The organism is Chitinophaga sancti (genome assembly GCF_034087045.1).
Lineage (GTDB): Bacteria > Bacteroidota > Bacteroidia > Chitinophagales > Chitinophagaceae > Chitinophaga > Chitinophaga sancti_B.
In genome coordinates this window covers 691,367-1,152,739 of sequence record NZ_CP139247.1, presented here as the reverse complement: position 1 = coordinate 1,152,739, position 461,373 = coordinate 691,367, and the positions used below count along the sequence as shown (strand labels likewise).

381 protein-coding genes, 3 tRNA genes, 3 pseudogenes and 1 riboswitch (2 of these 388 only partly in view) are annotated in these 461,373 nt (G+C 43.8%); of the genes and pseudogenes, 228 read left to right on the top strand and 159 right to left on the bottom strand.

The features are described from left to right. The 3 genes from ccoS to SIO70_RS04755 all read right to left on the bottom strand — a co-directional run. Positions 1–116, bottom strand: the 5' portion of a protein-coding gene (ccoS, locus tag SIO70_RS04765; RefSeq protein ID WP_320579828.1) for a cbb3-type cytochrome oxidase assembly protein CcoS. 109 nt of this gene lie to the left of the window's left edge; only the first 116 of its 225 coding nucleotides appear in the window; it begins with the start codon at positions 114–116; the stop codon falls past the left edge of the window. A 202-nt stretch (positions 117–318) separates the two neighbouring features. After that, complete coding sequence (locus SIO70_RS04760; protein ID WP_320579827.1) at positions 319–2,718, bottom strand: heavy metal translocating P-type ATPase; 2,400 nt, start codon at positions 2,716–2,718, stop codon at positions 319–321. A 112-nt stretch (positions 2,719–2,830) separates the two neighbouring features. Continuing rightward, on the bottom strand, positions 2,831–3,511 hold the full coding sequence (locus SIO70_RS04755; RefSeq protein ID WP_235643547.1) for a Crp/Fnr family transcriptional regulator: 681 nt from the start codon (positions 3,509–3,511) through the stop codon (positions 2,831–2,833). 102 nt (positions 3,512–3,613) lie between these two features. On the opposite strand from SIO70_RS04755, the gene SIO70_RS04750 reads away from it, so the two are divergent. The 7 genes from SIO70_RS04750 (at position 3,614) to SIO70_RS04720 (ending at position 9,399) form a co-directional block, all read left to right on the top strand. Then, entirely contained in the window at positions 3,614–4,204 is a 591-nt protein-coding gene (locus SIO70_RS04750; protein WP_320579826.1) for a pseudouridine synthase, read from the top strand. A gap of 63 nt (positions 4,205–4,267) precedes the next feature. After that, a complete protein-coding gene (locus tag SIO70_RS04745) occupies positions 4,268–5,143 on the top strand; it encodes a YicC/YloC family endoribonuclease (RefSeq protein WP_083721947.1) in 876 nt (291 codons plus the stop codon). A 24-nt stretch (positions 5,144–5,167) separates the two neighbouring features. Next, the gene (locus tag SIO70_RS04740) at positions 5,168–5,674 is read left to right on the top strand and encodes a gliding motility lipoprotein GldH (RefSeq protein WP_320579825.1); all 507 of its coding nucleotides are present in this window, start codon (positions 5,168–5,170) and stop codon (positions 5,672–5,674) included. Further along, complete coding sequence (locus SIO70_RS04735) at positions 5,655–6,671, top strand: sensor histidine kinase (protein WP_320579824.1); 1,017 nt, start codon at positions 5,655–5,657, stop codon at positions 6,669–6,671. The genes SIO70_RS04740 and SIO70_RS04735 overlap by 20 nt, the downstream gene beginning before the upstream one ends. Before the next feature lie 40 nt (positions 6,672–6,711). Further along, entirely contained in the window at positions 6,712–7,419 is a 708-nt protein-coding gene (locus SIO70_RS04730; protein WP_083721950.1) for a response regulator transcription factor, read from the top strand. A 251-nt stretch (positions 7,420–7,670) separates the two neighbouring features. Continuing rightward, positions 7,671–8,462, top strand: coding sequence for a sensor histidine kinase (locus tag SIO70_RS04725; protein WP_320579823.1), 792 nt, complete (start codon positions 7,671–7,673; stop codon positions 8,460–8,462). A 175-nt stretch (positions 8,463–8,637) separates the two neighbouring features. Then, positions 8,638–9,399 carry a LytTR family DNA-binding domain-containing protein gene (locus SIO70_RS04720; protein WP_320579822.1) on the top strand — a complete coding sequence of 254 codons (762 nt, stop codon included), beginning with the start codon at positions 8,638–8,640 and terminating at the stop codon, positions 9,397–9,399. Here SIO70_RS04720 and SIO70_RS04715 read toward each other — a convergent pair. The 3 genes from SIO70_RS04715 to SIO70_RS04705 all read right to left on the bottom strand — a co-directional run bounded on the left by SIO70_RS04715 (position 9,394) and on the right by SIO70_RS04705 (position 12,982). Continuing rightward, the gene (locus SIO70_RS04715) at positions 9,394–10,158 is read right to left on the bottom strand and encodes an SH3 domain-containing protein (RefSeq protein WP_320579821.1); all 765 of its coding nucleotides are present in this window, start codon (positions 10,156–10,158) and stop codon (positions 9,394–9,396) included. The two genes, SIO70_RS04720 and SIO70_RS04715, sit on opposite strands and share 6 nt — an antisense overlap. A gap of 20 nt (positions 10,159–10,178) precedes the next feature. Then, the gene (locus SIO70_RS04710; protein WP_320579820.1) at positions 10,179–12,167 is read right to left on the bottom strand and encodes a BatD family protein; all 1,989 of its coding nucleotides are present in this window, start codon (positions 12,165–12,167) and stop codon (positions 10,179–10,181) included. 110 nt (positions 12,168–12,277) lie between these two features. Continuing rightward, positions 12,278–12,982, bottom strand: coding sequence for an SDR family oxidoreductase (locus tag SIO70_RS04705; RefSeq protein ID WP_320579819.1), 705 nt, complete (start codon positions 12,980–12,982; stop codon positions 12,278–12,280). A 59-nt stretch (positions 12,983–13,041) separates the two neighbouring features. Between SIO70_RS04705 and SIO70_RS04700 the strand changes: the two genes are divergently transcribed. Beyond that, positions 13,042–13,740, top strand: coding sequence for a YjjG family noncanonical pyrimidine nucleotidase (locus SIO70_RS04700; protein ID WP_320579818.1), 699 nt, complete (start codon positions 13,042–13,044; stop codon positions 13,738–13,740). 35 nt (positions 13,741–13,775) lie between these two features. On the opposite strand, the gene SIO70_RS04695 is transcribed toward SIO70_RS04700, so the two are convergent. The 4 genes from SIO70_RS04695 to SIO70_RS04680 all read right to left on the bottom strand — a co-directional run bounded on the left by SIO70_RS04695 (position 13,776) and on the right by SIO70_RS04680 (position 16,370). After that, the gene (locus SIO70_RS04695; RefSeq protein ID WP_320579817.1) at positions 13,776–14,000 is read right to left on the bottom strand and encodes a hypothetical protein; all 225 of its coding nucleotides are present in this window, start codon (positions 13,998–14,000) and stop codon (positions 13,776–13,778) included. A 44-nt stretch (positions 14,001–14,044) separates the two neighbouring features. Beyond that, positions 14,045–14,698 carry a phosphatidylserine decarboxylase family protein gene (locus SIO70_RS04690; RefSeq protein WP_083721958.1) on the bottom strand — a complete coding sequence of 218 codons (654 nt, stop codon included), beginning with the start codon at positions 14,696–14,698 and terminating at the stop codon, positions 14,045–14,047. A gap of 45 nt (positions 14,699–14,743) precedes the next feature. Then, a complete protein-coding gene (locus SIO70_RS04685; RefSeq protein ID WP_320579816.1) occupies positions 14,744–15,634 on the bottom strand; it encodes a phosphatidate cytidylyltransferase in 891 nt (296 codons plus the stop codon). A 103-nt stretch (positions 15,635–15,737) separates the two neighbouring features. Next, positions 15,738–16,370, bottom strand: coding sequence for a CPBP family intramembrane glutamic endopeptidase (locus tag SIO70_RS04680; protein WP_320579815.1), 633 nt, complete (start codon positions 16,368–16,370; stop codon positions 15,738–15,740). 357 nt (positions 16,371–16,727) lie between these two features. Here SIO70_RS04680 and dusB point away from each other — a divergent pair, with 357 nt between their 5' ends. After that, positions 16,728–17,798 carry a tRNA dihydrouridine synthase DusB gene (gene dusB, locus SIO70_RS04675; RefSeq protein ID WP_320579814.1) on the top strand — a complete coding sequence of 357 codons (1,071 nt, stop codon included), beginning with the start codon at positions 16,728–16,730 and terminating at the stop codon, positions 17,796–17,798. Between the two features lie 32 nt (positions 17,799–17,830). Further along, a complete protein-coding gene (locus SIO70_RS04670; RefSeq protein WP_116852986.1) occupies positions 17,831–18,400 on the top strand; it encodes a helix-turn-helix domain-containing protein in 570 nt (189 codons plus the stop codon). Positions 18,401–18,477: 77 nt separating this feature from the next. Here the strand turns inward: SIO70_RS04670 and SIO70_RS04665 are convergent, their stop codons facing one another. Further along, positions 18,478–21,774: a DEAD/DEAH box helicase gene (locus tag SIO70_RS04665; protein ID WP_320579813.1), complete on the bottom strand. Its 3,297-nt coding sequence runs from the start codon at positions 21,772–21,774 to the stop codon at positions 18,478–18,480. 103 nt (positions 21,775–21,877) lie between these two features. Beyond that, the gene (locus tag SIO70_RS04660) at positions 21,878–22,390 is read right to left on the bottom strand and encodes a thermonuclease family protein (RefSeq protein WP_320579812.1); all 513 of its coding nucleotides are present in this window, start codon (positions 22,388–22,390) and stop codon (positions 21,878–21,880) included. A gap of 128 nt (positions 22,391–22,518) precedes the next feature. Here SIO70_RS04660 and proC point away from each other — a divergent pair, with 128 nt between their 5' ends. Then, on the top strand, positions 22,519–23,319 hold the full coding sequence (gene proC, locus SIO70_RS04655) for a pyrroline-5-carboxylate reductase (RefSeq protein ID WP_320579811.1): 801 nt from the start codon (positions 22,519–22,521) through the stop codon (positions 23,317–23,319). A gap of 23 nt (positions 23,320–23,342) precedes the next feature. Here the strand turns inward: proC and SIO70_RS04650 are convergent, their stop codons facing one another. The 6 genes from SIO70_RS04650 to rimP form a co-directional block, all read right to left on the bottom strand. Next, the gene (locus tag SIO70_RS04650; protein ID WP_320579810.1) at positions 23,343–23,843 is read right to left on the bottom strand and encodes a SixA phosphatase family protein; all 501 of its coding nucleotides are present in this window, start codon (positions 23,841–23,843) and stop codon (positions 23,343–23,345) included. Positions 23,844–24,007: 164 nt separating this feature from the next. Next, the gene (locus SIO70_RS04645) at positions 24,008–25,855 is read right to left on the bottom strand and encodes an amidophosphoribosyltransferase (protein WP_320579809.1); all 1,848 of its coding nucleotides are present in this window, start codon (positions 25,853–25,855) and stop codon (positions 24,008–24,010) included. An 81-nt stretch (positions 25,856–25,936) separates the two neighbouring features. Continuing rightward, positions 25,937–27,319, bottom strand: a complete 1,383-nt coding sequence (locus tag SIO70_RS04640; RefSeq protein WP_320579808.1) for a peptidylprolyl isomerase — start codon at positions 27,317–27,319, stop codon at positions 25,937–25,939. 110 nt (positions 27,320–27,429) lie between these two features. Beyond that, a complete protein-coding gene (gene infB / locus SIO70_RS04635; protein ID WP_320579807.1) occupies positions 27,430–31,089 on the bottom strand; it encodes a translation initiation factor IF-2 in 3,660 nt (1,219 codons plus the stop codon). 124 nt (positions 31,090–31,213) lie between these two features. Next, complete coding sequence (nusA, locus tag SIO70_RS04630) at positions 31,214–32,461, bottom strand: transcription termination factor NusA (protein WP_083721968.1); 1,248 nt, start codon at positions 32,459–32,461, stop codon at positions 31,214–31,216. Between the two features lie 21 nt (positions 32,462–32,482). Beyond that, positions 32,483–32,947, bottom strand: a complete 465-nt coding sequence (gene rimP, locus SIO70_RS04625; RefSeq protein WP_320579806.1) for a ribosome maturation factor — start codon at positions 32,945–32,947, stop codon at positions 32,483–32,485. A 181-nt stretch (positions 32,948–33,128) separates the two neighbouring features. Between rimP and SIO70_RS33375 the strand changes: the two genes are divergently transcribed. The 3 genes from SIO70_RS33375 (at position 33,129) to SIO70_RS04615 (ending at position 34,205) form a co-directional block, all read left to right on the top strand. Further along, entirely contained in the window at positions 33,129–33,434 is a 306-nt protein-coding gene (locus SIO70_RS33375) for a DUF2752 domain-containing protein (protein WP_414017907.1), read from the top strand. After that, entirely contained in the window at positions 33,431–33,784 is a 354-nt protein-coding gene (locus SIO70_RS04620; RefSeq protein ID WP_320579805.1) for a TM2 domain-containing protein, read from the top strand. Before SIO70_RS33375 ends, SIO70_RS04620 begins: the two co-directional genes overlap by 4 nt. 166 nt (positions 33,785–33,950) lie before the next feature. After that, entirely contained in the window at positions 33,951–34,205 is a 255-nt protein-coding gene (locus SIO70_RS04615; RefSeq protein WP_320579804.1) for a DUF4834 family protein, read from the top strand. Positions 34,206–34,208: 3 nt separating this feature from the next. Here the strand turns inward: SIO70_RS04615 and SIO70_RS04610 are convergent, their stop codons facing one another. Next, positions 34,209–34,823 carry an HAD family phosphatase gene (locus SIO70_RS04610; RefSeq protein WP_320579803.1) on the bottom strand — a complete coding sequence of 205 codons (615 nt, stop codon included), beginning with the start codon at positions 34,821–34,823 and terminating at the stop codon, positions 34,209–34,211. Positions 34,824–34,910: 87 nt separating this feature from the next. Here SIO70_RS04610 and SIO70_RS04605 point away from each other — a divergent pair, with 87 nt between their 5' ends. The 6 genes from SIO70_RS04605 (at position 34,911) to SIO70_RS04580 (ending at position 40,317) form a co-directional block, all read left to right on the top strand. Next, complete coding sequence (locus SIO70_RS04605) at positions 34,911–36,014, top strand: helix-turn-helix domain-containing protein (protein ID WP_320579802.1); 1,104 nt, start codon at positions 34,911–34,913, stop codon at positions 36,012–36,014. Next, positions 36,011–38,731 carry a M1 family metallopeptidase gene (locus SIO70_RS04600; RefSeq protein ID WP_320579801.1) on the top strand — a complete coding sequence of 907 codons (2,721 nt, stop codon included), beginning with the start codon at positions 36,011–36,013 and terminating at the stop codon, positions 38,729–38,731. Before SIO70_RS04605 ends, SIO70_RS04600 begins: the two co-directional genes overlap by 4 nt. Before the next feature lie 107 nt (positions 38,732–38,838). Continuing rightward, positions 38,839–38,912 (top strand) — tRNA-Ile (locus SIO70_RS04595). A 160-nt stretch (positions 38,913–39,072) separates the two neighbouring features. Further along, the gene (locus tag SIO70_RS04590; protein WP_083721974.1) at positions 39,073–39,327 is read left to right on the top strand and encodes a type II toxin-antitoxin system Phd/YefM family antitoxin; all 255 of its coding nucleotides are present in this window, start codon (positions 39,073–39,075) and stop codon (positions 39,325–39,327) included. After that, positions 39,327–39,581: a Txe/YoeB family addiction module toxin gene (locus tag SIO70_RS04585; RefSeq protein ID WP_320579800.1), complete on the top strand. Its 255-nt coding sequence runs from the start codon at positions 39,327–39,329 to the stop codon at positions 39,579–39,581. Before SIO70_RS04590 ends, SIO70_RS04585 begins: the two co-directional genes overlap by 1 nt. A 301-nt stretch (positions 39,582–39,882) precedes the next feature. Continuing rightward, positions 39,883–40,317, top strand: a complete 435-nt coding sequence (locus tag SIO70_RS04580) for a phosphohydrolase (RefSeq protein ID WP_320579799.1) — start codon at positions 39,883–39,885, stop codon at positions 40,315–40,317. Between the two features lie 97 nt (positions 40,318–40,414). Here SIO70_RS04580 and SIO70_RS04575 read toward each other — a convergent pair whose 3' ends face one another. Then, a complete protein-coding gene (locus SIO70_RS04575) occupies positions 40,415–41,623 on the bottom strand; it encodes a MutS-related protein (RefSeq protein ID WP_320579798.1) in 1,209 nt (402 codons plus the stop codon). Positions 41,624–41,946: 323 nt separating this feature from the next. On the opposite strand from SIO70_RS04575, the gene tmk reads away from it, so the two are divergent. Both tmk and map read left to right on the top strand, forming a co-directional pair. Next, complete coding sequence (gene tmk / locus SIO70_RS04570) at positions 41,947–42,639, top strand: dTMP kinase (RefSeq protein ID WP_320579797.1); 693 nt, start codon at positions 41,947–41,949, stop codon at positions 42,637–42,639. A 141-nt stretch (positions 42,640–42,780) separates the two neighbouring features. Next, positions 42,781–43,539, top strand: coding sequence for a type I methionyl aminopeptidase (gene map / locus SIO70_RS04565; RefSeq protein WP_320579796.1), 759 nt, complete (start codon positions 42,781–42,783; stop codon positions 43,537–43,539). A gap of 134 nt (positions 43,540–43,673) precedes the next feature. Here map and SIO70_RS04560 read toward each other — a convergent pair whose 3' ends face one another. From SIO70_RS04560 to SIO70_RS04545, 4 genes are all read right to left on the bottom strand, one after another. Then, positions 43,674–44,783, bottom strand: a complete 1,110-nt coding sequence (locus tag SIO70_RS04560) for an esterase-like activity of phytase family protein (RefSeq protein WP_320579795.1) — start codon at positions 44,781–44,783, stop codon at positions 43,674–43,676. A 94-nt stretch (positions 44,784–44,877) separates the two neighbouring features. Further along, the gene (locus SIO70_RS04555) at positions 44,878–45,690 is read right to left on the bottom strand and encodes a ferritin-like domain-containing protein (protein ID WP_320579794.1); all 813 of its coding nucleotides are present in this window, start codon (positions 45,688–45,690) and stop codon (positions 44,878–44,880) included. 17 nt (positions 45,691–45,707) lie between these two features. Further along, complete coding sequence (locus SIO70_RS04550; RefSeq protein WP_320579793.1) at positions 45,708–46,412, bottom strand: ferritin-like domain-containing protein; 705 nt, start codon at positions 46,410–46,412, stop codon at positions 45,708–45,710. A gap of 269 nt (positions 46,413–46,681) precedes the next feature. Beyond that, entirely contained in the window at positions 46,682–46,834 is a 153-nt protein-coding gene (locus SIO70_RS04545; RefSeq protein WP_143708779.1) for a lmo0937 family membrane protein, read from the bottom strand. A gap of 317 nt (positions 46,835–47,151) precedes the next feature. On the opposite strand from SIO70_RS04545, the gene SIO70_RS04540 reads away from it, so the two are divergent. Beyond that, on the top strand, positions 47,152–47,613 hold the full coding sequence (locus SIO70_RS04540; protein WP_320579791.1) for a PA2169 family four-helix-bundle protein: 462 nt from the start codon (positions 47,152–47,154) through the stop codon (positions 47,611–47,613). 212 nt (positions 47,614–47,825) lie between these two features. Here SIO70_RS04540 and thiH read toward each other — a convergent pair whose 3' ends face one another. From thiH to thiS, 6 genes are all read right to left on the bottom strand, one after another. After that, the gene (thiH, locus tag SIO70_RS04535) at positions 47,826–48,935 is read right to left on the bottom strand and encodes a 2-iminoacetate synthase ThiH (RefSeq protein ID WP_320579789.1); all 1,110 of its coding nucleotides are present in this window, start codon (positions 48,933–48,935) and stop codon (positions 47,826–47,828) included. 2 nt (positions 48,936–48,937) lie between these two features. Further along, positions 48,938–49,705 (bottom strand): thiazole synthase, encoded by a 768-nt coding sequence (locus SIO70_RS04530; protein WP_320579788.1) that lies wholly within the window; start codon positions 49,703–49,705, stop codon positions 48,938–48,940. Beyond that, complete coding sequence (locus SIO70_RS04525) at positions 49,683–50,342, bottom strand: thiamine phosphate synthase (RefSeq protein ID WP_320579786.1); 660 nt, start codon at positions 50,340–50,342, stop codon at positions 49,683–49,685. The genes SIO70_RS04530 and SIO70_RS04525 overlap by 23 nt, the downstream gene beginning before the upstream one ends. Beyond that, complete coding sequence (locus SIO70_RS04520) at positions 50,312–50,929, bottom strand: thiamine phosphate synthase (protein WP_320579785.1); 618 nt, start codon at positions 50,927–50,929, stop codon at positions 50,312–50,314. Before SIO70_RS04520 ends, SIO70_RS04525 begins: the two co-directional genes overlap by 31 nt. A 58-nt stretch (positions 50,930–50,987) precedes the next feature. Beyond that, on the bottom strand, positions 50,988–52,589 hold the full coding sequence (gene thiC, locus SIO70_RS04515; RefSeq protein ID WP_414017906.1) for a phosphomethylpyrimidine synthase ThiC: 1,602 nt from the start codon (positions 52,587–52,589) through the stop codon (positions 50,988–50,990). Between the two features lie 82 nt (positions 52,590–52,671). Beyond that, a complete protein-coding gene (gene thiS / locus SIO70_RS04510; RefSeq protein ID WP_320579782.1) occupies positions 52,672–52,875 on the bottom strand; it encodes a sulfur carrier protein ThiS in 204 nt (67 codons plus the stop codon). An 86-nt stretch (positions 52,876–52,961) separates the two neighbouring features. Continuing rightward, positions 52,962–53,069, bottom strand: a riboswitch (TPP riboswitch). A gap of 36 nt (positions 53,070–53,105) precedes the next feature. Here thiS and SIO70_RS04505 point away from each other — a divergent pair. Beyond that, positions 53,106–53,621: a lipocalin family protein gene (locus SIO70_RS04505; RefSeq protein WP_320579781.1), complete on the top strand. Its 516-nt coding sequence runs from the start codon at positions 53,106–53,108 to the stop codon at positions 53,619–53,621. A 26-nt stretch (positions 53,622–53,647) separates the two neighbouring features. Here SIO70_RS04505 and SIO70_RS04500 read toward each other — a convergent pair whose 3' ends face one another. From SIO70_RS04500 to dnaN, 3 genes are all read right to left on the bottom strand, one after another. Next, positions 53,648–53,908: a hypothetical protein gene (locus SIO70_RS04500; RefSeq protein WP_083721991.1), complete on the bottom strand. Its 261-nt coding sequence runs from the start codon at positions 53,906–53,908 to the stop codon at positions 53,648–53,650. 4 nt (positions 53,909–53,912) lie between these two features. After that, positions 53,913–54,719 (bottom strand): sterol desaturase family protein, encoded by an 807-nt coding sequence (locus SIO70_RS04495; protein WP_320579780.1) that lies wholly within the window; start codon positions 54,717–54,719, stop codon positions 53,913–53,915. Positions 54,720–54,970: 251 nt separating this feature from the next. After that, on the bottom strand, positions 54,971–56,089 hold the full coding sequence (dnaN, locus tag SIO70_RS04490) for a DNA polymerase III subunit beta (protein WP_320579779.1): 1,119 nt from the start codon (positions 56,087–56,089) through the stop codon (positions 54,971–54,973). 390 nt (positions 56,090–56,479) lie between these two features. Between dnaN and SIO70_RS04485 the strand changes: the two genes are divergently transcribed. Continuing rightward, on the top strand, positions 56,480–57,739 hold the full coding sequence (locus SIO70_RS04485) for a pyridoxal phosphate-dependent aminotransferase (RefSeq protein ID WP_320579778.1): 1,260 nt from the start codon (positions 56,480–56,482) through the stop codon (positions 57,737–57,739). 151 nt (positions 57,740–57,890) lie between these two features. On the opposite strand, the gene SIO70_RS04480 is transcribed toward SIO70_RS04485, so the two are convergent. After that, positions 57,891–58,394: a hypothetical protein gene (locus SIO70_RS04480; RefSeq protein WP_320579777.1), complete on the bottom strand. Its 504-nt coding sequence runs from the start codon at positions 58,392–58,394 to the stop codon at positions 57,891–57,893. A 300-nt stretch (positions 58,395–58,694) separates the two neighbouring features. On the opposite strand from SIO70_RS04480, the gene SIO70_RS04475 reads away from it, so the two are divergent. The 5 genes from SIO70_RS04475 to SIO70_RS04455 are packed head-to-tail and all read left to right on the top strand — an operon-like array spanning position 58,695 to position 65,660. Then, a complete protein-coding gene (locus SIO70_RS04475; RefSeq protein ID WP_320579776.1) occupies positions 58,695–59,300 on the top strand; it encodes a TetR/AcrR family transcriptional regulator in 606 nt (201 codons plus the stop codon). Positions 59,301–59,328: 28 nt separating this feature from the next. Continuing rightward, complete coding sequence (locus tag SIO70_RS04470) at positions 59,329–59,940, top strand: TetR/AcrR family transcriptional regulator (RefSeq protein ID WP_320579775.1); 612 nt, start codon at positions 59,329–59,331, stop codon at positions 59,938–59,940. A gap of 43 nt (positions 59,941–59,983) precedes the next feature. Then, positions 59,984–61,339 carry a TolC family protein gene (locus SIO70_RS04465; protein ID WP_320579774.1) on the top strand — a complete coding sequence of 452 codons (1,356 nt, stop codon included), beginning with the start codon at positions 59,984–59,986 and terminating at the stop codon, positions 61,337–61,339. 37 nt (positions 61,340–61,376) lie between these two features. Then, complete coding sequence (locus SIO70_RS04460; RefSeq protein ID WP_320579773.1) at positions 61,377–62,450, top strand: efflux RND transporter periplasmic adaptor subunit; 1,074 nt, start codon at positions 61,377–61,379, stop codon at positions 62,448–62,450. Between the two features lie 30 nt (positions 62,451–62,480). After that, positions 62,481–65,660: an efflux RND transporter permease subunit gene (locus SIO70_RS04455; RefSeq protein ID WP_320579772.1), complete on the top strand. Its 3,180-nt coding sequence runs from the start codon at positions 62,481–62,483 to the stop codon at positions 65,658–65,660. Positions 65,661–65,830: 170 nt separating this feature from the next. On the opposite strand, the gene SIO70_RS04450 is transcribed toward SIO70_RS04455, so the two are convergent. The 6 genes from SIO70_RS04450 to SIO70_RS04425 all read right to left on the bottom strand — a co-directional run bounded on the left by SIO70_RS04450 (position 65,831) and on the right by SIO70_RS04425 (position 73,020). After that, positions 65,831–67,414: a transferase gene (locus tag SIO70_RS04450; protein ID WP_320579771.1), complete on the bottom strand. Its 1,584-nt coding sequence runs from the start codon at positions 67,412–67,414 to the stop codon at positions 65,831–65,833. A gap of 265 nt (positions 67,415–67,679) precedes the next feature. Beyond that, the gene (locus SIO70_RS04445; protein WP_320579770.1) at positions 67,680–69,095 is read right to left on the bottom strand and encodes a nicotinate phosphoribosyltransferase; all 1,416 of its coding nucleotides are present in this window, start codon (positions 69,093–69,095) and stop codon (positions 67,680–67,682) included. 11 nt (positions 69,096–69,106) lie between these two features. Next, the gene (locus tag SIO70_RS04440) at positions 69,107–70,018 is read right to left on the bottom strand and encodes an NUDIX domain-containing protein (protein WP_083722003.1); all 912 of its coding nucleotides are present in this window, start codon (positions 70,016–70,018) and stop codon (positions 69,107–69,109) included. Between the two features lie 172 nt (positions 70,019–70,190). After that, positions 70,191–70,877, bottom strand: coding sequence for an NUDIX hydrolase (locus SIO70_RS04435; RefSeq protein WP_083722004.1), 687 nt, complete (start codon positions 70,875–70,877; stop codon positions 70,191–70,193). A gap of 14 nt (positions 70,878–70,891) precedes the next feature. Then, the gene (locus SIO70_RS04430) at positions 70,892–71,293 is read right to left on the bottom strand and encodes a hypothetical protein (protein ID WP_320579768.1); all 402 of its coding nucleotides are present in this window, start codon (positions 71,291–71,293) and stop codon (positions 70,892–70,894) included. A 113-nt stretch (positions 71,294–71,406) separates the two neighbouring features. After that, complete coding sequence (locus tag SIO70_RS04425; protein WP_320579767.1) at positions 71,407–73,020, bottom strand: M20/M25/M40 family metallo-hydrolase; 1,614 nt, start codon at positions 73,018–73,020, stop codon at positions 71,407–71,409. Positions 73,021–73,312: 292 nt separating this feature from the next. On the opposite strand from SIO70_RS04425, the gene gcvT reads away from it, so the two are divergent. The 4 genes from gcvT (at position 73,313) to SIO70_RS04405 (ending at position 79,609) form a co-directional block, all read left to right on the top strand. Continuing rightward, the gene (gene gcvT / locus SIO70_RS04420) at positions 73,313–74,401 is read left to right on the top strand and encodes a glycine cleavage system aminomethyltransferase GcvT (protein ID WP_320579766.1); all 1,089 of its coding nucleotides are present in this window, start codon (positions 73,313–73,315) and stop codon (positions 74,399–74,401) included. Positions 74,402–74,426: 25 nt separating this feature from the next. Then, on the top strand, positions 74,427–74,900 hold the full coding sequence (locus tag SIO70_RS04415) for an SRPBCC family protein (RefSeq protein WP_320579765.1): 474 nt from the start codon (positions 74,427–74,429) through the stop codon (positions 74,898–74,900). A gap of 2 nt (positions 74,901–74,902) precedes the next feature. Then, a complete protein-coding gene (locus SIO70_RS04410) occupies positions 74,903–75,634 on the top strand; it encodes a 2-phosphosulfolactate phosphatase (protein ID WP_320579764.1) in 732 nt (243 codons plus the stop codon). 231 nt (positions 75,635–75,865) lie between these two features. Next, positions 75,866–79,609 (top strand): SNF2-related protein, encoded by a 3,744-nt coding sequence (locus SIO70_RS04405; protein WP_320579762.1) that lies wholly within the window; start codon positions 75,866–75,868, stop codon positions 79,607–79,609. Here SIO70_RS04405 and SIO70_RS04400 read toward each other — a convergent pair. Together SIO70_RS04400 and SIO70_RS04395 are read right to left on the bottom strand one after the other, a co-directional pair. Beyond that, entirely contained in the window at positions 79,606–80,151 is a 546-nt protein-coding gene (locus SIO70_RS04400) for a metalloprotease family protein (RefSeq protein ID WP_320579761.1), read from the bottom strand. The two genes, SIO70_RS04405 and SIO70_RS04400, sit on opposite strands and share 4 nt — an antisense overlap. Positions 80,152–80,154: 3 nt before the next feature. Then, the gene (locus SIO70_RS04395; RefSeq protein WP_320579760.1) at positions 80,155–80,895 is read right to left on the bottom strand and encodes a tetratricopeptide repeat protein; all 741 of its coding nucleotides are present in this window, start codon (positions 80,893–80,895) and stop codon (positions 80,155–80,157) included. Between the two features lie 163 nt (positions 80,896–81,058). Here SIO70_RS04395 and SIO70_RS04390 point away from each other — a divergent pair, with 163 nt between their 5' ends. Then, positions 81,059–81,760, top strand: a complete 702-nt coding sequence (locus tag SIO70_RS04390) for an outer membrane beta-barrel protein (RefSeq protein WP_320579759.1) — start codon at positions 81,059–81,061, stop codon at positions 81,758–81,760. Between the two features lie 57 nt (positions 81,761–81,817). On the opposite strand, the gene SIO70_RS04385 is transcribed toward SIO70_RS04390, so the two are convergent. Both SIO70_RS04385 and SIO70_RS04380 read right to left on the bottom strand, forming a co-directional pair. After that, on the bottom strand, positions 81,818–82,594 hold the full coding sequence (locus SIO70_RS04385; RefSeq protein ID WP_320579758.1) for an enoyl-CoA hydratase-related protein: 777 nt from the start codon (positions 82,592–82,594) through the stop codon (positions 81,818–81,820). A gap of 107 nt (positions 82,595–82,701) precedes the next feature. Then, a complete protein-coding gene (locus SIO70_RS04380) occupies positions 82,702–84,708 on the bottom strand; it encodes a S9 family peptidase (protein WP_320579757.1) in 2,007 nt (668 codons plus the stop codon). Positions 84,709–84,770: 62 nt separating this feature from the next. Between SIO70_RS04380 and hflX the strand changes: the two genes are divergently transcribed. The 8 genes from hflX to SIO70_RS04345 all read left to right on the top strand — a co-directional run bounded on the left by hflX (position 84,771) and on the right by SIO70_RS04345 (position 91,052). After that, positions 84,771–85,985 (top strand): GTPase HflX, encoded by a 1,215-nt coding sequence (gene hflX, locus SIO70_RS04375; protein WP_235643979.1) that lies wholly within the window; start codon positions 84,771–84,773, stop codon positions 85,983–85,985. Between the two features lie 5 nt (positions 85,986–85,990). After that, a complete protein-coding gene (locus tag SIO70_RS04370) occupies positions 85,991–86,329 on the top strand; it encodes a Rieske (2Fe-2S) protein (protein ID WP_320579756.1) in 339 nt (112 codons plus the stop codon). A gap of 163 nt (positions 86,330–86,492) precedes the next feature. Next, complete coding sequence (locus SIO70_RS04365) at positions 86,493–88,070, top strand: ArnT family glycosyltransferase (protein ID WP_320579755.1); 1,578 nt, start codon at positions 86,493–86,495, stop codon at positions 88,068–88,070. Between the two features lie 66 nt (positions 88,071–88,136). Further along, positions 88,137–88,210: transfer RNA gene (locus SIO70_RS04360), tRNA-Asn, on the top strand. A 118-nt stretch (positions 88,211–88,328) separates the two neighbouring features. Next, positions 88,329–88,640 carry a DUF6922 domain-containing protein gene (locus SIO70_RS33370; RefSeq protein ID WP_414017905.1) on the top strand — a complete coding sequence of 104 codons (312 nt, stop codon included), beginning with the start codon at positions 88,329–88,331 and terminating at the stop codon, positions 88,638–88,640. Positions 88,641–88,648: 8 nt separating this feature from the next. Next, the gene (locus SIO70_RS04355) at positions 88,649–89,239 is read left to right on the top strand and encodes a nucleotidyl transferase AbiEii/AbiGii toxin family protein (protein WP_320579754.1); all 591 of its coding nucleotides are present in this window, start codon (positions 88,649–88,651) and stop codon (positions 89,237–89,239) included. A 148-nt stretch (positions 89,240–89,387) separates the two neighbouring features. Further along, positions 89,388–90,023 carry a hypothetical protein gene (locus SIO70_RS04350; RefSeq protein WP_320579752.1) on the top strand — a complete coding sequence of 212 codons (636 nt, stop codon included), beginning with the start codon at positions 89,388–89,390 and terminating at the stop codon, positions 90,021–90,023. 321 nt (positions 90,024–90,344) lie between these two features. Next, on the top strand, positions 90,345–91,052 hold the full coding sequence (locus SIO70_RS04345; protein WP_320579751.1) for a dihydrofolate reductase family protein: 708 nt from the start codon (positions 90,345–90,347) through the stop codon (positions 91,050–91,052). An 83-nt stretch (positions 91,053–91,135) separates the two neighbouring features. Here SIO70_RS04345 and SIO70_RS04340 read toward each other — a convergent pair whose 3' ends face one another. Next, entirely contained in the window at positions 91,136–92,044 is a 909-nt protein-coding gene (locus tag SIO70_RS04340) for an AraC family transcriptional regulator (RefSeq protein ID WP_320579750.1), read from the bottom strand. Positions 92,045–92,144: 100 nt separating this feature from the next. On the opposite strand from SIO70_RS04340, the gene SIO70_RS04335 reads away from it, so the two are divergent. Next, positions 92,145–93,116, top strand: coding sequence for an SDR family NAD(P)-dependent oxidoreductase (locus tag SIO70_RS04335; protein ID WP_320579749.1), 972 nt, complete (start codon positions 92,145–92,147; stop codon positions 93,114–93,116). Between the two features lie 32 nt (positions 93,117–93,148). On the opposite strand, the gene SIO70_RS04330 is transcribed toward SIO70_RS04335, so the two are convergent. After that, complete coding sequence (locus SIO70_RS04330; RefSeq protein ID WP_320579748.1) at positions 93,149–93,838, bottom strand: hypothetical protein; 690 nt, start codon at positions 93,836–93,838, stop codon at positions 93,149–93,151. A gap of 84 nt (positions 93,839–93,922) precedes the next feature. Between SIO70_RS04330 and SIO70_RS04325 the strand changes: the two genes are divergently transcribed. Next, positions 93,923–94,717, top strand: a complete 795-nt coding sequence (locus tag SIO70_RS04325) for a hypothetical protein (protein WP_320579747.1) — start codon at positions 93,923–93,925, stop codon at positions 94,715–94,717. Here SIO70_RS04325 and SIO70_RS04320 read toward each other — a convergent pair. Then, positions 94,671–95,399 carry a hypothetical protein gene (locus tag SIO70_RS04320; protein ID WP_320579745.1) on the bottom strand — a complete coding sequence of 243 codons (729 nt, stop codon included), beginning with the start codon at positions 95,397–95,399 and terminating at the stop codon, positions 94,671–94,673. The genes SIO70_RS04325 and SIO70_RS04320 overlap by 47 nt on opposite strands. 67 nt (positions 95,400–95,466) lie before the next feature. Here SIO70_RS04320 and SIO70_RS04315 point away from each other — a divergent pair, with 67 nt between their 5' ends. The 3 genes from SIO70_RS04315 to SIO70_RS04305 all read left to right on the top strand — a co-directional run bounded on the left by SIO70_RS04315 (position 95,467) and on the right by SIO70_RS04305 (position 98,560). Continuing rightward, on the top strand, positions 95,467–96,129 hold the full coding sequence (locus SIO70_RS04315; protein ID WP_320579744.1) for a CPBP family intramembrane glutamic endopeptidase: 663 nt from the start codon (positions 95,467–95,469) through the stop codon (positions 96,127–96,129). Positions 96,130–96,431: 302 nt separating this feature from the next. Continuing rightward, complete coding sequence (locus SIO70_RS04310; RefSeq protein WP_320579743.1) at positions 96,432–97,256, top strand: alpha/beta hydrolase; 825 nt, start codon at positions 96,432–96,434, stop codon at positions 97,254–97,256. A 644-nt stretch (positions 97,257–97,900) separates the two neighbouring features. Continuing rightward, positions 97,901–98,560: a hypothetical protein gene (locus SIO70_RS04305; protein WP_320579742.1), complete on the top strand. Its 660-nt coding sequence runs from the start codon at positions 97,901–97,903 to the stop codon at positions 98,558–98,560. Between the two features lies 1 nt (position 98,561). Here SIO70_RS04305 and SIO70_RS04300 read toward each other — a convergent pair whose 3' ends face one another. From SIO70_RS04300 to SIO70_RS04280, 5 genes are all read right to left on the bottom strand, one after another. Then, positions 98,562–99,311, bottom strand: coding sequence for a hypothetical protein (locus SIO70_RS04300; protein WP_320579741.1), 750 nt, complete (start codon positions 99,309–99,311; stop codon positions 98,562–98,564). A 42-nt stretch (positions 99,312–99,353) separates the two neighbouring features. Beyond that, the gene (locus SIO70_RS04295; RefSeq protein ID WP_320579739.1) at positions 99,354–100,988 is read right to left on the bottom strand and encodes a carboxylesterase/lipase family protein; all 1,635 of its coding nucleotides are present in this window, start codon (positions 100,986–100,988) and stop codon (positions 99,354–99,356) included. 495 nt (positions 100,989–101,483) lie between these two features. Continuing rightward, complete coding sequence (locus tag SIO70_RS04290; RefSeq protein ID WP_320579737.1) at positions 101,484–101,969, bottom strand: ribonuclease H-like YkuK family protein; 486 nt, start codon at positions 101,967–101,969, stop codon at positions 101,484–101,486. Between the two features lie 50 nt (positions 101,970–102,019). Beyond that, positions 102,020–102,092, bottom strand: a tRNA-Ile gene (locus tag SIO70_RS04285). A 61-nt stretch (positions 102,093–102,153) separates the two neighbouring features. After that, entirely contained in the window at positions 102,154–102,357 is a 204-nt protein-coding gene (locus tag SIO70_RS04280; RefSeq protein ID WP_320579735.1) for a hypothetical protein, read from the bottom strand. Positions 102,358–102,682: 325 nt separating this feature from the next. Between SIO70_RS04280 and SIO70_RS33365 the strand changes: the two genes are divergently transcribed. From SIO70_RS33365 to SIO70_RS04270, 3 genes are read left to right on the top strand one after another with little or no spacing between them, the layout of a single operon-like run. Next, positions 102,683–102,805 carry a DNA polymerase beta superfamily protein gene (locus tag SIO70_RS33365; protein ID WP_414017904.1) on the top strand — a complete coding sequence of 41 codons (123 nt, stop codon included), beginning with the start codon at positions 102,683–102,685 and terminating at the stop codon, positions 102,803–102,805. Positions 102,806–102,807: 2 nt separating this feature from the next. Then, the gene (locus SIO70_RS04275; protein ID WP_320579733.1) at positions 102,808–103,863 is read left to right on the top strand and encodes a DNA polymerase beta superfamily protein; all 1,056 of its coding nucleotides are present in this window, start codon (positions 102,808–102,810) and stop codon (positions 103,861–103,863) included. Further along, positions 103,863–104,576: a phytanoyl-CoA dioxygenase family protein gene (locus SIO70_RS04270; RefSeq protein WP_320579732.1), complete on the top strand. Its 714-nt coding sequence runs from the start codon at positions 103,863–103,865 to the stop codon at positions 104,574–104,576. The genes SIO70_RS04275 and SIO70_RS04270 overlap by 1 nt, the downstream gene beginning before the upstream one ends. Before the next feature lie 130 nt (positions 104,577–104,706). Here SIO70_RS04270 and SIO70_RS04265 read toward each other — a convergent pair whose 3' ends face one another. Beyond that, positions 104,707–105,258, bottom strand: a complete 552-nt coding sequence (locus tag SIO70_RS04265; protein WP_320579730.1) for a hypothetical protein — start codon at positions 105,256–105,258, stop codon at positions 104,707–104,709. A gap of 293 nt (positions 105,259–105,551) precedes the next feature. Here SIO70_RS04265 and SIO70_RS04260 point away from each other — a divergent pair, with 293 nt between their 5' ends. The 5 genes from SIO70_RS04260 to SIO70_RS04240 all read left to right on the top strand — a co-directional run bounded on the left by SIO70_RS04260 (position 105,552) and on the right by SIO70_RS04240 (position 115,668). Then, positions 105,552–106,592 (top strand): WYL domain-containing protein, encoded by a 1,041-nt coding sequence (locus SIO70_RS04260; RefSeq protein ID WP_320579727.1) that lies wholly within the window; start codon positions 105,552–105,554, stop codon positions 106,590–106,592. 59 nt (positions 106,593–106,651) lie between these two features. Continuing rightward, positions 106,652–108,256 carry a DUF6377 domain-containing protein gene (locus SIO70_RS04255; protein ID WP_320579726.1) on the top strand — a complete coding sequence of 535 codons (1,605 nt, stop codon included), beginning with the start codon at positions 106,652–106,654 and terminating at the stop codon, positions 108,254–108,256. Positions 108,257–108,637: 381 nt separating this feature from the next. After that, positions 108,638–111,592: a SusC/RagA family TonB-linked outer membrane protein gene (locus SIO70_RS04250; RefSeq protein WP_320579724.1), complete on the top strand. Its 2,955-nt coding sequence runs from the start codon at positions 108,638–108,640 to the stop codon at positions 111,590–111,592. A 23-nt stretch (positions 111,593–111,615) separates the two neighbouring features. Beyond that, positions 111,616–113,160, top strand: a complete 1,545-nt coding sequence (locus SIO70_RS04245; protein WP_320579722.1) for a RagB/SusD family nutrient uptake outer membrane protein — start codon at positions 111,616–111,618, stop codon at positions 113,158–113,160. Between the two features lie 57 nt (positions 113,161–113,217). Continuing rightward, positions 113,218–115,668 (top strand): TIM-barrel domain-containing protein, encoded by a 2,451-nt coding sequence (locus tag SIO70_RS04240; protein ID WP_320579720.1) that lies wholly within the window; start codon positions 113,218–113,220, stop codon positions 115,666–115,668. Between the two features lie 1,186 nt (positions 115,669–116,854). Here SIO70_RS04240 and SIO70_RS04235 read toward each other — a convergent pair. From SIO70_RS04235 to SIO70_RS04225, 3 genes are all read right to left on the bottom strand, one after another. Next, a complete protein-coding gene (locus SIO70_RS04235; RefSeq protein ID WP_320579717.1) occupies positions 116,855–117,946 on the bottom strand; it encodes a family 10 glycosylhydrolase in 1,092 nt (363 codons plus the stop codon). A 24-nt stretch (positions 117,947–117,970) separates the two neighbouring features. Beyond that, a complete protein-coding gene (locus SIO70_RS04230; RefSeq protein WP_320579715.1) occupies positions 117,971–119,074 on the bottom strand; it encodes a carbohydrate-binding family 9-like protein in 1,104 nt (367 codons plus the stop codon). An 89-nt stretch (positions 119,075–119,163) separates the two neighbouring features. Beyond that, positions 119,164–120,048 carry a carbohydrate kinase gene (locus SIO70_RS04225; RefSeq protein WP_320579713.1) on the bottom strand — a complete coding sequence of 295 codons (885 nt, stop codon included), beginning with the start codon at positions 120,046–120,048 and terminating at the stop codon, positions 119,164–119,166. 373 nt (positions 120,049–120,421) lie between these two features. Between SIO70_RS04225 and SIO70_RS04220 the strand changes: the two genes are divergently transcribed. From SIO70_RS04220 to SIO70_RS04195, 6 genes are all read left to right on the top strand, one after another. Then, positions 120,422–121,048 carry a TetR/AcrR family transcriptional regulator gene (locus SIO70_RS04220; protein WP_320579712.1) on the top strand — a complete coding sequence of 209 codons (627 nt, stop codon included), beginning with the start codon at positions 120,422–120,424 and terminating at the stop codon, positions 121,046–121,048. Then, positions 121,038–122,438: a TolC family protein gene (locus SIO70_RS04215; protein ID WP_320579710.1), complete on the top strand. Its 1,401-nt coding sequence runs from the start codon at positions 121,038–121,040 to the stop codon at positions 122,436–122,438. The genes SIO70_RS04220 and SIO70_RS04215 overlap by 11 nt, the downstream gene beginning before the upstream one ends. Positions 122,439–122,479: 41 nt before the next feature. After that, positions 122,480–123,577 (top strand): HlyD family secretion protein, encoded by a 1,098-nt coding sequence (locus SIO70_RS04210; protein WP_320579708.1) that lies wholly within the window; start codon positions 122,480–122,482, stop codon positions 123,575–123,577. A gap of 137 nt (positions 123,578–123,714) precedes the next feature. Beyond that, positions 123,715–125,292, top strand: a complete 1,578-nt coding sequence (locus SIO70_RS04205) for a DHA2 family efflux MFS transporter permease subunit (RefSeq protein WP_320579706.1) — start codon at positions 123,715–123,717, stop codon at positions 125,290–125,292. A 348-nt stretch (positions 125,293–125,640) separates the two neighbouring features. Continuing rightward, complete coding sequence (locus SIO70_RS04200) at positions 125,641–125,883, top strand: hypothetical protein (protein WP_320579704.1); 243 nt, start codon at positions 125,641–125,643, stop codon at positions 125,881–125,883. A gap of 57 nt (positions 125,884–125,940) precedes the next feature. Beyond that, on the top strand, positions 125,941–126,189 hold the full coding sequence (locus SIO70_RS04195; RefSeq protein ID WP_320579703.1) for a hypothetical protein: 249 nt from the start codon (positions 125,941–125,943) through the stop codon (positions 126,187–126,189). Between the two features lie 7 nt (positions 126,190–126,196). Here SIO70_RS04195 and SIO70_RS04190 read toward each other — a convergent pair whose 3' ends face one another. The 5 genes from SIO70_RS04190 to SIO70_RS04170 form a co-directional block, all read right to left on the bottom strand. Continuing rightward, on the bottom strand, positions 126,197–128,044 hold the full coding sequence (locus SIO70_RS04190) for a monovalent cation:proton antiporter-2 (CPA2) family protein (protein ID WP_320579701.1): 1,848 nt from the start codon (positions 128,042–128,044) through the stop codon (positions 126,197–126,199). 29 nt (positions 128,045–128,073) lie between these two features. Further along, positions 128,074–128,607 carry an NAD(P)H-dependent oxidoreductase gene (locus SIO70_RS04185; protein ID WP_320579699.1) on the bottom strand — a complete coding sequence of 178 codons (534 nt, stop codon included), beginning with the start codon at positions 128,605–128,607 and terminating at the stop codon, positions 128,074–128,076. Between the two features lie 73 nt (positions 128,608–128,680). Then, a complete protein-coding gene (locus SIO70_RS04180) occupies positions 128,681–130,537 on the bottom strand; it encodes a chloride channel protein (protein ID WP_320579697.1) in 1,857 nt (618 codons plus the stop codon). 9 nt (positions 130,538–130,546) lie between these two features. Continuing rightward, positions 130,547–131,455, bottom strand: a complete 909-nt coding sequence (locus SIO70_RS04175) for a transglutaminase-like domain-containing protein (RefSeq protein ID WP_320579695.1) — start codon at positions 131,453–131,455, stop codon at positions 130,547–130,549. Between the two features lie 55 nt (positions 131,456–131,510). Beyond that, on the bottom strand, positions 131,511–134,075 hold the full coding sequence (locus SIO70_RS04170; RefSeq protein ID WP_320579694.1) for a hypothetical protein: 2,565 nt from the start codon (positions 134,073–134,075) through the stop codon (positions 131,511–131,513). A 724-nt stretch (positions 134,076–134,799) separates the two neighbouring features. On the opposite strand from SIO70_RS04170, the gene SIO70_RS04165 reads away from it, so the two are divergent. The 5 genes from SIO70_RS04165 to SIO70_RS04145 all read left to right on the top strand — a co-directional run bounded on the left by SIO70_RS04165 (position 134,800) and on the right by SIO70_RS04145 (position 152,411). Further along, positions 134,800–146,511 carry a gliding motility-associated C-terminal domain-containing protein gene (locus SIO70_RS04165; protein ID WP_320579692.1) on the top strand — a complete coding sequence of 3,904 codons (11,712 nt, stop codon included), beginning with the start codon at positions 134,800–134,802 and terminating at the stop codon, positions 146,509–146,511. A 69-nt stretch (positions 146,512–146,580) separates the two neighbouring features. Next, positions 146,581–147,591 carry a PorP/SprF family type IX secretion system membrane protein gene (locus SIO70_RS04160; RefSeq protein WP_320579690.1) on the top strand — a complete coding sequence of 337 codons (1,011 nt, stop codon included), beginning with the start codon at positions 146,581–146,583 and terminating at the stop codon, positions 147,589–147,591. Between the two features lie 16 nt (positions 147,592–147,607). Beyond that, positions 147,608–149,617 (top strand): OmpA family protein, encoded by a 2,010-nt coding sequence (locus SIO70_RS04155; protein WP_320579688.1) that lies wholly within the window; start codon positions 147,608–147,610, stop codon positions 149,615–149,617. Between the two features lie 405 nt (positions 149,618–150,022). Continuing rightward, on the top strand, positions 150,023–151,432 hold the full coding sequence (locus tag SIO70_RS04150) for an MATE family efflux transporter (protein ID WP_320579686.1): 1,410 nt from the start codon (positions 150,023–150,025) through the stop codon (positions 151,430–151,432). Positions 151,433–151,487: 55 nt separating this feature from the next. After that, entirely contained in the window at positions 151,488–152,411 is a 924-nt protein-coding gene (locus SIO70_RS04145) for a PfkB family carbohydrate kinase (RefSeq protein WP_320579684.1), read from the top strand. 194 nt (positions 152,412–152,605) lie between these two features. Here SIO70_RS04145 and SIO70_RS04140 read toward each other — a convergent pair whose 3' ends face one another. Continuing rightward, entirely contained in the window at positions 152,606–153,403 is a 798-nt protein-coding gene (locus SIO70_RS04140) for a S1/P1 nuclease (RefSeq protein WP_320579682.1), read from the bottom strand. A gap of 218 nt (positions 153,404–153,621) precedes the next feature. Between SIO70_RS04140 and uvrB the strand changes: the two genes are divergently transcribed. The 4 genes from uvrB to SIO70_RS04120 all read left to right on the top strand — a co-directional run bounded on the left by uvrB (position 153,622) and on the right by SIO70_RS04120 (position 159,671). Then, on the top strand, positions 153,622–155,676 hold the full coding sequence (gene uvrB, locus SIO70_RS04135) for an excinuclease ABC subunit UvrB (protein WP_320579680.1): 2,055 nt from the start codon (positions 153,622–153,624) through the stop codon (positions 155,674–155,676). 576 nt (positions 155,677–156,252) lie between these two features. After that, positions 156,253–157,635 carry an ammonium transporter gene (locus SIO70_RS04130; protein WP_320579679.1) on the top strand — a complete coding sequence of 461 codons (1,383 nt, stop codon included), beginning with the start codon at positions 156,253–156,255 and terminating at the stop codon, positions 157,633–157,635. A 255-nt stretch (positions 157,636–157,890) separates the two neighbouring features. After that, positions 157,891–158,970 carry a porin gene (locus SIO70_RS04125; RefSeq protein ID WP_320579678.1) on the top strand — a complete coding sequence of 360 codons (1,080 nt, stop codon included), beginning with the start codon at positions 157,891–157,893 and terminating at the stop codon, positions 158,968–158,970. A gap of 35 nt (positions 158,971–159,005) precedes the next feature. After that, on the top strand, positions 159,006–159,671 hold the full coding sequence (locus SIO70_RS04120; protein ID WP_320579677.1) for a DUF2461 domain-containing protein: 666 nt from the start codon (positions 159,006–159,008) through the stop codon (positions 159,669–159,671). A 319-nt stretch (positions 159,672–159,990) separates the two neighbouring features. Here SIO70_RS04120 and SIO70_RS04115 read toward each other — a convergent pair whose 3' ends face one another. Further along, positions 159,991–160,242, bottom strand: coding sequence for a hypothetical protein (locus tag SIO70_RS04115; protein ID WP_143708839.1), 252 nt, complete (start codon positions 160,240–160,242; stop codon positions 159,991–159,993). 288 nt (positions 160,243–160,530) lie between these two features. Then, positions 160,531–161,520, bottom strand: coding sequence for an aspartate-semialdehyde dehydrogenase (locus SIO70_RS04110; RefSeq protein ID WP_320579676.1), 990 nt, complete (start codon positions 161,518–161,520; stop codon positions 160,531–160,533). A gap of 310 nt (positions 161,521–161,830) precedes the next feature. Between SIO70_RS04110 and SIO70_RS04105 the strand changes: the two genes are divergently transcribed. From SIO70_RS04105 to SIO70_RS04095, 3 genes are all read left to right on the top strand, one after another. After that, a complete protein-coding gene (locus SIO70_RS04105) occupies positions 161,831–163,120 on the top strand; it encodes a lamin tail domain-containing protein (RefSeq protein ID WP_320579675.1) in 1,290 nt (429 codons plus the stop codon). A gap of 154 nt (positions 163,121–163,274) precedes the next feature. Then, entirely contained in the window at positions 163,275–163,925 is a 651-nt protein-coding gene (locus tag SIO70_RS04100; RefSeq protein WP_320579673.1) for a DUF5606 domain-containing protein, read from the top strand. A 302-nt stretch (positions 163,926–164,227) separates the two neighbouring features. Next, positions 164,228–165,949, top strand: a complete 1,722-nt coding sequence (locus SIO70_RS04095) for a M3 family oligoendopeptidase (protein ID WP_320579672.1) — start codon at positions 164,228–164,230, stop codon at positions 165,947–165,949. A gap of 69 nt (positions 165,950–166,018) precedes the next feature. Here SIO70_RS04095 and SIO70_RS04090 read toward each other — a convergent pair whose 3' ends face one another. Then, the gene (locus tag SIO70_RS04090) at positions 166,019–166,447 is read right to left on the bottom strand and encodes a Fur family transcriptional regulator (protein WP_320579671.1); all 429 of its coding nucleotides are present in this window, start codon (positions 166,445–166,447) and stop codon (positions 166,019–166,021) included. Between the two features lie 2 nt (positions 166,448–166,449). Then, positions 166,450–167,076, bottom strand: a complete 627-nt coding sequence (locus tag SIO70_RS04085) for an SCO family protein (RefSeq protein WP_320579670.1) — start codon at positions 167,074–167,076, stop codon at positions 166,450–166,452. A gap of 130 nt (positions 167,077–167,206) precedes the next feature. On the opposite strand from SIO70_RS04085, the gene SIO70_RS04080 reads away from it, so the two are divergent. Next, positions 167,207–169,312: a TonB-dependent receptor gene (locus SIO70_RS04080; protein WP_320579669.1), complete on the top strand. Its 2,106-nt coding sequence runs from the start codon at positions 167,207–167,209 to the stop codon at positions 169,310–169,312. Here the strand turns inward: SIO70_RS04080 and SIO70_RS04075 are convergent. Both SIO70_RS04075 and SIO70_RS04070 read right to left on the bottom strand, forming a co-directional pair. Next, the gene (locus SIO70_RS04075; RefSeq protein WP_320579668.1) at positions 169,290–169,955 is read right to left on the bottom strand and encodes a hypothetical protein; all 666 of its coding nucleotides are present in this window, start codon (positions 169,953–169,955) and stop codon (positions 169,290–169,292) included. The genes SIO70_RS04080 and SIO70_RS04075 overlap by 23 nt on opposite strands. 40 nt (positions 169,956–169,995) lie before the next feature. Further along, positions 169,996–170,562 carry a phosphoribosylglycinamide formyltransferase gene (locus tag SIO70_RS04070; RefSeq protein WP_320579667.1) on the bottom strand — a complete coding sequence of 189 codons (567 nt, stop codon included), beginning with the start codon at positions 170,560–170,562 and terminating at the stop codon, positions 169,996–169,998. 429 nt (positions 170,563–170,991) lie between these two features. Between SIO70_RS04070 and SIO70_RS04065 the strand changes: the two genes are divergently transcribed. The 15 genes from SIO70_RS04065 to SIO70_RS03995 all read left to right on the top strand — a co-directional run bounded on the left by SIO70_RS04065 (position 170,992) and on the right by SIO70_RS03995 (position 187,362). Next, a complete protein-coding gene (locus tag SIO70_RS04065) occupies positions 170,992–172,266 on the top strand; it encodes a c-type cytochrome (RefSeq protein WP_320579666.1) in 1,275 nt (424 codons plus the stop codon). A gap of 129 nt (positions 172,267–172,395) precedes the next feature. Continuing rightward, positions 172,396–175,503 carry a TAT-variant-translocated molybdopterin oxidoreductase gene (locus tag SIO70_RS04060; RefSeq protein ID WP_320579665.1) on the top strand — a complete coding sequence of 1,036 codons (3,108 nt, stop codon included), beginning with the start codon at positions 172,396–172,398 and terminating at the stop codon, positions 175,501–175,503. 129 nt (positions 175,504–175,632) lie between these two features. Continuing rightward, positions 175,633–177,120 (top strand): NrfD/PsrC family molybdoenzyme membrane anchor subunit, encoded by a 1,488-nt coding sequence (nrfD, locus tag SIO70_RS04055; protein WP_320579664.1) that lies wholly within the window; start codon positions 175,633–175,635, stop codon positions 177,118–177,120. 58 nt (positions 177,121–177,178) lie between these two features. Continuing rightward, positions 177,179–177,781: a DUF3341 domain-containing protein gene (locus tag SIO70_RS04050; RefSeq protein WP_083722943.1), complete on the top strand. Its 603-nt coding sequence runs from the start codon at positions 177,179–177,181 to the stop codon at positions 177,779–177,781. A 78-nt stretch (positions 177,782–177,859) separates the two neighbouring features. Continuing rightward, a complete protein-coding gene (locus tag SIO70_RS04045) occupies positions 177,860–178,516 on the top strand; it encodes a cytochrome c (protein WP_320579663.1) in 657 nt (218 codons plus the stop codon). Between the two features lie 41 nt (positions 178,517–178,557). Then, positions 178,558–179,766 (top strand): quinol:cytochrome C oxidoreductase, encoded by a 1,209-nt coding sequence (locus SIO70_RS04040; RefSeq protein WP_320579662.1) that lies wholly within the window; start codon positions 178,558–178,560, stop codon positions 179,764–179,766. A 72-nt stretch (positions 179,767–179,838) separates the two neighbouring features. Further along, positions 179,839–180,873: a cytochrome c oxidase subunit II gene (locus tag SIO70_RS04035; RefSeq protein WP_320579661.1), complete on the top strand. Its 1,035-nt coding sequence runs from the start codon at positions 179,839–179,841 to the stop codon at positions 180,871–180,873. A 115-nt stretch (positions 180,874–180,988) separates the two neighbouring features. Then, positions 180,989–182,824 carry a cbb3-type cytochrome c oxidase subunit I gene (locus tag SIO70_RS04030; protein WP_320579660.1) on the top strand — a complete coding sequence of 612 codons (1,836 nt, stop codon included), beginning with the start codon at positions 180,989–180,991 and terminating at the stop codon, positions 182,822–182,824. 117 nt (positions 182,825–182,941) lie between these two features. Then, a complete protein-coding gene (gene cyoE, locus SIO70_RS04025; RefSeq protein WP_320579659.1) occupies positions 182,942–183,850 on the top strand; it encodes a heme o synthase in 909 nt (302 codons plus the stop codon). Positions 183,851–183,883: 33 nt separating this feature from the next. Then, a complete protein-coding gene (locus tag SIO70_RS04020; protein ID WP_320579658.1) occupies positions 183,884–184,441 on the top strand; it encodes a heme-copper oxidase subunit III in 558 nt (185 codons plus the stop codon). A 31-nt stretch (positions 184,442–184,472) separates the two neighbouring features. Continuing rightward, positions 184,473–185,147: a cytochrome c oxidase subunit 3 gene (locus SIO70_RS04015; RefSeq protein ID WP_083722950.1), complete on the top strand. Its 675-nt coding sequence runs from the start codon at positions 184,473–184,475 to the stop codon at positions 185,145–185,147. A gap of 45 nt (positions 185,148–185,192) precedes the next feature. Continuing rightward, on the top strand, positions 185,193–185,609 hold the full coding sequence (locus tag SIO70_RS04010) for a cytochrome C oxidase subunit IV family protein (protein ID WP_320579657.1): 417 nt from the start codon (positions 185,193–185,195) through the stop codon (positions 185,607–185,609). A gap of 129 nt (positions 185,610–185,738) precedes the next feature. After that, positions 185,739–186,419, top strand: coding sequence for an SCO family protein (locus SIO70_RS04005; protein ID WP_083722952.1), 681 nt, complete (start codon positions 185,739–185,741; stop codon positions 186,417–186,419). A gap of 95 nt (positions 186,420–186,514) precedes the next feature. After that, a complete protein-coding gene (locus SIO70_RS04000) occupies positions 186,515–187,084 on the top strand; it encodes a DUF420 domain-containing protein (RefSeq protein ID WP_320579655.1) in 570 nt (189 codons plus the stop codon). A 65-nt stretch (positions 187,085–187,149) separates the two neighbouring features. Continuing rightward, positions 187,150–187,362, top strand: coding sequence for a hypothetical protein (locus SIO70_RS03995; protein WP_320579654.1), 213 nt, complete (start codon positions 187,150–187,152; stop codon positions 187,360–187,362). 65 nt (positions 187,363–187,427) lie between these two features. On the opposite strand, the gene SIO70_RS03990 is transcribed toward SIO70_RS03995, so the two are convergent. Further along, entirely contained in the window at positions 187,428–187,688 is a 261-nt protein-coding gene (locus SIO70_RS03990) for a DUF2024 family protein (protein ID WP_320579653.1), read from the bottom strand. Between the two features lie 243 nt (positions 187,689–187,931). Here SIO70_RS03990 and SIO70_RS03985 point away from each other — a divergent pair, with 243 nt between their 5' ends. Then, the gene (locus SIO70_RS03985) at positions 187,932–189,041 is read left to right on the top strand and encodes a chloride channel protein (protein WP_320579652.1); all 1,110 of its coding nucleotides are present in this window, start codon (positions 187,932–187,934) and stop codon (positions 189,039–189,041) included. Here SIO70_RS03985 and meaB read toward each other — a convergent pair. Next, positions 189,001–189,897 carry a methylmalonyl Co-A mutase-associated GTPase MeaB gene (gene meaB / locus SIO70_RS03980; RefSeq protein ID WP_320579650.1) on the bottom strand — a complete coding sequence of 299 codons (897 nt, stop codon included), beginning with the start codon at positions 189,895–189,897 and terminating at the stop codon, positions 189,001–189,003. The two genes, SIO70_RS03985 and meaB, sit on opposite strands and share 41 nt — an antisense overlap. Positions 189,898–189,947: 50 nt before the next feature. Here meaB and SIO70_RS03975 point away from each other — a divergent pair, with 50 nt between their 5' ends. Then, positions 189,948–190,820 (top strand): glycosyltransferase family 2 protein, encoded by an 873-nt coding sequence (locus SIO70_RS03975; RefSeq protein WP_320579649.1) that lies wholly within the window; start codon positions 189,948–189,950, stop codon positions 190,818–190,820. Here SIO70_RS03975 and SIO70_RS03970 read toward each other — a convergent pair. Then, complete coding sequence (locus SIO70_RS03970) at positions 190,817–191,860, bottom strand: glycosyltransferase family 1 protein (protein WP_320579647.1); 1,044 nt, start codon at positions 191,858–191,860, stop codon at positions 190,817–190,819. The two genes, SIO70_RS03975 and SIO70_RS03970, sit on opposite strands and share 4 nt — an antisense overlap. A 17-nt stretch (positions 191,861–191,877) precedes the next feature. Next, the gene (locus SIO70_RS03965; RefSeq protein WP_320579645.1) at positions 191,878–192,927 is read right to left on the bottom strand and encodes a glycosyltransferase family 1 protein; all 1,050 of its coding nucleotides are present in this window, start codon (positions 192,925–192,927) and stop codon (positions 191,878–191,880) included. A 59-nt stretch (positions 192,928–192,986) separates the two neighbouring features. Between SIO70_RS03965 and SIO70_RS03960 the strand changes: the two genes are divergently transcribed. The 3 genes from SIO70_RS03960 (at position 192,987) to SIO70_RS03950 (ending at position 194,899) form a co-directional block, all read left to right on the top strand. Beyond that, positions 192,987–193,622 (top strand): LON peptidase substrate-binding domain-containing protein, encoded by a 636-nt coding sequence (locus tag SIO70_RS03960; RefSeq protein WP_320579643.1) that lies wholly within the window; start codon positions 192,987–192,989, stop codon positions 193,620–193,622. A gap of 33 nt (positions 193,623–193,655) precedes the next feature. Then, complete coding sequence (lptC, locus tag SIO70_RS03955; protein WP_320579641.1) at positions 193,656–194,210, top strand: LPS export ABC transporter periplasmic protein LptC; 555 nt, start codon at positions 193,656–193,658, stop codon at positions 194,208–194,210. A 350-nt stretch (positions 194,211–194,560) separates the two neighbouring features. Next, the gene (locus tag SIO70_RS03950; RefSeq protein ID WP_320579639.1) at positions 194,561–194,899 is read left to right on the top strand and encodes a tRNA-binding protein; all 339 of its coding nucleotides are present in this window, start codon (positions 194,561–194,563) and stop codon (positions 194,897–194,899) included. Between the two features lie 473 nt (positions 194,900–195,372). Here the strand turns inward: SIO70_RS03950 and SIO70_RS03945 are convergent, their stop codons facing one another. Then, positions 195,373–197,478: a S9 family peptidase gene (locus SIO70_RS03945; protein ID WP_320579638.1), complete on the bottom strand. Its 2,106-nt coding sequence runs from the start codon at positions 197,476–197,478 to the stop codon at positions 195,373–195,375. 76 nt (positions 197,479–197,554) lie between these two features. Next, on the bottom strand, positions 197,555–199,069 hold the full coding sequence (lysS, locus tag SIO70_RS03940; protein WP_320579636.1) for a lysine--tRNA ligase: 1,515 nt from the start codon (positions 199,067–199,069) through the stop codon (positions 197,555–197,557). Positions 199,070–199,183: 114 nt separating this feature from the next. Between lysS and SIO70_RS03935 the strand changes: the two genes are divergently transcribed. Then, the gene (locus SIO70_RS03935) at positions 199,184–200,017 is read left to right on the top strand and encodes a universal stress protein (protein WP_320579634.1); all 834 of its coding nucleotides are present in this window, start codon (positions 199,184–199,186) and stop codon (positions 200,015–200,017) included. A gap of 147 nt (positions 200,018–200,164) precedes the next feature. Further along, positions 200,165–200,911, top strand: coding sequence for a DUF4197 domain-containing protein (locus tag SIO70_RS03930; protein ID WP_320579633.1), 747 nt, complete (start codon positions 200,165–200,167; stop codon positions 200,909–200,911). An 83-nt stretch (positions 200,912–200,994) separates the two neighbouring features. Here SIO70_RS03930 and SIO70_RS03925 read toward each other — a convergent pair whose 3' ends face one another. Then, complete coding sequence (locus tag SIO70_RS03925) at positions 200,995–201,873, bottom strand: flavin reductase family protein (protein WP_320579632.1); 879 nt, start codon at positions 201,871–201,873, stop codon at positions 200,995–200,997. Next, on the bottom strand, positions 201,874–202,881 hold the full coding sequence (locus SIO70_RS03920) for a fumarylacetoacetate hydrolase family protein (protein ID WP_320579630.1): 1,008 nt from the start codon (positions 202,879–202,881) through the stop codon (positions 201,874–201,876). Between the two features lie 522 nt (positions 202,882–203,403). Between SIO70_RS03920 and SIO70_RS03915 the strand changes: the two genes are divergently transcribed. Continuing rightward, positions 203,404–204,066, top strand: a complete 663-nt coding sequence (locus SIO70_RS03915) for a sterol desaturase family protein (protein ID WP_320579629.1) — start codon at positions 203,404–203,406, stop codon at positions 204,064–204,066. A 1-nt stretch (position 204,067) separates the two neighbouring features. On the opposite strand, the gene SIO70_RS03910 is transcribed toward SIO70_RS03915, so the two are convergent. The 6 genes from SIO70_RS03910 to SIO70_RS03885 all read right to left on the bottom strand — a co-directional run bounded on the left by SIO70_RS03910 (position 204,068) and on the right by SIO70_RS03885 (position 209,071). Next, complete coding sequence (locus SIO70_RS03910; RefSeq protein WP_320579627.1) at positions 204,068–204,394, bottom strand: hypothetical protein; 327 nt, start codon at positions 204,392–204,394, stop codon at positions 204,068–204,070. Between the two features lie 139 nt (positions 204,395–204,533). Then, positions 204,534–205,496 (bottom strand): DUF6263 family protein, encoded by a 963-nt coding sequence (locus SIO70_RS03905; RefSeq protein WP_320579625.1) that lies wholly within the window; start codon positions 205,494–205,496, stop codon positions 204,534–204,536. Positions 205,497–205,509: 13 nt separating this feature from the next. After that, on the bottom strand, positions 205,510–206,340 hold the full coding sequence (locus SIO70_RS03900; protein ID WP_320579623.1) for a TIGR02757 family protein: 831 nt from the start codon (positions 206,338–206,340) through the stop codon (positions 205,510–205,512). A 75-nt stretch (positions 206,341–206,415) separates the two neighbouring features. Then, complete coding sequence (locus tag SIO70_RS03895; RefSeq protein WP_320579621.1) at positions 206,416–207,555, bottom strand: cystathionine gamma-synthase; 1,140 nt, start codon at positions 207,553–207,555, stop codon at positions 206,416–206,418. 276 nt (positions 207,556–207,831) lie between these two features. Further along, complete coding sequence (locus SIO70_RS03890; RefSeq protein WP_320579620.1) at positions 207,832–208,422, bottom strand: DUF2911 domain-containing protein; 591 nt, start codon at positions 208,420–208,422, stop codon at positions 207,832–207,834. A 52-nt stretch (positions 208,423–208,474) separates the two neighbouring features. Next, complete coding sequence (locus SIO70_RS03885; protein ID WP_320579617.1) at positions 208,475–209,071, bottom strand: ACP phosphodiesterase; 597 nt, start codon at positions 209,069–209,071, stop codon at positions 208,475–208,477. A 253-nt stretch (positions 209,072–209,324) separates the two neighbouring features. On the opposite strand from SIO70_RS03885, the gene SIO70_RS03880 reads away from it, so the two are divergent. The 3 genes from SIO70_RS03880 (at position 209,325) to SIO70_RS03870 (ending at position 212,313) form a co-directional block, all read left to right on the top strand. Beyond that, on the top strand, positions 209,325–209,846 hold the full coding sequence (locus SIO70_RS03880; protein ID WP_320579615.1) for a hypothetical protein: 522 nt from the start codon (positions 209,325–209,327) through the stop codon (positions 209,844–209,846). Positions 209,847–210,054: 208 nt separating this feature from the next. After that, positions 210,055–211,029: a deoxyhypusine synthase family protein gene (locus tag SIO70_RS03875; RefSeq protein WP_083722976.1), complete on the top strand. Its 975-nt coding sequence runs from the start codon at positions 210,055–210,057 to the stop codon at positions 211,027–211,029. A gap of 102 nt (positions 211,030–211,131) precedes the next feature. Continuing rightward, entirely contained in the window at positions 211,132–212,313 is a 1,182-nt protein-coding gene (locus SIO70_RS03870) for an aldose epimerase family protein (protein WP_320579612.1), read from the top strand. A gap of 35 nt (positions 212,314–212,348) precedes the next feature. Here SIO70_RS03870 and hemW read toward each other — a convergent pair whose 3' ends face one another. Beyond that, on the bottom strand, positions 212,349–213,473 hold the full coding sequence (gene hemW / locus SIO70_RS03865) for a radical SAM family heme chaperone HemW (protein ID WP_320579610.1): 1,125 nt from the start codon (positions 213,471–213,473) through the stop codon (positions 212,349–212,351). Between the two features lie 29 nt (positions 213,474–213,502). Further along, positions 213,503–214,711 carry an MFS transporter gene (locus SIO70_RS03860; protein WP_320579608.1) on the bottom strand — a complete coding sequence of 403 codons (1,209 nt, stop codon included), beginning with the start codon at positions 214,709–214,711 and terminating at the stop codon, positions 213,503–213,505. Between the two features lie 142 nt (positions 214,712–214,853). Here SIO70_RS03860 and SIO70_RS03855 point away from each other — a divergent pair, with 142 nt between their 5' ends. From SIO70_RS03855 to gldN, 8 genes are all read left to right on the top strand, one after another. Continuing rightward, entirely contained in the window at positions 214,854–215,687 is an 834-nt protein-coding gene (locus SIO70_RS03855) for an AraC family transcriptional regulator (RefSeq protein WP_320579605.1), read from the top strand. Between the two features lie 106 nt (positions 215,688–215,793). After that, a complete protein-coding gene (locus tag SIO70_RS03850) occupies positions 215,794–216,780 on the top strand; it encodes a DUF4271 domain-containing protein (RefSeq protein WP_320579604.1) in 987 nt (328 codons plus the stop codon). Between the two features lie 153 nt (positions 216,781–216,933). Continuing rightward, positions 216,934–217,605: a uroporphyrinogen-III synthase gene (locus SIO70_RS03845; RefSeq protein WP_320579602.1), complete on the top strand. Its 672-nt coding sequence runs from the start codon at positions 216,934–216,936 to the stop codon at positions 217,603–217,605. Between the two features lie 170 nt (positions 217,606–217,775). Beyond that, positions 217,776–219,809 carry a thioredoxin domain-containing protein gene (locus tag SIO70_RS03840; RefSeq protein WP_320579600.1) on the top strand — a complete coding sequence of 678 codons (2,034 nt, stop codon included), beginning with the start codon at positions 217,776–217,778 and terminating at the stop codon, positions 219,807–219,809. Positions 219,810–220,302: 493 nt separating this feature from the next. Then, the gene (locus SIO70_RS03835; RefSeq protein ID WP_320579598.1) at positions 220,303–221,583 is read left to right on the top strand and encodes an SUMF1/EgtB/PvdO family nonheme iron enzyme; all 1,281 of its coding nucleotides are present in this window, start codon (positions 220,303–220,305) and stop codon (positions 221,581–221,583) included. 253 nt (positions 221,584–221,836) lie between these two features. Next, on the top strand, positions 221,837–222,595 hold the full coding sequence (gene gldL, locus SIO70_RS03830) for a gliding motility protein GldL (RefSeq protein ID WP_083722984.1): 759 nt from the start codon (positions 221,837–221,839) through the stop codon (positions 222,593–222,595). Between the two features lie 57 nt (positions 222,596–222,652). Then, on the top strand, positions 222,653–224,188 hold the full coding sequence (gldM, locus tag SIO70_RS03825) for a gliding motility protein GldM (protein ID WP_320579594.1): 1,536 nt from the start codon (positions 222,653–222,655) through the stop codon (positions 224,186–224,188). A gap of 10 nt (positions 224,189–224,198) precedes the next feature. Further along, complete coding sequence (gldN, locus tag SIO70_RS03820) at positions 224,199–225,236, top strand: gliding motility protein GldN (protein ID WP_320579592.1); 1,038 nt, start codon at positions 224,199–224,201, stop codon at positions 225,234–225,236. A gap of 108 nt (positions 225,237–225,344) precedes the next feature. Here the strand turns inward: gldN and uvrC are convergent, their stop codons facing one another. The 3 genes from uvrC to gpmI form a co-directional block, all read right to left on the bottom strand. Beyond that, complete coding sequence (uvrC, locus tag SIO70_RS03815; protein WP_320579590.1) at positions 225,345–227,147, bottom strand: excinuclease ABC subunit UvrC; 1,803 nt, start codon at positions 227,145–227,147, stop codon at positions 225,345–225,347. A 16-nt stretch (positions 227,148–227,163) separates the two neighbouring features. Further along, complete coding sequence (locus SIO70_RS03810; protein WP_320579588.1) at positions 227,164–227,730, bottom strand: hypothetical protein; 567 nt, start codon at positions 227,728–227,730, stop codon at positions 227,164–227,166. 241 nt (positions 227,731–227,971) lie between these two features. Then, entirely contained in the window at positions 227,972–229,495 is a 1,524-nt protein-coding gene (gene gpmI, locus SIO70_RS03805; protein WP_320579586.1) for a 2,3-bisphosphoglycerate-independent phosphoglycerate mutase, read from the bottom strand. A gap of 291 nt (positions 229,496–229,786) precedes the next feature. Between gpmI and SIO70_RS03800 the strand changes: the two genes are divergently transcribed. From SIO70_RS03800 to SIO70_RS03785, 4 genes are all read left to right on the top strand, one after another. Further along, on the top strand, positions 229,787–230,206 hold the full coding sequence (locus tag SIO70_RS03800; protein ID WP_320579584.1) for a DUF4783 domain-containing protein: 420 nt from the start codon (positions 229,787–229,789) through the stop codon (positions 230,204–230,206). Positions 230,207–230,312: 106 nt separating this feature from the next. Next, positions 230,313–231,158 carry a carboxylating nicotinate-nucleotide diphosphorylase gene (nadC, locus tag SIO70_RS03795; RefSeq protein ID WP_320579582.1) on the top strand — a complete coding sequence of 282 codons (846 nt, stop codon included), beginning with the start codon at positions 230,313–230,315 and terminating at the stop codon, positions 231,156–231,158. A 19-nt stretch (positions 231,159–231,177) separates the two neighbouring features. Next, positions 231,178–232,056, top strand: coding sequence for a diacylglycerol kinase family protein (locus tag SIO70_RS03790; protein WP_320579580.1), 879 nt, complete (start codon positions 231,178–231,180; stop codon positions 232,054–232,056). Between the two features lie 15 nt (positions 232,057–232,071). After that, positions 232,072–232,407, top strand: coding sequence for a translation initiation factor (locus SIO70_RS03785; RefSeq protein WP_320579578.1), 336 nt, complete (start codon positions 232,072–232,074; stop codon positions 232,405–232,407). A gap of 551 nt (positions 232,408–232,958) precedes the next feature. Here SIO70_RS03785 and SIO70_RS03780 read toward each other — a convergent pair. Then, positions 232,959–233,702: a biotin--[acetyl-CoA-carboxylase] ligase gene (locus SIO70_RS03780; protein WP_320579576.1), complete on the bottom strand. Its 744-nt coding sequence runs from the start codon at positions 233,700–233,702 to the stop codon at positions 232,959–232,961. Positions 233,703–233,949: 247 nt separating this feature from the next. On the opposite strand from SIO70_RS03780, the gene rsfS reads away from it, so the two are divergent. The 5 genes from rsfS (at position 233,950) to SIO70_RS03755 (ending at position 238,407) form a co-directional block, all read left to right on the top strand. After that, positions 233,950–234,357 (top strand): ribosome silencing factor, encoded by a 408-nt coding sequence (gene rsfS / locus SIO70_RS03775; RefSeq protein ID WP_320579574.1) that lies wholly within the window; start codon positions 233,950–233,952, stop codon positions 234,355–234,357. A 44-nt stretch (positions 234,358–234,401) separates the two neighbouring features. Next, on the top strand, positions 234,402–236,426 hold the full coding sequence (gene ftsH, locus SIO70_RS03770) for an ATP-dependent zinc metalloprotease FtsH (protein ID WP_320579572.1): 2,025 nt from the start codon (positions 234,402–234,404) through the stop codon (positions 236,424–236,426). Positions 236,427–236,432: 6 nt separating this feature from the next. After that, a complete protein-coding gene (locus SIO70_RS03765; RefSeq protein WP_320579570.1) occupies positions 236,433–237,068 on the top strand; it encodes a LutC/YkgG family protein in 636 nt (211 codons plus the stop codon). A 73-nt stretch (positions 237,069–237,141) separates the two neighbouring features. Beyond that, a complete protein-coding gene (locus tag SIO70_RS03760; RefSeq protein ID WP_320579568.1) occupies positions 237,142–237,576 on the top strand; it encodes a hypothetical protein in 435 nt (144 codons plus the stop codon). A gap of 42 nt (positions 237,577–237,618) precedes the next feature. Further along, a complete protein-coding gene (locus SIO70_RS03755; protein WP_320579566.1) occupies positions 237,619–238,407 on the top strand; it encodes a UDP-2,3-diacylglucosamine diphosphatase in 789 nt (262 codons plus the stop codon). On the opposite strand, the gene recO is transcribed toward SIO70_RS03755, so the two are convergent. Then, complete coding sequence (gene recO, locus SIO70_RS03750; protein WP_320579564.1) at positions 238,382–239,113, bottom strand: DNA repair protein RecO; 732 nt, start codon at positions 239,111–239,113, stop codon at positions 238,382–238,384. The genes SIO70_RS03755 and recO overlap by 26 nt on opposite strands. A gap of 17 nt (positions 239,114–239,130) precedes the next feature. After that, on the bottom strand, positions 239,131–241,269 hold the full coding sequence (locus SIO70_RS03745; protein WP_320579562.1) for a two-component regulator propeller domain-containing protein: 2,139 nt from the start codon (positions 241,267–241,269) through the stop codon (positions 239,131–239,133). Positions 241,270–241,386: 117 nt separating this feature from the next. Between SIO70_RS03745 and SIO70_RS03740 the strand changes: the two genes are divergently transcribed. The 7 genes and pseudogenes from SIO70_RS03740 to SIO70_RS03715 all read left to right on the top strand — a co-directional run bounded on the left by SIO70_RS03740 (position 241,387) and on the right by SIO70_RS03715 (position 254,806). Then, positions 241,387–243,810, top strand: coding sequence for an efflux RND transporter permease subunit (locus tag SIO70_RS03740; RefSeq protein WP_320579560.1), 2,424 nt, complete (start codon positions 241,387–241,389; stop codon positions 243,808–243,810). Between the two features lie 182 nt (positions 243,811–243,992). After that, positions 243,993–244,094 (top strand): annotated as a pseudogene (locus SIO70_RS33360) (IS1595 family transposase); the annotation flags it as partial. Between the two features lie 267 nt (positions 244,095–244,361). Beyond that, the gene (locus SIO70_RS03735) at positions 244,362–244,685 is read left to right on the top strand and encodes a hypothetical protein (RefSeq protein ID WP_320579559.1); all 324 of its coding nucleotides are present in this window, start codon (positions 244,362–244,364) and stop codon (positions 244,683–244,685) included. A 917-nt stretch (positions 244,686–245,602) separates the two neighbouring features. After that, positions 245,603–248,680 (top strand): SusC/RagA family TonB-linked outer membrane protein, encoded by a 3,078-nt coding sequence (locus SIO70_RS03730; protein ID WP_320579557.1) that lies wholly within the window; start codon positions 245,603–245,605, stop codon positions 248,678–248,680. A 47-nt stretch (positions 248,681–248,727) separates the two neighbouring features. Then, positions 248,728–250,116, top strand: coding sequence for a SusD/RagB family nutrient-binding outer membrane lipoprotein (locus SIO70_RS03725; RefSeq protein WP_320579555.1), 1,389 nt, complete (start codon positions 248,728–248,730; stop codon positions 250,114–250,116). 272 nt (positions 250,117–250,388) lie between these two features. Further along, complete coding sequence (locus SIO70_RS03720) at positions 250,389–253,394, top strand: SusC/RagA family TonB-linked outer membrane protein (protein WP_320579553.1); 3,006 nt, start codon at positions 250,389–250,391, stop codon at positions 253,392–253,394. A gap of 11 nt (positions 253,395–253,405) precedes the next feature. Beyond that, positions 253,406–254,806 (top strand): RagB/SusD family nutrient uptake outer membrane protein, encoded by a 1,401-nt coding sequence (locus tag SIO70_RS03715; RefSeq protein WP_320579551.1) that lies wholly within the window; start codon positions 253,406–253,408, stop codon positions 254,804–254,806. A 95-nt stretch (positions 254,807–254,901) separates the two neighbouring features. On the opposite strand, the gene SIO70_RS03710 is transcribed toward SIO70_RS03715, so the two are convergent. Both SIO70_RS03710 and gatB read right to left on the bottom strand, forming a co-directional pair. Then, positions 254,902–256,050, bottom strand: coding sequence for a TlpA disulfide reductase family protein (locus SIO70_RS03710; RefSeq protein WP_320579549.1), 1,149 nt, complete (start codon positions 256,048–256,050; stop codon positions 254,902–254,904). Positions 256,051–256,062: 12 nt separating this feature from the next. Next, positions 256,063–257,517 (bottom strand): Asp-tRNA(Asn)/Glu-tRNA(Gln) amidotransferase subunit GatB, encoded by a 1,455-nt coding sequence (gatB, locus tag SIO70_RS03705; protein ID WP_320579547.1) that lies wholly within the window; start codon positions 257,515–257,517, stop codon positions 256,063–256,065. Between the two features lie 326 nt (positions 257,518–257,843). On the opposite strand from gatB, the gene SIO70_RS03700 reads away from it, so the two are divergent. Then, on the top strand, positions 257,844–259,196 hold the full coding sequence (locus SIO70_RS03700; RefSeq protein WP_320579545.1) for an aldehyde dehydrogenase: 1,353 nt from the start codon (positions 257,844–257,846) through the stop codon (positions 259,194–259,196). 92 nt (positions 259,197–259,288) lie between these two features. On the opposite strand, the gene SIO70_RS03695 is transcribed toward SIO70_RS03700, so the two are convergent. Beyond that, the gene (locus SIO70_RS03695; RefSeq protein ID WP_320579542.1) at positions 259,289–260,335 is read right to left on the bottom strand and encodes a PDZ domain-containing protein; all 1,047 of its coding nucleotides are present in this window, start codon (positions 260,333–260,335) and stop codon (positions 259,289–259,291) included. 115 nt (positions 260,336–260,450) lie between these two features. Continuing rightward, positions 260,451–263,066, bottom strand: a complete 2,616-nt coding sequence (gene alaS, locus SIO70_RS03690) for an alanine--tRNA ligase (protein ID WP_320579540.1) — start codon at positions 263,064–263,066, stop codon at positions 260,451–260,453. A 290-nt stretch (positions 263,067–263,356) separates the two neighbouring features. Here alaS and SIO70_RS03685 point away from each other — a divergent pair, with 290 nt between their 5' ends. The 3 genes from SIO70_RS03685 (at position 263,357) to SIO70_RS03675 (ending at position 265,603) form a co-directional block, all read left to right on the top strand. Further along, positions 263,357–264,328, top strand: a complete 972-nt coding sequence (locus SIO70_RS03685; RefSeq protein WP_320579538.1) for a M23 family metallopeptidase — start codon at positions 263,357–263,359, stop codon at positions 264,326–264,328. 120 nt (positions 264,329–264,448) lie between these two features. Then, positions 264,449–265,081, top strand: coding sequence for a MerR family transcriptional regulator (locus tag SIO70_RS03680; RefSeq protein ID WP_320579536.1), 633 nt, complete (start codon positions 264,449–264,451; stop codon positions 265,079–265,081). 9 nt (positions 265,082–265,090) lie between these two features. Further along, entirely contained in the window at positions 265,091–265,603 is a 513-nt protein-coding gene (locus tag SIO70_RS03675) for a hypothetical protein (protein WP_320579535.1), read from the top strand. 68 nt (positions 265,604–265,671) lie between these two features. Here SIO70_RS03675 and SIO70_RS03670 read toward each other — a convergent pair whose 3' ends face one another. Together SIO70_RS03670 and SIO70_RS03665 are read right to left on the bottom strand one after the other, a co-directional pair. Next, positions 265,672–266,763, bottom strand: a complete 1,092-nt coding sequence (locus tag SIO70_RS03670) for a mechanosensitive ion channel family protein (RefSeq protein ID WP_320579532.1) — start codon at positions 266,761–266,763, stop codon at positions 265,672–265,674. 19 nt (positions 266,764–266,782) lie between these two features. After that, the gene (locus SIO70_RS03665) at positions 266,783–267,925 is read right to left on the bottom strand and encodes an amidohydrolase family protein (RefSeq protein WP_320579530.1); all 1,143 of its coding nucleotides are present in this window, start codon (positions 267,923–267,925) and stop codon (positions 266,783–266,785) included. A gap of 74 nt (positions 267,926–267,999) precedes the next feature. Here SIO70_RS03665 and prfA point away from each other — a divergent pair, with 74 nt between their 5' ends. Both prfA and SIO70_RS03655 read left to right on the top strand, forming a co-directional pair. Next, positions 268,000–269,064, top strand: coding sequence for a peptide chain release factor 1 (prfA, locus tag SIO70_RS03660; protein ID WP_320579528.1), 1,065 nt, complete (start codon positions 268,000–268,002; stop codon positions 269,062–269,064). Between the two features lie 204 nt (positions 269,065–269,268). Beyond that, complete coding sequence (locus tag SIO70_RS03655; protein ID WP_320579525.1) at positions 269,269–269,946, top strand: OmpA family protein; 678 nt, start codon at positions 269,269–269,271, stop codon at positions 269,944–269,946. A gap of 228 nt (positions 269,947–270,174) precedes the next feature. Here the strand turns inward: SIO70_RS03655 and SIO70_RS03650 are convergent, their stop codons facing one another. The 6 genes from SIO70_RS03650 to SIO70_RS03625 form a co-directional block, all read right to left on the bottom strand. Next, positions 270,175–271,404, bottom strand: coding sequence for an IS110 family transposase (locus SIO70_RS03650; RefSeq protein WP_320577102.1), 1,230 nt, complete (start codon positions 271,402–271,404; stop codon positions 270,175–270,177). Positions 271,405–271,583: 179 nt separating this feature from the next. Then, positions 271,584–271,967 carry a VanZ family protein gene (locus SIO70_RS03645; protein WP_320579523.1) on the bottom strand — a complete coding sequence of 128 codons (384 nt, stop codon included), beginning with the start codon at positions 271,965–271,967 and terminating at the stop codon, positions 271,584–271,586. A gap of 123 nt (positions 271,968–272,090) precedes the next feature. Further along, complete coding sequence (gene gcvH / locus SIO70_RS03640; protein WP_320579521.1) at positions 272,091–272,471, bottom strand: glycine cleavage system protein GcvH; 381 nt, start codon at positions 272,469–272,471, stop codon at positions 272,091–272,093. A 37-nt stretch (positions 272,472–272,508) separates the two neighbouring features. Beyond that, a complete protein-coding gene (locus tag SIO70_RS03635; protein ID WP_320579519.1) occupies positions 272,509–273,168 on the bottom strand; it encodes a peptidylprolyl isomerase in 660 nt (219 codons plus the stop codon). Between the two features lie 16 nt (positions 273,169–273,184). Continuing rightward, on the bottom strand, positions 273,185–273,715 hold the full coding sequence (locus SIO70_RS03630; protein ID WP_320579517.1) for a GNAT family N-acetyltransferase: 531 nt from the start codon (positions 273,713–273,715) through the stop codon (positions 273,185–273,187). 37 nt (positions 273,716–273,752) lie between these two features. Continuing rightward, on the bottom strand, positions 273,753–274,094 hold the full coding sequence (locus SIO70_RS03625) for a hypothetical protein (protein ID WP_320579515.1): 342 nt from the start codon (positions 274,092–274,094) through the stop codon (positions 273,753–273,755). A gap of 284 nt (positions 274,095–274,378) precedes the next feature. Here SIO70_RS03625 and SIO70_RS03620 point away from each other — a divergent pair, with 284 nt between their 5' ends. From SIO70_RS03620 to rsgA, 5 genes are all read left to right on the top strand, one after another. After that, positions 274,379–275,380 (top strand): MoxR family ATPase, encoded by a 1,002-nt coding sequence (locus SIO70_RS03620; RefSeq protein WP_320579513.1) that lies wholly within the window; start codon positions 274,379–274,381, stop codon positions 275,378–275,380. A gap of 24 nt (positions 275,381–275,404) precedes the next feature. Then, entirely contained in the window at positions 275,405–276,292 is an 888-nt protein-coding gene (locus SIO70_RS03615; RefSeq protein ID WP_320579511.1) for a DUF58 domain-containing protein, read from the top strand. A gap of 24 nt (positions 276,293–276,316) precedes the next feature. Then, entirely contained in the window at positions 276,317–277,303 is a 987-nt protein-coding gene (locus tag SIO70_RS03610; RefSeq protein ID WP_320579509.1) for a hypothetical protein, read from the top strand. 175 nt (positions 277,304–277,478) lie between these two features. Beyond that, positions 277,479–278,489 carry a VWA domain-containing protein gene (locus SIO70_RS03605; protein ID WP_320579508.1) on the top strand — a complete coding sequence of 337 codons (1,011 nt, stop codon included), beginning with the start codon at positions 277,479–277,481 and terminating at the stop codon, positions 278,487–278,489. 114 nt (positions 278,490–278,603) lie between these two features. Further along, positions 278,604–279,545, top strand: coding sequence for a ribosome small subunit-dependent GTPase A (gene rsgA, locus SIO70_RS03600; RefSeq protein WP_320579506.1), 942 nt, complete (start codon positions 278,604–278,606; stop codon positions 279,543–279,545). Between the two features lie 746 nt (positions 279,546–280,291). Here the strand turns inward: rsgA and SIO70_RS03595 are convergent. Beyond that, positions 280,292–280,825 (bottom strand): gamma carbonic anhydrase family protein, encoded by a 534-nt coding sequence (locus SIO70_RS03595; protein WP_320579504.1) that lies wholly within the window; start codon positions 280,823–280,825, stop codon positions 280,292–280,294. A gap of 111 nt (positions 280,826–280,936) precedes the next feature. On the opposite strand from SIO70_RS03595, the gene SIO70_RS03590 reads away from it, so the two are divergent. The 5 genes from SIO70_RS03590 to SIO70_RS03570 all read left to right on the top strand — a co-directional run bounded on the left by SIO70_RS03590 (position 280,937) and on the right by SIO70_RS03570 (position 285,102). Further along, positions 280,937–282,121, top strand: a complete 1,185-nt coding sequence (locus SIO70_RS03590) for an aspartate aminotransferase family protein (protein ID WP_320579502.1) — start codon at positions 280,937–280,939, stop codon at positions 282,119–282,121. A 197-nt stretch (positions 282,122–282,318) separates the two neighbouring features. Continuing rightward, positions 282,319–282,963, top strand: coding sequence for a hypothetical protein (locus tag SIO70_RS03585; RefSeq protein WP_320579501.1), 645 nt, complete (start codon positions 282,319–282,321; stop codon positions 282,961–282,963). 52 nt (positions 282,964–283,015) lie between these two features. Beyond that, positions 283,016–283,321: a winged helix-turn-helix domain-containing protein gene (locus SIO70_RS03580; RefSeq protein ID WP_235643568.1), complete on the top strand. Its 306-nt coding sequence runs from the start codon at positions 283,016–283,018 to the stop codon at positions 283,319–283,321. Between the two features lie 53 nt (positions 283,322–283,374). Beyond that, entirely contained in the window at positions 283,375–284,733 is a 1,359-nt protein-coding gene (creD, locus tag SIO70_RS03575; protein WP_320579498.1) for a cell envelope integrity protein CreD, read from the top strand. A 15-nt stretch (positions 284,734–284,748) separates the two neighbouring features. Beyond that, positions 284,749–285,102 (top strand): diacylglycerol kinase family protein, encoded by a 354-nt coding sequence (locus tag SIO70_RS03570; RefSeq protein ID WP_083722176.1) that lies wholly within the window; start codon positions 284,749–284,751, stop codon positions 285,100–285,102. A gap of 85 nt (positions 285,103–285,187) precedes the next feature. Here SIO70_RS03570 and SIO70_RS03565 read toward each other — a convergent pair whose 3' ends face one another. Continuing rightward, positions 285,188–288,613, bottom strand: a complete 3,426-nt coding sequence (locus SIO70_RS03565; protein ID WP_320579496.1) for a hypothetical protein — start codon at positions 288,611–288,613, stop codon at positions 285,188–285,190. Between the two features lie 56 nt (positions 288,614–288,669). Here SIO70_RS03565 and SIO70_RS03560 point away from each other — a divergent pair, with 56 nt between their 5' ends. Beyond that, positions 288,670–289,305, top strand: coding sequence for an MBL fold metallo-hydrolase (locus SIO70_RS03560; RefSeq protein ID WP_320579495.1), 636 nt, complete (start codon positions 288,670–288,672; stop codon positions 289,303–289,305). A 106-nt stretch (positions 289,306–289,411) separates the two neighbouring features. Here SIO70_RS03560 and SIO70_RS03555 read toward each other — a convergent pair whose 3' ends face one another. Together SIO70_RS03555 and arfB are read right to left on the bottom strand one after the other, a co-directional pair. Further along, positions 289,412–290,932 (bottom strand): lipopolysaccharide biosynthesis protein, encoded by a 1,521-nt coding sequence (locus SIO70_RS03555; RefSeq protein WP_320579494.1) that lies wholly within the window; start codon positions 290,930–290,932, stop codon positions 289,412–289,414. Between the two features lie 25 nt (positions 290,933–290,957). After that, positions 290,958–291,356 (bottom strand): annotated as a pseudogene (gene arfB / locus SIO70_RS03550) (alternative ribosome rescue aminoacyl-tRNA hydrolase ArfB); the annotation flags it as partial. 161 nt (positions 291,357–291,517) lie between these two features. Between arfB and SIO70_RS03545 the strand changes: the two are divergent. The 5 genes from SIO70_RS03545 (at position 291,518) to SIO70_RS03525 (ending at position 296,181) form a co-directional block, all read left to right on the top strand. After that, the gene (locus tag SIO70_RS03545; protein ID WP_320579491.1) at positions 291,518–292,789 is read left to right on the top strand and encodes a hypothetical protein; all 1,272 of its coding nucleotides are present in this window, start codon (positions 291,518–291,520) and stop codon (positions 292,787–292,789) included. A 15-nt stretch (positions 292,790–292,804) separates the two neighbouring features. Further along, positions 292,805–293,257: a D-aminoacyl-tRNA deacylase gene (dtd, locus tag SIO70_RS03540; protein WP_320579488.1), complete on the top strand. Its 453-nt coding sequence runs from the start codon at positions 292,805–292,807 to the stop codon at positions 293,255–293,257. 153 nt (positions 293,258–293,410) lie between these two features. Then, positions 293,411–293,737, top strand: a complete 327-nt coding sequence (locus tag SIO70_RS03535) for a nucleotide pyrophosphohydrolase (RefSeq protein ID WP_320579486.1) — start codon at positions 293,411–293,413, stop codon at positions 293,735–293,737. 25 nt (positions 293,738–293,762) lie between these two features. Then, positions 293,763–294,713 carry a YihY/virulence factor BrkB family protein gene (locus tag SIO70_RS03530; RefSeq protein WP_320579485.1) on the top strand — a complete coding sequence of 317 codons (951 nt, stop codon included), beginning with the start codon at positions 293,763–293,765 and terminating at the stop codon, positions 294,711–294,713. Positions 294,714–294,750: 37 nt separating this feature from the next. Further along, the gene (locus tag SIO70_RS03525; RefSeq protein WP_320579483.1) at positions 294,751–296,181 is read left to right on the top strand and encodes a glycine--tRNA ligase; all 1,431 of its coding nucleotides are present in this window, start codon (positions 294,751–294,753) and stop codon (positions 296,179–296,181) included. A gap of 113 nt (positions 296,182–296,294) precedes the next feature. On the opposite strand, the gene SIO70_RS03520 is transcribed toward SIO70_RS03525, so the two are convergent. Beyond that, positions 296,295–297,020: a ferredoxin--NADP reductase gene (locus tag SIO70_RS03520; protein WP_320579480.1), complete on the bottom strand. Its 726-nt coding sequence runs from the start codon at positions 297,018–297,020 to the stop codon at positions 296,295–296,297. Between the two features lie 103 nt (positions 297,021–297,123). Here SIO70_RS03520 and mfd point away from each other — a divergent pair, with 103 nt between their 5' ends. Next, positions 297,124–300,498: a transcription-repair coupling factor gene (gene mfd / locus SIO70_RS03515; RefSeq protein WP_320579478.1), complete on the top strand. Its 3,375-nt coding sequence runs from the start codon at positions 297,124–297,126 to the stop codon at positions 300,496–300,498. 85 nt (positions 300,499–300,583) lie between these two features. Here mfd and SIO70_RS03510 read toward each other — a convergent pair whose 3' ends face one another. Beyond that, a complete protein-coding gene (locus SIO70_RS03510) occupies positions 300,584–302,521 on the bottom strand; it encodes a lectin-like domain-containing protein (RefSeq protein WP_320579476.1) in 1,938 nt (645 codons plus the stop codon). A 93-nt stretch (positions 302,522–302,614) separates the two neighbouring features. Between SIO70_RS03510 and SIO70_RS03505 the strand changes: the two genes are divergently transcribed. Next, positions 302,615–303,316: an SIMPL domain-containing protein gene (locus tag SIO70_RS03505; protein WP_320579474.1), complete on the top strand. Its 702-nt coding sequence runs from the start codon at positions 302,615–302,617 to the stop codon at positions 303,314–303,316. A 45-nt stretch (positions 303,317–303,361) separates the two neighbouring features. On the opposite strand, the gene SIO70_RS03500 is transcribed toward SIO70_RS03505, so the two are convergent. The 5 genes from SIO70_RS03500 to SIO70_RS03480 all read right to left on the bottom strand — a co-directional run bounded on the left by SIO70_RS03500 (position 303,362) and on the right by SIO70_RS03480 (position 312,623). Continuing rightward, positions 303,362–304,756 (bottom strand): SusD/RagB family nutrient-binding outer membrane lipoprotein, encoded by a 1,395-nt coding sequence (locus tag SIO70_RS03500; RefSeq protein WP_320579472.1) that lies wholly within the window; start codon positions 304,754–304,756, stop codon positions 303,362–303,364. A gap of 10 nt (positions 304,757–304,766) precedes the next feature. Beyond that, on the bottom strand, positions 304,767–307,811 hold the full coding sequence (locus SIO70_RS03495; protein WP_320579470.1) for a SusC/RagA family TonB-linked outer membrane protein: 3,045 nt from the start codon (positions 307,809–307,811) through the stop codon (positions 304,767–304,769). 244 nt (positions 307,812–308,055) lie between these two features. After that, positions 308,056–308,445 carry a hypothetical protein gene (locus SIO70_RS03490; RefSeq protein ID WP_320579468.1) on the bottom strand — a complete coding sequence of 130 codons (390 nt, stop codon included), beginning with the start codon at positions 308,443–308,445 and terminating at the stop codon, positions 308,056–308,058. Between the two features lie 368 nt (positions 308,446–308,813). After that, the gene (gyrB, locus tag SIO70_RS03485) at positions 308,814–310,793 is read right to left on the bottom strand and encodes a DNA topoisomerase (ATP-hydrolyzing) subunit B (RefSeq protein WP_320579466.1); all 1,980 of its coding nucleotides are present in this window, start codon (positions 310,791–310,793) and stop codon (positions 308,814–308,816) included. A 150-nt stretch (positions 310,794–310,943) separates the two neighbouring features. Further along, positions 310,944–312,623 carry a hypothetical protein gene (locus SIO70_RS03480; RefSeq protein WP_320579464.1) on the bottom strand — a complete coding sequence of 560 codons (1,680 nt, stop codon included), beginning with the start codon at positions 312,621–312,623 and terminating at the stop codon, positions 310,944–310,946. Between the two features lie 406 nt (positions 312,624–313,029). Here SIO70_RS03480 and SIO70_RS03475 point away from each other — a divergent pair, with 406 nt between their 5' ends. Next, entirely contained in the window at positions 313,030–313,941 is a 912-nt protein-coding gene (locus tag SIO70_RS03475) for a helix-turn-helix domain-containing protein (protein WP_143708792.1), read from the top strand. Positions 313,942–314,466: 525 nt separating this feature from the next. Here the strand turns inward: SIO70_RS03475 and SIO70_RS03470 are convergent. Then, positions 314,467–314,931 carry a PepSY-like domain-containing protein gene (locus SIO70_RS03470; RefSeq protein ID WP_320579462.1) on the bottom strand — a complete coding sequence of 155 codons (465 nt, stop codon included), beginning with the start codon at positions 314,929–314,931 and terminating at the stop codon, positions 314,467–314,469. A gap of 260 nt (positions 314,932–315,191) precedes the next feature. Here SIO70_RS03470 and ileS point away from each other — a divergent pair, with 260 nt between their 5' ends. Both ileS and SIO70_RS03460 read left to right on the top strand, forming a co-directional pair. Continuing rightward, positions 315,192–318,542: an isoleucine--tRNA ligase gene (ileS, locus tag SIO70_RS03465; protein ID WP_320579461.1), complete on the top strand. Its 3,351-nt coding sequence runs from the start codon at positions 315,192–315,194 to the stop codon at positions 318,540–318,542. 5 nt (positions 318,543–318,547) lie between these two features. Continuing rightward, positions 318,548–319,603, top strand: coding sequence for a TraR/DksA C4-type zinc finger protein (locus tag SIO70_RS03460; protein ID WP_320579460.1), 1,056 nt, complete (start codon positions 318,548–318,550; stop codon positions 319,601–319,603). A 96-nt stretch (positions 319,604–319,699) separates the two neighbouring features. Here SIO70_RS03460 and SIO70_RS03455 read toward each other — a convergent pair whose 3' ends face one another. Beyond that, positions 319,700–321,529 carry an ABC transporter ATP-binding protein gene (locus SIO70_RS03455; RefSeq protein ID WP_320579459.1) on the bottom strand — a complete coding sequence of 610 codons (1,830 nt, stop codon included), beginning with the start codon at positions 321,527–321,529 and terminating at the stop codon, positions 319,700–319,702. Positions 321,530–321,673: 144 nt separating this feature from the next. Here SIO70_RS03455 and rbfA point away from each other — a divergent pair, with 144 nt between their 5' ends. Continuing rightward, positions 321,674–322,048 carry a 30S ribosome-binding factor RbfA gene (rbfA, locus tag SIO70_RS03450; RefSeq protein ID WP_083722296.1) on the top strand — a complete coding sequence of 125 codons (375 nt, stop codon included), beginning with the start codon at positions 321,674–321,676 and terminating at the stop codon, positions 322,046–322,048. A gap of 17 nt (positions 322,049–322,065) precedes the next feature. Continuing rightward, positions 322,066–323,292, top strand: coding sequence for an FtsX-like permease family protein (locus tag SIO70_RS03445; protein ID WP_320579458.1), 1,227 nt, complete (start codon positions 322,066–322,068; stop codon positions 323,290–323,292). A gap of 142 nt (positions 323,293–323,434) precedes the next feature. Here the strand turns inward: SIO70_RS03445 and SIO70_RS03440 are convergent, their stop codons facing one another. Then, positions 323,435–324,271: a transketolase gene (locus SIO70_RS03440; protein WP_083722199.1), complete on the bottom strand. Its 837-nt coding sequence runs from the start codon at positions 324,269–324,271 to the stop codon at positions 323,435–323,437. A gap of 461 nt (positions 324,272–324,732) precedes the next feature. On the opposite strand from SIO70_RS03440, the gene SIO70_RS03435 reads away from it, so the two are divergent. Both SIO70_RS03435 and frr read left to right on the top strand, forming a co-directional pair. Next, positions 324,733–325,620 carry an MraY family glycosyltransferase gene (locus SIO70_RS03435; RefSeq protein WP_320579455.1) on the top strand — a complete coding sequence of 296 codons (888 nt, stop codon included), beginning with the start codon at positions 324,733–324,735 and terminating at the stop codon, positions 325,618–325,620. 158 nt (positions 325,621–325,778) lie between these two features. Then, positions 325,779–326,342, top strand: a complete 564-nt coding sequence (frr, locus tag SIO70_RS03430; protein ID WP_083722201.1) for a ribosome recycling factor — start codon at positions 325,779–325,781, stop codon at positions 326,340–326,342. 119 nt (positions 326,343–326,461) lie between these two features. Here the strand turns inward: frr and SIO70_RS03425 are convergent, their stop codons facing one another. After that, positions 326,462–327,325 carry a DMT family transporter gene (locus tag SIO70_RS03425; protein WP_320579452.1) on the bottom strand — a complete coding sequence of 288 codons (864 nt, stop codon included), beginning with the start codon at positions 327,323–327,325 and terminating at the stop codon, positions 326,462–326,464. A gap of 91 nt (positions 327,326–327,416) precedes the next feature. On the opposite strand from SIO70_RS03425, the gene SIO70_RS03420 reads away from it, so the two are divergent. From SIO70_RS03420 to SIO70_RS03380, 9 genes are all read left to right on the top strand, one after another. Beyond that, complete coding sequence (locus SIO70_RS03420; RefSeq protein WP_320579449.1) at positions 327,417–328,163, top strand: PPK2 family polyphosphate kinase; 747 nt, start codon at positions 327,417–327,419, stop codon at positions 328,161–328,163. A gap of 154 nt (positions 328,164–328,317) precedes the next feature. Continuing rightward, positions 328,318–328,758, top strand: a complete 441-nt coding sequence (gene mscL, locus SIO70_RS03415; RefSeq protein WP_320579447.1) for a large conductance mechanosensitive channel protein MscL — start codon at positions 328,318–328,320, stop codon at positions 328,756–328,758. 164 nt (positions 328,759–328,922) lie between these two features. Then, positions 328,923–329,864: a DUF3078 domain-containing protein gene (locus SIO70_RS03410; RefSeq protein ID WP_320579445.1), complete on the top strand. Its 942-nt coding sequence runs from the start codon at positions 328,923–328,925 to the stop codon at positions 329,862–329,864. Positions 329,865–329,934: 70 nt separating this feature from the next. Next, positions 329,935–330,723, top strand: coding sequence for a segregation and condensation protein A (locus SIO70_RS03405; protein WP_320579443.1), 789 nt, complete (start codon positions 329,935–329,937; stop codon positions 330,721–330,723). Beyond that, the gene (locus SIO70_RS03400; RefSeq protein WP_083722207.1) at positions 330,720–331,619 is read left to right on the top strand and encodes a helix-turn-helix domain-containing protein; all 900 of its coding nucleotides are present in this window, start codon (positions 330,720–330,722) and stop codon (positions 331,617–331,619) included. Before SIO70_RS03405 ends, SIO70_RS03400 begins: the two co-directional genes overlap by 4 nt. Before the next feature lie 164 nt (positions 331,620–331,783). Then, a complete protein-coding gene (locus tag SIO70_RS03395; RefSeq protein WP_320579441.1) occupies positions 331,784–332,311 on the top strand; it encodes a YceI family protein in 528 nt (175 codons plus the stop codon). Positions 332,312–332,605: 294 nt separating this feature from the next. Then, on the top strand, positions 332,606–333,016 hold the full coding sequence (locus SIO70_RS03390; RefSeq protein WP_083722209.1) for an OsmC family protein: 411 nt from the start codon (positions 332,606–332,608) through the stop codon (positions 333,014–333,016). Between the two features lie 163 nt (positions 333,017–333,179). Continuing rightward, positions 333,180–333,656, top strand: coding sequence for a Dps family protein (locus tag SIO70_RS03385; RefSeq protein ID WP_320579438.1), 477 nt, complete (start codon positions 333,180–333,182; stop codon positions 333,654–333,656). 268 nt (positions 333,657–333,924) lie between these two features. Beyond that, positions 333,925–334,299 (top strand): hypothetical protein, encoded by a 375-nt coding sequence (locus tag SIO70_RS03380; protein WP_320579436.1) that lies wholly within the window; start codon positions 333,925–333,927, stop codon positions 334,297–334,299. A gap of 319 nt (positions 334,300–334,618) precedes the next feature. Here SIO70_RS03380 and SIO70_RS03375 read toward each other — a convergent pair whose 3' ends face one another. Both SIO70_RS03375 and dxs read right to left on the bottom strand, forming a co-directional pair. Next, positions 334,619–335,653 (bottom strand): iron-sulfur cluster-binding domain-containing protein, encoded by a 1,035-nt coding sequence (locus tag SIO70_RS03375; protein WP_320579434.1) that lies wholly within the window; start codon positions 335,651–335,653, stop codon positions 334,619–334,621. A gap of 124 nt (positions 335,654–335,777) precedes the next feature. After that, positions 335,778–337,736: a 1-deoxy-D-xylulose-5-phosphate synthase gene (gene dxs / locus SIO70_RS03370; RefSeq protein WP_320579432.1), complete on the bottom strand. Its 1,959-nt coding sequence runs from the start codon at positions 337,734–337,736 to the stop codon at positions 335,778–335,780. Positions 337,737–338,137: 401 nt separating this feature from the next. On the opposite strand from dxs, the gene SIO70_RS03365 reads away from it, so the two are divergent. Next, positions 338,138–339,175, top strand: coding sequence for a sensor histidine kinase (locus tag SIO70_RS03365; protein WP_320579430.1), 1,038 nt, complete (start codon positions 338,138–338,140; stop codon positions 339,173–339,175). A gap of 64 nt (positions 339,176–339,239) precedes the next feature. After that, positions 339,240–339,968, top strand: coding sequence for a LytR/AlgR family response regulator transcription factor (locus SIO70_RS03360; protein ID WP_320579428.1), 729 nt, complete (start codon positions 339,240–339,242; stop codon positions 339,966–339,968). A 141-nt stretch (positions 339,969–340,109) separates the two neighbouring features. Here SIO70_RS03360 and SIO70_RS03355 read toward each other — a convergent pair whose 3' ends face one another. Next, positions 340,110–340,865 carry a geranylgeranylglyceryl/heptaprenylglyceryl phosphate synthase gene (locus SIO70_RS03355; RefSeq protein ID WP_083722217.1) on the bottom strand — a complete coding sequence of 252 codons (756 nt, stop codon included), beginning with the start codon at positions 340,863–340,865 and terminating at the stop codon, positions 340,110–340,112. 1,118 nt (positions 340,866–341,983) lie between these two features. Here SIO70_RS03355 and SIO70_RS03350 point away from each other — a divergent pair. Both SIO70_RS03350 and SIO70_RS03345 read left to right on the top strand, forming a co-directional pair. Beyond that, positions 341,984–342,553, top strand: a complete 570-nt coding sequence (locus SIO70_RS03350; protein WP_320579425.1) for a hypothetical protein — start codon at positions 341,984–341,986, stop codon at positions 342,551–342,553. Positions 342,554–342,575: 22 nt separating this feature from the next. Further along, complete coding sequence (locus tag SIO70_RS03345) at positions 342,576–343,055, top strand: YcxB family protein (protein ID WP_320579423.1); 480 nt, start codon at positions 342,576–342,578, stop codon at positions 343,053–343,055. 183 nt (positions 343,056–343,238) lie between these two features. Here the strand turns inward: SIO70_RS03345 and SIO70_RS03340 are convergent, their stop codons facing one another. The 4 genes from SIO70_RS03340 to prs all read right to left on the bottom strand — a co-directional run bounded on the left by SIO70_RS03340 (position 343,239) and on the right by prs (position 350,621). Next, positions 343,239–343,961, bottom strand: a complete 723-nt coding sequence (locus SIO70_RS03340; protein ID WP_320579421.1) for a DUF2490 domain-containing protein — start codon at positions 343,959–343,961, stop codon at positions 343,239–343,241. Between the two features lie 107 nt (positions 343,962–344,068). Next, positions 344,069–345,529 (bottom strand): SusD/RagB family nutrient-binding outer membrane lipoprotein, encoded by a 1,461-nt coding sequence (locus tag SIO70_RS03335; protein WP_320579419.1) that lies wholly within the window; start codon positions 345,527–345,529, stop codon positions 344,069–344,071. Positions 345,530–345,542: 13 nt separating this feature from the next. After that, on the bottom strand, positions 345,543–349,298 hold the full coding sequence (locus tag SIO70_RS03330; protein WP_320579417.1) for a SusC/RagA family TonB-linked outer membrane protein: 3,756 nt from the start codon (positions 349,296–349,298) through the stop codon (positions 345,543–345,545). 396 nt (positions 349,299–349,694) lie between these two features. Next, the gene (gene prs / locus SIO70_RS03325) at positions 349,695–350,621 is read right to left on the bottom strand and encodes a ribose-phosphate diphosphokinase (protein WP_320579415.1); all 927 of its coding nucleotides are present in this window, start codon (positions 350,619–350,621) and stop codon (positions 349,695–349,697) included. A gap of 136 nt (positions 350,622–350,757) precedes the next feature. Between prs and SIO70_RS03320 the strand changes: the two genes are divergently transcribed. After that, positions 350,758–351,528 (top strand): carboxypeptidase-like regulatory domain-containing protein, encoded by a 771-nt coding sequence (locus SIO70_RS03320; RefSeq protein WP_320579413.1) that lies wholly within the window; start codon positions 350,758–350,760, stop codon positions 351,526–351,528. 129 nt (positions 351,529–351,657) lie between these two features. Here SIO70_RS03320 and SIO70_RS03315 read toward each other — a convergent pair whose 3' ends face one another. Genes SIO70_RS03315 through SIO70_RS03305 form a run of 3 tightly spaced genes read right to left on the bottom strand, consistent with a single transcriptional unit; the run spans position 351,658 to position 357,154 of the window. Then, positions 351,658–352,971: a TolC family protein gene (locus SIO70_RS03315; protein WP_320579411.1), complete on the bottom strand. Its 1,314-nt coding sequence runs from the start codon at positions 352,969–352,971 to the stop codon at positions 351,658–351,660. Between the two features lies 1 nt (position 352,972). After that, on the bottom strand, positions 352,973–356,056 hold the full coding sequence (locus SIO70_RS03310) for an efflux RND transporter permease subunit (protein WP_320579409.1): 3,084 nt from the start codon (positions 356,054–356,056) through the stop codon (positions 352,973–352,975). A 12-nt stretch (positions 356,057–356,068) separates the two neighbouring features. Next, complete coding sequence (locus SIO70_RS03305) at positions 356,069–357,154, bottom strand: efflux RND transporter periplasmic adaptor subunit (RefSeq protein ID WP_320579407.1); 1,086 nt, start codon at positions 357,152–357,154, stop codon at positions 356,069–356,071. Positions 357,155–357,516: 362 nt separating this feature from the next. Here SIO70_RS03305 and SIO70_RS03300 point away from each other — a divergent pair, with 362 nt between their 5' ends. Genes SIO70_RS03300 through rnc form a run of 3 tightly spaced genes read left to right on the top strand, consistent with a single transcriptional unit; the run spans position 357,517 to position 359,758 of the window. Next, on the top strand, positions 357,517–357,753 hold the full coding sequence (locus SIO70_RS03300) for an acyl carrier protein (RefSeq protein WP_012788038.1): 237 nt from the start codon (positions 357,517–357,519) through the stop codon (positions 357,751–357,753). A gap of 24 nt (positions 357,754–357,777) precedes the next feature. Next, positions 357,778–359,031 (top strand): beta-ketoacyl-ACP synthase II, encoded by a 1,254-nt coding sequence (gene fabF / locus SIO70_RS03295; protein ID WP_320579396.1) that lies wholly within the window; start codon positions 357,778–357,780, stop codon positions 359,029–359,031. A gap of 4 nt (positions 359,032–359,035) precedes the next feature. Continuing rightward, the gene (gene rnc, locus SIO70_RS03290) at positions 359,036–359,758 is read left to right on the top strand and encodes a ribonuclease III (protein ID WP_083722229.1); all 723 of its coding nucleotides are present in this window, start codon (positions 359,036–359,038) and stop codon (positions 359,756–359,758) included. A gap of 12 nt (positions 359,759–359,770) precedes the next feature. Here the strand turns inward: rnc and SIO70_RS03285 are convergent, their stop codons facing one another. After that, positions 359,771–360,388, bottom strand: coding sequence for a GyrI-like domain-containing protein (locus SIO70_RS03285; protein ID WP_320579393.1), 618 nt, complete (start codon positions 360,386–360,388; stop codon positions 359,771–359,773). A 113-nt stretch (positions 360,389–360,501) separates the two neighbouring features. Then, positions 360,502–361,500 (bottom strand): YafY family protein, encoded by a 999-nt coding sequence (locus SIO70_RS03280; RefSeq protein WP_320579391.1) that lies wholly within the window; start codon positions 361,498–361,500, stop codon positions 360,502–360,504. A gap of 592 nt (positions 361,501–362,092) precedes the next feature. On the opposite strand from SIO70_RS03280, the gene SIO70_RS03275 reads away from it, so the two are divergent. The 6 genes from SIO70_RS03275 to SIO70_RS03250 all read left to right on the top strand — a co-directional run bounded on the left by SIO70_RS03275 (position 362,093) and on the right by SIO70_RS03250 (position 371,210). Next, on the top strand, positions 362,093–362,641 hold the full coding sequence (locus SIO70_RS03275) for a sigma-70 family RNA polymerase sigma factor (protein ID WP_320579389.1): 549 nt from the start codon (positions 362,093–362,095) through the stop codon (positions 362,639–362,641). 78 nt (positions 362,642–362,719) lie between these two features. Continuing rightward, the gene (locus SIO70_RS03270; protein WP_320579387.1) at positions 362,720–363,784 is read left to right on the top strand and encodes a FecR family protein; all 1,065 of its coding nucleotides are present in this window, start codon (positions 362,720–362,722) and stop codon (positions 363,782–363,784) included. Positions 363,785–364,081: 297 nt separating this feature from the next. Next, a complete protein-coding gene (locus SIO70_RS03265) occupies positions 364,082–367,480 on the top strand; it encodes a TonB-dependent receptor (protein WP_320579385.1) in 3,399 nt (1,132 codons plus the stop codon). Between the two features lie 20 nt (positions 367,481–367,500). Continuing rightward, positions 367,501–369,393, top strand: a complete 1,893-nt coding sequence (locus SIO70_RS03260; protein ID WP_320579383.1) for a RagB/SusD family nutrient uptake outer membrane protein — start codon at positions 367,501–367,503, stop codon at positions 369,391–369,393. Positions 369,394–369,403: 10 nt separating this feature from the next. After that, positions 369,404–370,120, top strand: a complete 717-nt coding sequence (locus SIO70_RS03255) for a DUF3823 domain-containing protein (protein WP_320579382.1) — start codon at positions 369,404–369,406, stop codon at positions 370,118–370,120. 67 nt (positions 370,121–370,187) lie between these two features. Next, complete coding sequence (locus SIO70_RS03250; protein WP_320579380.1) at positions 370,188–371,210, top strand: glycoside hydrolase family 43 protein; 1,023 nt, start codon at positions 370,188–370,190, stop codon at positions 371,208–371,210. 527 nt (positions 371,211–371,737) lie between these two features. Here SIO70_RS03250 and SIO70_RS03245 read toward each other — a convergent pair. Next, positions 371,738–372,439 carry a response regulator transcription factor gene (locus SIO70_RS03245; protein WP_083722241.1) on the bottom strand — a complete coding sequence of 234 codons (702 nt, stop codon included), beginning with the start codon at positions 372,437–372,439 and terminating at the stop codon, positions 371,738–371,740. Positions 372,440–372,452: 13 nt separating this feature from the next. After that, a complete protein-coding gene (locus SIO70_RS03240; RefSeq protein ID WP_320579377.1) occupies positions 372,453–373,952 on the bottom strand; it encodes a HAMP domain-containing sensor histidine kinase in 1,500 nt (499 codons plus the stop codon). A gap of 575 nt (positions 373,953–374,527) precedes the next feature. On the opposite strand from SIO70_RS03240, the gene SIO70_RS03235 reads away from it, so the two are divergent. The 5 genes from SIO70_RS03235 to SIO70_RS03215 all read left to right on the top strand — a co-directional run bounded on the left by SIO70_RS03235 (position 374,528) and on the right by SIO70_RS03215 (position 380,414). Then, positions 374,528–374,695 (top strand): hypothetical protein, encoded by a 168-nt coding sequence (locus SIO70_RS03235; protein ID WP_320579375.1) that lies wholly within the window; start codon positions 374,528–374,530, stop codon positions 374,693–374,695. 82 nt (positions 374,696–374,777) lie between these two features. Continuing rightward, a complete protein-coding gene (locus tag SIO70_RS03230; protein WP_320579373.1) occupies positions 374,778–375,029 on the top strand; it encodes a hypothetical protein in 252 nt (83 codons plus the stop codon). Between the two features lie 198 nt (positions 375,030–375,227). Beyond that, the gene (locus SIO70_RS03225; protein ID WP_320579371.1) at positions 375,228–376,658 is read left to right on the top strand and encodes an NAD(P)/FAD-dependent oxidoreductase; all 1,431 of its coding nucleotides are present in this window, start codon (positions 375,228–375,230) and stop codon (positions 376,656–376,658) included. A gap of 143 nt (positions 376,659–376,801) precedes the next feature. Continuing rightward, a complete protein-coding gene (locus tag SIO70_RS03220) occupies positions 376,802–379,399 on the top strand; it encodes a fibronectin type III domain-containing protein (protein WP_320579369.1) in 2,598 nt (865 codons plus the stop codon). Between the two features lie 160 nt (positions 379,400–379,559). Continuing rightward, positions 379,560–380,414 (top strand): polysaccharide lyase, encoded by an 855-nt coding sequence (locus SIO70_RS03215; protein WP_320579367.1) that lies wholly within the window; start codon positions 379,560–379,562, stop codon positions 380,412–380,414. A gap of 78 nt (positions 380,415–380,492) precedes the next feature. Here SIO70_RS03215 and SIO70_RS03210 read toward each other — a convergent pair whose 3' ends face one another. The 4 genes from SIO70_RS03210 to SIO70_RS03195 all read right to left on the bottom strand — a co-directional run bounded on the left by SIO70_RS03210 (position 380,493) and on the right by SIO70_RS03195 (position 388,568). Further along, positions 380,493–381,239 (bottom strand): tetratricopeptide repeat protein, encoded by a 747-nt coding sequence (locus tag SIO70_RS03210; RefSeq protein WP_320579365.1) that lies wholly within the window; start codon positions 381,237–381,239, stop codon positions 380,493–380,495. 23 nt (positions 381,240–381,262) lie between these two features. After that, on the bottom strand, positions 381,263–384,067 hold the full coding sequence (locus tag SIO70_RS03205) for a PAS domain S-box protein (protein ID WP_320579363.1): 2,805 nt from the start codon (positions 384,065–384,067) through the stop codon (positions 381,263–381,265). Positions 384,068–384,098: 31 nt separating this feature from the next. After that, entirely contained in the window at positions 384,099–388,085 is a 3,987-nt protein-coding gene (locus SIO70_RS03200; protein ID WP_320579361.1) for a DEAD/DEAH box helicase, read from the bottom strand. Positions 388,086–388,208: 123 nt separating this feature from the next. Continuing rightward, on the bottom strand, positions 388,209–388,568 hold the full coding sequence (locus SIO70_RS03195) for a two-component system response regulator (protein WP_320579359.1): 360 nt from the start codon (positions 388,566–388,568) through the stop codon (positions 388,209–388,211). Between SIO70_RS03195 and SIO70_RS03190 the strand changes: the two genes are divergently transcribed. From SIO70_RS03190 to SIO70_RS03180, 3 genes are read left to right on the top strand one after another with little or no spacing between them, the layout of a single operon-like run. After that, positions 388,546–389,022, top strand: coding sequence for a response regulator (locus SIO70_RS03190; RefSeq protein WP_320579357.1), 477 nt, complete (start codon positions 388,546–388,548; stop codon positions 389,020–389,022). The two genes, SIO70_RS03195 and SIO70_RS03190, sit on opposite strands and share 23 nt — an antisense overlap. A gap of 60 nt (positions 389,023–389,082) precedes the next feature. Further along, the gene (locus tag SIO70_RS03185) at positions 389,083–389,739 is read left to right on the top strand and encodes a response regulator (RefSeq protein ID WP_320579355.1); all 657 of its coding nucleotides are present in this window, start codon (positions 389,083–389,085) and stop codon (positions 389,737–389,739) included. Beyond that, entirely contained in the window at positions 389,736–390,332 is a 597-nt protein-coding gene (locus tag SIO70_RS03180; RefSeq protein WP_320579353.1) for a sensor histidine kinase, read from the top strand. The genes SIO70_RS03185 and SIO70_RS03180 overlap by 4 nt, the downstream gene beginning before the upstream one ends. A gap of 69 nt (positions 390,333–390,401) precedes the next feature. On the opposite strand, the gene SIO70_RS03175 is transcribed toward SIO70_RS03180, so the two are convergent. The 3 genes from SIO70_RS03175 to SIO70_RS03165 all read right to left on the bottom strand — a co-directional run bounded on the left by SIO70_RS03175 (position 390,402) and on the right by SIO70_RS03165 (position 396,461). Beyond that, positions 390,402–392,747: a glycoside hydrolase family 3 N-terminal domain-containing protein gene (locus SIO70_RS03175; RefSeq protein ID WP_320579351.1), complete on the bottom strand. Its 2,346-nt coding sequence runs from the start codon at positions 392,745–392,747 to the stop codon at positions 390,402–390,404. Positions 392,748–392,875: 128 nt separating this feature from the next. Then, positions 392,876–394,351, bottom strand: a complete 1,476-nt coding sequence (locus tag SIO70_RS03170; protein ID WP_320579349.1) for a serine hydrolase — start codon at positions 394,349–394,351, stop codon at positions 392,876–392,878. Positions 394,352–394,544: 193 nt separating this feature from the next. Continuing rightward, on the bottom strand, positions 394,545–396,461 hold the full coding sequence (locus tag SIO70_RS03165) for an SPFH domain-containing protein (protein ID WP_320579346.1): 1,917 nt from the start codon (positions 396,459–396,461) through the stop codon (positions 394,545–394,547). Between the two features lie 465 nt (positions 396,462–396,926). Here SIO70_RS03165 and SIO70_RS03160 point away from each other — a divergent pair, with 465 nt between their 5' ends. Continuing rightward, on the top strand, positions 396,927–397,451 hold the full coding sequence (locus SIO70_RS03160; RefSeq protein WP_320579344.1) for a hypothetical protein: 525 nt from the start codon (positions 396,927–396,929) through the stop codon (positions 397,449–397,451). Positions 397,452–397,522: 71 nt separating this feature from the next. Here SIO70_RS03160 and SIO70_RS03155 read toward each other — a convergent pair whose 3' ends face one another. The 3 genes from SIO70_RS03155 to SIO70_RS33350 form a co-directional block, all read right to left on the bottom strand. Then, positions 397,523–399,301: a hypothetical protein gene (locus tag SIO70_RS03155; RefSeq protein WP_320579342.1), complete on the bottom strand. Its 1,779-nt coding sequence runs from the start codon at positions 399,299–399,301 to the stop codon at positions 397,523–397,525. Between the two features lie 98 nt (positions 399,302–399,399). Then, positions 399,400–399,576 (bottom strand): hypothetical protein, encoded by a 177-nt coding sequence (locus SIO70_RS33355; protein ID WP_414017903.1) that lies wholly within the window; start codon positions 399,574–399,576, stop codon positions 399,400–399,402. A 49-nt stretch (positions 399,577–399,625) separates the two neighbouring features. Continuing rightward, complete coding sequence (locus SIO70_RS33350; RefSeq protein WP_414017902.1) at positions 399,626–399,910, bottom strand: hypothetical protein; 285 nt, start codon at positions 399,908–399,910, stop codon at positions 399,626–399,628. Positions 399,911–400,021: 111 nt separating this feature from the next. Between SIO70_RS33350 and SIO70_RS33345 the strand changes: the two genes are divergently transcribed. Next, positions 400,022–400,111: a hypothetical protein gene (locus SIO70_RS33345; RefSeq protein ID WP_414017901.1), complete on the top strand. Its 90-nt coding sequence runs from the start codon at positions 400,022–400,024 to the stop codon at positions 400,109–400,111. Positions 400,112–400,329: 218 nt separating this feature from the next. Here SIO70_RS33345 and SIO70_RS03145 read toward each other — a convergent pair whose 3' ends face one another. From SIO70_RS03145 to SIO70_RS03110, 8 genes and pseudogenes are all read right to left on the bottom strand, one after another. Continuing rightward, positions 400,330–401,091, bottom strand: a complete 762-nt coding sequence (locus tag SIO70_RS03145) for a GLPGLI family protein (protein ID WP_320579339.1) — start codon at positions 401,089–401,091, stop codon at positions 400,330–400,332. Further along, positions 401,088–403,880, bottom strand: a complete 2,793-nt coding sequence (locus SIO70_RS03140) for an outer membrane beta-barrel family protein (RefSeq protein ID WP_320579337.1) — start codon at positions 403,878–403,880, stop codon at positions 401,088–401,090. The genes SIO70_RS03145 and SIO70_RS03140 overlap by 4 nt, the downstream gene beginning before the upstream one ends. A 117-nt stretch (positions 403,881–403,997) precedes the next feature. Next, the gene (locus SIO70_RS03135; RefSeq protein ID WP_320579335.1) at positions 403,998–405,533 is read right to left on the bottom strand and encodes a M20/M25/M40 family metallo-hydrolase; all 1,536 of its coding nucleotides are present in this window, start codon (positions 405,531–405,533) and stop codon (positions 403,998–404,000) included. Between the two features lie 39 nt (positions 405,534–405,572). Further along, positions 405,573–406,022: a DUF4268 domain-containing protein gene (locus SIO70_RS03130; protein ID WP_320579332.1), complete on the bottom strand. Its 450-nt coding sequence runs from the start codon at positions 406,020–406,022 to the stop codon at positions 405,573–405,575. Positions 406,023–406,201: 179 nt separating this feature from the next. Continuing rightward, entirely contained in the window at positions 406,202–407,449 is a 1,248-nt protein-coding gene (locus SIO70_RS03125; protein WP_320579330.1) for a retropepsin-like aspartic protease, read from the bottom strand. A 24-nt stretch (positions 407,450–407,473) separates the two neighbouring features. Continuing rightward, a complete protein-coding gene (locus tag SIO70_RS03120; protein WP_320579328.1) occupies positions 407,474–407,980 on the bottom strand; it encodes a YceI family protein in 507 nt (168 codons plus the stop codon). Between the two features lie 98 nt (positions 407,981–408,078). Beyond that, on the bottom strand, positions 408,079–408,642 hold the full coding sequence (locus tag SIO70_RS03115) for a Crp/Fnr family transcriptional regulator (RefSeq protein ID WP_320579327.1): 564 nt from the start codon (positions 408,640–408,642) through the stop codon (positions 408,079–408,081). A gap of 1 nt (position 408,643) precedes the next feature. Beyond that, positions 408,644–408,862, bottom strand: a pseudogene (locus SIO70_RS03110) (helix-turn-helix domain-containing protein); the annotation flags it as partial. 252 nt (positions 408,863–409,114) lie between these two features. Here SIO70_RS03110 and SIO70_RS03105 point away from each other — a divergent pair. The 3 genes from SIO70_RS03105 (at position 409,115) to SIO70_RS03095 (ending at position 411,112) form a co-directional block, all read left to right on the top strand. Further along, complete coding sequence (locus SIO70_RS03105) at positions 409,115–409,501, top strand: DoxX family protein (RefSeq protein ID WP_320579326.1); 387 nt, start codon at positions 409,115–409,117, stop codon at positions 409,499–409,501. Then, positions 409,452–410,021, top strand: coding sequence for a Crp/Fnr family transcriptional regulator (locus SIO70_RS03100; RefSeq protein WP_320579325.1), 570 nt, complete (start codon positions 409,452–409,454; stop codon positions 410,019–410,021). The genes SIO70_RS03105 and SIO70_RS03100 overlap by 50 nt, the downstream gene beginning before the upstream one ends. Positions 410,022–410,182: 161 nt before the next feature. Further along, positions 410,183–411,112 carry an MBL fold metallo-hydrolase gene (locus SIO70_RS03095; RefSeq protein ID WP_320579323.1) on the top strand — a complete coding sequence of 310 codons (930 nt, stop codon included), beginning with the start codon at positions 410,183–410,185 and terminating at the stop codon, positions 411,110–411,112. 115 nt (positions 411,113–411,227) lie between these two features. On the opposite strand, the gene SIO70_RS03090 is transcribed toward SIO70_RS03095, so the two are convergent. Next, positions 411,228–412,796, bottom strand: coding sequence for a sulfatase (locus tag SIO70_RS03090; protein WP_320579321.1), 1,569 nt, complete (start codon positions 412,794–412,796; stop codon positions 411,228–411,230). Positions 412,797–412,931: 135 nt separating this feature from the next. Between SIO70_RS03090 and SIO70_RS03085 the strand changes: the two genes are divergently transcribed. The 11 genes from SIO70_RS03085 (at position 412,932) to SIO70_RS03035 (ending at position 425,914) form a co-directional block, all read left to right on the top strand. Further along, on the top strand, positions 412,932–413,510 hold the full coding sequence (locus SIO70_RS03085; protein ID WP_320579319.1) for a Crp/Fnr family transcriptional regulator: 579 nt from the start codon (positions 412,932–412,934) through the stop codon (positions 413,508–413,510). Positions 413,511–413,587: 77 nt separating this feature from the next. Further along, positions 413,588–414,451 carry an SDR family oxidoreductase gene (locus tag SIO70_RS03080; protein WP_320579317.1) on the top strand — a complete coding sequence of 288 codons (864 nt, stop codon included), beginning with the start codon at positions 413,588–413,590 and terminating at the stop codon, positions 414,449–414,451. A gap of 209 nt (positions 414,452–414,660) precedes the next feature. Next, complete coding sequence (locus tag SIO70_RS03075) at positions 414,661–416,082, top strand: hypothetical protein (protein ID WP_320579315.1); 1,422 nt, start codon at positions 414,661–414,663, stop codon at positions 416,080–416,082. Between the two features lie 2 nt (positions 416,083–416,084). Then, positions 416,085–416,423, top strand: coding sequence for a hypothetical protein (locus SIO70_RS03070; RefSeq protein WP_320579313.1), 339 nt, complete (start codon positions 416,085–416,087; stop codon positions 416,421–416,423). Between the two features lie 9 nt (positions 416,424–416,432). Continuing rightward, positions 416,433–418,058: a hypothetical protein gene (locus SIO70_RS03065; protein ID WP_320579311.1), complete on the top strand. Its 1,626-nt coding sequence runs from the start codon at positions 416,433–416,435 to the stop codon at positions 418,056–418,058. A 7-nt stretch (positions 418,059–418,065) separates the two neighbouring features. Further along, positions 418,066–421,878, top strand: a complete 3,813-nt coding sequence (locus SIO70_RS03060; protein ID WP_320579310.1) for a hypothetical protein — start codon at positions 418,066–418,068, stop codon at positions 421,876–421,878. A 3-nt stretch (positions 421,879–421,881) separates the two neighbouring features. Next, positions 421,882–423,207 carry a hypothetical protein gene (locus tag SIO70_RS03055; protein WP_320579309.1) on the top strand — a complete coding sequence of 442 codons (1,326 nt, stop codon included), beginning with the start codon at positions 421,882–421,884 and terminating at the stop codon, positions 423,205–423,207. A 3-nt stretch (positions 423,208–423,210) separates the two neighbouring features. After that, positions 423,211–423,777, top strand: coding sequence for a TerD family protein (locus SIO70_RS03050; RefSeq protein ID WP_320579308.1), 567 nt, complete (start codon positions 423,211–423,213; stop codon positions 423,775–423,777). 12 nt (positions 423,778–423,789) lie between these two features. Then, positions 423,790–424,443 (top strand): TerD family protein, encoded by a 654-nt coding sequence (locus tag SIO70_RS03045; RefSeq protein ID WP_320579307.1) that lies wholly within the window; start codon positions 423,790–423,792, stop codon positions 424,441–424,443. 11 nt (positions 424,444–424,454) lie between these two features. Further along, positions 424,455–425,120 (top strand): OmpA family protein, encoded by a 666-nt coding sequence (locus SIO70_RS03040; protein WP_320579306.1) that lies wholly within the window; start codon positions 424,455–424,457, stop codon positions 425,118–425,120. A 14-nt stretch (positions 425,121–425,134) separates the two neighbouring features. Then, positions 425,135–425,914, top strand: coding sequence for a DUF475 domain-containing protein (locus SIO70_RS03035; RefSeq protein WP_320579305.1), 780 nt, complete (start codon positions 425,135–425,137; stop codon positions 425,912–425,914). A 140-nt stretch (positions 425,915–426,054) separates the two neighbouring features. On the opposite strand, the gene SIO70_RS03030 is transcribed toward SIO70_RS03035, so the two are convergent. Continuing rightward, on the bottom strand, positions 426,055–426,774 hold the full coding sequence (locus SIO70_RS03030) for a transglutaminase family protein (protein WP_320579304.1): 720 nt from the start codon (positions 426,772–426,774) through the stop codon (positions 426,055–426,057). 376 nt (positions 426,775–427,150) lie between these two features. On the opposite strand from SIO70_RS03030, the gene SIO70_RS03025 reads away from it, so the two are divergent. Together SIO70_RS03025 and SIO70_RS03020 are read left to right on the top strand one after the other, a co-directional pair. Further along, on the top strand, positions 427,151–428,680 hold the full coding sequence (locus tag SIO70_RS03025) for an ATP-binding protein (protein WP_320579303.1): 1,530 nt from the start codon (positions 427,151–427,153) through the stop codon (positions 428,678–428,680). 138 nt (positions 428,681–428,818) lie between these two features. Continuing rightward, positions 428,819–429,112: an antibiotic biosynthesis monooxygenase gene (locus SIO70_RS03020; RefSeq protein WP_320579302.1), complete on the top strand. Its 294-nt coding sequence runs from the start codon at positions 428,819–428,821 to the stop codon at positions 429,110–429,112. A gap of 290 nt (positions 429,113–429,402) precedes the next feature. Here SIO70_RS03020 and SIO70_RS03015 read toward each other — a convergent pair whose 3' ends face one another. Then, the gene (locus SIO70_RS03015) at positions 429,403–429,606 is read right to left on the bottom strand and encodes a hypothetical protein (protein WP_320579301.1); all 204 of its coding nucleotides are present in this window, start codon (positions 429,604–429,606) and stop codon (positions 429,403–429,405) included. 99 nt (positions 429,607–429,705) lie between these two features. After that, complete coding sequence (locus SIO70_RS03010) at positions 429,706–430,866, bottom strand: acyl-CoA desaturase (RefSeq protein WP_320579300.1); 1,161 nt, start codon at positions 430,864–430,866, stop codon at positions 429,706–429,708. Positions 430,867–431,465: 599 nt separating this feature from the next. Here SIO70_RS03010 and SIO70_RS33340 point away from each other — a divergent pair. The 7 genes from SIO70_RS33340 (at position 431,466) to SIO70_RS02980 (ending at position 433,873) form a co-directional block, all read left to right on the top strand. Next, entirely contained in the window at positions 431,466–431,561 is a 96-nt protein-coding gene (locus tag SIO70_RS33340; RefSeq protein ID WP_414017900.1) for a DEAD/DEAH box helicase, read from the top strand. 17 nt (positions 431,562–431,578) lie between these two features. Next, positions 431,579–432,097: a helicase-related protein gene (locus SIO70_RS03005; RefSeq protein ID WP_320579299.1), complete on the top strand. Its 519-nt coding sequence runs from the start codon at positions 431,579–431,581 to the stop codon at positions 432,095–432,097. Positions 432,098–432,132: 35 nt separating this feature from the next. Beyond that, a complete protein-coding gene (locus SIO70_RS03000; protein ID WP_320579298.1) occupies positions 432,133–432,576 on the top strand; it encodes a cold shock domain-containing protein in 444 nt (147 codons plus the stop codon). A gap of 279 nt (positions 432,577–432,855) precedes the next feature. Continuing rightward, positions 432,856–432,984 carry a hypothetical protein gene (locus SIO70_RS02995; protein ID WP_179091394.1) on the top strand — a complete coding sequence of 43 codons (129 nt, stop codon included), beginning with the start codon at positions 432,856–432,858 and terminating at the stop codon, positions 432,982–432,984. Between the two features lie 150 nt (positions 432,985–433,134). Next, entirely contained in the window at positions 433,135–433,371 is a 237-nt protein-coding gene (locus SIO70_RS02990) for an RNA recognition motif domain-containing protein (RefSeq protein WP_146965722.1), read from the top strand. 27 nt (positions 433,372–433,398) lie between these two features. Continuing rightward, positions 433,399–433,671, top strand: a complete 273-nt coding sequence (locus SIO70_RS02985) for an RNA recognition motif domain-containing protein (protein ID WP_083730502.1) — start codon at positions 433,399–433,401, stop codon at positions 433,669–433,671. A gap of 4 nt (positions 433,672–433,675) precedes the next feature. Continuing rightward, on the top strand, positions 433,676–433,873 hold the full coding sequence (locus SIO70_RS02980; RefSeq protein ID WP_320582085.1) for a cold-shock protein: 198 nt from the start codon (positions 433,676–433,678) through the stop codon (positions 433,871–433,873). Between the two features lie 1,296 nt (positions 433,874–435,169). On the opposite strand, the gene SIO70_RS02975 is transcribed toward SIO70_RS02980, so the two are convergent. Beyond that, positions 435,170–435,292 carry a hypothetical protein gene (locus SIO70_RS02975; RefSeq protein WP_320579297.1) on the bottom strand — a complete coding sequence of 41 codons (123 nt, stop codon included), beginning with the start codon at positions 435,290–435,292 and terminating at the stop codon, positions 435,170–435,172. 368 nt (positions 435,293–435,660) lie between these two features. On the opposite strand from SIO70_RS02975, the gene SIO70_RS02970 reads away from it, so the two are divergent. The 8 genes from SIO70_RS02970 (at position 435,661) to SIO70_RS02935 (ending at position 450,956) form a co-directional block, all read left to right on the top strand. Then, positions 435,661–437,193 (top strand): ATP-binding protein, encoded by a 1,533-nt coding sequence (locus SIO70_RS02970; protein ID WP_320579296.1) that lies wholly within the window; start codon positions 435,661–435,663, stop codon positions 437,191–437,193. A 139-nt stretch (positions 437,194–437,332) separates the two neighbouring features. Beyond that, positions 437,333–437,737: an SWIM zinc finger family protein gene (locus SIO70_RS02965; protein ID WP_320579295.1), complete on the top strand. Its 405-nt coding sequence runs from the start codon at positions 437,333–437,335 to the stop codon at positions 437,735–437,737. Between the two features lie 336 nt (positions 437,738–438,073). After that, positions 438,074–439,087 (top strand): hypothetical protein, encoded by a 1,014-nt coding sequence (locus SIO70_RS02960; protein ID WP_320579294.1) that lies wholly within the window; start codon positions 438,074–438,076, stop codon positions 439,085–439,087. A 709-nt stretch (positions 439,088–439,796) separates the two neighbouring features. Further along, on the top strand, positions 439,797–442,070 hold the full coding sequence (locus SIO70_RS02955) for a hypothetical protein (RefSeq protein WP_320579293.1): 2,274 nt from the start codon (positions 439,797–439,799) through the stop codon (positions 442,068–442,070). Between the two features lie 800 nt (positions 442,071–442,870). Beyond that, complete coding sequence (locus SIO70_RS02950; RefSeq protein WP_320579292.1) at positions 442,871–444,319, top strand: ATP-binding protein; 1,449 nt, start codon at positions 442,871–442,873, stop codon at positions 444,317–444,319. Positions 444,320–444,959: 640 nt separating this feature from the next. Beyond that, on the top strand, positions 444,960–445,913 hold the full coding sequence (locus tag SIO70_RS02945; protein WP_320579291.1) for a hypothetical protein: 954 nt from the start codon (positions 444,960–444,962) through the stop codon (positions 445,911–445,913). Between the two features lie 760 nt (positions 445,914–446,673). After that, positions 446,674–450,324 (top strand): DEAD/DEAH box helicase, encoded by a 3,651-nt coding sequence (locus SIO70_RS02940; RefSeq protein ID WP_320579290.1) that lies wholly within the window; start codon positions 446,674–446,676, stop codon positions 450,322–450,324. 137 nt (positions 450,325–450,461) lie between these two features. Next, entirely contained in the window at positions 450,462–450,956 is a 495-nt protein-coding gene (locus tag SIO70_RS02935; protein WP_320579289.1) for a hypothetical protein, read from the top strand. Positions 450,957–451,040: 84 nt separating this feature from the next. Here the strand turns inward: SIO70_RS02935 and SIO70_RS02930 are convergent, their stop codons facing one another. After that, positions 451,041–451,769 carry a hypothetical protein gene (locus tag SIO70_RS02930; protein WP_320579288.1) on the bottom strand — a complete coding sequence of 243 codons (729 nt, stop codon included), beginning with the start codon at positions 451,767–451,769 and terminating at the stop codon, positions 451,041–451,043. Beyond that, positions 451,750–452,382, bottom strand: coding sequence for a hypothetical protein (locus tag SIO70_RS02925; RefSeq protein ID WP_320579287.1), 633 nt, complete (start codon positions 452,380–452,382; stop codon positions 451,750–451,752). Before SIO70_RS02925 ends, SIO70_RS02930 begins: the two co-directional genes overlap by 20 nt. 139 nt (positions 452,383–452,521) lie before the next feature. On the opposite strand from SIO70_RS02925, the gene SIO70_RS02920 reads away from it, so the two are divergent. The 5 genes from SIO70_RS02920 to SIO70_RS02900 all read left to right on the top strand — a co-directional run bounded on the left by SIO70_RS02920 (position 452,522) and on the right by SIO70_RS02900 (position 456,471). Then, positions 452,522–453,487, top strand: coding sequence for a CBASS oligonucleotide cyclase (locus SIO70_RS02920; protein ID WP_320579286.1), 966 nt, complete (start codon positions 452,522–452,524; stop codon positions 453,485–453,487). A gap of 8 nt (positions 453,488–453,495) precedes the next feature. Further along, positions 453,496–454,005 carry a hypothetical protein gene (locus tag SIO70_RS02915; RefSeq protein ID WP_320579285.1) on the top strand — a complete coding sequence of 170 codons (510 nt, stop codon included), beginning with the start codon at positions 453,496–453,498 and terminating at the stop codon, positions 454,003–454,005. 1 nt (position 454,006) lies between these two features. Continuing rightward, the gene (locus tag SIO70_RS02910) at positions 454,007–454,945 is read left to right on the top strand and encodes an ATP-binding protein (RefSeq protein ID WP_320579284.1); all 939 of its coding nucleotides are present in this window, start codon (positions 454,007–454,009) and stop codon (positions 454,943–454,945) included. Positions 454,946–454,948: 3 nt separating this feature from the next. Beyond that, positions 454,949–455,785 (top strand): DUF6602 domain-containing protein, encoded by an 837-nt coding sequence (locus SIO70_RS02905; RefSeq protein ID WP_320579283.1) that lies wholly within the window; start codon positions 454,949–454,951, stop codon positions 455,783–455,785. Between the two features lie 113 nt (positions 455,786–455,898). Next, on the top strand, positions 455,899–456,471 hold the full coding sequence (locus SIO70_RS02900) for a hypothetical protein (RefSeq protein WP_320579282.1): 573 nt from the start codon (positions 455,899–455,901) through the stop codon (positions 456,469–456,471). A gap of 11 nt (positions 456,472–456,482) precedes the next feature. On the opposite strand, the gene SIO70_RS02895 is transcribed toward SIO70_RS02900, so the two are convergent. The 3 genes from SIO70_RS02895 to SIO70_RS02885 form a co-directional block, all read right to left on the bottom strand. Further along, positions 456,483–457,709: a hypothetical protein gene (locus tag SIO70_RS02895; RefSeq protein ID WP_320579281.1), complete on the bottom strand. Its 1,227-nt coding sequence runs from the start codon at positions 457,707–457,709 to the stop codon at positions 456,483–456,485. Further along, positions 457,697–458,125 (bottom strand): hypothetical protein, encoded by a 429-nt coding sequence (locus SIO70_RS02890; protein WP_320579280.1) that lies wholly within the window; start codon positions 458,123–458,125, stop codon positions 457,697–457,699. The genes SIO70_RS02895 and SIO70_RS02890 overlap by 13 nt, the downstream gene beginning before the upstream one ends. A 311-nt stretch (positions 458,126–458,436) precedes the next feature. Next, the gene (locus tag SIO70_RS02885) at positions 458,437–458,646 is read right to left on the bottom strand and encodes a helix-turn-helix transcriptional regulator (RefSeq protein WP_320579279.1); all 210 of its coding nucleotides are present in this window, start codon (positions 458,644–458,646) and stop codon (positions 458,437–458,439) included. A 998-nt stretch (positions 458,647–459,644) separates the two neighbouring features. Between SIO70_RS02885 and tnpA the strand changes: the two genes are divergently transcribed. The 3 genes in view from tnpA to tnpC are tightly spaced (at most 45 nt apart) and all read left to right on the top strand, a layout consistent with a single transcriptional unit that may run on beyond the window. Continuing rightward, entirely contained in the window at positions 459,645–459,968 is a 324-nt protein-coding gene (gene tnpA / locus SIO70_RS02880; protein ID WP_320579278.1) for an IS66 family insertion sequence element accessory protein TnpA, read from the top strand. Between the two features lies 1 nt (position 459,969). After that, the gene (gene tnpB / locus SIO70_RS02875) at positions 459,970–460,329 is read left to right on the top strand and encodes an IS66 family insertion sequence element accessory protein TnpB (protein ID WP_320579277.1); all 360 of its coding nucleotides are present in this window, start codon (positions 459,970–459,972) and stop codon (positions 460,327–460,329) included. A gap of 45 nt (positions 460,330–460,374) precedes the next feature. Next, a protein-coding gene (tnpC, locus tag SIO70_RS02870) for an IS66 family transposase (protein ID WP_320579276.1) crosses the window boundary here: on the top strand, positions 460,375–461,373 show its 5' portion. It continues 771 nt past the right edge of the window; 999 of the gene's 1,770 nt are visible here — the first part of the coding sequence; it begins with the start codon at positions 460,375–460,377; the stop codon falls past the right edge of the window.

Sequence of the window (461,373 nt, the reverse complement as noted above, 5' to 3'; positions counted from 1 at the left end):
TGGGCCGGCGAGAAATGATCTTCAAACTGTCCGCTTCTTACCGACCATATAAAGGCCGCCAGGAAACATATCGCTACCAGTAGACTGGCTCCTAGTAATAAAATGATCACGCTCATGGTGAGTTGTTTTAATTTCCATGAACAAAGCTAGCCTACTACGGTTGCGGGGACGATGATGCCGCTCAAGGAATTCGCTGATATAAATCAGTGCACTCATTGAGCAGTATCCTGCTTTAATAAATTGAGTAGAAGAACCCTGAAAACCCGCCTTTGCTCCCTAAGGCAAAGGCAGGTTTCCGGAAAAAGTAATGGCCTGTTTTTAGCGTCTGTCGGCCCATTCGCTCAGGCCATATGAGAGTAATATCATGCTGATAGAATTCGCCGGCATCAGAATCGCCGCTGTAAGTGGTGATAAGATACCCTGCACTGCAAATGACAACCCGATCACGTTATAGATCAGGGAGATTACAAAGCTGATGACAATGATCCGTTTGTTCGCTATACAGATCCTGATAAACTTCGGTAATCTCGTCAGTTGTCCTGCTTCCAGGATCCCATCACTCGCGGGTGTAAAGTTGTTGCTGTCTTCGGTTAATGAAATACCTACATCACTCTGTTTCAGTGCGCCTGCATCGTTGAGACCATCGCCGATCATCAGCACACGTCTGCCCTTCGTTTGCAGGTCCAGTATGTAGTTTAGTTTGTCTTGTGGTTGTTGGGTAAAGCGGAGCGTTGCGTCTTCTCCCATCAATGATTTCAGATAGTCCGCTTCCCGGTCATTATCGCCAGAGAGCAGGGAGAGGCTGTACCCCTTTGTTCTCAGGCTTTGCAGCAGCGTACTAATGCCTTCACGGTATTGGTTACCGATCAGGAAATATCCCAGCGGCTGCTCGTTGATAGCTACGTATACAATGCTACCATCGTTGTGCGTAGTAGCAGTGCGGGTGCCTGTAAAGGAGGCGTTGCCCAGCAGTATGGCATCTTCCTGGATGTATCCACTCACGCCCAAACCAGTGGTGGTTTTGAACCCACTTACAGGCACCCTTGGAATGTTGTGATAAAAAGCGCTGATCAGTTTACTGAGCGGGTGAGTAGATTGAGCCGCCACAGAGGCGATGCTCATGATCTGGGCCCTTGAAAGTGTAGGCCCATGCCAGGTGACAGGGATATCCTTGTTGCCGGTCAGCGTACCTGTTTTATCAAATACAATGTCGGTAATACCAGCCAGTCTTTCTATGGCACCCGCATTGCGCAGGTACAATTTATGTCTGCTCAGAATACGGAGAATGTGACCATTGGTGAAAGAAGCAGCTAAAAGTAACGTACACGGACAGGCTACAATCAGGATAGACGTTGCTGCCGGCCAGATCCTCGTATGGTCAAACTTCCACCAGTAAAGGGCTGACATCGCTGCAATTGCCAGCAACAACCAGGTGAAGTTACGTGCTACCAGGTGAATGAATGATTCCTGACGGGTCGCTTTCTGCTTCAGTTCATCCCTGTTCCAGAGACTGGTCAGGTAACTTTGCGCCACTTCCTTGATCGTCAGTATCTCGATGTTTCCTTCTAACTGTTTACCTCCTGCATACACGATCTCTCCTATTGATTTGCTCACAGGCACCGACTCTCCTGTTACAAAGCTATAATCTACGAGGGCAGTACCGCGTACCAGAATACCATCTGCAGGTATCAGCTCATTGTCGTGAATGAGTAAGGTGTCATTTACTTTGATGTCAGGAAGTGCTGTAGGCACTTCCTTTCCATCTTTTATAATTGTAATGGCTAACGGGAAATAAGAGGTATAATCCCTGTCAAATGATAATCCCTGGTAAGTCTTGTCCTGCAGAATTCTACCGATCAGCATGAAAAAAACGATACCGGTCATTGAGTCGAAATAACCGGAGCCAGTGCCTGACATCACATCGACCAGGCTGCGTACAAAGGTGACAACGATGGCGAGTACGATGGGGGCGTCAATGTTAAGAAAACCTGTCTTGAGGCCACTCCAGGCCGATTTGAAAAATACCTGAGCACTATAAAAGAATACGGGCAGTGATAGTGTCACATTCAGTATTCTAAAGATCTCATTCATTTTCGCATCGGAATAACCATAGTTACCAAAGTACTCAGGAAAACTGAGCAGCATGATATTACCAAAGGCGAAACCGGCTACGCCGAGCCGGTATATCAGGTCCCGCTGTACGCGCGGTTTCTTTTTCTGCATATCCTGCAGGCTGATATAGGGTTCGTAGCCGATGCTGGTCAGTATTTCGGCAATGCGGCGAAGGGTGGTCTGCGACTGCCAGTATACGATACGCGCTTCCTTGCGGGTAAAGTTTACCGTTACGCTTTCAACCCCGCTATCCAGCCTGTGCAGGTTCTCCAGCAACCAGAGGCAGGAGCTGCAGTGAATATGTGGAATGTAAAAAGTGATGTGCGTATGATCATCATCCCTGTATTGGATCAGTTGCTGCTGGATTTTATTGTCGTCAAGAAAGGCAAATTTGTCCTTCCTGACAGGTATCCTTTGAGCAAGTCCGGGTTTATTATTTAAATTATAGTATTCACAAAGGTCATTCTCATTGAGCAGTTCGTACACTAGTTTACATCCCTGACAACAAAAGGTCTTATCCCCAATAATGATAGTAGTGTCAGCACAGGCCTCTCCGCAATGTTCACACTCCACTTCTATCCCAGGAACGGCGGTAAATGTAGCCATGATAAAGGATTTGGTGCAAAAATACCGGCAATGCGAAGGGGGAAAAATGACAAGAGTCAAGAACGGGGCTGACAACAATCAGGAAATAAAGGAAATGACAGGACGGTGATAATTAGTCCTGCAGGTTGGCGGTTTTGGTGATTTCTTCCTGGTTGAGCAGGCGGATTTTCTTACCCTGTAGCTCAATCAGACCGTCTTTTTTGAATTCGGAAAGCAGGCGGATGGCCGATTCGGTGGCAGTGCCTACCAGGTTGGCGATCTCTTCACGGCTCAGGCGCACATTCAGAGTAGTGCCATCCTGCTCTACGCCGTAAGTTTCCTTGATGAAGAGGAGGGTTTCGGCCAGTCTTTCCCGCACCGGCTTCTGGGCCAGGTGGGTGATCTTGGTCTCGGCTTTACGGAGCTCGCTGGCAATGATGCGCATCATCTCGAAAGAGAGGTTAGCGTCTTTTTGCAGGATGCTCATGAAAAGGTCTTTGGGAATAAAGCAAACGGAAGAATCGTCCAGCGCAATAGCAGAAGCTGTATACCTTTCCGCAGATAGAAGTGCCTTGTAGCCGATGATGTCACCTGGCTTAGCCAACCTGACAATCTGTTCGCGGCCATCATCTCCTGAATGAGAGAGCTTAATTTTGCCGGTATTTACGCAGTAAATGCCGAAGGGATAGGTGCCTTCCTGGAATACTACTTCTCCTTTTTTGTAGGTGGAGCATACTTTGGCGGCGTCTATCTCTTCCAGATTGCACTTTTCAGCTTTGAATAAAATTGATCCAAAGCGATCCTGACAGTTCATACACGAGGCATTATGGAAAGGCGTACACATAGTGTTCAATCTCCAAAATTACTAATTTAGTGGATTAAAACCTGCAAAAAATCACATCCGGGAGCATTCCTTATGGCATTTAATTATTATATAATATATAAACCTTTCCAGGTACTTACCCGTTTCGGCAAAGAAGAAGGGAAAGCCAGCCTGGGAGATTTTTTTAAAGTTCCCCCGGATGTTTACCCGGTAGGACGTTTAGATTACGATAGTGAAGGCCTCCTGGTGCTGACCAATGACAAGGGCCTCAATCACCGCCTTCTGGATCCGAAATTTGCACACGAAAGGGAATACTGGGTACAGGTAGATGGAGCAGTCACCGACACTGCTGTGCAAAAGCTGAGTCAGGGAGTACCTATCAATATAGATGGTAAAATGTACAAAACCCTTCCCTGCAAGGCCTCCCTTTTTCCGGAAGATCCGGAGGTCCCGGATCGTAACCCTCCTATTCGTTTCCGTAAGAGCATTCCCGCCCCGTGGATAAAATTGTCCCTGAAGGAAGGAAAAAACAGGCAGGTCAGGAAAATGACCGCTGCCGTTGGGTTTCCAACGTTGAGACTTATACGTTACCGGATAGGTAAGGCTACCATAGCAGGTTTGCAGCCGGGCGACATCAGGGAATACAGCAGGCAGGAGCTCTATGACCTGCTCTTTAAAGCCTGATCTTTAACGTTTCTTTGCGCTTTGGCCTAATTTAGGTAGGTTTGTTGCTTACAAATCTCTATTATGCTGAAATCAATGACCGGCTTCGGAAGGGCTGAAATCACCCGGGGAGAGACAACAATAGTGGTAGAAATTAAATCACTAAATGGAAAACAGTTTGAAGTCAACCTGAAAATTTCCCCGTTGTTAAAGCCCTACGAGTTTGATATACGCAACCAGCTGCAACAAACGTTAGTACGTGGTACACTGGATGCCAGTGTCAATATCAGACAAAACGGTGCAAACCGTCCGGTGGTCATTAATACAGACTTGGCAAAGTTCTATCATCAGTCTATCACCACACTGGCCGATGAACTGAATTTGCCTAAAGAAGATATGCTCAATGTGCTGATGAAGCTTCCCGAAGTGGTGAGTCCTGCTAATGAGCAGATTTCTGAAGAAGAGTGGCAGGAAGTTGAAACAGCACTGAAACAGGCTATTTCCGACCTGGACGCCCATCGCCTTGACGAAGGTTCTGTGCTGGCTGCGGACCTGCTCACACGCATAGAGAACATTGAAAACTACACCATCAAGGTAAGAGAACTGGATCCTCAGCGTAAAGACAGGGTAAGAACCAGACTCGAATCTCTGCTGGCAGAATATGTAGGTAAAGAAAACATAGATGAGAATCGCCTGGAACAGGAACTTATATTTTATTTAGAAAAACTGGACATCTCTGAAGAACTGGTAAGACTTGAAAACCACTGCCGCTACTTCAAAGAAATCCTGAAAGAAGCAGAACCTTCCAAAGGTAAAAAACTGGGATTCGTATTACAGGAAGTAGGTCGTGAAATCAATACGACCGGTTCTAAAGCCAATGATGCCAACATCCAGCAATGGGTAGTGCTCATGAAAGATGAGCTGGAAAAAGCGAAAGAGCAGGTGCTGAATGTGCTGTAATAAAAAACCGTATCGCAATAGTATATGAATAAATTCTTCCGGATGATGGCTGTAGGAATGTTGCTGGTAGCAGCTTCCTGCGAGCCCATGAAGATGGACACCTATGAAAAGAACCTGGAGATCCCGGGGCATGAATGGGCCTACAGCTATAAGCCAGCATTTGAGGTCACACTGCAACCGGCAGATACAGCCTATTTGTATAACATCTATGTGAATATCCGCCACAAGGATGCATACCCCTATAGCAATATTTACCTGCTGATCAATACCCAGTTTCCGGGCGAACAACCAATACCACAGAGGGTAGAACTGCCCCTTGCTGATATGACCGGTAAATGGCTGGGTAGTGGACTGGACGATATTTATGAACACCAGATCCCCATTCAGCAACATGCAATACTGAACAAACCAGGTGTTTATAAGTTTACCTTTGAACAAAATATGCGGCAAAATCCGCTTCCGGATATCATGAATGTTGGCTTACGGGTGGAGAAAGCCGGTTTACGGACCAATGAAAAAGCTACTCAATAAATTACAGGACGGAAAAGCCATTTCCGTCATCTATCTGTTTGTACTTGCATACACGATCCTGGCACTCGTATGGTGGGGTGTGCTCCTGTTTATGCAAAGTGAACAGATATCCCGCTTCGAAATCCAGAACCTGGTGCTGAGAACTGACAGTGTTGCACATCCGGTAGAATATCAACAGGAACTGGCACGGATACAAACAACAGAATACCGCCGTACTGTCATGTTCATCGGGGAGGGAATTATTTTTCTGGCCATCATTTTAATGGGTGGTTTCTTTGTATACCGCTCCATCTACAAACAATTGAAGCTCTCACAACAGCAGCAGAACTTCATGATGGCCGTAACACACGAACTGAAATCCCCTATCGCTGCCGCCAAACTCAATCTGGAAACCCTTCGTAAACATAGACTGGATGAAGAAAAGCGGTTCAAACTACTAGACAATACCATTCGCGAAACCAATCGTCTTGATCAGCTGTGTAATAATATACTGCTGGCATCCCAAATGGAATCAGACCGTTATAAGCTGTTCCGCGAAGACCTCAATTTTTCTGAATTGCTGATCAATGGCGTAAAGGAAATCAAAGGTAGAATAGCCACGCACTCCATACAGGCACATATTTTGCCTGATGTATGGCTGAATGGTGACAAGTTCATGCTGCAGATAGCACTGAACAACCTCGTAGAGAATGCTGCTAAATATGCACCCAAAAATACGGTCATAGACGTACGGTTAGAGGAAAATGCCGGCCAGCTTAGGCTGGTAGTGAAAGATGAAGGACCAGGCATCCCTGTAGATGAACGGGAAAGGATCTTCCTTAAGTTTTACCGTATTGGCAACGAAAATACCCGCAAGGCCAAAGGCTCCGGGTTGGGCCTCTTCCTTACCAGAAGGATCGTACAGCAACATGGAGGCACTATCATCGTAAAAGATAATGTACCTGCCGGAGCATGTTTTGAAATCACATGGCCGGTATATTCCGTACAAACGGCGTAAATTACATTATCAGTAATTTAAGCTTATCGAAATTTAAACTATGAAGGAAGCTACAAAAGCATCCATACTACTGGTAGAAGATGAAGAGAATCTTCAGGAAGCCCTCAAGCTGAATTTGGAGCTGGAAGGCTATGAAGTTACGGCTGTAGATAATGGAACCGCTGCTTTAAAGGCGGTGAAAAACGAGTATTTCGACCTGATCATACTGGATATAATGTTGCCGGAAATGGATGGCATTGCCGTGTGCGAAAACATCCGTATCCAAAACAATGAAGTGCCCATCCTCTTCCTCAGTGCCAAGAACAGTAGTGCAGACCGCGTACTGGGTCTGAAAAAAGGTGGCGACGACTACATGACCAAGCCTTTCAACCTGGAAGAGCTGCTGCTGCGTGTAGAAAAACTGATCCTAAAAAATAAGAAGATCCAGGATAAGGACTCAGTCTCGAATGTCTACCATTTCGGTGATAATCAAATTGATTTTGCCGCGCAGGAGTGCATCGGCAAAGATGGTAAACACTATGAGCTGAGCAAAAAAGAAACCATGCTCCTTAAGCTACTGATCGAAAATAAAGGCGAAGTTGTTACCAGAGAAAAGATCCTTCAGGTGGTATGGGGTTACAACGTATATCCTACCACCCGTACGATTGATAACTTTATCCTCAACTTCCGCAAGTACTTCGAAGAAGACAGCCGGAACTCAAGATATTTCCATTCAGTAAGAGGCGTAGGCTACAAGTTTACAGAATAGTCCTCCCTGCTGGCTAACCTGTTAATTGCGAAGTGCGGTTCACGTATTTCGCAATTTTTTATTATAACCCCTGATTCCCCTACCACTTACCGGCCAAATCACACCGTTTTTAGCATAAATACTGCCTTGTAAGAAGTGTTGCTTTCGCCTTCGGGGTATTTGACGGATATTGTTATTCCTAGTCAGACAAAGTTGCATTTAGTTCCGAACTAAGATTTAATTGTATCCTTAGAATAGTAAACCGATAAGGCGTGAGTTTTTGCTTTGATTTGTTCAATGCAGCGGGCTGGCAATATTGGCTGTTTTTTTTATTGAGCCTGGCCCTGGTATTGATTCTGTTCCGAAGCCGGGAAAATAAGCTGAAAAAGGATGTAGCAAAAGAGATAAGCAGGCAGCAGGCAATCATCCATCTTGAAATGCATGCATTTCAGGCACAGATGAACCCTCACTTTATTTTTAATAGCCTGAATGCTATACACCACTACATCCTGACTACCAGTACGGATCTTGCATCCCTGTACCTAACACGTTTTGCCCGCTTAATGCGGCTCATCATCCGAAACTGTAACAAAGAATGGGTGAACCTTGAAGAAGATGTGGAGGCGCTGGAACTTTATCTGCAGCTGGAACAACTCCGGTTCGGCCCACAGTTCGACTACCAGCTGGAAGTACTTCCTTCCGTGTCTCAGCAGCTTACTTTTGTCCCTCCCCTGCTTATACAGCCGTATGTACAGGATGTCATCTGGCGCCGCCTGTTGTTAAGGCCGGGCAAAGGTGGTATGCTCAATATCACCTTTGCCCGCGATGGAGATACTATTGCTGTGTGTATAGAAGACAATGGCGTACACCATGAAGCTCCCGACCTGGACCAACAGTCCTATCTAACAAAAGGAATCACCATTGCCGAAGAACGATTGCAGGTGATCAATGAAAAATATCACATTCAGGCCAAAATAGCGGAAGAAGAAGATCTCACCGGCCATCGTATCAAAATCTCTATGCTCCATGTCAATAGCCGTATGATGCCAGCTTATGAGGGTTAATGCTTAGCTCTCAAATTAAAAATTGATCCAATGTCAGCAGATTTTGTATTTTCAATGCAGAATTCATTATCAGTGACAATATTTTCGTAAACAGATACTTCATAGTATAATCTCTATAATACCTAGCCCTCAACCAATAGAGAAATACGATAGGACAAGAATTATTTATCAGATCATGCGAACCATCATCGTTGATGACGAAAGGCTGAGTCGGAGTGTACTAAAGCTATTATTAGAAAAACATTGCCCCTCTGTTACTGTCGTCGCCGTATGTGCGGATGGCCTTTCTGCGCTTGAAGCCATAAATAAATATCAACCTGAATTGCTTTTCCTGGATGTGGAAATGCCTGGCCTCAATGGTTTTGAGGTGATAAATGCCTGCGGCCATATGAATACTGCGATCATTGTCACCACTTCTCACGAAGAATATGCTCTACAGGCGATCCGTCATAATGTAGTCGACTTTTTGATGAAACCCATCCTCAGGGATGATCTGCAGGACGCTGTGGACAAAGCGCTGATCCGGCAGGCGCATCTTACAGAAAAGGAAAAGTCCGTTACCCGGTCAGGCAATACCATGGAATTGCTGCATCAGCAACTCTATCCTGGCGAAAGACTGGGATTGCCCAGCCCCGAAGGGGTGCGAATGATCCTGGTAAAAGACATTCTCTACTGTATGGCCGATGGGATCAATACCCGCATACACCTCCTGTCCGCACCCGCACCAGCTATAGTTTTCCGTTCCCTCAAAGACATAGAAAATATGCTGAGAAACAAAGGATTCTTCAGGGTACACCACAGCTATGTAGTCAATCTGAACTATATGGAACGTTACCTGAAAGGGGACGGCGGAGAAATTATCATGAATGATGGAAGCTGTATTCCTGTCTCCCGGCACAGGAAACAGGATTTCATGGAGCGAATCGAACGGTTATAGTTTTTTGATATCCCCACAAGCCATCCAGCCGGTTTTTCCATCTGGCAGCTCTATCTTACAAAACTCACTGGTACCGTCTGTGATTTGCACTTTTACACCTTCATGTAGTTCGAACAGATCTTTGCTGCCCTGATCGGGAGCCGATTTCACCTTTACGACACTCCCCATGATAATGCCATTGTCATGCGCAGTGGCACTCGCATAGGTGGTAATACCCATGAACAGGTAGAAAGCGAAAAGAAGGCCGAATACCCCTGTCACACTCTTCACAACAGTGGGCCGCAGTGTAGGACGCAGTAATAGTAAGATGATGCCTATAACCGTGAGCCAGCAAAAGATAATGGCGCCGGTAGCCCAGCCATTAGGGCGATGCATATATTTGATAGCTGTCCACCACTGCTGGAAAAACAGCTGCGGCAATTCATTGACATATCCTTCCACCCGCTGATTAGCGATGGAGAGGTTGTGCTGAGCCGCTTTGCTGAATGGATCTGCGAGCAGGGCTTTCTCATAGCTGTACACAGCCAGACCGGTACGGTTAGCTTTGTACCAGGCATTGCCAGTGTTGATGAGGAGCTCCGGCTGATCATAACCTTCATCTGCCAGTCGCTGATAGATGCCGGCAGCTTCAGTATATTGTTTCTGTCTGAATAAGGCGTTAGCTTTCTCAAATTCCTGCTGTTGAGGAGCTGGGGCCGCCAGCAGGCGGGTACTGCTCATCAATGTGCATAAAAGTATAGCGGTTACGATCTGTTTCACGTTGTTGACTATGATTTTATTTAAACGGCGCTCTTCGCCCTTGTCAGTTCATCTTCCAGTTTACTGATTACCTGTACGGCCTGTTGATAGGTACCCTGCATCCTGGTATTGTTGTGGTTGGGCGTATACAGGGCCATTTCACAATTATCCAGCAGGTCAAACAGGTCAGCGGTATATTGCTCACTTACCTGTTGCTGTGCCAGTTTATCCTGGATCAGTTGTTTACTCAGGTCAGCAAATGGTACATGCAGTTTGTTACTCAGATAGCCCCATACAGCGCGGGAAGTCTCTTCGTAAAATGCTTTGTCCTTACCTTCTTTCAGATAGCGGGCGGCCAGTTCCAGTCGCTTGAGCGCTACCTTATTAGCATTGCGGTGTTTCAGGAAAGCTGCATTGTTCTGCTGGTAATCCAGGCGGCGGCGGTACAGCCATGCTCCGATCAGTGCCAGCAGCGGCAATACCAGCAGCAGGTAGAACCAGATAGAAGTAATGAAGTAAGTATTGTGTTTTACCCAATCCAGAACGCTGTTACTATTGTTAGTGATGGCGTTTTTATTGAGGCTGAAATCTTCTTTGTCTCTCTTCGTTTGCTTGCCGGCTGTCACGTGAATGGTGAATGGCTTGGAGCTAACAGTTTTATAGGTTTTGGAAGCAGCATCGAAGTAAGAGAATTCCACAGGTGGAATGGTCTGCTCCCCTGCCTCTACCGGCATCAGCACATATTCAAAAGTACGGCTACCAGAAAGAGGGTTGCTGTTCTTTTCAATATTGTCTGACACTTTTGGATCGTATTTATCAAAGCTGGCAGGGATGTCAACTTTGGGAGGATTCAGCAGGTTCACATTACCCTGGCCGGAGATGGTTACTTTCAGGGTAAGTGCATCGTCGGTAGACAGGCTGTTCTTATCCACGGTAGCGGTCATGTTAAATCTGCCCACGGCGCCATTATAGCTTGCCGGGCGACTATCGACAGGCAGTGGCTTTACAGTTACTTTTACCGGTGCTGTCTGGATCTTGTAAGGAACATCCTGGTATTCTACTTCCGGCCGGTTAAATACATCATCGAAGAAAGGATCATTGAACGCGTCTTTAAAAGCCGGGTCATTGAACATATCAGCGAGTGGATCTTTGCGTTTACCATTCTTCACCAGTTTCACCAGTCTCACATGGTTGTCTACCTCTACAGGATCGAGTTCCAGCGTTCCTGACTGCATCGGGAACAGCATGGTTTTACGGATCACGAATACCCTGTAGGGAATGCCGTTCACCATTTCTTCACTGGCCTGTGGCGGGTTTGGCAATTCTATATCTTTAGCGGAAAATCCTTTGAAGGCAGGTACTTTGGTCACACTGGCGTTAGTCGGAAGGCGGGTGTACAGCTTGTAGGTCGCAGTCAGCTGTTCGCCCTCGTAGAGAGATGTTTTGTCAACATCCACTTTAACGAAAATGTTCTTTTTTAGCTTGGCATTGATGTCTTCACCATTCTTAATTACACCTTCCATTTCTTCTGCCTGGTGACTGGGAGCACTACGCTGGCCCATACCGGCAAATGGATTGACAGGTACCTGCTGGCGCTGTGGTTGTTGCTGTTGGGCAGCGGAACCGCTGAGGCCTTTTGCCACTTCGATGGTGACAGGATTGGACTTCACAATATCGCCGTTCACACGGGCGGCGGCAGCAGGAATGGTAAAGTTACCCACCCGTTTAGCCCTGATCAGATAAATCAATGCAATATAATCAGAACGTCGGCCATTGACGATCGAAGTACCCTGCATCTGGTTAGGGCCCTGCAATATTTCAAAGTCGTTGAAGTTCGGTGGTGTAAACTGGGTTACATTGGTCCCGTTTTCCAGCATAAACTGGATCTGGAATGGTTCTTCCAGTGCCACTTTATTGCTTGATACAGTGGTGGTAAATTTAAATTCCTGCGCTCGCAGACTAGATGCTATACCCAGTAAAAACAGCAGGGATAGCAGCGACCTCCTTATACTAACAGTAATGACCTTCATAATGTATAACAAATTTAACCAAACGGCGCCCCTTAACGCGGCTGTCGCGGTTAAAAGTTAGTTAAAAAAAATATAGATATGAGGGCGTAAAACGCTTGTTTGTAAAGGTTTTAGCCAATATCTCCCAAAATTGGACGCATGATTACTTCTTCCACAACAGCCTGAGCAGAGAGTGTGTAGGCTGCCCATAGCAGGTTCGCTACATCAGCAGGCTCCATCATTCTGTCCGCAGGGCCATCCCATCCCTCCCACGATGCGGTGAGAGTTGGTCCGGGGCTGAGGGCGGTTACCTTCACATTGTGGGATTTGAGCTCTTCACGCAGATTTTTGGAGAAGCCCAGCAGGGCGAATTTAGTGATGCTATAAGCCCCTCCATTCGGATAGGCACTGTAGCTGGCGGTAGAGCAAAGGTTAAATATGTGTCCTTTACGTTGTGTGATCATTGAGGGTAATAATTGCCGGGTGATGGTATGTGCGCTAAATACATTTACGGCCATCAGATACTCCAGTAGTCCGTCTTCCTGCTCGTGCAGGGCGCCGGGAATGTACAGTCCTGCGTTGTTCACAAGAATGTCTACAGTCTGGAATATCTTTTTTATTTTGTTGGCAAAAGCCAGTACATCTTCCTTTTTGCTCATATCGGCGGAGAATGTCAATACCTCTGCCTGTGGCGCCTTTGCTTGAATGTCTGCAGCGGCAGCAGCCAGTTTGGCCGCATCCCTGGAACAAATAGCTACATTAAATCCTTCCATGGCCAGTTTTTCGGCGATGGCTTTCCCTATACCTTTACTGGCACCTGTGACTACTGCGTTCATAAATCCTGTTTAGAAGCTGGAAAATAGTAAAAAATGTGGATTTCGTATCTTTGTAGTACATGAAATACAAGCATATATTTTTTGATCTGGACCACACATTATGGGATTTTGAAACCAATGCTTACCAGGTCTTAGAAGAATTATACCACACACATACGCTGGCCAGCAGAGGAGTTCCTTCATTTGAGGTGTTCCACCGCACCTACATGACACATAACGATAAATTGTGGGATCGTTTCCGCAAAGGATTCATTAGCCGCAACGATCTTCGATTTAAGCGATTCAGCAGGACCCTGCTGGATTTCAAGATTGGGGATGATAAGTTGTCGCATGCCATGGGAACCCGGTTCCTGGAAATCCTGCCTTACAAAACCGCCTTATTTCCAAATGCAAAGGAAGTACTGGAATACCTGGCAGCAAAGAACTACCCGATGCATATGATCACGAATGGCTTTGAAGAAACCCAGCTGATTAAGATGAAAAGCTCTGGGATAGATCAATTCTTCACACATGTGATCACATCAGAATTAGCAGGTAGTCTCAAGCCTTATCGCGAAATATTTGATTATGCGTTGAAATTGGCGGGCGCTACTGCTGAAAGTAGTATCATGATAGGCGATGCATTGGAAATTGATATTTTAGGGGCGCACAATGCGGGGATAGATCAGGTGTACTTCAATGCGGTGGTGCCGGTGAATGGAACAGTAAAACCAACATATGTGATCAAAGGATTGCAGGAGTTAAAAGATATTTTATAAAAAAGCCGGCTCATAAGAGCCGGCTTTTTTTATAATTATTTCTTGTTGGCAGGTTTTGCTGCTGGCGTAGCCTGTGCGTTAGCTGGAGCGGGTTTGGCCATCTTTGTCCGCAGGCTGGCCGTATTACCAGGTTGCTTGCAGCAGGCACTTTTTCCGGTAGCGTCCTTTTTACAGCAGGCTTTTGCCTTTTGTTTGTCCTGTGCCATAGCGGCGCCTGTCAGGAAAAGCAAGGTCATAGCACTGAATAACATCTTCTTCATTAGCTGGATGATTTAGTTACCTTTTAAAGTTAACCCTTTTCTGCTTATAAAGTAGCGATCACAGTCTGGCCGGAACGAACTACCTGTTCCAGTTGCACATCTACCTTAGTACCGATAGGCAGGTAAAGATCCACACGGGAACCGAACTTGATAAAGCCCAATTCTTCATTCTGGGTCACCTGCATACCAGGTTTCAGATAGTTTACAATTCGACGGGCAAGTGCACCGGCAATCTGTCTTACCAGAATGTCTGCCTTACCATTGCCGATTACTACGGTATGACGCTCATTTTCAGTAGAAGACTTAGGGTGCCATGCTACCAGGTATTTACCTGAATGGTATTGAGACAGCTTTACTTCTCCGCTGATTGGATTTCTGTTTACGTGTACGTTCGCAGGGCTCATAAAGATGGATACCTGCAGGCGCTTGTCTTTGAAGTACTCAGGCTCGTAAGTCTCTTCGATTACGACTACTTTACCATCGCAGGGTGCCATAACCAGGCTTTCTCCCAGTTTCATTTCTCTGGCTGGAATGCGGAAGAAAGAAACGATAAACAGGAATAAAACCACAGAAAAGGCAGCGACGATATTGCCAACAAGTGGCATACCGGGTAGGAAATAAATGACTGCACCACTGATCAGTGCAAGTACTACAAAGGCGATCAGAATACTGGCCAATCCTTCTCGATGAATCTTCATGCTGTAATTATTAGGTGATATTGTTTGGTTAAAGCGAATACAAAGTTAAACCATTGCGAAGAAATGGATGTAAATCCATGCAAAAGGTGCCGCCAGAATAAGAGAATCGAAGCGGTCCATAAACCCTCCATGCCCTGGCATAATATTGCCGGAATCTTTCACCCCCGCCATCCGCTTGAGTTTAGATTCTATGAGGTCGCCAGCAGTACCAATTACTGCTGCCAGACCTGCCAGCGCCATCCAGTGTTGCAGAGACAGCCACTGACTCCCCCAGTTGTAGCCATATTCACCGGCAGCGGCTACAGCCAGGATCATCCCTCCTACTGTACCTTCGATGGTCTTTTTAGGAGAAATGGAGGGGAAAAATGGTGTCTTTCCTATCAGGGACCCCACAATGTATGCCATCGTATCGTTGATCCAGATAAAAATAATAAGTAACAAAGGAATGAGCCAGCCGGGGCCTGTACCTACGCCATCTGGTCCGGCTTTGAAGCGGATGGTGTCATAGTTCAGACACAGGTGAACGAGCAAACCAAAGGAAACCGTGATATATAACAGGCCCAGTGCGGAATAGCCTATATTTTTCAAAGAAAACTCTTTGCTAAGCAGGATTTCGCCGATAGGCAACACCATCAGGAAGATAATAGCCATACACCAGCCAAGGAAACCTAAAGAGAGGTTGCCACCCGCAAAGTGATCCCCACTAAATGCCATCATCAGTGCACAGCTGGCTACCAGCACCCCGTTCTGGTGCCATCCGGAAACAGCGGCATAGTCAGGATCGATATGCTTGATAAGTTTGAAGTACTCCTTTAAGGCAAAAAAATTAACCAGGAAGAATAACAGGAAAAAGGTAAATGGACTGTATAGGATCCCGGCCAGCATAATCGCTACAAATACTAACGCCGAAGCTGTACGGGTGAAGAATGTTTTCATCTATTAAAGAGAATAGTTTGTACAAAAATGGGTAAAATAAACAGTCCATGCAAATGGTATCTGTAAAATTACCAATTAAATGTGTCTTATACTCAACAGGTTGCTATTGAATTGCTGGCTTTGACCGGCGCTGTAACACCCACACCCAAAGGCCGGTAACGACCAGACTTGCAATGGCCGCCAGCCAGTTGGACTGCCCGCTTGCCATCGGATCGGTTTTCATCAGGTGCATCTGGAACAGATACATGAGCACTACCTGCAACCCGTTGTTGATGGAATGAGCCAGAATGGACAACCACAGGTTCCCGGTCAGGTAATAGATCACGCCCAGCAGGAACCCCAGTATCACTCTTGGTACAAAAGATAACCATTGCATGTGTACAGCACTGAATAGCAGCGCCGTAATAAGGATCGCTAACCATGCGCTATTTTTTACCGGCATCATTTTGATCATGAGTCGCTGTACAACGCCTCTGAAGAACGCTTCTTCGGCGATCGCAGGCATCACTGCAAAAAATAACACGTTCCCTAATAGAGTAGAAAATGTATCCATTTTGAGTAGATCGCGGGTCATCTTCTCAGCTACCTCTTCCTGCATACGCATGGTCTCAGAAACTGGCCATGTTTGATTCCACTGGGCGGAAAGGTCCACCATTGGCAAACTTACAAGCATTATCAAAATTGCTAATATAGCTGGTGCCAGCTTCGGTCCACGGTTCAGGGAAAGATATTCCATGGGTTTGGGCATAGCTAATCTGGCAAAAATTAAAGCTGGCAAAAGATAAACGACTAAAGTGTAAAGTATTTGCGTTAATTTCCTATAGCCGAGAACTTTAGGAACCGACGAATCCAGACTTTGGAGCGTGAAAATGGTATACCCGCTGATATGAGGAAAAACGATAATTAAAAATAGAAAGTAAAGCAGGTAGAAACCGATGAAAAAGCCAATGAATATTACAAATTGAAAGGACGGTGGATACTGCTTCATATAACCTGTCTTAGATTAATTTTGCGTAAATTTACAGTGTGAAATTGAGTTGGCAATTGCAATCCGGGAAATTCCGGCACCTTGGTCAACCCTTAACAGAAAAAGATGGTAAAGATAGGTAACATACTATTGGGCGATTTTCCGCTATTACTTGCTCCCATGGAGGATGTAAGTGATCCGCCCTTTCGTGCGGTGTGTAAGGATAAGGGTGCTGACCTGATGTATTCAGAATTTATCTCTTCGGAGGGCCTTATCCGTGACGCAATCAAAAGCCGGCAAAAGCTGGACATTTTCCCTGAAGAGCGTCCGGTAGGTATCCAGATATTCGGAGGCGATGAAGAGCCTATGGCCATGGCCGCTCAGATCGTGGAAGCTACCAACCCCGACCTGCTGGACATCAACTATGGATGCCCCGTAAAAAAAGTAGTATGCAAAGGAGCCGGTTCCGGTATCCTGAAAGATATTCCCAAGATGGTAAGACTGACCGCCGCAGTAGTAAAAGCTACTAAACTGCCGGTAACAGTAAAGACCCGCCTGGGATGGGATGACGATACCAAAAACATTGAAGAAGTAGCCGAAAGATTACAGGATGTAGGCATCCAGGCCCTCACCATACACGGGCGCACCCGCACCCAGATGTATAAAGGACATGCCGACTGGACCCTCATCGGTAAAGTCAAAAATAACCCACGTATCCACATTCCTATATTCGGCAACGGCGATATCACTACGCCCGAACAAGTCATTGCTGCCCGTCAGAAGTATGGCGTAGATGGCGTTATGATAGGTCGCGCTGCAATAGGATATCCGTGGATCTTTGATGAGATCAAGCACTTTATGGCTACCGGCAGGCATTTGCCCCCACCATCCATTCAGGAAAGGGTAGACGTTTGTAAAAAACACCTGCGCCAGTCAGTAAGCTGGAAGGGTGATGTGGTAGGTATACTCGAAATGCGTCGTCACTATACGAATTATCTCAAAGGGTTACCCCACATAAAAGAATTCAGGCAACAATTAGTAACTTGCAGTACACTGGCAGCAGTAGAAGAAGTTTTAGATTCAATAGCAGAACATTACAAAGGTCACATTATAGAAAGGGCCTCTACCCTTCCTGATAATTCTAACCTGCCAGTAAACTTAAACAATGAAGTAGCAGATTGTAACGTTTACGGATAAACCCCAGGTTCAACTATTAAATTTTCTTTCACATGGCCACGATTAAAAATCTGAAAAATGAAGTCTGGAAAGACTTGCAGATCAAAAACAAATCTGCCCTGCGTAAAAAGTATGCAGTATCTAACATGGGAAGAGTGATTAGCTATTATGAAGATATAACAGACGGTAAGCTGCTCTCAGGCTCTACCGTCGAAGGTTATACCGTGCTAAATGTAAAACCCGCTGATAGTTACCAGTCACTGTACCTCCACAGAGAAGTAGCGAAATTATTCAACAAGAAACCCGGTCGTTCTCACAAGTATGTAATTCACATCGATTACGACAAGAAGAACAACAAAGCCACAAACCTTCAATGGGCTACCAAAGAAGAAATGGAAGCCCACCAGCAATTCAGCCCCGCCAAACTCGCTTACAAGGAAAAACAACGTAACCGTGTCAAAGGTCTGAAACTGAACATTACTAAAGTTAAGAGCATCAAGCGCTTACTGGCTAAACCTGGTCGCAAGACCATGAAACAGATCGCTGAACAATTCGATATCAGCGAAATGCAGTTATACCGTATCAAAAGCGGTGAAAACTGGAGCCATGTTACTCTGGATTAAAGCCTGACTCGTCAGGAATGATCATATGATGTTGTCTGACATATAGCCATCTGCCATACGGCGGGTGGCTTTATTTTTTATTGTGCCCTGATCTTATCCAGCACCTTGCCATAGTGCATACTACTCCGCAATGCCGGCTCATATCCCATCAGTATTACCTGCTGCCGTGCCCGTGATAGGGTAACCAACAACTTCCTGTCTACCTCTATCGTATGCTCCTCCCATCTGAAAGTGCCAAGGCTTTGCAACATATTCAACTGAGTAGGATGATATACCGCCAGTGATATGATGATGATATCATTCTCTGCGCCCTGAAAGCGTTCAGCGGTATCTATGTTGATGGCCTGTAGTGCTTCGTTAGTGCCTATCAGCTCTCTGATCAGACTGATCTGGGTGCGCCATGGCGTCACTACACCCACAGTTTCTTTATTGAATGCCGCTCCCCTGCTCTCCTGTAGGTAAGTGAGCAGTGATACCACCTGTTGTGCTTCTGTCAGGTGCATTTTGGAAGTCGGCTCCATGGGACTGGGTAGGAAGATGGTTCTGCCTTGTGACAATATGTGATGCCAGTCGCCATCAGCTACATCCTGCTTTACAAAAGGTGCTGCCTGCAAAGGTTGGCCTGGCGATAACTGGTAAGCATAGTAATGGTTGATCAGGTCTGCGATATCATTGTGCATGCGGAAATGGGTATTCAGCATGCCCCAGCCATGATGCCAGCCGTTTTGTTTACAAGCCTGGATCAGCCTTTCGAAAAGTGTACAACGCAGATCTGTAATACCTGTACTATGTAAAAGGCTTTCTTCCGTCATACAGAAATTATCTGCCTGCGCAACCACTGGTGGCAGCTGGTTCTGATCACCGATCAGTATAAACTTCCGGAAAGGCAGCACCAACCCTAAAAGCTGTGGCTCCGTCAACTGAGATGCCTCGTCTACAATGAGGGTATCCGTTTTAACCCCCAGCAATTGCAGGTTAGGTAACCGGGTAGCCATCGTTGCCACCGTAGCTACAAAGATCTGCTGATTGGCAATGTACTCCCTGGCCTGTGCAATATCCCCTTCCAGGCAATAGGTTCTCAACTGATTTTCGGCTGCTGAACGGCGGCCCCCCAACCGCAGGTATTGTACACCTTTGCTTTCCAGCTTTTTACAAATTTCGTCTACTGCCTTGTTGGTAAATGCCACGATCATCATCTGGGTGCTGGCAGCTGCCAGAGAAGTCACTATTGAAGTAAGCAGGGACGATGTCTTCCCAGTGCCGGGAGGTCCCTGTACCAGGTAATAGTCTTTGGCATCCAGCGCAGCCTGCAGGATCTCCTGCTGGTTGCTGTTGAACATGGTGGGGGCAGGTAGCGGGAAAGGCACCTTGACAGGTTCCCGCATGCCCAGTAACAACTCCATTCTGGCAGCAAAGCGGGGTTCCAGTACATGAAACAGCGCCGTCGCTGAGATCCAGAAGTTGGATTCATAAATATCGTGTTCAATCACCCATTGTTGCTGGTGAGCAAAGAAGTCGTGGGTAATCTGTCGGTTGTTCAGTGAAAAGGTCAGCCTGTCTTTCTGAAGTTCATCTACCCTGCCTTTCAGGATCTGGTGTTGCAATGGTGCCAGCCCGGTGGTATCTCTTGGGTAAATGATGGCAGTATCCCCTGGGCGGAAGTTATGATTCACCGGCTCCTGAATAGTGAATACCACACTACTCTGGGCTTCATCAAAATTCTGGAAACAGAGGCCGGGAATGATCGTGAACCGGGCTAGTTTTTCCGATTCAGGTTGTAACCAGAGGGCGGCAAAGCCTTCAGCATCTTCTTCCCTGTGCATGGAGGCATACATGCCACACTTGGCCAGCAGGAACTCCCTGAGCAAGAAAGATAGGAACTGCTGGTAGTAGCTTCTCAGCAGTGGACTGGCCTTGCCATAGGTTTCTTCGAAGTTGGCGAAATGCACGACGCTGAAAGAAGGCAATCCTTCGCCGGCGAGTGTCGTGATTTTTTCAAGTATTTCATATTCTCCTGAGGAGAGTCTTAATAGCTGGGAAACGATTTCATTGCGCAGTGCGAGCAACTCATTTTCCGCAGTGCGATTATTCGTTACGTTGCGCAATGGACTATTGGATGCAGAAGAATAAAGGATCGCAGAGCTGCCACAGCGCTCATCGCCAAAAGTAGATTGCAGCAGCAGGTTATACCCGGTTACCTGCATTTCATGGTTCTTCCAGGCTCCAAAATCCGGTGCTCTGCCACTTTTGAGCTCAAAGATCTCCTTACGGGTAGGATCTGTATCATCTTCTGCCAGGATATCCAGACGCCCCTGTAGGCCATATAAGGCAGAGAAGAAGGTCGGTTCTATTCTCACCGGCCGGTCTTTCAGTTCCCTGGATGCCTCCAATAAATTGGGCCAGTGTGTGTCCCTGATGTCGGCATACATGCTGTTCAGCTCTTGTCGGCTATAGCCAGCAGCCTGCAATACATTTTCGGCCACTGCTTCTACAAAGGATTCCCGAAGCTTCATATCCGGATGGCGTAATACATTGTCCAGCAGGGAATTGACGATATTCCCCTTGAAAGCAGGCAACCCGGTCGTTTGTGGCACCAGTTTCCTGACTAAGTATAAAAACGGATTGGGACCACTGCGGCCAAAGCATTCTGCCAGATCACTGATGTCGATCAGGAGATCAGGTTCCAGGATAAAGCGGGTGGCTTTCACTGCTTCGTACTGGCCGGTAACCACATCACGATCTGCATGCAGAATATGGAGGGTATCATATACCCGTACCTGTTTGTGGAGGGCAGCAGTATGTGGCTGATAAACAGAAGTAATGTTGATCAGGAAATCCCCCGCCTCATCATCTTTGCCCTGGAATACAAACGACTCCACCCCATCAGGTGTTTTTTGCAAAGGGCCTACGCCGGTAACAAGGCATTTGAGCAGCGGTACCAGTGGATTATCATCCACAGGACCCTGTGTCAGGGTCTCTCCTGCTACGGAGGCACACCGTTCCAGCAGTGCTTCGGGGGGAGGAACCTCGTAATATTGTTCAATGACATCGGCCAGGGTACGGATACAGAGCAGGGCATCCTGCTGATCGGCACGGAGGCCGCCCGTCATAGCTTTGGTTGTAAGAATTCGAAGAATAGTCAGTTGGCGCCGTTGATTGGATGCTACTCCGTGCTTGTCGAAGTAGAACTGCATACGGGCAAACAGGTTGCTGAAGCTACGGGCTTCATTTTTGGTGAGATGCCGGAATAACTGCTCGAGTACACCCCGCAAAAATCGCAGGGTGGCTAGCGGCTGGTGCCCATCTCCGGCTTCCAGCAGGCGCATATACAACATATGGCCGGTGAGGGCTTTATCGCTGGTATTCACTGACATAAGTTAAAGACAGATTTCCTCCTATTGAAAATATCCCTAAAATAACGCTTATGCCGCATGCATAGCCGTTATTTTAGGGATATCAACATAAGGGGGTAGTTAATTAAGCAGCCTTTTTCTTCCTGTTTTTGTTTTTGGCTGAGCGGAACTCCCAGGGAGCGATAGGTTTTGCCTGCTTCCAGAGTCCCAGTTTATTACGTTTGGCGGTGGCCTGTGCCGCTGCCAATGGTGCACTTTTAGAATATTCTGTATAATGCCAGGCATGCCCTCCGGCTATCATCCAACCATTAATGTATTCTCCTTTGCTACTATAGACATCGCCTATCCAGCGCTGGTACCTGTCTTTTCGCAACAGTTCGACCGTTACGATCTTGTTGAAACACAAATCCGACAATGCCTGTTTGCTTTTCTGGTAGTAGTCCTGTCCCTTCTCCGGTGCATCGATCGCTGAAAGCCTGATGCGGAATGTCTCTTTTTTTACCAGTACCTCAAATGTATCTCCATCTATGATCCGCACTACCTTTCCTTTTATTTTCTTCGGTGGGCTGGCCACTATTGTCTGAGTAAACAGACAAAGGAGCATACACATGATCACTCTAAAATAAAATTTAGGCATTGCATAGGATTTTGGGATGCGAAGTAACAAATTTTCCCCGGAAGAGCCTAACCATTGTGGCTGATTCATTTGCACATCTGCATATCTTGTTATACCTTCCCCTTGATTTAAAGCATATAGTGAACAACATGTCTAGCAAAAAAATAGCTATCATCGGTGGTGGCAATCTTGGTGCTGCCATTGCACAGGGTTTACTGAAAAGCGGGTTTTCACAACCTGCCGACCTGACGATTACCAGAAGAAATGTAACGGCTCTGAAAGACTTTCAGACAGCCGGTGTCAATACAACTGCAGATAACGATGCCGCAATCCGTGATGCGGAGATCGTTGTCATCGCCCTCAAGCCGTACAACTGGAAAGAAGTACTGAGCAAAGTGCAAACCGCCTTTGATCCATCCAGGCAGGTGCTGATCAGTGTTATGACTGGGGTGTCTATGGATGACCTGGAAAAGGTAGGTGGTACCGGTATCGCGGTCGTACGTGCCATGCCGAATACAGCCATTGCTATTCAGGAGTCAATGACCTGCGTGTGCTACAAGAATGTGGCGCCAGAGCTGCAGGATTATGTAAAGGATATGTTCGATCAGCTGGGGGTAACTGTAGCTATCGACGAAAAGCTGATGGATGCTGCTACCGTACTGGGTGCCTGTGGTATTGCCTATGCATTGCGTTTTATCAGGGCCAGCATCCAGGGTGGTATCGAAATCGGCTTTGACGTACGTACGGCAAACCTGATCGCGGCACAAACCGTGAAGGGAGCGGCAGAATTGCTGATCCGTGAGAAACGCCATCCGGAAGAAGAGATCGACAAGGTAACTACCCCTAAAGGATGCACGATTGCTGGTCTGAATGAGATGGAACACCAGGGATTCAGTTCTTCACTGATCAAAGGGATCACAGTGTCCTACAATAAAATTCAGAAAGACTAAAATAGGGAGAAACAGGACGGGGCTTAGACTACTTCTGCTTTGGGATAGTCAAAGAATAGAAAGTTCTTGGTAGCGCTGTCAAACTCTTTCCATGAATTGATATTAGCTTTTACTGCGAAAACGCCGGAGGTAGGGATATTGTCTATCCTGATTTCCTGCGTAATGTAATTGGCGAAGTCGGTGATACCTGGATTGTGAGCGAAGATGGCGACAGTATCGATATCATCATCAATCTTAGTGATCATTTTCAGGAATGTAGAGGCGTAGCAAAGATAGAGTTCGTCTTCCAGCAGGATGGCATCTTTGTCATAGTGCCATTCTTTAGCCATGAGACGGGCAGTTGCTTTGGTACGTTTGGCGGGGCTGGCAATAAGGAGTTCGGGAACGATTCCCCTGGAGTGCAGGCGAGTGGCCATTTCTGGTGCGTTTTGTTTGCCCCGTTTGTTGAGTGGCCGGTCAAAATCATCTACATCCGGATCATTCCAGCTAGATTTTGCGTGGCGGATCAGCAGTAACGTTTTCATCCTTTTATTGATAATTGACTTTTAGTTACTTACTAATTTACTGAAATAACTGGATCACTTCATGGTGTGGCCTGCTGCACAAAGCCTGATTTAAGATAAAATTAATAAAGGGTAGCAGGTGCTGCCCAAAAATAAAGCCCGTTGCGTAGCAACGGGCTTTATTTTTAGTATCCTCTTTCGTTCTTCCCTTCCATGAAGTTCATAAACGCCTTATTCACTACCCTATTCCCTCCCGGTGTCGGATAGTTCCCTGTAAAGTACCAATCCCCTAAGTTATTAGGACAAGCCTCATGCAGGCTCTCAATAGATTGATAAATCACATTTACCTCTGCGCTTATGCCTTTCGGAGTGATGATCTCTGCAATCTTTGCAGAAATCTGCTCAGTAGTAAATGGTTTATAAATATTCCTCACCACGTTCTGCGCATGCAATGTATTTGTACGCTGTAACTCATTGCACAAACCATACGCTTCCTGCAGTATATGCTCCTTACCATGGTCTTTCAGCAGGGCAATTGCTGCCTGGAAAGCCACAAAATCACCCATCTTACTCATGTCAATACCATAGCAGTCAGGATAACGGATCTGCGGAGCAGAAGAAACGATAATAATACGTTTTGGGCCCAGTCTGTCCAGCATTTTGATAATGCTTTCACGTAGGGTGGTACCTCTTACGATAGAGTCATCGATCACTACCAGCGTATCCACACCCGGACGAACAGTACCATAAGTGATGTCATACACGTGCTGCACCATCTCATTACGGCTGGTATCGGCAGTAATGAACGTACGCATCTTCACGTCTTTGATAGCAATCTTGTCGATGCGGATACGGCGGTTCACCATTTCGGTCAGCTTTTCCTCGTCGAAGTCTTTGCCCCATGATACGATCCTTTCTACCTTGATTTTATTCAGGTAGTCTTCCAAACCCTTGATCATACCATAAAAGGCAATCTCGGCGGTATTTGGAATAAAGGAGAAGATGGTATTCTTCAGGTCATTATTAATATCTGCAAGAACCCGCTCAGCCAGGTTGTAACCCAGGCGGGAACGCTCTTTGTAGATCTTTTCGTCGTTACCACGGGAGAAGTAGATCCTCTCGAAGCTACAAGCTTTACGTTCTTTCTGATCCAGAATCTGCTCAATGCTGTATTCGCCGTTTTCTTTTACGATCAGGGCGTTTCCAGGCATCAGTTCCAGTACTTCATTTTCACCTACGTTGAATGCGGTACGGATGGCAGCACGCTCAGAAGCGGCTACGATCACTTCGTCATTCACATAATAATAAGAAGGACGAATACCGTGCGCATCGCGGATCACGAAAGAATCACCGCTACCCAGCAGGCCACACACGTGATAACCGCCGTCGAACATAGAGAAGGCATCTTTCAGGATCTTCTTTACATCCAGTCCGTTCTGACGTACTTCATCCTCTTTGCACAGGAAGTGGTGTACAACTTCCAGCATCGCCGCGAGGTCACTGTTACGGTGAGTTTCTCCCGGGTCTACATTTACGAACTTAAACAGTTCATCAGCATTTACGAGGTTGAAGTTGCCTGCGATAGAGAGGTTGCGTGCGGGAATGGTGTTATATCTTACGAACGGGTGGCAGAGTTCTACGTTGTTTTTACCCTGAGTGGCGTAGCGGAGGTGACCCATCATGTTTTCGCCGAGGAAACGCATGTGGCCTTTCATGAGGCCGGGGTACTTGGTGATTTCCGGTTGGTACTTTTCGATTTCGTCGATTTCGTCTCTTACCTTGCCGAAGATGTCTCCTATGGCTTGGGGAGCGCTGCTTCGGAGCCTGTGCATGAAGGGAACCCCGGGTTCGGTGTTCAACTTCACAGTGGCTATACCTGCACCATCCTGTCCACGGTTATGCTGCTTTTCCATCAGCAGGTACAATTTGTTGAGGCCGTAGAAAACCGTTCCATATTGTTGCTGATAATAAGAAAAAGGCTTCCTAAGTCTTATAAATGCTAATCCGCATTCATGTTTTATGGCTTCGCTCATCCCATTAGAATTGAAGGCGCGAAGTTACGTTGAAAAAACCTAAACAAAAAGGCGGATCGATTTGATCCGCCTTTTCAGTAATTACTTCTGTGCTACTGCTCCCATCCATCTGGCTATATGCCCACATTTCTTATACTCATTATCTACATGGATGTAATATGTAGGGATTGTTTCTCTCAGCCATTTATCTCTTGCTTCTGCCTGTTTGATGGCCAAAGTACGCTGTTGAATACGTGCGTAGTCGTCATTCAGGTTTTCGCGGTGAGGGTTGGTACGTGTTTTCAGGTATACGATACGAAGCTGAGTAGCTTTGCTTTCTTCGTCTACATACTGCACTGGTTCTGATATACCGCCTGGTTTCAGTGTATCGAGCATCATAACGATGGCTCTTTCTGATGGCTGATCCAGCTGGTCCATAGTGATCAGGGTACCACCGCTTACATTGTTCTGCAACATGCCACCGGTAAATTTGGCCATTGGCTCATCGCTGAATTTGTTGACAGCATCACCAAAGTTCATTTTACCATTTAGGATGAGTTGACGAATGCTATCCAGTTTCACCTTTGCAGCAGCGATATCAGCCTTACCAACAAGTGGTTTAAGCAGGATATGCTGAACGGTGATGTTGTCACCCTGGCGTTTCAGACATTGGATCAGGTGGTAACCGAACTGGCTTTTTACAGGAGAAGAGATCTCATTTTCTTTGAGCCTGAAAGAGGCAGCGAGGAATTCAGGATCCCATTGTTTGTCAGTACGGTTCAGGATGTAGATACCATTATTTTCTTTGGTACCTGGATCTTCGGAGATCATGATGGCCTGGCGGCCGAAGTCGGCTTTCTTTGCCAATACATCTTTTTTGATTTCATTCAGGCGGTCGATGGTGTATTGTTCCATCTCTTTGGTTGCCTTTGGAATGATGATCAGTTGACCGATTTCCAGTTCAGACTCATAAAACTTGAGGCTGTCCTTAGGAATACCGTCAAAATATCTTTTCACCTCAGAAGGGGTAACTTTCACAGAGTTGGTGATCTTGTCCTGCATTGCCTTGGCCAGCAGCCCTTCTTTGATAGGCTGGCGGAAGCGCTCACGCAGCTGGTATACAGAGTACCCGGTTACTTCTTTCATTTTCTCACGGCTACCGTACAGTTGCTCGAAGTAGCGGATGCGGTTGTCAATCTGACCATCCACATCTGATTCGCTTACAGGCAAGCTGTCCCTTTCTGCCTGAATCACCATTACTTTTTGGGCAATGATCTGTTCCATGATCGTACAAGCCGCATCAGGAGGCAGATTACCGTCCTGTATCTGGCGTTGCATATTCACCAGTTCCCCTTCTACATCGGAGCTCAGGATGATCTTATCTCCCACAATAGCAGCAATTTTGTCCGCCACCATTCGCTGCTGCGCAGAAGCAACCTGACCGAGCAGCATCACAACTGCAGAAAAAGCCAAAAATTTATTCATAGTATAAAATAGCACAGTGAGTCTCAAAAATAACCAAAAAATAAGCCGCGTAAGAGCGGCTTATTTTTTTAACAAAATTTTATTGCTGTAAAAGCCTTGTGCAGGCTGCATTAGAGCGTACGTTTAACTTCTACTTCTTCGAAACCTTCTACGATATCGCCCACTTTCAGGTCGCTGTAATTTTTGATACTCAGACCGCACTCCATATTGGATGCAACTTCCTTCACATCGTCCTTATAGCGTTTCAGTGATTGAAGTTCGCCGGTGTAGATCACGATACCTTCACGTACCAGGTTGACACGGGTGTTACGTGTGATCTTACCATCCAGTACAAAGCAACCTGCAACGGTAACCTTGTCGAAGCGATAGGTTTCGCGGATTTCCACGTTTGCCACCACTTTCTTCTCGATTTTCGGTTCCAGCATACCTTCCATCGCGCTCTTCAGTTCATCGATAGCGTCATAAATGATGGAGTAAGTACGGATTTCGATGTTTTCTTTCTCTGCCAGTTTGCTAGCCTGAGAAGAAGGTCGAACCTGGAAGCCGAGGATGATCGCATCGGATGCAGTAGCCAGCAATACGTCGGATTCGGTGATCTGACCTACAGCCTTGTGTACTACGCTCACCACGATTTCTTCGGTAGACAGTTTCTGCAGGGAGTCGCTCAGCGCTTCTACAGAACCATCGAAGTCACCCTTGATGATTACGTTCAGCTGTTTGAAGTTGCCCAGTGCCAGACGGCGGCCAATTTCATCCAGTGTGATATGTTTCTTAGTACGGATACCCTGTTCGCGGATGATCTGTGCACGACGGTTTGCAGTTTCCTTCGCTTCAGATTCATTTTCATACATTCTGAATTTCTCACCGGCCTGTGGTGCACCGTTCAGACCCAGCACCTGTACAGGAGCAGATGGTCCGGCGGAGTCAACACGCAGACCGCGTTCGTTGAACATCGCTTTGATCTTACCGAAGTTAGAACCGGAAGCGATGGTATCGCCCTGGCGGAGGGTACCATTTTGTACCAGCAGGGTCGCTACATAACCACGACCTTTATCGAGAGAGGCTTCGATCACGCTACCGGAACCTTCCCTGTTCGGGTTAGCTTTCAGTTCCAGCAGTTCTGCTTCGAGCAGGATCTTTTCCAATAATACGTCGATGTTCAGACCGCTTTTCGCTGAGATTTCCTGGCTTTGGTATTTACCACCCCAATCTTCAACCAGGAGGTTCATACCTGCCAGTTGTTCTTTGATTTTTTCCGGGTTGGCGCCTTCCTTATCGATCTTGTTGATCGCAAAGATCATTGGCAGACCGGCAGCCTGTGAGTGGGAGATTGCTTCACGTGTTTGAGGCATGATAGCATCGTCCGCAGCGATTACGATGATTGCAATATCCGCCACCTTGGCACCACGGGCACGCATCGCTGTAAACGCTTCGTGACCAGGCGTATCGAGGAAGGTAACGCGCTTGCCAGTTGCAGTAGTCACCTGATAAGCACCAATGTGCTGGGTGATACCGCCGGCCTCACCGGATACTACGTTTGCATTACGGATATAGTCAAGTAATGAAGTTTTACCGTGGTCAACGTGACCCATAATAGTAACGATTGGTGCTCTTGGTACCAGATCTTCTTCATTATCCTGGATTTCTTCTTCTTCTATGTCGTCAGATTCATCTACACCGATGAATTCCACTTCGTAGCCAAATTCGCCTGCTACCAGTTCGATTACTTCCGCATCCAGACGTTGGTTGATGGATACCATGATACCCAGTCCCATACATTTTGAGATCACCTCGGCAAAGCTTACATCCATCAGGTTGGCCAGTTCGCTTACAGAAACGAACTCAGTAACCTGCAGTTTGTGGTCACCGCCGGCCTGATTTGCCATTTGCTCAGCGAGCTCATGACGTTTCTCACGGCGTTGTTTGGCTTTGATGTTTTTGCCTCGGCCACCACCACCGCCCATTTTGGCCATGGTTTCCTTGATCTTATTCTGGATTTCGTTTTTGTCGATCTCCTTATCTTCTGGCTTTCCGCTACGGTTGTTATAGCTGCTACCACCTGGGCGGTTGCCATATTGGCCGCCACCAGTACGGTTGTAACCACCACCTTGTCCACCCGGACGGTTGCCACCCTGATGCCCCTGACCACCTGGACCGCGATTGCCACCCTGATGACCTGGACCACCCGGACCACGGTTACCACCCTGATGACCCGGACCACCACCTGGGCGGTTGTCACGGTTAGGTGCGGTATGAGGTCTGCTAGGACCAGCCGGACGGTTAGCGTTGTTATTATTATTATTGTTATTGTTGTTATGGCCGCCACCGTGACTATGATCACGGTTACCACCACCACCGCGGTTGTCTCTGTTGAAGTTACGGTTACCACCATCGCGGTTACCGCCCTGGTGACCCTGGCCACCACGGTTACCACCCTGGTTGTTGCCATGAGTACCTTCGCCACCCTTGTTGGCTTCATCGCCTGGCTGGATAGGCTCAGGTTTCTTTTCGACAATTATACGCTTACGTTTACGGTTGTTTTCGGCATTGTTATTATTGCCACCGCGGTTGAAGTTATTATTGCCCTTATTGTCACGATCTCTCCTTTCCTGATGAACCGGGAGGTCGATTTTACCGATGACTTTAGGACCAGTTAATTTTTCTGCCTGAATGTTTTCAATTACGGCAGAACCGGTGTTGTCATCTTGCTCAGATGTGATATCTGCTGCTGCAACTACGTCCATATGCTGTGCGGCCGGCTTAATTTGTTCTTTAGCAGCCGGTTCTTTTGTTTTTTCCTGAGCAGCTGCCGGTTTTTCGGTAGCTGGCGCCTGTTTCTCTTCTACAGCTTTTGGAGCAGTTTTTTCAGCAGCAGGCGCTGTAATTTTTTCTTTTTCTATTGGTTGTTGTTGCACCGGAGTAGGTTTTACTTCTGGCTGGACAGGTTTTTCTGTCGCAACAGGAGTTTGAACCGGAGGAGTAGTTTGCTGTTGTACAGGAGGTGCCTGCACAGGCTCTTGCGCCTTAGCTACCGGTTCCGGTTGTTTTGCAACCGGAGGTTTCTCTTCCTGTTCTGGCTTTTTAGCTGCGGCAGGCTGAGGTTTTTTATTATTATGTCTGTTCAGAGCCTCGAGGTCAATAGTTCCCATGATTTTAGGACCATTGATTCTTGGAGTATCTGGTTTCTTTTCAGGTTGCGGTTCCGGCTGTGGCTTTGGTTCCGGTGCTTTTTCAGCGACAGGTGCTACAGGTGGTTGCTGCTGTTTAACTTCCTCCTTTGCTACAACCGGCGGAACTTCTGCAACCGGTGCCTTTACAGGCTCTGGTTTAGGCTCAGGCTTTGGCTCCGGTTTTGGTTCGGGCTTCAGCTCGGCATTAGGCTGTTCCACCTTAGGCTCAGGCTTAGGTTCTGGTTTAGCTTCTGGTTTTGGTACCTCTGCTACCGGGGCTGTGGGCTGCTCTTCCTTGGCAGCTGCTTCTTTCTTCTTAGCGGCTGCTTCTGCTTCTTCTTTTTCCTTCTTCTTCATTGCATCTAACACGCTTCCTTTGGGCAGGGCTATCTGATCGCTTTTACGCTTATTAGCCTTGTCCTGTTGGAATTCAGATTGCAAAGCTGTGTACATCTGAGAGGTCAGGCGTGCATTGGGTGAACCGAATCCATCCATGTCATAGCCTTTATTAGAAAGGAAGTCGATCAACGTTTCCTTTCCAATATTAAACTCTTTCGCTGCTGCCAGCAATCGCGGCGTGTTGTTTGTTACTTCAGGCATATTGTAATCTCGGGCCTCCCCTTTTTTCCCGTTTTATAAACGGGACTCCTTTTTAACAATTAACAATAACTTAAAAAAAATCCTGTCAAGTAAGCCCACATCCCGGGGAAGTGGAGGTGCGGTCTTACTCTTTGTCAAATTCTTCCTGCAGGATCCTTCTCACGTCCTTTACAGTTTCTTCTTCCAGATCAGAACGACGTACCAGTTCTTCAACAGTCAGGTCTAATACGCTACGGGCGGTATCACAACCAATACGTTTGAGTTCGTCCAGTACCCATTCTTCGATCTCATCTGAGAATTCGGAAAGGTCAATATCGTACTCAGCCTGCTCTTGTTCCTCATCACGGAATACATCTATTTCATATCCGGTCAATTCACAGGCCAATTTGATATTTACCCCTTTCTTACCGATAGCCAGGGATACCTGATCTGCCTTTAAAAAAACGGATGCGTATTTATTTTCATTATCTATCTCCATGCGGCTGATACGCGCAGGTGTTAACGCACGCTGGATCAACAGTTGAATATTCGCAGTGTAGTTAATGATATCAATATTTTCGTTTCGCAGTTCACGTACTATGCCATGGATACGGCTTCCTTTCATACCCACACAGGCGCCTACAGGGTCAATACGGTCGTCATAAGATTCAACTGCCACTTTAGCTCTTTCTCCGGGCTCACGAACGATTTTCTTAATTACAATCAGGCCGTCAAAGATCTCCGGAACTTCAATTTCCAGCAATTTAGCGAGGAAGGTAGGATGGGTGCGGGAGAGAATGATGAGCGGAGCGTTGTTCTTCATCTCCACTTTTTTTACTACTGCCCTTACATTTTCACCTTTCTTGAAATAATCGGTAGGAATCTGTTCAGATTTAGGTAAAATTAACTCATTCCTTTCATCATCAAGCAATAAAACTTCTTTTTTCCAAACCTGGTACACTTCACCTGTTACAATTTCACCTACCCTATCCGCATATTTCTTTACTAAAATGTTCTTTTTCAGGTCACCAATACGTGCTGACAATGTCTGCTTAGCAGCCAGGATGGCTCTGCGGCCAAAATCCATGATCTCAACTTCCTCATACAAATCCTCACCTACCTGGTAATCCGGTTCTACTAAAATGGCTTCAGAATAAGCGATCTGTGCATTATCATCTTCTACCTCACCATCATTAACAATGGTACGGCGGCGCAATATTTCCAGGTCACCTTTCTCAGTATTTACAATCACGTCAAAATTCTCATCAGAGCCATACTTTTTACGGAGAAGCGTTTTAAACACATCTTCTAACACCTTCATTAACGTAGGACGGTCAATGTTTTCCGCTTCTTTAAACTCCGTGAATGACTCAATCAGATTAATACTAGCCATGTTTTGCTTATATTATATATTTTAAAACACGATGCACACTTTGGTGTGCTTGATTTCGTTAAGGTTTATGTCAGTAGTTTTTTTCTCTTTTTTCTTACCGATCGTCTCCTCTATCGTCAACGCTTCCTCAGTAGCAGCCAGCAGGGTGCCTTCCTTTTCGGAACCATCCAGCAGGGTTATAGCTACTTTTCTACCTATATTCTTTACGAATTGACGGTGCAGTTTCAGTGGTTCGTCCAGTCCGGGGGATGAGACTTCCAGAGAGAAATCGTTGTCAGGAAACAACGCCGCGGCTTCCAGCCTTGCGTATAAATTACGGTTGAATGAGACCAGCTTATCCACAGGTACACCATTATCACCATCCACAAATAGCTTTACATTATTAGTGGGCTTAATCCTGATATCGACCACGAAATATTCCGGATATTCAGCAAGCATTTCTTCCAAATGCTCCCGGATGCTTGTTATCACTTGTTCGTTTGCCATACAAAAAACGCGAAGGGGACTTTCAGTCCCCTTCGTTAGAATCATTTTCCTATGCAAAATTAGGATTTTATTTTGATCAAAGCGCATTTTCTTTAACTTGTACGAAATAATTTCCATTCGGGAATCCGCTTTCTGCACAGATTACATCAAAATCTAATAACTTCGTTTGACCATTTGTTATATGTTAATTATTCACCACGTACAACGAATTAACAAAGAATTGATCATATGGCCGATAGCGTTAATCTTACTGTATTGGATGAATCCGGCAGCAGATGGCAACTTTAGCCTCTGCCCGTTTAAGTGGCTCGGATTTACCTGGTGCCCGGGGTGCGGGTTGGGACATGGCATTCATTATTTATTACATGGGGACTGGAAGAATGCGATCCACCATCACGTGTTAAGCCCTTTTGCTGTAGCCGTATTGTTGCATAGAACTTTTCAGCTTGGAAGATCACAGTTGAGACTTAAAAACCATCATACATGACCGATTTTTCCTTTGCCATGTTGCCTGGCGTTGACCAGGAAGAGATCCTGTGGTTGCAGGAACTCACCAAAGATTATAGTGAGGACAGTAAACGGAAGTTTATTGCCCTGTATCAATCCCGCCGCAAAGATCCTCAGACAGTCCTCATTTGCTGCCTGCTGGGCTTGGTATGCGTATCGGGTATACACCGCTTCATTCTTAATCAGGTTGGCATGGGTATTTTGTACTTATTCACAGGTGGTCTGTGCCTGATTGGGACAATTGTAGATGCTGTTAATCACCGCAAACTGGCCTGGGAATTTAATAAGGTGGCTGCCATGGAAGCCGCTAGCCTATTAAAAATGTACTAAGATTTTACAGCGCCGGTGGTGCTGGCGCTGTTTTTTAGATTTTTTAGGAGTGGAAGGGCGATTTTCCCCTATTAATGGAAATTTTGACCATTTCCACCTGTTAAAGGAATCTTAAAATACCCCCCTCTTTCAGCCCCTGAAACGGATTATGGGCTACCTTTGTGCCATGTTCAAGATTATATTTCTATTATTTATCTGCTATATACTTTACAAGTTCGTATTCAATCTTGTATTACCAATGTACCAGACTGCCAGGCAGGTACGCCGCCAGATGGGAGACATCCAGGACCGTATGCGCCAGCAATATGAACAGGAACAACAGTATCATCAGCAGCAACAGCCGAATAATTTTAGCGGCCAGCAGCAGGCTAAGCCTAAAATAGACAAGGGTGATTACCTCGATTTTGAGGAAGTCAAGTAATTGCTATTTGAAAATGTCTGTAATGGTTCTGGGTGCAAGCAAGTGGATGGTCTGCACTCCTACCGCTGTTGCCCCTTCTATATTGGGAAGGGTGTCATCTATAAATAAGGTCTCTTCAGGTTTCAACCCGTTCTCATCTAACACCAGCTGGTATGATTCCTTATCTGGTTTGCGGTAGCCAATCAGGTGAGAATAGTATGCCTTGTCAAAAAAGGTCGCCAATGATGGGATTCCCCTACTCTCTTCCAGGATTTTATTGAATGCTGCCATGTGAATGGCATTGGTATTACTTAACAAATACAGGTTATAATGTTGTCTCAATTGCTGCAATATTTGTAGTCTGCGCAACGGAAAGTCCAGCAGCATAGCATTCCAGGCATCAATAATCTGCTGTTCGGTTGTGCCAGCCGGGGTATATTTCAGCATTTCCGTCAAAAACTCTTCATTACTTACCTTACCAGTTTCCAGGTCGTCGAACAATTTATTGCCTTTGAACTGGCTGAACAGGCTGTGAAAATCTGTTACCCCCAGGTCTGTAAAGGCCTTATTTGTCGCCTGATAATCAATATTTAGAATTACGCCACCAAGGTCGAATATGATGTTTTTAATGCCTTTCATACTTAGAATGCTATTGCTGTTCAGTTGCAAATTATAATGTCTACGGCGGAAAAAATTATTTATTTTCAGGTTGTTTAACCTGATTCCATGCACCTTGTGTTTAATACATTGATGTTGCTGGGGACCCTGCAAGGGTTCATTATGTGCGGATTACTCTTCTATTCTTCTAAAAATAAGTACGCCAACCAGTGGCTGGGGGGACTGATCCTGTGTATTACCCTGGCTTGTCTGAATATGTACCTGGGCAATTTATCCTCGTTACCTATCCCGATTGGGTTTATGTTAAATTTTGTACCCCTGATCATCATAATGCCCATCGGACCATTTTTGTATTTCTATGTCAGATCGGTGACCGACCCGGATTTCCGGGTTACGCGGCGGTATCGCCGGTATTTCTGGCCGGTGGTAGTGGATGTGGTTCCCCAGGTAACGGCAGTGATCTTTGTAGTAGGGATGGTTTCCGGGCTAATTGTGAATAATAATCGCCCATGGGCGCTCTTTATTGATACTTATAATGTGTATTCGGATATTCCCCGCTGGTTGTCGATCACTATTTACCTGTTTCGTTCCTATCGTTATCTGGAAGGGTTCAACCTGCATAAGGACCGGTTGCAGTGGATGAAACAGTTTACAGGGGCGTTTATGGGTTTTCAGGCAGTCTGGCTGCTGTATCTAATACCCTATATTATTCCACAATTGACTGATTATGTGTTGAATGCGGTAGATTGGTACCCCGTGTATATTCCGATGGTGGTGTTGGTGTACTTTTTGGGCATAAAAGGATTGCTGATGCCGGAGCGGGAAGTGAAGGCTACCCCTGCCCCGTTGGAATCTCAACTCATCAACACCGCTGTTCCTCTCCTGAAAAAGGCAATGGAAGAGGATCAATTGTTTTTAAATTCTTCCCTGAATCTTGCATTATTGTCGAAGCATACTGGCCTCCCATCCAAAACTATTTCCGCGGTTTTAAACCAGCATTTGAATAAAAGCTACAATGAGTTTGTCAATAATTACCGCATATTAATGTTCAAAGAAAAGGTATCGGATCCGTCGTTTGAGCATCTTACTATAATGGGGCTCGCCCTGGAATGTGGATTTAATTCCCTTCCTACTTTCCAGCGGGCATTTAAAAATAATATGGGGATGAGCCCTAAAGAATACATCAAAATGAATGATCAAATCCGGATTTGAGTAGACTGGTGGCGGATATTCCTGTTGTTTTACAGGAAAAAGAGGCCATGAAGTATTTGTTTCACCGGTTATTGAAAGGGTTATTTCTCCTGTTCTTTTTGTTATTCCCCACCTCCCTTTTTCCCCAGATCATTCACCTCAGGGAGGTCGCTGTTCACCCTGGCCAGGGGCTGGAGATAGTCAAAAGAATGATTGCTGCTATTCCTAAGAACTATGATACCAGCCTGGTGACAATGAGGGCCTTTTATAAAGAAGATATCCGGTTGGCGGGTGATACGCTCAACTATAATGAATCCGAACTGGAAATAAAGGGGGATCAGTGGAAAGTGACGAAGGCGGGCCGTAAAAAGATGTTTTCCAACCCTGACTTTCAGTTTTATAACTGGATCAGTAATATTTCCAATGCCCCAGCCGGCGCTTTGCATGAAGACCTTATTAAATATGCGAATACCAGGTACAGTATATTAAATCCCAGTTATTTCCGGTACTATAATTATTATGTTGACTCTTTGCTGGGGGAGCAGGTGGTAATAGTGGTGGTACCTAAGAACAACAGCAAAAATGGATTTGTGAGTGGGCGGTTATTTATTGATACGGCCAGTCTGGCACTGGTGAGGTGTGAATTAGTGGCAAGTCCGGCAGGGATCAGGCATGTAAATAAGCATGGCAGAGGGGGGATCCGGTATACCATAATGTCAAAATTTATCCGAGCATCCATGGATTTTGAGCAGATTCAGATGATTGTGACTTATCAGCAGGAAAATGGGAAATATTATTTGCAGGATGTAAGGCGGCATTGGGAGACGGTGATTAATAGTAATAAGAGACATTTAAAAGATGTAGCCTGGCGGGCGGATTTTTTTCTGTCGGTAAAAAGTGTGTCTTTATTGAAGGATTCTTTACAGGCTGTAAAATCTTTGTCTTTACAGCAGGATGCTTTTCAGTCAGTAAATTCCTTTTCTCTACTACAGGATACCTTCCAATCAGTCAAATCCTTGTCTTTACAGCAGGATGCTTTTCAGTCAGTAAATTCCTTTTCTCTACTACAGGATACCTTCCAATCAGTCAAATCCTTGTCCTTACAGCAGGATACATCCCGGTCAGTAAAGTCCTTTTCTCTACCACAGGATACCTTCCAATCAATCAGGTCCTTTTCTCTAAAGCAAGATACCAGCCTTTCCGCCCCTCACCAGCATTTTACCCAAGCTGATACACTCAGGGGAATGTTGTCCCCACTCCGCTCCTGCTATGACGTCACTTTCTACCATCTGGATGCGGATATAGACCTGGATCGCCAACGCATCAGCGGGAACAATAAGATCCGCTTTAAAGTCATATCTCCCTTCGATCAAATGCAGATCGACCTATATGCTAATATGAAAATCAACGAAATCATTTTCAAAAACCAGTCATTGACCTTCACCCGCGAAGCAAATGCTGTCTTTGTAAAATTTCCAGGCGTGCAACCTGTCGGCTCCATAGAAGAAATCACCATCTATTATGAAGGCATCCCTCAGGTCCCGGACAAAAGCATCAGTATGAACGGCGGCGTCTTATGGGACAAAGATGACCTGGGAAATCCCTGGGCACAAGTTGTTTGTCAGGGTTCAGGGGCTAGCCTATGGTGGCCTTGCAAGGATCATTTATCAGATGAACCGGATAGTATGCAGATCTGGATCACCGTCCCTTCCGGTTTTTCCGAAGTCTCCAATGGACAATTACAACGCCAAATCCCTATTTCTGATCACAAAACCAGGTTCGAATGGGCGGTTAGTTACCCTATTAATAATTACAATGTAACCTTCAGTATTGGAAAATACATCCATTACAGGGATCAGGGAGTGAATTATTATGTCATGCCCTACCACCTGGAGCAGGCAAAAGTATACTTCAAAGAAGTTCCCGCCATGTTATCTTGTTATGAGCAGCATTTCGGTGCCTACCCTTTTCCCAAAGACAGCTTTACTTTAGTAGAAAGCCTTTACCCCATGGAACACCAAAGCGGCGTCTGTGTGGGTCGGATCCCCAACGATCCACATCCTGAATTCGCCTTTGTGGTCTGGCATGAATCGGCCCATGAGTGGTGGGGAAACAACATCAGTTGTAAAGACATGGCAGACATGTGGATCCATGAAGCCTTCGCCACCTATGCAGAAAGCCTCTATATCGGTTGCCGCGATGGCGAAGCCGCTGCCCGCGAGTTTCTAAACGACCAGCGGGAGCAGGTAAAAAACAACCGACCAGTCACCGGGGTATACAATGTGAATAATATCTTCTATGACATTAGCGACATGTACACAAAAGGAAGCCTAATGCTGTTTACCTTACAAAACGTGATCAATGACACTTCGCTCTGGAATCGCTTATTATTAGCTATACAGCAACATTTTCGCTATCAGACCTTATCTGCTGATGAGCTGGAACAGTTTATCTGTGACTTCACAGGAAACGATTATCACTATTTATTCAATCAATACCTTCATTACACCCGGGTTCCCCGTTTAGAATATTCCCTTTCCGAAAAAGGCACCACTCTCATGGTCCGTTACCGCTGGGTAGCTGATGTTCCCAATTTCCGGATGCCGGTAAAAATAAAAAATCATGAATTGATCTACCCTACCACTGAATGGAAAACGCTGACCCTTCAAAATCAGGCAGCAGCGGACTTCGATATAGATGATGAGAATTTCTATATCGAGACAGAGGAGGTAGAATAAAAATTTTTACCTGGGGTTTGGGAAAATTGAATAAATTTTAAGTAATTTCGCCGTCCCGCAAAGGGACCCGAGAAAGTTTACGTATATATTTCGTTCTGAAAAGAACAGCTCCTATAGCTCAGTTGGTTAGAGCACCTGACTCATAATCAGGGGGTCACAGGATCATGCCCTGTTGGGAGCACAAAATGAAGCCTTCGGCAATGCGCCGGAGGCTTTTTGTTTTTACTTGTTCATCTCAAAGTTATTCCGTAATTTTGTACGGATTTAAGTACGTATTTGCGAACTTTTTTTTTCATTCTGAGCATTTTTTATGCTCAGACATATTTTAAAATAACGTGTTTATGCAAGTTGTAAACTATAGCGAGTTTAGGCAACAACTAAAAGCGCATTTGGATAATGTAACAGAAAACCATGATACGCTTATTGTGCCCAGAGGCGGAGATAAAAGTGTTGTAATTATTTCTTTGGAAGAATATAATTCTATTTTGGAAACATTACACCTTATGAAGTCAGAGAAAAACAGAACTCGTTTAATGGAGGCGATTGAAAGAACAAATAATGGTATTAATGAAGAACATGAATTAATCGACGATTAATGAAATTAAGTTGGGACCAAAACGGGTGGGAGGATTATTTGTATTGGCAAAAGACAGATAAGAAAATCCTCAAGAAAATTAATGAGCTGATAAAAGATACGATGCGTCAGCCATTTGAAGGTTTGGGAAAACCAGAAGCACTAAAGGAAAATTTAACGGGTTGCAGGTCGAGAAGAATAGATCAAGAGCATCGGTTAGTGTATAAAGTATTGGATGATGCTATTCTTATCTTACAATGTAGATATCATTATTAAAGTGACAAATTAAATAGGAGGTCTAATAAATAGGCTTCCTATTTTTTTACCACAGCACCTGACTCATAAATAAGGGGGCACAGGATCATGCCCTGTTGGGAGCACAAGATTAAGCCTTACTAGTTAATATAGTCGATAAGTTCAAAGTCTGGTCTAAACAGGTTAGGGGTATTGACCTTGATACGGAATCCTCTATCGATTATTATGGCGTATACAGGGTTTTAATCAAATACAGTGCTGATCGTAAATTATTTATTAATCAAATTGCGCTAACTTGAATCGATTGAAAAACCGTTTTACAATGACATTGGAAAGAGCTATTGAAATCGCCGTTGCAGCCCATCACGGTCAGAAAGATAAGTACGGAGCTCCTTATATCGGACATGTATTAAGAGTCATGAACATGGGTATTACAGTAGAAGAAAAAATCGTTGGTGCACTCCATGATGTAGTCGAAGATACTGACTGGACTTTTGAAAAGCTGGCTGCTGATGGGCTGCCGCCAAAACTACTGGAAGCTTTAAAAGGTGTTACTAAATTATCAGAAGATGAAGACTATGATCATTTTGTAGATCGTACTTTACAAAATCCATTATCCTGCGCTGTAAAAATGAACGACCTCACGGATAATATGGATATAAAGCGCATCCCGGAAGTAACTGAAAAAGATGTAGCCAGATTAAACAAATATCTAAAAGCTTACCGCAAAATTGCTGCAAAGAGAATTGGTAATTAAGCATTCAAAAATGGCCATCCAAATTAGTGGCCGTTGAGCAAAAAATGAGCCTCCCAAAAATTGCCGTGGGCCAGGACCCTTATGTTGAACCAACCCGCTATTCCAGCAACTGACTCAACCCTTCTTTCTCAAAAATAAGTCTGCCGAACTTCAGGTCAGACCACCCCCTATCCAGGCGATAATTATTCACTGGTACCCCCTCCTGTATGCCTGCCCGTAATTGATACGGTTCGTATAATTCCGGAGGTAATAAGCCCTGCAACTGGTACAAATGTGTCGAAATAATGAAATGACACTGCCTGAACTGACTCAACCCTTTAATAGTAGTAAACGTCACCTCCATCGCATCATCTATATTCGTACCCCTGAATATCTCATCAAAGATGGCAAAACATCGCTGCCCCGCCTTTGCCTGTATAGCCGTATTTTTAAGGTGCACGATCTCCTGCATAAAATGACTAAACCCATTTTTCAGATCATCCGTCACATTGATCGCCACTAACACCTGGTCATAAAATGGTATCCTACAATTTTCCGCCGGCACTGCCAACCCGATATGTGCCAAAGAAACACACAGCCCTATCGCCTTCAAAGTCGTCGATTTCCCCGACATATTCGGCCCTGTCAATACAATCATGTTACTCATCGTTTGCAGGTTGTTCTTGACCGGATTTGTTACCATAGGGTGCCAGAACTGCTCTATCACAAAATTATCTGCAGAAAAGGACGGAATCGTAAATCCGTACTTAATCGTACCCAAGGCCAGCGACCACCAGGCCTCATATTCAAACAGCGCATCCCAGAACCTGGCTGTCAGGTTCCTCTCCCTGCATGCCACCAGTTTGCGGGCAAAAGAAAATGTCTGCTGAAAGGTTAGTTCTTTGGGGAGTTTATCGATCTCCAATGCTTCATAGAGTTCCCTGGCCGGCCCTGCAAAATCTTCCAGCAATGGCATGCCATGCAATGGTAGCAGGTATTTCCCATAAATATTACGAAGCAACCGGATCGTTTGTAAACACCTGCCCTGCAACTGGTACTTGTCCTTCCCAAAATATTGACCGATAGCACCCTCCGGCTGTTCGACATAGGTGGTGAACTGATATACCTCCTGCAAGTCTGCCTTATGATAGGTAAAACCCTGTAACCGTTCCCAGTAAAACAAAAATGCCTGTAATAACTGCTGCCGCTCCAAAGTCGCAGAAAACGACAATCGGGGTACAGAAAAGATCTGATACAGCCGTTCACTGGATGAAGGATGTATGGTGTAGTCAAATAAGCGGATAATTTCTTTTTCAATGTAGGGCATACAGTCACTGGATTATAGACATTAAAAATAATGTTTAACTCCCTTAAGGTTATGTTAAAGCCTATTCAGAAAATAACACCTTCATCTGTATCCCTCATCCATAGCACTCTCCCGGAGATAACCCGCCTATAACCCGCATATAAGCCGCCAATAAGCCGTAGATAACCCGCATCTATATAGATGCGGGTTATCTACGGCTTATCTGCGAGTTACCACCGGGTCACCTATATGTTCATGGGCAAGATATGCTACCGGATTTCCAACTCAACCCGGATTCACAAACCTGAACGGGATGTAATATCTTTACCCCCTAAACCAGATCAATGCAGAAGAGCAGATTTATAGCCATCGAAGGATTAGATGGGGCAGGAAAATCGACCCAGATTGACTTACTGACCAATTATTACCACCAGCAGGGAATAGAAACCCGCTTCGTACACTTTCCAAGAAGTCAGAACGGAGGCGTATTTGGCGACCTGGTAGCTAAATTCCTGCGCGGTGAGTTTGGCGATGTGAAAAATGTACACCCACAATTGGTGGCCCTTATTTTTGCAGAAGACAGAAAAGACTTTGCCAGCACTATCAACGAATGGCTGGCTAATGGCTATACTGTGCTGGTGGACAGATATGTATTGTCCAATATCGCCTTTCAGTGTGCTAAACTAAGTACAGATGTGGGAAAACAGGAATTGCGGGATTGGATCAACATGTTTGAATATGCGTACAACCGTATTCCCCAGCCAGACCTCTCCATTTACCTGGATGTGCCTTTCTCCCACACCGAGCAGGCACTGACCAAAAGAATGAAAAATGAAGACCGCAGCTACCTGAATGGTAAGGAAGACATTCATGAAAAGGACTTCTCCCTCCAGCTCGCGGTGAAAAAAGAATACGAAATCCTGGCAGATACAGACCCTGCCATTACCAAAATAGTATGCTATAATGGGGCAAACGAGATGCGGACCATTGCAGACATCCATGCCAGCATTATAGCCTGCCTTGAAAAACTGATTTAATACATTCCTGAAAGTGGAAATCAGCAGGTTTTTTCTGAAAAAATCCATTTGCCAACAGGCATGCGCCTCATTTTCAGAAAAAAAATTTCCTTAAGGGGAAGACCTTTCACCAAATCCATTTTCAGAAAAAAAGGAGGAATTATGTCCATTACATCCACAGCCGAACTAACCGGCATGCAGGCCATCAGTGAAGTAGTTGGCAAAGTGTTACAGCAGATGCGTCAATATGCTACACCCGGCATGTCTACGAAAGAACTGGATGAGTATGGGGGTGCCTTATTACAACAAATGGGCGCCAGATCAGCACCAAAAATCACTTACGGATTCCCTGGCTTTACCTGCATTAGCGTGAACAATGAAGTAGCCCATGGTATCCCTTCTGTAAAAAGAATTTTACAACCCGGCGACCTGGTCAATGTGGATGTGTCCGCAGAACTGGCTGGATACTATGCTGACAATGGCGGCTCCTTCATTTTAGGCGAGGATATTCACCACCATGCCCATCTTGTCAATGCCTCTATCGAAATCCTGCACAAAGCTATCAGCAATATCAGCGATGGTGTACGCCTCTCCCACATTGGTCGTATTGTGGAAGATGCTGCCAGAGAAAAAGGATACAGGGTGATCAGGAACCTGGTGGGTCATGGAATAGGCAGAAGTCTGCACGAAGCGCCAAGAGAGATCCCTAACTTCTACGACCGGTTCAACAGAACCCGTTTCCGCAGCAATTCTGTGGTTGCGATCGAGACCTTTATCTCTACCGGGGCTAACTTTGCTGAAACATTGGGGGATGGCTGGACACTGGTGACCAAAGATGGTAGTTTTGTGGCCCAGCATGAGCATACTGTGCTCGTAACGAGTGGGGAACCTATTATTTTGACTGCGTCAAATGGAATATAGGGTCTTCACGGATAGCCTAAAAATTGGCATAGATTATACATTCAAAATGTAGAATGATTCTCTAATATAGTTGACAATCATTTGATTTCCAACTATGCAACCAGATGATACCACTCATTGATAAAATACTATTGTTATTTGATTTCGAAAATGTAGAATTGTGTTTCTTCCTTGTCGGAGAAATTATTGTCTGCCACACAAATAAGGCTCCTGTGGCCATTTGGCAGTAGTGGGCCAAAGGTCATTCCTTCCACATTATCCACATAGGTATTCAGACTTTCAAAATTGAACAAAGGTTTTTTCACTACAGGCGTAAAGTGCGTATCTATCTGCAAAGATTGAATAGCCGATACATCTGTGGCATGGGAAAGGTCTGCCTTGTAGAGGCGGATGGTACAATTCTTTACCCCGGTAGAGAAAGAGCGCTCCATGATGAGCAGTTGGTTTTCTGAAAGCACCAGTATATCAGGAATACCATTGATGGCAAAACCATCGGCAGGTACAGGTGCTGCTGCGATAGGTGCCAGTTTGTAGGCAAACTGAGCAATGGGTTGCCTGGTTTGCAGATTGTATTTGATAATGCGGATCCAGGCAGTGGTGTCTTTCAGTCCTGCACGGGGACCATCTTCATAACGGGGTTCTTCTACACTGACGAACATGTATTTTCCATCCGGGGTGAAAGCCAGTCCTTCGAAAGTACCGTTTTTGCGGGGACCATTGTTGGTAGCTTTCATCTGCATTTGTGCTGGGATGGGGAAGGTATCGGAAAAATGCCCGTCGCGGGAGAGTTCGTATATAGCCGGATCTTTTAGTATGGTGTCTTTGGCATTCACGATGCGCTCTCCTTCACTGCTCCAGATGAGGTGATCAGTGTGTGGGTTGTAGCGCATGGCTTCCGGATCTGGTGCGAAGTTTTTTGTAGCAGGAAAAGGACGTCCATCGCGCATAGGGAGAGTATTTACGGCGGTGAAGGTCACCTTGTCATCATTTACCGGTACCTGTGCGGTATAGTAACGGGCTGCTTCGTGTTCAGAGCGGTCATCGCAGATGAGGTAATATTCGTTGCGGGCGCTGTCGTAGTCGATACCTGAGAGACCTCCTATTGTCGTACCGTTGAAGGTTGTATTGTAAGGGATAACGTGCTTGTGGAGCAGGTGGAGTTGAGATACATCCAAAGTATTCACAGATTGACGGGAGGTGCTGCAAGCTGCAAAGAGCAGGCTAAACAAAAGATATTTTCTCATAGCTGCAAAGGTAAAGCCCTTTAAGAAAAAAAGCCTTTGCCAAAGGCAAAAGCTTTTTCAAAAAAAATTTTTGGCCTTCGGCCAGCGAAAAGGATTACGATACGATAAAGAGATTCGCAATCGCTAATACCTCATCTTTTGTGAGCGGTTCATCAAATGATTCTGTCGCAGCATCCTGTGTTACCAATGTAGTAATGCCCGTAATCGTTACGTTTGCCTGTATCTCATTTTCTTCACCATTATATACAGGTTGTGTAGCGGCAATGTCGGTATACTTACCGGTGATCCATGGTTTTATTTTAGTATTCCCGGTAGATGCCCGGCGCATAGAACGGATATGCGCAGCATGCCTTGCTTCGATAGAGTGAATCTGCAATGCTGCAGTGAGCACCGTCGGATTTTCCATCAGTGTAGCCGCCTGTCCTTTGTAGGCTCTTACACCGGTATCTTCAAATGCCTGTGCTACGCCCAGCAGTGTCGCGTAGTTAGTAAATACATCGCTGAAAGTACCACCCGCAGTAAAGTCGAAGGTTGGTTTATCAACAGGTGTACCACTTGAACTGGTAATGGCGCTTTTCAGAAAAGCAACATGCGCATTTTCATGTGTACCAATAGTCGTAAATGCATTAAGAGATGCGGCGGTTGGGAATAAGGAAGTATGCGTGATTGCCTCTGCATAGAAAGATGCTTCCAGGTATTCCAGTGTGAGTGCAAAATTCAGCACTGCCAGTACATCTGAGGGTGTACGGCCATACGCTTTTTTCAACATGCTGCCAAGTGCAAAAGGTACAGCTGTCAAAGCCATCACACGGCCAAACTGCTTCATCACATTTCTGCGGGAATCCAGCCTGTCATAAATTTCAGGATCTTTTTTCTCTATTTCAGAAAAGATATTTTGCAGGTCCATGATTGTAGAATTTAAAGTTATTTGGGAAGGGTGTTGGTATTGATCTGGGTTTTGATATATACACCGGCGGCGGCGAATACGTCAGTAGGTGTTTTAGCCCCATCCAGACCATTACTATCTGCATTGGAAGAGAAGGAGCCATTACTTACCAGATCGCGGATATAAGCCGCATGACGCGCTTCTACAGATACAATTTTTCCAGCCAGTGCCAGGTAAGCAGGCGTAGTAATGTATTTACCGGCGCCGTTGTATGCTGCAACCCCCAGGTCTTCGAATGTTTGTGCTGCTGCAAGTACCTTATCTCTGCTGGTAAAATCGATGGTGCTGAAATCGACCTGTAAATCCTGGATAGCTCCTGTACTGAGGGCTTTACGGAAGAATTCACGATGTGCAATTTCATGATTGCGAATATCGGTCAGCAGTGTCATTTCTTCGTCGGTGATGCCGGAATACGGTGTAAGAATTACCTGTGTATAAAATGCTGCTTCCAGTTGTTCGAGTGCGAAAGCATAATTTAATACGGCGACATCCCCACTACCGAGGCTAACACCTGTACCATCATTAGTATCATCATCACTACAACTACTTAATACCGAGCCTGCAGAAAGTATAGCAGCACTCATACCTGCATATTTGAGAAATGTACGGCGATGTACATTAGGCATGGCAAAGCCATCCTCGTTACCATTACTGGTTACGGAGTGGGTTTTCCGTGTGAACATAAGAAAGGAGTTTTTAGAATTAGAGAAATGAAACAAACATTACATGACTAGCTACAACTTTAAATGGTCGATTCGGGTAATTTTTCACAAGTGTAACAATCAGATATACGGGCATGATTTAAATCTGGTTTTATTTTTCTGAAAAACCTTTACTGAGGCTGTTTTTAGACGAATTGAATATAGATAACATGTTACAGCCGACCTCAAGAAGAATTACCTTCTTAAAGTCGGCTGTGTCAATGAAATTTCTTATTCTGAGGTAGTCTGTTTTAAACAGCTCTACCGCGTATTATATTTACGAGGATAGCAATAATTGCTAATACCAGCAAAGTGTGAATTAAACTACCTGCGGAGTAAACAAACACGCCCAAAACCCATCCGATGATCAGAATAATCGCGATTAAATAAAGTAAGCCGTTCATATCAAAAAGATTTGGTTATCTTAAGGAATAGAAATTTTATGCCAGTTAAGCAGCTCTGCTTTGAGAAGTGCTTCTGACAGCGGTGTAAACCGTTTTAGCACCCCGGAATCCTTATACATACTGCATTTGCGACCAAAAGGCTTTGTAGAACATATTCCCCGGAGGGAGGTAAAATGTACGCTACTGATAAGTGCTTTCCGTCGGCAGTAAGTATATTCATTGCGGGCCAGCCAATAAACCACGGTATCTGAAAAGGCTGGTAACATTTTTGAAACTAAAGAACACAACCATCTTCATTCATTTTTAAAACTATCATCATGCAATTGAACGAGAAATTGATAGAAGCCCTGAATGATCTGACCCGGATCAATAATGACAGAGTAGAGGGATATCGTAAAGCCATTGATCAGACAGATGATGCCGACCTGAAAGCACTGTTCCAGAGAATGAAAGAAGAAAGCATTACATATATAGATCAACTGAATAATATATTGAAGGATGGTGGCGCGGAACCTACGCACAATACTACTATTTATGGTAAGCTGTACAGAACCTGGATGGATGTGAAAGCTACTTTTTCAGGGCATGACAGGCATTCTATCCTGTCTGCATGTGAGTATGGGGAAGATGCTACGCAGCGGACTTATGAGGATGTGTTGGGCTCCAGCATCTCCATGCCATACAGCATTCGGGATTTGGTGGCAAATCAGCGCAGAGCGCTGAAGAGTGCTCATGATACTGTGAGAACGTATCGGGATCTGGAAAAAGTTGTTCACTGAACATGTTGTTTATTATAAGCCTGGCTGTTCTTTTTGTTCAAAATGAAGCGTAATGCTGTTGTTCATTATGGGCAACTTACATTTGAATTCAAAGATTAAGCGGCTACTTATATTTATAAGTAACAAATTTCAGTAATGGATTTAGGTAAAAATAACAGTCCCGCCAGCTGGTGGGACTGTTGTATTTTTTCGGTGGGCTTAGAATTGCGATTCTAAAAAGCTTTATCCCAATCTTTCCAGACTGCCTCATAGCCATTTGCCTGTAGCATAGCAGCAATTTCAAAAGGGCTTCGTTCATCCGAAATCTCAAACTGCTCCAATGAATCCGCATCTATCGTATACCCTCCCGGGTTTGTACGCGACCCCGCACTCATTGTAGTTATACCCAACTGAATTACATGATCTCTGAATCGCGGAGACTCGCGGGTAGAAAGACTCAACTCTACCTCTGGTGATAATAAGCGATAAGCGCAGATCAATTGTACCAGTTCCCTGTCATTCATGACCGTCTTTGGCATCAAGCCGCCGGCACAAGGACGTAGACGCGGAAATGAAAGACTGTACCGGGTTTGCCAATAAGTCTTTTCTAAATATTGCAAATGCAAAGCAGTGAAGAAACTATCCGTACGCCAGTCTTCCAAACCAATTAATACTCCCAATCCTATCTTGTGAATACCCGCTTTGCCCAGGCGATCAGGAGTATCAAGCCGATAGTTGAAATTAGATTTCCGTCCTTTGGGATGATGCAATTTATAATCTGCTTCATGGTAAGTTTCCTGGTAGACCAATACACTATGCAAGCCCAGTGGAATCAGCGCTTCATAATCTGACTGATCCATGGGTTGTACTTCCATAGAAATATTGGCAAAGTGAGGCCTGATCAGTTCTAGCATTTCCCTGAAATAGGGAAGCCCAACTGTTTGCTGCGCTTCGCCTGTTACCAGTAATACATGGTCGTATCCCATGTCTTTTATTGCCTTTACTTCTGCCAGCACCTCTCCCCTGTTCAGCGTTTTGCGGGCAATCTTATTGTCAAGACTAAAACCGCAATATGTACAAATGTTCTGACATTCATTGCTCAGATAAAGTGGAATATACAATTGCATCGTATTGCCAAACCGCTGCCTGGTGAGCTGCTGACTTAAAGCCGCCATATCCGCGAGATAAGGCGTAGCCGCTGGTGATATCAATGCTTTGAAATCTTCAAGCGTACGTCGGCTGCTATGCAAAGCCTGTTCCACATCTACAGCTGTTTTTGCATAGATACCTGCTTTGACCTGCTCCCAATCATATTGGGAAAAGAGTGATTTAAAATCTGCCATACTTATACTTCATCTAAGAATCCAATAAGAGGGCTGGAAGCTACTGCCTGTTTATATATGGGGGCCAATCCAGCTTCATATGCCTGTCTGCCTGCCACTACTGCCGTTGCAAATGCCTGCGCCATTGCTACCGGATCTTTTGCCACTGCAATGGCAGTATTGACCAGTACGGCATCAGCACCCATTTCCATCGCCTTCGCAGCATCGGACGGACTGCCAATACCGGCATCAACTACGACAGGGATATTGCTCTGCTCAATGATGATTTCAAGGAAATCCGCCGTGCGTAAGCCTTTGTTACTACCAATGGGAGCACCTAAAGGCATGACTGCCGCTACCCCTACCTGTTCTAACCGCTTACATAATACAGGATCTGCATGTACATATGGCAAAACCACAAAACCCAGTTTTACCAGTTCTTCTGCAGCTTTCAATGTCTCAATAGGATCCGGCATCAGGTATCGGGGATCAGGATGGATTTCTAATTTGACCCAGTTTGTTTCCAGTGCTTCGCGGGCAAGTTGTGCAGCATATACTGCTTCATGGGCCGTACGCACACCAGAGGTGTTAGGCATTAACTTAAAAGCCTGCAAATGACGAAGCATATTATCACCTATATCATGGATATCGACTCTCTTAAGTGCCACTGTCACCAGTTGTGTAGCAGCTGCCAACAGTGCCTGTTCCATTATCTGTAGAGAAGCAAACTTTCCCGTGCCTGAAAACAACCGGGAGGTAAATGTATGATCAGCTATTTTCAATGCCTGCATGTGTGATGGTTTGATAAAGTGTAGATAATAACTGCCGCTTATCGGGCGCGTGTGTAATAAGGCCACTCACGGCAATGCCCTGAATACCTGTACTGAACAGGTCAGGAACATCTTCCCGCTCAATACCGCCAATGGCGATAACTGGTATGCGAACCGACAATTGAGACAGGATATTGCGAATACCTTCCAGTCCTAAAACCGGACTCAGGTTTTGCTTCGTTTTCGTAAAACGATAAGGTCCCACGCCTACATAATCGGCGCCATCTGCTACATGCCGCATGATGTCTTGAAGGGTATTGGCTGTGCCACCCACAATTTTATGTGGGCCAACTATCCGACGTGCGGCGGCGACCGTCATATCCTCTTTACCCACGTGTGTGCCGTGTGCACCCACTAATGCTGCAATGTCAGGATGATCATTAATAATAAGTGTAGCATTATGTGCATCACATACTTCTTTCGCCAGTGCGGCTGTTGCTGTAATGGTAGGAACATCCGCATGCTTCATGCGCAATTGTATCCATTTACAGCCTGCTTCGCAAGCCATGCGTATATTGTCAAGATGTGAGTAGGTGTCAGTCTGCTGTGAAATGTACTGAATAGAAATCATGATGAGCTGAATGAATTGCCTGACCATGCATCACGGATACTGATAAAGTTCCGTACTGCACGTTCCGGATGTTGCCAGATGGCGCCATGCAGGGCAATGCCATCAAATAGCATATGGCGGGCTTTGTCAGCAGTATGCTGATTAATGCCTCCCAACGCAAGTACATTGCCTGCATAGCCATCTTTGTCCAACCGGAAGTTGGTGTCAAACGCGGCTTTATATCCGGTTTTGGAAATACTATCAAACACCGGGCTTATGAGCACCTGATTCCAGATATTACTCACTACCTGTAAGGTCATCACACTATGAATACTTGTGCTGAGCATGCAACCTAACTGCTGGAAGCGAAGCAGTTCTTCCTGGGAGACAGATCCCCTGATGGCCTCCCCAAAATGTATCCCTAACAGGCCATAGCGCTCACATAAAGCAGGATGATCGGCTATGATGAGGTGAGGGTAACAGGATGGATTTGCTTCGAGCAACAACATCTCGTAATCCGCCTCCTGCCAGCCTGGTTTACGTACCAGTATACTATCGGCGCCTGCCTGCAACAATTGTAACCAGAGTGTAGGTTCGTGATTGATCTTGCCAGTATGTGTGATGATCTGTATCAAAGTATTGGAGTTTGATTAAATGGTTCCAAAACTGTACCGCAATTGTATAACAGTCAGATTATGAATATATAGTGCTGCCTTGTTCGCGAAATTCCGTTGACTTTTCTGCCATGCCTGCTTCCCTTATTTCCTGTGTTATTTTCATAGAGCAGAAGTGTGGTCCGCACATAGAACAGAAGTGAGCTACCTTGGCCCCTTCTGCAGGCAGGGTTTCGTCATGATAAGAACGGGCCGTGTCAGGATCAAGTGCAAGATTAAACTGATCTTCCCAGCGGAATTCGAAGCGGGCTTTGCTGAGTGCATTGTCCCTGTGTTGAGCACCCGGATGACCTTTGGCCAGGTCGGCAGCATGTGCAGCTATTTTGTAGGTAATTACACCTTGTCGTACATCTTCTTTGTTGGGTAGGCCCAGGTGTTCCTTAGGTGTGACGTAACAGAGCATAGCCGTACCAAACCAACCGATCATGGCAGCGCCGATGGCAGAAGTGATATGATCATAGCCGGGAGCGATATCAGTCGTCAATGGGCCTAGTGTATAGAAAGGTGCTTCGTGGCAATGTTCCAGTTGCTTATCCATGTTCTCTTTGATCAGGTGCATGGGTACATGGCCGGGGCCTTCGATCATGACCTGAACATCGTGTTTCCAGGCGATTTTAGTGAGTTCGCCCAGGGTTTCCAGTTCAGCGAACTGCGCGGCATCGTTGGCATCTGCAATACTACCGGGACGTAAGCCATCGCCTAATGAGAAAGAGACGTCATAGATTTTCATGATTTCACAGATCTCTTCAAAGTGGGTGTAGAGGAAGTTTTCCTGGTGGTGTGCCAGACACCATTTGGCCATGATAGACCCCCCGCGCGAAACGATGCCCGTCATACGATTGGCGGTGAGTGGAATGTAGCGTAGCAGTACACCGGCATGGATGGTGAAATAGTCTACACCCTGTTCTGCCTGTTCGATGATGGTATCACGATATATCTCCCAGGTAAGGTCTTCAGCTTTACCATTTACTTTTTCCAATGCCTGGTAAATGGGTACAGTGCCGATAGGTACAGGTGAGTTGCGCAGGATCCATTCACGTGTTTCATGAATGTTTTTGCCGGTGCTGAGATCCATAATGGTATCGGCGCCCCAGCGGCAGGCCCACACTGCTTTTTCCACTTCTTCTTCGATGCTGGAAGTGACGGCGGAGTTACCGATATTGGCATTGATCTTTACCAAAAAATTACGGCCAATAATCATTGGTTCGCACTCGGTATGATTGATATTGGCAGGGATGATAGCTCTGCCTGCGGCTACTTCCTGTCTGATAAATTCAGGTGTGATGTGTTGTTGGGCGGCACCCTGGTTTTCGCGGATAGCGATGTATTCCATTTCGGGTGTGATGATCCCTTTGCGTGCATAGTGCAGCTGTGTGGCGTTTTTTTGCGGTGCCCATGCTGCGCGCAGTTTTGGCAGCCCTTTGCGTACATCAATCTCAATAGCCGGATCGGTGTAAGGGCCACTGGTATCGTATACAATGAGTGGTTCGTTAGGTGTGGTTTCTCCTTTACTACCATACAGTCGGGTAGGTGTTAGCGTTATCTCTCTCATAGCAACGCCGTTAATGTAGATTTTCCTGGATGCGGGTAGTGGATTGCGTGAAATGTTTTCGATTTTCATACAACAAATAAGATGGGTGAAGAAATAAGAAGTCCTGCTGCGAGGGGATGCCCTGCAGTGCACAAAAAATTAAATGAAAAAATTAACCTCCCTGTGTAGCGCGGATGATAGTAATACTATCTGCGGTTTGCAAGATGTGTTGCGGCCATGCGGGTTTAGGTATTACCTCCCTGTTGATAGCCACGGCCAGTCCTTTGTCGGATGGTAGTTGAATAAACTGTAAGAGGGCAGCGATGGTTGTTCCCTGCTGCACCGCATAAAGTTTATTGTTTACAGTCACTTCCATGAATGCATGAATTAAGGTGAAACAATAAACTTTAAGGATGGTAGAAGATGTGAGGATTCAGGTTACTTATATCTACAGCAAAAGAAGCTGTATCAAGTACTTTTCCCTACGGCAGTATGAGCTGCGTCAGGTACTGAGGGTCTCATCTCAGCTTTCCGGGTATGGTGGCCTGGAAAACACCCCTAAAGTGAAGCATAAAGGTAGGGGAAAAAGTCCATATCTTTGAGCGTATGAAAAATAGCATGCTGCTGGTGAGTTTTATCACCATCTTTTCATTTGCCTGTCATCACTCGCGTAAGCCTGGGAAAGAGGAGGCTGTTATGGATACCCCGGTATATGCGCCTGCAATGGATACAGTGCCTTCTATTGTAGAAGACTCAACTGTTACCGTAGTAGCAGATACCATAGTAATCGACACGGCAAAACTGATTGGGAAGTGGTTGCAGCCTGTAACGGGGAAGGACAATGAGTGGCAGGGTATGGAATTGAAGAAAAACAGGAAAGCGATTGCGATCAATATGTACTCGCTGGTGTATGAAAAATGGGCGTTACAACATGATACATTATTACTGTGGAATCATGCAGAAGGGGTGAAATCATCGGATAGTACAAGAACCATAGATACTGTAATAATCAGAGACCTTACGGATACTTCACTGGTCTTGTTTCCTGTGAAGGCCGCAGAGGGATACCTGGAAAAATACAGGAAAGAAACAGGAGGGAAAAAAGTGAAGTCACGTAAGTAAGTTCACTCCTCTCCCTCCGGAGTGAATCAGCTATACATTTGCCATAAGGTAACTGCGAGGGCAACAACGGCCATGAATATACCGGCGGTAGCGACCTGCATATCATCAATATTCTTACGGGCTTTTATATCTGAGAGTCCACCCATGATGATGGCTGCAATAGCAAAGACAAGACCTGTTTCTGGGTTTCTTGCCACGAATGCATACACAGCGGAAGATACGCCTGCGAACAGGGAAATGTAGCAGGCAACTTTAGTGGACGTGGACGAAGTGGTGTGCTGTTGCATATATTTATTGATTTAAAGGTTTGTCGAATGGTGCTTTTAGTAGTGCCCCTATCTGCTGATACCTTTCGTCCTGGTATTCATCCAGTCCATACTTCAGAGAAGTGGTATCATTTACCTTCTTAAACGTGCCAAAGAGGCGGTCCCAAATTGAAAAAATATTAGCGTAATTAGTGTCCGTTTCCGGTTGTAAATGGCTGTGGTGTACCTTATGCATGTCTGGCGATACGATGATCCAGCTCAGGGCATTATCCAGCCATTTAGGGAGGTGGATATTAGCATGGTTGAACTGGGACATGAATGCAGAGATGGTTTGGTACAGGAATACCATCCAGATGGGGATACCCATGGTGATGACAGCGACAAAGAGAGCGATGACGCGGAAGATGCTTTCTATGGGGTGGTGCCGGAGGGCGGTGGTGGCATCTACAGCGGTGTCGATGTGGTGGATCTTATGGAAGTGCCACATCCAGGCTATTTTGTGCTGGATCAGGTGAACGAGGTAGGCTCCGATCAGGTCCATCATAAGGATGGCGAGAATGGCATGGAGCCAGTTAGGTAACGGTACAAGGTAAAGAAGGCCAAAATGGTTGTTGGTGGTAAATGTACATGCTTTTACGATGAGGAAGGCGAGGGCAAAGTTTACGACGGCGGTGGTAAGGGTGAAGAAGAGGTTTGTGCCGGCGTGGCGGTAGCGGTTTGATTTGAAATAAAGTCTGGGAAAGGCGCCTTCAAAAACCCAAAGAAGGACCAGGCCACCAACGAGTATTGCGGTGCGGTAGTAAGAAGGAATGTTATTGAAGAACGATTCCATACACGGGAATTTATTTATGGGACAATGGATGTATTAAATTACGGAAAATTTGGGGAATAAAAAGGCTGAAAGTGGCTGTGGGCCAATAAATTAGGCAGACTTATGTGGGTGATTGGGTTATGTATTAAAAGAAAATATTCATCAAGCAAAAAAGTCACTCCTGCCGAAGGCGGGAGTGACTTTTTTGTGGGTGTCTTTTTGGGTGCGGCGTGCATGCCGCACCCAAAAAGACGAAGAAATGTAATGAAGAATTAGTTATTCAGCATCAGCGGCATTACCAGCATCAGCAGATCCTCATTCTCTTCTTTTTCAGAAGGTTTCAGGATACCTGCTTTGGTGGGTGTAGACAGCTCGATTGTAATTTCATCACCTTCTGCAGCATTCAGCATTTCAATGAGGAATTTCGCATTGAATGCAATCTGCATATCATCGCCGGTGTAGGAGCAGTTCATACGCTCATTACCTTCGAAAGAGAAATCCACATCCTGTGCAGAGAGTTGCAGTTCGCTACCAGTAATGCTCAGGGCAACCTGGTTGGTGCTCTTGTTTGCAAAAACACTTACACGTTTCAGGGCGTTCTGGAAATCGCTCTTTACCAGGGTAAGGCGATAAGGATTATCCTTTGGAATTACCACCTTGTAATCAGGGAAACGGGCATCGATCAGACGACAGATCATCTGAGCACCATCGTGTGTTACAAAGAAGTGATTCTGGCTATAAGCAATCTTGATTTCGCTATCATTGTCAGGCAGGGCTGATTTCAGCAGGTTCAAAGGCTTCTTAGGCACGATGAAAGTCTCTGCTTTAGGGCATTCCACACCAGTTCTTACATATTTCACCAGGCGGTGCGCATCGGTTGCTACAAAAGTCAGGCTGGTTGGTGTCAGTTCGAAGAACACGCCTGTCATAGCCGGGCGCAGGTCATCGTTACTTACGGCAAACAGGGTCTTGTTGATGGCTGTTACCAGTGCGGTAGAGGTCAATGTAAAGGAAGTGGTATCATCTGCTGCCGGTTCTTTCGGGAAATTTTCCGGGTTTTCACCCATCACCTTGTACTTACCGTTGTCCGATGTGATTTCAACCGCGTAGGAATTCAGGTCGATGTTGAAAGTAAGTGGCTGATCAGGCAGATTTTTCAGGGAGTCCATCAGGATTTTGGCCGGAATACAGATGCGGCCGGCTTCCTTGGCTTCTACCTCCAGCTTCACTTTCATAACAGTCTCCAGGTCTGTAGCCACTACTGTTAGTTCGTTCCTGTCAATGATGAATAGGAAATCTTCCAATATAGGCAATACCGTGTTGGAGTTGATAACCCCGCTGATCTGCTGTAATTGTTTTAACAAAGTAGAGGAAGAAACGATAAACTTCATGTTGATATGTTGTTATTATACTTACTAAGGAATTCCCGCTGTAAAGGCGGTGAGGTTATACAACCTGAGCAAACAAAGATAGAAAGAATTGTCAATCTACGAACAGCGTTAGAATCAGGCATTCTATAGCTTTTTTCCACATGAAACCTGCATGGGTATGTGGAAAAGACCTATGTCAATGTGTACTCTCCTATAAACCAGGCTACATTATAACAAAATGTTATGTTAGATAAAATGCCATAAAATGGCAGATTTATTGAATTAAATTAAAAATAACCGTTCAAATTTGGAATGTTGTAAAAAAATCAACCATTTGTTTTAAATGAGTTGCATATCCGTTAGCTTTGCGGGCGCAAAAAATCTATTAAACACTAAAAAATCTTTTGGGTTATGAAACTGTCTCATTTAGCCGAAACGTTGATCGGGTCTGAAATTATTAAGCTGGCCGGTGAGATAAAGGAGAAGCAGGCCAAGGGTGAGAAAATCTACAATTTTACGATTGGGGATTTTGACCCCAAAGTATTCCCCATTCCGGCTGAGTTTGAGCAAGAGATTATTACTGCCTACAAGGAAGGATTAACCAACTACCCACCGGCAGATGGTATCCTGGAACTGAGAAAGGCAGTAAGCGAGTTCATTGCCGAACATGAGCAGCTGACCTACGATCCTACCAAAGAGATCGTGATTTCATGTGGAGGTCGTCCTATCATTTATGCCACTTTCAGAACAATCCTGGACCGGGGTGAGAAGGTAGTTTATGCTACTCCATCCTGGAACAACAACCATTATACCCACTTCCTGGAGGCTGAACACGTAGTACTGGAAACTAAACCAGAAAACGACTTCATGCCGACTGCAGCTGAACTGAAACCGTTGCTGAAAGGTGCTACCCTGCTGGCGCTCTGCTCTCCGCAGAACCCAACCGGTACCGCTTTTGGCAAGCAACAGCTGGAAGAGATCTGCGACCTGGTAATTGCTGAAAACAAGAGCCGCGGCGCTGACGAGAAACCATTGTATATACTGTTCGATCAGATGTACTGGGTGCTCACTTTCGGTCAGACTCACCACCACACCCCTGTTGGTCTGCGTCCTGAACTGAGAGATTACACTATCTTCATCGATGGTATGAGTAAGGCTTTTGCCGCTACCGGTGTTAGAGTCGGTTGGGCGCTGGGCCCTGCACATGTAATAGGCAAGATGAAAGCCATCCTGTCTCACGTAGGTGCATGGAGCCCTATGGCAGAACAACATGCTGCTGCCCGCTACCTGCGTCGTAAAGGAGAGGTAAATACTTACCTGAAAAGCTTCAAAGCTGAAGTTGAAGAAAGACTCGAAAAGATCTATGAAGGTTTCGATGCACTGAAAAAAGCAGGTCACTCTGTAGAAGCAATTGCTCCTCAGGCTGCTATTTACCTGACCCTGAAAATCGATCTGAAAGGCAAGAAAACTGCTGATGGTACCGTACTGGAAGACCAGGCAGCGGTAACTTCTTACCTGCTGAACGAAGCGAAACTGGGGTTGGTTCCTTTCTATGCATTCGGTGCAAGCAAGCAATCTCCATGGTATCGCCTGAGCGTAGGTACCTGCGTAAAAGAAGAAATCCCAGCTATGCTGGCTACCCTGAAAGCGGCGCTCGAAAAACTGAGCTAAGCTGTCAGAAGATATTTTGAATGGCAAGCATTACAATCCAGAAGGCCGTCCTGCACCCAGTGGGACGGCTTTTCTTTTTATAAAAAAATAGCTTCCACCACTGGCGGAAGCTATTTTTTTGAGGGGGGATAAAAGGCCTTCCTTCGAATGATTAGTGACGGTCAGGACCCTGACGATCGTCTCTGTTGTTACGATTGTTACCTTTCTTACCGTTGTTCTTATGATCCTTCTGCCACTGTGAGTGCTGAGGATGACCCTTGCTTTCGAAATATTTTTCTTCCTTGCTGTCACGAATAGGACTCTGATCATGTTTACCCTTGTATCCACCATATTCCTGACGGTATTTGGCAGCATTCTGGTAAGGTCTTTTATCACCATTGATCACCACCTTGTGCGCGTTGTACAGGTCAACGTTACGGTACTTGGCAGGCAATTGTTTCGCTCTTACCCAGCTATTACCATTTGGATATACATATACCTTGTTTGGTACGTCATAATAGCAATCAATATCTGGCAGATAATAATAATCTACGTGGTCATACCCGGTAGGACCCCATGCTGGCTGTGCGCCAATATTGACAGAAACATTTACCTGGGCTTTACTCGCTACAGTGAATCCGATCACTGCTACAAAAAGGAAAATAAACTTTTTCATATAGATTGTATTTGCTGATGTAAAGGCAAAAGGAATGCCTATAGCGCATAAATTTCATTTTTTGAGATGTATAGTCGAAATGTGTCGGCTAAACCTGAAATTCTACTGATAAACACTCCCATACGATAAATTGCATATTATAATACTTATAACTTATTGAAATACATTTATGTTGACCCCATTCTAACTTTTTGACTTTTTAGTTCGAAAAGTTAATCAATTGTTAAATGACGTCTTTTCTTCTCTATTTGATTAAACTTTTCTACTTTTGACTTCGAAACTAAAAAAGTCAAAAAGTTAATGATCGCAGAAACCAAGGACGAAATGCGGGATAAGATCGTGGATGCAGCGTTAAAGAGATTCTCTAATTACACTGCTTCCAAGACTACCATGAATGAGATTGCGGACGATCTGCATTGTTCAAAGGCTTCCTTATATTATTATTTTTCCGACAAAAAGAGTCTGCACTTTGCCGTGCTCGAAAGGATCGGGGAGTTCTTTATGGCAGAGCAGGAAGCAGAAGCAGATAAAGATCTGCCTGCGGCCAGCATACTTACGAACCTCCTCGAAATAAAACGACAGTTTGTACTCAGGTACTGCCGCCTGGAAATGTTCAAGATCCTGAATGATAATAGTGCAGAGACCATCCGTGCTATGACCATCATGAAGGAAAGAGAACTGGCCATGATGACCCGGGTAATGGAAAAAGGTGTGGCAGCAGGCGACTTTAAGATCAAAAACATCAGCGAAACGGCCACCTTATATAGTCAGGCTATAGAAGGATTGCGCTTTTCGGCATTGGATTGCTTCAATCCAAAATTGGAAATAGAACCAGAAGAAGTAGAAAAGGTAATAGATAAACAGCGGTTACTCACCGAGATTTTTGTTAAAGGCATAAAGCAATGAGGTTACCATGGGCGTAAAAGAAAGGATAATGGAGACAGCGCTGAGGATGTTCCGTTTGTATGGCATCAAGAGCGTAACGATGTTTGACATTTCAAAAGAAACCGGCGTTTCTAAAAAGACGGTATACGAGCATTTTGAAGACAAGGAAGACCTGGTGCTGGAAGGCATGAAATTCGTACTTGACAGTCATATCGAGCATTTCCAGGACTTTCGCCAAAACTCCGCCAATGCCATTGAAGAGCTGATCAAAGAGCTGGAATACATGGAGATGATGGGCAAAACAATCAACCCCGTCATGCTGTACGAAATACAGAAATACCATCCGGCTATCTGGAAGCGAATCGAAGAATTTAAGAAGGATTGTGTACTGCATGGTATCAATGAGAATTTACAGCGTGGCATTGAAGAAGGGGTGTACAGAAGTGATCTGAATATGAACATCATCAGCCGTATGAGGCAGCTACAGCTTGAAACCGTATTCGATCCTGAACAATACCCTGTCATGCAGTTCGACATGCATGAAGTAATGGAACAACTAACGAAACATTTTATTCTGGGTGTAGCTACTCTTGAAGGAAGAAAACTGGCAGCACAATATTTACCTATACACGAAGAATCTACAACCGGCATCACTCATTAAAACCGAATCCGCCAACTAAAAAGTAATTCAAAGAAACATACGGATGAAAAAGATCATGTTTACACTTGTCCTCCTGGCGGGGATCAGGGCTTCCTATGCGCAATCCGCATTGACTTTACAGGACTGCCTGAAATATGCCCTCGCCAACAATCAGGCCCTGGCCCGCACCAGGCTTGAAGAAGATATGGGGAGGTTCAAGACCAGTGAAGTAAGAGGTCAGGCACTGCCGCAAGTCAATGCCAACGGAAGTTATACTAACAATATCAAGAAACAGGTATTACCTATTCCCGGTGAATTTGTCGGTGAACCAGGCAAAACCGTACTGCTTACCGCAGGTGTGACGCACAACCTTGTAGCATCAGGCTCTTTAACACAGGAAGTATATAACCAGTCTGTATTTACCGGTCTCAAAGCCGCAAAAGCAGGTGAAGAATACTACCGTATGCAAACCGCGCAGAGTGAAGAGACTGTGATCTACAACGTAACCAGCCTTTACTATGCAGCACTGGTAAGCCGTGAAAAAACTACTGTACTGGATGCAAATATTGACAAACTACAACAACTGGTAAACACTACTGCCACACAGGTTGAAAATGGCCTCGCCCGCAAAATAGACCTGGACAGAATGCGTGTAAACCTTACTAACTATAAAACACAGCGCATCAATGCGCAAAACCAATTCCTGATCCAGGCCAATCAGCTGAAAATGCAGATGGGTATGTCCATGAGCACACCGCTGGAACTGCCGGCTACCTCTTTCAAAGAGATCGAAAGCAAAACAGCGAATGCAGCCGATTTCGGAGGCGTGGCACTGGACAACAGGATTGAATATAAACTGCTGAGCAAGCAGGAAGAACTGCAAACCTATCAGAAGAAAGCTTACATCGCGCAGTTCTACCCTACCCTGCAGCTGGGTGGTAACTACTCTTACAATGGTATCAGCGATAAGTTCGATTTTCTTAAATCCAAATCAGGGGGCTCTACTTCCAGCTGGTACGATATGGCTTCTGTAAGCCTGACACTGAAGGTGCCTATCTTCGACGGTTTTGCACGTCGCTCAAGAGTAAGCCAGGCAAATGTGACACTGAAAGAACTGAGCAAGCAGAAAGAAGAAACTGCACTGGCACTGAACACACAGTTTGAAAATGCCAAACTGCAGGCCCAGAACAACCTGAGCACCATCCATGCACAAAAGGAAAACGTAGAACTGGCCAGTGAGGTGTATACCTCCACCCAGAACAACTACAACCTGGGACTGGCCAGCCTGACTGACCTGCTGGACTCAGAAACTTCGCTCACAGAAGCACAGAATAATTACAACGAAGCATTGTTGCAATATAAACTGGCTGAACTGGACATTATCAAATCCAACGGGAATCTTAAATCCCTGTTGAACTAACAAAATCACCTTCTTTAAAACTGTATACTGGACCTTTATGAAAAAAATTATTATCTGGAGCTTAGTGACCATCGCCGCTGTGGTATTGATCATGTGGAAACTAGGTGCCAATAAAAAAGCCAACGAAGCCAAAACTGAGTTTGTAAAAAAGAGTAACGCCGGTGAGATACCAGTACTGACTGAAAAGGTGAGTAAAGAAGATTTTTCACAGGGTTTCCTCGCAAACGGAAACTTTGAACCAGTACGTGAACTGGATTACCTGGCGGAGACTTCCGGCCGTATTACCAAACTGCTGGTAGACGAAGGTAGCGTGGTAAAACAAGGTCAGGTGATGGCCTATGTAGATGGTGAGATCCTGGGTACTGATCTGCAATCAGCCAAAGTAAATCTTGAACAACTGCGTGTAGATAAAGAAAGATATGAGGCTGCCTTTAAAACAGGTGGTGTGACAAAGAAACAAGTGGACGATGCCACCCTTCAGTATGAACTGGCACAAACCCGCTACACCGCTGCTACCCGCCGTGTGAGCGATACTTATATTAAAGCGCCGATATCAGGCATCATCAATAAGAAATATGTAGAACAGGGTGCTTACCTCTCTCCTGGCAACAAACTGTTCGACATCGTGGATGTAAGCCGTCTGAAACTCGCTGTATCCGTACCGGAAATACAGGTAGTAACCCTGAAAGAAGGCGACAAAGTAAATGTAACGACCAACGTATTCCCTGAAGTAAGCTATGAAGGTAAAATCACTTTCATCGCTGCCAAAGGTGATAATACCCTGAACTACCCTGTAGAAATGGAAGTAACTAACATCAGCGGCAAGCAACTGCGTGCCGGTATGTTTGGTACCGCTCATTTCGATATTAAAAATGCTGCGCCTATGATCCTGGTTCCACGCACCTCTTTTGTAGGTGGTGTAAACAGCAACCAGGTGTATGTATTTGATAACAATACAGCTAAACTGCGTAAAGTAGTAGCAGGCCGCATTTTCGGTGACAGGGTAGAAATAAGGGAAGGACTGAATGAAGGTGAAACGGTGATCACTGCCGGTCAGATCAACCTGACAGATGGTGCTAAGGTAACTGTGCAACAACAGGCGAAAGGATAATCAGGACATTCCGGGTAAAAAAAGAAAATAATGAAGATTACAGAAATATCCATCAAGCGGCCTACTATCGTAGTCGTGGTATTCACCATCCTTACTTTGCTGGGGGTGATGAGTTATCAGTCACTCAACTACGAGTTGTTGCCTAAGTTTAGTCAACCGGTGGTAACTATTGCTACCGTATATCCCGGTGCTTCGCCTAAAGAGGTGGAAAGCACAATCACCAAGAAGATTGAGGATGCGGTGGCTTCTATGGAGAAGATCAAAAAGATCATTTCCAAATCCAACGAAAGCTTATCTACTGTAAGTGTACAGTTGAATAATGATGCGAATGTAGATATTGCCCTGCAGGATGCACAGCGTAAAGTAAACGCTGTACTGTCTGATCTGCCTTCTGATGCAAAGACGCCATCACTGACTAAGTTTTCCCTGGATGACTTACCTATCATGACATTGTCTGCTACTGCTGATATGGATAGCAAGCAGTTTTATGACCTGGTAGATAAAAAGATTCAGCCATTGCTGTCCCGTTTGGGTGGTGTGGCCCAGGTTTCAGTGATTGGTGGTCAGGAAAGAGAGATACAGATCAATGTAGACCCTCATAAGCTGGAAGCTTATAAAATGTCCATCAATACAGTACGTTCTGTAGTAACGAATGCGAACCTCGACTTCCCTACCGGTAAGGTAAAGACACTCGATCAGCAGATCCTGATCCGCCTGGCTGGTAAATATAAAGATGTGGATCAGTTGCGCAACCTGGTACTCAGCACAAGCGATGATGGTACACAGATCAGACTGAAAGATATTGCTGATGTGCAGGATGCACAGAAAGACGTAGACCGCATAGCACGTGTAGATGGTACAAGCGCGATTGCATTGATGGTGCAGAAACAATCTGATGCGAATGCTGTAACAGTGAGTGAGGAAATGAAGAAAGCGATTGCAGAGATTGAGCATGATTATGCATCTTTTCACCTGAAGATATTTATTGCGAATGACTCTTCCGACTTTACGCTGGAATCTGCTGACTCCGTGATTCATGACCTGATAATCGCGATCCTGCTGGTGGCTGCGGTGATGCTGTTGTTCCTGCACAGTATTCGGAGTGCGATCTTCGTAATGATTTCTATTCCTGCATCATTGGTAGCGACCTTCATTGGAATGAAGCTGATGGGGTTCTCTCTGAACCTGATGTCACTGCTGGGTTTATCGCTGGTGGTAGGCATCCTGGTGGATGATGCGATCGTGGTGCTGGAGAATATATACCGTCACATGGAGATGGGTAAAAACAGGGTAAGAGCGGCCTTTGACGGGGTGAAAGAAATCGGTTTTACCGTTACTTCCATTACCCTGGTAATCGTGGTAGTATTCCTGCCGATTTCTCTGACGAATGAAATGGTATCGCAGATTGTGCGTCAGTTCTGTGTGGTGGTGATGATCTCTACCATGTTGAGTTTATTGTCTTCCTTCATGATCGTGCCGCTGTTATCTTCCCGCTTTGGTAAGCTGGAACACATCACAGGTAAGAACTGGTTTGAGAAATTCATTCTGTGGTTTGAGCGTCAGCTGACATCCTTTACAGAGTGGATGACAGGTATATTGAAATGGGCGCTGAACCATAAGCGCTGGACGATTCTGGCAGCGATTGTATTGCTGGTAGCTTCTTTCAGCCTGGTAGTGAATGGTTATATCGGTGGTGAATTTATCCCGAAAGGTGACCGCGGACAGTTTATCGTAGTGTTAGAGATGCCAAAAGATGCATCTGTAGAACAGAGTAATCAGGCTACCCGCAAGGCGGAAGCTTTACTCTCCAAACAGAAAGAAGTAACCCGTTTGATTACGACAGTAGGTCAGACGAGTGAGGATGGGTTTGGTACTTCGCAGTCTACCGCCTATAAATCAGAGATCACTGTGATGATGGTAGATGCTAAAGAGCGCGCGGTAAGTGCAGATATCTATGCGGCGCAAATGAAAGTTGAGTTACGTAAGATACTGCCGGGTGTAAAAGTAAAAACCATGGATGTGAGCATCCTGGGTACTGCGGAATCCGCACCGATTGAACTGGTGGTAATGGGTTCCGAACTGGATAGTGCCATGGTGTTTGCAAAAGAGGCGATGGCAGTGTTGAAGAAAATAGATGGTACCAGTGATGCAAAGCTCTCTGTAGAAGAAGGTAACCCGGAAATCAACGTAGCGGTGGATCGTGATAAGATGTCTGCGTTGGGATTGACACTGGAAAATGTGGGTGGTACTATGCAAACCGCTTTTAGTGGTACTGCTGATGATAGTAAGATTAAGTTCAGACAAGGGGATTATGAGTATGATATCAATATCCGCTTTGATGATTTTGATAGGAAGAATCTGACGGATGTATCAAATATTCAGTTTGTAAATAACAAAGGACAACTCGTCAAATTATCTCAGTTCGCTACCGTTTCTGAAGGTTCTGGTCCAAGCCAGTTGGAGAGAAGAGATAAGAATACATCAGTATCTGTAAAATCCCAGGTGATTGGTGTGCCATCAGGTACGGTGCAGGCAGAATTTGCCAAAAAGATTGAGCCACTGCGCAAGCCGGTGGGTGTAAGCTACCTGTGGGCGGGTGATGCAGAGAATCAGGGTGATTCATTTGGTACGATGGGTGCGGCATTGCTGATCTCTATTGTGATGGTATACCTGATCATGGTGGCGCTGTATGACAACTATATTTATCCATTCGTGGTGTTGTTCTCTATTCCGCTGGCGATTATTGGAGCCCTGCTGGCCCTGGCGCTGACGAATAATACGCTGAACATCTTTACCATCCTGGGTATGATTATGTTGATTGGCCTGGTGGCGAAGAACGCGATTATCCTTGTGGACTTTACGAACCAGATGAAAGAGCAGGGTCAGTCTACGAATGAGGCGCTGATTCATGCGAACAATGCGCGTCTGCGTCCGATCCTGATGACGACGATTGCGATGGTGATTGGTATGTTGCCGATTGCGTTGGCAACGGGTGGGGTATCTGCAACGAAGAATGGTTTGGCGTGGGTGATCATTGGAGGCCTGATCAGTTCTATGTTCCTGACATTGATTGTAGTACCGGTTGTGTACAAGATTGTGGATGGTTTTATGGACAGGTTTGGATGGAATAAGCCTTCTGCAAAGCGACTGATCAGACAAAGACTGGTGGCGCCTTATGCAGCAGAGATTGAGGAGGCATCATTGAATTAGAAAAAAGATATTTAAGATACGTTACAAACACAGTGTAACAGTTGTAGGTTTAAGAAGTGGCCGGAGTAGTCGTACTCCGGCCTTTTTGTTTTTAGTCCCAAAAATGCTTTTACCTTCGGCGAAAGCGATTTTTTTGCGGAGGCTTGTTGATAGCCTGCGGCCGGCTTAAATTATTTTCTTGCTAAGAGCAGCATATGTGATACAGGAAAAGGTATCTCCTGTAAAAGATCTTCTTCCTGCCTGAAAAGTTTTGTTTTCCCTTCCAACCTGTTTTCTACAATCCATTCATTCCTATATGGCTTAGACAATCTGTCTACTCTGAAGCCGGCAGTTTCCAGCTCTTTTTGCCAGTCCGCAAAACTCCAGAAACAGAAGGTTTCGTGCATTTCACTCAACCAGTTATCAGTATAATCTTTTGTAAAGAGGAACTCACAGGCATCCTGCATACGCAGGCGGCAATAGGTTTGCCCACCGATGGTGACCCATTCATAAGCCAGTTTATAATCTTCCTGGTGGCGGAAATCCTGGGCAAAGCGAATGAACTTAGCCCGGGTAGAGAGTTTCTCCAATGCAGCAGCCAGTTCCTGATTGTCGGTGATACCTTGTGCAGGAAGTTTGTTTTCACCATCTGTATGATCCAGCCAGAGTAACACAATTTCGTCTTTGTTCTCAGGCCCTACCACATCCCTGTTGATCCATACACCACCGGGAGCCAGCTCCTGGTAACGGTTGGCGATGAAATCACGCAGGTCCTGCTCACTGCCATAAGAGGCAATTTCGTGGGTAAGCGAAGAGGTATGAATGGTATTCATACTACTTGCATCGAAGACAAGACTAGTCACTGCATTCTTCTGGGAGAAGAAGACGGATGGATTCGCGAAATCGCCATTGTGTTTACGCTGGTAGCATATTTCAAAGAGATGACGGGACACTTCGATACCATAGAAATCACATTCATGGAGGCGATCATCTTCGCAGCCCATTTTGATCCATGATCCGGCTGCACAGCCAATATCACCGATGTTGCCGGGTTGTATATAGGGAGCTGTCTCCTGGTATTTCAGGGCAGCAATGTCGTCCATTTGTTTTACATAGGCGTTGTAATCGCGGGTAGCGGTGAGGTCACCATCCGCTCCGATGATAGGATCTTTGAGAATGTGCTGCACCTTCTCCCCTATCTTGTACTGCTTCCAGATCTTGAAAGAGGCAGGATGGATGAGATCCAATACCGTTCTATCCTTTTGCCAGTCCGGAGATTGGGCTATGAGGCGAACAATGTCCCACGGCAACGGATGTTCCAGGTTGCCGGTGGTGATATCCAGTTCCGCAGGCAATACTTTGTACCCAAGAGAAGTGTACATATCCTTTACCGGCGTACTGCAAATGACCACGGTATTTTCCGGCGTGAGCTGGTGTAATCCTTCGCTGCTATGACGGATACTCTTGAGGGTATAGCCTGCAAAGTCATTGATCTCGCCCACATCGTCTATTCCATATACAAACACTGGGATATCCAGGTAACTGGAAAACTCCTGGATGATCATGGAGCGGAGATAGAAAGGAACCGGGTTACGCTTTGTACCCAGGTGATTGGCGGAAGTAACGGCAAATATAACCGCTGTGATAGCGGAAGCTGGCATAGCCTGGCCCTGAACATCCTGCTCTCCTTCCAGTTGGTTCTGCAATAATCTGTGCAGGTACTTGAACTGAAAGTCTGACAATAGGTGATGTCTACCCGGAATTAGTAAAAACATGGTGGGAAATTACAAAACAGTGAGTATTTACACAAGACACCCTCCCTCTTACACAGGCAAGAGAGAGGGTGTTAAGAAGGTCAACAGCCGGCTTTTTTTGCAGTAACGCCTCCATGCTGGAGTATAACTATTTGTAAAGCCGGCTTAGGTGCGATGTTGTACCAGCTCTGTATAGAAGCGTTTCTTTTTGCTAGGGACGAGGCCTGCGGCGGGCATTTCAGGAATTGCCGCAGGCCGTATGAAGAGACAAACAATAGATGAAAGGTCAGATCTGTGCTCTGGTCTTGATATCGTTAAATGTATATGAAGTTTTTATTTCTCCATTTTCAAACACGGTAACCAATTCATCTTTAAGGCCGGCAGACTCACTTTCGGGGATGGTGACAAAGGCGCCATCTTTTTTTACTAATACCTGTTTGCCGGATTTGGATTTCTTGAAAGATACACGGGTGTTACCGTTAGCATCCAGTTCCAAAGGGTTTTTCTGTACATTGATGCCCTTCCCATTTACCACTGCGTAAGCGCATTTTAAAGCGTATTCCTGTGTATCTCTGTTCACTCTTTGTAACAGTGCTCCACCCATACCCAATACCAGGTTTTCGGCGCTGATACCAGCATTCTTCAATGCTTCGTAGATGGTGGGGATAGAAGAATAGCTAATGCCATCACCCTGGATGACACGTACCTGCGGAGGCAATACTTTGTAACCTTTTTCATTGATCGTATAGCCGAATTTTTCGGTGAGTACTTCGAATACTTTCAACAGGGTTGCAACAGCATCGCCGCTATCAGGGCGGATCACCAATGTACCTTCTCTTTGCAGGATCTGTTCTTTCAATTCAGTGCCCCAGTATTCTTCACAGGCTCTGATAATGTTGTAAGAATCAGATACGCAGGCAATAGTGCCGATTGGGAAACTATCCAGAACATGTTTGAAGATCTCCTTTTCTCCCGGTTCACCTAACAAGGTCATGATAGAGTGTTCTGTAGCAGGAATAGAGAGGCCGGGAGCGGTAGGTGCTTTGTAATATCTTTTGGCAAATGTAGAACCGATGATGGTATCGCTACCTGCAAAGTTGATCAGGTGTGCACTACCACCCCATCCTGCGCTTTCTACAGAGCTGGCGCCACGGAAGCCGAAGTCATTCAGCACGAAGTCGATACCTGCGAAAGATGCGGGGCTGGCGGTTTCATCGTAATATTTCTTTACGACTTTTTTGATTTCACGACTCATGGTAGCAACGGTACTTGGGTACCACACCTGCATAAGCAGTGTTTCGAGGAAGTTGGTGAGCCAGAAGCAATTTGGATCGGTGTTTTCGATAGTCATCAGTACATTGTGTGTAGCGGTGACGGTACCTTCCGGAACGGCTTTGATTCTTATTGGCAGGCGACCGCCATGTTGCTCGATGATATATTCAAATTTGGTGCGATCGAATATATCGTTGCGACCAAATACTTCATTCAATTCAATTTCTGCTTCGTCAATTTTTTCTTTGGTGATCACTACGCCTTGCAGGTATTCCATGAGCAGGTATTGGAGACCGTAGAATACAGTTTCGTTGAACTTGCCGCCCCGGCTTTCAAGGTAGGAGTAGATATATTCAGTACCGGGTATGTACAGTTTGTGGTGAGAGTATTTATAGGCGTCGGCTAAGAGTATGAGGTTTTCCTTTGTCATGATTCTTTGATTTAGGCGTTAGCAGAATATTTATCAGCAAGTTTTTCCAGTAATGGGATGTGTACAGGTTGGATGTCACCGTTAGCGATCATTTCACTGAGCTTGTTAACCGGTACCCAGCGCAGGGCGGCGATATCGTCTGCAGCAATGGGTTCTCCGAATATCAGGTCAGTACTGAATAAGGTCGTAATGATCTTGTCTACTTCGGAGCGGTAGCGCCAGTCGTCCATCTGCATGGAGAGTTCGTATTGCATAGGGCTGGTTTCCAGTTGACCACATTCTTCCTGCAATTCGCGGCGGGCGGCGGCATCAAAGTTTTGATCTTCAGGATCTGTGAAACCACCGGGCAGGCGCCAGGCATGTTCGGCAGGTTTGCGACCCAGTAACAATTCTGTGCGATTGTGTCTGAATACGGCGATATCTACGGTTGGATATACTTTCGGAAACTGATTGTATGTATTGTAGATAATGCCGGCTCTGAATTCTTCAGTATCAAACACTTTGTCAGACACTGCTTCGCGCAGGGCGGTAGCATTGTAGTCCTTTACAGGAGGCAGGTCATTGGTTGGATATCGGCCACCGTAGTAAGGGATGAAACTATCCCGGCTGCCGTACAGCACGAATGATTCGTGGGGGAAGTTAGTCGAAAGCAATTCATCCAGTTTGGATGACCATACTTTATCATCGGCCTGATCGCTCAGCGGGAGGATGATAATATCGGAGAAGAGTTGTTTGATCATTCTTTCCCTGGTATAATAATCCAGCGGATGCTTGCGGCTACCTTTCACCGGGCTTACGCCGAGTACGATGATAAGGCGGTTATGCTTTTGCTTTACCTGCCGGATCAGTTCCAGGTGACCTTCGTGAAGGCTGGGTGTCTGAAAGCGGGCGATGATTACTCCTGTCGGTTTTAGCGTTGTCATATACCAGTGTTTTGTGTAACTTCTACACAAATATAAAAGGGTTCTTTTATATACGCAAAATATTTTTGGTGAAATGTACACAAATATAGTTTACGTATTGATTATCAATGATAAAAAAATCCCCCTCCTTTTTTACAGGTAGGGGGATATAAAGAATGTCATTTATGATCCATTAGATTTCGAACATAATTCCTTCCTGCTTCAATTGAAAATACCGTTCTTCATTGAAACTGTACAACTTGGCGGGTCTGCCTGCGGAGGGATGTTTTAGTTTTTCATTATGTTCCATTAATATCCCAAAGTGATTCATTTTCTTCTGGAAGTTACGTCTGTCTATGGGGCGGTCCAGAACAGTTTCATATAGTTTTTCCAGGTCAGAAATAGGAAACTTCTTATCCAGCAATTCGAAGCCGATAGGTTCGTACCGGATTTTGTTACGCAATCTTTTGACAGCGGTAGATACGATTTCGCCGTGGTCAAACGCCAATGCGGGTAAATGTTTTATATCGAACCAGCGGGCATCTTCAGCATCTGAGCTGGCCGCCAGCTTGAAGTTAGTAGGATTGACGAGTCCGAAGAAGGCGATGGAAATAATCCTGCCACGGGGATCGCGTTCTGGTCTGCCGAAGGTATACAGCTGTTCCAGGTAGTTGATATGCACACCGGCTTCGGTGAGCAGTTCGCGTGTTACGGCGTCTTCCAGTGTTTCGCCATTCAGCACGAAGCCACCGGGTAGTGCCCAGTCGTGAATAAAAGGGTCTATTGTCCGCTTGATCAGCAATACGGAAATGCTTCCTTTGGCAGTGTAACCAAATACAACTGCATCAACACAAAGGCGTATGTCTTGTCTAGGTCCCAAATGATGTAAGAGGGTTATTTAATATAATTGGTCACCTGCGTGCTATCTTTTTTCAGGTTGATGAACAGCGGGCTTTTCTGCGGGTCAAATGCGATGATCGTATTTGACTGCCAGGCATCTTCAGGCGCCGGTAGTTCGAGCATAACTTCCAATCCGTTTGCACGGCGGAAGAGGAGGCTGTCTTTGGTGACGAGGTGTTTTTTGAACCCATGTCTTTCCAGTATGCGGGCCATTTCTTCCTGACGCAGTAAGACGATATTGGTAAGGGAGTCACTACTCACTGGTTGGGCATTGCGTAGCACATAGCTTTTCTCGGTCACGACGTCGTAAGCTGAGGCATCCCGGTTATCGTTACGCGACTGATTACACGAAAAGAAGATGGTGGCTACCGTAAATATCAACAAAACAGGCTTCATATCACGATATTGAAGCTGCAAGATACCGGATTTAGAAAAAATAGCACAAAAAACGCTTTTGCCGTATGGCAAAAGCGTTTTTTGTGCGTGCGTATGCGTCTTCTGTGGTCTGTTTAGAATTGGATATCGAATTTCTTTTCCTGTGCACCTCTTTTTACCCATACAGTTGTCTTGTCGCCTTTTTTGAAGCTGGCGAGGGCCTGCATGTAATCTTCGAGGTTGGCGACAGTATGGTTACCCAGCTTAATAATGATGTCATTCACAGCTAAACCCGCTTTGTATGCGGTTTTTCCCTCTGTGACCGCATCTACATGTACGCCATTCTTTTGCCAGGTATAATCGGGCATAATACCCAGTGTAACAGAGAAGCGGGCACTGGTACCCATCTGCTTATCCTTCGTTTTGGTAAATGCCAGTTTGGTCATGCCATTCGTTTTTTCCACGATATCATATACCATCTTCAGCACCACTACTTCACCATTATAATTTATCCTGTCCGCATCGTCAGAAGGTTTGTGATAATCAGCATGGGAGCCGGTGAAGAAAAACAGCACCGGTATATTTTTCAGATAAAAAGAAGTATGATCGGAAGGTCCTGTCCCTGAAGAATCGAAAGTCAGTTTTAGGCCTGCCGGCGCCACTCCTTTCAGGACCTCCGGCCATACGGGAGAAGTGCCTACCCCTCCTACCTGCAGACCTTTGGATGTATCCAGGCGGCCTATCATATCCATATTGATCATATAATCCACCGATTCCAGCTGCACAGGGGGATGATCTGCGAGATATTTGGAACCAAAGAGTCCTAGTTCTTCCCCGGAGAAGGCGGTGAACAGGAAGTTGTATTTATTGAAATGCGCACCTTTCAGTAAGCGGGCCAGTTCAATCAGCGCTGCTGTACCACTGGCATTGTCATCGGCGCCATTGTGAATAGATTTATCATTGGGGGTCAGGGAGTTATGGTCCTCTCCTTTGCCAAGGTGGTCAAAGTGAGCACCTATAATGATAGTAGCAGGTGCTTTATTGTCCAAAAAACCAATTACATTGGTGCCGGTGCGTTTACTGGCGCCAAAGACCACATTCATACTCACCTGAACTTCTTCAGCATGCTCCATGGTTTTGCTGATACCGTCTGTCACCCACATCACCGGAATGGTGAGCGGAGTGGTTTCTTTAGACAACCATTTAAGTACATCGGCAGCAGCTTCAGGGCCATTGTAGAAAACAACCCCGGTTGCTCCGGCTTTTGCTGCTTCTGCAGCTGCCTGGTGGTAGATTTCCAGGGGATCAGTATGTGGGTCTGATTCAATGTCTTTTACATTGAGCAACCAGATATTATCCGGTTCATTTACCGCTGGCATTACATCGCCTTTTGCACTCTTTTGGGCGCTGAAAGGCAATGGAATGTACTGTTCAACAGGGGTGAGCGCGTTGTTATTGATTGTCAGGGAGCTGGAAGGACCGATGGTTTTGCCTTCATTGACAGGGAAGGTCTGGAGGTAGCCATTGTCTCCTTTGGGAGTCAGGCCGGCTTGTTTCATTTGTGCTGAAATGTAGCTAGCTGCCAATTGTTCACCGGGACTGCCCGTGAGGCGTCCTTCCAATTTGTCGCTGGCCAGGTAGCTAATGTGGGTCTGTAGGTTTCCCAGAGTTTTACGGTCGGCTTTCTTTTGGGCGGTCAGTTGCGCAGAAGGCAGCACTAGCGCCAGCAGCCAAATGGAGTGCTTCACAGTTGTATGCATATTTTAAAGAGATCAAGAGACGATAGTCATTCCAAGCAAGAGATAACCCGGTATCTAAGTTGTTGGTTAGCAAATCATACACCGCGGGATAATAACATTCATATCCTATACGTTGTTTAGATTCCCGGTTCAAATTTATGTCGCTGCAGCATAACTATTGTGACGGAAAAGGCAATTATTGGTCCAATTTCGCCGAATTTGGAAAATCAACCTATTTTTGCGGGGCTTAAACAAAAACTAAACTATAAGCATACCCAAAACAATTACCGATCATTAGATTATGAAGAACACACCATTTACAAACAAACACATAGCGCTGGGCGCTAAGATGGCAGCCTTCGCAGGTTACAACATGCCTATCTCTTACACTGGTATCAATGATGAGCATTTGGCAGTACGCACGAATGCCGGGGTATTTGACGTCAGCCATATGGGTGAGTTCATGTTAAAAGGGGAGCATGCGCTGGATCTGATTCAACGGGTAACCAGTAATGATGCCTCCAAACTGACGGCTGGAAAAGCACAATATAGCTGTCTGCCTAATGAAGAAGGTGGTATTGTGGATGACCTCCTGGTGTACTGCATCGAGGAAAATAAGGTATATATGCTGGTGGTAAATGCCAGCAACATCGAAAAAGACTGGAACTGGATCAGCAAATTCAATACAAAAGGTGTGGACATGCAGAACATTTCTGACCGCACCTGTCTGCTGGCTATTCAGGGTCCTAACGCTACGAGCATGCTGCAATCCCTGACCAGTACAGACCTTGTAAACCTGAAATACTACACTTTCGCGAAAGGTGAATTTGCTGGTGTGTCCAATGTGATCATCAGTGCTACAGGTTATACCGGTGCTGGTGGTATTGAGATCTATTTTGAAGATAAAGACGATAATGCAGACAAGATCTGGGATGCCATCTTCGCGGTGGGTGGTCCTAAAGGTCTGAAACCTATTGGTCTGGGAGCAAGAGATACCCTGCGACTGGAAATGGGCTTCTGTCTGTATGGCAATGATATTGACGACAGTACTTCTCCGCTTGAAGCAGGGCTGGGATGGATCACGAAATTTACAAAAGAATTTACGGCTCGTAGTATCTTTGAAGCGCAAAAGGCTGCCGGTTTGAAACAGAAACTGGTAGGTTTTGAAATGGTTGACAAGGGCATTCCCCGTCATGACTATGAGATCAAGGATGCCAATGGTCAGGTCATAGGCCGCGTTACTTCTGGTACACAATCGCCTTCTATGCAGAAAGCGGTAGGTCTGGGCTATGTTCAAACACCTTTTGCCGCGCTGGATTCCGAGATCTTTGTAGCTGTAAGGGATAAGCTATTGAAAGCCAAGGTGGTGAAAGTACCGTTCTTAAGCTAATACACCTTTTTAAAACCATATCGCTATGCCTACCATTCATCTAACTACTGTAATTCGTGCTCCAATGGACAGGGTTTTTGACCTGAGCCGGAGTATCACCCTGCATAAGCGCAGTATGTCGCACCTGCAGGAAGACGCGATAAAAGGCCGTGTAAACGGTTTGATTGAAGCTGACGAAACAGTGACCTGGCAAGCTAAACATTTGGGTAAAATCAGACAGCTGACCACCCGCATTACAGAGATGCGTCCTAAAGAGTATTTCTGTGACGAGATGGTAGACGGAGACTTTACCTACATGAAGCATGAACATCATTTTAAGCAAATCGAGAATGCTACGATTGCTATTGATGTATTTGAATATGGCACCCCTTACGGGCGTCTGGGCAGATGGTTTGAGAAGTTGTATCTGAACAAGTACATGACGCAGTTGCTGAAGATGCGTAATGATGTCATCAAGGACTACGCGGAGAGCGAAAAATGGAGAGTAATACTAGATTGATAATGAGCAAAGAAGAAACACAGTTACCATCTTTAGAAGTATGTTTATCGCCTGCTTTACTGCACCTGCATGAGATAAAAGGTAGTATTGTAGTGATTATCGATGTTTTGAGAGCCACATCCACCATTTGTACAGCACTGTACAATGGCGCTGACAGGGTAATACCGGTAGCCACTGTGCCGGATTGTATCCATATCGGCGCCGAACTGGGCGCTATCACTGCCGGTGAAAGAGACGGCCGGGTAGCTGAAGGTCTGGAGCATGGTAATTCACCTTTTGAATACACCCGCGAGTTTATCGGGGGCAAAACACTGGTGCTCACTACTACCAATGGCACCAAGCTGTTGCATATGGCTAAGGATGCGGAACAGATCATTACGGGTTCTTTCCCTAACCTCTCTGCGGTGTGCGATTACCTGATTGCGCAAAAGCGTCCCGTGATACTGGGTTGCGCTGCCTGGAAGGATAAGGTGAACCTGGAAGATACACTCTTTGCCGGTGCTGTGATCAGTCGTATTAAGGAGCACTTCATTATTAATGATGATGCTGCCCTGGCTGCTGAAATGCTGTATACCTCCAACAAGGATAATATCCAGGAAATGATGACCCAGGCATCGCATTACAAGCGTCTGGCGAAGTTTGGTCTGCAAAAAGACATTCAGTATTGCCTGACTCCCGACGGGGCAAATGTGCTTCCGCTTTATAAAAATGGAGAGTTGGTAATTGTAAAATAAATCTTAAAGTCCCCGGCGATTTTCCTTGCCGGGGACTATTCATTTTATTGAAACCCTCTTCTGTTCAGGGGTTTGTCTGCAGGGACCTTGTCTGACCCTTCACTGCGTCCCTCCCGCTCATCTTTTTTACGATTTTTCTGTGTACTTTTGTGAATTGCCTTCTAGCCATCTGCTAAATATTTTAGTTTTTAACCCGCAAGTGGTCAGAATAAAATAAGGCAAACTGATACTATGTCGCTACCCCAGTTGCTCAAATATGTGTACAATAACGGAACCGATGAGGTGATCCGCAGGGGGAAACGCATATTTGCTAATGGTGGTGTGGAATTGATTGAGGCAGACCCTATCCTGAAATCGGCCACCTTTCGGGTGAAGAGCGATACCCATGCTAACTACTACCGCGTTTCCATCAATAAATATCACGAGACCAGCAACATGTCTGTGCGCTGTCAATGTCCCTACAACCTGGGAGACATTTGCCGTCATGAGGCTGCTGCCATGTTCCAGTTGCAGGAAATGCTGGACAAGAACCAGTTTGAAAGTTTTGGAACTTCATATAGCCAGCAGCATACGCTGGTAAAAATTAAGTCGATTGATATAAAGGCCCTGAAGCTCCTCACCTCCAATGACCTGTTCATGGAAGCGGAAAAACTGGCCAAACAGAGCAAAGCCATCAAAGTTCAGTCAGCAAAAGATGAGAAAGTAGAGGCGATTGTGAAAGACAACGGTACCGAATACCCTGTTATTCTGCAGCGGAACGAGGAGCGTTTTTTTGATACCAGTTGTACCTGCGATGAGTCGGAACATGCGATCTGTAAGCATAAAACCGCCCTGTTCCTGAACCTGCTGAACACACAGGGGCCTTACTACTTTGATAGTCTGCGTAACTGGGATAAGGAGAAAAACAAACTGCTTGCACTATATGGTTACTCTCTCAGTGATGACCTGGATGGTAAATTCACCTTCTCTTATATGGAAGGAAAACCGTTCCTGCGGGTATTGGATCCGAGTATCAAAAGAGTAGATGGACTGAATGCCGGCCGTCAGCCAGCACCGCCCCCTCCTACTGAAACGGCGGCTGTGATCACTCACAGACTGGGTATTGTATTCAATGCCAACGAGTCGTTGTACCCTTTCTTCAGGATTGACCTGGTGAGCGGAGAAGTGAACGATGAGGGAGATGCGTTTGTATCGCTGGTGAATAGGCTGGACCTGACCAAGTACGTTGATTTTTACCAATATAAAGAACCTGATCGCGACCTCATCACCCCTATCCGTAAGGTGCAGGGTACGGAAGTGAGCAAGTTCCTGAGCAAGAATTCCCCTTTTGCGGGCATATGGGAAAACATCACCCACGACAATAACGAGTCGGCCCTGCCTACGGAAACCAAAGAGCTGATGCTGGAATACCTGCATCCCAAGCTTGCCAAATTGTTTCCGCAGATAGCAGCCCATGGCTTATTGTTCCTGTTGCCCAACCGTCAGCCATTTAAAACCAGGAACCTTCAGATCGTACAGCTGGCGGGGGAAAGGGTGCAACCCATCTTCAAGACACATGCAGGCAAGGATGCCATCGAGATCACCTGCCATGTATCTATACAGGGGGAATTGATGAGTGTATCGGACAATGAATGGGACAGCCCGATCCTGTTTCTGAAAAATGGCGTATTGTACCTGTTCGAAAATCCACAGGATGCACTGCACGTAGAACTGTTCCGCGAACAGGGCCGCCTGCGCATTCCGGCTGGTGAATGGGGTACTTATCTGAAAGATTACCTGTTGCCACTGAGCAAACAGTATAATATACAATTTGATCATACCCTGCTGGCAGAAGTAGATGATGTGGTGCCTGAGGCCAGGGTATTCCTGCGTGAAGTGGGGGAAACGTTCATTATCCAGCCGGGCTTCGCCTATCATGGGCAGGAAGTGGAGTGGAATGATGATTCGAAAATCACCGTGCAGGAAGGGAACAAGGTGCTGATCATTCACCGGAATAAAGAGGCGGAGCAGCAGTTCGTAGAAAAGCTGTCTGCCCTGCATACCAGCTTCTCCTCACCTACCAATAACAACTATTTCTTCCTGAGAGCAAAAGAAGCGCTGAAGAACAACTGGTTCTTCCTCTTCTTCGATGCCCTGAAGGAAATGAATGTACGTGTGTTTGGGTTTGAGAACCTGAAGAACTTTAAATTCAGTGCCTACAAACCGGTTACCAACTTACAGATCAGCTCTGGCATCGACTGGTTCGATGCCCAGATCGAAGTATTGTATGGTGATCAGAAAGTAAGCATCCGTGATATCAAGCACGCGCTGAACAACAAACAGAACTATGTACAACTGGCAGATGGCTCTCTGGGGCTGCTGCCGGAAGAATGGCTGAAGAAATATTCCCTGCTCTTCAAGATCGGGGAAGAAAAAGATAAGGGTGCGCTGAAACTGAGCAAGTACAACTTCAGCGTGATTGATGAACTCTATGAGTTTATTGATGACGAAGCGATCCTGATGGAGTTGGAATCCAAGCGTAGAAAGCTGTTGCAGTTCGACGAGATCCGCAACATCGACCTGCCTCACAACCTCCATGCGACCCTCCGTCCATACCAGGAGAGCGGGTTCCAGTGGCTGAACTACCTCGACGAAGTGAAGTGGGGCGGTATTCTGGCAGATGACATGGGTCTTGGTAAGACCATTCAGGCGCTGACCTTTATACAGCACTACAAGAACAAAAACGACGATAAGTGCATGGCGCTGGTAGTATGTCCTACTACGCTGATCTATAACTGGGAAAATGAAATCAGGAAGTTTACCCCTTCCATGAAATATCATATACATCATGGCCCTGCCCGGCTGAAGGATGCAGAAACGTTACAAAAATTCGATATCCTGATCACCACCTATGGTACCCTGCGCAGTGACATTACATTGCTGATGAAACTGGCGCTGGACTATGTAGTACTGGATGAATCGCAGGCTATCAAGAACCCGCAAAGTAAGGTGACCAAGGCTGCACAACTGCTCAATACCCGCAACAAGCTGGCGCTGAGTGGTACCCCGATGCAGAACAACACATTTGATATATATGCCCAGATGAACTTCCTGAACCCGGGAATGCTGGGTAGTGTAGACTTCTTCCGCAATGAATTTGCCACACCGATTGACAAGTTCCAGGACGAAGAGCGCAAGGATCACCTGCGTAAACTGATCTATCCTTTCATATTGCGCCGTACTAAGGAGCAGGTAGCAAAGGATCTGCCTGAGAAGATTGAGACCGTGATCTTCTGTGAAATGGATGCGGAGCAAAGGCATATTTATGATGCATACCGCAACTCTTATCGTAGCAAGATCCTGGGGGTAATAGAAGATCAGGGTATGGAGCGTTCACAGCTTACCATTCTGCAAGGTCTGATGAAACTGCGCCAGATCTGTGACTCCCCTGCTATCCTCAATGAGACAGAGCAGTATCCAAATCACTCCGTGAAGCTACATGAGCTGACCCGCGAAATGTCAGAGAACATCAGTAACCACAAGGTGCTGATCTTCTCCCAGTTCCTCGGAATGCTGGGCCTGATCAGGGAAAAGCTGCAGCACATGAAAGTACAGTTTGAGTATTTTGATGGTAGCACCAGTACCAGCGAGCGTGAAAGGGCGATCCAGAATTTCCAGAACAATGAAGAATGCCGTGTATTCCTCATCTCCCTCAAAGCGGGTGGTGTGGGTCTGAACCTCACAGCGGCAGACTATGTATATATAGTAGACCCATGGTGGAACCCGGCTGTAGAGCAACAGGCAATAGACCGTACGCACCGTATTGGGCAAACGAAAAACATCTTTGCCTACCGCATGATCTGTAAGGATACCGTAGAGGAAAAAATCCTTCAGCTGCAGGAGCGTAAGAAATCACTGGTAAAGGAAATCATTGCTGACGATAGCGGCTTTATCAAGAAGCTGACGAAGGAAGATGTATTGTACCTCTTCAGTTAGTAATAATTAGCCAGGAATTTCATAATCAGCACAGGTAAGCCAAACGCGATTCCCATTCCATACAGTAAATTCAGCATGAACATAGATCCTGCTGCACCCAGGTAGATAAGCGCTACGATGGGAACGGTGAGGATTTTGAGCCATAAGGGGATATTTTCTCCATGCCAGATGGTGTCCCACAGCACTTTGGCATCTGTGGTGCTGGGAAAGGCATGCATAGCGATAGAGAACCCAAAGTACAGCATGACAAAATCCAGGAAGTTCCCTTCACCAAGAATAAATACGGGTACAGCTGCAGGAAAGGCGATAGCCAGTCCCAGTAGGGTATTGATAATAAATGGTCCGATGCAGATGAACAGCTGGTGAATAGGATTACGTACCGGTTCATGTTTTACATAGCCGGCGGGGTTAGCCATCTGGAAATATTTTACTTCAAATATTGCAACGCCGAAGATCCGGCAGAATAACTGGTGCGCGAATTCATGAACTACTACACCTGGGAAGGTGATGAGCATGATATAAATACCGGGTACAAAGATCATATGTTATTTTGCTGTTTTCAGCAGGATCGCTTTTTCTGCGAGCGCAGCTGGAAGTTGATGATTATAGGATAGCATGCGATCACATATGGATAGCGCTTCTGTGTATTTTTGTTCCTGTCTCAGACATTTAGAGAGGAGCAGAGATGCGGTCCAGTTGGTAGGATTAGCATGAACGAGTTTTCTTAATAAACTATCTGCTTCTGGCAGACGGTTTATGTCGAGGTATTCCCCGGCAATGACCATGTCCGGGTTTTGAGCCTGGGTTTTATCCCACAGGTCTTTGAAAGTGGCTACTTCTTCTGTCAGGTCCTCTTTATACCTGAGAGATGGATTTTTTTCTAATTCATTTCTTATCGAATCAGCCGCTCCCAATTTATTATTGTAAAAATAAGCAGTGAGCAGATGCACTTTGGAAGCATCGTTCTGTGGGTAGTTCTTAAGTATGGATTGAAATTCATTTTCGGCAGACACAAAATCCCGGTTATCAGCATAAGTGATTCCTTTCTCGTAAGAGATAGCGGCCTTAAAGTGATCCTGGAACCTGTATAGAGAAAAGGCGAAGAGGATGCCTAACCCGATGGCTCCCAGCAAGATATTTTTCTTTAACGGGTAGCGGCTAAATCGTTTTCGGCATGTTTTACATAACCTGACGGTATAGCCGGGTTCATAATCCGGGCTATTACATTGAAAGCAGGCATCAGGGCATTCCTGTTCCTCCTGTTCGTTGGGGGCATTCTCGATCATAGGTATTAAAACAGATTAAACGGCAAAAGTTATAGATTAAAATTCATTTTACAAAAAGGGAGGTCTGAGCCGGAAGGGGATTTTGGGAATATTTTAACCCTTTGTTTTATTCCTATTCCATTAAATTTGCCTAATATTCTTTTTCAAGACTTTATACTTAAACATGAAGAAAATATTCTTTACGCTTGGTTTACTGGGCGTTTCTTTCGGAATTTTTGCCCAGGATAACACGCCTAGCACTATCGTTTCGACAAAAGCAAAGACGGGCAATAAGCATTCCAAGGATTTCCTGGTGATCGAATTGGGGTATGTTGGCCTGACTGGTACAGGTGCTGGTAACCTCGATACCAAGTTTAACCGGACGATTAATGTTGCCCTGATGTACGACATTCAGCTGCCAGGAAGTAATATGAGCATTGCGCCGGGTTTAGGAATAGGGTCTGACAACTATATTTTTAACGGCATGACGCTGGACATCACGAATACGAGTGTTCCGTCCAAAACCTCTACAGATGCGTATAAGAAATCAAAATTGAGTACTACTTACCTGGAGATCCCTTTGGAACTGCGTTTCCGTCAGGTACCAGACAATGCTAACAAAGGTTTCAAGGGTGCGATTGGTCTGAAAGCGGGTTACCTGCTGAATGCCCATACCCGTACAGTTGGTAGCAGCAGTGGGTTTAAAGTTATTGAAAAAGAAGGCAGTACATACTGGTTTAATACCTTCCGTTTGGTAGGTACAGCAAGAGTAGGTTATGGCAACTTTGCTATATTTGGTACTTATGCGCTGAATGGAATGTTTAAAGATAACAGCTCATATTCAGTAAACGCTTATTCCTTTGGTATCAGCTTGAGCGGCCTCTAGTCGTATAATGATAACATATTTTGTAGCGGTCTGACCTTAGGTCAGACCGCTACTTATTTAATTACCTGTGAAGACAGGTTTTCTTTTCTCGATGAATGCCCTGATTCCCTCTTTATTGTCGGTAGTTTTACCGGCGATTTCCTGGCAGTATGCTTCGTAATCCAATACGGTATCCAGGTCTTCAGTCATTCCTTTGGTCAGCATTTTCTTTAATAGTGCAATGGCTTTGGTAGGTGCATTGGCATAAAACAATGCTTCTGCCTCAACAGCCTGATCCAGTTCCTCTCCTTTTACTACTTTATTGACCAGTCCCAGTTCCAAGGCTTCGGTGGCTAAGAGTTTTGTGGCTTTGGTGGCCAGCTCGAACGCTCTGTGGTAGCCAACAGTACGGGGCAGGAAATAAGATGATCCGGAATCCAGCACCAGGGCGATATTGATAAAGATTTCAATCATAGAGGCCGATTCACTGGCAATGATCAGGTCGCAGGCCAGTGCCAGCGAGCATCCTGCGCCGGCGGCTACGCCATTCAATTTGCAGATAACGGGCTTGGGCATATTGCGGATGGCCCGGATGATAGGGTTGTACCGCTTATGCAGAGATTCACTCAGCTTACGATCGCCGGCTTCCATGGCGGCCTTCAGGTCCTGTCCGCTGCAAAATGCTTTGCCGGCACCGGTAAGGACCACGGCTCTTACCTGCGGATCTTTTTCTACCTGCTTCAGGGCGTCCTGCAGCTCATAGCTTTGTTCATCATTAAATGCGTTGTAAACATCGGGGCGATTGAGCGTGATGGTTGCAATATTGTCTTGCACGTGGAGATTGATGGTGTTCATTGGGGGTAAGTTTGGGCTTTAAAAAGATCAATAGAATCACATAAACTTTATCAGGTATCCGAATTAAAAGAGCGTGTATCTTATGTTTGATACACGCTCTTTGGTATTTATAAAGTTTCAGTGAGCCATTTGAAGAATTCACGTTGCCATACCATGGCATTTTGTGCTTTTAGCACCCAGTGGTTTTCTTCGGGGAAATAGAGCAGTTTGCTCTTAATCCCTTTCAGCTGTGCGAGCTGGAAGGCCTGTAAACCCTGTTCGATCGGTACGCGGAAGTCAACCCCACCCTGGATAATAAGGATAGGTGTATTCCACTTATTCGCGTATTCACTTGGGTTGAATTGCTTGTAAGCATTGGTATTTGCAGGATCGAAGTAAGCGCCGATATCCCAGTTGGCGAAGAACAGTTCTTCGGTAGTGCCATACCAGCTTTTCAGATCAAAGAGACCATCATGGGCGATAAAGGTTTTGAAGCGGTTTTCGTGAACACCCGCCAGCATGTATACAGAGTAACCACCATAGCTGGCGCCTACGGCGCCCAGTCGGTTCTTGTCTACATATGCTTCTTTGCTTACATCGTCGATGGCGCTCAGGTAGTCGCGGATGGGCTGACCACCCCAGTCTTTACTGATGCTTGCATTCCATTCCACACCATGACCTGGCATACCACGGCGGTTAGGTGCCACGATGATATAGCCTTGAGATGCCATGAGCTGAAAGTTCCAGCGGAAAGAATAGAATTGTGATACAGCCGACTGGGGGCCACCCTGGCAATACAGCAGGGTTGGATATTTCTTGTTTGGATCGAAGTTAGGCGGATAGATCACCCAGCTCAGCATATCCTTGCCATCGGTAGTTTTGGTCCAGCGTTTTTCTATTTTACACATGGCAGTGTTGTCATAGATGGCTTTGTTCACGGTGGTGAGCGGAGAGATGGTACCTTTTGGCAGGGCTACGGTAAAGAGTTCTGCGGCATGGTTCATATCTGTGCGGGCTACTACCAGGGTATTGCCAGCCTGACCTACGATGTCGGAGATGTCGAAGTCGCCAGTGGTAACCTGGCGGATCGCTTTTGAAGCCAGGGTGAGTTCGTGCAGCTGTTCAGTGCCTTTGATCACTGCGAGGAAGAAGAGTTGTTTGCCATCTTTGCTCCAGTGGAAAGAAGCGACGGTGTTGTCCCAGTCTTTGGTCAGATTGGTTTTGGTGCCGGTGCTGCGATCCAGGATAGTGATGTCGTTTTTGTCGGATTCGTAACCATCGTGGGCCATAGAGAGCCATGCGAGGGATTTGCCGTCAGGGCTGAAAGCCGGGCTCACATCGTACCCTTTATTAGCTTCAGAGAGGTTTTTAGTGGTTTTGTCAGCGAGGTTGTATTCGTAAATGTCGGTGTTGGTGCTGAGGGCATATTCCTTGCCTACCTTCTTTTTAGTGACATAAATGATGCTTTTGCTGTCAGGGCTCCAGATCATATCTTCTGCACCACCGAATGGCATGGTCGGACAATCGTAGGGTTCGTTCGGCATGATATCGACAGGGGTACCGATTTTGCCATCATCGTAAGTGGCGTAGAAAACGTGCTGGAAGTTGCCGTCTTCCCAGGTATCCCAGTGGCGGTAGTTCAGGTTATCGTAGATCTGCACATTGGATTTTGGCAGGTCAGGATAGTGGTCAGCACCGCTTACTTTCTGGAGTTTTACTTCTTTAGAAAAGAGGATGTATTTGCCATCGGGAGAGATGCGGATGTTGGACAGTGCGTCCTCTCCCTGTGTTTTTTGGGTAGCGCCACTGCCATCGGCGTTCATTTCCCACCATTGTCCTTTGAGGGAGTAGCCGATTTTGTTGCCAGGCAGGGTACTTACGTCTCCTTCGCCTCCGGGGGAGGCGGTGAGCTGTTTGGCAGCGCCACCGGTCACAGGGATGGACCAGAGGTTCTTTTCACTTTTGTTTTCAGCGATATTATAGTTAGACACGCTAAAAATTACAGACTTTCCATCTGTTGTAACCGATTCCCCGCTCACTCTGCCCAGTTGCCAGAGCCGTTCAGGTGTCATTTTCTCCTGGGCCATTGCCATAGTTGTGATGAATAGTGATGTTAACAAAAGAGGTTTATGCATGTTCAGATTTTGTTTGGACGCTAAAAGTAGGAAAAATGTTAGTCTGATGCCTTTTCTTACCTTTGCTAAAATTATTACAGACATTGATTGAGAAAAAACAAATTGTTGAGCAGGAAGAGCGGGTGGTAATCGTGGGGTTGATACATAAGGAGCAGCAAAACGAGCGTCAGGTACAGGAGTACCTGGATGAGCTGGTGTTCCTGGCAGAGACGGCCGGCGCTACGACTGTAAAAAGGTTTACCCAAAAACTGCAACATCCTGACAGAGCAACTTTCGTAGGGAAGGGAAAGCTGGAAGAAATAAGAGACTTTGTACAGGGGAGAAATATCAACCTGGTCATCTTTGATGATGAACTGACTGGTTCCCAGATATCTAATATACAGGATGTATTGAAAATTAAGGTGATTGACCGAAGTGACCTGATCCTGGATATCTTCGCCCGCAGGGCTCGTACCGCACAGGCCAAGGTGCAGGTAGAACTGGCTCAGTACCAGTACATACTGCCAAGACTGAGAGGTATGTGGAGTCACCTGGAAAGACAGGGAGGTGGTATTGGTAGCCGTGGTCCGGGTGAAACGGAAATTGAAACGGACCGTCGTATAGTAAAGGATAAGATCTCTCTGTTGAGGAAAAGGTTATTGGAGATTGATAAACAATCACTTACACAACGTAAGGACCGTGGAGAATTTATTCGGGTGGCACTGGTGGGATATACCAACGTAGGTAAGAGCACCATAATGAACACGCTGGCTAAGAGTGAGGTATTTGCAGAAAATAAGCTGTTTGCTACGCTGGATACGACTACCCGTAAGGTAGTGTTTGAACAGACGCCTTTCCTGCTGAGTGATACGGTAGGTTTTATCCGTAAACTGCCCCACCACCTGGTAGAGAGTTTTAAGTCTACCTTGGATGAGGTAAGGGAAAGCGATATCTTGTTGCATGTAGTAGACATTTCCCACCCACAGTATGAGGATCAGGTAGAGGTGGTGAACCGCACCCTGCAGGAGCTGAAAGCGTTTGACAAGCCGACCATCATGATCTTTAATAAGATGGATCTGTACGAGAAGAATACTTTCGACAAGTGGCTGGCGGATGATGTGAAGCAGGATATACTTGCACAGTTGAAAAGCGATTGGGAAACCAGGACACAGGGGAATTGTGTGTTCATTTCTGCGTTGGAACGTCAGAACATCGATGAGTTGCGAAAGACGATCATGGATAAGGTGGCACAGCTGTATAGGGAGCGTTATCCTTATAAAACAGAATTCTTTTATTAATCTTTATGGCGAAGACGTATACATGGCATCGTTTTGCCGATCCGGGGATTGGCGAGAAGGACCTGACCATACTGGAGGTAGAGGGGAAAAAGATTTCTTTTACCAGGTATGAAGGGGCTTTGTATGCGTTTGCGTATAAGTGTCCGCATGCCAGTGGGGTGATGGCGGATGGCTGGGTCGATGAGGATGGGAATGTGGTATGTCCGCTGCACAGGTATCGGTTTAGTGTGAAGAATGGGCGGAATACCAGTGGGGAAGGGTATTTTTTGAAGACATATCCGATTGAAAAGCGGGAGGATGGGTGGTATTTGGGGATGGAGAAGTCGGGGTTGTTTGGATGGTAGAAGGGGTGGTTTTTGGGATAGAGGTGGAAGGTTGGATTTATTTGGGCTGTAGAGAGTTCTATTTGTTTGGTGGCAGCGGTTGAAAGCCCGATTGTGTTTGGTAGCCGTGTTAAATTTCTATTAAAGACCTTGCTATTTAGCTTCAGCGATGTAATATTTGCGCATGTCTGATAACTTCTCTGAGAAGAAGATAAGCTGGTGGATCATTGGCCTGCTTATCTTCATGCATATGACAGGATTGTCTGTTACAATTATGGAGCCCGATGGTGCATTGTATGCTGGTATAGCGAAGTATATGGTGCAGCATCATGATTATCTGAATTTATTTGCGGATGGTCAGGAGTGGCTGGACAAACCTCACTTTCCTTTCTGGATGATGGCTTTTAGCTACCAGATTTTCGGGATTAACACATTTGCTTACAAGTTGCCAGCCTTCCTCTTTTTGATGATGGGGGTGTACTTTACGTATCGTTTTGCCTTTGATCTTTATGGGGAGAAGGTGGCGCGGTGGTCGGTATGTATATTACTGACGGCGGAGCACCTGGTAATATCCAGTACGGATGTACGGGCGGAGCCATATCTGACTGGTTTGATCATAGGTGCTGTTTACTTTTTATATAAGCGCCGGTTGTTGCTGGGGGCATTGTTTACAGCATGTGCGGTGATGACCAAGGGCCCGTTTGCGTTAGTGCCGGTGGGGTGTGCGATAGCTGGACAGTATATATTTACGAAGCAGTGGAAAGAGTTGTTTCATTACCGGTGGTTGATAGTGGGGGTGTTGGTATTGGTGTTTATTACGCCGGAGTTGGATGCGTTGTATACACAGTTTGATGCACATCCGGAGAAGGTGGTGTTTGGGCGAACAGGGGTGTCTGGTATTCGGTTCTTCTTTTGGGATAGTCAGTTTGGACGGTTTATGAATACGGGGCCTATTAAAGGTTCGGGTGATCCTTCGTTCTTTTTTCATACGGTGTTGTGGGCGTTTTTGCCGTGGTCGGTAATGTTGTATGCGGCGGTGATACAGTTTATCAGGAAGCGGAAGGTAGCAGTGGAGTTTTATTGTATCAGCGGGGCGTTGTCAACGTTTGTATTGTTTAGTTTGTCGAAGTTTCAGTTGCCGCATTATCTGAATATCATTTTTCCGTTTTTCGCGATACTCACGGCGCAGTATATACTTTCGCTAAATAAGCCGAAATTTTTCGTGATTACGCAAAAGGTGATTATTAGTATAATGGCGGTAGCGATAGTGGGATTATGGGCTTTATATCGGCCTCAGATTAATTGGGTTTTTGTAGGGTTGATAGCGGCAGTGGTAGTGGTGTTTTTTATAGTGAAGGTGGAGAAGGTATTTTTCAGGACGTGTTTGATGTCGGTGATATTGAATTTGTTTTTGAATGGGATGTTTTATCCGGATGTGTTGGGGTATCAGAGTGGGAGTTCGGCGGCCTTTTATGCGAATGAGCATTTGCGTGGAGGGGCGGTGTTGTTGTATAAGGCGAATTCTTATGCGTTTAATTTTTATCTGGATGCGCCGGTGTTAAGGTCGGATACGTTGTTGCAGCCGCCGGTGTTGGTGTATACGACGAGGGACCAGGTAGATTCGTTAAAGGTGCAGGGGCATGTGTGTGAAGTAGTGAAGTCATTTTCGCATTTTCCGGTGACGAAGCTGGATGGGGAGTTTGTGAATTTTTCAACGCGGAAAGGGGCTGTGGGAGAGCGTTTGTTGGTTTTGGTAAAATAATTTTAAAAAATATTTTGGAGGAATAAAAAAATTCCTATCTTTGCAATCCCGAAACGGGGAAAACACTCCTCCTTAGCTCAGTTGGTTAGAGCATCTGACTGTTAATCAGAGGGTCTCAGGTTCAAGTCCTGAAGGGGGAGCGAAGAAGAATAGGCTTGCAGTGATGCAGGCCTTTTTTGTTTTTGGTATGTGCCTGATGTTGTATGATCGTACATATACAATCATACAATATTGCCTCACTTTTAGTATATTTGAATAGTGCAAACGAATCCTGACATAGCGAAACCAGTATTATCCCGAAGAGCTTTCTGGGATGTGGATCTGAAGCGATTAGACTTTGATCGTTATCCAGAATTTACTGTTGTCAGAGCAATGGAACGGGGAACCTCAAATGATATACGGGAAGTTATTCGCTATTATGGCAGGGATAAAGTACAAGCAATTCTTACTAATTCTCAAAGCCTTTTGCCACGGGCACAAGTTATTTCACGCAGACTTTTCCACCTTCACAATAGTGATTATAAATGCTCTACCGGAATACAACGAGCGAAGAACTATTCAATGTTTTAAGTCGGTTAATGAGCTTACCTGAACTATCTGATTTTAGATTGGTTGGGGGAACAGCTCTTAGTTTGTTAAGAGGACACAGAGAGTCTGTGGACATAGATCTGTTTTGTGATGGCCCTTATGGAGAGATTCCGTTTGATCATATATTAGAGATACTAAAATTTAACTTTCAATATGTAGAGGAGACTAGTCCGTTTATTGGGTTGGTTAATAACCGTGGATTTAATCTGTTTATTGGAAGTGATGAAGAAACCGCTATTAAGACAGATATTCTGTATTGGGATGCACCATTTTTGTTTGCTCCTATAGAAGAAGAGGGAATTAGATTGGCTGCTATGGAAGATATTGCAGCAATGAAGCTGGATACGATTTCAAGAGGTGGTCGTAAGAAGGATTTCTGGGATCTGTCGGAGATTCTTGAAACGTATAGATTTCCCGATTTATTAGACGTTTATAAGAAAAAGTATCCATGGTTTGAGATTGAAGATGTGCTTAAGGGGCTTTCTGATTTTACAGTTGCAGATCAGATGCCTGATCCTATCTGTTATAAGGAAAAGGATTGGGAGGGAATTAAGGACGAGGTTCGACGACTTACAGTTTGATAAATAATTTAAAGTCATCCAGCAATTGGTTAGATGATTCTCCTTTTAGCAAAGAAAAGCAGGCCTTTTTGTTTTATACAATTTGCGAACGAGTATTAATATCTCTACTTTAGTCTGAAATATTCTTGAATTGTAATCCCTACAATCAATGGATTTCCAAAAATACCAAATCTGGATAAAACAGTTTCTTAGGGAAGGGAAAGTCATCAGCCCAGGTGTAACTGAATATTCAGAAGAAATTATAAAGCAAAATAGCCAAATCCTGATTCAAATAATCAGACAACATGCCGAAAACAAAGAGTATCAAAGCCTGGCTAACCTGGCTGAATTATTGAGAGGTGAATGTTTTTTCTGTAATGATTACATAGAAGAATGGGGGATTATTCTTGAGATGATGTTACTGCAAGCTATTGTTGTATTTGACAATGAAGAGGTATTTAGGGATCACGATATTCTTTGGTTACCCCATACGCTATATGATCTTATATTTCACCAAATTAGTTTTGACGAATACCCTCCCTCCTGCTTCGAATTGTATTTCAAATTGTCTAAAAGAGTTTTGTATCCTGGTTTTATGCGACTTTATGAGTCTGACAAAAATGGGTCATATAGCCAATGCTTGTATTTTATAGAAGGGGCAAGTCGTTCATTTGCGATGCAACCCGAAAAGTTTCTTGAGTTGTGGGCGTTAATAGAGTCGCAAATAAAAAAGGATAATGGATATTACTGGTTAGACGAATATTGGCCCACAACTTATAAAGAGTTAATTAACTCAGCGAAGTAAGCAGATCAATTGGCTGATTTTTTGAAAATGCTAATAAAGGCAATACTAGTTGACTCCTCCATTCAGGGGTCCTTTCAATTTCCCATCATAACATTCATACTTACAATCTTTCTGCTTCTATTTACCAACAAATTCGCTGGAATCACTGTAAGTGATAATAGGATGCAGCTTCCCTTCCCGCAATATTAATCAATATATAAGGGGGCGAGTATTCAAGAATTATGATAAAATATTGTCGCAAGCCGCCAGTATAATTGTCGCACTCCTACCCCATTCATTTTTTTAAAGAGCATTAGCTTTAGGGTAATAAAAATACAAGCTATGCGAAAAATAATTGTAACTACATTTCTGACGATGGATGGTGTACTGCAAGCGCCAGGTGGACCGGAAGAAGATACTACAAATGGATTCAAATGGGGAGGATGGCAGTTTGGGTATTCTGATGAGCTGACGAAAAATGCGCTAACCAAAATTATGTCAGAGCCATTTGATTTGTTGCTGGGGCGGCGAACTTACGAAATATTTGCAGCCTACTGGCCTTATAATAGCGATAATCCGATTGGTGAGAGGTTCAATCAAATCAATAAGTATGTGGTGGCAACTACGCCTATTGATACTTCGTGGGCCCATTCGACATTGATTAGTAAGGATGTGGTGAATGAATTGAAGAAATTGAAAGAACAGGATGGTCCGAATTTGCTGGTGCATGGTAGTGGTGGATTAGCACAAACATTGTTTGCAAATCAATTGGTGGATGTGTTGTATACATGGATATACCCAATCACTTTGGGGAAAGGGAAGAAGTTATTTGCAGACGGCACGGCTGCGCAGCAATGGAAAATGACGGAGTCAGGGATTTCGACTACCGGGGTTATTGTCGCCAGATATGAGCCGGATGGTGAGGTGCGGGTGGGATCATTTGTGTCGAATGAGGTGAGTGAGCAGGAAATGGAAAGGAGGAAGAAATGGAAGAAGGAGGAGGTTAGAGATCATATTGATCCTGTTTATTATCAGAAACTGGTACAATGATGTACCCACTGTTTATCATGCTGCCTTATTGAGAAAAGGCCGTGAGATAAAACGGAACCGGTTATTTAATGGCTGATCCCTTATTAATGGCGGATTCCTTTATAAGCCCTCGGAGGTACACCCATTATTTTCTTAAATGCAGCACTAAAGGCACTCTCTGACTCATACCCAACCGCCAACGCAATTTCGGATATTGCCTGGCCTGTGTTTTTCAGCGATTCTGCAGCGATGAACATTCGCCAATTCGTTAAATATTCCAATGGCGCCTGACCAATGATCTGCTTAAATTTCAAGGCAAATCCTGAGCGGGACATACACGCTATCTCACACAGCTTTTCCACTGTCCATTTCTCCTGAGGGCTGCTATGTATCGCCTGCATGACCGCCCCTAAGTTGGGATGAATAGCGGCCGCAAACCATCCCTGATTTTTAGCGTCAGGAGAAGACATATATATCCGCAATGTCTGCACCAGCATGATCGGTGCGAGGTGTTCAAGGATGGTTTTTCTGCCAAACCGTTCTGACCGGAACTCGGTCGTGAATCGCTCAATTCCCCATCTCAGTACCGCTGCCTGATCATATTTTTCAGGGACATACACGACTGGCGGCAATTGACCGAAAAGCAATTTAGCAGATTGATTATTAAAATGAAATCGTGCCCCTGTCAGGAATAAACTACCTCCCCCATTGCATGTGGCAATACCCTCTTTTGCATGTTTATATATCGTGTCTGAGTGGATTTTAGGGATTGATAGATCCGACCCCATCGCGAATGGTTTTCCACTGGTAAGTAAAAAGCAATCACCCGCATTTAAGTGATATACATTTTCGTCACCATCCACCTGTAAGTAACAACTGCCCTTTAATACTGCATTAAATTTAATCCCTTCATGCCCGGGGAACTGAATGGCCCACGCTGTACCCGCATCTAATCCTGCCGATACAAAGGTTTGTGGTCTAAGGAGGGTCAATACATCTGATAATACATCCATAAGTTAAAAACTTAGACGATTGAATAAATAATTTGGACTGAAGTGTATGGATCGTCTAGTTCAGTCGTGGTAATTTAGAGTTCAATAATAACGATTTACTATGAGTCAACAACATCCGATTATATCTCCTTATGATAAAAGTTCCACAGCAAGTGATGTACTGACAGGTTTGGATTTACATGGAAAAACGGTTGTCATTACCGGTGGCCATTCTGGTTTGGGTCTAGCTACAAGCCGAGCCTTGTCTGAGGCGGGCGCCCATATCATTGTTGGAGCGAGAGATGTTCATGCTGCAAAAGCTGCCTTTAATGACCAATCAGGATCCAAGAGATTGTCGGGCTTCAATGGACTGTCAGATATTGAGGTAGGCAACCTGGATTTAGCCGATCTGAATAGTGTGCGGGCGTTTGCAAATACTGTTCTGTTCAACGAAAAGCATATTGATATCGTCATCAACAGTGCAGGTATCATGGCTTGTCCTGAACATCGTATAGGAAATGGTTGGGAATCGCAATTCGCTGTCAACCACCTGGGGCATTTTGCGCTGGTTAATCATCTATGGCCTGCGTTAATTGGTGGTGCGAGAGTGGTTGCCGTTTCGTCTGCCGGTCATCAAATTTCTGCCATCCGCTGGCATGATCTGCACTTTAATGAAGGGTATGACAAATGGCAGGCTTATGGACAATCCAAAACTGCCAATGCATTATTTGCAGTTCACTTAGATGAATTGGGAAAAGACGTTGGTATCAGCGCATTTTCGCTTCATCCCGGGAAAATTTTTACGCCGCTTCAGCGATTTTTAACCAATGATGAAATGGTTAACAGTGGCTGGATTGATCAGGAAGGCAATCCGTTAGATCCGACTTTTAAAACGCCGGAACAAGGCGCAGCTACACAGGTATGGGCTGCCACTTCGCCTTTGCTGGAAGGGCTTGGTGGGGTGTATTGTGAGGACTGCAATATTGCGGACATTTTAGTGGGGACGACTTTGACTGGTGTGAAGCTGTATGCCATTGACCACGGACAGGCAAAGCGCCTTTGGGAGCTTTCTGCACAGTTGACGGGGATATAAGTTTAAGAATTGGGAGGGAAATTCCCTCTCAATTAAAACTTTGCGTCTCTTGTGAGCGCGGAATTTTCTAAGTCAAAATGTTTCCTGAAGAGGTCTTTTACTTTTATAACGATTGCTTGCTGATCGACTGAGGAAGGCGTGCGCCTTATTTGATTATAGTTCTCCATTGCGATCTTTTCTGCCAGTTCTCTCACTGTTTTTATTGCAAGTTTTTTGCCCGGCATTTTTGCAAGTGCAATGATGGCCATGGAAAGAATAATGCCTGCAAATCCGGCTAGTATAGAACAGAACATGGTAACGACGGATACAAGAAATGCGAATCGACCTATGAATAATGGCCACCCTTTTCCTGGTTCAAGTAGCTGTACTTTAAAGCCTAAATGGAATTCAAATTTTTCGATCAGCTGATATCTTTGTTTGAGAGGGAATAATTCTTCCAGCGTGGTATTGGGACTCAATTTATTTTGATCATATAGTTGCCCCTCCATGATTGCCTTTCGGATTCTGTAGAATGCCTGTTGGGTGGTACAGTCATTGGTTTCTTTCTCTTCTAACTTGTTGACAATAAGGTCACAGAGATTACCGAATGTGAATACCCTGAGTAATTCTTCCTCATAAAAATGGATCCTGAAATAAGCTTCAATTTCCGGAATGAAGAAGGTAATATCGTCCGGATCAATGTTTACCAGCTCAAAAGTTTCAGGTTCTTTTGTCTTAAACATATCATAGGTATTAGGACCCTAAAAGTAAACTTTTTGTATCAGTGATGTATCATGATTGTCGTCCTGTTTTTGTATACTTGTTTTATGTTCAACCCGTCAAGAAGAAATAGGAATATCGGTACTAAAAAGCAGGGCCATGGTCAGGCTAATAAGCTGACTATTCCCCGTAGTCCAGATCTGAAGGGCTTTTATGAACGTCTGGGGAATTATACGAAACATGAGGTGGCCATCAATGGGAATGAGCTCCTGTTTGTAGTAGAAGAAACAAGATCTGATTCACAACATGCCTGTTCTATTGAAGATATTGCAACAGTAATTGAGCACATTACTCCTGAAGATTGTAAAGGTCTGAAATTCATCATACTCCGTCAGCCCAAAAGAAAGGAAAATATACTATCTCCTGTATGGGGACGGCTGATATATTCATATGAGTTTGAAAAGAATTACGGGCCTGCTATTATTCTGGAAGCTGCCGATTATACAAAGCCACTGAAATGGGCCAGATCCCTCGCGTTAAATGATCAAAAAGAAATAAACCGGCTCAAAGAAGATGGACATCTTTTTGTAGACGATGGCAGGTCGCTGACGGCAGCGTTGACACCGGAGCATGTGCGGAACACACAATTATACAGGAGTTTGCCTCATGAAATAGGGCATTATGTACATTACCTGACAGTGGTGGAGCGCCCTGGAAATGAGGATGAAGGCTATGATGCTTGGGATCAACGATGGGTTCTATATAGAAGCATACCTGCCAGCGAACGGGAGGAATTCGCACACAGGTACGCTACTCAATTAAAAAACAAATTGACTGAAATGCAGATCATCCCGCTTACAGCAATGACCAGGGAGTCGCATTCGGACACAGAAAATCCCTGAGATTAGCTCTCTTATTCCATACCAACACCAGGTAACCCACTCCATATACAACGATTTGTCCTTTCAGATCATTATCATATCCAGTAAATGGTACCAGAATTAAATAGATAAACATGAACCATATAGGCGTTCTGTTCATAAAAGCCATCGCGAATGCTGTAATAGCCAGAATAGGCAGGATCGAAGCTGGAAATTCAGGCGCAGAAATCTTCGTCAATGCCACGGAAACAAAAAAGGTCATGACAGCTGCCATTATCCAGATTTTAAAGCTCCACATACGTGGTACGCCTTTAATTATGCGGGTATAGATCGGCTCAGTGCCCTGAGTATGGACTTCTACAGCGTCCACAATAAGGGATACTTTATCAAACTGGAGCTGGAAAGGAACCTCAGTCGACTTGCCTGGAAGTACCTGTCCTGAAACCTGGATAAAGGAGTCTACTTTATTTCGGCTTTTATCATATAAGCTGAAATGGATGTCTGCGCTAGCTAGCGTTGTCCCCCAATTTTTCCATTTTACAATGTATGCCTTTTGTACGCTTACGGTGGTATACCAGTTCTTTTGAATAATGATCCGCCCCCTATCTGTAATTCTACCGGAATAGCCGGCGTCGTGGCGGTGTTTGGTGCGGTGTTGATATTGCTTTATATTGATCTTAAAGCCAGGTACATTCAGAAGCATAGGTTGTTGATAATAAATAATTCACAAAGCAACATAATAATTTTAGGTTTAAAAATTAAACGTATACATGGCTGGTATTATAGTCGAGCTGATCATTTCATGGTTATTACTCTGGTTTTTTGAAAAGAAGCATCTCACAGCTTTGGGTATCGGTATTCAACCCAAAAGAATGCGGGATCTGGGGTATGGTTTGCTGGGAGCGGCTATTTGCTGTACGGTGTATCATTTGCTCACTACCATTCATTGGAGGCTTCATAAAATGATTTCAATAAATGTTATATGGTGGGTATTGAAATCAGTATTATTCGAAGAGCTGGCATTCAGAGGTGCTTTGCTTTATATTGCTATCAGGAAATTAGGCATCACCAGGGCATGTATATTATCTGCATTATGCTTTGGCATCTATCACATCTTTTCTTATGAAGTATATGGTAATCCGGGTATGGCTTTATTGGTGTTGGTGATTACCGGTATAATCGGTTTAACGCTGGCGTATGCTTTTGCAAATACACAGACCATGTATTTACCCATAGGATTACACCTAGGATGGAACCTGATCAATATTCTTATTTTTTCAGCAGGACCATTGGGAAAGCAGTTATTCATCAAAGCCAGTAGCGCAGGATTAACAGGAATTTCATCACTGCTGGTGTTCTTATTACAACTCTTTGCATTGCCACTTTTTACTGCATGGTATTTGAAAAAATTCTACAAAAAGGTTAAGCTATAATTTGTTCCCTGAACCCCGTTTTGAATATACTTGTGAAAGTACTGTAATATTATTGTTCTAAAGATTTGTTATTCCGCTTTGCATTGTTTGTTTAAAGCGCAAACAGGAGCCGAAAATATTTAGCCTTGCCTATTATCATTTATGATCATATTATTCTTTGTAGCAACGGGTGTTCTAAGGCTTCTTACAATAAGCCATGAATCGGACAAGAAAACCGATAATATGGCATGTTACTTGGGCATTTCCCAATCTAATTTCGAAGTAACTTTAGTTATCACAAAAAAGCTAAACAAAACTGCAATATGAGTAAGATTATAGTTAAAGACGGTACAGAGATTTATTACAAAGATTGGGGTACCGGACAGCCAATTGTATTTCATCATGGTTGGCCTTTATCTTCTGATGACTGGGATTTACAAATGATGTTCTTCGTTGAACAAGGTTACAGAGTCATTGCACATGACCGCAGAGGGCATGGCCGTTCTACACAGACAGCTACCGGCAATGAAATGGATACTTATGTAGAAGATGTGGCAGAACTGACCAAGGCACTGGATCTGAAAAATGCAATTCACATTGGTCACTCTACCGGTGGTGGTGAAGTGATCCGCTATGTAGCTAAACATGGTGGAAACGGTCGTGTGGCAAAGGCGGTACTGATCAGTGCTGTAACGCCTATTATGGTGAAGACAGAGAGCAATCCTGATGGTGTTCCATTGTCTGTATTCGATGAAATTCGTGTAGGTACTGGTACTAACAGAGCACAGTATTTTCATGATTTCCCGACTCCGTTCTTTGGTTACAACCGTGAAGGTGCAAATGTAAAGCAGGGTGTGAAAGATAATTGGTGGCGTCAGGGTATGATGGGTGGTATCAAGGCTCATTATGACTGTATCAAGGCTTTTTCAGAAACTGATTTTACAGAAGATCTGAAAAGTGTAGAGGTGCCTGTGCTGGTAATGCATGGGGAAGATGATCAGATTGTACCTTATCAGATCACTGCTTTAAAGGCGGTTAAGTTGCTGAAGAATGGTAAGCTGATTACTTATCCGGGTTTCCCGCATGGTATGCCAACGACTGAAGCGGAGACTATTAATAAGGATCTGTTAGAATTTATCAAGGGATAGTAGAAGAATCAAGTCCAATAGAAAAAGGCAATCAGAGATGGTTGCCTTTTTCTATTTTGAGTATAGAAGGAGTATTGTAGCGAGCTTTTAGCAGTATAGAATGAGTATAGAATGAGTATAGAACAAGTATAGAACAAGTATAGAATGAGTATAGAAATAGTATAGGATTACCTCTTTTTGAAACGTTTTATTAGCCCCAGTAGTAGGTTGATGGGATAAAGAAATTGAATAGCGATAATGGTTACCGCGATGATTCGTCCTATCTGCAGATAGGTGTTAACCTCTTCAAAGTTGGAGTATTGATAATAATGCCTAATGCTGGATATTTGATATCGACCATAAAGAATAATTGCAGCATTGGAAATTATAATTCCCATCAGATGCCACCAAATAAGTTTATTGCTGTATAATAACCAATAGCTGAAGTGATAGATCATCCAGAAAAGCCAAAAGAATAGCGATAGTCCCCAGTAAATAGAAGAAACATTCATGACATAATAGGTATCATGTACATGAAAATCTACTGAGTTTTTGAAATGAAAGAAGGATAAGACGAACAAAACGACAGCTATCAGCAAAAACAGGTGATAAGGACGGGCAAGTAATTTTTTTATCAAAGGGTTAATTTTTATGTAATATACAGCATGGAATATATTTTAGAAAAGCCAATCTGGACTGAGGCAGATTTTGATAATATGAACTGGCATGACGTGACCATATATGAGATGGCCATGACGGGAGATCTGGAACTTGATATAGATTACATTTTTAAATCTAATGAACCAGCAGTAAAAGGATTCTGGTTTACTTTCTGGATAGCTCCCTGTACGTTTGTATTTAAACAAATCAGGGAATTAAGATTCGATATGGATGTGGTAAGAAGTGATGGATTTCAGATTGATTATATTGAAAGGTCCGGGCACAATTGGACGATCGTTACGCGTAATGGAGATATATCTTTTATCAGTGATGGATTCGAAATGTTCGTGCGGCAACAACCTACTTTGCAATACCGGACATTTATCGGTATTGAAAGGGGCGGATATACACTGGAAAGGGTTACCGACCAGCCCAATCACTATTTGCAAACTGAGAGGTATATTGAAAAAAGAAAAAAGGATGCAGAGTTATTTGGATATGCCCAAAAACGCAAACAAAAGAAACTGGATATGGAGGCACTTGAAGAAAGGCGTTTGAATGGTGAGATCGATACTACGGAATTCCTGCGTTTAAAGAAAGAATTGTGGATGGCGATAGATGGTTATGGATATTGGTTGAAAGGAACGATGTTTGAAGATGCTTAATTTAGTTAACCAGTTTACAGATATCATTGATCACTATTTCATCGATAGATGCTTCTGCTTCTTCGGGCGTCATGCCATTCATCCCAGTATCTCCTATTCTTGCCCCGAATACCGTCACCGCCCATTCGGCAATTTCAGGTTGAGTATCTGTATGCTCCAGTGTTGCTTTACAGTTTTCCAGCTCCTGGATCACCTTTTCCTTACCATACCGCTCCACACATAGCCTGATATACATTTCATGGATTCTCGAGCTCCAGGATTCCACATTATCCAATTGTGGCTTTAATATATTGATAGCAGAATCGATGTCCTTGAGTTGCTCATTGGCATAAGCGCCCAGCATGGCGGTATTGACTGAAATCTGGCAATAATCGTTCATGTCTGAGGTTTCATAGAGCCGTTCTTCCAGTTCTGCCGGATAGTCGGCTGCTATTTCCCTAAACGCATCCGTGGCGTCTTTTCCCTGTTTTTTTAATGCCTGGGCCCTCCTTGTGAGTATAATCAGCTTCGGAGGCGCAAAGATTTCGAAATCATGCTGCATATAGGCGAAAATGCCTGTTTGGATGACGGTTGTATCCAAAGAATAGCTGATCGTCTCTACCGTATCGCCATGTACAATGACGGAATCACTCTGATGGTATAGGTTTTCCAGCAGTTCATAATCGAAAGCAAACACTTCTTCCGGAGGGCTGGAAGTGTGTCCGCAGGCTATGAGGATTCCCAAAAAAGGCAGTAGGTAGAGGAATTTCATGGCGCGAAGATAAAATCCCGGTTACATGTAACCGGGATTTTTTTATTTCATATAGAGCTTATCGAGGTAAAGATATCTTTCTCTGTCTGTTTCTTCTTTCTGTTCACTCTTCACGTTGATATCCATGTAGTTGATGCGCTTACTGTCTTTGGTGATGGGTTCCCATTGTGGTAAGCCATTGCCATTGGGATTGCCGGTTTTGATGAAATTGGCGAAGTAATCCAGCATGGTAGCAGATACTTTGTAGTCATCAGCCGTCCAGGAATATACTTTATTGCTGTAAAGATTGCCCAGGGCATATTCGATTTCAGAAGCATGCGATGCACCTACGGAAGGGTATTTAGGTGGCGTTGGTTTGGAGTTGTCTCCTTTTTTTACGCCTCCAGCCAGGCCAGGGGTGGCGTTACCCATCTTAGGTGTCATAGCCGGGCGGATGCGTGAAAATACATACCGGTATACGGGCTGACCGCTGGTTTTGACGTGCAGATCTGCCCATTTCCAGGTGCTGTATACGATAAAGCGATCGCTGGCCAATGCGGTAGCAGAGCGGATGGTTTCTTCCTCGCTATTGGCAGGATATAGCTCCAGGATGCCGGAAGCTTTATCTCCGAATGTTTGGCTGACTACCTTTTTATAGTTCTCTGGCGAAGGCGCTTCTGCCCTCATAATCGCCTGGAAAGGTACTTCTGCGGAGTTCCATCCTACCAGCAGGGGAACCTGTGCCTGCTCGCCTGCTTCAAAGATTTCAGGTAGTGAGCGGGGAATGAAGTAGCCATCGATGGTAGCGGAGGAGTAAGGTGTGGCCACGGAGAATACAGAATCCAGCAGTTTCTCTGCGGGAATAGCTCTGAGTTCATCCAGATTGTTGGCATTCATCTTTTCTGCGAATGAGGTACCATGTGCTTCTGCTTCTGCCAGTGGTACAGGATACAATGTTGGGTTGATGGCAGCGCCGCTCTCCCCTATTGCGCCTGCTATAAGCCCTTTGGAGAGCGGAGAGGCCATGTGTACGGATACGGAGATGGAACCTGCTGATTCGCCTGCAATGGTCACTTTATTTGGATCGCCACCAAAGGCAGCGACATTGTCACGTACCCATTCCAGGGCGGCATGCTGATCGAGGTAGCCGTAGTTGCCGGAAGAGTGGTGAGGGGATTCCTGTGTCAGGTCAGGATGTGAGAAGAAGCCAAAGATACCGAGGCGGTAATTGACGGTAATGGCTACAATTCCTTTTTTCGCCATGCTGGCGCCATCGTAACGTGGTTCTGATCCATCGCCGGCAGCTAGGCCACCACCGTAGAAATAGACTAATACAGGTAGTTTTTCCTTACCTGTTTTGGTCGGTGTCCATACATTGAGGTAGAGGCAGTCTTCGCTCATGCCTGACGAGCGGAAAGACATATCGCCAAAGATGTTTTTCTGCATCGCATTGTGACCAAAGTGGTCTGCTTTGCGGATGCCTTTCCAGTTTTTAGCGGGTTGTGGCTCTTTCCATCTGAGAGGGCCGACAGGTGGCTGGGCATAAGGGATGCCTTTGAAGATTAAAATAGATGATCCCGGTTCCCGTACTCCCTGAACGATACCATTGTGAATGGTGATCTGATCTTTTATCTGACTAAATGAATTCAGAGAGGCCAATTGTACCAGTACGCCTAGTGTCAAAAGAACTCTTTTCATATTGCTCGGGTTATAATGTAGATTTAATGTACGCAATTAATGAACGCGATTGTATGAAAATTTCTTGCCGGCGTATATGCTTTTTGTGAGATAAAAAAAATCCTGCTCCAATAGCTTGTATTGGCAGCAGTATAAATTTTTTGGCAAAGGCCCTGAATACTGGCCCAATATCTTACAGGATATTGGTACCAGCATTCAGGCCATACACCATATAAGTAAATCTTATTTTAAAGGTGAAGTGAAATTACTTGCCCGATAAATTACTATCCAGACCACTTGGGGATAGGTAGAGTCCTATACCCAGAAGGCATTGGTACTCCACCGTTATCAACAAGACTTGCACCCCAGTGCATGCTTGTTGGCGCCAGCTTGGATCCATCAGTTGATCTGGGGTCAGATCCGGTCCTGGCAGTAATTTTATCAACTGTTTCGTTCCCAGCGAAACTCAGGTCTACATAAATAAAGTTAGTTAGGTAGATCATTATATTGATTTGATTAATGAACAATTTTATTCGCACAACTTGTACTTGCAAAAGCATAAGGTTTAGCCCGGAAGGTGAATCCCATTCCTGTGATATAACCCATCGCTTCTTTCAGCGCATCGTTACTTTTAAAAGCTGGATTCGTATTGATGTCAGCGTGTACTTCCATATCTACATTGTATTTAGTAAAGAGGTGACACAGTGAATAAGCAACTTCTATACTCTTGCCTACTTCTGCGAGCATCCTTTCCTTTATACTCATCCTGCGGGTAGAAGTATCATGCAGTATATACATGAATCCTCCTTTACCTTTCCTCAGGAAAACGATCACGGTGGCGAATTCCACGACCTTTCCCTTCTTCTGACTATCTGTACCTATGCACACTTTCAGTGCATTGCCGGCGCCATTTTCGGCAGACAGTACTTTCTCAATTTCATCTTCGATGGGGCTTGTAATTTTCATACCATTGAGCCTTCTCCAGCTTCTTACAGTTTCCATGGCTAAGTCATGTTAGTTTTTGCGTTTTTTCTTTTTTACATTCTTGTTAGTTGGCCTGACTGGACTTGAACCAGTAACCGTTTGCGTATAAGGCAACCGCGCTAACCATTGCGCTACAGGCCAATAAAAAAACCCGGCCGTTTGGTAACGACCGGGTTTTTTTAACTGAGCACATAATTGTTAATTATGTCCAGATATAACTAGGTCGTTGATATATTTCCGGCTCGCGCTCGCTATCATTTTTTTTATGATCATCACCAACAGGCGTATCAAATCCAATACTTCCACTTTTTCCAACTGTTGATATTTGTGCACACGCTTCCCATAAGCCTGATCTTTGTAGATCGGCTAGCATAAAGAATTGTATGGATATCAACTGCATTTGCATGCGCATTAATTTTTGTCGGTCTATAAATGAAAAAAGCCCCGCAATTTCTTGCAGGGCTCTTGTTATATTGAATTAGTTGATTGTACTATTTCATGACATAACACTCCCCGCGGACGGTGCCGATCTCCAGACCGACTGTGTCTATATTTTTTAATACGAGGTACTGCATATGTGAATGTGTTTAAATAATTTTGTCGATGCAAAGATGAAATAAATTTTTCATTCTACACAAATATTTCAAAAGTTTTTTTTAGCTTGAATTGCTTTCCTGTAGCTAATTAACAGAAAATTTAAATGTTGTTGACCTTAAAATAGCAGAATAAAAATGAGAATAATCATCGCAGAACAACTGTCAATGATTGAAAAAAGTCAGGGCGTAAAAATCATATATGCCTGTGAGTCAGGTAGTAGAGCATGGGGATTTGCTATTCAGAAAATACATTCGTAACTATGATCTTTGAGCAATTAATGAATGAGCCTCAACATCTGTTGTTGAAGGCAATCAGCGGCAGTCGCTCCCAACAATTGCATTCTGCCACTTCAGATACTGACCTGAAAGGAATTTATGTATTACCTCAGCAGGAGCTGTATGGATTTACTTATACGCCACAGGTATCTAATGCAACGAACGACGAAGTATATTTTGAAATAGGAAGATTCCTGGAACTGTTACAAAAGAATAATCCCAATATCCTGGAATTACTGGGTACACCGGAAAGCTGTGTGCTGTTCAGACATCGGCTGATGAAACTGATTAAACCGGCGGATTTTCTTTCGAAATTATGTAAGGATACTTTTGCTGGTTACGCTGCGTCGCAGATAAAAAAAGCGAAAGGACTGAATAAAATGATCAACCGTCCTGCAGAAAAAATAAGAAAGGGTGTACCAGAATTCTGTTATGTTATTGACGAAAATGGGAGTATTCCACTCGCTACCTGGTTAGAAAAATATCACTTTAAACAGGAAGATTGCGGATTGACAAGTGTACCACATTTCAGAGATGTATACTTAGTATATCACCAGCAAGACGGTTCATTAAAAGGGATTATATCCGGCGAAGATGCCAATGACGTTCGTCTGAGCAGCATTCCGAAGCACCTCTCCCCTGTTGCCGTGATGCAGTTCAATAAAGATGGTTACTCCGTTTACTGCCGTGAATACAAGGAATACCTGGAATGGGTAGAGAACAGAAACGATGTGCGTTTCCAGAATACCCTTTCGCATGGTAAGAACTACGATGCGAAAAATATGATGCATACTTTTCGCCTGCTGAATATGGCGGAGGAAATTGCTGTACATAAAAAGGTCATTGTAGAAAGACCGGACAGGGAGTTCCTCCTGAAAATAAAAAGTGGCGGTTTTGAGTACAACGATCTCCTGAATATGGTGGATGAAAAGCTGGACCGGATAGAACAACTTTACCAGCAGTCTGACCTGCCGGAAATGCCGGATGAAGCAAAGACCAATGAACTATTGATCACCATCAGAACACAATTTTATCAATAATGGATCATCAAACAGCTATTGCAAAGAAAGGGTTTACCGTTATTAATGACGTATTTGACACTGCTGCTGTAGCTGCATTGATTGCATGTATAGAGGGTGCAGATAGTGTAAAAGATACTTTTCGACGTACGAAAGATCTCTTTGCCATCAGGCAATTTTTCAAAGAAATACCCTCTACCCTGCCGCTGGTGTTCATTCCGGCATTGCAGCGGGTAATTGATACGTTCTTTGGGAAAGGCTACCATATAGTAAAGTCAATTTACTTCGACAAACCGGGAGGTTCGAACTGGTTTGTTTCATATCACCAGGACCTGACTATTTCTGTAAAAGAAAAGGTTGCCGTAGAAGGTTATGGCCCATGGACGGTGAAGCAGGAGCAATTTGCTGTGCAACCACCATTGTCTATACTGGAAAACAACTTCACTATAAGGATTCATCTGGATGATACAGATGAACACAATGGTGCATTGAGGGTGGTACCGGGTTCTCATCTGAAAGGAATCTACAGACCGGAAACAATTGACTGGGAAAAAGAAATGGAGGAAACGTGTGTAGTACAGAAGGGGGGCTTGATGATTATGCGGCCATTGCTATTACATGCTTCCAGCCGTACTACCAATCAGCATCCCCGCCGGGTTATTCATATTGAGTTCAGCAGCCTGGAGTTACCGCTGCCTTTGCGCTGGTCAGAAAGAGAGAACCTAACAGGCTGATCGGCGACCTGGCAGGTCAGGGCGCCGATCAGATTTGAAGGAAAAGTAGAGAATACCTGCGTAGTTGTCATAGGATAGATTGGAATAATCTCAAAATCGGGTTTTTATTAGGCATAGGAATCGTTCGCATTTAAAATAACCAACTTCTTTCCCGCAGCACTGTTTCCTTCTCGATACTGATCTCCTTTGCAAAAGGAGTCGCAGCGTTGCTGCCATCAGTATTAATGTTACCCCGTATTCTGACGAGATAAGCATTCCGGCGCACGGTATTCGCATCAAAGGCGAATGTGAAAGATTTGGTTGGAGTTGAATACCCAGGTTGTAGCAGTTTACAATTTTCTGAAAGCTCAGTGAATGTAGTAGCTCCTTTTCCAGGATTACAGTCGCTGACTGTGACAGAAAGTAGCGGGATGGTTTTAGATGTGTCTCCCGCTGGTGTAAGACTTACTTCCAGGTTTTTCAGCAAGGCGGATTCGTGTACATCTTCAAAATTAATATTCACCCGCACTTCCTGGTTGGCATTGATCATGAATTCCGGCTGTACTGACAGATGTCTACCAACTGTGGTGTATGCGGCTTCCCTGTCATATACTATGATTGTGTCGAATTTGTAGGCAAGTAAAACATAGCCTCCAATAGCCAGGGCCAAGATTACTAGTGCTATACTGCCGTACCTGATCATGATGTAAAAGTAGTGCGGTTTACGATCCCTGAGAATCCCTGAAAACAGGGGTTTTGTTTTTTAGAGATGTAAGTTGTTGATTATTAGTATTGTTTGGGGTTAGGTCAGAGCGGCTTAAAAAAGCCACTCCTAAACTAAAAGACACAAATTGTAAAAATGTCCTAATGGACGAAAAGCCGTAAAAGTTCGTATTGTCGTTATTGTTAAATCGACAATACAAATGTCTATGGCTACTGCGCAGTTTTTTTGCGCAATTAAATTTTTTTCCTACTTTTTGAAAAATTGTCCCGGAAATGCCTGCTAATAAGAATGCTTTAATCCGATATAAAACCATTGACGCCTGCTTAAGAAACCGCCGCAGGAAGTGGACCCTGGAAGACCTGATTGACGCAGTATCCGATGCACTGTACGATTATGAAGGTATTGACAAGGGCATCAGCCGTCGCTCCGTGCAGGCGGATATTCAAACTATGCGTAGTGACAAACTGGGATATAATGCACCGATCATTGTAGTCAGTAAGAAGTATTATACATACGAAGATGCTGACTATAGCATCACAAATATTCCACTGAGCGAACAGGATCTGGGCAGAATGAATGAAGCAGTGGAAATCCTGAAACAGTTTAAAGGCTTCTCTCATTTCACAAATCTGAATGAAGTGGTACAGAAACTGGAAGACCACGTGTACTCCGCTGCGAACCAGACTGAATCAGTGATCGACTTTGAAAAAAATGAAAGACTGAAAGGACTGGAACACCTGGAGATTATATATCAATCCATCATTCAGCAAAAAGCGGTCACCATTACTTACCAGTCGTTCAAGGCCAGAGCAGAAAGTACCTTCGAATTCCATGTATGGTGGCTAAAGGAGTTTAAAAACAGGTGGTTTGCTGTAGGGGTGAAAAACAAAACTGCACAAATTCAGAACCTGGCCCTGGACAGAATTGAATCTATCTGCTTTTGTCAGGAAGCGCTCTATGTAGAAAATGGCCGTATATCACCTGCAGAGTTTTACCATGACGTAGTCGGGGTGACAGTTTCCAATGAAAAAAGTGCTAAGAATGTAAAACTATTTGTTAGCCAGGAACATGCGCCTTATATTGCTACTAAACCCATGCACCATTCCCAGGAAATTCTTGAGCAAAGAGCGGATGGAATTGTTATTAAAATCAAGGTACAGCTGAACCTGGAACTTGAAAGAGAAATTCTTGGTTATGGAGATGGAATGAGGGTGTTAGCACCTGAAGGTCTCAGAAAGCGCATATATTGGAAGTTTAAAAATGGAATATCCGGTTATGATGAGGAAGATAAGGAAGCCAGCGCAGCTTCGTAGAAAACTGTAGTGCTCAGGAGTGACCATACTCTCCTACCCAATTCCACAAAATTGAACGAATGAAGTGTAAGATCATCTCGCTGTTTTTGCTCATGCATTATGGGCTGCTCCACGCCTTTCCCAAAAATGACAGCTTGCTGGAACGGTTAAACCATACTATTGAACAGGCTGCTGTGTATGATGCAGACAAACTCAGGCAGATCAATGCGCTGAGAGCTGAATTAGTCAGTACTCATTCCCTTTCCCTCCGGGAACAGTTTGATATCTGCCAGCAGCTATATGAACAATTCAAAGTTTTTAAATTCGATTCTGCATTTGCATACGCCCAGCAACTAAAATCCCTGGCGGAAAAGATGAAAGATTCCAGCCGGATCAATTATGCAGGTGTTAAACTGGGATTTGTGCTTTTGTCGTCGGGGATGTTTAAGGAAACCGGCGATTACCTGGCGGTGATTGATGTGCATAAATTGCCTGATAGCGCCAGGGCGGAATACTACGCATTGAAGAGCCGTTATTATTATGACCTTACGGATTATAGCAGCGACCAATATTTTGCACCCGGTTATACCCAACTGGGAGGTGCCTGTATAGACTCCGCACTGGTACTTTTTAAACCCCATAGTTTCAGTTATGACTATAATTATGGATTGATGTATCAGAAAGCAGGTAATTTGGATAGTGCGGCCTATTATTATCGTTTAGCGGTTGCTCATACAGATCTGACGGTACACCAAACTGCGATTGCCACTTCTTCTCTGGGAAACATTTTTATTCGTACCGGCAAAAAGGATAGTGCTATCATTATGATGGCTATTGCTGCCATGGCAGATATCAAATCCAGTACCAAGGAAACTACTGCCATGTTTATTTTGGCGAGTCTCCTTTTTAAAGAACAGGATGTAAAGAATGCCTCGCGGTACATAGAATATGCTGTCAACGATGCCTCGTTTTACGGCGCCCGTCTCCGAAAAGTGCAACTAAGTGCCATTGTTCCCATCATCGAGGGTGAAAAAATCAATACGGTAGAAGGACAGAAAAAAATGCTGTTCGTATACGCCACTATCGTTACGCTTCTTCTGCTGGCGCTGGTATGGCTTGCTATCATTATACTCAGGCAGTATAAAAAGTTGCAATCTGCCCAACAAGCCATTACTACAGCTCATGCCGTACAACAGGAAATTAACGAGAAACTGATGGAGGCGAATAAAATCAAAGAAGAATATATCGGTTATTGCTTCCAGATCAACTCTGCTTACCTCGACAAAATCAAGAAGTTCAAGAAGCTGGCCGACCAGAAATTGTCGGATAACAAATATAGCGAGGTCAAATACCTGGTAAATAATATAGACCTCAAAGAGGAAAGGGAACAGTTGTTCCGAAACTTTGACCGGATTTTCCTCCGCATCTTCCCCAACTTCGTCACCGTATTTAATTCCTTTTTCAAGGAAGAAGACCAGATCAGACTAAAAGAAGATGAACTGCTCAATACAGATCTTCGTATTTTTGCCTTAATAAGGATAGGCATCAATGACAATGTAAAAATTGCCCAGATTCTGGAGTACTCTGTTAACACGATTTACACCTATAAAACCAAGATCAAGAACAAGGCAATCATTCCAAAAGAGGAGTTTGAAGAGCGGCTAATGGACATAAAAGCACTGTAATAACCATTATATATAAAATTTATTAATTCGTATGTAAGTAATTGACTATTAACTAATTTGTTATGAAAGGAAACCCGTTTTGAGCTTTATTTTCTATATCAGGGCCATATAAATTGTCGGCCCGTTTAATCCGTTTTATTTTGAATCATCAACCAAAGCCTGTGTTGTAGTTTTATTGTAACCTGTAGTGACCGGACGCGCAGCATTTTAAAATTCCAGTTATGAAAGAACAAGTTGTGATTGCAGTCCGGTAACGGACTGAAACTATTCTTTCTCATTTTTTTAATGGACCTAAGTACGTCAGCATGCCTGACCGTACACTCCATTCATTTCATTTTTCCATACGGCATCAATATTCCACAAACCAATAAAAACTGATCTATGACCAATCTCCTGTTTTGTAAGGTGCGGCTATTATGCTCGTTATTACTGCTAGTAGCAGGCATAGCAAGCGCACAGAACCGGCCCGTCACCGGTAAAATAACAGACGAAAATGGCAACCCCGTTCCAGGTGCTACCGTTCAGGTAAAAGGTACTAATACAGGTACCGCAGCCACGGTAGATGGTACTTTTAAATTAAGTGTTCCCCCCAATGCGAACACGCTTGTTATTTCCTTCATCGGTTATGTAAACCAGGAAGTGAGCATCGCCGGAAAATCCGAATTCTCCATTTCACTGGTACCTGCCAGCACTACCCTCACTGATGTGGTGGTAGTAGGTTATGGTACTACCCGCAAAAAGGACCTGACTGGTTCCGTTGTCTCGATCAAGTCGGCTGATTTTAACAAAGGGATCGTCACCGCCCCCGATCAGTTGATCCAGGGTAAGGTAGCCGGCCTCATGGTCATGAATAATAGTGGTGCACCCGGTGGCGCCACTACTGTAAGAATTCGTGGTAACTCCTCCGTAAGAACCGGTAACCAACCGTTATATGTGGTAGATGGTATGCCGCTGGATGGTCGTACCGCCAAACCATCTGTGAATGCAAATGGTTTAGGTCAGACCCCGGATGCCAACCCGCTCAATTTTATCAACTCCTTCGATATCCAATCCATGGATGTATTGAAAGATGCATCCGCTACCGCCATTTATGGTGCCAGAGGTGCCAATGGCGTGGTGATCATTACTACAAAGAAAGGGCAGTCCGGCCCTCCAAAACTGGATGTCAATTACTCAGCCGGCGCCAGCAGTATTCTGAAAAAACTGGATGTACTGGATGCAGCAGGGTACAGAGCAGCCCTGAAACAATATAACCTCACTTCCGGCGATGAAGGCAGCAATGTAGATGCCATGAACAGCATTCTCCGTACAGGTATCACTCACAATGTGAATGTGGGTCTCAGCGGTGGGAATGATAATGGCGTATACCGTGCTTCTTTTGGTATGCTGGATCAACAAGGTATTGTAAAGAAAACCGGTCTGAAAAAGTATACTGCCAATCTGAATGGCCAGTTTAAATTGCTGGACAACCAGCGAATAGGTATCGACTACTCTATTCAGGCTGCACATACCACGGAACAAATTGCGCCAATTACAAATGACGCCGGTTTTACCGGTAGCCTCATCGGTCAGGCATTGCAATGGAACCCTACCCTGGCGCTTCGTAAGGCAGATGGTTCCTTTAATATATTGGGAGCCGGTTCCGCCATTAACCCAGAGGCAATGTCCGCCGCTTATGATGATGTGGTAAATGTGAACAGCATTCTGGCGAACCTCTCTCCTTATATCAAAATCACCAACGACCTGGAATACCGCTTTGTGTATAGCATCAACCACCAGGTGGGTGAAAGGGAAACGCAGATTGCTTCCTTTATTAATATCACTGGTGTACAGGACAACGGGCAGGCTTATTATGGAACCAATACCCTGACATCCCAATTGTTCACCCACACCCTGAACTATAATAAACAGGTGACCAAATCCCTGTTCCTCAGCGCTGTAGTAGGTTATGAAAGCCAGCAGTTTAACTATAAAGGACGTAGTATGGGTGGTTTAGGTTTCACCACCGATGAGCTGAAGTATGTAGATATCCTGCAGAATCCTACTCAGACCAATACATTCATTTCTTCCTTTAGAAATCCGAAGTCAGAACTGCAATCCTACTTTGGCAGGGTCAACCTGAATTTCTTTGACAAATACCTGCTGACCGCTACCCTGAGAGCAGACGGTTCCAGCAAGTTCGGGGAGAACAATAAATATGGGTACTTCCCTTCTTTCGCCGCTAAATGGAATATCGCCAATGAGTCTTTCCTGAAAGATAATAAGACCATCAATCAGCTGGCTCTGCGTGTAGGTTGGGGTATCACCGGTAACCAGGAGTTCCCTGCCGGTGCCGCACAGGAACAATATACCCTCAACGCCAATGGAGGCGCCAGTCTGAGCAATGTAGCCAATCCTAATCTGAAATGGGAAAGCTCCAAACAGCTGAATGCCGGTATCGACTATGCATTCTTCAACGGCAGATTGTATGGTAGCGTCGACTACTTCAATAAGAATACGACTAACCTGCTCTTCAACTTCCCTGCTATTCAGCCGGCACCAGCATCCAATTACTGGATCAACCTGCCTGCCAACGTGATCAACAAAGGGTTTGAAATCGTAATTCGTGGCGATGTGGTGGCGACCAAAGATTTCACGTGGGATCTGGGGGTGAATGCCACTTTCCTGACCAACGAGCTGAGAAACTACGATGGCCCTCCGGTACTGACTGGCTCCATCAGCGGACAAGGTGTGTCTAACGCTTATGCTCAGCGCCTGGTGAACAATATGCCATTGAACTCTTTTTATGTGAGACAGTTCGAAGGCTTTGATGACAATGGCCAGGGTATATACAAGGATAATGGTAACAGCATGTACTTCCTGGGACAACCTAACCCCAAGACCATGATGGGTATCATTACCTCCGTGAATTATAAAAGCTGGACACTCGGTGCGAATATGCACGGTGCTTTCGGATTCGATATCTATAATAACACTGCCAATACAGTATTGCCTATCGGCAACCTGGGATCCAGGAATATCTCCGCAAAACTGGTGGGAACTAAAGAGGCATTGTCCAACCCTATCACGGTATCCAGCCGTTACCTGGAAAAAGGCAATTTCATGAAAATGGATAACGTCACCCTCAGTTATAAAATCGGGAATATCGGAAAGGTGATCAAGGGCGCTTCTGTTTACTTAACAGGTCAGAACCTCTTTATCATTACCAAATACACCGGATTTGACCCTGAAGTAAACACGGATAAAAACATAAATGGGGTTACATCTCTGGGTATTGAATACTCACCTTATCCAACAGCCAGGAGCTTCCTCGCTGGTATCAATTTCTCGTTATAAATCACTGACCAAAAATTACTGACATGCGATCCAAAATAGCATATATAATACTAGTACTTGTAATAGGTGGAATGGCGTCCTGTACAAAACTGGATGAAAAATTAGGTTCCACATTAACCAAGTCTCAGGCAGATTCTGTGATCAAAGTAGCTGCACTATTGGTGACAGCTTACGATGGACTTCAATTGCCTTTTCAGGACCAATCCAGCTACTGGGCCTTATGTGAGATGACAGCTGACGAAGCCGTGGCACCTACCCGCGGTGGTGACTGGGATGATAATGGGGTATGGCGGGCATTGAAACTACACAACTGGAATTCGGACCATACCTTCATTAGTAATTCATTTACGAATATTCTTCAGTTGCAGTTCCTGGCTACGAACGTGCTGAACTTCAAGCCCAACGATGCACAGGCGGCAGAGGCCCGTTTTCTGCGTGCATTTTCGATGTTTGCGACCCTTGATGGATGGGGACAGGTACCTTTCCGTAATCCGGGCGATACCTTGCTGAATGCACCTAAAGTGTTGAAGGCAGCCGAAGCAACAGACTTTCTCATCAGTGAGCTGGAAGCGATTATTCCAGCACTGTCAGACAGTGCACAGGCTTATACCGCCAATAAAAATGCTGCACGGGCATTGCTCATGAAAGTTTATCTGAACAGAGGAGCATTCCTGAACAGACAATCACCCACCTTTGATGCAGCTGACATGCAAAAGGTGATTACATTGGCAGATCAGATTATTGCATCAGGTAAGTATAGCCTGGCCAATAATTTCTTTTCCAATTTCGCTTACAATAATGATATAATCGGTACAGAAAATATCTTTACCCAGCGCAATGGACCTGGTTATAGTACTGCCAGAAGTGGTAACTCTTCTTTTTGCCGCTGGGCCCCTACCCTGCACTATAATCAGGATCCAAGCGGATGGAATGGCTTCACAACCATATCAGATTTCTATGATAAGTTTGAGGCCACCGATACCCGCAGAGGTGGTAGCTATGCTGGCGTGACAGATGTAACAGGTCTGAAAGTAGGCTTCCTGCTTGGGCAACAATATGGTGCAGGTGGTGTAGCGCTTCAAGACAGAAAGGGCCATGCACTCATCTTTACAAGAGAACTGAAATTGCAGGAAACAGATCAGGCTACCCTGGAAGTGTCCGGTATCCGTGTGGTGAAATATCCGCCAGACCTGACTTCCAAAGAATCCAGGAATAGTAATAACGCGAGTAATGACTATGTGTTCCTGCGTTATGCAGATGTATTGCTCATGAAAGCAGAAGCAATGCTCCGCACTGGCGATGCAGCAGGTGGATTGTTAGTTGTGAATGACCTGCGTGTAAAACGTGGTGCTTCTCTATTTACAGAATTGACCCTCGATAACCTGATTGACGAAAGAGGGCGTGAATTGTATTGGGAAGGCTGGCGCAGAGAGGACCTGATCCGCTTTGGTAAATTCCTCGATACATGGCAGCTGAAACCTGCAGACGATCCTAAATATTTATTATTCCCTATTCCCACCAGCGACCTTTCGGTTAATAAGAACCTGGTTCAGAACGCAGGTTATTAATCACATACATCAGCTGACGGATCTGTCGCCGTCGGCTGATGTTGTTAAAGTCATCTTATGAACAGATTAGTTTGGATTGCTATGGTAGTGTTGACAACGCTACCAGGCAGCAGGGCGCTCTTTGCCCAGAATGGTGTCGTAAATGCTGGCGATGTAAAACAGGTACGCATTGGAAAAGGCCAGGTGAACCTTACAACTACAAATGCTTATGTACAGATAAGTATATACAATGATAGCGTGATCAGGGTAAGAATGGACCGGCAGCCACTGGGGGATGATTTTTCTTATGCGGTTATCGCCCTTCCATCTCCAGGGTCAGCGACTATCAAAGCAACGAATGACCAGATCAACATTACCACCACACTTATACAAGCCCGTATAAGTAAACGGCCTTTCTCCATTTCTTTTTATACTCCGGATGGTCAGCCCATCAACGAAGAAGAAAACGGATTAACGACTTCATGGGTAGATAATACTGTGACGGCGTACAGGAAAATGCAGCCTGAAGAGCGCTTTATTGGTTTGGGAGAGAAGAACGGACCACTGGATAGAGCAGGTACTGCCTATACAAACTGGAACTCCGATGTATTTGGTTATAGAACGGATCAGGATCCGCTTTACAGCACTATTCCTTTTTATATAGGTATTCATCATGGATTGGATTATGGAATTTTCCTGGATAATACGTACCAGTCGGATTTCAATTTCGGCGCCAGTAATAATCGTTTTTCATCCTTTGCTGCGAGAGGGGGTGAAATGAATTATTACTTTATTCATGCGCCTTCTGTGGCAGGTATTATACAAGCTTATACAGGGTTGACAGGTAGAATACATATGCCGCCATTGTGGAGCCTGGGTTATCAGCAGAACCGATATAGCTATTATCCCGATCAGGAGGTGTTACGTATTGCACAGACACTGAGAGAGAAGAAAATACCAGCAGATGGGATTACACTGGATATCCATTATATGGATGCTTATAAACTGTTTACATGGGATAAAAATCGTTTTCCTGATCCGGCAGGAATGATCAGTAAACTAAAGCAGCAGGGATTTCAACTCACTGTTATCAATGACCCTGGAATTAAAGTAGAGAGAGATTATGAAGCTTACGAAAATGGTGTGCAGGAAAATGTGTTCATCAAGTATGTAGATGGACAATTGTATTCCGGGCAGGTTTGGCCTGGCTGGTGCCACTTTTCTGATTTTACGAGTGAGAAAGGACGTAACTGGTGGAAGCAGCAATTGAAGTCATATGTAGATGTAGGGGTAGCCGGGTTTTGGAATGATATGAATGAGATCGCGACCTGGGGACAGAAGATGCCGGATAATGTGTTGTTTGATTTTGATGGCCATGGTACTACACACAGGCAGGCGCATAATGTATATGGATTGGAAATGGTGAGGGCGAGTTATGAAGGCGCGCGGGCGGCAATGAATAAACGGCCGTTCATACTTACAAGAGCCGGGTATGCGGGTTTACAGCGCTATTCAGCCATCTGGACCGGTGATAACAGGGCTGAAGATGATCATATGCTGGCAGGGGTACGTATCATGAATAGCCTGGGCATAAGTGGCGTACCGTTTACGGGAATGGATATCGGTGGCTTTACTGGCAATGCAGGAGTTGGTCTTTATACACGATGGATGCAGCTGGGAGCTTTCCTGCCTTATTTCAGAAATCATACAGCTGTCAATACTAAATCGGCAGAGCCATGGGCATTTGGAGAAGAAGCGCTGGAGGTGTCGCGGAATTATATCAATCTGCGCTACCGGTTATTGCCATATATCTATTGTGTGTTTTATGAAGCGATGGAGACGGGTATGCCAGTGATGCGTTCATTGGCGATCAATTATACACAGGATGCGCGTGTGTATGACAACCGTTTCCAGCAACAGTTTCAGTTGGGTAATGCATTTATGATCGCACCTTTTGAAAGTAACCAACAGTATGGAGAAATCTATTTTCCACCGGGTGGTTGGTATGATCTGTATACTGATGAACCGATAGCAGGCGGGCAGATAAGGATCAATAAACTGGGGATGCATGAGCTACCAGTATATGTAAAAGCAGGCAGTATAATACCGATGCAATCACTGGTACAGACTACGGCGGAGCGGCCAAATGATACGTTGTACCTGCATGTGTATAAAGGTGATACCGCCAATGCGATTATTTATTATGAAGATGATGGGCAGACATATGATTATGAAAATGGTGGTTATTACAAGCGAACAATACGCTATGATCACCAGCTGATTCTTGATAAAGCCACAGGCAGCTACACTTCAAAGTTTAGTAATATCAAAATGATACTGCATGGGTTTGGCTCATTGCAGCAGGTGAAAGTCAATGGTGGGGTACAACCTATACAATCTTCCGGCATCAGTTTCCTCTCTCCTATTTCCCGTTTTGATCCACAGGGTGGTTATGCCACAACAGCTGTTTGCCAGGTGCAGGCATTGAGCATAAAAAATAGTGCGGATAGGATTGTGGTGGAATTTTGATGCGGCCTGTTACCCGGTTGGGGGTAGGTATTGGTTGCCTCCACCGGGACCAGGCAAGATTACAGGCTGGCTGGTTTGAACCAGCCGGCCTTTTTTTCTGAAATGGTTTTCATGGCTGTTGGTGAACTCCCTCTTTCATGAATTTTTTTATTTAGGAATGAACAAGGTGAACACTAACATGTAGGAATGAACGAAATGGCGTAAGGAAAACCGAAAAGTATGATGTAAATTCGAGTTGTACAATTGATAATAGTTAACCACAACCTATGTTAAAGATGACACAGCTTATTCATTTATATACAAGATTTCCATTACCACATTATTTGCCAAAACAGCGCTTCAAAAGAGTGTTGCTCTCAATTTTCTGTTTGTCAGAGCGGTAAATTTCTCATAGGGTATAGTAGAAATATAAAACCCGGGAATTATTACTGATACCTGGTCTTTAACTTTTTGGGAGTTGAAGAGAGGAGGAGTATTGCTGTCTACTGTCTCGGATTGCAGAAAAGGGATGAGTATTGCCACCTGCTGTCCTTGAGAGCAGAGAGGGTACTGTCTTTGAGAGCAGAGAGGGATGACTATTGCCTCCTATTTTCTTTAGCAAAGATTTTGATTTTGGGTTCATACATAGATGTTTTCATAACGGGTTATTAATAGTACCCACTATTAACAACAGCTTATAATACATACCCCGGGGTTCATTCCTGAAACCCGGTATCTTATTGAATTATATTCGATCCTATGGATGATCTAATTAAAATGATATTAAAATAGGGGATAATTCATATGTGTAACCGGATGCTAATCCTGGTAGCCGGATTTTTTTAAATCAGTATTCAAAAACAGTATTCAAAAAAATATTTCGATGAACATATACTATCTCATCTCAAAAAAAAATCCTTGCTCCATTCCTGGTCTAAGGATGTGTCTATATACAAGTCATAAGTAACAAATCGAGGACCAAACACGCAGGAACTATTCATGGTTCCTGATTCAATTTATCCAATAAGAAAAAAGAATTATTACCTGCCATTATTGAAATGTTACATATACAACGGCTCATGTTTAGCTTAACTCAGCAAAGACCAATCCTGGTCTTTGAATATACAAACATGTTTTTCATATACACATAAAAAACCGGGGACCTGCAAAGATCCCCGGTCTTTTTACCAAATGCAAAATGATATGTTTATACAGTCGCTTTTTGCAATGCCTGCAATACCTCAGGTGTCACACCACCAAACAGTGATACACCAGATGCACCATGCTGTATCGCGAGCCGGATACCCTTCTCCAGGTCAGCCATGTTACCATTGAAATCCGGCAGGTACAAACCTGCATACAGAGGGAAACGACCATCCAATCCCCTGATACCTTCAGCTACTGCATCGCCTATCCAACCCACACCTTCCTGGTAGAATCCATGATATATCATGGGACATACTGCATTCAATGGCCAGTTAGTCCAATCCTGTCTTACAATGCGTTTAGCAATTTCAGGTGTTGGAAATACTGCTGCTGAAATAGGTTTCTTATGTTTTTTCGCTACGTCCGCCAGGTTGGTCACAACGTTTGTAATTCGGTCATACCTGAACTTACGCCAGGAAGGACTCTGGTCAGGGTGTTGGAGTTCCAGCGGATCTTTGCCATACAGATCTTTATACTTAGTTCTGCAGGTTTCGCAATAGCAGAAATCGTATTCCGGTAATTCTTTTGACTGATCAATACCGTAATTACTCCATAAGTTTACGGGCAGAATCACATCACAATATCTTACATAATCCAGGTGTAATCCATCTACATAATCTTTTGACAACGCTGCTTCAGCCTGTTCTTTCAGGTAGTTGACCGTTTCGGGTTTGCTTGGGCATAGCCAGCGATAATAGCCTACGTAAGGAGGATGTGTAGCGCAGCTTTCACCTTTGCGGTTCTGCGCATACCACTCCGGATGGCTTGCCAGCAACTCCTTCTCTCCCCTGTTCATAGTCCAGATCCAGCGGTGTGCTTTGATACCGTTCTCTTTTGCAATTCTGAAATGTCTTTCGCTGTCTGCTTCAAACATGATATCACCGATACCTGCTTTTTTATAAGCGGCATAGCGTTGACGAATATCTGCATCAGTATCCTTTTCATCTGGATTGATCCAAACGCGGTGTTTGATTTTGGTAGCAGTAGCATCTGCAGCATCTGTTTTTTCTGCTTTTACGATAGCAGGAAGTCCGGCACCCATCATGGCTACGCTGCCAATGCCGACTGATTTAAGGAAATTACGTTTGTTCATAGTATTGGACCTGTAGTAATGTTGTTAGTGTTTTTGAGTTGTTACCTTTCCTTCCTGATCTATACTGGCTTTGTGCATGCCTGTCTTGTCGCTGATCGTAGCGGTAAATTGTCCTGAAATTGCTTCCATAGACAATGTATAAGTAATACCATAGGCAGTAAATGTTGTTTCAGTGAGACCTAGGTCACTCAGTGATGTAGCATAACGTCCGTGTGACTGGCGGTAAGCATTTTGCTGATGATATACTTCCCAGAGATTTTCCTTTGCTTCCTCGATAGAAGGGATAGCTATTTTAACCGGTGTACTGCCTACCGGTTTTTGTACGAAGAACAGGTAACCCCATTTCTCTGGTGCGTGCATATTGATGATGCCCTGTGGAGACCATACCCAGTTATGTTCTGGCAATGGCTTGCCGGTAGTTTTATCCTTACGCTTTACATATTTACCATTCACGATATCAGTATCCCATTCTACCCTGGAGAAGTTGATTCTCCACATGGTACTGTCTTTAATTCTGATATGTTGGTTAAAGAAACCGAATGCACTGAATGGAATAGACATTTCTACCGTCCATTTTTTGTCTTTATCGCCTGGTTTATTTAGTGTGCCGTCTATATGTGTAGCTGTGCGCATGCCTTGTGCATCCCAGTTCATGAGTGCATCTCCGTTTTCACGGTAAGGCTTGGGCATGAACAGATCCATCACTGTATTAAAAGGATTGATCTCTAATTCAAAATACTGATGGGTGTCGCCATCCGGATCTACGAATATTTCAAAATCATTGTCATGGTAAATGATGGTATCATGCTGGTGGAGAGTGGCCCAGATATTGGCATCTTCCAGTTCAGCCAGAATGTACAAATGATCCTGGTCCCACAGCATTTTTAGCCTTGTGCGCATAGCAGGGGCAGGTTGTTTATCCCCTTCTATGTCTGTGAAATCCTGACTCCATTCAGCCTTTTGCCAGGCCGCTTCGTCTGGTTTTCCATCCAGCTTAATGGGTGTGGTGGTCTGATAAACCTGATATTGTCTGGGAGCCAGATAGGCTGCTTTCTTTTGTGCATAGGAAGGGAGGCTCAGACACGCCAATCCCAATCCTGCAATCACATGACGGATAAGTTGAGACATGAGTTAAATATAATAAAAGTCAACTGGGGTTTTCCAGTAAACTCAATGGATGGTATGAATTGTTGATGAATTAAGAATATTCTATCACTTTACCTGTTGATCAGGGCAATGATTTCATCCGGATTATATGCCGGACAACCGCCATGGTACGAGGCTACCAGTGCTCCCAATGCACAAGCGTAAGCCAGTGTGATTGCTGGTGGTGTATTGATAATCCTGTTGTAAAGGAAACCAGCCAGGAATGCGTCGCCGCTGCCAATCGTGTCTGCCACCGTTACCTGATATCCCGGATGCTGATAAAAGACGTTTTCTACAAGTAAAGCCGCCCCTTTATCCCCCAGTGTCACGATGATGGTAGGTATGTCATATTTCTGGCTAAATGCAAGCACTCTTTCTTCCATATCTGCCGGAAACTGGTACCAGTCTCCTATCAATTTCAGTTCTGCCTCATTGATTTTCAGGATCTGACATTGTTGTAAAAGTAATTCCACCAGTTCCTGCGTAAAATGAGGCGGGCGCAGGTTAATATCCAGTACCAGTGTACGATCACCATCCAGCAGTGATAGCAAGGTCTCTCTACTTACCTCATTTCTCGAAGCCAGACTCCCAAATACAAGGTATCCCGGCGTTTTTGCAATTTCCTGCAGGCCAGCTGAAGACTGTATAAAATCCCAGGCTACTGGTTGAACTATTTCGTATTGCATTTCATTTGTGGCTGCCAGGCGGGCATACACTTTTCCGGTTTCGTGTGCCGGATCTCTCTGGATAAACGTGGTATCCAGCTGTAGCAGTTGCATGACCTGTCGGAGGTCATCTCCATCTGCATCATCCCCTGTCGACGATATCATCGCGACTGGTACTCCCAGTTTCTGCAGGTGATAAGCCACATTCATAGGGGCTCCACCCGGCAATTTTTTATCTGGAAGTATATCCCATAATACTTCTCCAAAGCAGGCAACTTGATACGGTTTCATGATTATTCTGTTAAACTGGCGCATATTAATGATTTTCAGTTAAAAAGCCAGAGCATTGGACAATGCTCCGGAGTTGGCACGTTCAATCTTGGATGTTCTAAGAAAGAACTTATAACAATGGACAAAATCGTTTCATGGATATGATCAAATAAGCTCTTTTACCTAAGTTAACCAGACTCAACTAAACCATTCTGTTCATTCTGATTTTCAACTTGCCACTTTATTCACGCGTGCCTGGTTATATTATATTAACCTGCATTTGCCTTAACGACCTTAAAATCTGCTTAAAAGCACACTTTTTCACGAAATATTTAAACGATCGTTTGATTAAATTAAATGTTTGTTTAACTTTGTACCCACAATTCGTTAGAAGATGGAATACAATCACAAGCAATTAGCAATCCTGGATGCAGCAGAACAGCTGTTCGCCTCCCAGGGGTTCCACGGAACCTCTGTCAGGGATATTGCTCATGCCGCCGATGTGAACATCGCGATGATTTCTTACTACTTCGGTTCAAAGGAAAAATTGATTGAAGCCATTTTTCTGAAAAGGATCGTTGGTTGGAAATCACTTTTGGAAACTGTGCTGACGGATGAGTCACTTACATTCGAAATCCGCTTTGACAGGCTGGTGGAGACATATGTTGGACGGATCTTCAATAATCCCTGTTTTAATCTGATGATGATGCGCGCGCAGATTCAGGCTGATCTCGGGGTGAACGACCTGATCCACCAGAATAAAATGGAAGTGTATGGTATCATCAGCGCCTTTATCAAGGCAGGGCAGGAAAAAGGGGTGTTCAATGAGGAAGCCGACATATTGATGATGGTCAATACGCTGATAGGTACAACCAACCATATAATGTCGACCAGGCATCATTTTGCCAGAATTTCCGGGCTTGAACATCTTACAGATGATCAATTACAGCAGCATCTTGTTATACATATCAGTAATCATTTAAAAAAATTGTTAAAAGCCATTCTTATCCATGAAGCTTAATAGCACATACAGGCGATTATGGTCTCTGACAGTGGGAGTATTGTTGACGCTGTCATACCTTGGCAGTCAGGCGCAGGAAAAGAGAACCCTGTCATTGAAGGAAGCCATATCGCTTAGTATTCAGAACAGCAAACAATTGAAGCTCAGCCAAACAAAAATAGATGCGGCTTTGTCCTCAGTAAAAGAAGCTAAAAACGCGCAATTACCAGAAGCCAGTGTATCTGGTTCCTACCTCAGAATCAATTCACCAAACATATACGGTCCACTCCTGGGTGGTAGCAGCGATAGCTCTGGTAGCGGTAGTTCTTTTCCTAAAGTAAACTCTCTCGCCTACGCTATGGCGAGTGTATCTATCCCGGTTTTCTCCGGTTTCATGATACAGAGCCAGAAAGAATCTGCCAAATACCTGGCAGAAGCAGCAAGACTGGATGCAGTGAAAGATCGTGAAGCAGTGATCCAGAATACTATCAATGCATACAGCAACCTGTACAAAGCACAGCAGGCTGTAGCACTGGTAAAAGAAAACCTGAGACAACAGGAACAGCGTGTAACAGACTTTACCAACCTCGAAAAGAACGGGCTGGTAGCAAGAAACGACCTGCTGAAAGTACAACTGCAGCAATCAAACGTAGATGTATCCCTCCTGGAAGCAGAAAGTAACCTGAAAATTGCAAGCATCACAATGGACCTGCTGGTGGGTATTCCGGAAAGCACTGATCTGGAAGCGGTAACCGATACTTACGACCAGGGTGTGGTAGCAAATGGTAAAGGTGTAGCAGAATGGGAGCAGATAGCAATGACCAATCGTACAGACAACGCTGCACTGCAGGCTCGTGAAAAAGCTGCTACCGCAGGTGTGAAAGCTGCAAAAGGTGGATATTATCCTTCCGTAGCCATCACGGGTGGTTATGTAGCGCTGACTATTCCTAATGCTTTCTCAGTAACCAATGCCGTGAATGCAGGTGTAGGCATAAAATACAATATTTCTTCCCTCTGGAAAAACAGTGTGAAAGTTGATGATGCAAAGATCCAGCTGGCGCAGGTACGTGTAAATGAAGAGATGCTGAAGGATGACATTCACATCAGCATTAACAGAGCCTATCAGGACTACCTGGTAAACCAGAAGAAGATCGATATGTACCAGAAGGCCATCGACCAGGCCGAAGAGAATTACAAGATCGTAAAGAACAAGCAGGAAAATAACCTCGCTACTACTACCGATCTGCTCGAAGCTGACGTAGCTAATATACAGGCAAAACTGAACTATGCGTTCGCAAAAGCAGATGCTATGGTTGCTTATTCCAGATTACTGGAAACAGCAGGTGTGCTGAATGAAGCAGGTACAGAAGGAACTACAACGACCGGCACCACAACTACAACCGGTAAATAATTATCTCAGTAACAACTTATTAATATCATATATCGCATTATATGGAAACGCAATCAAATCAAGCGCCTAAGAAAAAGAACTCCACCTTCATCATCGTTTTGGCCGTGTTGGTAATTGGTGGTGGTGCATTTGGTATCACTAAATATATTCATGGTCAACACCACGAAGAAACAGATAACGCTCAGGTTGAAGCAAACGTGAGCCCTGTTATCCCTCGTGTAACCGGTTATGTGAAAGAAGTACGTGTAAAAGATAACCAGAAAGTTAAGAAAGGCGACACCCTCGTTATCCTCGATGACAGTGATCTTAAGATCAAACTGGCACAGGCTGAAGCCGCTCTGGCTGCAGCTGAAGCACAGGTATCTGTAGCTACTGCTAATACTACTGCCGCCCGTTCCAACATCGCTTCTTCTTCTGCTAACATCGGTGCTGTAGATGCACAGATCAAAGCTGCTGAAGTAAACGTATGGCGTGCAAACCAGGACTACGAACGTTACAACAACCTGATCAAAGATCACTCTATCACTCAGCAACAATATGAGCAGGCACTGGCTACCAAGCAGACTGCTGAACGTCAGCTGAAAGTATTGCAGGAGCAGAAAGAAGTTGCTTCCCGCCAGACCAGCGCTGTTGGTTCCCAGGCAAATGCTACTGCTGAATCTATCAATGCTGCCAAAGCGATTATCAAAGAACGTCAGACAGAAATAGACAATGCAAAATTGCAACTGAGCTATACGATCATCCTCGCTCCTGAAGATGGTGAACTGTCAAAAATTTATGTACAGCCAGGTCAGCTGGTGCAGGCTGGTCAATCCCTTTTCAGCGTAGTATTATCCAATGATATATGGGTAGTTGCTAACTTCAAGGAAACTCAGCTGGATAAAATGAAGCCAGGTCAGGAAGTAGAAGTACATGTAGACGCTTTCCCGGGTAAAACGCTGAAAGCGAAAGTAGCTTCCTTCTCACCTGCTACCGGTTCCCGTTTCGCACTGCTGCCTCCGGATAACGCTTCTGGTAACTTCGTGAAAGTGGTACAACGTCTGCCTGTAAAGATCGAATTCGTCAATGCATCTGCACAACCGGAAGTTAAACAACTCCGCCCAGGTATGAACGTGTTGGTGGATGTTCACCTCGACTAATTTTTCAATCGCCGGTGATCAATTACGAATTACGGGAAAGGACTCACATTAGTACTTCAGACTGGATATAAATATCGCTTGGCTGTAATTCGTAATTGAACATCTGCGGATTGATCACTATAAAATAATTCAACATCATGCAACAAGAGAATCTGGTAGAATATGGTGCCCGCAGGGTCATCATTACAATCACTGCCATTTTTTGCGCCTTGCTGGAGATCGTGGATACCACCATCGTGAACGTGGCCCTGAATGATATGCGCGGAAATATGGGAGCTACCTTGAGTGAGATCGGTTGGGTGATCACAGCGTATGCGATTGGTAACGTAATCGTGGTTCCGATGACCAGCTGGTTGTCACAACAGTTCGGTAGACGTAACTACTTCGCAGTTTCCATAATAATCTTTACCATTTCCTCCTTCCTCTGCGGTAACGCACACACATTGTGGGAACTGGTATTGTTCCGCTTCATACAAGGTTTAGGCGGTGGTGCACTGCTGGTAACTTCTCAAACGATTATCACTGAAAGCTACCCTCCTGAAAAACGTGGTATGGCACAGGCCATCTACGGTTTGGGTGTGATCATCGGACCTACCCTCGGTCCTCCTTTGGGTGGTTATATCGTAGATAACTTCGCATGGCCATATATCTTCTACATTAATATTCCAATCGGTGTGATTGCTACACTGCTTACACTGCAGTTCGTACGTAGTCCTAAATATGCAGAGAAGAAGTCAGCGAGTGAAATTGACTGGTGGGGTATTGGCTTCCTGGCAATGGCCGTTGGTTCGCTGCAATATGTATTGGAACGCGGACAGGAAGATGACTGGTTCAACGATACAACCATCCTCGTATTAGGTATCGCCGCAGTATTAGGTTTCTTCTTCTTTATATGGAGAGAACTGGTATATAAAAATCCGATCGTAGAGTTAAGGGTATTAGCGAATCCAAACCTCCGGGTAGGTACATTACTATCCTTCCTGTTAGGTTTCGGTCTGTACGGATCTACTTTCATCATTCCCCTGTATACGCAGGGACTGCTTGGATGGACCGCTACCCAGTCAGGTATGCTCATGATACCGGCGGCATTGATGACCGCAGTTATGATGCCACTGATTGGTAAGCTGCTGGAAAAAGGGGTACCTAATCAGTATCTGGTAGCCGCAGGTATGGTGCTGTTCTTTGTATATAGCTTCTGGGGATACAAAATCATTTCTCCCGATACAGGTAAAGATGATTTCTTCTGGATGCTGATCGTACGTGGTATTGGTATGGGTATGCTGTTTATCCCGATCACAGCACTGTCTCTTTCTACCCTGAAAGGGCAACAGATTGGTCAGGGTGCTGCATTCACGGGTATGATGCGTCAGTTGGGAGGTTCCTTCGGGGTGGCACTGATTACGACCTTCGTGTCAAGACGTAATGAGCTGCACCGTATGGACCTGGTGAGCAAGCTGGATACCAACAATCCTGATGTGATGAACAGAGTCCATTCCGCTGCAGCTTCCTGGGCAAGCAAAGGTATGGATACGAAATCAGCGTTGGGAAGTGCTTATCAGGGACTTGAGTACAGCGTATTGAAACAGGCTACAGTAATGTCCTATATGGATGTGTTCCTGTATCTGGGTATCCTGTTCCTCATCTGCGTACCATTCGTACTCATGGTGAAGAGCAACAAGCAACAAGGTAAACTGGACGCAAGTGCAATGCACTAAAAGATATTAAAGATATGTTACTAACAGTGTAACAGTTGTAGGTTTAGGTAATGAGCCGGAGTATTCTTACTCCGGCTTTCTTATTTCCATATGGGGATATATTATTTTCTATATGCATATGTGTACAATTTGCCAACAATAGTTATTCACATTTTCAATATTTGCCACAAATGTGGAAAAATATACTCGAAGATATAACTGGGTATAGTACCTTTGTGCTACCTAATGCCGTGGCATTGGGCTTGCCCCAAATATTAGCATAAGAATTGTCATTGTTTAATAGCATCTGGACAGTATTATAAAAACCAAAAGGAAAAAGATCAAAACCGGATCCCAAAATTTACCTTTATGAAGAGAATTGCATTTGCGTTTGCTACCGTAGGAACAGTATTCGCCGTATTAGCACAATATGCTTTCACAAACGATTGGGCCTGGTTCAGGGTATTTCACACCCTGGGCTTTATAGGCTACATCTTCATCATTAGTGCGGCTGCATTCTTCTCTCTGATGTTCATACATCAGCTCTCAAGAGATGAAAAAGTAAGAATGCGCAACCGTAGTATGGATATGGATGGAAGCATCGATGTGTAAACGGCTGCTGACCTTTGTTAACCGACGCCATTATTAAAAACACTGGGAAATAGTCCGATGGAGGATTTTAATTTTATTCTGAAATTTGAGTACAAAGGAAAGCCGCACATCATCGAAGTGCGGCCATGGGTACAGACTTATAAGATTGCATTTAAAGTTACCGTAGAAGAACACGAAGTCACATTTGAACAGGATGAAGAAGGTCGCTTGCGTGCTATCAGTGAGGTGCCCCACTCCTCCAGATCAGTTGATCACGGGCTCATTGCCTTTATTGCTGAAAAGATTGAAGAAGCGCTGGCTGAGTAAGGGTTCCTTACTCGTCCTGCCTTGCTTCATCTATCAGTGACTGCTCATCCCATCCCAAACCAGACGGATTAAATCTGGTCGTTCTTTCACCGGACATCAGTTTCTCCAACTCCTCAATACGTTCCTTCACAGTATTGATATACAACTTTTTATCATCGCGTATAGCGGATAGCCCTTTCATGGCTTTTTCATCCTGCTTACGAAAGGTGCCTGCATTCCTATATGCATGATATGCCCTGATACCCAGCATCTGCAGGGCATCTGCTCCCATACGCAGGGAAGTATCCAGGGTTTCCCTGTAGATGTGTAGTACACCGAGGTCCATCAGCTCAAAAGTATCGGGTATGTTCTCTGCTTTCACCAACATTTGCAGGTGAGGGAAGTGTTTTCTCACTACCCGTACTACTTCCAATGTCTGCTCTACTGTATCCATCGCTACAATGATCACTTTGGCCTCTGCCGCTCCTGCTGATTCCAGCATGTCTCTGCGGGCAGCATCGCCATAATATACCTTCACACCCAGGTTGTGCAGGGCATCTACCCTGTCAGAATCCAGGTCGAGGATGGTAGCTTTCACTCCATTTACCCTGAGGAAACGCCCTACTATATTGCCAAAACGGCCAAAGCCGGCAATGATGATCGGATGTTTTTCCTGTATCTCATCAGCCTCCCGTGTGTTCGCAGGTTGTACACTGAACCGGGGTTGTATTAACCTTTCATAAGCCAGTAGCAACAACGGTGTCAGCGCCATGCTGATCGCAACCACCGCCGTAAGGATACTCACAGTGGCCTGCGGCAGTATATTATTCTGGTTCGAAAATGACAACAATATAAAGGCAAACTCTCCAACCTGCGATAAAGCGATGGCAAATAACAGATTTTGCTCAATTTTGACCTTGAAGACCTTACCTAACGTTAACAGTATCAGTGACTTTAGTGCCATTAAGCCTATTACAAGCCCTAAAATCACCCAGGGCATACTCAGTATCAGTTTGAAGTCGATAGACGCGCCTACGGCCATAAAAAACAGTCCTAGCAGCAACCCCTTGAATGGCTCAATATCACTTTCCAGTTCATGGCGATACTCACTGTTCGCCAGTACTACGCCCCCTAAGAAGGCACCCAGTGCCGGACTCAATCCCACCAGCGACATGAGCACTGATATCGCCACTACCAGCAATAAAGAAAACGCTGTGAACAACTCTCTCACCCTTGTCGCAGCAATAATGCGCAACAAGGGTCTTAACAGGTATCGCCCTGCTACCACAATCACGACCACAGCTCCCAGTACCACCAGCGTTTGCCCCCATGCTGGTAAATTATCTCTTAATGATGACTCGCTATGGCTGCCTTCCGGTGATGAGGTCCCCGCCAGCAATGGAAAAACCGCCAGCATAGGAATAACTGCGATATCCTGGAACAGTAATACTGAAAATGCACTTTGACCAGCAGCAGAAGACAACTGCCCTTTCTCCTTGAGACTTTGCAGCACAATAGCTGTGGAAGAAAGCGATAAGATCATGCCCAATGCCAGTGCAGCATTGAGTGGTTGCCCCAGTAGCATGGCTAAACCCGCTACCGCTGCCGTAGTAATCAACACCTGCAATCCCCCCAGCCCCAATATCGGCGCCCGCAGGTTCCATAGCAACGCAGGTTCTAACTCTATCCCGATCAGGAACAGCATCATTACCACCCCAAACTCTGCGAAGTGCATAAGATCCTGCCCTTCACTCCCAATAAACCCCATGAGGGAAGGTCCAATCACTACCCCTGCCAGTAGATAACCCAGTACAGAGCCCAGGCCCAGCTTTTTGGCAATGGGTATAAACACCACTGCCGCCGCGAGATAGATCATGGTTATAAAAAAGTATGAATGCTCCATAGTTATCTGTCCCTTAAGTTTTCCAGAAATTGTTTGTAACTGATAGCCTGTTCACTGATGCCGGTGGCATCCATCTGGTGAGTACCATACACTACGAATGGTTCCAGGTACTGCATATTACAAAGTGTAGCTGTCTGTTTGAATGGCAACAGAAAATCGGGCAATGGATGTTGGTGCCATCCGTCTTTCTGGTAAGCGGTCTCCATGGTTCCTGCAGAAATTACATTCGTAATCCGCTTGCCCCGGAGAGCCGTACCCGTACGACCATAGGCCCAGCCATGTTCCAGCACGAGGTCCTGCCATTGCTTGATAATGGCAGGTGCACTGTACCAGTAAAAAGGATGTTGGAATAAAATAATATCGTGTTGCAGCAATAACCCCTGCTCCTGTCTTACATCGATGTTGAGATCAGGATATGTTTCGTACAGATCATGCACAGTCACCCCCTGCATACCGCGGATAGCGGCCAGCAACTGATGGTGGACCCTTGATTTTTCAAAAGCCGGGTGCGCGAATAGAATCAGAATTCTTGACATAGAAGATGGAAATTACGAATTACGTTTTAAAATTCAGGGAGATCGATGATTTGTAAAACACAATTCGTGGAATCTATACTTCATCGCCAGAGTATTCCTGTAGTAATAATCTGTATTGATTCAGGATTTTTGATTTGGAGATAAAACCAACCAGTTTATCATTATCTACTACCGGCAGGTTCCATTCTTTCACTTCATCAAACTTAGTAATTACATCTACCACATTGTCATGCAGGCCGATCAATGCTGGTGGTTGCTGCATCACTTCTTTTACAGTGACGGTGTCGTAGATCAGCTGGTTGAACATAATCGGACGTATACGATCCAGAGTCACGACTCCATCCAATTTACCTTCGGGAGAAACGACTGCGATCACATTCCGGGTACTGCTTTTTACCAGCTCAATCAGCTGACGCAGACTGGCATTCATATCTATTCGCTGAATCGTATTTTCTACGAGTTCTTCAGTACGTAACAAGGAGAGGATATTCCTGTCATGTTCTTTTGTAAAGATCTTGCCCTCATCTACCAGGTGTTTGAGTTCCGGCGAGATAGGAGAAAACCATTTTGCCAGCAGGAAAGATGTAGAGGAAACAATCATCAGTGGTATGAACAGGTCATACCCTGAGCTGGCTTCTGCAATCAGGAAGATGGCGGTAAGCGGGGCATACATCACGCCACTCATTACACCAGCCATGCCTACGATTACAAGGTTGGTAACGGGAACATCCTGAAATCCCAGCTGTGTACAGAGCATAGCAAAAAAGAATCCCAATACACCACCTGCGAAAAGAGAGGGTGCAAAGTTACCTCCATTGCCACCACTCTGAATGGTAATGGACGAAGCAAATACTTTCAGTAAACAGGTACATCCCAGAAATGCCAGTAAAACCCAGTTTTTAGCTGGTATATACCTGAAGAAACTATTCCGGATGATTTCATCAGCCTGTCCATTGGCCATTAGCTTGATACTTGAATACCCTTCACCAAACAGTGGTGGCATCAGTACACAAAGAATAGAAATGATCAAACCTCCTAATATGGCCTTTTGGAGAGCGCTCCATTTAAGGCTATGAAAGAAGTGTTCTACTTTTTGTGAAATGACAATATAATAACGTGCGTAAAAAGCACTTAACAATCCAAGAATAAGGTAATATGGAACGTTGTGATAATTGAATGCCTGCCTGGATTCAAAGTGAAATAACACCTCCTCCTGTAAAATAATCTTTGACAAAAGACTACCACAAATTGCCGCCAGTATCAAAGGCAGAAAATCAGAAAACACCACCCCCGTGAGCAGAATCTCAAAAGCAAACATCACTCCTGCAATCGGTGCATTAAAAGATGCTGCAATACCTGCAGTTGCACCAGCTGCCAGTAACAGCGTTCTTTCTTTATACCCCAGGTGGTAGTTGCGTGCATAGTTGCTACCAATAGCTGCGCCTGTTACGGCAATAGGACTTTCCAGACCTGCGGAGCCTCCCAAACCTACTGTCAGGGCACTTTGCAGGATCTGTGAATACATTTTAACAGGTGGAATCAGGCTGGAGTTTTGTGCAATCTCATAAAGAATAAGCCCGACCCCTTTGCGCGACTGGCCCTTGAAAAATATGATAACGACAAGTGTAGTTAGTACAATACCAAGGAAAGGGAATACAGCGTAGAAAAAGACCTGTGTACTAAAGTGAACTTTGTAGGTAATAAAGTAGTGAATATAATGAACCAGTGTTTTTAAGATCACCCCCGCTAAACCTGCAACCAGGCCGACCAGAATACCTGAAAGTACAAGAAACTGGTTTCTGTTCATTTTGCTGTGTAACCAGTGAATAATGATCTCATAACTTCGGACCCTTCGCATGCTATACTGCTCAAAATCGCGCTTAAAGCGCAAAAACGAGTGAAACTTCTTTATGTTCTTAAATTGACTCATTGGTTTTTATTAAATTTCAATCAACGCATATACCTTGTCATTCAAATATGGTCCACCGGGGTGGCGTGCAGAATAGTCAAGGTTTATCCAGTATTCGCCTTTCATTTCGTGGTAGTGGACCTCCTTAATAGGTGGATGAGGGAATAGCGTAATAATGGCCTGCTTCATAACTTCAAAATCTTCTTTGTTACCACAATACAGTTCAGGATAAGCATGTCCCTGAATCAGTACTATACGACAACGTGCCCCGATAGATTGCAGGCAGGATACCATCAATATACTATGGTCGTCACAGTCGCCGCCCATACCATTCTGGATGGTTTCCTGAGGCGTAGCAAAATATTCATCACGACGGGTATCGGGTACCCAGCGGAAATTTTTATTGATGTATTTGAACAGCGCCAGATAACGGGATACTTTGCCATACTTGGGGAAATATTCATCAAAATCCTCTACAGAATGGTAAATAGAGAAATTACGAACCAGGGAATCTTTATAGTTGACCTTGTCACGAATACTACGCACCGTTTTATCTCTGTATGTTTCTACGCGGTGGGGATATAAACTGAGGATATCCAGTTGTTTATAGTTTTTTGTACCCCAGTTGCCCTGTACCATTCCTTTATAATCATTCAGTACATTACTGAAGGTATAATTGTCTGCAAAGTAATTAAAGGACAATACGCCTACGACCAGTACAAAGGCTGGAATAATGAGCGGCCTGAAGACCCAGAGTAAGATACGGGTGAACAGAAAGGCAGCGAGTACGGCCAACAGCATATCCAGGTGCCAGCCATCCTCAACCAGCGGTGGTATAAACCGGTTCAGATATGGTGCCAGCGGGAGGATTGTCAAAAGGCTCAGCAGGTTGAGCAGAAATTGCTGGAAAGAAGAATATTTACTTTCATCTATGGCCATTACGGAATGCAATAACGCAAAATTATGCCAGATAATGAAAAGCAGAATTGAATGTCTATTGTCCCCACTGCTTATCCAGCTGCTTGAATGACGTGCTGGTGCCTATTAATTGCAGCTGTTGCCGCGTAATATGTAATTGTTTTTCAGCCTTCAGTGCCATATAGATTTTTTGTAATAATTGCAGCGCCATCATCATCAGCAACTTCAAATCCATTTTCTGGGAAATCTCCATGGCAGTCTCTGTCAGTCGTATGGCTTTGTTTAATTCATTTTCAAGCATACAGGCATATCCCTGCATCAGTTTGTGCAATACTTCCAGGTGCCTGCCATTGGTATGATCAAATGAATAGTTTTTTAACAACAGCTCGGCATGCCGGCTGATTTTCAATGCGGTAGATATATCATGTTGGCCAATGGCTGCATAGGCCTGCCAGCTCAGCAAAGAAAGCCTGACAGGATCGTGCTTCTGATATACCAGGGCCGGATAGCATTCAAAGATCCGTTTGGAATAATTAGCCATATGGCCAAAATCATGCAGCAGTGCGAAGGCAAAGCCTGAAAACCTGAATACCAGTTCGTGGGACACAGAGGGTGTCTGCCTGGTACTTCCATTCAGATATCGTCCGTAACTGTAGAGCTTATCTTTGATGCTTTCGTTGACGATACCAAATTTCAGGTATTCATATATAAATAGAAAGAGGTCGTAGGGAGTGACCCACAGCTCCTCCTCCGTCATTTCGCGTTGAACGATTTTTTTGATGAAATGCAGTTCCTGTTCGCATTGCTCTGCATCCAGTTGCAGGAGCGACATAATGAAGAGGATGCTTCTGATCTTTAGTTTATCTTCCGGCAGTTCTGCCAGATCTAACAAGGCGACTAGCACTTTCCGCTTACCAAAGTGAATAAAGTTGTCGTTCAGGATTTTGCTGAGTGGATACTTTTTAAAGTAGCCCATCGGGAAGATGGATTTCAGCGACATTTCCCTGTTTCCTTCCTGCTGATAATGTACAGCAAGGTATTCCAGCAATTGTGATTTCTCAATATTGGATAAGGAAAGGTGGAACATCTGCCGGATGCTCTCCTGCTGCTCGTTGTTGATGGCGTAACGCAGCATCCACTTGAAAATACCGGTACGGAAGGGGGAGGATGGCAGATGGCTGATCACATTCATAAATACCCCTTCTCCTGTCTGTTGCTGACCCTGGGCCACAAAGTGCATGGCCATAAAGTACTCCATCAGGAACTGATGGGCAAAACGAACCTTCACGTAGAACATAATGTCCTGACTCAGATTTTCTTCCACCAGTATATTTTCAGAAAGAAGTTCTTTGTACGCGGAGAATAATTCTGCATTCTTATTCAGGAGTGCGCTCTTTTCGACATATTGTCCCTTCTTGCCATAGTCGAGTAGCTCCAGGAGCTTATTAATGATGTTGATCTTAAAATTGTTGTTGTTCGTGCTGAATACTTTCATTTGCACGAACCGCGAGACCATTTCATAAAGGCTCAGGTGTTCATTGATAAATGAATTCTCACCTGTATTGAGCTGACAAAAGAGTTGCAGATAAAAAGGGTATCGCAGTTTTTGCAGGAAACTTTCGCTGAAAGTGCGTACCACAGCAGGATCCATGCGATGATTATAGAGCACGGACTTTACTTCCTGTTCCGTCATACGGGGGATGTTGATATTGGTTTCTTCATCCATTTCAGGACCCAGGTACCAATAGCGTCCGAATGGCGGCATGCGCTGGTCATTGTGAAATATTTCTGACCAGGTATTGCTACGAACAGAGAGGATCACTTTTATCCACGGGAATTCATCATTGGAGTAGACAAATTCTTCCAGCTTGGTATACATCAATTTTAGTTTATCGCTGGACATCGTGATTTCGTCGAAGCCATCGATAATGAGTATGAGTCTACCGCCTATTTTATCAAAATGTGCTTTAAAGTATTCCCTGAAATTTTCCCGTTGCCCGAGGCTGAGCTGATCGTCCAGCCAGTTACTAAGATTGAGGCCACGCAGAAACAAGCTTCCTGCGGCGTGAGCGTGGATGAACCAGCATATGTCGTGCGGATATTTTGCTTCTTTGCTATACCAGAAGTGTTCTACCAGGTGTACAAGCGTAGTGGATTTACCCCATCCGCTTGGCGCGATGAGGGCAGTAGCAGGATAAGTTCCTTCCAGGAACCGCTCTATATGGGCAACGCCGAATGCTCTGGATACTGTATTCTGAAATGGAATGCCGGAGCGGTTCTTGAGCGTTACTAAGGTATAATGGGATACGGCAGCTCCTTTACTCTTTAGTTCTGCCCATTTACCATCCTTTACAACTTCCCCGGAAGTGGATTGCGTGAAATGTCTGGTCTGAAAATCTTCCCAGTCCTTATAATTACAATATTGCGCCAGGGTATTCAAAGTATAGCGCGAAAAACTATGCTGTGTTACAGCAAACCCAAAAACTCTCTTTAGAGTTGTCTCACTAACCAATTTGCCGGTTACATCAGATATGGCGAGTGACAATCGTTTGCAATCACTAGCCGTTACAGAGTCAACGCCAAAACGTCTCGAAACTTCTTTCTGTAGAGTTATGATAAAGTCATAGGAGAGATCTATCATACGGGGACAAGAAATGGATTTTTGTAATCGGATTTTGGTAATCAAGGGTAAACTTACGTAGCGCTTTTTAGTTTAGATTTTTTCTCATAAAAATGAACAAAATGAACAAAACATATATAAATGAATGAAATTTAAAATATGATGTAAATCAATTGCGTATAATAATGTGGCAACGCCTATTTAAAAGTAATTTTTATCTGATTAGTTTGATTTCATATTAGTACTGCCAACTAAATGCATTGTTAATCATAGTACTATAACAATTTATTGTCTGGTTGATAAAACTGGATAAAAAGATTTCTGAAATGTTGAAATGAATAGAATGAATAGCGTTCAAATACTGAACGAAAAGAACAGCTGCTTTCCCACCCTATCAACCTAAATTCGTACCGTATTCTGACCGATGGGTTCTTAAAAATGTGTGTTCGTGAATATATCAACCGAATCAGACTACCCCTGTTTTAGCCATATCTTATTTATTGCTACTCCCCTTCATGACCTTGCCAATGCATAGACATTAATTAATGTGTGCTGTGTATCCTCTTGAGTGGCCTATGGACGCCAGACTCAATGTGGTGCATAATTGACCTGAATTCCTTGAAAACAAAAACTGTGAAAAACATACACGCTTTATAACCCGAACCAATTGATTTCTATGCATCTTAACGCTACTCTTAAAGGCTCCCTAAGAGCTTTTATTCTTACTATTTTTTCATGTCTTTGCATGGTTGGGTTGCCGGCAGGAGTTTCCTTTGCTAAGAAAACTTCTACGCCAGTTGCTGCCGACTTTAGCAACGACATTAAAAACAACAACGCCCTGTCATGGTTGCAGGCGTATGCAGCGCTACATCCCTATGCGCCTGTATTGCAAAAGCAACCACACTGGCAAACCTGGTATACTTCAGGTACTTATTTCGCAGATGGTCCCCTCTGGAGTTCCGGAGGGAATCCGAATGTAGTCACCTTTGGCCTGGCCTGTGCTACCTGTAGTGTGAGTGATGCAGCAAATGCTGTAGATGGCAATGCCAATACTGCTGCAACTATGAACCTGCCTGTCGGCGTTGTCGGCGGCGTAGGGCTTCAGCTCACATTTTCCGGTACCTATCAATCAGGCGATGCGATTGCATTTGATCTGGAAATCCCTGACCAGAACGTAACCCTCTCCCTGCTGAGTGCTATTTCTGTTAGCACCTTCAATACAGGTGTGGGTAACAACGATCAGATCTCGCTGAATAATAATCTGGTGAGATTCTACCTGCTGGGACTAGGCATCGGCAGTACACCCAAAGTCAGGGTCGTTGTCCCCATCTCACATACTTTTGACGAAGTGCAGCTGAACCTCTCTGCAGTCGTAGGTGGATTCAGTACTCTACGTGTGTATGAAGTAACTGCATTTCAGCCTGTAACATTGACACCTGCCACCCCTGCAGTCATCACTGGTGGTACAGTCGCCCTCTCTGCAGCTTTGCCCCGTATTCCAGGGGCTACCTTCCAATGGTATACAGAACCTGATGGTGGAACTGCGATTGGCAGTGGCACTAACTTTACCACCCCTGTATTAAACCGAACAACTACTTTCTATGTAGAAGCTACCAATCCTGCAGATGGTCTGGTAAGCCCTGTACGCACACCCGTACAGGTACTGGTAGGCGGCGGCGCTGGTCTGCTCTGGATGTATGGCGACCGGCAAGTCAGCACACTGACGAATGGTTTGGCCTGTGCTGGTTGTGTTGTCGATAATCCGGACAATGCAATAGATGGTGATACCACCACCGCCTCTACCCTCTCCATGCCGGTAGGTGCATTGTCCACTGTAGGGCAGTTCATTGCATTTCCTGGCAACTACAAAGCCGGTGATGAAATCGTGCTGGACCTGGATGTACCTGGCCAGTTAATATCTGTCGCTGCATTATCAGCTATCCAGGTATCTACTTATCAGGGTACCACTCCTAATAATGATGCGATCCAGCTCAATAATAGTCTGGTACATTTACAAGCCTCCGGCCTGGGTCTGGGCAATACACCTAAGATCAGGGTTACAATTCCTGCTAATGAAGATTTTAATGGTGTAAGAATCGATCTCGGTACTGCATTTACTGCTTTTGGTGCATTGCGCATTTATGAAGCAGCTGCCGTGATTCCGGTTACTGTTTCTCCGGCGGCACCTACTATCACTGCCGGCAACACAGAAACCCTGACTGCCAGCATCGATTCAAGAGTGAGTACGCCCACCTTTAGATGGTATACGACTGCTACTGGCGGGGCTCCTGTATCTACCGGTAATCCGTTTACAACGCCTGCCCTGTCCAGAACATCAACTTATTATGCAGAAGCTTATGATCCTGATAATAACCTGAGCAGCTATGTCAGAACACCTGTCACTATCAAGGTCGCCGGTGGTCCGGGAACTATCTGGAGTTATGGCCAGGATCAGGAAAGCCCCATCACCGGTGGAGTGGCCTGTGCTGGTTGTACGGTGACAGATTCGGCATCGGCTGCTGATGGCGATACTACTACTGCCTCTACCCTGACTGTACCATTAGGTATATTGTCTACCATAGGCCAGCTGGTAAAAATGCCAGGTGTATATCAGGCAGGCGATAGTATCGTCCTCTTTCTGGAAGCGCCTACTGAAAACCTTGCGGCGGTATTACTGCCTAAAGTAAGTGTAACCACTTACCAGAATAGCATTGCGGGTCCTGCAGTATCTAACAATGATACCAGAACACTGGACGATGCAGTTGTGAAACTGCAGTTACTCGGCGGGGGATTGAATAACACCCGCAAGTTCAAAGTCGCCATTCCTGCTACCAATACTTTCGATGGTGTGAAGGTTGACTTTGGCGGATTGCTTGGTTTATCCGGTTCTCTCAAACTGTACGAAGTAGCGGCTATGATCCCTGTATCAGTGACGCCTAACCCGGCAAAAACTGCTTACAACACAGGCATTACTTTAACGCCTTCTATCAGGATCTCCAATCCTACTTACAACTGGTACACCACTCCTACCGGTGGTTCACCGGTATTCAGCGGTGGTAGCGCTTTTACAAGTCCTGCGCTCATCCGCAATACAACCTATTATGTAGAAGCACTGGATCCTGCCGGTACCACCAGTTTTGTGCGTACCGCAGTTCCTGTCACCATAGGTGGCGGCAATGGCCCATTATGGACATATGGCACCGACCAGACTTCCCCTATTACTACCGGCGTAGCCTGTGCACTCTGTAGTGTACAGAATCCACAGCTGGCTATTGATGGTGATACAACTACTGCTTCCCGTCTTTCTCTGCCACTGGGTGTAGCTACTTCTGTAGGTCAGAAGATCACCTTCCCTGGTGTTTATCACCCTGGAGACAGCATTATCCTGATCCTGGGTGTGAAAGGTGATCCGATTGCCAATGCATCCCTGCTGGGTAATATCGGTGTAACCACCTCCATGAACAATGTGAGCAACAATGACCGTACGGCATTGAATTCTCCATTGTTAACATTGGATCTCTTATCAAAAGATACTATCAGCAAAGTGCGCGTGGCAATCCCTGTTACAAAGGATTTCGATGCCGCAACTATAGACCTCAGCAGCCTGGTGGCAGCTGATAACTCACTGTACATTTATGAAGTAGCGGCGATGATACCGGTAACGGTCACCCCAAGCCCTGCCAATGTAAATGCAGGTCAGACGGCTACGCTCACTGCCAGTATACCAGGCATTCCTAATGCGGTATTCAACTGGTACGATGTGCCTACCGGCGGTGCACCTGTACATACAGGTAGTACCTTTACTACCCCACCCAATTATGCAGATAAGACTTATTATGTAGAAGCTGTGTCTCCGACTGATGGATTGATCAGTATAGAACGGACAGCTGTTACTGTCGATGTAACTGATACTACCGGCAACGGTGCCCTGAGCTGTAGCGGCGCTACTACACAGAATAATGGCATTACCGGTTTACTCTGTCTGTTGTGCGGTGTGTCTAACGCTGACAATGCAGTAGATGCATCTGCGACCACAGCTTCCACTATGCGTATCAATGTTGGTCTGGGTGCAACTCTTTACCAGGATCTGGTATTCCCTAAATCAGGAAAAGCAGGTGACTCTATCCGTATCGGCCTTGGTACGACCACTGGTCTGCTGGATGCAACTTTGCTCGCTGGTTTAAGCGTAGGTACTGGTAATGGTGCACGTCCTGCTGATGCAGATATGGCAGCATTGTCTCCTGAGCTGTTGGGGGTTCGTCTCCTGAATGGTGAACAGCAATCTGCCTACACCTTTGTGGCGACCAAAGATTTTGACCGTGTCGAAATTCGCCTGAATGGTTTACTGGCCGCCCTCTCTTCTTACAATGTTTATTATGCACAGGTGGTGACCCCGATCGCTCAGGTGTCAGCATCCACTGTATATGCATGTAGCGGATCATCTGCTACATTGACTGCTGTAGGTCCGACTGGCTACACCTATCAATGGTATACCTCCTACACGGGTGGTACACCGGTAGGTTATGGCACGACCTTCACTACACCCGTTGTTACTAAAGACACTACCTACTTCGTAACCGCTGTTGGTGCTGATAGCTGTGGTAGTGAAAAACGTACCCCCGTACAGGTGAAAGTTGGTTTGCCAGGTGTGAATGTGACGCCATCTTCTGCTTCCGTAGCAGAAAGTGCAACGCCTACTTTCAATGTTGTATCGCCAAATGCTGCTTACCAGTACAACTGGTATACAGTGCCTACAGGTGGTACGCCTGTATATGTAGGTTCTCAGTTCACTACCCCTCCGGTATCTGCGAATGTTACATATTATGTAGAAGCTGTGTCGCTCAGCGATGCAAACTGTAAGAGTCTGCGTACACCAGTCCCTATCACGCTGAATGGCACAGGTGGTCCAACCCCTGTTGGTGATATTGATTGTGGCGGTGCTGGCTCACAGGTGTCTACTACCAGTGGTATCTGCGTAGGTTGCTATGTAGAGAAACAGGATTCTGCGGTGGACAACAGTACTGCTACTGCTTCTGTGATCCACACTATCCTGGGTGTAGGTTCTTATGTACAGCAATCCCTTATTTTCCCTGCACCTGGTGTGAAGGGAGACAGCGTCAGGATCAGGCTGGGCTTCAATACAGGCCTGACAGATCTGAGTGCATTAGCTGGTATCCAGATCTCTTCTTCCAACAATGCGACTGCTAATGGTGATGCAGTGACCCTGAACAGTGGTCTCCTGAACCTGCAATTGCTGAATGGTAACAGAGACCTGATTTATACATTCGCTCCTGGTGCTGCCTATGACAGGGTGAATATCCGGTTGAATGGTCTGGCTACAGCACTCACAGCCCTGAAAGTATATTCAGCCGAGATCTTTGCAGGTACGCCTACAGTAGAAAAAGATACGGTATATGTATGTGCGGGTGCTACTGCTACCCTGAAGGCGACAGGTCCTGGTACTACTTTCCGCTGGTATACCCAGCCTACAGGTGGTACAGCCCTGGCTACCGGTGCTACCTATGCGGTAACACCAACAACCAATGCGATCTACTATGTAGAAGGCGTATCGAGCAGTGGTTGCGCAAACCCTGTGCGTAAAGCAGTTTACGTAATGGTAGGCCTGCCACAGCCATTAGTAAATCCGGCTACCCAAACTATCAACTCCGGCCAGACGGCTACCTTCACGGTGCTTAGTCCAAATCCGGCATATCAATACAACTGGTACGATGCACCGGCAGGTGGCAATCTGCTGAAATCAAATTCCACCACTTTCACCACAGGGGCGCTCACAGCAGCGGCTATCTACTATGTGGAAGTAAAAGATCCGGTGAATGGTTGTACCAGCGCTACCCGCACTGCTGTGAGGGTAGATATCAACCTGCCTACAGAGCCAACCCCTTGTAGCTATGCGACTTCACAGCAAAGTCCTATTATCAGCGGTGTATGTCTGTTGTGTTCTGTAAGCAATCCTGCACTGGCAGTAGACCAGAATGCAAACTCTGCATCCACTATCAATGCTACCTTAAGTGCTGCTGGTTATATCGGTCAGCTGTTGAGGTATAACAATACTTACCCTGCCGGTGACAGCATTACGCTGGATCTGGAAATTCCTGGCAAAGTAGCAGATGCTACATTGCTGGGCGGTATCAGGGTAGAAACATATAATGGTGCTACTGCCAATGGCGATGCGCGTTATCTCGGTGATAACCCGATCCGTCTTATGCTGCTGAACACTGGCAACAAGTTCAGAGTGACCATACCTACCACCAAAACGTTCAATGGTGTGATGGTAAGTATCAATGGCCTGCTCACTGCCCTTACCTCTGTGAATGTTTACTTCTCAGCGGTAGTGACACCACGACCAGATGTATCTGCATCTACCGTGAATGTATGTAGCGGTAATACGGCAACCCTCATCGCAACATCTGCCAATGATGCGGACATTGCCTGGTTCACAAGTGCAGTGGGTGGTACAGCTGTAGCTACCGGCGATACCTTTACTACAGCAGCCCTCAACGCTTCGGTTACTTACTATGCAGAAGCCAGCCGCTTTGGTTGTGCAAACCCAACCAGGGTACCCGTGATGGTGAGCGTAGGTAATACACCTGTGGCGCCAACTGCCGCTGCTAAGAATATTTGCGCAGGCGACCAGGTAACCCTGCTGGCAACAGCGCCATCCGGAGCTACCTTCCGCTGGTATACTGCCCCTACAGGTGGCACCCTGCTGGCATCTACTCCAAATTATACGACTAACGCACTGACAGCCGATACTGCTTTCTATGTGGAAGCAGATAATAATGGCTGTATCAGCACAACAAGGACCCGAGTAGCTGTGACGGTGAATGCAGTACCTACCGGACTTACTGTAACACCGATGGGTACCTCCATCAGCAGTGGTCAGAGCGCTACTTTCACCGCGCATGCTACCGGAACTAACCTGATTTATAAATGGTACAATGCGGCCGGCGATTCCATCTTCACCGGTGCCGTATTCAATACCGGCGCTATTACGGCAACAGCTACCTACACGGTAGAAGCAGTGAATGCTGCTGGTTGTAAGACCGCATCCCGTGTGTCTGTAACCGCTACCGTGATTCCTGGCAATAACGACATCCCATGTGATGCCGCTACATCAGAAACCAATACAGCCAATGGTATCTGCATAGGTTGCTATGTAGAAAACCCAGCCCTGTCTGTAGACAACAGTACTGCCAGCAACGCAACCCTGCATGTAATACTGGGTCTGACAGGTGGCTATGTACAGCAAACCCTGATCTTCCCGCAGGTGAGCGAATTGAATGACAGCGTACAGATTAGCCTGTCTTTCCCTAACTCACTGGCCGATGTAGGTTTGTTAGGTACTATACAGGTAGGCTCTTATAATGGAGCCACTTCCAACAATGACTTTGTAGCATTGAATGCTTCAGGTATCAATGTGAGTCTGCTCAATGGCAATTCACAGGCATTGGTAGGCTTCAGGCCTAAAGGTCTCTTTGACAGGATCGTAGTACGCCTCAACTCTGGTCTGGCCACCGCACTGAGCGCAGTGAACATTCACTACGCCAGCCGCCTGGTAGGTCTGCCGGTTGTAACAGGTGATACTATCTGTGCTGGCAACCGTGCTACCCTTCTGGCAGCAGGTCCATCCAATGTAAGCTTCCGCTGGTATACTACAGCTGTAGGTGGTACCTCTATCTTCACTGGCACCAGCTATGAGACACCAGCACTGAACACGACCACTACTTATTATGTAGAGGCAGTGAAGACAAGCCTGACCTGTCCTAATCCTGTAAGAGTACCGGTTACTGCTGTGGTAGATCCTGTTCCGGATGTACCTGCACTGGATACAACGAGCATCACCGTGTGCAGTGGCAGCACTGCTACCTTCAATGTGAAACCAGTAACAGGTGTGACCTATCGCTGGTATACTGCATTGTCAGGTGGTACGGCTATCGCTACCGGTAATTCATTTACCACTCCTGCTTTAAACACAACTACAGTATACTATGTAGAGGCTTCCAATGCAGCAGGTTGTTCCAACACTACCCGCACTATGGTGACTGCAAATGTCATCACACAACCAGCAGCCGTAACGGTAACACCAGGATCTGCTGAGGTATGTGCAGGTAGCTCTGTTCAACTGGTAGCTTCTGCTGCTACCAATGGCGTGGTATTCCGCTGGTATACCACACCAACAGGTGGCACCGCTATATTTGAAGGTGCAACCTTCACTACACCGGTACTGAATACCACTACTACTTATTATGTAGAAGCGGCGGCAGGTATCTGTGCAAGTGCTACCAGAACTGCGGCTACTGTAAAAGTGAATGCAATTCCAGGAGCACCAACTGTAAATGTATCACCAGCTAATGGTCAGGTAATTTCCGGCCAGACAGCAACGCTGACAGTATCTCCTGCAGCAATGGGTGTTACTTATAACTGGTATACAGATGCTGTAGGTGGTACACCTGTATTCACAGGCAATGTATTCACTACAGGAGCACTGACCAGTGACATCATTTATTATGTAGAAGCTGTGGCAGATTCTGCTACCTGTGGTAGTCAGCGTACCGCTGTATCGCTTACAGTAACAGTAGCACCAAATACTGCGTGCGACTTTGCAAATGCACAAACTAACAGTACAACCGCTATCTGCGTATTGTGTTCTGTTCAGGATGCTGCAAATACGACAGATGCTGATATTGATAACTATTCATTGCTGTCAGTGCCACTGGCGGCTGGTAGTGGAAGTGTACAGCAATCCCTCATCTTCCCTGGCGCTGCCGCCGCAGGCGATAGCGTAAGGCTGGTGCTTGAACTGCCTGCACAGGCATTGGACGCTTCATTACTGGGTGCGATAGAAATATCCAGCTACAATGGCTCCACTGCAAATAACGATGCACTCCTGCTCAACAGCAGCAACCTGCATGTATCATTGCTGAGCGGTAGCAATAAGTTCACAGTAGCCTTTGCGCCAGGTGCAGCTTACGACCGCGTACAGGTGAAACTCAGAGGTGGTGTGATCTCCGCACTGGTGAACCTCCGAATATACTACGCTTCCCGCCAGGTATCTGCACCGGTGGTTGCTGTAAGAAGCACTACGATCTGTAGTGGTACAACTGCTACGCTCAAGGCAACAGCCAGCGCTGAAGCATCTATAGAATGGTACAATGCTGCTGGTACTAAGGTAGGTGATGGTCCAACCTTCACTACACCGGTATTGACTGCCAATACTACTTACTATGCACAGACTGTACGTACATCCAATGGTTGTGCGAATCCAAACAGGGTATCTGTAGCAGTGAATGTAGTACCAGCGCTCACCACGCCTACAGTTACCAGCGCAAATATCTGTTCTGGAAATACTGCTACCCTCACCGCTACAGTGACAGGTACTAATATCACGACGAAGTGGTATAGCGCCCCTGTAGGTGGTACGCTGTTGTTCACCGGCACTACATATGTAACCAATGCACTCACAGCAGATACTGCCTTCTATGTAGAAACCAGCAACAGCAGCTGTACACTCGCTACAAGAGTGAAAGCTACTGTAACTGTCGGAGCAGGTGCCCCAACACCAACCCTGACGGCGAACAATGTAAATATCTGTTCAGGCCAGCAGGCGACATTTACCGTAACATCCGGCACAACTGGTATTACTTATAAATGGTACACTACCCTTACTGGTGGTACTCCGGTATTCACTGGTGCGACTTATACAACAGGTGCACTCACTACATCCACAGTATACTATGTAGAAGCGGTGAACACAGCATCTGGTTGTACAGCAGGCGGTGCAAGAGTAACTGCAACTGCTAATGTATCGCTGAATCCTGATGCACCGGTAGTTTCCGCTACCAGCGTAGATGTATGTACAGGTCAGGATGCAGTATTGTCTGTATCTACACCTCAGAGCGGCGTGACCTACCAATGGTATGATGCTGCTACAGCAGGTACCCTGGTTGGTTCAGGTACTTCTATCACCATCAGAAATGTAACAGCGAATGCTGACTACTATGTAGAAGCTGTAAATGCAAGCGGATGTGTGAATACGGGTGGTCGTACGAAAGTGAGTGTGGTAGCTACCGCATCTCCTGGTACACCAACAGTGACCGCTGCTTCAGTAAGCGTATGTCAGGGTAATACTGCATCGCTTTCTGTACAGAATCCAAATGCAGCATTCACTTATCGCTGGTATAGCACAGCAACTGGTGGAACAGCGCTGGGTACAGGTACCAGCTTCACAACGCCTGCTATCAATGCAGATGCACAATTCTATGTAGAAGCAACCAATGGTAATAACTGTACCAGTGCAGCAAGAGCAAGCGTAAGTATAACAGTATCGAATACAGCTCCGACTCCGGTACTGGAATCAAATAATATCACTACCTGCTCTGGTACCACAGCTACCCTGCGTGTGATATCCAATACTTCAGGTATAGATTATAACTGGTATACAACGGCAACAGGTGGTACACCTGTATTCACCGGCGCTACGTTCGCTACACCTACACTGAATGCGACTACTACCTATTATGTAGAAGCTGTGAGTACAACATCCGGTTGTGGCAGCAGCAGCGCAAGAGTAAGTGCGACAGTGACAGTCGGTACTTCACCTGATGCACCAACCCTGGTATCTGGCAGCGTGAAAGTATGTGCTGGAAACGACGGTACGTTGACCGTACTGAATCCACAGACAGGTGCTACTTACCAATGGTATAATGCGGCTACTGGCGGTACCCTGGTATTCACCGGTCCTGTGTTCAATGTAACAGCAGTAACTGCAAATACGACTTACTATGTACAGACCCTGATCGGTATAAGTTGTGTAAGCGCTACCCGCACAGCAGGCAGCATCGTGGTAGACAATTCGGCTACTACGCCTGAAGTGGTATCTACCAATGTAACTACTTGCGTAGGTGGTACTGCTACCCTCTCTGTGCTGAATCCGGATGCATCACTTACTTATCGCTGGTACGATGCCCCATCTGGTGGTAACCTGCTCTCTACAGGCCCTGATTATACAACAGCAGCCCTCAGTACGAATACTACTTATTATGTAGAAGCCCTGAACAGCTCTGGATGTAGCAGCCTGGCACGCAGAGGTGTAACGGTAACAATCGTGAACACGATCGATGCGCCAGTAGCTACAAGTGGTGCAACAGTATGCTCAGGCAACACCGTGGTACTCTCTGTAACAAGTCCTGTATCAGGCTACTCTTACAAATGGTATACAACCGCAACCGGTGGTACACCAGTATTCACAGGTGCAAACTTTACCACACCGCAGCTCACCGCTAATACAACCTATTATGTGGAAGCAGCAACCGGTGGTTGTGTAAGCGTAAGCCGCACCATGGTTCAGGTAACCGTGAATGCTACACCAGCTGCACCAGTAGTAGTGAATTCCGCAGTCGTAACCTGCGCAAGCTCTACTGCAATACTACAGGTACAGAATCCGAATGCAAGTCTCACTTACCAATGGTTTACAACCAATACAGGTGGAACTGCAGTCGGCACTGGCTCAAGCTTCACTACACCTGCTATCACTGGCACTACCATGTACTATGTGGAAGCACAGAATCCAAATGGTTGTGCAAGCAATACACGTACAGCTGTAACGGTATCCATCGGCACACCTGGTAACAATGCGGTTGTATCCGGCGATGAAGCAGGTATCTGCCCGGGTTTGGGTGCAACACTGACGGCGACATCTACTACAACAGGTGCAACCTTTAGCTGGTATACAACAGCAACAGGTGGAACTGCAGTAGCAACAGGCGTATCGTTCACCACTCCTGCCATCACCGCGACCACTACTTACTATGTAGAAGTTGCATCTTCAGGTGGTTGTACAAGCGGTACCAGAGTGGCAGCTACCGTAACAGTTCTGCAACCGCTCGATGCACCGGTAGTAAGTGTTGACACTGCGCTCACGACTACCAATGCTGTGACATTTACATGGGATCCTGTAGCTGGTGCAACCGGTTATGAAGTGACCACGAACAATGGTACGACTTATACTGCGCCAAGCTCCGGCAGCACAGGTACTACACATACAGTATATGGCCTTACTCCTGGTCAGCCAGTGACGATACAGGTAAGAGCACTGGGTAGCGAAAGCTGCGAAACAAGTGCGCTGTCCAATGCCGTAACCGGTGAATCGAAGAACCCACAAGGCAACAGCATCTTTGTTCCGAATGTATTCACACCGAATGGAGATGGCTTCAATGACATCCATTATGTATACGGCAATAAGGTCGCCTCTATCGTCATGATGTACTACAACCAGTATGGTCAGCTGATCTACGAAACCAGGGACCAGGCAAGAGGATGGGATGGTACGATGAGTGGAGTTCAGCAGCCGGTAGGCGTGTACATCTATGTACTGAAAGCTACGCTGCGGGATGGTACGATTGTTAACAAGAAAGGTACCGTAACCATTGTAAGATAACTAATACAGATACCGGGATAGTGACAGACGCTATCCCGGTTATTAATATCAAACGATAAACCTCTTCCGATGAAGAATAAGAATATACTTGCTATTGCATTAATGGCGGCTGCAGCTTTCCTGCCGGGAATATCCAGGGCACAGGTTGACCCCCATTTTTCTCAGTACTATGCCTATCCGTTGTGGCTCAACCCTGCGTTGACAGGTGTGATCGACGGCGACTACAGAGCCAGCGCCAATTACCGTAACCAATGGGTGAATATTGGGCAACCTTTCTCTACTATGGGCTTCTCATTTGATGCAGCAGCTGCGAACAATGTAGGGATTGGTATCAATGTGACGAATATGAAGGCAGGTGATGCCGGTTACAATTACTTCAATGGTATGGCCAGCTTCTCCTACAGGGGCGTACGTTTCGGCGCTACTGGTACCAGCCAGCTGGTATTCGGTGTGCAGGCAGGTATGATCAACCGCCGTATTGATCCATCTAAATGGCAGTTGGGTAGCCAGTACGATCCTGTAATTGGATTCGACCCTTCCAAAGTCAGTGGAGAGAATATCAATACTACTTCCTCAAATGTATTTGATGCAGCAGCTGGTGCGATGTTCTTTGATGGTAATCCAAGTCATCAGTTTAACCCATTTGTAGGAGTGTCTGCGGGCCATCTTACACAGCCGGTAGATCCTTTCGTGACAGGAGCTAACAGGAAGCTGCCGGTTCGCTACCTCGCACATGGTGGTAGCCGTATCAAGATAAATGATGTGTTTAGCCTTACCCCAAATGGTATGTACCTGCGACAGGGTAATGCCGAAGAAATAGTAGCAGGTGTGTATGGATCCGTACTGGTAAATGAAGACTTCGATTTTCTCATAGGTGGTAACTACCGCTGGAATGATTCTGCTATTCCATTTGCCGGATTTCACTTCAGGAATTTTGTACTGGGCCTCAGTTATGATGTAAACGCCTCCAATCTGAGAAGACTGGTAAATGGCAGCAACAGTTTCGAAATCTCCCTGTCTTTCATCAGCCGCAAAAAGAAAGTGTATGGAGAGGAATACTTCATATGCCCACGGTTGTAAAACAAAAAAATAACGGATGAAAAAAATTGCACACTATTGGCTGGCCATCGTTTGCTGCTTATTTTCGGTTCACTCTCTAAAGGCACAGTACGTTTACGATTATAAGCGGACAGGCGATGTGTATTACGAAGCCAAAGACTATTATTCTGCTGCGCAGTATTACAACAGAGCACTGGGTACATTCAAGATAAATGCGAATGAAGTGCTGCCCTACCAGGCTGGCAAAAAAGGAAAAGATATAGGTAAGATCAAAGATTATGAAACTGTGAAGTATAGATTGGCAGAGTCTTACCGCATGTATAACGATTTTGGGAATGCAGAGAAGTATTATGAAGAGGTAGTGAGCTATAACAACAATGAATTGTTTCCACTGGCCCGCTTCTGGTATGGCGTATGTTTGCGTGCAAATGGTAAGTATCCAGAAGCTATTGAACAATTCAAACAGTTTAAGGACAAGTATACCAAGGTAGATGAGATAAGTGCGCGGGTAGCGCTGGAAACTGCCAGCTGCGAATTTGCGATCTCTGAAGCCAGCCGTACACCAGGTTACATCATTACAAAACTGAATGGCGATGTAAACGTAGGAGGTGCTAACTACGCTCCTGCCCTGCTGGGGAAAAATGTGCTGCTGTATACTTCTTCCCGCCCTGATACGACAATACTGGAAAAAAAGAAAAAAGAAAATCCTTATATCAACACCTTATTTCAGGCCGATGGAAAGGATGCCTCCTTCAGCAATAGCCGCCCCCTGGCCATACCTGAAGTAAAGGGTATAGATCAGGGTGTAGCTGCGATCTCGCCTGATGGAAATACCATTTACCTGACCCGCTGGACAAATAAAAACGGGGTAAAAGCAGCTGCTATTTATTCAAGTACCCGTAGCGGCAGCACATGGTCAGAGCCAAAGGCATTAGGTCCAAACGTAAACGTAGATGGCTATAGCTCTATGCAGCCATTTGTAACTGCGGATGGGAAGTACCTGTTGTTTGCTTCCAACAGACCCGGTGGTATGGGTAAGAATGACCTGTGGTATAGCATGCTGGATAAAAGTAACCCGGGTGCTGCCAGAAACATGGGTACTGGTATCAATACCCGCGATGAAGAACAGGCACCATTTTATGATGGCGACAGGCATATGCTGATCTTTAGTTCCGATGGCCGTGTGGGGCTGGGTGGACTGGATTTCTATTCCAGCGAGGGGGATTTCAGCAGTTGGGCAGTTCCTAAAAACTTAGGTGCACCACTGAACTCTCCCAAAGATGATATCTATTACGCAACGTCTGACTGGTCACACCCTATGAATGGTGGCTACATCAGCTCTGACAGAGAATCCGTATGTTGCCTGGAATTGTTCAACATAAAGAGGATTTCAAAGTCAATACATGGTATGGTCATGGATTGTGATAACAACCTGCCATTATCTGGTGCAAAGATCACCCTGATTGATACCATTCAGCAAAAAGTACTACAACAGGTAACACTGGATGAAACTGGCCGTTACCGTTTTGAAGTAGAACCTAAAATGAATTATAAGATCATGGCGGAGAAAGAAAATTACTTCTCCAAAGCGATCTTTGTCAATACAGACCAGCTGGAGAAAGTGGATTCCATGGAGAGCCCTACCATCTGTCTGAAACATTATGAAATAGGTAAGCCAATTATCCTGAAAGATATCTATTACGACTTTGACAAAGCAACCCTCCGTCCGCAATCACTGATTGTACTTGATACAGTAGTTTCTATTATGCTGGATAATCCTAATATTATCATCGAAATGAGCGCTCACACAGATGGTAAGGGTAAGGATGATTATAACATAAAATTATCTCAGCGCCGGGCACAATCCTGTGTTGATTACCTGATCAGCAGAGGCATCCCATCATCCCGTATGATTGCGAAAGGTTATGGTAAAACCAGGCCGATTGCACCGAATACCCTGCCTAATGGTAAGGATAATCCGGAGGGAAGACAGCTGAACAGAAGAACAGAGTTCAAGGTGTTGCGCGTAACCCAGTTATCGCAATAGTCTATAAAGAAGGTTAAACCCGCCACAAGGTGGGAGCCATATCCTATCGATAAGAGGACCATCATAATAATGGCCGGTTGTAAGACCGGCCATTATTTTTTTATGAAGTGTAAAGCATGATTCCCGTATATTGATGTCAGGGCTAGCATAAAAAATATAGGTTAAATGGGGTTCGCTAGTTTTCATAAAACGGGTAAGGGGGTAAAAAGTTACAATGCCATAAGATTATCTTGTATTTATTCTTCCAGCCAGCTTTAAGAGAAAAAAACTATCTTAGTAACCTTCAATCGACGAACTATGAAAATGTAATTCCCGATCCGGTACGTCCGTGATCCTTCTTTCGACCTCCAAATTTGTGGTACAGCCGTACCAACTTTCATTGCTAACTTCTATAACAATTTGACAATGCAGCAGGTAGCTGACAATCGTCTGCGCAGGATATTCCGGTTATTTATATCGGCAGTATCCGGCACAGAGACTGAGTTTACGACCGGTAGTATTAACCGGGCCATCTTTTTATTATCGGTACCCATGATACTGGAAATGGTGATGGAATCATTATTGGCAGTAGTAGATATATTTTTTGTGAGCAAGCTGGGTACCCATGCTATCACAACAGTAGGATTAACTGAATCTATATTGACGCTGGTATACACCATTGCGTTCGGGATGAGTATGGCGGCCACGGCAGTGGTGGCGCGGCGCACAGGTGAAAAGGATCCGGATGCGGCAGCGCATAGTGCGGTGCAGTCATTGTATATCGCTGTGGGATTTTCGGTGCTGATCAGCATATTGGGTGTCGTATTTGCCCGCGATCTGCTTACGCTGATGGGGGCTCCTGCTGAGGTGGTAGAGCATGGGAATATCTATACCCGTATGATCATGGGTAGCAACCTGGTGATCGTATTGTTGTTCCTCATCAATGGTATATTCAGAGGTGTGGGCGATGCCGCTATGGCAATGCGTTCTCTCTGGATCGCGAATATTGTGAACATCATTTTATGTCCTTTATTCATCAATGGTTTGGGCCCAATACCTGCCATGGGATTGATGGGTGCAGCACTGGCCATTTGCATAGGCCGTGGTGTGGGCGTAGTGTATCAACTGTATAATCTTATTGGTGGCAAAGGATTGATAAAAATATCTGCGCATCATTTAAAGCCTGATTTCCCTTTGATCGGCAGGTTGTTGAAGATTGCCATGGGTAGCACAGCCCAGTTGCTCATTAATACGACCAGCTGGATCTTCCTTGTACGCCTGATTGCGCGCTTTGGGGAAGAGGCAGTGGCAGGGTATACTGTAGCGATCAGAGTGGTAATATTCACACTGTTGCCAGCTAGTGGCATGGCCAATGCGGCGGCAGCACTGGTGGGTCAGAACCTCGGTGCAGGACAGCCTGACAGGGCAGAACGTTCTGTGTGGAGAGCGGCATTTTTCAATATGGTCTTTTTGGGTGGTGTATCGCTCTTCTTCATACTGGCAGCGAAGCCCATCATCCTGTTGTTCACGAAGGAAGCTGCGGTGGTGGCTTATGGTGCACAGACATTGCAGGTAGTAAGTCTGGGTTATATCTTTTATGCTTATGGCATGGTATTGTCGCAGGCATTTAATGGAGCCGGCGATACCCGCACTCCTACTATCATCAATATATTTGGTTTCTGGATGTTGCAGATGCCGCTGGCTTGGGTATTGTCAGTATATCTGGACTGGGGGCCTACCGGGGTTTTCACGGCTATAGCAGCCGCAGAATCCGTGATGGCCATAGCATCAATCATCATATTCAGAAAAGGATGGTGGAAGCGGGTAAAAGTTTAATTACCTTTGCGCGTGTTCAAAATATCTAACTAAACTCATTTAAAACGATTAACACATGTCGCTCACAGTTGTAGGCACTATGGCATTTGACGATATAGAAACCCCATTTGGAAAGTCGGGAAGAATAGTAGGTGGTTCCGCTACCTATATTGCATGGGCTGCATCCAATTTCGTACAACCTATTAACCAGGTATCTGTAATAGGCGGGGATTTTCCTGAAGCAGAACTGGAATCCCTGAAGGCCAAGGGCGTAGCACTGGAAGGTGTTCAGGTAAAGAAGGATGAGAAATCATTCTACTGGTCCGGTAAGTATCATATGGATATGAATACCCGCGATACCCTGATCACTGAGTTGAATGTACTGGCTGAGTTCAGCCCTGTGATTCCAGATAGCTTCCAGGGTGGTGAGTTCCTGATATTAGGTAACCTTACACCACAGGTACAGATGTCTGTGATCAGGCAAATGAAGACCAGACCTAAGTTGATCGTAATGGATACAATGAACTTCTGGATGGAAGTGGCGCTGGATGATCTGAAAAAAGTACTGAAAGAAGTAGATGTGCTGCTGGTAAATGATGGAGAAGCTCGTCAGCTGTCTGGTGAATATTCATTGGTTAAAGCGGCGCGTAAGATCCTGACAATGGGTCCCCGTTACCTGATTATCAAGAAGGGTGAGCATGGTGCGCTGTTGTTCCATGAGAACCATGTATTCTTTGCACCAGCATTACCATTGGAAGATGTATACGATCCAACCGGTGCCGGCGATACATTTGCAGGTGGTTTCATTGGCCACTTAGCAAGAACAAAAGATATCTCTTTTGAAAATATGAAGACTGCTATTATTGTTGGTTCTGCAATGGCTTCTTTCTGTGTGGAGAAGTTTGGTGCGGATCGTTTGAAGACAATTACGCAGGAAGATATTTCAGCGAGACTGGATCAGTTTGTAGAGTTAGTGAATTTCGATATTGATTTAGTATAGTTAAATAATTGTTTCAGGCATAAGCTGCTGCGATCGTTTTCAACTAAAAGCCTGCCGCAGCCCCAGCCAAAAAAAAGAGGGTGTATCACAAAATAGATACACCCTCTTTTCATTCGGATACCTGATGGAGCCAGATTCCATATTATGTAATTCTCAGGAGTTCCATTTATTTATGCGATGCCCCCTATTTTTTGCTATTTATAAATTTCGTTTAAGATAGCTGCCAGTCTTAACCCTCCTTTCAACAACTGGCTATTCAGATCCTTCACAAAAAGATAATTATACTTATAACTCAACTTCTCCCCTGCCGGCGTCTTATCATAAATTTTATCCGCCATCTGATTAGACTCATACAACCAATCCTTCACACTACCACTTTGCATCATCTTTATCTGTCCTGCATCTGCCGTATCCAGGGCCGCTGTATATTCTGTATAACTCAGCTGTTGAAAATCTATCAGCTGCTCATCCCACACTCTATGTAAGTTAGACTGATTACCAAACCATATCACCTGAATCTTATTACCACCCTGATCTTCATCACGACCCACATGCAAAGGCTGATGCATATCTCCAATCATATGTATCAGGTAAGTCATCGCCAGCCACTGTTCCTCTTTAGTACCTTTACGGGACTTCAATTCTCTGATCAATGCTTCTGTCTCATCATACAGATTCTCTTTCTTCACTGTCTTTAAAGCCGCTTCCATTCCTGCTTTATCTATATGTGCAGGAAAATCAACAAAGTGCCAGGTATAACGATGATCATAAGTGTGAGTCGTATCGCTCTTGATGTAATCCGGCCATGTAGATACCATCGCCATACTTTCTTTTCCAAGAATGGCCTGAACGGCTTTTAACGCTTTGGGTGTAAGGTGTCTGTAAGCAATCTCAGCAACAATGCGGTGTCCTGTCACGCCCCAGGCAAAAACAGATAGTGGTATGAGCGGTAATATCAGTCCCAGACCAAGCAGGTATAACTTCTTAAGCATAAAAAATAAATGAGCTGGTTAAGTCACTAAAAAGTAAAGGTAATGACTTCTCATTGATACTACTGACCAGTCATCCAATTCTCATCAGCAACTATCAAAAGCATATCTGCGTACTTCCAGCCAGTGACTCAATTCCTCCATGTTGCTGGCTGCAGGCCCTATCTTGCTACTGCCGAAGGCAGCAGCGATCGTTTAACCATTTCTTAGTAAATTTGAGCATGCCATTTAAAATTCATTCACCTTACGCTCCCTCCGGCGATCAGCCGGGAGCAATCAAACAACTGGTGGAAGGCGTGCAGGATGGAGCTCCTTACCAAACCCTGCTAGGGGTAACAGGTTCAGGAAAAACCTTCACCGTCGCCAATGTGATCCAACAGGTACAGCGCCCTACCCTCGTGCTCACCCACAATAAAACATTGGTAGCTCAGCTCTACGGAGAATTTCGCCAGTTCTTCCCCGACAATGCTGTCGAATATTTTGTGTCTTATTACGACTACTATCAGCCTGAAGCATACATGCCGGTTAGTGATACTTATATAGAAAAGGATCTCGCCATCAACGAAGAGCTGGATAAGCTGCGCCTCAAAGCCACTACCAATCTGCTCTCCGGTCGCAGAGACATCATCGTGGTAGCGAGCGTATCCTGCATATACGGTATGGGTAATCCTACCGATTATGAAAATGGTATCATCCGTCTACACAAAGGCCAGACGATTAGTCGTAATACCGTTTTACATGGTCTTGTGAATTCTTTGTATACCCGAACTACCGGTGATTTTAACCGGGGTAATTTCCGTGTAAAAGGTGATACGGTAGACATCAATCTGCCATACGTAGACTATGCCTACAGGATTACTTTCTTTGGTGATGAGGTGGAAGAGATCGAAAGCTTCGATGTACAGAACGGGAAAAGGATCGGCACCATGGACAACGCCGCCATCTTCCCCGCTAATCTTTACCTCGCTCCAAAAGATATGATGCAACAGATCATTTTCGAGATACAGGATGAGCTGAAAGCACAGGTTGATTACTTCCGTGCAGAAGGAAAACATATAGAAGCCCAGCGCCTCTCAGAGAGGGTCAATTATGACCTCGAAATGATCAGGGAACTGGGTTATTGTAGCGGTATTGAAAACTACTCCCGCTTTCTGGACAGACGTACGCCTGGTACCCGCCCATTCTGTCTGCTGGATTACTTCCCGAAAGACTTCTTATTAGTAATAGACGAGAGTCACGTAACCATCCCTCAGATTGGCGGTATGTATGGTGGCGACCGTTCCCGTAAACTCACGCTTGTTGATTTCGGTTTCCGCCTCCCGTCTGCACTGGACAACCGCCCGCTGAACTTCTTCGAATTTGAGAACCTGGTGAACCAGGCCATTTTCGTAAGTGCGACCCCTGGTGATTATGAATTGCGTCAGACAGAAGGTGTGGTGGTAGAACAGGTAGTGAGACCTACCGGTCTACTGGAGCCTCCTATTGAAATTAGGCCCAGTATAAATCAGGTAGATGATCTTTTGGAAGAAATAGACAAGCGTGTACAGAGTGGCGGCCGAGTATTGGTCACGACCCTCACCAAGCGTATGGCGGAGGAAATGGACAAGTACCTGCAGCGTATTAATATTAAGTCAAGGTATATCCACTCTGAAGTGGATACCCTGGAAAGAATAGAAATCCTTCGTGATCTGCGCTTAGGTAATATAAATGTATTGGTGGGTGTGAACCTCCTCCGTGAGGGGCTTGACCTGCCAGAGGTAACGCTGGTCGCCATCCTGGATGCGGACAAGGAAGGTTTTCTCCGTGATGAGCGCTCTCTGACCCAGACAGCAGGTAGGGCGGCCCGTAACGTAGATGGGCTGGTGATCTTCTATGCCGATAAGATTACGGACAGTATGCAGCGTACCATCGACGAAACTAACCGTCGCCGGGAAAAGCAGATTGCATACAACCTACTGCATGGTATTACCCCAAGAACGGTGCTGAAGAGCAGGGAGCAGATCATGGGGCAGACATCTGTATTGGAAATCAAGAACTTCGATGAGAATTCGCCGATTGCCGTACATGATGAGGTAACCCTGGTAGCAGAGAATGCTGTGGACTACGCCAAGCAGGTAGCCGCTTCCAGGACCATTCCTCAAATGGAGAAGTCAATCGCCAAAGTCAAAAAGGATATGGAGAAGGCGGCGAGAGATCTGGACTTTATGGAAGCTGCCAGACTCCGTGACCAGATGTTTGCTTTGCAACGTGAGCTGGATGCTATGAAAGAGTCATAATTAAATTATTTTAATATAAAGATTGAAGGCATTTTACCTTCAGTTTTTCAACCTCCTTTCATGAAAAAAAGGTTTTGCCATCGGCAAAACCTTTTTTTCATGGTTTTGGCTAGAGAAAAGATCAAAAATTGTGTCTAAAAACGAAAGTCACTTCCTCTGAGAAACCATTAAGTAGTAATATTAATATTATAATTAATTAGATATGATATTATGTTTTAAGTAAATTCAATCAACGTAACAAAATTTAACTAATACTTATATAATTGTTTTACATTGAATTGTAAGCCTTTTCTTCAAAATGCAGTAATACTAAAAAGCCCTGTGTTAGAAAATTGTTAATTCCTACTTAAGTACTAATTAATATATTCAATACCAATGAGTTATATTTTGATATAATCATTTCTTCCACTCACAGAATGACCAAAATCATTATTGATATTATTATTAATTATAATATAGTTAGCATTTGACCCTTTTTAGCCTCTATTTATAAGATGATTTCTATTTTTGACCCTCTCTATTTGATAATTTAAATTTATCCATACTTTTATTGAAGAAATTTAAAATTGCATTGCTATGAAGAAAACATCATTTCAAGACTATTTACCCTTTATTATTCTGGGATTAGTGGCAATAATTGGTTTATTCATGAAGAATGAGCCACTTTTTGTAGATACTGAGGGAAAATACAATTATGGTGACATCGCATGGATTCTGGTATCAACCTGCCTGGTATTTTTCATGACACCTGGTTTGTCATTTTTCTATGGTGGTATGGTGAACCGCAAAAACGTGATCTCAACCATGATGCAGAGCTTCATAGCTACGGGCCTGATCAGTATATTATGGGTAGCTGTAGGTTTCAGCTTGTCATTTGGTAAATCTTACCACGGTTTTATCGGTGATCCTTCTACTTTCTTTTTCTTTAAGGGAGTATCTTCCAGCGCGCCATGGGCTGGTGCACCTACCATTCCTTTACTGTTGTTCGCGCTTTTCCAGCTGAAATTTGCGATCATCACGCCTGCTCTTGTAGTAGGTGCTACAGCTGAAAGGATCAGGTTTACATCTTACGTATTATTTATGGTGCTCTTCTGCTTATTTATATATTGTCCAATTGCACACTGGACATGGCATCCGGAAGGTTTCCTTTTCAAGCTCGGTGTAATCGACTTTGCAGGTGGTACAGTGGTACACATTTCTGCTGGTTGTGCTGCCCTTGCTGGTGCCCTGGTACTGAAACGCCGTAAAGATCATATTGAAAAGAAAGAATTGCAACCTGCAAACATTCCATTCGTACTGTTAGGTACTGGTTTGCTGTGGTTTGGCTGGTTCGGTTTCAATGCCGGTTCCGCTGTATCAGCGGGTGGTCTGGCTACATCTGCTTTCGCAACTACTAACACTGCTGCTGCTGCTGCTGGTTTGTCCTGGATCTTCTTCGATGTGGTTCGTGGCCGTAAAGCTTCTGCACTGGGCTTCTGTATCGGTGCCGTAGTTGGTCTGGTAGCTATTACACCTGCTGCAGGTTTTGTAGGTATCCCACAGAGTATTTTCATGGGCTTCATTGCTGCGATCATTTCCAACATGATGGTTCATTATAAATCTAAAACTGCTATCGACGATACACTGGATGTATTCCCTTGTCATGGTATCGGTGGTATGGTAGGTATGCTGCTCACAGGCATATTCGCTACCAAAGCTGTGAACGTTGTAGATGGTTGGTTCTATGGTAACTTCGACCTGTTCAAAACTCAGTTCATCGGTCTGTCAATCGTAGTAGCATACAGCTTCGTTGTATCCTTCGCGATCTTCAAACTGATTGATGCTTTCCACCCACTCCGTGTAAGCGAAGAAGAAGAAGCTCTGGGCCTGGATGCTACACAGCACAACGAAAGCTATCATCCAAACATGATGAGCGTATACGACAATGGCACACTCAAGGAAGAGCCAATCGTAGACTAATGAAGATTATATAGTGAGTTTGATATACCCAAAACATTTAGAATAGCTAATAATTAACACGGGAAATTGTAGATAGCAACATTTTATCAACCAGATATTTTATCAACCAATTTCTTATTCGTTTCGTGTAAAAATTTTCTTTCCCCCGAGGTTAGTTATTAGCTATTCTTTCTTATTGCCTTAATTGGCCCTTATCGTTAGAAGCAGCCACCACGTAGATTTAGCATACTCCTTTTATCATCCAAATTTTACTGCATGAAAAAACTTTTTTTGACAGCTTTCGCTGTCAGCCAGATTTCTTTTGCCTATTCCCAAACGGTGGATTCTACCAAAGCTCCATTAGTGAATATTTCCGGATCAGCAGATGTTTATTACAAGTATAATTTCAACGGTAACAGCACAGACAATAAGACAAGCTTCACTAATTCACATAATAGTTTTGAACTGGGTATGTTCTCACTCAAGGCAGAGCATACATTCCAGAAAGGTAGCATCGTAGCCGATCTTGGATTTGGCAGAAGAGCTGCGGAGTTTTCATACAATGATCATCCCGCTGATAAGGGAAGTATGGAAATGGCCGTAAAACAGCTCTACCTCAGTTACCAGGTGCTGGATAAACTGAAAATCAGCATGGGTAGCTTTGCCACACACGTTGGCTATGAGCTTGTAGATGCCTATCAGAACAGGAACTACAGTATGAGTTATATGTTCAGCAATGGTCCTTTCTTCAATACTGGTGTAAAGGCAGATATCACTATCAATGAGCACCTGACGGCAATGTTGGGTGTATTCAATCCTACTGATTTCAAATCGGCTTCCTGGTCGAATAGTAAGTATATCGGTGCACAGATTGGTTATAGTGCCAATACTACGCCACTCAAACTCTACCTGAACTACCTGGAAGGCCGCGATACTGCAGGTATTCAGAACCATCAAATAGACTTCGTGGCACTCTATAGTGTGAGTGATGTAATCGGATTTGGTTACAATGGTACTGTGAGCACCTACAAGAATACGCGTGAAAAAGAAGCAATAGATAACACTGCCAAATGGTGGGGATCGGCTTTATACATGAACATTGATTTCAACAAGACACTGGGTGTAACGTTAAGGGGGGAATACTTTGACGATGCCGATGGCCTTAAGACCTTTGCTGGTACTACCGGTGGTCATGTAATGGCAGGTACGGTATCTGTGAACTATAAAGTCGGCAACCTGACTATTATCCCTGAATTCAGACTCGACAAAGCATCAGTAGACATTTTCAACAAACACGACGGTGCGCCTGTAAGCACCTCTCCCAACGTTTTAGTGGCTGCAACGTACCATTTCTAAAAGCTATTTTATATTTTGTGTACAAATTCTGATGCATGTTACAGCCCACCACGTTGAAATTTTTGAAATCACTGAGCAAGAATAACAATAAGCCATGGTTCGATGACCATAAAGGGGACTATCAACAGGCCAAATCCGACTTTGATAGTGTAGTACAGCAGATACTGGATGGCCTGTGCAAACAGGATCCTGCACTGATCGGACTACAGGTAAAGGACTGTACATTCCGTATTTACAAAGATGTAAGGTTCTCAAAAGACAAGACACCTTACAAGACGAATATGGGCGCTGCCTTTGCTCCCGGTGGTCGCAAAACACCTCGTCCGGGCTATTATTTCCACCTGGAACCAGGTGGAAATAGCTTTGCAGGCGGTGGCCTCTGGATGCCTGAAGCATCCGTATTAAAGAAAGTAAGACAGGAAATAGACTACAATTTTGAGGAATTCCAGCAGATTATATCCAATAAGGATTTCATCCGCTACTTTGGTAAAATAGAGGGAGAAGCACTCAAAACTGCGCCGCAGGGATACCAGCCGGACAATCCGGCCATAGCTTACCTGAAACTAAAAAGCTTCACAGTATGGCACCACATCTCGGACGATGCTGCCTTACAGCCTGCACTTGTTAGAGAAATTCTGAAAATCTTTGCTGTCATGCAGCCTTTTGTAAAATTCATGGATCGGGCACTGGACCTGGAATAATGGTTCCATCTTAACCCAATCTCCGGGCTGACTAAAAAGCTATGGTTGCTGCACTTGTAGTGCAATGACTCTTTATAGGCTTTTTAGTCAGCCCTTTTTCCGTTTTCAACACCGTCTTCAGTAGGACAAAAAATTCTAACCCTGTGCAAGACTTGAGGCACAGGCAATTAACGTTCTTCTACAATAAACTCTTCGATTTCTTAGACAATCTCCACCACAAAATAGACTCGTCTGTAGTCCTATCTGCCGGATATGTATACCTGACATATACACATGTTAATACGGCCAACAGATAAATACGGGACGAATACTTTGCTGGCTAGTTTTTGTGGATCAGGAACTCAAATGGCCTTGCCTTGCGATTCTTCAACAGGTTTTCTTTGTCTGTTTTAGTATGCGCAAAACGTTGGTTATACACGTTGGCTACCTCAATGATTGGGATAATGCCATCCAGTGTATCGTGTTGATCCACAATGTTCATGATGCGTGATACCTGTGAAGAAAAGTTGTTGCTCCACTCCTCAGTAAATTTGTGCATCAATAAAAGCTCACGATTGGCGTTGGTTTTCATAGGACTTAAGGGTGTTTACGGATTTGTGAATTTTAGTTCTGTCAGCACCTTACTTTCTTTAAGTTTGAACTTTTTTGGCAGAAGTAAGTTGGCATAGGATTATTAGTACCAAAATTGAATTTTATCCTTCATTAATCAATACTACTTCTGTGTAATTTTTGTTGTAGTGATACAAATTTCTCATCAGAATAATACTAATTGATACAAAAAGAGCAAGTGATAGGTCACTTGCTCTCAATAGTTTATGTTATAACGTATATACGTTAGCGAATATCACGGATGGATTAATTAGATCCATTTCTGTGCATGTAAAAATTCTGCTATTTGCACCGCATTGGTAGCTGCGCCTTTACGCAGATTGTCTGCGACAATCCACATGTTTAAAGTCTTCTCCTGGGTCTCATCACGACGCAAACGACCTACAAACACTTCATCTCTCTCATGTGCATCTTTTGGCATCGGATATTTTGCATTTGTAGGATCATCTACTACTATTATACCCGGAGTATGCTCTAAAATGCTGCGTACTTCACTCAATTCATACTCATTATCGAATGCAACGTTCACAGATTCACTGTGTCCACCCATTACAGGGATACGAACAGTTGTAGCAGTGACACGAATGTTACTATCCCCCATGATCTTTACAGTCTCCTTCACCATCTTCATCTCTTCTTTCGTATATCCGTTTTCGAGGAATACATCGATTTGAGGAATCACATTCAGATCTATCTGGTGAGCGTAAGCTTTAGGTCCTTCTACACCTTTACGTTCATTCATTAACTGCTCTACTGCTTTTACACCAGTACCGGTTACTGACTGATAAGTAGATACTACTACACGATTGATCTTATACTTCTCATGCAGTGGGTTTAATGCCAGTACCATCTGTATGGTAGAACAGTTCGGATTGGCAATGATCTTATCTTCAGGAGTCAGTGTTTTACCATTGATCTCTGGTACTACCAGTTTTTTGGTAGGATCCATTCTCCATGCAGAAGAGTTGTCAATAACAGTAATACCTGCTTCGGCAAATTTAGGTGCCCACTCTGTAGATGTGCTACCACCTGCGGAAAACAGTGCTACTGCTGGCTTCATGGCAATTGCCGTATCTGCACTGACTACCTTATACTGCTTGCCCTTAAATGTTACTTCCTTACCTACTGACTTTTCAGAGGCTACTGGTATGAGTTCTGTAACCGGGAAATTTCTTTCCGCCAACACTTGTAACATTTTTGAGCCTACCAGTCCGGTAGCTCCTACTACGGCAACTTTCATTGTATTAACATTTTAATTTTTTGGAGATGCGAATTTACTACAACCTTATCGGTTTTCAATGTATGTCTATGAATCATAGAAAATCACTAATTTTAACTACTTATCATTAGTAAATTGTTAAGAAATGAGGTTTTCCATTGTTTGTGTTTGCATGCTTTTGCATGCCTTTTCTTCTCACGCCCAATTCGAAGAATATTTTAATTATCAAGATATGAATGATGCTACGCGATGGCGCGGCACCGACTCAGCATGGATAATTCAAAATGGACAATTAAAAAGTAGCTTCGAACAAATTAATAGTAATTTCTATATGTCGACAATTTCAACACTACCTGCAGACAATAGCTGGCAATGGTGGATGCAACTTAACTTCAATACTTCATCTTTAAACTATGTAGATGCATATTTATGTGCAGATAAACGTGACCTGCTGGATTCCTTGCTCAGCGGGTATTTCGTAAGGGTAGGTAACACGAAAGATGAAGTCTGTTTATACCGGAAAGATCCGCATAAAACACCTGTATTACTCATAGATGGCAGAGATGGTATCACTGACCATACAACTAATATTTTAAATGTACGGGTTACATGTAGTGAACAATATAAATGGACACTACAGGTAAATGATGTAGTAGAAGGAACTGCAACAGATAGTACTTATCCTGCTGCAACTGTGATGGGATTTGTAGTGCGGCAATCCATTGCTTCATTTGCAGGCAAGCATATTTTTGATAATGTCATTGTTGGTAATGCTCCTGCAGATACTGAAAATATACATGTAGTGATCAATGAAATATTATACGATAGTGATGTTGAATTTGTTGAGTTGTATAATAATGGTGTACAACCTGTGTCACTTTCACAATTATCTATTATAAGAGAGAAAACAAATGGTGGGCTTACTGATCCTGTTACATTTTCTTCAGGCACATTGGCCCCTGGTAGTTATGCTGCATTTACGAGTGACCCCGATGCATTGTGCAGACAATATCATTGTACGCATCCTGAATATATTTATAAAATATCGCTGCCTGCATTGACAAATGAAAAAGGAGCCATCTTTATAATAGATAGCAAAGGTGATACCATCGATGCATTACATTACTCAGATGCCATGCATTTCCCTTTAGCAAAAAATACTAAAGGTGTATCGTTAGAACGACTCGATGTAAATGCACCTACACAACAAATTTCTAATTGGCATTCTGCATCCTCCACGGTGGGATATGCGACACCGGGAATTGCAAATTCCCAGCAGTTAAACGCAGTAGATTTGACCCGCAAGTTGACCCTGACCCCTGAAGTGTTTTCACCCGATAATGATGGAATGGATGATGTGGCAGTAATCAGTTATACACTAACTGGCCCCGGATCAGTAGCAGATATTCTTATATATAGTGCTACGGGCAGATTAGTCAAAACCATTTGCAACAATTTTTTACTCCCGCCAAAAGGGTTTTTTACCTGGGATGGTACAGATGATCTACACAATATAGCCCCAACTGGCATATATGTCGTATTTGCTTCTCTCCTTGATCCTGAAGGAGATGTGCAACGCTGGAAGCTCCCGTTGGTATTGGCAAAGAGAAAAAATGCCTGATTTTGTCAACATTTATAGTTGCTAATGGCAAATAATTTTTCAATATATTAATAGTCAGGGAAGTTGATCATTAAGAAGAAAATGAAAGTATACGGAGGATCAATTTGTCGGATAGAAACGATTTTTTATATTTGCGCTTCTTAAAAATTTGAACATGCAGTATAGAGAAATAGTTGCAGTAACCGGTTTGGGCGGTTTATTTCAGTTGATCGCCAGCAAACAGGATGGTGCCATTGTAAGATCTCTGGAAGACAAGAGTACGCGTTTTGTGAGTTCGCGCATCCATAATTTTACCCCCCTGGAAAGCATTGAAGTATTTACCACAGGCGAAAACGTAAACCTGGCGGAAGTATTCAAGGCTATGCAGGAGCAAGATGGTAAAACTGCCCTGGTGGATGCTAAGGCTGACAATAATGCGATAAAAGCTTACTTCAAAAGCGTATTCCCTGAATTCGATGAAGAAAGGGTGTATGTGAGTGATATGAAGAAGATGGTAAAATGGTATACCATCCTCAAAAGCAATGACCTGCTAAGATTCGACGAGCAGGCAGAAGAAGCAGTTGCTGAAGAAGTAGCTGCCGAAACCGCAGCAGTTGAAGAAGAAGCAGCAAAACCTGCTAAAAAGGCAGCTAAGCCTAAAAAAGCTGCAGCTAAGGACGATGCGCCTGCTGCTGAAGGTGAAGAAGCACCAGCTGCTAAACCTAAAAAAGCAACTAAGGCTAAGAAGGAAGAAACTCCTGCTGCTGAAGGCGAAGAAGCACCTAAAAAGAAGGCTGCTCCTAAGAAGAAGAAGACCGAGGAATAGTATTTTCCTTTCAGGAATAAAATATTGCCTGGCGGAAAGCGCAATCGCGTTTTCCGCCAGGCATTTTTATTGGTATAGGTCCACGTCTTGTTCGACGCTAGTTCGATGCTTGTTCGACTAAGCTATACTATAGCTTCGATACCAACAGATCACCAAAAGGCCACCAAGAGATCACCAACAGGTCACCTCATTATCCCGGGGATATTGAAGTGACCTTTTAGTGACCTTATAGTGAACTTTCAGCAGCGAAGCTATGGTAAAGACACACTATCGCTCTGACATTAATTTCTTATTTTAGTATTATGAATACATTAGACGCAAACATTGATAAACAGCCACGTACACTCCTGTCTGAAGACTTTAAGGTGACTACGTGGGAAGCATTGAAGCCATATTATGACGAATTGTTAGAAAGACCGATAGATAGTGTGGCTACGCTGGAGAAATGGCTGAAAGACATCAGCGAACTGGATGCAGTGATCAGCGAAGACGTCGCCTGGCGCCAGATCCGCATGACCTGCGACACTACAGATAAATCCCTGGAAGAAGCTTTCGCCTACTTCTGCATGGAAATACAACCTCAGTTACAACCTTATACGGATGCCCTGAACAAAAAGCTGCTGGCAAGTGAATACCTGGACCAACTGGACCAGGAACTCTATGCCACCTACCTGCGCTCCGTAAAGAAACAGGTAAAACTTTTCCGTGAGGAAAACGTACCCCTGCTGGCCGAACTAAGCGTACAATCTCAGCAATATGGTCCGATTGTAGGCAAAATGACCATCAATGTAAATGACCAGGAGTATACCCTGCAGCAGGCAGCCCGTTTTCTGGAAAGCAGCGACCGCGCCCTCAGGGAAGAAGTATACCGTAAAACTTCTACCCGTCGCCTACAGGACAAGGATCAGCTGGACCAGCTGTATACTACCCTGGTACAAAAGCGCGACCAGGTAGCGAAGAATGCCGGTTTTGCAAACTACCGGGATTATAAGTTCGAAGACCTGGGCAGATTCGATTATACCAAGGAAGATTGTTTCCAGTTCCACGCAGCTGTAAAGGAGCACATCCTGCCACTGGTTAAGAACTTCCAGGAGAAACAACGCCAGAAACTGGGTCTTGATGTGCTAAAACCATGGGATGGTGAGGCTGAACCAGCAGGTGTGAAACCACTGGAACCTTTCCACACAGGGGAAGAACTGATCAATAAAGCCATTGAAACTTTCGATGAACTGGGTCCTTTCTTTGGCAACTGCCTGCGTGTAATGCAGAAAATGGGCCGCCTGGACCTGGAAAGTCGCAAAGGAAAAGCACCAGGCGGATATAACTGTCCGCTGGCTGAAACCGGCGTGCCTTTTATCTTTATGAATGCCGCCGGACAAATGAAGGACCTGACAACCATGGTTCACGAAGGTGGCCATGCGGTCCATTCCTTCCTGAGCCATAACCTGAAAATGAGCTTCTTCAAGGAATATCCAATGGAAATTGCCGAGGTAGCCAGTATGAGTATGGAACTGTTTACTATGGATCACTGGAATATCTTCTTCAGTAATCCGGATGAACTGCGCCGTGCAAAACTGCAACAGCTGGAAAGAGCGATTGTGATTTTCCCATGGATTGCCACCATCGATAAGTTCCAGCACTGGGTGTATGAGCATCCGCAGCATACTGTAGAAGAGCGAACAGCAGCCTGGGTGTCTATACTGGAAGAGTTCTCAACCCATACAGTTGACTTCACCGGACTGGAAGAATCCAGGGCAGCTAGCTGGCAGCGTCAGTTACACCTGTTCGAAGTACCTTTCTATTATATTGAATATGGAATTGCGCAGCTGGGTGCGATTGCGATGTGGAAACAATACAAGGAAAATAAGCAGCAGGCACTTGATAACTATGTGAAGGCGTTGAGCCTGGGTAGTACCCGGACATTGCCGGAGTTGTATAAGGCGGCGGGGATAAAGTTCGACTTCTCTCCTGCTTATGTGAAGGAACTGGCAGATTTTGTACAGTCCGAGATCGAAAAGATTTAAATCAAATAAAAAAAACGCTAATGCCTGAAGCATTAGCGTTTTTTTTATTAATAGCTGGCCTGCGGCTGGCTATTTACATTCTTTACATACCCCACTTACCACCACATCTACGTTATGCGCAGTATATCCTTTTGGTAGCTGTATCACGGGGATCTCCGTTTCATCCAGGCAGATCGTAGTCCCACAATTCTCACATCTGAAATGGATATGGTGATCGTGATGATCATGTTCTGAACAATCAGATTTGCACAGGGCATACCTAATACTGGTATCGGTAGTGGGAATGGTATGGATCAATCCCTTATCAAGAAAAGTTTGCAAAGTGCGATACACGGTCACACGGTCAAAAGACTGACCGGCCAGTTTTTCAAAACTACTATGTTCCAGTGCGCCATTACTCTCCATGAACAGTTCCAGGATCTTTAACCGCGTATCTGTGATGCTGAGTTTGCTCGATCTCAGCAGTTCTGTAATATGTGTTTTGTGCGTGATGTCCATAATTATTCCTTTAGCAGTCTGTCGATATCGACGATCAGCTTGTCTACGTCATTGGCTTTTGTGCCTTCGTATAATCCCCGTATGCGACCATCGCCATCTACGAGAGCGAACCATTGAGTATGCACAAAGTCTTCGTCTCCGGCATAGGTACCGTCATCTACAAGATAACCTTGCCTCGCAAGTTTGTATAATTCTTTTTTAGAACCGGTCAGAAACCACCAGTTAGATGGGTCGGCGCCGTGTTCTTCAGCATATTTCTTTAACACAGGGACACTATCATTCTCAGGATCTACTGTGTGGGAGAGGATTCTGAACTTAGGTTCGTTTTTATATTTAGCATATACTTTCTCCATGTTCTTGTTCATCTTTGGGCAGATGCCGGTACAGGTGGTAAAAAAGTATTCTGCTACATATATTTTGCCTTCCACATCTTTGGCTGTGATGGTACGGCCCTCCTGATTGGTAAATGAAAAGCCCCCCACAATATGGCCGTTTGTTCCCAGTACTGGCAGTTTTTCTCTGCCGAAGAAATCACCCTGTTCTCCTCTGATCACGTAGCCGGAGTATCCCATAAAGGCTATGGCCAAAAGCACGAAAAAGGTGATTAAAAAGACGTTCTTCTTAGACATAATCGCCGATCTGTTATTTGTATAATGCAAAGGTAGGTGTTTTCTTTATTACCCTATAATTTAGTCTGGTCTAAAAATTAATTCTTGAAATGAAAAATTAAAAAAATACATTCGTGAAAATTAAATATAGATGCTTAGATTTCTAACTGCAGTGCTCATACTCTGTAGCACGGCTTCTTTTGCCCAAACGGATTCGCTCCAGACCACTCACCTCAATGAGGTGATCGTGACCGGTGTGACCCGTGCCACCACTGTTAGGAAGAACCCCGTCCCTATCTCTGTTATTACCAAAAAAGAGATGACCACTCATTTGAATACCAATCTCATCGATGCAATTACGAAATCCATACCCGGGGTGTCCGCAGTGACCACCGGTCCCAATATTTCCAAACCTTTTATCAGGGGACTCGGTTATAACAGGGTATTAACCTTATACGATGGGGTTCGCCAGGAAGGTCAGCAATGGGGAGATGAGCATGGTATTGAAGTAGATCAATATGGTATAGGCAGAGTTGAAGTCGTAAAAGGCCCGGCAAGTCTTACTTACGGCTCTGATGCCATAGCGGGCGTGATAAACATGATCCCCGACCTCCCTACCGGGGAAGACGGTAGGCTCAAAGGCAACTTCATTTCAGAATACCAGACAAACAATGGTATGATCGGTTCCTCCCTCGGCCTCTCCTATCACAAAAATGACTGGCACTATGTTTTCCGCCTCAGCGGTAAGATGGCGCATAATTACCGCAACGCCGCCGATGGATATGTATATGGCACGGCCTTCCGCGAATTGAATGGTACGGCTATGGCCAGGGTAGATAAAAAATGGGGTTATTCGCTGCTTGCCACAACCCTATATAATAACCTACAGGAAATCCCTGACGGTAGCCGCGACTCCCTCACCCGCAAATTCACCATGCAGGTAACCGAAGGTGAAGACGATGATATCAAAAATCGTCCGATCGTTCCGGATCATTTGCTAAAAACCTATACCATCAACGATTTGCATCAGCACATTCGTCATTACAGACTATACAATCGTACTAAAATCGGTAATTTCTTTTCTAACATCGCCTTGCAACAAAGTGTTCGTCAGGAATACAACCACCCTCTCACTCCCAAACAACCCGGTCTTGACCTGATATTAAATACCCTGAATTACGACTTTCGCTATAATCTCCCAACTATACATGGTATAGAAATGACAGCCGGCGCCAATGGTATGTACCAGACCAACCGTAGCCAGAATGCCACGGACTTCCCTATCCCGGACTACAACCTCTTTGACATCGGGGGCTTTTATTTCCTCAGAAAATCTTTCGGACCTGTGGATGTATCCGGAGGTATAAGATATGACCATCGCCATATTCACTGGGATGATTTCCGCCAGTTTACCGCATTTGCGCATAGTTATGATGGTATCTCCGGCAGCGTAGGTGCTACCTATAATCTCAGCGAGCGGTTATTGCTAAAAGCGAATATCGCCAGGGGGTACCGTGCTCCCAACATTACCGAGATTGGCTCAAATGGCCTTGACCCGGGTGCACACATTGTATATTTAGGAAATCGCAGCTTCAACCCTGAATTCAATTTACAGGAAGATATCGGTTTTCTCGCTTACCTGGGGGATCTGGACATCAGTGTAGAGTTGTTTAATAATAATATTACCAATTACATCTATCAGGCCCGTCTCAATGACGTGGTGATCGTACCTGGCAATGCGACCTACCAATACCAGCAGTCAAAAGCAAGGCTGTATGGTGGAGAATTCAGCCTTAACCTTCACCCCCGCGCTATTAACTGGTTAAAAATCAACAATAGTCTCGCCTATATAGTTGGTTTAAACCAAAATGCAGCATCTATCAGGGAGCATGGTGATCAGGCAAAGTATCTTCCTTTTATTCCCCCGTTGCATGCGCGTTCAGAATGGAAAGCGGTGTTCCCCAACATGTATGGCAAAATAGAAGTAGACGGTTACGCCAGACAAAACCACTTTTACGGCGTAGATCATACGGAGACGGCGACGGATGGGTATGTATTATTAAATTTAGGGGCAGGCGGCACCGTAGCAAAAAAGTTTGACCTGTTTTTCCAGGTAGACAATGTATTGAATACGGTTTACCAGGCCAATATGAACCGTTTAAAATATTTCGAGTATTTCGCTGCCTCGCCGAATGGGCGATCAGGTATATATAATATAGGTAGGAATTGTAGTCTTAAAGTTTCAGTCCAATTTTAATACCCAGCTGAATGCTTGGCAGTACGCTCACCAGCCTGCCATCATTCGTCTCGGTTGCTCCATTATTATCTGAAAAATTCTGGTAGCGATAGACTTTGGTACGGATCCCCAATCCTATGTATGGATCAAAGACGATTTTATCTTTTGTCATCTGCCGGCCCAGCAGGATCTGGAAGCCATATACATTTTTGGTAGCAGAGCGTTGATAATTATTGTCATTGATGGCTACATCCTGGTTGGGATAAAATACCTTCTTATATAGAAAGACGGGTTCGAAGTAGGTACCCATGGCCCTGTATAAACCATCTCTTGCAGAAAACAGGTACAACTTCAGTCCAGCCCTGAATCCCAGTCCTCTCCCATCCACAAACTGCTCGGTACTGATATCCGGTTTTTTCTGCCCGACGTCTATTTTTTTAGACAGGAGATAATCCGGATAATCGGTATAGATAGCTGATACACCGACTTCGAGGCTCAGCTTTTCGCTCAGTTCCTGCTCGATCGATACATCCAGTTCATTAATAAGCGTAGTTGGGTTTACCTTGATGTAGGTAGACCTGCGAAAAGGGGATTTACTATCCTGGGCAATAGCTGAAAGCATCCCCAGGAGTAACAGGCATGTAACAAGCAGTGGTCGTTTCATAAAGTTTAGTTACCAGCTTCTTAGCTGAAAGTATGACTGATTATAAAGTCAATAATCGTTCCACAATTAGTGGATAAAACTTGTGTTCCAGCACCTGTACCTTCTTTGCGAGGGTCTCCGGGGTATCGTCCGGGGTGATAGTACAACGTTCCTGTAAGATAGTAGCTCCATCATCATATTTTTCATTGACAAAATGGATAGTAATACCACTTTCAGGTTCCTTAGCGGAGATCACGGCGTCGTGCACAAAGTGACCATACATGCCTTTGCCTCCATATTTAGGTAGTAATGCCGGATGTATATTAATAATATGCTCTGGAAATGCCTGTACCAGGTTGCCGGGTACTTTCCAGAGGAAACCAGCCAGTACGATCAGGTCGATGTTTGCTTCCTTTAATATCTGAATATAGTCATCACTTTTGAAAAATCTTTCTTTATCTATTAATATAGAAGGAATGTGTTCGTTCTCTGCTATTGTAAAAACACCGGCTCCTGGTTTATTGCACAGGATGAGTGTAACGGCGGCTTTGTCGGAGCCTCTGAAGTGGTCGATGATCTTTTGCGCGTTACTACCTGCACCGGAAGCGAAGATGGCTATATTTTTCAAGTTGAAGTTTGTTTTCTTTTTAAAGGAAGAAGCTGCAAAATTAGATAAATATCGGCAGATGTCTGGCAGGGCCTGTTTTGATCCCAAAATTTTCGGAGTATATTTGAACCATTCACGGGGAAAAGAGGTTAATTAAGGCAAGACACAACTCTGGAGTTTATCCCCTCTCAATTCCATATTACAATACATGATAATATATAGGTTTGCAAGGAAGCTAAGAACCCAATGTGTAGTTTATGACATTTATCATGTTTTTCCTCATGTAAAAGTATCTGATCAATACGCGCTTTGCCGCGTTATATATAGGGAAAAGGAATTAGTGAAGCAAGTAAGATTTTTTTATAATTGTTGATAAATTGTCAATATTGTGTCTTATTTTTGCTGGCACTTTTTAAAGAAACTTAAGGTCAAATCTAAACTAAATAGGCTGTGTATCGTCGTGTTTCCATCCGTATGCGTAAGCATTTTGTGAGTGTTCTTGTCCTATGCGTTGGTCTGATTGCTTCCTTCTCTGTAAAGGCGGCTGATCCTTCCAAAGGGAAAGCATTGTTTAAGGATAACTGCGCATCTTGCCACAATGTCCAAAAGAAACTAACTGGTCCTGCCCTGGCGGGTGTTGAAGGCCGTTGGAGTGATAAGAAATTATTACACCAGTGGATCCATAATTCAGCATCTGTACTGGCTTCTGGAGACCAATATGCAAATGCTCTGTACAAAGAGTACAATATTGCGATGCCTGCTTTCCCTTCTTTCTCTGACGCCGATATCGATGATATCCTGGCGTTTATTGCGCAGGAAGAAGCTAAAGGTGGTACTACTGATAAAGCTACCAATCCAACTGGCACCCCAGGTACTAACCCTGAAGAAGGAAGCGCTAACAACAGCCTCCTTTTCGGTATTATTACCCTGATCCTCGCAGTAGTTGCATTAATTCTCCTCCAGATCAACAGCAACCTGAACAAACTTGCTGCTGACAAAGAAGGCGTAGCGGTGGCAGAACCTGTTCCATTCTACAAAAACAAAGCATACATCGCGCTGGTGATCCTGCTCCTGTTCATGGTTGGTGGTTATTTCACTATCAATGGTGCAATTGGTCTGGGTCGTCAAAAGGATTACATGCCTGAGCAGCCAATCTTCTTCTCTCACAAAGTTCACCCGGGTATGAACCAGATCAACTGTCTGTACTGCCACGCTGGTGCTGAGAAGAGTAAGCATGCAATGATTCCTTCTGAGAACATTTGTATGAACTGTCACAAAGTGATCAGTGAATACAGTGGTGGTGATCTGTTCAATGCTGAAGGCAAGAAGATCAATGGTACAGCTGAAATCGCCAAATTATACGAATACGTAGGTTGGGATGCTACAGCGAAAGCTTACACTAAACCAGGCAAACCAATTCCATGGACTAAGATTCACAACCTGCCTGACCACGTTTACTTCAACCACTCTCAACACGTAGTAGCTGGTAAGCAACAGTGTCAGACTTGTCACGGTCCGATCACCGAAGAAGATGAAGTTCATCAGTTCGCAGATCTGTCAATGGGTTGGTGTATCAACTGTCACCGTACTACCAAGGTGCAGTTTGCAGACAACAAATACTATAGCATTTTCGAGAAGTTCCACCAGGATGTGAAAGATGGCAAGATCGACAGCGTGACTGTTGAAATGGTCGGTGGTACTGAATGTCAGAAATGTCACTATTAATATAATAAGTGAAGATAAATCTGGTGGAGGAAGCAAAGTAGTAGCGTAAAACAGATCGTTATCATACCAGCTTCATACATCGTTCTTCATAATGCTAATTATAATCCGTAACTCGTTAGTATAAATAACATGGAGCAAAAAAAGTATTGGAAAGGCTTGGAGGAGTTGCACAATACCAAGGAACATCAGGAGATTGTGAATAACGAATTTAGAGAGGATCTGCCTTTTGAGGAGAGTGAAAGCCTGTTGAATGCTACTACCCCGCGCAGGGACTTCCTGAAGTACCTGGGGTTCACTACTGCAGCTGCTACTATCGCTGCCAGTTGTGAGATACCTGTGAAGAAAGCAATACCTTATGTAAATAAGCCTGAGGAAATTACTCCAGGTGTACCTAACTACTACGCTTCTACATACGCTGTTGATGGTGAGTTCGTGCCTTTAGTGGTGAAAACCCGTGAAGGTCGTCCAATTAAAGTGGATGGTAACGAATTGTCTTCTATCACTGGTACTTCCTCTACTGCAAGAGTACAGGGTTCTGTTCTGAGCCTGTACGATGCGGCCCGTCTGCGTTTCCCGACTATCGCAGGCGTTGAGACTACCTGGTCCGAACTGGACAAACAGGTAGGCGCTGCCCTCGCGGGTCTGGCTGGTGCACCGGTAGTACTGCTGACTTCTACAATCATCAGCCCTTCTACTAAAAAAGTAATCGCTGGTTTCCAGGCTAAATATCCAGGCTTCCGCCATGTAACTTACGATGCAGTTTCATACTCCGGTATGTTGCTGGCTAACGAAGCTTCTTATGGCAAGCGTGCACTTCCTGCTTACCACTTTGAAAATGCCAAAGTGATCGTGAGCCTGAATGCTGACTTCCTGGGTACCTGGTTAAACCCTGTTGAATATGCTAAGCAATACGGTTCTACTCGTAAGATCGATGAGAAGAAGCCGGAAATGAGCAAACATTTCCACTTCGAGAGCATGATGAGTGTAACCGGTGCAAATGCTGACGAAAGATATACACACAAGCCTTCTCAAACTGGTGACGTTGCGCTGGCCCTGCTGAATGCATTGGGTGGTAACGTTAGCGCTCCTGCCATCACTGACAAACGTCTGGCAGAAGGTATTCAGAAAGCTGCGAAAGCCCTGCAGGCAAACAATGGTAAATCCATCGTAGTAGCAGGTTCCAACGATGTTAATGTACAGGTTATCGTAAATGCGATCAACAGCCAGATCGGCGCTAACGGTACGACTATCGACTGGAACTCTACTGTTGGTTACCGTCAGGGTATCGATAGCGAAATGGAAACACTGGTGAAGGATCTGAACGCAGGTACTGTGGGCGGTCTGTTCATCTACGGTGTGAATCCTAGCTACGATTACTACAACGCAGCCGCTTTCACAGAAGGTCTGAAGAAAACGAAGCTGACTGTTTCTTTCAACTCTCACAAAGACGAAACTTCCGAGAACGTTAAGTTCGCTGCTCCTGCTCACCACTTCCTCGAAAGCTGGGGTGATGCTGAAGGCCGCACCGGATATTTCTCCTTCATACAACCAACCATTGCGCCGCTGTTCAAAACACGTGCATTTGAATCTACCCTCCTGGCATGGAGTGGCAACACAACTACCTGGGAAGATTTCCTGAAGAATGAGTGGATTGCTAAACTGGGTAGCCAGGAAGCATGGGACAAAGCGCTGCAGGATGGTGTGATCGAACCAGCTACTGCTCCTGCATTAGGTGGTGCATCTTTCGCTGGCAATGTAGCTGATGCAGCTGCTAAAATCGGTAGCGTTAAGAAAAGCAGCAAAGACGGTCTGGAACTGGTACTGTATGAAAAAGTAGCAATTGGTAACGGTAAGGAAGCCAACAACCCATGGTTGCAGGAAATGCCTGACCCTATCACCCGTTCTACATGGGATAACTACGCTGTAATCTCCAACAAACTGGCTAAAACTTTCGGTAGTGAGCTGGGTGATGATTACGAAATCAACAATGATAAGACCGTTCTTAAAATAAAAGCAAATGGTAAAGAGGTTCTGTTACCATTGCTGATCCTGCCAGGTATCCATCCTGAAGTGATCGCGATCGCAGTTGGTTATGGCCGTAACGCTAACGCAGGTAAAGCTGCTGCTGGTGTAGGTAAGAACGTTTACAACTTTGTAAGCTTCAACGGTACAACCCGCGATTATTACGCTCCTGAAGTGGGTGTTGAAAAAACCAGTCAGACTTATGAGATTGGTGTAACCCAGACCCATAATAGCTACGAAGGTCGTCCTATCGTTAAGGAAACTACCCTGGAAGAGTTCATCAAGAACCCAGAGGAAGTGAACGAAGATAGAAGAGAACTGGATCAGTTCGGTTACGATCCGACTCCTGGTACTACCGACACTACCAGCAATTTCGTTAAGCATGGTACCCTCTACCCGGATGTTCACCAGTACCAGGGTATCAAATGGGGTATGTCAATTGACCTGAACACCTGTTTCGGTTGTGGTGCTTGTACCATTGCCTGCCAGGCTGAAAATAACGTATCTGTAGTTGGTAAAGAACAGGTGATCAAGGCGCACGAAATGCACTGGATCCGTATCGACCGTTATTTCAGCGGTGATGAGAACAATCCGGAAGTAGTGTTCCAGCCTATGCTGTGTCAACACTGTGACAACGCTCCTTGTGAAAACGTTTGTCCGGTTGCAGCTACCAACCACAGCTCTGAAGGTATTAACCAGATGGCTTACAACCGTTGTATCGGTACTCGTTATTGCGCTAACAACTGTCCGTTCAAAGTACGTCGCTTCAACTGGAGAGACTGGAATGGTGCAGATAGCTTCGAGAACAACCTGTACGATGTAGGTGGTATGAATGATGATCTGACACGTATGGTACTGAACCCTGATGTAGTGGTTCGTAGCCGTGGTGTAATGGAAAAATGTTCTTTCTGCGTACAGAAATTACAGGATGCTAAACTGACTGCAAAGAAAGCTGGTCGTCCAATGAAGGATGGTGAAGCAAGAACTGCCTGTCAACTGGCTTGTTCCGCAGATGCAATCGTATTCGGTAACGTGAACGATAAGGAAAGCCGTATCTATAAAGTGCGTAACGAAGAGCAGAAGAGCAGAATGTACTATGTACTGGAACAGCTGCACGTGCTGCCTTCCATCAACTACCTGGCTAAGATCAGAAACAAAGATGCTGAGCCTAAGGCAGAAGGTAAGAAGGAAGAAGCTGCTCATCATGAAGCATAGTCAGCGAAAGCTGGCTTTTTGCTAACGAGAACGAAAGATTAACAGAGAGATAAAGTTTTAAGTTTAGAACAATAAAAGCTCCTTATTCTGAAGCGCAAGTAAAGGTTAGGGGTTAAAGCTTAAAGAATTATGCATTTAAAGTACGAATCCACACTAAGAGAACCATTAGTTGATGGGGAGAAGAATTACCACCAGGTAACAGAAGATATCATCAGCCCTATTGAAGGGAAACCTGGTAAACTGTGGTATGTAGGCTTTTTCATTTCCGTAGCGTTGTTGTTATGGGGTGTTTTCTCCGTGACCTGGGAAGTTTATTATGGAACAGGTGTGTGGAACCTGAATAAAACAATTGGATGGGGTTGGGATATCACCAACTTCGTATGGTGGGTAGGTATTGGTCACGCGGGTACGCTGATCTCTGCGATCCTCCTGCTGTTCCGTCAGGGATGGCGTACAGGGGTAAACCGTGCGGCAGAAGCGATGACGATCTTCGCGGTAATGTGTGCCGGTCAGTTCCCAATCTTCCACATGGGTCGTGTATGGATGGCCTTCTTTGTATTGCCTTATCCAAATACCCGTGGTCCACTGTGGGTGAACTTTAACTCTCCACTCCTCTGGGACGTATTTGCGATCTCTACTTACTTCACAGTATCTCTGCTGTTCTGGTATTCAGGTTTGCTGCCTGACTTTGCAACTGTGCGTGACAGGGCAAAGACCAAACTGCGTAAACTGCTGTATGGTGTAGCATCTTTCGGTTGGACCGGTTCTGCAAAACACTGGCAGCGTCATGAGGCCCTGTCTTTGGTACTGGCAGGTCTGTCTACCCCACTTGTACTTTCTGTACACACCATTGTATCTTTTGACTTTGCAACTTCAGTAATACCTGGTTGGCATACTACCATCTTCCCTCCCTACTTCGTAGCGGGTGCGATCTTCTCCGGATTTGCGATGGTAAATACACTGCTGATTATCGTACGTAAAGTATTAGGACTGGAAGACTACATCACCATGGGCCACATGGAAGCCATGAACAAAGTGATCGTACTGACCGGTTCTGTAGTAGGTTGTGCTTACCTGACTGAGCTCTTCATGGCATGGTATGCAGCTGTACCTTACGAGTTTGCAACATTCTATAAATATCGCGCAGCTGGTCCGCTGGGTTGGTCTTACTGGATCATGATGACTTGTAACGTAATTACGCCGCAGGTGTTCTGGTTCCGTAAAATGAGAAGAAACATCGTAGTAACATTCGTAATGTCAATCATAGTGAACATCGGTATGTGGTTCGAGCGTTTCGTAATCATCTGTACTTCCCTGTATCGTGACTATCTGCCATCCAGCTGGAGCTACTATCGTCCATCCTGGCCAGAAGTTGGTTTCTATATGGGTACCTTCGGTCTGTTCTTCACCTGCTTCTTCCTGTTTGCTAAATACTTCCCGGTAATTGCAGTATCGGAAATCAAGTTCGTACTGAAAACTTCCGGTGAGAGCTTCAAGAGAGACAACATGGAGAAACTGGAGCCACTTTCCGCTGAGGAATTTGAGCACATCGCTCATGGTCATCATGATGACGACCACGGACATGCAGGTCATGCCGTAGCACACGCTCACAATTAATTGTTAGCTGTAAGAAATCTGGACAAAGACATTTTAGACTTAGAATTTTTTTAAACATATGGCGGTTAAAAATTTCGTTGTAGCAAGTTTTGATGATGAGGCGGTATTATTTCCGGCAGTTAAAAAAGTAAGAACTGCGGGCTACAAAATCCATGATGTATACACACCATTTCCAGTACATGGTCTTGATCATGCAATGGGCCTTCGTGAAACCAGCCTGCACACTGCCGGTTTCATATATGGTGTTTGTGGTACTACGACAGCATTATCCTGCATGAGCTGGATCTTTACATCAGACTGGCCTTTGAACATCGGTGGTAAGCCACACTTCCCGTTACCGGCGTTCATACCTATTACCTTCGAGTTGACAGTACTGTTCGCTGCGGTAGGTATGGTAATGACCTTCTGCTACCTGTGTAACCTGATGCCTGGTGTGAAGAAACACATCTTCCATCCACGTCAGACAGACGATCTGTTTGTAATGGCTATCGAGGTAACTGCTAAAACAAACGCTGAAGAAGTGAAAGCCCTGCTGGCAAAAGCTGGTGGACTGGAAATCAACGAACAGCGTGCGGAAGCAGGATGGTGGTACGGTCGTTTCGATGAGGATGATGAACCTACCCTGTACAAGAACGCACAGACTGCACCTGTAAACGCGTAAACAACGATTTTAAAACTTCGCTGTAAAGCAGACTTACAGAGAAGTATACAGAATATAAGCTTGAATTATAATAAACAGATGAAAAGGACTTCCAACATATTGATCGCAGCTGCTTTGGTAAGTGGAGCTTTGGTATCGGTATCATGCAACAGGGGAGAGAATAACAGAAAGCCCGGAAGGATTTACATGCCTGACATGTATGAATCCCGTGCTTATGAGTTCTATAATGAGAAGGTATCATCTATGAAACCTGTAGATGGCACCGTGAAGAGAGGAGAGTTATTGCCTTACCATCTGAAAGCAGAAGATACTGCGTTAGCTAACGGTGTTAAAAATCCACTGATTCTGGCGAAAGCGGATCTGGAGGAAGGAAAACGTTTATTCAATATTTATTGTGGTATTTGCCATGGCACTAAGCTGGATGGTAACGGTCCGTTGTATAAGGATGGTAATGGTCCTTATGTAGCAGCTCCTGCCAACCTGGCCAGCGGTGCGAAAGCCAGCTACAGCGAAGGTCGCCTGTTCCACGTAATGACTTATGGTTACAACGTGATGGGTAGCTACGCCAGCCAGCTGGATAGAACACAGCGTTGGAAAATAGCTGCATATATCCGCAGCGTGCAGAACGGTGGTGCGAACCCTCCTACCCTGGTAGATGGTGACGCTGGTACACCAGCTGCAACTCCTGCTCCTGCAGCAGCAGCTCCTACTTCGGACAGCACTACACATAAGTAATTGAATATAATAGCATTAATTAAGTATTTTAATATACAGTAATGAAGGACCAATTTGTAGTACCGGCAAGATTAAAGACGACCAGCTTCGTGTTAATGGGGATTGGCTTGCTGACTTTGTTGATCGGATTTTTCGCATTTAGTGGTGAGCATGGCTCCACACGTTTCTGGGCTGGCCTCCTGCAGAACAGCTCTTTCTTTCTACTTGTAGTATTAGCCAGTACCTTCTTTATTGGTGCCACTACCCTGGCACATGGTGCATGGCAGGTTGGTTTCCGTCGCGTACCGGAAGCCATCTCAATGGCTGTTCCTGTATTAGGTGGTGTCTTTTTCGTAATTCTGATGTGCCTGGTCTATGGTAAAGCTGGTCATATTTACCACTGGCTTGACAAAGAGCATGTGCAACACGATCCAATCCTGAAATGGAAAGAGGCATTCCTGAATCCTACTTTCTTTACAGTAGCAGCTATCCTGACAATTGGTCTCTGGATACTGTTCACTGTTAAACTCCGCAACATGTCCATCGAAGAAGATGGATGGGATCTCTCTAAAGAAAGCGGTAAACGCATCCTCTGGAGAAATACTGTGATGTGCGGTGGTTTCGTAGTAATCTACGCACTGAGCGTTGGTTCTACATCTCCCTGGTTATGGTTAATGAGTATCGATGCACATTGGTACTCTACTATGTATAGCTGGTATACCTTCGTGAGTAGCTGGGTATCTGGTATCTCCCTGATCGCATTGTGGGTTATCTATCTGAAACGTAATGGCTACCTGCCTAATGTGAATGAAGAACACCTGCATGACCTGGGTAAATTCGCTTTCGGTTTCAGTATCTTCTGGACTTACCTCTGGTTCTCCCAGTACATGCTGATCTGGTATGCTAACATGCCTGAAGAAATTATTTACTTCAAACCACGTCTGTGGGGTGAGTGGAGACCTATCTTCTTCCTGAACCTGATCATCAACTTCATCACTCCGCTGTTGTTCCTGATGAGCAGAGATAACAAACGTAACTGGTCTTCTATGACTTTCATCACTGTGCTGATCATCGCTGGTCACTGGATGGACTTCTGGCAGATGGTGGGTCCTGGTACTTATCAGCACCTGGTGTTCCCTTGGTATGAGCTTGGTCTGGGCGTAGGTTTTGTTGGTCTGATCATCTTCCTCGTGTCAAGAAATCTGACTAAGGCTCCGCTGGTTCCAAAGAACCACCCTTATCTGAAAGAAAGTATTATACACCAGGTTTAATTGGCATTAATACTGAGAGATAGATTTAGGTAAATCGTAAAGCATTAGATAACTTAATTATTCAAAATAGCAATGTCAGGATATTTAGCAGTCTTAGTAGTTGTGCTCATATTCGTAGTCATCTTCCAGATTGCGAAGGCCAGCGAATATGTGTCGATATTAAAGGGAGAAAAGAAGTCGCGCCAGCAATCTAACAAGGTGAACGGCTTCCTGATGATCGTGTTCCTGGTGGTGGGCCTGATAGGTGTTTACTACTGTAATGAGTTACTGAAAGGTAAAATTGGTGTTGAATCCGCCTCTGTACAGGGTGAAGGTATCGACAGCATGATTAAATGGACACTGGTTATCACTGGTATCGTATTCATTATCACCCAGATCCTCCTTTTCTGGTTCGCATTTAAATACCAGGAAAAAGAAGGTCAGAAAGCCTTCTATTTTCCACATAATAATAAACTGGAATTAATCTGGACCGTAATACCTGCTATCACCTTGACAATCCTGGTTGCATTCGGTTTAAGACACTGGTTCCGCCTCACTTCCGATGCGCCGAAAGATGCAATGGTAGTTGAAGTAACTGGTAAGCAGTTCAACTGGCTGGTTCGTTACCCAGGTAAAGATGGTCAGCTGGGCCGTAAGTTCTTCAAAAACATCAACGAAGCCAACAATCCTGTAGGTCAGGATTGGGACGATCAGCTGAATAAGGATGACTTCATGACAACCGACATTCACCTGGTAGTAAACAAACCAGTGAAATTCATCATCGGTTCCCGCGATGTAATCCATGACGTAGGTCTGTCTGCTTTCCGTATGAAGATGGATGCTGTTCCAGGTATCCCTACTACGCTGTGGGTAACTCCAAAGTTCACCACAAAGGAAATGAGACAGAAGATGGACAATCCTGATTATGTGTACGAACTTTCCTGCGATCAGATGTGTGGTAAAGGTCACTACTCTATGAAGGCTAACATCGTGGTAGAAACTCAGGAAGAATTCGATGCCTGGGCTGCTAAGCAGAAAGCTCAGTATGATCTTGCTCATGAAAGCGCGACTCCGGCTCCTGCAGCAGCAGCTGCTGACAGCACCCAAAAGGCAGTGGCTAAAAACTAGTGAAATAGTAACTTTGTAGCCAGAGAAAAATTTTTAGACGCACAAGACGCACAGGACATTAAATAATTATAAGAAAAACTGAACGCACATCAGTTTTATATAAATAGCACCGATTATGAGTAACGAAGCAACATTGCACAGTCAACAGGAGCTAATGCACGGCGCCCACGGGCACGATCATGGCCACGGTCACGATGACCATGAGCACCATGAGGGCGGCTTCATTTCGAAGTATGTTTTTAGTCTGGATCACAAAACTATCGCTAAGCAGTTTCTGATTACCGGTATTATCTGGGCTATCATAGGTGCCTTCTTCTCTGTACTGTTCCGTTTGCAACTGGGTTTCCCTGATGCTACTTTCCCCTGGATGGAAAGCATACTGGGAAAATGGGCTAAAGGTGGCCGTATTACTGACGAAGCTTACTATGCATTGGTAACAATGCACGGTACAATCCTCGTATTCTTTGTATTAACAGCCGGTTTGAGCGGTACTTTCTCCAACCTGCTGATTCCTTTGCAGGTAGGTGCCCGCGATATGGCTTCTCCTCTCATGAACATGATGAGCTATTGGTTCTTCTTCCTGGCTAGCGTGGTGATGATGACCTCTCTGTTTGTACAGACTGGTCCTGCATCTGGAGGTTGGACTGCTTATCCGCCATTGAGTGCGCTGGGCGATGCGTCAATTGGTTCTAAAATAGGTATGGACCTCTGGTTATCGGCAATGGCACTGTTCGTAGTGTCTCAGCTGCTGGGTGGTCTGAACTATATCTCTACTATTCTGAACATGCGTACCAAAGGTATGACTATGACCAAGATGCCACTGACTATCTGGGGCTTCTTCTTCACAGCTGTACTGGGTGTACTTTCCTTCCCTGTATTACTGTCAGGGTTTATCCTGCTGCTGTTCGACCGCCATGGTGGTACCAGCTTCTACCTGAGCGAACTGTTCGTAAATGGTAAAGCATTGAGCAACGAAGGGGGTTCTGCTATCCTGTACCAGCACTTGTTCTGGTTCCTGGGTCACCCTGAGGTATACATCATCATCCTCCCGGCAATGGGTATGGTATCTGAAGTAATGGCGGTTAACTCCCGCAAACCTATCTTCGGTTACCTGGCGATGGTTGGTTCCATGTTCGCGATTGTTATCCTGGCTTTCCTGGTATGGGCGCACCACATGTTCGTAACTGGTCTGAACCCATTCCTTGGTGCCTTCTTCGTACTGTTAACATTGCTGATTGCGGTACCGTCTGCGATCAAGGTGTTCAACTGGATCACTACGATCTGGAGAGGTAACATCCGTTTTACTCCTGGTATGCTGTTCTCTATCGGTTTCGTGAGCACATTCATCTCTGGTGGTCTGACTGGTATCTGGCTGGGTAACTCCTCTATCGATATTCACCTGCACGATACATATTTCGTAATCGCGCACTTCCATATAGTAATGGGTGTATCTGCCTTCTTCGGTACTTTCGCCGGTGTATATCACTGGTTCCCGAAAATGTTTGGCCGTTACATGAACAATACCCTTTCTTACATCCACTTCTGGATCACCCTGTGTGGTGCTTACCTGATCTTCTGGCCAATGCACTATGAAGGTCTGGTGGGTATGCCAAGGAGGTATTATGACTACTCAAACTGGGAGTCTTTCAAACAGTTCGCTGATCTGAACCACTTCATCTCTATCGTGGTGATCCTGGTATTTGCTACTCAGCTCCTGTTTGTATTCAACTTCTTCTATAGCATCTTCAAGGGTCGTAAGTTAACAACTCAGAACCCATGGAATGCGACTACCCTGGAATGGACTACTCCGATTAATCCTGGTCACGGTAACTGGCCTGGTGAGATCCCTGAAGTTCACCGTTGGGCTTACGATTACAGCAAGGATGGCCAGGATTTCATTCCTCAGGTCGTTCCACTGTCTCCGGAAGAACAAGCTAACGGCGGTCACTAATCCTGACCTGCCGGTTGCCCTCCCCCGCTAAAAGGGAGGGCAGCTCAAAAAAACGAAAGTGAAGATTGATATTTTTGGACCCCTGTGAGCACGCACCTCACAGATTTGGACTAAGAAATGATAAGAGCAAACTCCATAAAATTGTCGTTGTCGTATGCTGTAGCCAGTAAGGTGAAGGATTATTCTCAGCTGATGAAGTTTAACCTAACCTTTATGGTGGTGTTTTCCAGTGTAGTGGGTTACTTACTCGTTCCTGGGGTGGAGTTTTCGTTGATAAAAATCGTTGAATTATTTGCCGGTGGTTTATTAGTATCCGGCTCAGCAAATACAATCAATCAGTTACTGGAAGTAGAAACAGACAAGCTGATGGCACGGACGGCTGTAAGGCCCCTGCCCTCCGGCCGTGTTTCTGAAACAGAAGCCAGGATCCTGGCTTTTGCAACAGCTATCTCCGGTGTATTGATCATGGCATGGGCATTCAACTGGCTGAGTGCTGGGTTGAGCCTGTTATCGCTGGTAGTGTATGCATTTATCTATACACCCTGGAAAAGATGGAATTCACTGGCGGTGCTGGTGGGTGCAATCCCGGGAGCGATGCCACTGTTGATAGGCTGGGCAGCAGGAGCGGATGAACTGGGCGCTGGCGGATGGTCTTTATATGCACTTCAATTCGTATGGCAGTTCCCTCACTTCTGGGCGATTGCATGGGTTGGACATAAGGATTATAAAAACGCCGGTTTCAAATTATTACCAAACGGTTCAGAACCAAACAGGATGATCGCTATTCAGGCTGTAATGTATACATTCCTCCTGATTCCACTGGGTGGTCTTCCTTATCTGTTTAGGATCAGCGGTGCCATTTCAGCAGTGATCGTATTTCTGGCTACGCTTTTCTTCCTTTACCGTGCGGTTAACTTGTATAGAAAATGTGATGCTGCAGCAGCACGTAAGCTGATGTTCGGATCTTACATTTATCTTACAATCATGCAGTTGGCATTATTAGCTGACAAAGTGCATAACATTTAATAAGGTTTTAAAGAATAAATAGTGATGCAGGCGATGAGTTTACAACAACGCAAAAAGATACATCCACACAAATATTCCCTATGGATAGCTATGGGGAGTATTACGATGATGTTTATTGGTTTCACCAGTGCGTATGTAGTAAAGCGATCGCAAGCAAACTGGGTCACTTTCGAGCTGCCTATGATCTTTTGGGTGAGCACCGCAGTAATCCTGGCCAGTAGTGTAACTGTTCAGATAGCTGTAAAGCAATTCAGAAACAGACATATGCAGGCATACAAACAGCTGATCACGCTGACCGCTCTGTTAGGAATAGCATTTGCGGTATGTCAGTGGATTGGATTTTCACAGATGGCACATAATGGGCTACCTTTAAATGGTCCGGCATCTGCTTCTTTTATTTATGTGATTGTAGGTGTACACCTGCTGCACGTACTGGGTGGAGTAGTCGTTTTGCTGGTTTTGTTTGGAAGAGCCTTTAGAACCAAAGTATTAAGCTACAGTTCAGTTCCGATTGAAGTAGCCTCTACTTACTGGCACTTTGTAGACATTCTGTGGATTTACCTTTTGATTTTTCTGAGTATCGCCAGATAAACTTTCTAAAAATTAATTTACAAAACAAACAATGGATACAGCAGTTACAGCGAAGAAAAAATGGTGGTCCGGGGGACATTCTCCTTTTAATGTGAGTTACGGAAAGTTGATGATGTGGTACTTCCTGTTGTCAGATGCCTTCACTTTTGGAGCATTGTTGATATCATATGGAACGATCCGCTTCATGAGTACTTCATGGCCTGACCCTAACGAGGTGTTCCGTTCGTTCCCAGGTTTGGGACATGCAAATGTTCCAATGGGATTTGTGAGCTTGATGACATTCATTCTGATCATGAGTTCTGTAACTATGGTATTGGCTGTACATGCCGGTCACCAGCGTCGTCAGCAGGATGTAGCTAAATGGCTCGTCTGGACGATCATCGGTGGTATCGCGTTCCTGAGCTGTCAGGCATGGGAGTGGACACATCTGTGGCACGAAGGTGCATGGTGGGGTCGTAATCCTTTTGCAAATGCTGATGGTACTGCTGGTTCTCCTAACTTTACTAACTTTTTCTTTACCATCACCGGTTTCCACGGTTTGCACGTAACTTCTGGTGTGATATTGAACATCCTTATCCTGGCTAACGTACTGAAAGGTACTTACGAAGACAGAGGTCACTATGAAATGGTTGAAAAAGTAGGTCTGTACTGGCACTTTGTGGATCTGGTTTGGGTATTCGTATTCACCTGTTTCTACCTGCTCTAATCGGAATTGGGAATTTAGTAAATTGGAATTTTAAAAAGAGAACACATGTCAAATACAACATATACAGACGCGGGTCACGATGTTCATGTAGCTGATAGCTCTACCAAGAGCATCTGGAAAACGTTTTGGATTTTATTAGCGATCACAGTTGTTGAAATCGCGCTGGCTTTGATTCACCTGAACACAGGGTTTCCTCCTAAGCTGCTGGTAAACTCTATCTTCATTGGTCTGACCATTGTGAAGGCATTCTTTATCGTAGCTGAGTTCATGCACCTTGGTCATGAGATCAAGAACCTGATCATGACTATCCTCATGCCACTGCTGCTGTTTGTCTGGTTTATCATCGCCTTCCTGGCTGATGGTGATTCATGGAAGAACATGCGTAAGAACCTGGCTCCTGGTACTCCAAAACCAGTTGAGAAAGTACAGGTTATCGAAGGCGGAGAGGGACACCACGAATAATTCATTACTTTTATACTATTACGCTTTACATTGTCCCCAGCGATGCGGATATTGTAAAGCGTAATTTTTTGTTCACAATTAATACCATACGCCATCACACAGAAAGGACTTTTAGGACTAGTACTCGCCGTGCTGTTGCCATTGGTGGGCTACCTGATAGTAGATCACTATCGGGAGGATGCAGTACCACTCCCCCGCCATTATATAGCGGAGCGTGTAGATACTGTGATGAAAGATGGGAAGCAAACGTATGATACGGTGTATCATACGGTAAAGGATTTTACATTTACCAACCAGATGGGCCAGCAGGTATCCTTACATGACCTGCCAAACAAAATGGTGCTGGTAAATTTCTTTTTTACTTCCTGTCCCAGCATTTGCCCAAAGATGATGGCAAATCTGGAAAAGCTACAAAAAGCGTATATCAAGAGTGATACCTTACTGCAACTGCTGTCGCTGACAGTAGATCCGGAAAGAGATTCATCTGAGACTTTGCGCCAATATGGTTTAAAACGCAATATTAATCCTGATAACTGGTGGTTACTAACCGGTAGTAAGAAGGATATTTATGATCTGGCCCGACACGAGTTTTTTGTAAGCGTGACAGAGGGAGATGGCGGACCGGATGATTTTATCCATACAGAGAAACTGATCTTACTGGACAAGGACCGCCAGATCAGGGGGTATTATGATGGAACAGACAGCAATGTAATTCGTCAGGTCGCAAATGATATCGCTGTATTGCACCTGGAGAAGGCAAAGCATCGTCCTCCTTTCCTGCAAAGGATTCTGAATCCAGGTACTGAATAAGAAAATTAAGAAAATGAAAAGTAAGCATAAAAGTGAAATGTGTAGACGCTAAGGTGTAGCGTTGCCGTTTCACTTTTTGCTTTAAATATCCTGATATGAGTCTTACAAACAAAAATCTGAACCTGCCTATTACGATTGTATCCATAGCGATACCGGTAGTCGTGGCGCTCCTGATGTATTTGCCGCGCCAGCATATGGAAGCGGGGTTTAATGTTTCAGTATTGCCGTTGTTTCATGCGGCACTGAATTCAGCTACAGCAGTGTTGTTGTTGGCGAGTCTGTATTTTATCAAGATGAAGCAGATTAAAGCACACAAGGTGGCGAACCTGGTTGCGGTGGCGCTGTCAGCTATTTTCCTGGTATCGTATGTAACGTATCACTTCTTTGTGAAGTCTACTATGTATGGTGATGTAGATCATAACTATATTGTAACAGAAGCAGAGAAAGCAGCGGCAGGCGGATTGAGGTATGTGTATTTCTTTATCCTGATTACGCATATTATCCTGGCTGGTATTATAGTTCCGCTGGTATTGTTTACCTTGCTGCGTGGGTTTCAGAATGACTTTGAGAAGCATAAGAAGATTGCGAGAATTACATGGCCGATCTGGTTTTATGTAGCGGTAACCGGTGTGATTGTGTATGTAATGATCGCGCCATATTATTGATGATATCAGGACGGGAATTAATTCTTATAAAATGAAAATCCCTCTATTATAATTAAATTCGTAGTATGAAAAAGATTGGACAAATAGCATCAATACTCCTTGCCCTGAGCACACAAACCATGGCACAGTGTTCTCTTTGTACCAAGACGGCACAGCAACTGGGAGAAGGACCTGCGAAAGGATTGAATGCGGGTATCCTGATGCTGGCAGTAACGCCACTTATCATCATTGCATTTCTGGGCTTCCGTTATTACAGGAATAACAGACAACAGGCTTAAACTATTACAAATCATAATAAGCAAAGGGCTGATCAGCAATGATCAGCCCTTTGTAGTTAAAGATTTTACCTGCAACCTTCCAGTTCGTAAATATGATAGCCTTGCTGCTGGATATTCTTTTCCCATGAAGGAACAGTTTCCTGCATATGGCAGAACCTGCAATCACGGGACGAAATAACTGGCGAAGTCAATGAGCGGGATTTGAGGTAAGCATTACCAAATGTGAGAACGCTTTCGTAATTAGTGTCAACGGAGACGATTATGTCAAAATGCATATAGCCTCCTTCACGGCGTTTCACATAGGTGTCGAAAATAGCAACTTCCATGGATATGTGGTTAATTATCAATTTATCAATAACAGTAATCTAGGTTGACACAAATGTATGGCGGGGGGTATACGGCATGAAATTTTTAACATGCTATTGACGAACGATTACTCACGAAAATGAAGTAGTGATTGTCAGGTTAATAATTTTATTATTAGATTGTAATAAATGAGGAATTAAATTGATTTTACAGATATACTCTTTTCTGTTAACGAATCATTAACATAACCGGAAGTTAAGAATATGAAAAGCATTGGGCTAGCTGTATTGTTTGCTGTACTCGCCGCATTGGTGTTTGAAGGACTCGCACGGCTGATTAACTTCATCACCTGGGTCTGCTTTTTAGGAGCATTCAAAACGGATATACCTGATATTACTGATTCCGGATTAGGTGGGTGGATCATCCTTATTCCAATAGCAGGTGCTTTGGCTGGTGCCCTGATTGCAAAGTCCGGAAAGAAAAAGCTGGTTCCTTTTAGTGCCCTGTTGATGACCGGCACAGGTTTTCCGTTTGGAGTGGAAGGTACTTTTGTAAGTGGGTTATTTGTATTGGGTGAAAGGAAGTTGCTCAAAGCAGCGGCACTTGCAGGTGCATTGGCATATATGATGCACGCACCGCTGGCAGCGACAGTATTGATCTTTGAACTGGGTTTTATAGCGTTTACCTTATTGAATGTCGTTGCCATATTATTGTCGGCTGCAACAGGTGCATTGTGCTGTTTTTTGTTTTATGGCTGGGGAGCTGTTTTTCCTATACATGAATCAGGCGGTAATACGATTTCAGGATTAACTGTATACTTTATTACGGGTATAGTCGTATCGCTATTTGGCATCTCACTAACAGGGTTGATAAAGATGATGGGAAAGATCACTTACAAACGGGAATGGTTGCCGGTCATTGCTGCTGTGATCATTGGTTATTTGGGTTGGCTACGACCTGAAGGATTGGGTACGGGAAATAACTTTTTAGAAGTGCTGTATACCGGTCAGATGAATCTGGAGATCTGCCTGGGATTATCATTGGTGCGTTTTGCAATGCTTGCGTTGGCTGCTGGTTCAGGCGCACCTGGCCATGCGTTGATGATTACACCTTTGGTGTTAATAGGTGGTGCACTGGGAACGGGCTGTATATTGCTGTTTGCGATGTTATTTGGTGTGCATGATACGACATTCGGAGTGGCTGCCATGGTGGGTATCGCAGCAATGCTCACGGGAAGACTCCCCATCATACTGGCAGCAATTATACTATCCATAGAAATGACACATCAATGGATGGTCATTCTACCTGTTATAGTAGCTGTAATACCTGCTTTTATACTCCGTAAACTGATTGTAAGAAACGGTACAAATTAAAATCTCCTTTTTCAAGTCCTGCTTTTATTTGCTGAAACAAGTCCTGCCTGTTAAAGGTACGCATACGTTGGCGTTGTATGAGTTGCCAGGCTTTCTCTGTAAGTAATTGTGCGTGTTTTTCCGGATGCTGGGTCAGTTGTTGTTGATGATGGTCGATGGCGGCTATCAATGCAGTTAAGCCTTCGTTGGTAGTAGCGACTGTTTTTAAAACGGCTGTTTCCTGAACACGGCTATGAGCCAGTATGCGCAGGTTTTTTACAAATGCATCTGCATTATCTCTATCCGCTTTATTTACCACGAAGATGTCTGCGATTTCCATCAACCCTGCTTTCATGGTTTGTATTTCATCGCCTGCTTCCGGTACGACCACTACTACCGTGGTGGTAGCAATTCCGGCTATTTCCACTTCACTCTGCCCCACTCCAACTGTTTCTATAAAGAGATAATCAAAACCAGCGGCTTTCATCAGGTCGCTCACTTCAATGATCCTTGGGCTTAATCCTCCCAATGCCCCTCTGCTTGCCATAGAGCGGATAAAAACATGGTCGTTGTTAAAATGCTGGGCCATACGTACCCGATCTCCCAGTAATGCGCCGTAATTAAAGGGAGAACTGGGGTCAACGGCAATGATGCCTACCTTTTTCCCCTGTTTCAGTAGCAGTTCAATTAAGCCATTCACAAGCGTACTTTTGCCAGCGCCGGGAGGGCCGGTAATGCCGATCACCCGGGTATGATTATTGGCAGGAAGGTCTGCCAACAGTCCTTCGTACCCGCTGGCTTCATTTTCCACCAGGGTTATACATCGGGCCAATGCCCTGGGTGAGCCCTGTAATAGGGCTGTCAATAGAGAACGCATCTTCTAAATTACGAATAACGGATTATCTTCGCAGCCAATATAACTATTATATGAAAGTAGCCGGATTCACTTTTGTTCGCAATGCCGTTAAATATGACTATCCTGTATTGGCATCTATCAGGTCGATCCTGCCACTGTGCGATGAGGTGATTGTCAGTGTAGGTGATTCTGACGATGGAACATTGGAACTCATTCAGTCAATCGATTCTCCTAAAATTAAGATTACACATTCTGTATGGGATGATTCGCTGAAAGAAGGTGGACGTATTCTGGCTGTAGAAACAGACAAGGCATTTGCACATGTAAGTCCGGATGCAGACTGGTGTTTTTACATCCAGGCCGATGAGGTGGTGCATGAAAGAGATTATGCGGCAATAAAGGCTGCAATGGAAAAGTATAAAGATGATCCTAAAGTAGAAGGTTTGTTGTTTGAATACATGCACTTCTTTGGCAGCTACGATTATATTGGTGATTCAAGAGTGTGGTATAAGTATGAGATCAGGGTGATTAGAAATGATAAGAAGATTTCTTCTTACCGCGATGCACAGGGTTTCAGAAAAGAAGGAGAGAAATTGCATGTAAAACAGATTGATGCCAACATCTATCATTATGGATGGGTAAAGGATCCGGAAGCACAGGCAAGGAAGCTGAATAATTCATACCAGTTGTATCATGGTGGGAATAATGAGAAGATGAAGAAGAGGGTGAATATCCAGGAGTTTGATTATGGAGTGGTAGATAGTCTGGAACTATTCAGGGGTACACATCCAGCTGTGATGCAGTCAAGGATTGATGAGAAGGGGTGGAAGTTTGAGCACGATATCAGCAGGAAGAAATTTGGTTTCAAGGATAGTATCCTGTATTGGATAGAAAAAAGAACCGGTAAGCGTTTGTTCGATTACCGGAACTATATAAAGATTTAATACAAGCTTCGATATAATTCAAAATATGCCTTTGCATTAGCATCCCAGCTAAATTGCAGGGCATGTTTTTTTATGGCATCTGCACGATCATTGCCGGCAAAGTGGTCCAGCCCTTTCGCAAAAACATCCTGCATAGCATCGGGTGCAAAATCACGGAAGTAATAAGCGACGGCCCCTCCTACTTCAGGTAAACTCGTTTTGTCAGACAAAAACACCGGTTTGCCAAAGTGCATGGCTTCTACCACAGGTGCGCCAAAACCTTCTGCCAGTGAAGGAAACAGGAATGCCAGACACTGGCTATAATACCAGTATTTCTCTTCATCTGTAATACCTCCTACCAGTTTCAACCTGTTGCTCACACCTAATTCTGCTGCTGCTGCTTCAATCTTTTTGATGTAATCACCCTGTTGTCTGCCGGCTATGATCAGTTCATAATCATTCCCCATCAGCAATGCAGGCAGTACATGAAAATTCTTCTTGGCTGTCAGCATACCGATAGTAAACAGGAAAGGCTTTTGTGGTTTATAAGAAGGAGTATCGAACCCAGGAAACTGTTTTACTTCAGAGCCCTGGTATACGATATGACATTTACTTTCCGGCACTTTGATATGTTCTCTGATCACGCTCAATGTAAACTTTGAGATAGAAACGACTATATCCGTTTCATCTACCTGTTTCTGCAACTGGCGCAGGTGATGCTGTTTCTGCCAGTTCCTGAGCCGTTGATCAAACAGGAAGTTCAGATCATGAATAGTGACCAGTGCTTTTTTTGCCTGCCTTCTGGGCCACACATTCCCTGTCTGGTGCACAGCATGAAATACGTCCATCTTTTCAGTAAAGAAGGCATATCTGTCATACCATTTATAAGGAATGGTTGCAAATCTGCCATTGAATCCAGTGAAAGATTCGGGCATATAATACAGCAGTTGTTCATTCTGCTGCTGCAGGTTCAATAGTCGTTGTCCTAATTGTAAACAGAAGGTATAAAGACCGTTGTGTGGATACTTTAATTTCTCGAAATCCAGACCGATGCGGTGCATAAAAATGAAAGTTGAGTTTAATAAAGGCTGCGATATATACTCAGATAGTTTTTGGCCGTATTATCATAGCTTAGCAGAGCTGCATGTGCCTTTATAGCTTCGGAAGGATTATTTTTCAGGTAATCCTGTATGCCATTCCTGAAAACTTCCTGCATAGTGGTTGGTTCAAAATCGTGAAAATAGTAACTAAGAGGTCCTCCTATTTCAGGCAAACTTGTTTTGTCAGAAAGAAAGCATGGCTTACCCAAGGTCATAGCTTCTATGACGGGAAGACCAAAACCTTCAGCAATAGAAGGGAATAGAAAACCGACACAATAACGAAGATACCAGTATTTATCGGGATAGGATATGGCACCTATTATTTTTACCCTGCTGGCAACACCGTGTGCCTGTGCTGTCATCAGGATATGCTGCTTATAATTGTCATCGAAAATAGGTCCTGCTATGATCAATTCATAATCATTGCCAACCAGTAACGCTGGCAATACATGAAAATTCTTTTTGGCATTGACGCCTCCAATGGTAAAGAGAAATGGTTTAGTAGGATGATAAGCCGGTGCATTAAAGTCAGGATATTCTTCTAAGTGGCATCCATTCAGCACTACACTTGCAGATTTGTCTTTCAAATGCAAGTGTGTTTTCACATCATTCATGACAAATTGAGAAATTGTTACAACATGATCTGCCCGGTTAATGTTTTCCTGGATAGCCTTTAAGGTGCTTTTTATTTGTTTTGGATGGATCTTTTCATGAATGCAGTTTAGGTCATGGATAGTCAATACTTTTTTAGCTCTACCTGTTGATGGCATGTATCTTGACGTCTGAAAAGTGGTATGCCATATAGTTGGCTTAAAGTAGGTCGGCATCCAGTGCTTATGGAGGGAATTCTTTTTGATATAAGTCGCATTCTCTCCAAAGTAACCGGTATACTGTGCCGGAACATAATAGACCATTTCCTCATCTGCCATTTTATTATTATGTAGAGCAAATCCCAGTTGTTTGCAGAATTCAAAGAGTCCTGTATTGGGGTATTTCATTTTCTCACAGTCGAATAATAGTTGTGGCATATAAGTTAAGCTGTTGCGAATAATTTGGGGTTAAAGATATATTCTATAATTTAGAAACCATGACGAATTTCATTCCAATATTTCCGCTTGGTATTGTGGTTTATCCTGAAGAGCAGCTAAACCTGCATATATTTGAGCCGAGATATAAACAGCTTATCCGGGAATGTATAGCCGAGCAGAAAACTTTTGGAATTCCCGCAGTGATTAACAATAAGATAGTAGAGTACGGTACATTGGTAGAGGTAGTTCGAGTGGAAAAGTCTTATGAAAGTGGAGAGCTGGATGTCGTAACAAGGGGAACAAAGGTGTTTCGCGTACTGGAAGTGATCAAATCCATTCCAGACAAGTTATACTCAGGTGCTATAGTCAACTACCCGGAGAATCAATTTAACTCGAACGAGCGCTTACAAAAGCAGGTATTACAGGCTGTAAGAGAGCTACACAACCTGCTACAGGTGAATAAAAGCTTTAAGAAAGAAGACGCTGACCTGCTTTCTTACGATATGGCCCACCATGCGGGATTGTCGCTGCATGAGGAGTACGAATTGCTTCACCTGTTCCAGGAAATGCAGCGGCTGGAATACCTGAAGCGACACCTGCTAAAGGTCGTGCCTGTTATGGCGGAAATGGAACGGTTGAAGGACCGGGTGAATTTGAATGGGCATTTTCGAAACCTGTCGGCAGGTGATATTTAGGAATTGCATAATTTTGCTGCCCGAAGCACATATATGAAGAAAATAATTACGCGTTTAGCGTTCCTGTGGGTCCTGATAGCTGCCGTATCGTGCGAAAACGATATGGAGGCTGTGATGAACCTCGATAAAAAAGCCGCCGCTGTAGAGGAAGGGAAGAATATTAACTCCCTGTACAGTCAGGATGGTCATGTAAAAGCCAATCTGACAGCCCCCACAATGCTGCGCCACCTGGCAGTACCTATCTATGTGGAGTTTAATAACGGACTGAAGGTATTGTTTTACAACGATACCCTGAGCGTAGAGAGTACCCTGACAGCCCGCTATGGCAAATATTTTGAGAATGATGCCAATATCTTTCTGAAAGATCATGTGGTAGTTATCAACAAGAAAGGAGAAAGGCTGGACTGCGAGGAGCTGAACTGGGATTCTAAAAAGCAACAGTTTATTTCCAATACGCCGGTGAGGATCAGTACGGAAACAGATACCCTATATGGTACCGGTCTGATTTCCAACCAGGACTTTACAAACTACACCATCTTGCATCCTACCGGTCCGTTTGTGGTACAGGACACCACCATGCTGGACTAAAGATATTCACTCAACGAGAACGGCCCATCATTGCGTATGCAATGATGGGCCGTTTCGCTTTAACCTATTTTTTAACCTAAAATTTTGTACTTATAAAACGCAAGAACCATGCCATTAAGTATGTGCACGTAGCCATCTATTTTATAATATAATGATACTCTGGCATATGTTCGAATAATCACTAAATCGTGCATTCACCGGCAATATTATAACATTCACTAAATGGCAGGTTTTTCTACAAAACGGTCAGTATATATTTACAATAGGTTTTTCATAGGATATGGTTAAATTATTAGGCGGTAATCTTACCGCCTTTTTTCATTATCTTAATACCTCAATATCAAAACAATATGGAACAGATTACGTGGCAGGATTTTGAAAAGGTAGCCATTCGGGTAGGAACCATTATAGAAGTAGCCGATTTTCCCAAGGCAAAGAATCCCGCTTACCAGTTATTAATTGACTTTGGCCCTGAGGTGGGCATTAAGCGTTCATCTGCCCAGATCACCAAATTATATAGTGAAGAGACGTTGATCGGCAAACAGGTGGTTGCTGTAGTGAATTTTCCAGTGAAGCAGGTGGCTAATTTCTTCTCTGAATGCCTGGTACTCGGTGTAGTGGGTGCAGATAAAGAAGTAGTGTTGTTACAGCCAGACAGGGCGGTCCGGAATGGCCTGCAAGTAGGATGATAATGGTGTATTGATTAGTAATTAAGAATATTTACAATTTAAAAATTAATTAATATTATCTTATTTGATATATATCAGCTGACCTCTTCATTCTTACTGTTTTACGAACTATTTTATAACGTTCACGGAAATAGGAAGATAACTCATTTTTGTAGACTATATCTTTGACTTAGGTTTTTCATAGGATATGGTTAAAATTATTACAAGGGCGGTATTCTTACCGCCCTTCTATATTTTAGGCAGGTACAACCATTAACGGCTCATCTGTTACGTTCCCCCCTCAAAAACTGATTTTCCCCTTCAAAAGCCGGTACGTTTAACTTCCTTTTTATTACGTTCCCAAACAAAAATATAGCATTCACCAGAATGGGTTTTGCCTGTATTCAAAATACGTGCACCTTTGGTATAGGTTTTTCAATAAAGATATGGTTAAAATTTTTCGGGGCTGTAGTCTTGCAGCCCCGTTTCTTTTTTTATAACTCTGCCGGAAACGGCTCTTCCAGTAAATAGCGATAGATAAACCGGTACATCTCCATATCACTATGCTTCATCTTGATACTGGTTCTCCACCCATGACGCTCTCCCGGAACTAACATAAATTCAAAATGCTTATTCATGTCTTCCAGCATATTTATTAACTGGATACTGTTCTGCATATGTACGTTATCGTCCATGGTGCCATGTACGATCCTGATTAATCCCTTATAACGGTCCAGGTAGTGCATAGGCGAAGTGATTTTATAACCTTCAGGGTTCTCGGCAGGGGTATCCATATATCTTTCAGTATAATGGCTATCGTAGAGCTGCCAGTCGGTCACCGAATAGTTCGCCATACCATAGTTGAATACGGAAGCGCCATAGGTCAGCGCCATACAGGTCATATAACCCCCAAAGCTGCCACCTGTGATGCAAACCTTGTTTGTATCTACATACGCCTGGGAACGGAGCCATTTGGTAGCATCCATATAATCCTCGATTTCATAGATACCCGTTTTGCGATGGATGTAGTTCATGCCCATTTTACCCAGCTGGCCAGAGCTACGATTATCAATTACCACCTGGATAATACCTTTTTCGGCCCACCATTGTGCGGTCAGGTTGCCATTCCAGCGATCGTATACGGTGCCTGCATTAGGCCCTCCATAGATACTGATGAGTACAGGATATTTTTTGCCTTCCTGCATATGTAGTGGCATGGTCACCGTCATGGGCAGGGTCAACCCGTCGCGGGTAGTATAAGTCATTAATTTGGGCAGGGCCAGGTTGTAACTGGCTAATTGAGCGCCTTTGCTATCACCCAATTCACGGATTACCCTGCCTTTGTTGTCTACCAGCGCAATGCGGGCAGGTGTATTAAGGTTGGAATAGGTGGTAATGAAGTAGTCGCCATGCGGGCTTACAGTCGTAGCATGGTAGTATTCGCCGAAGGTGAGGCGGGTAATTGCCCCTGTATTCAGGTTTACCTTATAAAGATCTGTGCGGGTAGAAGCTTCTTTTCTTGCTACGAAGTAGAGTTGTTCCTGTTTTACATCCAGGGCCACGGTATAGTTCACCGTCCAGTTGCCGGAAGTCAGTTGCTTTTTGAGAGAGCCATCCATATTGTACCAGTACAGGTGTGACCAGCCTGTTTTATCACTTCTCATAATAAATCCTTTGCCTTTCTCAAGAATAGTCATTCCATCCTTCCAGTCGATCCAGGTTGGCTGTTTTTCATCGTACACTTCCTTTTTAGCGCCGGTGGCCAGGTTGATATCGTAAATCTTCAGGTTATCCTGTCCCCTGTTCATCCATTGCATCCATAGATGGTTGTCGGTTGTCCAGTATGGGGTACCGAAGTATTGATCTGCCTTTTCGTCAAAAGCTGCCCAGGTGGTAGCACCACCAGCTACGGGTACCACGCCTACTTTCACTTCCGGGTTTTTATCACCGGCTTTTGGATAACGGGTATTTTCTGTGAAGCCGTGCTGCCCTTTTTCGCTGTAAATAGGGAATACGGGTACCTGTGAGTCGTCAAAACGCATGTAAGCCAGGTAGCGGCTATTGGGGCTCCACCAGAAAGCACGGTAGCGGGAGGCCCGGCCCAGGATTTCTTCATAATAGATCCAGGAGGCGTAACCATTGTATACTACGTCAGAAGCGTCGCTGGTATAGCGGGTTTCCTTTTTGGTGGCTATTTCTACGCTATATAGGTCATTGTGACGGGTAAACGCTACATATTTCCCATCAGGAGAGATCGTAGGATTCTTTTCTGTGAGCGTATCGTTTGTAAGTTGTGTAGTAGTACCATCAGCAGCTGTGTAGATAATGTCGTGATCCTTTACAGATACGGCAATGCCGGCCTGGGAATAGTCGGTCGCTGCACTGGTCTTTACATCTACTGTGTAAGACTTGCCATTGCGCACTTCGATATAATGTGTGTCATCCGCCCAACCGGTTATGTTGGGTAGTGGCTGGGAAATGCCGGAAGGGGCATTTTTCCAGATCTGTTCGTAGGTAAGGTCTTTTTTATCCTGGGCGCATAGTGGAGCGGATAACAGCCCCAGGGCTGCCATGTAGTGGGTAAAGTGACGTAATTGCATAGATCGGATTTGTTGTAAATTAAAAATCCGGCCATTAAGAGCCGGATTTTTTTGGATATAAGGTTGAAAGAGAAGACTATTGGAGCTTCTCTGGTTTCATTTGTGGGAAGAACAGCACATCCTGGATGGATAGGTTGTTTGTCATGATCATAGTCAAACGGTCGATACCAATACCGATACCGGAGGTTGGCGGCATACCGTATTCCAGGGCACGAAGGAAGTCGTAGTCTATGTACATCGCTTCGTCATCACCTCTTTCCATCAGTTTCACCTGGTCTTCGAAGCGTTGGCGCTGGTCGATAGGATCATTCAGCTCGCTGTAAGCGTTGGCCAGTTCCTTACCGTTTACCATCAGTTCAAAGCGTTCTACCAGACCTGGTTTGCTACGGTGTTTCTTGGTGAGCGGGCTCATTTCCACAGGATAGTCAATGATGAAGGTAGGCTGTACATAGTTGTGTTCAGCTTTTTCACCAAAGATCTCGTCTATCAGTTTACCCTTACCCATGCTAGGTGCAACGCCTATACCGAGTTGTTTGCAGGTATCGCGCAGCTGTGCTTCGTCCATTTCGGAAATGTCGATACCGGTATGTTCTTTAATTGCATCAAACATAGTGACACGGCGGAAAGGTGCTTTGAAGTCGATCACCTTCTCTCCTACCTGTACCTGGGTGGTACCGTGCAGGGCGAGGGCGATTTTTTCCAGCAAGGTTTCTGTGGTACGCATCATCCACTCGTAGTCTTTGTAAGCAGCGTACATTTCCATTACGGTAAATTCCGGGTTGTGGGTGCGGTCCATACCTTCGTTGCGGAAGTCTTTGGCAAACTCGTACACCCCATCGAAACCACCTACGATCAAACGTTTCAGGTACAGCTCATTGGCGATACGCATGTATAATGGAATATCCAGTGCATTGTGATGAGTCTTGAACGGACGTGCAGTGGCGCCACCAGGAATAGGCTGAAGGATCGGTGTTTCTACTTCCAGGTAACCCAGGTCGTTGTAGAAATCACGGATGGTCTGCATGATCTTCGTACGCTTGATAAAGGTATCCTTTACAGACGGGTTGATGATCAGGTCTACGTAGCGCTGGCGATACCTGAATTCAGGATCGGTTACGGCATCGAAGGTTTCACCATCTTTTTCAGCTACGTTTGGTAGTACGCGCAGAGATTTAGCGAGAAAATCCAGTTGGGTAACGTGGATAGACAATTCGCCTGTTTTGGTAACAAAAGCATAGCCTTTAGCACCTAAAATATCCCCCAGATCGATCAGTTTTTTGAATACAGTATCGAACATGGTCTTATCCTCACCAGGGCAGATATCATCGCGGCGAATATACAACTGAATAGTGCCGGTATGGTCCTGGAGGCTTATGAAAGCCGCCTTCCCCATGTCCCGTTTCTTCATGACACGGCCTGCAACGCAAATGTTTTGCAGTTGGTCTTTTGTTTCTTCACTATATACTGCTTTAATATTTGCTGCAGTATTATTAATGGGATATTCCTCCGCTGGATAGGGGTTGATGCCCGCATTTTCCAGTTCCTGCAGTTTTTCCCTGCGTATGATCTCTTGCTCAGATAGTGATGTCATGTAAGTACTGATTACAATAATGGAGTGCAAAAATAACTGTTTTCTCCCCTTTGGCATTAATTTTTCTCTTTATTCCATAGGTTCTACATATTCCACACTAAAAACAGTAATGAGATGAAAACTATTATTGTTCCTACAGACTTTTCAGCAGCAGCATATAATGCCGCCCGCTATGCGTTGGGACTGGCAAGCCAGATGGGGGCTTCCCGGGTTGTTTTGTACCACGCATATGAGCTGGTAGTACCTGTGCCGGATATGCCTTCGGCTATTCCGATGGTAGATCCTGAGGACTTGAAGGCGGCCAGTGAAGAAGGGCTGGAAAAGATGCAAAGAGAGCTGGCGACCGAAATTCCTGCTAATGTAATACTGGATCTGCGGGCAGAAAATCACCTGTTGGCAGCAAATATTAATGGATTTTGCATTGATCAGCAGGCCGATCTGATTATAATGGGTACAGAAGGGGGGAGTCAGTTCGAAGAGATTCTCATTGGTTCCAATTCGGTAGATGTGGCCAGGCATACCGCTTGTCCGGTGATCATTGTACCAGCAGATGCCGTGTACCATCCTATTAAGAAGATCGTATTCGCGTGTGATTTTAAACATATAGGGGAAAATACGCCCATTGGAACCCTGAAGAGTTTGCTCACCATCTTTAATGCAGAGCTGCATGTGTTAAACATCGATCATTCCGGGAAAGGGCTGGCAGGTGAAACTCCTATGGAGAGTTTACTGCTGGATACCCTGTTGGAGGGGCATAATCCAATTTACCATTTTGTAGACAATGAGAATGTGGTGAATGGGATCATGGATTTTTCAGAAAAGGAAGGCGCCGATCTGATCTTTATCATCCCGCGGAAACACGGGCTTTTTGAAGGGATGTTCAGAAGGAGCCGGACTACTCAGCTGGCTTTTCACAGTCATATCCCATTGCTGGCAATACACGAATAGGAAAATACGTTACATTTATAGCCTGTAGCAGCCCCGGATCGCATTGCGATCCGGGGCTGCTGTGCGATGAGCTACCCTTCATCACTAATTGAATTGGTAGATTAAATATTGTTACTAATTTGCATGTAAACCACAACTTCAATCAATATGTACAAGAAACTATGTCTTCTGTTTTTGGCAGGTATTTCTGTAGGGACGGTATCTCAGGCCCAGATACTGAAGAATTTGAGTAAAGCTGTAAGTAGTGCAACCAGCAGTGCAACCGGTACTTCTGGTGTTTCGCAGACAGATGCGGGGAATGCGATCAAGGAGGCATTGTCAAATGGTGTGCAAAAAGGTATTGCTTCTCTGAATAAGACGGATGGTTTCTTTGGCAGTGAAGTGTACAAATTGTTATTACCTCCTGATGCGGTGAAGATTGGTAATACATTGAGAAGTGTAGGTTTGGGTAGCCAGGTAGATAAGGCAATTCTGTCTATCAACCGTGCAGCTGAAAAAGCAGTAGGTTATGCAGCGCCAATCTTTGTTGATGCGATCAAGGAAATGACTATTACAGATGCGCTGAACCTGTTGAAGGGAACAGATAGTTCTGCTACTGTATACTTTAAAGGTAAGACTACAGCAAAGCTGAAGGCTGCGTTTTCGCCTGTAGTGAAAGGTGCGCTGGATAGTACAAGTGCAACTAAGTACTATGGTGATATCGTGACTTCTTACAATAAACTGCCTACTACTTTCAATAAGGTAAATCCGGATCTGCAGGATTATGTAACAGGTATGGCGGTGAATGCGCTGTTTGATCAGATTAAGAATGAAGAGAAGAATATCAGGGCAAATCCTGCAGCAAGAACTTCTGAGTTGCTGAAGAAGGTGTTTGGTAGTGTAACATCTAAATAAACTTAAAAGATCAGGTTCGCCGATGGCACCCCTGATCTTTTAAGTTTGGAAAGCGGTTGGGGCTGATGGCCGCAACCGCTTTTTTATACAGCAAGTAGTATCTGCCACGCTTCCGCTACTTTCCCTTTGTCTAACAGCCGTTGGGCGTATGCATGCAACTCCCGCTCCATCTCATCAGGCGTAATACTATAATACTGGAAAATATTCTTCAGGTGCTCATCCTCAAATGCAGGATCTATCACCGGGTGCTCATGCACATTTGCTAATTGCCCCAAATGATTACCGGTCAGAATGCGACTATTCCGGATATGCAAAGGCAGGGCATCAATCCCAATCCCTAATGCCGTATTCGGCTTTGCCACTTCAAATACCGCATCGCCGGAAGCCCTGCAATAATAGTCTCCTCCCATTCTCGCTACCAGGTCCAGTTTGTGCGGATCAATCCCTCCTTTCTCATTCAGCACTTCATCACTAATATGGATCATGACAGGTTCACAAATCACCAGGTTACCCGCACCACCTTCAGTACCGGTTTCAATAATCTGCCTCACAATACACTCCATCTGCACCGGGCTTTCCTTTACCCTGAAAGGCCGTACTTTTTCAGCAGCAATCGCTGTAAACCCCGCTTTCTCAAATTCACTGATCTCTTTTGGGTATTCACAACTGGCCAAAGAGGTTTGCTGCACCATGGCATAATTCACCATATTGATCACGACTTCCTTTACCTCGTAAAGGTTTTCCAGCGTATGTTTGGTCGTATTGTCCCGGACCCTGCGCGAAGGTGAAAAAATCAACGTAGCAGGATTAGTGCCGAAGATATTGAAGAAGCTAAATGGCGATAAATTAGGTCTTCCTTCTTTATCGACAGTGCTTGCAAAACAGATAGGTCTTGGGGCGATGGCACCCTGTAAATAACCTTGCAGTACGGCGGTGGTTACCTGCCCCGGAATGATCTGCATTTATTTTTTTAGTTTGAGGATCGAAAAATCTGATTCTTCAGCAACGATGGTATTGGTCAGTTTTCCCAGCCCTTCAATTTCCAGTTCTACCACATCACCGGCCTGTAGCCATTGTTCAGGATAATCTGGATTATTGAGTTTGCCGGTACCATTCAGTTCCAGGAAGCAGCCGGTACCTACTGTACCACTACCAATTACATCACCGGGCATGATATTCGCTCCATAAGAGCAGCGCTGTACTATTTCGGCAAAGGTCCAGTCCATATCTGCCATATTGCCTTCGCTTACCTGCACACCATTCACGTGACAGGTCATTTTCAGGTTATAAGCATTGCCGGTATGACCAGGTTTAGGATCTTTGAGCAGGTGTTGCAGTTCATCGGGTGTCACCAGCATAGGACCGATCACGGTGCTGAAATCCTTGCCTTTGCAGGGACCCATGTTCAGTTTCATTTCATCCATTTGAAGGGTACGGGCGCTCATATCATTCATGATCATGTAACCGCCGATGTATTCATCTGCTTCTTCAGCAGGAATGTTGCGGCCTGCTTTACAGATTACGATAGCAGCTTCCAGTTCAAAGTCCAGTTTTTCGAAGTGATCAGGCATGCAATATACATTACCTGGTCCCTGAATAGCATTGTGGTTGGTAAAGTAAAAAACGGGGAACTGATCGAATTCTGCGATCATCTCAACCCTGCGGTTGCGACGTGCAGAAGCAACGTGCTGACGGAATGCGTAACCATCACGGCAGGAATTGGGGAATGGCACAGGGGCCATCAGTGTAACTTTTTCCAGTGGAATGGGACTAGCGATGCCTACGTGTTTGCCTGCTTTTAATTGTGCGTCGGCTTCCTTTGCAATATCGATCACATCTTCCCACATGAGTAGGAACATTTGCATACTGCTGGGGAGATTTGGGTGAAGATCCTGGGTGTTGTAGAGCTGGTTGTCTACTAATATTGCCAGTTGGTCGCTCTCTTCCCGGAGGTAAGTAACAAGTTTCATAAAATAACGTTCTGGTTGTATGATTTGTAAATATAGCTTATACATTTTAATGGGTCATCTGCCCGCAGTGGATTGATAGGTGATTTCAGTGAGAATATCGAAATTTAGAAAGGACAATCTCTCAACAATTGATGATCTTTTGCTGTATACATATTTATCCGTCTACGCTGCTGAGGCAGCAAATCCACATTATGACACGGCAGTTTATTTTGATAGAAATGTTAAGTTTTTCTTCTTTAAGGATAAAAAATTAATGATCAATGTCATATGTGAGAATCTTTAATAATCTCCGATGGGACTAAGTATAGAGATAAAATGTATACTTTTTATCAAATACAGGTAAAAAAAAATATCAATATGAAAAGGACGAAAAATGGCACTTGTGTAATTCATAAATTCATACAGAAAGGGAAGGCAATATCGGCATAATATTAGCGGGTATGAATTTTTGGCGAATGATATAACGGGAAGAATAAAGGGTTTTAAGGCTTTTTAATTTTGCAAAAAAATCTAAAGGGAGTCATGAAGTTTGATAAGATTAAGAACAAAGGACAGGCAAGGCTTTTTGAGAGCAGTTATTTAGAAATGCTCACCAAAACACATCCATTGGTGATTTGGGGCATGTACATCCCAATTATCGGGTATAGCCTTTACTACAGCAACACCTCATTAGGATTTAACATCACTACTGTATTAACGATCTTTTTTGGTGCAATGTTTTTCTGGACATTTTTTGAATACATCATGCACCGCTACTTGTTTCACTTCAGTAGTGAGAATCCTAGAGTAAGACGGTTTATCTATGTGATGCATGGTAATCACCATGAATATCCACGCGACAAGCAACGGTTGTTTATGCCGCCTGTGCCCAGTCTTATACTGGCATCAGCAATATTTGGTGTGCAGTATATTTTCCTGAGACAGTACACTTATATGTTCTTTCCGGGATTTATGTTAGGTTACCTGATTTATGGCAGCATGCACTATGCGATTCATGCATGGAATCCACCGTTTAAATTTATGAAACCATTGTGGCGCAATCATCATCTGCATCACTATAAGGCAGAAGAGAAAGGGTTTGGTGTAAGTTCTTCTTTGTGGGATTGGGTATTCAAAACATCATTTGAATTAGAAAAGGAGAAAGAAGATAAAGCGAAAGTACGTGAACTGATGTTTGATAAATAGGTTACCATCTTTCTTCTTCATCGTCATCGCTGGCCGGCCTGGTAAAGGTTTTGCGGGAGATAATTTTTTGCTGCTGACGCTCTATGAGCAAGGCAGCAATTTTATGATAGACCTCTCCGGTTGTATCATCAGCCAGTACCTGTCTTATTTTATTTTCTGCGACATCGATTTTATACAACAATAGTACGAACTGCTGAAAGTCTTGATTGATCATTGTTTCAAGCTTTGCAGCGAGGAGTGTTATTAACTGTTCGTAGGTGATGTGATCAGGAATTGCGAGGGAAGTATCTGCGGCAAGTTGTAATGTTGTTTCAGGTAAAAGCTGCATTTTATCCGTATTAATTTATTCATTTTAATCTTTAAAAAAATTGCTGCTGCCAATGGCAGCAGCAATTTTTTTAAAGATTAGCAGCACCATTTTGCTTCAGCAAAATAGTGCTGCTAATTGCTTTAATTTCTTTATTTAGTTATTTCATTCTTTTAATTTTATAAGACGCATTCGTCACAATCTTCACCGGTACTTTCACATCACTTTTAATCTTCTTCGCTTTATTCGCTTTGTAAGTATACGTACCATTCATCTCTGTATTCTGCGAAGCAATACTAGGAAATCCTGATGTACGATCTATGAGATAATTCGTCATGATATCGCCATTGATTTCAGCAGTAGCTTCTATACCATCATCGGTTGTAAAGGTCTCTACTTTATTTGTGTTGACCTTACCTGTACCATTGATCTTTGCTGTCTGGCTATCCCATGTCTGCAGGTTCCAGTAAAGGGAAATGTCTCCTACCAATCCGGTACGGATAGGTACGTTCTCTTCCCAGCGGGTACCTGTTTTGATACTACGCACCGGATAGATCACCAGCAGTTGTTCTAACCAGGTACGGAATGCATTGGCACCAAACTGGTCTTTCATCAGTTTTTTATAAGCAGTCTGCTCATCTGGTTTCAGGTTTGCGAAGGTGGCCGATGCTTTGTCCAGCAGATCGTCCAGCCCCATTACTTTATTGATGTATCCTGAGGACGATATATCGACAGAGAATGGCTGATCGATAATACTTTTCAGGGCAGCCTGGAAAGGTTCTTTTTCATTAGGCACGGCAGCATCCACGAGGATGTTCTGATTACGTGCATTGAAATTGAACTTCAGCTCTTTGTATTTGAAAGTCAGGGTAGCATGTCCGTCTGAAGTTTCGGTCACCTCGATAGCAATGGTATTATTGAAATCGCGTGTTACGCGTTGCATGACATCATCTACTGTCGTATAGGTTTCGCTGCGGCTTTCCTGTTTCAGCTCGAACTGTTGGCCTTTGAGAAAATTGTAGCTCAGATCTACATAATCTCTTTTATCATCCTGTTGTTGTGCAAATGCCGGCATGGCCATGGTAGCGCCCAGAGCCATTGACACAAAAAATCGCTTCATCATTACGCTATATATTTTAAACATATTTTTCTATTACGCCGAGGCCAAACAACGCAAAATCGTATTTGGCAGGGTCTTCCGGATCCAGCTGCTTTAGCTTTTCTGTCAGTTCCAGTGCAGTTCGCCAGTCTGATTTGGCTGCTGAGATCAATCCCAGTCTGGTAGCGACTCTGCCCACATGCACATCTACGGGACATACCAGTTGTGAAGGGCTAATGTGTTTCCATAGTCCAAAATCCACGCCATTTTCATCTTTTCTGACCATCCAGCGCAAATACATGTTCAGGCGTTTACAGGCGGAGTTCCTGGCGGGGGTGGAAATGTGTTTCCTGGTCCTTTCCGGGTGCTCCATGGCAAAGAATATCTTATGAAACCCTATAAGGGCATTTTCAATGGTTTCGTCTTTAGGGGTCAGGTGACCGCTAAAGGCAAATTCCAGGGAGGTGACGTTACTATAGTAATGCTGCAGGAACTCGACGAAATAGAGCAGGTCTATCCCGTTGAATGTCCGGTGGCAGAACTGCATGAGCTTTATACGTTCTCCGGGCTGGTGGTTTTTGATGAAGTCGTAGGGTTCGTTGTCCATCAACTTCATCATTTCAGTGCATTTATTGATAATAGTGGTCCGGTTACCCCAGGCAAGTATGGCTGCAAAAAGTCCTGCGATCTCGATATCCTGTAGTTTGGAAAACCTGTGCGGGATCGTGATAGGATCTCCGGCTATAAAATCCGGATTATTGTAATATGCCGCTTTGGTATCCAAAAACGCCTTCAGTTGCTGGAATTTCATGGTGGTTATTCGGTTAGGTTTGTCTGTAGGCTCGCATAAGATTGCAACATGACGCATTGAAAGTAAGTAAAATTGTGAAAACTGATGTCCCCAAAAAACAATCGCTCCTGCCTGAGGCAGAAGCGATTTCAATTATCCAATAGCTTTTGAAAGGTCTGCGATCAGGTCATCCGCATCTTCAATACCTACACTTAATCGAATCAGCGAATCCACTAAACCATTGCTGATACGCTCTTCACGGGGAATAGAGGCATGCGTCATAGACGCCGGATGCCCTATCAGTGACTCCACGCCACCCAGGGATTCCGCCAGGGAGAACAGGTGGGTACCGCTCAAAACTTTTGTCGCAGCTTCTATACTGTCATTTTTCAGCGTAAATGAGATCATACCACCATAGCCACGCATCTGCTTTTTAGCAATAGCATGATTTGGATGGTCTTCAAAACCGCACCAGTATACCTTGGCTACTTTAGAGTGCTGGCGTAGGAAGTGTGCCACCGCAGCCCCGTTCTCACAATGCCTTTGCATACGTACATGCAGGGTTTTCAATCCACGCAGTACGAGGAAACAATCCTGTGGTCCAGGTACTGCACCGCAACTATTTTGAATGAAATATAGCTGTTTGGCCAGGTCTTCATCTTTAACGATGATGGCGCCATGTACCACATCGCTGTGGCCCCCCAGGTATTTGGTAGCAGAGTGTACAACGATGTTGGCACCCAGATCCAGTGGATTCTGGAGGTATGGAGAGGCGAATGTATTATCTACCGCCAGCAATATTTTATGTTCGCCGGCAATGTGTGCACAGGCGGCAATGTCAATGATGTTGAGCAGCGGATTGGTAGGTGTTTCTATCCAGATCAGCTTTGTATTGGTATTGATATAATTGCGGATGTTCTGCGCATCCTGCATACCTATGAAATGGAATTTGATGCCATATCGCTCAAATATTTTTGTGAAGATGCGGTAGGTGCCACCATAAAGATCATTGCTGGCAATGACTTCATCACCGGGGTTCAGGAGTTTCATGACTGCATCAGTAGCGGCCAGGCCACTACCGAAGGAGATACCGAATTTCCCATTTTCTATGGCAGCCAGTGCATTTTGCAGGGCGTCACGGGTTGGGTTCTGGGTACGGGCATACTCATAACCTTTGTGTTGGCCGGGGGCGCTTTGAACATATGTGGAGGTCTGAAATATGGGGGTCATAATGGCGCCGGTAGACGGGTCCGGCGTTACTCCCGCGTGAATGAGTTTAGTTCCCAGCTTCATGCCTGTAAGATTTTGTAGTTTATTAGGAAAGGACCAAAGGTAACGATCCTCAGTACATCCCACAAACGGCAAAATGCGTAGAACTACGTATGCTAAAAAGCCATATAGTCAAAAACTGCTATCTGAATCATTTACACGGATGAATTCGCTACGTTCACGAACTAAATTTACACGTTAAGCGGGTACCGTAGTATTCCCGTAGTATTTCCGTCTAATTTCGGTTCAGGTTTTTCATAGGATATGGTTAAAATTCGTGGGCGGTATTCTTACCGCCTTTTATTTTTTTACAGGAGCAGCATTGCTAAACTTTACAGGCAGGCTCACACTCACTACATCCCATGCTATAATCAGATTAGCACCGTAATCAGCTTTCTCAAATACCATGGTAAAAGGTTCTACCGGGGTATCCATTTTGGTCACTGGTACATCGATCCTTACTACATCTTTTGCTTCGCTGTATTTGAATGCTCCCCAAATGTCAGTATCTCTGTTGATGATGATAGTCCATTTTGTTTCGTTAGGAATGGCATACATGGTGTAGCGCCCTTTGGGCACCAGTTTGCCACCGATTGTAACCGGGCGGTAGAATTCCACTTCAGTGGCTTCGTTCGCACCCAGGCGGTAGAGTTCACCATATGGTTCCAGATCGCCAAAGATCTTTCTTCCTTTCTTCTGTGGCCGGCTGTAGATTACGCGGGCCACGAGGGCACCCGGTTCTCCTTTTACTCTTACAACATAAGGATACATTACGGGATAATAAGCCATGTCCATAGGGCTGGAATCCAGTGGCGGTAGTTTTTTGTCCTGTGCAAACAAAGCACTGCAGCTAAACAGGGTGATCAGTGTGGCGATGAATACTTGCTTCATTAATAGGTCTTAATTGTTCAATTAATATAGTTGTGCAAACCTACGATTAAAGTTATACAGATGTAAGGGCTGGCGGTACATTTTGCACAAAGTTGACAAGGTCCGGGAAAAAGGCCTGGTAGCTGGCAGCGAGTGCATCATAGTTTGCTTCCAGTGCAGCAAAAGGAACGTCGGCAGTTACCTCCAGGTAACGGCTTCTTCTGACAATGCCACTGAAAGTTTTGTAAATACCATCCTTGTGTTGGTACTCCATCAGCCAGTTTTGTTGACTCATATACCTGAATACTTCCTGAAAACCAACGGGTAACAGGTGATGTCGTTCCTTTAGTGTAGTATATACTTCCTGTGCAAAGGCGGCCAGTGTATTGCCGGGGAACCGGGTTGTATCGTTGGCCAGGAAATGATCGTAGACAATGTCAATGAATACGGCGCTATACTTGCCACAGCCGGGTTGAAAGAATCTCTTCGCTTCCAGTGTGACAGAATGTGTATCGGTGAAAGAATCTATGAGTCTATGCAATTGAATGCCCTGCTGTATATCTGTATCATAATCCTGCCAGTGCTTTCCTTTCACAAAGTCGGCAATCATATTACCGGTAGTGATGGAAGGCTGGTGATATGATAAATATGCATGAGCGAGAAAATTCATATAGCGAAGATAGATTTTATTTTCCTTGTCCAGTTTAACAAAAGCTTAACGGTGACGCCTGCAACTTTCCTTCTTCCGGTGCAACTCTTCAATGGTAACGCTTGTATATCGTGTCCGGTAAAGGAATATCGCCCCAACATTACAGGAGATTGCGCACATCTTATCCAGTGGCTCTCCATTTGTAACAAAAGCCTTGACCTACCAGCCAGGAAGCATGTACCTTTGACTCATCAAACAAAATAAAGTTTCCGCCATGAAACAATTCAGTTCAAAAATCAGTAACCACATTGCACCTATGGGTGTAAGGCCTTTGGGCCAGTTCAAAAAGCTGTTGCTCCTGGTAGCAATCGCTTTATTTACCTCGATTTATTCCTTTGCAGGTACCGGCGCCAATGAGCTGGAAGCATCCAGTACATTGAAAACCGCACTGAATAAGGAGTTTAACGGAGCATCCGCCATCAAATGGTACAGTGATGACAACAAGACCTTTATGGCTAAGTTCATGCTGAATGAGCGTAACGTAACGGCTTACTTTGATGGAGAAGGTCATCTGCTGGCTACGCGTCGTTATGTTGACGCAGCCAACCTCCCGCTGTCTGTTGCTTCAAAACTGGCGCAGCGTTATCCAAACGAAACTATCCGTTGGGTAGTAGAGTTCCAGAGTGATGGTAACACAGCGTATTATGTAACACTGGAAGGTAACAATACCTGGAAGGTGATCAAAGCAAATGCTAACGGCGACCTGAGCGTACACCAGCGCCTGAAAAAAGCATAACCTGCTTTTAAGTTAAAGAAGACTATTGTTAATTTTTGGAAACCGGGGTATTCATTACCCCGGTTTTTGTTTTTATAGTCACCAGCAAAATTTTTACAGTCATTAGCAAAATGATAACCTGCTCCCCTGCTGCGCCTGAATTGAAATCTTTTCAAAATCCTTACCTTTGCCCCTCTGTTTCAAGATTTAAACTTATTCAACAACGGAAATGAACAAAGGTCCAATTTCTCAATTTATCCAGCACCACTATCGCCACTTCAATGCGGCAGCACTGGTGGATGCTGCTAAAGGATATGAAGCTCACTTATTGGAAGGGGGCAAAATGCTGGTATCTCTGGCGGGTGCGATGAGTACTGCCGAGTTGGGTATCTCCTTCGCGGAAATGATCCGTCAGGGGAAAGTGGACATCATCTCCTGCACCGGCGCGAATCTGGAAGAGGATATCATGAACCTCGTAGCGCACACGCACTATAAGAGAGTTCCTCATTACCGTGACCTGAGCCCTCAGGAAGAGTGGGACCTGCTGCAGGATGGTTTCAACCGTGTAACTGACACCTGTATCCCAGAAGAAGAAGCTTTCCGCCGCATCCAGGAACATATCCACAAGATCTGGAAAGATGCGGAAGATAAAGGTGAACGTTACTTCCCTCATGAATACATGTACAAGCTGCTGCTGAGTGGTGTTATGAAAGAACACTACGAGATCGATCCAAAGAATAGCTGGATGCTAGCTGCTGCTGAAAAGAATATTCCTATCGTAGTACCAGGATGGGAAGATAGCACCATGGGTAATATCTTCGCTTCTTACTGCATTAAGGGTGAACTGAAGCCTTCTACCATGAAGAGCGGTATTGAATACATGATCTGGCTGGCTGACTGGTATAAACACAACTCCGGTGGTAAAGGTGTTGGTTTCTTCCAGATTGGTGGTGGTATCGCTGGTGACTTCCCAATCTGTGTGGTACCAATGATGTACCAGGATCTGGAATGGCATGATGTTCCTTTCTGGGGTTACTTCTGCCAGATTTCTGATTCTACTACCTCTTATGGTTCATATTCAGGTGCTGTACCTAATGAGAAGATCACATGGGGTAAACTGGATATCAATACACCGAAATTTATCGTGGAATCTGATGCTACCATCGTAGCACCGCTGATATTCTCTTATTTGCTGGGTTGGTAATTACTACCTTCAAAAATAGTTAAAGGGCTCGACATAATGATGTCGAGCCCTCTTTGCTTTTAGACAGAAAAGCGTATATTGTACCCTTATAACTTCCAATGCATGAAAAACATTATTCCACTACTCACGGTGGCAGCCGCTGTTAGCTTAAGCGCCTGCCAGTCTGGTACAAAATCCAATAATAATTCAGTAGACAGTATGCAGACCACTAAAGACAGCCTTTCAATAGAAGGGAAGATACCTGCTGCACGTTTTGACAGCACGGTAGACGGTAAACAAACAAAATTGTATTACCTGAAAAGTAAAGGTAATGTGCAGGTTGCCATTACAAACTATGGCGGTAAAATCGTAAGTCTGCTGGCTCCTGATAAATCGGGCAAGCTGGAAGATGTAGAACTCGGGTATGACAACATCTCCCGATATGTTAGCACCAAAGAGAGATACTATGGTGGTATCGTAGGCCGATATGGTAACCGGATTGCAAAGGGAAAGTTCAAACTGGATGGTAAAGAATATACACTGGCAACCAACAATAACCAGAATCACCTGCATGGTGGTAAAAAAGGTTTCAATGATGTGGTTTGGGATGCTGAACAAACTGCTCCTAATTCACTGAAACTCCACTACGTATCAAAAGATGGTGAAGAAGGTTATCCTGGTAACCTGGATATTACCCTCACCTACACGCTGACTGATAGTAATGAACTGAAAATCGATTATTCAGCTACTACAGATAAAGCAACAGTTGTTAACTTAACTAACCACTCTTTCTTTAACCTGCATGGTGCTGGTAATGGTGATATCAATGATCTGATCCTGACCATCAATGCAGATAAGTTTACTCCTGTAGACAGCACACTGATTCCTACTGGTAAATTAGAAGCAGTAAAAGGTACGCCAATGGATTTCACTACTCCAACCAGGATTGGCGAGAGAGTAGATGCTGACTTTGAGCAGCTGAAATTTGGTCGTGGTTATGATCATAACTATGTACTTAACAAGAAAGGGAATGAGTTGTCTCTGGCAGCGACGGTAGAAGATCCTACCAGTGGCCGTACTTTGGAAGTATGGACGACTGAGCCAGGTGTACAGTTCTATGGAGGTAACTTCTTAGATGGTACCGATAAGGGTAAGGATGATAAGATGTATGTACATCGTGGAGCATTCTGTCTGGAAACACAGCATTTCCCTGATTCTCCGAATCAGCCGGCGTTTCCAAGCGTGGTCTTGAAACCAGGTGCTACTTATACTTCTGAGTGTATTTACAAATTTGGTGTTAAATAAATCTTTTCCCGCCCCCCAGAGATGGGGGGCTTTTTTTAGAAGAATAATTCGGATGCGATACCATCTGCAAATAGCCGGCCTGCTGGTGTTAGAATTAACCTCACTCCTTCCTGGCGCATCCAGCCTTTATACAAATACTTAGCAACCTCTTTTTGAATTTTTTCTTTTTTGTCATTCCCGAATCGGTCGGCAATGATGGTTAGATCACATCCTGCTGAAGTTCTTAACGATGTCATTAAGTATTCATTTAACATCATTACGGGTGTCAATTCCTCTTTCTCAAAGTTCAATTTTCCGTGTTCCAGACTTTTTATATACAGTGCATTATTAGCCACATTCCATTGTCTTGACTTTGTGTCAAAACTATGTGCTGAAGGGCCTAAACCCAGATAGGGCGCCCCTTGCCAATAGCTGCTATTGTGTCGTGAATGCCATCCTTTTAAGGCGAAGTTTGAAATCTCGTATTGTTCATATCCTGCCTCTCCTGTCCAATTCAATAATTGCTCAAAATGTCTGGCTGCTTTATCTGCATCTACGGCAGACATCTTCTTCTTTTTGATAAAATGATCTAATGCGGTACCCGGTTCCACTGTCAGTGCATAACAGGAAAGATGAGGAACTTTTAAATTCACTGCCTGTTGTACATTGTATTCCCACCCTGCATCGGTCAGGGTTGGGCCGCCATAAATCAGGTCAATCGTCATGTTCTCAAATCCTGCATCCTGCGCGTGGAGAATACACTCTTTTGCCTGCTTAGCATTATGTGCGCGATGCATCCATTTCAGGTCTTCCTCGTGAAATGACTGAATACCAATACTCAGTCTATTGACACCCGCGCTTTGCAGCATATGCAGTTTTTCAGGAGTCAGATCATCCGGATTGGCTTCCAGCGTCACTTCGGCACCAGCATTGACAGTAAAGTTTTTATGAATTGCTTCTAATAAGCGGTGCAGGTCTTTTTCAGGTAACAAACTCGGCGTACCGCCACCAAAGTAGATTGTATTAATAGGTTCGCCAGACAGATATGCTGTTTGTAACTCAATTTCCTTTAATAAGGCTGTTACCACTGCCGGCTCCTGCGCCAATGAAGTAGAAAAATGAAAATTGCAATAGTAACAAGCCTGCTTACAAAAAGGAATATGCAAATAAATACCCGCCATTCTGCAAAGGTGGGTATTTATCCGCGATTTTAGCGCACAGGAATTTCGCCTTTGTGCTGCCAGTAATTTATGAGCACGGCAATGATAAACCCGGTGAACACCAACACCATGCTGAACATAAAGATATGTCCCATGCCAAAAGTGCTCTCCACAAGGCCTACCAGTGGACCTGTAATACCCAGAGAAAGGTCAATAAATAAGCCATAGCCACCCAAAGCCGCCCCTTTGTTGGATGCTGGGACCAGTTTCACCGCCTCTACTCCCAGAGCAGGGAATACCAGTGAAAAACCAAACCCGGCAATACAAGCGCCTACCAGTGCGATATGCGGACTATATGCCTGCCAGAGAATGGCTAAACCAATGGCTTCTGTGAGCAGACAAAAGATCGCCGTCTTCATGCCACCATACCGGTTGATATAATCTTCGAAGAACAGACGACCCAGTATAAAGCTGATACTGAAGGTTGAAAGGCACATTACAGCACCCTGCCATCCCAGTTGAGAATAATACAAAGTGATGAAAGTAGAAATGGTGCCAAAACCTAAACCACCCAGCGCCAGGCACACACCAAACGGTGTCACCGTTTTGAACACATCAATAAAAGGTTGTCTTGGGGCAGTAGATGTAGACTTCAAAGGTGTTTTACCCCTGGCATAATAATATCCCACGATACCACATATCATAATCAGGCCAGCCATAGCGCTCATTCCAAAATTGTGGTGGAGTATAGCACCAAATGGAGCACCGATGGCCAATGCGCCATAGCTACCAATGCCATTATAAGAAATCGCCTTGCTTGTATGTTCATCACCTACAGCGAGGATGGCCCAGTTAATAGGACTTGCGCCAATCATCCCTTCTGCAAAACCAGTAGTAAGGCGGGTCACAATCAGCAAAGAAAGACTCAGTGCAGGAATACCCTTACACAAATAAGCGACAACCAGGAGCGCTCCGCTCACGGCAAAACCAATCATCCCCATTATCACAGCGGGTTTAGGTCCTTTTTTGTCAACGATGCTACCGGCATACCCTCTGAAAAGGAAAGTCGTAATGTATTGAAGACTGATCACCACACCTGCAGTCATCGTACTAAAACCCAGGTCGTGATAAATAAAGAATGGTAATACCGCCAGTGCAAGACCAATGGTAAAGTATCCAATAAAGGTAAAAGCGACGAATTCCGCTATGGTCGAACGGACTTTAGACAACGAAACACCAGCATTTTGTGCTGCTTGCATATTTAATTATTTAATTAACAATAGGAGTGTAAGTAGTATAGGCTAAAAGATCATTACACTCAGGTGTATTCACCTGCAAAGTTCCTGTAGTATTCTTTGGCGAAAATGGTATATGTAGGATATATTATTGTAAATTTAATAGATGAAACGGAGACAGTTTGAGCCACTTGAATTAGACGAAATGGATACAGACGTCTACCATTTACCGGTGCATAGCCATACTTATTACGAAATGATTTATGTATATAATGGCGATGGCATTCACCAGCATAACAATAACAGAATTCCATATGAGGCGGGAGACCTGTTTTTGATCTCCCCTGAGGATGAGCATTATTTTGAAATCGGCCAGCGGAGCCGGTTTATCTTTATAAAATTTACAGACAGTTATTTCGGTGGACGAAGTTATCTTTCACTTTCTGCTTCTCCTGAAAAGATCATGCGCCTTACCCTTCTCAAGGAAATGAAGCCGGTGATGGATGAGGCGGGGAAAGCTGTACTGCGTAATACGATCGATAACCTGCTCATTTATTCTAAACAGGAGAAGGATATATCGAACTCACCGTTGATGTACTTCCAGGTATTGTCGGTTTTCGGGCTGATCAGGGAAGCAATGATTCGTATGAATGTGAGGATCGACCAGGGGCAGCCCGACAAAGAGGAAATGATCTCATATATTCACCAGCATATCTACGACCCCTCATTAACTAAGATCAGGCATATCGCCAGCCACTTCAACATAAGCCCTAATTATTTCAGTGCTTATTTCAAGCGAAACTTCGATGTCAGCTACCGGGATTATGTAAACGACTACCGGATTAAGCTAATAGAAAACCGGATAGCTTCGGGAACAATAACAATGAAGCAGATTGCCGACGAGTTCGGCTTTACGGATGCCAGTCATTTATCACATTATTTCAAACAGCGCAAAGGGATACAACCCGGATCATACAGAAAAGATGCAGAGCACCTATAGACGATGTACTTATTTTATATCTTTGCCAGCAATCATATTTCAGCATAAAAAAATATTTGAGGTGCGAAGCTGGTTATTGTTCCTGTTCATATTACCCTGTTTACGGATGGCTGCTCAAGACAGTGCGGCAGTCAGGTCTACGACTCCTGTGGCTACAGAGAGCCCTGTCCGTAAGGATACAGGAATCGTACAACCGGTGAAGAAGAAGGTGCCTGTAATAAAAAAAGATAGTGTGGGTGTAAAACTGGCAGCGTCTGCTACTCCTGTAGTAGCCGGCACTGACACCCTGCGTACTGATTCGATTCCGCAGGTACCGGCCGTACCTTTGCATCAGGAAACGACTTATGATAAGTATCTAAAGACATTGACCGCCAGCAATATATTTCTGAAACTGAACAAGCCCCACAGGCTGGACCTTAATCCAGTCCGTGCATACAGAGACCTTGACTGGCTGGTATATGTAATGGGAGGAGTAGTTTTATTACTGGGAATTATACGGTTGAGCTACCTGAAGTATTTCACAGACCTGTTCAGGGCTTTTCTGAACCCAACCCTGAGCCAGCGTCAGCTGAAAGATCAGTTGTCACAGAGTCCTTTCCCCAACTTCCTGCTGAATATATTTTTTGTGATTAGCCTGGCTATGTACTTATATCTGCTCATGTATCGCCAAAACTATATACCTGGTAGTAATGCATGGATGGTGATACCGGCATTGATCGTTTTGGTTGCCCTGGTCTATAGTATAAAATATGTGATGTTGCGTTTTTGTGGCTGGTTATTCGGTAGTGTGGAGCTGGCAGATGCATATATTTTTATTTTGTATCTGATCAACAAAGTACTGGGAATTCTGCTTGTGCCATTCCTCGTTATTCTGGCCTTTTGCGGGCCTGAACTGGCAAAAGCCTTCCTGTACATATCCGTTTTTTTTATAGTAATATTGGTCGCATACAGGTATATCAGGTCCTATTCAGTGGTAAAGCAATACTTATCTTTCAGCAGATTACATTTTTTTCTTTACCTTTGCGCATTCGAAGTAGCGCCGGTATTAATAATTACAAAGGTGCTGCTGGTCTGGTTAACTGGCGGTCATTGATCTCCTATTGTTAACACAAGAGCAAAAAAACGTATGATTAAAGGCGGGCCAAAAAAAGATTTGCAAGCGAAACAGATTCAGTCAATTCTAATTTCCCAACCTAAGCCTGAAACAGAAAAATCACCATACTTTGAACTAGCGAAAAAATTCAATGTGAAGTTGGATTTTTATCCGTTTATAAGGGTGGAGGGACTGTCCGCGAAAGATTTCAGGAAACAGAAGATTGACATACAGCTTTTTACAGCCGTGATTTTTACGAGCCGTAATGCTGTAGACCATTTTTTCCGCATTTGCGAAGAAATGAAAATCAAAGTATCGCAGGATTGCAAGTATTTCTGCATTACAGAAGCAATTGCGTTGTATCTCCAAAAATTCATCCTTTACCGTAAGCGTAAGGTATTCTATGGGGCTGATGGTTCTACCAAAAGTCTGCTGGAAGTGATGAATAAGCATCGTGATAACGAGAAATTCCTTTTCCCAAGTTCTGACAGCCAGCGGAAAGACATTGAAGAATGGCTTAAAGCCAACAAATGTGAATACGCAACTGCTACCCTTTACAAAACCGTTTCAAACGATGTAAAGGAAGTATTGTCTGGCAAAGATTACGACATGATTGTGTTCTTTAGCCCTTACGGTGTGAAGTCACTATTTGAAAATATGCCGAAGTTTGAACAGAACGGCACCCATATCGGCGCCTTCGGTCCTACCACTTCTGCCGCGGTAGAAGAGGCCGGTCTCAGGTTGGATGTAAAAGCACCTGCGCCACAAGCACCTTCTATGGTAGCTGCCCTGGAACAATACCTGGCTAATACCAACAAAAAATAAATCTTCCTAATTTCAGGAAGAATAGGCCTAAAATAACAGCTTTCTACCTGTTAATCAGGGTAAATAGAAAAATAATCTGTAAAAAAAACAGGAAATTAATATACCTTAAGGGACAGCAATTGCTGTCCCTTCTTATTTTTGGAAAAAGGAATTACTGGAAGACCATAACCGTGAACAAACTATCTAACGAGACGAGCCCGTATCTCCTACAGCATGCGCACAATCCTGTAGAGTGGTACCCCTGGGGCGATGAGGCTTTACAAAGGGCAATAGCAGAAGACAAACCAATATTAGTTAGCATTGGCTATGCCGCTTGTCACTGGTGCCATGTCATGGAACGCGAAAGCTTCGAGGACGAAGCCACTGCGCGGATCATGAACGAACATTTCATTAATATCAAGATAGATAGAGAGGAACGACCAGACCTTGACCATATTTATATGGATGCCCTGCAGGCTATGACCGGATCTGGCGGCTGGCCCCTGAATATGTTCCTGACCCCGGAGCGACTGCCATTCTATGGAGGTACCTACTTCCCTCCTATGAAAGCTTACAACCGCCCTTCCTGGCAGGAACTGCTGCTGGCCCTGTCAGATGCGTTCAAAAACAGACGGGAAGACATTGAGACACAGGCCATTAACATGCGTGATCACCTGGCACAGGCCAGCAAGTTTGGTAGTACAATCACCCTGCTCCCCAAAGAAGAACAATTCACTCGTAATCAATGTGATATTATTTTCAATAATATACTGCAACAGGCAGATAAGGAATGGGGAGGAATTGGAAATGCTCCAAAGTTCCCCGGCACTTTTATCATTCAATACCTGCTGCGCTACTATCATAGTTTCGGAGAACAGGCTGCCCTGGATCAGGCGCTGCTGTCGCTGGACAAAATGATACAGGGTGGTATCTATGACCAGGCCGGTGGAGGTTTTGCCCGCTATAGCACCGATGCCAAATGGTTGGCACCGCACTTTGAGAAGATGCTATATGACAATGCATTGCTGGTAGATGTGATGAGTGAAGCTTACCAGGTAACAGGCAATCCATTATATTCCATTACAATAGCAGAAACACTGACTTTTGTACAGCGGGAAATGACGGATGCGGGTGGTGCATTTTACGCCGCGCTGGATGCAGATTCGGAAGGTGTGGAAGGTAAGTTTTATACCTGGAGCAAGGCGGAGGTAGATGAAATATTAGGATCAGATGCGGACGTATTTTGTCGCTTTTACGATATCAGTGAAGAGGGAAACTGGGAGGAGACCAATATACTATGGATTAAACAGTCGTTGTCCGCCTTTGCTGCTGAAAATCAGCTGGATGAGACAGTGCTGAGCGAGCAGCTGGCCATTGGCCTTGCCAAACTGATGGAGGTAAGAAGCCAACGTATAAGGCCGGGATTGGACGATAAGCTCTTATTAGGCTGGAATGCCCTGATGATACATGCCTGCTGTAAAGCTTTTGCCGCCACAGGAGAAGAAAGTTACAGAAAGATGGCTTTGAAGGCCGTAGATTTTTGCTGGACACATTTCCGGAAGGATGGTGAGAACTCCTTTTACCATACCTATAAGAATGGACAGGCAAAATATCCGGCATTTCTGGATGACTATGCCTGGTTGATCAGGGCGTTGATTGCCCTGCAGGAGGTAACCGGAGACAAAACGTGGCTGGACAAGGCTTTTTCCCTAACAAGTTTTGTCTTGCAGCATTTTTCTGACGAAACCGGTGTATATTGCTTTTATACTGTTGAGAGTCAATCTGATGTGATTGTCAGAAAGAAGGAAGTATACGACGGAGCTACGCCAAGTGGCAATGCAGTAATGGCAGCCAACTTATGGTACCTGAGTATAGTATTCGACCAAAAAGAATGGGCGGAAAGATCCATAAAAATGCAGGCCGGTCAGGCACAAACAACTGTGAGGTATCCAACTTCATTGGGGGTATGGGCAGGGCTGCTGTTGCAAAGGGTACAAGGCGTAAAGGAAATTGCGATTGTAGGGCCGGATTATAAGTTGAGAATGGAGGATACTAATAAGCGTTATATTCCGTTTAAGGTACTGTTGGGAGCAACGCATGATGATCCTGAAAAACCCTTACTGTCACACAGGGAGCGGGCGGATGAGACGCTGATCTATGTTTGCGAAGATTATCATTGCATTAAACCTGTGAATTATATAGACGAAATTATTAATTTGAAATAATATTTATGTATCTTGCATGACCATATCTCTGTAAAAAGGTAACGGTAAAAAGGATTTTTCGTCAGATATAATAAAATGTTAAAAAATACGTTTAATTTAATTGTCATCGGTCCTATGAGCGAATGAAAAAGTTGGCTAAAAACTAACTACGGATTAAAATTAATCGTTACATTTGTTATCTTACTTAAGATTCAAACGGGTGAGTGATGGGCAAAAGGTGCTGATTCTGAGAACACGACCTGATCGGGCAAGATATTAAAGAAACCAACAAGCGAGCAACCAGTTATATCTGGAGTTGTCTATAAATCAGCAGCTTTAGAGTCATTTAAAATTCAAAAAATGTGAATGGCTGGTTGGCTTATCAGTCTAACCGGGAGATTCCGGGAAGACTTCGGCCATGTTTCAGAACTTAGCGACGGCAAGCAGTCTCATTTCGGCCAATGGAACTGCGTCGCAGTATCGAAATAAATGATTTTCAATGAAAGCTACCCTTATGAAGCTTAATTTTTCAAGTGGTCTGTTAGCAGTATTGCTGGTTAGCCTGCTAGCCAGCTGCGGTGGTAGTAAAACCCCCAAAAATGCACAAGGACAGCTGATTGGAGTTAGTCCCAGACCGAAGTATTTCCCTCCTGTACCCTATGGAATGGTGTATGTACCGTCAGGTACCTTTCATATGGGCCCTAGCGATGAGGATCTTAACTATGCGTACACTGCTCGTAACAAGTCTATTTCCATTTCCGGCTTCTACATGGATGCAACGGAAATTACAAATAACGAGTATCGTCAGTTCGTACAATGGGTGACAGACTCTATCGCGCACATTCTGCTGAGCCATGTAAAGAGTGATGGTGGACAGGATGTGATCGACTGGAAGCAGAAGATCAATTACAAGGATAAAGGCACCATTGATAAGCTGGAGCAAATGACATATGCTCCGGAGGATCGCCTGTACGGTCGTAAAGAGTTCGACGTACATAAACTGGTGTATCATATAGAAACTTTCAACTGGGAGCAGGCAAAGCTGCGTGAGAACGCAAACAAGCCACGTTCTAAGTTCATTGTAAAGAAAGATGTAGCTATCTATCCTGACACATTGTGTTGGATCAGGGACTTCTCTTATGCTTACAACGAGCCTATGACGAGAATGTATTTCTGGCACCCGGCATTTGATAATTATCCGGTAGTAGGCGTGACCTGGCATCAGGCAAACGCTTTCGCTGAATGGCGTAGTAAGTTCTGGGAAGACTACCGTATCTCTAAGAATCTGTTTACTGAAGATAAATTCCAGTTACCTTCCGAGGCACAGTGGGAATATGCTGCACGTGGTGGTAGAGAGCAATCTCCTTATCCATGGGGTGGTTATTATATCCGCAACAAGAAGGGCTGTCTGCTGGCGAACTTTAAACCCGGTCGTGGTAACTATCCTGAAGATGGTGGTTTCTACACTGTAAGAGCAGACGCTTATTGGCCTAACGACTACGGACTGTACAACATGTCTGGTAACGTAGCGGAATGGACACAGGATATCTTCTATGAGAATGCCTACTCCTTCACATCTGACATGAACCCATATCTCCGTATGGACATACCAGATGATGCACCACCAAAAATGAAGCGTAAAGCTGTAAGAGGCGGTAGCTGGAAAGACATCGGATATTTCCTTCAAACAGGTACCCGCTCTTACGAGTATCAGGATAGTGCTAAATCTTACATTGGTTTCCGTTGTACGATTGCATTCCTGAGCCGTTCTAAAAATGATTTTGGTCACCATTAATCTGGCAAGTATTCAATAGTATAATCAGCATTACGGATAGATGGGCAGGACACAGGCACAGATCGAAGCAGTACCGGGAATTTATTTCCGGTTGCCTTTGGGACAGGCATGTAGTGTATGTTAAACAACTTAAAATATGTTCAACATGAGAAACCGTATGATGTACATAGTGAAACCGCAAATCATCGATGAGCAACAACTATTCCATAACAACAATTTAACCTTTAACACTTTAACCAGTAAATTTTGACCTATGGCTATGAATCCTACTACATCGAAATGGCTTAATTTCTTTGTTTGTATCGCGGCATCAGTAGTAATTATCGGAGCGTTGTTCAAACTGCAACACTGGCCAGGCGCGGATATCGCCCTGATCGTTGGTTTGAGCACTGAGGCATTAATCTTCTTTGTATATGCATTCGTACCAGATAGTGGTGGCGGAGATCACGGCGGCGAAACTCACGTTTCTGTTGTTGCCGGTGGTAGCCCTGCACTGGCTGGCCTGGACAAGATGCTGGAAGAAGCTGATATCACTCCTGTATCATTACAACGCCTGAGCGAGAACTTCCAGAAATTAGGTACCACCGTCGATAAGATGAGGGACATTAGCGACGTCGTTGCGGCTACAGGCGACTACACCCAGAAAACAAGGGAAGCTGCCAGCGCAATTACAAACGTTGCTCACGCTTACACTACAGCAGCATCGGCTGTTGCTTCTTTCAACAGTGCTTCTGAGTCTACCAGAAACTTCCATGAGCAAATGCAGGGTATGACCAAGAATCTGGCTTCTCTGAATGCTATCTATGAACTGGAACTCCAGGACACTAACAACCACCTGAAAGCAATGAACAATTTCTACGGAAATCTGCTCAAAGTTTCTTCAGCTATGACCAGCAGCGTTGATGACGCGCGTAAAACTCAGGATCAAATCTCCCAGCTCGCTAAAAATCTGAGCAATCTGAACACCGTTTACGGTAACATGCTCAGCGCTATGCATGGTGCAGGTAGATAAGGTACGCTTATAGTTTTGGAATTAACAACAGACAATCATTTAATCTGAAAACAAACTATGGCACTACCTAAAGATCCCAGGCAGAAGATGATCAATATCATGTACTTGGTCTTGACGGCCATGCTTGCATTGAACGTTTCTGCTGAGATATTGAACGCATTTAATATAGTAAACAACTCAATAATTACATCGAATAAGTCGATTACCGATAAGAATGAAAACACCTACCTCACTTTCGAAGATCAGATGAAATCTGATCCGGGAAAAGTAGGTCCACTGAAAACAAAGGCTGAAGAAGTAAAAAAACTCTCTGAGGCAATGTATGTATATCTCGATACGTTAAAGAACACGATCATCAGAGAATCAGGTGGACTGGACGAATATGGTGACATCAAATCTAAATCTGACCTGGACGCACCAACACGCGTCATGGAAAATCGCAAACAAGGACCTGAACTGGAAAAACGTCTGAAAGAACTGCGTGCGCAGCTGCTGACTTACGTTGATCCTAAGGATACAGCCGCATTTGCCAAATCCTTACCACTGAAAATAGTTGTAGGTGAGTCTCACGGCGGCCACGGACCAAAAAAGAAAGACTGGACCAGCTATCACTTTGAAATGGTGCCAACTATCGCAGCTGTTACCATTCTGAGTAAGTTCCAGAACGACGTTAAAAACTCTGAGTCACTGATCATCGATGATCTGTTGGCCCAGATTAGCAAAAACATCATTCGTTTCGACAAGATCAGACCACTGGTTTCCCTGAATTCCAAGAATCTGATGGAAGGTCAAACGCTGACAGCTCAGATCGCAGTTGGTGCTTATAGCAGCACTGTGAATCCAGATATCGTGGTGAATGGTCAAAACATTACTGCGGTAGACGGTTTGGGTACTTATACTATGCCAGTTTCCGGTATCGGTGAGAAAACTATCTCTGGTACTGTAACTATTAAGAAACCAGATGGCACTGCTGAGACCCTGCCATTCAATGAGCCTTATAGCGTAGGAGCTTCTACCACTTCTATCTCTGCTGATAAAATGAACGTACTGTATATTGGTTTATCAAACCCAATCTCAGTATCTGCAGGTGGAGTACCAGGTGAAGCAGTTAGCGCTAGCATTTCTGCTGGTTCTATGACGAAGAAAGCTACCGGTGAATATGCCGTAGTTGTAAGCGCCCCAGGTAAAGCAGTTATCTCTGTAAGTGCTAATATCGATGGTAAACAAAAAACTTTAGGTTCCAAAGAGTTTCGTATCAAATACATCCCTGATCCAGTGCTGAAAGTAGGTCTGAGCAAAGGCCCTTCAATGAAAGCTGCTGAGTTCAAAGTACAGGGCGGTTTGCGTGCTGATCTGGAAGACTTCGTATTCGACGGCGTAAAATACGATGTAGTTAGTTACCGTATCGGTATCCAACCTCGTTCCGGCGATTATGTTGAAGGTGAGGCAAATTCCGCTTACTTCCCTAGCTCTGTAATGGGTGCTATCCGTAGCCTGAAACCAGGTGACCAGGTTTACTTCGACAACGTTCGTGTAAAGGGGCCGGATGGTAAAGTAAGAGATATGAGCAATATCAATTTCAAGATAAACTAATATTATTTCTATGCGAGCAGTCATCCTTAACAAAATTGGTTGGTGTTCCCTTATGCTGGTACTCCTGCTGGCATCTCAGGCTGATGCACAACGTCGGGGAGGTAGTACACGTCGTAAATCGGCGACCCCTGATGCAGCTACCCAAGATGCTAACGTAGTAAATCCTGCTACAGGTAACAGCGTTGCGCCGCCACCGCCCCCTCCACCACCACCCCCAGGAACATCACTGCGCCCGGATGGTTTCGGTATGGCGGTAGATACACCGCGCAAATCACAGCGTACCGATGGTATCTCTGAAAAGAACTTCATCAAGGACCGTACGCCTATTGCCTATGATCACATTCGCTCAGATGACGAATTCTGGGAAAAAAGGATCTGGCAGGTGATAGATACCCGCGAAAAGATGAACCTTCCTTTTCAATATAATGTTGAGGATGAAAATGGTACAAGCCAGCTGTTCATTAATATCCTGCTCGATGCTATCAAGAGCAAGCAGGTAGAAGCCTTCAGCGCTATCGATGACAGGTTCACTACCCCTATCGCTTACAGTGAGATCCAGAATAAACTGAGCGGCGAAGAAAAAACCATCCGTAGTATCGACCCTGTAACAGGTGAAGAGAAGATGGTAACTACCCGTGATGAATTCGATCCTCGTACTGTAGTTCAGTACAAGATCAAAGAAATCTGGGTATTCGACAAAGAAGCGTCCCAACTGAAAGTTCGTATCCTCGGTATCGCTCCAATGGTATCCCGTATGAACGAAGATGGTTCCTTCCGCGCGGCTATCCCGCTGTTCTGGGTGTACTATCCTGATATGCGTCCTATCCTGGCTAAATACGATGTATACAACCAGAATAACGATGCAGCTACCATGAGTTGGGAAGATCTGTTTGAAATGCGTTTCTTCACCAGCTATGTGACCAAAGAAAACAATACTTATAACCGTGAGATTAAAGATTATATCAAAGACGGTACTCTGAGATTGTTGGAAGGTCAGGCTGTTAAGGATAAGATCTTCAACAAAGAACAGGATATGTGGCAGTATTAATAACTGCTCGCAGATAAAGATTAAAGAAAAAAGGGATCGCATTGCGATCCCTTTTTTCTTTTAAAAACAGAGAGGGAATCGCGATGCGACTCCCTCTCTGTTTTAGTTTTATGGATGGAAATACGTATAAATCAATTTCGCTTTCGCCGCCCCTACTTCCTTCACCAGATCATCCTCCGTCAGCAACTTAATCTTTGCCACTGACCTGAACGTTTTCAACAACTGCGTTGCCGTGTTCTCCCCTATCCCCTTTATTCCTTCCAGCTCATTTTTAAAGGTTCCTTTACTTCGCTTATTCCTGTGGAAAGTAATACCAAATCTATGCACCTCATCACGTACTCTTCTTATCAGTTTCAGGCTCTCACTATCATAAGGCAATTTGATACTATCCTTATCGCCCGGGAAGAAAATCTCTTCTTCATTTTTAGCCAGCCCCACTACCGTCATACTACCCACCAGGTCTAATGCCCTGATACTTTCCATCGCTGACCCTAATTGTCCCTTACCACCATCTATGATCACCAGCTGTGGCAATGGCTGCTGCTCTGCCAATAAACGGCTATAACGGCGAAATACCACCTCCTTCATCGAAGCAAAGTCATTGATCCCTTCTACTGTCTTCACATTAAAATGACGATAGTCTTTTTTAGACGCTACTCCATCTTTGAATACCACACAGGCAGATACCGGATATGCACCCTGAAAGTTCGAGTTATCGAAACACTCAATATGCGTGGGTAAATCAATCAGTTCAAGATCTGCCTGCAACTGATACAACACCTTTTTCTTCTCCATGTCACTCTTGCCTTCCAGGTGCAGGATCTTTTTACGATGCAACTCTTCTTTGAAGTAATTAACATTCTTCTCAGAGAGTTCCAGTAGTTTCTTCTTATCCCCTCCTTTCGGTACAGTGACTATTACATTTTCTTCAGGATATTCTATTTCAATGGGTACAATGATCTCTTTTGTTACACTTTTGAAAGCATCTCTCAGATAGTTGATTGCATACGCCAACACTTCCTCATTTTCTTCTTCCAGTTTCTTCTCCAGTGTCACTGTTTTTGTATCAGCAATTGTTCCGTTCAACACACGCAGATAATTCACATATGCATGGTTGCCTTCACTGATGATAGAGAAGACATCTACATGGCCCACCTTTGTATTTACAATGGTGGATTTGGATTGATAATCCTGTAGTTTTTCAATCTTCTTTCTCATGATCTCCGCCTTCTCAAATTCCATGTTCATGGCATGCTCCTGCATCTGGGTGCGGAACAGTTGCAATATTGGAGACAGGTTACCTTTTAGTATGTTCTTTATCTGCGATAAGCCTTCTCTGTAATCGTCTTCCGTCTGCAAACCTTCGCAAGGCCCTTTACAGTTGCCCAGGTGATATTCAAGACATACTTTGTATTTACCCTTTGCAATATTCTGTGGAGAAAGGTTCAATGTGCAGGTACGTAATGGAATGTTGTACCTGATCACTTCCATCAGTTCTTTTACTCTCCACACGGAGGTATAAGGCCCCAGGTATTCCGATCCATCCTTAATCACATTCCGGGTAAACAGCACCCTTGGAAAGGGCTCATGTTTGATCACGAGATAAGGATAAGTTTTATCGTCCTTGAGGTTGATATTGAACTTAGGCTGGAATTGTTTAATCAATGAGTTTTCCAGCAGGAAAGCATCCTGTTCGGAGCCAACGATGGTAAACTCAATATGATGAATATGTTCGACCAGTTTCCTGGTCTTAAAGCTGTCGTGATTCTTTGCAAAATAAGAACTCACCCGTTTCCGCAGGCTTTTCGCTTTGCCCACGTACAGGAGCTCGCCGCCTTCATTATAGTATTTGTAAATACCGGGTTGAAGGGGAATGGTATGTGATATCTGTGAAAACTCCGCTGCTGTCATCTGATCAATAAAGTCATTAAAGGTGCATCATCGCAATCTTAATATCCAGTTCTTTTTCGGGCAGGAAAGCGATATGCTGCCTTGTCGTGATCCGGACATGATGATTGTGCTGATACTCGAGGTTTTGTTCGTATTCATAAACGAGGTTGCGTACATGTCTGTTCAATTGTACGGCTGTGATATGTTGCGCATTGTCCAATTCAAGAATAATTTCCTGGGGCAGGGTCGCGTCATCCTTTGCCTTGTACATCAGGGAACGCTTGCCGGTGAACTGATCTGCCAGCATAATGGTATCGTAGGCGCCCTGCAAACTTGGTTTGTGGAGGTCTACATCCATAAAGGGTGCGAGCATATTATGTAGTTGAAGGGAATCGGGTACGGTGATAGTGACACTATCATGCTTTGTATTCAGTGAAACTGTTTTGAATAACCCGGGTTTTTGTTGTTCCAGTTCGTTGAGCTCATCCTGAAAGTAGCCTTTTAGGTCCCTGTATCCGCTGCCAGTTGGAGAAGGGGTGGAAGAGCCGGTTTTGCAGGATGTAAAGAGTATAGTGCCAGTCAGTAATATCCAGAAAAATTTCATGCAGCAAAGGTAGCGAAGTATGAGGAATTGAAAGGAACAGCAAACTGAACTGCTGCTAAGTAAGCAATAAAAAATAATGCGCCGTGAAGACGGCGCATCTGATGCATGAGCAAATCTGTCGAGAGCACTAAAAACGTAAAACGGTTTACCTATGTGAATAGTTACAGGTAATTGGGAAAAATAAAGAGGCCGTTCTGTACTCACAGAACGGCCTCTTTGTATTGTATTGTCAGTGCATCAATTAAACAAGGACATTACCACTCATTTCCTTAGGGATAGGTAATCCCATCAGTGTCAGGATGGTAGGTGCTACGTCACCTAGTTTACCAGGTTTTACTTCACCTTTGAAATCATTGCTGATGATGAAGTAAGGTACCAGGTTCAGGGTGTGAGCGGTATTTGGTGTACCGTCGCCGTTTACCATGAAGTCAGCATTTCCGTGGTCGGCAGTCAGGAACACGGTATAATCGTTTGCCAGCGCAGCTGCAACTACTTTGCTTACGCAGGTATCTACAGTTTCTACTGCTTTGATAGCGGCTTCCCAGATACCGGTATGACCCACCATGTCAGCATTAGCGAAATTGAGGGCGATGAAGTCAGCTGATTTCTGGTTGATTTCAGCTACGATGGTATCGGTTACTTCGAATGCGCTCATTTCTGGTTGCAGGTCGTAAGTAGCTACTTTAGGAGAAGATACGATCAGACGGCGTTCGCCTTTGAATTCTTTTTCGCGGCCACCGGAGAAGAAGAAAGATACGTGTGGGTATTTTTCAGTTTCTGCAATACGGATCTGGGTGCGGTTGTTTTGTTCCAGCACTTCACCCAGGGTATTGGTCAGGTTATCGTTTTCAAAGATCACGTGCACGCCTTTGTATGTTTTATCATACTCAGTCATGGTAGTGTAGAACAGGTTCAATGGTTTCATATCGAAATCAGGGAAAGCCTGTTGAGTGAGCACCTGGGTGATTTCGCGGCAACGGTCAGTACGGAAGTTGAAGCAAAGAACGGCATCCCCTTCCTGGATGGTGGTCACTGGTTTACCGGCAGCGTCAGTGATGATCACTGGTTTGATAAATTCATCAGTTACACCCGCTTCGTAAGAAGCTTTTACAGCTGCCAGTACATCGGTAGCAGGGGTACCTGTACCATTTACCAGGGCATCGTAAGCCAGTTTTACGCGTTCCCAGCGTTTATCGCGGTCCATAGCGTAGTAGCGACCGGTGATGCTGGCTACCTGACCGGTAGTTTGTGCCAGGTGAGGCAGCAGGTCAGAGAAGTAGCCGAGGCCACCTTTAGGATCTGTATCGCGGCCATCAGTAAAGGCGTGGATATATACTTTGGTCAGACCTTTTTCCTTTGCAATCCGGGTAAGGGCTTTCAGGTGTGTAATGTGTGAGTGTACACCACCGTCGCTCACCAGACCAATCAGGTGAAGAGCTTTATCGTTGTCTTTAGCGTAGTTGAAAGTTTCCTGCAACACAGCGTTTGATGCCAGTTCTCCAGTGCGGATAGCTACATTGATACGCTGGAGTTCCTGGTATACAATGCGGCCAGCGCCAAGGTTCAGGTGGCCTACTTCTGAGTTACCCATTTGTCCGTCTGGTAAGCCTACCTGTTCGCCACAAGTCACAAGCGTACTGTGTGGGTACTTTGAATAAAGACTGCTCACGAAAGGTGTCTTGGCATTTGCTATTGCGTCAGCGGAAGGAACCTGTCCTTGTCCCCATCCATCCATGATAACGAGCATGGCTTTTTTCTTTTCCATATATCCGGTTGAGATTTTAAAGCAGTAAGGTCGTAAAGTTAACAAGCATACTTCAATTCCACTAGTAATTTGATCATTTGGTAGCAAAATTCATATCAGCCTCTGATAATTTTAGATGTCATAACATGCACTTAAGTTTTAATCTAAATTTATATATTTTTTAATTTGCATTAATTACCAATTGGATGATACAACGATAATTGTATTTTCCGCGTCAACCCGCAATTTGGCATAGTTTTAGCCCATTTCACATTGATGATGAAAACTTTACTATCTACTAAAATACTGGCAATGAAAAAGATAATGTATGTGCTGGGAGTGGTGCTGTTAGCAGGCATTGTCACTGCATTTACAATGTCAGCGTCGGCATTAAATCCGGCTGCTGCAGGACCTTTTGAAGATGTAGTCAGCTCCATCAAATCGGGCGATGCTGGTTCACTCTCCCGTTATCTTGATAATACTGTTGAAATCAACATCTCAGGTAAATCCAACTCTTATAGCAAGTCACAGGCTGAAATAATATTGAAAGACTTTTTTTCAAAGAATCAGGTTAAGTCCTTCGAACTGATCCATCAGGGAGAAGGCGGTGGAGGATCCCGCTTTGGTATTGGTAATATGGGTACCTCAGGCGGAGCATATCGTACATCCTTTTTCTTACAAAAGAAGGGAGGCTCAATGGTACTCAACGAGCTTCGTTTTGAAAACAAGTAGTGATTGTTAAGATTGATATTGTTTAGTCCGGAGTACATCTCCGGACTTTTTTTGTTTGAAAGCGTCATTTAAAATTCTCTTACTTTCGTTGTCTCAAAGCAATAGTATGTTACAGGAACCAGCATTAACAAACCTTATTCGCAACGCACTGGCAGAAGATATCGGAGACGGAGACCACTCTACCCTCGCATGTATACCGGCAAATGCCAAAGGGGGTGCCAGGTTGAAGATAAAAGAGAATGGCATTTTAGCAGGAATGGAGGTAGCTACTACCATTTTCCACCTGCTGGACCCTGAAACCGTATTTACTCCCCTTAAGAAAGATGGTGAAGTGATGACCTCCGGCGAAACGGCCTTTGAAGTGCATGCTTCCGTACATACCCTGCTCATGGCCGAAAGACTGGTTCTGAACTGCATGCAACGCATGAGCGGCATTGCTACCCTTACCAATCAATACGTACAGCGCCTGAGTGGCTATCATACCAAACTGCTGGATACCCGCAAGACAACACCAAATTTCCGTCTATTGGAAAAAGAAGCGGTTAAAATTGGAGGCGGTGTTAATCATAGAATGGGACTGTATGATATGGTGATGCTGAAAGATAACCATATTGATTTTGCAGGTGGCATCACTGCCGCTGTAAACAGAACGGTTGCTTACCTCGAAGAGAACGGATTACCTTTGCAGATAGAAGTGGAAACCCGCAATCTTGATGATGTAAAAGAAGCTCTGACCGTTGGAAAGATACATCGCATTATGCTGGACAATTTTACACCAGCACAATTGCACCAGGCATTATTACTGATAGACGGGAAATATGAAACAGAGGCTTCAGGAGGCATAAACCTGGATACGATCGAAGAGTATGCAAAGACGGGGGTGGATTTCGTATCAGCAGGTGCTGTCATTCACCATGCGGTGAGTCTTGACCTGAGTCTGAAAGCAATTTAAAACAGAAATATCCCTAGCGTTGAGAAAGATATTATTTATCATCAACCGGAAAGCCGGTACGGACAGAGAGAAGCGACTAGAAGGTGTGATCCGGCGATACCTGACACCTAAGGCCTTTCAAGTAGAAATAAAACACCTGGAATACCTGGGGCATGGTGCTGACCTCTCCCGCGAAGCTGTCTCCCACGGCGTAGATACAGTGGTAGCAGTAGGTGGAGATGGCTCCATCAATGAAATTGCACAGGGACTGGTGGGCACTGATACCGCGCTCGCCGTGATACCGCTGGGAAGTGGTAATGGTCTGGCCAGGGCGCTGAAGATTCCGCTAAAAGTGCCTTTGGCACTGGAACTAATCGCCAATGGAAAGCGCAAACCTATTGACATTGGTTATGCCAACGAACACCTATTTCTTAGCAATGCCGGCGTAGGCTTTGATGCGCTCATTGCCGACCAGTTCAGAAATACGAAGAAGAGAGGATTGTGGGGCTATGCCAAACTGGTGATCAGCAGTTTCAACAAATACAAAGGACCTTCCTATAAAATCAATATTGATGGGCAGCAACTGGAGCAAAGAGCATTTATGTTCACAGTAGCCAATGGTAATCAGTTTGGATATGAGTTCAAACTGGCGCCAAACGCAAGTGTCTTCGATGGCAACCTGGATGTTTGTGTGGTGCCACCAATGCCTTTCTTTGGATTAGTACCATTGGGTTTCTTTTCACTGATGGGCAATATCGACAAGACCAGTTACATGAACCATTACATGGGTAAGCAAATCCTGGTCAAAAGTCCGGAACTTGTCCATTTGCAGGTAGATGGAGATGCAGTTCCACTTACCAGTCAGGGAGAGGTGCTCTTCAGGGTAGAACCCGCTTCCCTGCAGGTGATTGTTGCATAATTTAAAATTAGTAGTATGTCCAAAAAGAGAAATAGCGGCGGCGGGATCGTTTATTCCACAGATCCCAATTTTACACCAGCCTTTAGTGAGGAGCAGTCAGAAATGAACACCCTCCCTCCTGCTCAGCAACAGTTACGTGTAAAACTAGATACGAAGCAGCGTGCAGGAAAAGTAGTGACGCTGGTAGATGGCTTTGTAGGGAAAGATGAAGACCTGCAAAAACTGGGCAAGGACCTTAAAACAAAATGTGGCACCGGTGGCAGTGCAAAAGATGGGCAGATCCTGATCCAGGGTGATTACAAAGAGAAAGTGATCAAATGGTTGCAGGATTGGGGGTATAAAGCCAAATAACTTATTTCATTCTGAAAGTAAGGGGCGTATGCCCGGTCTGACTTTTGAAAAAGTGTGTAAAGTTCGCATGCTCTTCAAAGCCACGTCTGGTAGCACTGATAAATGTCCCGCAGGGATATGCTGAGCGAAGTGAACAGCCAATGTACTTTTCGCAGGAGTTTTGAAAGTGGTGGCATTGAACATACAGTAAAACCAGCGAAAGATCGCCAGTCGGAATCCGGCAAAAATTGCTACCTATCCTTTCCTTTTAATGATAGTAAATAAGATATAAACAGTTAGCAATTAAAATTATATGTTTCCCGGTTGCATTTTTTAATTTGATAATTTAACAAAGTTTTCACAATTTAGTCCTACACTTTATCAACCAAAATCTTGTTTTCATCTGGCTTTTTGATGAACTGCTATGAAACAACAACCAGCTACCCGCCCTGCAGTAAACAAGATATTATAACGGATTACGTGACCCCGTCATCCAACCTATATTCTTAAATATGACCGCGGCACGTAATCCGTATCATTTTAAGTGTTCGCTACAACCAAAACCGGACATATCACTTAGGAAAAATAAATTCGATCTCCCCAAATCCGAGCTCTAAGATATTTCCTGCTTTTTCAAGGCATAATTTTCCATCTGGCAGTACATTTCTGATGATGCCTTCGAAAATCTCCCCATCCTTGCGATAAAGGCCGGGTTTGTTCATACGTACCAGTTTGCTCTTATATTCTTCCAGCAAATCATTATAATGAGCAGGGTGTATTTGTTCAAATCTCTTGTGCAGAAACGTGCACAGATCCTGAGCTAACTCTACTGAATCCCAATTCTTCCCGGTTATTTGTTTGAGTGACACCGGATTCGGTAAATGTGGCGGGAAAGAAGCCTGATTGATGTTGAACCCGATACCTGTTATGGCATATTGCCATGTATTGCCACGTAGTACATTTTCAATCAAAATACCTGCTGCCTTTCTGTCACGCCAATAAATATCATTACTCCATTTAATAGCTGTCTCATCACCAGCATATTTTGCAAAGAAATCGGCAGCACCGAGTGCTACTGCCGCGCTCAGCAAAAACTGCCTGGAAAGTGGTAGCATAGTGGGTTGTAGCGCTATCGTCAGAGCGATGTTTTCACCTTTGGGCGATGACCATTGCTTTCCACGCTGTCCTTTTCCCGCAGTTTGTTCCATTGCAAACCAGGCTGTACCGGATGTCACCAGGCCCGTATTTACCTGCTCCATGGCATAGTTATTGGTGCTGTCTACTGAATCTAAGATGAAGAAAGGCTGTCCTGTCATAGAAAAGAAATGGATTGTTTTATTTTTGAAAAGGCAATGTAAATCATTTTATCTTTTCCTTAACAGTCATAAAAACGGCCTCATGCCAAGCTGCCGAAAGCCATAGCAAGTCAGTGGTTCTTAAGCATTAACACCCGGTAAACGTCCGATCATCACCTTGAGGTGCCTTCGTTTTATTCCGGCGTTATTTCAGGCTTGTTTAGTAATTTTGACAATTAAAGTTTATTTTTAACCAAAAGAGATTTTATTGGCACCCTTAACCGTTCTGAGTACGAGAAAGAAAGCGCTTACGCGCCTGAGTAGAGAAAGCGAGATTTTTTCCACCATCATCAAGGCCATCCAGGAAAAAAAGGGAGAAAACATAGTTTCCCTGGATCTGCGCCAGATTCCTGAAGCTGTGGCTGATTTCTTTGTTATATGTGAGGCTAACTCCAACACACAGGTGCGGGCTATTGCTGACTTCGTGGAAGATCAGGTGCAAAAGCATACAGGAGAAACCCCTTACAAACATGAGGGTTTTACCGCACAACAATGGATTCTTGTAGATTATGTGAATGTTGTGGTGCATGTATTCCAACCGGAAACCAGGCGATTTTATGGCCTGGAAGATATGTGGAGTGATGCCGAACGAATGGAGCATAATGAGACTAACTAATAACTTTTAACTATTACCCGACATCCGTAAAGGAGCGAAAGATTATGGAAAGAGGCAACAACTTCAACAAGGGGTCAGACAAATCGCCTAAAAAAGGACCAAAGTTCAATATATACTGGGTCTATGCCTTTATAGGTATTGCCCTGCTGGCAATGAACTGGTTTCCCTTTAACCCACCGCCCAGGGATATAAGCTGGCAGGAATTCCAGCTGGATTACCTGAAACCAGGTGATGTAGATAAGCTGGTGGTTGTAAATAAGAAATCAGTAGAGGTTTACATAAAGAGAGACCGTCTTAATGAACCCAAATTTGACAAAGTATCTAAAGGCAACCTGGGGCGTGTGAACCAGGGTCCTCATTACCGTTTTACTATCGGTAGTGAAGAAAGCTTCAAGACTGATATGGACAAGGCACAGGCCAATACCCCACTGGAAGACCAGGTGAAAGTTACCTACGAAGACAGGCAGGGTTGGTTTGAACCCTTCATTCAATTACTGTTACCATTGGTACTGCTTATTGGCCTCTGGATCCTGCTGATGCGTAAAATGGGTGGACCTGCCGGTGGCAGTGGTGGCCCAGGCGGCATCTTCAATATCGGAAAGTCCAAAGCAACCCTCTTCGACAAGGGTACCCGTGTCAACATCACCTTTAGTGATGTAGCCGGTCTCGACGAAGCAAAGGTAGAAGTAATGGAAATCGTAGACTTCCTGAAGAATCCGAAAAAATACACCGCCCTCGGCGGTAAAATACCAAAGGGTGCACTACTGGTAGGCCCTCCGGGTACTGGTAAGACCCTGCTGGCCAAAGCAATGGCAGGTGAAGCACAGGTACCATTCTTCTCTATGTCCGGTTCTGACTTCGTAGAACTGTTCGTGGGTGTGGGTGCCAGCCGTGTACGTGACCTGTTCAAACAAGCCCGTGAAAAAGCACCATGTATCATCTTCATCGATGAAATTGATGCGATCGGTCGTGCCAGAGGTAAAAACGTAATGATGAGCAACGATGAGCGTGAAAACACCCTCAACCAACTGCTGGTAGAAATGGATGGTTTCGGTACCGACAGTGGTATTATCATCCTCGCTGCTACCAACCGTCCGGATGTACTGGATAGTGCGCTGCTGCGTCCAGGACGTTTTGACCGTCAGATCTCTATCGATAAGCCGGATCTGGCTGGTCGTGAGGCGATCTTCGATGTGCATCTGAAACCAATCAAGACTTCTCCAATCCTCGATATCAAGAAACTGGCTTCCATGACTCCGGGTTTTGCCGGCGCCGATATTGCCAACGTATGTAACGAAGCAGCCCTGATCGCTGCCCGTAAAGGCAAGACGGAAGTAGAAATGGATGACTTTAACGATGCCGTAGACAGGGTAATCGGTGGTCTGGAAAAGAAAAACAAGATCATCTCTCCCGAAGAGAAAGAGATTATCGCATACCATGAAGCAGGTCACGCTATTTGTGGCTGGTACCTGGAGCATGCTAATCCGCTGGTGAAAGTAACAATCGTTCCCCGTGGTGTAGCTGCACTTGGATATGCACAATACTTACCGAAAGAACAATACCTCTATAACACCGAACAGCTGATGGACGATATCTGTATGACCCTGGGTGGCCGCGCAGTAGAAGACATCGTATTCGGTAAAGTATCAACCGGTGCCCAGAATGACCTGCAGGTGATCACCCGTATGGCCTATGCAATGGTAACCGTATATGGTATGAACGATAAAGTTGGTAACGTATCCTTCTACGATCCAAACAGTGATCAGTCTTTCACCAAGCCTTACTCTGAAGAGACGGCAAAAATGATTGACGAAGAAGTACGTGCCCTGATCGAAAAAGCTTACCAGCGTACCAAAGCGCTATTGTCTGATAAAATCGACAATGTAAGAGTGCTGGCTGGTGAACTGCTTAAAAAAGAAGTATTGTACCAGGCAGATCTGGAAAGACTGATCGGCAGACGTCCTTACGATGTACACAGAGAGCACCTGGCTGCTCACGAAGGTATGACAACTGACGGTGTGCATCCTAGTGATCTGATCAATCCTTCACCAGCTACTGCTAATGCGTAAGTTGATATGAAAGTATCTCCTGCCAAGGAAAATATTCTCAAAAGAGTAAGAAATGCATTAAGCCAGTCGGTGCCGTTGCCCTTCCCTAACTCGGAGGGCAACAACTCTGTCTTCGTGAAGGAACATGAAGGACTGGAAATGAAATTTGCAGAAGAATTTGCCCGCTTGCAGGGCAAATTCGTTTTTTGTACCAGTAAGGCCGAACTGCTGGAAAACCTGCAGGCACTGGCCGTCACCAGGGAATGGTCAGATATCATCTGCCAGACCCCGTCACTGATCAAAGATCTGCAGCTGAATCAACTGTCTGGCCTGAACAAAGGTGATATGCACTCTGCCAACGCAGCCATCACTGACTGCGAAATGCTGGTAGCCCGCACAGGTACTATCGTACTCAGCGCAGCACAGCCTTCAGGAAGAGCACTGTCAGTATATACACCTGTACATTTGGTGATCGCTTATACTCATCAGCTGGTGTTTGACCTGAAAGATGCCATCGCAAGAATGAAGGAGAAATATCAGGGAAACCTCCCCTCCTCTATTCACTTTGCCTCTGGTCCAAGCCGCACGGCAGACATTGAGAAAACACTGGTAGTAGGTATACATGGTCCGAAAGAAGTGTATGTATTTCTGGTAGATGAATAAGTCAATTATCAGTTAACAATATTCGTACAGCGCGTGACCTCGTCATGCGCTGTTCTTTTAAATAATCAAGCAAGTGACACGGTTACTGTTTTTTATTTCCATCATCGTCATGTGCGCCTCCTGTGGTAGTGGAGGGAGTGGTAACTTTAAAGATTCTACCACCACTCTCATCATTACCGATACCTGTGCCGTTATTTTCCATCCCGCAGGCGATAAACTGACCTACCTGAAAAATACGTTCAACAAGAACTCGTTTGCTGCTATGGAACAATCCAACAATGCAGCCCTGGTAGCAGACAGTGCTTACCTCGCTAAACTGGGTGTAAAGATCATCAGTACCTCTAAGCTGAAACTGAAGTTTCACAAGAAGAATGGCGAAGACGTAGACATCAACCTCATGCATGAAAAATATGCCTGGGAAGTCTTCCTGTTCGACAGCTACAATGATCCGGTAAAGGCAGATATCACCGATATCGAAACTGCCGTACAGGAGGCTGGTATCAGGTAATCACAATTTTTCTTCATCTTTGCACGCGCAATTAAAAGGCTCATGCATCATCAAATTCAACTTCCGGCTGGCAAACGTGTTTATTTCGCTTCAGACTTTCACCTGGGTGCACCAGATATGGTACGCAGCAGGGATCGGGAGCGTAAGATCGTAGCATGGTTGAATGAAGTGTCTAAAGATGCCGGCCATATCTTTCTCGTAGGTGATCTCTTCGATTTCTGGTTTGAGTACAGGGAGGTGATTCCTAAAGGTTATACCCGCCTGTTGGGGAAGCTGGCAGAACTGCGTGACAATGGTATTGGCATCTCAGTATTCATTGGGAATCATGATATGTGGATGAATGGCTATTTCGAAGATGAACTGGATATTCCGGTCTATTACGAACCACAGACTTACGACATTGCAGGCAAGCAATTTTACATTGGTCATGGAGATGGTTTAGGTCCCGGCGATCATGGTTACAAGATGCTGAAAAAGGTGTTCCGTAATCCTGTGTGCCGCTGGTTATTTTCCCTTATTCATCCATCATGGGGTATTGGACTCGCTAACTACTTCAGCCGAAAAAGCCGCGCGGCTACCGGTGGAGAGCATGAAGAAAAATTCCTTGGAGAAGAGAATGAGTGGCTGGCAGTATATAGCAAAGACATTTTAAAAACGACCCACTACGACTACTTGATATTCGGTCATCGTCACCTGCCTTTAGATCTGGAGATAGGACCCAACAGTCACTATATCAATCTTGGAGACTGGCTACGTTACTTCACGTATGCGGAGTTCGATGGTACGACCACAACCCTGAAGTATGTTAATCAAGAATCTCGTGCAAAATAGGCGGAGAATTCATCTCCTGGAAGTCAGGCATATGTAGCTTGAAGAAGTCCAGGTAAGCATACAGTAATTTTCTTCTTTTATCTTTATTCATCACTATTTCACCCAGTTGCTCCCATGCCTGGCATTGGAATAGCCTGTCTGTGATTTCACTATTCGCAGCATCCAGATAGTTGTTATGGTGTGGCGGCAGATCTGTAAATGAGCCTTCCTGTAAGTCGAGAAACGGGGCATATTCAGAATACCTTCCATTCAGGCGGAAACCCAGTTGTTCTGCCAGTTTCAAAGTAAAATACAAAGGTATATTTGCTGCAACACCTAATGGTGCCTGATCGAGTGCCGCCAGAGCTGTTTCGGCAAAGTAATAAAGCTCCAGGTGTTGTTCCGGTTGCTTCAGGCTTTTTTGTAATAGTTCAATGAGATAGAGCGCAACAGTATTCTTTACGATATTGAAGTGCAGAGAAGTGCAGATATAGCCCAGCTTAAATTCAGAAATACGCTGAATGGTTTTCTGCTCATAATGATACACCACAAGTTCAAGTATATTACCTGGCTGAAACAGGTTGCCTTTGGCTGCAGGCTTCGAAGAGCGAACGCCATTGACCATATAAGACTGGATACCAAACAGCTCTGTAAAGATGGTCACAATGGCGCTGGTTTCGCCATACTTAACCGTTCTGAGGACTATACCACGTGTTTTGTGTAACATTACAATGCAAAAATAGGCTAATTAATAAACACTATCTTCGTTACAAGATGTTCTCCCTTCGTAGTATTAGAAGCAAATATAAGGTAAACGCCTGTCTGTGGTCTGTGACCTGTATAATCCAACCCATTCCATAATGCAAGTCCACCTTTAGTCCACGTTTGATATACCACTCTGCCGCTGATATCGGTAATCTTCACTAATGTATTCTCAGCTAAACCATTGATGGCAATATTGCCGCTATAGTCATGTGTTACAGGGTTTGGAAATACCAGTACGGAATCTTTGCTCATAGTATTGCCTTCGGTGGCAGTGCCTCTGTACGACATCAACCCCTGATCGGTAGCAAAATACACCTCGCCGGTAGTGGGATGGATAGTGATACTATAAATGCGGTTGCCGGGTAGAGGGCTATTGTCGGTAGTAAAGTTTTCTTCGATGCTGGTGCCGTCTTCATTCACAAGCCATGCACCATTGTGCGTACCTACCCATTTACGGTTGGCGCCATCTACGGCAATAGCCGTCACCTGTTCATCCTGGAAAAGGTAGCCGGCAAAATTGTCCTGCTGAATGATCGGCCAGGCGGCATCGCAAGTGCTACATCCTATCACGCCGATACCGGTGCCTGTTCCCACCCAGAAACTACCATTCTTATCTTTTGCTATACAGTATACATCATTGGATGGCAGGTTGCCCAGCCCACTCCCCTGTCTGAATTGTTTCCATTCATTAGTAAGTGTATTGTATACAAAGAGGCCGTTGCTTTGTGGAGATACGATCCATATTTGCCCGGCATCATCTGCGACCAGTTGGCTGATGGCATTGCCGCTTTGTGCATAGGTACTGCGAAAGGTAAGGTAGGTACCATCCGGTTTTTTACATATCAGGTTGTAGGTAGCCCCATAAACGGCTATCCAGAGATTGCCGGAGGCATCGTTGGTAAGACCACTGATTTTTTGTCCTTGCAGGGCGTAGGTACGGGTACCGTTGGCGGCTATATGAATCAGGCCTCCCCCAAAGGAGCCTGCATACATTCCATCTCCTGTAGGATCAGGAGCCATGGTGATAATGTCATGAAGGGTATCTGTGTAATGATGCCATTCCCCGCCATTATAAGTATAGTATACGCCGGTGTTATTATTAGCTACCCAGCTGTCAGAAGCGCCTCCGACAGGGGCGTACAGGGTATTGTTGTAAAACAGCAGCTGCCCGGTGAGTATACTGGCCGGGCCATTGAGGCTGATGTCAGAGAATTCCTGGCCATCATATTGCAGTAACCCTGAAAGGGAGTCGGCCACCCAGGTATACTGGTTATTCCCCGTCGTTTGCCGGATCGCTTTTAATAACGCATTTTGAATGGGGGGACCGGCATTTCCGTCTTTTCCTATATATAGAATACTGGTATCATTGGAAACAGTGAGGTAGTCACCCTGTACGGCGATGTTTGTAGCGCCTGAGTAGTAGGGAATCCATGTTCCGTTATTCAAAATATAAAGGCTTTGATGTTGTTGACAAATCAACTGCCCATTAAAAGAAACAATATTATCAACTGTATCAGTCAACTGCCCTAAGATAGACCAGTTCCTATAATCGGCAGGGTTACTGCCAGTCAATGGCGCAGTCTTCACCCCCGCTGATGAAGCGGCATACAACTGATTATTCAAAATGGTAAAACCATATACAGAACCGATGGCGTAGGTAGCCGCTATTTCGGGTACTGTCGTATTGACTACCACTACCCCCAATCCAGTACACAGGTAGGCATTAGTACCACCTGCATAAATCCGGTAGACCGTCTTATCCTCAGTGGTTTGTTTGCGTTGTAAATCGGGTAGGTTATAGCTGTTACTTCCACTCAAAAAGTCGAGGTTGCTGTTGCGGTAAGCGATCAGTACTCCGTTATCATTGCTACAGATGGTGCTGATGCCAATATCGTGGAGGCCATTCACTTTACTATATCTTGTAATGTCCTGTTCGGCGCCAGTGGTCAGGGAAAACAACCCGGAACTGGTGGCGTAATATACCTTGTCTCCTTGCATGGCTACAGAGATAGCTGGCAGGGAGGGTAACCATGACTGCCATTGTCCGATAAGGGTTTGTGCTGATAGCAGCAGCGGACCGAGGCACAAAAGATACAGGGAGAGCAGAAACCGGTACATGCATCAAAAATAGTTATATGTTGTTACTTTATGACAATTACTGTTATATAGGCTAAGTGCCCCATTTTTTTAGACAACTTTGATTACCTTTACGACCTACTAAATTCAACGATGCTTATGTGGCAACGCTTAGCGGGTTTCGTACTAAAATTCAGGCTCCCACTGCTGATAGCATTATTAGCAGCTACCGCAGTAATGGGATATTTCGCCAGCAAGGTCCAGTTATCTTATGAGTCAAACAAAGCCATTCCTACAGACAATCCGAAGTACCAGGAATACCTGGAATTTACAAAACTCTTTGGTCAGGATGGAAACATGGTCGTATTGGGTGTTCAGACTGACAGCTTTTTTAATGCCGGATTTTTCAGTGACTACGTAAAGCTTAATGAGGACCTCAAAAAGGTGCCTTATGTAGAGAATGTACTGAGTGTACCTGTTGCCATCAATCTGTTGAAGAACGACAGTACGCACAAACTTGTCGCACTGCCTTTATTCAAGGGTAATATTCAGGACCAGGTGGTGCTGGATAGTCTGAGCAATGTATTTCATAACCTTCCTTTTTACAAAGGGTTGTTGTACAATCCTGATACACACGCTTATCTCATGATGATCAGTGTGAACAAGCAGGTGATGGCCTCTGCCGGTCGTGCCAGGGTTGTAAATGACATTATGACGCTGGGCGATGATTTCGGCGCCAGACATCATACACAGGTACGTATGAGTGGGCTGCCACTGATCCGCACAATCATGGCGGTGATGGTAGCAAAAGAAATGAAGATGTTCCTGATCCTGTCATTTGTATTGACCGCATTGATCCTCTTCGTATTCTTCCGCTCATTGGGCGCTGTGATTATGTCAATGATCGTAGTAGCGATGGGTGTGGTTTGGTCAGTAGCTACGATTGTATTGTTAGGTTACAAGATCACATTGCTTACAGCCCTGATCCCACCATTGATAGTGGTGATAGGGATACCGAATTGTGTATACTTCCTCAATAAATATCATACAGAATTCGCAAAGGATCAGAACAAGACCAGGGCACTGGTGCACATGATTCAGCGTATGGGTATCGTGACCTTATTTACGAACCTGACAGCAGCCATTGGTTTCGGTGTGTTCTGCTTTACCAAGAGTTCTTTGCTGAAAGAATTTGGTATCGTAGCAGGGCTGAATATCATGTTGATCTTTGTGATCTCATTTATCTTCCTGCCAGCGGTATTGAGCTATTTACCGGCACCTAAGGTGAAGCATACCAGCTACATGAACAACCGTTTCTTCCGCGCGTTCCTTGATGGGCTTAATGCATTGGTATTCAAATACAGACCTGTGGTATACATTGGTACAGCAGTGATGGTGATCGTAGCTATTACCGGTATGCTTCGTCTGAAATCAGAAGGCTTTATGCTAGACGATGTACCGAAGGAAGACAGGTTGTATACCGACCTCAAATTCTTTGAGCACAATTTCAAGGGTGTAATGCCACTGGAAATAGCTGTAGATACCAAAAAGAAAAATGGTGTAATCAACCTGCAAACGTTGGATAAACTGGATCAGTTGTCTAAGCTGGTAACATCACAACCAGACTTTGCACAGCCACTGTCTGTAGTGCAGGGTATTAAGTTTGCAAAGCAGGCTTATTACAATGGCGACAGTACTAACTATGCAGTACCTAACTCATTTGATATCGGTTTCCTGGCGCCTTATCTGCGTATGAAGAATACAGGTAATGGAAGCAAGGAAGCGGCAATGTTTACAAAACTGGTATCCAACTTTATGGATAGCAGCCGTCAGGTAGCAAGAGTGAGCGTAAATATGGCTGATGTAGGTTCCCGTCGTTTACCAATCCTCCTGGATTCACTGAAACCAAGAGTTAATGAAATATTCGATACAGCGCATTACCAGGTGACATATACAGGTAGCACGGTGATTTTCCTGGAAGGTAGCCGTTTCATCATCGATGGATTGATGGAGAGTATTCTGCTGGCCTTTATACTCATCATCTTCTGTATGCTGTATCTGTTCCGTTCATTCAAGATGCTGATCATCTCCCTGATCCCGAATATCATTCCGCTGGCACTGACAGCAGGTGTGATGGGTTGGGCTGGTGTACCGCTCAAGCCATCTACGGTGCTGGTGTTCAGTGTGGCGCTGGGTATAGCGATTGATGTAACGATTCGTTTCCTGGTGAACTTCAAGCAGGAATTACCCCATCATAATCTGGATATCTCTGCAACAGTAAAACAGACTATTCATGAAACAGGTTTGAGTATAGTATACACTTCCCTGATCCTGTTTGCAGGTTTCATGATCTTTGCTTTCTCTCAGTTTGGAGGTACCAAGGCATTGGGTTGGTTGACATCACTGACATTGATATTGGCGATGATCACGAATTTAACAATTTTGCCTGCTTTGTTGTTATGGATGGAGAAAGGGTTGATAAAGAAGGCGCAGAAGAAACAGTTGTGGAATACGCTGGATGATGAAGAGGATGTAGATATGTCCAAACTTGGTTTAAAAGACCGCGAGCAAGGCGAAAAATAGCTTCTAAAAAATATCCAAAATAGCTAAAAGCTCAATGCCAGCGCGCTGGCATTGAGCTTTTTAGTTTCAAATAATCTAGTGCGGGGCACTCATCCCCCCCTTTTAGCCGTTTGTATAAAAGGGTGTATTATACCCGTTAAAAAATAAGAGGTTTATGATGCCATTCTAACCACTTTTAGTTCATGAAAAACAAATACTTAAAGGGCGCTCATTTATCTGAGCGTAAATTTAAGGAGATACTACGGCTATTTGCCGAGGATCTCACGGCCACTCAGATTGCCAGCATAAGTGGAGTAAGTCGGGTTACTGTTAACAGTTATCTTAAGAAAATCAGACAACAGATAGCCCGGCACTGTGAATCTTTATTGCCAACCGACCCCTTACGTTCAACTACTACTAATGAACGGAAAGCAGTCCCAGCCACTCAAGACTCCGACTCCCCAGTTCCCGTAAAAACAGATGTTAGCCGGAATATCAAACCAGTTGTCTTTGGTATCTATCGCGCATCTGACCGTTTGTATACTGAGATTTTGCCCGATGTAAGCCGTTCCATGATTCATTCTGTAGTCAGGAGTAACCGATCAATATTGGAGACCCAGGCTGCAGCAGACAAGATCAGGCGTTTCAGCAATGTCGCTGATCTGGGACAATACAGGCTTTACAATCTGGAAAATGAGGGAACAAACCATGCCTCCGAGGATGTAGATGCATTCTGGGGATTAACCAAGCATCGTCTGGCCAAATTCAAGGGTCTGAACCGCAGCACGGTATATCTTCACCTGAAGGAATGTGAGTTTCGGTACAACCACAGGAATGAGGATATCTATGAAACGCTGTTGGAATTGTTGAAGACACAACCACTTAGCCTGTCGTAGGGAAAAGTGAAAAATTCGGGGAGGGAGCGCTGCCAGCCTTTATGAGAGGGCCGGCCAGCGGTATGCGTACATGTGGAATGCTGGTTAATTTCCCCTTTTAGCTGTTATTAGACGTACATTTTTATTTAAATCTGGTTTAACCCGGATTTAGATTTTGGTTGATGAGCGCGCAGGCGGTAATCATACCGCTTGCCCTTTATTGTTTTTTCTAATATGAATTTATCAAGATAAAAAAATAGGGTTTCTATAACATTATTTTGACAATATGTTGAAACTTAACTTAGGCAAGTAGCCCTTTGAAACCCTCTATATTATTCTATTGTTACAATTCTATGACAAAACCTGCCCGAATAACATGAAAATTGTATATGGGTTTTAACATTTTATTAAGTATCTTGCCGACCTATTAAATAATAATAAAGTAACATTACAACAACAGAAATCTAAGCCAAAATCAATTGTCGATGAAAGAAGCTGCTGAGACGGATATGTATTGTGCATACAACCCAACATTATGACAACATAATCACGTGAGGTGCTTACTGAACAAAACTTGTGAACTGTATTTTGGTGCCCGGAAATATTGCATGGAGACGTGTAGTAAACGGTTAATTTTATTGGTTTTGCTTAAAGAGATGATCTAACAAAGTCAGGATTTATTATTATTTGGTTACACAGAATTAGGGGTCGCTTGTATTCTATTTAAACAGCATTGATAGTAACGGGGGAGAACGTGGAGACGTTAAAATGAACAAGAGAATTGCCTGTTTGCTTATGAATTTTATACTGCTTTGTTATGCGCCGTAGTGGCGTGGGAAATGGTTTTTGCATTTTTATGAATTGAATATTGCTTATTGCTTATGAGGAATACTGATATAATTGTTAACAAGTTCATTTTATCAAATCAATTATCTTTTATGAAGAAAGGATTACTCCTATGGCTGTTCGTGGCCATGAGCGTGTTGCACACGTTCGCACAAACACGAACAATTACGGGAAAGGTAACTGATACCAAAGACGGGTCTCCCTTACCTGGAGTGTCAGTTATAGTGAAGGGCACTAGCAAAGGTACAGTTACAAGTGCCGATGGTAGTTATAAAATCGATGCAGGTGCAAACGATGCCCTGATATTCTCCTTCATAGGATATGTTAACCAGGAAAAAGCCGTAGGCGGTGCAGCAAACATTTCTGTTGCCCTCGGTACAGATAATAAACAACTGAATGAGGTAGTGGTAACCGCACTGGGTATCACCAAAGAAAAGAAATCCCTGGGTTATAGTGTTCAGAAGATCGGAGCTGATGAGCTGATCAATTCTAACGAGCACAACGTTATCCAGGCGCTGGCTTCCAAAGCTGCCGGTGTACAGATAATTGGTTCCGGTGGTACTCCGGGTGCTTCTACCAAGATCATTATCCGTGGTAACTCTACCTTCAATGGTGAGAATCAGCCTCTGATCGTTATCGATGGTGTGCCTATCGATAACAGCACCAACTCTACTGTTGCAAGAAACTATGCTTATAACTCTAATCTGGCTGGTGTAAACAACTCAAACCGTGCATTGGATATCAACCCTGATGATATCGCCTCTGTAACTGTACTGAAAGGCCCTGCTGCTGCTGCACTATATGGTGCTAGTGCTGCTTCCGGTGCAATCATCTACACTACTAAAAGAGGTCGTTCTGGTGCTACCAGAGTAGCTTACAGCTTTAACGCAGGTTTTGATAGGGTGAGCAAGCTGCCTGAGGAGCAAAATACTTATGCTCAGGGTAACTGGGTAAGTGGTGTTCCTACTTTCCAGGAAGGTGCTACTCCTTATAGCTGGGGTCCAAAAGTCAGCTCAATCAGCGGTGCTAAGGTATATAACAACACCGATGAATTCTTCCAGACTGGTCAGAACTTCACACACGATGTATCTATCACCGGTGGTAACGAGAATACCTCTTTCCGTATGTCTCTGAACCGTGTTGATCAGCAAGGTGTTGTTCCTACAACCGATCTGCAGAGAACAACTGTTCGTATCAATGCTGACTCTAAAATCTCCGACAGGTTGACAATGGGGGTTTCTGCTTCTTATGTACTGACTGAAGGTACTAAGGCTCAGAACGGTTCTAACACTGCGGGTGTGATGCTGTCTCTGATGAGAGCGCCAGTATCCTGGAATCTGGCTGATTACAAGAACGAAGATGGCTCCAGCAAGAACTATTATGCTTTCTATGACAACCCATACTGGGGTCTGTATAACAACCCTTACAAAGATAAAACTGACCGCTTCTACGGTAACGTGAATACAACCTTTAAAATCACTGACTGGTTGTCATTGAACAACCGTACCGGTGTGGATATGTACACTCAGTTCAGCAAACAGATCTTTGCAATCGGATCTAACGCCGTGAGTGACTACCTGGGTCAGATCGAAGAAAATACTTTCACCAGCCGTGATCTTTATTCAGATCTGATTCTGAGTGGTCATAAAACTTTCGCTGAGAAGTTTGACCTGACCGCTAACCTGGGTGGTAACGTTTACCAACAGCAAGGTCAGAACGATTATGGTAAAGGTACACAGCTGTCTATTCCTAACTATTACAACCTGAATAACGCTTCTACCCTGTATGCTGATAACTCTTCTACTACAAAGAGAACATCTGCACTGTACTATGATCTGGAATTTGCTTACAAAAACCAGTTCTTCCTGACTACTACAGGTCGTAACGAGTGGTCTTCCACTTTCGGTGAATCTAAAAACAATTTCTTCTACCCTTCAGTAAGTGGTAGCTGGATATTCTCTGAGATAGTACCTGCAAATAACGTAATCACTTACGGTAAACTGCGTGCTGCGATCGCTGCGGGTGGTAAGAGCCCTGGTGTTTATGCTGCTAACACAGTGTACACTAACCCTAACTTCGCTGACGGTTTCACCGACGGTAACTCCTTCCCTTTCATGGGTCAGAACGGTATGAGCTACAGCAGTACGCTGGGTAATAAAGGTCTGAAACCAGAAAGAAGCGTGGAAAAGGAAGTAGGTTTGGATGTTAAGTTATTCTCTATCGTGAATTTGGAATTGACTTATTATAATAAGCAATCCAGCGACATCCTCGTATATAGACCTATTGCTGGTTCTTCCGGTTTCCAGTACATCCTGGATAACGCTGGTAAGATGCAAAACAAAGGTGTGGAAGTATTGGCTTCTGCTGATGTGCTGAAGCTGAAAGACTTCACCTGGAATGTTCAGGTAAACTGGTCAATGAACAAGAACAAAGTTCTGGAACTGGCTCCTGGTGTAGAAGAAAACAGTGTTGAATCTGCATTCACATCAATCGGTTCTTATGCTATCGTAGGCCAGCCTTATGGTGCACTTTATGGTACTAAATGGGCTCGTAACGACGAGGGTCAGATCATCATCAGCTCTTCAACCGGTTTGCCTACAGTAGCTTCTGCTAGTGGTAACCTGGGAAATCCTTTCCCAGATTGGACTGGTGGTGCAAGAACTACCTTCACTTACAAGAACTTCACCCTGTCTGCTCTGCTGGATGTAAGACATGGCGGCAAGGTTTGGGATGGTACCGTAGCAAGAATGAACAACCTGGGTAGAACTGCTGAATCTGCAGACCGTGAAAGAACTTATGTAATTCCAGGTGTGGTATTAGGTTCTGATGGTAAATACACTGCAAACACTAAGGAAGTATCTGCACAAAGCTACTACCGTGTTTATAAAGGTGATGCTGCTGGTTATGCTGTTGAAAACTCTGTTGAAGATGGTGGCTGGGTTCGTCTGCGTGAACTGAATCTGGGTTACAAATACAAATTCACAAGCACTAGCCCGATCAAATCTGTAGAACTGACGCTGACTGGTCGTAACCTTTGGTTACATACCAATTACAAAGGTGTAGATCCTGAAACTAGCTTAACTGGTGCTGGTTCTAACCTGACTGGTTTTGATTACTTCAACAACCCAGGTACTAAAACTTATGCAGTTGGTCTGAGAGTTGGATTCTAAGGTGTGCATTAAAAGGTATTATTGAAAATAATTACAACGACTAAGTCATGAAAAAAGTCTTAATATTTTTAGCATTGCCGCTGTTATTCATGGCGGAAAGCTGCTCAAAGTTCACAGAAGGTTACGGCGAGAGCCCTAATAACCCAACAGTTGCAACTCCTCCGTTGATCCTGTCTGCGGCAGAACTCGGTCTTTACAGCACCTACACGGGTACGCTGGCAAGAATCTCTGCTACTCTGACCCAGCAAACCGGTGGTGTTCAATATCAGATGCTGGAAATCGATAAGTATCAGCTCCTGTCTACTGGTAACACCAACGACTGGAATAACCTGTATAACAACATCGTTCAGCCTGCAAATGACCTGATCGAAAATTATGGTGCTACCAACGAACAGTATGCTGCTGTAATGAAAATCATGAAGGCAATGGCACTGGGTGTCGCTACTGATATCTGGGGAGATGTACCTGCTACCGAAGCTGGTTTGGGTAATATTACCGGTAATACTACTCCAAAATTCGATACACAGGAAAGCATCTATGCATACATTCAAACACTGCTGAGCGAAGCAATTACTACGCTGAATGCTACTGATGGTACTAACAACTACACTATTGGTTCTGATGACTTCATCTTCGGTGGTGATCTGACCAAATGGGTAAATACCGCTCACATCCTGCAGGCTCGTTTTGCTAACCGTCTGAGCAAAGGTGATGCTACTGGTTCTGCAACTACTGCACTGGGTTACCTTTCAAGCGTAACTGATGCTGGTGATGCTATGGCTGTTTACGGAACTGTTACCGCTGAACAAAACCAGTGGAATGCATTCAACACAGACAGAGCTAACTATATCAAGATGGGTAAATTCCTGGTTGATATGATGCAGTCTGACAGCGATCCACGCTTACCTTACTATGCTGCAAAAACAGACGATGATACATACGTAGGTGCTGCTCCTTCTTCTGAAGACCTGACAGCTTCAAACGTAGGTGATTATATCGCTGGTGCGGGTGCGCCAATTCCTTTGGTAACTTATTCCGAAGCACTGTTCATCAAAGCTGATGCTAGCTTCCGTTTGGGTAACTTGGGTGATGCTGCTACCTACTACAACCAGGCTGTAATCAAGGCTGTAACCCAGGTGACTGGTTCAGCTCCTGATGCTACTTACATCGCTGCTCACGCTTCTGCAACTGCTGCGACTATCACAGAAGAACAGATCGCAACCCAGAAATATATCGCCCTGTTCACACAGATCGAAACATGGGCTGAATGGCGCAGAACTGGCTACCCAACGCTGACTCCAAACGCAGACAACGTAACCGGTACAGACGCAATTCCAAGAAGACTGCCTACTGTAAACGACGAACTGCTTTACAACAAAGCAAACGCTGTAAACGTGACAGACATCTTCGCGAAAGTATGGTGGGATGCTTTGTAATCCTTTCAACTCTTTATATTAAAAAAAGGCGTGTGTCTCTAAGATGCACGCCTTTTTTAATTGTTATTTCTCCCCCGAATTTTTTATATTAGTACAGACTAATAATCCAAAACTCAAAATAGCTAAGAACCAAAATCTGAACACAACGATCCATCATTTTTAAAAAATCAAGGAATACCTATTTGTAGCCATCATTGTGCCCATGTGGCGTGCAGCTCCCTTATGTATGCACCTATCATAACCCACTTTGATCTCTTTAAATTAACTCCCTCATGAAAACATCTGTACTCCTATGGCTTTTGCTAGCCATCAGCGTGGTGTCCACGCATGCCCAAACCCGTACCGTCAAAGGAAAAGTAACCGATGTCCACGATGGTCAACCTATCCCCCTCGCCACTATCAGAGTAGCAGGAACGAACAAAGGAACTACTACCGATCAGCAAGGTAATTTCTCTATTAACATCGAATCAGGGCAATCCCTGCAGGTATCGTCTGTCGGCTATTCATCCGTTACTGTCGCTGTAACCGGTCAGACAAATGTATCTGTAACCCTGGGGACGGACCAAAACGTATTGAGCGAATACATCGCTACTGGTTACACCAATACCAACAGAAGAACCCGAACCAGCGCTGTTGGTGAAATCACTGCCGAAGACCTTGAGAACAAAAACTACGTTGATATTAATCAGGCATTACAGGGCCAGACGCCGGGTGTTTTCGTTGGTGGCAACTCAGGTATGCCCGGCGCTATTCAAACTGTCAGAATCAGGGGTATAGGCTCTATTAGCGCTGGTTCCTCTCCGCTCTATGTGATGGATGGTGTGATTATCGATGGCAGAGACCTGAATGCCGCAGGTTCCCTGGGTGTACAAAGCAATGACCTGCTGGCAAACCTGAACCCCAATGATGTGGAAACCATCACCGTGCTGAAAGATGCCTCCGCTACTGCCCTCTATGGTTCCAGAGGCGCTAACGGCGTCATTGTAATTACCACCAAAAAAGGTAAATCAGGTGTTTCTACAGTCGGCATCAATGCACAATATGGTAAAACAGAAATGACCAGAGGCCATGCTGCATTAATGACACCTGCCGAAGCCCTGCATTATGACAGAGATCTGCTGGCCATCAATGGTACATCTCAGGCAGATATTGATGCACAGTTTCCCATGTCGCTACTCGACAACGCCTTTGACTGGGGCAAAGCCGGCTGGCGAAGAGGTACTAACCAGGTACTCGGTGTCACCAGTTCCGGCGGTACTGAAAAAGCGAAATACTATGCCTCCGGCGGATATGAAAAAGTAGATGGTCCGATGATCGGCACAGGCATGAAACGCTATTCTGTAATGTCCAACGTGACCTCTAAAGTGAATAACCAGATTGACCTGGCACTTAACCTGAATCTGTCCTACACTGACTATAATTCTGCTGGTGGTGGAAATTTTTATTCCAGCCCTATTTTAGGCGCTTATTTCGTCTCTCCCTTCCAGAGTCCTTACAAGCCAGACGGAAGTATGTATACGGGCAACGAAACGGAGTTTAAAGCGGTCTCCAAGAATAACTTCCTCTACTCCTATTCCCGCAACTCAAATAAGCTGAATAATTTCAGAGGCCTGGGTGGCCTGACAGTATCTTATTCATTTACTGACTGGCTCAAGATCTCCGAAAAGGTAAATATGGACCTGGTATATGGATATGCACATCTGTTCACTGATCCTACTACCCACGATGGTTATAACAGTGCAGAACCCCTGAAGAGTGGTGATATCTTCGACCAGTTAGTGCGCACTACTACGCTGACCAATCAGCTCTCTGCCTCGGGTAGCATTCCACTTGCAAAAGATCATTCCCTCAATTATATCGCGGTGATGGAATACGATCGCTTTAACAACATCAGCTTTGGCGCAGAAGGTATCGGTCTTGTATCCGGTAACCTGAAAGTACTGGATGTAACCTCTACACCTCAGGATGTGAATGGTAACGGTACTGACTATACATTTGTGTCTTACTTAGGACAACTCAATTATAATTATAAAGGTCGTTATACGCTCAATGCTACCTATCGTAACGATGGCTCTTCCCGCTTTGGTGTAAACAAGCGCTTTGGTAATTTCTACTCTGTCGGCGCTTCCTGGATATTGATAGATGAACCTTTCATGCAATCGCAGAAAGTATTGTCCGATCTGCGTTTGAGAGGTAGTTATGGTCTCACCGGTAATGCAGATTTTGACAACTTTGTCGCCACTGCATTGTATGCATATAATACATCTTACAATGGTGCACCTGGCAATGCGCCAAGCACCATTGGTAACAAAGACCTGACCTGGGAAAAGAATAAATCATCTGACATCGGACTGGAAGCAGCTGTGCTGAATAACAGACTCAAACTGACGTTCGATGTATACAAGCGTATCACAAATGGTTTGCTGATGAATACCCCTGTATCGAGTACCAGTGGCTTCACGCAGCAACAGGCGAATGTGGGTAGGGTACAGAACAAAGGCATTGAAGCCATGCTGACCAGTACAAATGTAAAATTCAATGGATTTGAGTGGCAGACAGAACTCAACTTCTCTATGAACAGAAATAAGATCCTTGAATTGTATGGCGGACAGGATATCACAGGTTCTATTACAATACAGCGTGTCGGTTATCATGTGACCAGTTGGTACATGGCCAGATGGGCAGGTGTTGATCCTGAAAATGGAAACCCATTATGGTACACTGCCGATAACAAAACAACCAGTAGCCTGAATGCTGCAAACAAAGTAGTGGCGGGCAATGCAGAACCAAGATATATAGGTTCACTGACCAACAGATTCTCTTATAAAGGCATTGGATTATCGTTTATGTTTTACGGCCTGACAGGCAATAAAGTGCTGAACCAGACAAGGGCAGTATCAGATGCAGATGGTGTATACTTTGGTTACAATTACAGCAAACAACAAGGACAAAATTACTGGCGTCAACCTGGTGATATTGCAGAAAGACCTAAACCTAAAAAAGGAGGTAATAATTCTGCAAGTTCCGTTACTTCCAACAGGTTTTTAGAAGACGGTAAGTTCCTTCGTCTCAAGGATGTTACACTCTCTTATAATCTGCCTGCCAGATGGTTAAAATATGCAAAAATTACAAAGGCATATGTATTTGCTACAGGCACAAATTTAATTACATGGACAGGTTATACCGGCTGGGATCCTGAGCAGGATTCAGGGGCCAATGAATTCTTCAGATATCCACCTTCAAAGACGGTAAGCCTTGGTTTAAATGTAAACTTCTAAACTGCTGAAACATGAGAAACTTTATCATCTATATATTCCTTTTATTATCTTTTACTGCATGCAATGATAAGCTCACATTATCGCCAGCAGTACAACTGCCTACTGAAGATGCACTCACTGATATTGCCGGGGTAAATGCAGGTATCAGCGGTATGTATGCAGGTATGCGTTCCGTGAATTATTATGGGCGAAATTTTTTAGTGATACCTGAATTAGCTGCTGATAATGTATACTTGTCTGCGACTAACAGTAATCGCTTTTCGTCTACTTTTCGTGTCACCTGGCTCACATCTGACGGGGATATCACAAGCCTCTGGAATCAGACATATAATGTTATGCTGAGAGCAAATAATATCATCAACAGTATTCCTGCATTAAAAGATGGTACAGATGCAGAAAAGAATAGTGCATTAGGTCAGGCGTTGTTCGTCAGGGCACTCACACATTTTGATTTGCTGCGGGTTTTTGCACAGCCCTATGCTATTGGTGGTGGTAGTGCACCGGGCATTCCTGTTATGACTAAATTTGAAGTAGGCTCACCTGCCAGAAATACTGAGGATGAAGTGTATACACAGATCATCGATGATCTTACACAAGCGAAATCATTACTGGAAAGTGATGCCGGTAATCCATATAATGCAAACGCATATGCTGTATCTGCATTGCTCGCAAGAGTGTACCTCTACAAAGGTGATAATGCAAATGCTGTAACGGAATCTTCTGTAGTTATTAATTCAGGTGAATATGCAATAATCACCGCAAAGGATTTACCAGATTTCTACAACACACCCGGTACAAGTGAGGATATCTTCACACTCAGGGTATTGTCTACTGAATCATTAGGTTCTGATGATGTAGGCAGAATATATCTGAAACCCGGTTATGGAGACATTCGGGTATCGCCAGATATCGTAAAAGTATTTGATACTGATGATGCACGCTACACATCATTTATACTTCCATTTAGTGGAAGTCCTGCTGAATATGAAAATGAGAAGTTCTATGGCCAGGATGGAATTTCAGGATTGTATAGTCCTAAGATATTACGTATTTCAGAGCAATACCTGATACGTGCGGAAGCAAATGCAAAGCTGGGTAATTATGTAGCTGCTATTGAGGATGTAAATGCTATTCGTGCAAATAGAAAACTACCTGATCTTGTAAATATTCCTGATGCCGATGTACTTGCAAATGTACTGTTAGAAAGAAGGAAAGAATTGATGTTCGAAGGGCATCGTTACTTCGATCTGTTGAGGAATAAACAGGATATTGTAAGAACATTTTGTGGGGATGCAGTAGAGTTAAATACACCTGCCTGTACGTATCCTGCTACCTCTCCAACAGTAATACCACCGATACCTCAAAGAGAAATAGATGTAAACAAAAACATACAACAAAATGCCGGCTACTAACCTGCTCACATTATCCCGGCCTGCGTTAAACCCCTAAAAACCAAAAACGCTTTTGCCTATGGCAAAAGCGTTTTTGGTTTGATATTTAATACCAGTTATTTTATCACTTCTTTCAACTTCGCTTCCAGCGCCTCTCCTCTCAATCCAATTCCCAAAATCTTCCCACTTGGATCCAGCAACATATTCGTCGGAATGGAATTAATTCCATACAAAGGCACTACCGCAGACTCCCAGAATTTCAGATCACTTACATGCGTCCATGCCAAACCATCTTTCTGAATAGCCTCTACCCATGCTTCCTTCTTCTTATCCAAAGACACACCCAGCACAGTAAAGTTTTTATCCTTATAAGCATTGAACGCCTTCACTACATTTGGATTCTCCATACGACAAGGCTGACACCAGCTCGCCCAGAAATCAACCAACACAAACTTGCCCTTGAATGAACTCAGACTTACCATCTTCCCGGAAGGATCAGGCAAAGAGAAATCAGGTGCTACCTGACCCACCTGCAATGCAGTCATATTCGCATCTACTTCACCAGCCTGTTGCTTCAGCATCTGCTCCAGTTTACCAGTTAATCCAACTACCAATGAGTTAGTAGGGAAATGGCTCTTCACTTCAGCAATTTCTTTTCCGCTGCTCATCAAAGACTGTGGATTGATCATGCTCAGTGCAAACGCAGCAACAGCAGGATTCTTGGATGTAGTAGCCGCATGCATTACAAAATCAGTTACTTCTTTTTCTTTTGCTTCCAGTGCGCTGGATTTTGCCTGTATCACGCTGTCACCGGCGCCGCTCTTTGCCATGCTATCCAGTGCAATACTTTCTTCTGTTAGTGAACGACTCTTAGCGCTTACATCATTGAGCAGCTGTTGCAGTTCAGATGAAGCTTCAGCGTTTTCAAATTTCACCAGTTCCAGGTTATTCAGATCACCAGTCACAGTCATGGTACCCGCATCCAGTGCCAGCAAAATGAAGTGCTGCTCATCTTCACCAAAGCGAATACGGTACAGTCCCTGTTCTGGCAGCATACCTTTCAGGGTAAACTTGCCACTGGCATCTCTCAGTGTCACAGAATCCACTATTTTCAGGGTATCCATAGACAGCTCTTCCAGTACAACAGTACCTAAAGGTGCATTATCAATTTTGCCATTGATCACAAAATCCCCTTTCTCGGTTTGCTGGTGACAACCCGCCAGTACAAAACCGAAGGCTATCGCCCATAATGCTAATTTCTTCATATAGATCAGTTGTTATTTAAGTTTTTCAGCCAGCAATTGATTGGTCAGTTTTGGATCGGCTTTACCTTTGGATGCTTTCATGACTTCACCCACAAACAGAGCCATCAGGCCTTTCTTCCCTTTGCGGAATTCTGCCACCTTATCTGGGTATTTATTTAATACCTCATCAATGATGGGGGAAATATTATCTGCATTGTTATCCTGCAACAGGTTGAGACGGGTAGCAATTTCCAGCGGTGCTGTGGCTGGTTCCAGTAACAGTTCCGGGAATATGCGGGAGGAGGCGATGGAGAAGCTCACTTTACCATCTTCTACCAACTGAATGAGGGCGGCCAGCGCCTTTGCGGGCAGCGGGAAGGCAATCATATCAATACCCTTTTCATTGAGGGTGGATTTCACTGGTCCCAGCAGCCAGTTAGCCACAGCTTTGTGTTTTGGGATCAGAGTTACCACCTGTTCAAAGTAGTCAGCAGTGGCTTTGTCATCACAAATTACTTTGGCATCGTAATCAGAAAGGCCATATTGCTGTACATACTTGTGCACCAGTGCTTCAGGCAGCTCAGGTAGTGATGCCCGGATGCTTTCGAGGAATTCGTCGGTAAAAAAGAAGGGGGCGAGGTCCGGCTCAGGGAAGTAACGATAGTCATTCGCTTCTTCCTTGGAGCGCAGGGAGTAAGAACCACCGCTGCCAGCGTCGAAACCGCGGGTTTCCTGTACGATCGTACCTCCACTCTCAACGAGGGTGATCTGGCGTTTTATTTCACTTTCTACCGCGCGTTTTACATTGCGGATAGAGTTCAGGTTTTTTACTTCTACTTTAGTGCCAAGTTTGGTCTCACCTTTCAGGCGGATGGAGATGTTGGCATCACAGCGCATGCTACCTTCTTCCATATTACCATCGCATACATCTACCCACCGAACCAGGCGGCGGAGCACCGTAAGGAATGCATAAACCTCATCACTGCTGTGCAGGTCCGGTTCAGTCACAATTTCCAGCAGGGGTACACCAGCACGGTTTAAATCGACCAGGGTAAAGTCCGGATCCTGGTCATGCATAGATTTTCCGGCATCTTCCTCCATATGGATGCGGTTCAGCTGTACAGCCCTTTCACCATCTGCAGTAGGAATCACGACGCGGCCACCTACACAGATAGGCGCCGTATGCTGGGATACCTGGTAGCCTTTCGGCAGGTCAGGATAAAAATAGTTCTTGCGGGCAAAGTAGTTCTCTTTTTCGATGTGGCATTCACAGGCCAGACCCAGCCTAATGGCATATTCCACTGCCCTTTTGTTTAGTTTAGGCAGGGTACCCGGGTGCCCCAGGGTAATTGGGCTGATATGCGTATTGGGAGCGCCTCCGAAAGCAGCACTGTCACCACAGAATAGTTTGCTCTCTGTTTGCAGTTGGGCGTGTACTTCCAGGCCTATCACTACCTCATATTTGTCAAAATCGATGCTTGCGCTCATATTATTATTATGCTGTGAACGCAAATATAGAAAATGACGGGTAGAAAGGGGAATGTTTACCCTTTTGAAACGTAATATTGAATTTTAACAAAATTTTATTAAACTTGCACTTGCAACTGTTTAATCTGTATTTCCACTTTTTTAAACCACTTGCCAAGCCATTTGGCCTATATTCTTCTGACGACACTATTATTTAACCTTTTTTCCTGTTTAAAGCGGTAATTAGCCACTGTGCGTAGCGATTTTCGACGTTGGGACTTACCATTTAACCACTATTTATCCCTATTCTGGAAATACGGGTTGTGCCTTTTTAGTAACTTTCAAGCATGAGCATTGAAAATATTTATCAGGTACAGCAGGCCTTTTTTGCCTCCGGCGCTACGCTTTCTTACGCTTATCGCCGTAAGCAGCTGAAGCTGCTAAAAAAGGCTATAAAGCGCTACGAGCGTCGTATCATGGCTGCCCTGCATGCCGATTTACACAAGCCTCCTATGGAAGCCTTCGGCAGCGAGGTGGGGTTGGTGTACGGGGAAATCAAGTACTGCTTAACACACCTGAAACGCTGGATGCGACCGGAATCCGTAAGCAGTCCATTCATGCTCTATCCTTCCAAAAGTAAAATTCATCGCTCTCCACTGGGCCAGACCCTCATCATTGGCCCCTGGAATTATCCTTTCAGTCTGATCATTACCCCACTCATCGGCGCCATTGCCGGTGGTAACTGCGCGATTCTGAAACCATCAGAAATGGCGCCTAATACAGCTGCTGTAATTATCACGCTTATACAGGATACCTTCGCCCCTGCCTATATCACCGTTGTAGATGGAGAAGGCAGTGAAGTGATTCCGGAGTTAATGAAACACAGGTTCGATCATGTATTCTTCACCGGCAGCACGAATGTGGGTAAGAAAGTATTGGAAATGGCGGCACCTCACCTCACCCCTGTTACACTGGAACTGGGTGGCAAATCTCCCTGTGTGGTAGATGATAAGGTGGATATACAGATAGCTGCCAAAAGAATCATTTGGGGCAAGTACTTTAATGCCGGCCAAACCTGCATAGCACCAGATTATGTACTGGTGCACGCCAAGGTAAAAGAGGACCTCATCGCTGCCATGAAAAAGACCATCATCAGCTATTATGGGGAAAATCCGGCCCTCAGTAAACACTATGCCCGGATCATCAGCAAAAAGCGATTCGATACCCTCCATAGGTACCTGTCAAAAGGTAAAATTCTGTATGGTGGAGATACTGATCCTTCCTCTTTGTACATCGGCCCTACCCTCATGGAAAATGCAGCAATCGACGATGAAATATTCGGCCCCATCCTGCCCATCATGACTTACGAACACCTGGGCGATGCCATTCAGTATATCAAACAGCATCCAACTCCACTATCACTCTATGTTTTCACAAATAGAAGCAGTACGGAAAAGACGCTCATCGAGCAGTTGAGATTTGGGGGTGGTTGTGTAAACAATGTACTAGGGCATTACACCAATGTAGAACTCCCCTTTGGTGGGGTGGGATACAGCGGTATGGGACAATACCATGGCAAATACAACTTCCTGACCTTTACCCATGCCAAAGCCGTGATGAAAACTGGTACCTGGCTGGATATAAAGCTGAAATACCCTCCTTATCGCGGGTTAGGGTTTCTGAAAAGGCTCATGAAATAATAAATAGCTGCATGGACATAAAATGTAAAAAGAGGTTGCCTCCGCTCATGGAGACATCCTCTTTTTACTAAAGGCGGAACAATATGCTTGCCCTATAAATCCGCTTTATGCAATCTCTTTGGTATTTTCACCTGTAAGGTCTGTGTTTTTCCATCTCTCTTTACCTGTACATCTACAGTGCCCTTATTTTTATTTTCCCTATAAGCATTTGTCACATCGCGGGTAGAACTGATGCTCGTTCCAGCAAGGGAGGTGATGATATCTTTAGGTTTAAAACCTGCTTTTTCTGCGGCAGAACCTGGGGTTATAGCCAGTACCACAGCGCCATTTCCATCTTCAGTGTCTTGTACAGACAGACCCAGTTTCACATCATTTTCACGACGGTCATCCCTGTTAAAACTACGTGGCACACCACGATAGTCTTCTCCATCCTCATCTTCACGGAAGTCAAAACGACCACCACCATTTGGCGGCATCATACGGAAGAAATCTTCCGGCCCATCATTGTCATCACGACCACGGTTGAAACCAAATTCAGGTTGCTTTCTTTCATCCAGCGTCACGGTCGCAGTGCTTTCTTTCTTATCACGCAGGTAGGTCACAGTCACTTTATCGCCAGGTTCATGCTTACCAATTTTCTCAAACAAATCTTTGGGCTCTTCGATCTTATCAGCATCTACTTTTGTGATCACATCACCAACTTTCAACCCAGCTTTATCAGCAGGACTTTCTTTAGACACATCTTTCACAGTCGCACCTGCAGCTTCTTTCTTTTCAGTCAGTACACCCAGCAGCGCTTTGCCTGGGCGAATGTTGTCAGGTCCTTCACTGAAGAACTGCATGCTACGGTGTTGCGGCATGTTAAAGTTGAAGTTATTGCCATCCATCGGACGGATCTTGCGGCGGTATACAGAGATGTCTCCATCCTTGTAGGATTCCAGTTTTTCGCCATCTACCAACACATTACCATCCTTGATTTCAACTGTTACTTTTCCGTCCTTATTGCTGTTTCTTTTGATAATGATCTCGTCGTACTCACCCAGTTTTTCGCCCTTGGGTGCTGGCTCCTGTGCGTAGGCCATACTAAAGGCAAGGCAGGTAAAACCCGCTAAAGCGATTTTTTGTAAGAGCTTATTCATGTGTATATGATTTACAAGGGCAAATTTATAGGGGGGAGGTATAAAGGAAAAGTTAAAATCGACAAGGGGGAAATGAAAAGCGCCCTCCGGTCGGAGGGCGCTATAGAAAAGAAGTTTAGAGTAGCTCTTTTACTGCTTTGATCACCTGATCCAGCTTATCAGTTTCCTGACCACCGGCAGATGCGAAGGATTTCTGACCTCCGCCGCCACCTTTGATGAGGCCGGAAATTTTCTCCTTGATAATTTTAGGTGCTTCCAGTCCTTTGTCAGCCACTAAATTATCAGCGATCATCACTGCTACGTTTGCTTTACCACCTACATTGGCAGCGAAGACAAATACATAATCAGTCAGTTCTGTTTTCAGCTGGAAACACAGTTGCTTCAGTGCGTCGGCGCTGTTCACGCTTACTACACTACCGATGAAGTTGATGCCGTTTACTTTCTCCGCTTTTTCCAGCAGACCTGCAGCAAGTTGTTTTACCTTTTCCTGTTCAAATACTTCCAGTTGTTTTTCCAGACTAGCTTTGTCAGCGATCAGGGTTTCAACAGCCTTTACTGGTTCTTTCGGATTTTTCAGGGCTGCTTTCACCTCTTTCAGCTGTTGCAGTTGTTCATTTACAAAAGCCAGTGCATGAGCGCCGGTTACACCTTCAATACGGCGTACACCTGCAGCTACTGCACCTTCAGAGAGGAATTTGAAGAGACCCAGTTCGCCGGTATTACCAATGTGGGTACCACCACAGAATTCAACAGAGTAGTTTGGATCCATGATCACCACGCGTACAATATCGCCGTATTTTTCGCCGAACAGGGCCATAGCGCCCAGTTTCATTGCTTCTTCTTTAGGTAGTTCCTGTATTACGACAGGGATATTAGCGCGGATCTTTTCATTCACGATGTCTTCGATCTGCGCCAGTTCTTCGTCAGTCACTTTTGCAAAGTGAGAGAAGTCGAAGCGGAGGGCTTCAGGGGTTACCAGCGAGCCTTTCTGTGCTACGTGTGTACCCAGTACCTGGCGCAGGGCAGCATGCAGGAGGTGGGTAGCAGAGTGGTTCAGGGTAGTCTGCTGGCGTTTATCTTTATTGATAGTCGCGGTGACTGTGGTATTGATAGTAGCAGGCAGCTTGTCGGTAAAGTGAACGATGAGGTCGTTTTCTTTTTTGGTATAGGTTACGCTGATCTTTTCACCATCGAAATCCAGGGTACCGGTATCGCCCACCTGTCCGCCACTCTCAGCGTAGAAAGGGGTCTGGCTTAGTACGAGCTGGTATTGTTCCTTGCCTTTAGCTTTGATTTTACGGTATTTGGTTACTTTGGTATGGGTGGTATCCAGGCTGTAACCTACAAAGGTGGTACCGCTGTCTTCGAGGATGGTCCAGTCGCCCATATCCAGTTCGGTAGCGGCGCGGGAACGATCCTTTTGTTCTTTCATAGCAGCTTCAAAACCTTTTTCATCCACGCTGAAGCCCTTTTCAGTAGCTATCAGGTTGGTGAGGTCAAAAGGGAAGCCATAGGTATCCAGCAATTCGAAAGCCGTTTTACCATCGATAGATTTGGTAGCCACGTTTGCCACCATAATGTCTTCAATACGGCGTATACCGCTATCCAGGGTGCGGAGGAAATTATTTTCTTCTTCGAAGATCACTTTCTTCACAAAGTCAACCTGCTTTTGCAGTTCAGGGAATACGGTCTCAAACTGCTGAGCCAGTACAGGTACCAGTTCATGCAGCAATGGCTTTTTATAATCCAGGTAAGTGAAGTAATATCTAACAGCTCTACGCAGGATACGGCGTATTACATAACCTGCTCCTGTATTGGAAGGCAGCTGATCGTCTGCAATTGTAAAGCAGATAGCGCGAATATGGTCTGCCAGCACACGGAAAGTAACATCCTTTTTGCTGTCGGTAGCCTCGTATTTAGCGCCAGTCAGTTTTTCGATAAAACCAATAGTACCTGAAAATACGTCTGTATCGTAGTTGGAGAATTTACCCTGGATCACCCGTACCAGGCGTTCAAAGCCCATACCTGTATCCACGTGCTTAGCTGGCAGTGGTTCCAGGCTCTTGTCTTTCAGGCGGTTGAACTGCATGAATACGTTGTTCCAGATCTCGATCACCTGTGGATTGTCTTTGTTCACGAGGGTAGCGCCTTCCACCAGTTTACGTTCTTCATCAGGGCGGCAGTCAACGTGAATTTCGGAACAAGGGCCACAAGGACCGGTATCGCCCATTTCCCAGAAGTTGTCTTTTTTGTTACCCAGCAGGATACGGTCTTCTGCTACATGTTTTTTCCAGAAGTCGTAGGCTTCCTGGTCTTTTTCCAGGTTTTCCTTCTTATCTCCTTCAAATACAGTTACATACAAACGGTCTTTCGGCAGCTTATACACTTCTGTGAGCAGCTCCCAGCTCCACGCGATGGCTTCCTCCTTGAAGTAGTCACCAAAACTCCAGTTACCCAACATTTCGAACATGGTATGGTGATAGGTATCGATACCCACTTCCTCCAGGTCATTGTGTTTTCCGCTTACGCGCAGGCACTTCTGCGTATCCGCGACCCTTGTCCAGGCCGGGGTCTGGTTGCCCAGGAAGTAGTCTTTGAACTGGTTCATACCCGCGTTGGTAAACAGCAGGGTCGGGTCGTTCTTAACCACGATAGGAGCGGATGGCACTACATGGTGCCCTTTGGATTTAAAAAACTCCAGGAATTGCCGGCGAATCTCGGAAGCAGTCATAAGTATTTGAAAAAATTAGTATGTATTATAATTTTGTGTCACCTAAATGGCTTTAATTTGTATTTTAAGCCAACTAGTGGTGTTTAGAAAATTGACACTCAAAAGATTGCCCTTTTAGTCTAATTCCCTTAGGTTTGCACACCCTGTCGCATAAGCGAAAGGAGTGCAAAAATATTGAAAAAGTCAGAATGGCGAAGAATTACTGAAAAGCCGCACCCAACTTCATCCTCATTGTATGAATAGCCCCCCAGATGGAATTTACTACTGCTGTTAAAGCATAAGCCCGGCACATGAAGAAGGTAAAATACTTTTATAATACTCAAACGCTCAAATACGAAAAACTCGTAGTATCACTGCGCGTCAAGGTATTACGAATACTAGGATTTGTTTCAGCCGCCATTGTCACAGGATTTATTTTTCTATCCGTATCTTATAGAGTGCTGGATTCCCCTAAAGAGAAAAACCTGCGCCGTGATCTGGAAGTGATGAACGAGAAATATGAAGAAATGCAAGGCCGTATGAAGGAAGTTAAATCCCAGCTGGCCGAGCTGGAACACCGTGATAATGAGATCTATCGTGTTATATTCGAAGCCTCCCCTATCCCCGATAGTGCCAGGGCCGGCAATATGGCCAAGGAAGAAGAGTTCTCCCAGATGGCTTCTTTTTCCAGCAGCGAAATCATTGCCAGCACCGGATCTTTGCTGCAGGAATTAGTGCATCGCATTGGTATTCAGGCCAAATCTTATGAAAAGATTGATGACCTGGTAAAGAATAAACAAAAAATGCTCGCCTCTATCCCGGCCATCCAGCCGGTTTCCAACAAAGACCTGAAGCGTATCGCCTCCGGTTTTGGATATAGAATCGATCCGATATACAAAACTGTAAAGTACCATTCCGGTCTTGACTTCGCAGCTCCTGCCGGTACCCCCATCTACGCCACCGGCGACGGTGTGGTGGAAGAAGCCAGTATGAGCGATGTGGGCTATGGTAATCATGTGGTTGTAAACCATGGCTATGGTTACAGAACCCGCTATGGCCACATGCTCAGGATAAAGGTAAAAGCAGGTACAACTGTAAAACGTGGCGACGTACTTGGTTGGGTAGGAAGTACAGGTAAGTCTACAGGTCCTCACTGCCACTACGAAGTGGAAAAAAACGGGGAAAAAGTAGATCCTGTGTACTTCTTCTTCAACGACCTTTCTCCGGAAGAGTTTGACAGAATGCTGAAAATAGCAAGGTCCGGCAACCAATCATTTGATTAATAAATACATAAATTCTTCTAAGAAATCCGCTTCGGTCACCCGCCAAAGCGGATTTTTTGAATATATACCCAAAGTAGAAAAATTAAACTACCCCGGAATTTTGTAATTTGGTATTCATAAATGGATATGATGCAACAGCTGGATCTATTTTCTAACCTGGAGCCTAAAAAACCAGACCCTGCGCCCCCCATTCCCGAAAAGGAACCGGAGCCGCAGCAGAAACCAGTTGTGGAGCGACCTAAGATGGAAGAGAAGAACGATTTACCAAACATACCCAGCAGGATTCAGGTACAGTTACCTCCTGATATACCACCACCAGTGGCGGTATCCAGTCAATCTGTGACTGCCTCCCAGCCTCCCCAGAAGAAACGGGGACGCAAATCGCTGAAAGAAGTAGCCGATGATCCGGACCTGATCAAGACACTGGAAGCTGTGCCACTTGACAAACAATACTATTCCATTAGTGAAGTAGCAACGATGTTTAAAGTCAATACATCGCTCATCCGCTATTGGGAAAATGAATTCGATATACTCCAACCTAAAAAGAATAGAAAAGGCGATCGCTTGTTCCGCCAGGAAGATATCCAACACCTGAAACTGATCTATCATCTTTTACGTGAGCGTAAGTACACTATCGAGGGTGCGAAGCAAAAGTTAAAAGAAGATCGTAAATTGGCAGCCCGTAATTTTGAAATGGTACAGGCTTTGCTGAAGGTAAAAGGATTTTTAACCGAACTGAAGGAACAATTATAAAAATAAATTATGCGATTGAAATTATTACTCATGGGGGCATGTCTCCTGCTTGCCACCACCTTATCTCATGCACAATCCACAGCATCTAACGGAAGAAAGGTGCTGAAAGGCAAGATTGAAATGAAAACATTGATGAACGATAGCTCGTTTGCATGGTTCTATGCCGGTGTAAACAAATATCAGCCCAATGAAAACATGCTGAATTATATCAAAGACAATCGTGGTAAATTTACTGTGGTAGCGATAATTGGTACCTGGGATGACGAAAGCCGCCGCCTGTTGCCAGCCCTCTACAAAATCCTGATACTGGCAGGTAGCCCTGACGAGCAGATCATCACTTATGGTGCTGACGAAAAACTGCAAACAGGTGTACAGGTAGGCTACCAGACAAAGAAAGTGCCTACTTTCATCATCGTTCGTGATGGTAAAGAACTGGGTCGCCTTAGCACAGATCTGCAGGATACACTCGAAGGCGATATCGCCCGAATCCTGCTGAAAGCAAACAGAAAAGATAAAGATTGATATAAAAGAAACTAACAAAAAAGCCGTCTCAGGTTCCTGAGACGGCTTTTTTATGCACAGTGGATAACTTATTTCTCATGTATCTCCACCGTTGTACTGGATAATTTTACACCGTGGCTTTCCAGTATTTTTATAAAACCAAGGTTGATCTCACTTTTCAATTGATTGAAAGGAACCCCTTCAATCACGTTAGTGAGGTAAATAACCTGTATCACATATGTATCTTTAGTAAAGTCGTTCAAATTCACAATAAAGCCGTCTGCTATTTTATCATGCTGTTTCAAAAGGGCTTTGAAATCCTGTAATACTTTCAGCAGGTTATCTGCAGTCGTATCACCCGCTACTTCCAGGCGAAATACTGCTCTTTGCTGGGTACGCAGCGAAATATTATCCAGTATGCTGTCCACCATTTTCTTGTTTGGAACAGTCACAAAGGTTTTGTCCTGGGTGCGAATGCGTGTACTGCGCAGACCAATCTTTTCTACAGCACCCTGGTAAGCATCTACCTTCACGGTATCTCCTACCCGGAAAGGCTTGTCGAAGAAGATGATGAAAGAACAAATCAGGTTCTCAATACTTTCCTTGGCAGCGAGGGCGAGCGCCGCAGCACCGATACCAAGACCCGCGATAATTTTATTGACCAGCACCGCCCCAAACAGGATCCTGATAAAAGCGATGGCACCAAAAATGAAGACGATGGCTTTGAAGAAATCCCTGAAGAACACGATGAACTGGTTGTCCGTCTTATCATGTAGCAAATCGGCACTCTTGCTGATCATCAGCGACACGAAATCGATGACACGGAGAATGATCCAGATGATGGATACTGTAAGCGCGAGTTCCAGCAGCGTACTTAATATTCCCTTCAGGCTAAACCCATTGTAAACAGTGATGTTCAGCTCCGGAGGAAAATTCAGGTGATCGATCGTGAGCATGAAGGCGACCAGCAGGAAGAAGAATTCCAATGGTCGCAGCAGCAGGTAGGAAAATTCCTGTTGGTCGATATCAGGTGCCCACTTTCTGACTTCTTTGAAAAGGAGATTGGCCAACCATTGTGATAGATACCGTTTTATCATTGAGACAAACAGTAGCACAATAGCCAGAATAAAGTAATTCTGGATAGGGTTGCCAAGAATAACCTGGTCTAGTAAATTGCTCATATTATGCGAAATTACAATATTAGTATATTCTTCTGCTACCCTTATCAGTAATAACTATTACACCCGGTTGCTTCCCTTTTTCAAAACTGCCATACCTGGCTGAGATTCCCAATGCTTTCGCGCCATTCAACGTGGCCCATTGCAGTATTTCTTCCAGTGGGATTGCCGGAAAATGCCCCCGTATTGCCTGTATCTCTTCCCAGATAGACAACTGGTGATTAGAGGCCAGGCTATCTGTGCCTAGCGTGATTATACATCCCTCATTGCGTAATAATGAAATATCGGGCAACCGTTTTTCGATATACAAATTCGCCTGTGGGCATAAGCACCAGTATGCATTAGGGGCATGTTGTTTAGTAAAAGCCACATCTTCTTTGGTAGAAAAAGTATTGTGTACCAATATCACCGGCAAGTGCTTAAAATAAGGCAACCATGCAGGTAGGCTGGTGCCTCCAGTCGGTACAAAGGCACTTGTATCCATCCCAAAGTGCTGATAGAAGTCGAGGAAAGCACCTGTTTTATCAGCATATAATTGATTTTCGGCTGCTGTTTCCTGGTTGTGAATGCTGATTGGAGTATTACCCGGCATCACGGACAGCAGTGAAAAAAGCGTTTTACTCACAGAATACGGAGCATGTGGCACCACGGAACAGGAATGCATATCACCATTCAGACGACTGAACTGTTCCAGTACAGACAAGCTGTAATCCAGTCTGCTCTGCGCCGCAACAGGTACAAATCCCATTGTTTCCACAAAGGAATGGTAGTAAATAGGGGAATGCTGTTTAGGAGCAAGGGTAGCAGTGCCATTACATATATCTCCCACTGCCGAAATGCCACTTTCCCACATGGCTTCCTCAGCAGTTTTAATAGCGGCATCATCCTGTTGCCCCCGTTTTTCCATCACCTGTGTCAGGAAGGACGGCAACCCGGTACCTTCTGGAATTATCCCTTTCATGTGTGACAATTCCAGGTGACAATGGGAATTTACAAACCCCGGACTGAGTATCCCCTCCACTTCCTGTACCCCATCGCCGGCGAGGTCTGCTGATACAATATCCACGATAGTCCCGTCTTCGGAGAGAATCAGGACCTTGTCTCCCGATAATATTTTCTGCCCGTCAAAGAGGGCTGTTCCTTTAAATTTTAGCTGTTGGGTCATAATTATCCTAAAGATGTTAATTTTGCCGGCAATTGATAAGTCGACAGATCACCGACCATTCAACAAAGATAACTATGATAGATAAACTAGAAGCGATTAAAGGCCGGTTTGAACAGGTCTCCCTTGCCCTTACCAACCCCGAAATAGTGAGCGACAACAAGCAGTTCAGCAAACTGAGCAAGGAGTACCGGCAGTTGGAAAAAATCGTGAAGGCATACGATACTTATACAAAGTTGCTGGATAGTATTGCCTTTAACAAGGAAGTACTGGATAGTGGCGATGAAGAAATGAGGGAGCTGGCTAAGGAAGAAACCGAAGCACTGGCCAATCAGAAAATAGAGCAGGAGGAGATAATCCGTAACCTGCTGATTCCGAAAGATCCACAGGATGAAAAGAATGCGATTCTTGAAATCCGGGGTGGTACAGGTGGTGACGAGGCAAGCCTCTTCGCTGGTGACCTGCTGCGCATGTATCTCCGCTATTGTGAGCTCAAAGGCTGGACTACCAATATTATGAGTGAAACCCCTGGTTCAGTGGGTGGATATAAAGAGGTGGTGGTGGAAGTAAATGGTGATGATGTATATGGTACCCTGAAGTTTGAATCAGGTGTACACCGTGTACAGCGTGTTCCAGCTACAGAAACTTCCGGCCGTGTACATACTTCAGCAGCTACAGTGGCGATCCTGCCGGAAGCAGAAGAAGTGGATGTGGATATAAGAGACGCAGATATCAAGATGGATACTTTCCGTTCATCTGGTGCGGGTGGTCAGCACGTAAACAAAACTGAATCTGCGGTTCGATTGACGCATATACCTACCGGTGTGGTGGTAGAATGTCAGGAAGGACGTAGCCAGCACTCTAACCGTGATATCGCGATGAAAATGCTGCGTTCCCGTATTTACGAAGCAGCAGTGCGTAAGCATGAAGAAGCGATTGCCTCACAGCGTAAGAGCCTTGTATCTACTGGTGACCGTTCTGCAAAGATCAGGACTTACAATTACCCACAGGGGCGTGTAACTGATCACCGTATTGGGATGACGGTATACAACCTGGATGCGTTTACAAACGGAGATATCCAGGAAATGCTGCAGGCGTTACAGTTTGCAGAGAATGTGGAAAAGATGAAAATGGGTAGCTAAGCTACAGCGCAATAATAATTCAAAAAGAAAGCGCTTTTGCCCTAGCTAAAAGCGCTTTCTTCCTGGCTATTCCATTACACCTAAATATGAAACATTAGTATTACATTTATTTTTTCATTAATACCTATATTCATGTCTGCCTTGATCTACCAAAAATCTGGCAGCATATTTGTCTCATATCTTTCAGTAATAAACATTCGTACAATGAAAAGAATCAATCCTATCGTAGCAGTAGTATTGTCTGCCACCATGTTATTTAGCTGTAGCACCTGGAATGGAATGAACAACACCCAAAAGGGCGCAGCTATCGGCGTAGGTGGAGGTGCTGCCACTGGTGCCGTGATTGGTAAAGCCGCAGGTAACACTGCTCTGGGCGCTATTATCGGTGCTGCTGTAGGTGGCGGAGCCGGTGTACTGATCGGTAAAAAAATGGATAAACAGGCACAGGAAATCAAAACAACTGTACCAAATGCTACCGTAGAACGTGTAGGGGAAGGTATCAACGTAACGTTCAACTCCGGTGTTCTGTTCGGCTTTGATAAATCGGACCTGACTGCTACCGCTCAGACAAACATTCAGCAGCTGGCTACCATCCTCAATAAATATCCTGACACCTACGTACGCGTAGAAGGTCACACTGATACTACTGGTACTGATGCTTATAACTATGCACTTTCTGAAAGACGTGCAACTGCTGTAGCAAACTACCTGAAAACACAGAACGTAGCTGCTAATCGTATCCAAACATACTGGTATGGTTCCAAACAACCTGTAGTACCTAATACCACAGATGCTAACAGAGCTAAGAACCGTCGTGTGGAATTCGCAATCTATGCGAACGATAAGATGAAGCAGGATGCGCAGAAAGAATCAGGACAGTAATAAGATTTCCTTCATACACATATATATGAAAAAGGCCGTATCGTTGGATACGGCCTTTTTTTCATTGAAAATAGTTAGTCTGTGTCATAATTTTGATATGACTCTATATGCTTAAAATTTTCATTTCGTGCTTATAGCAACAATCGTTTGTACTTAGAGTCTTAAATCAGTTTTCTTTACAGGCTTAAAAAGCACCAATAAGAGGTCGATTTTTGTAACTTAGTAATCTTATTGAGATGGGGGTAATGCCTCAAGCTCGCGCAGGCGCCTGAGATAATTATTTATCTGCGCCTGCTTTCTTTTTTTAAGCCACTCCTGATTATCCGGTTCCATATATGGCACTCTATTTTTGAGTATAAAATAAGTGGCAATGAGGATTTTGTGTGCAATGGCGATAAGAGCACGTTTTTTACCTCTTCGCACACTTAAAGAGTAATATCTTCTTTTCAGATAAGATTCCTTTGTATGTACAGCGGCCCAGGCCGCCTCCACCAGTGCTGTTTTAAGAGAACTGTTGCCATGATTGATACGTTCACTTTTCTTTTTTCCGGCACTTTCATTATTACCCGGACATAAGCCACACCAACTGGCTAAATGATGCTGATTTGGGAAGGCATGCATATCTGTACCTATTTCGGCTAAGATGGCTGTAGCTGTTTGTTTTTGTACTCCGGGAATAGTCTGAAGTAATTTTACTTCTTCTTCCCATTTTCTTAAGTACTGATCAATACGGTTATCTACCTGACAAAGCAGTTCATTTAGCTGTAAGATAGCAGCTTTAGACAGGTTGAGCATAAAACGGTGATGCTCATTAAGATTACCTTCTAAAGCAAGAATAAGTTCTTGCTTCTTGATTTTGAGCCTACCTTTGGCCAGATTGGCCAATATCATGGGATCCTGTTCTCCATCAATAATAGCAGAGATCATTGACCAGCCGCTTATGCCGAACACATCACTGACAACGCTGCTCAATTTGATATTGGCAGTCTCTAAAATGTTCTGTAATCGGTTATATTCACTGGAGCGTTGGCCTATTACTTTACGTTTGTATCGGTACAATTCCCGTAATTCACGAGTGTATTGGGGTGGAATAAAACTTCCTTTTAGTAGCCCGCTTAGCAATAATTTTGCAATCCAGGCACTGTCATTACGATCAGTCTTATGACCCGGCACATATTTAATATGCCGGGCATTGACCAAAATAAGTTCAAAGTGAGGTTCTAGTATATTAAAAACAGGCTTCCAGTAAACACCCGTGCTCTCCATTGCGACATGTGTAATGCCCGATTCTTCCAACCAGGCTACCAGGTCCTTAAGTGAACTTGTGAAGGTGCTAAAAGTGCGGGTTTGTTCCTGCAAATTATCACCCCTGATGGTAGCTACTACATTCTCCTGGTGAACATCGAGGCCACAGCCACGACTCACAACCTGTTCAAAACTGATATGTGATTGTTCCATGGTAGTACTTTTGTCGAAGGTACCACCATTTTCATAGTCGTTTGTGAATTCGGTTCATGAGGGTTTTCTTTGAAAATGTTTTTCATTCTCAGTTGGAGAATTACTTCTTTCATGAATGTTTTTTCTGAAAATGGTTTTCATCCCCGTTGGTGAATAACCTCATTTCATGAATGTTTTTATTATTTTTTCAACCACCACTTTCGTATAAATAAGAAAGCAATGATCCCGCACATGGCGCCTATAGAATCGGCTACGGCGTCGATCATATCGAAGCTGCGATCTACCGCCCAGTATTTTTGAATAAACTCAATGGCTAAACCATATGCTGCTGCTGTGAACCAGAACAGCGTCAGTGTAAGCGCCGAAATATGTCCTTTACTTCTGTAATAGCCTATACACAACAGGAGTACCGTACAACCAAACAATCCCAGGTGAACGATCTTGTCCATATGTATTTTCTCATAGAAAGGATCCCTGGGGATCTTATCTCCGGGTATAGTACATAAATATAACACCAGCAATATCCATAATATAGCAGGCCAATAGTATCTGATAATCCTCATTGCTGGCACGTCCAATTGTTTTTAGGGTAAATATTAATAATCATAAAGGTATAAGGTTCAAAAGTCGTTCCCAACTTTGCACCTTATACCTCTACTTTTTTAACCTTTTATTAATTATTGGACTTATTCGCCAACAAGTGCCTGATAGGCAGCTGCATCCAGCAGTCCGTCTACATCTGCAGGGTTAGATACTGTCATCTTGATCATCCATCCTTCGCCATATGGATCGCTGTTCACCAGTTCAGGTGAGCCATCCAGCTCAGAATTGATTTCATTTACAGTACCTTTTACTGGCAGGAACAGGTCAGACACAGTCTTTACTGCTTCCACAGTACCGAATACTTCTTCTGCATTCAGTGTTTTACCAACGGTAGGAATGTCTACAAATACGATATCTCCCAGTTCACGCTGAGCGAATTCAGTGATACCGATAGTAGCTGTATTACCTTCCAGTAACACCCATTCGTGATCTTTGGTGTAACGCAGATTTGACGGAAAATTCATGGCAAGTTTGATTTTAAGGGGTAAAATTAAGGAAAACCTAAAAGAACAAAAATTTCTTCACCACTCTTACCTTCATTGCCACATCTTCCTGTGGTCTGTCATTACCATCTGTCTTTATTGCTGCGATCTTATCGATCACGTCCAGGCCTTCCAGAACCTGACCAAACACCGTGTAGCTCTGATCCAGTTGTGGTGTGCCTCCGTACTTTTTATAGTATTCGCGCTGGTCCACGGGAATCTTCCCCCCCCCTAGCCTACCCTTCTCCAGTTTGTCGAGCTCCTCATCTGTCCACACTTTCCCCTGCACGATATAAAACTGGCATCCTGAACTTGCTTTTGCAGGATTGTTATCTCTTGCTGCAGCCAGTGCACCTTTTTTGTGATACAGGTTCAGCTGAAACTCTGCGGGAATCGTGTAGTTCACATCTCCATTACCGAGCATTGCTCCCTTTGCCGCATGCTTTGAATCAGGGTCGCCGCCCTGTATCATAAATCCTTTGATCACTCTGTGGAATAACGTACTGTCATAGAAGTGGTGTTTAGCCAGCCTGATAAAATTATCCCTGTGCTTTGGTGTGATGTTATACAGCTCGATCACCATCGTGCCATATGGAGTAATGATCTTTACCTTCCGGTTTTTAGCAGCCATAGCGGGAAGTGTGAGTATTATACACACAAAGAGTAGCAATCGTTTCATGGGGTGTATGATTATTTTAGAGTTGTTTGCGCAGCAGCCAGTCAGTATCTTCCTGATTCCCCATCATGAAGATATGGCTACCGAATTTTTCAAAACCATTCTTCTCGTAGAATTGATACGCCTTCGTGTTGTACTCCCAAACCCCAAGCCAGATGGTTTTTACGCCATGTTGCACCGCTACTTCCTGCGCGTAGTCCAGCAGGAACTGCCCGGCTTTCATACCCTGAAATGCTTTCAGCACATAGATCTTTTCCAGCTCCATGACAGGGGCGGGATCCAGGGGACCGTTATGATCCGGCTGCTTGTGTAAATTGAGTTTCAGAAAACCCGCGGGTGAGGTACCTTCGTACAGAATGTAATATAAACAGCCAGGGGCCGCCATTTCAGCTGTTAGTGCCTTCCTGGATTTTTTCTCTTCCATAAAAGCGTTAAAGTCCGCCGGGTTGTATTGATGAACAAATGTTTCAGTAAACGTCCGCTGCTCAAGCATCACCAGTAAATCCAGCAACTCAGTAGAAACGGGCACAACGTGTAATGATGTATCCATAGCCAGGGTGTGTGTAATTTATATCAGGGAGGGAATTTTACCGTCCCTCCTGATCGTCAAAGTATGCAATAATATGCTCCTGCAAAAATCTTTCCTGTTCTTGCATACTCATTTTGGGTACTGGTTGTGCTTCTTTGAAATGTGGCCAACCATCATTGTCATACCCTTGTAGTTCAAAATACCCGCTTTGACTCAATAAAGTACATGTTGCCACATGCATAAGATCCTGTTTCTGCTCCTTTGTCCACTTCGTCTTCATGTTTCCCAGTTCCTGTGCACCTATTAAAAAGAGAATTGCTTCCATGTTAGGGGTTTTCCCAAATCGCTCTGTGAACATATCCAGCACCCTTTTCCATTGCTGCTCAAATTCCTCTGCCATTTTATAATTATTTAATTATGAACCTTCTATCCCTGCAAATGTACGTTATAAAAAAAGATGATATAAATATGCGCCGGCTTTATTAATTTGGGGGTCACATACGTTATTTATAATGCAAGGATTACAAATTAAAAAATGTATGTATCTGAGTGCCATATCGTAATTTGTAAATTTTAATTTGTAATTCTATTCTTAACAGCATTTTAACGGCCATATCTGCTTGTCTGGCGGTGTTTTACTGGCAGAAAGTTTTACTTTAGCAAACTTGTAAATAATAAATAAGCATGGAGAATACTTCGTATGATATTCGTCAACTAAATGAAAAAATCCACGAGGCCAGCGCATTTGTAGACCTGCTGAACCTCGAACTGGGCAAAGTCATCGTAGGGCAGCGTTACATGGTAGAAAGACTGTTGATAGGGCTGCTGGCACAAGGCCACGTATTGCTGGAAGGTGTACCCGGTCTGGCAAAAACCCTGTCTATTAAATCCCTCTCTTCTGCCATTAACGGTAAATTCAGCCGTATTCAGTTTACACCGGACCTTCTGCCTGCGGACGTGATCGGTACTATGATATACAACCAGCAAAAGAATGAATTTGTGGTAAGACGCGGTCCTATCTTCGCCAACTTTATCCTGGCGGATGAGATCAACCGTGCCCCTGCAAAAGTGCAGAGTGCCCTGCTGGAAGCAATGCAGGAAAGACAGATCACTATCGGTGATACTACTTTCAAACTGGAAGAGCCTTTCCTGGTACTGGCTACCCAGAACCCAATCGAGCAGGAAGGTACTTATACACTGCCAGAAGCACAGGTAGACCGTTTTATGCTCAAAGTGGTGATCGGTTATCCTACCAGGGAAGAAGAGCGACTGATCATCCGTCAGAACCTGAACCCTCAGCCTTCCCAAAAGATCAATCCCATCATTCAGCCTGCCGACATTATGAAGGCACGCGACCTGGTACGTGAAGTATACATGGATGAAAAGATCGAACGCTATATCCTCGATATCGTATTCGCTACCCGTAATCCTGAAGAATACAAACTGCAGAAACTGAAACCGCTCATCGCTTATGGTGGTTCTCCAAGAGCGAGCATCAACCTGGCAATGGCTGCTAAAGCTTATGCCTTCATGAAACGTCGCGGATATGTAATTCCTGAAGACGTTCGCAGCATCTGCTTCGACGTAATGCGTCACCGTGTAGGGCTTACTTACGAAGCGGAAGCGGAAAACGTAACCAGCGAAAACATCCTGAGCGAAATTCTGAATGCTGTAGAAGTACCTTAATCGGCCCCTATGTAGCAAACAGTTTTGTTAAACGTTAATGTACAACCGGTGGATACTGCAGAAATACTTAAGAAAGTCAGGCAGATAGAGATCAAGACCAAAGGTCTCTCCAATCACATCTTTGCGGGCGAATATCACAGCGCCTTCAAGGGTCGTGGTATGTCTTTCAGTGAGGTGCGCGATTACCAGGTGGGCGACGATGTGCGGGCTATCGACTGGAATGTGACTGCCCGTTTAAATCATCCCTTCATCAAGGTTTTCGAAGAAGAACGTGAGCTCACCGTAATGTTGCTGGTAGATGTGAGTGAAAGCTCCCTCTTCGGTACCGTACGGCAGAACAAGCGGAGTATGATCACGGAGCTTTGCGCTGTACTGGCCTTCTCCGCGATCAAAAACAATGATAAAGTAGGGGTGATCTTCTTCAGCGACGGTATGGAAAAATATATCCCGCCTAAGAAAGGTAAATCCCATATCCTGTTTATCATTCGCGAACTGCTGTCCTTTACCCCTACCCGCAAAGGCACTAATATCAGGGAAACACTGCGTTTCTTTAACAATGCGACAAAGAAAAAGAGCATTGTATTTATGCTGAGCGACTTCCTGACAGGCGACTACCAGGATGCACTGAACATTGCAGCCAAACGCCACGATGTGGTAGGCGTGCATGTATACGATCAGCGTGACAAAGAACTGCCACCGGTAGGACTGATACAAATGCAGGATTCTGAAACTGGTGCACGCCAATGGGTAGATGCTTCTGACAAACAGGTGCAGCAATATTATACCCAACAGTTCCAGCAGCACGTACAGTATTGCAGCAATTCTTTCAAAAAGAGTGGTGCAAGCCTGATCAGCATTCGTACGGATGAAGATTATGTAAAGGCTTTAAAAGGCTTCTTTACAAACAGGTGATAGTTTAAAGATGAGCAAATTAACATGGGTAAACAGATCATAGTTAAAACACTTATTTTATTTGCATTGCTGGGTTATGGGTTTGCTTCGCAGGCCCAGGTGCAGGTAAGCGCCCGTACAGATACAGACCATATCCGTATAGGTGAGCAGGTAAAACTCATATTGTCTGCCACCGTACCTAACCAGGGCGTTGGCAATGTCGTATTCCCTCAATTACCAGATTCCTTCAGTCACTGGGAAGTTGTCAGCCGTACCGGCCTCGATACTTCTGCTGCCAATGGAAACAAGGTGTTTCAACAAACCCTTGTACTCACCAGCTTTGACAGCGGTAGCTGGGACCTCCCTGCCTTAAAATTTGATGTGCTGAATAACGGTGCGGTGACTGATTCAGCCTTCACCGATTCACTGCGCATAGAGGTAGGTACCGTTGCGGTAGATACTACCAAGGCATTCAAACCTATTAAAGCCGTACGTTCTGTACCCTGGAACTTCTGGGATTACTGGCTGTACTTTGCTATTGGTTTCAGTGTGATCATCATAGGTATCGGATTGTTGGTATATTTCCGCAGCCGTCCTAAGAAAGTAGTGGTGAAACCTGCAGCACCTGCCGTACCACCTTACGAGGTAGCACTGCTGGCTCTGAAGCAGCTGAGAGAAGAGAAACTGTGGCAACAGGGAGATGTGAAGCAATATTATACCCGCATCACCGACGTACTGCGCGCATACTTCGAACAGCAATTTAATATCCCTGCCCTGGAGCAAACCAGCGAGGAACTGCTTCAACACATCAAACCAGTGACGGTCCTGAACCAGCAACGTGACAGGTTGAGAGACCTGCTGACGGTAGCTGATCTGGCTAAATTTGCGAAGCTCCATCCTACACCTGAAGAGCATGAGCGCGCACTGTCGCAGGCATTTGATATTGTGGAATGGACCAAACCCGCTGCGGAGAAAGCAAAGGAAGCAGAGAAGACGAATGAGGCAGGGAAAACCGAAGGAGCAGGCAACTAAGGGGTTAGAAAGCGAATGACGCAGGGAAAACCGAAGAAACAGGCTACTAAGGGATCAGAAAGTGAAGACGCAGGGAAAACTGAAGGAGCAGGCAACTAAGGATTCCGCAAGCGAAACAAAAGCAGAAACCGAAGGAGCAGGCTACTAACTAGAACCAGGAAATTATTTTATATACATGGATTTTTCAGTCTGGAAAAATATTGAATTTGCCCATCCTGCCTACTTTGGCTTGCTGGTGCTGGTGCCCGTGATGATCTACTGGCACTATGCAAAACAGCAGAAAAAGCAGGTGGCTATGGATATGTCTTCCCTTCAGGGGCTGAAGGGACTGCCGGTATCCTGGAAGGTGAGGTTCCGCCCCCTCCTGCTGATACTGCGACTGCTGGCGTTTAGTGCGCTGGTGGTAGCGCTGGCAAGACCTCAGACCAGCAATACATCTGAAAGTATAGATAGTGAAGGGATCGATATCGTGTTGAGCATAGATATTTCAGGTAGTATGCTGGCAGAAGACCTGCAGCCTAACAGGCTGGAAGCTGCGAAGAAAGTAGCGAACGACTTCGTGGATCGCCGTATCAGTGACCGTATTGGCCTGGTGATCTTCTCCGGAGAGAGTTTTACGCAATGTCCCATTACTACTGACCATGCGGTATTGAAAAACCAGATTACGGCTATCAAGAGTGGTATGCTGCAGGATGGTACTGCGATTGGGATGGGTTTGGCCACGGCTGTAGATCGCCTTCGTAATAGTAAAGCTAAAAGTAAGGTGATCATTCTCCTTACAGATGGTGTGAACAACGTAGGTTTGATAGATCCGCTCACCGCGCTGGAAATTGCAAAGGCATTCAAAACAAGGGTATATACCGTAGGGGTAGGTACGATCGGAAAGGCACCTTTCCCGATGACCATGCCGGATGGTAGTATTCAAATGGCTATGCAGGATGTACAGCTGGATGAGCCGCTGATGAAGAAGATTTCAACAGAAACCGGGGGTAAATATTTCAGGGCTACCAATAATAAGGACCTGGAAAGTATTTATGATGAGATTGATAAGCTGGAAAAGACCAAGGTAGAGATCACTTCTTACAAACGATTTGCTGAACATTTCTTCCCGTTTGCTATACTGGCATTGGCTTGTATACTGCTGGAAGTAGTGTTGCGATATACCGTATTCCGGAGTCTGCCATAAAACAATATTGCCCCCTGCCGCGCCAGCGGCAGGGGGCAATATCAAAAAACTCGCTTCTGCCGAAGGTAGAAGCGAGTTTTTTGTATTTTTACACCCTAATAATAATTTTAGCATTTGCAGGCACTAATCTATAGATCCACCGGTAGCTGGTACACCGTAAAAACCATCACCACCGGCGAAACCTTCCAGGCACGCATTAAAGGTGTATTGAAACTGGATGGGGACATTACGTCTACCAACCCCATAGCGGTAGGCGATATCGTAGATATCGTTCCTGAAGAAGGTGATGCCAATGCAAAAAATGCTATGATCACTGATATTGGGGTCAGGCGTAACTACATCGTCCGCAGCTCCCCACATAAAAAAGGAAACGCGAAGCACATCGTGGCGGCCAACCTGGATCAGGCCATGCTCATCTGCACAGTAAAAGAACCAAGAACCTCCAATGGATTCATGGATCGCTTCCTGGTTACAGCTGCTGCTTATCACATTCCAGTAGTGCTTGTGTTTAACAAAAGAGACATTTATAAAGAGAAAGAAATAGACAGATTCGCTGAATTAGCGGCCCTGTATGAAGATATCGGTTATACTGTAAAACTGGTATCTGCTGCTACCGGCGGCGGTGTAGATGAACTGGAGGCTATGATGAAAGATAAAACTACCCTGATGTCCGGTCACTCCGGTGTGGGAAAGTCTTCTCTCATCAATCGTTTATTACCTGGTCTGGATCTGCGTACAAAAGCCGTGAGTGGTTGGAGTGGTAAGGGGTTGCATACTACTACTTATGCAGAGATGTATGATCTGCCACAGGGCGGTCGGTTGATAGATACACCTGGGGTAAGGGAGTTTGGTATTGTGGATATTGAGAAGCCGGAGCTGTCGCATTATTTTCTTGAGATGCAGCCTTATCTTACACAGTGTCAGTTTAATAACTGCTTGCATATCAATGAGCCAGGTTGTGCTGTGAAAGCGGCTGTAGAGGAAGGGGAAATTGATATGGAGAGGTATGTGAGTTATGCCACGATTCTGGAATCAATTCAGGAGGAGAGTTATTAAAGGATTTTTAATTCTTACAGAAGAACCGATCGAATTCTTGCTTCAAAAAAACATTCCTTTATGTATTCCGAAGGAAGTCCTTCTCAAAGGTAAAAGCAATTGGTCCTATCCTTCAGAAAAAAAAACTTTTACATGTTTTCCGAAGGAAATCTCCCTCAAACAGCATTCAACTAATGCCTGTTCTTCTTATGATGCTTTCCTTGCATCTCATCCAATATCTTCTCAGCCCCCCAGTTACTTCTTGGTTGAGGACATCCCGTCTTCCTTGTCCTACAGGAACTAAACCCCATCAGGGCCAGCACGAACATGCAAATAAAGAATGTACGTATCATTAGAATACCCTGTTAGACATTTGTTTGGAAGAATGCTTATTCTGCTTGATATTTCTATTTGAATAGTAATTGCTGCTTGGACAGCCTTTTTGCTCTGATTGACAGCTGATAGCCAAAATGCTACCCAGCACCAGGAGTAATATTAATTTCTGCATAGGGTAAGGATATTAAATGCAAGATAATTAAAATATGTCATTTAAGGGTTATGCATTTACCTGCTTGGGGGCATAGATATTCTAAAACCATGAGGTTTGGCCATAGACACAACCTCATGATTTGTTATTTGATATAGCATATCATCAGCGATAGCTTATTTCCCTTCTAACGGCAGCTCCTTGAACCAGCAGGAAACGATGCAATAACCTATTGTCATCTACCGGCAGCTCCTTGAACTAACAGAAAAGATGTAATAACCTATTTCCCTTCTTCCGGCAAATCCTTGAACCAGCTGGAATACATGCCATAATTATTCGCGATCCTGCTGATCTCTCCGCTGATCAATGACTCACTGATATTCTTAACCTTCCTGGCAGGCACACCCGCATAAATAGCACCTGCTTCTACCTGTGTATTTTCCAGCACCACAGCACCCGCAGCTATAATGGTATTGCTTCCGATATGTGCATTATCCATCACAATAGCACCCATCCCGATCAGCACATTATCTTCCACAGTACAGCCATGCACAATCGCATTATGACCAATGGATACGCTATTCCCAATTATCGTCTTTGTCTTTTCGTAAGTAGCATGAATACAGGCACCATCCTGTACATTTACTTTATTACCTAAACGGATACTGTTTACATCTCCTCTGATCACAGCATTGAACCAAACGCTACAACCATCCCCCATAATCACATCACCTACGATTGTCGCATTTGGGGCTATAAAACAGTCCTTTCCCATTTCAGGCATTACTCCTTTTACCGGCAGAATGTATGGCATTTCCTTTTGTTTTGCTGGCAAATTACCACTTACAATTGATTAAACGCATGCTCCGGATCAGGTATACTATTAATACGCAGGGGCATATCATTTTCGTATTTTTGCAGGCAAATGAATAACAGGCAACTTTTTTTAAGACACGTAGCGCAATTGTCAGACGCTCCGTTGGGCATTGAGATGGTGAAGGCATCAGGCATGTACATGTGGGATGTGGATGGTAAGAAATTATTGGACCTGATAGCGGGGATTAGTGTGTGTAATGTAGGACATTGTCATCCGGCTGTGGTGGCAGCTATACAGGAGCAGGCCGCAACTTATATGCACCTGCTGGTGTATGGGGAGCTGGTGCAGTCGCCACAGGTAGCATTTGCTACTTTGCTTACTCAGCATTTACCATCTTCTTTAGATAGTGTATACTTTACCAATTCCGGTGCAGAAGCGGTGGAAGGTGCGATGAAGCTGGCAAAGCGATTCACAGGCAGAACGGAAATTATTGCATTTGAGAATAGTTACCATGGTTCCACGCAGGGAGCTATGAGTATAATGGGAGATGAAGAATGGCGGAATGCGTATCGTCCTTTATTACCTGATATCCAGCACCTGAAATATAATACCTGGGAGGCGATAGATTGCATTACAGAAAAGACGGCCTGTGTGATTGCAGAAACAGTACAGGCCGAAGCTGGGGTGATCGTACCACAGCAGGAATGGATGAAGGCCCTGCGGGAGAAATGTACACAAACAGGTACCCTGCTCGTATTGGATGAAATCCAGTGTGGCCTGGGTAGAAATGGATCGCTCTGGGGCTTTGAACAATTCGGTATTGTGCCTGATATTCTATTATTAGGCAAAGCGCTGGGTGGTGGTATGCCAATGGGAGCTTTTATTGCCAACAGAGAAATTATGTGGACCCTGACCAATAACCCTGTCTTAGGACACATGACCACCTTCGGTGGCCACCCGGTTATCTGTGCTGCTGGTATGGCGGGTTTCAAAGTATTGCTGGAAGAAAAACTCACAAACACCGTCAGGACAAAAGAAGCCTTGTTTCATAAATATCTGCAACACCCTGCTATCAGAGCCATCCGCTCTCAGGGCCTGATGATGGCCGTAGAACTGGAAAGCTTTACTGTGAATAAAAAGGTGATCGATGCCTGCATTGAGAAAGGTGTCATGACAGACTGGTTCTTATTTGCGCCGCAATGCTTGCGCATTGCCCCTCCCCTGATCATAACAGAAGACGAAATCAAATTCGCCTGCGATACTATAATTGCGGTATTGAATGCTGTTGCTTAAGAACAGGCTCGCACAAAAGCAGGGAATCAGGTTTGGCCGTCAGGCCAAACCTGATTCCCTGCGCTAACCCTGGGGAAAATCACTTCGCGATTTTCCCCAGGGTTAGCACCTCATAACAGCCTTTTTTACCAAATACCAATAAAATAATTTTATAATTCCAACCTAAATCCTAACTTTGAATTCCAAAGTACTTTAGTATGACTGATCAGCAACATCTATCTACCTTAAGTGATATTAAACGTATCATGGACCGCAGCAGCCGCTTCATCTCCCTCAGTGGACTAAGTGGCGTATGCGCCGGCATCGCCGGCCTCCTGGGTGCTGCTATCGCCGATGTCTGGATCAGTGAATACTACAACCGCTGGAACACCTCTGGCATATTCGTAAGAGAAGATTTCAATTTATTAAAAATAAAACTCACCATCCTCGGCCTCATCGTCATGGGCATTGCATTGGCTGGCGGCATCTACTTTACCTGGCGCAAAGCCAATAAAGATGGCGCTTCCATCTTTGGCAAAACCTCCCGCAACGTTTTCTATAGTGGACTCATCCCCATGGTAGCCGGCGCTGCATTCATAGCAGGAATGGTCTATAATAATTTTGAAGTACTCGTGGCCCCCGCCTGCCTCCTCTTTTATGGACTGGCACTGGTCAACGCCAGCAAGTATACATTCAGAGATATCAAATACTTTGGGATCGCTCAAATCATACTGGGGATAATCAATGTTTTCTATTTGCGTCGTGGTCTGTATTTTTGGGCCCTAGGTTTCGGTGTATTACACATCGTATACGGCGTGATGATGTGGTGGAAGTATGAACGCAATGCTGAATCAGAAGAGTAATCACTCTCTGACAGCAAGGCTATATTAATTGAACTTTTGAATCTGTTAAGCAGTGGCCATAAACAATCCCATAGGTAATCTGAATAAAATCTTCGACAGCAGGATCCGTCTTGGTGTCATGAGTATTCTTATAGTCAATGAGGAAGTCAGCTTCAACGATTTGAAACAAATGTTGGAACTCACCGACGGTAACCTGGCCTCACACCTGAATACACTGGAAGAAAACGGTTATCTCAAGGTTCACAAAGGCTTCATCGGCCGTAAAACAAATACAACTTATCAAATCACCAAAGCAGGCGAAAAAGCTTTCAAAGGCCACCTCGCTGCGCTTGAAAATATGATTCGCTCTATCGAGTAAATTTTTTTTATCCCTATACTTTGAAATACAAAGCACTTTAAAAGAAAATAATCATGGAACATCAACATCTTGCAAATGCAGGACAGGAGAGTCATTCTCCTGCCCCAGGGGAAGATTTTTTACCTGAAAAAAACTCCTTTATGAAAAGATACGCTTACGCTATCAAAGCCGTCATCATCGGCTTCCTGGTACTTGTGCTCCTCATTCCCACTGCTATGATCATGAATCTGATCCGGGAAAGAGAACAACGGAGTGACGAAGCAACCGCCGAAATCAGTAGTAAATGGGGCGAAGCCCAAACCCTCACCGGCCCTATTATCATCATTCCATATGTAGATACCCCCGGTCATCGCGCTTATGCCCTCTTCCTGCCCGATAAACTGAACATCAATGGCGAACTGCTACCCGAAATGCGCCACCGTGGCATTTATGAAACCGTTGTATACAGTTCTCATCTTCAGGTGAGTGGCAACTTTGCGCCCCTTACCACAGACATTCCTGCAGATAAATTACTGATCAATGAAGCTGTCATTGCCGTAGGCGTCAGTGATATGAGAGGTATCAGTAACCAACCCAATATGCAGCTCAATGGCAAAGACTATCTCTTCTCTCCGGGGGTAACCATCCAGAGCGTATTCAATAATGGGATGCAGGCAAGAATACCATTGACAAAAACTGACAGTGGCTGGACAGCAGGAGATTTTTCTATAAATCTCGATCTTCGTGGCTCCGGCCAGGTGCACTTCTCTCCTGTTGGTAAAACGACCCAGGTCAATATCACATCCAACTGGGCCAATCCCCAGTTCGACGGTCAGTTCCTACCTGTGAAATCCGTTGTCAAATCTACCGGCTTTACCGCCGCCTGGCAGGTATCTCACCTGAACCGCAACTTCCCCCAATCCCTGACCACAAAAGATGAGGTCAACCTCCGTAGCTATGATTTTGGTATCAAGCTGTTCCTGCCTGTCGATGGCTATCAACAATCCACCCGTGCGGTGAAATACGCTATCCTCATTATCGGCCTTTCATTCCTTGTTTTCTACTTTATTGAATTACTCCAGCGGCTGTATGTACATCCATTACAATATATCCTCATTGGGTTTGCACTGGTGCTTTTCTATACCTTGTTAATCGCCCTGGCAGAACAATTGAATTTCGGTATTGCCTACCTGATTGCAAGTGGTATGACCATTGCTCTTGTCACCGCATACACCGCAAGTATCTTTAACAATTTCCGTGTAGGTAGTGGCATTGGTGGGGTATTAGTCATATTGTATGGAGCTATTTATGTCATTCTCCGTGCCGAAGACTTGTCTTTACTGATGGGTAGCCTTGGATTATTCATTATACTTGCTATCGTAATGTTCTTTAGCCGTAAGATCAAATGGCAAGAACTGAAGGGTAATGAATAAGATTACTTTAAAACTATGAGTTATCTCAAAAAACGACTGCGCAGTTTTGGATTTGCGATTGCTGGTATCATCGCGTTTGTTCGCTCTGAACCACACGCGCTGCTGCACTTCATTGCAACGATCATCGTTGTTGGTGCAGGCTTTTATTTCCGCATCACAAACATGCAGTGGATTGCCATCCTCATCATGATAGGAATCGTTTGGATCACCGAAATGATAAATACTGTGCTGGAAAAGGTAATGGATCACGTTGCACCCGATTATCATCCCCGTGTGAAATGGATCAAAGATGTTGCAGCAGGGGCCGTATTAATTGCAGCCATCATCGCAATCATAGTTGGTGCACTTATCTTCATCCCCTACTTCTAAGCCGGCCCCAAGCCAGAACTGCCTAAAATAAAAACGCTTTTGCCGCAAGGCAAAAGCGTTTTTATTTGCAATATTATCAGGAAAATCAGAAGTCAACTCCCATACCAAAATACCAGATCGGACTTCCTCTAAAGAACGCAATCGCCGGCCATCCCGCATCAACTCTCAGGAAATACCCCGCAATCGTTGTTCTCGCACCAAATCCATACCCTCCTACAAACGGCCCAAGGAAACCTTCTTTCACCTTCACACTAATCGTTCCATCACTACCAGTATAATAAGTATAATTCGCATCCTTAAAGCTCAGCTTCTCATTCCATGCGGTACCAATATCAATAAACTGTGTCAGCTGGAAGTTTCTCAACAACGCTGAGTTAATCGGCCTTTGCAGGAATGTCGCAAATACTGGCAGGCGTAACTCAGAGTTAAACACCATCACGTTATTACCATTCCTCGCATTCTGCTTATATCCACGCAGCGGCGTAGCCAGCGTCTGATAAGCATAACTTGCATTTGTGGCTACCGGTGTATTGGTATTGATCTTAGGATTCAGCCAGTTGTCCGTACCACCTAAATAATACAACAGCTTCCTGGTACCCCATGACACATCCATAGAGAAACGGGTAGCCCAGATAAAGTTACGATAGATAGACTCATAGTGACGGGCATCGATCCCCATGTTATAAGTAAATCTACCCTTGCCGGTGGCATCGGTTGTGCCAAACGCCTCATTGATATTACCCGCTACCTTCGCCCATGCTTCACCATAGATCTTATACCTCGTACCATGCCAGATGTTGATGGCAGGATTGATGGTATTATCATATACATATTCCAAACGGCTCAGTACATATTTATCCTGGTAATCAGGCCATTTCAGTGAGTTCTGGTCAGACGCTGCAATCACAAACTTATCTACACGGTAACCTACCTGCAGGCGAATGCTTCGTGCTTCGTCAAACGGATATTTTACCTCTACCTGCCACAGGTTTGTCTTCATCTTGGCAGGATAATCAATCAGCACACTTCCTGAACTGTCTGTACCTATACCAGTATATTTCGCCACCTTACGGTAGTAAGTGAATTTATAGTCAAAGCGTTTTTTCAGATAAGAAGCAGAGAGGAAGTACTCTGTACCATCCAGTGAAGATGGAATACGGAAACCACCATTGATCTTGATATCTTCCATCAGATCACTTACTCCTAAACGGATCATACCATTCAGCGGATCTGACAACTGGATCGGTCCGGATGGCTGCCCGGTAAACGGCTGATACCTGTTCACCAATACAGAGTTATCCAGTTGCAGAATAAGGTAGTCAGAAGCAAATTTCCACTTGTAAGGCAGCAGCTTCGCTTTCTTCAGCAATGGCTCAATAGGTATTTTGATCGGATTACCATTGCCAGACATATCTGCAGTGGCATTGTTGCCGGTAAGATGGCTATTGGTCGTATCCTGCGGTTCATTGCCAAACTCACTCTGGAAGAAGTCATTGTGTTTTACTGTATCCTTCTTAGGCACCTGCGGACTTTTGTAAGTAGGCAGGCCCAGCCGGATACTATCCTGGTGCATTACATACGCACGATAAGCTGTAGGCCGATCGCTCACATTACGCTTTTTCAGTGAAATGGTATCTACTTTTAGCTTCTGCAGGATCTTATAGCCATATTGCTGGATCACCTGGGAAACCTCACTTTGATCGCCGGCGCCCCTTGTTTCCTTAATACCGTAAGAATAGTTGCTGAGTGGGAAAGTATAAGTAGAGTCTTTCGTAATTGATACCGCCATCACACTATCAGGTGCATTGGCACCATATTCCTGCAGGGCAGAATCCAGTTCCAGCGGATCCGGGTTATGCAGGATCTCATTACCTACAAAGAAGAGGGAGTCAACTCCGGCTCTTTCTGTTTTGAAGAAACCGGCATAACGGTTACGGATACCGTTAGCGTCGGATACAAAGGTAAAGTGTGTGGTATTATATTGAAGCGGGTTGCGTGCATCACCATATTTCATGTTAGAAAGCTGGGTGATTTGTTTGTCCGCACTCTTGTTCCAGTTGTCAACCAGGAAGATGTTGTAATGTCCTGCCGGCAGGGTGGTATCACCACCTTTGGCAGTAGGAGAAGGCCTGTTGGAAGAGAAGATGATACCGCTCTTACCCGGGAAGGCTACGAAAGACGGATCGAGGTCGTCATACACATCATTGGTAATCTGTTCGATCGTATTCTTGTTGATGCTGTAAACGTAGATATCGGTATGACCATTTTTCACAGCGGAAAGCAACAGTGAGTTATCGAATTCGAAGAAGTACTTCATATCGATCACCCTGTCAAACTTATTCAGGTCATATTTCATTCTTGTTTTGGTGATCAGGTCGTATACCATCAGTTTGGTCATGCCTTCTGATTCGTATACGATAGCGAGGCGGTTACCTTTCTGGTTCCATGCCAGCAGTGGGTAGTTAGGGTCCATTTGGTTCGCCTGCATACGCACACCATTCTTCAGCAGGGTGGTAGGATTGTCTTCACCCGTTTGCAGCTGTACTTTATAGAATCCTTTGGTATAAGACACGACAGCAAAGCTGGCATTTTTAGGATTGGCCTGGAAACGGAAGTAATCAGTTTTACCCAGCTCTTTCACGGCGATGGTACGGCCTTTGGTCGATTGACGCCGGCGGCGGTTATCGTCCTGATAGCGCTTGGTGTTGTATACGAAGAAGTCTTTCAGGGCAGCTTTAGGCTTGGTGTTCAGCACCTGCTCAAAGCCTTTTTTCAGACCCCTGTTAATGCGGGAGATATACATGAGGTAAGGAACAGCGTCTTTACCATATTTACTTTCTACATAATACCAGAACGCATGGCCAGCTAGTAGAGGTTGTTCGTAGGCGAACTGGTAGAAGTTTTTATACTTGTTGGACTGGACTGCATCCTTGAGCTGATCGTCGAGGGTGGTGTTCCAGTTTTCAGCAGCATAGGCTATGAATCCATCGGTGTACCACTTTGGAAAGTCGATCAGTACAGCATTGCCTGCGAACTCACCAATATCTTCTCCGAACAGGAGGTTTTCGAGCATCACACGGGCAATGCCCTGACGGATGAGAGAACGCAGGTGCTCATGGTTGCCATCAAAGTATACAATCAGCTTATTACCCACCAGCTTGGTTACCCCTCCGGTGTTTTGCCAGTCAACGCCAATGCCTATATTGGATTGCTTCATTTCCCCAAAGGAGTTGTATACAACGATGTTCACTTTCTGACGGAAGGTGAACTCCATAAACTCTTCCAGCTGAGGTAACTCCTTTTCTGCAACCTGAGCGACGTATTTTCCCAACTCAAGACCGTTTTGGCTGAAATAAGTATTGAAATGGCTGGTTTGATAGTAACGCCATTTAAAGTTCTTATGCTGTATGCGGTTTTGTCCAAATTCCACGCTATTCGTCTGCGCCATGAGGAGAAACGGGCCAAGTAATAGGGTACCGGTAAATAATAACCTGGTAATAAGTCTGTTCATACAGAAAGTATTGATAATATTGCGTTCTAAATTAAAAGTAACAAAAATCGGTAACAATGCTTGAAATCAAACATTTCACCTTTAATCCGTTTCAGGAAAATACCTATTTGCTCTTAAACGAAAAAAAGGAATGTATAATTATAGACCCGGGCTGTTATTTTGAGTCGGAAAGAAAAGAATTACTAACATATATCGAAAAAGAGGGATTAAATGTTACCCGCTTGTTGAATACGCACTGTCACCTGGATCATATTTTTGGCAATAAACTGGTGGCTGATACGTATGGGGTAGGGCTTGAGATTCATCCGCTGGATGCAGTGGTGTTGGAGCGCTCACCGGAATTAGGTCAGATGTATGGGGTGCCTTTTGAGGCTTCGCCGGCACCGGCCAGGTATTTTGAAGATGGGGAAAAGATACAGTTTGGGGATAATGAACTGGAAGTGTTGTTGACGCCAGGGCATTCTCCCGGAAGTGTGTGTTTTTATTGCGCAAAGCAGGGGTTTGTGATTGGTGGGGATGTGCTGTTTTACCAGAGTGTAGGTCGTACTGACCTGCCTGGTGGTGATCATCAAACATTAATTAACAGTATAGAGACGAAATTGTTCGTATTGCCGGATGAAGTGAGGGTTTGGCCCGGTCATGGAAAAGAGACGACGATAGGGTATGAGAAGAAGCATAATCCGTTCCTATAATCCCCCGATTTTATGGTGAATGGCAAAGCTATTCACCATAAAATCGGGCCGTGCCCAGATCGGACAGAGCGGAGCTCTGTCCGATCTGGGCACAAAAATTCCGGATCTATAATTTCGCAATAAACCTACCCACCACCGGCAACCTCCCAAACTCCCTCTTCTCCATTTTCAACAGGAACCACACATATCCCAAAAACAAACCTGTCGCCACCAGCAAATTCACCGGCTTTGCAGCATACACATCACCCGGAGACAAAATCGTCCTGTTCAGCAAATCAAACACATAATACACTAACACCGCACTCCCTATATAAGTGATAATCTTTGGCAAATGATAAGGAATGGGATAATGCTTCTGCCCCCATGAATAGCAAATCAACATCTGTATAAAATAGCATACCATGGTAGCCAGCGCCGCACCAAAATAACCGAATATAGGAATCCACCACCAGTTGAAGAAGAACGTAGCCGCCGCAGTGATCAGGGTAATAATCGCCCCGCTCTTCGTCTTGTCCGTCAGCTTAAACCAAATGGTCAGGTTATAATAAATACCCAGGAACATATTTGCCAGCAACAACACCGGTACAATCTTCATACCTGGGTAGTACACTGGTTTCCGTAGGAAGATCTTCCATATATTCAGATAAAGACTCACGAATAAGAACATAAAACACAACAGGATGACGAACAATTTCATAATCCTCGCATACGTTCGCTGTGGATCTTTCCCCTCTGCCTGCTTAAAAAAGAATGGTTCTGCCCCTAACTTGAAAGCTTGTATGAACATCGTGATCAGGATAGCCAGTTTGTAGTTGGCGGCATAGATACCAATCAGCTGTTTCTTTACCTCCATATTATTCCCAGGCAGGAATTCCGGCAGGAACCACGCCCTGTCAAACGTTTCATTTACCATACCCGCCATTCCGAAGATGACCAGTGGCAATGAATAATTGAGGATCTTCCTCCAAAGGGTGAAATCGAAGTTGGGCTTTATCTTCAGTAACTGCGGTAAAAATAATAATAAGGTCACTCCACTCCCCAGCATATTGCTCAAGTAAATGAACCCTACCTGGTTGCCGGTATTCACCACATTAGGAGCAAACTTAGGCAGTACGACCAAAAAGAATATATTGAACAGGATCGTGGTAATGATACCCGACAGGCGGATCATAGCATACCTGATAGGCCGGTTTTCCAGTCGCAACTGGGCAAAAGGAATCGCCGTGAGCGCATCAAATGCCATAATTAATACCACCCATGTATAAAACCAGGGATGCCCTTTCAATCCCCCCAGTGAACCCAGGTATGAATTGATGACCGTTCCCCGCATCAGGAGCAGCAGTATGGTAAAACCAATAGTGGTAAAAATAAGGGACAACATAGATGTACTCAGCACCTGCGTCTTGTTCTCCTGCTTGGCAAAGCGGAAGAAAGCCGTTTCCATCCCATACGTGAGAATAATATTCATGAAAGGGACATAGGCATATACAGTAGACATTTCCCCATATGCCGCCTGGGTCATTAATTCCAGGTAAAGGGGAGTCAGAAAGTAATTCAGCAACTTGCTAGCGATGTTACTAAAGCCGTAATAGATGGTCTGTCCTGCCAGTGATTTAATACTACTCAATGCCCTTTATTTTTACCAAAATTAACTATTCCAGCCCTTTCCGGCGAAGCTGTTTTTTGTCAGATTGTATTTTCTTCAGATTTAACCGCTTTTCTTTGGCAGCCCTGGAAGGTTTGGTAGCGACGCGTTTTTTAGGTCGGATCATCGCTTTCTGTACCAGCTCATTCATTTTTTTGATCACCAGCTGCTTGTTGCCCAGCTGTGTCCGTTCCTCCTGCGATTTTACCTGAAGCAGGCCTTCACTCGTCAGGCGGTGGGCTAATTTTTCTAATACAAGGGTTTTCTGTTCGGGGGTTAACAATTGGGATGTTGCTACATCAAAGTACCCCTCTACCATAGTTTCTACCTTGTTCACATTTTGTCCGCCCTTACCTCCGCTGCGTGCAGTTCGGAAAGTAATCTCGGGCGTGAGATCGAGGTCCATTAAATTAACTTTTCTTTATAACTGTTTATTGTAATTTAATAAAGGTACAATTATTAAGAGTATTCATTGACCGGGCAGGCAAATGCGCGTTGTTTGGCTGTCGCGAAATGAACCGTTGTCCGCTCTGTAATGTACTGATACATAAACCCAAACCCTTGACTATGACATTTTTCAACCCTGCTCAACTCCGCGTTCTGAAATCCGGCTGGATTATAGCCGTCATTGCATGGCTGCTGCTTTTTGTTCCACATGCACCGGGTTATATAGTCAACACACTCACAATCACAGCTCTGCTAAGCTGGGAATTTGTGGTGAGCCGCCGCTGGAAGGACTTTTTTATCATGGTATTGGTATCGGGCATTGCTTTTTCCCTGCAACATATGCTCATGAACCATTTGCCGGATAGCAACCCTGCCGCCGCCGGGGCACTGGGTCACCTGAACCTGTTTGCGGCTTATATTGTCGCAATCACCACCCATTATCACCTAATGGGTATAGAGAATAATTTCTCTGCGGGTCTGCTGGCGACCGCTATATTTTATTTACTGCCAAAGACAGGCAATCCTTTTAGCAGTAATTATCCTTTCACCGGAACTTTGAAAGAGGTGGTGTACCTGTCTTCTGCATTGATCATACTGTACATGAAAGTGCTGTGTTATTATGTCATCCTGTTTCTGGTAGAAAACGGTTATCGTCTGCGTCATTTCATGGAGCGGCTGCCCTCTAAGGTACAGGTGTACAACAGGTGGGAATACCTCTTTATTTGGATGGTATTGTTCTTTGCATATATGGGTTGTATTGGGGACCTGAGTACCCGTGTACGCATGCTTTTTGAAGGACAACAGATGCCGCAAGAATCTACGCCTATGAGTATTCTCTTTATGATCTCGTCAATCTTCTTTTTATATGTTGGGGCTATTATGCTACGCAATGTAATTACTGGCAGATCCTTGACTATAGGGCATTATAGCCCGTGGGTGTTGTTGCTGCATTTGTTGCCCGTAGTGAATATTGGAGCAGCCGTTTATTGTTTTTTAGCACCTGAAAAAAGAGAGACACATATGAAAAATGCAGCGAGCTACCTGCAGGCAAAACGCCGGTATGCACGTATTGCAATGATCGTATTGGGTATCGTCATCACAGGGTATAATATTTATACCATGCTCTTTGTGCCTACAGGTCTGCGGCTGGTGGCGATCGGTATACTTGCATTGTTATATTTACTCAAAATAGGTGCTTACCTGAAACTCTCTGCTGGTAAGACATTTGTGTACATCGTGATCGGATTGAATATATTGACGGTCGCATATGCTTTCAATGATTACTTTATATTTTATCTTGCATTGATATACCTGTATTATTATTTCTTAATTGAGACTTTCTATCCTGAACTGGAAGCAGAAGATATCATGGAGATTGCAGACAGGGAGTAACTAAACAATTATATTATGCGCGCAGTTATACAGCGGGTAACCAGGGCCTCCGTGACCGTGGACGACCAGACTACGGGTAGTATACAGACAGGCTTGCTGGTACTGTTAGGGATAGAAGATGCAGACAATGCGGAAGACATTACATGGTTGAGTAATAAACTCGTCAATCTACGGGTGTTTGGTGATGCGGAGGGCGTGATGAACCTGTCGGTAAAAGAGGTGGATGGTGGCATACTATTAGTTAGTCAATTTACATTGTTCGCAGCGACAAAAAAAGGGAATCGTCCATCATATATCCGCGCCAGTAAGCCGGAAATAGCCATACCATTGTATGAGCAGATGATACAGCAGTTAAGTCAGGATCTCGGGAAGCCAGTGGCTACTGGTATTTTCGGTGCTGATATGAAAGTAGATCTGCTGAACGATGGACCCGTGACAATATTGATCGACACAAAAAATAAAGAATAAAAGGAATCAAAGGTAAGCCCAGCAGGCATTGGTTTTCCTAAAAGCCGGCCGCAGGCCCACCCGCCCGGGAAAAAATTGCTGACTCCGAAGGAGTCAGCAATTTTTTCGCAATTTTAATTTTCAATTATAAATTCAAACACCAGCCTCCAAAGCATGACTATCAAAGAAGCGCAGGACCAGATCGACCACTGGATCAAAACAGTAGGCGTTCGTTATTTCAGTGAACTTACCAACATGGCTATCCTCACTGAAGAAGTCGGCGAAGTAGCCCGTATCATGGCCCGCAAATATGGAGACCAATCCTCCAAACCCTCCGACCTTCAAAAAGACCTCGCCGATGAGCTGGCCGACGTCATGTGGGTACTCCTCACCATCGCTAACCAAACCGGCATCGACATGACCGATGCACTCACAAAGAACTTCGAGAAAAAGAACATCCGCGATGCCAACAGGCACAGGGAAAATGAAAAATTACACTAGGCAGGTTTTTTGTTAAATCAACTATATGCAGAAACCCGGATTTTTTAAGAAATACTGGCAAATCCTGAAGCAAACTTTCAGCGATTTTATGGACGACAAGGTACTTAAACTCAGTGCCGCTTTATCTTACTACACGATCTTCTCCATCGCCCCCATGCTCATAGTGATCATCACACTATGCGAAGTATTCCTGGGCAAGGAGGCTATCGAAGGCAGCATCTACGGACAAATCAACTCCTTTGTCGGTAACGACGCCGCCCTTCAGATCCAGCAGATGATCAAAAACGCCGCTCTTTCCGGTGATTCTACCTGGGCCACCGTAGTGGGTATCGTGACCCTGATCTTTGGCGCTACCGGTGTATTCGGCGAAATCCAGGATTCTATCAATTTTATCTGGCAGCTAAAAGCCAAACCTAAAAACGGTATACTCAAAATACTCATCAACCGCCTACTCTCCTTCTCTATGGTGATCTCCTTAGGATTTATCCTCCTGGTATCCCTGGCGCTGAACGGCCTGATCGAGTTATTTAGCAAACAACTGGCCCGTTTACTTCCCGAAGTGACCATGGTATTGGTGTATGTGATCAACCTGTGCCTTACTTTTGGCGTCATTTCCCTGTTGTTCGCCATCATTTTCAAAGTGCTTCCAGACGCCAAAATAAAATGGAAACATGTCATCGTAGGGGCTATGACCACCTCCGTCCTCTTCATGGTAGGCAAATTTGGCATCGGCTTTTACCTCGGCGCCAGCAAGGTCGGCACTGCTTACGGTGCGGCCGGAAGTATAGTGATCATCCTGCTCTGGGTATACTACTCTGCCATCATCCTCTACTTTGGGGCTGAGTTTACACAGGTGTATGTACAATACCATGGGGAGCAGATCAGGCCCAATGAGTATGCAGTCTATGTAAAGGAGGTACCTGTAGAACTGGAAACCAATCTGGAAGCTGCCGAAAAAAAGCCCCCTACCCCATAAGAGCGGGCACAAAAAAGTTATATATATTTGCGCCATTATGGCAACAGATCAGAACAAATTCCAGGCGATTATTTCGCATTGTAAAGAATATGGCTTCGTTTTCCAGTCCAGTGAGATATATGACGGCTTAAGTGCGGTATACGACTATGGCCAGTATGGAGCCCAGTTAAAGAAGAATATCCGCGACTATTGGTGGAAAAGCATGACCCAGATGCATGAAAACATCGTGGGGATCGATGCGGCTATTTTTATGCATCCGACTACCTGGAAGGCGTCAGGGCACGTTGATAATTTCAGCGACCCAATGATCGACAACAAAGACAGCAAGAAACGTTATAGAGTAGATCACCTGATCGAAGCCCATGTAGATACTCTTCCAAAAGAAGAAGGTGAAGCCCTGCTGGGAAAAATGGATCTGCTGCTGAAAGAAAATGATTTTGATGGTCTGAAGAAACTGATCGAAGACAACAAAATAAAATGTAGCGTCAGCGGTACCGTTAACTGGACAGATGTACGTCAGTTCAACCTGATGTTCTCTACCCAGTTAGGTAGCGTAACCGACGAGGCTAGTGAAATTTACCTCCGTCCTGAAACTGCTCAGGGTATCTTCGTGAACTTCCTGAACGTGCAGAAAACGGGTCGTATGAAAATACCTTTCGGTATTGCTCAGGTAGGTAAGGCTTTCCGTAACGAAATCGTAGCCCGTCAGTTCATCTTCCGTATGCGCGAATTTGAGCAGATGGAAATGCAGTTTTTTATCCGCCCTGGTAGCCAGAAAGAATGGTATGCTTACTGGAAAGAAGAGCGTATGAAGTGGCACCTGAGTCTGGGTATCGATCCTTCCAAATACAGATTCCATGACCACGTAAAGCTGGCACACTATGCTGATGCTGCTGTGGATATTGAATTTGAATTCCCCATTGGTTTCAAAGAAGTAGAAGGTATCCACTCCCGTACAGACTTTGATCTGAAGAGCCATCAGGAATTTAGCAGGAAGAAGATTCAGTACTTTGATACTGAAATCAATCAGAACTACGTACCATACGTAATCGAGACCTCTATTGGTCTGGACCGTATGTTCCTCCTCACCGTATGTAATGCTTACGAAGAAGAAGACCTGTCCAAAGATGGTAAAGAAGATAGCCGCGTAGTACTGCGCTTCCCTGCTAAACTGGCACCAACGAAACTTGCGATCTTCCCGCTCACTAAAAAAGACGGTTTACCAGAAATAGCAAAAGAACTGATGGATGCATGTAAACCACATTTCTATTGTTTCTACGAAGAGAAAGATGCGATCGGTAAGCGTTACCGCCGTCAGGATGCGATCGGTACACCATTCTGTGTAACCATCGACCACCAGACCAAGGAAGACAACACCGTTACCATCCGCTACCGCGACTCCATGGAACAGGAAAGAATCCCACTGGATAAAGTAAAAGAACTCGTCCTGAACAAAATCAACGAATAACAATATTGGCGGGAGTTTGTGATCCGGGCGTACGCCCGGATCACAAACTCCCGCTATGCGAAAAAAGGCAGGGACTTTCGGTCCCTGCCTTTTTTCGCTTTTTACTTTATTTTCTATCCATACAACTCCAGATGTATATCATGCCTATCATACCCCATCCCCAATATCTTCCCCTTCGCCTCATCAATCATATTCTTCCACCCACACAAAAAGAAATACGCCGGCTCCTTATTTAGCGCCAACAACTCCTCGTAAATCAAATGCACATACCCCTTCTTCCCCGTCCACCCATCCTCACACCTTGACAACGTCGGCGAATACCTAAATCCCTCCAACTCCGCCTCCAACTGCCACAATTCCTTCGCATACAACAAATCACACTCCTTCCTGCACCCAAAAATCAAATGTATCATCTGATGCGGTATCTGATGCGTATGTATATGATGCGCCATCGCCCTGAACGGCGCCACCCCCGTTCCCGTACAAATCAAATACAACTGCCTGTCCAGCGTCTTCGGTAGCGTAAACGCCCCCAGCGGCCCTCTCACAGGAAACTCACTCCCCACCTTTACCTCATTAAAAAGATAAGTCGTTCCGGCCCCTCCTTCCAGCAACACAATCACCAACTCAAACTCATTCGACCCATCCGGCGCCGATGCAATAGAATAACTCCTCCATCGCTTTTTTCTCTCTTCATGAATAGGTAAGTCCAGGGTTACAAATTGTCCGGGTTTAAAATCAAATCTTTCCAGCTCCCTTATCTGTATCCAGAACCGTCTCGTGTTATGTGTCTCCTGCACAATGCGGGTCACATAACCTGTATACCAGTGGTCCAGCATATTAAGTGGAATTTATTACTTAAATATCGCGAATTTTTACTGAACCAGCGACCGTTTTCATCAGATCAAAGAATGACCAATAATTCGTAACTTTGCTTCCCTCATGAATATTCAGGCTGTATTACAATTATACCAGCGCGACACCCGCCTGCAACAGCTGGTGAAAGGGATACATTTGTCCCATCCTCAGTATTTTCAACTTACAGGATTAACCGGTAGCACCCCCACATTTATCGCGGCAGGCGCGTGGGAACTGGCGTCTTCAGTTAACCACCTGTTCATTTTAAATGATAAAGAGGAGGCTGCCTATTTTCATAATGATCTGGAGCAACTCAGTCAGGCCCTCGATATTTTCTACTTCCCGGATTCATTCAAAAAAGTAGGTCAGTTCAGCGATCTGAACAGCAGCCATAGCATGCTGCGTACCGAAGCCCTCATGAAGTTCTCCGGCGATAGCATCCACAAAAAGATCCTCGTCACCTACCCCGAAGCCCTATGGGAAAAGGTAGCCGCCTCCATGGCCTTCAATACCAACATGGTCCAGTTGAAGGTAGGCGATGTGCTCAAGGTGGACGATCTGCTGGAAAAACTCGTCAGCTGGGGCTTCAGCTTCACTGACTTCGTATACGAACCGGGGCAGTATGCCCTCCGTGGGGGTATTCTTGACATCTACTCTTTTGGTAATGAAAAACCTTACCGCATAGAGTTGTTCGGAGAAGATATCGACTCTATCCGCATCTTCGATCCGGAAACCCAGCTCAGTGAGCGCAAACTCACCCAGGTAACCCTGATCGCCAATATGGATACCCATAACCTGGACCATCAGAAAACCTCCCTGCTGGAATTCCTGCCTGCCAATACCGTAGTCTGGATGAAAGACCCGGGTTATGTGCAGGATGTAATTTTGCAGTTGGAAGAGAAGCTGGATGCTTTCTTACAATCCGGCCAACAGGTGAGGATTGATGAAGATGAGAAGATGGAACTGAAGGAGACAGATTTTGTAAAGGCTCATCTCCTCATGCAGCAGATCCTGCAAAGGCACTGCATCGTCTTTGGTTCTAAATTGTGGTGGGAAGAAACGAACCGTAACTTTACCCCACTGAACTTCGAAACACAGGAGCAGCCAGTCTTTAACCGTCAGTTTGAAATGCTGATTAAAGACCTGGAAACCCACAATAAAAATAAATACAACCTCTTCATCTTCGCCGAAAATGCCCGCCAGCTGGAAAGGTTGCGCAGCATATTCGAAGACCTGAAAGCGACCTTCACTTTCTTCCCGATACCGGTGCCGGTAAGCCATGGCTTCATTGATCATTCATTGAAACTCGTGTGCTATACAGATCACCAGATCTTCCAGCGTTACCACAAGTACAAGGTAAAGCAGGCGTACAACAAGAATAAGGCGCTTACCATGAAGACCCTGCGCGAATTGCAGTCGGGCGACTTCGTAACGCATATCGACCATGGTGTAGGTATGTATAGTGGTTTACAGAAGATAGAAGTAGGGGGTAAAATGCAGGAAGCCATTCGTATCATTTACAAGAACAATGACCTCCTGTATGTGAACATCAACTCCCTGCACAAGATCAGTAAGTTCACCGGCAAGGAAGGCCAGGAACCCAAAGTCAACAAACTGGGTAGTGATGCATGGGATAAGCTGAAAGAAAAAGCGAAAACACAGGTTAAGGATATCGCTAAAGACCTGATCAGGCTATACGCGGCACGCAAGGCCCAGCAAGGATTCCAGCATGCACCGGATACATATCTGCAAACTGAGCTGGAAGCTTCTTTCATCTATGAAGATACCCCTGACCAGAGCAAGGCCACTGCCGATGTAAAGAGAGATATGGAATCGCCTGCACCAATGGACAGACTGGTATGTGGCGACGTTGGTTTTGGTAAGACAGAAGTAGCAGTGCGTGCAGCATTCAAATCCATCGTAGATGGTAAGCAGGCTGCAATACTCGTACCTACTACCATCCTCGCTTTCCAGCACTTCAAAACATTTGCAGACCGACTGAAAGATTTTCCATGTACAGTAGATTATCTGAATCGCTTTAAATCTGCAAAAGAAAAGAAAGAAACACTACAGCGACTCGCTGAAGGAAAGATTGATATCATCGTTGGTACGCATGCCTTACTGAGCAAGGATGTGAAGTTCAAAGACCTCGGTGTGCTGATCGTCGATGAGGAACAGAAATTTGGTGTGGCAGCAAAAGAAAAGCTGAAACACATCAAGTTGAATGTAGATACACTGACACTAACGGCTACGCCTATTCCGAGAACATTACAGTTCTCACTGATGGGTGCGAGAGACCTTTCTGTCATCAATACGCCGCCACCTAACAGGCAGCCGATTGAAACAGAGGTACACGTATTCGATCATGACATGATCCGCGATGCTATCTATTACGAAACGGAAAGAGGAGGACAGGTTTACTTTGTATACAACCGTGTGAAAGGTTTAGGCGAGATCAGCAGTCTCATTAAAGGCTTATGTCCTGACTTGTCTGTCGCTACTGCGCACGGGCAGATGGAAGGTCATCAGCTGGAAGAAGTGATCCTTGATTTCATCGATCGTAAGTACGATGTACTGGTATGTACCAACATCGTGGAGAGCGGTGTGGATATTCCAAATGCAAATACCATCATCATCAACAATGCACATCACTTTGGATTAAGTGACCTGCACCAGTTACGTGGTCGTGTTGGGCGTAGTAACAAGAAGGCATTCTGTTACCTGCTGGCGCCACCCATGAGTACATTGCCTGCTGACAGCCGTAAGCGCTTGCAAACGCTGGAGCAGCATAGTGAACTCGGTAGCGGTTTCCAGATTGCGATGCGCGACCTTGATATACGTGGTGCCGGTAACCTGTTAGGTGGTGAGCAGAGTGGTTTCATGTCAGATATCGGATTTGATATGTACCAGAAGATCCTGGACGAAGCGATCCGCGAACTGAAACAAAATGAATTCAAAGATCTCTTTAAAGAACAGCTGGAAGAGAAGAAAGATTATGTAAGCGATTGTACCATCGATACAGATCTTGAAATACTCATTCCTGATAGTTATGTAGAAAGCATACAGGAGCGTTTGAACCTGTACCAGGAACTGGATAATATCACGCTGGAAAGTAAGCTGGTTGCATTTGAAGAAGAACTGAAAGATAGATTCGGTCCATTGCCTGAACCGGTATTGGAACTATTATGCCTGGTGCGTTGTCGGTGGATGGCGATTAAGTTAGGTTTTGAGAAGATGATGATGAAGAATGAGACATTACGTTGTTACTTTATCAACAACCCGGATTCGCCTTACTTTACATCGCCTACATTTGATCATATATTGAACTATGTACAGACAAGGGTGAACAATGCGAAGCTGAAACAGTTAGGTACGAACTTTATGTTAGTAGCAACTAAAATTACTAACATGAATGATCTGTATAATTTCCTGAAAAATATGGAAGATGCAAGGTCATAAGGAATAAAATATTTAAGCCGTCCGCAAGGACAGTCCCACCAATCCCCGGAGTTTTGCCGAAGGCAAAACTCCGGGGATTGGTCTTTTATCTTATCAACGTAACAGTCCCTTTCCGGCTGAATTTATGCCCTGTATAATCAGTTCCCTGTATCATGTATACATACGTCCCAACAGGCGAATCCTGGCCCTTAAAAGTGCCATCCCATGCACCTGTTAATTCACTCGTCCTGAACACCTCTTTCCCCCATCTATCCCACACACATAAAAAATCCAGCTGAGGTACGCCCGGCGATATTGCCCTGAACAAATCATTCTGCCCATCATGATTCGGTGAAAAAGCACTTGGTACATAAAATTCCGGTCCCGTATATGCCTTCACAGCCAAACTATCCACCTGTACACATCCCTCTGGTGAAGTCACCGTCAATACATATTTCACATCCTGAAACAACACTGCCACAGGATCTGCAATCATCACATCATTCAACCCTGTAGCCGGCGACCAGCTATAACTTAAATTATCTCCTGTCGCCACTGCATTCAGCTGCAAGGGTTGCCCTTTCGCAATCAGCGTATCGCGCCCGGCATCCAATGCAATATCAACTATCTTCACTGGTAGCCAGAATGAATCAGACAAACACCCATCCCTGCTCACAGCATATACCCCCGCTGTATATACCCCTCCTGTTTTATACACATAACTGATATCCTGCAGGGTGGAGGTATCTCCGTTTCCAAATGTCCAATGCCAGCCTGCTAATGCAATGGCAGGTGTAAGATTCGTACCCGAAAAATCAATGGCATCCCCTATACACGCATCATTCCCACTTGCACTAATCACAGGTGTATTATACACAGAAAGCATTTGTATTGTATCATCACTACATCCCTCTTTTGTCAACACGGACAAATGCACCGGATAGGTACCTGGCGTAGTAAAATCAGCTACAATATTCTTCCCGCTATCCGTATGTCCATTCAACTCCCAGTTCCATGCTGTCAATGTTCCCACTTCCAGCGTCGTTGCATCTTTGATATTTAGTGGTCGTCCCAAACACAATGGATCGGCAGACATCTCTGCAATCGGATAAGTCCCGATCGTCACCTGCTGGTGCATGGTATCCGAAATGCATCCACTATTATCCTCAATCACCATTGTCACATCATATACACCCGGTTTTGCATAATGATGCTCTCCCGGTTGCGATACAGTTGCCGTAGTGCCATCTCCAAAATCCCACAACCATCTTGTAATCGTACCAAAGGACCTGGATGAATCACTGAACAAGATCGGATCGCCTATACAAAACCGCTGATCATCCTTAAATGCTAACTCCGGTCTGAGCGCTGCACAAAACTGTTGCACATTATATGCTCCTCCCGTAGACCCTGCAAATCCCCAATACACCAGGGGGCTATTATTGAAAATTTCCTGCACAATATCTTTCTGCAATGATAGTCGCAATGCTCCATCCATACTCACTGTCATCTGCATGGTTACCGCATCCCACTTTATCCTGAATATATGCCAGTTACAATCTTCTATATTATCGTTCCCTTCCAGGGCCGTCACCGGTCCAGCCAGGTTATTGACAGCATTATGATCCGTCACTCCATTCATCTGTATCGCCACATGATCGTAGTAAGGATCATGGTCAATTTCATTCTGCCAGGTATCAATAATAATCCCTAAAGAAGGACTGATACCCAGAAACCCGATACCCGACCCGGTAGCACCCAGGTTCGTTCCTTTTGTTTGCAGGATAAAGCCAATGCCATCGGCACCATCGCTGTCTTTACAACCCAGGTTCACATCAAAATAATAGTCAAAGGAATTGCGGAGGTCAACCTGGTTCTTATTCCACACGGTCCCGCTCGAGGTATTTACATCCTGAGTCAGCACATAACAGTTACAGGTACGTTGTGTAGCGCTGCCATTTAGAATATAAGGCGTCTGAACCTGTGCATTAGCAAAAAGCGGCAGGCAAAACAGTACCATAATGAACCCCGTGGACGTTGACATAAAAAGTTGGAATTCTTAAATATAGTAAAAACTTTCCCCCCTTTTATGGAATTTGATATTTCCCCTGCATCATGAAAGAAAAAACGGAACATTATGAAGAAGATATTATTAACACTGCTGGTTGTAGGAATGGCGATCACTGGATTTGCGCAGGATACGAATGATAAAAAAACGAAGAGTATCACTGTGGACGGTACTGCCGAAATGGAGATCACCCCGGATATCATTTACCTGAACATCACGCTGCAGGAATATCAGAAAGATAAGAATAACAAAGTAGACATTTCCACACTGGAACAGCAATTGACCAAAGCCGTTGAAAAAGCAGGCATCCCAGCCGAAAATCTGACCATTGCCAACATTTCGGGCGACCAGTGGTGGAGAAAGAAAAAAAAGGATGCAGATTTCTATGCGTCAAAAGAATTCAGACTGAAAGTAACCAGTCTCACAAAAGTGAACACCATTTTTGATGCAATAGATGATGCAGGTATTACCAATGTATATATCAGTGAAGCGACATCCAGCAAAATGGATGAATATCGTCTGCAGGTAAAAATAAAAGCATTGCAGGCTGCTAAAAATAAAGCAAATGTAATGCTGGAAGGGATCGGGGAAAAAATAGGCGGAGTTATGCAGGTAAATGAAAATAATGTCAATGTGGTTTTCCCTGTGTATGCCAATGCGACTATGAACAGGGCGTTTAAATCAGAAGATTATGCTGTTGCTGATACGAATATTGACTACCGCACTATTAAAGTGACAGCTGATGTAAAAGCGGTTTTCGCTATTCAGTAAGCAATATAGCCAACCCCACTATGGGGTTGGCTCCTTTTAATTTTATTATTCTCCATCCCACCACACACGATCTGTTAGTTTCACTGAAGGCACATTTGCGCCATTCGTAGAGATCTCACTATTCGGATATAAAAACCTGCGAGGCAAACTAGTGATATTGTCATTCGCAATCAGCGATATCACAGGGTACCCCGTCCTTCTCCAATCTACCCAGTTTTCAGTAGAAAAATTATTCGCAATATTCTTCTCTTCAATAATTAATTGCATCGCATTTGTTGCTGACAATGTTCCTCTTTTTGAAAGATAAGTTTGTGCAGCAGTGCTACTTGTATCCACTCCTACCTTTACCATATTATCCACGATCGCTTTCCTGTAAATAGGCTGTGCTGCTGCGTATCCTGACACAATGTAAGTTGCTTCTGCTTTTATAAAATCAGCTTCTGCTGCATTCAACACATACCCATTAGAGGCAATGTCGCCATAGAAACTACCAGGTACAGAATAGTCGTTTAAATTTCCTGCTCCGGATCCAATTTCGTTGCCTGTATAAAGTCCTGTATTTGATGCCTTACTTACAAGAAGAGGAAGACGAGGGTCTGCATGTGATACAAGTGAATCAACATAATGTGAAGCTAATACAAGCGTAGTCGTGTTAAAGAAATGAAGATACCATGGGCTGGATGAGGTTTCAGTTCCTGTGTAAGGGAAATAGCAGTCATCATCATTGCTGCTCATACCATTGTTCAGCGCTTCCAGGGCGAGAGACGCCTGTGTAGCAGCCGTATGACCGGAAGCTTTAGTGAGATGCATATAATACCTGGCTTTAAGAGTATAAGCCATTTTAATCCACTTACTCATATCTCCGCTATAAAAATAATCATCAGCTCCGGGAGTGGATCCTTCACCAGTAGCGAGTTCTGTAATGGCGCTATCCAGCATTGATTGGATGGCTGAATAAATACTTTCCTGTGAATCAAAGGTAGGGGTGCTGATATCTGTACCATTGAAAGATTTCGAGTAGGGAATATTTCCCCAAAGGTCTGTGGCATTACCAAGTGTATATGCAGTTAGTACTTTTGCTATTCCTGCATACATCTTATTCCCGTTAGTTAATGCCTGCACATTTAAAATATGCAGATTGTTCAGCTCTATAACATAAAAGGAATTCCAGTAGTCATCAAATGTCGTAGTGGTAACCAGGTAATTGGCAGTATTAGGCAAAGGCTGATTTGGAACGCAATTTTGCATCCATTGATTGACCAATACTGATGCGTTGCCATTTGCAATATACTCCGACGCGCCGGCTTCCAGCGGACCCAGTAACAAGGATTCAGAGACCGATCCCGGAAGATTTGGATTATCATTTACATCCAGATATTTTTTACATCCAGCCAGCAGTGATCCCGTGAAAATGGTCAATATGATGAATGTTTTTTTCATGTTCAATATTTTAAAAAGTAAGTTTGATGGTGCAGTCATAAGAGCGGGAAGTTGGCGCGGTGAAGGAATAAAGACCTACACTGCTATTACCGTTGCCCCATGAATTCGCTTCGGGATCAGCACCAGTAAATGAAGAAGATTTGTGGATCCATAAGTTACGGCCGGTCAGTACGATGCTGGCATTTTTAAAAGGTAAACTTCTTAAAGCTTTTTGACCTATGTTATATGACAAGCTTACATTACGGAGTTTAATATAAGATGCATCCTGTATCACCGCTTCTGTGATACCACTTACCTGCTGATAATATTTTTGAGCAGTTACGGAAACAGTATTTGCCTGGCCGGTTGCATCACTTATACCTTGTACGACCCTGTCCGCCCGGTCTTCAGTAATTTTGGATACACCATAATACAAGTTATATCCATCGTCTGAGTTTTGAAGTTGTCCTCCCTGTCTTGTATCAAAATAGAAACTGAGACCAAATTGTTTATAATGAAACTGGTTGGTGATACTTCCCAGCCAGTCTGGCGTAGTATTTCCGAGAATATTACTGTTATCATCCGAATAGGGAAGACCGGATGCATTAATGCGTAACTGACCATCTGAAGTTCTCGCATATTTGGTCCCTTTCAATACTCCCCAGGGTTGTCCAACTATTGCCCATGTACTGCCGATGCTTGTCTGATCAAGTCCTGCCCCAATTTCCTGAACCTTTGAATTCATTTTAGTGTAGGTCATTGTTACATCCCAGCTAAAATCTTTTGTTCTCACAGGGGTGACATTTAGCAATACTTCCAGGCCTTTTGTTTCCATCCTTGCAGAGTTGATCGTTGTCGACGCGTACCCGGTAGAGTTAGGAAGTGCAATACCACCTACCAGTCCGTCAGACATTTTACGGTCAAACCACGATGTTTCAAAACCCAGTCTGTTATTGAGGAATTTCATTTCTAATCCAAATTCCAGTTCTTTCTGCAATTCATTTTTTAGGTTGGCATTACCAAGTTTGCTACTAATCAGAAAACCATTTTGTCCATTGTAAGGAAATGTCAGGTTACTGCTTACATCTCCATAAATAGTTGCCTGGTAGTAAGGAGTCGTTGTCGTATAAGCACTGACATTATCATTACCTACGATGGCATAGGAAGCCCTGACTTTACCAAAATTGATCGTCTTTTTAACTTTTTCAGGTATCACTTCTGAAAAAATAAATGCAGCGGCGGCAGAGCCGTAAGGATAGTACCTGTTGCTGGCAGAAAGAACAGAACTACCATCATACCTGCCATTCAGGTTAAGAATTACGGTTCTGTTATAATCCAGTTCTCCCTGTGCATAAAAGCCTATTTTTCTAACCATCGCCTGCGATTCAGTGTAAGTTACCGAAGAAGCACTGGCCATATTGTAATAGCCAGCTTTTGCCAGCCCTTTACCAATAGCCTGCATATAATCTGAGTAGTTGGAATAGACGTTGTTTCCCAACAGCAGGCTCGTATTTACCTTAGATGTGAATTGCTTTTTTAGTTGTACAATGAAGTCATGGTTAAATTGACGAAAGGTGCTATGTTTGGACTGTATCAGGCCAGTAGTGTAAGTGATATCATTCATATTTACATGGTACTGCAACTGATCTCCATACATATCTGCCCCCATACGCTCTGTAACGGAAAGCCAGTCAGTAGGTGCATATACAAATGTCAGAACAGGCAGGTACCTGTTAACGATGGTCGTATTAAGTACATTGTCAAGTACCCAGTAAGGGTTGTTTCGGCTATAGCGATAGAGTCGCTGGGTTCCATCATCATTCAGGTAAGGTTTTAAGTTGTAGGAAACCGGGGCAGCATATACTGTCCAAAGCGGGTTCTCAAGGCCATAACCTTCTGGCATACGATGGTTTTTAACTGAGCTATAAGTAATCTGGAACGTTCCTGTCAGTTTCTCATAAATTTTAGTGGTATACTTGGCAAACAGGCTATGCCTGGTATAATCGGTAGCTGGAATAGTCCCCTGCTGATTAAAGTAAGAATAAGATAAATAATAACTCGAACTGGCATTTCCTCCTTCTACCGAAACAGTATTGTTGGTACTCACACCTGTGCGGAAAAATTCCTTAAATTGATTGTGAAAAGGTACTTTAGCTCCATTGACCTTCAGCGTGTCCATACGTGGACCCCATGACGTACTGGTTTTGGTAGAAGCAGTTTCCCCGTCGTAATAGATGCCATTAGTACCTTGCGCATAAGTCATCTGGCGATCTGGGAAGTAAGCATTTTCAAATGAAAGACCGGAGGTAAGCATAACTGTTGGTTTACGGTTGTCTCCGCCCCTTTTAGTGGTAATGAGGACCACGCCCCTTGCTCCGGCAGAGCCATATAATGCTGTAGCTGCAGCTCCCTTCAACACATTTATACTCTCAATAATACCCGGATCAATATCGGAAAGCCTGTTAGAACCCGGACCACCATCGTTGGGATTATCTGTTTCATCATTGTTAATAGGAACACCATCCATTACAATTAATGCCTGGTTTTCACCCGTTAGGGAGGTAATGCCACGGATTACAATACGGGCAGAACTACCGGGCATTCCGGATGAGTTGGTTATCTGTACACCGGATACTTTGCCGGTGAGCGTGTTCACAATGTTAGGCTCCCTGGCACGCAGAATTTCATCGCTCTTCACTTCCTGTGAACTGAACGTAAGATTACGTTTTTCCTTCTTTACACCCAGTGCGGTCACCACAACTTCATTGAGGTCGCTGGCGCTTTCAGCCAGGGTAATTGTGAGAGAATGGCCGGTGCCTGTACCCACTTCTTTGGTGAGGAAGCCTACGGCTCTTACTATGAGGGTGGCATTGGGTGCGACTTCCAGTGAGAAGACCCCGTTTTTGTCAGTGACAACTCCTTTGTTGGTCCCTTTAATGTTAACTGATACAAAGCTTAGCGGATGTGAGTTTTCATCGGTCACTGTTCCCTGTATCACCCTGCTTTGCGCAAAGGTAAGGGCACTAAATAGCAAGCCCGCCAGCAAGGCTGACAGGTAATATGAGAATTTCTTCATACAACGGAGATTAGAAATTGGTTTTTTAGATGAAATAAAACTCCCTATAGGCCATCTGCGCAAATGGCCTTTATTGTTCTATTGTTCCTGATTTAAAAATTCATGATTTACTCCAAATGTAATCTGTGGGGCTTCGAGTCCTTTTATGGTAATTAACTATCTATGCTCAGATATTAACCAGAAATAAAAAGTCCCGCTTTAACAAGCGGGACACGATGGAAAAAGATTTCAAAAAAAACGATGATCAATAAATGTTGACTTTAAATATTCCGTCCGTTAATGGCTCTTCTTTCTCGCCATTGTCTAAAATGCCGGCAAATGTGCCTTCGGCATACTTACTATTTATGCTTGTAATTTTAATTGTCGCTGTAGTACTGAGATAAGATGCAACCTCTGCTGACAAAGACGGTGACCATAATATGGTGGCGCTGTTTGCCTCTGTATATGTTCCCACTGCAAGTGTATCAGGAAATATAACTGTCACTGCAATGTGCTTGCTAAGGTTACTGGTCATACCTTCAATGGTCAGGACTTTCTTGCCAACGCCAGTCGTATCGGTCAAATAACCACTCGCGGTGTTAGCGGAAAAAGCAGTGCTTTCGAACGCGAATGTTAAGGATCCCGATGTCGGCACTGCTTTATCCTTTTGACATGCGCAAAAGGATAGCACCAGGCACAGAAGTCCCAGGAGGGAGCTAGGTTTCATAGGATAGTTCAAATTCAATAGGTATAGAGATAAATAGGAGTGCAAAATACAGAGAAAAGAGATGAATTAAATAAAAGATTTATAAGTTTTTTAACAGGTATGTTCACAATAAGATCGAAGTGATTGTAAATGAGTGAGAAATAAAATTGTCCACACCTCCCACATAGTGGTAGAAAATTAACCTTTGGTAATAATTTTTGAGTTTAACTAGATAATTTTATGAACATGACAGAATTGTAATTACATAAAAAAAGACTGGCCGGGACCAGTCTTTTTCGCTTATATAAAATTTTAACTTAGGCGTCGATCTTTGCATACTTCGCGTGAGACTCGATGAATTCTCTACGTGGAGGTACTTCATCACCCATCAGCATACTGAATACGCGATCCGCTTCGGCAGCACTTTCGATAGTTACCTGCTTCAGGGTACGGTGTTCAGGATTCATGGTCGTTTCCCACAGCTGTTCAGCATTCATCTCACCCAAACCTTTATAACGCTGGATGGTCACGCTGTCTTCCTTACCATGTGCCAGTTGCTGGATCGCTGCTTTACGGTCTTCTTCCGTCCATGCATAGATCTGCTCTTTGCTCTTCTTCACCAGGTACAGAGGTGGCTGTGCGATGTACACATAGCCCTGCTCTACCATCGCCTTCATATAACGGAAGATGAATGTGAGGATCAGCGTTGCAATGTGACTACCATCCACATCGGCATCCGTCATGATGATCAGCTTGTGATAGCGGAGTTTAGACAGGTTCAGTGCTTTATCATCTTCTTCAGTACCGATGGTTACTCCAAGGGCGGTGAAGATATTCTTGATTTCCTCGTTTTCGTAGATTTTGTGCTCCATGGCTTTCTCCACGTTCAGGATCTTACCACGCAGTGGCAGGATAGCCTGGAAGCTACGGTTACGACCCTGTTTTGCCGTACCACCCGCGGAATCACCCTCGACCAGGTACAGTTCACATATTTTAGGATCATTCTCAGAGCAGTCAGCCAGTTTACCAGGCAAACCACTACCGCTCAACACACTCTTACGCTGTACCATCTGCCTTGCCTTACGCGCAGCTTCACGGGCCTGGGCGGCGAGTACCACCTTGTTGATGATGGTTTTTGCTTCACGTGGATGTTCTTCCAGGTAAGCATCCAGTACAGCAGCTACAGAACTGTCTACCACACCCATTACGTCGGAGTTACCCAACTTGGTTTTGGTCTGACCTTCGAACTGTGGCTCAGGTACTTTTACACTTACGATAGCGCTCAAACCTTCGCGGAAGTCATCACCGGTTACCTCCACTTTGGTCTTTTCGAACATTTTGTTCTTATCGCCATAGCTTTTGAAAACACGGGTAATGGCGCGGCGGAAACCGGCTACGTGTGTACCACCTTCAATGGTGTTGATATTATTTACGTAAGAGAAGATGTTCTCAGAGAAGGAATCATTGTAGATCACCGCTACTTCTACCGCTACGTTGCTGGCAGCATCGACTGTTTCTACAAAGATAGGATCAGGCAACAGTGGGTTACGACGACCATTGCGATCCAGCATGGATACAAATTCTACAATACCGCCTTCGCTGTAGAAGACTTCACTTACAGAGTTGCCCTGGTCGTCTTTTTCACGATCGTCAGTAAGAACGATACGGATCTTCCTGTTCAGGTAAGCCAGTTCGCGCAGACGGCCAGCGAGGATCTCCCTGTTGTAGGTTGTATCCTTGAAGATTTCACCATCTGGTTTGAAGTGTACAGTTGTACCTGTTTCATCGGAGTCGCCGATTTCACGAACTGCATATTGAGGTATACCGCGGGAGTACTCCTGTTCAAACAGTTTACCATCGCGTCTTACGGTTACATGCAACAGGGAACTCAGTGCGTTTACGCAACTCACCCCCACACCGTGCAGACCACCGGATACTTTATATGTGTTTTTGTCAAATTTACCACCTGCGTGCAGTACGGTCATTACCACTTCCAGCGCTGAACGGCCTTCTTTGGTATTCATCCCTGTCGGGATACCGCGACCATCATCCACTACCCTGATCGAGTTGTCCTCACAGATAGTGACATCTATATTCTTACAATAACCTGCCAGTGCCTCATCGATCGAGTTATCCACCACTTCATATACAAGGTGGTGAAGACCTTTTACGCCAATGTCACCAATGTACATCGCAGGGCGTTTACGCACCGCTTCCAGACCTTCCAGTACCTGAATGCTATCCGCATCATAGCCGCCCTGGGCTGGAGTAGTTACTTGCGCTATTTCTTCGCTCATATTTGGGTGAAAATGTAGTTTAGAGTTGAATTCTCGTGAATTGTGCAAAAATACGAAAAATGAGGCTTATTTCAATGTTTAATGTGCGAATAAAATGATGTATCGATGGGTTATTTTTTCCACCTCGATTTATTCACATTTCAATTATAATTATATAGGTGAGTGTTCACCGAGCACTATTTCCTTGATTCCCGTAAAAAGCGTTTTCCATACTAAGTTAAAGTACGATTTATTGGGGTCCCTGGTATAGTTAGGGTGTGCAATTCTTGTTTGCCCCTTACCCGGGTTTTCATCCTTGATAACCATGAGGTTGGCAATGAAGCTGATCAGGCCCTTCTTTTTGAATTCATGGCTGCCTTCATCTTTTTTCAGAATATTCACCTTCAGGTCTGAATAAAGGAACTTCACTTCTCCTTTCGCTCCCTGTTCATCGCCGTTCATGCTAAAGCTCAGGTCGTTGATCTTACAGGATTTTACTTCTACCATGCCCAGTGGTTTCAATACCGGGTTTAGCTCTCTCCCATCCATATCTTTTATCTGCCCGGTTACGGAAAATCCGCCACCCTTATTTTTCAGGCTAAACCCAAAGTGGGCTTTCAGTTTACCACTTTTCATGAGCACGGCATCGAGGTCGATGGTGAGCATGGACTTGCGGGCAATGACTGAGTCAATGTTGGTCACATTCCGGAATATACCGTGCACCTGATTGAAGCTAAGTTTGCCGGCTTCCTGCGATTTCGGGTTTATTTCCGAGTAGAGAATGTCTGTCTTCTTGCCAATGATGGTATCTATATTAATAGGTAACGCCACTTTTAGCAGTATCTGATTGGGAAACTTACCCAGTTTATTGCCGGGGGATGGGGGGAGATTCCGGTTATGATAAATATCCAGGTTACCGCTGTTAATGACCACTTTTCCAGCCTGAACGATTTGATCTTCAAGCAATAAGCGGGGTTCCAGGTTAGTAATATCAATATCATTCAGATGTACATCGAACCTGTCGCGCTGATAGACGGATTTGATGTCAAATTGCTCCCTGTTATACCGTGGTTCTACCTGGAACTGCTTGATTTTGATGCTTCTGTCTTCTGCACTGTAGTGTACATCTCTCACATGCATCCAGTAAAGGCTGTCCGGGGTGCGATAATGGTAATTTTTCAGGTCTAAAATATAGTTACGGGCATACAGGTAGCGGGTAGGGTCCTGCATGGCAACGGAGTCGATAAGGAAATCCTTGACCTGTATACTCAGTTCGCTCACCTGGGTATAAATCAGGCTACTATCTTTTTTGACATAAGTATACTTCAGGTTGGTATTGTCGAGGAGCAGGTTCCCCAGGTGTATCGAGGATATCTTGTCCGAAATGTTCTGGTAGGCATTCCGGGGCTTGGTCGTATCGATATTCCGGGTATTGAGTTCCAGTATGATACTGGGATTATGTAGTGCTAAAGAGCTGGCACTCAGTTGCTTTTTGTGGAAGTAGCGCCATACTTTGAAATATTTCAGGTTGATCTCTTCAGCGCTGAAAGTATACAGGAACCTGGGGGCTTTGTGCTGTTGCTGTAAGCGGGCATAGACAGCGGAGTCCCTGACCAGGCTTACTTTTTCAAGGCTCAGGCTTCCAGTAATGAGGTTCAGGTGCAATTTATCATACTGAAGGTTGTACAGGCTGTCAGACATGTCGAGGACATAGCTCTTAAGCTGTATGCGGATCTGATTATCCCAGCGGTGGGCCAGGTACCATGCAATAGCCATGACTAAGAGAATAAAGCTGGCCAGGATGATCAGGGCTTTTTTCAGGAATCGACGTATAAAGGATTTTCTTTCCATTAGGGATGAGTGAACGAATTTCATACCAGTACGCACCCGGAGGTAAAATTAGTGTATGTTTTCTTATATAATACAAATACGAGATAGGTATAATCATAGGATAAGCATATCCTTATCATAACGCTAACCCGTCAATAACCCATTAGTATCCCGCCCATATCCCGCCTCTTTATAGATGCGGGTTATTGGCGGGTTATGGGCGGGATATGGGCGGCTTATAGGCGGGTTATCTCCCCCAGCGAGCTATAGACGTGCTTCAGAGACGGTGGGGTATCTGGAACCTCACACCAGGTTCCCTTTTGGAAACCACGTGTTTTGGTCACCTTACTGTCAAAACCGTTTCTATTAAAATTTGATTGACTATTTTTGTCAGGATTTTAACAATTGATAAGGAAATTTGAAAGAGTTGCAGGACATATTAACATTGGCTATCCGTCAGCCTGCTATGAGCGATCAGCTCGAGTTGGCAGTATCCGATAGCGTGGCAGTACCGGACTGTCTCGATTTCACATTGCAGCGGTTCACATATGACCGCCCTTTGCCAGTAGAAGATGTAGCGATGGTGGTATACCAGCCGGCAAAAAGAGGGCAATCTGCTGCTGTGGAGCTACGATATTGTGTAGCCGGGAATAAGTATTGTCAAAATCCAGGATGTACAGACCAGGTATGCGCACATAAAAAGGAGAATTGCAATTCCAAGCAGCCTTCTATCGATATGATCACTGTGCGTTTCCAGCCGTCGTTCATACAAACCCTGCAGAAGGGTTCTACGACAAGTACCTTGTTTGACATGCAGTCACGTAAGCCGTTTGTAAAAACATTGGCACCAAGTACCAAATCAAAAGAGGTATTGGAGCAAATGGTACATCATAATTATGAAGGGGCGCTGAAGAATATCTTTTTGCAGAGCAAAGCGTTGGAGTTGTTGTTATTCAGCTCTGACCAGTTTGTGCAGAACGATACAGACGACCGTTTTGGTTGCCGTTTCCTCACTCATATGGAGGATCGTGGAAAGATCGAGAAGGCAAAAGATATCTTGCTGGAACAGCTGGATGCACCTATTACCATTCGTGATCTGGCCCGTAAAGTAGCGATGAATGAGTGTTACCTGAAAAAAGGGTTCAAGGCAATGTATGGTACCACCATTTATGATTATTTCCAGAAGGAAAGAATGGAGAAGGCGAAAGGGTTGCTGTACGAAAAGGGAATGAGTGTAAGTGAAGTGGCAATTTTGATGGGGTATTCCTGTATTTCACATTTTTCAACTGCGTTTAAGAAGCATACAGGGTTGAAACCATGTGAATTATTATTGCGCTAGTAATCAATTTATTATATTGAAAAGCCTCCTGTTTTACAGGGGGCTTTTTTTCTTTGAAATGGGTTTTCATGCCTGTTGGTGAATTCCCTGTATCATGAAGTTTTTTATTTGGAGGAGGTTTTCCTTTTTCGATCATTAGTTTTCCCGAATTCGAAAAGGAACTATATAAGATTGGTGCATCTTTGTATCACGATCGGCAGATATCTATCCTGATCATCCTTATAAGCTTCCTTATCAGATTTGACCATGGGGAAGGCTTACCGGGCAAAAATTTTGAGTAAAGCCATTATTTTGCACCTCAAACACCATATTTGACCTTTTGAAAGTGCGTTTTTGTCAGGTAAGTCTTCTACCGTAATTACATAAAGCCGTCTCGTATTACTCGAGACGGTTTTTGTTTTTAAATGAGTTTGGCTTGCCTAAGGCAAGTCAAACTCATTTAAAAACAAAAGAAAACCCCGCCCAAAAGAGCAGGGTCTGTCCTATTTATCCCTATACCTATGAAATACTAATTAGTGAAAGTAATCATTCTGCAATGGTACCAGCCTCATTAATCAACACTGCTTTTTCTGTACCGTTGTCCTGAATATTTACCTTATAATAAGAAGCAACATCTGACCTTTCTATTTTCCAACCATCTTTGATGGTGGCGGCCGGATACTTCGCTTTTACACTTGTAGCTACTGCATTTGGCAGATTAGCTTCTGTATAATTGCTGCGGGTTGCTATCCATTTACCATCCTTATCAAACTCTGCTGCTGTCTTCACGTCGTCTTTGGTAAAGTTTGCTACCCAATTGCCTCCGTAGTTCTTACTCCATTTGGCGTCCGTTCCTGTAAAGGTCTGTTGAAAAGAATCTTTTACAACTGACGGAGCTACCATTTCTGTTTTAGCAACTACTTTTTTTGTTTTTTTTGCTGATTTTTTTTGTGCAAAAGTTGTGCCGGAAGTTATAAGTGCCACAAAAAATATTAAAACTAACTTTCTCATAATTGATCAGATATGGTTTATCAATTCTTTTGGGTTAAGTTTTTCAACTTATATTCTTCCGACGTTAGTTACCAAAACAATGCCAAGATTCATGCGAACCAATGCACTGTAAAAATACAAAAAATATCCAGCAATTAAAATCAAATGGTTTACTTCTTTGTTTTTACTCCTGATTTCCTTATAAGAGCCGGCTAAAATCCGTAACTTTGCAGAATTTTAATCAACTCACTTATTAACGTCAAAGGGCGCATAATTGTTTTATGAGCAGCAAATATCAGGAATATAATCAGCTGAATTTACCGCAGATAGCGAAAGATGTATTGGCCAGTTGGGAACAGGAGCAAGCTTTCGAGCAGAGTGTTTCCCTGCGGGAAGGCGCGACCCCCTTCGTTTTTTATGAAGGTCCGCCAAGTGCTAACGGCTTACCGGGCATTCACCATGTCATTAGCCGTACCCTTAAGGACCTTGTATGCCGTTATAAAACTATGCGTGGTTTCCAGGTAAAGCGTAAAGGCGGTTGGGATACTCATGGTCTGCCTGTGGAACTAGGTGTGGAAAAAACGCTCGGCATTACTAAAGAAGATATTGGAAAGACAATTTCCATTGAAGAATATAACAAGACCTGCCGCACCGAGGTATTAAAATATAAAGATAAATGGGATGACCTGACCCGTAAAATGGGCTATTGGGTAGATCTTCAGCAACCTTATATCACTTTCGAAAACAATTATATCGAAAGCCTCTGGTGGTGTTTGCAGACATTATATAAGAAAGGTCTCCTGTACAAGAGCGTGAGCATTCAGCCCTACTCTCCTGCTGCAGGTACAGGTCTGAGTAATGCCGAACTGAACCAGCCAGGTACTTATAAAGATGTAAAGGATACTACTGTCGTAGCTACTTTCAAGGCAATTGAATCAGACAGGTCTGCTTTCCTCTTCGACATTGCCCGCAAGGCAGATCCTGTTGCTGAAGTATTTTTCATGGCATGGACAACTACCCCATGGACATTACCTTCCAACCTCGGCCTGACCGTAGGTGCTAATATCGAATACGCGCTGATCCGCACATTCAACCCATACACCGGTCTGCCACAGTTTGTGGTAATGGCGACTGCCCTGACTGGTAAGTATTTTAAGAAAGAAGGTGAAGATGGCGATTTTGCTGCGTATAAAGAAGGTGATAAGGTGATTCCATGGCAGACCCTGGCAGTTTTCAAAGGCAGCCAGCTGGAAGAGATCCGCTACGAACAACTATTACCTTATGTACAGCCTGAAGAAGGAGATCCATTCCGTGTAATCCTCGGCGATTTCGTAACCACCGAAGATGGTACTGGTATCGTGCATACTGCTCCTGCTTTTGGTGCGGACGATAACAAGGTAGGTAAGAAATATGGTCTTGGCATCCTCACGCTGGTAGATCGTCAGGGTAAATTCCTGGATACTGTGGGTGAATTCGGTGGCCGCTATGTAAAGAATTACAAGAGTGATCCGGAATACAAGGATGTGGATGTAGACATCGCGGTAAAACTGAAAAAAGAAAACCGCGCCTTCAGGGTAGAAAAGTATGAACATACTTATCCTCACTGCTGGCGTACAGATAAGCCTGTATTATATTATCCGCTCGATGCCTGGTTCATTCGTACCACTGCCGTAAAAGACAGAATGGTGGAACTGAACAAAACCATAAATTGGAAACCTGCTTTCACAGGTACCGGTCGTTTTGGCAACTGGCTGGAAAATATGGTGGACTGGAACCTGAGTCGTAGCCGTTTCTGGGGTACTCCACTGCCTATCTGGCGTACGGAAGATGCAACTGAAGAAATCTGTATTGGTTCTGTGGCAGAACTGCGTACTGAACTGGAAAAAGCATTTGCAGCTGGTGTAATGACACTGCCTGCTGATGAAAAAGACCAGGCTGCTTATATTGACAAGCTGACTTCAGACCTGCATAAGCCTTATGTAGACAATATTATATTGGTAAGTACTTCCGGTAAGCCGATGCGCCGCGAACCTGACCTGGTAGACGTATGGTTCGACAGTGGTGCAATGCCTTACGCACAATGGCATTTCCCATTTGAGAATAAAGAAACCTTTGAGCAAAACTTCCCGGCCGACTTCATCGCTGAAGGTGTGGATCAAACCCGTGGATGGTTTTATACCCTGCATGCGCTGGGTAGTATGCTCTTTGATAGTGTCGCTTACAAGGCAGTGGTAAGTAACGGACTCGTCCTGGATAAGAATGGCAACAAAATGAGTAAAAGGCTCGGCAATGTGGTCAATCCTTTTGAAACTTTGGAGTCATTTGGGGCGGACGCAACCCGTTGGTACCTCATTACCAATGCTTCTCCATGGGATAGCATGAAATTTGATACTGATGGCATCCGTGAAGTACAACGTAAGTTGTTCGGCACCCTGTACAATACTTATAATTTCTTTGCCATGTATGCGAACCTGGACAACTTCTCGTTCAAGGAAGCTTACATTCCGCTGGAACAGCGACCAGAAATTGACCGCTGGATCATATCCTTGCTGAACACACTGGTAAAAGACGTTACAGGATTTTTTGATGAATACGAGCCTACTCAGGCCGGAAGGGCAATACAGACCTTCGTAGATGAACATCTGAGTAACTGGTATGTACGTCTCTGTCGTCGCCGTTTCTGGAAGGGGGAATACGAACATGACAAGATCTCTGCTTACCAGACCCTCTTTGAATGTCTCGAAACCCTGTCCAAACTGATGGCACCGGTATCTCCGTTCTTTGCAGACTGGTTATTCAACAACCTGAATAAGGTTAGTAAACGTAGCGACAGGGTGTCTGTACACCATGTAGACTTCCCAACAGTAGTAACAGCAGCGATCGACGCTGAACTGGAAGAAAGAATGCAACTGGCCCAGGATATTAGTTCCCTGGTATTGTCACTCCGTAAAAAGGTAAATATTAAAGTACGTCAGCCGTTACAGAAAATACTGATACCTGTACAGGATGGACATCTGAAGGATCAGGTTGAAAAAGTGGCTCACCTCATAAAAAGTGAAGTCAATGTGAAAGGTATTGATTATCTTACGGAAACTGCCGGTTTCATCAAGAAAAAGATCAAGCCAAACTTCAAATCCCTGGGGAGCAAAATGGGGGCAAAAATGAAAGCAGTAGCAGCAGCAATAACAGCTTTCACCGATGCAGATATAGCGGCATTAGAAAGGGATGGACAGTTTAATCTATTGATCGAAAATGAGCAAGTATTTATAGTTTTATCTGACGTTGAGATCATTTCAGAAGATATTCCGGGATGGACTGTAGCGAATAAAGGCGCCTTAACGGTAGCCCTGGATATTACTATTACACCTGAGTTGCTCGATGAAGGTAATGCACGTGAACTGGTGAACCGTATTCAGAAAATCAGGAAGGACAATGATTTTGAACTGACTGACAGAATACAGGTAAAAATGGCGGTAGCAGAAAGCCTCAAATCAGCGATTATTAACTATAATGACTATATTTGCACGGAAATTTTGGCAGATAGTGTGGAATTAGTGCCGGAATTACAGGATGGAGTTGAAATTGAAGTTAATGATTTGACATTTAATGTATTAGTTAACAAAAAAAGCTAATCCCCATGGCAACAGGCAAAAAAGTTGCTATCAATAAGACCCAGAAGGCAGCACCGGCTACAAAAGCTTCGGTAAAGCAGGCTACACCCGCTAAGAAAGCGGCCCACGTACCCACTGCGAAAAAGGCAGCGGTACAGGCTGAAAAATCTAATGCGAAGACCTTAACGTCGAAAGCCTCCGCCAAACCCGCTAAACCGGTTGCTACTCAAAAGGCTGTTGCCACAAATAAAACAGTAACAAAAGCATCCCCTTCCAGCAAGTCTGTAGCGAAACCAGCACCTGCTGTGACTGCACCCGCAGCTAAGCAGCCCGTTAACAAAGCGAAGGCTCCCGTTAAGCCGGCAGCTAAGAAAGTGCCTGATACAAAGCAGAAAGTAGTTGCGCCAGTCGCACCTGCTGTAAAAGAAAAACTAATTTCCAAGCCAGAAGAAAAAGAAGTAATAATGCCAGTAAAGAATAATAAAGAAAAAGACGAGAAGGAAAAAGCGGTAGCGAAAGATGCCGGCAAAAAAACAGCTGAAAAAACGCCAGCTAAAACAGATAAAGCTCCTGCGAAAGCTGAAAAGCCTGTTGAGCGCGTAGAAAAAGGCGATAAAAAAGCCGGATCCAAAGGAGGTAATACCCTGGTTACCTACCAGCCTGAGTTCACAAAATCCGTACTGGATCAACCTGAACAACCTTCCGGACCTATCTATCGTTACAGCGACGCTGACCTGCAGGAATTCAGAGACCTGATCACGAAAAAGCTGGAAGCAGCTAAGAAAGAACTGGTTTATCTGCAAGGCCTGATCACCCGTAAGGATGAAGCAGGTACTGACGATACTGAAAACAAATACATGAGTATGGAAGATGGTTCCGGTTCTCAGGAAAGAGAGCAGCTGAACCAGATGGCTAGCCGCCAGATCCAGTTCATCGATCATCTGGAAAAAGCCATGATCCGTATCGAGAACAAAACTTATGGTATTTGCCGTATGACCGGTAAGCTGATCGATAAAGCAAGGCTGCGTGCGGTTCCTCACGCTACCCTCAGCATCGAAGCTAAATTAGCAAAGAGCAAGTAATTTTCTCTTCTATAAGATAAAAAGAAAGCCCGGATGTACCATCCGGGCTTTTCCTTTGCAATAATATCGCGGTAGCTGAAATGTAACTGCATTCCTCTATTTGAATTCCTGCATTTCTACGAGCTTCTTGTAGATACCATTTACAGCAATCAGCTGGTCGTGTGTACCCTGCTCCTTAATTTCTCCCTGGTCCATCACCACAATGATATCCGCATGCTGGATGGTGGATAACCTGTGTGCAATCACGATAGTCGTACGGTTTTCCATCAGTTTGTCCAGCGCATCCTGTACCAGTTTTTCTGATTCTGTATCCAGTGCAGAGGTGGCCTCGTCCAGGATCAGGATGGGCGGGTTCTTGAAGATCGCTCTCGCGATGGTCAGACGCTGACGCTGACCACCACTCAGTTTCATACCCCTATCACCTATCTCTGTTTCATACCCGTTATCCTGTTTTATGATGAACTCGTGGGCATTGGCAATCTTAGCCGCCTTGATCACTTCTTCCTTATCTGCATTTTCCTGTCCGAAGGCGATATTATTAAAGATAGTATCGTTGAAGAGGATCGCCTCCTGCGATACCATACCCATGATAGCGCGCAGGTCGTGCATTTTTACATCACGAATGTCCTTACCATCTACCATGATCTTACCACCCTGTACATCGTAAAAGCGTGGCAGCAGGTCGGCCATGGTGGTTTTACCAGCGCCGCTCTTACCTACCAATGCCACCATTTTACCTTTTGGAATGGTAAGGTTAACATTCTTCAGAACAGGTGTTTCATTATATCTGAAGGTGATATTGTCGTATACGATGGCATCCTTGAATCCATCCAGCGACTTTGCATCTGGTTTATCCTTGATGGCATTGTCCAGGTCGATGATGCGCAATACCCTTTCGCCGGCAGCCAGTCCTTTAGGCATAGACGTGATAGCGGAACCGATGTTCTTGGCAGGTGCCAGGATCTGGAAATACAGGGCCAGGTAACCAATGAACATTTCGGGTTGCAGGTTGCTCTTGTGATTCAGGATCAGGTAACCTCCATACATCATGATTACCACCACTACCATTACACCGAGAATCTCGGATACCGGAGAGGCCATTTCACGCTGGTTCTGGATAGCTTTTACCGTTTGGGCAAAAGCAATATTGTCCTTATCAAACTTATCACGGATGAACTTTTCACCATTGAAAGCTTTGATAATACGAATACCTGACAGGGTTTCTTCCGTGATATTCACAATTCTGCCCAACAGGCTCTGACCTTTATTGGATTGCCTTTTCAGCTTTTTGGATACACTACTGATGAGCCAACCGGATATGGGGAAGAATACCAGGGTAAATAATGTCATCTCTTTCGAGATCACGAAGAGTGCGATAAAGGTAGAGATGATCACCAGCGGATCTCTGAACAGTGTCTGCAATGAAGTGACTACAGAGTTTTCTACTTCTACTACATCAGAACTGATAGTAGAGAGCAGATCGCCTTTACGTTCATCATGGAAGAAGCGGAGCGATTGGGTGCTGAACTGGTCAAACAGCTTTTCGCGCATTTTTCTTACCATGTTTACCCGCATGCGGGTCAGTACTTTCTGGCTCAGGTAGCCAAAGAGGTTTTTGAGTATGATGGTAATGAACAGTACGATACAGATATATATCAATACCCCGAATTTACCACCCCCTGATGCCAGCTGCTGGTTGAGGAAATAATAAAATACGTCTTTTACATAACCGAAGCTCATGGAAAATTCCGGCAGTTGGGTCACCACCGCCTGGTGTCCTGTGTCGAACAATGCACTCATCAGGGGAATGAGGAGGCCAAAGTTCATCAATCCCAGTATAGAATAGAGGATAATATAAACAATGTATTCCGGAACGTAGTGGTGATAGGGCCGGGATAAATCCAGCAACCTAAAAAATGTCTTCATCTTTACTTTATTTTATATCGTATCGCGCATGCGTGTTTCCTTATCTTTGCCAGAGAGTATAGAAACAGGGCTGCAAGTTACTACAATATTAATAGTGATTTATCTCTGGACTACATAGCTCTCAATATTAACAATTCGTATAATATGCAGGAAAGCAAGAGACAGAAACAAATTGGACAACTGTTACAAAAAGAACTGAGTGATATATTCCAGCGTCATGGATTCAATGTGGTAGACGGAGGAATGATCTCTATCTCCGCCGTACGCGTCACCCCGGATCTGCTGGAAGCAAGGGTATACCTGAGCATGTTCCAGATCAAGGACAACCACGAGATGATCAATAGAATCAAAGAACAGATGGGTGTGATCAAGAGAGACCTGGGCAATCGTGTAGGCAAGCAGTTGCGCCGTATACCAGAGCTTACCCTGTTCCTCGATGACACGTTGGATTACGTGTTCAAGATGGAGGAACTTTTCAAGAAGATTAATGACGACGATGCCGGGAAGGAAAACAAATAGGAATTTCAGCTAAAAGTATGATCTGGCAGTTTGCATCCCGGTATTTCAGGGCCAAAAAGAGTACTAATGCCATCAATATTATTGCATGGGTAAGCGTATCGGCTATTGCAGTCGGTGTGGCGGCCCTGATTGTTATTCTCAGCGTATTCAACGGCTTTGAGGGCCTGGTCAAGTCATTATATTCTACCTTTTATCCTTCTGTAAAGGTGAGCCCGGCGTCAGGGAAATCTTTGCACCTGTCACCTGTACAGCTTAAGCAGATAGCAGGGGTAAAAGGTGTGGCAAACATGACAGAGGTGATCGAGGAAAAAGCAGTGTTACGGTACGGAGATGGTGATCAGACGATCGCTATCCTGAAGGGTGTGGATAGTAATTATAATAAGGTAGCGGCTGTGAATAAAAGCATGGTGCGTGGTCATTTTGATACCGGCGATGACCTGGCTTACAGAGCTGTATTGGGTTTGGAGCTGGAAATGGCGCTGGGGGTAGATGTAGAAAAAAGTCTCGTACCGCTGACCGTTTACCTGCCCCGTCGCAATATCACGAGTGTGACTACGCCTGAAGACGCATTGGGAAGTGGGATACTCTACCCTTCCGGTTCTTTTGCTATCCAGCAGGATTTCAACAGCAAGTATGTCATAACCCATATCGATTTTATGAGAGGGGTATTGGGCATGGCGCCAGATGAAATGTCGGCACTGGAAGTGGGGGCTAAGCCTGGTGAGAATGATAATGATCTGAAGGCAAGGCTGAAGCAGCTATTGGGAGATGGCTACCTGATACAGACAAGATATGAACAGAACCAGGCGCTGTATGCAATTATGCAGACAGAGAAGTGGGCGGTATATGTGATCATGTCATTTATAATGGTGATTGCTGCCTTTAACATGATTGGTTCACTCTATATGCTGGTGATGGAAAAGCAGAAAGACATCACGATTCTGAAGGCTATGGGAGCCAGGAGCAGCCTCATTACCCGCATCTTCCTTATGGAGGGATTGATTATTGCGGGGATCGGTACCGGGATAGGTTTTACAATCAGTATTATCTTCTGTATACTACAGGATAAGTTTGGGTTGATCAAATTGCAGGGGCAATCATTTTTAGTACCTGCGTACCCGGTGAGTATGCATTTGAGTGATTTTGTACTGGTAAGTATTACGATAATAGTAATCGGTTTGGCTGCCAGTTGGTATCCGGCAAGGAGAGCGGGGCGGCAACATGTAGCGCTAAAGGCTACCTGAAATGCTTCAGGATTGGCTATGGTGCCAGTTAATATTAATAAAAAGAATAAGCTACAGCGATAGCCGTTGCTTATTCCGGCCACAAAAAAATGGGCAAATCACGAAGTGATTTGCCCATTTTTTTGCTATTTAAATAATAAAATTAATAATCTCCCAACGTCTCTGGCAACTGTCCCAACGCACTCTTCAACTGCTCATCATTCGGTGCAATCCCATGCCACTCATGATGTCCTTCCATAAAATCAACCCCAGCACCCATAATCGTCTTCATCAAAATAACAATCGGCTTACCTTGTCCGGTCATACCTACTGCCTTTTCCAATGTAGCAACCACCTCATCCATATCATTCCCATTCATATGCAACACAGTCCATCCAAAAGCCGCAAACTTCGCTTCCAGGTCACCCAAACCTGCCACAGCCTCAACTGTACCATCAATCTGTTGTCCATTCCAATCCACAGTTGCGATCAGATTATCCACTTTATGATGAGGAGCAAACATAATTGCTTCCCAGTTCTGCCCTTCTTCCAACTCACCATCACCATGCAGAGAGAATACAATACGGTCATCATTATTCAGTTTCTTCGTCAGCGCAGCACCAATCGCCACACTCAAACCCTGCCCCAGGGAACCTGATGCCATACGTATACCAGGCAAGCCTTCGTGAGTAGTAGGGTGACCCTGTACACGGGAATTCAACTGGCGGAATGTAGCCAGTTCTGACACCTCAAAATAACCCGAACGGGCTAATGCACTGTAAAATACCGGCGAGATATGGCCATTTGATAAAAAGAACAGATCCTGATCACCTCCGTCCATTTCGAAAGGTTGTGGCTTGTGCTGCATCACTTTAAAATACAGGGCTGTGAAAAAATCAGCACAACCTAATGAACCGCCTGGATGGCCACTCTGGCAGCCATGCACCATGCGAACGATATCCCTTCTGATTTGTGTAGCTATATCTTTCAACTGTGGCATAATACTTGCAAATTTTTTGATCAGGCGAAAATAATAGAATTTAAATACAATTGCACATAATCTTGCCTATTTCCCTCATTTTAACTTTATGGATCCGGTAATCTGGATTTGTATCCCGGTAATCTGGGATATTTTCAGATAAGGTGATACACATTTGATTGAAATTAATATCTTTGTACATAGACCAAGTCCCCTCCCAAATGGAGAATGTTTTAATTGCTACTGTCCTAAGTTTCGTTATTACCTACTTTGCTATTCCCGTGTTAATCCGGGTCGCAGAACTTAAGCATTTATATGACGAACCGGACGAAAGGAAATCTCACAAGTCACGGATTCCAACTTTAGGAGGAATTGCGTTTTTTTCTGGATTCATTGTTGCGACGTCGGTTTGTGTACCTGCGTTGGCTGATTCCCCATATCAATATATGGTGGCTGCCTTCTTTGTGATTTTTATGGTTGGAATGAAGGATGACATTGTAGGACTTACCCCTTTAAAGAAACTTATTGGCCAGTTAATGGCTTCTTTTGCAGTAATTTATCTTAGCAATTTACAGATCAGCAGTATGTATGGTTTCATGGGTTTCAATGCCCTGCCTCCACACTTTAGCCTGCTGCTCACTTACTTTACATTCCTGGTGGTGATCAATGCCTTCAACCTGATTGATGGTGTAGATGGCCTCGCTGGTAGTGTAGGAATGCTGGTTTCTGGGGTGTTGGGTACGTATTTCCTCTATACCGGACAACTGGTATATGCTGTATTAGGTTTTTCAATGGCAGGTGGCTTAGCTGCTTTCCTGATTTACAATATTTCTCCGGCCAGGATTTTCATGGGCGATACCGGTTCACTAATGGTAGGGCTGGTAAATGCCATCCTGACTATTAAGTTCATCGAAGTAGCGGGCAATCCTGCGGGCAAGCTGCCTGTAGAATCTGTACCTGCTGTAGCGATTGCTATCCTGATCCTGCCACTGTTCGATACAATGCGGGTATTTGCAGTGAGAATGCTACATGGTCGTTCTCCGTTTGCGGCTGACCGTAACCACCTGCATCACTACCTGCTGGCATTGAACCTGAACCACCGCCAGGTTACCCTGGTATGTGTAATGGTAAATGCTGCTTACATAGCTTTTGCATTTTATTTCCAACATATAGGTACTGGCTGGTTACTGGGCAGTATGATTGGCTCTGCATTGATCCTCACTGGTGTACTTTACCAGGCTAAGAGGAGAAAAGAAAACATGCTGCACAAGGTTACCATTGCAACAGTCAATGATGCCAAAGCAGTGGTAGAGGTGATGCCGAAATCGGCAATCAGAGTCAATCCAAAAGGAATTTTACAGGATAAATAATCCTGGGATGTTTTACAGGTCTCACTTTCCCGAATGAAGGGTCCGGCGGCCTTACAATTGTCCACCCCGCTTCCCTTATATTCAATTTCTATCATATCCCGGCTTCAAAATCTCAGATAATTCCTGTAGGTTTGCACGCACTTAATTATTTGTTTGCTATGCAAGATGATCTAAACTTAATCATGGACGATGCCAGCGAATCCATGCAAAAGGCGATCGCTCACCTTGAGCTGGAATTGTCCAGGATCAGAGCTGGAAAAGCAACTCCTGCTATCCTGGATGGGATTTCCGTAGATTACTATGGTTCTTCTACCCCGCTCTCTCAGGTTGCCAATATCAATGTGGCTGACGCGCGTACCCTAACTATTCAGCCTTGGGAAAAAAATATGCTCCAGCCGATTGAAAGGGCTATCATTGCTTCCAATATCGGTATTAACCCACAGAACGATGGTATCATCATTAGAATGTTCCTACCTCCTCTGACGGAAGAAAGAAGAAGGGAATTTGTAAAGAGAGCAGCTGGTGAAGGTGAACATGGTAAAGTGTCTATCAGAAATATCCGTCGTGATGCGATCGAAGCCATAAAGAAATTGCAGAAAGACGGCCTGAGTGAGGATACTGCAAAAGATGCAGAAGCTGAAGTACAGGCATTGACCAATAAATTTATCGAACTGGTTGATAAGCACTGTGCACAGAAAGAAAAAGAGATTATGGCGATCTAAATGGTTGTCAGCCTTATATTAAGAAAAGAGCGTGTATCAATATGCTGATACACGCTCTTTTCTTTTGGATACCTTGATGAGGCCGGGTGTCCATTTATAGCGAATAAATCCCCTTTTAATTATTTTCTGTTTACAAGGTATACCCCTCCTAAGATGATCCCAAGACTTAATATCTGTAATACCGTAATGTGCTCTCCGGCCAGAAAACCCCAGCCCAGCGCCACAATGGGCAATACATATGTCACCATACTGGCGAACATAGCACCTGTTCTGCTGATCAGGAAGTAAAACAGGACGGTCGCAATACCACTACCCAGTATGCCCAGTGTCGCTGCTGCACTGATAGAAGTCCATGGAACAGCGGGCCCACTTAGCAGTGCAAAGAAATGTGTGTACAGCAGTACCGGAAAAGCTAAGATGGCACAGAATCCGAGGGAGATAGCACTTACCTGTACGGATGAATAATCCTTCAGGTGCCTGCGAACCAGGTTGATATTCGTACCATAGCATACAGTGGCTACAAGTATCCAAAGACCGTAGTACCAATAACTCGTGCTGATTCCCTGAGAGGCAAACAACAATACGACCCCTATTAGCCCGGCACTGATACCCAGCAGCTGGCGCTTGATGATCGCATTATTAAACAGCAAAGCCCCTGTCACTAAGGTCATGAGTGGGGTGAACCCGTTTAGGATGCCGGCCAGACCACTGTCTACCTGCATTTCGGCAATACAGAAGAGGAAGGCCGGGATGAAATTGCCTAATAACCCTGACAGAAAAATCAGGGGTAGCTTTTTCACAGGCATCCTGTGGATAAAGCGGAAAAAGAAAGGCGATAATGAAATACCTGCACATAGCATGCGGAGGCTGGCTACCTGCCAGGGCGATAACCGCTCCATACCCAGTTTCATGAGAATGAAGGAGCTGCCCCAGGTGAGGGAAAGGAGGAGAAATATCCCCCAGTTGAGTGTTCGTTGGCTCACGTTTTTAGATTTATAGAATGGCCAGACAAAGATCGCAATTTGAGAACACTTCGGTTTATATTTTGTTACACTAGGATGAAATGTTACGCGAATGAGTAAGCTTAAACTGGCAGATATCAGTACCACAGCACCCAAAAAACTGGATAAAGAAAAGACCCAGGCCCTGACCGACCAGATAAGAAATGAGCTGGATGAGTTACAGAACCTGCTCTATGCCGAACATAAACATGCCATTCTCATTATCTTGCAGGGAATGGATGCAAGTGGCAAAGATGGCGCTATCCGTGCTGTGATGAGTACGATGAATCCTGAAGGGGTAGATGTGATGGCGTTTAAAGTGCCTACTGAGCAGGAGCTGGATCATGATTTTCTATGGCGCGTACATCAGCATGCCCCATCTAAAGGTATGATTATGGTTTTCAATCGTTCTCATTATGAAGATGTATTAGTACAGAGAGTGCATAAATGGGTGAATGAAAAAACGATTATAAAACGTATGGTTGCTATCAATGATTTTGAAAGGTTACTGACGGATCATGGTAATACGACTATCCTGAAGTTTTATCTCCATGTATCGCCCCAAGAGCAGGCTACGCGATTGGAAGAACGGACGGCGAATCCTAAAAAGATGTGGAAGTACAATAAAGGAGATCTGATAGAAGCGAAGTTCTGGAAGAAGTACAGGAAGGCATACGAAGATGTATTTGCACATTGTAATGAGGTACCGTGGATCATTGTGCCTGCTGATGATAACTGGTATAAAGAATACGTAGTAGCGAAAACGTTAAGGGATACACTGCTGTCATTAAAAATGAAATATCCTGCATTGAAGGATTGATTTTTTTTCTTTACAAAGCTCAGCGCAACTGCCCGGCAAAATCTACCGGAAGCTTGCGTAGTAAGCTTCCGGTAGATTTTGAGATTGTCTTTAAAAGGGATTATATTATCTTGGCCCCTGCAAATTTGTTCGTGTCACCTAAAAAAGTTGTTATATGGCATTCTTCAAAGAGTTTAGAGATTTTGCTACCAAAGGAAACGTAATTGACCTTGCAGTCGGAGTGATCATCGGTGCTGCCTTCGGAAAGATTGTATCTGCACTGGTAGATAACATCTTTATGCCCATCCTGGGTATACTGACTGGTAAAGTGGATTTCAAAGAAAAATACTGGCTACTGAATGATAGTAAGGGCAGTAGTTTTGAATCGCTTGCCAAAGCAAAAGAAGCCGGGGCCCCGGTATTATCTTATGGTCTCTTTATCCAGTCTGTCATTGAATTTGTTATCATCGCGTTCTGTATTTTCCTGCTGGTAAAAGGGATCAATGCCCTGACCAGAAAGAAAGAAGAAGCTCCGGCTACCCCAGCGGCACCACCAGAACCAACACCACAGGAGAAGTTGTTGATGGAAATCAGAGACGAACTGAAAAAAAGATAATTACTCGTATTAGTAATAAACAGGGGGTTGCCATAGGTGACCCCTTGTAGCTTTTTAAGAGTTGATTATTTTTGCAGCTTAAGAACATTTTATTCAAGGCGGTTCGTAAGCTGCTGTACAGGTCTCACTGTCTGCTGACCCCCGCAATTAAACCACAAATTGTAATGAGAAGATCCTTTTTGACAGTCCTTGTATTGGTATGCACATTCGGTATCCTACATGCACAGGACGACTGGATGAAAACATCCCGCGAAGAAGCAAGCGGAAAAATTAAGAAAGACGCCAGTGACACTACTAACAAAGTATGGAAAAAGGGAGGCATGTTTAACCTGAACATAAACCAGGGATCTTTAACCAACTGGGCTGCGGGTGGTGATAAGTTCTCTTTCTCCGTTGCCTCTTCCCTGAGTGCATTCGCCTTTTACAAAAAAGGAAAGCATAGCTGGGACAACGTACTGAACCTTGCTTACGGTTATGTAAATACGACGAGCCTTGGTGGCCGTAAGAGCGATGACCTGCTTTCCATAACCTCCAAATATGGCTATGACATTGGTAAAAACTTTTACCTGTCAGGATTAGTGGATCTTCGTAGTCAGTTTACCGATGGTTACCTGTATACGGATACCTCCAAGACTTTGTCATCCAGGTTCTTTGCACCTGCCTATTTAGTGCTTTCTCCGGGTATTGACTATAAGCCGACCGACCAGTTTTCCATCTTCTTCTCTCCTGTTACCGGCCGTTATGTATTTGTGATGGACGACTATCTGGCATCCCAGGGCGCATTTGGAGTAGACACCGGTAAGCATATCAAATCTGAATTTGGTGCTTACCTGACTATCAATACCGTACAGACACTGGCAAAAGGGATCGTGTACAAGGGTAGATTAGATCTCTATTCCAATTATCGGAACAATCCGCAAAATGTGGATCTGTATATGACTAATTCACTCAATCTGGCGGTGAATAAACATATCTCAGCGGTAATATCACTTGATATGATCTATGATGATGACGTGAAGTCCTTTGTGAATCCCAAAACAGGTGTAATGGGACCCCGGCTGCAGGTCAAAGAGGTCATAGGCGTTGGTTTTTCAGCGAAGTTTTAAGCGGGAATTTTTTCCTATTTTTGAATGATCCCTTCACCCGGAATTTGCCAGGCGAAGGGATCATAATATTATGGCCGACAACTCATATAAGATAAAACTCCCCCAGTTCGAGGGGCCTTTTGATCTGCTGCTCTTCTTTATTGAGCGGGACGAACTGGATATCTATAATATCCCCATCACCACTATCACCAACGACTTTCTGGATTATATCCACCACCTGGAATCCATCAACATTGAGTTGGCCAGCGAATTCATCCTGTTCGTATCTACCCTGATGCGTATCAAGGCCAAGATGCTGCTGCCCCGCAAAGAGCTGGATGAGCAGGGAGTGGAAATAGACCCCCGTCAGGAGTTGATTGATAAAATCCTGGAATATAAGCGTTTCAAGCAGGCGGCTGCCGAGCTGGCTGAAAAGGAAGCAGACAGGATGCTGATGATCAAAAGAGGGAATATTGCAAAGGAGTTGTCAACTATTGGTGAAATCACCAGCGAGGGCACTGAGATCCAGACCCTTACTCTTTTCAAGCTCACCCAGACTTTCGAAAAGGTGATGCAAAGGGTAAAGCAGCGTGACAATAAGCCACAGCACGTAGTATATAAATACGACTACACCATGGAGGGCTCCCGTCAGTACATGATCGAACTGGCGCAAAAGGAGAAAACACTGGCATTTGAAAAGATCTTTGATCATTGTCAGGACAGGGTGCACGCCATTTTTCTATTCCTGGGTATGCTGGAACTGGTGCAGATGAAGTACATGACCATTATGGTGGGCGAAGGCAGGAACAATTTTATTATCGATTTTATTGAACCTGAAGACCGTGAACTGGAAGTAGCGGGAGCTTTTGATATGGAATGAGTGACAAAAAAGAACATATCGAGATCGTTTCATTACCAGCTTATGCGCAGGCGGACAGCAATTTTGTTGCATCCAGTCTCTGTGAGCTGAAAGAGAGTTTTTTTGCCACCAATGGGAAACCTCATCGTCATGACTTCTATACGATCTATTGGATCAAGCAGGGACACATTGAGCCTACCATTGATGCAATGACGTACGAAGTAAATAAGAATACCCTTTATTTCCTGGCCCCCGGCCAGGTACATACCATGACCTTTAGCGAAAAGGTAGAAGGTTATATGATCGCTTTCCAGGACGCGTTCATGTGCCTGAAAGATCAGGCTGCTTCGCTAATGGGTATCAATTCCTCCCTTTTCTTCAACAACCAGTTCAGCACAGTGATCACCCTGCAGCCAGAGCAGGAAAGGGATTTTGAGATGTTGGTACAGCTCATGAAGAAGGAGGTGACGGACCAGGAGCCGGGTTTTGATACAGCTTTGCATGGATTGCTGCGCTACTTTTTGGTACTGGCCTCCCGTATTAAAGGGAGTAGTATGATCGCTACCCCGGATCAGCATGCTTCGCACAACAGCTCCTTATTTTTACAGTTTAAGAACCTCATCGAAGATAAATATACCACCCTGAAGAATGTGTCTGACTATGCAGGTCTGATGCATGTGAAACCCGTATTGCTGAATGAGATCAGCAAGCAGCAGTCTGGTATTACGGCAGGTGAGCATATCCGTAACCGGGTTATCCTGGAAGCGCAGCGTTATTTATATAATACTGATTTGTCAGCAAAAGAGATTGCATACAGGTTAGGTTTTGAAGACCCTCATTACTTTAGCCGCTTTTTTAAAAAATATACCGGTCAAACTCCTTCTGAATTCAAAGAGACTGGAAAACTCGCAATTTGATAATCAATTAGTTAGTTCGGTGAAATAAAAAAGTCCACCACTTTCCTCTTTTTATCCATTCCGAATAGTTGTTGCAACGATTAATTTTACATCATCAAACAACGAGCAAGGCAATTAATCCTTCAGATATTTAAAAACATTCAAAAAACTAAAACTCTTATTTTATGGCAATCTGGAAAATTGATCAATCTCACAGTGATGTAGAATTCAAGATTAAGCATCTGATGATCACTAACGTAACTGGTTATTTTACTCAATACGATGCTACTGTAGAAAGCGGCAGCGATGATTTCAGCGATGCTAAGATCTCTTTCGAAGCTGAAGTTGCTGGCATCACTACTAAGAATGAGCAACGTGACCAGCACCTGCAGGCAGAAGATTTCTTCCATGCAGCACAATTCCCTAAACTGACTTTCGTATCTACTGGCATTCAGAAAGTAGACGACGAGAACTATAAAGTAACTGGTGACCTGACTATGCGTGGTGTGACCAAACCAGTAGAACTGGCAGTAGAATTCAGCGGTATCGTTAAGGATCCATATGGACAGACTAAGGCAGGTTTTGAAGTAAAAGGTAAGATCGCAAGAAAAGAGTATGGTATTACATTCAATGGTCCTACCGACAACGGTGGTCTGTTGCTGGGGGAAGAAGTGAAACTGCTGGCGAGTGTGCAGTTGGTTAAACAAGCCTAATCAGGTATAGAGGAAGATTTCTGGCAATCAGGATTGGTATTAAGGAACATTAGATTGGAATTAGCATTAATACAAATCGAAGTGTGGAGTATGTAGATGTGAAATTTGGAGCATTAACTTTTTTTGAAGGACAGATTGCCAGAAATAGAGAGTAGCCGCCCCGGCCGGGGCGGCTTTTTTATTCCCCGTATGTAGAGAAAAATCTACGTGGGTGCGGGATTGAGAACAGTAAAAGAAGTAGTAATTTAGAGATCCCTTCAAATACATTATTTAAACTACACAAAACACTGAATCATGAAGAGAAATGCTTCTGCTAACTGGCAAGGTACAGGAAAAGACGGGAAAGGAACAGTTACTACACAATCTGCTGTACTGAGCAGTACCCCTTATTCTTATAAGAGCCGTTTCGAAGATGGGAATGGTACTAACCCTGAAGAACTGATTGCGGCTGCGCATGCGGGCTGTTTTACAATGAAATTGAGTTTCCTGATTTCAGGTGCGGGTTTTACGCCTGAGAACCTGGATACGAAGGCGACGGTGACGTTGGAGAATGGTGCGGTGACTGGTAGTCATCTTGAGTTGAAGGCGACGGTGCCGGGGTTGGATGCCGCGAAGTTTGCGGAGTTGGCTGAGGAGGCGAGAACGAATTGCCCGATTTCGAAGTTGTTGAATACGGAGATTACGCTGGATGCAAGTTTGGCGTAAAAACTAATTGTCTACTGTTCCCTTTTCGGCAAAGCCGGAAAGGAAACAGTAGACTCCTGAATGATCCTGGTGGAATGGTTCGCATTTCGCCAGGATCATTCGGCATTAGGGCATAGGGTATTTGGGCATTTATTTTGTGTTTTAGCTTAAAAAACTACAACATATGAGTACCGCAGTAACCAATATCGGACTAGAGAAAAAAACCTCAAAAGAACTAGCAGAAAAACTCAATCACCTGCTAGCCGCCTACCAGGTTTTTTACATGAACGTACGCGGCTTTCACTGGAATATACGCGGCGACAAATTCTTCACACTTTATATAAAATTTGAAGAACTATATACCGATTCATTAACCAAAATAGATGAGATCGCAGAACGTATTTTAACCCTGGGCTTCACCCCTACCCACGCCTTCTCGGATTACATTGCCGACTCTCACATTCACGAAATAAAAAACGAAGGCAAGGACACCGCCTGTGTACAACACGTACTTTCCGGCCTCCAAACCATCATTGAAATAGAACGTGAAGTCTCTTCCCTCAGCGCCGAAGTAGGTGACGATGGTACCAATGACCTCATTACTACCTACATCCGCGAACAGGAAAAAATAATCTGGATGTACAACGCATACTTGCGCTAAAAAAAGATATCATCATTAAATGCTTAGACTGCTATTTAATGTGGAGATATTATAAAGTGAGCTGTAATAATTAATTCGATGGCAGCTTGATTTCGATAGTTAAAGCGAAAGCATCCATATAGTTGGAAAAGGCAATTTGTTAAAAAGCAAATTGCCTTTTTCTATTGGTAAAAAGGTTTGTATCTTAGAAATGTGTTATAAACAGGACTTGTTTACGCAAGGGAAAGCATGATTGATCAGCTATTTTTTTCACAGCAAAATCAATACTATGGAAGTTTCAGCACAAACATCAGAGCTCGAACAGATTCAGGACTGGAAGGTAGAAGTGAATAGTGTCAGAGATACCGTCCGGTCAATGCAAAATCGTCTTGAATTATTGTCCAGCAAGAAATCAGACGAAGATTCTCTGGCACAGATTGAGCATTTTCAAAACCAATTCATCCGTCAGTTAGAGGTATCGGATGAGATGTTCCACGACTTAAAGCAGTGTGCAAAAAAGATCTCCAACAACGGTCAGCTCGCCGTACTACATGATGACCGTCCCGTGGATGACTGCGCCACAATGGAAGATCGCATGCAAACATTCAGAAAGCTATATATAGAATTGCAGGAAGAATTCAATGCATTCTCCGCTTTTTCATGACCTTGCCTGGTTAAAGGAACTCAGACTTCAATGATGAGGGTCTCACTTACTGCATAACTTGTGCAGGAACTCAGACTTCAGTGATGAGGGTCTCACTTACTGCATAACTCGTGCAGGAACTCAGACTTCAGTGATGAGGGCTCACTTACTGCATAACTCGTGCAGGAACTCAGACTTCAGTGATGAGGGGCTCACTTACTGCATAACTCGTGCAGGAACTCAGACTTCAGTGATGAGGGGCTCACTTACTGCATAACTCGTGCAGGAACTCAGACTTCAGTGATGAGGGTCTCACTTATTGCATAACTCGTGCAGGAACTCAGACTTCAATGATGACAGTCTCACTTACTGCATAACCTGTGCAGGTAAGCAGGTAGCCCTGTGCCATCTCTTTATCGGTGAGCACTTCATTCAATGCCATCCATATTGTTCCCTGCGTACAACGGGCTGTGCAGGAGCCACAAACTCCTCCTTTGCAGCTATATGGCAAAGTAATGCCCTGAGCCAATGCCTCGGACAATATATTCTTATTGCCCGGTATTTTTAGCTCATAGCTTTCACCGCCTTTTTTGATCAAAACTGTTTTGATAGTAGTATCTGTTGGCGTACCTATACGCGCCAGCTTAGGTGCAGTGTCTACTATAAAGTTTTCTTTGTGTAGTTGATGTGCACTATACCCCATAAAGGTAAGGGTGAGTAGCGCCATACGCATGTATTCTGGTGGTCCGCACACAAAGAATTGTGCAAGTGTGGCCGCATATTTTAATTGCTCTTTTACCGTTGTTTCCAGCAGGCCATTGCTCAGTCTGCGAACGATGCCTTCGGCACTGAAAAGGTAAATGATGTGCAATTGTTCACTGTATTGCGACTGTAATGATTGTAATTGTTTATGAAAGATCGTGTGCTCTTGTGTGGGGCTGCTATAAACGAGTTTGATATGTGCATTTGTATGATGATGCAGCATATATTTCAGCAGGGAAAAGAGAGGTGTAATGCCACTGCCGGCACCTAACAAAAATATATCGAAAGGGCCTTCAGGTACTTCATCCAGCATGAACCGACCAGCAGGTTGCAGGGTCGTAATGATGTCTCCCACTTTCCAGTGATCAAGGATGTGGCGGGAGATCTCTCCATTCTCCCTGCGTCGTATTGTAACAGCAAGGTCTTTGTCAATCCCCGGTGCAGAACTGAAGGAGTAAGAACGACGATATTCTACACCATGCAATTCGATAAGAATGGTCAGGAACTGTCCTGCCTCATAGTTGACAGTTTCTCCATTCACGGGCTGTAACCTGTAGGTGAAGGTGTCGGCTGTTTCTTTTATGATCGCTATGATCTGAAGCTGTAAATACATATGTGCAAATAAAAGAAGTCCTTTAAAAAAAATAGCTTTTGCCTACTGGCAAAAGCTATTTTTTTTAAAGGATTTGAAATTATTTAATTGCTATTTGAAAGCTATTTCAATTCTTTTGATACGCTTACCCAGCTGTTACTGTTATCTTGTCTTTCAGCATTTCTCTTGCTGCCGCTGCAATACCTGCCGCATCAAAACCACACTCACGGTGCAGCTCTTCAGGCTTACCATGCTCAATGATCCTATCAGGAATACCCAGGCGTTTTACTTTCGCTGTATACCCATGATCTACCATGAATTCCAGTACAGCACTACCAAAACCACCGCTGATCGCATGGTCTTCTACAGTGATCACTTTATCGTACTGACTGAATATTTCATGCAGCATCTCTTCGTCGAGCGGCTTCACAAAGCGCATATCGTAATGAGCGGGTTGCAGATCATCTGCCAACAGGTTTTTGCAGGCTTCAGTTACGAAGTTACCTACAGGACCCAGGGAAAGGATCGCTACATCTTTACCGCTCCGCAGTTTGCGGCCGGTACCTACTTTAATTTCCTTGAAAGGCTGGCGCCACTCTGGCATCACACCCTGTCCTCTCGGATAGCGGATCACGAAAGGCAGTTGCTGTGTAGACAGTTGGGAAGTGTACATCAGGTTACGCAGTTCCTCTTCATTCATTGGAGAGCTGATCACCACATTAGGAACACAACGCATATAAGCAATGTCGTAAACACCATGGTGGGTAGGCCCATCTTCACCTACCAGACCTGCGCGGTCCAGGCAGAATACTACAGGTAGTTTCTGGATGGCTACGTCATGCAATGCCTGGTCGTAAGCACGCTGGAAGAAGGAAGAGTAGATGGTACAGAACACCCGCATACCCTGCGTAGCCAGACCGGCGGAGAGGGTAACGGCATGTTGCTCACAGATACCTACGTCAAAGGCGCGATCCGGCATCTTTTCCATCATGTATTTGAGGGAGGAGCCGGAAGGCATGGCAGGGGTAATACCCATGATGGTATTATTCTGTTCGGCGAGTTCTATGATAGTATGCCCAAACACATCCTGGTATTTAGGAGGTTGAGGCTTATCAGGTACTTTTTTGAAGATTTCGCCTGTGATTTTGTCAAACAGGCCTGGAGCGTGCCAGGTAGTCTGGTCTTTTTCTGCCAGTGCATACCCTTTACCCTTGGTGGTAACGATATGGAGCAGTTTTGGGCCGGGAATATCTTTCAGGTCCTGCAGGGTATCCACCAGTTTGATGATATTATGCCCGTCGATGGGACCGAAGTAACGGAGTTTCAGGGATTCAAAGAGGTTACTGGAGCCGGATACCACGCCTTTGACACCTGCTTCCAGTTTAGAAGCCATATCGCGGGTAAAGCGCTTGCCTACGGGGAGTTTGCCCAGCAGGTTCCAGATGTCGTCGCGGAACTTGTTGTAGGTAGGCGAAGTGGTAATGTCGGTCAGGTATTCTTTGAGTGCGCCCACGTTCGGGTCAATGGACATGCAGTTATCGTTGAGGATAAAGAGCACGTTGGCATTGGCCACGCCGGCGTGGTTGAGGGCTTCGAAGGCCATACCAGCGGTCATAGCGCCATCACCGATCACAGCAATATGCTGGCGGTCGGTTTCTCCTTTGAACTTGGAAGCGATGGCCATACCCAGGGCTGCGGAAAGGGAAGTAGAGGAGTGACCCACGCCAAAGGTGTCGTAGGGGCTTTCATCTCTTTTTGGGAAACCACTGATACCGTGGTATTTTCGGTTGGTAAAGAACACATCCCTTCTGCCGGTAAGGATTTTGTGTCCATATGCCTGATGACCTACATCCCATACCAGCTGATCGTAGGGTGTATTGAATACATAGTGCAGGGCTACAGAAAGTTCTACAACGCCCAGGCTGGCCGCAAAGTGGCCACCATGCACGCTTACCACGTCAATAATGAATTGGCGGAGTTCTTCACTTACCTCATGCAGTTGTTCTTTACTCAGCTTCCGCAAATCAGCAGGGGTTTGGATGTTGCCCAGCAATGGGCCCGGCGTAATATTCATATCTGTTGGATGCAGGATTTTAATAAACAAAAGTACGATAAATAATGTGTGTATGCACTTAGCAATTCATTTGCCAATAATCAGCACATACAACCATTTGGCCTTGCAGAAATCCGTACATCTGCACCTGTTGCAGTATACCACTGGCTAATGGTATTTTTGAAAGAGAAGGTATCCGGTGGTTTATCAGGAAATTCCCCTGCTGCTTTGCCGGAAAGGAATGTGGTATTTCAGGAGGGGGTGGGTTATTATCAAAAAATTCCCCAGCTGCTTTGCCGGAAAGGAATGTGGTACTTCAGGAGGGGGTGGATAATTATCAAAAAACTCCCCAGCTGCTTTGCCGGAAGTAAATTTGGTATATCAGGAGGGTGTTGGGCTACAGCCGCTGAGGTATTTTTGAAATGTAGCAGTTGTTTATTAATTTCAAATAGATGTTTAAACGAATATCAAAATATTGGTGGTGTCAGATAGCTGGATGGGCTGCGTATTTTGTCGTGAATATATTCTTCGCCTATTCTTACCAGGGAAGTATAGACCGGTCCTACACTATCAACCTGCTGCTCATTATATTTTTTGGTCTGGTGGCCACCCATTTACTCCGGAGTATTCTGAAGCGTATCAACTGGTTCCAATATAGTTTTGAGAGCCAGATGTTGTTATTTTTTGGATTGACGGTAGGTGCCGGGGTTATCATCTATGTGGGTAATATTGCCGTTGGCAATTTATTCCGGGATCTGGGCCAGCAGCGGGCATTTACAGATCTAAAAACGGTGAATTTCCTCTTACCGATCTTTTTGATCACGGCTATCTGGTGGCTCATTTATTTTGTGTGGCACTATATAGACCGGAGCAGAAATACCCAGGTAGATAAGTTGAAGCTGGAAAGTACGGTGAAGGAGCTGGAATTGAAAACCATCAAATCACAGTTGAATCCACATTTTATCTTCAACGCGCTCAACAGTATCAGGGCACTGGTAGATGAAAATCCACAAAGGGCCAGAACAGCCATCACAGAGCTGTCGAACATACTTCGGAGCTCCATGCAGGTGGAAAAAGCGGAGACCGTGAGCCTGGAAAATGAGTTGAGTATCGTGAAAGATTACCTGGCACTGGAAACCATCCGGTTTGAAGAAAGATTGAAAGTGGAGTATAATATCGATCCGGAAACCCTGGAACTGCCTATACCGCCTATGATGTTGCAAACGTTGGTGGAAAATGCGATCAAACATGGGATTTCCAGGATTATCACGGGGGGAACGGTGCTGATTGCGTCTCATGTAAAAAATATGCAGCATGAGATAACGATTGAGAACACAGGGCAACTGTCTGCTTCAGGTCCGGGATTCGGATTTGGGATACAAAGTACGAGACAAAGGTTGAGTATGCTGTTTGGCAGCAGGGCGTCTTTCAATATTTATAACAAGGATGGACAGATGGTAGAGGTAAAGGTGGTAATGCCATTGGTATAACCCACTTTTTGAAAAAATTCTTAGATTTATACTAGCGCGCAGCGATCAAAACAAGCAACTGCTCATGAAAAAAGCTTTAATTATTGATGATGAAAGACTGGCCAGAAGTGAGCTCAAAAAGCTGCTGGCAGACCATCCGGAGATTGTGGTGGTAGGAGAAGCGGTGAATGCAAAAGATGGTTTGGAAAAGATCGAAACCCTGCATCCGGACCTCCTGTTCCTGGATATCCAGATGCCTGACAAAACTGGTTTTGACTTACTGGCTGAGTTGGAGAAAGCTCCTCAGGTTATTTTCACCACAGCATACGACGAACACGCGCTGAAAGCATTTGAGTATAATGCCCTGGATTACCTGCTAAAGCCGGTAGAACCCAAAAGGCTGGCCGATGCCATACACAAACTGCATCAGCAGGAAGAAAAGGAAAGACAGGCGGAAGTGGGCGTGATCAGAACTATTCTATCAGAAAACGACCAGGTATTTGTAAAAGATGGAGATCGTTGCTGGTTTGTGAAGTTGCAGGAAATCCGTCTCTTTGAGAGTGTGGGCAACTATGCACGGGTGTACTTTGAAACCAATAAACCATTGATCCTGAAGTCATTGAATGCGCTGGAAGAGCGGCTGGACGAAAGGACATTTTTCCGTGCAAACCGTAAGCACATTGTGAACCTGCGGATGATCGAAAAGATAGATACTTACTTCAACGGTGGTTTATTGCTGGAAATGCGTGGAGGGGAAAAGATAGAGGTGAGCAGAAGGCAGGCCGTGAAATTCAAGGAGATGATGAGTCTCTAAATAAAACATTCATGAAAACAGGAATTCTCCAACGGGAATAAAATCTATTTTCAAAAAAAACAGCACAGGTTTAAAACTTAGAAATACAACAAAAAGTCCCCTCAGGAGAGGGGACTTTAGTTTTTTTAGTTGCAGGAACTATTATCTTAAGACAGGTGCTGCATGTACAGCATCTGCAATTTCCTTGATTAAAGAAGCATCTTTTTCAATAGCATTTCCGACTACGATAATGTCGGCGCCAGCTTTACAGTTCAGGTAGGCTTTTTCAGCATCCCGGATACCACCGCCCACAATGATAGGGGCACTCACCTGGCTTGCCACACGTGCAATCATACTTTCAGTAATAGGTTTACGGGCTCCGCTACCGGCGTCCATATAGACTACTTTGAGTCCGAGCATTTCGCCAGCGATGGCGGTACACATGGCAATGTCGTCTTTGTCTGCGGGAATTGGAGTAGTGTTACTGATGTAGGATACGGTTGTAGGTGCACCTCCATCTACGACCATGTAACCAGTGGAAATTACTTCCAGTCCGCTCTTCTTCACGGCCGGTGCCGATATAACGTGCTGACCAATAAGTAATTCCGGATTTCGGCCTGAGATTAAGGATAAATATAACAGCGCATCTGCATAGCGGGAAACCTGGGAAGGGCTTCCGGGAAACAAAACTACTGGTATATCACAGTTGGCTTTCAACTGTTGTACACACTCGTCTAGATGAGAGGTAATCACAAGGCTACCCCCAAGAAAGATATAGTCGACCTTCGCTGCTGTACATTTAGCGGCCAGGTCGGCTGCTCCTGCTGGAGTTACCTTATCCGGATCAATCAGTACTGCAAAGGATTTGAGTCCCTTTGCTTTCCTGTCGATGAAAGAATTGTATATTTTATTGTGCATCAAAATAGCATTGTTCCGGTTGTCGCAAAAATATAAATTTTTTGGTAATAAGTCACAGTCTTAGATAAATATGCATGGAAGCTATTTTCTATTCAAAATAACGTGATTTCGACCCCTCTCCAATTTTACAGTATGCAATCTTTGGGCCATTCACTTAGGTGTAACGGATTAACCAGCTAAAAAGTTATTTTTTATCATATAAAATAAAAATATATTTTTTGAGCAGTAAATACAAGCAAATTACGAAAAACTTAAGTGAGTTAACAGGATAACTATGCCAGTTAATGCTGAAACCCAATAGCAGAGGACCTTTGAGCCGAATTTACAAATGCAGATATCCCGTGCTCAGAGAGCGCCTGAAAACCACCTACTGGCTTCATTTTCAGGACTTAGCGTACAGGACCTTTGTTAATGATTTGTTATTGTGCCCGGAAAATTTTAAAGAAAAATAACATGCCCTTACATTTGTATTCAAATAGGGTTTTCATAGGATAGTAACAAATTGAGGGCGCCTTTCCAGGTGCCCTTACTATTTTCTCTAAGGTCTGTTTTTACCTATTTCAAGATCTTTTTCCGCATAATTTTCCTCTTAGCTTCTGATCGTTCAAAAGCATAATTAAATCTCTCTACATAGGTTTTTTCTCTATTAGTTCGCGCTACACATTATCTATCTGGTGATTATCTGATGATTTGTATTTAATCGCAGATGTAAGTGAGGACTCCCTCTAAGTTGGCATTTCACATATATTCGTAAAAAGTCTCATTTTGGATTTACCATAAATCCATTATTTTTTTATACGTTTTATTAAAATAGATCTAATAAATTTAAGTATTTCAAATATTTATGAGGATAATACCATTACTGTATATATTTATTATATTTGTTATTGTATTAATTTTATTATGGTTACTGTCCTATGAAAAACCAATTAATTCCTACAGGCGTGAATCTTCATGCAATGTAAAATGACTCTCGAAAGCAATGGTTTATCCATTGCTTTTGTTTTTTGGCCGGGAATTTTGCCCTGTTGGAAAATGAAAGAAGCAACCTCAGGCAAAAACAGTTTCCATTTTTTGACCGGGATTTTGTATTTTTAGACTTACAAATATTTTACACTATGAAAAAGCTGCTGTTCCTGCTGTTGGTTGGATGTGCCACAGTATCATCAGCAAGCGCCATTAGCGGAAAGAGGAAGCTGGATAAGACCTGGAACGAGGAGAAAAAGAAAGATAAGGAAGGTGAAAAGGGGGATAAGGAAAAATGTAAATCTGCTAACTGCGATAATTCTGATAAAGCGACTACCGTAACAAAAACTACTGCACGTGCTGCCCGCGTTGAGGAGTACGTATGGATGTTGCCGAAAGATCAGGATGGTGATAAGATGTATGAAGAGAATTTGAAGAAAGGGATAGTGGATTTATATAAGTGGTACCTGCAGAATGGCTCACGTATGAATACGACCGACTTGAAAGCGGTAGCCGAAGAACCTGCTTTCCCATTTAAAGTGGATGCTAAGACTTTACAACAGTATTTTCAGTTTATTAAGAATAATTTCCCTGGGCTGAGCGAAGATGATCTGACAGATGGTACGCCTAAGAAAGCATCTGTGGCCAGTCATAAAAAATATGCGCCTGTTAGTACCAGGGATGAAATGGAAAGTCAGATTTCCATTCCAGTTGTTAAATAATAAAAATGTCTGCCTTGCCATAATGCATTTGGAGTTTAGTTACAATAAGGAGGAAGTATTGCATGCATTGCGCTATCATTTCCTGCAGCGAGGAGAAATCAAAGTTTTCAAAAACACGCTTTTTATACTGCTGGTGTTTACTCTTTGTGGGTATGCTTATCAGCTGGTGACGGTTGGTGCCCTGGTAGGGATTCTAGGTATGTCGGTGGTGATTGGATTGGTGTTTTGGTATATGCTGCCGGTGTCGATTTATAATAATGCGGCGACATTTCAGGATGATATCAGGTTGAATTATTCAGAGAAAGGGATTGTGATTACGACGAGGAATAGTGATGTGGAAAAGGAGTTGTCGTGGCATGTGTTTACGCAGGTGGTGAAGGCGAAGAATTTTTTCTTTTTGTATAAGGGGAAGAAGGATTTCTTTTTGGTGCCGACAAGTGCATTTAAGACGGAGTTGGAGCAAAGGGAGTTTGAGCGGTTGGCGAAGAATAAGATTAATTAAATTAATAGACTAACTAAGAGTTATAAATTAGTTGCAAAAAAAATCGGGCAGTCCAAAGGACTGCCCGATTTTTTTTGCGGCGCGGTTGTTTTAGACAGGCGCGGAACCGCCTGTCTAAAACAACTGAGTGTTCACAACAACCGCGTGTTCAGAACACTCAGTTGTTCCAAAACAATCGTGGTTTTATAAGGCGAAATTGTGGAATACAGCTAAGTGTAGAATATGGGTCATCGATTTATTGCCGGTTGCTGGTTGTACAAAATGGTTCATGTAGCCAGCTTCGAGTTTAAGATTGGGTTTTAAGGCGTAGCCTTGCGCTATTAAGAAACGATTCTGATCTACGAATTTATCATTGATCTTACTGTTGAATACATTCATGAAGAATTCGTTTTGCAGGGCAAAATAGAAAGGAGTCGCTTTTTCTTCCTTCCTTATCGGGAACTGTGTACGGTTGAAATAGCGCAGACGATGCCCATATTTCCAATATTGCACATCTTTTGAAGCCACTGTTTTAGTCCCTACCCAACGCTCCTCAAATCGCACGCGATGCGTCATATTGAAAGCGTGTGTGTTGTTTTTGTAAATGAATTGTTGGTAAATGCGGTGTTCAGGAAAGTATTGATCTGCCCCATCGCTGTAGGTGGTAATAAATGAATACCCCAGCAGATAGCTTGCATTCTTTCCAGGCGTATACTGTAACCCTGCCCTGTTCAGGATCTGACCCTTACGACTGATCCCATCCCTTATCCTCGCCTGAAAATCGTATGCAATCGCCCATTTCTGGTTTATCTGTGCAGTACCGAAATACGTATACCAGTGGCTATACCCCTGGGTAAGTTCCTGTGCGGAAAGTTGTAGACCGCCCATAAGCAGGCATAGTGCCAGCAGGCAAATTTTTGTGCGCATATTGTGATTCACATAATAGGTTGAACAGTAAAAATAATTAAATACGGGCATAAAAAAGCCGGCCTGCTTGATAGCAGGCCGGCAGGGTTTTATAAGTGATAGTTGTGTTAGTAACTAATCCACCAGTTCTTGGTGCCCTTGTTGTCTCCACCAATTGCACTACCCGCAGCCGTGTAATTGGTACTGTTGGAGTTGGACTCTACAATCGGATAAGTAAGCCGGTAAGGTACCAGTGTTACATGTTGATCCAGTGAGCCGGAAACCGGTGCAATAAATAAATCTGATCCATCAGGTTTGGTAAAGTTCAGGCGGATCCTTTCAAACCATGCCTGGAAACCCTGTGGGTATAGTGACAGCCATTTCTGGGTACCGATTACGTTCTTCCACTCACCACCTGTGTAAGGCACTGTTGCCAGGTACTCATCCACACCGTCAGTTACGCCCCAGTACTCCATAGAAGCGCGAATACCGGCTTCATAATAGCTGGCTGCATCACCATTCACTGCATATCCCCTTGCCGCTGCTTCCGCCAGTGTAAAGGCTACTTCTGAATAAGTCATCAGAATGGCTTTCATATCTGCCGAATAGATCTTGGTACCAGGATAAGAAGCTGCTGTAGGACGATTTGCATCTGTGGTGCTCATCCCATAAGGCATACCGTAGATGGTGTCAATTGTAAGACCATCTACTGGTCTTGCATAGATGTTCAATCTTGGATCATTGATACTTCTCATATAATCAACCAGTGTGGTAGATACATAGAAGTCAATAATTGGTCTGTTGGTTTCATCCATCGGATACCTGTTGGGATCAGCACCCAGGTATGCAAATTCTGCATTGTCACTGTTACTGGTCATTGCTCCCTGATAGTTAGCTTCTATCAGGCTCTGTGCTTTTGCGTTATCACGATCTGCCATACGAATAGCGAGACGCAGCATCAGCGAATGGCCTAATGTCTGCCATTTGGCGACATCGCCACTGAAGATGATGTCTGCATCATCGAAGGTAGGTTGTGATGCATCCAGCGCATTGATATTCGCTGTCAGTGTATCTGAGAGCTGTGAATAAATGGTCCTGGCATCGTCATAGACTGGTGTGATATATTCAGTCACATTCAATGCCTGTGTATATGGTACATTCACATAAGTATCTGTCAGCATCTGCATGATCCATACTTTCAGAATACCTGCAATGGCATTCTGATTCTGTGCCGCAGGATTATTGCCCTTCGCAGTATTCAGCGTACGGATCAGATCCAGGTTGTGTAAGGCTGCATACAGCGTGGTCCACAGTGTACCGTTGTTGGATTCATCGAGTGAATACTGGCTGTCTGCCACTCTTGTATTGCCAGACCAGAACTGTGCATAGTGCATACCAATATAGCCATTCTGTAATGTGCTATACAATACATCCATCACACTTTTCTCTGCGCCAGTCAGCAGATATGGAGGTTCTGTCGTTGTTGATTTAGTTGGATCGTAATTGATGCTGTCCAGCTTTTTACATCCGGTCATGATCAGCCCCACGAAAGCAAACAGGAAACAATATTTTATGATACGGTTAAGCATTTTGATTCACTTTTTAGAATGAAACATTGAGGTTAACACCAAAAGAGCGGATAGATGGTAACGCACCACCCTCTATACCCACAATGTTGGAATTAGAGTTTAGAATATTGGACGGGTCTACGTTTGGCGCATTGCTATGCATCAACCATAAGTTACGGCCGTATAAAGAGAGTCTTGCACTCTGTGCATGGAAACGTTTGTACCATGATTCAGGAATATTATATCCCAGTTTCACTTCACGCAGGTATACATAACTTGCATCGTACAGGTTCGCTTTGCTCAATGTTTTGTTTTCATTGTTTACGAAGTATTTATTCGCATCCAGCACTACATCATTTGGAGTACCGTCTGCCTTTACACCCTCTGCGATAATACCTGTTTCACGTACATTGTTTGCAGCAGTTACATCCAGCAGACCAGAGATCTTACCATACATATTCGTATAAGAGAAGAAGTTGCCACCATGCTGGAAGTCAATCAGCGCTGACAAATAAATACCTTTGTAAGAGAAGGTATTATTGATACCACCTGTGTAATCAGGATAGGCATATCCGATAGGTTTGATGTCAGAGATCAGGTAATTACCATCATCCCCTACGATACGTTGTCCTTTATCATTGTACACATAGTCGGTACCCATCAGTGTACCCAGTGGCTGGCCTACCAGGCCTACTACTGATACTCTTGCAGTACGACGGTCAGTACCGATCGTTAACTGTGTCAGTGAAGTGCCATACTGAGCGATATCCATATTCAACACCTTGTTCCTGTTGCGTGCAATGTTCGCTACGATATCCCAACGGAAACCGTTCTTCAAACGGATGGGGTTCAGTGATAAGGAAGCTTCAATACCTTTGTTCTGTACACTACCACCATTTGCATAAGTGGTGGTATAACCAGTAGCCGGAGAAACTGTGAGCGGCATGATCTGGTCTTTGGTAGTTCGCTGATAGTAAGTGAAATCCACACCTACCCTTTCATCGAGGAACTTAAGGGCGATACCTGTTTCGTACTCTTGTGTACGCTCAGGTTTCAGGTTCATATTGTATTTAGTAGTAGTCGCCTGTGTGATTGGATGGCTGCCAAAACCAGCTATAAACTGATAGGTATCACGAATATTATATGGACCGGTATCGCTACCTACAGCAGAAGCACTTGCACGCAATTTACCGAAGGACAGCCATTTCCAGCTCTTCAGCAGATCGGAGAATACAAAGGATGCTGATGCAGATGGATACACATACGGATTGTTTTCATTCAGCAGCGCAGAGCTCCAATCTGCACGACCTGTCAGATCTAAGAAGAGGAAGTTCTTGTAAGAGAATGATGCGGAAGCGAATCCTGAGTTGATTTGTTTCTCATAATATTCATCGTACGGTGTCGCAGTCGTTACAGAATTGTTCAGGTTGTACACCAATGGCAGAATCAAACCACCATTGGTAGCACCACCAGTCATTGTCCATTTGGAATGCATGATATTGCCACCTACCAGGCCGTTCAACTTGAAATCTTTACCGAGGTCGAACTTCATATTCGCAATTAACTGATAGTTCATTTCTCTAGCAGTTGGTAACCGTTTGATATAGCCTCCTATGAAATAATCCTTCGCAGTACGTTCTTCCTGCAATGCATTGTAGCTGTCCATAAACACACGGCCACTGATAGTTAACCATTTGTTCGCTTCGTAATCGAGCCCTACATTACCAAAGATGCGGTTACGGCTATCAGTTTCATAATCCATATAGCGGTTCCAGTATGGACCATTGCTGGAAGCAGGAGCAGGATTATCCCATGATGTACGGTTCCAGGTGATCTGTGAACCATCTTCATATTTATATCTCTTTTCCATATCCAGGTTCAGCTGACGCTGTCCATACATGGTGAATTGCAGGGTTGGGTTAGGGCCTGTGAAACCTGTACCCGGTCTGCCTTTCGCAGCGAATGCAGTGTAATTTACAGATGCTACAGCTTTCAGTCCTTTGGCAATTTCATATCCACCATTGAACGATACGTTGTTCCTGTTCATACTTGCATTTGGCAGTACGAATACCTGGTTCATATTGCCATAAGATAGGCGGAAATAACCTTTGTCGTTATTGCCGGCCATAGCAATATTGTTGGTGATGGTATACCCCGTTCTGTAGAAATCCTTCACATTATTAGGCTGTGCTACCCATGGAGTAGTCTGACCGAAGTAAGGATTACCTTTATCCTTATCGAAGGAATAGTATGGGCGTACGAGCTGTCCTTCCAGTTTGGGACCCCATGATTCATCTGCTTTGTAGATCGGCATCAGGTCATATCTTCCTAAACCATCACCATCGTCATATGTAGCACTAGCCTCACTTGTGAAGGCATCAGGATGTTCGTTGTAGTAAAGTTTTTCAAACTTTCCACCACTTCCACCACCATACTGATTCTGGTAATGAGGTAGTATAGATACCTGATCTGCCTGTGCATTGAGGCTATATGTTACACCAATACCACCTCCTGTATCAGGACGTTTTTTGGTGGTGATGAGCATCACACCATTTGCACCACGACTGCCATACAATGCAGTAGCGGCGGCACCTTTCAACACAGAGATGTTGTCGATATCATCCGGGTTGATGTCTTGCAGGGAGGAACCGTAGTCATAACCACCACCACCATTCAGCTGTCCTGCCTGGTTGCTGTTGCTATTGACGAATGGTGTTCCATCTACTACGATGAAGGCGTTGTTATCACCTAATATAGACTTCACACCACGAATTGTGATCTTGTTGGAACCACCCATGGAGCCTGTATTTGAGGAGATTTGCAGGCCTGGTACTTTACCTTGCAGTGCATTGACGAAGTTCACTTCTTTTGCTTCCTGCACGGCGCTACCGCCTACATTTTCGATTTCATAACCAACTGCTCTTGTATTACGTTGAATACCGAGTGCGGTGACAACTACTTCCTGCAATTGTTTCTTACCGGTAGAGGCTGTTGTGAGTGTCACTGGCAGTGAATCCTTGTTGGTAAGGGGTATTGACTGATCGCCAAATGTAGGAGCTGATATTTTGATGGTATCTTTCAGAGAAGCCTTGATAGAAAAAGTACCATCTACATTGGCAGCGACACCTTGTTTTGTGGACAGGTTTACAACCTGTGCACCCGGGATAGGTTGGCCTCCCGGCTGTTTTACCACACCACTTAATGTAAACTGACCGATCTCTTTTTTCAGTGTATTACTATCTGAAGGAAGGATGAGTGCAGAGGTGTCAGCAGGTTTTGCCTTTGTGCTATCACTGGCTGCAGTAGCGGGTTTGGTGGTATCCTTACGGGTACTGTCACTCGCCTGATTATTCGGTGTAATCACAGCAGCGGCGGGTTTGGTAGTATCCGTTTTGGTACTGTCACTCGCCTGATTGTTCGGTGTAATCACGGCAGCAGCGGGTTTGGTGGTATCCGTTTTGGTACTGTCACTCGCCTGATTATTCGGTGTAATCACAGCAGCGGCGGGTTTATTCGTATCCGCTTTAGGCTGATTATTATTGTTTGGCGTGATGGTCACAGGAGTGGCCGTTGCTGGCGTACTCTTATCTGTGGCCGGTTTACTGGCAGAAGGTGTGATCACTACAGGCGAAGCGGAAGGCTTCACAGTAGTATTTTTTTGTTGCTGAACTGCTTTTACTGCAGATTGCGTCAGGAATGGCCGGTTAACGTTTGCGCTCGCTTTATTGGGTCCTAAACTACAGTAGAAAGCAAAGCACAGCCATAACCAGGTAAGTACATGGCTTCTCATTGTTATATTGGAAGATTTGGTTTAAAATTTTTTCAAAACAGGTTTCCGTTATCCTGTCTACAATACCTGATTCTTTTACTCAATTATAATACAATCGAAAGCGCCGGTACAATGAACCAGCTCAGGATTATTTCTTAGGAATGCCTGTAAAATGCCATAACAAGTAGCTTTTACAGTGTTGGTCTATAGGTGTGAGAATGCAACATCCGCATATAGTAATTCCATGCCCCTCACCTGCAGTGAAGCACCCCTTCAAACAAATCAAAATTCTTTTATGGTCTCTGTGTTTGTTGCGCAGCACTACTCTACAGCTCATCTTTTTCTAGGACGCTGTATATCAAACACCTTGCCAACGGAAGGTGTAGGAATCGTGCAGTAATACTCACATGGATGTGATTACCCGTGTTGTTGGAAGTAGTCTACAATAATCTTATCTACTGATTTTACGGTGAGCATATCATCTTTTATGCTCAGTGCATTGGGGTGTGTATCCGCACAAATTACTTTCTTAATGATACCGCTTTTCTTAATTTTATCAAATCCTCCACCGGCAAAGATCCCATGGGTTGTAATTACTGAAATGGATTTTGCACCTGCATCAAGGTAAGATTGTGCTGCATGTATGAGTGAGCCACCCGTGCGAATCATATCGTCATAAATGATCACATTTTTATTTTCTACTTCAGCACTGATCGCAGTAATTTGTGTGGTGTCGCCAGAGAGACGTTTTTTAAATACGAATGCAGCTTCTACATGCAGATCATTTGCGAGTGATTCTACCCACTTTGCTCTCCCTGCATCGGTACTGGCGAGTACAAATGGTTCACCTCCTCCTAATTCCATCGCTGCTTCTTTGACCAGGTCTTTGCCATATAGGTGTACGGGTCTTACCCCACTCTCAAAGTAGTAAGTGATACCGTCTACATGGAGATCCATGAGCAACACTTTGTTACCACTATTCGTAGCGGGCAGGGCAGAAAAAAGTAAAGCCCGGGTTTTGGCCTTTACGATTTCCCCGGATTTTACGGCTCTTTCCATAGTGGAGTAGCCAAAGAAGGGGATCACGAGGTTCAGGGAATGGGCGTCTTCCTGGATACAACCGTGGGCGATATCGAAGAGTTCCAGGGTTTCTTTATCATCAATGGTACCTCCCAGCACTATGACCTCCTTATCGTGCACCTGGCTCCGGATACGGTGATAATGCTCCCCGTCCGGAAAGTCACGAATTTCCAGTTTACCCTCCTCCCAGTGGGGTACCAGCGCCAGTATACGGTCTTTGAGGTATTGATAGCGCTGTGTTGCAAAAATGATCTTCTGAGGCATAGTGTTTGGAATATATAAGGGTTAAAATTAATTATTTATAAATAAATGGTATGTTTTACAGCCATTAACCCCGATTTTTGAACATTAATCTATATTTTTAACGTTTCATTTGCGAGGGGAAATTTATTTTTGAGCGATGCCTAGACGAATTAAAACGCTTCCCACCTGGCTTGGAGCACTATTTTTTAGCCTGTTTTTCTGTCTGCAGCACGCAAGTGCGCAGGTCAGAGTGTCGGGTCTAATCACAGACATTGACAATAGACAGGGTATTCCAAATGTTAGTATCATCAACAAAAAGACAAGAACAGGTGCCTTAGGAAGTGAGAGTGGACGTTTTGAAATTGATGCGATGCCGGGAGATACCCTGGAGTTTTCCATGTTAACGTATGAAAAGAAATATGTAGCAGTACCTTCTTCTTCTATGTTTATTAATGTTTATATGACTAAGAGGATCATCGATATTCAACGGGTAGATGTGAGGGGAAGGAACTATGTGAAGGATTCGGCGGCTACGAGGCAGGAATATGCGAAGTATTTTGGTTATAAGAAACCTGGGGCGATGGATGTGTTGAAAACATTGCCGTCGCACCCGATCACGGCGTTGACATACCTGGTGCCTAGTAAGACGAGGAAGCGGAATGAACACTTTAAGGAACAGTTGGTGTATTGGGAGAAGGAAAAGTATATAGATAACAGGTATAGTCCGGAATTGGTGGAGAGGATGACGCATTTGAACGGGACTGAGTTAGATAGTTTTATGATGAGGTATAGGCCGGGGTATCAGTTTATGCAGGATGCGACGGAGTATGATTTGATGGTGTATATAAAGAATAGTTATGCACAGTATCAGAAGGATAAGGCGACGGGGAATTTGCCGCCGGTGAAGAAGGAGGAGGAGCAGGAATAACAAAAAATATTAGATACAAACAAAAAGCGCTTTTGCCTTAGGCAAAAGCGCTTTTTGTTTGGGGGTGGGCCTGCGGCCGGCAGCGAAAAGCGTTTTTGATTGCAAAGACTGGCAGTGCTGATAAAAGTATTACTTTATTAAATAGCCATTGAGGCGGAGTAATTCTGTTTCTGCGAGTTTGATATTGTATCGTGCATTGATTAACCTGTTATATGCATCTTCCAGGCTTTGTTGCGCCTCTTTCACTTCAATCGTTGTAGATACCCCTTGTTTGAACCGTTCTAAAGCAACCATCGCATTTTCCCGCGCCAACCCTAAATTCTCATCCTCCAGGTCTACCGCTGTCTTGTAATATTCGTAATCCTTGAATGCATTACTTAGCGCCATATTTACCTTCGTGCGGGTATTTTCCAGCGAGAGCTGCTGATAGCTTACATTCAGCTGCGCATTCTTTACCTGACGATGTACATTCAATCCATTGAAAATGGGAATCGTGGCAGAGAAACCATAATTCAATACGCCATTCTGGTTGAAGATAGGACTGAATGAGTTGGTCGCTGCATTCGAATTTACCTTTGTAAAGTTGTAACCGGAATTGAAGCTGATAACAGGGAAATAATCTCCTTTACTTTCTTTCAGCGCCAGCTCGGAAACCTGTAGGTTTTGTTTTGCCACCATCAGACTGGTATTGCGTTGTAACATCTCATCTCTCAGTTTACCATAGGCAAGATCTGTGTTTAATGGAATGCTATCCTGAACGTCGTACTGTGTATTCCCACCTTCTATCGCCATGTACTGGTTCAGTATCACTTTGCCCTGATCGATCACCGTCTGTTGCCGCAGGTAAGACGCTTTCAATGCATTGTAATCTACTTTTGATTGCAACCAATCGGTCTTTGGTCCTAACCCTGTCTGAAATTTTGCATCAGACAATTTCACTCTTTCATCTGCAATAGACAATTGCTCCGAGAGGTTATGTAGTTGTTGTTTGCCCTGCACCACTGCATAATAACTCGCTATTACATTGGCGACAGTCGTCATCAACTGATCTTTTAGGGTGGCATCTCCCAGGTCACGTATCGCCTCCAGCTTTTGCCGGGTGGCAAACATTTTCAACCCGTCAAAGAGTGTCCATGACAAGGTCACATTGCCTGTGAAGTTATTACTATGGATCCCACTGGTATCCCGCTTGGATCCATTTACAAACTCCTGTTTGGTACGGGTGGTATTCCACACCTTTGAAGCGGTTCCATTCACCCTCGGTGCAAACGCCCAGTTTGCATAGGCGTAATCGTTAGCTGCAATGGCGGCATCATTCTTTGCCAGCCGTATATCATAGTTGTTTTTTAATGCCAGATCTATTGCCTGCTCCACCGTAAGCACCTGCTGTGCAGATAGATGGAAAGCGGGTAGCAACAGGCAGAATATGAGGATACGTTTCATGTCAATCATTTACTGGTTCTGTTACTGGTTTTCTTCTGCTCAGGAATATGTACATCGCCGGAATCACAAATAAGGTCAGTATCAATGAGAAGACGATACCCCCCACGATCACAATACCCAAAGGAATACGACTCGTGGCAGCTGCTCCCAGTGACATAGCAATTGGTAATGCACCTAATGCCATCGCAAGACTCGTCATCAGAATAGGACGCAAACGCATGGTCGCCGCTGTTATTGCGGCCGTTGTTTTTTCCAGTCCTTCATCCCGTTTGTGATTCGCAAACTCTACGATCAGGATACCATTCTTCGTCACCAATCCGATCAACATAATTACCCCGATCTGTGAGAAAATATTCCATGTCTGACCAAAGATCCACAGTGAGAACAGTGCTCCTGCAAATGCCAGTGGCACCGTGAGCATAATGATAAACGGATCGACCCAGCTCTCAAACTGTGCCGCCAATACCAGGTAGATCAACACTAACGCCAGCACCAATGCAAACATGGTATTGGAACCACTTTCTGCATAGTCCCTGGAAGATCCTGACAATGCTGCATTATAAGAATCGTCGATCACGCCTTTCTTTTGCAGGTCATTATAAATCCGGTACATGGCATCGATACCATCTCCAATTGTCTTACCCGGTGCCAGCCCCGCAGAAATAGTAGCAGATTTATAACGATTGAAGTGATAAATAATCGGCGGACTTGTTTCTTCAGATATCGTTACTACATTATCCAGCTGAATAGCCTCTCCCCTGCTATTGCGTACATAGAAGTTTTGCAGGTCAGTAGGTTTATCGCGATTGCCACGGAATACCTGACCCATTACCTGGTACTGCTTACCATTGCGGATAAAGTAACCATAGCGTACATTACTCAAAGCAAGTTGCAGGGTTTGTGAGATGTCATCCACAGATACACCCAGTTCACTCGCTTTGTCACGATTGATCAGAATACGTAATTCGGGCTTATTGAACTTCAGGTCCACATCCACACCTGAGAAAGTTGGATCATTGTTCGCCTCATCGAGGAAGAGCGGCAATACTCTTGTTAAACTATCGAAGTTGATATGCTGCAATACAAAGGATACCGGCAAACCACTACGACGACCTACCTGAATGGTTTGCTGTTCGATGGCGAATACCTTGCCTTCGGAGAACCTGAACATATTCCGGTTCACCATGTTCACAATTTCCTTTTGAGAACGGGTTCGCTCAGTTGGTTCTGTGAGCACCACATTCGCAAAGCCACTGTTCACCGCACCACCACCACTAAAACCAGGTGCCGTCACTGTCAGTACGATATTCTTTTCAGGAATGGAATCGATCATAAACTGGGTTAACCCATCCATGTACCGTTCCATATAGTCGTAAGAAGTACCTTCCGGAGCTGAGATAGAAAGACGGAACTGGCTACGGTCTTCAATCGGGGCCAGCTCTGACTGCAGGTTGCGGAATATGACGTAAATCATGGCCACACACGCTAAAATGATCAGGGTAGCTATCCAGCGCACTTTCATGAATTTCTCCAGGGCGCCCTGGTAACTATCTTCCATCCATGTAAAGAAAGGTTCCGTTTTGGTATAAAACCAGGAGTGGGCATGCTTTTTACGACCCAGCTTCACATTCAATACGGGTGTCAATGTGAGTGATACAAAAGCAGAGATGAGCACTGCTCCCGCTACCACGATCCCAAACTCCCTGAACAGGCGACCTACGAACCCCTGCAGGAATACAATGGGCAGGAATACGAATGCCAGCGTGATACTGGTGGCGATAACGGCAAAGAAGATTTCTTCAGAACCCTCCTTCGCTGCCTGCATACGTGGCATGCCTGCTTCAATCTTTTTATAGATATTTTCCGTGACCACGATCCCATCATCCACTACCAATCCAGTAGCGAGTACGATTGCCAGCAGTGTCAATATATTAATGGTGAAGTCACACATATACATAATAAAGAATGCTGCAATGAGGGATACCGGGATATCCACCAATGGACGGAAGGCCATGAGCCAATCGCGGAAGAAGAGATAGATGATGAGGATCACCAGCACCAGTGCCACGACAAGGGTTTCTTCCACTTCTTCGATAGACTTGCGGATAAAGCGGGTGTTATCGATCGCGATATTCGTGCTCAGATCAGGTGGCAGGTCTTTTTTCAGCTGCTCATACCTTTTATAGAATTCGTCAGTAATGGCTACATAGTTGGAACCTGGTTGTGGGGTAAGGGCCAGGGCGATCATGGGCACACCTGATTCTTTCAGAATCGTTTCTTCATTTTCAGGACCTAATACTGCCTGACCAATATCCCTGAAATGAATGACACTACTATTGACATTTTTAATAATCAGGTTATTGAAATCTTCTTCTGTATTCAAACGGCCAAAAGTGCGTACGGTCAGTTCAGTCGCATTACCGGCAATTTTACCGGAGGGCAGTTCTACGTTTTCTCTGGCCAGTGCTGCCTGTACATCAGAAGGTGTGAGGCTGTAGGCGGAAAGTCGGGCAGGATCCATCCAGAGACGCATGGCGTATTTCTTTTCACCGAGTATACGGATAGAGCTGACGCCGGGAATGGTCTGGAGTCTTTCCAGCAGCACATTGTTCGCATATTCCGTGATCTCCAGCTGATTGCGGGTATTGCTCTGCAATGTCATGGAGAGGATATAGTCGGAATTCGCATCTTCTTTGGATACTACAGGTGGGGCATCGATATCGGGAGGCAGGTTACGGAGAGCCTGTGATACTTTGTCACGCACATCGTTGGTAGCCGCTTCGAGGTCAATACCCAGTTCAAATTCAACTGTGATATTGGAAGTACCCTGGCTACTGCTGGACGATATATTTTTGATACCGGCTATCCCGTTGATAGATTTCTCGAGGGGCTCGGTGATCTGTGTTTCAATAATATCTGAGTTGGCGCCTGCATAGGAAGTGCGCACGTTTACAATGGGTGGATCTATGGCAGGGAAGTCTCTTACCCCCAGAAAGTTGAAGCCTACGATGCCAAAGATGACGATGATAATGTTCATCACGATGGCAAACACAGGACGTTTGAGCGATAGAGAGGGAAGGCTCATGGTCTAATTTATTTAATTGATCTTGTTATACTTCAGTACCATACCAGGTTTGAGTTGCAGCATACCGCTGGTGATCACGGTATCGCCTTTGCTAAGACCGCTGATAATCTGTACTTTGTCAGCATCGCGGAGATCAGTTTCTACGACTACAAATTTTGCTTTGCCCTGGTCAGCGACGATCACTTTTTTATTGCGGGTACCTGGAATTACGGCCTGCGAAGGGATCATGAGTGCATCGGGCATATTGCGGAGAGCGATCTGTACGTTTGCAAAAGCACCGGGCAGTAACTGACCGGGGTTTGGAACGATGGCTCTTAATTTGATAGTACGAGTAGCGAGGTCTATTTTAGGATCGATTGCGTAAATCTGTCCTTTATAAGAATGGGCATCGCCGGCAACTTTGAAATCAACAGCATCGCCTTGTTTGATAGCGTTGCGGTATTTTTCAGGGACGGTGAAATCCACCTTGAGGGGATCGATTTGCTGGAGGGTGGTGATAACAGTGGTATTGTTGACGATGGCTCCCAGGGAAATATTACGGAGTCCAAGCCGGCCATTGAAGGGGGCTCTGAGTTCCGTTTTCTGAAGCAGCGTACGGGTATAGTCCATATCTGCTCCGTAGGCGCTGACCTGGTTGCGGGTAACGTCTACATCCTGGCGGCTGATACCATTGATTTTCAGGAGATTTTCCTGTCTTTCGAGAGTAGTTTTGGCCAGTTGTTGCTGCAATTGCAGTTTAGCCAGCTGTGCTTTAAGGTCTTCGTCATAGATTTTGACGAGGAGGGTGCCTTTGGTTACCTGGGTGCCTTCTTTGAAGAAGAGGCCAGTGACTTTGCCGGTAATTTCGGGTTGGATCTGGACTTCTTCGTTGCTTTGGAGGGTACCGCTCGCATTAATAACTTCATTAAGGGAGGAGGTATGTACAATAAAAGCGTCTACCAGCAAGGGTTTGTTCCCTTTGCTACCACGTACAGTTTCTTTGTTGGGTGCTGCTTCTTCTTTTTTAGGAGCAGCAAACCGGGTATAGATAATACCTATAATAACTACAGCCAGGATCAGGTAAACGACTGTTTTCAGGAACTTTTTGTTACCAGCCATTTGTTCGCATATTTATGTTGTAGGGGATATCGCCCGGGCAAATTTAATAAAAGCCCGTGCTGATAGGGAGTTTCATGTGTTAATTAGCGTTAATCGATCTTTAACCGTATATAGGAGGCATAAAAGGAGGTTGAATGGCAATTGTGGGCATTATTATATGTGTACTTTGAAGGATATACGGTGTGGTAAAGGGGTGTTTTCCAGGGATGGGGAGAATTCGGAATATCTGTCTAATCCTTTGTGGGGATGGATTTAGTATCTATAACACTAAAGTAAATTGGGTAAAATTCGGCTCTGTTCTTGTCAATTCAATAAAAATTATATTTTTGCACTCAAGTTTTAAACCAAAAACACTTAAAATTATGTCAGACATTGCATCAAGAGTTAAAAAGATCATTATTGACAAATTGGGCGTTGACGAAGCTGAGGTAACTCCTGAAGCCTCCTTCACCAACGACCTGGGCGCTGACTCTTTGGATACGGTAGAACTGATCATGGAATTCGAAAAAGAATTCAACATCTCCATTCCTGACGAACAAGCTGAAACTATTACTACTGTTGGCCAGGCAGTTGCTTACCTGGAAGAACATGTAAAATAATCCTACTTAATCAGATTTGTTTTAATGCAACCAAGACGAGTAGTCGTTACAGGTTTAGGCGCACTTACACCGCTCGGCAATTCCGTATCCGAATACTGGAAGGGATTGACGGACGGTGTATCCGGTGCCGGGCCTATTACACAATTTGATGCTTCCAAGTTCAAAACCCGTTTTGCTTGCGAACTGAAGAACTTTGATGCGACCAATTACCTGGACAAGAAGGAAGCCCGTAAAATGGATCCCTTCACACAGACGGCTGTAATAGCTGCTGACCAGGCTGTGCAAGATGCCGGGATTGACCGTAATTCTGTCGATATGGACAGGGTTGGGGTTATCTGGGGATCTGGTATTGGCGGTATGATCAATTTTTGTCAGGAAATGAAAGATTTCGGTCAAGGCGACGGAACTCCCCGTTTTAGTCCTTTCCTGATAGCCCGGTTAATTATCGACATTGCTGCAGGGCATATTTCCATTCGCCACGGTTTTAGAGGACCTAATTTCTCTGTGGTGTCTGCCTGTGCTTCAGCTACCAATGCCATTATAGAGGCTATGCAGTACATCAGGTACGGCAGAGCAGATGTAATGATCACCGGAGGATCTGAAAACGTTATAAACGATGCCTGTGTAGGCGGTTTTAACGCTATGAAGGCCCTATCTGAACGGAATGATGACCCATCCACTGCCTCCAGACCTTTTGACCTGAACCGTGATGGGTTCGTAATGGGCGAAGGCGCAGGAGCACTGGTGCTAGAATCCTATGAACATGCGATTGCTAGAGGTGCCAAAATTTATGCTGAACTGGCAGGAGGTGGCGCAACAGCAGATGCCTATCATATCACAGCACCCCATCCAGAAGGATTAGGCGCTATGAACGTCATGCGAATGGCGCTGTTAGACGCTGGACTGCAACCCAATGCAATTGACTACATTAACGTACACGGTACTTCTACTCCTTTGGGAGATATTGCCGAAGTAAAAGCGATCCAACAGGTATTTGGTGAAGATGCATATCGAATGAATATCAGCTCCACCAAGTCTATGACCGGTCACTTATTAGGCGCTGCCGGTGCAATTGAGTCGATTGCGGCTATCATGTCTGTCATACATGGTATTATTCCTCCTACCATTAATCATTTTACGGACGATCCTGAACTGGACTCCAAATTAAATTTTACCTTTAACGTCGCACAACATAGAGAAGTAAACGCTGCATTAAGCAATACCTTCGGTTTTGGAGGGCATAATGCATCCGTGATTTTCAAAAAATTTGTTGCTTGATTGTGTGAAATTACTGCCAGGATTTTTATATCGATTTGTATCCGGTAAGAGAAGTCTTTACAAGGATCTGTATAACCTGCTGGGCTTTGCCCCGGGCAATTTCTCATTGTATGAAGTGGCCCTGAGCCATCGCTCGAGCAAGGAGAAGTTTCTGGAGAGCAATGAACGGCTGGAATACCTGGGCGATGCCATTCTTGGTGCTATTGTCGGCGATTACCTCTTTAAGAAGTATCCTTATAAGACAGAAGGCTATCTCACCGAAATGCGGTCCAAGATTGTGAACCGCCAGCAGCTTAATGATATTGCTATCAAGATGGGGTTGCGAAAGCTCACCATTTATGATAAGTACAATAGCTTTCTGAAGATTTCCCAGATCTTCGGTAATACCCTTGAGGCCCTGGTCGGCGCTGTATACCTTGACAAAGGGTATAATCGTACCAAACAGTTTGTGCACCAACGCATCATTATGCCTTACATCGATCTGGAAATGCTTGAAAGTGTGGAAATGAACCACAAAAACAAGCTGTACGGATGGGCGAATAAGCATGGCAAAGTGCTGGAGTTCGACCTGCTGGAAGAACAGATGGACAATGGCCGCCGCATCTTTACTGTAGGTGCAGTAGTAGATGGGGAGCTCATTTGCAGCGGTAAGGCGTTCAATAAAAAAGATGCCAGCCAGATTGCGGCACAGCAGGCGATAGAGTTGCTGGGGCTGGGGGAAAAGTAACCCGTTTCTCTGTTATTTTACCGGTTGTCTTAAAATTGTTTTCAGTTTTTCCGGCGCAGTTTTGCGCGGGTCACTGAGGTATATCTCATGGTGGCGGCCATTCCAGGTCAGCCCTTTTGCTTTCATAAAGTCGTGTAATAACTGTAGTGATACCGGTTCGGTAGCATAGGGACCTGTGTGCAGGATCTGTATGCTTTGGCCTTCGGCCAGGGTTTGGAGGTAGACCTGGTTGAAGTATTGAATGGGTTTCTTTTGATACGCCCTTTTCAGAATGTTTTTGACATCATTCTTATTGATGAAGTCAGGCATGCGGATGAGGAGTTGCCAGTGCCATTGGTCACGGGGAATCTGCATAACCTCCTTGAAGTCATTGTAGTTTTCCACATCGTTTACCCACCAGAGGCCTTCGAGTTTACAGACTACGAAATCCAGCTCCATCTTCTTATAATGCATTTTGATACCGTAAGCACCTGTGTACAGGGCTTGGGTGCAGGCGGCGAAATGCTCGCCGTTTGGGTCACCCTGGCCTTCGATGGAGAGGTAGTGACCGGGGGGTACGAAGAGGAGGGCCGGTTTGGAAGTGGCAGTGTAGAGTTCTTTATAGGTTTTTGTGAGGTCGAGTCTGGACATATGCATTAGCGTTGATAATGCAAAGGAAGATATGGGGAGTGACAGCGTTATGTCAGTAGCGTTCAAAAAGTTGGGATTGCGAAGCAATCCCAACTTTTTGAACGTCGGATAGTTTATCGGATCGTGGAGCGATCCGATAAACTATCCGGTAAGCGATTCGTTAAATATTGTTCATGTATTTCTTTGGCAAGTATGCGCATATGTTCCATTAATTCCTCCGGACCTAGTATCTCTACTTCTTTTCCCATTGTTAACACCCATCTCCCAAACCAATCCAGGTGAGAAGTCAGGAACACCATCTCCACATACTCCCCTATTGTCTGCTCCTCCATCAACCCATAATAAAATCGCTGATTCCCCAGCTTTTTCGCCATACCCGCACTAAACCGCAGCTTCACTACATGGGGATAAGCAGCAGGCTCCGCATATTTTTCCATGTATTCTTTTAACGAAATGTGTCGGTCCCTGTCATAAGAAATGTCTGTAACAGCCAGGTTTCGGATGCGATCCATCCTGAAATTGCGGTAAGCATGGCGTAGTCTGCACCAGGCAATGAGGTACCAGTACCCCATCATATATATAATACCAATGGGCTCAATCTCTCTATGTGTCAGTGTTTCGCTGTGCAGGGCAAAATAATCCAGTTTGAGCATGAGGTGCTTGCCCAGTGCATGTTGAATATCTGAGAGGAAGCGGTTTGGAAACTCACTATCTTCCGGAGCCCGGCGGCCAACGACCGCAATATTCTGTTCCAGCGATTCCAGGAAATCTTTCTCACTGGTCCGCAGCACTGCCCTGATCTTCTGCATGGCATTGCCAAATTGTTTTTTATTGGAATGATCACTCAACTGGGCCATTAGCTTCTCCCCTGTCAGCAACGCAGCTGCCTCTTCCCTGTTAAACATCACCGGTGGCAGGTGATACCCTTCTACCAGATAATAACCTGTACCAGCCTCCGCACCCACAGGTACGCCAGCTTCCTGCAGGGCCCTGACATCGCGATATACGGTCCTGAGGCTGATTTGAAACCGTTCTGCTATCTCAGCAGCCTTCACTATTTTCTTGCCCTGTAGCTGAATAAGTATGGCTGAAAGCCGATCAATCCTGTTCATAGCAGGTAATTTAGAAATAAAATGAAAAAAAAGTTGAAACCCGTTAAACTTCGGATATTAATCACCGTCTTATATACAGAAAATATTTGAGAGCGAAACTTTAGAGAAACGAATTGAAGTATAGAAAGCGGGAAAAGTCTAAGCCTCTGAAAAATATTTAAAATTTTGATGCTACAGTACAGAATATAGGTTAAATGGTAAGTCCCTGGAATTTTTTCCGGGGACCTTTTTTTTATAGAGATTTCTGCGGCAATGGATTAATTTATTAACCTATCTGATCATGTAAATATCATACTGATTCTATCGTTATTACCTCTCCATATTATTTAGAATCATTAACTTATGATTAACAGATTTGCAAAAGATTCATTCTATTTTTGTTTCAAGCAAAATTCAAATGAGTTTTTTTAATGGTTAATTTGGGGAGGGCCTGATATTTATCAGGCCCCGTTTTTTTGGGTATAACTCATCCCGGGATTAGCAATGATTCGTAAATGATTTTTATAGTTCGTAGTTTAGTCCCCGCAGCCAGTAAGAATGGACTGGTGAACCATACTATTACTACAGGTGATACTTTTTTAAATCAGGTAAATTGGGGTCTGGAAATAGCTATCAGTCATTCATAGCGGAAGAGGTACTGTGGAATGCCTTTAGACAGGACGACGAACAGGCCTTTAGTGAGATGTACAGGCGTTTTTCTGCTGTATTGTATAACTACGGCTACCACCTTGCGGGAGATGCTGCACAGGTGCAGGATGCCATGCAGGATCTTTTTGCCGATCTCTGGCGTACAAGACATAACCTCTCAGCGACTACTTCTGTCAAATATTATCTTTTCAGGGCTTTGCGGCGGCGTTTGCACCGGTTATCGGATGCAAAGGCGGCCCTGGTACTGGATTGGTCATTGCAGGAAGAGGCCTCGGCAGAGGATATGCGTATTATGGGCGAAGAGGACCTTTTGCAACAGCTCCGTTTGCAAAAAGCCATGCGACAATTGCCTGTCAGGCAACAGGAGGCCATCCGTCTCCGGTTTTATGATAATTTTAGTTGGGAAGAGATTTCCGGGATTATGGGCGTCAATGAGCAATCTGTTCGTAACCTGGTACAACGTGCGGTAGTCAAATTAAGAGAACTGCTGTAGCCCCCCAAAAAAAGTTTTTTTAAAAAAACTTTAACATAAGTGAGTTAAAACCCCCCTTCCCCGTCTTTATTTCTATACATGGATTACTCAAACTTCGATACCGCCGATTTTGTAACCGACGACAGTTTCGTCGCCTGGGTGAAATATGGTGAAAACGCAGCCCATTGGGAATCCATCGCGCGAAATTTTCCTGGTCAGCGAGCCGCTATTTTGCAGGCCCGTGCTATAATTCTGGCAGCTTCCCAGCTTCCTGCATTTGGTTTGAAAGAAAATGTCGATGCTGCTATCTGGCAAAATATCCGCGAAAGCATGGATGCGCCACCACAACCAGTGCGGAGACTCCGCCCCTGGTATATGGCTGCCGCTGCTGTGCTCATGGCCCTGGTAGCTACCACCATTATGTGGTATACCATGCACAAGCCGGACCACAGTGCTTACCATGAATTGGTGGCAAAAGCTGAAACAGCTAAAAATACTTTTGTTGAGAGTATCAACAAGGGCAGGAAACCCGAAACTGTCAGCCTGCCCGATGGTAGTTCTGTAGTGTTGCAACCCGGAGCCCGGATCAGTTATTCCACCTGTCTCACTGGCAAATGCCACCGCCAGGTATACCTCTCCGGTGCCGCGTTCTTTGAAGTAAAAAGAAACATTGAACCTTTTGTAGTATATGCCAACGAAATGGTAATCAACGTGCTTGGTACCTCATTTATGGTCAGAGCCTATGACGAAGATACCCTGGTAAGTGTAGCAGTAAAAACCGGGAAAATTGCTATTTCAATACAACCAAAAGCGAACGATGCCCGGGCAAATTTATCTGCCAATCAGCAGGCGATACTGAAACGCTCCACTCATGCGTTAGATGTATTGCCCATGTCTGTAGCAGGATCTGCCCAGCCAACTATAACTGAGCTGTACTCGTTTGTATTCGCAGATGCCCCTGCAGATAGTGTGCTGACCCTGTTGGAAAAAGCCTATGGTGTTCATATCAGCTATGATAAAAACCTGATGGCTGGCTGTAGACTCACTGCCTCCCTGGATGATGAACCACTAAAGGAAAAATTAAAGCTTATTTGTCAGGCACTGGAAGCAAACTGTACGATCGACGGAAATGAGATTACAATTACAACCAAAGGATGTCATTAATAGTGTTCACGTACGCGTAGCTAATAAGGAATGTAGAGAGTTCCCCCGTTGACACACTATTCCACGAAATACGTTATTGAGAACAAACAAAAATTTACACTGATACTTATGCTTTACATCACGTAATGAAAAAGCCAGCGGTATGGCCGTACCACTGGCTGAAAAGAATACTCTTGCGGCACCGCCTTATACCCGCTCCACTGGGATAAGACACCCTTTCTATTTCCCATTACAAACAGGAACACAATTCAAGTTATGAAAAAAAGACTACGAATCCATGATTTAATCTTTATGGTCATGCGTACATGCTTTTACCAGCTGCTATTTGCCACGTTATGTACCGGTCTCACTTTTGCAAAGTCCACTGAGGCCCAGGAAATCCTCACCAAACCTGTATCTATCGACGCCCGTCAGCAATCTGTTGATCAGGTGCTGTCTAAAATAGAACAACTGGCTGATGTGAAATTCCTCTATTCTTCCACGCTTATCAGCGCTTCCCGCAAAGTCAGCCTGGAAGCAAAACAGGAGCCACTGGGTAAAGTACTCGACAAGTTACTCGCTCCGTTACAACTCTCCTATCAGGTCGATGGCCGGCAAATTGTGCTCAATCGATTACGCAAGGCAGAGGAGATTACTTATGCCGCTGATGCTGCTGTACGCATCCAGGGTAAAGTGGTAGACGAAAAAGGCACACCACTCCCCGGCGTAAACGTAAAACTCAAAAATAGTGCAGCCGGTGCTGTTACTGATGCCGGTGGTAATTTCGCTTTCAATGCACCGGATCTCTCTGGTACCCTCATCTTCTCTTATGTAGGGTATACTTCCAAAGAAGTAGAGATCAATGGGCTGAGCGTTATCAACGTAACACTGGAACCTTCTGCTACTTCACTGAGTGATGTGGTGATCGTTGGTTATGGTACACAAAAGAAAGAGTCACTCACCGGTGCGATCGCCGCTATATCTGCTAAAGATATGGGCGATGTACACGCTGGTTCTACGGTAAGTACTGTACTGGCAGGTAAGCTACCGGGTGTTACCTTCCGCATGTCGGACTCACGTCCGGGTGCGAGTGCATCTATTCAAATCCGTAACATGGGCGATCCATTGTATGTAATTGACGGTATCCAACAGGATGCTGGCCAGTTCAACAACATCGCGCCAAACGATATTGAAACTATCACCGTTCTGAAAGACGCTTCTGCTGCTATCTATGGTATGCGTGCTGCGAATGGTGTAGTGGTGGTTACTACCAAGAGAGGTAAACTGAACAGCCGCAACACCATCAACCTTGCTGCATATACTGGCTGGCAGAACTGGACCCGCTTCCCTAAAGGCGTAAATGCCTATCAGTGGATGGCTGGTAAAGCTGATGCTGAAATGAACCAGTATGGTTCTACCACCATCACCAAGGAAGAACTGGAAAAGTGGAAAGCAGGTACTGAAACAGGCTACAAGAGCTTTGACTGGTACAAGTTTATTGTGAAAGACAATGCTCCGCTCACTAACCTGAACCTGAACTTCAGTGGTGGTTCTGACAGGATCAACTACTACGTATCTGCCACTCACCTGAAGCAATATTCTGTACTGGGCAGAGAATTCACTTTCGAACGTACCAACATTCAGAGTAATATCGAAGCCAAAGTTTCTGACAACTTCAAAATCGGTGCGCAGATCAATGGTCGTGTTGAAACCCGCGACCAACCTGGGGTACCTGGTACAGATGACTACTGGGAAGCTCGTTTCGCTATCCTGCGTAACACGCCTATCGAACGCCCTTATGCAAACGATAACCCAAATTACCCAAACAACATCGGTCACAATACCGAAAACTGGGCATTACAGAATAAGAAGTTGTCCGGCTACTGGCACGAAGACTGGCGCGTATTACAGACTAACCTGACCGCGGAATATAAATTTCCCATCGATGGTCTGAGCGCAAGAGGCCTGTTCTCCTATTACTATGCAAACAGAATTATGAATGGTCACGAGTATACTTACAATGTATATACTTATGATCCGAATACTGATACTTACAATGTATCTGGTGGTAGCTCTAACCCATGGAGAGAAAGAGATAACCACACCAACCTGTCTCCTACCGTTCAGTTACAACTGAACTATGCACATTCATTTGGCAAGCATAACGTAGGCGGTACCGTAGTAGCAGAAAGAATCAAGAGAAGGGAAATCGACAACTGGCTGCATGCTGTGCCGACTACCAACGATCTGCCGCTGATTTACTTCAGTACAATGGATACGTATAATGATAATGATTTTACTACTGCCCGTCTGGGTTACATTGGCAGGTTCACTTATAACTACGACAGCCGTTACTACCTGGAAGTATCTGCAAGAAGAGATGCCTCCTGGAAGTTCGCACCTAACAAACGTTGGGGTACTTTTCCTGCTATGCAGGCTGGCTGGCGTATCAGCGAAGAGCAATTCTTTCAGCACCTCGTAGGTGGCAAGAAAACCCTGAGCGAACTGAAACTGAGAGGTTCTTATGGTAAACTGGGTGATGATGATATTCCTTTGTCTGCATATGACTATCTCTCCGGTTATAACTATAATTCTTCTACTGTGATCCTGGATGGTAAATCAGTGATCGGTTCCTCTTACAAAGGTGTTCCTATCGATAATATCTCCTGGTATGTAAGTAGAACATTGGACATCGGTGCTGACTATGGTTTTTGGGACAACCGGATCAGCGGTGCGGTTGATTATTTCAAGAGAAAAAGAACAGGTCTGCTGGGTACCAAATATGACATCCTCATACCAAGTGAACTGGGTTATACACTGCCTTTAGAAAATGTGAAGAGCGATCTGGTATCCGGTGCGGAGTTTTCTATTAATTACCATGGCGAGATAAAGAAAGTACGTTTCACGGTAGGTGCTAATTTCTCTTATGCACGTTCAAAGAACCTGGATAGCTACAAACCAGTGTTCCTGAACTCCATTGATCACTACCGTAACTCTGCTGAAAACAGGTACGCCAATACATTCTGGGGATATAACGTAATCGGACAATTCCAGTCACAGGACGAGATCAACAACTATAAAGTAAACGTTGACGGGGCGGGTAACAAAACATTATTACCAGGTGACCTGATTTACAAAGACTGGAATGGCGATGGGGTGATTAACGATCTGGATGTACGTCCTATTGGATGGGGTACAGGTAAAAACCCTATCATGAATGGTGGTTTCAACTTCACGGTAGCATATAGCAACTTTGATTTCAGAGCCGACTTCTCAGCGGGTACCGGTTATTCCTTTAACCGTAACTATGAAATGCGTATTCCTTACACCAACCAGGGTAACCTGCTGGCTGAGTTCTATAACGATCGCTGGCACAGGGAAGATGCTTATGATGTAAACAGCAAATGGATCCCTGGTAAATATCCTGCACTGCGTTTCAACAATGGAGGTCATAGCAACTACAATAAAAACTCTGACTTCTGGCTGATTAACGTTCATTACATCAGGGCACGTACACTGGAACTGGGTTACACCATTCCTAAGAACATCCTTGCCAAGGCCAGAATTGAACGTTTCCGTGCTTACATCAACGCTTATAACCTGTTCTCTATCGATAATCTGCGTAAGACAGGTATAGACGCTGAAGTCGCTGATGATAACGGTCTGACCTATCCACAAAGCAAGTATGTGAATATTGGTTTTGACCTTTCTTTTTGATCCTTTAATACAGCAATTAGATGAAAAAATATCTGTTAATCATATCAGCAGCCCTTGTGTTTGTGTTGGGTTGTAAAAAGGATGCTGACTTCCTGCAAACTGATCCTTCCAATATTCTGACAGACGAAACCGTTTGGAAAAGTGAAAGTTTGGTATTGTCAGTACTGGCCGATCTCTATAACCGTTATGTAGATCAACAAACTATAACAAACTGGGTAGAGTATACGAATTTTGACGAAGCATTCCCTTCTCAGGCCAGTGAATACTGGCGTGTACAGCAGATCGACTATCCTTATGACTGGTGGAACCTGTGGGATTATGGCCAGATGCGTGACCTGAATCTCTTTATTCAGAAGTGTACCGCAGCGACTGCCTTAAGTGAAGAAGCACGTACCCGTTTCCTGGGTGAAGCCCGTTTTCTGCGTGCTGCACTGTATTTTGAAGAAGTAAAACGCATGGGTGGTGTTCCTTTGATCACCGAGCCTATGACTTACGACTTCAGTGGCGATCCTACCTACCTGCAACATGCAAGAGCAAAAGAATCTGAAATATATGATTTCGTTATTGCGGAAATGGATACCATTAAAACGATGTTACCTGATGATCCTGCCACACAGTCAAGAGCTACCAAAGGTGTAGCATTGGCAATGCAGGCCAGAGCAGCTTTGTATGCCGCTTCTATTGCAAGATATGGCGCAGGTACACCATCTGTAGCCACTGCCGGCGGCGAAGTAGGTATACCTGCTGATAAGGCAGAGGGCTACTATCAGAAAGCACTGACTGCTGCACAGGAGATTATTAATGGTGGTAAGTATTCCCTGTATCAGAAGAAAGCTGAAGATCTGCAGGACAACTTCGCAGCCACTTTTTATGATAAGTCAAACAACCCGGAAGTCATCTTCGCACAGGATTTCAAATTGAAAAGCGGAAAGGTACAGGGATGGACTATCGCTAACCAGCCATGGTCTTCAGCTGAAGAGCAACAGGGCGGTCGTGTGAATCCTTCCCTTAACCTCGCTGAGCAGTTTGAAAAACTCGATAACACATATGCACCATTTGCTACCAATTCAGGCAGCGACTATATCTACTACGAGCATCCAGGTGACATTTTCGCTGGCAGAGATGCAAGATTAGGGGGCACTATTATGCTGCCTGGTTCTAAATTCAAAGGCAAGGATCTGGATATCTGGGCTGGTATCATGTATTGGAATAATGGTGCTTACAGCATCATCAGCGGGGATACTTATGGTGAAATTGGTAACATTCCCGGTGGCCCTACAGGCGTGCAGATAGTAGGTACCGATGGTCCTATCGATGGTAAAGAATATTCTGCACAGACAGGTTTCCTTGTACGTAAGTTCATGGATCCTACAATAGGTTCCGGACAGTTGGGTACACAGAGTGAAGTTTGGTGGGTACGCTACCGTTATGCAGAAGTATTGCTGAATGCAGCAGAAGCGGCTTTCGAACTGAATCAGCCTGCCGTAGCAGCTGGGTATATGAACACTGTGCGTTCCAGAGCAGGGCTGACTACACCACTGACTGCTGCTGACATCACCTTTGACAGGATCGTACATGAAAGGAAAGTGGAACTGGCATTTGAAGGTCACGAACTGTTTGATAACAAACGCTGGCGCCTGGCTCATAAAGTCTGGAATGGTGAAAGTATCAGTGCAAGCGAAGTGATATCCAACATTGGTAAAGCTGATAAAATAAACACCCAGATCTATGGTCTGTGGCCTTACAAGATTTATAATCCAGGTAGTGCAAATGATGGTAAATATGTGTTCAAAGTGGTGAAATCTGCTAACGTAACTGCGGCACACCGCTTCAACCTGGGCAACTATTACTCTTCTATCTCAGCAGACATTCTGAGTAACAACCCTAAGCTGGTAAAGAATCCTAATCAGTAAAATGAAAATTATGTTTCGTAGAAAATATATCACCGGTCTATTGATTGCCTTGACTGCATTTGCATGCAAGAAGGATAATTATGATGAACCAAAGACTACCTTCAAGGGTAGTATCACTTACCAGGGTGAAGCCATCAATGTTGCTTCGCTGGCTGTATATTTTGAACTATGGGAACCCGGCTGGGGTAAGAGCGGCGCAATTGCGGTGCAGATTCAGCAAGATGGTTCTTTCTCTTCCCTCCTGTTTAACGGTAATTATAAACTGATCATTCCTGCTGGTCAGGGACCATTCAGATCCGTAACGAATAACGCTACTAATAATGACACTATTCCGCTGAACCTGACTGGCAGTACGACCATGAATATTGAGGTAATGCCTTATTACATGATCCGTAACCAGCAGATTGCGAAAAGTGGTACGACAGCAGCAGCCAGTTTTAAACTGGAACAGATTATCACGGGTGCGAATGGCAGAAGCATTGAAAACGTGTATCTTTATCTGAACCAGACCACCATCGTAGATCAAAGCAATTATAAAGTGCGGACTGCGCTGGCAGGCAGCAGTATTACTGATCTGAACAACGTAGCTATGTCTGTAGACATACCAGCTTCTATGTCATCAGTAGGTACCACAGGCGCTCAGAATTATGCATATGCAAGGATTGGGGTGAAGATTGCCGGTGTGGAAGATCTGCTTTATTCTACTGTAGTTAAAATTGACCTTTAATATTTGTCATCAATGGACCGCTGAGTGCAATGAAAATTTGCATTCAGCGGTTTTTTAATTTTGGTATATGAAATCTATTATCCGGCTTTGTATCCTGCTCTGTGTCTTTGCCTGCAATGCACAGCAGAAAACCACTTTTCACAATCCCCTTCTGTCTTCCGGACCTGATCCCTGGGTAACGTACAAAGATGGGTATTACTACTACATGCATACGGTTGGCAATCACCTGGAGCTCTGGAAAACGGCTAATATGGCAAAACTGGAAGATGCCCCTCAAAAAAGCATCTGGACACCGCCTGCCACCGGCCCTTATTCAAAAGACAACTGGGCGCCGGAAATCCACTTCCTGCGGGGCAAATGGTATATCTATTTTTGTGCGGATGGAGGAGATAACCAAAATCACCGCATCTATGTGCTGGAAAACAGCTCTCCCGATCCTATGACAGGTATCTGGGAAATGAAAGGGAAAGTAGCCGATCCTTCAGATAAGTGGGCCATTGATGCGTCTGTATTTGAGCACGAACAAAAGTTGTATATGATCTGGTCTGGCTGGGAGGGGGATAACAACGGAGAGCAGGATATTTATATAGCAGAAATGAAGGACCCTCTCACGATCACAGGCCCACGGGTGAGACTCTCCCGCCCTGTCTATGACTGGGAAAAATTTGGCGACCTGAATGATCCGAACCTGCCACATGTCAATGTAAATGAGGGGCCGGAGATCCTGAAGCATGGTAATAAGCTGTTCCTGTTTTATAGCGCATCTGCTTGTTGGACAGATTATTATGCATTAGGAATGCTTGTAGCGGATGATAACAGTAACCTGCTGGATACCGCCAGCTGGAAGAAGCATGCAACGCCGATGTTCCTTCAATCACCTGAAACGGGTGTGTATGCACCAGGGCACAATTCCTTCTTTACAACGCCTGACGGCAAGCAAAACTGGATCTTGTATCATGCCAATGATCATGCAGGAGATGGGTGTGGAAACAGGCGTTCCCCCCGTATGCAACCCTTTACCTGGGACAAGGATGGGATGCCTGTTTTGGGCAAACCAGTGTCTGTAAAGAAAGAATTACGAGTGCCTTAATTATTAATTTAATATGTTTCGCAATGATACATAAATGCAGGCTCATTGGGCGTAGTTAACATTTGTTAATGACAGGAAAGTGTGATGCAAAATTCATGATACTGCTGTATCTTTTGCTACGAAAAAGGTTAAGTTTAAGGGCGCACTACAAAACAGCACTAAACAGCACTATCAACATTTTATTCCACAAACATATGCCGTCAATAGTATTGCATTATGTTATCATTGCGAGCATTACAGTTGTTTTTGTATTAGTAAACAAAATCTATGGCCACAAAGGCAAGGTGAGCAAAGAGAGACATCAGACAACAGTATACCACTACAGTAGCAGAAAAGCGACGCATTGATAACCCTCATTTAAGAGCACAAAAGAATTACTGCGAAAGGGAATTTTCGCAATTATGACTTCTTGTATCATACTTGAAGATCATTCCCTTTCGTTTAGAAGATCGTTTGTATTGATACCAGGCACTAAATAAAAGATAAGAAAACACAAACAGCCTATAACCGTGCTAACAGGGCAATCGCTATTTCACATTAAATACAAAACCAATACCATATACATTCTTGATACTGATATTAATATTATGTTGGAAATACTTTCTAAAACGTGAAATGAATACGTCGAGGCTACGGCCTACAAAGTAGTCGTTAGAGCCCCACACTTTTGTAAGGATCTCTTCCCGCTTCAATACACGGTTCACATTGTTAAAGAACAATACCAGCAAATCGCACTCTCTTGGGGTGAGAATGATCTCTTCTCCCTGCTCCGTCACCAGCTTCAGTGAATCTACAAAAAGGTGGGTCGTTCCTATATTGATCACACTTTGTTGGGCAGGTTCAGCGCTCACAACAGGTTGCTTTCTCTTGATGATGTTACGGATGCGTAGTACCAGTTCATCTACATCAAAGGGTTTGACCACATAATCATCTGCACCTATCTTCAAGCCGCTCAGCCGGTCATTCTTGTCCCCTCTTGCTGTGAGGAACAGGAATGGGACATGATTGTTGAGCCTGATGATCTGCTCCGCCAGTTCGAATCCATTCAATCCGGGGAGGTTTACATCTATGAGGAGAATATGATAGGCATTGGGCGATTTCTCAAACAGGTCCAGGGCGGTCCGGCCATTTTGCTGCCAGTCCACATCAAAATCCATTAATTCCAGGTATTGTTTAACAACGTTTCCGAGGTCTGCTTCATCCTCTACTAACAGAATTTTGTGTTTCATCCCCTTACAATTTTCACTTAGGTATAATGATTACAAATGTACTTCCCATGCCAGGCTCGCTCTCTACTTTTACTGTCCATTGGTGAGCATCTATGCATTGCTTTACATAATGCAGGCCAAGTCCTAAACCCTTGGCATTTTGTGTCAGATCTTTCTGATTTCGGTAGAACTTGTCAAAGATATAACGGATTGTTTCTTTATCCATACCAATTCCATTATCACTGATCGAGATCTGTATATCAGTTTCTGTTTCTATGGTGGCGACCTGTATATGTTTTACCTCCTGCAGGTTGTATTTCACTGCGTTATCGAGGAGATTGAGCAGCAGGGTGGTAAAATGAAAACTGTCTGCATCGACTATAATTGTTTCCGGGGCAGGTATAAAAGACAATTGCAGGTTGTCTGAAGGGAACTTGATACTAAAGTCGGTGAGTATCTCACTGATCAGCACATTCAGGTCTTCAGGGCCTTTCTGTACGTATAAGTTATCGATAGTAGCAATGTCCAGCACCTGGCCGATCAGTAGCTTCAATCGCTGTGATTGTCGCTCTATGATGTCGGAGAGGGAGCGGATGGCGGTTTTGTTTTCGAGCACCCGTTCGTTCTGGATGTTTTTATTGGCCACCATGATAGCTGAGAGTGGCGTATGGAATTCGTGGGTGATATTGTTGATGAAATCTGTTTTTACATCGGCAATATGCTTCTGTTTGATCCAGTTGCGGAGCGTGATGAAGAACAGGATGATGATGGCCAATACCGAGAGCAGACTCATGGTGAGGATGCCCTGCATTTGTTTGAACACTACCTGCCGTCGGTTGTAAGGATCGGCGTAGAGTGAAAAACTAATGGCGTATGTATACGGTTTTGGATCTGATACAAAAAGACCGATGATCTGACTTTGCTCATCGGGGTTTGCCAGGTCGCCGAATATTTTGATTCCCTTTGGTGTCTGAATAGTATCGTCTATAAGCGGGTATTTTTTTCGCTTGTCATAGATGTTCACATATTTTAAATCAGCGAATTGGAGGTCTATACGGGATACGACAAGCAGGTACCTGAGTGAATCGTGAATGCCTTCTTTGAGTTTGATATCTCTTAGCAGCGCTTCTGCGTTTTGTTTGTTGATGAGAGTATTGAAAACACTCCGGAGTATTATCTGGGATGCACGATTGAAACGGGCGGTATCACCGGCTTGGTAAAGTTTTTCGAGTTCATGGTATTGCGGTGTTAACAGGCCATCAATAATATCTTTCCCCCCCGGGAAGACGTGGTCGTTGATGATTGCCTTTGTATAACGTTCATTGATACGTCCTTTCTTTTCATAGTAGAATCTTCTGTTTAGCAGATCGTAGGTATTGTAAACTAACATGATCTGGACTATTGCCAATATAATGAAACAAATGACAGAAGAAGTAATGTAAACCTTAACCGGATGCCTCATGTAATAATTCCTGAAAGACAAATATATTCTTTCAATCGCCAGTTTAAACTCCAACCGCGTTTTTCTGTTCATATTTAAATATCGGGAATTTAAATTTCATTTACAATTCGTTTGAAATTCATTGACAACTTTTAATGAATGGTATCGGTAATTTAGCAATACATAGTTTTAACGTTATTAATAGAGGCGGTGTCCTCTCCTTTGTGCTAAAATTTACCACGCAACAAGTATTCTGTAGTTTAGATTGCATGCTGCAAGCCAGGCCGAGAACCAGGTCTCAACAGGTTTTTCATTCTTATTAGCCCCCTGGTATGTAGTATGCGGTTATTAAATTAATTGTTACCCTCGCCCATACTATGTTTTACTCAAGATAAAACATAGTATGGGCGAATTCAACCCCGGTCGATTTTGCCGGAGGCAAATCGGCCGGGGTTGGGAGTACTTAACTTAAGTAAGGAGACTATTGGAATACTTTGTAGACATATATACAGACCTACCTACCCCTGACGCAGTAAACAAATATTATCTATTGTGTGTTGATTGTCATCTAGTTAACATTATTTAACCCTCTCCTTCACAAGCTGGCAAACCTTTTGATTTACCTAAAGTGTTCTTCTATTACTCACCCATTAAAATGCGAAGTTGACATGGCAAAAAACCAGAATGAAGGAACAAAGCATGAAAGTGGAAAGAAAGTGAAGCACCCCAGTCAGGCTGAAGCCATTGGCCTGACCACCAACAAGGAAAAAAACAGGGGACCCCATCCTACCGGCGTGGCGAAAAAAGCGGGACATCGCGTGGCCAATCATGGTTAGCTTTCTTATATCTGATCTTACAGCCTTTGTACCCCACTGTTGCGACCTATTGTCGCAATAGCACAACTAATTTTTGTTTGTTATGGAAAAGAATACAATTACAGTATATATAGAGGGTCGGTCCTATCAAATTGTGATCAGTGTAAACGAAGTACGTCATGAAACCACCTATGAAGTAATCACAAGTGGTAACATTCTGAAAGATTTTATGCCGGATAATATGGATTGGCAGGAAGACAGTATGGTGATGCCGGCAGATCGGATCAGAATGGTGGAGAGTGAGCAGATCGCGAGAATTATCTGGACTGATATCCTTGATATGATGGAACGATAAAGTGCCCCAGGTAATGGATTGGAATGGCATCGCAATTTTGTGATGCCATTATTTTTATTAAAATAATGGAAGTTTGAAATGCTGCGTTATTGATTGAGGCCTTATAGTAGTGATGCATTTACGTAATTTTGGATAAGGTAGATAAATGGTATACATTGTCTGAAAGTACCATCGAAGCGGGGCAATCTTAATAACAATATGAACAAACAGGCATATGATGCAATCGTAGTAGGTGCAGGTCCCAACGGCCTGGCGGCAGCTATCACCCTGCAACAGCAGGGTATACAGGTATTACTGTTGGAAGGTAGGGATACCATTGGTGGCGGCCTCCGTTCCAAAGAACTTACCTTGCCTGGTTTTGTACATGACGTATGCGCTGCCATTCATCCTTTAGCAGCAGGATCGCCGTTTTTTAGCACACTGCCACTGGCAGATTATGGACTGAAATTCCTGCAACCTGAAGTGGCCGCTGCACACCCATTTGACGATGGTACAGCAGCTGTATTAAATCGCTCACTGGATGAGACAGCCAAAGGACTTGGCATAGATGAACATACATATCATCAACTCATGGACCCGGTAGTGAGGGATTGGCCAGCGTTGGCACCTGCATTACTGGGTCCATTGGCGTTTCCAAAGCATCCCGGTGCTATGGTGCGTTTTGGGCTGAAAGCGTTATTACCGGCCAGAACCCTAGCGAATAAATTTCAGGGAAAGGCGGCCAGAGGCTTATTTGCCGGAATGGCGGCACATGCTATTCAGCCATTGACCAACCTCACTACAGCGGCTATAGGAATGGTCTTATTAGCCAATGGTCACCTGCAGGGATGGCCTGCACCACAAGGAGGCTCACAAGCCATCGCCAATGCACTGGCAGCTTACTTCGAATCTATCGGCGGCGAGATACAAACGAATACTTATGTACGCTCATTAAATGACCTGCCTCCTGCCCGCACTATATTGTTGGATGTAACACCTAAGCAATTACTGGAAATAGCAGGCGACAAAATAAAAGGACTATACAAATACCAATTGCAACGCTATCGGTACGGTATGGGCGTATTCAAAATAGACTGGGCATTGGATGGTCCGATCCCTTTTACCAATGAACATTGCCGCAAAGCTGGTACCCTGCATCTGGGCAATACACTGGAAGAGATCACGGCCAATGAACAACTCACTTCAAAAGGGCATCATCCTGATAACCCTTTTGTATTGCTGGCACAGCAAAGCATCTTCGACCCAACCCGTGCTCCTGAAGGCAGCCATACTGCCTGGGCCTATTGCCACGTTCCCCATGGTTCTATCGTAGACATGACTACGCAAATCGAGAATCAGGTTGAGCGCTTTGCCCCCGGTTTCCGTGATCGCATTATTGGCAGGCATACCATGAACACCCGGCAAATGGAAGACTACAATCCCAACTACATTGGTGGCGATATCAATGGTGGAATATTAGATATTACACAACTATATACAAGACCTGCTATCAGACTCTCTCCCTATAGCACCCCTGCAAAAGGTATTTATGTTTGTTCTTCTGCAACCCCTCCCGGTGGCGGCGTTCACGGCATGTGTGGCTACCACGCTGCAAAAAAATCTCTGAAAGATATCTTTAATATCTATTAACAATCCATTTGAAATCCATTGACAGGTTTGTAACCGACCTGTGCTTATTTTTATATAGAATCGTGTTGACCTGACACTGTAGACCAAAATCGACAGCCACATTTTTAGAGCGCACTTTATTAACTAAACGCATAACGCCCTTTATGATGACCCGTAATTTTACAAAGCTATCTTTGTTCGCTGTATGCCTATGCAGTAGTCTTGGCGCCCTTGCCCAGACAGACCTTACCGCAAATGGAGGTACCGTCACTGTACAGTATTACAACGATGACAACGCAAAGGAAAACTATCAGAGTATCACTGACAATGATGTAAACACCAAGTACTATACTGCCCACACAGACATCTGGGTGCAGTATCAGTCGGCCTATTCAGCCATTTTAAGCCAATACGCTGTTTCTTCTGCCAATGATGCATCGACCAGAGACCCTAAGGATTGGGTGCTCTTAGGTTCCAATGACGGCAGTAACTGGGTTACACTGGATAGTCAGACTGCACAAACATTTGCAGCCCGTTACCAGACTAACACTTACACCGTATCCGGTACTGCTGCTTACCTTTATTTTCGCTTGCACATCACTGCCAGCAATGGCGCTGGTTCCATCCAGTTTTCAGAATGGAGACTGTCCGGATCAGCTGCAGGGCCTGCGGCACCCACTCAACTCACCGCCAGCATTTCAGGATACAATGCATACCTGAGCTGGTCGGATAATTCTACGAATGAAACAGGCTTTATCGTTTCCAGTTCTATTGATGGGGTTACTTTCAATACGCTGGATACTGTAGCGGCAAATGTGCATCACTATGCCGATAGCGGTCTGAGTGTAGGAACGGCTTACATTTACCACGTGAGAGCCATCAACTCAGTGGGTGTGTCTGCTATCGCAAAATCAGGTGTAGTAAGAACTGCCGCTGCACCTTATGCCATTGATCTGACTGATTATGTAAATGGAAAAGTTTCAGACCAGTTTAATACTACTGGTGGAGAAGGTATTGCAAAAGCAGTTGACAACGGCATCTACACCAAATACCTCGCATACAATCCAACTACCTGGGTCATATATCATCTGGCTAATCCCGGTATAGCAACACAGTATGCTATTACCTCCGGAAACGATGCGGATGGCAGAGATCCTAAAAACTGGGTGTTTGAAGGTTCTAACGACAGTACTACGTGGGTAACATTGCATAGTGAAACAAATCAGGTATTCACAGGCAGACAAAAAAAGAGAACCTTTGTTTTCTCTAACACGACTGCTTATACCTACTATCGTTTAAACATTACTGCGAATAACGGCGATGATTTGATTCAGTTCTCAGAATTGGAAATCTATGGTACTGGTAGTGGCTCTTTCCCTACAGGTGCACCTGCGGCCCCTTCGGACTTAGTCACCACAAGCGTTTCAGGCAACCAGATTATTCTGGACTGGTCTGATAATTCAACGACTGAAACCAATTATCGTTTAGAGCGATCTGCTGATAGCAGCAACTGGGATTTTTCAAAAGTATTAAATCCAAACTCCACTCATTTCTATTCACTGGAATTGTCTCCGCTCACTACTTACTATTATCGCGTAAGAGCAGAAAACAGCGCTGGTAATTCTGCATGGGTATATGCGAGTGATACTACGTTGACAAGTACACCACCTGCTACCTGGAAGGAGCATTGGTTTGAACATAGAGAACTATTATCGTTAGTATATAGCAATAGCAGTATCAATATGTACTATGATAGTGCTGTACCACGCACGGTGACCTGGATGAATGATGATATGACAAAGGTGTGGGATTATGTAAAATCAAATTACGGCACCTTTAGTGATCCGAAATTAAACATGGTATACCACAGTGTGACCGGGTTCTCAGGTGGTCATCCGGCTACTGTATTTGATAGTTCACACGATTATCGCAACGTCGCTGATCTGGGTGGTGACTGGACCACGAGAAGTGATTGGAATGTGGGTGCATCGATACATGAGGTTGGGCATATCGTAGAAGGTGGTAGCAAGGGTGTAATGAATTCACCTGCATTTGCAATATGGCATGATAGTAAATGGATGGAGATATTCATTTATGATGTGGAAAAGAGATTGGGTTGGAATGAGGATGCACAGGGCACTTACAACGATGTAATAGGTGGTGTGGAGAACTATCCTAAGCCAGGTACGCATTGGTTCAGGGACTGGTTCTATCCTATTTATACACGTTCTGATTCCAGTGCAGCGCTGAACAGGTATTTTACATTATTGTCTGAATATTTCCCACAGCATAATGGAGCGTATACCCGTGATCTGAATCTTGGTGAGTTTGTGCATTTTTGGAGTGGTGCTGTGAAATATAGTCTGAAGAAACAGGCAGATACGGCATTTAAGTGGGATGATGAACTGGAAATGCAGTTTAAGCAGGCGCAGATCGATTTTCCATTTACTTATCCTGACGAACCGGTAGTACCTGATACAACTACTATTGATACAGTAAAAGTGCCAACCTGCCATGTATGGCCAAATCCAGCTTCAGGATATGTGAATGTATCCCTGCCGGGTAAGGTAGCAAAGTATGTAGTAACATTATATGGTATTAATGGTGTGAAACATATTTCGCGCATAGCGCCGGGTAATAGTATTTCCCTGAATGTGAGTGGATTGCCGGGAGGCCTGTACATAGTTACAGTGGCAGATGAACGGCAGCGGGTAGTATCAAGACAAAAGATTATTGTAAGTAACGGACGTTCTTCCAAATAGGCGCTCGTTTTTTAAGGCGGCCGCAGGACTCTGCCTGCGCCATAAAAAATGCTTCTGCTGTTTGGCAGAAGCATTTTTTTATAATATCAATAGTACTTCCTTCCCTTCTATACGACATCCCTACTGAAAAACCATTTATTCCCTCTTTAAACCAAATTACATGACATCAAAACTCGGCGTATTTGCTTTCTACGCCCTCACCTTATGCTGCGCTTGCAGTAAGGAGGCCGCTTCACCTCCGCCCCTCGCATCTGCCTCAGCCTTACAAACCACTGCTGTTGGTTCAGCAATAAACAGCAGCTGGTCAGTAAACTGGAACAACTATGCCGATGGTACTTACGCCAGCTCCTCGGCTGCCTCCGACTTCGGCAACATCACCGGCTGGGTCGATAGCCGTTGCTGGATCTCCAATGGTAACTGCCGCATTAAACTCCTTGCCAACGCACTCTCCGGTGCTGGCGGCGTTATCGGCAATGTCGACATCTCCGACGGCTCTGCCTACGAAGTAGACTATGACATTCGTTTTCATAGTCAGTTCGAATGGTCCAGAGGTGGTAAGCTGGGCTTCGGATTCTCCATCGGCGATGGCAACACCGGCGGCGACCCTGGATGGGATGGCAATGGTGGCAGTGCACGCCTCATGTGGTATCAAACCGATGCTGGCCGTGTGTTCTTCCAACCTTACCTCTACTTCAAAGACCAATCAGGTACTTATGGAGAGACTTTCGGTAAATCGTACCCTTCTTCAGGTAGCCTCAATAAAGGACAATGGTATCATGTACACCTGTATGTAAAAAGCAATACCGGTAGTAACACAGATGGTCACGTTCAATACGTGATCGATAATACAATCGTATTAGACAGAGATATCCGCTGGACAACCAATGATAGCAAACGCCTGATCAAAGGATTGACCTTCCACACCTTCCGGGGCGGTAGTGAAGACTATTGGGAAGCTTCAGCAGATGGATACATCTACTATGATAATCTTGTAGTACACAAGATCAGCAGTTGACAAGCAGTTCGATAAGTATAGTCACAAACACTCCTGGCAAAGCAGTATCGCATTACTGTGGCGCCGGGAGTTGTTGGTTTATAGACCTGCCATTTCCCGCTTGGCGAGTCGTAGCCACTGAGCATTCATCCTGCGTACATATCTTGGGTGCAGGTGAAACTCATCTTTAATGGTCTGAAACTGTTGCAACGCTTCTTTGTTCCTGTTTTGGTTTTTGAGAAATATGCCATAGTAATACATGGCATCGATAGCGTGATGTACACGAATCACTTTCTTATACACCTCTTCAGCAGGTGGTAGCATACCCGTGGCTTCCAGCGCCCGGGCATACATCAGTTCATCTTCCTGTTTGATCAGGTTCGCATTTGTCTGTGCAAATGCTTTTTCCATGTAGGCAATACTGTCCGCATACCGCTGATCAAAGAAATAAAAACGTCCCAGCTGTTGTAAAATGCCTAAGTCTTTAGGGAAACTTTTCCGGCATTCTTCTGCCAGTAAAATGGCTTTGTCATATTGTTGCTGGTCAGCGTAGGCGGCTGCCAGCCCCATTTTGTTAGCAACGGTATCAGAAATCCTGACACGGTGTTCCCACTCTCTGATAGCGGCTTTTGGGAAAAATACCCGTTGTAGGTTAGGTAGGAACTCTCCCCTGTTGATTTCTGGTAATATTTCACGGACAAAGTAGATGATACACCCGATCATGGGTAATAAGATCAGGAGATAGATGTAGTCCCTTTTGCCCGTTTTAAGACAATGAATAATACAAACAATCTGTAAAATAATAATCAGGTAATAGGAGTCGTTCCAGAAGCCAAAAATGTTCATGGTATAAAAATAAAAAAAATGATTTATCCTACTATCTGCTTTCCAGGCAGAATGATGTGAAAGATCGTCCCTTCATCCGGGGCTGACAGTACATACATATGTCCGCCATGGTTCCCTACTATTCTCCTGCACAACGATAATCCGATACCTGACCCGGGATATTGGTTCCTGTTATGCAGGCGTTTAAACACTTCAAAGATCTGCTCTGAATATTTATTATCAAAGCCTATCCCGTTATCTCTGAATGAAATATCGTAATACTGTTTGCCCTGCTCCGGCATACGCAGATAACCAGCCGCTTCTGCCAGTGAAATAAGCCGGGCTTGTATTTCTACCACCGGTGTTGCGCCTTCCTGCGTGAATTTCAATGCATTACTCATCAGGTTGTAAAACAATTGATTCATTTGCAATGGCACACCCTGTATCACAGGCAATTTACCAATATTAATCCGGGCTTTCTTTTCTTCAATGATCAATTCAAAATCCTTGGTTACCATCAGTAGCAGCTCTGTCAGATCTACATCCCGCATCATATTCCCCGTTTCCAGCAGGCGGGAGAATTCCAGCAGGTCTTTGATCAACATAGACATACGTTCGGACGACTGATTGATTTTGTCTACCAGGCGTTTGTGTTCAATATTCAGGTCATCTTTGTTCGATAACAGGTCTGCATAGATCCTGATTTTGCGCAAAGGCTCCTGCAGGTCATGACTCGCTACATACGCATATTGTTCCAGTTCCTGGTTAGAACGCACCAGGTGCAAATTTGCCTCCTGCAATTCTTCGTTCATCGCCGCCAGTTCTTCATTGGAAGCCGCCAGTTCTTCTGTACGCTCTAATACTTCAGATTCCAGGAAACTCTGATTTTCCAGGATCTTATTCCTGGCCAGCACCTGTTGGGTTACATCTGTGGCCATATTCATAATAGCATACACTTCTCCCTGCGTATTAAGCAATGGCTTGAAGGTAATATTCAGGTACAGGAGTGTTTCCCGGCCATTGATCACAAGATCGATCGGCATTTCACGACCATGATATACCTCTCCTGAATTGAAGATATGATCCATGATTTCAAGGAAAGAGTGTCCGTGAACCTCAGGTAATGCCCTGGTCAGTGGATAACCAATAATGGTGCTATCCCTGTCCCATAGATTGAGCATAGCCTCATTGGCCACTTCTATGATCAGTTCTCTGCCTACATAGAGGGCGGTAGGTACAGGTGCTTCTTCCACCAGTGATCGGAATCTGTTTTCACTTTCACGAAGGGCCTTTTGTGCTTCCAGTTCTGTACGCAGGTCTCTGGCTACGCCTGCTACTGCAATCGGTTTTCCGCTCATAGGGCTATCCAGCCTGAAAGCGTTTGTCATGAATGGCAGTGGTTCTCCTGTTTCCTGATGTTGGTAGGTTTGTCTGCCCGTCCATTTACCTTCTCTGAGCAGTTCGGGAATGATTGAGTCCTTTACCTGGCTGAAAAAGGCTGGATCAAAAAAGTCTTTCATGGAGTGAGTAATGGCTGCAGCTTTGTTGGGTAAGCCCAGCAACCGGACGCCTGCCTCGTTGATGTAGGTAACATTGCCTTCGAGGTTGCTGACCATGATCAGGTCATTACTGTTTTCTACCAATGACAGGAGTTGTTGCTGTTCTTTGCGTACGGCTACTTCATTGCCTATATCAAAAGCGATCGCCAGGATATGCGTAGAATTGGCTTCTTCCATTGCCACGGTAGCGATGTTCACCTGTACCCAGCGTACACTGCCATCCTGGTGATAGTATTGTTTGATCTGGTTGTAAAATTCCTGTTCGCCGTTGACAAGACTGGCGAATAACTTGTCGCTTTCACGCCTGTAATCTGCCTGCACAATAGTTCTGTAATACATACCTGATAGCTCTGATTGTGCATATCCAAGTAATCCTGCAAAGGCTTTATTCACCTCCTGTATGACCCCGTTTTTATCAAGAAAGGCCATACTGATGCTGGAATTATTAAATGCCAGGAGGAAGCGTTGTTCTACTTCTTTGAGTAGACGGGAGTGCTCTCTGGATTCTGTGACGTCCAGACCAATGCCTGAAAAAGATACAGGCCTGCCCGTAGGGTCATAGTAGTATTTACCCCTGATCTTTACCCAGTGCACAGTGCCGTCTTTCCATATAAACCGACATTCGTAGTTGAGTATACTGGTGTCCATGGCTTCTTCATAAGCCTGTTCTCTTATCTTGCGGTCTTCGGGGTGTACATAAGGAAGAAAAATATCTCTGAACTGGCTGCCTCCCATCCGTTCGCCCATGATCATGTGTGCGAGCGAGGGGGAATACGTGATGGTATCACTGGCGAAATCGATGGTGAATGATCCTGCCCCGGAACTTTCCATAGCAATAGTGGAGAGTCTTTCTGCTACTTCGGCTTTTTCGTTGGCTGCGACTTCACTGGTGATGTCCATAGCCATGCCGGAGAGGCGTGTTGCTGTATCATCGGGGGTGAAGTATACCTGCCCTTTTACCTGTATCCAGCGTACGGAGCGATTATCTACATCAGCAGTTCTGAATCGCAGGTTGATGCTGTTGTCTGCTTGCTTTTGTAGGAGTTTTTTTACGGACTCGCTCACTAGTTGCCTGTCTGCCGGATGTAGGCTGTCTAACAACATCTTATAGTTAATATTTGCCACCGGCGGTAAGCCGAATAGCTCTTTACATGTGGTGTCCAGTACTACTTTATTCTGAAGAATATCAATATCCCAGATACCGATTCCTACGGCATGAAGGGTGGATTTTATCTGTTGTATCTCCTGACCACCGGGAGCGATCTGATCAGATGGGGAATTCTCATGCATAATCTGTGATTCAAATACAATATAGCTCAAATTATTTCAGGATGAGAGCAATCAGTTCTTCTGTAGAAAGCTTACCTGAAACGTCGCTGCCTGCCAGCAATTGATCTGCCAGATCACGTTTATTCCGATGCAGGGAAATGATCTTTTCTTCAATTGTATCCTGCATCACGAGTCGGTATATGGTCACAGGTTTTGTCTGCCCCATTCTGTAAGCACGATCTGAAGCTTGCTCTTCTATCGCCGGGTTCCACCATGGGTCCAGGTGAATGACATAATCTGCTGCGGTGAGGTTGAGTCCCAGCCCACCAGCTTTGAGACTAATGAGGAAGAGATCTGCGGTGCCACACTGAAATTGTTTTACCCGTTCTTCCCGGTCAGGAATAAACGTTGCTCCATCCAGATAAAGGTAGGAAATCCCTTTGTCATCCAGTGCTCGTTTTACCAATTCGAGGTGTCGTACAAACTGGCTAAATACCAGCGCCCTATGTTTGTTAGAAATGAGTTCTTCCACAATTTCGAGAAAGGCGGCCAGTTTGGACGAGGGGATATTCACTTCCGTATGCAACATCTGTGGGTGACAGGCTGCCATACGAAGTTTACCTATTTCGGTCAGGGTATTCAGGTGTTGCTTGCTGTCGCTGACCCTATACTTGCGGATGTTTTCAATAGCCTTGAGACGGATCGCTTCATAAAAAGCCCTTTCATCGTGAGATAAAGGGATGAGTTTGACAATTTCCGTTTTTTCCGGCAATTCATCCAGCACAGCGCCTTTTGTTCTCCGCAACATGTAAGGAGCGATCAGTTTTTTTAGGTGAACTTTGACGGAGCTATCCGGATTATATACAACTGGTGTGGTGAATTGCCTGGTAAAATGCTTGAGTGTACCCAGCAACCCTGGATTGATGAAATGAAAAAGACTCCAAATCTCATTCAGGTTATTCTGGATAGGGGTACCCGTGAGTATTAACCGGAAATGCGCTTGTAGTGCCATGGCAGCTTTTGCCGTTCTGGTCTGGTAGTTTTTGATAGCATGTGCTTCGTCCAGGATTACCGTATCCCACTCAATATTAGTGAGTAGTGACCTCTCTGACAGCAACAGCCCATAGGTAATGATGACCACATAGAAACCTCCTGCAGTAGCTAACAACTCTTTTCTGTCTCCGCCTGCATGCAGTACCACCACTCTTAAAGAGGGGCCAAAACGATTGATCTCATTAATCCAGTTAGGTAATACAGAGGCCGGGCATACGACTAAAGCAGGGCCTTCTGCTCCCCTGTGGAGCAATAAGGTGATGGCCTGAATAGTTTTTCCCAGACCCATATCATCTGCCAGACAAGCGCCGGCGCCCAGGTTCGCTAATCGTACCATCCAGCGAAAGCCATCTTCCTGATAAGGGCGTAGTGTTGCCTGCAAAGCTTCCGGAATAGCAGGCGTAACTGATATGATTTCTTTCCATCGCTGCTTTTGTGCTTTGAAAGCGGCATCCGTTTCTACGCTACCCGCATCTTCCAGCATCTCATCCAGCATATGGGCGGCCATAGGCTGTATTTTCACAGACTCGTGGTCAGCAGTGGCAAAGCTATTGATCTCCTGCAACTGTCGGTAGAGCTTTTTGGTGAGTGCAAGATAACTGCCATTCCTGAGTGGAATGAAACGACTTCTGTGTTGTACGGTATTATCCAGCAATTCTTTTAGCGACAGCACCATGTCTTCATCCACCTTCAACTCTCCCTGACATTCCAGCCACTTACGGTTCGATTTCACTGTCAGCGTCATTCTTTGGGTAGTGACTACCTTGCGGATGCGCAGTTTTTCACCTTCCGGCCATTCTGAAATAGCCAGTTCAGGGTTTTCGTGAATCACTTCCAGTAGTTGCAGACAATCTCTGGGATCGGAGAAGATAATGTGATCATCTTCTATTTCCTGTGCCACTGCCTGTTGGATAAGTTCAAGTAACCGGGCATAGTTCCCTTTCTCTTCTTCCAGGTCGCGGGTTGCCTGACAGCGTTCCCCATTCATCACACCTATAATGTGGGCTGCACCTTCTCCCGGCTTGCAATAGGGCGGGTCTGCCCCAAAAGGTTTTACAAAAAAGGATGCCTTCAGTGCATCGGCAGTAGGTTGTAACTGAACCGTGATGCGGGCATCGCCTTTACGTTGCTGAATATTGAGCGAAGTACCTTCCAGATTTGCATGTACGGTGATGTGTGCGCCTATTTGCTGTAAGGCGGTGAGCAATTGTTCTTTGCCATCGGCAGGTACGACGGGAATCTGTTGAACAGTTTGTAAGAGGGTACGTTGTTTAGGCGTCAACCTGTATACTTTCAGTCTTGTTTCAGATTCTCTGTTGAAGATAATCTCTTTTGATAAATCGGTGGTGGGGAGGTTACTATCAAAAGTAAATCCCTTACCTGTTTTATTGACCAGCAGCTCTGGCTCTCCTTTTACAATGTCAAAGGAGAGATCGGGATCATGGGCCATGAAGAGGTAAGGGTGACCAGCCATTTCTGACCACACCCTGTCTTCAAACACATAATCGTCCGAGCCGTAAGTATAGAAACTTTGTTTGATCAGGCAGTCTCCTATTCGTACATCCTGTGGCGCCATACCGGGTATCACCCCTTCCCTGAACCTTTTCATGTCCACAGGCCGGCCTTTGCTCCACCCGGAGGTATCGTTGAAAGATTGGAGAATGACCTGGATCTCTTTGGTAGTCGGTTCTACGAGATAAGCAATACGTGTTGTATGCTGTGGTTTTTCAGCCTGTGGTGCTTCGGGTATAGAGAGTAATTTCAACAGCCTTTCCCACTCCGCCGTTCTTTTCAGCTGGGAGAGCAAAGGCTTTCTGCTAATCACGGATGCTGCTTCGAGGTAGGCGTCTTCCTTTTTACGAAAGCCCTCATCTTTAAACAGGTAGAGGTATTCGTAAGTCAGGAACCGGTAGTGATTTTGAATGCCTTTATACAGTAATTGTGTGCTGAGCTCCTTGTAGGTCTTCAGTAATTTACTGGCAGGCAGGTAAATCTGAAGGCAGATCAATGCCAGGTAACTGATCAGGTTTCCATGATTGCCCTGTAATAGGATCAGCAGCATGTTTTCTGCTTTTTCTTTTCTACCCTGATGGAAATGGAGTAAACTGATAGCAGGGGTAATGTCTGCCTTCAGCTTCTTCTCGTAAAAGGCCACGATTTTCGTGATCAGGGGAAATGACCTGGAATCAGGGAGTAATGTCAGGTTAAAAGCGTATATAAAGGATAGTACCGGCGATAGCGGTACCATGTGTTTACGATCGGTTTTAGGTTGCTGTTTGATGCCTTGCTCAAATAAAAGAAACGCAGCATCCGGTTGTTGGTCATAGAGCGCAATCACTGCCTGTGAAAACGGATCGTCAGTGGGTTTCAAAGAACCTTCCAACACATTCCAGTTAATGATAGACGGCTCCGATGCCAGTATCGAAACCGGCGACATACTTTGCAGTTGCAGATTGATGGCCGCCTGGTAAATGATCTGAACACTATCTGTATCAAACAGCTGCAATAAAGGTTTGTATTCCGGAAAGTACAGTAGATAGCAGAGATAAGGCAGGTATTCGTTGATCTCTCCGCTGATGCGCATCACCGGTGCTCTTAATAACGACTTCTCTCCTGTGAAGAATGCGATCAACAGTTGCTGTAGTTCCTGTATCCTTGCGCTGCTACTATAAAAAGAGTAGGGTTTTACCTGCTGAATCAATTGCAGGTATTGTGGTTGCCTTACTTTTTCAGGGAATAAAAAAAAGCTCATAGCCGGATCGAGAGAATAGTTGCCAGTCACATGTTTGACTACTACACCCGCTGCTATGAGCTCTTCCAATATGTCAGCTATTACATCCTGTGGTATATCAAGTAATTTCAGCACGGCATCTGTGAGCATGTATTTATCTACCGGGTAGATGTAAACTGCTAGTATGTCTATTACCAGTTGTGTTTCCTCGTTCCGTGAGTGATAAATATCCAGATAATGCGCGCTATCGACCATTGGTACAAATGTAGCAAAAGGCTACCATTCCTTCAAGACACATTCATCTGTTTTGGTTGCATACCGAAATGTTGTGGAATGTTTTGGTGTAAATAATTTTGGAGTTATAATTCTAATTCTATCTTATGCTTCTTTCACAAATGACAGCATATATTTTGCAATAGTTAAAAAAGATGCCAGGTCACTGGGTTTGGTGATATAATCCACCACTCCCAGTTCAATACTACGTGCCTTAAATACCGGACTACTTGAAGTACTCCATATGATCTTAGGAATTCCCAGATACCTCGACTGGTCATTTAGTTCCTCTACAATTTCGACCCCCGTTAGTTCCGGGATATTATAATCCAGGATCATTAACGCAGGTAACTCCTTGTCTTCTATACTTTCCAGATATTTAACGAATTTTCTGCCGTTGGGGATACACACCAGCTGCCAGGTAGGATCTATTTCATTGGATTTGTTGCTGGAGGAAACGATCATGCAGTTGCACCTGAACCACCAGGCATTATTACCTGAAAAGAAGAAGCTGATCGAAGATCTGCGTTCTCAGAAAGATGTGTTAATCCATAAGAATGTACTGGTAGTCGATGATGATGTACGTAACCTGTTTGCCCTGACTACAGCATTTGAGCGTTTCCGTATCAATACAATTACGGCAGAAAGTGGAAAAGAGGCGATGAGTATTCTCAGCGAGAATAACCAGATTGACATTGTGCTGATGGATATTATGATGCCTGAAATGGATGGATATGAAACGATGCAGAAAATTCGCAGGGAACATAAGAACAGTGCATTGCCGATCATAGCAGTGACAGCGAAGGCGATGAAGGGGAATAGAGAGAAATGTCTGGAAGCCGGCGCATCTGATTATATCACAAAACCATTGAAGATAGATCAGCTGTTATCGTTGATGAGAGTGTGGTTATACCGTTAATGGAAATACCTTATATCGATAAATATATTAATGTATATTCATTCCGAAAAAATTGAATAGGTGCAGCACCACGATGTCATAAAAATTTTAGTAGTTGATGACCGACCGGATAATCTTTGGTCGATAGAATCCATATTGGAAAGGGAAAGCTACATCATCGTCAAAGCAAACTCAGGACGGGCTGCGTTGAAGATACTGTTGAAAGAATTTGATTTTTCCCTGATCCTGATGGATGTGCAGATGCCTGATATGAACGGTTTTGAAACAGCCGCTTTCATTTATCAGCGTGAGAAGTTAAAAGATATTCCGATCATCTTCATCACTGCCCATAGCCACGAAGAAGAAGTGATTTTCAAAGGTTATAAGGCAGGTGCTGTCGATTTCATCTATAAGCCAATTAACCCGGAGTTGTTGCGTATAAAGGTAGGACTTTTTGTAGAGTTGTATAGAAAGACACAATCACTCATTGCGCAGGAACAAAAGCTACTGAATACCAACGCTTCACTGCAAAAGGAAATAGAGGAAAGAGAAGCTTCTGAACTGAGAGTATTAGAGTTGAACAAGCAATTGCTGCAAAACAATATTCACCTGAAAGCGGTGAATGCTGAACTGGATAGATTTGCTTATATCGCATCGCACGACTTGCAGGAGCCACTCCGTAAGATCAGGGTGTTCAGCGATATGATCATTCAGAAAAAAACAGCAGCGAAGAGGTGAATAAGTATGTGATGAAGATCACGAACGCCTCTATCCGCATGCAACAACTGGTCAGCGACTTACTCCGTTTCTCCCGTCATTCTATACAGGGTGGAGACTTTATAGATGCTGATCTGAATGAGATAGTGAAAGATGCATTGAACGAACTGGAGATAAAAATTCAGCAGAGCAATGCGATTATTAAGATTGATCCATTACCGTCTATACAGGTGATTCCCACCCTGATGCGGCAGCTGTTTTATAATTTAATCAGCAATGCGTTGAAGTTCAGAAAAAAGGATGTGGCGCCGGAAGTGCATATCTATGCACAGAAAGAATCGCCGGAAGATGCGGCGAGTCACCTGTATAAGATTTATATCACGGATAATGGAATTGGTTTTGAGAGCCAATATGCAGAGGATATCTTCATCGTGTTTAAGCGGCTGCATAGTTACCATGAGATAGAAGGTACGGGTATTGGGTTATCTATTTGTAAGAAGATCATGGAGCAGCATAATGGTTTTATTACTGCTACAGGAGAATTGGAGCAAGGAGCGACATTTGTAATAGGTATACCGGTAAAACAAAAAGAACCGCTGCCACAGGCGCTATAAGCCCCCGCGGCAGCGGTCCCCGGCGGTTCAGTATCTTTTGCCGAAGGCAAAAGATACTGAACCGCATTTTTATTTTATAGTAAAACTACCATTCAATTTCACATCATCACTACTACCGCCCACCATCACGCTAAACGTTCCTGGCTCTACCACCCACTTATTCTGTACATTCAGCAATTGCAGATCTTCAGGATTCATTTCAAAACTAATTTCCTTAGACTCCCCTGCTTTTAAATGCACACGCTGAAAACGTTTCAGCTGTTCATTCGCCGTCACTACAGAGCTATAATCATCCCTTACATACAGCTGTGCTACCTCATCCCCTTCTACCTTACCAGTGTTTTTTACAGTAAACTTCACCGCTACTTTCTTTCCATACACACTCACCTGCAGGTTCTCATAACCAAAAGTCGTGTAGCTCAAACCATATCCAAAGCTATATTGTGGCTTAAAAGTCATCTCAACATAATCATGCTTTGAAGCATTCTTATAGTTATAATACACCGGCAGCTGACCTACAGATTTAGGAATAGACACAGGCAAACGTCCGGCAGGATTATAATCGCCAAACAATACATCTGCTACTGCATGCCCACCTTCCTGACCAGGGTACCATGCATTCACAATAGCAGGTACATTGTCAGCCGCCCATGTGATATTCAAAGGACGTCCTTCAATTAATACCAGTACAATCGGTTTGCCGGTTGCAGCCAGGCTTTTCATCAGTTTATTCTGTAAGCCCATCAGATCCAGGCTCACCCTGTCATACCCTTCCCCACTTTCCATATCACTCACAGCGTTTTCGCCTGATTTTACTTCAGCCGCACCCGTAGCCTGATAAGATGTTTTGAAGTCACGGGCACTGGAACCACCTAATACGAGTACGACCGCATCCGCACCTTTTGCAGCAGCAACAGCCGCAGCGATATTATCATTGGCAGTATCCCGAATGGCACAACCTTTCACATAAGTGATATTGGTACCTGTTCCTAACTTCGCTTTAATACCCTCTAAAACGGTCACAATTTTCTCTTCCGGCTGCGGTGCAGTATAATCCCCCAACTGGTTGTAGATATTGTCTGCATTCGGCCCGATAACGGCTAAATTCTTAATTGACTTGCTCAGTGGCAGCAGGTTGTTTTCATTCTTCAATAAAACAATTGATTCCAGTGCTACCTTTTTAGACAGCGCGATATGCTCAGGAGTTGCTACAGCTTTATCAACAGCCGCCGGATCTACATATGGGTTTTCGAACAGCCCCATTTTGAATTTTACGCGCAGCACATGTGCTGTTGCAGAATCAATGGTGGCCATTGCCACCAGTTTATCCTTTACTGCTTTGATCAGTGCATCGCCATAAGCTGCACCACCCAGGTCATTGTCCAGGCCTGCATTGATGCTCATCGCTGCTGCCTGTTCTATATCAGCTGCTACACGATGGTTTGTATTCATACTTGGAATACCATGCAGATCGGAAACCGTATATCCTTTGAAACCCCAGTCTTTCACCAGCACGTCCTTCAGCAGGAAAGCATTGGCACTACAGGGGATACCATCGATTGAGTTGTAAGATGCCATGATAGACAGTGCACCTGCTTTGATCGCATCTCTGAACGGAGGCAGGTAGGACATAAACAGATCCCGCTGACCAGTAAGTGCAATACCACCATTGTGACCACCTTCAGGAGAACCGTAGGCAGTAAAATGCTTCAGTGTAGAAATAATGTTTTTACCACTGTTGATATTGCTGCCCTGGAAACCTTTTACCATGGCAATACCCATTTGGCCAATCAGGTAAGGGTCTTCGCCATAAGTCTCTTCCAGACGTGACCATCTTGGTTCACGCACAAGGTCCAATACAGGACCATAGCCAATGTGTGCACCCTGCACCCGTGCCTCTACAGCAATAGCACTTGCCATTTCCTGGATCAGTGCAGGATCCCAGGTACTTGCCTGTCCGATAGAAGTAGAGAATACGGTGGTACCAATTGCCATATGCCCATGCGGGCATTCTTCTGCCAGGATCAATGGAATGCCAAGGCGGGTATTTTCCATCATATATTTCTGCATGGCATTGGTGGCTTCTGCACTCTGGCGAGGGTTCAGACCTGTTTCAAGTGTCTTTTGTGTCCATGGATCGGCTCTGAGCGTAGCCCAGAAACTACCGATATGTCTTTTGGAAATCTCTTCTTTGAACGTTTCACTTATACCTACAGCATCACCTTTCTTTTCGTACATAGGCCAACCGAGCAGTGTATTCAGCTGCCCGACTTTTTCTTCCAGCGTCATCCTTTGCAGCAGATCTTTCACCCTTGCTTCAATCGGCGCTTTCGCATTTTTGTAGGTCTGTGCACCAGCCTGACCTACGGCCAGCAACAGTACCCCAAGCATGATAATTCGTTGTCTGATTTTCATCGTTACCTGTTAAATTTATTGACAATCATTCATTTAGCTGAATTGCGAGTCCTAAAAATAACAAGTATAGGGGTTAGTTTTTAAATAATTTTTAAAGTGATTTTATCTTCTCCCAGAGTGATAAATTATTAACGGGCTTTGATCTTTTTTAACTCCCGCATGCCATCTTCATTGTTCGGATTGATCTGGATGGAACGCTCGTAGAGGGCAATCGCTTCGTTTCGTTTACCCGCCTTGTTCAGGGCTTCACCATAACTATCGTAGGTATTGAAACTATGTGGAAATAGCAGGCAGTTGAGTTTAAATATCTCCAGCGCTGCATCGATCCGGTAGTAATCATATAGCTGCTCATACCCTGCTTTGTTCAGTTCCCACTCACTCAGGTAGTAGTGAGCAGTGTCAGTTTTCAACAAGGTCAGTTGTGTAGCAGCTGCATCAGCACCATCTTTGACGAGGGTAGTGACGTATATCCTGGCCAATGATTTTTTATCATCAATTTTTTTCGGTGCCTCATTGTTCAGCATATGCAATGCATTGGTGACGATCGCACCAAAGGAAGGAGCCGCGGTATTGTCAAAAGCAATGATCGTTTGGTTTTTATCGAGGTTGTGGTAGTAAAAAGTAGCAAGGCCAAATTTGAAACCACCATGTCCGGCCCCTTTGCCATAGCCGGGTTGGTTAAATAATTCCCAGCCTAATCCGTAAGAACCGGTACCTTCCCCCTGCATGGTATCCATTACCTTTTCACTGTGAATAGTTCCATTTTTCAATTTCACAGGTGTGAGCGCAAGTTGTACAGCAGCAGGACTGAGTAGCTTATAACGAAAGAATGCTTTGTCAAATAACAACATATCATTCACGGTCGTGACGATGTTGGATGCACCAATTGCTGCATCATTGTTATAGTCTGTATATCGGTATCTTTTTGAATCTCCTACCCTTGACAATGTATCGATCGCAAAACTTTCATACACATGCTTTGTAACCTGTGTGGGCAGTTTGTTTTGAGTAGGATCATAAACAAATGTCTCATACATGTGCGCAGGGTTAAAGATGTGTTTTGTTAAATAGATATCAAATGGTTCATGACTGATCAGTTCCACCAGCAGACCTAGTAATACAAATCCATTATTGCAATAACGAAACTCTTCACCGGGGTTGAAGGCAAGTGGCCTGTGTGCTGCTTGTAACTGATCAATCAATATATGACTGGTTACAATCGTATCAGGATATTGTTTGATCAAGGGTTCAAATAACTCCAGGTCAGGTAGGCCGGAAGTATGTGTGAGTAAGTGTTTGATCGTAATGTCGGGATAAGGAAAATTGGGGAAGTATTGCTGGAAAGTATCATCCAGTTTTAACTTCCCCTTTTCCATCAGCTGAAGAATGGCGGTAGCTGTAAATGTCTTTGATATAGAAGCAAGGTTAAATGGTGTTGCTAAAGTATTGGGTGTACGCGACGGCATATCGGCATAGCCATATGAAAGACTGTGTACAACTTTTCCTTTTTGGGCCATCAGTATATTCCCATTGAGTAGCTGAAAGTCTTGAGCAGACAATGATAGGCAGAAACTGAGCAGCGTGGTTATTAAAATGGATTTCATGGCAGTACAATTTTGATAGGACAATATTAGTCCAGCCAGATTGCACCAAATTTTAAATGTGATTAAACCACTTGAATGTGGGGTAAAAAAAAGAAAAGAGGAATTGGTTCCCGAATTAAAAGAGACCGTATCTTATTGATGATACGGCCTCTCATGGTACAAGGATAGGGATAACACAGGATGCAGGACCGGTTTATTCTTTAGGTGGTTGTTGATTATTCTTTTCACCTAATTGTTCCAGCAGCTTCAGACCCAGCAGTCCGCTAATAGGACCATTATTGCCATCGCCACCACCACCGATCAGTATGTCAGGCATAATCTTAATATGCTGTTCACCGATCGCTTCCATCACTTTCAATTGTGTGAAGTTGTTACCACCCATAGCTTCCACCGCCAGCTTATAGGACTCAGCGCTTGATTTACCAATCGCCAGTATCTTTTCAGCTTCTGCATTACCTGTTAAGGAAATTTTTTCAGCTTCTGCTCTTGCCGTTAGTTCCGTTCTTTCAGCTTCTGCTTTTGCCAGCACTCTTACTTTTTCTGCTTCACCACTTGCCAGCAGTTTCATACGATCTGCTTCTGCATTGGCTTGCAGGCGTACACTGTTTGCATCACCTGTCGCTTTCTTTACAGAAGCATCTGCGATTCTTTCCGCGATCAACACACCCTGATCTGCTTTTACGATATCTTTCTGTATCTCTGCGATAGCGGTTTCTTTTTCCAGTACCTGCCTGGTTTCCTGTGCACGCATCTGTGTTTCATAAGTCACCTTTTGTTCTTCAGCGATCTTACGATCAGTCAGTGTTTTCATCAGGCTTTCAGGAGGAACGATATCGCCGATCAGTGTATCTACACCAAACACGTTGTATTGTTCCAGCACACGGCCAATGTGTAGTTTCGCAGATTCCTGTCTTTCTTTTCGGCTCTTCAGGAAGTCGATCACTTCAGCATCCTGCGCAGAGTTACGGAAGTAGTTGCCGATGGTAGGTTCCAGTACCTGGGTGACCAGGTTACTCATGTTACCAAAGCGGGCAATTACCTTAGGTGCTTCGCTGGCAGGGATGTGAATAATCTGTGCCACATCGAGGTTGAATGTAAAACCATCTTTACTGCGTACGGTAATGGTAGAGAGGTTTTTATCCAGCTGGTGGGCCTCACTGCGGGCACTCGCCCAGTTCAGTACCAGGTTTGTAGTAGGTACATATTCTACCTTCATGATGTAAGTATTGATAGGATACTTACCGGGCCCTAATGGTTCTGCCCACACACCTTTGTAGTTTTTACCTACAATGTTACCGTGTTTGAAATCGGTACCACTCAGGTCTTCACCTTCGTTACCTACATAAGAGATTACGACACCCACATGGCTGATAGGAATTTCGGTCATGGTGCGCATCTCTACCTTTGCAAACCATGGGTTCATAAAATAAGAACCAGAGAGGATCACCTGTTCCTGTAATCCTTTGTAGCCGCCTTTTTCAAGGAAAGCATCGGCATCCTGAAAGTTTCTGTGACCTTCTATAATCTTACCAGCGATCTGACCGTTTTCAATCGCCTTACCTTCCATTGTAGTGACAATACCCACCGCATTGTCAGGTACATTCACCATATCCGTGATTTCCACTTCAAAGATGAAGGTGTTAATACGATAAGAACCGGGTGTCATAATCGCCGTTTGACGACCTTTCTGACCCCCACTTTTCAGGAACGCTTCCGCATTCTGGAAAGCATCGCAATCTACACGGCGGGCCAGGATAGCGCCGGGTTGCAGCTCTGCACCATCTTTTGCCAATACAAGTCCGATCTTACCTGTAGGGATCACGGTGAAAGCCTGGAACTTAACATCGTACTGCCAGAACCATTTCCAGAAGTACACACCTGGGGCAAGTGTTTGGGCCTGAAAACCAGCTTCTCCATCAGTGGCCAGAATGCGGCCTTCTGGGAGTTCCTGTTTACCCACCAATACGAATTTCTTGGTGACAAGACCTATTTTATCTTCGGGTACGATCACAAGGCCAAAGAATACGCGGAGAATGAAACGGTACAATACAAGGCATAGTACGGGGATGCCAAGCAGCATCAGCCACCTGATTACATCAGTTGTTTGCATAAAAGTTGTTGGTTTATGTATTTGAATATATGAAATAGAAATCCATGTCAGGTATGTCCCAATACCTGTGAATTTTGTGCGTGCGCGCAGTCGTAATAGCTATAATGCTTTAATTAAAATACTGGTGGGGAAGTATTGAAAATTGTGAAGATTAAATAGTGCAGATTACGAAAATTGCAATTTGCGGGCTTATTGTACATTGTAAATATTATTACCATACAAAGGTTATAACTATTTTTTGAATTCCAAAAAAGTTTTAACAAATCGTATACAACTACAAATTATTGGAAAATAACTTTTTAAGAAAGAAGTGCCTGAAATTGAGAAGAGGGCATAAAAAAATATGTATTTTTTGACGGTAGTATACCTCGAAAACATACCACTACCATCAAAAAATACGTTATTTTTAATGAACACACTGCAAAAAAATATTTTTGAACAGTGGCCAGATAATATCCTAGACCTATGAAAACTTACATGTTCGTAATGCCTGTGTGCATGGCTTTCGCCTGCAAACAATCAGCTTATTTGCCGGAAGGCAGAAAAATCCCTTTAGGAGATAGTGTAGGTGTCATTACCATCCAATTACCTTCGGAGTACGATACTGCATTTTCCTTTGTTCATTATGAAATGGGAAAAGACTACCTCTTGTACCGCTATCAGCCTAAAACATTGCCTTTGGATAATAGTGACCGGCTCACTGTCTATCTGTCTATAGACAAGATAGCCGATACTGCAGAAGCTATTCACCAGTTATTTTCAAGGCATGAACAACTACTCATTGATACCACTATGAATATCAATGGCAATCAGTTTTATATCTATGAAAGCAATTTCCAGCAGGACTCTTTCTTCTTGCAGACAGTGGAAGCCTCAACGGTGAGAAAAGGACGTACACTGACGCTTTTGTTCGAAAAGCGTTCCCCCGATGCAGACACCTCTTTCATAGAGAGTTCCAGAAATGCCCTGCTGGCAATGCGTATTGACTAAAAGACCTATCCGGGCAGCAATTGCCAGCACGATTAATTGTGGTTTATCGTGGGCCGTTGCATGCCTGAATACTAAACTGTTGGGCATGGATTGAAGCTGGGCAAATTCAACGTCATCACCGCATGATCTAATTCTGCCCGCATTTGCGCGATGTATTCGTTGCTTTCCTTCTTCAATTGCTCTGCCAGTTGTTTGTAGTATTCAATGCCACTCAGCAGGTTCTTCTTGAATGTTTGTAATGATTTTACCTGCTGTGCTGTCAGTGAACTGCTTGTTGCTAATTTCTTTTTGAAATAATCCATATACAGATGCAGCTCATTGATAAACATATTCGGACGGTAAATTTTATTCAGCAAATTCACCCTGCCGTATATATGATTTACCATTTCCGTCAGCGAGAAGATGCCGGAGAAATAAGCCAGGTTAGGTCCAGGGCATATCGTCACGGCATTCAGGTTATGTGATAATGGTAAGCCGTTATTGATCAGTACAGAACTTGTTAAACCTTCACAGAGACAGTCTTTTACTACTATCTTTTCAAATGCTTCTTTGTATTCCTCACCACTCAGGTTCATTGCTTCCAGTTCTTTCAGCTTCAGATTTTGATATTCTCTGGATGCGGTACAGATTGGATTTTTAGTAAAAGTCGTATCTGTTACCAGGAATTTTTTATAGCAGGGGCTACCCGGTCTTTTTTTCTCAATCCTTGTTTCCAGTTGCTTTTCAGCAGAAGTTCTGCGTAGGTTGTTGAAAGGCACACCCAGGGGAGATGCATCACTTACATAATAGTCTTCTTTCCGGGCTGTAGCCAATAGCTGCAGCGTTTCAGTATCTACGTTCGTTGCTTCCGGTACTAACAGGAATGGGCTGCCCCAACCTGTAGCATCCATGGAATAATATTCTAACAGGAACTCCTGTTCATTGGCAGTACCTATACCACCTTGTACGGTGATCAGTTGTGGAGGCTGTACGGGATAGTGTTTTACATTGCTGCACAGCGCAAAAAGCTCAGCCGCTAAATCGGCTCTCTTGGTTCTGAACTCTTCCAGGATAGGTCCGAGTAGTAAACCATCGGTGGCAAATGCATGTCCGCCACAGTTCAGCCCTGACTCAATTCTGAACTCAGAGATCCAAATGCCTTTCTTGGCAAACAGTTTACCTTGTATCAGTGCAGAGCGATAGTCGCTCACTTTCAGAATGATCTTTTTCTTCAGTTGACCATTTTCGTCAGGCAGGAAATCTGTCAGTTGCTCTACATAATTGTAAAGGCGTGGATTATAGCCTGCAGACAATACGACAGAGCTGCTCAGTTTACTATCGGCAAAACCTCTCAATGCCGCAATTGCATCAGAATATTTTTCTGGCAGCAAATCACCATTCGCATCTGTACGCAAATTATCAACCTTACACATGATGTTCACATCAATCGAACCTGCTACCAGCTGGCTACGCAGGTAATCCTGGTCTACAGGCTCACCATCCAGCATTTTTAGGTACAGTTGTTTTACGGGAACATCGTCTGGCAGTAGTTCGAAATATTTACTCAGTTCGTTATCTTCAAAGAAAGGCAATTCGCGTAAAATGGTCATCTGGCGTTCCACCATTTCGTGGATCAGGTCAAGGTAACCTGTGATTCTTCTGGCTCTGTGGTCTTCTGCGCGCTCGCTGATAGGTTCGTAAGGATAGTCTAAAAGTTTTGAATAATGTGCCCGCATGCTCTCTATCACAACATCGTCGGTGATCGATATAACTGACGAGATCCCGAATCTCGCCACTTTGGCTGGCGTGTCTATGGTATACCCCAGACCGAGAACAGGGATATGGAAATGGTGCAACGTCGTAGTGTTCATTAGGTAAAGTTCACCAGATATTCGTTGCAGATTCCTGACCGTGAGCAGCCTTGTTACTGATGTAGCTCAGGCTTTTTGACTGATTTCATGCAGGTTTTTTAGATGTTGCAACTTAGATCTTTTTTATTGATGACCTCCCAAAATGCTTCATTGTACTTATCACTTACCGGAATGCGCTTATCGCCTATGTAGACGTGGTTATCCTGATTTTGCAGCAGGTGATCCAGGTTAATAATAAATGAGTGATGAATACGGAGAAACGGCAGCGCCAGCATTTCTTCAATTTCTTTGAGCCGGCGGTAGACGAGGATGCCTGATCCGCGGCTACTCTTTGTGGGTAGCCTTCTGCATTTTACGAATGAACAAGGTTTGAATGATGAGGGCGATCACATATAGAATCAATAACCCCATGAGGGTTTGGGTGATAGCCGGTGAGGTGATGTCGGTGGCGAGTGGATGTCCTAATGGTACCCGGGTGAGTGTTTCATTCACTGCAGGGATGAGGGACAATAATAAGGTGGTGGTCATAAGAAAGTTCTGTACATATTTGGTCCATGCCTGATTGGAGCGATGCAACCAATACGCAATTGCTAAAAAAAGTAAAATCATGATCGCCAATGCATGACCCGGATTGAAACCACCTGCTTTTGATAAGCCGAAGGCGGTGATACAGGCAAATACGGTCAGAATGGAGTAGTAATTTCCTGTGGTGGTGCCGGGTTGAATTTTGCCGGATTGGATAAAAGCTGCAATTGCAAAAATGATAGCGACGATCGAAATGATCGTATGGATGGTGCCGAGTACGGATAAAGAGATCATATTGTTTGTGGTTTTAGTCATACAAATCTCGAATGAATCCCTAAGAATAATTTTAACCCCGGTTAAAATCCAGAGGAAATATAGGGGATATGGGAAAGGCAATGCCTCTTACACCACAAACACCACTTACTACACCTGCTACTATTACTTCCGCTTCTTTAAGTGTATATTCCAACCCAGGTGGGTCTTCATCTTGTTATAACAACTTTTTATAATAACAGCCACCATATATAACTACCGCCATTATCTCCCCATACTAATTTAATCTTTTCTTTCATACCTGCGGCTGTCAGAGGCTTCCCTTTCTTAGGTGGTACAATACTCGTGGCAGGTACACTCGTGAGGTCTACATTCGTCGCAAACCAGGTTACATTATCATGTGGCAGGGCAATGCCTAATATCATACCTGGTAATCCTGTAAAAGACTCCGGCCCTCCTGACACATGTATCTGATCTGTATAAAACGCCACCACATAAATAGAATCCATCACAATGGCATTTGCTCTCCGGCATTGATAGCCGGCTATCTCCCTCGTTTCGCTGGTGATCTTCCATTGTATAGCTCTTGCTGTATCATTGATCAGCATGTTGTCGCCATACACCTGTTTCTGGCAGGTATACAAGCCTGTAGTCAAATCTGTATAGATCAGGTTTGACTGATAGACCCCTGGTGAATTCGACATAAAATCCTGTGCCCCCGGATCTGGCATAGGTGTAAACAATGTACGGTTGGCAGCAAAACTCAGTTTTGAATTGAGCCTTTTGAACTGAGGATTGGAATTACGCCATGATTCTAAAAATTGTTTCGATATACCATCATCCGGTCTTTCTTTAATGCGTTTGTTGATATACGCATGCATATTGATCGTTTTCTCAAACGTAATCGTACCGGTGGATGGAAAGCGCTGTTGAGCTGTCAATGACTGTATACCCAATAAGCATACAGCAATCAGTATATAGGAAGTTCTCATGATTTAGGTTTTGCACCACCCATTTTATTGAAGTCCCAGGTGATGGTGAACATGAAATATCTTCTGATCGTGCTATAGGTATTCTGTGTAATCTGACTGCCTGATACATTTCTGGTAAAACCAGAATTCTGGTTCAGCAGATCATTCACCGAAGCCGCTACTCTCAGTTGTTTTTCCTTCAGGAATTTCCGGCTTACTTCCATATTCCAGATCGTTCTCTTCAGATCTGTATTAAACGATTTGGTTTTTGGAGAATAGGTAAAATTCGTTCTGGAATAAAACTCGAAATTTTTTGGAAGGAATACCCGGAACTCAGCACCCGCATCGAATCCTAATCCATTACTATTCAGGCTGGGCAACAGTGATGATTTCTGAATGGTATAATTTGGCCGGGCGTTAATTTCGAAGTAACCTTTTTTGTCGGCATTCTTTCTAAGGGTGAGCTCTGGCGAAATGGTGTATGACGTCGCTTTGTTCAGCACACTGTTTACCAGGTTATAAGACACATTGGTATTGGCAGACAACATCGTTGCAAGGCTCATACCCCACAAGTTGGTTTTGAAATCACGCATCGCCCAGATACCTCCATTGTAGCCATTCTTTTTAATATTAGCATATTGATAAGTGCTGGCACCAGCTGAATCTGTCATTACATTCGATACAATCGAATTGTGTTTGAGAGAGAAGTTGGCATTCAGGTACATGTATTGCTGCGTAATTGCTTTATAGGTATTGTAATTCCAATAGAAATCCTCGCTATAAGATGGATCCAGATCCGGATTACCCAGGTGTACATTCAGCGGATCAGTATTAATTCTCACAGGCTGCAACTGTGTTACCGTTGGCAATTGCGTTTTCCTGGTTGCATTAAAGGTCATGGATTTTGACTGACTGAATGTATATGTAAAGTAAACCTGTGGATTGATGTTGACAAAGTTTCGTTTGAAAGTACTGTTATCATAGCGGTTCAGCTGTTCGAATGCTACGTTGGATACCTTGGTACCAGCACTGATCCTGTATTTGGTCGCCTTGTAAACAAACATAGCACCACCCTGATGAGAGATATTGTCAATCTTGAAATTGTTGCTATACAGGCTATCCAGTACATCGTACTTTTCGGAATCATTCTTTTTGTATGTACTTAGATTGCTATTGGCATTGGTCATTACGAAGTCATACGAGAAGGCAATCTGTGCTTTGCCGGACAGTGGTTCATTGAAGGTAGCATTGGCGGTCAATGTATTGTTGTCGCTATGCTGCACCCTGTTCTGATCATTGACTACACTACTATCCAGTGTTTCTTTTTCATTATAATAATTGATAGCAGATTTCAGGAACTCATTACCGTTACTGCTGGTATGGCTCTCACTGATACCCATAGAGAATTTTCTGCCTTTCTTTTTCAATTGCTTATTGAATAAGATGCCGGCATTGAAAGTGGTTTCATCCGTTTTAGAATGCACTGTCCTGCTGTTAGTATTGAGTAGTGTACTATCCTGTCGCAGGCTGGTAGTATTATACTCGTTATCAACAGAACTGTTCCTTGAACCACCGGCAGCATTCACCACCAGTGTGCTGGTGGTATCCAGTTTAAATTCAAAGCGGCCATTGCCTTTATGACGGAAGAGGTAATTATGGAACTTTTGGTCGGAGGTGGTATTGATATAGGAAGAAGGCAATGTGTTTTGTGTAATCACATGCTTGTCTCCATCTACCGCCAATGATCCTATTCTATAATTGACATTGACGGTGGTCTTGTCATTATTGAATTTATTGTCGTAGTGCAAACCACCATTTTTAGCGGTGGGCAGGCCTTCTCCATAGTATTCACCATTATAGCTTTCCAGCTCATCGTTGGTCTCGCCGGTAATGGTTATACTACCATCGTCTCCAAAGTTGAAGTTGTAGTTACTCATGCCATACTTACTACTTTCACCCCAATCCATACCAAAATGGCCGGTGTTGTCAAATATACCATAAGCGGAGAATCGTTCTTTGCCTTTGAATGCATTGAACATCAGCTTACCGGTATAGAAATTTTCTGTACCGCCAGCGGCTTCGACCTTGCCGAAGTAACCGTTTTTCTTATCTTCCTTGAGTTTGATGTTGATGGTTTTCTCTTTCTTGCCATCATCAATCCCCGTGAAGTTAGCCTGGTCGCTGGATCGCTCGTAGACCTGTACTTTGTCTACCATATCGGCACGAATGTTTTTCGTCACGAGAGTAGGGTCGTCGCCAAAGAATTCTTCACCATCCACGAGCACCTTATTGATGGTTTTGCCCTGGGCGGTAATCTTTCCATCTTTGTCAACTTCTATCCCCGGAAATTGCCGGAGCAGGTCTTCTACTTTTGCATTCGGCTCTACATGAAATGCAGAGGCGTCATACTCGGTGGTATCGCCTTTGATCTTCATTTCCGCTTTCTTGCCCTGGATGAGTACTTCCGTTAATAGTCGCGACCTCAGGAGCATATTGATACCCTGAAAATCGTATACGGGTTTAGTAGAATCCAGGCTAAACTCTGCGGTGTAGTCTGCATATCCCGGGTAGGATACGAGCAAAATAAACTGGCCGCCTTCCTGAAGCGGCACAGAAAAATTGTGACTGGAATTATTCCAGATGAACTTACAAAGGGTGGAATCCTTTGCTCTGAGTACGCTGATCGTGGCATCAGTAATCTTTATTCCGGCAGCTGAATCGGTCAAACTTCCTTTTACTGCATAAGGCTGCTGGGCATATAGGTAACATGAGCACAAACAAAGAAGAAGGAGTATAGGTCCTGCTTTCATTTGTAAAATTTTGATGCATGGGTTAATCCGTCTTCACTTGTCCCTCTAGGTTATCAAATCAAAAATAAACTAAATTTTTAGTTGTGAGTCCGTGCATGCCATTTTAACAAAAATTTATTAAAATCCGTCGAAGATAAAAGGTGTATTCTCAATGGCTTTAGCAGGAAGTTTTTCATCTCTGATGCTGGCCTGGTAGGCGAAGCAGGCGATGATGACGGCGGCTTGTTTCAAGTCTTCTATTTGTAAATGATCATAGTCGTCCAGGTTTGTATGATGGGTTTTGCTGTTATAATCTACAGGGTCCTGAATGAATTGAAAGGCAGGAATACCTGCCCAGTCAAAAGACAGGTGATCGGTAGAGCCGGTGTTGTGGATAGTGATCGTATTGGCGCCTAAAGTATCGAATGGAGCGAACCATTTTTTGAAGATGGGTACGACGGCGGTGTTGTTTTGGGCAAAAATTCCCCTGATCCTGCCGGTGCCGTTGTCCAGGTTAAAGTAGACGGAAATGTTTGACTGGGATGGTTTTATTTGCCTGGTTTTCTTTTCCCTGAAATGATTGGTGACATAGTTAAATGAGCCATGCAGGCCCTGTTCTTCCCCTCCCCATAATGCGACTCTGATCGTTCTGCCAGGTTTGAGTTTTAGTGAATCCAGTAGTCGCAGGGCTTCCATCATAACAACACAACCGGCAGCGTTATCAGTGGCACCGGTGGCGGCTGTCCAGCTATCGAGGTGGGCACCCAGCATCACGACTTGTGAGTTCAGTTGTGGGTTAGATCCTTTTAGCTCTGCAATCACGTTAAAACCGGGTACTTCGTCTGTAGAAGCTTTTACCTGTAAGTTCATTTTCAGCACCACCTTTTTTAATCGGCTCATGCGTTGTGCATCTTCATTGGCGATATCTGCTTCCGGTAGTACCATAGGGCTATTTTTTCTAAACCCATAAGTGGCCTGGTTCATCACTACACCATTATCACTGTTTCCTCTTGCCGCAATGATACCGATGGCCCCTGCCTGTTTTAATACCTTTCTACATACGGGCAGGTTATGGAGATACACCTGAATGTGTTTCATTTCCTCCGGCGATATCATATAGGTATCTTTCATCGTGTCCAGTGCTGCCTGATCATATCTGGTAGCGGCCACCCCGAAATTCTTATAAGTATCTACAGGGTTGCTTTCGATCAGGATGAATTTATCTTTGAATTGGGCCGCGTGATGTTGTAACCAGGCAGAATCCAGTGATTGCTCACGAGTGATGGTAGTCACCTCTCCCTGCAGATGATCAGCGGCGGGTGACCATGGCACCGGATAAGCATGTATCGGAAAATAATAAGGATTGACGGCATCCAGGCTAAAGCTCTCCGCCTCCCATTGAATACCGAAAGGACCCCAGGATTCAGTGCCGGCATAGCTCACATGCCATTTTTTAAATTCCTGTACCGCCCAGTCGGCAGCTCTTTTAAATCCAGGAGAACCTGTAAGCCGGCCACCAGATTGGTCTGTCAGCCCCTGGGCTAATTGAGGAATATGAGAGCCTGCAAATTCTGCCTGCATAATTTTCTGAACGATGGCAGGATCGATCGCGTCCTGCGCAAGGCAGTATTGGTGGCATGCTATAGCTATGAGCGAAAGCCATAAAATTTTCATGTGCGGGTCCTTTAATTAAGGTTAACTAATCACCGTAATTTATAACAATCCTTCAAAACCATACTTAGCCATGCTCCAAAATTCATCCAGTGCAATGATGCGGGGTTTGAAAAATGAGATAATTGCAGGCCAGTCTTCGCTTTGTAATACATTGATATTTTCCAGCCGGGTACTGATGGTACTCATTGTTTTTCCATACTCGTCCATGGTATTGGGCTGCCATTGCCACTTTTCTCCCAATGTCGTTTCCAGCACCGCTTTGTTGACGACAAATAACTCATAGAACCGGGGATCAGGTTGTGTAATGACAATAGCTACGCTGGCATGCCGGCTATCGGCATCCATTTTAAAAAACACACCGGGAATGCCTGTCTTATAGTTCAGCCAGCTAATAGGCTCCCCATCCGCAGATAGCACGGGTTTCATATATCGGCCAAAGGCGGTCCAGAAATTCTCTTTCAGTTTTGAAACTTCCTGTTTGGAATACATGCCGCGAAAATACTCACTGTAGGCACCCCCGCAAAATTTTCGCAATATTCTTTGCGTCGTCCATGTTCTTGTAGTGGGCAGCATCCAGGGAGATCTTTAGTATACTCAGCGCTTTTTCATACTCTCACAGGACAATTCGGGTTTTTAATGTGTACAAGAGATCCTGGCCTGAAAATAGTCTAGTCAAACTTGATGAACATTTTATCAAAATTGATCGTCATGGATTTGAATTGCCTGATAATATCCTGTCCTATATTGCCATACACCAGCTCGTTGTTGATTTTCTCTTTGAGTACAGGTACACTATCCAATACCACATCCTTTTCCATGATATTAAAATGATGTTTGATTTTATAAGCCTCCAGTTCCCTCTTTCCACCAGCACCACCAAAACGAATATGTACAGGTTTATAATTCGCAGCAATCTCCTCTTTATTGGCCTCGTAAAAGTTATGATATAGGAAGGTCTCATCTGCACCTGTATCGAAAGTATAATGTTTGCCATCGATAAAGATCAATGGAGATAACCTGTCGATAGCCATATTGGGTTCGGTATGGATAGCCGTTTCATTTTCCGGTATAACCAGGTAACCATCCTGTGTGAGTTGAACTTCTTTCAATGCACAGATCACAGGATATCCTAATATGCCTTCAATCTTATAACTGATCTGTGGAAAAGCCAGCGCAGAATCAGCGAGTACAAGAAACACCGCATTATTTATTTCTATATTCCCCAGTTTGAACTGCTTACATACCCCCAATTGTGCCCTTACAGTTGCACCGGTAATAGCCCCTACTTCTATATCAGCAGGAATGATTTGCAGGTGTAACCGCTTCGCTGTAGAAAGAGATATCGTAGACATATTTGCACCTGTATCGAAAATAAAATCAGCCGTATCTTTTCCTGCTATAGCAACCAGGTTATTGAGTCCTGCTTTATCCTTTTTCATTTTTAACCTGTTCGTACCATGTATAACCACACGTTGTGGGGGAGTATGTTCGAGGGCTGTCCACATGTGCAGACTATTGGTCAGGTCCTCCTGCCCATCGGGGGATAGCAGGTATTTGTATTGCTGCAGCATGGTCTGGGCGGTGGCTTTGGCCGTTTTGTAGTCAAATGCTTTTACCGCATTGTCTTCTTTTACTTTGTATAGCTCGAACCACAGGCTATCAGAAAAGTCTCCCTTCAGGTTAGCGATACGCTGTTCCGAAAGGGAGACTTTATTAAATGCATTGTCCAGTAATGCCGCTAAATAGTTTTGTTGCGCATTTGAGAGCGAAGTATGTTTGCTGTCATACAGTGTTTTTGCATGGAAGAAATTCTTCTGCATGATAAGCGTATAGATCTGGTTGAAAGTCGGGTTGTTGGTCTGGCCGGTACAAACGATACTCACCAGCAAAAAGATGAGGTAAATTGTATATTTCATATTTCTGAATATACAAAAACCTTGCTAAATACGGATCAGTTCTATTTCACCAGATAACTTTACATCATCACCTACAATCAGGTTACCGGCTTCATTGAGCAGGTGAAAGTTCAAACCAAAATCTTTCCGGTTGATTTTTCCATTGATTTCAAAACCGGCTCTGTGGTCATTGAACCTGCCGATACCGCTACCTGTATGTTCTACTTGTAGGGTAACAGGCCGGGTATTATTTAAGATGGTTAGTTCACCTTTTAGCGTCTCATTCGCTAATATGCCATTGAATGTAATGGCAGGGAATTGGGCAGCGTCAAAGAAGATGTTTGAGGTAAGATGGCCGTCGCGTTCTTTATTATTGGTGTCTATGCTTTGTACTTCCAGTGTGAAGGTAACAGTAGCCTGTTCGAAGTTGTCATTGTCAGTTTGTACAGTGCCGCTGAAAGCTCTGAAGTAGCCCGATACGTTGGCGATGCCAAGGTGTTTTACTTTAAAACCAATTTGAGAATGTCCGGGATCAATGTTCCATTGTGTCATAACTTTAATTTTTGGTCAAAGCTATAAGGAAGAAGGGGGGAATATTTTACCATAGGGTAAATAATCAATGAATAGTTCGGAGCTGGCTAGTGGTGAATTTACCTGATTGTCCTGATCCTGCTTAGCGACTGCTGCGTTATTCCCAGGTATTTCGCCATATCCCCCAGGCTAATTCTTTGATGGATTGTATTATTCTCCTCTACAAACAACCTGTACCTATCCGCTGCATTCTCTTCCAGCATTTCACTGATCCTTTTCATCATCCTGGTAGCTGCAATACCCACCAGCTTACGAAAGAACGTCTCCATGGCATGATGTTGTTTACATAACCCCTCCATGACCTCATAACGAATCATAGTAACAGTTGTATCTTCCAGCGCTACCATATTAAACTTCGATGGCACCTGGTTCAAATAACTATCAAACACAGAAAAAAGCACATTCTCAGAAAAGAACCGCATAATAAACTCCTTATCATCCTTCTCAGAGAACGACTTGATCAATCCTTCATTAACAAAATAAAGATTCCTGCAGGTTTCCCCACTCCGCAGCAGGAACGCTCCTTTATTGTAAGACTTAGTGATCGCCTGCGAAGTCAGTTCCCACAACACAGCATCTTCCAACGGTGAAAACTGCTTACAAAACAGCATCAGATCTGCCATATTAATTAAATGAATTTCGGAATTCCAATGGCGCTAACTGTGTCTTCGCCTTAAACAATTTACTAAATGACTGTGGATAATCAAACCCTAATCCATAAGTAATCTCACTCACTGACAAACCGGTAGTGGATAACTGTTCCTTAGCCTTCTCAATGATTTTTTCCTGTATATGTTGCTGGGTGCTCTTGCCTGTTAAAGTCTTCAGTAAGTTGCTCAGGTAGAGTGCTTTAATGGCGGCTGTTCTATCTTCCTTGCTGGTGATGATTGTCAGTTCATGCTGATGAAGGAGTTGTGCCAGTGGTAACCCGATATGGCCTAAGGAGCCTGTTAATAAGATTTTCATGATGTTTGATTTTATACTACAAAACTCCTGATAAGCGGGGGTCCAGGCGTAACCAAATCTAAGGTTGTTGTGTTCAAATCCATAACATATGTTATCGTGTAGCGAAATAGCGGAAGATACCTTTGCAATATGAAAACAATATATTGGATCTCGACAAGCCTGCTATCACTCTGGATGGGCTTAAATGCGTTTTTTTATGTGACCAGTCCAGCAGCTAAGGCGCTATGTACACATTTTGGATTCCCTGATTACTTTAGGGTAGAACTTGCTGTTGCCAAAGTAATTGGAATTGTGGTATTGCTGGGCGTGAAAGGGCGTATTAAAGACTGGGCATATGCAGGCTTTACCATCACGATTATTTCCGGTGTCATTGCCCATTGCTGTTCCGGTGATGGCTTTCCTTTCTCTGCGTTGTTGGCGGCGGTGATATTGGGGGTATCTTACTATAGTTTCCTACATTTGCAACATGGTGCACCCACTGCGAGCTCATATAGAAGCCATCAGCAAACTCACTGATGAGGAATTTGAATTCATCCTGTCTCATTTTACTCCTGTTAAACTGAAGAAACACCACCTGCTTGTCAGGGAAGGGGAGTTGGTAAAGTGTGAATACTTTGTGTTGAAAGGTTGTCTCCGCGCTTATATGACTGATGAGAAATCAGGTAAGGAATATACCTATCAGTTCGCCGCTGAAACCTGGTGGATATCAGAGCGGGATGCATTTTTAAATCAAACTCCTTCAAAAACGGCTATTGAATGTTTGGAAGATTGTGAGTTACTGGCCATTACCCTGGAAGATACCTTGAAGGTGGGGCGGGAACTCTGGAAGTATGAACATTATAAAAGTGTCAAGTCTGCCCATGGGTTTGTTGCATTGCAAAAGCGGCTGCAGCTGATGATTATGGGAAGTGCGAAAGAACGGTTTGAGCATTTTGTAATGCAATACCCGCATTTATATAACCGGATACCGAAAGCGATGATTGCTACGTATCTGGGGGTAACCCGCGAAACGATAAGTCGTTTGTACCGTAAATAATCTGGGTAGCATACGTAATTTTCCAGTCAGATCTCCTGCTAGCCCCGAAGTAAGTCGTTTGTACCGCAAATAGTGTTACAAATGTCACAATTTTAAAGTGACAATTGTCCTTTGACAGCGGTGCTTTGAGCCGCAATTTTGTGTCTCAAATTACAAACGACATGAAATATTTGTTTTTATCTCTACTGTTTTTCGCAACATTTGCCACTTATGCACAAGAGCAACCTGGCTACTATCGCATGGCATTAGGCGATTGTGAGATCATCGCTATCTCCGATGGTACTGTTCCCCTGAATTTAAAGAGTTTATTACACGAAAAGAAAGCCGGTGAAATTGAATCCCGGTTAAAGCAGAACTATCTGGACACGATTGTAGAAACATCCATTACTGCTTACCTGGTAAAGACCAATAATCAACTCATCCTGATCGACGCTGGTACGGGCAACTTTTTGGGCGCCACTTTAGGCAAAGTTCGTCACAACCTGGAAGCAGCAGGTTATAAGCCGGAAGAGATCAATGCAGTTTTATTAACTCACCTGCATGCAGACCACGTAGGTGGTTTAAGTGAAGGTGGTAAAATGGTCTTCCCAAATGCGACTCTTTACATCAGTCAGCCGGAAGCTGATTTCTGGTTAAACCCAGCCAACAAAGCCACTGCCAATAAAAGAGCGACGTCTTTCTTTGATCCTGCACAACAATCAATTGCTCCCTATCAACAGGCAGGGAAGGTAAAAACATATGCTCCTGCCGCACAGTTATTACCGGGTATCAGTGCCATTGCATTAGCAGGGCATACGCCAGGTCACAGTGCTTTTATGCTGACCAGCAAGGGTGAAAAAATCGTCTTTGTAGGTGATATTATTCATGCTGGTGCAGTACAATTGTCAGATCCAGGTGTGACGATTGATTTCGATGTGGAATTTGCGGGTGCTGAAGCATCGAGAACGAAAGCCTTTGATGATGCTGCAAAGCAAGGGTATTGGGTGGCCTCGCCACATTTATCATTCCCCGGAATTGGACATGTGAGAAAGGTGGGCAAAGGATATGAGTGGTTGCCAATTAATTATATGACGGTAAAGTTTCTGCATTAGTGCAGAAACTTTCTTCTAAAGCAAAAAGAATGGATATTTTGCTTTCATCATACTTTCTCCCGATAAAGCTTTTTTCACGCCTCCAATACGGAGCCACCGCAAGGGGGCTATTCCTCTATATCTCCTTATTAAATATCTCCAACGCCTCCGTATCCCCATACTCCACTATCAACTTCCTCAACCGCTCCTTCAAATCCTTCACCACCTTTGCATACTGGGTATCCTTATACACATTCACCTTCTCCCCCGGATCCTTCTTCAAATCAAACAACTCCCAACTCTCCACTCCCTTATAAAACCTCACCAACACGAAATCCTTCGCCCTTATCCCAAAATGCGGACTCACATGATGCGGTTGCGGATACTCATAATAATGATAATACACATCCTTCTTCCAATCCTTTGGCTCCTTCCCCTTCAACAAAGAAAAGAATGACCTCCCCTGTATATCCGCTGGCGCTTTTATCCCCGCAAAATCCAAAATGGTCGGCGCCCAATCCACATTAGACACAAACCCATCTACCTTAGTTCCCGGTTTTATCACTCCCGGATACTTCGCCACAAACGCCGTTTTCAAAGACTGTTCATATATAAACCGCTTATCAAACCACCCATGCTCTCCCAAATAAAACCCCTGATCAGAAGCATAAATCACCACTGTATTCTTACTCAACCCCGTACTATCCAGGTAATCCAGGATACGCCCAATATTCCTATCCAAAGACTTCGCCGTTGCATAATAGTCCTTCAGGTAGCGTTGGAACTTCCACTTTGCCAACTCCTTTCCACTTAATTTCTTTGCATCAAAATCATCCGAAATCTTGCCATAATACTTCTCATACGCCCCTGCCTGTTCTGGATCCAACCTGGCATACCCCTTGTTCACATATCGCTTATTAGGCCCTGCATCTGCAGCATCTTTCAATGCTGCCCCAAATTTCTGATGCACTTTCAGATCCAGGTCCAACAGCATCGTCTTATCAATCGTCATATCCTGATCCTGCGCCGCCAATCTCGAATCGTAGTTGTCAAAGAAATCATCCGGCAATGGGAAATCAATATTATCATACGCACCCAGATCCTGTACATCCGGCAACCACTCCCTATGTGTAGCCTTCTCTCCTACTACTGCAAAGAATGGCTTACTCGTATCCCGCTTCTGCAACCAGTCAAAGAAGAACTCAGAGATCAGGTTCGTCACATACCCCTTATACTGAATCGTATCATTCTGATTATTGATAAACTCCGGGTTATAATACTGACCCTGCCCTGGCAAGATATTAAAGTAATCAAACCCAACTGGCAAACTACCCAAATGCAGCTTGCCAATCCACGCCGTCTGATACCCTCCCTGCTGCAATAAAGTAGGGAAGTTCGTCTGATTCACATCATACCGTTTTTCATTCAGGGTATACCCATTTTTATGGCTATACTTGCCTGTCAGCAAAGTCGCCCGGCTCGGCCCACAAATAGAATTCGCTACAAAGTTGTTATTCAGTAACGCACCGGCATTGGCTATCCTGTCTATATTTGGCGTCTGCACCAGCTTATTACCATAAGCACTCGTCGCCTGATAAGCATGGTCGTCAGACAGGATAAAGATGATGTTAGGTCTGTTTTGCGCCTGCGTATACAACACTGTTGTCAACAACACGCAAAGCAACCCAAATGGACGTAATAACATGGTCTGGTTATTTAAAAGTTAATATCCTGTGTTTGACTAACAGTCTACTAATTTAGTAGAGCAAATAAAGTAAATATATTCCCGGAATGAAAGTATTTGGTGAAATTTTTTTTCAGCAGTAATTTAGAGAGAGTTATGATCGCTGAATTTCAAGCATATTGCCGCACACTAACGCTACTCTCGGATGAAGAGATAGAGCGGGTTACTGCATTCGCAGTTCCCAAAGCGCTACAGCGAGGGGAGCACCTGTTGCAGCAGGGACAGGTATGCCGGCATAAAACGTTCATAATAAAAGGCTTATTACGTAATTACGGTACTGCTGCCGATGGTACTGAATACATTTTACAATTCTCTTCAGCTCATCAGTGGATATTAGATCCTGAAAGTTATCACCTGCAGTCTGCCTCAAAATTTAATATAGCTGCCATAGAGCGTACTGATGTATTGCAATGGCCAAAGGCTGAATTTGATACCTTATTAAGCGGGATTCCGACCCTGAATACTTATTCCCAGCAATTGATCTCCAGGATTAATTATACCGGCCGGCAGCGGCTGTTTACGACGCTTAGTGGTACGCCTGAAGAAAAGTATGATGACTTTGTTATTAACAACCCTGATTTACTCTCCCGTGTTCCACTCCATATGATCGCTGCTTACCTGGGTATGTCATTAAAGACATTGACCCGTATACGGCATGCACAGTTACATCGATAATTTAAATATGGTCAAATGACCACATTTTCACTACCACATTAAATGACTTTTGTATCAACAAATTAAATCATTCATTTATGCGGGTATTTGTTACAGGAGCTTCAGGTTTTGTTGGCTCCGCTATCGTAAAAGAACTGTTACAGGCAGGACACGAGGTATTGGGTATGGTGCGTTCTGACATCAATGCCGAAACATTGAAAAAAATAGGTGCAGCAGCACACATGGCAGACCTCAATGATATAAAAAGCATCAAAGCGGGCGCAGTGCAATGTGATATGATCATTCATACAGCGTTTAATCATGATTTCTCCCGGTTCAAACAAAGTAGTGAAGAAGATCATCAGTTGATTCTGGCATTAGGAGAAACAAAGTTGCCGTTCATCGTTACATCTGCGATTGGTTTGTTAAATTATGGACGTCCTGTTGATGAAAGTGATACACCTCCACCATCAAACAAGGTACCGCGTGCGGCTACAGAAGAAGCGGCCCGCAGTGTCGGTGCTTATATAGTAAGACTGCCGCCTACTACGCATGGAGAAGGTGATCATGGGTTTGTGCCTATCATTATTAACACAGCTAAAGCAAAAGGTGAATCTGCTTACATTGGCGAAGGGAATAATACCTGGGCTGCGGTACATCGTTTTGATGCAGCGGTATTATACAGGTTGATTGTAGAAAAGCAGCCGGCGCAAAAAGTGTTTCATGCGGTAGCGGAAATGGGGGTGCCTTTTAGAGAAATAGCGACTACTATAGGGAATGGATTGAATATTCCAACAGTTAGTAAGACAGGTGCAGATGCGGAAGCGCACTTTGGGTGGTTTACGCATTTTGCAGAAATGGGAGTGGTGCCTTCGGCAGAAGAGACAAAGAAGGTATTAGGCTGGGAGCCAAGAGAGAAAGGGATATTGAAGGATATTGTGGAAGGAGGATATTTAAAATAAGCCACATATTCAAGCATCATTTTAAAAAAGGGGATTTATCCCCTTTTTGCGTTTCTGCACTTGTCGCGTTGGAAATTAGTTCTAATTTTCACCTGATTTTACAACTCCAATTCACGAATATTTCCAGATAGTATTTTTCTGGCGCTGGTGTATAACCAGTGCAGGTGGAATACTATTGTCAAGACACTAAGCTTTTAACTCATAATGTTATGATTATTAATTCCCGATTTTTATATGGCCTTCTGGTGATGGCGTGCTTCGGGGGATGCAAACATGAGCCCTCCTTTGATCCTTATGGCCTTGGTCTTACTGAACGCCTCAATGCCTATAACAATGTACAGTCGAATGTTAAAAACGGCACCCCTGATTTATTTATTGACTTCTCAGCAGGTATTAACAATGCCTTCAAAACCTCTACTGTCAACAGTCTGTTATCAGAATGTTTTAATACAATACTGACCGACAAGTTTGAAGTATATAAGCTGGGATCTAATGAGGTAACCCCATTACCAGTGACCAATACCACGCAGCTTGGACAGGAGATAAGTAATCAAAGTAATTATAAAGATATCTGGGCGCCTATCCAGAAAGCTGTCGAAAAAATCACAGCAGCCGATAATGATGCGCTCCTGATTACCGATTTCGAAGAATGGAATGATAAAACTGAAGTAACTAATACTGCCTATCTGAAACTTCCATTTTCAAAATGGCTGGCTAAAGGCAACTCCATCCATTTCTTCATAGTAGACTATAAGGAAGGAAACGTAGACAAACATATCTATTTTACCATTTTCAATAGTACCAACATCCTACTCTCCAAACTCTCGCCTAAACTCAGTCCCTACAGCACCCGGTTCGATTTGTCTACAAGCGCATTTACTTTATCAACAAACTATGCAGACCCAAAATCAGGGGGCATTTACAATAATAAAAATGATTTAGACCTAAAGAAAGATCAGTACATAAAAGGTGAATGGTATGAATACTATCCATTGGGCCTTGATTGGAAAAATATAGCAGACATACATAAAGAAGTGCCGGAAGAATTCTCCGACATATTCCGCAACCTCTTCATAGACCTCAGCAACCAGGATAGCTATACCTTCAAAGCATTCGAAGTACAAACTTTCAATGTAACTACAGATTTCACAAATTTTGCAAAAGCTGATTATGCATTACACAATCCTCCCAAAACTACCAAAGGGAAAAATGGTGAAACCAAAATGTCCGACGAAGAAAAAGATCCAATAATACTTGAATGCTATAACGACGACGGTTCAATAAAAGATGCCTGCAAATACCATCTGCAAACATTACAACCGCTTTCCAATTATTTCCACCTTAATCAACCCTTATTTGATAATACCAGCAAAAGCGATAACAAACATGTAGAACTAGGAATCACCTTCGATTCCAATTTTACTCCTGCAGAAGCTGATACTTTTTTGAAAATAAATATCGTGCTCACTGCCGCTACCCCCAATATCGACAATCCAAAACTGGAAAAATTCAAATGGGTCAATACGAAAGGAATACCCAATATCGCGTTATATGAATCTATAAAAAACACTTTACTGGAACTAAAACCTGAAAACAAAACTATATACACCTATTATATCAAAACATTATAGTCATGGAATCAATTACTGCCTACACCGTATCTGTCATTATCACCCTTGTCATCTTATTCATCGCCGCTATCATTGCTAACCTCATCAAATTCGAAGGTGGCAGCAGACCCAAAGATCCCAAAATCAGGAAACTTTGGTTTTGGGTGTTATGTCTGATCAACCCCATTCTCATCTTCCTCCTCGGCTTCTTTGTATTTATGCCCGATGGTAACAGGATGGTGATAAAAAATTACCTCGCCGCCTTAACCATAGGTACCGTGGCAGGCTTTTTCTTATACATCCTGTTAGGCTTCATCCTCAGCCGCATCTTCACAAATGGTAAGCTAGGTCACTGGTTTTAATCTGCAATCATGATGGACAAATTATTCGTTATCGCGGTCGGTGGTACCGGCATGCGCTGCCTCGAAGCCTTCACTCACCTTTGTGCAATAGGCATGTTCGACAGCAAGGAAATTGAAATGCTCACTCTTGATACCGATCAGGCCAATGGCAACAAAGGCCGTGTGGAAAAACTGATTCAGTTATACAACCGGATTAAATCCGGCGGTACCCCCAATGCAAATACCTTCTTCTCTTCTAAATTAAACCTCTACCGGTTCTATACCAACTATTCCGGTCAGGGCAGAGAGAATTATAAGAATATTTCGAAATTGAATTCAGGCACACCTGAACAACAAAAAGGCAATAAACTCATCTCCGACCTTTTTCTTGACAACGAATCTGTACAGGAATTCGACCTCTCTCACGGCTACCGCGCACAAACACACCTGGGCTCTATGCTCATGTACCATGGTATGATCGAGGCTGCCAGAAATATTGTAAGAGGCACAGATGTAAAGGTACAGGAACGGGAACTGGATGAATTTGTTACCAAACTGGAACTCGCCGGACAAGATGCTCGTGTGTTCATCTTCGGCTCTATCTTCGGTGGCACAGGCGCGTCTTCTATTCCCATCATTCCCAAAGCCCTGCAGGAATTCATAAAGATCCGCTCCAAAGGCGCTTCCAGCATAGACTTTTCCAAAGCGAAGTTCGGCTCTACCCTGCTCACTGAATACTTTACTTTCAAAAAGCCCAATGACAAACAGAAAGCCAGTAAAGAAAACAGTATCATCGCAGATGCCTCTTATTTCCCCCTGAATAGTCAGGCTGCCCTGCAGTTTTATCAAAGCGATCCTACCGTACAACGATGCTATAAAATGCTTTATCACATCGGTTGGCCGGTAGAAAGTAAACCTGTGGACAATGGCAGTACCCAGACCATCACCGGTGGTGCTACCCAGGAAAATGCGGCACACGTCACAGAATTACTGGCAGCCTGTGCAGCCTATGATTTCTTTACCCGAACAACCGGTCTGGATGTAGATAAAACTGAATACGTATACAAAGCAGTAGACTTTAATAGCAATGCCTTCAGTTTCTCCATTCACGACTTTGTGGGCAATGGTAATAAAGCAGGCGAACGATTCGCTAACAAAATCGGTGCTTTCTTTTCACTGGCACATATTTCACTCACGGTGAATAATGCGGCAAACGGTGACGCCGGCATCAAAGGTTTTATTACCAGATGCCAGGAGCAAAAAATTACCCAATATAATACCATCACCGATGCTGAATGTAGCGAAATCAATGACTACTTCAAAGCATTCGCATACACCTTCGAAAGCGCGCGATTCACACCCGGTTGGTTGTACCAGGTAAGGAACACAGTTGCCCCGGGTACTTTCATCTTCGATAGCAAAGCCTTCCCTGATAATCTCTCTGAATTGAAGAAACTGGATGTCGGCACCATCTTCCCCGATGAAAAAAATCACTGGCCCAAAGGAGGATTACTGGCTAACAGATATGACACCTTTGTCAAAAAGCTGATCAACCTGGGACCATCCGAAGAGCAACAGGTCAATACCACAAAAGAAAAATTCCTCGCTCATATCTACAATGCGATCACTCATTCACAGGGCTTCCATTTAATCTGAAATTACAATGAGCAATAAAATAAAAGCCTTAACTATCAAGGTACACCCTAAGACAGAATTACAGGGCATGCAATTCGCCTGGGACAAGATTCCACAGCTGGAAGTTTTTACCAGGAACATTATCATTCCTGAGATAGCAGTGGAACAGGATGGCGGTGCCGCTGTAAACATTGGTACCCTCGTATCTGGTATCCCTACCGTATTTGCAAGAGCAGCCCTGTTCGAAAGCGCGTTGAATAATATCATTGATCAGGATGCAGCGACGTCCGGACTCATGTCGTTTTACAAATCGCTGGTGAGTGAGTGGAAAGGGTTTATCAGTTGCCTCGCATTGAACTATAAAGATATTGAAGTCAACCGCGTTCCCCTCGTTTATTCAGATGGAAAGAAACTGCCAGATACAGAAAATATTTATGAACCCACTGGTGCATTTGGCAATGCCTTGTTTGAAAGACAACCGCTATGGAGCGATCAGTCACTGGCTGATAATGCAGAGAAGGTGCCGTTTATAGATGTGATCTCTTTCAAAGGAAATGTAATCGGTGGTACATCGCCCGATTGTTTTCTCTTTACTTCGGTATCTTATAACATCAAAGGGAAGTATCCTTTCATCAATATCCAAAGCGGTCGTTTTGTAGATCCATTAAAGTCTGATCCAGGACAGCAGGAGCTGAAATTAATCTATGGATATGCCAGGCATATCCTGGACAACATACAGTCATTCAAACAGCACTTTAGTAGCTTACCTGCAGATATCAGACCTTCCTACGAGAATATCAGTGCCTGCCTGCAGGATTGGATAAAGGATATGGTGAAATACCAGGAGCAAAAGAATTTTCCCAGACTGGATAATTCCACGCCTCCTGAAGTTGGCTCTCTGTTTGCATTACCCTTTAGTAAGCTGTTTAATTATTCCACTTTATTATTCGGTTCTGAAGGCATCATCACTCAGGTAGAAAATTCAGCATACAGTATTCCATTTGATCCCAAAGATCTCCTGTTACCAGATTCCACCGAAATTGCGCAGATAGATTTTGGTAAAGAAGGGGCTGAAAAAAAGAACTTCTTAGCTGATAAACCCATACTGCTATTAGCCGCCGAAACAAAGGGTCAGCCTAATAACTATGCATACTTTGCGCTGCCATTGACACCGCTTGCCTTAAATGTATTTGGAACAAACCTGGATGCGCTTGCGGGATTGTCGCCTAATTCGAATGTCAGATCACGTATCTCTGCGGTATATGATCCTAATGACAGGGATGGAGAAAAGCTGATCGTACACCTCAGACTATTTACTGATACCGGCAATGAAATTCTCAGACAGGTAGTGTATAAAGTTACGCAGGAGGCCATTATGGGAAAAGATATACTGATGTGGCCCAACTTTATATCCAAACAATGGAACCGGTATTTCCTGTATTCTGAAATTCCTCACAACGATGCTAAATTCCAGGCCACGCCGTTTATTGGCAATGTTAATGACGAGTTTTTCCGCATTGCGCTGGATGATAAAGGTATCCCATATTACCTGGCGGAAAAAGGCCGTGTTGTATCTGTTCCTGGTACGCAGGTGCAGCTGCACATAGCATCGAACAATGCAGTGGCTGATAACAAATATAAGTATGAGATCTACGAAAGTAATCAGCCTTTCAAGGGCATTAAGTTCTCGCATGCAGGCGTAGATTGTGGTTTTGGGATTATACGATACAAATCATTTGGGAACGATCCGGCATTTCCATTGAATATGCTGAACACGACAAAGACCCTGTACCCGGCTTTTCTGGGCGTGGATTTTGGTAGCACGAATTCTTCCATTGCTTACTATTCCGAAAGTGATAATAGGGTGAAAGATGATCTGAAACTCACGAACAAAAGGATTTCATTGTTGTCCACCGATTTGAAAAATAATGATGAACGTCCGGCTGTGGAAGATGAAATATTTTTCTTTCAGAATGATGAGATCTTTTCCAATTCTATCAAGTCTGTGCTCACCATTCATGATCCCAGAAGGATTGTGAATGAAAAGAATAATCAGCCCGACTCTCTCTTGTCAGATGCCGTTAAAGGTGGATTTCCCTGTTTCGAAAAGAACCTGCCTATCGATAGCGCATTGGATAACCGGTATTTCCTGACCTACAACAGAGTGGGGACGGCAGAGCTGGTATACAATATGAAATGGTCCACACAGCGTATTGATAAAAGTTATAAAACGGCATACCTGAGTACACTGATGTTGCATGTATATGCACAGCTCTTTGAGGAAAACCATGAGCCGCATACGCTGAAATGGTCTTATCCATCTTCTATGGGCAAAGACCTCTTAAGCGAATACAGAGCCATCTGGGATTCGTTAGTGAATATTAGTCCTATCAATAGCAACGTTAAATTAAAGACATTTCCACCATCTGACCTGTCGGATATTGGTGATGTGCAGAGAAGCACCTGGGGCGTAGGCAGTGATACAGGTGGTGGTTGGGGAGCAAGCGATGAAAGTGGATGGGGCAATGAAAAGGAAACAAAAAAGAAGGAGATTGTAGAAATTTCTTTTGATACAGCACCTATTCGTTTTGATTTTAAAGAACTGGGTAACCAGGAGTCTTTGTCAGAAGCCTGTGCGGTAGCGAACTATCTGGTCCGGCCACAGGGTGGCTATTCAATAAATGCAGGTGAATTAATCCTCTGTTTTGATATTGGTGGTAGCACGACTGATATTACAGCACTTTGCCAGATGTTAGATGGAAAGGCGATGATCAAGCAAAACTCCATTCGCTTTGCAGCTGAGCGTATGGCTCAGGCCACCCGATATTCCCCTAATTTTAGAACTGTATTGTTGAAAATGTGTGAAAGGAAGCGCATCTCTATCCAGGGACTGAACAAGGGGGAGAACAAATTTTCTGAAAACACAGCTCCCTATTACTTTGAACAGGTACTGGACCGGTTGGAGCATACAGACTTTAATACCTTTTACCTGCTCATAGCAGCGGAGTGTAAAGAGATGATGAGTGTGAATCTATACATTACAGGTCTGATCATGTTCTATGCAGGTCAACTGGTACATAAGCTACGAACAGAAATAATCCGTTCCGAAGATGCGCCCCCTGCAGTGAAAAACACACCTCCAAAAATCAGGATTGCCTTTGCTGGCAAAGGCGCCCGCATCTTTGACTGGTTCAATGCGGTCGATCCGTCTGCTGCAAATAACTACTATACCCAGATGTTCATCAGGGGTATTGGTGGCGAAGCGGTGGCAAGAAAGACTATCATTCCTGTGAGTCAAAGTCCGTTGAAAATAATAGATATCAATTCTCAGAAAGGAGACAGCTATACAGATGTTAAATACGAAGTATCCAAAGGACTCGCTATTCCTACGAACCTTACCAGGATATTAGTGCCTACCAATAAGCAGGCCATCGAGATTCTGGGGGAAGATCATTTCTGTATAGTCATGCCTAATGGTGAATTCAAATACCTCGAATCCACCAATTCAATTACACCGGAAATGCTGGAACATATTGGTGATTATTTCATCAACTACCCACCACAGGGCAGCCAGCCTTGTCCACGGTTTATGGACTTTGCAGATTTATTCTACAGGGTGGCGTCTTCCATGTTCGGATTGAAAATGAGCTCGGCGGACTTCATGGCAGGATTTCAGGATATGAACATCGAGAACTACATCAAGGGTATACCTGAGTTTATAGAAGCGAAGAAACGTAAAGTGGATGAGCAAAAGAAGTTTGATTATGTAGCGCCAATCATTATACTCGAAGGGATGAAGTTCTTTGAAAAGCATTTGCTAAAAGGAATCAAAATCCAGTAAACTATGACCTTTCGATTGCTCGTGAAGATATCCAGGCGATTAGTCTCATTCTGGTACCAGGCTAATAGTAATGCGTATGCACCCCTGATTATAAAGGATAGCAACGAGGTATTGTTGTATTTCTATGTGAATGGGAATGATTTCATATTTGGAAATGCGGCGAGGGATATGTTCAACCAGCATCATCCAAATGCATATGGAGACTATTTTGAGATCATCAAAGATCCGGCAAAGCATTTTACTATATATGGTAATAAGAAACCTGTAAAGCAACTGTTTTACTACGGAGTAGAGCAATGTCTGTCTTTCTTTATCAATACAGTATTGTATAAAAATGATTCCATAGAATCTTATCGGCAGCATTTGTCGCTTCATTTTTTGTTTGATGTGGATATCGAAGACAAAGAGAAGGCGCTGATAGAAAGCTTGTTTATAGATGCAGGATATTTCAGTACAAGCAGGGTGAATTATGATGCCGCGTTGTTTGAAGTATTGGCAGGATGGGGTGTTATTACACCTCGTAATCATGTGTTGTTGTTGAATGGACTGAATGGCACCCTTTATTTTAAGTTGTATGAAAATTTCCAGCAGGGGCCTGTAAGTGCCTTGTCGATGGATGGGCAGGGTGCTGATCCAAGAGTGAAGCTGTTGGCGGAAATGATCATAGAATACATCATTGCGCAGCAGTCATTTTTGTCGATTGATATAGAGAAGGAAACAGGTGCGATACTGCCTTTTTGCACAGATCAGCTCAATCAGCTTTCACCGGTTATAAAGGGAGAAGTGGAATTGACGGATGGGCATAAGTATTGGTTTCAGGTGAAGGAGCGGACACTGAATGAACGGTTACAATTTTATTCCAATGATCAGGTGGTGTATAACAATATCGATGGTTTATTGGAGGAGAATAAATTAAATGTGGATAACACAGTTGTATTATTGGTAGGAGAAGAAATCAGTACATCTTATTTTTTGAATAAGTTATTGAAGAAATATCCCCGTGTGAAGAAAGTAGAACCTGTTTGGTTGAAAGATACGATGGAGTTGGTTTTTGCGGGGTTATCCAAAAAGGTTGTTGTGCCACCTGCATCAGCAAGGGTGTCGGTTACAACCTCGCACCTGCCGGTTTCGGATTCTTCATCACCACTGCCGGTTTCAGTTCCATCGTCATCACCTCCGGTTCCGGCTCCATCATTACCACCGGCAGTTCCGGCTGCTTCATCTTCTTCACCAGCTCCGCCATTGCCGGCTGCAAAGCCGCCATTACCGCCGGTTATGAATAAGAATAAACCTCCATTACCACCACCATTACCTCCATCAAAAAAGTAAGTTATGGCAATTCATTTAGAGAAAAGGAAACCTGTATCACTGGAAAAAACGACACCCGGGCTGCGTAAAATTATAGCAGGACTGGGTTGGGATACAGCAAATGTAAATGGTCACAATGTAGACCTGGACCTCTCTGTCTTTATGATGGGGGCCAATGGCAAGTTGCCGCAGGATGAGTTTTTTGTATTCTATAATAACAACACCAGTCCTGATGGTGCTGCTTACTATCCGGGCGATAGCAGGGATGGTACCGGAGAGGGAGATGATGAGATCATTTCCATTGATCTCGGAAAGGTCGATGCGCAAATTGAGTATCTCTACTTTGCGGTGACTATCGATCAGGCAGCATCACGTGCACATCATTTCGGTTATGTGCGGAATGCTTATATCAATATTCGTAATGGGGCTGATAATACGCTTTTGTGTCAATACCGGCTCAATGAAGAATTCAAAGAAGAAGATTCTGTGATCATTGCGACGTTGTCAAGGAATAATGGGCAATGGGATGTAGAAGCTGTGGGGCAGGCGTTTTCCGGGGGACTGAATACACTGGTTGATATGTATCAATAATAATCATTTTTTATGGGAAGTTTTAATTTAACAAAAGGAGAAAGATTTTCCTTGTCAAAAGCGGCTCCCGGTCTTACGGTAGTGAGGATAGGTATGGGATGGGATCCCAACGATCAGCCGGGAGGACCTGACTTTGATCTGGATGTATCTGCATTTGCCTTGAATGGGAGTTTTAAGATTCCTTCTGATTCTTATTTTGTTTTTTATGGACAGGTAAGGATGGGAAATTATATAGAAGATCCGGTAGAGAAAGGGCTGATGCGGCCTATTACCCAAGATGGTGCGATCATGGGGGCGATAGATGACCCTGATGGAAGAAGGAGTGATGGCGATGATGATGAAGACATGTTTATTGATCTTTCTAAAATCACGCCTGATGTAGAACAGATCATCATCTGCTGTACGATCTGTAAATACCCGCATGATAATAAGAAGGACAGGCGTACGCTGAACCTGAATTTTGGACAGGTGGAAGATTGTTATATCAGGATCATCAATGAGAGTACAGGTGAGGAGATATTGCGGTTTGATCTGAAGGATAAATATACGAAAGAGGATGCAGTGGAGTTTGGGCGGTTATTCAGGGTTGGGAATTCGTGGGAGTTTGAGGCGATGGGTAGAGCGCATACAGGTAGTTTACAGACATTGGTTAATATGTACACTTAAAAATATTTTTTATGGCTTTTAATCTTAGTAAGAATAATGATCCTGTTCCGGTGGTGGTGCCGGAAAAGAAGAATAAATTATGGATAGTGTTATTATTAGTAGTGGTGATTGTTGGAGTGGCGGTTTGGTTTTTTGTGCCAAAAAAGGAAACAGGAGTAGCTGATGCGGCTGTTATAGTTCCGGATACAGCTACTTCAACTCCGGTTATGGATACAGCTGCTTTAGTTGCTGCTCCTGGCCCTGTAGCTGATTCGCCTGTTGCTACTGATCCTGCTCCTACCGCTGCCGGGGTTCCTCCTGTCACTGTTCAAAGCTCTGCTGAGGGGGCTCCTACTGCTTCCGGGGTTCCTCCCCCTGTCGCTGCTCCTGCCCGTATTGCCGCTTCATTTAACAAAGGCAACTCCGCTCCTATTGCTATTTCCGACGAAGTCGTAAAGGAAATAAAGAAAGCACACAAAATCACCATCTATGGCTATGCCAGCAGTGAAGGTGATATCTCTGTAAATAAGAGACTGGCTCAGGAAAGGGCAGTGGCATTTAAGCAATATCTCATCTCCAAAGGAGTTGACGCGAGCATGATCACAGCTATAGGCAAAGGTATTGACAATCCCATCGCGACAAATGACACCGAAACAGGGCGTACCCAAAATCGTCGGGTAGAAGTAAGTATTGAATAGTTAATAAATTTTCCATGAACATCTCACAAGATCTAACCCTGCTCTGGAATGATATTATTTATCATCCCGGAACCAGCGTTGCGATTATTTGTAACCTCATCATTATAGAAAGTCTGCTGTCAGTAGATAACGCCGCAGTGCTTGCGACCATCGTAATGGACCTCCCTAAATCACAGCGGGGCAAAGCCCTCAAATTTGGTATCTGGGGGGCTTATATATTTCGTGGCCTTGCCATGATCTTTGCTGCTGTGCTGGTAAAGATCTGGTGGTTAAAGCCGCTGGGAGGGTTGTATCTATTATACCTTGTATACGACTGGTATCGTGGTAGTGATGAAGAAGATGCAGCAGTAGATAAATCCAATAAGTGGTTGTACAAGGCGACTGTTGGTACGATTGGTAATTTCTGGGCCACCATCTGCATCGTAGAAATCATGGATATGGCATTTTCCATTGACAATGTATTTGCAGCGGTAGCTTTTTCTCCTAATATCATTCTTGTTTGTACAGGTGTATTCATCGGTATTTTTGCCATGCGTTTCATAGCCCAATGGTTTGTAAAGCTGATGGAGAAGTATACCTTTTTAGAAACCGCGGCATTTATTGTGATTGGTATACTGGGTGTGAAGCTGGTATTGTCGCTGTTTGAACATTTCTATCCGGATAGCTCATTTAGTCATGTATTAGGCAGTCATGCAGCTGATGTGGGGATATCCATAGTGACGGTGTTGGTGTTTTTTGTACCTATTTTGACATCGTCATTGTTGAATATTCCACGTAAAAGTGAATATATTTAATATATAACGAGATTATTTATTGACACTATTTATATCCCTATGCGCTATTGTAGTAGTAAATGGACAAACCGACAGCCTGGGATTTCCTGCACGTCTCAGGCTGTTGAAGAAGAAGAAATTTAGGGAAGCCACCGGTTTCCCTACTTCACCTCATCCACATTCACCTCCATCTTCACCAGTACGACCTCTCCAAAATGACTGGCAAAAGCTACATCAGCCGCATCGCGACCGATGGCCATAATGATCCTGCCTCCAACCGGTTTCTCCATCAACGCATCAAATGTATACCACCGATCCCCTACATACGCTTCAAACCATGCATGTAAATCCATTGGTTTCAAGTCATGCAGATATCCTACCACCATACGGGCAGGTATATTTATACTTCGACACAGTGCTATCGCTACATGCGTAAAATCCCTGCATACGCCTGTTCTGCTTTGCAACACATCTATAGCAGATGTAGAACTATTGGTAGAACCATACTGACGGGATATGTTTTGGAAACACCATTGCCGGATTGCTTCTACCTGTTCATACCCCGATTGTATATCCTTTATAATTTCCATGGCCAGTTCACCGACTTTGTCTGACTCACAATACCTGCTGGGTAGCAGAAATTGCAATACAATACCGGGTAACTCTTCTATCGGTACATATGCTGCGGCTGGATTCACATCAATATTCTCATCGCACTCAGCTATAACACTACTTTCAATGATGGTAGTTCCTACAGGTAAAATAGTACGTTGACAAATATTGCCATACCCATCAATATACTCACTCACGGGCACCAGCGGAGTTGTTAAAAACGCTTCCTGCCTGATAAACTGTGTAGGTTCGCTTTTGGAACGTAACATGAAAATACTGGTGACAGGGTACTCAGTACATAATTCAAAAAAGGAGGAAGCTTGTAAGAGCATAAAAGCCAGAGTATTTATAAAATATGTCCAAGGGTACCGAATAATGTTGAAAGTTGCTAAAAAAACTAATTCCTGTTGGCAAAAATTGAATTATAAGCCAAAAACTCCAAATTTTCAGCATGAAGGCATGAAAATTTCTTCTTCAAGTCATATGTTTATTTAGTTATATATTTCCTGTAGCAATGCATGTCTGGTGCTATAGCTTTTGTGTCAATGTGCTGGTATAAAATTGGAAATAGGACTCCTTAGCTGTTGTGCTTACTAAGAGTGGGTAACAAAACTTTGTCATTGATTTTATTTTATCTTTGATTTTATGAGAAAATATCCAATAGGCTTACAAGATTTCGGGAAAATAAGAAAGGAGGGGTATTTATATATTGATAAAACTCAATCGATTCATAAATTGATTGATTCAGGTAATTATTATTTTCTGAGTCGCCCCAGACGTTTTGGTAAATCTCTGCTACTGTCTACTATCAAGGAGATTTTCAGCGGCAATAAAGAATTATTTGAAGGGCTTTGGATCTATGATCAATGGAATTGGGAACAAAAGCACCCAGTGATACATTTAAGGCTTAGTAAGCTTGATTATCAAAAATTAGGATTGTATGAAGCACTCAGTATGGAAATGGGTGTTTTAGCAAAAGAGCTGGGCCTGGAACTGGAAGCTAGTCATTTAAAAGGAAGATTTGAAGAACTGATCCGTAAGGCTTCTGTCAATGGACAAGTTGTGATCCTGATTGACGAATATGATAAGCCTATTACCGATTATCTGGAAAATATAGAAAAAGTGGAGGAAAACAGATCGGTATTTAAAAGTTTTTATTCTGTATTAAAAGATGCTGACGAATATATTCGTTTGTTGCTGATAACCGGGGTAAGCAGATTTTCAAAGGTCAGTATTTTCTCTGATCTGAATAACCTGTACGATATTACGCTTAATCCTCATTATGCCACATTGATGGGTATCACCCAGCAAGAGCTCGAGTCAGATTTTAAAGAAGAAATAAATGTTCTTCAGCAAAGACACCCTGATATTTTACAGAAATTAAAAGAATGGTATAACGGATATTCATGGGATGGCACAAGTAGGGTATATAATCCATTTTCAGTGCTGAGTTATATGGGGTCTGGGCGGATTCAAAATTTTTGGTTTCAAACAGGTACACCCACCTGGTTAGTGAATCTGATGAGGAATAACCGGGAATTTGAACTTGAAAATATACGAATTGGAGAAAACGCTTTGAGTAGTTTTAATGTGGAGCATATTGCGTCAGTACCGGTTTTGTTCCAGACAGGGTATCTGACCATTAAACATTATGATGAAGATACAAGATTATATGAGCTTGGTTATCCCAATAAGGAGGTAGAAGAAAGTTTGACAGATGCGCTGCTGAGTGCTTATCGAAATATATTTCCAGGCAACGACTCAATGGCTGTTACTTATGATTTGGGACAGGCTTTGAAAAATAACAATATGCCTCAAATGATCAAAGCATTGGATGTAATTATCTCCACCATCCCTTACGATCATTGGAAGTCTGAAAGTGAATCAATCTTTCATATCATCGTACATCTAACCTTTAAACGCTTAGGCCTCGATGTACGTAGCGAGGTACATAGTTCTACTGGTAGATGCGATGTACTGGTGTTCACTGAACAATTTATTTTTGCTATAGAGTTAAAATTGAATGGAACTGCGCAGTCGGCCCTGGATCAGATTTTTGAGAAAGGTTATTTGCGTTCTTACCAATTAGAAAATAGAAAGAAAATAGCTATTGGTATAAGCTTCTCTTCAGAAAAACGATCTGTTGAAGAATTTTTGGTCAAAGAGGTGAGCTGATTTTGCATAACATTTATTCAGGAGCGGCATCTCTATTGACATCTTCTTTGAGTCCATGAAACAAGACTTATCAGTATCATTTAGTATCTTGTATCTTCCTTAATTACCAAACTGCGGATAGCGATATAATTTAATATTATGATATTGGAAGTAGCGATTTTGAATATAAAGCCGGGACTATACTCGGAATTTGAAACAGATTTTAAGAAAGCAGGACAATATATCAGATCAATACCTGGTTATCGTCATCACAGTTTGCAAAAATGTTTAGAAAACGCCGACAAATATATTCTGTTAGTCGAATGGGATAAGTTAGAAGACCACACAGTAGGTTTTAGACAATCCGATGTCTATGTGCATTGGAAGGAACTATTGCATCATTATTATGATCCATTCCCAGTTGTAGAGCATTTTAAGGAAATTGAATTATAAATTTGTTTTCCGTAACTGGCGTTAAAATTAGCTACAAGGCTGTTTACCGCAATATTGTAAAATAAAAAAGGGATTCGAACCAACAACAGTTGAATAGTAAGTAGTTACAATTGCTGCAAAAATCCTGCAATGACAAAACCCGCTGACTAACAGCGGGTTTTGTCATTGCAGCGCGCTGTTAGGTACAGTGTTCGAAGACCTGGCCGACTTTACATTGAACATGGAAAAGTGGGTCTTTACGCCAAAACTTTTCATTATAAACTTCCACATAGGATTTACTCTTCTACCAATTAACTGTATATATTTTGCAAAAAATCTTTTAAACTGACAGGACTTCTGCCTAGTAGTTGTTTCACATCACTTTTATTGGTATCGAATTCTCCGTTAGCAATCGCCACACAGAATCTTGCAATGTACGCTGCATCATCCTCAGAAGCACCGGTCTGTATAAGCTGTGCAATATATGCACTTACCTCCGGTTGGTGATAAGTCATTGTTTTTCCGGTAATGTCTGATCAATAGATGCGATAACAGCACCATCGAAACATTTCAATAATACAGCCGCATCTTTTGATGCGGCTGTATTATTGAAGTTAGATGTGGTTACTTATTTCGATTTTCTTATCGGGATTCACACCCAATGAACGCATATGATTATAATGAGAGGCAATTGCAGCGGTAATTGTCGGTATGCAATTGTATAGGATGCCGAACTCCTCGCATTTCAATTGTACTATTTTGCTGAGTGCAGGATAATGAATATGACTTATACGGGGAAAGAGATGATGCTCTATCTGGTAATTCAGCCCTCCAACATACCATGTTATACAGAAATTACCAGGCGCGAAGTTTGCCGTAGTCTTAAGCTGGTGTACCGCCCATTCATTTTCGATTACAACATCATCTTCGCTGCAAAATGCAAATTCAGTTTCTTCCACAACATGTGCCAGCTGAAATACGATTGCCAACGACAGGCCTAATGTGATATGCATACACAAGAACCCTATCAGCCACTTTTGTGCGCCTACAAATATGACAGGGATCACGATATAAAAAATAACGTACAGCACTTTACTTAGCCAAAAAATAAAGTGCTCTTTAAAATTCATATGCTTTAACTCTGTGGTGTATATTTTCTGCGTGCCGTATTTCATGAAATCTGTAACAAAAATCCATAAAATAGAACTGAGCGCATAGACAAACCAAAGATATATATGCTGCAACTGATGAACTGGTTTCCAGACCTGCGTGCTGCTTTGCCTTATGATCGGGCTTTTGGCGATGTCATCATCCAAACCATCTACGTTTGTGTAAGTGTGATGAATGATATTATGTTTTTGCTTCCATATAAACGCATTGCTCCCTAAAGCATTTAGTGTAAGCCCCATCAAACTATTTACCCATTTTTTAGTCGAGTAACAGCCGTGATTCGCGTCATGCATTATATTAAAACCGATGCCTGCAAGAATAAACCCTAATAGCCCGGATAGTACAATGCCAAAGGGGAAAGAGTAATTAAATGCAAGCAGGTAGATATAGGAACCAAGAGCCAGTAAAATAAGAATAAAGGACTTTATATAAAGTTTCCAGTTCCCGGTTTTCTCAATACCGTTTTCGGCAAAATAATTTTCTATCTCGATTTTAAGTGCCTTGAAGAATATGGATTTTCTATTGTAGACCAGCTTTCCCATGCTGTAAAAATGGGGGAAAAAGACAAGAAAAATCAATTTTTTAGCACCTGTTTTCCTGTTCATCTATTGCTTTTTATTGCTTATATCTTACGCTCATTTGGTTCGAACCACCTTTATAAAATGAAGCTTGTATAAATAAAAAGGTTTCAAACAGTGTCATCTGACATGTTTTATTTTTCTATCCGCGTAAAATCTGTTATCTTTGTCACTTATGGCATAAGTCTTGCCTCTCTGATTTGTATCGTTTCATCCTTTCTTCTCAGTCTTCGCTTTTCCGATTGCCAGTTGTTCCGTCAAATAATTACGGATAATCTTTTTCTTCAATAGGGTTGTGCCGATTGCTTTCTTAACAGGACATGAGCACTGCCATTCTTTAATTTGGCCCGGACATAAAGTGCATAATGCGCAGTTATAGTGCCGTAATCCTATTGCTCACCATACTCATATACCAAACAACCATCTACGATACAGTTGCCTGGTAATAATGTGCTGTTTTAGCACATATTCAATCACACCACCTCTAAAAACTTAAAGGCGGCTCAATAAGTAATGATGACATTTAACGATTTAGATATTATAGCACCTATCCTACAAGCTCTTAATGGCAAGGGAGATAAAACCCCTACATCAATACAACAACAGTCAATTCCTGAAATACTTTTATGAGGGATCTATTGGGTATTGCCCAGACCGGAATCGGTAAAACTGCTGCCTTCGCTGTCCCTATCCTGCATTACTTAGTTGCAGTCAAAAGGTAGATAACAAAATAAGATCATTGATTCTTACCCCGACGAGAGAGCTAGCCATACAAATTGCGGAGAATTTCAAGTCTTATGGTGAAAAAATCAGATTAAGGTATACGCCTGTTTTTGGAGGAGACGCAGGAACAGAAAGATCGCTCGTTTTTACACGTACCAAACATGGCGCGGGCAAAATGGTAAAGCAACTGGAAGGAACCGGTGTTCACGCTGCTGCAATTCATGGTAACAAATCGCAGAATACAAGACAGAAAGCGTTAAGTGATTTCCGCCAGGAGCGCGTTAAAGTGCTCATAGCAACAGATATAGCGGCAAGAGGTATTGATATAGATCATTTGCCACGGGAAGTGAATTTCAATATACCGGAAGCTGCAGAAACATACGTACACTGCATTGGCCGTACCGGGAGAGGGGCAGCAGCTACAGGTAAGGCTATATCATTTTTCGATTATAAAGAAGCAGGTTACCTGAATAGCATTCAGAAGCTGATAGGATTCCCGGTACCTGTATTAAAAGTACCTGCTCACCTGAGGTAATAAAGTTTACTCATTTCTAAAGAATATCAAAATACATGGCCGAAACATTTTTAAAAAAGGAACTGAAAAAGAAAAAAGCAAAAGAACGAAAGGAGAAAGTCGAGAAGATGCAGCAGCGCAAGCTCAACAACAAGAAAGGCAAAAGCCTGGATGAAATGATGGCGTACCTGGACGAAAACGGGAACCTGACTTCCCGGCCGCCGGATATGCGCAACCGCATAGAAATAGACCCTGCGGATATTATACTTGGGGCTGCACCGCAAGACAGGGAAAATGACTTACGACACTCCGGTTTAGTACTGTCATTTGATGAAGCTAAAGGATATGGATTTATCAGCGACAGCCAAAGTAAAGAGAGCATTTTTGTACATAGCAACAATATTTCGCAATTGCTGAAAAAAGGGAACAAGGTCAGTTACGAATTGCAAAAAGGATCGAAAGGTTTTAGTGCTGTAAATGTACAGGTGCTAAGAAAATAGATAAACACAGAAGGTACAAAGCATTGTGCTTTTGTATCGTCTGTGCACTTTCCTGCCTTGCCGGATTGTCAATACTTACGTTTTTTCTACAGAAGTATATTTTGAATTGGATGAAGGATTATACAATATAATAACGTACCTTCATGTAGATATTGGTTTTCTGCCATTGCCCTCTCTGAACTGCAATCATCTTAATTTCATCTTCAGTTTTGCGTCTCAGTTGCCATTTTTATTTTTCAAACAGCAATTATGAGCATTTTCATAGGAAACTTGAGTCACATGACATCAAAGAAACAATTACATGATCTCTTCGCAGAATTCAGGGCAGTCAAATCCGTAAAAATCATCACTGATAATTTAACAAAACATCCCAGAGGGTTTGCTTTGTTGAAATGGCAGGGTGCGTAACTGGTAAAAAGGCAATAGAAAAGCTAAATCATAGCATTGTGTAAATGCAATCTATAGTCTTGAACGAAGCACGTCTCAAAACGGCAACTCCATATCAGTTCGGTCGCAGGAGATAAGAACTATTCATCAGCAAGCTATAAAATATTCGTCATGAAAATCTATATCGGGAATTTACACCTGAAGGCATCAGAAACAGAACTGACCAAGCTTTTTGAAGCATTCGGCAATGTTTGTTCAGCAGGTATAATAATGGACAAGAAAAACGGCGGATCAAGAGGTTTTGGATTTGTACTGATGGAATCGCAGGAGGGAGGAATAAAAGCGATACATGCGCTTAACCAACTAAATTATAAGAATCAGTACCTGGAAGTAAGTGAAGCTATGTAAACCAGGTATGCAAAAGTTAATGTGCCCATGAAAATATTTATAGGCAATTTGGGAAACGAAATTGCATCACCAGATCTTTTCCAACTGTTTTCAAAGTTTGGTAAAGTAAAGTGGGCAGAAATTGCCAGAGACATAAATAATAATCCGCGTGGCTTTGGGTATGTTTATATGCATACAGCAACAGCAGGAGACAATGCAATTGCTGCACTGAACAAAAAAAAATTTATGCAGCAGCACCTTTCGGTAAGCGAGGCACTATGTAACGAAAAGACTATAGGAAAAACAATTTTTTATCAATAAATCAATAACAATGCAAGAAGGTACAGTAAAATTCTTCAACGCTTCTAAAGGATTTGGCTTTATTACGCCTGCTGATGGAAGCAAAGACATCTTTGTTCATGTAACGGGCCTGAATGATGAGATCGGTGAGAACGACAGGGTGTCTTATGAAGTACAAAACGGCCAAAAAGGATTAAATGCGGTGAACGTTCGCGTTCTTTAAACCATTATAATTTATTTTCCAGCTCTGCGCATGCGCAGAGCTTTTTTATTTTACAGAATCTTTGCCCTCCAATATCTATTGCTTCCCCTATCTATGCATTTATTTTTTGCAGCCTATTTTTTACAAACTTCCACCAACAAACAGTTTTTATTACTTGGTTTCTGGTCACAATTGTAACTAAATGCCTGATCGAGTTAGATGTGAATGGCTGCCACAATGATTTAGTATAGCTGGATAACACTATAAAATCTCATTTAAAAATCTTACGTATAGTATTATTCAAACAGGTTCTTTCCTCTCAAGCACTAGCCGTATAAAATCGGCATTATTTGGCTACCGAATTAGAGCTCAGCCTAACCCTTTACTGTAGCAGATTACAGGATTTACAGTCAAAATAAGCATAACCAGATTCGAACGAAAAACCAGCACTCAACACCTGATCGATTCCTTATACTCCCAATTCCACTGAATTGTTCCAGTTTCATTTTATCAAATATGGTACGCTACAAAGCCAACTGTCAAAATATTCTTTATTGAAAACAAAATAGCATACACGTTGGATGAAAAGACCCAAGAAAAGTTTCAGGAACTGTTCGGCTGGGTATGACAAGGACAGTGGCGGAATAGTAGAATTTGGGAAAATGTAGCTTCACCCTATCAAACCTTTAAGAAAAGATAGATTATGTGGCCGATTTTTTCCTCACAACTGGCTATCGTATGGCAGTCCAGAGAATAACAGCATGAAGGAAAAAATAAAAAACTGGTGTTTCCCAATGGAATTGGACAGGAAACGAAAAAGGATCGATCATCTTTTAGATAATCGATCCTTTTTGCGGGCTACCGGAGACAAGTTTCGCACCGGTTCGCGGAAGATTTATCTAAGATTAGCAAATACATTAGTGAAATTTAATGCTAAACATAAAATAAACATCTCATTATACTGTATAGGATTTAAATCTTGCTTTCCAGAAAACTGCCACCATTTTCAGATTTCGTTTGTTTCAAACAGGTACAATACCGTTCCAGAAGGCAAGTATTAGTATTCATAGTACAATATGCAAATTGTACAATACCAGAATGTTGAGGATTAAATTTACGATTAAGCATCCGGATAAGGAGTTTATACTCAAGATCAGGAGGTAGAGATTTGGGCAGAAGGCATTGAAGATTCCAACTTCGCATCATCTTTTTGAAAGCGCTGCTTACTAACTTCATATCTTTCTTTAGAAGTTGTTCTGAAGGTGGAAAATCTTCCTCCTTCAGGTTACAGAAGTAACCGAAAGTATGTATTCTTTCTTATTGCTCATCGATAAAATCTTCCAGAATTTCCTGAAGGTTTTTTTCTCTTTCTTCACGTGGTTTTTCTGTGCGATAAGCAGCAATAATATCTTGTAATAGATGCGGAATATATGGATGCATGACAACAAATATTAATCCATTTTAATTTAATAAGGAACTTATACTCCCTTTTGACACAAAACTAATTTCACAATACGCACCCGATTTGCGTAGTAAAAATGTTGATAGCAATCTTTTAGTGTCACTCATTAATAACAGTTATTAAAATATTATATAGCACAAACTACTAAAACCTCTCAAAGTTTAATATTAACTTACTTATTATAAGTAAGTTATATATACGTCATTGTTTTATAAAATGAAATATTAAGCAATAAAGTAATAGGCTAGCAGCGCATACATTTAATCCTGGTGGAAATGATAGTTGAAGGCGGTATTCAGAGTGCGGTTAAGCCATTTGTCATGTATTTTATTTTAACTTTGTTTATATGAGGAAATATCCAATTGGTATACAAGATTTCGAGAAAATAAGGAAGGAGGACTTTTTATATATTGATAAAACTCAATCAATACATAAATTGATTGAGTCTGGTAATTATTATTTTCTAAGTCGTCCCAGACGATTTGGAAAATCATTATTGTTATCCACCATTAAGGCGATCTTTAGTGGAAACAGTGAATTATTTGAAGGACTTTGGATCTATGATCAATGGAATTGGGAACAAAAACATCCGGTAATCCATTTAAGACTAAGTAAACTTGACTATCAAAAATTAGGTTTATACGACGCTCTCAGTATAGAAATGGGTGTTATAGCAAAAGACCTGGGATTAGAACTGGAATCTATTCATTTGAAAGGAAGATTTGAAGAATTGATCCGTAAGGCTTCTGCCAATGGAAAGGTGGTGATCCTCATTGACGAATATGATAAACCTATTACGGATTACCTGGAGGATTTAGAGAAAGTGGAAGAAAACAGGTCGATATTTAAGAGTTTTTACTCTGTATTAAAGGATTCTGATCAATATATTCGTTTGTTGTTACTTACCGGAGTTAGCAGGTTCCCTAAAGTGAGTATTTTTTCTGATTTAAATAATCTGAATGATATCACGATCCATCGAAAATATGCAACAATTGCCGGAATTACCCAGCAGGAATTAGAAAAAGACTTTGCGGATGAGATTGCAGAAATACAGCAACAACAGCCTGATTTTTTAGGGAAGCTAAAATCATGGTATAACGGTTATGCCTGGCATGAAGAAGCTGAACGAGTATACAATCCATTTTCTTTATTGAAATATATGGATGGGCGTGATTTCAGGAACTACTGGTTTCATACAGGTACTCCTACATGGTTGGTGAACCTTATGAAACAAAATAAGGAATATGATCTGGAAAATGTACATATTGGCGAGAATGCGCTGAGTAGTTTTAATGTAGAACATATTGCGGTAATACCTGTGCTGTTTCAAACAGGTTACCTAACCATCAAAGGATATAATGCTAATAAAAGATTGTATGAGTTAGGATATCCAAATACGGAAGTAAGAGAAAGCCTGACTGACGCGCTGCTGAGCGCTTACAGAAATGTATTTCCGGGTTATGACTCCATGTCTGTTACAGATGATTTGAGCGAATCATTAAAAAGTAATGATATGCCTCAAATGATCAAAGCGTTGGATGTCCTTTTATCAACTATTCCTTATGATCATTGGAAAGCTGAAAGCGAATCGATCTTTCATATCATTGTGCATCTCTCCTTTAAGCGCTTAGGTTTTGATGTACGCAGTGAAGTACATAGTGCTACCGGCAGGTGCGATGTACTTGTATTTACAGATCAATATATTTTTGCGATAGAATTGAAACTGAATAGCTCAGCAAATGTGGCGCTGGATCAGATTTTTGAGAAGGGGTATCTGCGTCCATATCAAATGGATGCAAGAAATAAAATAGCTATTGGTATCAATTTCTCATCAGAGAAAAGAGCTGTTCAGGAATTTTTGGTGAAAGAAATAGAATAAGAATCCATGTTCATGTCAATTGTTCTATTAGTACATATATATATCCGCTAATGAAACTCATTTTGAATTTTAAAATTAACAGGCGAATTATAGTTATTTTACATTGGCTTATTTCCTTCTGCAATTCTATATTTAAATCATGCTTACCCTTAAAAATTTTGAGCTCCAGATAGGCTCAGTCATAATACAACGAGGAAGACAGTATTACGAAGATGGAGCAGTAATTGATCTTGAAGAAACTGATAATAATTATTGGCAGGCGGAAGTGGCAGGAAGCACAACCTATTTTGTTGAGATAAAACTTGGAAATAAAAACAAAATTGAAGATTACTCCTGCGACTGCCCGTATGATGGTGATACATGCAAACATGTTGTAGCAGTATTGTTCCTACTTAAAGAAGAGTTGTCTAACACCATTGTCAGTGCAAAGAGGGCGACACAACCAGACTTTAAAAAGTTATTGCAAAAAATAAATATAGAAGAGTACAAGGAATTTATTCTCACACATGCTACAAAAGACAAGAATTTTAAATCTGCTTTTTAACTGTGGTTTGCGCACAAAGATGAAGGTATTGATGTTGCAAAAAAATATACAGACCTTGTCAAAAGTATTATCCGAAAATATTCCACCAATGGCTTTATTGACTATCGGGCAACTCGTAATCTTACAAACGACATCAATAAACTCCTTGAAAAAGGGAATTCTTTTCTCCTGAATAATAATTATAACGAAGTTTTTATCCTTGCACGCGCTATTTTAAAAGAGGTAACAAAACTTATTGAGTATAGCGACGATTCAAATGGTGATATTGGAGATCTTATTGGAGCTATTATACAGCTGATTGAAAATGTTGTAGTAGCCAAAAAAGCTTCAATTGATTTGAAAGAACAAATATTTATCTTCTTACAAACAGAACTGAATAATCCGTTATATTTCGATTATGGAGACTTTGGATATGCGTTGATAAATATTTATCAATATCTGGCGGAGCTACTAAATAAGGCAGACGCCTTCTTGAATTATATTGATAATCAAATAAATAAAAACTCAGCCGATCATAGTGAATATCGAAAGAATTCATTTCTTACAAGGAAAATCAAATTTTTAAAAGCAATCGGAAGGACTGGTGAAATCAGTAAGCTTATTCAGCAAAATTTAGATGTCGTTGAAATTAGGCAAAGTCAAGTAGAAAGTGCCGTAATTGAAAAAGATTACATTACAGCAAAAAAGTTAATAGCCGATGGAATAAAAATAGCCAAACAGAAAGACCATCCAGGGACTGTTTCCAATTGGGAAAAAGAATTACTCCGAATTGCAGAAATAGAAAAGGATAGGGAAACTATCAGGTTTTATACCAAAAAATTTGCCTTTGATCGCTGGTTCAACCGGGATTATTATATTAAATGGAGAAAGACCTATACCAATGCTGAATGGAAGAAAGTTATTGAAACGCATATTGAGGAGAAAATAGTTGAAATAAATCAGCTGTACAAGAAAAATAAAGGTAAAGTATGGCATTCGCCTGATAAGCTTTTCCTTGATACACTTGCACCAATTTATATTGAAGAGAAGTACTGGGAAAAGCTCTTAAATTTAGTAAGTAAAGAAACTGAATTGAGCAGGATATCGCAATACCATGATCACCTATCCAAACATTATCCGATAGAACTATTAGATTTATACGTACCTGCATTTGAGCGACAAGGCGATATCGCTTGCAATCGGGTTGAGTATGCAAACCTCGCGGGTAAAATGAAAAAGGTAATAAAAAGCATCCCGGCTGGAAGAGAAAAAATTATAGGTGTTGCAAAAAAGTTAAACATGAAATATTCTCGTCGGCCGGCTATGATTCAGGAGTTGGATAAAGTCATTATTTTAGAAAATGGGCAATAACTATCTGGTATGCTAAGCCCAGAATACATAATACATTTAATTTCGAACGCTTATAAGGTTGAAAACAAACATTTTAGAAATTTATCAATATTCTTCAAAAAGTAAGACCCGCTCATAGAGCGGGTCTTACTTTCTAGCGGGGTGTGAGGGACAACTTTCGAACCAATTTATGGATGATTTATCTAAAATTCATGTTTTCATTAGTGAAATTTCTTATTAAAACAACTATAGAAGATTGTACTGTACTCATCTATTCTGATTTTACTTAAACTCCAAAACGAGATTACCTCCTGCTTCGATTGACCAGAATTGAAGCTATCAATTTTAGGTCTATGTATAACTTAAGAGTAGTTATGATGAATACTTTCACCAAAAAATAAAATTTTGCGGGAAATATCACTCAGCAAAGTCTTCCAATTGATTAAATAGTAAACTGAGATAGGTACGATTAGGATAGTCTTCATCTACATCAGGATGAACAATATAAATTATTAGAAAGTCGCTACGTTAATTACCTGCACACTGCTTATACGAATAATTAAAAATCAGTATATGATAGATAAATGGCTGCATATCAATTTGATAACATGCATGTTCCTGCGGAAGCAGAGAATAAAGAAAATAATATAAATACAAAGTAGTAGGTATTTTTTTTCTGACCACAAAATATTATTCTTGTCAATAATCCCAATCACCTCAAAACTAGATTATGGAAGACTTATCACAGGTACTAGCACCAATAAAGGAGTTATTACTGTCCACCCCTTTAAAAGACAAAAGCCTGATGGCAAATGAAAATCCCATCGTGTTGAAATACGAAAAATCCTACCCGGTTGCACTATCTAATGTAACGTTTACCTTCGGTGCAGGAGCTGAGTTCGATGTCATGCTATTCAACGACGAGGACGACCAGGATGTCGACAACATCCTCTCAGTAAAGGATACAGCATTGACCTTCAATACCAGTTCCGAAACTTATCTAAAGTACACCACCGCATTGTCAGCAAAAGCAAACGGTCAGATAAGTTTGAAAGACCTGGGGTTCGATATGGATCTTACTGCGGCAGGTTCTGCAAAGTCCTTGTTTTATAAGCAACATAACAATGGCGAAGCGATCAATGCTGCCTTCCTTTCAGATATCAAATCCTTCCAGACGATCTTACGTAAGGATGATGTGCAAAGCCTTGCAGAAGGAGACGCATTAGGATTTATCGTCAATGGTAAGCTTTCAGCCAGTCTTAAAATCAGCTGGTCAAATATATTTTCACAAACCCTGTCATTCATCACCAGGCTGCTCCCTGCACCAGTAACACTTGATATCAATTTCAGTCCATCCGTCAGTGCATCTTTTGATGTATCCATTTTGGATGATTTTTCCTACATCCTTATCAAAGAAGCAGAGGATCAATGTCGAGTCGACTTCCGGCGCAAAATCGGCAAAACGATATCTGGCAGCGCGGGACTTGACATTAAAGTCGGCTTTGCAGAACCAGACCAGGTAAAGGAACAGCTCATCGCTATATATGACCAGATAAGCAAAGCGATTTTCGGCAGCGATTCAAAAGAGATCGTCAGCACCATTGAAAACTGGCAGCAAGGTATCACCGATGCCAGCCAACAACGATTGATAGAAAAACTCCTGGCATATTTTGGTCTTGAAAACGTCCCCGCATCAGCAAACGCACTGCTGGATAAAGTCCTGGCGTTAAAGAAGAAAGTCATTGACGGTATCACCTGCATTGCCAAACTAAACGTTGAATTTGGCTTCGCGTATCAATACAAGCGCATAGAAGAAAACCAGACCGTACTATCAGTAAGCCTGCCCACTTCTTCTCTGCTGAACTATCATGAGGACCTGCTGAAGTTCAAACCCGCCACATTGTTAGATGCCATGCGTAATAAAAGTGTGACCTATAAGTTGCACTCCTTCCTGCAGGAGAAAACACTGACAGTGAAACGTTCCTATGGATTTGGTCTTAAGATCTTTGATATCAACATACTTTCCAGTAGTGACTATGTAGACAATAAGATCTCTACAATTACCAATTTCACAGGTCATCAACAGGTTAAAATAGATCGTACGCTAGGGTACAAGTGGTCATTAGGAAAAGCGAAAGGTTCTATGTTAGGCGACTTTAGTGCCACCATGGAAACATATGCCAATACTACCAGTCCTTCTATCCAGGAATTCAATTTCAATTTACTCACGGAGATGATCACCGTAGATCCAAAACTCTCCATGGAAGACCTGTCGAAATACCTGGATGCAGGTGTATTATGGGGAAGTATCAGGGAGCAGGATGTACTTAATCTATCCCACAAATACGTCGATGAAGGACTCATTGGCAATAACGTCTCTATCGACACCAAACTTTCTTTCGATCATCATACCTTTTCATTGCTCCTCCAACAGATTGCAAAATATGGCTGGGGTGATTTAAATTTAAAACTCATGGCCAATGCGATGGCAGCCTCCATGAGTTGGCTGAGCATCTTTAGAAACCGTTCTTCTCCATCCATCAGGCAGGAGCTGTATGCCCCGTTGTGGTTCGAGTTCTTATCCAACTATGATATGAGTACCGAAATCAGCACCTATGGTGAGATGGCTGCTGACTATATCAAAAAGAAAGGTGATCCTCAATTAGCTTTCTTTGAAGGCAAATCGTCCAACTGGATATTTGGAGATTCATTTGCCGGCGTTATCAGGGCGACTAACTCGCTGTATGATACACTGAAGGATGCCGTCATAAGTTTGACGACATTACAGCAGATGATAAAGACGAATCAGGGATATGATAAGAAGCGGTTTGAAAAATGTCTGAATGGGTTTATGCTGGTATTTAAGCAAAGTTATTACACGCGGGTGTTGGGGCATTTCTTATTGCAGCATGCCAGTGTGTTGGGGCTGAAAGATGGGATTAATAGTACAATAACGATTGGAACCGGGGAGGATGCAAAAGCGATAACGATAGCGGCGAAGTAAGAATATAGAGAGGCTGACCATTACTTCTGGTCAGCCTTCAGTTAAGACACTGCCCGAACTCTAATGGGTAACATGGGGAAAGCTGATTGTATTAAAAGAAATGTAGAAGAATTGGTAGCCATTCGAACCCCCAAACCTGTTACAGTCGAAATCATTCATGACATGACTGCTCAATCAATCTCAATTACCATCCCCACAAAAAACCAAAAAGCCTCCAGATCTTTCAATCTGAAGGCTTAAAGCTTGCGGGCTGCGAGGGACGAAGTTCGAACCAGTTTGCAGAAGATTTATCTCATATTCACATGTTTCTTAGTGAAATTAATTACTAAAACTACTGTCCGAAATTGTACTGTGAATTGTTTGTTATCTGTTAGAATCTTAACGAAGGTGAAAATTACCTTCGTTAAGATAACGAGGGCGATAAGTAAATATAATCGCCCTCGTTTTTCTAGTAAGCAATTGCCACGATTCGTACTACAAAAAATAAATTGCGCTATGCCTAATCGGGAGAATTGTGAAAATCATTAGAGTAGAAGGATATGCCGAAGTCGGAACTGAATTGCAGATAACCAATTTGATATTCATTGTTTTATGAAATATTTTTCGTGTGCTTAGATTTGTTAATCATCATGCAATGCAATAATTTCATATCGGGTAAAGTATAAGTCTTGAAACTCCTTCACTTGAAAGTTTAATGGGAAGTGGTAGTATGTGTATTGTTCGGGAAAACATATACTCATATTATTTCCATGATCAAAGATCAAAAAAATCATGTGAGGAGTAGAATTAAAACATGATAAATGAATAGTTGGAAAGATACCGCAATACAATTATTAAGTAAAAGCTTAAAACCGATTCCAATAGAGCTAAATGAGATTGATTGGAAAACTGATATTTCAGATAACGGTAATCGGATTGCACAGCATATTTCAGCCTTTGCTAATTATCCTGGAGGCGGGTTTCTTGCTTTTGGTATTGACAACAACGGTCAGTCTATTAATTTATCCAAGGTGGCGATGGACATTATCATTCAAAAGATTGGAAATATTGCTCGCAACAACCTTGCCCAACCAATAGGTGTAGACCATTTAGTAACATGCTACTATGAAATTCCTGTTTTGCTTGTTCATATACCTGAGTATCACGATAAGCCTGTTCATATACGGGGTAAGGACATATATGAAAGCTATAAACGTTCGGCAGGTCAAACGGTGAAACTTTCCCGACAAGAAGTTAAACACTTGATAATCGGTTCTACAGGATTGGAATACGAAGACATTATTGCTGCTTCTCAAATTAATAGCGATGAGGTATTGAAAATGCTGGATTATGACCAGTATTTTATGTTGCTTGACAAGCGATTACCAGATACAAAGCAAGGTATTCTCGATTCACTTGCTGATGATGGTTTACTAAAAAAAGCAGGAGCAAACTGGGATATTACTAACCTGGGTGGTATTCTCTTTGCAAAAGATTTAAATAGTTTTAAATCTTTGCATCGCAAAATTGTTCGGGTGATTATATACAAGGATAACAGTCGTATAAATGCTATCAAAGAGGAGGGGATTTTAAAAGGATATGCTACTGGATTTGAAGGTATGATTAACTATATTATGGATCAACTACCTACAAATGAAGTAATAGAAGCCGCTTTGCGACAGCAATTAAAAATATATCCCGATATAGCTATTCGGGAGTTTGTAGCAAATGCAATTATTCATCAGGATCTATCTATTACCGGTGCAGGTGTAATGGTTGAAATATTTAAAGACAGAATTGAAATAACCAATCCAGGTACACCATTAGTCGATACCAACCGGTTTATTGATGCTGCTCCAAAGTCAAGGAACGAAACACTTGCTTCACTTATGCGTCGCCTTAATATTTGTGAAGAACGAGGTAGCGGTGTGGATAGAGCAATTGAGGTAATTGAAGAGTTTCAACTTCCAGCACCTAAATTTATCAGAGGAGATGAATATACACGGGTGATTATATACGCACCTTTACCCTTAACAAAAATGAACAACGAAGACAGGATTAGAGCTTGCTATCAACATACCTGTTTGCATTATGTCCACAATGAAGCAGTGAACAATCAGTCAATTCGAAAGAGGTTTAATATTAATAAAAACAACGTGTCGTTTGCTTCTAAAATTATTGCTGATACAATTGATGCAGGTTTTATTAAACCGTCTGATCCAGAAAATATATCGAAAAAATTCGCCTCATATGTTCCCTACTGGGCTTGAGTGAGCTTATTTCATTGGAAAATCCAATTTGGGCTATTGTAAATATAATTAATTGATATTTAACTAGTTATTATTTCATTGGAAAATCCTATAAAACATAACACATGGAGAAGAAGTAAAGAATATTGCTATTTAGGAGATAAATAAAACGTGGTATTTCGAACTTGCAAATAGTTGATAATTAATCTGTAATAAAACACAACTAAAAATAAAGAAATTCTTCAAATTAGAAAAGCCTTTAAATCCAAGGACTTAAAGGCTTTTCTAATTTATAGCGGGCTACCGGGGACGAAGTTCGAACCTGTTTGCAGATGATTTATCTGCAATTCAGGAGTTTGTCGTTGAATTCCATTTGAAAGCCTAATACATGTAGAAACATTATCGTTTCCCAACTATATGTTAACTAGTTTTTCAATTATCTTGTAAGTCACTATTGAACCATCCTTCTTACATAAATACCGATTGTAAGAAGCTTAATAGAATTATAGATGATCATGTGATTTAACCAATGCATTATTGAAATAGAAGGAAAATTAATATACAATATTCTGTTTTTCAAGGAATACGAATTTTATAAGAAATTACTATATTCGTATTGTACTATTATGATACTAGTAGCTCTTATTTATTAAAAATCCACATGGTAAGGCCTATATATATTCCAATACAAGTTAAAGATGCAATCCAAAACCATTTAAACGAATCTATAACAAGAGGTTTAAGGGCATATGAATCAGCTTTTGAGGATGAAGATGTTTTAACTGGTCATCTTTTTGGATTAATGAAAATAGATGAACAAAATGTAATTATCGATGATCTCGAAGTTGGAGGTACTTGGAAATGGAGTATTGATTATAAGAAGTTTGGAGGTCGTGGAAAAGGAGCCCCCGAATCAATAATCGGAGCAGATGGAATTTTTGAATTGTCGCTATATAGAGGTGATGAAGAAATGAAAAAGTCTCTTTTGTTTCAATCAAAACTCGACTGGCAGAGCAGGGATGAAAAATTGTACTTGCAATGTTCAAAATTAATTACTTGGCTTGGTGCCGCTACCATTATTAATTATACTCAAGATGAGCTTGAATCCTATTCAATTGAAGATGTAATTGCAAATCATGGTAGGAAACCATCTGAAATGAAACCCCTCATACAGTTATTAGGAGATGATTTTATTAATTGCTTTATTGGCGATAGCGATTTAAGATACGATGCCTTTACTAAGAGGCTGATTTGGTTGGATAGAGACAATGAGACTGTCGCGACAAAATTCAATATCAATAGAAGATTGAAGATAAATGTAACTGCACCACGGAGGTTCCCTTTTCAGGAAACGAAAATTGATAAAATTATCAGCGCTGATGAAATTAATAAACATCAACTCAATACTGATTTGAATGATTTTAATGTGGGTAATGCTAATACCTTAAAAGAACTTAGGAAAATTCAAGCTAAACTTTCAAAGGTTTTTCATCCTGACAGACATGCGTCCTTACCGCAAGCGCAAGTTGACTTGTTTTCAGAATTTATGAAACAGATTAATAATGAACTTGATAAGCAAAAAGAATATATTAAAAGAAAGAAGAGCAACAGTTAATTAATCTTTGGGGATCCTAGCAGATAGGCTGTGCTGGATTAAGCTTTTACAGATCACAAAATCATCTGGAGGCACTATAGGTTTATCCTGCATCTCTGTACAATGGTAAGATGCCTGCATCTGAGAGACAAGAAATTAATAAATTTATACAGAACTATATGGATTTTACTTTGGATCATAAAAAATAGAATTGCATTCATCGGAACTCAACTCCCCCCTCGACTAAAATAAAGAAGCCCACGCCTAGCGTAAGCGTCTTATTTTCCTTGCGGGATGGAGAGGACAAGTTTCGAACATGTTTGTAGAGGGTTTATCTAGAATTCACAAATTTGTTAGTGAAATGCCTTGACATCCTCCTTTTTAGTATTTTATCCATCATTCCAAAAATAGCTTTTTTTATAACTACTACTTTTTTTCTACAATGTCCACTTGTTAAATACCGCATCCATGAAAAATGATTCTCTTTTAGATAATAAATTCTTATAAAACTAGAGTGGATATGTTAAAACTGAATTAACCGTAATCTATTTGATATTCAGTTTTTTAGTTTATCTTTTTTTATTATCCCCCTTGATAGTTGGTAAGAAATAAAATAAATTTTGAATCTGCCCTATTTCTGCGGACAGTAAGTTAAGGTGTAAAAATCTTAATTTAGTAAAATGGCACAGAGAAAGAATTACAGTAAGGCGTTCAAGGAAGAAGCTCTTCGTTTATAGCATTTACTCCTCTCAAAAAAACTTTTAACTATACCAGACGAATAATGAAAGAATATCAGGAAATATTGGCTTGTCTTATTAATGGTAAAGAGAATTGGAGTCAATTAAAACAAGAACTCTCGAAATATAATATTTCCCAGGCTAAAGAATCTGGGAAGGATACAAGAGCAGGAAAAATCTTTGAGGTATTTACTAAATATTATTTTCTTACTTCTCCTACTGATAAAGATAACTTTAAAAATGTCTGGCTTTTTGAAGAAATTCCTCTTGTTGTAAGAGATAAACTAAAGTTAGGAAATCAAGATTATGGGGTTGATTTGGTGCTACAGGACATGGAGGATCAATTCTTTGTAGTTCAATGTAAATATAAAAATGATGAATTAAGTAGACTAAATTGGACGGCTGACAGAATTGCCAATCTTTTTGCATTTTGTCCCAATGCAAATGGATATATCGTTTTTTCCAATGCGGTTGACCTTGATACTGTTTCAAAAACTAGACATGATAATTTTACTTTCTACAATATTGCTAATTTAAATGAAATTGAAAAAGTAACTATCGAATCAATACATGCGCTTCTAACCGAAAAACAGTTGCCTAAAAAAAAGCAGTATGATCCTTTACCGCATCAGCAAACAGCAATTGAAGAATGTGTACAATGGTTTACAGAAGGAAATGAATCCAGAGGACAGCTAATCATGCCTTGTGGAGCGGGGAAAACCTTTACGGCTTTACGGATAAAAGAAAGATTACATAGCAAAAATACGCTGGTACTTGTACCATCGCTTGCCCTTGTAAGACAAATAAAAAATGAATGGGCAAAACAAAGAACGGTAGCTTATCAATATTTGTGTGTTTGTTCTGAAGTTGGTATTGACAATGATATTGACGATACAATGATTACCCACACCTATGAAATAGATACAAGAGTTACTACTGATATAAATCATGTAAAATCATTTCTCCAAAAAACATTTAATGAAAAAGTAATTTTTTCAACTTATCACTCTTTAGTTGTTATATCGGATGCCATAAAAGATTTAAATTTTGAATTTGATCTTACCTTTTGTGATGAAGCACACAAAACAGCAGGAATTGGCAATGGAATGTTTAGTTTAGTTCATGATAATTCAAAAATTCCATCAAAATATAGATTGTACTCAACGGCAACTCCACGAATAGTAAAAGAATCACTGAAAAAGCAGATAGAAGATGATCTCAATTATGCTTATGATATGAATGATCCCAATATTTTTGGGTATGAATTTTACCGAATGTCATTCAAAGAGGCAATAGAGAAGAAGATACTTGTTGATTATAAAATTGTTGTTATAGGTGTAAATGATGTAGAGTTGCAAGGATATATAAATGAACGAAGATATGTTAATGATAAACATTCAATTGATGAAATAGCAAATAACTATGCACTTGATCATGTGATGCGAAAATACAACGCTAAATATGGATTGACTTTTCATTCAAGGGTAAAATTGGCTAAGGAATTTACTGAGCGGCATTCAAAACTATTCCCAGATATAAAAGCATTTTTTGTAAGTGGGGAACAATCTACCAGCTATAGAAATACGGTTCTTGAAGATTTTAAAAACGCTGATAGCGCTATCGTGTCAAATGCGAGATGTTTAACAGAAGGTGTTGACGTTCCAACCATTGAGTTGATATTTTTTTGTGATCCTAAAAATTCAAAAATTGATATAGTTCAGGCTGCTGGAAGAGCATTACGTAGAAAGGAAGATAAAGCATTAGGATATATAGTTGTTCCAATTTATCATTCAAAAAAGTATGATGTCGAGAATTCAATTAGCACAAGTTCATTTAAAAATCTATTACAAGTAATACGTTCATTGTGTGATCAGGACGAAAGACTGCAGGATGAAATTAATTCAATTGGATTCGGAAAGGAGATGCGAAGTATTGGAAGACTTGATGTGATATATCAGCACTTCATATCTGGACAAGATACTATCATTTTGGATGGATTTGAAGAGAAACTAAGAAACTCTCTTTTTGATCAGATTATTGAGAAATCATCAAATAATTGGGATTTACGTTTTTTAGAACTAAAGGAATTTCTGAGAATAAATGGAGAATATCCTACTAAAAAGCATGATAGCGAAATATATAGTTGGGTTACTACTCAAAGAATCAGAAAAAATAATGGAACGCTTAGAATTGAAGAACTCAGAAAATTAAATTCAATCAATTTCGAATGGAATATAATTGAACAAAAATGGGAACGTATGTTTGATAAGTTTAGGGAATATGCGGCAATAAATGAATTTCCACCTTGTCAAGGTATTGACGACGATGAACTTGTAAAGTGGTATAGAATTCAAAAGAATTACATTAATGATAAAAAAATTATTTCAAAAGAAAATAGTGAACGATTTGTTGCTATAGAAAATAAGTTTCAAGGTCCTTCAAGCAGGAAAAAATGGGCTTTACCATATGAAAATCTTATTAGGTACCGACAGGAGAATCCTAGCCAATGGCCTATATATGATCCGGAAAATTCTAAATCGGAAGAGTCTCAACTAAACGTTTTTTGTCAGATCATGCGGAAAAGATATCGTAGTAACAAATTAGAGAACTATTGGTTTGAAAAATTAATTACTATTGATTTTAATTTTGAAGGTAGAACGGACGATTGGACTCAAACCTGGAAGGAAATCAAAGAACTATTGGACACTCGAAATTCAATAACATCCGAAGATCTTGGAAATAATGTCTATTCATGGATATTAAGGTATAAAAGGAAATATGATGAAGGAGCGTTAACCGATTATCATACTAAAAAGATTGAGGAACTAAATCTTGATAGGTTTTTTGAAACTTGGGAACAGAAATTTTCTAAAGTCAAAAACTGGAAAGATGTTAATGGAAGGTTGCCAACAAAAACGTCCGAAAAAAATTTGCATAGCTGGCTTAGTTCTCAAAGAATTCGTTACAATAATAATAGGTTAACAGAAAGTCAAATACAATCCCTAATATTGATTGAATATGACTTAAATGCAAAAGGTTATGAGAGAATGGAGGAACGATGGAATGAGATGTTCGAAAATGTCAGATCTTTCAAAGAGGAAAATAACAAATGGCCCTCCTTTGGAGTGAATGGCTTAGAAGCACAATTATACAACTGGTGCCAAGGTCAAAGGCAAGCACAAGCAGGGACACATTCAGGGGGGAGACGAAAGGCATTAAAACAATGGCAGGCTGAAAAACTTAATTCCATTAATTTTCATTGGTCACTTCTTGATCTGAATAATGTGGAATGGGAATCTAAATATCAAGAGCTAGAGGAATTTTTGAGTAAACAAGAGTTAGGAGAACTAAAATCTGGCACGAAATTATGGAGATGGATATACAACCAGAATCTGGCATTTGAGAAAGGGGGATTTGACGAAAGTAAAAAAGAAAGATTATTGGTATTAGGAATAGATATTACCAAGAGAATTTCTAGCGACGGAAAAGATGGATTTATGCTCTGGGCTAAAAATATTATTAAGATTGGTAAGTTTATTGAAGAAAATGGATATTACCCAACTGCAAGAAAAGATGAATTGCAGAATAAATTATATAATTCTCTTGCAAAGGCTAGAAGAGCATATAAGAATAATGAACTATCGGTTAAACAATTAAAACTAATAAGTGATTTGAATATTAATCTGGATAATTAATATTCAATTGTTCGGTAATTTAATTACAAATTCTATTCGGGGGCTCGCCCTCAATCAAGGTGACATAAGTTTCAAGTAAAAAAACTATTTGCAATAATTAATATAGGAAGGGAGGAAAATAGCAAAAAGTATAAAACGTGGTTGAAGAAGCTAGAACAAAAATAGAGAATCTGGAAGAGCGGTTTATTGAAGAAAAAATTAATCAGGAGTTGTACGAGAAATTTGTGTATAAGTTCAGCCGGGAGAAAGTAGAACTGTTAGAACATCTTCAACCAACAATAATAAACGCCTCGAACCAGGAAAAATACATTGAAATGGCTACTATTCGCGTCACGGAACTTGCATCCATGTGGGGTCCCAGTAATTACGCAGAAAAGCAAAGGTTACAATTAAGGATATTTCCGGAAGAAATCTATTATTGTAACAAGAAAAAGCATAAACCTCGAACCGAAAAAATGAATACAATGTTTGCCTTTGTTGTAAATCTGACGGGCGTTTCACAAAAAGAAGAAACCCGACTCTCTAAGATTACTCTTAAGAAATCGGGTTTAGCGGGCTGCGAGGAACAACTTTCGAACCAGTTTATAGAAAGCTTGTCTGAAATTCATAGATTTGTTAGTCAAAATCAATGAGAATATTACATATTATTTGCAACCATTATTAATATTAAATAGATCTGCCTAGATAATGGTTTACAAAAGTTGTCCTACCTTTGCTTATAAAGGGGTGTGTTTGATTAATCCCTTCTCTATCAGCCAGTTAAAAGAGTTTGTAATTTGGCTCTCAGAAAACCTTCTTTTGCTGGCTGCCCAATTATAGAAAGTATCAATTAATGACTTTGAACTTATGGTTATTGAGTGACTTTCGAGTTCTAGAAAACATGCAAAAACAGTTGTCGCTAATTCAGTAAACTCTGTATTTTGCTTCCTGAAGAGCTCGATTATGTATTGAATTCTATCGTTTAAATCACTAAAGTAGTTTTCATAATAACTTTTATAACCTTCGTGCTTTTCAAGTGGAGAAAATACATATCTAATATAATTGTCAACCTTGCATTTTTCAATAGCAAACCACTTTTGCTTTTTAAATTCTTGCCCAATTGAATGCATAAATTTATTATCAAAAGGCCCTGCCGCTTCTTTAGCATATCTTTCTTTAAGTTCCAATTCGGCAACATGTTCACATAAGTAAACTAATTTTTGAAATTTGACATTTCCTAATGTTGGCTCCTTATGCAACTTTTCAACTATTTCTGCAGCTAAAACAACTCGTTTAAAGTAAATCTGTTGTTGATTCTTCTTTAAATTCTTTTCGTATTCTTGCAAGCACGCGAGTTCATTATGCTCAGAAACAGAGGACGGTGATATTAGTCCTGCGAGCATCAACCCTTTTTCAAAATCCTCAATTGAATAACTCTTCACAATTTTATTTTTCATTGAACTCATTGATAGCTTTTTTGATTTTTTCTATCGCTCGTTCACGAATTTTACGTATAGATTCCTTTTTAACACCTAATTGAGCAGACAGATTTTGAGTAATGTCATCCGGAAGATACTTCTGAAACTTTTTATGCTCGATATCTGCAAGAATTACTGTCTGTTCTTTTTTATTAAGTCTTCCAAAGATAAATAAAGCGAAGTCTTTTTTATCTTTTAATCCTAAGGCATCAGGAGATTTTTCGACTGATTCAAATATATCATCAAAGTAGGTCTTATGGATGATATCGGTCCGTTTGTTTTCATTGTGGAAATTATTAAAAAGGCTAATAGAGATTCTTTTCAAGTAAACAAGAATCGCGGTTCGGTGGTTAGGAATTTTTATCTCATCAGCTTTAAACGATTTATATTTCCTTACTCTTTCAAACACATCATGGGCAATTTGCTTGCCAACATGAGATTCTATATTTCTTTTTTTACATATATCACAGCAGTATATTACTACCTCTTCAACAAATCTACTTACGAACTCAGCGTAGAGTTCTTGGTCTTCTTGAGTCGAACACAACTTTTCAAGTAGTTCGAGGTCGGGGATAATTGCTAATTCTAATCTGAGATTCACATTTCTCAATATTACGTACCCCAAAGCGTGACAAATTAATAAATTTTCAAATGTCACGCTTTCAGGTAAATGGGGTGAGTACTAGATGTAAATATAATTGTTTCGCAATCAATTTATTAAATAAATCAGGAAAAATTCTATGAGTAGAACACATGTTTCACACAATGATATTGAACAATACGCTAAGGAGAAGGTTAACCTCCCCAAAGAATGGGCTGATGAGTATAGGGAGCAGGCCGGTCGTGTTAGGGATAAAGTAACCACTTATTTAAATGAACACCCTGACTTTTCATTAAAAAAAATATTGTTATCTGGAAGTCTGGCAAAAGGCACTGCGCTAAAGGACTTAAATGATATTGACATGGCGTGTTATATTTCTTGCTCAATAGCTCCTTCAACCACAAGTGAACTGCTGGAATATCTTGCAGAAAGGTTGAGAAAGGCATTCCCCAATATGAAACCAGAGCAGGTTCAACCTAAAACATATTCTGTTACTATCTCATTTAGGGGATCTGGTTTAGATGTGGATGTTGTTCCAATAATCTATGAAGGTGATCCTGATTGGTATGGAAAGCTTATAAGCCAGGATGATGGATCTTTTTTAGAAACCTGTATACCTAGGCACCTTGAATTTATTAGAAAGCGAAAATCGACTCAACCAACGGATTTTGCTCAGGTAATACGCTTAGCAAAGCAATGGGTAAAACACATGAAAATTGAACGAGCGGGATTTAAATTTAAATCCTTCATGGTGGAGTTGGTCATGTCAAAATTACTTGATGAGGGTCAGGACTTTACTGAATATATCGAAGCTCTTCAGGCATTTTTCACCTATTTAGCAAAAAGTGATTTAAGAGAGTTAATAGCTTTCAAAGATTATTTCCCCGTCCCCCAAAGTTCTTCATTTAGTGAGCGGGCAAAGATTATTGATCCAGTCAATCCTAAAAATAACGCTGCTAAACTTTACACAAACTCCCAGTTAGATGCTGTTGTTGATGGAGCATTAGATGCAGGAGACGCTATTGACTCTGCACTTGCCGCCACCACGAAAGAGAAAACCGTCTATTATTGGCAAAAGGTCTTTGGTTCATCATTTCAAATTTAATTATTAACATGAGCAGTTATACATTTTCACAGACAACAACTTTTACAACTACTCACGCAAAATATCTGGCTTCAAAGGTTGCTACAGATCTTAAAAGAATTCAGCGACTTTACGGATATCCGAGTGATTTATGGATAACCCAATATGAGTCAGAATTAGTAGAGTATCTAAAGGCTGGATATTTAGATCAGGTAACTTATGGTTTTCAACGAGGCGAAAAGTGGATTGAACCTACTGTTCGCTATACCACCAATGATATAGCATCATCAACGTCTGATGATGATCCTGGAAAAATCAGACCGAATGCAGATATTAATAGTGCATATTTTACATCATATTTAGAACAGAATTTAGCGTATTTCGCACTCTCTCCTGCAGAAAGGGAAAGTTTTAAAAGTAACCTGCCATTCCAAAGAGGTGAAGCTCCAGCACCTGGCGTTAATGGGTACTTGAGTTCGGATAAGAGCTATTCCTCTGGCGGTAAATCACTAGATCGTTCATCAGTTAAAAATTTCTAACATGCAGGATAACAAACCGAGCTTTTCAGAGTTGTTTGAAAATACTGTCACCTATCCAGATGCAAATTATCGAGAACGATATAATTTGTTAGTAGGTTTGGATGAAACTAAAGAAACAATTACCAAAATATTAGGAATATTAGTTAATCCTGGAGGCATAAAAGAATGGTCAGAAAAGTACCATAAAAAAGCCAAGCTAATTACAAGTTTTGTATTACGCCGCCCACCACTAATTGTATTGGCAGGTGATGTTGGGTCGGGGAAGTCTGAACTTGCATATACAATTGGAGATGCAATCGCTCGACAGGAAAAAATTGATGTTGAATTATTTCCGTTAAGCCTTGCTACTAGAGGTCAAGGGCGTGTAGGCCAAATGACTCAACTTATATCAGCTTCATTTGACTATACACTTGATAGGGCAAAAAAGTTAAAGAATGACGGATCTAAGTCAAAAGGAGCTGTTATTTTACTGATTGATGAAGCGGATGCTTTGGCTCAATCTCGCGAAAATGACCAGATGCACCATGAAGACAAGGCTGGTGTAAATGCTTTTATCAGAGGTATTGATAACCTCGGGAATGGAAAATTTCCTGCAGCAGTTATTATGTGCACTAACCGGCCCAACTCATTAGATCCTGCTATCCAGCGCCGAGCTGCAGCGATAATTCACTTTTCACGCCCTGGTGAGGAAGCACGTAAATTAGTTCTAACTGAACCTCTTGAAGAACTTGGGTTTTCAACAAAAGATATTGAAAAATTAGTTGATTTAACTGGTCCACAAAATGGCCGGGCTTATGGCTTTACTTTTTCTGATTTGGTTCAACGATTATTACCATCATTAGTTCTGGATGCATATCCAGACAAAGCTATTGAACCTAAACGGGCTATCGAAATCACAAAGTCAATCACACCAACTCCCCCATTTAAAGAAACTTTATAAATCATGGCAAGTAAAATCAAGTTAAGGGACCTGTTTTCTGGATTGCAACTTCAGATGGCCGCACAATTAAGCACTAATCGTGAATACATTCTCCATCCTGGTTCCAAGGGAGATTCTCTTGAAGATACTTGGATTGAATGGTTGAGAAAATACCTTCCTAATAGATATTGTATAGATAAAGCAATTATTATAGATAGTACTGGCCATTTAAGTGATCAGATTGATTTGGTCATTTATGATCAACAATATACCCCATTTGTATTAACTCAGAACGGAGTTCATTATATTCCAGCAGAAGGTGTATATGCAGTGTTCGAAGTTAAACCCGACTTAAGTGGATCAGTCTCTGTAAGTGGTGATAATTTGAATTATATCGAATATGCAGGCCGCAAAATAGAAAGTGTAAGACGGTTAAAGAGGACATCTACATCAATTATTGATCGCGGTTCAAAATATTCACCTAGACCACTAACTAAAATAGTAGGAGGTATTCTGGCAAGTACTAATTCAATTGCAAAACAGGAAACGCTTGAAAAACATTTAAAATCACTTAAAGGTCTGCAAGGCATAGATATGGGTTGTGCGGTCGATTCCGGAGCATTTATTGTAAATCATCCTGAAGAGGAAGATATGAAAATTACAGATTTCTCTGAAAGAATCAACGAGTATTACCGAAACAGGACAGTTACATCCATAGAGTTTAGTAAGGCTGATGTATCGTTAGTATCATTTTTCTTCCAGTTGTTACGTTATTTACAGCAAAGTATCGGGACAGTTGCTGCTATTGATCTTAACGAATATTCAAAGGCTATCAATTTTGAAATAGATGAAGAACTATAAGGGAATTTGAGCTCTATGCCTGCGAATTGTAACATGTGGATACAAGAAGAAATATTATATCGTGCTAAACCTTTTGGCTCATTTATTAGAATGTAAAAATTAAAATATTAAATATGTCAGTAGATGAATTACTCAATCATTATAAAAAACTATTAGAAGTATATTCAGATTGCGTCATAGGTATGGAGAAAATTCTGGTAAAAGTCAAGCAAGAACAGCCTGATATCCGTAGTGTTTCCTATAAAGTACTTAATAGTCGTATGTTTACGGAAGATGAATACCTTACTAATAATACCTATCTTGGATATTGTTTTAAAGAAAAAAGTGCAATTATGCCTTATTTAATTCCATTTGTCGCAGCTTATGAAAAAAGTACTGATGAAGAAAAACAAGAATTTCAGAATCGAAAGCCTACCGGGCCTTATCAAGGTTATTTGGATGAGCTTTGGATAGAAAAAATACCTCTCCTTAATTTCTTAGAGAAACAGTTACTTAACCAAGAGTATCGAAAAAACAGACTAATAATTCCATTCCCTCCTAAAAGGAAGACTGCAACTAAACAATTAGAAAAGTATAGAGAGGATAAGAAAACGTATGAAGAAGAAAAAGATAGTATTGAGCGTTGTCGAAATGAAATAAATGAAAGAATTTCTTTGTTTAAGAAGTATTTTAAAGAGGAATTTTAATATTAGACTATTTAAGGTCTGTTTTTATGTAAATCAGCAATAAATTCAATACCAAATTCTTTATTTTCCTGATTGACAAAATAATCTTGATTGAAAGAGTAAATTTCTATTTTATCGTCAAGTATTACATGCAGCTGGTTCTCATAATTATTTGAGCGTGGATATACCCTCCACCTAGTAATAGGCCCAGCAATAGTCATTACCTGTCCGTCACTGAGCATAATTACAAGAGCATTTTCGCATTCGACGATAGTACCGAAATGAGCGGCGCTACCACCAATTACTTTCCCTTTCCATGGTCGTAAGTTAATAAAATCAAGTTGGCTCCACTGGGGCTCGCGTTCGCCATTTCCATTGTCAAATTTCACAATCTCGAAGCCTGTGTCAGTCGCTCGATAAATTTTATCTTGTATTCCCCAACTAATATGGTCTGTTTCTATACCACTTCTAAAGATGAAATTATCGGGAACCGTTCTCTGAAAGTCTCGTGTTGCTCGCTTAGAGGAACTCTCTTTTGAATTCATGTTCCATGTAAACAAAGCCATATAGGATTGACTAATAAGTGATGTATTGTAAATGCTTAAGAACGAATAATTTGCAAAAGAAGAGTGGCCTTCACTTATCTTGTAAATAGGAAATAGTGTATCCGCCTTAGGTAGTGTAATGGGGGCACGATCAATCTTATTAAATTCAAATAAGCCATCTTCTCCTGCAGAGAGTGCAATTTGTGGATACTTATTTGCTTTGATAGATAGCAACCTACAGTCCCATAGTTTAGAGGGACGAGAACTAACTGGGTTACTTAACTTACCATAACGATGAGCGCCTGTTGAATATAGGCCTGTCTCATTTATATAGTAAAGTGTGTTGCCGTATATTTCAGTATCAGTTGGTAGCAATTTTCCTGGAGTATCCTGTTGTTTTATTAGGAAATTAGCAGCCTGATCTTCAGTTAACTGAAAGCCTTCACCTCCAATAGTCTCAAACTTTCTAATGAGTAATTTTTTGAAATCTTCATCTAGGAACAACTTAGTTAAATAATAATCGTAGATGTAGCTGCTTTCTAAAAAACAATAGGTCATTGCTAATAGGTTTGCCTGATCTGCTACAAGCGATTCTACTAACTCATTCCATTTATAAACACGTAATGAACCATCAAAAGCCCAAAGGTACAATCTACCGCGGTAGATCTGGCAGTCAATGTAATCGCCTTCGATAGTTATTTTTACAGATTGCATGGTATTCCTCGTCTTAATTTATTTAAAGTCGATTTGCTGATATAGCCTAAACTTTTCCAAGTAGTAAGTACAGTCGTGTGTGGAATATCATGCTTGTTACGTAAATAATCTGCGGGATAGCCATGCCATACATCATTCTGACTACCGTCCACAAATTTGGCAATTTTAAGTTCTTCCCGCCGATTATTGTGTCCGAGTACATTCATGACATCATTTATTACATGCAAGCCCCAATAATGAGCATCAGCAAACCAATTTGAAGTGCATGAGGTAGAAAAACAAATAACCTCTTCGTCATAACTAATGCTCCAAACAGACTTTATGGGATGGCCTAACATCCTGTGCTGTGCCGATATCAGATATTTACTGTTCGTTTCTGGAGTTAGATTAATTTCTGTATTTAACTGGTAAGGCATTGAATATTGTATTGTAACCTGAAATTGAGTTGAAAGTTGTTACCTTGTAGTTCAACTCATTGTTTATATTCAGTGATTTGTATAGTTGTTAATATCCATTTGTTTCAACTCAGATAAGTTGAAACTCGATGATTATTAGATTGGGTGGTTTTAAGAAGCTAATTTTCAGTGTCTTGCTAAGCAAGGTAGCATTTAAACCAACTTTCTTTCGTTCTAAACATTCGAGGTAATAGGATTATCTCTAACCTCTAGCTTTCAATACTTAATATAGAATTATTGTCCTCAATAAAATTATATAATGCAAATACAAGCTATTTTTTATTCAGTAATTCACAAACTTCCACATTCAGAATATCAGAAATTCTAAATAATGTTTCAACAGTGGGCTGATTACGGTTTGTACACCATTTAGAAACAGCAGTTGCACTTACTCCTAGCTGCTCAGCTAACCAAATATTAGTCTTTTCTTTCTCTAGTAGTACAATCTTTATTCTATTATATTTTCTTTTTGGACCTGGCATATTGCAACTAACAAAAAAAGAAGTAAAATATTATTAATCAACCATATAACAGTAACTATAAGTTTATTTAATGACTTTAAGTTATTTTGTCTATATTAGAGGGAATTAAAATGATCTGAATGCATTCTATTGATAGCTCATAGAGGCAGATGAAATACAATATATTTAAAGCGCATTTGCTTTATCTCGCTCCTGAAAACTACGACCTTTTGGAGATGGCGGGAAATAAGGTAGATCGCTCACGTTTTCCTTATTATCTTTAAGGTCAAGACGTGGGCGTCCTTATTCGCCATCGGGGTGTCGTAGCCCTTCAGGAACGATAGGGACTAACCCACGTCTATTTTTATTTTAGGCACCCCATACTGTTAGTCCTTACAAGCAGCTATTTCAATTCCTCACCTCATAATCTATTGCTATGTCTTGTAAGTATAATGAAAATTTCTCCCCAGGATTTTTCCCTCCTATGAATATTTAAGAGGTCTGTCAAATATTACTTTGTTGATCGTTGCGATCCATTTAAGTTCACATTCATAGTGTACTGACAATATTCTCATACTATGCCACTTTAATAATGTCTCTCAAGAGATCGGATATTTTATGCCATTAACTCTCAAAATTCTGTTATGATACTTCCGCGAAACAATATAATCAACACAAGCTCCACTGATTTAGATACCATGCATAAATTTATGGGTATGCTGGCTCATGAAATGAGAACACAAATAGCTGGTATCTGTACCGCTAGTAAAATGCTCCTGAATGAGAAAGATAGGAGGGTGAATACGGATTTCTATCTTTCTCATATAAACTCGATGAGTATAAATGTATTGCATGTTTTAAATAACATGATGGCAACAAGTAACATCCAGGATGGTAAACTGGGCATTAAAACGTTATCTAAGCGCATCCAAATTCGCCACTGGTTGTAAGCATTCGACGCGGAGCATTCTTCCCTGCTAATGAACAGCATTTAACTTTGCGTTCGAAAGAATAGCAAAATGAAACAGAAAAAATCTTCATTGGCAGGCCGCCATCATTTTAGCGAGCAGGAAATCATTTCTGCTCTTGAACAATTTACTCAAGCCGGCAATATTAGTGTAAAAGAGTTTACTGCCGCATTTCAGATATCAGCTGCTACTTTTTACAACTGGAAAAAGCGTTATAGTAATCAATTGATGGAAACCAATTCACCAGGAGGGTTTGTGGAAGTTGACCTGTCGCCAGTTCAACAGGAATCAATTCCTGGAGGCATTTTTGCAGAATATCGCGGTATAATATTTTACCAGCGTGTAGAACCTTCATATCTAAAAGCCCTCCTGTAATATGTTATCACTAAGCGGTTATCGTCTTGTATTATGGAACGGTGCGACAGATATGCGTTTGAGCTTCAACGGGCTGTCAGGCCTGGTTGTTAATGAAATGCAAGAAGATCCATTTCACTATGGAACGTTATACGCATTCTTTAATCATCGTCGTACACAGGTTAAGATCCTTGGATGGGATGTTGATGGACTAGGTATCTTCTATAAACGACTGTCCAGAGGAACTTTTGGCACACCAGTCTATGATAATGAGACTAAGAAAATGGTATTGAATAAGAAAGATCTCATGCTCATATTAGAGGGAGTAGAAGTCAGATTCCGTAAACGTTACGAAAGATCTGCCAGACATCATAAAAGTTAAAAAAAATTATCAGTTTAAGGTATAAATACTTGAATGTAAAGGTACATGGTAGTACCTTTGCATTCTGTGAAACCTGAGATCATATATACATTGTCTGAAGCACTGGAACAAGTGAATGCGCTGCAATTGCAGAAGGCAGACTTATCCAATGCACTTACTCAGGAAAGACATGTATTCAGCCGTATTATCCAGGAACTCACAACTGAAAATACTGCGCTGAAGGAAGAGAAAGATCAGCTGAAGCGTTGGTTATCCAATGAGCAGGAACGCGGTATTGATAAAGACAGGAAAATTGCCGACCTGGAAGAAACTATTGTAGAATTACAGTCATCACTTGCCAGCAAAACTGATGAGGCACAGCGTAAAGAATGGCAATTAAAAGAGCTGCATGATATGCTATTTGGACAGCGTAGTGAAAAATTCATTCCTGATCCTGCAGCTACACAGACAGCCATTCAGCAGACACTGGGAATTGAATTTGACTCAACAGAAGTTGAAGCCATTATTGAACAAACAATGACATCTGCTGCTACCACGACAGCGACTTCCTCCAAAACCAGCAGAAGAAAAAAGCATCACAAGGCACATAAAGGTAGAAAACCTATTGCAACACATCTGGAGACAGAAACCATTGTATACGATCTGGCAGGAGATAAAACAGGCATGAAGCCAATGGGGAAGAAAGTAACAGTTGTGTATGACATTGTTCCCGGAAAACTCATCAGAAGAGAAGAACATTACCTTCAATATAAAGCAGAAGACGGAAAGATCCACCGCACTTCTGTACAGCCCAGGATGATAGAACGTGGGATTGTAAGCAACAGATTACTGGCCCACCTGCATAGTGAACGGTTTGTTTACTACATGCCATATTATCGGCAACAACAGCGGTTCGAGCGTTTGACAGGAGTCTGTTTTGCAGCATCTACTATAGACCACTGGGAAGAAGTTTGCTATAAAAAGCTAAAGCGGTTACTGAAATTATTGAAGAAAACATTACAGACAGCCAGCTATATTAAAGCGGATGAGACGAGTCTGAAATAT

Coding starts and splice junctions, on each gene's coding strand:
- SIO70_RS04115 (WP_143708839.1), bottom strand. CDS start 160,242: ATGAAAACCAACGCCAATCGTGAGCTTTTATTGATGCACAAATTTACT.
- SIO70_RS04620 (WP_320579805.1), top strand. CDS start 33,431: ATGACCGATTTTTCCTTTGCCATGTTGCCTGGCGTTGACCAGGAAGAG.
- SIO70_RS03610 (WP_320579509.1), top strand. CDS start 276,317: ATGGGTAAACAGATCATAGTTAAAACACTTATTTTATTTGCATTGCTG.
- hemW (WP_320579610.1), bottom strand. CDS start 213,473: ATGGCGGGTATTTATTTGCATATTCCTTTTTGTAAGCAGGCTTGTTAC.
- SIO70_RS04245 (WP_320579722.1), top strand. CDS start 111,616: ATGCGATCCAAAATAGCATATATAATACTAGTACTTGTAATAGGTGGA.
- SIO70_RS03715 (WP_320579551.1), top strand. CDS start 253,406: ATGAGAAACTTTATCATCTATATATTCCTTTTATTATCTTTTACTGCA.
- SIO70_RS03215 (WP_320579367.1), top strand. CDS start 379,560: ATGACATCAAAACTCGGCGTATTTGCTTTCTACGCCCTCACCTTATGC.
- SIO70_RS04125 (WP_320579678.1), top strand. CDS start 157,891: ATGAAAAAACTTTTTTTGACAGCTTTCGCTGTCAGCCAGATTTCTTTT.
- SIO70_RS02915 (WP_320579285.1), top strand. CDS start 453,496: ATGAGCAGTTATACATTTTCACAGACAACAACTTTTACAACTACTCAC.
- SIO70_RS03495 (WP_320579470.1), bottom strand. CDS start 307,811: ATGAAGAAATTCTCATATTACCTGTCAGCCTTGCTGGCGGGCTTGCTA.
- SIO70_RS04540 (WP_320579791.1), top strand. CDS start 47,152: ATGCAATTGAACGAGAAATTGATAGAAGCCCTGAATGATCTGACCCGG.
- SIO70_RS03960 (WP_320579643.1), top strand. CDS start 192,987: ATGACGAATTTCATTCCAATATTTCCGCTTGGTATTGTGGTTTATCCT.
- dusB (WP_320579814.1), top strand. CDS start 16,728: ATGGTAAAGATAGGTAACATACTATTGGGCGATTTTCCGCTATTACTT.
- SIO70_RS03635 (WP_320579519.1), bottom strand. CDS start 273,168: ATGAAACGATTGCTACTCTTTGTGTGTATAATACTCACACTTCCCGCT.
- SIO70_RS04040 (WP_320579662.1), top strand. CDS start 178,558: ATGAAGGACCAATTTGTAGTACCGGCAAGATTAAAGACGACCAGCTTC.
- SIO70_RS03530 (WP_320579485.1), top strand. CDS start 293,763: ATGCAGAAACCCGGATTTTTTAAGAAATACTGGCAAATCCTGAAGCAA.
- SIO70_RS33365 (WP_414017904.1), top strand. CDS start 102,683: ATGAGAATAATCATCGCAGAACAACTGTCAATGATTGAAAAAAGTCAG.
- SIO70_RS04000 (WP_320579655.1), top strand. CDS start 186,515: ATGAGTCTTACAAACAAAAATCTGAACCTGCCTATTACGATTGTATCC.
- SIO70_RS03965 (WP_320579645.1), bottom strand. CDS start 192,927: ATGCCACAACTATTATTCGACTGTGAGAAAATGAAATACCCCAATACA.
- SIO70_RS04500 (WP_083721991.1), bottom strand. CDS start 53,908: ATGCAACAGCACACCACTTCGTCCACGTCCACTAAAGTTGCCTGCTAC.
- SIO70_RS04100 (WP_320579673.1), top strand. CDS start 163,275: ATGCAGTATAGAGAAATAGTTGCAGTAACCGGTTTGGGCGGTTTATTT.
- SIO70_RS04255 (WP_320579726.1), top strand. CDS start 106,652: ATGAAGTGTAAGATCATCTCGCTGTTTTTGCTCATGCATTATGGGCTG.
- SIO70_RS04460 (WP_320579773.1), top strand. CDS start 61,377: ATGAAAAAAATTATTATCTGGAGCTTAGTGACCATCGCCGCTGTGGTA.
- SIO70_RS04240 (WP_320579720.1), top strand. CDS start 113,218: ATGAACAGATTAGTTTGGATTGCTATGGTAGTGTTGACAACGCTACCA.
- SIO70_RS04615 (WP_320579804.1), top strand. CDS start 33,951: ATGTTCAAGATTATATTTCTATTATTTATCTGCTATATACTTTACAAG.
- ftsH (WP_320579572.1), top strand. CDS start 234,402: ATGGAAAGAGGCAACAACTTCAACAAGGGGTCAGACAAATCGCCTAAA.
- SIO70_RS04365 (WP_320579755.1), top strand. CDS start 86,493: ATGTCTGATAACTTCTCTGAGAAGAAGATAAGCTGGTGGATCATTGGC.
- SIO70_RS03400 (WP_083722207.1), top strand. CDS start 330,720: ATGAGTGACAAAAAAGAACATATCGAGATCGTTTCATTACCAGCTTAT.
- SIO70_RS03340 (WP_320579421.1), bottom strand. CDS start 343,961: ATGCGCACAAAAATTTGCCTGCTGGCACTATGCCTGCTTATGGGCGGT.
- SIO70_RS04050 (WP_083722943.1), top strand. CDS start 177,179: ATGGCGGTTAAAAATTTCGTTGTAGCAAGTTTTGATGATGAGGCGGTA.
- SIO70_RS03560 (WP_320579495.1), top strand. CDS start 288,670: ATGCTTGAAATCAAACATTTCACCTTTAATCCGTTTCAGGAAAATACC.
- SIO70_RS03680 (WP_320579536.1), top strand. CDS start 264,449: ATGGATATGATGCAACAGCTGGATCTATTTTCTAACCTGGAGCCTAAA.
- SIO70_RS03655 (WP_320579525.1), top strand. CDS start 269,269: ATGAAAAGAATCAATCCTATCGTAGCAGTAGTATTGTCTGCCACCATG.
- thiC (WP_414017906.1), bottom strand. CDS start 52,589: ATGAAAATCGAAAACATTTCACGCAATCCACTACCCGCATCCAGGAAA.
- SIO70_RS03205 (WP_320579363.1), bottom strand. CDS start 384,067: ATGCATGAGAATTCCCCATCTGATCAGATCGCTCCCGGTGGTCAGGAG.
- SIO70_RS03685 (WP_320579538.1), top strand. CDS start 263,357: ATGAAGAAGGTAAAATACTTTTATAATACTCAAACGCTCAAATACGAA.
- SIO70_RS04440 (WP_083722003.1), bottom strand. CDS start 70,018: ATGACAACGCTAAAACCGACAGGAGTAATCATCGCCCGCTTTCAGACA.
- SIO70_RS04705 (WP_320579819.1), bottom strand. CDS start 12,982: ATGAACGCAGTAGTCACAGGTGCCAGTAAAGGTATAGGGAAAGCCATC.
- SIO70_RS04015 (WP_083722950.1), top strand. CDS start 184,473: ATGGATACAGCAGTTACAGCGAAGAAAAAATGGTGGTCCGGGGGACAT.
- SIO70_RS03385 (WP_320579438.1), top strand. CDS start 333,180: ATGAGTACCGCAGTAACCAATATCGGACTAGAGAAAAAAACCTCAAAA.
- SIO70_RS04080 (WP_320579669.1), top strand. CDS start 167,207: ATGCTTAGATTTCTAACTGCAGTGCTCATACTCTGTAGCACGGCTTCT.
- SIO70_RS04445 (WP_320579770.1), bottom strand. CDS start 69,095: ATGACAAAGGAAAACCTCATACTCTTAGCCGACGCCTATAAATACTCT.
- SIO70_RS03420 (WP_320579449.1), top strand. CDS start 327,417: ATGAGTAAGCTTAAACTGGCAGATATCAGTACCACAGCACCCAAAAAA.
- SIO70_RS02940 (WP_320579290.1), top strand. CDS start 446,674: ATGAAAGAATATCAGGAAATATTGGCTTGTCTTATTAATGGTAAAGAG.
- SIO70_RS04665 (WP_320579813.1), bottom strand. CDS start 21,774: ATGTCAGTGAATACCAGCGATAAAGCCCTCACCGGCCATATGTTGTAT.
- SIO70_RS03090 (WP_320579321.1), bottom strand. CDS start 412,796: ATGTTATTACGTCCATTTGGGTTGCTTTGCGTGTTGTTGACAACAGTG.
- SIO70_RS04180 (WP_320579697.1), bottom strand. CDS start 130,537: ATGAGTCAATTTAAGAACATAAAGAAGTTTCACTCGTTTTTGCGCTTT.
- SIO70_RS03755 (WP_320579566.1), top strand. CDS start 237,619: ATGCATCATCAAATTCAACTTCCGGCTGGCAAACGTGTTTATTTCGCT.
- SIO70_RS04470 (WP_320579775.1), top strand. CDS start 59,329: ATGGAGACAGCGCTGAGGATGTTCCGTTTGTATGGCATCAAGAGCGTA.
- SIO70_RS03200 (WP_320579361.1), bottom strand. CDS start 388,085: ATGGTCGATAGCGCGCATTATCTGGATATTTATCACTCACGGAACGAG.
- SIO70_RS03590 (WP_320579502.1), top strand. CDS start 280,937: ATGAATAACAGGCAACTTTTTTTAAGACACGTAGCGCAATTGTCAGAC.
- SIO70_RS33375 (WP_414017907.1), top strand. CDS start 33,129: ATGTTAATTATTCACCACGTACAACGAATTAACAAAGAATTGATCATA.
- SIO70_RS03765 (WP_320579570.1), top strand. CDS start 236,433: ATGAAAGTATCTCCTGCCAAGGAAAATATTCTCAAAAGAGTAAGAAAT.
- SIO70_RS04455 (WP_320579772.1), top strand. CDS start 62,481: ATGAAGATTACAGAAATATCCATCAAGCGGCCTACTATCGTAGTCGTG.
- SIO70_RS02895 (WP_320579281.1), bottom strand. CDS start 457,709: ATGCAATCTGTAAAAATAACTATCGAAGGCGATTACATTGACTGCCAG.
- SIO70_RS02885 (WP_320579279.1), bottom strand. CDS start 458,646: ATGCCAGGTCCAAAAAGAAAATATAATAGAATAAAGATTGTACTACTA.
- SIO70_RS03125 (WP_320579330.1), bottom strand. CDS start 407,449: ATGAAATATACAATTTACCTCATCTTTTTGCTGGTGAGTATCGTTTGT.
- SIO70_RS03155 (WP_320579342.1), bottom strand. CDS start 399,301: ATGAACACTACGACGTTGCACCATTTCCATATCCCTGTTCTCGGTCTG.
- SIO70_RS03885 (WP_320579617.1), bottom strand. CDS start 209,071: ATGAATTTTCTCGCTCATGCATATTTATCATATCACCAGCCTTCCATC.
- SIO70_RS04300 (WP_320579741.1), bottom strand. CDS start 99,311: ATGAAATTCCTCTACCTACTGCCTTTTTTGGGAATCCTCATAGCCTGC.
- SIO70_RS04710 (WP_320579820.1), bottom strand. CDS start 12,167: ATGAAGGTCATTACTGTTAGTATAAGGAGGTCGCTGCTATCCCTGCTG.
- SIO70_RS04650 (WP_320579810.1), bottom strand. CDS start 23,843: ATGAAAACGTTACTGCTGATCCGCCACGCAAAATCTAGCTGGAATGAT.
- SIO70_RS03650 (WP_320577102.1), bottom strand. CDS start 271,404: ATGGAACAATCACATATCAGTTTTGAACAGGTTGTGAGTCGTGGCTGT.
- SIO70_RS04695 (WP_320579817.1), bottom strand. CDS start 14,000: ATGAAGAAGATGTTATTCAGTGCTATGACCTTGCTTTTCCTGACAGGC.
- SIO70_RS04580 (WP_320579799.1), top strand. CDS start 39,883: ATGACATTGGAAAGAGCTATTGAAATCGCCGTTGCAGCCCATCACGGT.
- SIO70_RS03730 (WP_320579557.1), top strand. CDS start 245,603: ATGAAGAAAGGATTACTCCTATGGCTGTTCGTGGCCATGAGCGTGTTG.
- SIO70_RS03545 (WP_320579491.1), top strand. CDS start 291,518: ATGACATTTTTCAACCCTGCTCAACTCCGCGTTCTGAAATCCGGCTGG.
- SIO70_RS03355 (WP_083722217.1), bottom strand. CDS start 340,865: ATGCACAATAAAATATACAATTCTTTCATCGACAGGAAAGCAAAGGGA.
- meaB (WP_320579650.1), bottom strand. CDS start 189,897: ATGCGTTCTCTATTGACAGCCCTATTACAGGGCTCACCCAGGGCATTG.
- SIO70_RS04110 (WP_320579676.1), bottom strand. CDS start 161,520: ATGAAAGTTGCCGTAGTAGGAGCTACCGGACTGGTAGGCTCAAAAATG.
- SIO70_RS02890 (WP_320579280.1), bottom strand. CDS start 458,125: ATGCCTTACCAGTTAAATACAGAAATTAATCTAACTCCAGAAACGAAC.
- SIO70_RS03870 (WP_320579612.1), top strand. CDS start 211,132: ATGAAAAACATTATTCCACTACTCACGGTGGCAGCCGCTGTTAGCTTA.
- SIO70_RS03535 (WP_320579486.1), top strand. CDS start 293,411: ATGACTATCAAAGAAGCGCAGGACCAGATCGACCACTGGATCAAAACA.
- SIO70_RS04755 (WP_235643547.1), bottom strand. CDS start 3,511: ATGAACTGTCAGGATCGCTTTGGATCAATTTTATTCAAAGCTGAAAAG.
- SIO70_RS02900 (WP_320579282.1), top strand. CDS start 455,899: ATGTCAGTAGATGAATTACTCAATCATTATAAAAAACTATTAGAAGTA.
- SIO70_RS02920 (WP_320579286.1), top strand. CDS start 452,522: ATGAGTAGAACACATGTTTCACACAATGATATTGAACAATACGCTAAG.
- SIO70_RS04465 (WP_320579774.1), top strand. CDS start 59,984: ATGAAAAAGATCATGTTTACACTTGTCCTCCTGGCGGGGATCAGGGCT.
- SIO70_RS04075 (WP_320579668.1), bottom strand. CDS start 169,955: ATGAAACGACCACTGCTTGTTACATGCCTGTTACTCCTGGGGATGCTT.
- SIO70_RS03330 (WP_320579417.1), bottom strand. CDS start 349,298: ATGAGAAGCCATGTACTTACCTGGTTATGGCTGTGCTTTGCTTTCTAC.
- SIO70_RS33340 (WP_414017900.1), top strand. CDS start 431,466: ATGAGGGATCTATTGGGTATTGCCCAGACCGGAATCGGTAAAACTGCT.
- SIO70_RS03910 (WP_320579627.1), bottom strand. CDS start 204,394: ATGCAGCTTTTACCTGAAACAACATTACAACTTGCCGCAGATACTTCC.
- SIO70_RS03020 (WP_320579302.1), top strand. CDS start 428,819: ATGATATTGGAAGTAGCGATTTTGAATATAAAGCCGGGACTATACTCG.
- SIO70_RS04210 (WP_320579708.1), top strand. CDS start 122,480: ATGGAAACGCAATCAAATCAAGCGCCTAAGAAAAAGAACTCCACCTTC.
- SIO70_RS03700 (WP_320579545.1), top strand. CDS start 257,844: ATGAGCATTGAAAATATTTATCAGGTACAGCAGGCCTTTTTTGCCTCC.
- SIO70_RS04645 (WP_320579809.1), bottom strand. CDS start 25,855: ATGAGCGAAGCCATAAAACATGAATGCGGATTAGCATTTATAAGACTT.
- tmk (WP_320579797.1), top strand. CDS start 41,947: ATGCAGAAGAGCAGATTTATAGCCATCGAAGGATTAGATGGGGCAGGA.
- SIO70_RS03040 (WP_320579306.1), top strand. CDS start 424,455: ATGGCTTTTAATCTTAGTAAGAATAATGATCCTGTTCCGGTGGTGGTG.
- SIO70_RS03280 (WP_320579391.1), bottom strand. CDS start 361,500: ATGAACAGGATTGATCGGCTTTCAGCCATACTTATTCAGCTACAGGGC.
- SIO70_RS03975 (WP_320579649.1), top strand. CDS start 189,948: ATGAAAGTAGCCGGATTCACTTTTGTTCGCAATGCCGTTAAATATGAC.
- SIO70_RS03520 (WP_320579480.1), bottom strand. CDS start 297,020: ATGCTGGACCACTGGTATACAGGTTATGTGACCCGCATTGTGCAGGAG.
- SIO70_RS04170 (WP_320579694.1), bottom strand. CDS start 134,075: ATGATAGATCTCTCCTATGACTTTATCATAACTCTACAGAAAGAAGTT.
- dnaN (WP_320579779.1), bottom strand. CDS start 56,089: ATGAAGTTTATCGTTTCTTCCTCTACTTTGTTAAAACAATTACAGCAG.
- SIO70_RS03605 (WP_320579508.1), top strand. CDS start 277,479: ATGGATTTTTCAGTCTGGAAAAATATTGAATTTGCCCATCCTGCCTAC.
- SIO70_RS04735 (WP_320579824.1), top strand. CDS start 5,655: ATGAAAAAGCTACTCAATAAATTACAGGACGGAAAAGCCATTTCCGTC.
- SIO70_RS04275 (WP_320579733.1), top strand. CDS start 102,808: ATGATCTTTGAGCAATTAATGAATGAGCCTCAACATCTGTTGTTGAAG.
- SIO70_RS03130 (WP_320579332.1), bottom strand. CDS start 406,022: ATGTATTCCAAACAGGAAGTTTCAAAACTGAAAGAGAATTTCTGGACC.
- SIO70_RS04370 (WP_320579756.1), top strand. CDS start 85,991: ATGGCGAAGACGTATACATGGCATCGTTTTGCCGATCCGGGGATTGGC.
- ileS (WP_320579461.1), top strand. CDS start 315,192: ATGAGCAGCAAATATCAGGAATATAATCAGCTGAATTTACCGCAGATA.
- SIO70_RS04215 (WP_320579710.1), top strand. CDS start 121,038: ATGAAGCTTAATAGCACATACAGGCGATTATGGTCTCTGACAGTGGGA.
- SIO70_RS03440 (WP_083722199.1), bottom strand. CDS start 324,271: ATGCCACAGTTGAAAGATATAGCTACACAAATCAGAAGGGATATCGTT.
- SIO70_RS04335 (WP_320579749.1), top strand. CDS start 92,145: ATGAGTCAACAACATCCGATTATATCTCCTTATGATAAAAGTTCCACA.
- lysS (WP_320579636.1), bottom strand. CDS start 199,069: ATGACATCACTATCTGAGCAAGAGATCATACGCAGGGAAAAACTGCAG.
- SIO70_RS03135 (WP_320579335.1), bottom strand. CDS start 405,533: ATGAAAATTTTATGGCTTTCGCTCATAGCTATAGCATGCCACCAATAC.
- frr (WP_083722201.1), top strand. CDS start 325,779: ATGCAAGATGATCTAAACTTAATCATGGACGATGCCAGCGAATCCATG.
- rbfA (WP_083722296.1), top strand. CDS start 321,674: ATGCAGGAAAGCAAGAGACAGAAACAAATTGGACAACTGTTACAAAAA.
- SIO70_RS04385 (WP_320579758.1), bottom strand. CDS start 82,594: ATGAACACCATCAATCTCCACGTGCAAGACAATATTGCAACCATCACG.
- SIO70_RS03695 (WP_320579542.1), bottom strand. CDS start 260,335: ATGAATAAGCTCTTACAAAAAATCGCTTTAGCGGGTTTTACCTGCCTT.
- SIO70_RS04195 (WP_320579703.1), top strand. CDS start 125,941: ATGGAGGATTTTAATTTTATTCTGAAATTTGAGTACAAAGGAAAGCCG.
- SIO70_RS03410 (WP_320579445.1), top strand. CDS start 328,923: ATGAGAAGATCCTTTTTGACAGTCCTTGTATTGGTATGCACATTCGGT.
- thiS (WP_320579782.1), bottom strand. CDS start 52,875: ATGGAAGTGACTGTAAACAATAAACTTTATGCGGTGCAGCAGGGAACA.
- SIO70_RS04430 (WP_320579768.1), bottom strand. CDS start 71,293: ATGAAGCCTGTTTTGTTGATATTTACGGTAGCCACCATCTTCTTTTCG.
- SIO70_RS03045 (WP_320579307.1), top strand. CDS start 423,790: ATGGGAAGTTTTAATTTAACAAAAGGAGAAAGATTTTCCTTGTCAAAA.
- SIO70_RS03345 (WP_320579423.1), top strand. CDS start 342,576: ATGCATTTGGAGTTTAGTTACAATAAGGAGGAAGTATTGCATGCATTG.
- SIO70_RS03310 (WP_320579409.1), bottom strand. CDS start 356,056: ATGAGCCTTCCCTCTCTATCGCTCAAACGTCCTGTGTTTGCCATCGTG.
- SIO70_RS03905 (WP_320579625.1), bottom strand. CDS start 205,496: ATGATGAAGCGATTTTTTGTGTCAATGGCTCTGGGCGCTACCATGGCC.
- SIO70_RS04685 (WP_320579816.1), bottom strand. CDS start 15,634: ATGAAAACATTCTTCACCCGTACAGCTTCGGCGTTAGTATTTGTAGCG.
- SIO70_RS03070 (WP_320579313.1), top strand. CDS start 416,085: ATGGAATCAATTACTGCCTACACCGTATCTGTCATTATCACCCTTGTC.
- SIO70_RS04290 (WP_320579737.1), bottom strand. CDS start 101,969: ATGGAAACTGTAAGAAGCTGGAGAAGGCTCAATGGTATGAAAATTACA.
- SIO70_RS04205 (WP_320579706.1), top strand. CDS start 123,715: ATGCAACAAGAGAATCTGGTAGAATATGGTGCCCGCAGGGTCATCATT.
- SIO70_RS04740 (WP_320579825.1), top strand. CDS start 5,168: ATGAATAAATTCTTCCGGATGATGGCTGTAGGAATGTTGCTGGTAGCA.
- SIO70_RS03305 (WP_320579407.1), bottom strand. CDS start 357,154: ATGGCTGGTAACAAAAAGTTCCTGAAAACAGTCGTTTACCTGATCCTG.
- SIO70_RS03050 (WP_320579308.1), top strand. CDS start 423,211: ATGGCAATTCATTTAGAGAAAAGGAAACCTGTATCACTGGAAAAAACG.
- SIO70_RS03240 (WP_320579377.1), bottom strand. CDS start 373,952: ATGAACAGAAAAACGCGGTTGGAGTTTAAACTGGCGATTGAAAGAATA.
- SIO70_RS04265 (WP_320579730.1), bottom strand. CDS start 105,258: ATGATCAGGTACGGCAGTATAGCACTAGTAATCTTGGCCCTGGCTATT.
- SIO70_RS04250 (WP_320579724.1), top strand. CDS start 108,638: ATGACCAATCTCCTGTTTTGTAAGGTGCGGCTATTATGCTCGTTATTA.
- proC (WP_320579811.1), top strand. CDS start 22,519: ATGTCTAGCAAAAAAATAGCTATCATCGGTGGTGGCAATCTTGGTGCT.
- SIO70_RS04220 (WP_320579712.1), top strand. CDS start 120,422: ATGGAATACAATCACAAGCAATTAGCAATCCTGGATGCAGCAGAACAG.
- SIO70_RS03225 (WP_320579371.1), top strand. CDS start 375,228: ATGAACAAACAGGCATATGATGCAATCGTAGTAGGTGCAGGTCCCAAC.
- SIO70_RS04030 (WP_320579660.1), top strand. CDS start 180,989: ATGAGTAACGAAGCAACATTGCACAGTCAACAGGAGCTAATGCACGGC.
- SIO70_RS02965 (WP_320579295.1), top strand. CDS start 437,333: ATGCTTACCCTTAAAAATTTTGAGCTCCAGATAGGCTCAGTCATAATA.
- SIO70_RS04575 (WP_320579798.1), bottom strand. CDS start 41,623: ATGCCCTACATTGAAAAAGAAATTATCCGCTTATTTGACTACACCATA.
- SIO70_RS03880 (WP_320579615.1), top strand. CDS start 209,325: ATGAAACAATTCAGTTCAAAAATCAGTAACCACATTGCACCTATGGGT.
- SIO70_RS03115 (WP_320579327.1), bottom strand. CDS start 408,642: ATGGCAGATCTGATGCTGTTTTGTAAGCAGTTTTCACCGTTGGAAGAT.
- SIO70_RS04020 (WP_320579658.1), top strand. CDS start 183,884: ATGAGTTTACAACAACGCAAAAAGATACATCCACACAAATATTCCCTA.
- dtd (WP_320579488.1), top strand. CDS start 292,805: ATGCGCGCAGTTATACAGCGGGTAACCAGGGCCTCCGTGACCGTGGAC.
- mscL (WP_320579447.1), top strand. CDS start 328,318: ATGGCATTCTTCAAAGAGTTTAGAGATTTTGCTACCAAAGGAAACGTA.
- SIO70_RS04165 (WP_320579692.1), top strand. CDS start 134,800: ATGGTTGGGTTGCCGGCAGGAGTTTCCTTTGCTAAGAAAACTTCTACG.
- SIO70_RS03785 (WP_320579578.1), top strand. CDS start 232,072: ATGTCCAAAAAGAGAAATAGCGGCGGCGGGATCGTTTATTCCACAGAT.
- SIO70_RS03395 (WP_320579441.1), top strand. CDS start 331,784: ATGGCAATCTGGAAAATTGATCAATCTCACAGTGATGTAGAATTCAAG.
- SIO70_RS04305 (WP_320579742.1), top strand. CDS start 97,901: ATGGAATATATTTTAGAAAAGCCAATCTGGACTGAGGCAGATTTTGAT.
- SIO70_RS03735 (WP_320579559.1), top strand. CDS start 244,362: ATGATTCATTCTGTAGTCAGGAGTAACCGATCAATATTGGAGACCCAG.
- SIO70_RS03250 (WP_320579380.1), top strand. CDS start 370,188: ATGAAATCTATTATCCGGCTTTGTATCCTGCTCTGTGTCTTTGCCTGC.
- SIO70_RS03030 (WP_320579304.1), bottom strand. CDS start 426,774: ATGTTACGTTCCAAAAGCGAACCTACACAGTTTATCAGGCAGGAAGCG.
- uvrB (WP_320579680.1), top strand. CDS start 153,622: ATGCCATTTAAAATTCATTCACCTTACGCTCCCTCCGGCGATCAGCCG.
- SIO70_RS04405 (WP_320579762.1), top strand. CDS start 75,866: ATGTCGCTACCCCAGTTGCTCAAATATGTGTACAATAACGGAACCGAT.
- SIO70_RS03675 (WP_320579535.1), top strand. CDS start 265,091: ATGCGATTGAAATTATTACTCATGGGGGCATGTCTCCTGCTTGCCACC.
- SIO70_RS03925 (WP_320579632.1), bottom strand. CDS start 201,873: ATGCAGATCATTCCGGGGCAGGTAACCACCGCCGTACTGCAAGGTTAT.
- SIO70_RS03025 (WP_320579303.1), top strand. CDS start 427,151: ATGAGAAAATATCCAATAGGCTTACAAGATTTCGGGAAAATAAGAAAG.
- lptC (WP_320579641.1), top strand. CDS start 193,656: ATGAAGAAAATAATTACGCGTTTAGCGTTCCTGTGGGTCCTGATAGCT.
- SIO70_RS04105 (WP_320579675.1), top strand. CDS start 161,831: ATGTCGACAATTTCAACACTACCTGCAGACAATAGCTGGCAATGGTGG.
- SIO70_RS03990 (WP_320579653.1), bottom strand. CDS start 187,688: ATGGAAGTTGCTATTTTCGACACCTATGTGAAACGCCGTGAAGGAGGC.
- SIO70_RS04485 (WP_320579778.1), top strand. CDS start 56,480: ATGAAACTGTCTCATTTAGCCGAAACGTTGATCGGGTCTGAAATTATT.
- SIO70_RS04190 (WP_320579701.1), bottom strand. CDS start 128,044: ATGATCTATCTCGCGGCGGCAGTGGTGTTTATACCCATTGCCAAAAAG.
- SIO70_RS03570 (WP_083722176.1), top strand. CDS start 284,749: ATGAGTTATCTCAAAAAACGACTGCGCAGTTTTGGATTTGCGATTGCT.
- SIO70_RS03950 (WP_320579639.1), top strand. CDS start 194,561: ATGGAACAGATTACGTGGCAGGATTTTGAAAAGGTAGCCATTCGGGTA.
- SIO70_RS03900 (WP_320579623.1), bottom strand. CDS start 206,340: ATGCGTCATGTTGCAATCTTATGCGAGCCTACAGACAAACCTAACCGA.
- SIO70_RS03625 (WP_320579515.1), bottom strand. CDS start 274,094: ATGGCAGAGGAATTTGAGCAGCAATGGAAAAGGGTGCTGGATATGTTC.
- SIO70_RS03860 (WP_320579608.1), bottom strand. CDS start 214,711: ATGCAAGCAGCACAAAATGCTGGTGTTTCGTTGTCTAAAGTCCGTTCG.
- SIO70_RS04315 (WP_320579744.1), top strand. CDS start 95,467: ATGGCTGGTATTATAGTCGAGCTGATCATTTCATGGTTATTACTCTGG.
- SIO70_RS04745 (WP_083721947.1), top strand. CDS start 4,268: ATGCTGAAATCAATGACCGGCTTCGGAAGGGCTGAAATCACCCGGGGA.
- SIO70_RS03810 (WP_320579588.1), bottom strand. CDS start 227,730: ATGAAATTTTTCTGGATATTACTGACTGGCACTATACTCTTTACATCC.
- SIO70_RS04355 (WP_320579754.1), top strand. CDS start 88,649: ATGAGCTTACCTGAACTATCTGATTTTAGATTGGTTGGGGGAACAGCT.
- SIO70_RS04480 (WP_320579777.1), bottom strand. CDS start 58,394: ATGAAAAAGTTTATTTTCCTTTTTGTAGCAGTGATCGGATTCACTGTA.
- SIO70_RS03065 (WP_320579311.1), top strand. CDS start 416,433: ATGATGGACAAATTATTCGTTATCGCGGTCGGTGGTACCGGCATGCGC.
- SIO70_RS04295 (WP_320579739.1), bottom strand. CDS start 100,988: ATGAAAAGAGTTCTTTTGACACTAGGCGTACTGGTACAATTGGCCTCT.
- SIO70_RS04350 (WP_320579752.1), top strand. CDS start 89,388: ATGGATTTCCAAAAATACCAAATCTGGATAAAACAGTTTCTTAGGGAA.
- nrfD (WP_320579664.1), top strand. CDS start 175,633: ATGCATTTAAAGTACGAATCCACACTAAGAGAACCATTAGTTGATGGG.
- SIO70_RS03725 (WP_320579555.1), top strand. CDS start 248,728: ATGAAAAAAGTCTTAATATTTTTAGCATTGCCGCTGTTATTCATGGCG.
- SIO70_RS04495 (WP_320579780.1), bottom strand. CDS start 54,719: ATGGAATCGTTCTTCAATAACATTCCTTCTTACTACCGCACCGCAATA.
- SIO70_RS04260 (WP_320579727.1), top strand. CDS start 105,552: ATGCCTGCTAATAAGAATGCTTTAATCCGATATAAAACCATTGACGCC.
- SIO70_RS04085 (WP_320579670.1), bottom strand. CDS start 167,076: ATGTCTAAGAAGAACGTCTTTTTAATCACCTTTTTCGTGCTTTTGGCC.
- SIO70_RS04120 (WP_320579677.1), top strand. CDS start 159,006: ATGTTACAGCCCACCACGTTGAAATTTTTGAAATCACTGAGCAAGAAT.
- SIO70_RS03360 (WP_320579428.1), top strand. CDS start 339,240: ATGAAAAAAGCTTTAATTATTGATGATGAAAGACTGGCCAGAAGTGAG.
- SIO70_RS04225 (WP_320579713.1), bottom strand. CDS start 120,048: ATGAAACCGTATCAAGTTGCCTGCTTTGGAGAAGTATTATGGGATATA.
- SIO70_RS03800 (WP_320579584.1), top strand. CDS start 229,787: ATGAAAAAGATAATGTATGTGCTGGGAGTGGTGCTGTTAGCAGGCATT.
- SIO70_RS04280 (WP_320579735.1), bottom strand. CDS start 102,357: ATGCAAATGCAGTTGATATCCATACAATTCTTTATGCTAGCCGATCTA.
- SIO70_RS03890 (WP_320579620.1), bottom strand. CDS start 208,422: ATGAAGCAAGTATTCATCGCCACACTGATCACCCTGTTTAGCTGCAGT.
- SIO70_RS04185 (WP_320579699.1), bottom strand. CDS start 128,607: ATGTCAAGAATTCTGATTCTATTCGCGCACCCGGCTTTTGAAAAATCA.
- SIO70_RS03455 (WP_320579459.1), bottom strand. CDS start 321,529: ATGAAGACATTTTTTAGGTTGCTGGATTTATCCCGGCCCTATCACCAC.
- SIO70_RS03085 (WP_320579319.1), top strand. CDS start 412,932: ATGATCGCTGAATTTCAAGCATATTGCCGCACACTAACGCTACTCTCG.
- SIO70_RS02975 (WP_320579297.1), bottom strand. CDS start 435,292: ATGCATCCATATATTCCGCATCTATTACAAGATATTATTGCTGCTTAT.
- SIO70_RS03565 (WP_320579496.1), bottom strand. CDS start 288,613: ATGAACAGACTTATTACCAGGTTATTATTTACCGGTACCCTATTACTT.
- prfA (WP_320579528.1), top strand. CDS start 268,000: ATGATAGATAAACTAGAAGCGATTAAAGGCCGGTTTGAACAGGTCTCC.
- SIO70_RS04010 (WP_320579657.1), top strand. CDS start 185,193: ATGTCAAATACAACATATACAGACGCGGGTCACGATGTTCATGTAGCT.
- SIO70_RS03170 (WP_320579349.1), bottom strand. CDS start 394,351: ATGAAATCCATTTTAATAACCACGCTGCTCAGTTTCTGCCTATCATTG.
- SIO70_RS03935 (WP_320579634.1), top strand. CDS start 199,184: ATGAAAACTATTATTGTTCCTACAGACTTTTCAGCAGCAGCATATAAT.
- SIO70_RS03175 (WP_320579351.1), bottom strand. CDS start 392,747: ATGAAAATCAGACAACGAATTATCATGCTTGGGGTACTGTTGCTGGCC.
- SIO70_RS04390 (WP_320579759.1), top strand. CDS start 81,059: ATGAAGAAAATATTCTTTACGCTTGGTTTACTGGGCGTTTCTTTCGGA.
- SIO70_RS04270 (WP_320579732.1), top strand. CDS start 103,863: ATGGATCATCAAACAGCTATTGCAAAGAAAGGGTTTACCGTTATTAAT.
- SIO70_RS03930 (WP_320579633.1), top strand. CDS start 200,165: ATGTACAAGAAACTATGTCTTCTGTTTTTGGCAGGTATTTCTGTAGGG.
- SIO70_RS04380 (WP_320579757.1), bottom strand. CDS start 84,708: ATGCATAAACCTCTTTTGTTAACATCACTATTCATCACAACTATGGCA.
- SIO70_RS03505 (WP_320579474.1), top strand. CDS start 302,615: ATGAAGAAGATATTATTAACACTGCTGGTTGTAGGAATGGCGATCACT.
- SIO70_RS03970 (WP_320579647.1), bottom strand. CDS start 191,860: ATGCACCGCATCGGTCTGGATTTCGAGAAATTAAAGTATCCACACAAC.
- SIO70_RS03245 (WP_083722241.1), bottom strand. CDS start 372,439: ATGAAACACAAAATTCTGTTAGTAGAGGATGAAGCAGACCTCGGAAAC.
- SIO70_RS04475 (WP_320579776.1), top strand. CDS start 58,695: ATGATCGCAGAAACCAAGGACGAAATGCGGGATAAGATCGTGGATGCA.
- SIO70_RS02930 (WP_320579288.1), bottom strand. CDS start 451,769: ATGAGTTCAATGAAAAATAAAATTGTGAAGAGTTATTCAATTGAGGAT.
- SIO70_RS04555 (WP_320579794.1), bottom strand. CDS start 45,690: ATGGACCTGCAAAATATCTTTTCTGAAATAGAGAAAAAAGATCCTGAA.
- SIO70_RS03145 (WP_320579339.1), bottom strand. CDS start 401,091: ATGAGAACTTCCTATATACTGATTGCTGTATGCTTATTGGGTATACAG.
- gcvT (WP_320579766.1), top strand. CDS start 73,313: ATGAAGAACACACCATTTACAAACAAACACATAGCGCTGGGCGCTAAG.
- SIO70_RS03595 (WP_320579504.1), bottom strand. CDS start 280,825: ATGCCATACATTCTGCCGGTAAAAGGAGTAATGCCTGAAATGGGAAAG.
- SIO70_RS04230 (WP_320579715.1), bottom strand. CDS start 119,074: ATGTCTCAACTTATCCGTCATGTGATTGCAGGATTGGGATTGGCGTGT.
- SIO70_RS02905 (WP_320579283.1), top strand. CDS start 454,949: ATGGCAAGTAAAATCAAGTTAAGGGACCTGTTTTCTGGATTGCAACTT.
- SIO70_RS04640 (WP_320579808.1), bottom strand. CDS start 27,319: ATGAATAAATTTTTGGCTTTTTCTGCAGTTGTGATGCTGCTCGGTCAG.
- SIO70_RS04130 (WP_320579679.1), top strand. CDS start 156,253: ATGAAGAAAACATCATTTCAAGACTATTTACCCTTTATTATTCTGGGA.
- gldN (WP_320579592.1), top strand. CDS start 224,199: ATGCGAGCAGTCATCCTTAACAAAATTGGTTGGTGTTCCCTTATGCTG.
- tnpA (WP_320579278.1), top strand. CDS start 459,645: ATGAAACAGAAAAAATCTTCATTGGCAGGCCGCCATCATTTTAGCGAG.
- SIO70_RS04760 (WP_320579827.1), bottom strand. CDS start 2,718: ATGGCTACATTTACCGCCGTTCCTGGGATAGAAGTGGAGTGTGAACAT.
- SIO70_RS03585 (WP_320579501.1), top strand. CDS start 282,319: ATGACTGATCAGCAACATCTATCTACCTTAAGTGATATTAAACGTATC.
- SIO70_RS03375 (WP_320579434.1), bottom strand. CDS start 335,653: ATGTATTTACAGCTTCAGATCATAGCGATCATAAAAGAAACAGCCGAC.
- SIO70_RS04150 (WP_320579686.1), top strand. CDS start 150,023: ATGCAGCAGGTAGCTGACAATCGTCTGCGCAGGATATTCCGGTTATTT.
- gpmI (WP_320579586.1), bottom strand. CDS start 229,495: ATGGAAAAGAAAAAAGCCATGCTCGTTATCATGGATGGATGGGGACAA.
- SIO70_RS03875 (WP_083722976.1), top strand. CDS start 210,055: ATGAACAAAGGTCCAATTTCTCAATTTATCCAGCACCACTATCGCCAC.
- SIO70_RS03645 (WP_320579523.1), bottom strand. CDS start 271,967: ATGAGGATTATCAGATACTATTGGCCTGCTATATTATGGATATTGCTG.
- SIO70_RS03195 (WP_320579359.1), bottom strand. CDS start 388,568: ATGATCGTTTCCTCCAGCAACAAATCCAATGAAATAGATCCTACCTGG.
- SIO70_RS04700 (WP_320579818.1), top strand. CDS start 13,042: ATGAAATACAAGCATATATTTTTTGATCTGGACCACACATTATGGGAT.
- SIO70_RS04325 (WP_320579747.1), top strand. CDS start 93,923: ATGTTCAACCCGTCAAGAAGAAATAGGAATATCGGTACTAAAAAGCAG.
- SIO70_RS03120 (WP_320579328.1), bottom strand. CDS start 407,980: ATGACACAATGGAACATTGATCCCGGACATTCTCAAATTGGTTTTAAA.
- SIO70_RS04670 (WP_116852986.1), top strand. CDS start 17,831: ATGGCCACGATTAAAAATCTGAAAAATGAAGTCTGGAAAGACTTGCAG.
- SIO70_RS03265 (WP_320579385.1), top strand. CDS start 364,082: ATGCGTACATGCTTTTACCAGCTGCTATTTGCCACGTTATGTACCGGT.
- SIO70_RS03230 (WP_320579373.1), top strand. CDS start 374,778: ATGGAAAAGAATACAATTACAGTATATATAGAGGGTCGGTCCTATCAA.
- SIO70_RS03720 (WP_320579553.1), top strand. CDS start 250,389: ATGAAAACATCTGTACTCCTATGGCTTTTGCTAGCCATCAGCGTGGTG.
- SIO70_RS33350 (WP_414017902.1), bottom strand. CDS start 399,910: ATGATTTTACTTTTTTTAGCAATTGCGTATTGGTTGCATCGCTCCAAT.
- infB (WP_320579807.1), bottom strand. CDS start 31,089: ATGCCTGAAGTAACAAACAACACGCCGCGATTGCTGGCAGCAGCGAAA.
- SIO70_RS02945 (WP_320579291.1), top strand. CDS start 444,960: ATGGTAAGGCCTATATATATTCCAATACAAGTTAAAGATGCAATCCAA.
- SIO70_RS03300 (WP_012788038.1), top strand. CDS start 357,517: ATGTCAGACATTGCATCAAGAGTTAAAAAGATCATTATTGACAAATTG.
- SIO70_RS04345 (WP_320579751.1), top strand. CDS start 90,345: ATGCGAAAAATAATTGTAACTACATTTCTGACGATGGATGGTGTACTG.
- SIO70_RS04610 (WP_320579803.1), bottom strand. CDS start 34,823: ATGAAAGGCATTAAAAACATCATATTCGACCTTGGTGGCGTAATTCTA.
- SIO70_RS04310 (WP_320579743.1), top strand. CDS start 96,432: ATGAGTAAGATTATAGTTAAAGACGGTACAGAGATTTATTACAAAGAT.
- SIO70_RS03525 (WP_320579483.1), top strand. CDS start 294,751: ATGGCAACAGATCAGAACAAATTCCAGGCGATTATTTCGCATTGTAAA.
- SIO70_RS04060 (WP_320579665.1), top strand. CDS start 172,396: ATGGAGCAAAAAAAGTATTGGAAAGGCTTGGAGGAGTTGCACAATACC.
- cyoE (WP_320579659.1), top strand. CDS start 182,942: ATGATAAGAGCAAACTCCATAAAATTGTCGTTGTCGTATGCTGTAGCC.
- SIO70_RS03365 (WP_320579430.1), top strand. CDS start 338,138: ATGTTTAAACGAATATCAAAATATTGGTGGTGTCAGATAGCTGGATGG.
- nusA (WP_083721968.1), bottom strand. CDS start 32,461: ATGGCTAGTATTAATCTGATTGAGTCATTCACGGAGTTTAAAGAAGCG.
- SIO70_RS03350 (WP_320579425.1), top strand. CDS start 341,984: ATGAAAAAGCTGCTGTTCCTGCTGTTGGTTGGATGTGCCACAGTATCA.
- SIO70_RS04550 (WP_320579793.1), bottom strand. CDS start 46,412: ATGTTCACACGGAAAACCCACTCCGTAACCAGTAATGGTAACGAGGAT.
- uvrC (WP_320579590.1), bottom strand. CDS start 227,147: ATGACAGCAGCGGAGTTTTCACAGATATCACATACCATTCCCCTTCAA.
- creD (WP_320579498.1), top strand. CDS start 283,375: ATGGAACATCAACATCTTGCAAATGCAGGACAGGAGAGTCATTCTCCT.
- SIO70_RS04235 (WP_320579717.1), bottom strand. CDS start 117,946: ATGAACAAACGTAATTTCCTTAAATCAGTCGGCATTGGCAGCGTAGCC.
- SIO70_RS04145 (WP_320579684.1), top strand. CDS start 151,488: ATGTCGCTCACAGTTGTAGGCACTATGGCATTTGACGATATAGAAACC.
- alaS (WP_320579540.1), bottom strand. CDS start 263,066: ATGACTGCTTCCGAGATTCGCCGGCAATTCCTGGAGTTTTTTAAATCC.
- gldM (WP_320579594.1), top strand. CDS start 222,653: ATGGCACTACCTAAAGATCCCAGGCAGAAGATGATCAATATCATGTAC.
- SIO70_RS02955 (WP_320579293.1), top strand. CDS start 439,797: ATGGAAGACTTATCACAGGTACTAGCACCAATAAAGGAGTTATTACTG.
- SIO70_RS03470 (WP_320579462.1), bottom strand. CDS start 314,931: ATGAGAAAGTTAGTTTTAATATTTTTTGTGGCACTTATAACTTCCGGC.
- SIO70_RS04140 (WP_320579682.1), bottom strand. CDS start 153,403: ATGCTTAAGAAGTTATACCTGCTTGGTCTGGGACTGATATTACCGCTC.
- SIO70_RS03745 (WP_320579562.1), bottom strand. CDS start 241,269: ATGTACCGGTTTCTGCTCTCCCTGTATCTTTTGTGCCTCGGTCCGCTG.
- SIO70_RS04660 (WP_320579812.1), bottom strand. CDS start 22,390: ATGCCTAAATTTTATTTTAGAGTGATCATGTGTATGCTCCTTTGTCTG.
- SIO70_RS03630 (WP_320579517.1), bottom strand. CDS start 273,715: ATGGATACATCATTACACGTTGTGCCCGTTTCTACTGAGTTGCTGGAT.
- SIO70_RS03095 (WP_320579323.1), top strand. CDS start 410,183: ATGAAATATTTGTTTTTATCTCTACTGTTTTTCGCAACATTTGCCACT.
- SIO70_RS04590 (WP_083721974.1), top strand. CDS start 39,073: ATGCAAGTTGTAAACTATAGCGAGTTTAGGCAACAACTAAAAGCGCAT.
- SIO70_RS03895 (WP_320579621.1), bottom strand. CDS start 207,555: ATGAAGCTGGGAACTAAACTCATTCACGCGGGAGTAACGCCGGACCCG.
- SIO70_RS03010 (WP_320579300.1), bottom strand. CDS start 430,866: ATGAACAGGAAAACAGGTGCTAAAAAATTGATTTTTCTTGTCTTTTTC.
- SIO70_RS03620 (WP_320579513.1), top strand. CDS start 274,379: ATGGAGAATACTTCGTATGATATTCGTCAACTAAATGAAAAAATCCAC.
- SIO70_RS04410 (WP_320579764.1), top strand. CDS start 74,903: ATGAGCAAAGAAGAAACACAGTTACCATCTTTAGAAGTATGTTTATCG.
- SIO70_RS04095 (WP_320579672.1), top strand. CDS start 164,228: ATGAATACATTAGACGCAAACATTGATAAACAGCCACGTACACTCCTG.
- SIO70_RS03405 (WP_320579443.1), top strand. CDS start 329,935: ATGGCCGACAACTCATATAAGATAAAACTCCCCCAGTTCGAGGGGCCT.
- thiH (WP_320579789.1), bottom strand. CDS start 48,935: ATGGCAGATTTTAAATCACTCTTTTCCCAATATGATTGGGAGCAGGTC.
- SIO70_RS03665 (WP_320579530.1), bottom strand. CDS start 267,925: ATGACCCAACAGCTAAAATTTAAAGGAACAGCCCTCTTTGACGGGCAG.
- SIO70_RS02990 (WP_146965722.1), top strand. CDS start 433,135: ATGAAAATCTATATCGGGAATTTACACCTGAAGGCATCAGAAACAGAA.
- gldL (WP_083722984.1), top strand. CDS start 221,837: ATGGCTATGAATCCTACTACATCGAAATGGCTTAATTTCTTTGTTTGT.
- map (WP_320579796.1), top strand. CDS start 42,781: ATGTCCATTACATCCACAGCCGAACTAACCGGCATGCAGGCCATCAGT.
- SIO70_RS03855 (WP_320579605.1), top strand. CDS start 214,854: ATGAAACGGAGACAGTTTGAGCCACTTGAATTAGACGAAATGGATACA.
- gatB (WP_320579547.1), bottom strand. CDS start 257,517: ATGAGCGCAAGCATCGATTTTGACAAATATGAGGTAGTGATAGGCCTG.
- SIO70_RS04505 (WP_320579781.1), top strand. CDS start 53,106: ATGAAAAATAGCATGCTGCTGGTGAGTTTTATCACCATCTTTTCATTT.
- SIO70_RS03510 (WP_320579476.1), bottom strand. CDS start 302,521: ATGTCAACGTCCACGGGGTTCATTATGGTACTGTTTTGCCTGCCGCTT.
- recO (WP_320579564.1), bottom strand. CDS start 239,113: ATGTTACACAAAACACGTGGTATAGTCCTCAGAACGGTTAAGTATGGC.
- SIO70_RS03985 (WP_320579652.1), top strand. CDS start 187,932: ATGAAAAGCATTGGGCTAGCTGTATTGTTTGCTGTACTCGCCGCATTG.
- SIO70_RS03075 (WP_320579315.1), top strand. CDS start 414,661: ATGATTATTAATTCCCGATTTTTATATGGCCTTCTGGTGATGGCGTGC.
- prs (WP_320579415.1), bottom strand. CDS start 350,621: ATGCCTCAGAAGATCATTTTTGCAACACAGCGCTATCAATACCTCAAA.
- SIO70_RS04045 (WP_320579663.1), top strand. CDS start 177,860: ATGAAAAGGACTTCCAACATATTGATCGCAGCTGCTTTGGTAAGTGGA.
- SIO70_RS04560 (WP_320579795.1), bottom strand. CDS start 44,783: ATGAGAAAATATCTTTTGTTTAGCCTGCTCTTTGCAGCTTGCAGCACC.
- SIO70_RS03780 (WP_320579576.1), bottom strand. CDS start 233,702: ATGACAGGACAGCCTTTCTTCATCTTAGATTCAGTAGACAGCACCAAT.
- rimP (WP_320579806.1), bottom strand. CDS start 32,947: ATGGCAAACGAACAAGTGATAACAAGCATCCGGGAGCATTTGGAAGAA.
- nadC (WP_320579582.1), top strand. CDS start 230,313: ATGTTACAGGAACCAGCATTAACAAACCTTATTCGCAACGCACTGGCA.
- SIO70_RS03945 (WP_320579638.1), bottom strand. CDS start 197,478: ATGCAATTACGTCACTTTACCCACTACATGGCAGCCCTGGGGCTGTTA.
- SIO70_RS03460 (WP_320579460.1), top strand. CDS start 318,548: ATGGCAACAGGCAAAAAAGTTGCTATCAATAAGACCCAGAAGGCAGCA.
- SIO70_RS03015 (WP_320579301.1), bottom strand. CDS start 429,606: ATGACTTATCACCAACCGGAGGTAAGTGCATATATTGCACAGCTTATA.
- SIO70_RS04585 (WP_320579800.1), top strand. CDS start 39,327: ATGAAATTAAGTTGGGACCAAAACGGGTGGGAGGATTATTTGTATTGG.
- SIO70_RS02910 (WP_320579284.1), top strand. CDS start 454,007: ATGCAGGATAACAAACCGAGCTTTTCAGAGTTGTTTGAAAATACTGTC.
- SIO70_RS03445 (WP_320579458.1), top strand. CDS start 322,066: ATGATCTGGCAGTTTGCATCCCGGTATTTCAGGGCCAAAAAGAGTACT.
- SIO70_RS03210 (WP_320579365.1), bottom strand. CDS start 381,239: ATGAACATTTTTGGCTTCTGGAACGACTCCTATTACCTGATTATTATT.
- SIO70_RS04720 (WP_320579822.1), top strand. CDS start 8,638: ATGCGAACCATCATCGTTGATGACGAAAGGCTGAGTCGGAGTGTACTA.
- SIO70_RS03850 (WP_320579604.1), top strand. CDS start 215,794: ATGGCTGCTCAAGACAGTGCGGCAGTCAGGTCTACGACTCCTGTGGCT.
- SIO70_RS04750 (WP_320579826.1), top strand. CDS start 3,614: ATGGCATTTAATTATTATATAATATATAAACCTTTCCAGGTACTTACC.
- SIO70_RS03140 (WP_320579337.1), bottom strand. CDS start 403,880: ATGAAAGCAGGACCTATACTCCTTCTTCTTTGTTTGTGCTCATGTTAC.
- SIO70_RS03915 (WP_320579629.1), top strand. CDS start 203,404: ATGAAGTTTGATAAGATTAAGAACAAAGGACAGGCAAGGCTTTTTGAG.
- SIO70_RS04690 (WP_083721958.1), bottom strand. CDS start 14,698: ATGAAGATTCATCGAGAAGGATTGGCCAGTATTCTGATCGCCTTTGTA.
- SIO70_RS03270 (WP_320579387.1), top strand. CDS start 362,720: ATGGATTACTCAAACTTCGATACCGCCGATTTTGTAACCGACGACAGT.
- SIO70_RS04175 (WP_320579695.1), bottom strand. CDS start 131,455: ATGGCCATAGATGAAAGTAAATATTCTTCTTTCCAGCAATTTCTGCTC.
- gcvH (WP_320579521.1), bottom strand. CDS start 272,471: ATGAATTTTCCGTCAAATCTGCGTTACACCAAAGATCACGAATGGGTG.
- SIO70_RS03390 (WP_083722209.1), top strand. CDS start 332,606: ATGAAGAGAAATGCTTCTGCTAACTGGCAAGGTACAGGAAAAGACGGG.
- mfd (WP_320579478.1), top strand. CDS start 297,124: ATGAATATTCAGGCTGTATTACAATTATACCAGCGCGACACCCGCCTG.
- SIO70_RS03995 (WP_320579654.1), top strand. CDS start 187,150: ATGAAAAAGATTGGACAAATAGCATCAATACTCCTTGCCCTGAGCACA.
- SIO70_RS03920 (WP_320579630.1), bottom strand. CDS start 202,881: ATGAAACTTGTTACTTACCTCCGGGAAGAGAGCGACCAACTGGCAATA.
- SIO70_RS04395 (WP_320579760.1), bottom strand. CDS start 80,895: ATGATCGAGAATGCCCCCAACGAACAGGAGGAACAGGAATGCCCTGAT.
- SIO70_RS04530 (WP_320579788.1), bottom strand. CDS start 49,705: ATGCAGGCATTGAAAATAGCTGATCATACATTTACCTCCCGGTTGTTT.
- SIO70_RS03160 (WP_320579344.1), top strand. CDS start 396,927: ATGAAAACTTACATGTTCGTAATGCCTGTGTGCATGGCTTTCGCCTGC.
- SIO70_RS04035 (WP_320579661.1), top strand. CDS start 179,839: ATGTCAGGATATTTAGCAGTCTTAGTAGTTGTGCTCATATTCGTAGTC.
- SIO70_RS03480 (WP_320579464.1), bottom strand. CDS start 312,623: ATGGAAAGAAAATCCTTTATACGTCGATTCCTGAAAAAAGCCCTGATC.
- SIO70_RS04415 (WP_320579765.1), top strand. CDS start 74,427: ATGCCTACCATTCATCTAACTACTGTAATTCGTGCTCCAATGGACAGG.
- SIO70_RS03060 (WP_320579310.1), top strand. CDS start 418,066: ATGAGCAATAAAATAAAAGCCTTAACTATCAAGGTACACCCTAAGACA.
- SIO70_RS03670 (WP_320579532.1), bottom strand. CDS start 266,763: ATGAGCAATTTACTAGACCAGGTTATTCTTGGCAACCCTATCCAGAAT.
- SIO70_RS33355 (WP_414017903.1), bottom strand. CDS start 399,576: ATGCTGGCGCTGCCGTTTCTCCGTATTCATCACTCATTTATTATTAAC.
- SIO70_RS03335 (WP_320579419.1), bottom strand. CDS start 345,529: ATGCTTAACCGTATCATAAAATATTGTTTCCTGTTTGCTTTCGTGGGG.
- fabF (WP_320579396.1), top strand. CDS start 357,778: ATGCAACCAAGACGAGTAGTCGTTACAGGTTTAGGCGCACTTACACCG.
- SIO70_RS03285 (WP_320579393.1), bottom strand. CDS start 360,388: ATGTCCAGACTCGACCTCACAAAAACCTATAAAGAACTCTACACTGCC.
- SIO70_RS03315 (WP_320579411.1), bottom strand. CDS start 352,971: ATGAAACGTATCCTCATATTCTGCCTGTTGCTACCCGCTTTCCATCTA.
- SIO70_RS03380 (WP_320579436.1), top strand. CDS start 333,925: ATGGAAGTTTCAGCACAAACATCAGAGCTCGAACAGATTCAGGACTGG.
- SIO70_RS03165 (WP_320579346.1), bottom strand. CDS start 396,461: ATGCAAACAACTGATGTAATCAGGTGGCTGATGCTGCTTGGCATCCCC.
- SIO70_RS03835 (WP_320579598.1), top strand. CDS start 220,303: ATGAAGCTTAATTTTTCAAGTGGTCTGTTAGCAGTATTGCTGGTTAGC.
- SIO70_RS03000 (WP_320579298.1), top strand. CDS start 432,133: ATGGCCGAAACATTTTTAAAAAAGGAACTGAAAAAGAAAAAAGCAAAA.
- SIO70_RS03260 (WP_320579383.1), top strand. CDS start 367,501: ATGAAAAAATATCTGTTAATCATATCAGCAGCCCTTGTGTTTGTGTTG.
- SIO70_RS04330 (WP_320579748.1), bottom strand. CDS start 93,838: ATGTTTAAGACAAAAGAACCTGAAACTTTTGAGCTGGTAAACATTGAT.
- gyrB (WP_320579466.1), bottom strand. CDS start 310,793: ATGAGCGAAGAAATAGCGCAAGTAACTACTCCAGCCCAGGGCGGCTAT.
- SIO70_RS02950 (WP_320579292.1), top strand. CDS start 442,871: ATGAATAGTTGGAAAGATACCGCAATACAATTATTAAGTAAAAGCTTA.
- SIO70_RS04545 (WP_143708779.1), bottom strand. CDS start 46,834: ATGAACGGCTTACTTTATTTAATCGCGATTATTCTGATCATCGGATGG.
- SIO70_RS04680 (WP_320579815.1), bottom strand. CDS start 16,370: ATGGAATATCTTTCCCTGAACCGTGGACCGAAGCTGGCACCAGCTATA.
- SIO70_RS03255 (WP_320579382.1), top strand. CDS start 369,404: ATGTTTCGTAGAAAATATATCACCGGTCTATTGATTGCCTTGACTGCA.
- SIO70_RS04160 (WP_320579690.1), top strand. CDS start 146,581: ATGAAGAATAAGAATATACTTGCTATTGCATTAATGGCGGCTGCAGCT.
- SIO70_RS03320 (WP_320579413.1), top strand. CDS start 350,758: ATGCCTAGACGAATTAAAACGCTTCCCACCTGGCTTGGAGCACTATTT.
- SIO70_RS04605 (WP_320579802.1), top strand. CDS start 34,911: ATGCACCTTGTGTTTAATACATTGATGTTGCTGGGGACCCTGCAAGGG.
- SIO70_RS03500 (WP_320579472.1), bottom strand. CDS start 304,756: ATGAAAAAAACATTCATCATATTGACCATTTTCACGGGATCACTGCTG.
- SIO70_RS04320 (WP_320579745.1), bottom strand. CDS start 95,399: ATGCTTCTGAATGTACCTGGCTTTAAGATCAATATAAAGCAATATCAA.
- SIO70_RS03435 (WP_320579455.1), top strand. CDS start 324,733: ATGAAGGATGACATTGTAGGACTTACCCCTTTAAAGAAACTTATTGGC.
- SIO70_RS02985 (WP_083730502.1), top strand. CDS start 433,399: ATGAAAATATTTATAGGCAATTTGGGAAACGAAATTGCATCACCAGAT.
- SIO70_RS04200 (WP_320579704.1), top strand. CDS start 125,641: ATGAAGAGAATTGCATTTGCGTTTGCTACCGTAGGAACAGTATTCGCC.
- SIO70_RS04730 (WP_083721950.1), top strand. CDS start 6,712: ATGAAGGAAGCTACAAAAGCATCCATACTACTGGTAGAAGATGAAGAG.
- SIO70_RS04525 (WP_320579786.1), bottom strand. CDS start 50,342: ATGGTCAGGCAATTCATTCAGCTCATCATGATTTCTATTCAGTACATT.
- SIO70_RS03235 (WP_320579375.1), top strand. CDS start 374,528: ATGGCAAAAAACCAGAATGAAGGAACAAAGCATGAAAGTGGAAAGAAA.
- SIO70_RS03710 (WP_320579549.1), bottom strand. CDS start 256,050: ATGAAGAAATTAGCATTATGGGCGATAGCCTTCGGTTTTGTACTGGCG.
- SIO70_RS04155 (WP_320579688.1), top strand. CDS start 147,608: ATGAAAAAAATTGCACACTATTGGCTGGCCATCGTTTGCTGCTTATTT.
- SIO70_RS02995 (WP_179091394.1), top strand. CDS start 432,856: ATGACATCAAAGAAACAATTACATGATCTCTTCGCAGAATTCAGGGCA.
- SIO70_RS04090 (WP_320579671.1), bottom strand. CDS start 166,447: ATGGACATCACGCACAAAACACATATTACAGAACTGCTGAGATCGAGC.
- SIO70_RS02970 (WP_320579296.1), top strand. CDS start 435,661: ATGAGGAAATATCCAATTGGTATACAAGATTTCGAGAAAATAAGGAAG.
- SIO70_RS03220 (WP_320579369.1), top strand. CDS start 376,802: ATGATGACCCGTAATTTTACAAAGCTATCTTTGTTCGCTGTATGCCTA.
- SIO70_RS04450 (WP_320579771.1), bottom strand. CDS start 67,414: ATGTTTTTACTAATTCCGGGTAGACATCACCTATTGTCAGACTTTCAG.
- SIO70_RS03080 (WP_320579317.1), top strand. CDS start 413,588: ATGCGGGTATTTGTTACAGGAGCTTCAGGTTTTGTTGGCTCCGCTATC.
- tnpB (WP_320579277.1), top strand. CDS start 459,970: ATGTTATCACTAAGCGGTTATCGTCTTGTATTATGGAACGGTGCGACA.
- SIO70_RS03105 (WP_320579326.1), top strand. CDS start 409,115: ATGAAAACAATATATTGGATCTCGACAAGCCTGCTATCACTCTGGATG.
- SIO70_RS03055 (WP_320579309.1), top strand. CDS start 421,882: ATGACCTTTCGATTGCTCGTGAAGATATCCAGGCGATTAGTCTCATTC.
- SIO70_RS03035 (WP_320579305.1), top strand. CDS start 425,135: ATGAACATCTCACAAGATCTAACCCTGCTCTGGAATGATATTATTTAT.
- SIO70_RS04400 (WP_320579761.1), bottom strand. CDS start 80,151: ATGATCTTTGTACCCGGTATTTATATCATGCTCATCACCTTCCCAGGT.
- SIO70_RS03100 (WP_320579325.1), top strand. CDS start 409,452: ATGGTGCACCCACTGCGAGCTCATATAGAAGCCATCAGCAAACTCACT.
- SIO70_RS04340 (WP_320579750.1), bottom strand. CDS start 92,044: ATGGATGTATTATCAGATGTATTGACCCTCCTTAGACCACAAACCTTT.
- SIO70_RS03740 (WP_320579560.1), top strand. CDS start 241,387: ATGTGGCAACGCTTAGCGGGTTTCGTACTAAAATTCAGGCTCCCACTG.